Here is a 461,373-nt window from a genome sequence, read left to right as displayed (position 1 = left end):
TTAAAATCGAAATGATATCTTAAGCTTGATTGTAGTGCTGTAAATTCCAAATATGAATCTGTTACTTCTGCCGCTAGATTGTTATCGTACAACGGCTGATTATGCAGCGTGTATATAGATTGTGGCGCTAATGTAAAATCAAATTTGCTTTGATTGTTTAACCTGTAATACAATGCTGTTTCTGGAAAACCCAGCTTGTAACTCAACTTTTCGTTTACTGTGTTAAAGTAACTTAGTGTAGGATATATCCTTGGTGCTCCTAATTCTGTTCCGTATGCTAAACCTACAGTAACGTAAGTGGGTTTGGTTTGTTGACCAAGCAATCGTTTTACTTCAATTTTAGATTCTAAAACAATTGCATTACTTCGCAAAGACGTTGCTAAGGTAGATGCTATCAATGGCGAAAACTCTACACCCAGAGACCACTGAGCATTAATATTGTAGTTGTAATTCATCATTAAATTTATTTGATGAAAATCTCCAAAAGCCATTAATTCTTGAGACCATGCATATGTGTCACTATTCAACATACCATATGTATAGGCAGCTCCCACACCTAGCTCTCCATTAGGCACTGCAAATGTTGTACTAAATGCTAGTCCTTTAGTATCTAGGTCTACAGAATTTAATGTAGGATACAGATCATAGAAAAGGTTAAAAGAAGTTTTTGTTTCCTTTTCTGTTTCCAAATCTTGCGCTGCAACTGCATTGACCATAGCATTAACAACTATAATATGAAATATGATTTTCTTCATCTTTGGCGAACATACTGCCTAATCCTAATTGGATTAATACGAAATAGACTGATCCGTTTTTTTTATAGACCAACACCTTGTTTTAACCTATAAATACTTTCATGAAAACTAATCGGTAAAATTTTGAAGTTTGTAGATGCTTTATCCAGGCTTGTCTATTTCGCTTTTATAAGCTCCTATTGTTATGTTGATTTGCTAAAATTCTTATGAGCATGCCAAAAAAACATCTTTCATTTATACTCTCGTTTTGTTGCTTTTTATTAGTCTTTAATTGCAACTCTGAGGACATTACATCCTTGTCTGTTGGTGAAGATTTTACCAGTACAAACATTAGAGTACTATCTATAGACACGTTTGCTGTAGAGCTTTCTACAATGAAGTTTGACTCATTAGTAACTTCTAGTCAAGGACGTTTGTTGTTAGGGCAATACAATGATGAACACATTGGTACCATAAAGGCTTCGGCATATTTAAGAGTACATCCCAGCAGCTATTATGTTAGTGATGATGCTGTCTTAGACAGTGTTGGTCTGTTTTTAGGATACGACCAATACTTTTATAATGATACTACGCAAACCTCAACAATTAATGTACATAAGCTTGAAGAAAAGCTAACATCAGATGATGGGTATTTGTACAACATAAGTCATTTTAATTACGAATCTAGTAGTTTAGGCAGTCGAACTTATGAAGCAGAACCCAATGCAGACTCTCTATATGTAACCTTAGATTACAATTTTGGACTGGAAATATTTAATGACATTAAAGACAATCTCATTACAGACAAAGAGTCTCTTTATCAAAAACTAAAAGGATTATACATACAACCTAGCAGTTCAGACAATAGTGCTATTGTAGGATTTAATACTTCGGATGTTTTTCTTCGTTTTTTCTATTCCATACCAAATGAACTGGAGAATTCTGAATATACTTATGATTTTAGCATAGACTCAGAAAGTACAGCTTACTATAATAAAATAGAAAGTGATGTTACGGGTTTGCCGATAGAAGAAATCACATCGCAAGAGTATAATCTAGCAAGTGCCAATAGCAATAATATAAGCTATAGTCAAGCAGGTGTTGGCTACGTAACCCGAATACAATTTCCTACAATAAAAAACATTTACGACATCAACGATGAAGGCACAATACTAGAAGCCACATTATATGTAGAACCAGTAGTTGAAGCGTATTCAGAAATACAACCAGTTTCTGAAGAATTGTCTTTATACACCGTTGATCAAAACAATAATTTATCGTCACAAGTAAGTGGCAGCTCAGATTATGTATATGCTTATTTAACTACCGATGATGCTGAGTACAACAACCAAGTGTATTCAATGTCTGTACTGAATTATATAGACAGTAAACTTAATGAAGAACCAGAGGTTGATAATGCACTCATAATGCTTCCTGCAGATTATAATAGTACTATAAACAAGCTCTTGCTCAATGATCGAGAAGCTTCAAACTTTAAAACAAAACTCGTTATTACTTATGCCATTTATGAAAAAAATTAAAAGCAGCATCCATGTAATCGGTCTTGTTTTTAGTATTGCTCTAAACAGCCAAACTAATAATCTTACATCAAGTCCTTATTCGTTATTTGGTTTGGGTGTAGAAAGTTCCATAAGCACTGGACGCAACAGTGCCATGGGTAATTCTGGTATTGCGCTAGATGCTTCTAACGGATTTAACTTATATAATCCTGCGGCATTTGCTTCTATGGTAGAAGATAATTTTGTCTTAGAGTTTGGTGTTACTGCAGAGATGGTTAATATTTCTAATTCGGATATAAACGAATCCAGAAACACATACAATTTTTCTAATATATCTATTGGTTATAATAGAGCGAAATATGGAATAGGATTAACACTAAACCCAGCAACCAATATAGGTTACGAACTTATTGGATTAGAAAACAATGTAGAAGGAAGCAATGATATTTTCTACACTAACGTAACTGGTTCTGGTGGTATTAATGAAATGCGCTTGGATTATGGCTATAAACTTACAGACAAGATAAATCTTGGTGCAAAGTTGTCTTACTTATTTGGTAAGGTTGAAGAAACCGAATCTATAGTTGCTTCTACCAACTATCTAGAAATATATGAAGAGAGTTTTTACAGTGGTGTTAGATTTGGATTGGGTGCTCAATACAATCTGCTAGACACTCATAAATTTGGCGTCACTTTAGATTTCCCTACAAGCTTAGGTGCAACAAAAAACAGCTTGGTTATAAAATATAATTTAGGATCATCTAGCACATTAGAAGATACTACAGACGAAAGAATAAATAGTTTTGATTTGCCATTACAACTTGGTTTTGGATATAGCGCTAAATTCAATAATCTACTATTTACAACGGACTACAATAAAAGATTTTGGTCTAGCACCAATCAAACAGATGCCATAGGCAAATACGTAGATCAGGATATTTATAGCATAGGGTTTTCCTATAAAATAAACCCTCAAAGCCGTAAATATTTTGAGCGCGTAGATTATAGAGTTGGGCTCAATTACAACTCTGGGTATTTAAAAATCGATGACACAAAAATAGATAGCTTCAACACGTCCTTAGGACTTGGGCTTCCTTTAGGAAAAAGTTCTACCCTTAACTTCTCATATACCTATAGCAACAAAGGCACTACAAAAGACATCCTGGTACAAGAGCGTTCCAACATGTTCAATATCAACTTAACACTATCAGATCTGTGGTTCCAAAAAAGAAAGTATAACTAAACCACCTTGCAACTTGCTGAACAATCAAGTTGTAATTCGGGTCTCACCCGTATCTCCTTCGGGTCTCCTCCGGCTTTCCTTCGGGTCTCCTTCGGGTGTACTTCGGGTCTAAGCCGGGTTTAATTCGGGTAACGCAGCGTTTTTTCTTACATGTGTTTCAATACATAACAAGGACTTAATTAGTGCATTACTATGCAAATTCTACAAAAATTAGGAGCAGAACCTTCACTTCAATTTAACATCTAAAATTGTACCTTTGCAACTTTGCTGTATTAAAAGAAGAAGCGATAAACCATCTATGAGTCATTTCAACGAATCTATTGAAGTAAAAGGTGCAAGGGTTCACAACCTAAAAAACATCGATATCACCATACCAAGAGAAAAATTGGTGGTGATTACTGGGCTTTCGGGTAGTGGCAAATCCTCCTTAGCCTTCGATACCATTTATGCCGAAGGGCAACGTCGTTACATAGAAACTTTCTCTGCTTATGCGCGTCAGTTCCTAGGAAGCCTAGAACGACCAGACGTAGATAAGATCGATGGACTATCTCCCGTTATAGCCATAGAGCAGAAAACCACTAGCAAATCACCACGTTCTACAGTAGGTACCATAACAGAGATCTATGATTTCTTGCGTTTGCTCTTTGCAAGAGCTGCAGATGCTTACAGCTATGAAACGGGTGAAAAGATGGTCAGCTACAGCGATGAGCAAATAAAGGACTTAATTTTAGAGTCCTACAATGGCAAGCGTATCAATATCTTATCGCCTGTTATTAGATCTCGTAAAGGACATTACCGCGAATTATTTGAGCAAATTGCCAAGCAAGGCTTTGTAAAAGTACGCACCGATGGCGAGATTGTAGACCTTGAAAAAGGCATGAAACTAGACCGTTACAAAACCCACGATATAGAAATCGTCATAGACCGCCTAAAGATTGATGAGTCACAGGATAATGAAAAGCGCCTTATGGAGTCTATCAATACAGCCATGTACCATGGAGACGATGTGCTGATGGTCATAGACCAGGACACCAACGAGCCACGCTATTTTAGCCGAAACTTAATGTGTCCTTCATCTGGTATTTCCTACCCTAACCCAGAGCCTAATAACTTTTCCTTTAACTCACCCAAGGGAGCATGCCCAAACTGTAATGGTATTGGTGAACTCTACGTCGTTAACGAAAGGAAATTAGTCCCAGACGATACCTTGTCTATTAAGAATGGTGCATTAGCACCTCATGGCCCAGAGAAGAAAAGCTGGATATTTAAACAGTTCCATACCATAGCGCAACGCTTCGACTTTACACTAAGCGACCCATGGAAAGACATCCCTGAAGAAGCCAAGCAAATGATTTTATATGGTGGCAAGGACAAGTTTGCCGTAGAGAGCAAACTACTGGGTGTTACAAGAGACTATAATATCGACTTTGAAGGTGTTGCAAATTTTATTGAAAACCAATACAAATCAGACTCTACATCTTTGGTACGTTGGGCTAAAGAATATATGGATAAGGTAGAATGTGATGTCTGCGAAGGCTCACGTCTACGTAAAGAATCCCTTTACTTCAAGGTTGATGGCAAAAGTATCGCTGACCTTGTAAAGATGGATGTTGTGGAATTAGCTGAATGGTTAAAAGGTCTAGAGAATAGACTCTCAGAAACACAACGAAAGATTTCCGAAGAAATTATAAAAGAAATCAAAGCACGCACACAATTTTTATTGGACGTAGGTTTAACATATCTCACTTTAAATCGTAGTTCTAAGTCGCTTTCTGGCGGTGAAGCACAGCGTATTCGTTTGGCTACGCAGATAGGTTCGCAATTGGTTGGTGTGTTATACATCTTAGACGAGCCTAGTATTGGACTACATCAGCGTGATAATGAAAAACTCATTAATTCGTTAGAATCACTTAGGGACGTGGGCAATTCTGTTATTGTTGTAGAGCACGATAAAGATATGATTGAACGTGCAGACCATGTGATTGATATTGGCCCTTTTGCTGGCAAACATGGTGGCGAGATTATTAGTGAAGGCACACCAAAGGAATTATTAACTCACACCACGTTGACTGCCGACTACCTCAGTGGTAAAAAAGAAATCGAAATTCCTAAAGAACGACGAGAAGGCAATGGAAACAAAATAGTCCTAAAAGGTTGTACTGGCAATAACCTAAAGAATGTAGACGTTGAGTTTCCACTTGGTAAAATGATTGGTGTTACTGGTGTTTCAGGAAGTGGTAAATCTACTTTAATCAACGAAACTCTATACCCTATCCTAAATGCTCATTTTTTCAATGGAGTTAAAAAACCTATGCCATACAAAAGCATTAAAGGTTTAGAGCATATAGATAAGGTTATAGACATTAACCAATCACCAATTGGTAGAACTCCGAGAAGTAATCCTGCAACGTACACCAAAACTTTTGACGAAATACGAAAGCTATTTGCACAGATTCCTGAGGCTATGATTCGTGGTTACAAACCAGGACGCTTTAGTTTTAATGTGGCTGGTGGACGCTGTGAAACATGCCAAGGTGGTGGTTTACGCGTTATTGAAATGAACTTTTTGCCAGATGTTTATGTTGAGTGCGAAACTTGCCAAGGCAAACGTTTCAATCGTGAAACATTAGAAATTAGATATAAAGGAAAATCTATTAGTGATGTTCTGGATATGACGATTGAAGACGCTGTAGATTTCTTTGAGCATATCCCAAAGATTTACCGTAAACTAAAAACCATAAAAGACGTAGGTTTAGGATACATTACCCTAGGTCAGCAAAGCACAACCCTTTCTGGTGGTGAAGCACAACGCATAAAACTCGCCACCGAACTTAGTAAACGAGATACTGGTAACACATTTTACATCTTAGACGAACCAACCACAGGACTACACTTTGAAGATATTAGAGTATTAATGAAAGTTCTTAACAAACTGGTAGACAAAGGCAATACTGTTTTAATTATAGAACATAATCTAGATGTTATTAAAACCGTAGACTACATCATTGATATTGGCTACGAAGGCGGAAAAGGTGGCGGAAAGGTTGTTGCTAAAGGCACTCCGGAGCAAATTGTTAAAGACAAAAAAAGCTATACAGCTAAATTTTTGAAGAAGGAATTGAAATAACACTATATTGTACACCAATAAACTAATAAGAAGACATCAAAATATAATATGAGAAAAGAAAGCAAACATAAAGGCTGGAATGAAATAAAGACTAACGACTCATGGGCTATTTTTAAAATCATGGGAGAGTTTGTAAATGGTTATGAAAAGTTGAGTAAAATAGGCCCTTGTGTCTCAATATTTGGTTCTGCACGTACCAAACCAGATAACAAGTATTACCAATTGGCTGTAGATGTAGCCCAAAAAATAGTAGAACATGGCTATGGAGTGATTACAGGCGGAGGACCAGGTATTATGGAAGCTGGTAATAAAGGAGCGCATATTGCAGGAGGAACTTCGGTTGGATTAAATATTGAACTGCCTTTTGAGCAACACGATAACCCATATATAGACAACGACAAGAGCTTAGATTTTGATTATTTCTTTGTTCGTAAGGTTATGTTTGTAAAATATTCTCAAGGCTTTGTCGTAATGCCAGGAGGTTTTGGTACGCTAGACGAACTTTTTGAAGCTATAACACTTATACAGACCCATAAAATTGAAACCTTCCCTATTATTTTAGTTGGAAAAGAATTTTGGGGTGGCTTGTTTGAATGGGTTAAAAACACCTTGTTAGAAGCAGGAAATATTAGCCCTAAAGACTTAGATTTAATTCATCTTGTGGATAGCTCTGATGAAGTTATAGACATCTTAAATAAATTCTATAAAGAATATGGATTGAGTCCAAACTTCTAAGAAGCTTGTCTATTTTAATGCTATGAAAAAGAAAATATTCAGCTTAATTATTCTTGGACTATTGAATGTGCTTTCAATTTCAGCCCAAGAAACATTTAAAGTGATGTTCTACAATTTGTTGAATTATCCTTTAGAAGATGCTGTGCCAGGACGCGAACAAGATCTAGCATTCATTTTAGCTGATTATCAACCTGATCTCTTTTTGGTTTGTGAGCTCAATAATATCACTGGTGCCAATAACGTTCTAAATATCACCAGAACGTCTATAAACCAGAATTTTGAAATGGCTACTTATGTCTCTAACACCTCAGACGATAGCTTTGGAGACCAAAACGATCTTCAGAATATGTTATACTACAACAGTTCAAAGTTTAGTATTCAAGAAGAGATTATTGTCCAAACTGATTTGAGAGATTTTAATGTTTACAGAGTAAGATTAAATACTGTAGACCAAGATACCAATCCGGTTGAAGCATACATAGTAGTATGCCATTTAAAAGCCTCGAGCGGAACCGTAAATTCGCAACGAAGATTTGAGATGGTCACAGAATTAGTTTCCTATTTAGAAACTTTACCGTCGGATGCTAATGTGCTTTTAGGAGGTGACCTTAACCTTTATACAGCTTCTGAACCTGCATTTCAAGAACTTTTGAGCTCTAACAATAATATAACTTTTGTAGATCCGCCAAACCGTGTTGGCAGCTGGAGTAATAATACCAGCTATGTAGATGTGTTTACGCAATCTACAAGAACCCAAACAGGACTTGGTGGTACCACTGGTGGTTTTGACGATCGTTTTGATTTTATTTTAACTTCTGAAAATATGCTTAGCTCAGCTAATATTACTTATGTTCCAGATTCTTTTCAGGTTTATGGTAATAATGGTTTAGTTTCGTGCTACAACAGTGCTATAAACTCAACGGATTGTGGAAATACTAACTCAGAATTTTCGTTTGAACTTAGAGATGCATTACACAATTTTAGTGATCATTTACCAGTAACGCTTTCACTTGAAGCTGACGTTACTCTCTCTAACAATGACTACTTTGAAACAGTTCAAAAAATAGCATTAGAAAAAACATTAATAGACTCAAATTTAACGACTTATATCAATTCATCTGAATATTTAAATCAACCACTATATATTTATAATCAACTTGGTCAATTGGTTGAAATATTTCAAACTAATTCTAGCCAAAAACAAACTTTCAATATTAATAACCTTAGTAGTGGTTTATACTTTCTTGGGTTTCCTGAGTCTAATACAAGACCTTTAAAATTTGTCGTTTCACATTGATTAAAAGATTCCTCATATCGTATATACTTATTCTTGTATGCTCATCTATGTATGGGCAAAACTTTATTGATGTAAATGCTAATGTAGATGTAGAGACTAAAACTATTACAATATCTCAAACTATTGTTTATAAAAACGAAGCAAACAATAGTATAAATGAGATCTATTTACACGATTGGAACAATAGTTATTCTTCAAAATCTACACCTTTAGCCAAACGATTTGAAGAGGAATTTAGCACAAAGTTTCACCTTGCAAGCAGTGAACAACGTGGATTTACACTAATTACAAGCATCACAGATAACAAAGACAGAACCAATCTTAACTTTGAATATTTAGACAAGCATCCTGATGTTTTAAAAGTTAATTTAGGAAAAGTGCTTTTGCCTGGAGAATCTTACAATATAAACCTTAGTTATATTCTAGTATTACCAGACGCTACATTTACAGATTATGGCTATACAAAGAACAGAGATTTTGAACTTAAATACTGGTATATTACACCTGCCGTTTACGATGGGCAATGGCACTACTATAGCAATAAAAATCTTGATGACCTGTTCATACCTAAATCTGATGTTAAGATCACTATTGAGCATCCTATAAACTATAGACCTACCTCTGAGTTAGACCTTTTATCAGCAGACCCAAATAAAGATACAAAAAGACAAACTACAGTATATTTTGGTAAGGACCGAACAGATACCTATTTAGCACTTCAAAAGTTTCCTTTATTTCGTTCTGTTCAAACAGACGATTTAATATTGGTTTCTAACATAAACGAAAAAGGCTTACCTGGACCAGACAAAGCTATTCTAACAGATAAAATTGCCAGGTTTCTTACTGAAAATTTAGGCGAATACCCACACAAAAGGCTTGTAGTTTCTGAGATAGATTACAATAAAAATCCTTTATATGGTCTCAACCAGCTACCAGACTTTTTAAGACCTTTCCCAGACCAATTTCAATATGAATTAAAGTTATTGAAAAGCGCTTTAAAGAAATATATTGACAATATCTTATTACTAAACCCAAGAAAAGAACATTGGTTATCTGAAGGTCTTCAAATTTACTATATGATAAAGTATGTTGAAGAGTACTATCCTGAGATGAAATTATTAGGAACATTAGCAAATGTTTGGGGAATAAGGGCGTTTCATGCTGCTGATGTAGATTTCAACTTTCAATATTTCCTATACTCTATGGAAATAGCCCGAAAGAACAGAGACCAACCTTTAACAACATCTAAAGATTCATTAATTAAATTTAACGCTAACATAGCTGGCAAATATAAAGCTGGAGTTGGTCTTAATTATTTAGACAAATTTACAGACGACATAGATTTATCTGAAATAATTACAGCGTTCTTAAAACAGAACAAACTTAACCAAAAAACTAAAATTTCAGATTTTGAAACATTTCTTAATTCTAAAACCTCAAAAAATATCGATTGGTTTTTTACAGACTATGTAAATACTCGAAAGAAGATAGATTTTAAAATTAAAAGTGTTGAAACCACAGAAGATTCTATAAAAATTACAGTAAAGAATAAGCGTAGAAACAAGATGCCTATTTCTTTGTACAGCATTAGTAACGACTCTGTAATTGGTAAACAATGGATAGAAAACATTAAAGGAACAAAGACTATAAACTTACCTAAAGACCAAACCGATAAGCTTGTCTTAGATTATAATAACGTTATACCAGAGTTTAACCAGCGCGATAATTATAAAGCTGTTAATGGTTCGTTTCTAAACAACAAACCGCTTCAGTTTAGATTATTTAAAGACATTGAAGACCCATACTACAATCAGGTGTTTTTTATGCCTTTAGTAGAGTTTAATAATATTTATGATGGCTTAACATTGGGAACAAAAGTCTACAACAAAACCATACTAAAAAAACGTCTTAATTATAAATTTTCACCACAATACGCCACCAAGTCTAAATCACTAACAGGTTCTACAGCTGTTTTTTACACCCATAACATAGAAAACAAAAATTTATATGATATTACCTATGGTATAAGTGCAGGCTACCAGTCATTTGCAGAAGATGCTTTCTTTACAAGAATCCGACCAAGTATATCTTTTAGATTTAGAAATGATAAGGATTTTAGAGCAGACCAAGTAGATAACATTACTGCTAGATTTGTGAGTATTAATAGAGATGTTGGCGAAAATGCTATTGTTGAAATAAACGAACCTGATTACAATGTGTTCAACTTAAGATACACACATTATAATCCAGGTAGAATTAACTTCTCTAGTTTTAGCTCAGATTTACAGTTAGCTAATAACTTTAGTAAACTTTCTATGAGTTACGAATTTAGAAAGCTAACACAGGGCAATCGAAATATCAATCTTAGACTTTTTGCTGGTATATTTCTTAACAATGACACTGATCCAAACTCTGATTTTTTTAGTTTTGGCTTAGACCGACCAACAGATTATTTATTTGATTTAAATTATTTAGGGAGATCTGAAGCTGCTGGTTTGTTTAGCCAACAATTAATTATTGCCGATGGTGGTTTTAAATCCATGCTAGAGACACCTTTTGCAAATCAATGGATGACTACAGCTAACTTTAGCACATCTATCTGGAGATACATACAAGCCTATGGAGATATTGGCTTGGTAAAGAATAAATTTGATAGTGCCAATTTTGTATACGACTCTGGAGTAAGGCTCAACTTAGTAGAAGACTATTTTGAATTGTATTTCCCTGTGTACTCTAATCTCGGTTGGGAAATTGCAGAGTCTAACTACGGAGAACGAATCCGCTTTATAATTACCGTTGACCCTCAAGTGCTTCTAGGTCTTTTTAGACGCAAATGGTATTAACATATTCTTACTGAGATGTTGTTTTTTTGATTTATTTTAAACATATATCAATAAAATTACCTTTTTATTGAGAATAAATCAAAATCACCTTTATTTTAGCTATTGCACAAACGATCGTTATTTAGTACATTTGTATCTTAATATTCGACCAATATGAAAACAAATCCCAATACAAAAACAGAAATTACTTTCGAAGATTTTAAAGCAGAAGTAATCAATGATTACAAATTGGCTGTTACAAGTAGAGAATGTAGTCTACTAGGTCGTAGAGAGGTTTTAACAGGTAAAGCCAAATTTGGGATTTTTGGGGATGGTAAAGAAGTACCTCAAATTGCCTGGGCAAAAGCTTTTGAAAATGGCGATTTTAGATCAGGTTATTATAGAGACCAAACCTTTATGATGGCTATTGGAGAATTAACCATAGAACAATTCTTTGCAGGTTTATATGCCAATACAGATTTAAAAGAAGAGCCAATGTCTGCTGGTCGTCAAATGGGAGGACACTTTGCTACGCACAGCTTAGATGAAAATGGAAATTGGAAGAATTTAACCGAACAGAAAAACTCTAGTGCAGACATCTCTCCTACTGCTGGCCAGATGCCAAGATTACTTGGTTTGGCTCAAGCTTCAAAAATTTACAGAAATGTTGAAGGCATAGACACCACCAACTTTTCTAAAAATGGAGATGAAATTGCTTGGGGAACTATTGGAAATGCTAGTACGAGTGAAGGTTTATTTTTTGAAACCATTAATGCTGCAGGTGTTTTACAAGTACCTATGGTCATTAGTATTTGGGATGATGAATATGGTATTTCTGTACATGCAAGACACCAAACTACAAAAGAAAATATCTCTGAAATCTTAAAAGGTTTTCAACGTGAAGATGATACTAACGGTTACGAGATCTTTAGAGTAAACGGTTGGAACTATGCCGAGTTGATAGACACCTATCAACGTGCTGCAAAAGTTGCTAGAAAAGAGCACGTTCCGGTAATGATTCATGTCCAAGAATTAACGCAGCCACAAGGACATTCTACTTCTGGCTCTCACGAACGCTATAAAAATGAAGAACGTTTGGCATGGGAAGCCGAGTACGATTGTAATGCACAAATGCGTCAATGGATGATTGACAACAACATTGCTACTGACGAAGAGTTAATTACTCTAGAAAAAGACATTAAAAAGGCTGTAAGAGATGGCAAAAAATCTGCTTGGGCTTCATTTATAAACCCGATAAAAGCAGAAAAACAAGAAGCTTTATCATTAATAGAAAATGTAGCCAACACAAGTCCTAATAGTGTTTTTATCACTAAATTAAAAAATGATTTAGAAGCTATAGATGAACCTCTAAGAAAAGACATACTATCTTCGGCTCGTAAAACCTTACGCTATGTTATTTCTGAGGACTCTAATGAAAAGTTAGCACTTCAAAATTGGATTAATAGTTATATCGAAAAAATCCAACCTAAGTATAGTTCTCACTTATATAGTGAATCTAAACTTAAAGCTGAATATCAATCTGAAATTCTACCAACATACAGTGACGATGCTACAGAAGTTGATGGACGTGTAATTTTAAGAGATAATTTTGAAGCTGTCTTCAATAAATACCCAGAAGCTTTAGTCTTTGGTGAAGACGCAGGACACATTGGTGATGTTAATCAAGGTCTAGAAGGCTTACAAGAAAAATTTGGAGAGCTTAGAATTTCTGATACTGGAATTAGAGAAGCAACCATTTTAGGACAAGGTATTGGTATGGCTATGAGAGGTCTAAGACCAATCGCTGAGATTCAATATTTAGATTACATCCTTTATGCATTGCAGATAATGAGTGACGACTTGGCAACCGTACAATACCGTACAAAAGGACGCCAAAAAGCACCATTAATTGTTAGAACTCGTGGTCATAGACTAGAAGGTATATGGCACTCTGGCTCTCAAATGGGAGGCATTCTTAACCTCATTAGAGGAATCCATGTTTTGGTACCTCGTAATATGACAAAGGCTGCAGGATTTTACAATACGCTTTTAGAAAGTGATGAACCAGCATTAATTGTAGAATGTTTAAATGGCTACCGCTTAAAAGAAAAAATGCCAAACAATATAGGTGAGTTTAAAACACCTATTGGAGTTGTAGAAACCATTAAAGAAGGTGAAGATATTACTTTGGTGTCTTACGGATCTACACTACGATTAGTAGAGCAAGCTGCTAAGGAATTATTAGAAGTTGGAATTGATGCAGAAATCATTGATGTGCAATCCTTATTACCTTTTGATTTAAACCATGATATCGTAAAAAGCGTAGCCAAAACAAATCGTGTTATGGTTATAGACGAAGACGTCAAAGGTGGTGCTTCAGCATATATTCTAGATCAAATATTAAATGAGCAAAATGCATTTCAATATTTAGACAGCCAACCAAAAACTTTAGCTGCTAAACCTCACAGACCAGCTTACGGCACAGATGGAGATTACTTCTCCAAACCTTCTGTAGAAGATATTTTTGAAGCTGTTTATGATGTAATGCACGAGGTAAGTCCTTCAGATTATCCTAAGTTGAGATAAGACATTTAAGAATATTATCACATCGAAAACCATCATTTTTATGATGGTTTTTTTATATTTAAGTACTAATACTTCCTTCATGCTTACAAAGTCAGACAAATCTCAACTGAGAGGCATTATTTTTCGTCATTTAGATGGCATTGCTACCGCAACTTCAGCATTTGCGTTACACAAGAAACAAGTTTTAGACTATATTCTTGAAAAAAAGAGTATTACTGTAAAAACACTTTCTGATATATTTGAAGCCAATGAAGGTTACCTTAATGTAGCACTTAGAGTCTTATGTTCTCAAGGGTGGTTAAAACAAGACATTGACAACAAAGAAAATACAATAACCTACGCTGTCAATGAAAAGTCTGAATCTGCTTTCCATTTGGTACATCTTTATGAAGATGCTGTAAACCTATTACGTTATTCCGATAGATTTGCAACCGAAAAAATGATAAGTACCGATGCGTTTATTGCTTTAGAACGCATTTTTAAAAAATTTGAAGCCAATTTTGGTTTAGATATTTCAGATGAAAGTTCTATCGAATATCAAATCTACAAACACATAGAAGGTTCTATTGCAGGACCTATCATTGTGTTATTAGGTGTTAACGGATTGTTTCACAAGTATTTTATGGAAGCCTCTTTTACGGCTGAAGAATATCATAAAGATCCTGAAAGCTTTAAAAAGATTCTCGATTTTTTTGCCCATTTAGGATGGTTTAAAAAGAAACGTGACACGTATCAATTTACAGACAAAGGACTCTTTTTTGCGAAACGTGCCAGCGCTTATGGTGTAACCGTATCTTATTTACCAACCTTTTTGCAACTAGACGAACTCATTTTTGGTAATCCATTAGTACTTAAAACAGAGTCGCCAAATGATACTGAAAAACACGTACATCGCGAAATGAATGTTTGGGGAAGTGGTGGTGCTCATGCTACGTACTTCAAGGTTATCGATAAAGTTATCATCAACTTATTTAACAGACCTATAGACCTTCAACCAAAAGGCATTTTAGATATGGGTTGTGGTAACGGAGCATTTATTGAGCATATCTTTAATATTATTGAACAACAAACACTTCGTGGTAAAATGCTAGATGACCATCCACTCTTTCTCGTTGGTGCAGATTTTAATAAAGCAGCCTTAAAAGTTACCAGAGCTAATCTTATTGCAGCAGATATTTGGGCTAAAGTTATTTGGGGAGATATTGGCAGACCAGATCTTTTAGCGTCTGACCTAAAAGAAGATTACAACATAGATTTACGAGATTTACTAAACGTGAGAACTTTTTTAGACCACAATCGTATTTGGGAAGCACCCAACAAAACATACGATTTTATAAGCGCATCTACAGGAGCTTATGCAAGTGCAGGGAATCGACTAAACAACAACGATGTTGAAGCCTCTTTACTAGAACATTTAACTAAGTGGAAACCTTACGTGGATAAATTTGGTTTGTTGATTATAGAATTGCACACCATTAGCCCTTCGTTAACCGCCAAAAATATTGGCAAAACTGCTGCTACTGCTTACGATGCCACACATGGTTATAGCGACCAATATATTGTAGAAGTTGATGTGTTTAGAAATATTGCCGAAAAAGCAGGTTTAAAACCAGACGATAACCATTTTGCTAAATTTCCAGATAGCGAATTAGCAACCGTAAGTATTAATCTATTAAAAGGAACCGATTAAATGCAAGACGTAACTAAAGACGAAAACAAACCGCTAATAACTCGCGATTGGCTTGCTATAGAGCGTACAAAGCTAGCAAACGAACGCACTTTTTTGGCTTATTTTAGAACTTTCCTAGTAATCCTTGGTACTGGAGTTACCATTATAAAACTCGAATTTTTTTCGGATTTAAAATCTTATGGCATCATTCTTATCGTTATATCTGCGTTTGTTCTGAGTATCGGAGTTTACAGGCTATTCAGAGTTAGACGAACAATAAGAAAGCATTATTAATACTTATCTGCAAATAATTTTAAGTACTTAAAACGTCTTAAGGTACAATTGTTGTACTTTCGGATTTTCTTTTATAACCCATTCAATATCAACAAAAAACTATGAAAAAAATTATCCTATCGCTACTTATCACCTTGCCAATATTGTGTTCTGCGCAAAAAATTAAAGTAAAAAAAGGCATCATCACTTTTGATAAAACTGAAGTTGCTAAAGTCAATGACAATGTTAGAAACTTATATAAATTCTATACACTAGAAGGAGAAAAAGCTTTTGATGTAGAGTTCAAAGGCTTATCAGCGTCTAATCTCGAAGGGTTTCAATGGTTAGAAATGACTTCTGAAGATGGTAAGAAAACTGAAATCCCTTATGAAGTTTTAATGACTTCTTTTAGCGTAACAAGACTTATTATTAAACTTTTAAGCGACAAATACGAGCTCATAACTTCTAACGGAATAGATATGGCAAAAGTAAATGAATTCTTTGCTGTAGAGCGCGAAAAACTAAGTGACAAATACACAAAAGCTGTTGTGTCTGCGAAAGCTGATGAAGCAGAGCGCCAAAAAACAATTGGATTGTATAACCCTTTTGTAAAAGACGATGGTACTATTCTATTTGGAGGTTCTAGAGGTACAAAAATTGCTGGTAAAGTATCCTATTATCAAGATACCTATACTGTAAAAGACTTAGATGGTATAACTGTTGGTACTGCCAAAGGATGCTCTACATGTACAGATGTAGATGCAAAAACATATACAGATGAAGAATTTAAATTCGATTATGGCTCTCGCACCATGATGACTGGGCGTTTTTCAAGATCATTTGCTCAAATTTTTGTTGAAGAACTCTTAGGAAGAGGGTATCAATTGCAACACGAAGCCAAAGCTTATAAAGCAAGACTTCACAATGAACGCGTTAAAGTAGCCAAGGAAAATAGCATAAATTTATATGGTGTTGAAGGTACTGTAACAGACGAAGATGGTACAACATACAAAGGAACGATTTATGCCATTTTTGAAAAATTGGAAATAGACCCTTCTAAGCAGCAAAGCGATTATGCCGAAATGAACTCAATAGACAAATTCGGAAAGTTTGTGAGCATTACATATATGAACGACAAAAACAGAGAGCGTACCAAAAAATTTGCTGCAAGAAACAATGTGAAATTTTGTGCAAATGATGATGGTACAGAAAAATGCTTTGTTGGTATGAAAACAAAAGGAAATGCACTATTAAAAATGTCTAATGCATCTAATCTTGGTTTTGACAACTCGTATTTTTATGAAGTCATTTACGAAAATAACGGACACATGGTCTTAAGTAAGCCTGGTGAAGAAGATACTTTAGTTTTAAAGTTTTCAGATAAAAAAGAAGGCTTTATGATAGACGGTAGAAAAAATGAAAAAGTTTCTCAAAAACTAGCTAAATACATTTCAGACTGCAAAAGTTTAGCAGAGGATATTAAAAATGAAGAATTTGATCTAAGCAATCTCGATAATTTAAAGCAGATTGTTGATGAATACTGTAAAAACTAAAGGCTTATTATATAGTAAAAAACAAAGAAGGCAAATTGCCTTCTTTGTTTTTTATACTAAATTTAGCATATGAAGATAGAATCTATTGTTACCATAAAAAAAGAGCTTCAGCATTTACCAAAAGAAGATTTATTAGAATTATGTCTTCGATTAGGTAAGTTTAAAAAAGAAAACAAAGCACTACTCACCTATCTGTTATTTGAGGCACATGATGAAGATGGTTATGTTGCCAGCGTAAAAACCTCGTTAGATGAATTGTTTGATGGCATAAATACAGATAGTTATTTCTACATGAAAAAGACCATCCGAAAGATTTTGAGACAAATTAGAGTTTACAGCAGATATTCTAATGAAAAATCTACCGAAGTTGAGCTCCTACTCTACTTTTGTGAGCAGCTCAATAATCTAAAACCTTCTATTCACAGAAACAAAACACTAAGTAATCTGTACCAAAGGCAAATACTCGCCTTAAAGAAAAAAATTAGGGTGCTTCATGAAGATTTACAATACGATTATAATTTGCAATTAGAAGCGCTTCAATAGTTTTTCAATATAGTATATTTGCCACCACATTTTTATTTAAAACCAATGAACAAAGCGAAATTATCTAACCTATTAAGGCAACTGAATCTTATTTACTTTGCTGACCTTATTAGATTTCGCATTCAAAAAATTAAAAACAAAAAAGCCAACGCTCAATTTAAAAAAGAGCATCCTAATGTTGCGCTTCCACCAGATTATTTAATGTACGAGTCGTACCAGATGAATTACAAAAATTATTACAATGGTGGTCTAACTGTGGCTAAAAACCTTTCAGGATATTTCAAAAAACACATAGAATTAAAAGATAAAAACATTTTAGATTGGGGCTGCGGACCAGGTAGAATTATCAGACACATGCCAAGTGTAATTAATAATGGCTGCCAGTTCTTTGCTACAGACTACAATAAAAACTCCATTGATTGGTGTTCTAAGCATCTGCCTAATATTCAGTTTAACAAAAATGAATTGGAAGCAAAATTACCATACGAAGATAATTCTATGGATATTATTTATGGTATTTCAATTTTCACACACCTCTCAGAACAGATGCATTACAACTGGTTTAATGAGTTACTTCGTGTTTTAAAACCCAATGGTATTATGCTGTTATCCATGCATGGAGACAACTTTAAAATTAAACTTACCGAAGCAGAACTTTCTGATTACAACAAAGGTAAATTAGTCGTTAGAGGCAGTATTAAAGAAGGTCATAGAACTTATGCAGCATTTCACCCAAAAGCATTTGTAGAAGACTTATTTAAAGCCACAACAGTCTTAGAACACATGGTTCTCACTTCTGACACTAAATCTTGGGTACCACAAGACATCTGGATTATTAGAAAACCATAGCACTCTCTTAAACTTGACAATTATCATAGTATTTCTGACCTAGAATTTAGAACTTTAAGAACATTCTAAATTACTGTGTCATGAGAGTTTATTCAATAATTTCGGGATTTTTATTACTTCTACTTTTTAATTGTGCTGCTACTAGCGAAGTGGTGTACGATTACAACTTAGATGTAGACTTTAACCAATACGATACCTATGTACTCTGTATTGAAGATTTTACAGTAGAGCATCTTAACTATCCACAACTAGACAACGATATGGTAAGACAAACCATTGGTGATGCTGTGGCTGTAGAAATGGAAAATAAAGCACACAAAACCAATGTTTTGCATCCACAATTACAAGCTGGTTTCAGAATTTTAATCCGTGAAGAAACCGTAGAGTTTAAAAACTGTGAGCATTCTAAAGATTTAGAATATTGGGAAAGTTGTACCATACACGAGGAAACTTACGAAGAAGAAACACTAATCGTTTATGTTGCCGATTTTGAAACCAACAAAGTCTTATGGCATGCTTCTGTATTGTGTAAACTCAACAAACCAGACAAAAAACTTAAACCTTATATAAATGGTTTGGTAAAAGATTTGTTTGACACCTACCCAAAAACACAAGTAGGTCGTAATCCTGATGAACAAAAAGAACTTTAATCGTTTTGCTTTTTAGCTTTTCGGCTACCTTCGTACATTTCGTATTTAACTAAACGCGACTCTAGCTTGGCATTAAATACTTTTATTTTGCGAGACGGTCGTAAACCTATGTATTTTAAAGCTTCAAGATTAGACGTTACCAACCATGCATCTGTATTAGGATAACCATGCTTTAACGTGGCTCCAATATTACCATAAAACTCTTCTACATTAAGATTTTCTAAACGCTCGCCATACGGAGGATTAAATACTATATGAAGCTTAGATGTACCAGCTTTTTGGGTTTTAAAGAAATCTTCGTGCTGTATATGAATAAACTCATCTAAATGTGCATTCTTGATGTTTTCCTTTGCCTTTTTTACTGCAGAAGGTGACTTATCATAACCAATAATTTTATGATGAAAATCTCTTGTTTTCTTCAAAAGCGATTCTTCTATCTTTTCAAATAAATCTACATCCCAATCTTCCCAACGTTCAAAAGCAAATTCCTTACGCATTAAATTTGGCGGAATATTACATGCAATCATAGCAGCTTCTGCCAAAATAGTTCCACTACCACACATAGGATCCATAAAATCTGACTGGCCATCCCAACCACTCATCATAATTAGTCCTGCAGCCAAAACTTCGTTTATTGGAGCAATATTTGTCGCTGTTTTATAGCCTCGTCTATGTAAGGATTCGCCCGAAGTATCTAAAGAAATAGTACAGCGTTGACGGTCTATATGCACATTAATCTTTAAATCTGGAAAGCGTAAATCGATATTTGGTCTGTTTCCGTCTTGCTCTCTGAAACGGTCTACAATAGCATCTTTAGTTTTTAAAGCTGTGTATTTGGAATGTGTAAAAATACTGTGATGTACTGTGGCATCTACTGCCAAAGAGCCATCAGACTTTAAGTAATCTTCCCACTTAATACTTTTTACGTTGTTATATAGATCTTCCTCTCTGGCAACTCTAAAGGATTTTATAGGCTTTAATATTTTAATAGCTGTTCTAAGTCCCATATTGGCTTTGTACATAAAGCCTTTATCACCTACAAAACTTACATTTCGCACACCTTTTTCAACTTGCATTGCACCAAGTTGGGTGAGTTCTTTAGCTAATATATCTTCAAAGCCAAATAAGGTTTTGGCTACCATTTTGAAATTATTGTCCATATAACACGTCAAATAGATTGCAAATTTAAACTATTTTTGCAGGACGTAATATGTTATGACAAATTCTACAAAACAATGGTACGCGTCGTGGTTTGATACACCATACTACCATATTTTATACAAAGACAGAGATTATGCTGAAGCACAGCTTTTTATGGATAATCTCACCAATTACCTCAATATTCCAGAGGGTGGAAAAATTTTGGATTTGGCTTGTGGTAAAGGCAGACACTCTATTTATTTAAATACACTAGGTTTTGATGTTACCGGAATAGACTTATCTGAACAGAGTATAAAACACGCTAGCCAATTTAAAAATGACACGCTAAGGTTTGTTGTACACGATATGACCAAACCTTATCCAGAAACTTTTGATGCTGTTTTTAACCTATTCACTAGTTTTGGTTATTTTGAAGATGAGAGTTGTAACCTAAAAACTATTGCTTCTATTAAAGAAGAATTAAATGATTATGGCTTTGGAGTCATCGATTTTATGAACGTTAATTATGTAATCGACAACTTAGTTGCTGAGGATATAAAAACGGTTGAAGGCATAGATTTTCATCAAAAAAGAAGCATTAAAGACGGCTATATTATTAAAGATATTAGTTTTGAAATTGATGGTGAGTTATACCAATTTCAAGAACGTGTAAAAGCATTAACCTTAGTCGACTTTCAAACTTTGTTTGAAAAAGCTGGTGTCCATTTATTAGATGTTTTTGGAGATTATAAACTCGGTAAATACTACCCAAAAACATCTGAGCGTTTGATTATGATTTTTAAATAAAATGAACAAGTATCTTTTTCCCATATATGCTATAATTATTGGTGTTACCATTGCCTTTTTAACCAAAAAGCAAAAATCAATTTACACCAAATTGCTACTTTCTTTTAGTGGAGCATTTTTATTGGCACTCACACTTTTTGATTTACTCCCAGAAGTCTATGAGCATTTAGAAGCCAAAAAAACCGGTCTTTTTATAATGTGTGGTATCATGCTACAGATTATTTTAGAGTTTTTATCTAAAGGTGCTGAGCATGGTCATGTTCACATACATAAAAAAGACACTGCTTTTCCATGGTTATTGTTTATCAGCTTATGTATTCACAGTTTTTTAGAAGGCTTTCCTATCCATCAACATAACGATATGGTCTATGGTGTTTTAGTACACAAAATACCTATTGCGGCACTATTAATATCTTTTTTATTACAATCAAAGTATACAAAAGTTCAGGCTATAAGTTTTATGTTGGTATTTGCAGCAATGACACCTATAGGTACATTGGTATCTAATGCAACATCTATAGGCACTACCCTACTTATGAGTATTAACGCTTTAGTGATTGGTATCTTTTTACATATTTCTACTACAATTTTGTTTGAAACGGGAGATGGACATAAGTTTAATTTATCCAAGCTAATTGCTATTAGCTTAGGTGTATTAATTGCATACTTTATATAGATGTTTAGTAAAGAAGAAAGTCGGTTATTGCGTCAGGAATTCTGGACTAGTTTTGGAAAATCATTTCCAAGAAAGTGGTTGCTTTACAATACTAAGATTAAAGGGCTATCTTTTAAATTTCATTTCGACACAAAAAATGCTCTTATATCCTTAGATTTAGAAGACGATCTCGAAAACCGCATTAATTGCTGGGAAAAACTAGAAGCACTAAAAAACATTTTGCATACAGATTACTTACCAGATGCTATTTATGAAGAAGAATACTATTTAGATAACGGCAAAGAAATCTCGCGCATTTACCTTCCTTTAGAACAAAAAGTGTCTATACACAACAAAAACACATGGCGTGATGTTATGGAATTCTTTAACACCAACATGATGTTGTTTGAAACTTTCTTTGAAGAATACAAGGATATTATAAAAGCATCTTAAGTGATAGGATTCTTAAATTAAGATTAAAAATTACCTTTTTTTTTGTTAATGTGTTTTGATTGCAATAATTTTGACCGCTGAAATGAAATATTCTTTTAGAACATATCTGTATTTTACATTAGCATTGCTGCTGGGTTTATTATCTAGCTACAATGCAAATGCAGCTAATTCTGTTGGTCATAGTCATACTTACTCAAATGAGTATATACAAGATCAAGGCATTGGTTCATTTCAATACTTACCTATTCATCAAACGTCTGATAAGGATTACTATGCTGAAGTACCAGAAATTGATGAATCTGAGAATGAAGAGTCTACTATTAAAACAAAATCAGACTCTGATATTCTATTTGCAACTGCATTTATTAATGCACTTCTTTTCGAAAATTTTTCAAAAGAGCTAGAAAAGAGTGTTTTCCGATCACCCAATACAATAACTAGACCTAAAGAAAGGTTATTCCTCCAATTTCAGGTTTTTATAATTTGATTTATTGCATCTAAGTAGAATTAAAATTTTTACTTAGGCTGTCTTCCATACCGTATTGCATTATAAAATCGATGCAATAACATAACTACATCAAATTATAAAAATTTCAGAAAAAGTGAAAACAAAATTTATTGTAACCGTTTTTGCAGTATTACTTACACTAGCATTCACAAGCTGCGAAACAAAAAAAGAAAAACACGAAGAATCTATAACCTTTCCTGTAACAAACCCTATTCAAAAGGACACTATAATTAATCAAGAATATGTGTCTCAAATTCATGCATTTCAACATATTGAATTACGTGCTTTAGAAAAAGGCTATCTTCAAAAAATATTTGTCGATGAAGGTCAACACGTTAAAAAAGGCCAGTTATTATTTCAAATTCAACCTACCATCTATCAAGCTGAAGCACAACGAGCTGCATCTGAAGTAGAATTTGCAAAAGCAGAATATGATAATGTCAAAGCCTTGGCCAATAAAAATATAGTTTCTCAGAATGAAGCTGTTCTAGCAAAAGCAAAACTTCAAAAAGCTAATGCTGAATTACAACTCGCTCAGACACATTTAAAATTCACAGAAATACGTGCCCCTTTTGATGGTATCGTAGGGAAGTTTGAAGATGTTCGCCTAGGTAGTCTACTCGATGAAGGCGAATTATTAACGACCCTTTCTGATAATAGTAAAATGTGGGTGTATTTTAATGTTCCTGAAGCGGAATATTTAGATTATGCTATGCAAGACAAAAATTCCGAAAAAGATCATGTACATCTTAAATTAGCCAATCAGCAAATCTTTCAAGAAGAAGGCATTATAGAAACCATTGAATCCGATTTCAACAATACTACTGGTAACATAGCCTTTAGAGCAACTTTCAACAACCCAAAAGGAGTGCTTAGACATGGGCAAACCGGTAACATTCTCTGGCCAAAAGAGTTAAATAATGTTACCATGATTCCTCAAAAAGCAACATTCGAAGTTTTAGACAAAAAATTTGTTTTTCTGGTAGATGAGCAAGGGAAAATAAATTCTCAAGAGGTGAAAATTGTAGGAGAATTAGACCATATTTTTCTTGTAAGTGAAGGATTAAAATTAAATGATAATTTCCTTCTAGAGGGCTTACGCAAAGTTCAAAATGGTGACCATATTGAAGCCGAAAAAGTAGATCCTACGTCAGTCATAGAGAATTTACACTTGCATGCAGAGTAATTTCATTTTCTAACAAAAATCAGAACACATGTTTAAAAATATATTAAAACGGCCAGTTTTGGCTATAGTAGTTTCTGTAATGATTGTTTTTACAGGACTTCTTGCCATTAATCAATTGCCAATTTCACAATTTCCACAAATTGCCCCAACTACAGTAAACATTTTTGTGGCATACCCTGGATCAAGTGCTGACGTGCTTACTAAATCTACATTGATTCCCCTTGAAACTTCTATCAATGGAGTTCAAGGAATGCGTTATATAGCCTCAGATGCTACTAGTGCTGGAGAAGGAACTATTCGCATCATTTTCGAACCTGGTACAGACCCTAACCAAGCAGTAGTCCGTGTAAAAACCAGAGTCGATCAAGTTATGCCTAATTTACCACCACTGGTTCAGCGAGAAGGTGTGGTAATTACACCTGTTCAACCAAGTATGCTGTTATATGTGGATTTATACGGTGAAGACGGTAAGGACATCGATGAAAAATTTCTTTATAATTATGCTTACACAAGAATAGTTCCTGAATTACAACGTATAAACGGAATTGCTCAGGCACGAATACTAGGTTCGAGAAAATATGCCATGCGTGTATGGCTAAAACCTGACAGAATGCGTGCCTATAAAATTTCTGCCGAAGAGGTTTTAGAAGCTATGGAAGAGCAAAGCATCATTGCACGTCCTGGACGTCTAGGGCGAAGCTCAGGAAAAACAGCCCAATCACTAGAATACGTACTAACATATCAAGGTAGATATAACGAACCCGAAGAATATGAAGGCATTATCATCCGTAGGAATGAGGAAGGTGAGCTAATAAAACTCAAAGACATTGCAGAAGTAGAATTGGGAAGCGAATTTTTTGATATTTATTCTAATTTAGATGGTCGCCCTTCTTCCTCTATTGTACTTAAACAAACTCCAAGTAGTAACGGAAGTACAGTTATAGAAGATCTAAAGGAAAAACTAAAAGAACTCGAAAAAGATTTTCCCCAAGGAATAAAATACGAATATAGCTATGATGTCTCTAAATTTTTAGACGCATCTATTGAACAGGTAGTGCATACCATTCGTGATGCTTTTATTTTAGTTGCTTTAGTTGTGTTTCTATTCTTAGGTGATTGGCGCTCTACCATAATACCTATTATTGCTGTGCCTGTATCACTAATAGGTGCCTTTTTTGTGTTGCAGATGTTTGGATTATCCATCAATTTAATAACACTATTTGCACTAGTGCTTGCTATTGGTGTTGTTGTAGATGATGCTATTGTGGTTGTTGAAGCAGTTCATGCCAAAATGGAAGAAGACCCGAGTTTAACACCTTATAAAGCCACTCAAAAGGCACTAGGTGAGTTAAGTGGTGCAATTATCGCTATTACCTTAGTCATGATTTCGGTTTTTGTCCCTATTGCATTTATGGGTGGTCCGGTAGGTGTATTCTATCGACAGTTCTCCATAACCATGGCAAGTTCAATATTAATCTCAGGTATTGTAGCCTTAACACTCACGCCTGTGCTCTGTGCAATGATATTACGAAATCACCACGGCAAACGTAAAAAATCATTATTTGATAAATTTATCGATGGCTTTAACCGAATCTTTGAAAAAATTACTGGTCGATATGTTGCTGTCCTAAACAAAATCATAGCTCGTAGGATAGTAACCTTCGGAATTTTAGCAATTTTCTTAGCGGGAATTATGTATACAAATAAAATTCTACCATCGGGTTTTGTACCTAACGAAGACCAAGGGACTATTTATGCCATTATCCAAACTCCTCCAGGATCTACACTAGAGATTACCAATAGTGTTGCACAAAAATTACAGAAAATCGCTGAAGAATATGAAGATATAGAATCGGTGACCTCTTTGGCTGGTTATGAGATTATGACTGAGGGTCGTGGATCAAATGCGGGAACATGTCTTATAAATCTTAAATCTTGGTCAGAACGTAAACACAGCGTTCATGAAATAATGGAAGAATTAGAGGAAGAAACCAAAGATTTAGGTGCTATTATCGAATATTTTGAACCACCAGCAGTACCAGGTTTTGGATCCTCAGGTGGTATATCGATGCGTTTACTCGATAAGTCAGGTGGTGAAACCGACTATCAAGAATTTGATAAAATAAACCAAGAATTTCTTGCCGCTCTTAAAAAACGCAAAGAGCTCAAAGGATTGTTTACCTTTTTTGCTGCTAATTACCCTCAGTATGAGTTGGAAATTGATAATAAATCGGCAATGCAAAAGGGTGTTTCTATTGGTAAAGCTATGGAAAATCTTAACATCCTAATTGGTAGTACTTATGAGCAAGGATTCATTCGTTTTGGGCGATTCTTCAAAGTTTACACACAAGCCGCACCCGAGTACCGTAGATATCCATCAGACTTAACGTCTCTATTTGTCAAAAATGAAGATGGTGAAATGGTGCCCTATTCTTCTTTTATGAAAATAAAGAAAACACAAGGGCCAAACGAAATTACGAGATACAACTTATTCAATTCAGCAGCAATTAGAGGGTTACCAGGCGATGGCTATACTACTGGTGATGCTATTAACGCTATACGCGAAGTTGCTGAACAGGTGTTACCTCGTGGCTATGATATTGCATGGGAAGATTTATCATTTGATGAATCACAAAGAGGTAATGAAGCCATTTATATTTTTATAATTGTGTTATTCTTCGTGTATTTGGTTTTGGCTGCTCAGTACGAAAGTTTTGTATTGCCTTTAGCTGTATTGCTATCCTTACCAATCGGGATATTTGGATCCTTCGCTATGCTCAAAATGATGGGCTTAGCCAACGATGTCTATGCCCAAATAGGAATGATTATGCTAGTAGGTTTACTGGGTAAAAATGCTGTCTTGATTGTTGAGTTTGGTGTACAACGGCACAATGAAGGCGTAAATGTGTTTAACGCTGCTATTGAAGGTGCTAAAATGCGATTTAGACCTATTTTAATGACCTCTTTTGCTTTTATCGCAGGACTAATCCCATTAGTTATTGCTCATGGTGCAGGAGCTGTTGGTAACCGCACAATAGGATCTTCGGCTATGGGAGGTATGTTGCTAGGAACCTTGATAGGTGTTTTTGTAATACCTGGTTTATACTATTTCTTTGGAAAAATGATTGAAGGTAAAAACTTACTTCAAGATGAGGCACATTCGTCTTTATCTGAGGCTTATGTAAAAAGTCAAAGTTCTAATGCTACCCTATTAAAAAAGATTTCAAAATTAAATGTTCTGCTAAAAGCAGCGCGAAGAAAAAAATAAAAATGATGAAAAATTTCATAAATATAAAACATGTAATAGTCTTTTGTATTGGAGTTGTTATATGGAGTTGTAATGCTCCAAAAATTGTTTTTAAAGAATCTGAAAATACAATACCAAAACAATTTACAAACACTACTTTAGATAGTACGAGCATAGCAAAAATTAGCTGGAGAGATTACTTCAAGGATACATATTTAAATGCATTAATTGACAGTGCTCTGGTCAATAACCAAGAACTTAATATTGTATTGCAAGAAATTGAAATAAGTAAAAATGAAGTACTTGAAAAGAAAGGAGAGTATTTACCTTTTGTAGACATAGGGCTTAGTAGCGGTACAGAAAAGGCTTCGCGATTTACACGTAACGGCGCCGTGGAACACAATTTAGAAATCGATGAAGGCAAGGAATTTCCAGAGCCATTAAACGACTTTCAACTTGGACTCTCAGCTTCGTGGGAAGTTGATATTTGGCGTAAGTTACGAAATACCAAAGATGCTGCTCAACTGCGTTATCTAGCACAAACGGAAGGGAGAAACTTTTTAGTCACTCAGTTGGTTTCAGAAATTGCCGAATCTTATTACGAGTTGATGGCCTTAGATAATTTGTTGGAAATTATCAACAGAAACGTTACTATTCAAACCGAGGCCTACGAAAAAGTTAAGCAATTAAAGGAGTATGCTAAATCTAATCAATTGGTGGTTAATCGATTTAAAGCTCAATTGCTCAACACACAGAACCAACAATATGCCATTAAGCAGAAAATAGTAGAAACTGAAAATAGAATACATTTTCTCACTGGTACGTATCCGAGACAATTGAATAGAAACTCAAACTCATTTATGAATCTTAAAATAGATAGCTTGCAAGCAGGTATTCCATCTCAACTACTAGAAAATCGCCCAGATATTAGACAGGCTGAACTACAAATGGGAGCGGCAAAATTGGATGTAAAATCTGCTAAGGCTAATTTTTATCCTAGATTAGATATAAAAGCCGGATTAGGCTATCAGGCGTTTGACCCAAGCTATTTATTTAAACCTAAATCGTTATTATTTAATGCCGCTGGAGATTTAATGGCTCCATTGGTTAATAGAGCAGCAATTAAAGCCAAGTTTAACATGGCATCAGCAATGCAAATACAAACGGCGTACACCTACGAAAAAACCCTTTTGCAAGCCTACACAGATGTGTTGAATCAATTGGCAAAACTCGATAATTACACCCATAGTGTAGATACCAAATCTCAAGAAGTAAAAGTATTAGAAGAGTCGGTTGACATTGCTAATAGTTTGTTTCAATTTGCTAAAGCCGATTATGTAGAAGTTCTCCTGACCCAAGAAGAAGTCTTGGATGCCGAAATGGAATTGATAGAAACCAAGTTAAAACAAATTCATGGTAAAGTGCAACTTTACAGAGCTTTAGGTGGTGGTTGGAACTAGTTGTTTTCATTTTTTTTGATTAGTTAATTGTTTTAGCCATTCTGTAACGTATTACAGAATGGCTTTAACCCAATGTAAAAGTTAATTAAAGAATTACACTTAGTTCTCATAAAATCTACATAGCTTTATTTGAAGCTTGTTTAACGGAAGTTAAGACAAAATAATGAAAGCCATATATACCAGATGAATAGAACATTAATCCTTCTTTTTTTACTCTTTTGCATATTTAAAGCTAAAGGACAGAATACTTTAATTGATTCATTAGCAAACAAAAAAACTGTAAAATTTAAATATGAATCTCTTATAATTCCAACGGTTTTAATTGGATATGGAGTTTTTGGTCTTGAAAATCATTCATTAAAAATACTAAATGAAAGCACTCAAAATGAGTTTAATGAACATATCGATTCTAAGTTTACAATAGATGATTTTTCTCAATATAGTCCATTTTTATCGGTGTATGCGCTAAATGCTTTTGGAAACAAAGGCAAGAACAATTTTAAAGACAGAACAATTATATTAGGAACAGCTTATTTAATTATGGGTGGAACCGTAAATATTTTAAAACATACAGGCAATGTAGAAAGACCTGATGGTTCCTCAAAAAATTCGTTCCCTTCAGGACATACTGCTACAGCTTTTATGGGTGCAGAATTTTTATATCAAGAATACAAAGACGTTTCTGTTTGGTACGGGATCTCAGGTTATTTAATAGCTACTGGAACCGGAATTTTTAGAATGTATAACAACAGACATTGGTTAACCGATGTAGCAACAGGAGCTGGAATTGGAATTTTGAGTACTAAAATTGCTTATTGGCTACATCCATTTATAAAAAAATCTATTTTTAAAGACAAAGAAGTTACAAATGGCATTGCTATCCCTTTTTATAACGGAAGAGAATTTGGACTGGGTGTAACAATTACATTTTGAGAAGAAAACCTATAATTTGACAAACATCCATACTAAATGGAAAATCGTTAACTTTAATCCTAATAATGATAGTTTTAACAGACTATTGTAAATCAAAAACATAAATCACTTGAGTCAAAAACCAATAAAAAAATTAAGCGAACTAGCAGCCACAGCAATTTGTGGAAATGATATTAGCTCATCTTGTCTTTATGTTTCTGCACTGGCAATAATATACGCAGGGCAATATGCTTGGCTTGCTCTACTTATTGTTGCTGGAGTACTATTTTTATTCAGAAAAATTTATGGTGAAGTCGTAGGAGCATTACCTCTTAATGGTGGTGCATACAATGCTTTATTAAACACAACCAGTAAGTCAACAGCCTCTTTAGCTGCTACTCTCACTTTATTATCTTATATGGCAACTGCTGTAATTTCAGCGAGTGAGGCTATGCATTATGTTCATAGCATATGGCACGAAATACCTGTCATTATAACTACTATTGTCTTGTTGGCAATATTTATGGGATTAACCATTTTAGGTATAGGAGAATCTTCTAAAGTTGCTATTGTCATCTTTATAACTCACCTAGTCTCCTTAACATTATTAGCTGGGTTTTGTGGGTGGTATTTATTTCAAAATGGTTTTGATATATTTTTTGATAATTACTCACAACCTGTTGAAGGTGGTATAACACAAGCCCTATTCTTTGGTTTTGCTGCTGCTATGTTGGGGATCTCTGGTTTTGAAAGCTCTGCCAATTTTGTTGAAGAACAAAGTGATGGTGTTTTTCCTAAAACATTAAGAAATATGTGGGTTGTTGTAAGTGTATTCAATCCACTTATGGCTTTTTTAGCATTGGCAATTATTGCAATACCAGATGTGCAAACCAATCAAGAAGCATTACTTTCTTTTATGGGAGGACGTGTTGGAGGAAATTGGTTGTCTACACTCATTTCAATAGATGCTGCATTGGTGCTGAGCGGAGCTGTACTAACTTCTTATGTTGGAGTAAGTGGTTTGTTGGAAAGAATGACACTAGACCGTATTTTACCTCAATTCCTATTAAAGAAAAACAATAGAGGTAGCTCTTATCGCATAATGATAATGTTTTTCTTAATGTGTATTTCCATATTGATGATTACTAAAGGTGAATTAGGTGCTCTAGCAGGCGTTTACACCATTTCATTTTTATTGGTTATGACATTATTTGGCTTTGGTAATATCTTATTAAAATTAAGACGTTCTAAACTGCCAAGACCTATAAAAGCTTCACCCATAGCAATTATTCTTGCTATTATTGCAGTAATAACTGCAATAGTTGGAAACGCTATTATGAATCCTCCTTATCTAGGAGTTTTCTTAGAGTATTTTATACCTACGTTCCTTTTTGTATTGGTAATGCTCAATAGAACAAAGCTATTGAGAGCTATCTTAGAATTAATTAAATATTTGTTTGAACCTGTTCAAAAAGGTGTGCGAAAAATTAATCGCAATATCCTGAGGCTAATTGAAGACATTAACTCTCAAGAATTTGTGTTTTTTACTAAGGATGATGATGTTGCCACTCTAAATAAAGTAATGCTTTATATCAGTAAAAATGAACATACTAAAAAACTGAAAGTAGTTTCTGTTATAGAAGAAGGAGAAACAATTCCTGAACGACTTAAATCAGATATTGAAGTACTCGACAGGGAATATCCAGAGGTTAAAATTGAATTCATAGCATTAGAGGGAACTTTTGGCCCTGAGCTCATTAAGCAACTTTCTATCCAATGGAACATCCCAATCAACTTTATGTTCATTGGTTCTCCAGGCAACAAATTCCCTTATAAGATAGAACAATTAGGTGGCGTTCGATTAATTATATAAACTCTGAATCTAAACAACATTAAAAGACAATAGCATGTGTTTATAATCCAGAACGATTTTCTTAAATTTAAGAATCGATTTTTAATTGTTAGGAATTGAAACTATAAAAAAATCTTATGCAGCATAAAACAATCAAAGTCCTTAATTTTCTTTTTCTCATTTCGTTGTTTTCGTTTCAAATTGCAACATGTCAAAATAAAACCAAAATAGATTCTAGCTCCTCTTTTAACACCATATTGTTTAAAGTAACTTCCACAGATCATAAAAACGTTTCTTATTTATTTGGAACACATCATGCTTTTGGAAAAACGTTTTTTGACTCATTATCAAAAGCTAATCAAGCATTAAAGTCTTGCGATGTATTGATAAAGGAAAACTTGAATATTCAAGGAAAAATGGCTGAGGACATTATAAACAAAAGAACTACAGAAGTAAAGTGGAATAAATATCTAGTTAAAGAAGACCTAGCTTATGTTGAAGATCTATTTGCCAATAGTCCTACAGATTATAAAAAGATGACACCAACAGAAATGTATACATTTCTTAACCGATATTTTAAGCAACAGATATGCCTAAACAAAAATGCAAATGACACTTCTCTATCTTTAGATGATTATATAAGTTCTAAAGCTACAGAACAGGATATAGCACTTTACGGATTAGAAACTACCGAAGAACAAATAGAGCTAATTAATAAAGATGTAGAAGGAATGCCACGTAGAACACACAAAAGGAGACTCGCCAACATTATAAACAAGATTAGAACTGAAAATTCAAATTCCTGTGAAGAAACAGATTGGTATTCTCAAATGCAAATTGACTATAAGCTGGATACAACGTGTACAAATACACTTATACTTACCGACAGAAACAACAAGTGGATGACGTCTATTAGCAATATGCTAAAGCAAAAAAACTGCTTTATTGCTGTTGGTTTAAGTCATTTAATGTTCGACTGTGGCTTAATAAGCCAACTTAAAAAACTTGGTTACACCATTACACCAATAGAGGTGAAATAAAAACCATTCCAGCACTTACACCATATCCAAAATCATTAAAAAAGAATCTTAAATCACATGATTAAAAATCATAAAGAAATGGCAAATAGCACCTCCTAAAACAAATAAATGCCAGATAACATGATTATAAGGAATTCTCTGGATAGCATAAAAAACAATACCAATAGTATACGCTAAGCCACCAGCAAATAGCCACAACACACCTGTTGGTCCAATAGCATTAGAAAGGTTAGCAAAATCAAAAACAATCAGCCATCCCATTACAAGGTACAATAGTGTTGAAAAGATTTCGAACCTGCCTGTAAAAAAGAGTTTTAACACCAGTCCAAAAGCAGCAATTCCCCAAACTACCCAAAACAATGGCCAACCAAGGCTATCTCTTAATGCAATTAAAAGTACAGGAGTGTAAGTTCCGGCAATAAGCAAATAGATACTTATGTGGTCTACAATTCTAAAATTATGCTTACGCTTCTCCCCTTTTACCGCATGATAAAATGTTGATGCCAAAAACAAAATAATTAAAGAAATACCATAAACAATAACACTAAAAAGACTCCAAGGTTTAGTATTATCTGAATAAACAATAAGCAAAACTAATGCAGCAATCCCAAGAGCAGCACCAATACCATGAGACCAAGCATTAAGTTGTTCTTCTAGTTTGGTTTGTGTACGCATTAGTTATTCTGGTTTATTAGACTTCTTTTTTGGTTTAGACCATTTATTTACACAGGCATAATAGTCTATTTCAAATGCTGGCTCTTGTTTTTCTAATTGCCCATTTTGAAAGGCACGCTGTAAAATATCTTCAATTAAATAGTCTTCCTCTACTGCTAAAGGATTAAACTCTTCCTTTAAGGAAATATTAAATAATTTTGCGGTACTATTAAACCAAAAGGCACGCCAACCATTCCGCAATTCTTTAATGAGCTCAAAAGTAGTTTTGCCTGTTTGTCGGTGTATAAGCTTTACCAATATTTGCCCTTCGGTTTTTGTGAGCTTTTTTAACTCAGCCGAGAATTCATCTTCTATATACCGTTGTATTACTTTAGCATACTTCTTTTTATCACGTTTTCGCTCCAACTGATTTAAGCGCTTTTGCAAAGTTTCTAAACGCTCTGCCGCTAATTTTGCATACGGAAATACCTTGTGTGTTTTTCGTCTTAAGATTATATATCTAATACGTGCATTTCTATCTTTAAAACTAAGATTAGGAAGCATCAACACTTCATCTAATTCAACTTCAGTAACCGGAATAGAATCCCCTTCAATAATCATATAATGTACAACGGTAGAATCTTGCTCTACAGGATCTTCTTGAGCAAAAATCAACGTTGAAAACAACAAAGCTATATAGGTTATATATTTCATATTGAAATTGGTATCTAAAACCGTTCCAAAGAACAAATTTCAGGGAATTCAAAATTAACAATTATTACTTCCATTAACCCTAAATTCGTATTAATATTATTATTTTTAAGGAAAATTTTTACCAATGGCTAAAAAGCAATTACTCAACAAAAAGTCGATGGACTTTTTAGAAAAATATTTAAATAATGCCTCACCTACAGGTTACGAATGGGATGGGCAAAAGATATGGATGGATTACCTAAAACCGTATGTAGATGAATTTATAACAGATACCTACGGAACTGCTGTTGCAGTAGTAAATCCAAAGGCAAAATACAAAGTCGTTATAGAAGGTCATGCCGATGAGATTTCTTGGTATGTTAACTATATCTCAGACAATGGTTTGTTATATGTGGTTAGAAATGGCGGTAGCGACCACCAAATTGCACCTAGTAAAATTGTAAATGTTCATACCAAAAAGGGCATCGTAAGAGGTGTATTTGGTTGGCCTGCCATACATACTAGAGACCGCTCAAAAGAAGAATCACCAAAACCAGATAACATCTGTATAGATATCGGTGCAAAAGACAAAAACGAAGTTGAAAAATTGGGTGTTCATGTAGGTTGTGTAATTACTTACCCAGACGAATTCCATATTCTAAATAAAGACAAATTTGTTTGTAGAGCACTAGATAATAGAATGGGTGGTTTTATGATTGCTGAAGTAGCAAGATTACTTCACGAAAACAAAAAGAAATTACCATTTGGGCTTTACATTACCAACTCGGTTCAAGAAGAAATAGGGTTACGTGGTGCAGAGATGATTACTCAAACTATAAAACCAAATGTAGCAATCGTTACTGACGTAACACACGACACTACAACACCAATGATAGATCCTAAAAAACAAGGTCTGGCGAAAATTGGTGATGGTCCTGTGGTTGCTTATGCTCCTGCTGTACAGCAGAAGTTACGCGATTTAATTACAGATACTGCTGAAGAAAAGAAAATACCTTTTCAACGTGCTGCATTATCTAGAGCTACAGGTACAGATACCGATGCTTTTGCATATAGCAATGGTGGTGTAGCTTCTGCCCTCATCTCTTTGCCGTTACGCTATATGCATACAACTGTTGAAATGGTTCATAAAGATGATGTTGAAAATGTGATAAAACTCATTTACGAAACGATTCTAAAAATAAAAGACGGAGAAACATTTAGCTATTTTAAATAATCAAAAATTCCCACGAAAGTGGGAATCTTTTTATATGGATGAATACATAGATATAGTCACCGCTAGTGGTGAACCAACAGGAAAAACCGCTCTTAAATCTGAGGCACACAAAAACGGGTGGTATCACAATACCATTCATCTTTGGCTGTACACTAAAAATGGTGAAATTCTTCTACAACAACGATCTCATAAAAAGGCAATTCACCCATTACTTTGGGATGTTTCGGCAGCAGGACATATAGATGCTGGTGAATCCTTTATAGAAGCTGCTCTTAGAGAAACCAAAGAAGAGCTTGGTTTAACATTACACGCTGATGAGTTAACCAAAATAGGCACAAAACTTTATGAAAGTTCGTATGCTAACGGCACTATTCAAGATAATGAATTTCATCAGGTTTATATTGCAGAATTAAAAGTAAATCTAACAGATTTAAAACCACAAGAAGAAGAGGTTGAGGCTCTAAAACTCGTTACTTTTAATGAGTTTGAGGCTTTGCTAAGTCAAAGTGAAACAAACAATCACTTTATACCAACCAACAAATCGTATTATAATTTTATCTTAGATGCAATTAAAGCCCAATTAGAACTATGAATTTAATTCTTTGTGCTGTTGCACCTGTATTAACAATAATCATATACATTTATTTTCATGATAAATATGAAAAGGAACCTGTAGGACTTTTAATTGCTAATTTTCTTTTTGGTGCAGTTGTTAGTATCTTCATCGTAACCATTCTCTATCTTATTACAGGACGATTTATTCCTATTACAGATGAATACAGTGTTTGGCAGCAATTTATTCAGGCTTTTGTGGTTGTTGCACTTTCTGAGGAATTTAGTAAATATGTTATCGTAAAATATTTTGCCCAACCCAAAAAAGCCTTTAACGAGCCTTACGATGGTATCATTTACGCAGTTATGGTTTCCATGGGTTTTGCTTGCACAGAAAACATTATGTATGTGTTACAAGGAGGCTACGAAACCGCTATTCTTAGAGCATTTACAGCTGTACCTGCTCATGCAACTTTTGGAGTGTTAATGGGTTATTTTATGGGCTTAGCCAAGTTTTCTAACAACAGAATAAAATATAATATAGCTGGTTTATTTTTAGCTGTATTATTTCATGGTGCGTATGATTTCTTCCTATTCATAAGATTTATTCCTGGTATTTCTATTGGTGCTTTTGTGTCTTTAATTGTTGGTGTTATTTTATCAAGAAAAGCCATACGCTGTCATCAAGACAATTCAACTTTCAAAACCGATTAAAAACATATTTTATTACATCATTAAAATGTTATAATCACTTAAAGTCTTTCTGTAAACCTGATTTATTTCATATTTTAGAAGTCTATTAAAATATAACTTAGCCAAAGTTTAATAAACCTCTACATATGTATAAAGCAAAAGTTAATGCTTCTTATGAGTTTGACATCAACCAAGAAGCAGTAGACCAACTTGATGCTGTTGAAACCTCAACAAATAAGTATCATATTCTTCAAAACAACAGTTCTATTAAAGCTAACATTGTTAGTTCAAACTTCAACAAAAAAACATACAGCGTTAAAGTGAATAACAACACTTATGATGTTGTTATTAACGATGCCTTAGATCAGCAAATTGCTGCATTAGGTTTTGAAATCGGTGCTTCCAAAAAAGTAGACGATATTAAAGCTCCAATGCCTGGCTTAATTCTAGAGATTAATGTGAAAGAAGCGCAAGAAGTAAAAGAAGATGACCCAATATTAATTCTTGAAGCTATGAAAATGGAAAATGTTATCAACTCACCTCGTGATGGAGTTATAAAATCTATAAAAGTCAATCAAGGAGACACTGTTGAAAAAAATGCACTTTTAATCGAATTCGAATAAAATGAAAAAAATATTAGTTGCCAATCGTGGCGAAATTGCAATTCGTGTCATGCGAACTGCAAAAAAAATGGGAATAAAAACAGTCGCTGTATTTTCTGAAGCCGATAGAAATGCACCGCATGTAAAATATGCAGACCAAGCCGTTTGCATTGGTCCTGCACCATCTAACCAATCTTACCTTAAAGGTGATAAAATTATTGAAGTCGCAAAATCATTAAATGTCGATGGTATCCATCCTGGCTATGGTTTCTTAAGTGAAAATGCAGATTTTGCTGAGTTATGCGAAAAAAATGATGTTATTTTTATTGGTCCACGTTCTAAAGCCATAAAAATGATGGGAGACAAATTAGCAGCTAAAGATGCTGTTAAAGATTACGATATTCCGATGGTACCTGGCGTAGACCATGCTGTTACGGATCCAAAAGAAGCCGTTGATATTGCAAAACGAATTGGCCTACCTATACTCATAAAAGCCGCTGCTGGTGGTGGTGGAAAAGGAATGCGTGTTGTTGAAAATGAGAAAGATGTTGAAAGCCAGATGAAGCGTGCCATTAGTGAGGCTACTTCTGCTTTTGGTGATGGTTCTGTTTTTGTTGAAAAATACGTCACCTCTCCAAGACATATCGAAATTCAGGTTATGGCAGATACACATGGCAATATTGTTCATTTTTTTGAGCGTGAATGTTCTGTGCAACGTCGTCATCAAAAAGTTGTAGAAGAAGCTCCATCTGCCATATTAACTCCAGAATTAAGAGAAAAAATGGGACAAGCAGCAATAAACGTAGCACGTTCTTGTGATTATGTTGGTGCTGGTACAGTTGAATTTTTAATGGATGCCGACCATAATTTCTATTTCTTAGAAATGAACACTAGATTACAAGTTGAGCATCCTGTTTCTGAATGGATTGCTGGTGTTGATTTAGTTGAGCTTCAGATTAAAGTGGCTCGTGGTGAAGTTTTAGACATTAAACAAGAAGATTTAAAAATTAATGGTCATGCCTTAGAACTTCGTGTATATGCCGAAGATCCTATGAATGATTTCTTACCAAGTGTTGGTAATTTGGAAGTCTATCAATTACCTGTTGGTGAAAATATTCGTGTAGATAACGGTTTTGAAGAAGGTATGGACGTACCAATCTATTACGATCCAATGCTATCTAAATTGATCACTTATGGCAAAACACGAGCAGAAGCTATTGAGCTTATGATAAAAGCAATTGATAACTATCACGTTAAAGGTGTACAAACTACATTACCTTTTGGTCGTTTTGTTTGTGAGCACGATGCGTTTAGAAGTGGAAACTTCGACACTCATTTTGTAAAAAAATACTACTCACCTAGTCTTTTAGAAGAGCAACATAAAGCTGAAGCAGAAATTGCTGCCAAATTAGCTTTGAAGCAATATCTGGAAGACCAAAAATTATTAAGACTACCTAATTAAGATACTATGAGTTCTAAAATAAAAACACTTAACGAAAAAATGGCCTTATCTAAATTAGGTGGAGGTCAAAAACGAATAGATAAGCAACATGAAAAGAAAAAACTAACAGCTAGAGAGCGTATTCTTTATTTGTTAGATGAAGGCTCTTTTGAAGAAATTGGTGCTTTAGTAACTCATAGAACCAAAGACTTTGGCATGGAAGATCAAAAGTTTTATGGTGATGGTGTCGTTACAGGCTATGGTAATGTTGATGGACGCTTAGTTTATGTTTTTGCACAAGATTTCACGGTATTTGGAGGTTCTCTATCTGAAACACATGCCGAAAAAATTTGCAAAATCATGGATATGGCTGTTAATGTTGGTGCTCCAATTATAGGTCTTAACGATTCTGGTGGTGCACGTATCCAAGAAGGTGTACGCTCTCTAGGTGGTTATGCCGATATTTTTTACAGAAATGTACAAGCATCAGGTGTTATTCCTCAGATTTCTGCTATCATGGGTCCTTGTGCTGGTGGTGCTGTATATTCACCTGCAATGACAGACTTTACAATAATGGTACAAGATACCAGTTACATGTTTGTAACAGGTCCAAATGTTGTAAAAACGGTAACGAACGAAGAAGTAACCAGTGAAGAACTTGGTGGTGCAAGTGTGCACTCTACCAAATCTGGTGTTGCACACAAGACCTCTTCAAACGATGTAGAATGTCTTGAGGACGTTAAAAAACTTTTAAGCTATCTACCACAAAGTAACAGAGAAAAACCACAAGATTTAGTCTTTGAACTTAAAGACGAAGTAAGAGACAATCTTTCTGAAATCGTTCCGGATAATCCTAACAAACCTTACGACATGCATAGTGTTATAGAAGGTGTTATAGATACTGATTCGTTTTATGAAATTCATAAAGACCATGCTGAAAATATTATCGTAGGTTTTGCCAGACTTGGTGGAAAATCCATAGGAATAGTTGCTAACCAACCCATGTTTCTAGCAGGAGTATTAGATGTAAATAGTTCTAAAAAAGCAGCACGATTTGTACGTTTTTGTGATGCCTTTAATATTCCGCTGTTAGTATTTGAAGATGTACCTGGTTTCTTACCTGGAACAGATCAAGAATGGAACGGTATCATAGTACATGGTGCTAAATTATTATATGCTTTTAGTGAAGCAACTGTACCAAGAGTTACGGTTATTACTCGAAAAGCTTATGGTGGTGCCTATGATGTAATGAACTCTAAACATATTGGTGCCGACATGAACTTTGCTTGGCCAAATGCCGAAATTGCTGTGATGGGCGCAAAAGGTGCTGCTGAAATTATATTTAAACGTGAAATTACTGCTGCAGAAGATCCTGAAGCGAAATGGAAAGAAAAAGAAGCAGAATACGCAGAACTTTTTGCTAATCCATACAGTGCTGCAGAGCGTGGTTATATTGATGAAGTAATTTTACCAAAAAATACACGAAGAAAATTAATTAAAGCCTTTAGTATGCTAGAGAATAAGGAAATTAATAAACCAAAGCGTAAGCATGGGAATATTCCACTATAATTTTTAGTTATACCAATAAAAAAACCCGATTGAGAAATCGGGTTTTTTTATATTCAATAGTCTAAAAATCTATGCTTCACAGCTTGCACACTCTTTCTTTTGTTTGAACTTTTGAGCGGCATTCATACTATGCTGATAGTACAGTGACTTTAAGCCCAATTTCCATGCTGTAACGTGGATTTTGTTAATCTCTTTTACAGACATATCTGGGTGTACAATAATGTTCACTGACTGTCCTTGATCTATATGGTTTTGTCTATTAGCTGCCTGATAGATTATATCCATTTGATCGATTTCAGAATAAGTTTTAAAGACATCCTTCTCTTCTTCTGTCATAAAATCTAAATGCTGTACAGAACCATCGTAATCTCTAATACTTCTCCATACTTCAGTAGTGTTTTGGCCTTTAGACTCTAAAAACGCTTCTAAATATGGATTCTTTATCGTTGTCTTAATCTTTGCAATATCTTTTACATAAATATTAGACCAAATTGGTTCAATACCTTGAGACACTTGTCCTAAGATAAATGCAGAAGATGTTGTTGGTGCCACAGCGTTTAACGTTGTATTTCTTCTACCATATCCTTTTAATACTGCTGGCTCTCCAAACTGAGCAGCTAATTCTTCAGATGCTTTATAAGATTTCTCTTTTATAACTTTAAAAATCTCACTATTCAAATTAAATGCTTCTTGGCTGTTAAATGCTAACATCTTAGATTGTAATAAAGAATGCCATCCTAAAACACCCAATCCTAAAGCTCTGTTATCTTTAGCAAAGTTATATGCACGCTCCATAAATAAGAATGTCTGTTGATCATCTCTGTTTGGAGAGTCCTTATAGCGTTCTAATTTTTCAGTAAACTCAGTGATTATAGCATCTAAGAAGTAGATCATAGTCTCAACTGCATCAGTATCTTTCCAATCTTCGTAGTGCAACACGTTTAATGACGATAAACAACATACAAAAGACCAATCATCATTAGAAGGTAACATAATCTCTGTACATAAGTTACTCGCATAGATTGGCATCTTTTTGTCCTGATACACATCTGCTGCACCATTATTGGCATTGTCTGTAAAGAAGATGTATGGATAACCCATCTCACCTCTTCTTTGTAGTACTTTTGCCCAAACCGTACGCTTATCAACATCACCATCAATCATTTCTTGCATCCAATCGTTAGTAACTGTAACACCATGTGTTAACTCCTGTATTGGATTTCCTTCTGTTCCTATTTCTAAGAACTCCATGATATCTGGATGGCTAATTGGTAAGTAAGGTGAAAAACGACCACGACGCACAGATCCTTGACTCACAACATCTACCATAGACTCAAACAATTGCATAATATGCACTGCACCAGAAGCCTGACCGTTATTTTTTACAGCAGCACCACGATGTCTTATTTTACCAAAGTAACCCGATGTACCACCACCTAGTTTAGACATCATACCAACTTCTGATTGGGTATATAAAATGTTACCCATATCATCGTCTACGTGAGATCCAAAACAAGATATAGGAAGACCTCTTTCTTTACCAAAGTTAGACCATACTGGTGATGATAGTGAAAAATATCCTAGAGACATGTAGTTATAAAACTTATCTGCATAACCAGGAATTCCTAAAATATGCTCTGCTCTATCTGCAATTTCTTTAATGCGTTCTTCTGCCGATACTCCTTCTGTTAAATAACCCGAAGCTAAAAATTTACGGCTATGGTCTGTTAACCAACTAAAGTCACCATCAGTTTTGGTTTTTATTTGTTGTAACGACTTTTTTCTTGCATTTATTAACTCGTTTTCTGTTTTATTTTCTGTTTGGTTTGCGCTATTAATCTGGTTTTGTTCTATCATTTTTAAAAAAGGTCATCACTGGTTATACTTTGGGTTCTTTTGCTATAGTTGATTGATCGTTTCACGAAGAAATCACCATGTTTGGTTCCTATAATTTCATCGTCAAACCACTCAGTTTCTTTTAATAATTTTTCGTCAGTATCAAAAATTGTATCTATTCCAATACTATTTAAAGATCTATTAAATCTATCTTTAAGGAATTCGTTTACAACGGCTTTTGGTAAGAAGTCTATTTCACCTTTCTCAAAAATCCAGTCCACAATTTTACTTTCTGCATCAAAGGCCTCTCTGCACATATCCTGAACTGTTACATTGTAATCTTCATCAAACCATTCTGGGTTTTCATTTTTGATGATTTTGATAATATCTATTCCGAAATCACCATGGATTTGCTCCTCCTTAGATGTTGCTTCTACAACATTAGAAACACCTTTTAATACATTCTTATGCTTGTTGAATGCCATTATTATAAGGAACTGAGAAAATAGAGATACATGCTCAATAAATAATGAGAACAATAAAACGGCATCTGCATAAGCTCTGTTGTCTTCACTTTTAGAATTCTTTAAAGCGTTTTCTAAATACTGCACACGACGCATTATTACTGGCTTTTTCTTTAAGTCATTAAACTCTTTATTAAGACCTAAAATTTCCAATAAATGAGAATATGCATCATGATGTCTTACTTCACTTTCTGCAAATGTTGCTCCAACAGAACCTATTTCTGGTTTTGGCATTTTGTGATAGATATCTCCCCAAAATGATTTTACTGCAACTTCTATTTGAGAAATAGCAAGCATTGTGTTTTTAATTGCACTTCGCTCAACATCAGATAATCCTGCTTTAAAATCTTGAATGTCACTTGTGAAATTAAACTCCGTATGAATCCAATACGAATGCCTTATTGCGGGCACATATTCATACAAATCGGGATATTCATAAGGTTTAAGGTTAATTCGTTTTTCAAAGATGTTTGTCTTACGTTTTCTTGCTTGTTCATCTCTGTAAAGTATGTATGCTTTAGCAACATCAAAAAAGGAGTTTTCCATTAAGGCATTTTCAACACCGTCCTGTATCTCTTCTACTGTTGGCACATACTTTGGCTCTTTTTCTTTTTGCTTTAATAACACCTCTAAAACACTCTGAGAAATACGCTCTGCATCCTCTAAACTCCCATGTTCTAGAGCAGTCATGGCTTTTAGAATTGCATTAGTAATTTTGTTTAACTGGAATGGTTTTGTTGAAAAATCCCGCTTCTGGATATGTGTTATTTGCATGAGGAAATGTATTTAGATTAATATTTGGACGAAGTCAAATATCTAATTTATTCCTCCTTTTTTCCAGAGTTAAATTTCATTTTTTTTAACACTTTTATTAACATTGAGGTAACGTTAGACAAACATCAAAAAAATCGATGATTTAAGTAATTATTTTCAAAATAAAAGTTAATTTTTGGGGTTTGATTGAAAATTCAACAATGAAAAAAGAGTCAAAATTTTTATGAACAAATTCTTAACAATCTGTATATAAAACATTTAAATTTCTTATGAAGATTATGGTCTTAAAACGATGGGAAATTTGCTCTAAATCCTTTAATCAAACACCTTTCCATAATAATTTAGATCTACCACTTCTCCTTTAGTCGTTTTGTAATCTCTTCGAATAGTACCTTCTAGCTCAAAACCATTTTTTAGAATTACTGCTATACTACCTTTATTTCTGGCATTAGCTCTGCAAAGTAGCTTAATAAATTTATACTCCTTTACAATATGATCTACTACAAGTTGAGTTGCATCGGTTACTATACCTTTTCCTTCGTATTGTCTATCTATAAATGATCCTAACTCTGCCTTAGGTAAATTTTTATCAATATTTTTTACATCAACAAGACCAATGAATTCATTGGTATTTGTATCTGTTATCATATAAGGTAAATAGATAAAATCTTTTATTTTTTCCTGAATTTCTTCACAATACAAAAGTGTATCTTCCAATGTTTTTGTTTTTGAAATTGTACCAGCAAAAAAATCTTCGAGACGACTTCTATTATTTTTTATGAGATTAAAAAATGCTTCACCTTCATTTGGCTGAAGAAGTCTTATTTTAAAATTTTCAAATTTCATATTTACGAATCTAATAAACGTCTGTGATAATTTATTTGCCCTAAATGGTATGCTAAATGCGCTGACAAATGCAATAGAAAATACTCGGTCGTCATGCTATCCTTAAAAGGGTTTCTTTCATATTCTTTTTGCAAATCGCTTTCTGTTAACTTACTGAGCGTACTTTCAACAACGCTAATTGTAGCATCTATTTGCTTCATTATTTCAGTCACCGGAACGTCTTTTAAAGAAAACTCTAAGTCTCTTTTCCTTACGTATCCTGTATTACCCAAAACAGCTCCAATAAAATGATTTAGATTACCTACTAAATGAAGCGCTAAATTACCTGCCGAATTAGAAATTTCATTAGTTACGACCCAAATATTTTCTTTGGTTTTATAGGCTTGAATTTCTTCTTTTAATTTGGTTAAATCTCTCTTGAATAACTTTGGTAAAGTTTCTGTTAACATGGTATTAGTTATTTGAATGTTAATGTTGCGTTATAGTATAGCTACTCTTCAAAAATAGATAATAATTGACTTATTTTTGCCCTATGCAAAATGAAAACAGATCTCAATTAGAGTTTATTGTGCTTATGGCTGCATTAATGTCTATTGTAGCCTTATCTATAGATGCCGTATTACCTGCACTTCCTACAATTGGAGCACATATTGGTAGTCTGGGTGACACAGAAAATCAAAAATTAATAACAACTATATTTCTGGGATTAGGTATTGGACAGTTAGCTTTTGGTCCGCTTTCAGATAGTTTTGGAAGAAAGCCTATGGTATATGTTGGCTTTTTTGTTTTTATAATTGCGTCTTACATCTGCATTACAACCAAAAGTTTTGAGATGATGCTTTTAGGAAGAACCTTGCAAGGCGTTGGATTATCCTCACCAAGAACCATGAGTATTGCCATTGTTAGAGACTCTTATAGTGGTGACCACATGGCAAAAATATTATCTGTTGTGGTAATGACATTTATTTTGGTCCCTGTTATTGCCCCTATGCTTGGTCAGTTTTTAATGCTACATTTTGGTTGGAAGTCTATATTCACCTTCAATTTAGCTTTTGGATTAATGATTATGTTTTGGTTTTGGAAAAGACAAAAAGAAACCCTAAAACCAAAGTATAAAAAAACGTTTAGACCTGCCATATTTAAGAATGGTACTATAGAGTTTTTTAGAATTAAACCTGCTGTGATTTATACTTTATTTTCTGGTTTAATTACAGGCTCTTTCATGGTATATCTAAGTACTGCACAACAAATATTTCAAGTGCAATATGATTTGGGAGAATACTTCCCTTATATTTTTGCGAGTTTAGCTGTAACTATTGGCTTAGCTACTTACCTTAACAGTGCTTTAGTAATGCGTTTTGGTATGAGAAATCTTGTTAATATTGCTTTACTTTCATTTATAGGTATTTCTCTTACTTACGTTATCTTGTTTGGCTTTTCTGGAAATCCTAGTATTGAAGTCTTAATAGGCTTTTTTATGCTACAATTTGCCAGCGTAGCTTTTCTGTTTGGTAATCTTCGTGCCTTAGCTATGGGACCCATGGGACATATTGCTGGTATTGGCTCTGCTCTAAATGGTTTTATATCTACAGTAATGGCCGTACCAATTGCTAATTATATTGGAGGTTTTGTAAAAGAATCGGTAACTCCTTTATTTATTGGTTTCTTAGTTTGCGGAATTGTTTCGCTTGTTCTTTTTTATTCAATTAGTGCTAAAGCAAAAACAATACTAAAAAATATCTAAACTCCCCTTACCCTCTCTAACCACTTCTGGAGCATCACCTGAAAGGTCTATAATTGTAGAAGCTTCATTTCCTCCGTAGCCACCATCTACGACAATGTCAACTAAGTTATCCCATTTTTCAAGAATTAATTCTGGGTCTGTGGTATATTCTATAATATCATCCTCATCTCTTATAGATGTTGACACTATTGGGTTGCCCAAGGCACTAACTAAAGCTAAAGCTATTGAGTTGTCCGGTACTCTAATACCTACCGTTTTTCGCTTTTTAAAAGGGTTAGGCAAACTTTTCGATCCTGGCAGAATAAAAGTATATGGACCTGGTAGAGCACGTTTTAAAATTTTAAAAATAGCCGTATCTATTTGCTTTACATAGTCACTAAGATTACTCAAATCCTCACAAACAAAAGAAAAGTTAGACTTTTCGAGCTTTACACCTTTTATCTGTGCAATACGCTCTAGTGCTTTAATATTAGTAATATCACAGCCTAAACCATATACTGTGTCGGTTGGATAAATTACTAAACCTCCTCTTTTTAAAACCTCAACAACTTTTTGAACAGCTTTTGGATTTGGATTTTCTGGATATATCTTAATGAATTCTGCCATAAATTAAAGATACATATAAATGCTAAAAAAATTATAATCTTTTTCCAGACTGTAACATTTAATCCTAATTTTAGTCTATATAGTATGCATCAATCAATCAAAATAATCATCGCACTCTTATTCTCTGCATATATTTTTGCAGCCGAAGATAAGCCTGTAAAGGATGTTCCTCCTTTCTTTTTTACTAAAGCAGAATTTGTTAACGCTTCTACAACACGTATACCTTTTAAGGTTATAGATCAACTTATTGTTGTTGAAGTAGAAATTCTTGATGAAATTGGCGACTTTATTATAGATACTGGCTCTGAAACACTTATTTTAAACAGTGTTCATTTTAAACCTACCCGAAAATATGGTGACAATGGTGAGCAAAAAAGTGGAGTTAATGACCATATTGAAGACGTTAAAGAAAGACACCTTAACTTATTAAGCATAAACGATATAAACCTAGAAAAACTGAATGCTGATGTTATCGATTTATCGCATATAGAAAAAACCAAAAGGATTAAACTTTTAGGCATTATTGGCTACAGCGTTCTTAAAGATTTTGAAATCTTTATAGACATGCACCTTAACCAGCTAACCTTCACCCGAATTGACAAAAAAGGAAATAAACTCTCTGATAAAGTCTATGCAGAAACTATTGAAGACAGTATAGATTTTAAACTAAAAAAGCATACAATAATATTAGATGCTTATGTTGGTGATAAAAAGGTAGAATTTGGTTTAGACACAGCTGCAGAATACAATCAGCTTAATAAAAACCTAGATTCAGAAATTTTAGATTACTTTTATCCAAGCAGAGAATTAAAACTTACTGGTGCCAGTGGTAAGAAAAAAAAGGTTTTGGCAGGGAAATTGTATAAAGTAAAATTGAATGATTCAATTTACTTTGGCCCTATGAAAACAGTGCTTACCAATTTGAGAAAAATGAATACTGCATTCGGTACTAATTTAGATGGTGTTTTAGGTTTTGAATTCTTCATGCAAAAGAGAACAATAATCAATTACAGGAAAAAGAAGCTATACTTTATAGCCTATCCTATTACAGAACCTTGACAGCAAAGAACAAGATATTACTACCTTTTTTAGGTCTTTTATTTTTAACCATCAACATTTATTCCCAAAACAAAAAGGGTTACAAGATTGAAGGCGATAATCTCACATTTATTTTCAATGTTAACGACTATCCTAACATAAAAAACAATGGAGATAATATAGATTATGTGTGTGTATCTGGCGAATTTAATGATTGGACAAGAGACAATGACAAATGGAAAATGAACAAAGTCAGTGACTCCATATATGAATTAAAAAAGGATCTTTCCATTTTTACATCAGATTTTGATTGGGAGTTTAAATTCATTGTCAATGGGTTTCATTGGGCAGAGCCTTCTGACGATTTTGAAAATATTGTAGATGCCAGAGATTATAGAGGCTATAGGTTAATGACCTACAACCTTAAACTTTACAGTGCTTTTGCAACAGACTATGGTAATGTTACCTTTAAACTAAAAGGCTATAAAGGCGCAAAACAAGTTATTCTCAGTGGTACTTTTAACCGTTGGGATGAAACTGGTTTTAAAATGAAACCAACAGAAGATGGTTGGGAAGTAACCTTGCAATTAAAACCAGATATTTATCAGTACAAATTTATTATTGATAAAAACTTATGGGTTACAGATCCTCAAAATCCTTCAAAGGTTGAAAACGAATACGGTGGTTACAATTCAGTAATTGATATACAGAAAAATATAACATTCAAACTTTGTGATTATCTAGATGCTGAAACTGTTATTCTTAGCGGAGATTTTAATGATTGGACTGAAGATGATTGTGAAATGACAAAAGTGGATGATTGCTGGGTTTACAACAAAAGTTTATCTGGCGGAAAACACCATTATAAATTTATTGTCGATGGAGAGTGGATTACAGATCCTGCAAATTCTGTGAAAGAATATGATGATGACGGTAATATCAATTCGGTCTGTATGGTGAAATGATTAGCTAATAATTTCAAGCTTAGCAAAACGCAAAAGCAACTTTTTAGTTGTCCCTCCTTCAAACTTAATTTCGGCTTTTAAGTCACCACCAGCACCTTCAATTTTAAGTACTTCTCCTCTACCAAAACGCTGATGGTTAACAATATTACCAACAGTTAATTTGGTGTCAAATAAATTAGCTCCAGTATTGGTCTGACTTACTGGCTTTAACTTCTTTGGAGTACTAATTTGAAATTTCTCTGGTTTCTTGGTCTCTTTCTTTTTAAACTTTGGAGTTTTTGGTTTTGAAAAACGCACCTTATTAGGTTCTACATCTCCAAAAATTGAAGCATCCAACATTGGGTTGAAGCGTTGCTCTTTTAATGGAGTTGTAATGTTTACAAACTCATCATCAATTTCCTCAATAAATCTGCTTGGTTCCGCATCAATTAGTTTTCCCCAACGATAGCGCGATACTGTATAGGTAAGGTATGCCTGTGCTTCAGCTCTCGTTAATGCTACATAAAACAAACGACGCTCTTCTTCAAGCTCACTTCTGGTATTCATACTCATGGCACTTGGAAATAAATCTTCTTCCATACCAACAATAAACACATGAGGAAATTCTAGACCTTTTGCTAAGTGAATAGTCATTAAAGCCACATGATTAGGATCGCCTTTATCACCATCTAAATCTGTTGCCAGAGCTACATCTTCTAAAAATTCTGCTAAAGAACCTGTGCTATCCGCAACTTCTATCTGCCCTTCAACAAAATCTTTAATACCATTCAATAATTCTTGAACGTTATCCATTTTGGTAACGCCTTCTGGTGTACCATCCTTGCCTAACTCACGTATAAGACCACTGGTTTTAGTAACGTGTTCTGCCAATTCAAAGGCATTGGCATTTTGGTTCATAACCTTGTAACTTTCTATCAACGTCACAAAGTCTTTTAGCTTGTTTTTGGTACCATTATTAATATTGATAGATACACTATCAATATCTTTCATAATGTCATAGATAGTCTTTCCTGTAGCATTAGCCGCAACAACCAAACGATCTACTGTAGTCTGACCAATGCCTCTTGCTGGATAATTAATAACTCTTTTTAAAGCCTCTTCGTCTGAAGTATTTAAAATTAAACGTAAATAAGCCGTTACATCTTTAATCTCTTTACGTTGATAGAAAGATAATCCGCCATAAATTCTATATGGAATATCACGCTTTCTTAAAGCATCTTCTATAGCACGAGACTGTGCATTTGTTCTGTAAAGCACAGCAAAATCGCTATTCTGTAATTGCTTATTCATCTTGGTTTCCCAAATAGTACTAGCCACATAGCGACCTTCGTCTGCATCTGTCATAGTTCTATGCACAATGACCTGCTCTCCGACATCATTAGCTGTCCAAACAATTTTATCAAGCTTGGTTTTATTGTGTTCTATAACAGAATTGGCAGCTCCTACAATCATCTTTGTAGAACGGTAGTTCTGCTCTAATCTATAGACTTTTACATCGTCATAATCCTTTTGAAAATTAAGGATATTATTAATGTTAGCACCACGGAAGGCATAGATACTTTGCGCATCATCACCTACAACACAAATGTTCTGAAAACGATCAGACAAGGCCCTAACAATAAGATACTGCGAATGGTTAGTATCCTGATACTCATCCACTAAAATATATCTAAAACGATCTTGATATTGTGCTAAAACTGCAGGAAAACGCGTCAACAACTCGTTAGTTCTTAATAACAAATCGTCAAAATCCATTGCACCTGCTTTAAAACAACGGTCAACGTATTCTTTGTAGATTTCTCCCATTTTCGGCCTGCGAGCCATTGCGTCTGCCTCCATGAGCTCTGGATTTCTAAAATAGGCCTTAACTGTAATGAGGCTATTCTTATATGAAGAAATACGACCATAAACCTGCTTGGTTTTGTAGATGTCCTTATCGAGTCCCATTTCTTTTATAATAGAACCGATAAGCTTTTGTGCATCTTGAGTATCGTAAATGGTAAAGTTACTTGGAAAACCTAAATGATGTCCTTCAAACCGAAGGATTTTAGCAAACACAGAGTGAAACGTACCCATCCAAAGGTTTTTAGCTTCACTATTACCAACAATATCAGCTATTCTACCTTTCATTTCACGTGCTGCCTTATTTGTAAAGGTTAATGCCAAAATATTAAAGGCGTCTACTCCTTGACTCATTAAATAAGCTATGCGATATGTAAGTACACGTGTTTTACCAGAACCTGCACCAGCAATGACAATCATTGGTCCATCTTTCTGTATTGTAGGTGCTAATTGTGCGTCGTTAAGTTGACTGAGATACTTTTCCAAGACTTCATTTTTTCAAACCGTGAAAATACATATTGTCTTAGGCTTTTCCATATTTAAAATCTAATAATTATAAACAAAATATCAAGAGTTTTATATAATCTATTTTCAATATATTAGTGCAAATTTATTTCAGATTATGGATTCCATTTTAGAGTTCTTAGGCAATATTTCTTGGTGGGCTTGGGTTCTGATTGTTTTAGCAATAATTTTTGTTAAAGACATCACTCAGAGAAAGCATACTATAGTACATAATTTCCCATTAGTAGGTCATATAAGGTATTGGTTAGAAAGTATTGGCCCTGAATTGCGCCAGTATCTTGTGGCAAATAACAGAGAAGAATTACCTTTTAATAGAATAGAACGTGGTTGGGTATATGCGTCTTCTAAAAATGAAAACAATTACGAAGGTTTTGGAACAGATAGAGATATCTATGCACATCAGCATATATTTATCAATAATGCTATGTTTCCTTTTAAAACTGGTGAAAACCATCCAAATACACTAGACAAGTACTTTTTACCTTGTGCTAAGGTCATGGGAGCTTACAACAAACGAAGAAAACCCTACAGACCTGCTTCTGTAATTAACGTGTCTGCGATGAGTTTTGGGTCTTTGTCTGCCAGAGCTATTGAATCTTTAAATAAAGGTGTAAAAATTGCGCACGCTTACCACAATACTGGTGAAGGAGGACTGTCCCCTTATCATTGTCACGGAGGAGATGTTATATTCCATTTTGGTACAGGCTACTTTGGTGTACGAGACAATAATGGTAATTTCTCGATGGAAAAATTGGTGAAGCTTGTTGAAGATAATCCTTTTGTAAAAGCAATTGAAGTAAAACTTTCTCAAGGTGCTAAACCTGGAAAAGGTGGAGTTCTACCAGGTGCAAAAATCACAGAAGAGTTAGCTAAAATAAGACATGTTGAAGTTGGTAAAGATGTATTGTCTCCACCTAATCATTCTGCTTTTTCTACAGTACAGGAAATGGTTGATTTTATTGAAGAGATTGCTGATAAAACAGGATTACCAGTTGGCATTAAAGCAGCCATTGGTAAGCTAGACCAATGGGAAGAACTTGCTGATATCATGTTAAAAACAAATAAGGGTCCAGATTTTATTACCGTTGATGGTGGCGAAGGCGGAACAGGAGCTGCACCTCCAAGTTTTGCTGACCACGTATCACTACCTTGGGTATATGGCTTTGGAGATTTGTATAAACTGTTCAAGAATAAGAATCTTACTGATCGTATTGTATTTATAGGAAGTGGGAAACTTGGTTTCCCTGCTAAAGCAGCAATGGCGTTTGCAATGGGTGCTGATTGTATTAATGTGGCTCGTGAAGCCATGATGAGTATTGGCTGTATTCAAGCACAAGTTTGCCATACAAACCGTTGTCCTGCTGGAGTTGCCACTCAAAATAAATGGTTGCAACGCGGAATTGATATTCCGTTAAAATCTGAACGTTTGGCGCAATACTTTAAAACCTTCAGAAAAGAGTTTATAGAAATCACACATGCAGCTGGATACGAACATCCTTGTCAATTTACAATGGATGATATTGAAGTTAATGTAGATGACCATAATCTAGCAAAAGACCTCAGCAGCACATACATGTACCATAAAACGAAAGTTCCTTTTACTTCTATGCAAGATTTAAAGGATTGTCAGTATCTTGGCGGAGTAAAAAATGGTGAATGACACCTTAAACTAAACAATGATTACTGATTACTATGGAACAACAACTTCTCAATCTTTTAATGTACACTATTCCTGCACTTGTAACAGGAGCTATTGCTTTTTTATTTTTTAGAGAACATGTAGAAAACGAATATAATCGACGTAATTTTTTAATAAAAAGAGACTTAAAAAAAGAATCGTTTCCGCTTAGGCTACAAGCCTACGAACGCATGTCTCTTTTCCTTGAACGCATTAAACCTCAGAGCTTACTAACAAGAACAAGCCCAACATCCTCAAATAAAGAGGATTACGAAAATTTACTTATAGCTACCATTGAACAAGAGTTTGAACATAATTTAACCCAGCAAATCTACGTGAGCGATCAATGTTGGAGCATTATTTTAGCTGCTAAAAATGCCACGATTCAATTAATCAGAAAAGCCAATATGAACGAGAAAACGGATAGCGCTGATAAATTGCGTGAAGTCATTTTAACCGAACTCATGGATAAATCTGCACCAAGCAATGCTGCACTTTCGTTTATAAAAGAAGAAGTTGGAGAAATGTGGTAATTAATCTGAATGCTTTTTCTCAGCATAATCATAACCTTGCTGCCACCATTTTTCCATTAAACGCTTACTGAAAATTAGAGAGTTTTCGGTTAAACTCGTGGGTGTATAATATAGATTCAGTTTTACATTTTTATTTTTGGCCGCAAGCTGACCAATAACAATATCGCTCCGTTCTACCTGATCGAGTAAGTGCCCAAACAAATTCATCATTAATGAAAACGGGTTTTTACCGAGTACGCGTTGTTTGCCTAAGTTTTCAGCTTCAAGAACAATAGCATCTACCTCTGTTGCGCCTCTCAAAATCGCTTCTCTTATTGGAATTACACAACCCAAACCTCCATCTGCATACTCATAACCATCTACCATAGCCAAGGACATAAACGGAATGTAATTACACGAAATCCATATCCAATTACAAAACTCTTCGTAAGAACAATCGTTAACAGACTTGTATTCTACCCTATTCATTGATAGATTGCTTACCGTCACCACAACATCATGTTTGGTCGCTTTAATCTTCTGAAATTCTTCAAGCGTAAAATGTTTTCGAATGTGTTTTCGAAGTGCCTTACTTTCACCAAAAGTGCGTTTCATTCTTACAAACTGCCATAGCGAGTTCACAAAATCGATAGACACATATTCCCTATCTCCTTTTTTGCGCTGCACAAAAGGGCTCACACTAAAAATATCCTGCTGTTGAACATTAGTAAAAATATCATAAAGCTTACCTATTTCACCCAATGCTAAATGCGGCACCAACAAACTCCCAGTAGACGTTCCTAGAAACATGTCGTAATCACGTTTTTCGCGCTCCATAAGGTATTGCGCTACTCCACCTGCAAAAGAGCCTTTACTTCCACCTCCAGAAATTACTAATGCTCGCATTATTTTTTGTTCTCTAGTTTTTCAGACATATCTTTTGCAAACTTAACCATTCTCCAGTTATGATGAGATTTTGCCTTTTCTAAGTTAGCCTTACAAGTATCGTTGCATGCATTCATAAGATTGAGGTAATTAAAAGCATTCATACGCAAGTCTGCATTATAGCGTTCATCTGTATAACCCACTAATTCCTCAAATAAGCCTTGCTTATTATCTGCTTGATAAAATGGCGTATTCAGATTTAAAGCAATCCAAAGCAAGCGCACATTCTTGTCATTAAAACCTACTACATTTCTGGTTTTAGATAAATATTTTGCGCGTTCTTCAGGAAACGACGTCCAAAGATTATACAAGGCATTTTCTATGGTGATGTACGATTTATCATCTAGCAAGGTTTCGTATTCATCCTTTAATTCCTTTGGTATTTGTCTCACGTATTGCGAAATTGCTTGCCTTACTTTAAAACCATGCTTAAACGTATCGTTTGTTACCAATTCTGGCATTTGAGAAATCACCTTAACCTTTGCCTCGTCAGATACGTAATACTTTAAATAGTCTTCACATTTCGAAGTTTTTGCCTGGCAATCTACCATAATATATTCATTGATAAACGTAGACTGTTCCTGCAACAAACCAAAAGCTGCATCTACAGGAAAATCTTTTTGCTTAATCCAAACATTAACAAATGTATTTAGTGATTTACCGTAAAAACGCTCTACTTCTTTTATAAAATCTGAAGTTTCAACGTTTTTAAACTGATGTTTTTCTAAATAGGATTTAACAGCCTTTTTATACACTTCATCACCAACCAAGCTACGCAACGCATGAAGCACCCAAGCACCACGTTGATAAAAGGTTAAGCTGCTCGATTTTGGATTGAGAAGCGATGTACCATCACCAGCTAAATCTTGTCGTCCAAGATCTACAGCAGACTCATATAATTTGAAATAATAATGGTTATCACCAAAAATATCGCGCTCTGCCAACAAGGCGTAGTATGTCGCAAAGCCTTCTTGCAACCAATGGTGTTCACCAGAAGTAGCCGTTACCAAATCACCAAACCACTGATGCGCCAATTCATGAGCATTAACATTTACATAGCTTTTATCATTAAAACCTATATCATCTACCATAAAAGCATCCGAAAAAATGGTACAACTTGTATTTTCCATGCCTGCATATAAAAAATCATGCACTGGCACTTGTTTGTAGTTTTGCCATGGATACGCAAACCCAATCTCTTCCTCTAAAAAGTCGAACATTCTTTTACTATAACGATAGGTTGGCTCAACTTTTAAAGAATCTTCTGGATAGTAATAATACTCTAGAGGAATACCACTTTTAGAGGTTTCTGTCTTTTTGTTGTATTTACCAATAACTAAAGCAACCAAGTAGCTAGACATAGGGTGTTTTGTTTTAAAAAACCACAAATTATCATTTTCTTGAGAATAGAATTGATCCAAAACACCATTACTTATAACCTCATAAGATTTATCAGAAGCCACAGACAGACCAAATATAATTTTGTCATTAACATCATCTATACTTGGCAACCAATTGCTTGTGTATTTTCCCTGACCTTGAGTCCAAACCTGATAAGAATTCTCTTTATCAACTACATAGAGAGCCTTTTTGGGATTAGAAGCAAACTGAAAATAGAGTTTATTATTTGAAGAAACCTCAAAGTTATTTATAATCCAAAGCTTCTTGCCATCGTTATAAAATTCGATTTTGTTTTCATTTAAAAACACATTTTTAAACGCAACACCCTTAGCATCCAAAAAAACAGAATCAATTGGCTTTAAAATATCAAACGTATATTGCATAACACCTCGAATACTATCTAATTTATCGAAACGCATGTCTAGCTCTACATAACCAATTTTAAAATCTACAAACTCCGTTTGCTGTGCATTAGAAAACACCGAAATGAACAGAAGAAACAATACCAATAATCTTTTCATAAGCTCAATTAAATCAAGGATTAGACCAAAGTAAAGCTTTTAAAACAAACACTAAACCTTATCCTCTAGAAATAACAAAATTTTAGAATTACAGCTTTGCAAGAATTTGGTAAATTCGCAGTTATGAGTGTGAATTTACAAACACCTATTGATTACCTCAAAGGAGTTGGACCAAACCGAGCCGATTTATTGCGCTCAGAGTTGGGTATTCACACCTATCAGGATTTAATTAATCTCTTCCCAAATCGCTACATCGACCGCACCAAATATTACAAAATCAACCAATTACAGCGTAACAATGCAGAAGTTCAGGTCATTGGACAAATAACCAGCTTTAGAGAGGTTGCGCAAAAACGCGGAAAACGCTTAGTAGCGGAATTTAGAGACGATACTGGTGTTATGGAACTCGTATGGTTTAGAGGACAAAAATGGATTAGAGAAAGCCTAAAAACCGGACAACCCTATGTGATTTTTGGTAAAACAAATTGGTTTAATGGTAAATTTAGCATGCCACATCCTGAGCTAGAACTGCTATCAGAACACAAAAAAAATCTACGCTCTGCCATGCAAGCGATTTACCCTTCTACAGAAAAACTATCCAATAAAGGGATTACAAATCGTACGGTTAGCAAAATAATGCAGCAATTATTTTTGGAAACCAAAGGGAGATATGCCGAAACTTTATCTGATACAATTAGAGGAGAATTAAAATTATTATCAAAATCTGATGCACTTTTTAATGTGCATTTTCCGAAGTCTCCAGAGCTGCTTTCGAGAGCTCAATTTCGACTAAAATTTGAAGAATTATTTTACATACAATTACAACTAATTCTAAAAAATTTAATTCATAAAACGAAAGTTAAAGGTTATGTTTTTGACAAAGTAGGAGACTATTTCAACACCTTTTTTAAAGACCATTTACCGTTCGATTTAACCAATGCACAGAAACGTGTCATTAAAGAAATCAGGGCAGATTTAGGCAGTAATGCACAAATGAACCGCCTTTTACAAGGAGATGTAGGTTCTGGCAAAACCATAGTTGCCTTTATGTCAATTCTCATGGGACTTGACAACGGTTTTCAATGCTGCTTAATGGCACCAACTGAAATTTTGTCAGTCCAGCACTACAACGGATTACTTGAATGGTGTAATGAATTGAATATCAGTATTTCACTATTAACAGGATCAACTAAAACTTCAGATAGAAAAATTATTCATCAAAATCTTGAAAATGGCACTTTACAAATCCTAATTGGCACTCATGCGCTGCTCGAAGATAAGGTAAAATTTAAAAATTTAGGACTTGCCATTATCGATGAGCAACATCGTTTTGGAGTAAAACAAAGATCGAAATTGTGGCATAAAAACGAACTGCCTCCAAATGTTTTAGTCATGACTGCAACTCCAATTCCGAGAACCTTGGCAATGTCTGTTTATGGCGACTTGGATATTTCAATTATTGACGAATTACCTGCTGGTAGAAAACCGATAAAAACGGTTCATCGATACGACAATAATCGACTGAAAGTTTTTCGATTTATGAAAGACGAAATTGCCAAAGGCAGACAAATTTATGTGGTCTATCCTTTAATTCAGGAAAGTGAAAAAATGGATTACAAAGATTTGATGGATGGCTACGAAAGTATTTCCAGAGAGTTTCCTACACCAAACTATCAAATCTCAATAGTCCATGGTAAAATGAAAGCCGAAGACAAAGATTATGAGATGCAACGCTTCGCAGAAGGTAAAACCAACATTATGGTTGCCACTACTGTAATTGAAGTTGGCGTTAATGTACCTAACGCATCTGTAATGGTTATTGAAAGTGCTGAACGCTTTGGTTTATCGCAACTGCATCAGCTTAGAGGACGTGTTGGCCGTGGTGCTGAGCAGAGTTACTGTATTTTAATGACTGGCCATAAATTGAGTAACGATAGTAAAACCAGATTGGAAACCATGGTACGCTCTAGCGATGGTTTTGAAATTGCCGAAGTAGATCTAAAACTCAGAGGTCCTGGAGATATTATGGGCACACAACAAAGTGGTGTTTTAAATCTTAGAATTGCAGATATTGTGAAGGATAAAGATATTCTACAAAGCGCACGACACCACGCTAAATCTGTTTTGAATTTGGATCCAAGTTTAGCTTTACCTGAACATAAAATGATTTTGAACACTTACAGACAAATGAGTAAGTACCGTAATATCTGGAATTACATTAGTTAAAGCTCTAAAATCCTTCTTTCCGATAATTTCTACATATTATTAAGATCCTGAAACAAGTTCAGGATAACAATAGATGGTTTATATAGATTAGGGTCTTTTGTGATGAGATTCCTGCTTTCGCTGGAATAAAAAAAGGCCTGGCACCAACAATAACCAGACCTTTCAAAACATAACCAAACGTGTTTTGCTGATGAATATGTTTTCAAGGTAGATGGATTTTAAAAGCAAGGCTGTTAGCGACTTGTTAAAGAACTGCAACCAATTGTTAATTAACGTATTATTAAGAGGATTGTTATCAAAGCATAATTTCTACAAATCCCTTATCTTAGTTGCACCAACTAACATTCTTATGATTACCAAACTCGGTCAAAAATTTACAGACGGTTTTACCAAATACATGCCTAGCGCATACGTCTTTGCACTACTACTTACGTTATTAACTTGTATTTTGGCGCTTGCGTTTACAGACAGCAAACCCATAACTATTTTAGAAGGCTGGTATAATGGTTTCTGGAGTCTCCTAGCCTTTGGGATGCAAATTGTGCTCATTATTATTACTGCCTATTGTATTGCTCAATCTTCGCCTGTAAAAAAAGGCATTGACTATATTACTAAATACATAAAAACACCAACACAAGTCTATGTTATAATTATTGCTCTTGGCGCACTACTCTCTCTTATTAGCTTTGGCATGGTTGTGGTTACTGCGATTTTAGGACGCGAGTTGGCATTACGTATTAAAGGCATTCATTACCCTTTTTTGGTGGCTTGTGTATACTTTTCTTTTAATGGCTGGGTTTGTGGACTATCAAGCTCTATTGCCTTATTACTAAATACCGAAAATAACTTTTTAATACAAGAAGGTATTTTAAACGATACGATTTCTACAAGCTATAGCTTAGGAGCAAATCTAAACTTTGCCATGATTATTTTGTTTGTAGTGGTTTCACCAATTTTAATCTGGTTGCTCATTCCAAAATCTTACAAAGGCAAAGAACTCAAAGATTTGCAAACCTTATTAGACGACGAGGAAAGCTCAGTAAAAGACGAAGCGCTCTCTTATAAACTGCCATACAAAGCACTTTCTGACGCCTTAAATAACGCTGGCTGGTTACAGCTTACCGTTGCAGCATTAGGATTAATATACATTGTCTACCACTTTAAAACTAAGGGTTTTGACCTCAACTTTAATATTATGATTTTTATCTTCATTGTGGTTGGCATGTTACTGCACATTACACCTATGCGCTATAGTATTGCTATGAAACGTGCCAGTAGCAATATATCTGGCGTGTTGTTTCAATATCCATTTTATGCTGGTATTATGGGTATTATGTTGGCTTCTGGTTTGGGTGAAAAAATAAGCGACTCTTTAGTTTCTATTGCGACTACAGAGAATTACGCCTTCATCTCTTACATAACAGGAGGAGTCATTAATTTTGCCATACCTTCTGCAGGTGGTGAGTTTGCCGTTATTGGCCCAAGCATTATTAGCATGGTACAAGAGCTTGGATCTAGCCTCTCACCTACCGAAATTACAGCCATGACAGCCAGAGCTTCTATGTCTGTAGCTTATGGAGAAAGCTTAAGTAACTTGTTACAACCTTTCTTTTTGCTCATTGTATTCCCAGTAATGGGTAAAGGCATTAAAATACAAGCCAGAGATATTATTGGTTATTTGTTTATCCCTTTTGTGGTATTATTTGTGATACAAGCACTTTTGGTGACGTATTTACCCTATTAAACAAAACATCGCAAACCAAAGTTTAATGAATTTACTCTGTTGAATTCTTTAAAAACGAAACGTAAATTTTTTGAGACCAAAATTGCTGATTAGTGCATTTCAATCATTTTTTTGTGATGTATTAAAACAACTTTTAAAGCACAAAGGTGCGACATAACTCACTTTTATATAGTTGTGCTATAATTTGCAAAAAGGTGCTGAATAACACATAATCAGGGTTGTATATGCGTACTTTTTTGGCTAGGTTTGTATATATAACCGTTAGGCACAAGCTGAAAATCGAATGGCGAAAAAAATTGGACTTCTAATACTAATTGTAATTATCTCGACAATTCTCGCTTCGATTTATGGAATTTTCCACAATCAAATCTCTTACTCAATCTCGAATGAATACTTTACGAAATTCAAACTTGAACAATTCGGATTTGTTGCCTATCCAGATACTGTAATTATGACAATTGGTGTTGTTGGATTTTTATCTACTTGGTGGTTTGGACTTTTAATCGGACTAATAAATGGATTATTCGGAATGATTCAACCGACACCGAGAATAATGTGGAAAAGTACGTTCGGAGCAACAATTCGGACTTTATTAATCGCAATCGGATTTGGAATCGTGGGAATTTTGGTTGGCAAGTTCATAATTTCAAACTTAAATACTAATTGGAATCTTCCAGCGGATTTGACCGACCGAAAAAGTTTTTTGACTGCTGGAACAATGCATAATTTCAGCTATCTTGGTGGAATAGTCGGACTGATTTACGGAATAATATATCAACTGAAAATAAAAAAAGCCAGTGCCCAACAACGTGTATAATTCATTGCTTCTGATTTTCCTCATCGGAAAATCCTCGCGCTGAATTATTGCCTGTAATTTTTAATTAAATTAGTTGCTGAAACACGCAACGAAATCATACACAAACCGTTGTATGCAAGCCGAAAAAGACAAATGAGATTATCGAAAATATTCAGAAAAGGAAAAGAAACAACTTTTAAATGTAACTGTTGCGGAACTGAATATGACGAAATTCCTTTGTGTTTTGGTTCTGAATTTCCTGACTACTACTTCTCTATTCCACCAGAGGAAATTGAAAAACGTGTAGAACTTGAAAAAAGTTTATGTGTAATAAACAAAACTCATTTCTTTCACAGAGGACGAATAACAATACCTATTTTGGATTTTAATAAAGACTTATATTTTGACATTTGGACTTCAATAAGTCCTGAAAATTTTGAAATTAGGATGAACTGTTGGGGAAGCCCTAATCGTAAAGACTTTGGACCTTATTTTGGTTGGTTACAAAATCAAATTCCGACCTATGAAAATACTATTAACATAAAATCAATTGCGATTGAACAAGACGCAGGAACTATTCCTGAAATTGAAATTACGGAAGAAAATCACCAATTAGGAATTGACCAAAATAACGGAATAACTTATAAAAAAGCAATGGAAATTGTACAATATGCCCTTAAGTTACAACACGAATAAAAATAAAGTCAGCATACAACAATGTATAACCGCAATTACGTCGGATTTAGCCTCAATAACTCTTCAACGTCAATCCAAAAGTTAAAAACTGATCCTCACGTTTTTGGTCTTGCACTACAATACTTTCAAACGTATGTAAGTAATTAATCTTAAAATTGAGGAATTTCCAGATTGGGAATTCGAGTCCAAAATCTGCTTGCCAACGGTAATTATTGCTTTCTTCTAAAGATGGCTGCACATAACTTTCGTGGCTTAAAATCATTTTTTCTTTAAAAAGATAATACTTTCCGCTTACCCATACTGTGCTACGCCAAGTATTAATTTCATCTTTACCGTCGTAATCGTTAAGATTAAAATTTGTATTATTAAAATTGGTTTGCTCATACTCACTGGTCAAAGAAAACTTCAACCAATTCTTATCTTTTTTATACACCTGAAAAGTAACTCCACCACCCAACAAAGAACGCGAACTGATTTCTCGCCTATAGTTAGTACTTAGAAAGCCCAAAAGTTGTGGATATATCTTTTTTTCAGGGTTAAAGTATAGAAAGTTAAGGCTTAAAAAATCAGCATCGGCTTTTTCTTTACCAAACTCCTGATACACATAAGAGTTTTGGGTTTTTACGACCCATTTTTTCCAAGGTTTGTAGGTAACACCAGATTTAGCTCTAAAAATTAAAGTCTCTACATTACCACCTTGCCAAAAGCCTGTGAGCGACAAGTCGGCTTTAATCTTTAACGAATCACTTTCATTGATTTGTGCAGAAAGCCATATTGGAAATAGCAATAAAAAATATAATATCTTTTTCATTATAAACTCATCAAGTAATTACACTTTTATATACAATGCGAAGATATTTATTTATCAACTTTTAAGCGTGAAGACCACTAAAAATCTACGATAACGTTTTCTGAAATTGAAATTTTTAAATCTTATGATGTAACATTTTCTAATATCTGCATCTAAAGGAAAAATTAAAACGTAAAAATTATGAAAACAATAGTAATATTAATTCTTTCAACATTTTTTTCTTTTTCGTTTCCAACAGAGCAAACACCAAAAGCTATACACGTAGAAGTCTCAGGAAAAGGTAAACCCATTATTCTAATTCCCGGATTTACAGTTCCTGGAGAAGTTTGGAATCCATTAGTTAAAGAATTGGAAAACAACTATGAATGCCATGTGGTAACTTTAGCTGGTTTTGGTGGCAAAGCACCTATTGAATTTCCTTGGTTACCTAAAGTTAATGAATCGCTACACAGCTACATTACAGACAACAACTTAGAAAATGTCACTATTATTAGTCATAGCTTGGGTGGCACAATAGCTACATGGCTCGCCAGTAGAGATCAGTCTAAGGTTTCTAACATAGTTATTGTAGATGCTCTACCTGCAACAGGTGCTTTGATGTTTCCTAATTATAACCCAGATAGTTTATCCTACGACAGCCCATATAATAAGCAGCAGCTTGCCATGAACGACGAACAATTTGAACAAATGGCTACAGCAATGTCTCAAGGTATGAGCCTTAACAAATCAGCACAAGAAGACATTAAAGCATGGATAATAAAAGCTGACCGAAAGACTTATGTTTATGGCTATACAGATTATCTGAAGTTAGACCTTAGAGAAGATTTAAAAAATATTACGATACCAACAACAATTATTGCCGCAACAAAACCCTATGGCAAGGACATGGTTACAAAAACCTATAATGACCAATATGCTAATCTGAAAGATTATAATTTTATTTTAGCTGATGATGCTGCACATTTTATTATGTTAGATCAACCTGATTGGTTTTTAGATACAGTCAAAACGGTTTTATCACCTCAATAATGATTACAGAAAAAGACTTTACAACAATTTACAATACACATGCCTCAAAAGTCCATAGACTTTGCCTGGGCTATGCGTCTGGTGACCAGTATATTGCAAATGAATGGCTACAAGAAACGTTTATAAAAGTTTGGAATCATAGAAAATCATTTAAAGGAGAAGCTTCAATTAACACATGGATTTATAGAATAGCAGTAAACACATGCTTGAGCGATTTGCGCAAAACCAAAAAAAGTGTTCCCATTAACGAGTCTATATTAATGAACAATACTATTGATCGTAACATTACTGAACATGAGTTAAAGCTCAAAAAAATGTACAGCTGCATAGATAAATTAACCGAACAGAATAAAGCCTTAATCCTTTTAGAATTAGAAGATTTACCTCAAGCAACCATAGCAGAAACCGTTGGATTAGCACATGGCACGCTTAGAACACGACTAAGCCGAATAAGAAAATCACTTTTAAAATGTATTACAAATGGAAAATGATATACTAAACAACATATGGAACAGTCAGGATAACGAATCCATAAGCAATCCTGAAGCTATTATTAGCAAAGCAAAAAAACAGCGCAAAAGACAATATTGGTCTGTATTAATTATGAGTTTAACCGTAGCCATACTTATTGGCTACACCATCTTTGTCTCACCAAATCAATGGAATAACTTCGCATTGGGTTTATTACTAATGATTTTGAGCTTAGTGTTTAGAATACTATTAGAACTACGTACTATTTATCTTAAAGAAAGTAAACTTATTTCATTAGATAGCAAATCATACAAAACCTATCTTAAAAAGCATTATAAATTACGCTTATGGATCAACTACATCATAACACCTATTTGTATCGCAATCTATATCTATGGCTTCTATTTGCTATTACCTTACTTTAAACGTGAGTTTTCAGAAGGCTTTTATCTCTACCTTTTGATTTCAGGATTTGCCTCAATTGCTAGTGTTATTGCTGTTATCATATACAGTATCCGGAAAGAATTACGTTTTTTAAATAAGTTAAAGCAAAACTAAATTATTCGCTCAGCAACTCAGCTACAAAATTTTCAAACTCGTTTTTAAATTCAGAATATTTTTCGCCAGTTGCTGGGCCATTAAAACCTGTGTGTATTTTTCTAACCCTTCCTTTTTTATCTATAAAAATTGAAGTTGGATATGACAACACATGATTAAGCATCGGTAACTTTTCTTGTGCTTTTGTTTTATCTGCACCACCATATTGTGCTAAAAGTATAGGGTAATTTATATTTATTTTACTCGCCAAACGATCTATACGACTAAAGGCAGTTTCTTTATCCTTTGCATACTCAAAGGCTAAAGCAACAAACTCTATACCTTTATCTTTGTTTTTCTTGTAAAAGTCTGCGTAGTATTTACTTTCATCTAAACAATTAGGACACCAAGTTCCCATTATTTGCACCACAACAACTTTATCTTTAAAACGGTCATCCTTTAGACTCATCAACTCATCTGAGGTATTAGGAAACACAAAGTCTAAACTGTCATAACCTTCTTTTAAATAGGTTAATGTGTTAGAGCTCGGCAGTTCGTAGTTGGCATTGCGTTTGGCCTCAAAAGGCTCTTTCCAGTGGTTACCAGAATAAAAATAACCATTCATTGTACTGTCTGTAACTGTTGCTGTAAAATAAAAAGCATGAGCTCCATCAAAGGTTGAAAGTTTTAATCGTGTACCGTCTAATACACCTTCCAAATAACGATAATCTCCTGTTGTAGTTCTAAAGGTTCCTGTAACCTTACCGTCATCTTGTTGCTTAAAAATACCCTTAGCTATATACTCATCACCTTCAACACCTTTACTAAAAACCGTTTCCCAAACACCTTCAATATTATAAGCCGCACCTGTTCCTGTTCCGAACCTTATGGCATTTTTGTAAGTCGCCTCAAAGGGTACTTTTCTATTTCTATCAGGACTAACATAATAACCAGATAAGTTATTCTCTTCAGTTATTTTAGCGACCAAAAAATCTTTAAATACTGGTAAGTTAATATATACTGAATCATTCTGATAGTCTATTTCATCAACAACGATAATTTCATCTGCATTGTAAATCTCTAAAGTTTTATCAGATTCAACCTTGAAGATAAATGGAATTTCCTCATTATCTTGAATTAGAATTGAGGCTCTGTAGGTTCCTGACTTTAATGATTTGCTTTGGTTTTGAGAATTGGTTTTAGTATCGTTCTTACAAGAAAAAATTAATACGCTTACCAAAAGTCCTAATAAATATCGCATAAATTTTGGGTTTATATAAAGTTCGAAATAACAACAATTACCTTACATAAAAAAGGCACTAATCAAATTAGTGCCTTTTCCCTATCTTCTGCAAAAGTATTATTACTCCTTTTCCTTAGTAATTGTTTTAAGACGTTCTTCTTTTTTCATGACCTCTATCTTTGCCTCTTTAACTGTTTTCTCATAATCTGATAACTTTTTCTCTGCTTTCTCAATTCTATCTTGCTTAGTCTTAAGAACCTCTTCAGAAACTTTTCCTGATTCTCTTTGTTTTCTTAAAGATTCTTTAGCCTTTGCAATTTTATCTCTACTTTCTTTTATCTTTCTATCAGAATCAGAAATAATTTCTTTGGTTTTCTTTATTTTTTGGTGTGCCTCAGTTGCTCTTGCTTGCCCAAATTCGCGACCTGTTAAGCCTTGCTTATCTTTACCATAAGCATTTCCGTTATTAGATTTTTCCTTAACCTCTTTAATTTTTTCTTTCCCTTTTTCTTTTGTCTTATCTAGATGCTTGTCTTTATTCTTATGTGCTTTATCCTTTACTTCTTTAAGCTTAGCATTTCCTTTATCCTTTGCTTCTTCTATTTCCTCAACTTCTTTAACCTTCTCCTGTTTTTTACCTTTTACCTCTTTAACGTGCTTTTCTACTTTTTCTTTAGCTTCTTTAGATTTACCTTGAGCGTAAACCATATTTTGCATACCAGATACTATTACTACCAGCACAAATAATCTCAATAAATTTTTCATATTCATTATGTTTTATAAGCTATCTAAATCTTTTAGAGCTTCTTCTAATTCTACTTCTTTTTTATTAATGTTATCGCCTATAACCTCTACTTCTGCCTCTACAGCATCAATATCTTTTAGCTTAGCATTTTCTTGAGCTTCATCTTGCTTTGTTTCTCTACAGGAAAAGCCTATAAGCAGAGTAAACAAAAGTGTTGCTTGTGTTAATTTTTTCATTTTAATACGATTTATTATTCAACTAATTTAGACAAAAAATTATGGTCTACACATTAATTTGGACACTTCAGTTTGTGTTAAGTCACATAAAATAATTCTTTTAAAGTAACTGTATTCCTATTTTATTAAGCCGCAAGTATTATTATCTTTGTGGCTTGAATAAATCAACACATGAAGATATCATACAACTGGCTAAAGCAGTTTATTAAGATAGATTGGGATGCCGAGAAAACTGGCGAATTACTTACAGATCTTGGTTTAGAAATAGAAGGTATAGAATCCTACGAATCCGTAAAAGGTAGTTTAAAAGGTATTGTTATTGGCGAGGTATTAACCTGCGAGCAACACCCTAATGCTGACCGACTAAAAGTAACAACCGTAAATATTGGTGAGGCAGAACCTGTACAAATTGTATGTGGTGCTCCTAACGTTGCTGCTGGACAAAAAGTACCTGTTGCCACAATCGGAACTACCCTTTATACCGCAGAAGGTGAAGCTTGGACAATAAAAAAAGGTAAAATAAGAGGTGAAGAAAGCCACGGTATGATTTGCGCTGAAGATGAACTTGGTCTTGGCGAATCTCACGATGGTATTATGGTATTAGATGCTGGCTTGAAAGTTGGCACACCTGCTGCTGAGATTTTTGAAGTAGAAAACGATGAAGTTTTTGAAATTGGCTTAACACCAAACCGTGCAGATGCCATGAGTCATTATGGAGTTGCCAGAGATTTAAAAGCAGGTTTATTACAAAAGGACGTTAACCTAGAGTTGATTTCTCCTTCAGTTATGTCTTACCATGTAGATACACGTTCTTTAAAAATTGATGTTGATGTTTTAGACAAAGATAAGTGTCCGCGTTATTGTGGTGTTACAATTTCTGGTGTTAAAGTAGAAGCGTCACCAAGTTGGTTACAAAACCGTTTAAAAGCTATTGGCTTATCTCCTATTAATAATATTGTAGACGTCACTAATTATGTTTTACACGAGTTAGGCCAACCGTTACACGCATTTGATGCAGCAAAAATCTCTGGTAATAAAGTTGAAGTTAAAACCTGTAAAGCAGGTACCAAATTCACAACCCTAGATGAAGTTGTAAGAGAATTGCACGAAGACGACTTAATGATATGCGATGCCGAAAAACCAATGTGTATCGCTGGTGTATTTGGAGGTATAGACTCTGGTGTAACCGAAACTACAACCAATATCTTTTTAGAGAGCGCATATTTTGATCCTGTAAGTATTAGAAAAACCGCAAAACGACACGGACTTAATACAGATGCGTCTTTTAGATTTGAAAGAGGTATCGATCCTAACTTCACAAAATATGCTTTAAAACGTGCTGCTCTTTTAATTACTGAAATTGCTGGAGGTGAAATTACAAGTGATATTTCTGATGCTTATCCTAATAAGATTGAAGATTTTCAGGTTGTATTAAGCTTTGATAATGCCAAAAGGTTAATCGGTGAAGAAATCCCGAAAGAAACAATTAAAAGTATTTTAACCTCTTTAGATATAAAAATAAATAATGTTACCGAAGCTGGCTTAGGACTTACTGTACCGTCTTTTAGAAACGATGTACAACGCGAAGCAGATGTTATTGAAGAAATCTTACGAGTTTACGGTTACAATAATATTGGCACTACCGAAAAGCTTAATGCTTCAATCTCTAATTCGTCGCGTTTTGAAGATTATAAACTTCAGAATATTATTGGTAATCAGTTGGCATCACAAGGTTTCTTTGAAATTATGGCCAACTCATTGACCTCGCCAAAATATATAGAGTTAAGCGAGCAATTAAATGCAGACCATAATGTAAAAATGCTAAATCCTTTAAGTACAGATTTAGAAGTTATGCGTCAGTCCTTATTGTTCTCAGGGTTAGAAGCCGTATCACATAACATTAACAGAAAGCGTGACGATCTCAAATTATTTGAATTTGGCAAGACTTACCATCAATATTCAGACAACAGAGAAGAACACAAGCATTTAGCGCTTTTTGTAACAGGAAATAAAGCACAGGAACGTTGGAACACAAAAGCTACACCTAGTGATTTCTTTTATTTAAAAGGTACTATTGAAGCTGTTCTTGAACGTTTGGGCTTAAACCGATTAAAATCTGCACCTCACAAAACCGATATTCTTAGTGAAGGCATGAGTCTTTCTGTCGGTAAGAAAACAATGGTTGAATTCGGATTGGTTAAAAAATCTGTGTTAAAGCATTTTGGAATTTCTCAACATGTCTTATTTGCGGACTTTAATTGGGATAATGTATTAGAAATGGCGCAACATAATAAGATTAAATTTACTGCCATACCAAAGTATCCTGAGGTTCGAAGAGATTTTGCATTATTATTAGACAACAATGTAACTTTTGACGATATCTACACCATTGCCAAACAAACTGAAAAGCAATTACTTAAAGATATAAATCTATTTGATGTTTACGAGGGTAAAAATCTACCAGCTGGCAAAAAGAGTTATGCTGTGAGCTTTACATTACAAGACGAAAACAAAACGCTTAACGACAAACAGATTGATAAAATAATGTCTAAACTTCAATCTAACTTTGAGTCTAAGCTTGGTGCTGAGTTGAGATGATCTAAGCTCTAGATATGAATATTAACAAAGACATATTTACCTTTTTCGATTCAGGAACTCCTACTTTTACTGAAGCAGATTTCCCACTAGATTGGTCAATGACAAGAAACGAAAAGTTTTGTTTCTTAAAATTATTAGAACTTTTAAGACCAGAGGTAGCTATTGAAATTGGAGTAGAAAAAGGTGGAAGTCTTCAGGTCTTGAGTAAATATGCAGAGAAAGTCTACGCAATAGAAATAGACCAACACAAAGCAGAACATTTAAAGGACAAATTTAACAATGTTGAATTTTTAGTTGGGGATTCTAAAATTATAATACCTCAACTTTTAGATAAAATTAAGCAAGACGGTAAATCTTTAGAATTTGCATTGATTGATGGAGATCATTCTGAAAAAGGTGTCAAAACCGATATTGAAAACCTTATAAAATATATTCCGCCAAAAAGTTTAAACATCATTCTACACGATAGTTTTAACCCAGACTGTAGAAGAGGAATGACGTCTGTAAATTATACAACCAATAAGCATGTTCATTATGTTGAACTAGACTACATTTCTGGAACATTTGAGCCTGATGGACTAAAGAACGAAATGTGGGGAGGCTTTGGTCACATTGTCTTATTAAATGAAGAAAGAACAAGAAATTTAGAAATACAAGAAAGCCAAAAAAGTTTATTTCGTATAACTCAACGCTATTCAAAACACTACTGGAAAAATAAATTCAAATTTCTTAAATCGATCAAGAAAACCTTAAAGAAGTAGCACCTCTTAAATATTTTGTTAGGGCTAATTTTATCTAACAAGAAATTAATTAACTATCGGATTATCACATTTAGCGCTAATTTTTCACTCAATTAGCATGTTTTAAGGAAACCGAAAATCAAAACATTATCCTAGCCATAGATATATCACAAGCTTAATTCATCCTTACAAAAACATTATCATTTTATTTACACTTTTAAATATTGCTTTTTTTATTTTTAACAAAAATTAAAACACTAAACCATGGCAAACGTAACACTCGGAGGAACTCCAGTAGAAACTATAGGAAATTTACCTGAAGTTGGTAGTAAAGCACCAGATTTTAAACTAACAGATACTGAATTAAAAGACAAGAACAATTCAGATTTTAAAGGTAGCAGATTAGTATTAAATATTTTTCCAAGTGTAGACACAGGTACTTGCGCACAATCGGTAAGAACTTTTAACGAGAAAGCCAGTCAGTTAGAAAACACCAAAGTACTTTGTATTTCTAAAGATTTACCATTTGCAATGGCGCGTTTTTGTGGTGCTGAAGGTTTAGACAATGTCATAAGCCTATCTGATTATAAAACAGGTCAATTTGGAAAAGACTACGGTTTAGCATTTGCCAGCGGAGCATTTGAAACTTTACTATCTAGATGTGTTGTTGTTATAGATACAGATGGTACTGTTTTGCATACAGAGCAAGTTTCAGAAATTGCAGACGAACCAGATTACGCAAGTGCCTTAAGCAGTTTATCTTAATTATTAGATGCAACAAAACAAAGAGCCCTTTATTATTAATAGAATAAAAAGTGTTGGCTTCGCTTTTAAAGGAATGCTTATTCTTATTAAAACCGAAGCTAGCATTAAAATTCAGTTCTTTATAGCTATCGTTGTTACCATTGCTGGTTTTTATTTCAATATTTCAACTACAGAATGGATGTTTCAAACTGCAATGATAGGCCTAGTAATGAGTATTGAAGGTGTTAATACTGCTGTAGAATATATTGCAGATTTTATCCATCCTGATCATCACCCAAAAATCGGACTCATTAAAGATATTTCCGCAGGAGCTGTTTTTATCGCTTCAATAGTTGCAGTTATTGTCGCAGGAATAATTTATCTGCCTAAGATTTTTTAAATACCAAACTTAAGCTTAATTACGTTACATGATTGAAAACTTAATCAATCTTAGACCAATGGTGTACAATAAAATGAAGTCGCTTTCTGTTTTACTCTCTCTTATTTTAATTGTTACAAATTGTCAAGATAAGCCTAAGCCTACTTCAATAGTACTTGAAACTAAAACTAATATTGAGATTGATACTAAGCCACAAAAAAGTAAACTCTTAAAAGACACACTCAATATCACTACAGATTTTGTTCTCGGTAAATTCGATTACAAATCTGACTCAACATTTACAAAGGTAGATTCAAAATATTCAGCAAAAGAAATTTATATAAACACCATTGTTTACTCTGCATTTTTAAAAATGTCCGAGGCTGCAAAAAAAGACAGTATAGATTTCAAGATTTTATCTGGTACAAGAAATTTCTATGAACAAAAAGCCATTTGGGAGCGAAAATGGAACCTTAATAGTAACCTAAATCCAATTGATAGAGCAAAGAAAATTTTAGAGTACAGTTCAATGCCATCTACATCTAGGCATCATTGGGGAACAGATATAGACTTAAATAGTTTAAATAATTCGTATTTTAACACCGGAAAAGGCTTAAAAACATACCAGTGGTTACAATCGCATGCCAATAGTTTTGGATTCTATCAGGTTTACACCAATAAAAATAATGGAAGAACAGGATATAATGAAGAAAAATGGCATTGGTCTTTTGTACCTTTGGCAAGTAAATATTTAGAGTTTTATAATTCTAATATAAAAACAGAAGATATTTCTGAATTTGAAGGGTCTCATCTTGCTAAAGATCTTCGTATTATTGAAGATTACGTTAATGGGATTCCTACTGAAGTGAAAAAATATAAACAACATACACCTTAAAAGCATAGAGGTAGTTACCGAAATCGCATTCGGAAAAAATATGGCAAAAAAGACAACTAAAAAGAAAAATACAACCAAAACCAAGGCTAATACTAAAAAACCTTTTAAAAAGCCTTCGCTTACGTTATCCAATCAGCAAAAGCTCATTTTTGGGAGCTTACTGATTATTTTGGGAGTGCTTTTATTTATTTCCTTTTTGTCATTCATATTTACAGGAAAGGAAGATCAAAGTGCATTGGGTAATTTTCCTGAACGTTCAGAAACATACAAAAACTGGGCAAGCCAATTAGGTGCTTGGGTAAGTGAGTTGTTTATAAACAAAGGATTTGGTGTTCCGTCTTTTATTTTTTCTGGTTTAATTTTTCTGTCTGGTGTTTATGTAACCTTAAATCTCAAAAAAGCAAAACTCAGAAAACATTGGATTTGGGGAACATTAATTGTCATTTGGCTATCTATTTTCTTTGGGTTCTTTACTCATAAATACGACATTCTTGGTGGTACTATTGGTTTTGAAATGAACCATTTCTTTCAGGATTATATCGGTAAAATAGGCACTGCTCTACTACTACTTTTTGGGCTCATCGCTTATCTAGCTTTACGATTTAAAGTTACTGGCGATACGTTTGTAAAACTTTTTAGTAGTGCAAAAAAGGATTTTCAAAATGACATGAATCCTAATGGAGAAGATGAATCGCAAACTGCCATTGTAGACAATAGCTTAACTGAAGAAGCCGAAGCTATTAAATCTGCTTTTGAGATTTCTCTCGATAAACCAGAACCTACAATTAGCAACCATTCTAAACCAAAAGAAGACAACGAGCCTTTAAATATTGAAGTTAAGCCTCAACCTAAAGAAGAAACAGAATTAGAGTCAGAGCTAAAGGTTGAAGTTGAAACGGTAGAAGAAGAAAAATCTGAAACTGATAATTTAGCCGATAAACTAGTGGAAGACTTTGGGCAATTTGACCCAACTTTAGAACTGAGCAACTATCAATTTCCGCATTTAGATTTATTAAAGAAATATGATAATGAAGGTATTTCTATAGATCAGGAAGAACTTGAAGAAAATAAAAACCGAATTGTAGAAACACTTAGCAACTACAAAATTGGTATTACGAGTATTAAAGCAACTATTGGTCCTACAGTTACACTTTACGAAATCGTACCAGATGCAGGTATTAGAATTTCAAAAATCAAAAATCTTGAAGATGATATTGCATTATCTCTTGCTGCTTTAGGAATTAGAATTATAGCACCAATTCCTGGCAAAGGTACTATTGGTATTGAGGTTCCGAACAAAAAATCAACCATAGTTTCTATGCGTTCGGTAATTGCATCCCAAAAGTTTCAGCAATCTAAAATGCAATTACCTATTGCTTTTGGTAAAACAATCAGCAACGAAACCTTTGTGGTAGATTTAGCCAAAATGCCTCACTTACTTATGGCTGGTGCAACAGGACAAGGTAAATCGGTTGGTTTAAATGCTGTTTTAACTTCACTATTATACAAAAAACATCCTGCTGAAGTAAAGTTTGTACTAGTTGATCCTAAAAAGGTAGAATTAACGCTTTTTAATAAAATAGAACGTCATTATTTGGCTAAACTTCCAGATAGCGAAGATGCCATCATAACTGACAATACCAAAGTTATTAACACGCTTAACTCTCTTTGTATAGAAATGGATAACCGTTACGAAATGCTTAAAAATGCATTTTGTAGAAATATTGCTGAATACAATGCAAAATTTAAAGCCAGAAAATTAAATCCTAATGATGGTCATCAGTTTTTACCTTACATCGTATTGGTAGTTGATGAGTTTGCCGATTTAATAATGACAGCTGGTAAAGAAGTAGAAACACCTATTGCCAGATTGGCACAGTTAGCACGTGCTATTGGTATTCACCTTATCATTGCAACGCAAAGACCTTCGGTTAATGTAATTACAGGTATTATTAAGGCAAACTTCCCTGCACGTATCGCATTTAGAGTAACGAGTAAAATAGATTCGCGTACCATTTTAGATGGTTCTGGTGCAGATCAGCTTATCGGTCGTGGTGATATGCTTTATACACAAGGTAACGACCTCATCCGTCTACAATGTGCTTTTGTAGATACACCAGAAGTTGAAAAAATCACAGAGTTTATTGGCTCTCAAAAAGCCTATCCAGATGCACATTTGTTACCAGAATATGTTGGTGAAGAAGGTGGCACAAATCTTGATATAGATATTGAAGACAGAGATAAATTGTTTAGAGAAGCTGCTGAGATTATTGTGACTGCACAGCAAGGATCAGCTTCTTTATTACAACGAAAACTAAAATTAGGCTACAATAGAGCTGGTAGAATTATAGACCAGTTAGAGGCTGCTGGGATTGTAGGGCCTTTTGAAGGTAGTAAAGCCAGACAAGTTTTAGTCCCAGATTTAGTAGCTCTAGATCAATTATTAGAAAATGAACAACAATAAATCTTACACTCACATAAAATGAAACGATTATTAATTTTAGCATTCATCACTCTTGGTTTTACAGGTTTTGCTCAAAATGACTCAAAAGCTGAAACTCTATTAAATGAAGTAAGCAATAAAATAAAAAGTTATAAGAATATTTCTATCGACTTTAAATACGAACTTAACAACGTTAATGAAGAAAACATGAGCCAAGAAACTCGTGGTGACGTTGTTATTGAAGGTGAAAAATATAAATTAAACATATTAGGAGTTACAAGAATTTTTGATGGCAAAACACTTTATACCATTAGTCCTGAGGATGAAGAAGTAACTATTTCTTCAGACAACTCAGATGATGAAAGCACGATTTCACCTAGCGATATGTTATCTTTTTATGAAGATGGTTATACCTATAAAATGGATATTGTTCAAAATGTAAAAGGTCGCAAAATTCAGTATGTAAAATTGAGTCCTATGGATACCAACTCTGAAATAAAACATGTCTTATTAGGTATAGATGCCACGACAAAACACATTTACAACCTTATTGAAGTTGGTAAAAATGGAACAAAAACAACATTAACTGTTAATTCTTTTCAAACCGACCAACCTATCTCAAAAACCTTGTTTACTTTTGACGAAAGTAAATATGCTGATTATTACATCAACAGAATAGACTAAGGTTTTAATACTTAATGTGTGAAAATACTAGATAGGTACATACTTATCACATTTTTAAGGACGTTTTTTAGCGTCTTTATTATATTCATGTTCATCTTTGTACTGCAAGGTGTATGGCTTTATATATCAGAGCTTGCAGGTAAAGACTTAGATGTTTCTGTAACTGCAAAATTTATTCTCTACTACATGCCAAAGCTTATTCCTTTGGTTGTACCACTAACCATCTTGTTATCTTCAATTATGGTTTTTGGAAATTTTGCCGAGAACTATGAGTTTGCAGCCATGAAATCTACAGGCATCTCTCTGCAACGTGCCATGCGAAGTCTTAGCGTTTTTATTGTTGCACTTGGTATTGCCTGTTTCTTTTTCGCTAATAATGTTATTCCTTGGGGAGAATACAACTTTTACAACCTAAGAAGAAACATTGCCAAAGTTAAACCTGCCCTTGCCATTGCAGAAGGGCAATTCAATGAAATTGGCAACATCAATATCAAAGTCGACAAAAAAACTGGAGACAGAGGTCAATATTTGGAGAATGTATTAATACACGATAAAAGTTCTGCCAGACTTGGCAATTACAAAGTCATCGTTTCTGAAAAGGGTGAATTAAAAAGTAGTGAAGATTCTAATGTGTTGCAATTAGAACTTATAAACGGCAACTATTACGAAGAGATTATAGATAAAGATATTCGTAAAAACATTAACAGACCTCATGCTAAAAGCTATTTTGACAGCTACACCATTAATGTAGACCTAGAAATTCTTAATGACGAAGACCTTGACGAAAAAAATTATAAGGGTCGTCATAACATGCTTAGTATAGACCAACTTAACTATACTATAGACAGCTTAAAAGGTCAACGAAAAGAAGATTACAAAAACCTATCTCGTACACTATATAACCGTACAACTTACGCTGCTTTAAATCTTAATATTAATACAGAAAAAGATTCTTCTTTTATTGGCAATGTTATTGATCTCTTTCCTGCGAACAAAAAAGGACAGATTATAAATCTTGCTTTAAACTCAGCAAACAGTACCAACCAAATCATAGATTCTAATAAAAAGAATTTCGAAGGCAAATCCATCCATTTAAATAAGCATATCATTGCTTTTCATGAAAAATTTGTGCTAGCCATCGCTTGTATTATCTTGTTCTTTGTTGGAGCACCTCTAGGCGCTTTAATTCGCAAAGGTGGATTAGGGTTACCAATTGTAATTGCTGTTGTGCTATTTCTTACCTATCACTTCTTTGGCATATTTGCCAGAAATAGTGCTGAAAAAGGAAGTTTTAGTCCAATAATTGGTGCTTGGTTATCTACAGCTGTTATGCTCCCTTTGAGTATTTACTTAACTACCAGAGCTACTAATGATAAAGGGGTTTTTCAGTTTGATGCTATTATAGTTCCGCTTAAAAGATTATTTACTCCAAAAAACAAACTACAACTCTCTGAAAGCGAAACTAAATCTTACAACTACTACAAAAAATATTCTGTAGAAGAGTTAGTTAATGTTATAAAGGAACAAGGTGAATTTGATCTTGATAAAAAACCTAAAGAAATTGCTCTACATAACCTTCTAAATAGAAATATTCCTTTAGAGAATCTAAAAAAGGAAGGATTAGAAGTAGATGATAAACTCATTAAAGGCAAAGGGTTACTGAAAGATTACAAAGATTATTCAAAAACAAGTTTGGTAAGTTTTCTTATTGGAGGAGCCTTACTCGGCTTACACTTTATTTGTAAAAACAACAAATTACCAGAAGTTGCTGATGCTTCTCTTAGCTTAAGTATCATTGCATTTATATTTTTTGCAATCTATGTTGTTGTAGATGCCTTTGTGTATTCTAAGTTTTATAAAACCATTGGTCAAAAAAGTAAGAGAATAAATCCTATTGTTTTAATTTTTTCGCTTCCACTCTACCCTTTAAAGTATATTATCCTTAGAAATAAGATTACGTACGACTTCTATCAAAGTTGTATCAGTAACATTAAATAACCGTATCTTTGCTCATCTAAACGCTTAGTTATGAATACTACCATGAATACAGAAACCAAGTTAAACACTATTGAAGAAGCTATTGAAGACATTCGTCAAGGCAAAGTAATTATTGTTGTTGATGATGAAAACCGTGAAAATGAGGGAGATTTCTTAGCTGCTGCTGAAAAGGTAACACCAGAGATGATTAACTTTATGGCTACTCATGGTAGAGGCTTAATCTGTGCTCCGCTTACAGAACATCGTTGTGAAGAATTAGAACTCAACATGATGGTAAGAAACAACACAGACCCTATGGAAACTGCTTTTACCGTTTCTGTAGACTTAAGAGGTAATGGTGTAAGTACAGGAATTTCTGCTAGCGATAGAGCCAAAACGATTAAGGCTTTAATACAAAAAGATACTAAACCTTTTGAATTGGCAAGACCTGGTCATATTTTTCCGCTAGTAGCTAAAGAAGGTGGTGTTTTAAGACGTACAGGTCATACAGAAGCTGCAATAGATTTTGCACGTTTAGCTGGTTTTGAACCTGCTGGTGTTATTGTAGAAATCATGAATGAAGACGGAACTATGGCTCGTCTTCCTCAGTTATTAGAAGTTGCCAAAAAGTTTGATTTAAAGATTGTTTCTATTGAAGATTTAGTGGCTTATCGCATGGAGCACGACTCTTTAATAGAAAAGAAAGAAGATTTTAATATAGAAACACGTTTTGGTAAATTTAGGCTTAGAGCTTATCTACAAACCACCAACAACCAGGTACATATTGCATTAACTAAAGGCACATGGAAATCTGATGAAACGATTTTAACTCGTGTTAATTCTACTCTGGTTAATAACGACATTCTTGGTACACTAACCAATAATGCCGACCAAAAACTAGATGATATGTTTAACGCCATCAATAAAGAAGGAAAAGGTGCTATTATCTTTATCAATCAGCAAGCGCAATCCATGAACTTATTATCGCGTTTATCTGTTTTAAAAGAAAACCAAAAAGAAGGTCAATTGGTTAAAGCACCTAGAATTTCTATGGACTCTAAAGACTTTGGTATTGGAGCTCAAATCCTTCACGATTTAAAAATTAGTAAAATCAATCTTTTATCTAACAGCCTACAGACCAAACGTGTTGGTATGATAGGTTACGGCTTAGAGATTGTAGATTATGTTGGTTACTAATCAATAACTTTAAAGGTTTTAAATAAGCCTTTTTCTTTAGCATTAGGTACTTCTGAAATAAAGGCATAGTTTCCTGGTGTAAGCGAAGCCTTAAAATAACCTGTTGCTCCTGTTTGTAAATCGTTAATTCCTCCTAAGAATGTTAGTCCTTTTGGAGCTGGTGACCTAAACGCATTTAAATCTGCTGCATTTATCCAGTTATTCAATGTATCAGTTAAGATAAAGTTATCTAACCTAACGAGGTTAACATCATGCCCTAACATGGTTTGATAAGTCGTTTGGTCTTTAAAATGTACTCCAAAAACATGATCTCCAGCTGTAATAGAATCGTTTAGAACAATCCCTTCTTTCGAAGACACAGAAAGATTAACACTAGATTTTGGTCGCTCCAATTGGCTTTTCCGATCAATAACAATAACCTCTTTAAGCATTCCGTAGTAGACATGAGCCATACCATTAGGCATTCTTACATAGCATTCCATGGCGTATATTCCTGGTTCTAAATAAAACGTTGATTCTCCAACAACGTTTGGTGAAATCAATCCTACACCACCAGAGACTTTAACCTTAGAAAACCAAGTGGGAATAGTTTCAAATTGCTTTAATCCTTCATCTACTTTTCCTTGAAGTAAAAGTTCTGTTGCTTTTTTAAAAGGTGGAATTAGTTCGTTTTTATAGTTAGCAATACGAATGCCTTCTGGTAATTTTTCAAGCAGAAAAAAATGAACCTCATTAGATTTGTTTTGGTACTTAAACGTATTCCAGCCAGCTTCTAAAGTATCCTTCATTTGAAATTCCATACCTTCCGAAACTACTTTAATAGGTTTATAAATTTCAGTAGCTGAGAACTTATTCGAAGATTCGCTTTTATCTGACTTACATGACATAAAGAATGCCATTAATAGAATGATAACAAGTTTTAAATTTGTATTTCTCATAACCTTTTAATCTACAACAAACGTTTTCAGCATACCTTTTTCGTCTGCTTTTGGTGTTTCTGAGACCAGTACGTAATTTCCAGGCTCTAGCACAACTTCAAAGTAACCAGTCTCACCTGCTTCACAGTTATTCATGCCTCCAAGAAACTCAAATTGATCTGGTGCAGGTGTTCGCAAACCATCAGGATTCATCCAGTTTAGCCAATGCACTAACGCATCCATATCTGCACCATCTTTGTATTTAATTAGATTGACATCGTGCCCTGAAAAATGCTCATGAGGCACTTGGTCTATAAAATCTACTTTAAAAATGGTTTTGCCAGCGGTAGGTTTTCCATCAAATTCATAGCCATTTGTGCTAGAAACACTCAGCGTATGAGTTGCTTTTGAAGGTTTGTGATCTGTTGGTTCATCCACAACCGTGATAAACTTCCACATCCCATGAGAAGTATGCCACTCGCCATTAATCGCTTTCACGTAGCATTCCATCATATACTTGCCAGGCACTAAATTGATGGTTGATACTGCTGTTTTGCCAGGTGATATAAGTCCTGAGCCACCATAACGTTTAACATCATTGAACCACGTTGGAATCGTACCAAATGCAGCCATAGCACTGTCTACCTTCTCTTCAATTAAATATTTCATTCCATCGTCAAATGCTGGCATTAAATGATCTGTAATGTCAGATTTGACTATACTGTCTGAAGGCAATTTGTCCATTAAGAAAAAGTGCACTTCACCAGATAAATTCTTATAACTAAATGTTGTCCATCCGGACCTTAGAGTATCTAAAGTTTGAAATTCCATAGCTCTAGTAATGACTTCTACTTGACCGTAATTTTCATCACTTGCAATGTCTTCTATTGGTTCTGTTTTCTTTTCATTTTTACAGTTAAAAAAAAGTAATACTGATAATAACAAAATCAGACTGGTTAGATTATTAGTTTTCATATTTGTTTGGTTAGTATTTTAGTTATATAAAATAATGATTATTAATGAATTAATCAATAATTACTTTTTTTGTTAATTCTAAATTGCCTTGCAAAACTTTTAAAAAATATATTCCTGGCTGTAAACTTCTAACATCTATATAATCAACAGTTTTCTGATTTATTACACACTTTCCAGTTGTATCATAGATTTTAACACTTTCAACATTAGAGGTGCTTGATATATACAAAGTTTCTGAAACTGGGTTGGGATAGACATTAAGTTCTTGGTTAAAAACATCATTTAGACTAAGGGTTTCTGCTTCTAATTTAGCTACCCAAAAGTCATAATTTCCATTGTTTCCAGAAACATCATAATTATTAGATATTGATCGACCAGCTGCTATGTAACCACCATCTACAGTTTGTTGTATTGAGCTACCGTAATCATTGCTAGAGCCACCCAAACAAGACTGCCATATTAATTGTCCTGTCTCATTTAGTTTAATAACCCAATAGTCAAAAATATAGCTACCTGGATTACCGCTAACATCATTGTCATCGGAATTTGTTTGTCCTATTACTATATAACCTCCATCACTTGTTTGTTTTATTTCAGTTGCAAAATCGTTTTGTGTACCACCATATGTTTTTTGCCACTGCATAATGCCTGAAGCATTTAACTTTAAGACCCAAAAGTCTTGATTTCCATAATTATTTGTAACATCCCCATTACTTGATTGAGTCATTCCTGCAACAATAAAGCCTCCATCTGTTGTTTCTTGAATTGAATAACCATAATCTGCACCAGTACCTCCATAATTATAATCCCATAATACATTTGATAGTGCATTTAACTTAAAAACTCTAACATCAATACCATTTGCTCCATTGTTACTATATCCAGCAACAACAAATCCACCATCTAAAGTTTCATCTACTGAATACGCTTGCGAACCACTAAAAGTGGTATTGGTCCAATTACCATCAAGACTGCCAGTGTTGTCTAATTTTGCGACCCAAGTACCTCCTCCACCAATAAAACCTGTAACAATATACTTACCATCAGAAGTTTGCCTAACACTATGTCCTCGTTCGCCTGCACCAGTACCAAATTTATTTCCCCATTCAACAATTCCATTATTATTAGTTTTTATTACAATAATATCGTCGTTACCAAATCCGGTACCTAAAAAATCGTTAGAATCTGACATTCCTGTTAAAATATAACCACCATCTATTGTTTGTTGTATTTCATAGGCTTCATCGCTTCCTGTACCTCCATAACTTTTTTCCCATTCAATTGCGCCAGAATTATTAAGTTTAACAACCCATGCATCTCTACTTCCATTGTTTACTGACACATCTCCATCATTAGATGATGTATAACCTGCAACAATATAACCACCATCCGAGGTTTGCATTATAGATCTTGCAACATCTGAATTTGTTCCTCCTAAAGATTTCTGCCATTCTATATTGGGCTGTCCTATAGTTATTTGTATTGAGATTATTAATAATATAATTGTGATAAATTTTGTTTTCATAATTATGATTTTATTAATCTTCTGAGATGTTATACTCAAAATTTGCAGTTATATTATAGAACAACTCCCCTGGATCTGTTGTTGGGCTAGTGAAATAATTACTAAATAACTGATTTCCCGAACCTCCTATACTACCTTTGATATGTGCTAGTGTTAGAATGCCCAAATCGTTAGTAGTTTCTTCATATTCTGTTATTGTTACAACAACATTTTTGGACAAAAGATTATGCCCTGCATCATCATCCATATCACCATCACTATCATAAAATAAGTCTTCTTCATCTACAGATACAATCATATATTCTGTAGGTTGATAAGTTATTAAACCCGTAGATCCTGTTTGAAATTCTCCAAGTACTTTGGATCCAGTTCCTGCAGAGAAAGTAAGCTCAACACTTCTTTGTATGTCTCCACTAGGTCCAATATAACCATATCCTAAAGTGACCAGTTTTTCTGTACCAAGAGCTGTGTCCTCAAAATAGACATGCCCAGATATTAATATAAAAGTATCTTCGGTATCTTCTTCACTACTTATTGTTATGTTAGTACCATTAATGATCCCTGTTCCGTTCAACGAATATGTAATTTGCGAATTAGTACTAGATGGATTACTGTTTTCTGAGTTTCCATCATCGTTACTAGAACATGAAACAAAGACTAGTAAACAAACACATAATGTTAGTGTATTGAAAGGTTTTAAAATTGATAGTGCTTTCATTTTGATTTACGTTTTAGTTTTTGGACATATTTCTGCCAGAGAAAAAATCCATTGTTTTATAATCTGATTTTTTTATAGATACGCTTTCTTTTTTCAAGGACTTAGCTATAATGTTTACATTGTTTTTAGCTTTCTTTTTGTCTATAATATCCATCTGTAAGATTAGCCCATTAGAAAACTGTTCTGATACTTTTGGATCTATATCTGGCAAGTCCATTTTTTGATTCTGATTACCAAAACTCAAAAAGTTTGAAAGTTTAATATTAGCTTCTGTTGTATGGTAAACTTTTAGTATATATCTATCATCTTCTAATTGCAGCCCTTCGCATTTGTAACCTATTATGGTTTTAGCTGGTAATTTTGAAATGTTATAATTGTTTAAAGCACTATTGGTTTCTGCAACTTCTGGTATTGGGTACATTTGCAAAAACTTAGACCCTTGAGCATCCATAAACATTACCATGGTTTTTAAATCTGAATCGAACAACATTGTGGCCTCACCACTGTTTTTTGAATTTGCATCTACCATTTTTGTAGCTTGGTAATTGGCATTCTCATTAATTAAAAATGTCATTTCCATAACATCTTTTCCTTTTTTGCCCATAACCATTTCGGTTTTTAACTCCCAATTAAATTCATAGCTATCTGGTAGGTCAGCAACTGTTGTTTTATGATTTTTTAATGCTTTTTTCATAGACTTTACACTCCCTTTGCTATCACTGGTATCATAATCATCCTCATCTATGTTTTTACCATTTTTTTGTCCTCCTTTTGCAATACCTCCCATAGTCATCTCCATTAAGCCTTGCCCTCGGGTTTTTACTTCTCTTGCTTGTGGTAATTCTACCTCTACTGGTTTATACTCATACACAAGTAGAGATTCGCCAGGTTGTACCATACTCATTTGAGTAAAATCATCCATAGACTGCTCACCTTCTAATTTGTTAGAATACACTTCTACCAATCTATCCTTATCATCAAAAAGTACATAGTTACCTTGGTAACCTGGCTCATTCAGTAATTCAAACTTTGTATGTTTTCTTCCTTTAATGGTTTGCGTGGTTTCCTTATAATCTTGGTATCTAAAATCATCTGGCTTGTATATAAAAGCAAACTCTACAAAACCATTGAATGGATTAGCTGTTAATCCTAGATCGTGTTGTTTTTGTAGTTGAGCCATGAAAGGCTCTTGAGGTAACATATAGGCTTCTAACAACATGGTAGGTACCATCATACCTTGACTTTGCAATGCAATGAGAGATGATTTTGTATATTCTCCCTTTTGGTACGTATAAAGAAACCCTTCGCTATCTATAAAGGTAGGTTTGGGACTATCGTTTTGGTTGGTTCTTAATGCTATAGAATTACTGTCGAAATATTGGGTTTGATTTAGGTTTCCGTTTTCAAACAGATTTATTACAGCATCTTCTTTAAAGAAATCTCTTTTAGCTTCTGTGTTTTTTTCTAATGCTGAATTTGCTGGTTCTAGATTATCACTCTTAGAATCTTTATTATCATTTTTTCCAGTGACACCATCTATAGTTTTTTCTGTTGTCTTAGAAACTTCTTCATCTGTTTTTCTAAGTATGGTTCGCTCTACAGCTTGCTCTGCTTTCTTTTTGAGTTTTTTGAGTATTTGCGCTTGTGAGTTATAACTAAAAGCTAAGCAAAACCCGAATAAAAGAATACATTTTGTTTTCATAATAATTGATTTAGATAAAAAAGGAATAACTACTCTGTTGACACTTTTCATTATTCCTTCCCCCTTAACATGATTAATAGCACGTTTTATGTTTTTATATAATTACCTGTATGATCTAAAGCTTTTTAGCTAATTGCCTTTTTGACATTACCAAAAGTATAGGCCATCTTATTTTTTTCTTATTAGATATGTTTCAAACTTTAAAACATATGTTTCTTATCTATCAATTAGCCTCTGCAAAACAATTATTACAAGGCTTCTTTATTAAGTATAAAAGTCTTTACAACTTTGTTTTCTAATAAAATATGTAGCTGGTACGTCCCTACACTTAAATGGTCTATACTTATAAATATTTTATTGTTCTTAGGAATGTCGTTTACTTCTTTTTCCATGGTCTTTAAGAAGATTCTGGTTGCTACTAAATTGATTCCTAAATTAGAAGTATGGTAATAGAATACGGTATACATATGTTTCAAATAATAGAACATATGTTTACGACATAAAGTAATGAGATTAGTCTCTTTTGGTTATATACTCTTTTGGTGTAGTACCATATACTTCTTTAAAACATTTATTAAAGTATGATGGTGTATTAAAACCAACTTGATAAGCTATTTCTGATATAGAACTATCAGATTCTTGTAATAACTTTTTTGCCAATTTTAAACGTTGCGACCTAATAAACTCGCTTGTAGACATGCCTACTATAGCATTAAGTTTTCTGTGTAATTGTGTGCGACTCATTAGCATAAGCTTGCTAAATTTTTCGCTTGTAAATGAAGTGTCTGTAATATGTTCTTCTAGTACTTTTTGTAAATCTTTCAGGAAATCACTTTCTGTAGAGGTAATTGCCAATTCTGGGTTTATATTGAATGTTTTACTGTAATATGCCTCTAGTTTTTTTCTAGTTTCTATAAGTTGAGATACTATAAGTTTTAGCTTTTCGCTACTAAAAGGTTTTGTAATGTAAGCATCTGCTCCTGTTTTGTAACCTTTAATTTCATTTTCTTCTCCTACTTTGGCGGTTAGCAATACTACTGGGATATGACTAGTAAGCTTATTGGTTTTTATTTCATGGCAAAGTTCTATACCATCTTTAACAGGCATCATAATATCACTAATAACAATATCTGGAAGTTTTTCTAAAGTTTTATCTATTCCTTCTTGTCCATTATTTGCTGTAATTATTACAAAGGAATCTTTAAAAAGCGACACTATAAAATCTTTAATATCTGTATTATCTTCTACAATGAGTAGTTTGGTCTTATCTTGTTTACTAGCTATTTCATTTTCTACTACGGTATTAACTGCTTTAGAGCTTATGCTTTTAATTTGTATTTCTTCTTCAGTAAAAGCATTTTTTGTAGCAGGAAGTGTAACACTAAACTGTATACGATTGTCTCCAATATTATTAGCTACTATATTTCCTCTAGATAAGTTTACTAGTTCTTTTACCAAAGCTAGTCCTACACCAACACCATCTGAAGCTTCATCATCTTGATAAAACCTCTTAAATAAGTTGCTAAGATTTTCTAGTGTTACTGAGCTCGTCTGATTTATAATAGAAAAAATTAATGTGCCATTATTTTGACTGGCACTAAAGTTTATTTCACCGTTTTCTGGCGCATATTTTATGGCATTAGATAATAAGTTTGAAATGATTTTTTCTACAACATCCTTATCAAACCAAACGTTTTCTAACTCACCTAGATTAACTCTCAAATTAAGATTTTTATCTTTGGTTTGATACTGAAAAGCCTCTACTAATTGTTTAAGTAAATGAACCAGATTTCCTTTAGAAACATTAAGTTTTTGTTGCCCAGAGTCTACCATAGATAAGTCTAACATCTGGTTTACAAGATTGAGCAACCTGTTGGCACTTTGCTTAACTAAATAGAGTTCTTTTCTATCTTTTTTATCTATATTCTTTTTCTTTAGTTGGTTGTCTATTGGACCTTTAATTAAGGTAAGTGGAGTTCTAAACTCATGAGAAATATTGGTGTAAAGTTTCGTTTTTAATTCATCTATTTTTTTAAGACGTTCGGTCTCTTTGTGTTCAAACTCTAGTCTTAACTGCATTTGCCACCTCCATTTTAAATATCTGTAAACAAAAGCAATAACTGCAATAGTTAGTATGGCATAAAGCAATACTGCCAATTTACTTAAATACCAAGGTTGGTTTATTGTAAAAGCATAAGTTGCAGGTTTGGTATTCCAAACACCATCATAGTTGCTAGAAATTACTTTAAAGGTATATGTATTTGGTGTAAGGTTTGTATAATGTGCTATGTTGTTGTTTTCTGAGGAAATCCAATCTGAATCATGGCCTACTAATTGATATTTATATTTATTTCTATCTGGTTGCGAATAATGCAAACTAGAAAAAGTAAAGGTCATTGTATTTTGGTCTGCAGAAAATACTTTATTTTGGGTCAACTCAACTGGCTTAGCAAACACTTCTAGATCGGTTATTATGGTTTTAGGTTTTTGAGAATTATAAGTAAGTAGATTAGGATTAAACCAATTTACACCCTCAAGCCCACCAAAATACAACGTTCCATTTTTATCCTTAAAATAAGCTCCTGTATTAAATTCGTTGGTTTGCAAACCATCATAATTAGTAAAATTCTCTATCTCAATAACGGTATCAGTATTTATTGTCGCTTTTGTAATTCCGTTATTAGAGCTCAACCACAATGTGTTGTCTGAGGCAGGCAAAATTCCATAAATAACATTATTTGCTAAACCTTGCTCTGTCGTAAAATGTTTTAAGTGCTTGTTTTGAATGTTTAAAGATTTTAAACCATTACCATTTGTTCCTATCCAAAGTATATTATCCTTGTAATAAAGAGATTTTATCCTATCTGTTACAGTAGATATTTTAGAAATTTCGTCTTCATTAATTGATAACAAAAATAGCCCATCAGATTCTGTTCCAATCCATAATTGATTTTCCTCACCATATTCTATAGTTCTTATACTGTTTGATGTTAGATTAGAATTTTCTGTAGTGTATCTTTTTACAATACCTTGGTTTTCATCAAATAGAATTAAGCCATTTAGGGTACATAACCAAAAACCATTGTTATGCGCTTTATAAATTTTCCAAACAGACATGTTTTCTGTTGATGAAAAAGATATAAACTCACCTTCCTTAGTTAATTTTTGTAATCCATTATTTTGATGCCCAATCCAAAGGTTATCTTGGTCACTATTTAAACTCATTATTCTATCGCTTGATAGATTAGAGTTTGTAGTAGTATACATGGTATAGATTTCAGAATCTAAATTTATGGCTGTAAGCCCTTTATTAGATGTACCCAACCAAATCTGATTATTATTTACAGCAATTGCCCTAACAAAATCTATATTTATATTATCTGGTGCTTGTTTGTTGGTAAGCACATTAAACTTCACCAAGTCTTCATCGTAATAGTTAAGCCCAGAGCCATCTGTTCCTAACCAAACAATTCCAGTAAAATCCTCATAGAGGCACAATACATCATTGTAATGTAAGGCATAGGGATTTGTTTTATTGGCCACAAAATGCTGAACTGTTTCTTTTTTAAAATCAACTAAATACGCACCATCACCATAAGTTGCTATCCACAATTTGCCACGACTATCTACTAATAGATCTTGTATTATTAAGTCATTGGGCAATGAAGCATTTTTAAAGCCAACAAAAGGTTTAAACTCTAGATTATCACCTATACTATAAAAGAGACCTTTACCATAACTTCCTAAAAATAAGGTATCTTGCTTTGCTGAAAAAGCACTATAATTAGTGTTTTTAATAAGTTTCTTATATTCATAAGAACTACCTTTCAACTCTAAAATACCATTCTCTGAAGCCGATAACACTTTATCTTTATATTGAAAAAAATCGTATACCGTTAAGTTTTTATGCTCTGGTTTTAAAATTTGAATGGTGTCTTGAGATTGGTTATGAATCCTGTACAGACCAGAACCAAAAGTACCCAAATAGTGGTCGTTGCTATTGGATTGAATAATTGCACTTATATTTTCAATGTTGCTAACTTTTATGAACTTTTGCGAGCTTTTATCTAACTTATGAAGTATGCCTGAATTGGAAGTTATCCAAACATCATCATCACCATCTATATAAACTTTTCCTAGTTTGCTATAAGTGCTTCGGGTAACATCTTCAAATTGATATTGAAAATGAGTAAACTGTTTACCGTTATATTTATTAAGACCATCTTGTGTAGCAAACCACATATAACCAACGCTATCTTGAGAAATGCTTACCACACTATTTTGAGACAAACCATACTCTACTGTTAACTCTCTAAAGGCAATTTGCTTTTCTTTAGATTGCGAAAACAGACATAATGGAATAAAAAGAAAAAGTAGTCTTAAAGTATTCATTAACAGCATTTGAATACTTAAAGTTAACAAATTAGTTATAGTATCTAAAAAAGATTTGTTTTAATACCTAATTATTATCGCTTAACTGTTAATAACCCTTAGTTAAACCAATTGAGATATAATTTCTGCCATCTTCTCTGCTCTTTCATTAACCTCATTTTCTGTCCAAGATAATTTAATAAGGCACGAAATATTTCTACCAATAAAATGATCGGATTGTTTAAATGATTTTGTTTGAAGATATTTTAAACCATCCTTTACTTCTTGAGTAATTGGAGATAAAGATTTTAACTCCTTTAAGTGGTCCCACTTACGTATATAGTGCCAATTGTTGTCGTAATAATTCCAACAAGCATCAATTCCATTTTCTTTAAAAGCTTGAATTACTGCTCTTGTTGTCTCCAAATCTGGCAAAAAGAAATTAAAAAACGCGCCACTTTCTTCACCATCTTCTGGAACAGTTCTCAATGTAACTTCAGGAATTTGGGATAGTTTATCCTGAAATATCTTTAGATACTTACGTTGAATTTCTAAAAACTCAGACAATCGTCTTACCTGTGCCAAACCTACAGCTGCATGAAGCTCTGAAATTCTAAAATTATAACCTAAAAATGGATGCGTTTCTGCACCTCTATCGCTACCAATATGATCGTGACCATGATCACTATAATGGTCGGCATTTACGTAAAAATCTTTATTATTGGTTATTACTGCTCCTCCTTCACCACAAGTAATGGTCTTTACAAAATCGAAAGAAAAACAGCCTAAATCTCCAATACTTCCTAATGGTTTACCATTATAAGTTGCTCCAATAGCCTGGCATGCATCTTCTACTAGAACAAGACCGTTGGTGTTACAAACTTTCTGAAGCTCATTTAGATTGGCCATACTACCGCACATATGAACTACCATTACAGCCTTAGTTTTATCGGTAATTGCAGCTTCAACTGCTTTTGGATCTAGAGTAAGCGTATCATCAATATCAACTAAAACAGGAATGGCTCCCAATATCATTATCGCTTCAAAACTAGCTACAAAAGTAAATGTTGGCATTATAACCTCGTCACCTGCGCCAACACCTGCAGAAGCTAATGCTACAGACACTGCTGCAGTTCCACTAGATACTAATTGTACATGCTTAGAGTTAAAGGCTTTACCTAATTCTGTTTCAAGTTCTTTAGCTTTCCAATGGCCATTGCGCATACCATCAAAACCATAACGCATTAAAACACCGTTATCTAAAACATCGTTAACTTCTTTTCGTTCTAAGTCACCAAACAACTCAAATCCTGGCATAAATTTCTTGTTTTATTTTAAACAAATATAAACTTTTGAATTACTTATTAAAGGGATAACTACAATTCTATAATGGTTTCGGACAAAGGTTTCCTTACTTTCTTGAGACTAGCAAACATATCATCATCTGCCCTGTAACCAACCGGAAATAAAAGCACTGAAGTTAATCCGTATTTATCTAATTCTAGAACTTTATCTACTTTCTCTGACACAAAGCCTTCCATAGGACAACTATCTATTTGTTCTACTGCGCAAACCGTCATTAAATTTCCTAATACAATATAAGCTTGCCTAGTAGCCCAATTATTTTTTGTATTAGGAGTCATATTTTGAATAGTAGATTTAAGACCGTCTCTAAAAGGGTCTAAAATTTCATCAGGTGTTTGTCTTATATTCTTTATGATATCAAAATGATTATCAACGTCCTCTTCATTAATTTCATTCTGAATACAAATAACCAATAAATGAGACGAATCTGCTACCTGACGCTGACCATAGGAATGGTCTACTAATTGTTCTCTTTTATTTTTATCCTCCACAACAACCAATTTTAGAGTTTGTAAACCGTAAGACAAAGCCGTTAAGTTAAATGCTTCTTTTAATGTATTTAATTGCTCTTGGGATAAACTTTTTGAAGTATCGAACTTTTTGGTGGCGTAGCGCCACTTTAATTTTTCTATTATAGACATCTAAACTTTTTTTGCAAAGATATGCCATAAACAAAAAAGAGTTCCTATTTCTAGGAACTCTTTGCGGAGAAAGAGGGATTCGAACCCCCGGAGGTGTGACCCTCAACAGTTTTCAAGACTGCCGCATTCGACCACTCTGCCATTTCTCCGATTGCGGGTGCAAATATAAAACCCTTTTTGATGTAGCCAAAGATTTTTTACTAGTTTTTTTTCAAAATGTTTTTGAGCGTTTTCAAAATAAAATTAGCACCATTGAATAATGCATTGTATTTTCGGCACAATATATGCTACATATACCGTTATTATCACAAATCAATCTCTATGAAAAAATATTTATTTGTTCTTATAATTTTATGTGGATTCTATGCGAAAGCTCAAAATAGTACTGTTGCTTTTGGTGAGAAATTAGTCTTTTCGGCATCTTATAATATGTCTGGCATTTTAACAGATATTGCTCAAGTAAAAATGGAGACAAGTGAAGTAAAGACTTCAAAAAACACATTAATGCGCTTAAAGTGTACTGCCACAACTTACAAGAAATGGGACAACTTCTTTAAAATAAGAGATTTGTACGAAAGCTATGTTAACCCAAAAACACTAACTCCTTATTTATACAAAAGGGACATTAGCGAAGGTGGCTATTATAAGTTTATGCAATATAAATACAACCACAAAGCAAAATTGGTAAAAAGCCTAAAACGAAAAAAAAGAAAAGATGGTACCACTTGGGATGAAAATAAAAGTATAAAAATCAGCGCATCTACAAAAGACATAGTAAGCACCTTATACCACATAAGAAATTTAGACATTCACAAAGCAAAACCAGGTGACCAACAAGACTTTACTGTTTTGTTTGATAATGAAGAAACTACAATTACTCTAAAATACATTAGCAAAGAAACCATTTCAACCAACATAGGATCTAAAGAATGTTACAAATTGGCGCTTTCTGTAAAAGGTAGCGATGTGCTAAAAGGAAGTAATTCAAATTTACTTTGGTTAACCGCCGATGAGAACAAAATCCCAGTTTACGCAAAATTTAAAATTGCTGTTGGTAATGGAGAGTTAAAAATACAATCTGCAACAGGACTAAAACATTAAAAAAACAATGGGAAAGAAACTAATCATATTTTTAGGATTTACAACTGCTATTTTAGCAGTTATTTTAGCTGTAACACCATTCTCAAATCTTGCTGTGATACCAATTGTTGTGGCTTTTATTTGTGGTTTATTGATTGTCTTTATGTCCAAAAAAGATAAAACCAAACCAAAATCTATTCAGTATATTTTTTTAATGGTAATTATAGCTTTGGGCATAACTATTTATAAAAGTGTTTATTACACATCTGAAGTTGGTAATACAGAGCAACTAGAACAGCGCGATGAAGAGAACCTAGAAGATTCTAAAGAATTATTAGAAGATATAGATTTTGATGAAGATTTATAAAATTTCATACTAACTGTAAGAAAATATCTCATACTTTTAACTTATTTTTGCCTAAATCAAATAGTTACAGGTAAGTTCTGTCTTTTAGCCCCAATTTTTCGCAAGAGAATAAATGACAGGATTTATTTAAAAAAAAAAGTCATAACAAGTATTAGTTAAATGAAAGTATTAGTTGCCTCTGCACTTATTCTTGTAGGATCTTGCGCTACATTAAGACATAGTGAAAAAATTGAACAATTAAAAGATAGTATATCTTACGATAACAAAAAGATTGTTGAAAAATACTTAAACACAATTACTACAGATGAGCTTAAACTCTATGTAGAAGAAGTATCATCAGAAAAATATAAGGGTCGTATGACTGGTGAAAAAGGCCATAATGAAGTTTGTGACTTCATTAGAAGTTATTATAATTCATTGGGCATAAAACCACCAAAAACCAACCCAGATTATTATCAAACTGTACCTAAATCTTCTCTGCCTGAAGACTTAAACGATTCTCAAAATGTTATTGCCTACATAGAAGGCTCTGAATTTCCTGATGAATATATTTACATTACCGCACATTCAGACCACGAAGGTGTTAAAGAAGGAGAAATTTACCCTGGTGCAGATGATAATGGTTCTGGTACAGCAGCAGTGTTTGAAATGGCTGAAGCATTCAAAAAAGCCGTAGAAGATGGTAATGGTCCTAAACGCAGCATTGTATTTCTACATGTTACTGGCGAAGAAGTTGGTCTTCATGGTTCTAGATATTATACCAATAACCCTATCTTTCCGATAGAAGATACGGTAAGTACTCTAAATATTGATATGATTGGTCGTGTAGACGATAGACATAAAGACAACGAAGATTATGTATATGTTATAGGTGCAGATCGCATAAGTACAGAACTTCATTTCATAATTCAAGAAGCCAATTACAATTTTGTGAATTTAGAATTAGATTACGAATTTAATGCTACAAATGATCCTAATCGTTACTATTACAGATCTGATCATTATAACTTTGCTACAAAAGGTGTCCCAGTTGTTTTCTTCTTCAATGGAGAACATGAAGACTATACAAAACCAACAGATACAGCAGATAAAATAAATTATCCATTGCTCGCAAAACGTACAAAATTAATCTTTGCTACCGCATGGTATTTGGCCAACTCACCCGAACGCTTAAAGCCTGAAATCATTTAGTGTTAAACTTTGCCTAAAGAAAAATAACAAAGCAGGCTTTGTATTTTCGATTTTCGTATTTTTCAGTCAAAGTTATTATAACAAAATAAATATGCATAAAATGAAACAATTAATCCTACTCTTTTTTTCCGCATTTTTAATCACTAATTGCGGAACTTCTTCAAAAAGTAGTGCCTCGTCGGTAAACATGAATGAAGCAAAAACTGTAGATCCTACTGTGTATGCTTCAACAATTACAGCTGAAGAGCTCAAAGAGATGCTTTATAAATATGCTTCAGACGAATTTGAAGGAAGAGAAACTGGTGAAAAGGGACAAAAAATAGCTGTTGAGTACTTAAAGAATCAGTATCAATCTTTAGAAATACCCACACCTCTTGGTAATGACAATTACTTTCAGGAAGTACCTCTAGAAAAACAAAGTGTTTCTGAAGCAAAGATCTCAGTAAACGGTACAGAATTTAAAAGTTTTGAAGACCATATTGTCCTAAGAGCTGACAACAATATAGATTTAATTACCAATGATATTGTATATGTAGGTTATGGTATTGATGCAGATAACTACTCAGACTATAAAAATATTAACGTTAAAGATAAAATTGTTTTAGCCAAAGCGGGAGAGCCTAAAGATGCAGATGGAAACTATGTAACAACAGGAAATTCAGAAGACACTAAATGGTCTAATGGTCGTCAATCTTTATCGAGTAAAAGAGATGCAGCACTACAAAATGGTGCTAAAGGCCTTATTCTTCTAGATTCCTATATGTTTATAAGGTATGCGCCTTTTTATCAAAGACAAGCTGCAAATGGAGCTTCTGGTCGTCTTTCTTTAAAAAGTAATGATGATGGAATGATAATGTTAATGGTTAATGAAAACCTTGCAAAAGCACTATATCCTTCAATTTTAGAAGATGAAAAACCAAAAGAACTTAAAACAAATTTAAATCTAGCAATAGAAAATAAATCTGAGCAAATTTCTTCTGAAAATGTAGTAGCTTACATTAAAGGTTCTACAAAACCAGATGAAATTGTTGTAATTTCTGCACACTTAGATCATGAAGGTATTAAAAATGGTAAGATCTATAATGGTGCAGATGACGATGGTTCTGGCACCATTGCTATCCTAGAAATTGCTGAAGCTTTTAAGATGGCTGAAAAAGCTGGTCATGGACCAAAACGTTCTATTTTATTTCTTCATGTTACTGGTGAAGAAAAAGGGCTTTTAGGCTCTAGACACTATACCGACAATGACCCTATTTTTCCTTTAGAAAATACAGTTGCTGATCTAAATATTGATATGATTGGTAGAATAGACCCAAAACGAAAAGAAGGAGACCGCAACTACGTTTATCTAATAGGCAGTGATAAATTGAGTACAGATTTACACAATATTTCAGAAGAAGTAAATAAAAAATATTGCAACATAGAACTTGATTACACTTACAATGATGATAACGACCCAAATCGTTTTTACTACAGATCTGATCATTATAATTTTGCAAAAAACAACATACCTGTTATCTTTTATTTTAATGGTACGCATGATGATTACCATCAACCAAGTGATACACCAAATAAAATTGAATACGACTTATTAGAAAACAGAGCTCGATTAGTTTTTTATACAGCTTGGGAAATTGCTAATAGAGCAAACAAACCGGTTGTTGATAAAGCTACGGAATAACAACTTTAAAAATAGATATACAAAAAAAGCCTTTCATTTCTGAAAGGCTTTGTCTTTTTGGGTGGAAGATCGGTCTCGAACCGACGACCTCCTGAACCACAATCAGGCGCTCTAACCAACTGAGCTACAACCACCATTTTAAATTGGATTGCAAATGTAAATTATTTACCTTTTTCTACAAAAGGTTTTCTTCACTTATTTTAAATCAAATAAAGAATCCACTGCAGGATAGCGTTCTACGGTATATCCTTCACCGTATTCCGTACCTATTAGTCTTCCTGCATTTCTTGCTCTATAAATAATGCTATCTGTAAAATTTTTGCTAGAAATTGGTGTTTCTGGCTCGTTACTATTCGGATCAAAAAACTGTGTTTTATACGCTAAAACAGCTTCCATCTTTTTATCTATAAAACCTGTAACATCAACAACTACATCGGGTTCTATATCTTTCCACTGTATATAATGATACACTGCTTTTGGTCTCCAAGGTTCTTGCCAGTTATCTTCATCTTGATGTTTTGTGTTAATCTTTCTCAATCCACTCAAAAAACAAGCATCACTGACCAAGCCACTCCCTTTAGCATGATCTATATGCCTATCATCAATAGCATTACATAAAACAATCTCTGGCCTATACTTTCTAATCTCTTTTATAAGTTCTATTTGATGCGTTTTATCATTAACAAAAAAACCATCAGCAAACTCCATATTGGTGCGCATTGCTACATTAAGGATCTTAGCTGCATTAAAAGACTCTTCATCTCTTGTATCTGCTGTACCTCTGGTTCCAAGTTCGCCTCTGGTTAAATCTATAATACCTACTTTTTTGCCATTTGCTACCTCTTTTGCAATGGTAGCTCCGCAACCCAATTCTACATCATCTGGGTGTGCTCCGAAGGCTAAAATATCTAATTTCATGTATGAATTTTTATTGTTTTTTAATAATTACATAGAACATCCAAATTATCTTTCTGATGTTTAACTAAGAGTTTATAATGGATGTTTCTTCAATTTTTCATTTGTATCTGATGTCAAAAATATTAAAAAGGAGATAGAATTTCATCTTCTTTCTATTTCGCAAACGGTTTCGTTTAAATTTTCATTGAATTCTTGTTTCAGAATCTACCAATAATTGAATAATTCGTAAATCCCAAAAAGCATGACATTCGTCATAAATATTGGTATACATTGCCGTTAACTTTACCCTAGAATTTAAAGCACAAACCACTATGAATCTAATGCTGGTCATATTAACTATCACTATTATCCTTTTTATTTGGGGAAAATTTACACCAGACATTATTGCGTTGCTTTCTATGCTTAGTCTATTCCTTTTTGGGATTTTAGACTTACAAGAAACACTAAGTGGTTTTAGCAACCCTACAGTAATTATGATTGCTGCATTATTTATTATTGGCGAAGGTTTATCCCAAACGGGTTGGACAGCCCTAGCTGGTCAGAAATTTATTAAAATGGCTGGTAAAAGTATTACAAAACTTTTACTTATTACAACCTTGGGTTCTGGCTTACTCTCTGGAGTTGTTAGTAATACTGGTACTGTGGCAACTTTAATGCCTGTAACAATATCTTCTGCATGGAGTATTGGAACACTTCCTTCTAAATTATTAATGCCTGTAGCTTTTGGTTCTAACACTGGTGGTTTACTCACTTTGACAGGTACACCGCCAAATATTATTGTTAACAATACCATGATAGAAAGTGGATTAGAAGGCTTTTCCTTTTTTGAATTTGGATTAATTGGCCTTCCTCTTTTGTTAATTGCCCTACTCTACTTTAGATTTATTGGGTACAAGTTATTACCTAGCAATAAAACCAATAACAAGCCTGTAGATATTAGCACAACGCTTCATAAATGGATAGAGGCTTATAAAGTTGAAGGCGACTATTACCGTCTAAGAGTTCGTTCTGTTTCTCCGTTACTTGGTACTCATATTGGAGAATGGAATTTTGAAGATAATCATCAAGTTTCAATATTACGAATTAAGCGTCGTCACCCAAATGTTCTTAAAGGAAACGAACCTTTTATTGAATTTCCTTCTAATGAAACCGAGTTTAAATACCATGACATTATAACTGTTAAAGGTACTACCGAAGCTATAAATGCTTTAATGATAAAATTTAGATTAGGACTATTACCATTAGAGCCTATTGAAGATGAGTTGCGTAACAACTTGATTAACCAAGAAGTTGGTATGACCGAAATTATAGTAACACCAAATTCTACACTTGTAGGAAGAAAGTTGAGAATTGGTAGATACTTTAGAAGATTTGGTCTACAACTTATGGCTGCCTCCAGAAACAATAAACCTTTTACAGATAGAGAGATTGTGGTTAAAGCTGGCGATGCTTTCTTAATAAGAGGCATTTGGAGCGATATAGAACAACTAAAATCTTATCACGAAAACTTAGTCATTATTGGTAGTCCAGAAGGTATAGCCAAAACAGTAACCAACATTACATATAAGTCTTACATAGCACTTTTTGCACTATTACTTATGATTGGTTTACTGGTATTTAAAATTGTTCCTGGTGCCATTGCTGCACTAATCTCTGCTGGTATCATTTTATTAACAGGATGTGTACCTATACCAAAAGCCTATAAAGGCATAAGCTGGATAAGTGTGGTTATGATTGCTGCCATGATACCTATGGGAATAGCGCTTCAAAAAACAGGAACCGCTAAACTCATAGCAGATGGATTAGTAAGTGCCTTAGGTGATTTACACCCAATCGTTCTGCTTGGAGGAGTATTTCTACTTACAACAACATTTAGTCAAGTCATAAACAACTCTGCAACCGCTGTTTTAATGGCGCCAATTGTTATTATCGCAGCCAGCACTTTAAATCTATCTGCTGCTCCATTTATGATTGCAGTAGCTATAAGTGCTTCAACTGCATTTTTAACTCCTGTTGGCACAACCACAAATGCTATGGTAATGACAGCAGGTGGATACAAATTTATTGATTATGTAAAAGTAGGTGCACCATTGCTTCTACTCTTCTTAATAACAACATTATTATTAGTGCCATTGATTTGGCCTTTTTAAAATTTTTAACTCATGGAAACACTATTAAAAGATCCGATTATGAAAACTAGAGACCTTGCAAAGTATGGACTGAAAGACTCCAAAGCACATTGGAACCTTTCACCAGAAGAATTACAAGCCATTACTATCGAAAAAGGAATGGGTAGAGAGACCGCTAATGGCACATTAGCAGTTAATACTGGAAAATTTACAGGACGCTCACCTCAAGATAGATTTTTAGTAAAAGACGATTATACTAAAGATAGAGTTTGGTGGGGAAAAACAAATAAAGCCATATCTCCTGAAAATTTCGATTATTTACAAAGCGAAATAGAAAAATACTTAAATGGTAAAGAAATATATGTACGTGATGGTTTTGTAGGTGCTGACCCAGAATACAAAATGGGAGTTAGAACTGTAACAGAATATCCTTGGTCTAATATGTTTGTTTTCAATATGTTTTTAAGACCAACAGCAGAAGAACTTGAAAATTTTAATGAAGAGTGGTTAGTTTTATGCGCACCTGGTTACGAGTGCCCAGAACCAAAAAAATATGGTTTAAGACAAGGTAATTTCTCAATTCTAAACTTCACAAAAAAAATAGCTTTAGTTGGTGGTTCTGCATACACAGGCGAAATTAAAAAAGGGATTTTCTCTGCTTTAAACATGATTCTTCCTGTTGATAAAAACGTATTACCAATGCACTGTTCTGCCAATGTTGGCGAAGATGGCGAAACTGCTATTTTCTTCGGATTATCAGGAACTGGTAAAACAACCTTATCTGCTGATCCTAACAGAAAATTAATTGGTGATGATGAGCATGGCTGGACTGCCGATAACAGAATCTTCAATTTTGAAGGTGGTTGCTACGCTAAGGTTATTGACTTAACAGAAGAAAAAGAACCAGATATTTTCCGAGCTATTAAACCAGGTGCGATATTAGAAAATGTAATCTTTAAAGACAATGGTGAAATAGATTATATGGATAGCAGTATTACACAAAATACGCGTGTAAGTTATCCTATTTACCATATAGACAATATTCAACAACCTTCTTATGCAGATAATCCTAAGAATATATTTTTCTTAACATGTGATGCTTTTGGTGTATTACCTCCTGTTTCTAAGTTAACTCCTGGTCAGGCTGCATACCACTTTATCTCTGGATATACTGCTAAAGTAGCTGGTACAGAAGCTGGTATTACAGAACCTGTCCCTTCATTCTCTGCTTGTTTTGGTGAGCCATTTATGCCATTACACCCAACTAAGTATGCCGAAATGCTAAGTAGCAAAATGCAAGAAGCTGGTGTTAATGTTTGGTTACTAAACACTGGTTGGAGTGGCGGACCTTACGGAGTTGGTTCTCGTATTAAACTAAAATATACAAGAGCTATGATTACTGCCATTCTTAATGGTGAACTAGAAAACGTTGACTATGAACAACATCCAATTTTTGGATTGTACATGCCAAAATACATTCCTAACGTTCCATCAGAAATGTTAGACCCAATGAATACTTGGCTACAAAAAGGAGCTTATGTAAGTAAAGCTATCCAATTAGCGCACTCTTTCCATTTGAATTTTGAAAAATTTGCAAGTGAAGCTTCTGAACAAATTATAGAAGGAGGTCCATTAATTGATGAGCATCATCAATTAACAGATCATGTTTAATAATTCCATGACAAGGATGAGGAGCTCTCATGGAGCTCCTCTTTTTCATTATCTTAACTGAACTCTAATTCTCAAAAAATAAAGATGAAAAGTCAAATGAGAATTTTACTAACGATTGTATTTTTAACTTTAATTACAACCAACCTCAAAGCCCAAAATCCATCAGAAAGCCATATAGGTTCTTGGTATAACTACAGTAGTCATCATAGATTAAGTGAACGTTTTAGTCTAAATCCATGGGCTGAATTACGCCTTTACGAGACGTCTTCAAACTATAACTTAGCTTATATTTCTTTGCGTGGAAACTATCACATAAAAAGTAATCAGACCTTAGGGTTAGCATATGCTTATTTAGATATAGATACTGTTTTTGAATTTGATCATCAACCCAACGTACACGAACATCGTATTTATGAACAGTACACATATAACAAAACAAAGTCTAAATTAAACATACAGCATAGAGCAAGATTTGAGCAACGCTTCTTAGACTTCTCAGATAGAAATGAACTTCAAAACAGATTTAGATATCGTTTGAGTTTGAAATATAACCTGAGTAATACCATTTTTATTAATGTTTCAGAAGAACCTTTTATGAACTTTCAAGATCAGGTATTTCATGAAAACAGATTTTATAGTGGTTTTGGTTTTAACGTTACTAGCCACTCACAATTACAAATAGGTTACTTGAAACAACATATTCGTAAAAACAATCTTAACAGAATACAGATAGGAATTAGTTTTAAAACCGATAACCGCAAACCAAAAACTACTTTAGCACAGCTATAGCCTTATCTATATCGCGTTTTAAATCTTTTACATCTTCAATACCAACTGAAAATCTAATTAGTCTATCGCTTATCCCAACCTTATCTCGCTCTTCTTGCGTTAAAAGTGCATGCGAAGTTAAGTGTGGAGATATCACGGTACTTTCTACACCTGCTAAACTCATAGAAGATTTAATGAGTTTTAATGACTTCTGAAATTGATATGCATCAAGACCTTCTTCAAGCTCAAAGGACAGCATAGCTCCATATCCATTCATTTGAGATTTTGCCAGTTTATACTCTGGATGCGATTTTAAACCTGGATAAAACACCTTAGCAATCTTTGGATGTTTATTTAACCATTTTGCCATTTTCATAGCATTTTTGGTTTGTGCTTTTACACGTAAGCCTAGAGTTTTCATACTACGCTCAAGCATCCAAACTGTCATATCGCTAAGACTACCCCCAAGATTTTTACTCACATTCCAAACTCTGTCAATATATTCTTGAGAACTTGCTACTGCACCTGCGCAAATATCGCTATGACCACCAAAATATTTTGTAGCAGAATGCATTACCATATCTATACCCAAATCAATCGGGTTTTGATTTACTGGAGAAGCAAACGTATTATCAATTGATGTTACGATATTCTTAGCCTTACCTAGCTTAGCAATTGCTTTAATATCTGTAATAGTTAATAATGGATTCGAAGGCGTTTCAATATGAATAAGCTTTGTGTTAGGCTGAATAGCCATTTCAAAATCCTCAACCTCGTAACCATTAGTAAAGGTGTACTCTATTCCATATTTTGGAAACTCTTCTTTTATAAAATTAACCGTTCCACCATACAATGTATTTTGCACTACCAAATGATCACCTTTCTGCAAAAACGCCAGAAACATATGACTAATCGCTGCCATACCTGATCCAAAAATCAATGCTGCTTCTGTATGCTCTAAAGCTGCAATTTTCTTTGCTAAGTATTCTTGATTTGGTGTATTAAAATATCTTGGATAGCGCTTTACATCAACGTCTAAAAACTCATACGAAGAACTTAAGTACATAGGAGACACAGCACCTTTAAACTGTTCGTCTTTTACCTCTCCTACATGTGTGCATATGGTATTTAATCCTAAATTTTCTTTTTTCATAGCTCTATTCGAATAAACCCTAAAAATAAAGAAAACTGATTAAGTCTTCATCAAATTTTGAAGATTGATAATAGCATTCATAAAACTTATATTCAAAAAAGACAATCTATAACATGCCATTAATTGCATTGAGAATATTCGATTAAATTCTCATGATTAGAATTATATAATTTAAGTTGATTATCTGATGAAAGCTTATAATACCAACCAAATGGTTCGTTTTCAATTTTGTACTTTTTCATCCTATTTCCATCATCTAACAAAAGTAACTTCTGAAAATATTCACCATGCTTAATATAGATATTATCATCTGACAGTTTTAAAATTTGAAAGCAAAAATCTTCTTTGAGGTTTTTAAAAGGTTGAACATACCATTGTCCTATTACTTCTTTTATATTAAGTGTTCTTAATTCTTTTTGATTTTGATATGCTTCAACAAGCTTAGGAATAATTAAATCCTTGGGAAATGCTTCAATTTTATCAACTAGCTTAGCATATTTTTCTTCCTGACCTGACAATGAGTACTGATAAAAATTATTTGAAATAGCTTCTAATTGATAAGCAGGAAACCCTGTAGCAAAATTATTAATATAGCCTCCTATTTCTACGCATTGATTAATAATTGGCCAGAATATCAGATTAGCTTTACTTAAATAATTATGGGTAAAATTAAGTATTGGAACAACATTATTCTTCTTATAGACTTCTTTACCATGTATTTCAAACATTAATGAAGTCTTAATCATCAAGGTTGTTGACAAGGAATCATAAGCAGTAATATCATCTGTTGGTAACCTTAAAAGTGTGTCTTGATCTATTTTATATAGGCTTTGCCAATATGTGTCTTTTTCAGATTCAGATTTTAATTTCAAAATCTCCTCTCTATAATTCTGAATGGGAATTTGTGCAAACAAACCAGTCGAAAAAATTATAAGGGATAAAAACAAGACTAATCCTTTTATCATAAAAACAAGAGGTTAATCGTTGTTACTTGCTCTGTTATAAGCCCTAATCATAAGAATGGCCCAAATGGCTACGAAGACTATAACAACTATAGAAAACCATAATACTATATCATTTGCTACCATGGTCTACGAGTTTTAAATATATCATAATACCTAACAAGGTAGGTGCCCAAAGGCCAACAAATAAACCATGCATTTGGTCTCCTGTTAAAAATAAGTATTCGGCAACAAGGACAATAACTGCACACAAAATCAACATTAATACGTTTGCAGTTCCTATTTTTTTGAAGTAATTCATCATTGAGGGTTAGTTTTAACACCTCAATTTAAGAAATTTACAATGACTTATTAAACCCTATTTGTAATACTTCTTATATTTCACATAAGCGACTGTTGCTATTATGGCAATTACAGACAACGTATATGCACTAATTTCTAAACTTAAAATTTGATCTCCACTGGCATAAGCATGTAAACCAGACAAATAGAAATTAACACCAAAATACGTCATCAAAATACTTGCAAATGCAACTACAGACATAAGATTATATATCCAACGTCCTCGTAGTCCCGGTACCAAACGCATATGAATAACAAAAGCGTAAATCATAATACTAATTAAAGCCCATGTTTCTTTTGGATCCCAACCCCAATAACGTCCCCAACTTTCATTAGCCCACATACCTCCTAAGAAGTTACCAATGGTTAACATTATTAAGCCAACTGTTAATGCCATTTCGTTGATAATGGTTAACTCTTTGATGTTGATATCCATTCGTTTTTTATTCTTTTCGGTCGTAAAAATCATTAGTAGCAATGACACAACACCTAGTATCATTCCTAACGTGAATGGACCATAACTAGCTACAATAACAGAAACGTGAATCATTAGCCAATACCCTTGTAAAACTGGTTGAAGATTGGCAATTGCAGGATCCATCCAGTTCCAATGCGCAATCATTAAAATCATAGCTGCCACAAATGCAGAAGCAGCAACTGTTAAATCTGAAGAACGCTTTTCGAAAAGACCATAAAACGGTACCAAAAATTTAAATGAAAACTTTTTAGGCATAAGCTGTCTGTTATATGCCAACAATAAGCCAAACAACATTAAAGACCAAGCCACATAAATTAAAGATTCGTATGCGTCACTCCATGGAGCATGACCAGATAAATACCAGCGCCATATTAAACCTAATGTATGCAATACAAATAGAGCAACTACAATACCTACTAAAGATTTTACCACAATATTTACCAATTTACTTCTGTGGTAGAATATTTGCACAATAATAAATATGAATAAGAATGTGGCTGCATACAGATACCAGCTAAATAATTGCTTAAAAATATCGTACTCGTTATATAAAATTTCAGATTCTATCTTTTTATCAGATAGCATTACTTCGCTTCCGTAGCGCTGTTGCGTCTTTTTAATAGCATCTAGCATAGCTTCGGAATTTGAAAAATCACCTGTTTGCTTATCGTTATTTAAGCGAATTAAATAAGAACTAAATCCGTTGTTAATAAAATTGCCATATAACGAATCCTTTATCTTTTCTTGATAACCGCTTGTTCTATATTCTAAAGCCGAAATCCAAGTATTGTTTTCATCATCAGGAACAGGAAAAATTTTAATAGAGCGTCCTTCAATTGCTTCAGATAAAAGACTAAGTCTTCCGTAGGCTTCTTTTACCTCTTTCTGAAAACCATTAGGCACCTGTGCTTTATATGCTTCTTCTATATATGGCCCTAATTTATTTCTTCCATTTTCAGTGAAAAAATCGAGTAAGCTTACATATTTCTGATCGTAATCTACACCTATTATCGTTCTTATAGAATCTGCTTTACGTGGTTTTAAATAAATGATTGGTGCATTATACCATAACAGTGGACTTTCTTGTATGGATAAAAATACCTGATTTGCCGTAAAGCCTTCATAAGTATCTTTCTTACTCAACTTACGCAACACTTCAGATGCATAGGTATGCATTGGCATCATACGACCACTATAGTCCTGAATAACAATTTTAGCAAATTTTTCTGCGTGTTCTACAGGTGTAATATTAGCGCTTAAAATAGAGTCTATTTGTGCCTTGGTAGGACGCTGATTTGAAGTATGATCGTGACCATCATTTTGAGAATGCTCTTGTGCAAAACCGGTAAGGCTTAACAATAAAAGCATCATAGTCATCATCTTCACCTTCTTCTCTTTAAGCTTTTTAAGACGTTTTCTGATATCATCAAATCTGGTGTTTTTAGCAAATAAAATGGCTATAAGACCAAAATATAAAAGCATATAACCAGTATAAGTAATATAAGTTCCCCAACGATCGTGGTTTACAGAAAGTATGGTACCTTTCTCATCTGGATCGAAACTTGCTTGAAAGAATCTATAACCTCTATGGTCTAAAATATGATTCATGTAAATATGGTAATCAAAATCACCTTGCTCTTTATCTATAACAGTAACCTTACTTTCGTAAGACGAATAGGCCTTTTCTGTTCCTGGGTATTTTTCGGCAATAAAATCGTTTAGTTTTATTTCAAAAGGCAACTGTTCTAATCGAGACCCATAGCGCAGAGCAATATCTAATCCTCCAACTTTAATTTCTTCTATTCTGTTATAAATACCTTGTCCGCCCAAAAGATTGATGCTTTTGGTTTCACCATTGGCAGTAACGTCTAGCACCACTCCATCGTCATCTCCTTTTAAAATGGTTGGTTTTTTTACGATGCCAAAAACACCTTTAACCACTGGTTTTGGAAACACCAATTGCATATTACCAATGATGTAACGCGATCTTAACGCTAAAGGCTGTAAACTATCCTTTTCTAATCTCCCTGTTTGTCCTGTGGCCATGGTCATATATTCACCTTCAAAAGGTGACTTAATAAACAGGCCATTTTCGTTATTGAAAATATTAATGGCTCCTTCTTGCTCTTTATTTAAAGACACAAGTACATTGTGCATATTGGCTACTTGTCCTTCTTGTAAAAAATGGTTGTGTGGACTACCATTACCAGCTTCTACAACCTTGAGATAGCTTTCTCCTTTGTCGTTTGGAACAATATCCTTCTCTGCTCCTTGTACAAACTCTTTAAGTTTTAGGGTTACCTCTGTGCCTCCGTAATCGTAAGTTCTTTCAAATTCATTATCTAAACGAGGTGAAAAATCGACCTCTTCCATGATGTTACGTTGTTGTAATTGTCCATTAATTTCGTAATCACCAAGAATTCTTCCGCTTATATATGTTTTTTGAGAACGGAACTGACTTTCGGTTTCACCTTCTCTTATCGCCATCATACCCTCATAACCAATATATCTGGTTACAGCTGCTCCTACTATAATTAATATCCATGATACATGTAGGATAAGGATTGACCACTTTTCTTTTTTAAGAAGTTTATAGCGTGAAATGTTACCTACAAAATTGATCACAAAAAAGACCATAATAGTCTCAAACCACCAAGTATTATATATTAAATTTCTGGTGTAAGGTGTTGGAGATTTATCTGTAGGGTTTCCAAAAGATGGTGCGTCTAATATTGTACCAACTGCCATAGCAACAGCAAATACAATGAATAAAACAGCAGTAAGTTTAGTGGAAAAGAGGAAGTTTGCGATTTTCTTTTGCATAGTCTTAAAGGCTTTTTTAAGCTCGCGCAAAGATAACGCTTTTTACTGTTTTGGCTTAATTTTTCAATTCCCAAAAAGCGTTAAAGTTTACTACTCTACCCTCAATTATTTTGAAACCTGAGACTTTAAAAGTCGGTTTTGCTCCTCCATTAACACCTTTAAATCAGATAATAGCTGAATGTCCTTAGGTGTTGCAACGGTTTCATCTTTGGTGTCTTGTGCTCTGTTTCTTAATTTGTTCATGGCTTTTACAACAATAAACACAGTAAATCCTATGATTAAAAAATCTAAAAATACTTCAAACAATTTTCCGTATTCAACTGCTACTTCACTTATAGTTACAGTGCCTGAAGCATCGGTCACACCTTCTCTTAATATTAATCGTTTATCTTGAAAATTAGTGCCATCAGATAACATGGATAATGGAGGTAACAACACTTGTTTTGCCAATACATCTATAACTTTATTAAAAGCAGCACCAATGATGATACCAATAGCCATATCCATCATATTACCTTTTACTGCAAACTCTTTAAATTCTTTTAGTAACTTCATTTTTGATTAGGTTTAATTAAGATTCAAACCCACAAAGTTAACAAGAAGCGGAGGGTTATTTATTTCTGGCCTCAAAAATTTTTAGATAGAGAAATGTGCCCATTTTACGAGCTCTACGTTTGGCATTTTCTGCATAGTCGCCTTCAAATAACTCATCAATGGTTTGATGCCAAAGATTTAACCAAAGTCCAAAATGCAATTCTGTAATGCTATGATTATGCTCAGCATCTACTTTTACATGAGCCTCTAAAGGATTTCCGTAAAATCGTGTTTTTAAAAACAAGCTAGATTCCCAAAACGTAGTGAGGTGTTCTAAATGTGCATCCCAATCTTTAATAGTTCCATTAAAGAATGGACCTAGCACTTCATCTTTACGCACTTTTGTATAAAATTGTGAAACTAAGCGATAAATATCGTCTCTTGTTTTAATATCAGATTTACTCATGCCTCAAAGTTATTCTTTTAATCTAAATCTTACTATTTTTACAGCATGATAACTGTTACAATTCTAGGTGCAGGAAATGTTGCATCTCACTTATATAAAGCTTTCAAAAACGCTAAGAATGTTACTGTAAAGCAATGGTACAACCGTACGTATAGTGACATATCGTCTTATGCCAATGACGTTGACACCATAGATGATTTGGCTCAACTTAAAGACGCTGACATCTACATTATGGCTGTTAGCGACGATAGTATTGCATCGCTTTCTAGAGCGTTACCTTTTGAAAACAGATTAGTAGCTCATACTTCTGGCAGTGTTTCTATTCACGATTTAGATAGAAAAAATCAGCGTGCTGTATTTTATCCACTGCAAACCTTTTCTAAAGATGCGGAATTGGATTTTAGCGAAGTCCCAATCTGCATTGAAGTGACTGAAAAAGAAAACCTTCAGCTTATGAAAGATTTAGCTGAAGCTTTAGGCTGCAAACCTTATAAAATTACAACCGAACAACGCCAAACCTTACACCTATCTGCTGTTTTTATTAATAATTTCACTAATCAGTTATACAGAATAGCACACGAAATCAGTGATGCCAAAAGCATTAACTTTGATATTCTAAAGCCATTGATTATGGAAACTGCCAGAAAGGTACAAGATATGTCACCTTACAAAGCGCAAACAGGGCCAGCAAAACGCAATGATAAAAAGACCATAAAGCGTCATTTAAAACAGTTAGAAAACGAAGAACACAAGGCAATTTATGAATTGCTAACCGCTTCTATAAAGAAAACACATGGACAACGATAAAAGCTACAAAGAATATCTTATAAATATCAACACCTTTATTTTTGATGTAGATGGTGTACTTACCGATGGTACAGTTACCATTACAACCTCTGGCGAAATGCTACGCACAATGAGTATTAAAGACGGATTTGCCCTAAAAACTGCTGTTGATGCAGGATTTAATGTTTGTGTTATTTCTGGAGGCTCTAACGAAGGTGTTCGCAAACGTTTACAGGGTTTGGGGTTAAAGGATATTTACTTAGGTGCACACAATAAAATTGAGCAACTCAACGATTATTTAGAAAAACAAAATGTAAAAGCCTCTGAAGTTTTATATATGGGAGACGACATTCCAGATTTTCCTGTTATGGAACTCGCAGGTTTACCTTGTTGTCCTCAGGATGCTGCTCCAGAAATCAAAGCCATTTCAAAGTATATTTCGCATAAAAATGGAGGAAAAGGTGCTGCTAGAGATGTTATTGAGCAGGTGCTAAAAGTACACAACAAGTGGAATGGTAATTTTGACGCTAAATACGATTAAATAACATGGCTCGAAGAAGCAGACGACATAGCACTGGTTTTGGTTATATAGGTTTTGGCAACAACCAATCTACTTTTAACCAAAAAACAAGCACTCCCTTTTCTGTCTATAAAGAAAAGCTAGATTTAGAGGCTCATCTCCATTATGAGATGGAGTTTATGCACAAAAACCTTAGCAAAACAGATAAAGAAAAAATAAAAAACAAAATACGAAAACAAGAACGTAAATTATTTAGGCGAACCGTTGTTATCAGCCTTATTGTTTTTGCTTTTGTTTTATACGTTGCTTATTATTTAATCAATCAAATTCTTTCTCATTAATACTTAAAATGATTCATTTTCTTAATCTAATCCGTTGGAAAAACCTATTAATGATTGCGCTTGTGCAAATCTTAATTAAGTACGCTTTATTGCTTCCTTTTAATGAAAGTCAAGGTGTTACAACTACTCTCAGTACTTTTGCTTTTATTATTTTGGTTATAGCTACATTATGTATTGCAGCTGGCGGATATATTATAAACGATATTTATGATATTGACACAGATAAGGTTAACAAACCAAGTAAAGTCATCATCAATAAGCACATTTCAGAAAAGGATGGCTATACCTACTTCATGCTTCTAAATGTTATTGGTGTTGGATTGGGTTTTTACCTCTCATACCTCATTAATTATTCTTCTCTTTTCGTAGTATTTTTTATTAGCTCTGCGTTGCTTTACATCTACTCTACTGCATTAAAACAGATGTTTTTAATAGGGAATATTGTGGTTTCTATTGTTGTGGCATTAAGTATTTTGGTTGTTGGTATTTTTGAATTAATCCCTTCAATGTTGTCCATCAATAATGTGGCTAATATTCCATTTTTAGAAATCATAAGAGACTATGCCATTTTCGCTTTTTTAATAAACCTAGTTAGAGAAGTTGTTAAAGATATTGAAGACATTAACGGAGATCACAAAGTTGGTATGCAAACCATGCCAATAGTTTTAGGAAGAGATAGAGCAAACAAAGTTGCATTTGTACTGTCTCTAATACCACTTTTTGCTGTAGTATATTATATAATTACTAGTTTATTTACTCAACAACTTTTAGTGGGTTATTTTTTAGTATTTGTTGTTGCACCACTCATTTATATTACCATAAAGATTTTTAGTGCAGAGCAACAATCGCATTACAAGCACATTAGTTTGATGTTAAAATTAGTCATGCTTACTGGCATGCTTTCTATGAGTCTTTATCCTTTTATTTTGAATTAGTATGCTAAACGACAAACTAAAGGATTATAACATCATTTTAGCTTCTGCTTCACCAAGGCGTCAGGCATTTTTAAAGTCTATGAATATAGATTTTAAAGTGCGTCTTCAGCCTGTTGACGAAGTTTATCCCAATACTTTAAAAGGCTCTGAAATCACAGATTATTTAGCAAAATTAAAAGCCGAACCTTTTAAAAATCAACTCAAAGACAAAGACATTTTAATTACCAGCGACACCATTGTTTGGTTAGACGACAAACCTGTTGAAAAACCAAAAGACAAGAATGATGCCTTTAGGATGATTAAATCGCTTAGCAACAAAACCCATGAGGTAATGACCTCTATTTGCTTTACACAAACAACGCAGCAAAAGGTTGTAAATACCATTACCAAAGTTACTTTTAAGGCGTTAACAGACGACGAAATTTGGTACTATGTAAACACTTACAAACCATTAGACAAAGCTGGTGCTTACGGCATCCAAGAATGGATTGGAGCCATAGCAATTACCAACATCGAAGGCTCATACAACAACGTCGTTGGGCTACCAACACACTTACTTTACGAAACGTTAAATACTATTTCTGGATAAATTCTAAAAAAACAGAATTATATTTGCTATACATTAATCATTAGTTATGTATTCTTTCTTCACAACCTATAAAGATGAATTAATATATACGTTTATCGTATTAATTATACTTCTTATTACTAGAGCAATAATTGTTGTTGCAGTAAACAAAATTGGAAAAAAAAGTGGAACCACCGAGGCCAGAGCAGCTTTAATAGGTCGTTATGTCACAGTAACATTAGTGCTTTTGGCATTGTTAATAGAGGCTTTTATTCTTGGTGCTAGGACTAGTGATATCACTTTAGTATTTTCTTCTGTATTTGCTGTTATTGGCATAGCGTTATTTGCTATATGGTCTATTTTAAGTAACATAACTTCTGGTGTTATTATGTTTTTCTCGTTTCCTTATAAAGTTGGAGATAAAATAAAAATACACGATAAAGATTATCCTGTAGAAGCAATTATAGAAGATATTAGAGCATTTCAGCTCATACTTAGAGAGGATAATGGAGATTTAGTTACCTACCCAAACAACTTAATTCTTCAAAAAGCTGTAACTTTAATGAAGAAAGATGCTTTAGACGATAGCAGTATTCTTTAAACTATGATAAAAAGACGTACCAAGAAAAAACGCACCCAAGAATCAAAAAAGCATATTGGTCAGGTTCCTGGAACTCTTATTTACACCGGCCAAAAATCAGATAAAGATTTTCATGTAGAATGCTTTGACTACACAAAAGACTACATCGAAGAATCCATTTTACTAAATATTGAAGATGCGGTAAACTATAAAGAGACAGACTCCGTAACATGGATAAATGTAGATGGACTAAAGCATACAGATAAGATTGAAGATATTGGTAAACTATACGACCTTCATCCTTTGGTCTTAGAAGACATCGTTAACACGTCGCAACGCCCAAAAATAGATGAGTACGACGATTATCTTTTTGTTGTGCTCAAAATGCTTTATTATGATGATGATGAAAACATTATTATAGAGCAAGTTAGCATTGTTCTAGGCAAAAACTATGTCCTTACATTTCAAGAATCTGAAGGAGATGTTTTTGGATCCATTAGAGAACGTCTGCGTTTGGCAAACGGAAGAATTAGAGGTCTAAAATCAGATTATCTCATGTATGCCTTAATTGATGCTATAGTCGACAACTATTTTGGCATTATTGAAACCCTAGGCAACAAAATTGAAGATTTAGAAACCGAGCTGTTTTCGGGTAATGATAGAGAAAACATCAATGTAGAAGTGCAACAACTAAAACGTGAAATTCTAAAAGTACGACGTGCCATTTTCCCGCTTCGCGAAATTATAAACCGAATAGAAAAAGGTGAACACCCTTTTATTTATAAACGTACAATAAACTTCTTTAGAGACATATACGATCACTTAATTCAAGTGTCAGAAAACATAGATATTTATCGCGAAATGATATGGAGTTTAATGGATATGTACATGACCACCATTAGTAACAAAATGAATGAAGTGATGAAAGTACTCACTATTATAGCTACCATTTTTATTCCACTCACCTTTATCGCTGGTATTTATGGCATGAACTTCGATAACATCCCAGAGTTGCATTACAAATATAGTTACCATATACTCATAGGAGTAATGGTTCTGCTCTTTTTAGGAATGCTTTATTATTTTAAAAGGAAAAAGTGGTTATAATTTAGTATACTTGCTATATAACCAATCCTTACCCAATGACTAGACAAGAACACCTTAAGTTTTGTAAAACCTGTGTTAATCGTCAAATGGACTTAAAAGTTGGTCTTACATGCCAACTAACAGGTCGCATTGCTGACTTCGAAAACGAATGTGACTCCTATAAATTAGACGAGCAGCAAGTTGCTGAATTAAACGACGAAGTTACTTTTCAAAGAGATGAGATTAACACTCGTCTTTCTGAAGAAAAGTTAAACGCATTAAAAGCAGAACAGAACTTACCTATAGCTATTTTTGCTGGTATCATTATTGGTATTCTAGCAGCAATAGCTTGGGCATTTATCACTGTTACTACGGGTTACAAGGTAGGTATTGTGGCAATTGGTGTTGGTGCCGCTGTAGGTATAGGTATGCGCATATTTGGCAAAGGCATAGACCCAATCTTTGGTATTTGTGGTGCTATAATTGCAGTTTTAAGTTGTTTTATAGGTGATCTATTAAGTATTGTTGGTTTAGTCGCAGAGGCTGAAGAATTAGGCTTTTTTGAAACACTTTCACTATTTGACTATTCACAAACATTCAGTATTATTTCAGAAATTGCTAGTCCAATGGATTTCGTTTTTTATGCTATTGCTGCGGTTGAAGGTTATAAATTTTCTTTTAGAAATTTTACAGAAAAAGAGCTCTACGACATTGAAAACAACAAGTCTTGAATCCTTACTTTTTCGTTAAACAAAACCTAAAAGCAAGGTTAAAAAAGTCTACTTTTTTATATTTGAAAAGCACACTAACTTAATAACCTCATGTTTCAGACTAGACTCTGTATCCTATTCATTTTTAGCTGTTTAATTTCTTTACCAGCACAACAACCCAAAAAACTAAATTCCTCAGAAATCTACGAAGCCGTTCAAAAACTCAATGTTTTAGGTTCTGTTTTGTATGTGGCTGCTCATCCAGATGATGAAAATACACGTCTAATCTCGTATATGTCTAACGAGGTTAAAGCACGTACAGCATATTTATCGCTAACTCGTGGAGATGGTGGACAAAACCTCATAGGACCAGAAATTAGAGAACTTCTTGGAGTCATAAGAACACAAGAATTATTAGCTGCACGTCGTATAGATGGTGGCGAACAACGCTTTACAAGAGCCAATGATTTTGGATATTCTAAACATCCTGAAGAAACCTTAGACATTTGGAATAAAGATCTAGTACTTGCAGATGTGGTTTGGGCTATTAGAAATTTTAAACCAGATGTGATTATCAATCGTTTTGACCACAGAACACCAGGCTCTACACATGGTCACCACACGTCTTCTGCAATGTTAAGCATGGAAGCTTTTGATCTAGCTAATGACACTTCACAATACCCTTCACAACTACAATATACCGAAACATGGCAACCAAAACGTATCTTTTTTAATACCTCATGGTGGTTTTATGGTAGTCAAGAAAAATTTGAAGAGGCTGATAAAAGCAACATGCTAAATTTTGATATTGGTGTTTACTACCCAAGCAAAGGCTTATCTAATAACGAAGTCGCAGCACTAGCTAGTAGTCAGCATTTATGCCAAGGTTTTGGTCGTTTATCGCAACGTGGCACACAGCAAGAATACATAGAATTTTTAAAAGGCGAACCTCTTAACGGTAGCAATTCGGTTTTTGAAGGTATCGATACATCTTGGAATCGCATAGAAGGAGGATTAGCTATCGGAAACATTCTGAATTCTGTTGAGGAGAACTTCAACTTTAAAAATCCAGCCACTCACCTACCTCAATTATTAGAAGCTTACAGATTGCTTCAAAATGTTAAAGACGATCATTGGAAAGCTATTAAATCTAAAGAGCTATTAACAATAATAGAGGCATGTGCAGGCTTATACTTAGAAGCATCTGCAAACTCGCCACATGCAGCACCAAACAGCACTGTTAGTTTAGATATTGAAGCTTTAAACCGAAGTTCTGCTTCCATAAAACTAATGTCCTACAAGCTATCAACGCTTCAGAATGCTATTTCTAAGCAAATAGACATGGCAGAAAATCAGAAATTAAATTTTAACGAAGGCATTACCATACCAAAAAACAGCCATTATACCACACCATATTGGCTCAACAAAAAGAGTACACTTGGCATGTATCATGTTGATAATGAAGAATGGATTGGTAAGCCTGAAACACCAAGAGCTGTTTTTGTGGATTTTAATCTTAACATTGAAGGTACACCAATAACCATAACCAAACCAGTAATTTACAGATATTCAAAACCTGACAAAGGTGAATTATACAGACCTTTTGAAATAATCCCAGAAGTGTCTGCAAGTATCTCTGATAAGGTTTTCATTTTTGAAAATGACCAACAAAAAGAGATCGAAGTTACTGTAAAAGCTGGTCGAGATGCTATTGAAGGTTATGTGCAAATGGCTTATCCAAACGATTGGAATGTCTATCCTCAAAAACAAAAAATTGAAATCGTAAACAAAGGAGATATTCAAAAAGTGGTGTTTACTGTAATACCACCTAAAAACCAAAGTGAAGGCCTTATTACTCCAATGGTAAATATTAATGGAAAATATTACACTGACGAGCTTATTGAAATAGACTACAGTCACATTCCGTATCAAACTGTGTTGATGCCTAGTGTGAGTAAAGTGGTTCGTTTAGACATTGATAAACGTGGTAATAACATTGGATATATTGAAGGTGCTGGAGATGTAGTACCAGAGAGTTTAAGACAAATCGGTTACAATGTTACCATCGTAAAACCAGAACAAATTTCAGCAGAAAACCTGATTAATTTTGATGCTGTTGTTGTAGGTATTAGAGCTTATAATATTCTCGACGAATTAAAATTCAAACAAAAATTCTTGTTAGAATATGTAAAAGAAGGCGGAAACCTTATTGTTCAATATAATACCAACAGACGCCTAAAAACAGACAACATAGCACCTTATGATTTGCAATTATCAAGAGATCGTGTTACCGATGAAAATGCTGAAGTTAAAATATTAGAGCCTAACCATCCTATTCTTAATTTCCCAAACAAAATCACCAATCAAGATTTTGAAGGTTGGGTACAAGAACGTGGCTTATATTTTCCAAATCAATGGTCAGATGAATTTACACCACTTCTTTCTATGAACGATAAAGGTGAATCTTCTAAAGAAGGGAGTCTATTGGTTGCTAAATACGGTAAGGGCAACTATATCTATACTGGCTTAAGTTTCTTTAGAGAGTTTCCAGCTGGTGTTTCTGGCGCATATCGTCTTTTTGCCAACTTACTCTCGGCCGGGAAAGGTGAAAATAAGACATTGAAAAACTAACAACCAACAACTGATTAATATGCACAACCAAGACCAACCGCAACAAAAACAAAAGTGGGATAAAATGTACACCATTGTGCTCATTGCCAACGCACTTTACATTCTTCTCTTTTATTTCATAACAGCATCATTCGCCTAAGCCTATGCAACAAACTTTAGACTGGATAGACTGGACAGTTTTAATTACCACATTAGCAATAATAGTTGGCTATGGCACGTGGAAAACACGAGGCAGTAAAAATGTTCAGGATTATGTAAGAGGAGGTAATACGACCAAATGGTGGACCATCGGTTTGTCTGTAATGGCAACTCAAGCTAGTGCTATTACATTCTTATCTACAACTGGTCAGGCATTTTCGGACGGTATGGGATTTGTACAATTCTACTTCGGTTTGCCAATTGCTATGGTTATTATTTGCATGGTATTTATTCCTATTTATCATCGTCTTAAAGTATATACCGCATATGAATTTCTCGAAAATCGTTTTGATTTAAAAACCAGAACACTCACAGCTATCCTCTTTTTAATTCAACGTGGCTTGGCTGCTGGTATTACCATATTTGCTCCTGCCATTATTCTCTCTGTTGTTTTAGGGTGGAACATTGTTACTCTAAATATCATTATTGGTGTATTGGTAATAATTTACACTGTTTCTGGTGGCACCAAAGCAGTAACTGTGACCCAAAAACAGCAAATGTTTGTCATTTTTGCTGGTATGGTGGCTGCGCTTTTTATCATTATTAACCTCATACCAGATGAAGTTTCTTTTGTCGATGCTATTGATATTGCTGGTGCTACAGGAAAAATGGAAGTACTAGATTTTTCTTTTGATTTAGAAAATCGTTATACCGTTTGGACAGGTCTTATTGGTGGAACCTTTTTAATGCTGTCTTATTTCGGCACAGATCAAAGCCAGGTACAACGTTACCTTTCTGGTAAAAGCATGAAAGAAATGCAAATGGGCTTACTCTTTAATGGCCTGTTAAAAGTACCTATGCAATTCTTTATCCTCTTAGTTGGTGTTATGGTATTTGTATTTTATCAATTTAACCCTTCACCACTAAATTTTATTGACAAATCTACTGAAACGGTTTTAGCTTCAGAATACGGAAATGAATACAGAGTACTTCAAGATAAGCAAGCTGAACTTTTTGACATGAAGCAACGACTAAGTTTGGCTTATGCAAAGAACGATAATCCCGAATTAAAACAGGAACTATTTCAAATTGATAGTATCGAAAAAACATACCGCTTGGAGTCTAAATTCCTAATAAAAAAAGCGATTGATTCAGAATACAAAACCAATTATGCTACACTTGAAAGTGAAGTTGAAAATTTAAAATCAAATCCAAAAAGCGAAGCATTCAAAACAAAGTCTGCAGAACTTTTAGCATTGTATAAAGACGCTGCAAAAGATACAGAAACCAATGACAGAGATTATATGTTCATTCGGTTTATACTTAATAATTTACCAACTGGGTTAATAGGTTTGTTATTAGCCGTTATTCTTTCAGCTGCAATGTCTTCAACAGCTTCAGAAATCAATGCGTTGGCGACGATTACCTCTATTGATTTGTACGGCAGAAACCTAAAAGAAGATAAAGGAGAAACGCACATGGTGAATATGACCAAGTGGTTTACATTAGGCTGGGGAATTATTGCCATTATCATTGCTTGTTTTGCTGATTTAGCTGAAAATCTAATTCAATTGGTAAATATTATTGGTTCTATTTTTTATGGAAATGTACTAGGTATTTTCTTACTAGCCTTTTTCTTTAAGCATATAAAAGGAAATGCTGTATTTATTGGAGCACTTATAACACAAGTCATTGTAATTATTGGCTGGGCTTTTGATTGGATGCCTTATTTATGGCTTAATTTATTCGGTTGTGTTGTAGTTATAGTTATTGCAAATCTTCTTCAGAAGTTTTCTAAGCAACCTATTTAATCACATACACAGTATAAAAAAAGCGCAACCCATTTAGGTTGCGCTTTTTTATATTGTGTAAAATACTATTACATCGCTCCCCATTCTTTTAGAGAGTCCTTATTCATTTTCACATAATCATCATTACCTGCTTCCTTAGCACCTTCTAAAGATTTTTTTGCAGCAGCAATCGCTCCTTTTTTATCTCCGTTGGCAGCATGTATTAAAGATTGTTGTCTTAAAAACCAAAAACGCGGTTCATTTTTTGTCATATCAACCGCCTTGTCTATCCATTTCATAGCTTGATCTAAATCTTTACCCTCAGATAAATTATACACTGCAGCAGAGTAATAATCATTAGCAGATGGACCAGACATTACATTTTTGATTGAAGCAGACACCTTGTCTTCAGTTGGCACTTTAAATTTAACAGAAGCATATGTTTTTTCCCAAATGAAACCAATGTTGGCAGAGCTGTTAGTTAAGTCATCAAAACCTATAGTCCAAGTTTCTACATCCATAGGCATCTCGTATACCTTAGCAGTAACTTTAGCTGCGACTTTAGAATCATCCCATTTAGCTGGTGTTCCCCAATTATTGGTGTCTGTATAGAAAAAAACAGTCCACGAATCCTTGTTGGGAGATACAAAAATAGCATAAGAACCTGCCTTTAGAGTAGTACCTTCTACAGAAACGTCATCACTAAAAGTAACTACAGTATTCTTATTGGCACCTGCACGCCATACTTTTCCGTAAGGAACTAAATCCCCAAATATTTTTCTTCCTTTCATACTCGGACGAGAGTATTCTAAGGTTACGTCTGTTAAACCGACCTTTTGTTCAATTTTAGTAAAAGGACTTGGCTGTGGTGTTTCCACCTGTGCATTTACCGAAAACATTAAGGTTAAGGCAAAAGCAAAAAGTACTAGTTTTTTCATTTTGTATGTGTTGATTAATGTTTTGTTAAAATTACAATATAACACAGGCCAAGAATGTTAACGAATACCTAAAAAAGAAAAATTAACACTGAAATTGCATTCAACAATTTATTTAATCGTAATATTGCAATATAATAATTAAGTGGACTTATGGGACTAACGAAATCTGAGATTTTTACCAAAAAACAAAACCAAATTGCTACCATAGCTAAGGCTTTTGCGCATCCTGCAAGAGTGGCTATACTGCAACATATTTTCAACTCTAGCACTTGTATTTGTGGTGATTTGGTGGACGAAATTGGCTTGGCACAAGCTACAATCTCTCAACATCTTCGAGAATTAAAAAATATAGGCTTAATTAAAGGAAATATAGAAGGTACAAGCGTTTGCTATTGTATAGATGAAGATAATTGGGCTAATGCAAAAGATCTTATTTCTCATTTTCTAGATTATGAATCTAAAAAAACTAATTGTTGTTAAATCATATTGATTTTATAGCAATACAAAACATATAATTATGAAAACTGAACAAGAACTTAAAGACATCGTAAAGGAACGATACGCAAAAATTGCCGAACAAGGCAAGGCTGAAAATGCTTCATCTTGTTGTGGTGCCACTACTCCATCCAATAAAGTTTATAACATTATGATGGATGATTATTCAGAAACTGATGGCTATGTCAGTGATGCCGATTTAGGCTTAGGCTGTGGATTGCCAACGCAATTCGCTTTAATTCAAAAAGGAGATACCGTTATAGATTTAGGCTCTGGTGCTGGTAACGATTGTTTTGTTGCGAGACATGAAACAGGCAGCAGAGGTAAAGTTATTGGTATTGACTTTACACCTATTATGATACAAAAAGCACGCATCAATGCTGAAAAACTTGGCTACAATAATGTTGAGTTTAGAGAAGGTGATATCGATAATATGCCTGTTTCTGATAATGTTGCTGATGTTATTGTGAGCAACTGTGTACTCAATTTAGTGCCTAACAAACAAAAAGTTATCAGTGAAATTTTTAGGGTTCTAAAACCTGGTGGACATTTTAGTATTTCAGATATCGTCTTGGTTGGTGATTTACCTAAAGCTTTAAAAGAAGATGCCGAGATGTATGCTGGTTGTGTGGCTGGAGCTATTCAAAAAGAGGATTATTTAAAACACATTTCTGATGAAGGTTTTGTAAATGTTAATATTCAAAAAGAAAAGCCTATCACTATTCCTGATGATATTTTAAGCAAGTATTTAGATGAAGAAATGACTAAACAATTCAATTCTGATAACGTTGGTATTTTCAGTATTACAGTTTATGCTGAAAAACCAGGCAAGAAGGAAAAAAAACCAAAACTTCAATTAGCAGACATTTCTAGTGATGAGCCATGCTGTACACCTGATGGTAACTGCTGCTAAATGCAATAATTAAAGATGTTATATTCTAAATTAGTAGAAAAATTAAATAGCCTGAATACAGCTTCAATTTCTGAAGAAAGAAGAACTATTCTTCAACCTCTAATTGACTTTATTCAGGCTAAAGTTGATGCTAAACAAATTATCAACCTCAATTTTATTTGTACACATAACTCTAGAAGAAGTCATCTCTCGCAAGCTTGGGCACAAGCGACAGGCTCTTATTTTGGGATAGAAAACTTGTTTTGCTACTCTGCAGGTACTGAAGCAACAGCCTTGTTTCCTGTAGCTGCAAAAACCTTAGAAAATTCAGGATTTAAAGTAGAGATACTATCTAATGAAGAAAACCCTATTTACAGCATAAAATATAGCGAGAACCAACATCCTATTATTGGATTTTCAAAAACTATTACTTTAAACTTTAATCCCAAAAGTGGTTTTGCTGCTATAATGACGTGCTCTTCGGCAGATCAAGGCTGTCCGTTTATTGTAGGTGCAGAAAAACGAATTCCTATTACTTATGAAGATCCAAAAGTCTCAGATGGTACTCCGCAGCAATCAGAAAAATATGAAGAGCGTAGCCTTCAAATCGCTACTGAAATGAAGTTTATTTTCTCCCAAATAAAGCTATAACAAATGAAAAAGAAACTGAGTTTTTTGGATAGTTACCTAACACTTTGGATATTTTTAGCAATGATTGTTGGTGTTGGTATTGGTTATTTTGCTCCTTCGTTTCCTGAGTTAATCAATAGCTACAGTAGCGGTTCTACAAACATTCCCATAGCTATCGGACTGATTTTAATGATGTATCCACCATTAGCAAAGGTGAACTATGCCTTATTACCAAAAGTATTTAAGGATGTAAAAATCCTTTCAATATCATTGATTCTTAATTGGGTTATCGGACCGATTTTAATGTTTGTTTTAGCCATAATCTTTTTACAAGATTATCCTGAATATATGGTTGGACTCATTCTTATTGGCTTGGCACGTTGTATTGCGATGGTTTTAGTTTGGAATGATTTAGCAGAAGGCAGTAGTGAATACGGAGCTGGCTTAGTGGCTCTGAATAGTGTTTTTCAGGTTTTTGGTTACAGCTTTTATGCCTATCTATTTATCACAGTATTGCCCCCCTATTTTGGTTTGAAGGTGCTATTATAGATATTTCAATTGCAACTATTGCAGAAAGTGTTGCTATATATCTAGGCATTCCTTTTTTATTGGGTATTTTATCTCGACTTATCCTCGTGAAATTGAAAGGTGAAGAATGGTACACTAAAAAGTTTGTCCCAACTATTTCCCCTTTGACTTTAATCGCGTTGCTTTGTACCATCGTGGTAATGTTTTCCCTTAAAGGTGAGTTAATTGTAGAGATTCCAATGGATGTACTCATAATAACTATACCATTGCTAATATATTTTACCCTGATGTTTATTATAGGCTTCTTTACTAGTAAAGCCATGGGAGCTACTTATGATAAAAATGCTGCCATTGCTTTTACAGCAGCTGGCAATAATTTTGAATTGGCTATTGCTGTAGCCATTGCTGTATTTGGCTTAAATTCTGGACAAGCATTTGCAGGAGTTGTTGGTCCTTTGGTAGAAGTTCCTGCATTAATTTTATTGGTTAGAGTGGCTTTTGGGTTGCGAAAAAAATACTATTTGCCTAAGAACCACTAATTCTTAAATCTGCTCGATTCAAAGTTTAGTTAAATTTTGTTTAACTTTTAAAACAAATAGTTAAACATTTAATATCTTTACATTGTAAATCAATTACAATGGCAAAGAAAAAAAACATAAAACAAGCAGATTTAATTTCTTTATATATGGATTATGTGTTAACGCATAACCAACAACCTAAATCTGTATACTCCTTTTCAAAAGACAACAATTTTGAAGAACAAAAATTCTACGAACATTTCAATTCTTTTGATGCTTTAGAAAAAAGTATTTTCAAAGCGTTTTTTGATAATACTCACGACGTTTTACAAAAAAGTGAAGACTATCAATCTTTTGATGCTCGCAATAAACTTTTAAGTTTTTACTATACATTTTTTGAAGTGCTTACGGCTAATAGAAGTTATGTGATTTATGCTTTAGAAAATGAAAAAAACAAATTAAAAACGCTTAAGACGCTTTCAAGCTTAAAATCTAGCTTCACCAAATATGTTTCTACTTTAGATATTAAAACGCTAGACTTAAAAGAAGAAAAGTTAGAGAAACTTCAAAAAAGAAGTATTGAAGAATCTGCTTGGATTCAATTATTGATGACCATAAAGTTTTGGATAGATGACACTTCAAAAGCATTTGAAAAAACAGATGTATTTATTGAAAAATCAGTCAACACTAGTTTTGATCTCATCGATACAACTCCATTAAAAAGTCTTATCGACTTCGGAAAGTTTATTTACAAAGAAAAATTTAAAATGAACGCATGAAGACAATAGACAAAATACCTGTTTCAAAAATATCACGAGCTACCAAACTAGTCTCTACTGGAGCAAAGGTTGGTGTAAACTACTTAAAATATTACGGAGATAAAATCACCAAAACAGAAGATGAAGCGAAGTCTAGATTAGACAAAAATAATGCTGAAGATATCTACGATAGCCTAAAGCAGCTTAAAGGTAGCGCGCTAAAAGTCGCGCAAATGCTAAGTATGGAAAAAAGCATATTACCACAAGCTTATGTAGAAAAGTTTTCGCTGTCTCAATTTTCTGTACCTCCATTGTCTGCGCCTTTGGTGATTAAGACGTTTAAAAAATATTTTGGGAAACACCCAGAAGAATTATTCGATACTTTCAATGCAACTTCAGTAAATGCTGCAAGCATTGGCCAGGTTCACTTGGCCGAAAAGGATGGGAAAAAATTTGCTGTGAAAATCCAATATCCTGGAGTTGCAGAGAGTATTGCTTCAGATTTAGCCTTGGTAAAACCCATTGCTATTAAGATGTTCAATATTAAAGGGAAAGATTCGGATAAATACTTCAAAGAAGTTGAAAATAAACTTATCGAAGAAACCAATTACATTCTAGAGTTACAACAAAGCAAAGCGGTTGTAGAAGCTTGTAATCATATTCCAAATCTTAAATTCCCGAATTATTACGAAGAATTTTCGTCAGAACGCATTATCACCATGGATTACATGAAAGGTGAGCACCTTTCTGAATTTGTACAACATAATGCAGATCAGGAATTATCCAATCAATTAGGACAAGCGTTATGGGACTTTTACATGTTTCAAATTCATAGGTTGAAAAAAGTTCATGCCGATCCGCATCCTGGTAATTTTTTGATTTCTGAAGATGGAAATTTAATCGCGTTAGATTTTGGTTGCATGAAAAGTATTCCAGAGGAATTCTATACACCATATTTTGAGTTGGCCGATAAAAAAGTGATTAGTAATCCTGAAGAATTTAAAGCTAAACTTTACGAATTAGAGATCTTAAGAAAAGATGATTCTGAAGAAGAAATTATCTTTTTCACCGATATGTTTCATGAATTGTTAAGCTTATTTACCCAGCCTTTCCATGCAGAAAATTTCGACTTTTCGGATGCTCAATTCTTCGGAAAAATCACTGAAATGGGACAAAAATATTCTAAGAGTACAGAATTGAGAAACATGAACGGTAACCGTGGTTCTAAACATTTTATTTATATCAACAGAACCTTCTTCGGACTTTACAATCTAATGTTCGACCTCAAAGCAAAAGACATCAAAATCAACAACTTTAATACACTATAAATGATAGAATTTGATAACGATGATATTAACCAAATGCATCATTTATACCGAATAAACCTTATAAATAGTTGTTCAGGTTACAAGTCTGCAAACCTTATTGGCACAAAAAGTAAGGATGGTATAAGTAACGTAGCTGTGTTTAGTTCTGTGACGCATTTAGGATCTGATCCTGCATTGCTTGGCTTTTTCCTCAGACCGACTACAGTTATCAGAAATACGTATGATAATATAAAAGAAACTGGTTTTTTCACATTAAATCATATTCATCAAAATATTCTTGAAGATGCACATCATACCTCTGCAAAATACGATGCTTCTATTTCTGAGTTTGATGTTACTAGTCTCGATGAGGAATACAAGGATAATTTTTCAGCTCCATTTGTAAAAAACTGTCCATTGCAATTGGTCATGGAATATGTTGAAGAGTATCCAATTAAAGCTAATAATACCATTCTATTGATTGGGAAAATCAAGAAACTATATGTGAAAGATGGCTTATTAGAAAAAGACGGTTTCATCAATTTATCAAAAGGAAAAGTTGCAGCAATTAATGGTTTAGATGCTTATGCTGTCCCAAATTCCAACACACGTTTAGAATACCAAAGACCTAAACCTGAATTTGAAAACATAAATGATTAATGCGAATTCTACTCACAGGTACAACGGGCTATATTGCCAAAAGATTAGCACTTCAGCTTTTAGAAGATGAGCATGAGCTAGTTTGTTGTGTACGTGATTTAAACCGTATTCCAGATGAAATTGAAAATCATCCCTCTTGCTCCTTTATTAAGCTCGATTTTTTAGATCCTGAACCTAATAAGATTCCTGAAGATATAGATGCAGCTTATTATCTGATACATTCTATGTCCACAGGCTCAAATGATTTTGTGGATTTAGAGCGTCAATGTGCTCAGAATTTTAAGAATTTAGTAAATGCTACACGTTGCAAACAAGTTATTTATCTCAGTGGTATTGTTAACGATAATTCACTTTCAAAACATTTAAAATCACGTTTACAAGTTGAAAACACGTTAAAGTCAGATCACTATGCACTTACAACATTTAGAGCCGGAATTATAGTCGGTAGTGGAAGTGCTTCTTTTGAAATCATAAGAGATATTGTAGAAAAGCTACCTTTTATGATTACTCCAAGATGGCTAAAAACAAAAACGCAACCTATTGCCATTCGTGATGTATTAGGTTTTCTGTCTGGCGGATTAGGCAAAGAAGAATTGTTCAATAAATCCTTCGATATTTTCGGTCCAGAAGTGCTTACCTACAAAGAAATGTTATTGCAATTTGCTGACGTCCGTAACCTCAAACGCCATATCGTCACACTTCCGGTTTTAACACCAAAACTATCATCTTACTGGCTCTATTTTGTAACCTCAACGTCGTTTAAATTGGCTGCTGCTTTGGTAGATAGCATGAAAGTTGAAGTGATCGGAAAACCTAGCAACATCAATGAAATCATTGGTATAGAACCTGTAGATTACAAAACAGCTGTAAATCTAGCCTTTCAAAAAATTGAGCAAAATGCTGTAGTCTCTAGTTGGAAAGATGCCATTAGCAGTGGCAGATTTAACGTGCAGCTCTCTAAATATATTGAGTTACCACATTTTGGTTGTTATAAAGATATACGACATAGAACGGTAAAAGATGAAACGTTTACCCTCAATAAAATCTGGAGTATTGGAGGCCGAAATGGTTGGTATAGTTTTAACTGGCTTTGGAAAATTAGAGGCTATGTTGATAAACTTTTTGGTGGTGTTGGGTTACGTCGTGGAAGAACGCACGACACTTATTTAGAACCAGGTGATGCGCTCGATTTTTGGCGTGTACTATTTGCCGATAAAGACGAAAAACGTTTACTACTATTTGCTGAAATGCGCCTACCAGGCGAAGCTTGGTTAGAATTCAAAATTGTAAAAGACCAGCTCTACCAACGTGCAGTTTTTAGACCAAGAGGTATTTGGGGACGATTGTATTGGTACTCGGTTCTACCCTTTCACGCTTTTGTTTTTAATGGAATGATTAACGCCTTGATTAACAAAAAATGAAAGGTGTAAAAAAACAAAACTTACCTTCAAAACTATGTCCTGTTTGTGAACGACAATTTACGTGGCGCAAAAAATGGGCAAAAGATTGGGACACCGTTAAATATTGTAGCGAAAAATGCAGAAGGACAAAATAGAAAACTTAGTTTGGTTCAGAAATGATCTTAGAACCATAGATAATGCCGTATTAAGTGAAGCTACAAAAAATGGTAGTAAAGTTTTTGGTGTGTATTGTTTTGATCCAAAACAGTTTGAAGTCGATGCTTTTGGTTTCAAAAAAACTGAGAAATATAGAGCTGAATTTTTAATTGAAACTCTAGAAAATCTAAAAGCGCAACTCAGTAGCCTTAATATAGATCTGTTAGTTTACCATGAGCATCCTGAAGAAATCATTCCTTCAATCTGTGAGACTTATGATGTCAATAATATTTACCTTCAAAAGGAATGGACACAGGAAGAAGTTGATATTGAAAATGCCGTAAAAAAAAAGATAAACAACGTGTCTTGGCATCACATTTACAATCAATTTCTATTTCATCCTGATGATATCAATTTTGAGATTCACCAAACACCTCAAGTATTTACAGTATTCCGAAAAAAGCTTGAAAAATACATAGCTATTCGACACAAGTCGACAATCAAGAAACAATCTGAAAATAATAGAATTGAAAACGATACTAAGATTCCAACATTAACAGATTTAGGTTTTGAAGATTTTGAAACACATACGCATTCTGCGTTTCCATTTAAAGGAGGTGAAACTGAAGTTTTACAACGATTGGAAGACTATTTCTTCAACACCAAAAAATTAGGTTTTTATAAGAAAACTAGAAATGGTTTAATTGGTAAGGACTACAGCTCAAAATTTTCACCTTGGTTGGCTAACGGAAGTATTTCCGCTAGAACGATTTATTGGAACGTCAAGCATTTTGAAAAAGAACACTACAATAATGAGTCTACCTATTGGCTCATTTTTGAATTGATTTGGCGCGACTATTTCAAATACATTTCCCTGAAACATGGTAATCAGATTTTTAAGTTAGATGGTATCCTAAATAAAATTTATGAGTGGAAAATAGACCAAAAATTAATTGACAATTGGATTAATGGAAACACTAAAAGCGACTTTGTAAATGCCAACATGATTGAACTCAAAGAAACGGGCTGGATGAGCAATAGAGGTCGCCAAAATGTTGCATCCTATTTTGCAAAAGAGTTACAACTAGATTGGCGTATTGGTGCTGCTTATTTTGAATCGCTCCTACTCGACTACGATGTTCACAGCAACTATGGCAATTGGATGTATGTGGCAGGAGTTGGCAACGATCCAAGAGATAGAAAATTCAACGTACAGCTTCAGGCTGAACGCTACGACAGTAAAGGAAGTTATAGAAATTTATGGTTACAACCGAGTTTGTTTTAAGATGAAAAATAAAGAACACATATTACTCTTCCCACATCAATTATTTCAGAATTCTCAAATTCTAAATATTAATGCAGAAATCTATCTTATTGAAGAGTATCTATTTTTCAAACAGTATAAATTCCATAAACAGAAAATAGTGTTTCACCGAGCTTCTATGAAGGCTTATGAAGATTATTTAAAATCGAAAGGCAAGACCGTAAGTTATATTGAAGCAACTTCAGATTTATGTGATGTTCGTGAATTGATTCCAAAACTAATTGATGAAGGTACGGAAACACTTCATATTATAGATCCGACTGACAATTGGCTAGAAAAACATATTAAATCAGCGTCAAAAGACATTACAATTGAATGGTACGAAAGTCCACTGTTTATAAATACAAAAAAAGATCTCAGCTCGTTTTTCAAACCTTCAAAAAAGAAATTTTTTCAAACTTCATTTTATAAAGAACAACGAAAAAAACGAGATGTTTTAATGGTTTCAAAAGAACCTGAAGGAGGAAAATGGACTTACGATTCCGAAAACAGAAAGAAATATCCAAAGGATAAAACACCTCCAAATATTCAATTTCCTGATAAATCAAAATATCACAAAGAAGCTGAAAATTATGTAGAAGAACACTTTGGTAGTCATTACGGAGAACTGAATGACTTCTTAGCTTACCCAATCGATTTTGAATCTGCAGAGCAATGGTTACAACAATTTTTCGACTATCGCTTTCATGAATTTGGAGTTTATGAAGATGCCATTGTAAAAGAAGAACATTTTTTAAATCATAGTTTGTTATCACCATTAATTAATATTGGCTTGCTAAACCCTTCCGAGGTGATTGATAATGCTATTGATTATGCCAAATCTAATGATGTGCCAATAAATTCAACAGAAGGGTTCGTACGACAAATTTTAGGTTGGAGAGAATTTATCAGAGGTGTTTACGAAGTAAAAGGTACAGAAGAGCGTACCAAGAACTTTTGGAATTTCAAACGAAAAATACCAAAATCATTTTATGATGGTTCCACTGGCATAAAACCTGTGGATGATGTTATTAAGAAAGTTAACAAAACCGCTTATGCTCATCATATAGAACGCTTGATGATTCTAGGAAATTTCATGGTGCTTTGCGAATTTGATCCAGATGATGTTTATCAATGGTTTATGGAGTTATTCATCGATGCTTATGATTGGGTTATGGTACCTAACGTATATGGCATGAGTCTGTTTGCCGATGGTGGTTTAATGTCTACCAAACCTTATATAAGTAGTAGCAACTACATTATGAAAATGAGTAATTATTCCAAAGGTGATTGGCAAGAGGTTTGGGATGGATTATTCTGGACATTTATGGATAAACATAGAGGTTTTTTTGAGAGCAATCCTAGATTAGGTATGCTCTTAGGTAATCTCGATCGCATGAAAAAAGAGACTTTAGAAAACCATTTTAATAACGCTGAAAAATTCCTCAAGACTCTAAAGTGACACCTAAACCACATATCAACGTCGTCTGGTTAAAACGAGACTTAAGGCTTCAGGATAATGAAGCTATTAGTAATGCACTTAATACTGATAAACCTACTCTACTGCTCTATGTGTTTGAACATATTTTACTCAACGATAACCATTACAGCGAGCGTCATTTTAATTTTATTAAAGAATCCATTAGAGATCTCAATGAGCAATTAAAACCTTTTGACTCTAAAGTTCTTGCGGTAACAAGTGATGTTCAAACTGTATTTAATATAATTCAAGAATTCTATAAAATTGACGCCATTTACTCTCATGTAGAAACTGGCATTTTGGTGACATACAACAGAGATAAAGAATTTACACGTTACTGCAGAAACAATTTTATTCAATGGAATGAAAGTAAAAACAATGGCGTAGAACGTGGACTCATAAACAGAGATAACTGGTTAGAAAAGTGGGAGGACTATATGAGTCAACCTCTCGACGTATTTCAACCTACACAAAATCAACTACTAGATATAAACACCATATCAAAATTAGAAAATGTTCTAACTCTAGCTGATTTAGACACACCTAAAGATTCGTTATTTCAAAAAGGAGGAAGTACTACTGCTTGGAAATATGCTTATTCATTTTTTGAAAATCGTCATAAAGACTATATGTTCAACATATCAAAACCTGAAGCATCACGCACAAGTTGTAGTAGACTTTCACCTTATATTGCTTGGGGTAATATATCTATAAGGCAGATTTTCAAAAAAGCACAAAAAGTCAAGGAACAAAGTAAAGATAAAAGACATATTGGTGGCTTTTTATCGCGCTTACGTTGGCAAGCACATTTTATTCAAAAGTTTGAAATGGAACATACCATGGAAAACGAAAGCGTTAACAAAGGGTATCACAAATTAAAAAAGAGCATCTCTCTAAAATACCAACAAGCTTGGCGAGAAGGTCAAACAGGTTTTCCTCTTGTAGATGCAAGTATGCGTTGTTTAATAGAAACAGGTTATGTAAACTTTAGAATGCGGGCAATGCTAGTTTCATTCTTTACTCACATTTTATGGCAACCTTGGCAAAATGCTTCTGAACATTTATCGCAACAATTTTTAGATTTTGAACCTGGTATTCATTTTCCGCAATTGCAAATGCAAGCTGGTGAAACCGGAATAAATAACTTAAGAATTTACAATCCAACCTTAAATGGGCTTAAACACGATCCTGATGCTGAATTTATAAAAAAATGGGTGCCAGAACTTGCTCACTTAGATATTCCATTTATTCACGAACCTTATTTAATGACCGAATTAGAGCAAGGCTTGTACGAATTTAAACTTGGCCAAGACTATCCAGAACCCATCGTAGACATTAAAGAAAACAGAAAGCGTGCTAGCGATATACTTTGGAATATGAAAAAAAATCCAGAGGTTGTAAAAGAAAGTTTTCGCATTTTAAAACGACACACTTTACAAGACAGAAATAGTCTTTTGAGAAACAACTAAGCTGTTTTGCTTTACTATAAAAATATTACCATCATAATTCTCTGTTAATTTTGTTTAACTTTTTAAAATAAAAGTTAAACATTTAGTATATTTGAATATGCTAATAGATACTACACATCATAATTCTGAACACAAACAAATCATTTCTGATTTAGTTGGTAAACCATATAGTTTGGTACAGAAATTGAAACTAAGAGGTGTAGGCTCTAAGCGCATGATTATTGACGAAGTTAGCCCTAATTTACAACAAGTTTTAAATACAGTATCGGACATAAATTACGGTAATATTGAATTGCGACCAAAAGGCATTTTGATTCATATTACAAAAGGCTTAAAAAAATTTACTTGGATTATACCTTATTACCATTTGGTTATTTATAAAATCAATGGTTCTAGCATACATGCACAAGGAAAATTTGTGCACTTTAGAGCTAACAAAACTTTTAAAGAAAATAAGAAATTTTTCGACAAGTTAGTCGACCAAAAAACAAAGCATGATATGCTTTACAAGATACCTCAGTCTTTATGGATTTAACCCAAACACATATAGATCGAGTTATTGAAATGGCTTGGGAAGACCGAACACCTTTTGAAGCTATAAAATTTCAATTCGATTTAAAAGAACAAGAGGTTATCACCTTAATGCGTAAGGAATTAAAACCTAGTAGCTTCAGATTATGGCGAAAACGTGTACAAGGAAGAGCTACTAAACATATAAAGAAAAGAACGTTCGACAAGGGCAGATTTAAATGCTCTCGTCAAAAAACAATAACACACAACTCTATTTCAAAACGTTAACACGTGCTTTGATTTAAGCTTGGAGTACTTAAAGACAGCACATTAAAAAGATGCTATGAATACAAAAGCAATTTCCAAAAAAAATGGTCATAACCTCAACGGTTTTAGTACAGAAGCTATTGGTGACGACCACCTCTTTACAAGCTTAGAAACACCAATGAAAGCAAACGCTTTCGACATGTCTAATGAAGAAAAGAAAAACAGAATTTCTATTTTATTTTCTGAAATTATGGATGTTTTAGGTTTAGATCTTACAGACGATTCACTTAGTGGTACACCAGACCGTGTTGCCAAAATGTATGTTGAAGAAATATTTTCGGGTTTAGACCCTCAAAATAAACCCAAGGTTGCATTATTCGATAATAAATATCAATACAACCAAATGTTGGTGGAAAAGAATATCACGTTTTATTCCAATTGTGAACATCACTTTGTGCCTATCATAGGAAAAGCGCACATTGCTTATAAATCTTCAGGTAAAGTTATTGGACTTTCAAAACTTAATAGAATCGTTCAATATTACGCCAAAAGACCTCAGGTACAAGAACGTTTAACTCAGCAAATAGCCAACGAGCTAAAAACGATTTTAGATACTGAGGATATTGCAGTGATTATTGATGCCAAACACCTTTGTGTATCTTCAAGAGGAGTTCAAGATGATACTTCTACTACAGTTACGACCTACTATGGTGGCATTTTTAATACACCAGAAAAAATAAATGAAATTCAGAATTACATAAATAATTAAGTCATGGATATAATAGATCAAGCCAAAGAATTCGAAAACAGAAAGTTTTCATTCAAGACAACTAGCGACAGAATTTTAGCTGCGAGAGAAGCTAAAGACATAATCCTTGCTGTAAACGAGATTTACAAAAAGAAAAAAGATCAAAAACTTATGGATCTTATGAAGCGCCTAACAGTTATAAAACAAAAAATAGAAAAACGTTTAAAAGGTAAGCCTTTAACTGCTGCATAATGAAAACTATAATTGTCATAGGCGGAAGCAAAGGCATTGGTAAAGCCATAATTTCGTCTTTGCTTTCTTCTTATGATAACATTATTAATATCAGTAGAACTGAACCCGAAATTTCTAGTGGTAATGTAAAGCATTATTCTTGCGATATTCTCACAGATGATTTACCAGATATTGAAAGTACAGATGGGTTGGTCTATTGCCCTGGAAGCATCAATCTTAAACCTATAAATCGTTTGAGTATAGAAGATTTTCAGGACGACTTTAATATCAATGTTATAGGTGCTGTAAAAGCGATTCAAAAATATTTACCAGCATTAAAGAAAGGGAATAAACCTTCTATTGTACTTTTCAGTACTGTTGCTGCAAAATTAGGAATGCCATTTCACTCAAGTGTTGCTGCTTCAAAATCTGCTATTGAAGGTTTAACAAAGTCTTTAGGAGCAGAATTATCACCAACTATTAGAGTTAATGCTATTGCACCAACAGTGACTGATACACAGTTAGCATCAAAACTTTTGAGGAATGATAGTATGATTGAAAAAATGAACGAACGTCATCCTCTTAAAAAATTCCTTCAACCTGAAGAAGTTGCTGATATGGCTGCTTTTTTATTGTCTGATAAAGCTGCATCATTATCAGGACAGACTTTTGAGATGGATTGTGGAATTGTAAGTTTTAAACTTTAGTGTTTGATGAATAAAATCCAATTTCTCATACTATTTTTAGTCATTAACTTTGGTGGTTTAGCTTTAGGAAGCTGGCTGATGGATAATGGACCAACTTCTGATTGGTATTTAAGTTTAAATAAAGCTCATTGGACTCCACCTGGTTGGTTATTTGGTGTGGCTTGGAGCACAATTATGGTATGTTTCTCTTGGTATTTAGCAGAGCTGTTTATGTTGAGAGCTTCAAAATATTTATGGATGATATACGTATTTCAGGTCATTTTGAATGTTGGATGGAACTATGTGTTTTTCAACCAACATTTAACCACTGTCGGGCTTGGAGTGATTATCTTACTGACCTTAGTCATTCTTTATTTATTCATCACATTTAGAAGTGATCGATTGAAATATGCCAAATACCTACTTCTACCCTATATCATTTGGTTGTGTATTGCCACATCACTAAATGCTTACATCGTTTTAAACAACTAAACATGAAAATTTACACCTTACATAAAAAGCAGAATTTACCAATTTCTGTAGATGAAGCATGGGATTTTTTATCCGACCCAAGAAATTTAAAAACCATTACTCCAGATTATATGGGCTTTCATATACTTTCTGGTGCCGATAGACCTATGTTTCCTGGGCAAATTATTCAATATATTGTTACACCTGTATTGGGAATTAAAACAAAATGGGTTACAGAAATCACACACGTTAAGGACAAAGAATATTTTGTAGATGAACAACGTTTTGGACCTTACGCACTTTGGCATCATAAGCATTTTATAAAACCCATTGAAGGTGGTATAGAAATGGAAGATATTATAGATTATAAAGTTCCTATGGGTATTTTGGGTCAATTGGTGCATCCTATTTTGGTAAAGCCAAAACTTGAAGAAATTTTTAATTACAGAACAACAAAGCTTGAAGAGTTGTTTGGAAAGTATTAATTAGAACCGTCATTGCGAAGGAAGTATGACTGAAGCAATCCTTTGATTAAACAGATAGCCACGTTGCTCGTTCCTCGCGCCTCGCTATGACACTATCAACATAAGCATGAGCGAAAAAATAAACATATTTTGGTTTCGTAGAGACCTGAGGCTAGATGATAATGTAGGATTTTATGAAGCCTTAAAAGGCGAACATCCTGTTTTACCAATTTTTATTTTCGATTCTGAAATATTAGACAAATTACCTAAGGATGACGCTCGTGTAACTTTTATACACGAAACCTTGCAAAACATGAGACAAACCTTGCAAGATGAACATAGTAGCTGCATTGCCATATATCACGGCAAACCAATTGAAATCTACAAACAAATCATCGAAGATTTTAAGATTAATACTGTTTACACCAATCATGATTACGAACCTTATGCCAAGGAACGTGATGAAGAAATTCAATCCTTTTTAAAAACACAAAATATAGTATTTAAAACCTTCAAAGATCAAGTGATTTTTGAAAAGGACGAAGTAGTGAAGAATGATGGTGATCCTTATGTCGTTTACACTCCTTATATGAAAACTTGGAAAGAGACATTCAAAACTATTGATTTAGAAATTTTTTATACCAACAATTATCTAAACAATTTAATAGAGCATACACGCCTACCTAATCTAAGTTTATCTGATATCGGTTTTACAAAGTCAAAACAAGAGATAGCGGATTATGATGTTACACCAACGCTGATTCAAGACTACGAAGACACTCGAAATTTCCCAGCTAAAGACGGTACATCTCGTTTAGGACCTCACCTTCGTTTTGGAACAGTAAGTGTTCGTAAAATGGTAAAAAAAGCAATAGCCGAAAAAAATGAAGTCTTTTGGCAAGAACTGATTTGGCGTGAGTTCTTTATGCAAATCCTATGGCATTTTCCACATACGGTAGATAAGGCTTTCAAAGCTAAATATGACAGAATTGAATGGAGGAATAACGAAAAGGAATTCAAAACGTGGTGTGAAGGAAAAACCGGTTATCCTTTAGTTGATGCAGGAATGCGAGAATTAAACGAAACAGGTTTTATGCACAATAGAGTAAGAATGTTGGTTGGTAGCTTTTTGTGCAAACACTTACTTATAGATTGGCGTTGGGGAGAAGCCTATTTTGCAGAAAAACTACACGATTACGAAATGGCAAGCAATGTTGGTAATTGGCAATGGGTTGCTGGCTCTGGTGTAGATGCTGCACCTTATTTCAGAATTTTTAACCCAACGACTCAAATTCAGAAATTTGACAAAGAACATCATTACATAAAAAAGTGGGTTCCAGAATATCAAGAACTCACCTATCCTAAACCTATGGTAGACCATAAAGAAGCTAGAGAACGTTGTTTAAAAACTTATAAAGCTGCTCTTAATTAATTTTTTATCGCTTCACACAATAAACTCAAAATCTGAACGTTATAAACAACAAGACAGTTTTTGTCTTATCTGAAATAACCATTTCAATAAACAATTTTAAAACCCTGAATTAAAATTCAGGGTTTTGTTATAATAAAAAAGCTTCAAACATAAATTTGAAGCTTTTCTTTTTATTATCGTATATATATCAATTACCAGGCACACGTTCAATCTTTGCTCCAATAGCTCTAAGACGTTCGTCTATATCCTCATAACCACGATCAATCTGCTCTATATTATGAATTGTGGATGTTCCTTTTGCAGATAATGCAGCAATTAACAACGAAATACCAGCTCTAATATCTGGCGATGTCATGGTTGTTGCTTTTAAATTAGATTTAAAATCATGACCAATAACGGTTGCTCTATGAGGATCGCAAAGAATAATCTTAGCTCCCATGTCTATCAACTTATCTACGAAAAACAAACGACTTTCAAACATCTTTTGATGTATTAAAACTTCACCTCTAGCTTGTGTTGCAATGACCAAAACAATACTTAATAAATCTGGCGTAAAACCAGGCCATGGTGCATCTGCAATGGTTAGAATAGAACCATCAATATAATTCTGAATTTGGTAGCCATCTTTATGTTCAGGAATGTGAATATCATCTCCTTGTTGCTCTACCGTAATTCCCAATTTTCTGAAGACAGAAGGAATTTGTCCTAAATCGTCCCAGCTAACATCTTTAATGGTCAGCTCACTTTTTGTCATTGCTGCTAAACCAATCCAGCTACCAATTTCAATCATATCTGGTAACATCTTGTGTTCAGTTCCTCCTAAGCTTTCAACACCATCAATAATGAGCATATTAGAACCAATACCAGAAATTTTAGCACCCATTCTATTTAGCATTTTACACAACTGTTGTAAATAAGGTTCACAAGCCGCATTATAAATTGTTGTTCTACCTTTAGCTAAAACGGCAGCCATAACAATGTTTGCTGTACCTGTAACAGAAGCTTCGTCTAAAAGCATGTAAGTACCTTTAAGCTCGTCTGCTTCTACTCCATAGAAATAGTCTTCTCTGTTGTATCTAAATTTCGCACCAAGATTTATAAAGCCTTCAAAGTGCGTATCTAAACGTCGACGACCAATTTTATCACCTCCAGGTTTCGGGATATATCCTTTACCAAAACGACCTAATAATGGACCAACAATCATAATAGAGCCACGTAAGCCCTTTCCATCTTCCTTAAACTCTGCTGACTCTAAGTACTTTAAATTTACTTCATCGGCTTTAAAACTGTATGATCCTTTTCCTAGCTTTTCAATTTTAACACCTAGCTTTTTTAATAAAGCAATAAGCTTGTTAACATCAATAATATCAGGAATATTATTAATAGTAACAGTCTCTGGAGTTAATAATACTGCACAAAGAATTTGCAAGGCCTCGTTCTTAGCACCTTGAGGTTTAATAGATCCTTTCAGTTGGTGTCCGCCTTCGATTTTAAATGTACCCATTCGTTATTAGTAACGTTTTCTGTTATTAGAATATTTCTTTTTGGACTTTTTAGAGTTGCTCTTATTGCCATACTTAGATTTAGCACGCATTAAGCTAGAAGAATCACTAAGATCTTCTTCGCTATTCTTTAGGTTGATTTTACCATTAGACAATTCAAACAAATGATCAAAAATAACATTGTCTTCCACACTATCCTTGTTCCAATTGAGGTAGCATTTTTTCATGTGATTTGCTATAGTGTAAATCAATGCTTCTTTCATGTCTCCTTCTTCCCAAGTACAAGCAACATCAATCATTGTTTTTATATTGTTTCCATAAAAACGATATTTTGGATGACTCTGAGGGTATTTTAGAGGATCTGGACCTGCGCTTAGCTCTTCACGAGATGGTTTTGGATAAGGAGAATCTGCATCCAATTCAAAATCAGACATAATAAACAACTGATCCCATAATTTATGCTGAAAATCTGGCACATCTCTTAAATGAGGTTGCAGATTTCCCATCACAGAAATTATAGCTTTTGCTAATTTATTTCGTTCTTCTTTAGTCTCGCGAGTTTTAGCATAATTAATCATTTTTTGCAAATGACGACCATACTCTGGTATTATTAAATGTTCGCGCTCTGTATTGTATTCTAAATTGTCAATCAAAATATAAAAATGTGTAGTAAATTATATAAACCCGAAGTTTCTAGGTTTTGTCGCAAAGTACAAAAAAATAGTAAGCCTAGAAGAAATTTTAAAGGGAAATTACACCCTCTACCTTTTCGCCTACTTCCTTGTACTTAGCTATTACTTCATCAGGATTTTTCATTCTAACATTTACAGAAACACTTGTATATTTACCATTTTTTGATGGCCTTGTATTTATTACAGCTCCTAAATGGTTGAACAATGCTTTTATTTCTTCTATTTTTGAAGGCTCAGAAGGCACTATAAACTTATATAAATATTCTGTTGGCCAAAGCGCAGTATCCTGTAATTGAGATTTTAGCTTTTTGTAAAACTCTTCCGATTTTTTATTCTCGTCCATTATCATTTTTTATTAATGCAAAGATACATCTTACTTTACATTTTTGGTTTTAATATTTTATCACGATTTTTACTGCAAAAATACTGCCAATTTGAGTCCTAAGAAAATTGTTATTACAGGTGGTCCTGGTACCGGAAAGTCTTCTATCATTAATAGTTTAAAAAGTCGAGGTTTCTTATGTTACGATGAAATATCAAGAGAAGTTACGCTACAAGCCAGAAAAGATGGTATAGAACAGTTATTTTTAACTGAGCCTCTTCTTTTTAGCGAAAAGCTTTTAGAAGGACGATTAAAGCAATATAATGATGCTTCTAAAGAAACCATAAGCGCTGTTTTTTTAGACAGAGGAATACCAGACATTTTGGCTTATATGGATTACATAGGTGACAAATATCCGCAATATTTTAGTGATGCCTCACAAAACAACAGTTATGATTATGTTTTTGTGTTAGCGCCTTGGCAAGAAATTTTTACTAGTGATAGCGAGCGCTATGAAAATTTTGAACAAGCTATAGAAATACATCATCATCTTTTAAAAACTTATATGAAATTTGGCTATCAATTAATCGATGTGCCTTTTGAAACTATAGAAAAAAGGACCGATTTTATTTTAGAGGTCTTAAATTTGCAGTAATGCATCCTATTGAAGTTTTAGAGCGACACTGGAATTATACTTCGTTTAGACCATTACAGGAAGACATTATCAATTCTGTATTAGCAAATGAAGACACCTTTGCTTTGCTACCAACTGGTGGAGGAAAATCAATTTGTTTTCAAGTTCCTGCACTGATGAAAGAAGGCATTTGCATTGTGGTTTCTCCACTTATTGCCTTAATGAAAGATCAGGTTAATACGCTAAAACAAAAAGGCATTAAAGCCATTGCATTAACTTCTGGCATGTCTTACAAAGATTTAGACACTCAGCTAGACAACTGTATCTATGGCAATTATAAGTTCTTATATCTTTCTCCCGAACGGTTACAGCAACCTTTAGTTCAAGAGCGTTTGCAACTTATGCAAGTAAATTTGATAGCGGTTGACGAAGCACATTGTATTAGTCAATGGGGAAACGATTTTAGACCAGCTTATAAGAATATTTCAATTTTAAGGCAACTTCACCCACAAGTGAACTGTATAGCGTTAACCGCATCGGCCAAATACAGTATTATAGACGATATTGTTACCAATTTAGATTTTGTTGCTCCAAAAATCTTTAAAGCCTCTTTTACGAGAAGTAATATTGCTTATCAGGTAGTTCAAACTGAAGATAAATTATTTCAAATAAAACATACTTTAAATAAAAATCAAGGAAGCTCTATCATCTATGTTAGAAACCGAAGAGCCACAAAAGATATTAGCAATTATTTGGAAGCACAAGGCTTTTCAACAACCTTTTATCATGGTGGCATTACTAATAAAGAAAAAAACGAACGACTTCAACTATGGCTTAGTGAGCAGAAGCTTATCATGGTAGCAACTACAGCTTTTGGTATGGGAATTGATAAGCCTAACGTAAAAAACGTTATACATTTTAATTTACCCGAAAGTTTAGAAAGTTATTATCAAGAAGCAGGAAGAGCAGGAAGAGACGGAAAATCAGCAAATGCCATAATATTAAAACAGAACATTGATGAGGAGCATTTAAAAAATCAATTTTTAAGTACTTTACCATCTTCGGACTATGTAAAAAACATATACAAAAAGCTATGCAATTATTTTCAAATTGCTTACGGAGAAGGTGAAAACAGTACCTATCAATTCGATTTTAAAAAATTTTGTGCTACCTACAAACTCAATCCTAGTATTACATATAATACGCTTACAGCTTTAGATCGTAACTCAATTATAGCCCTAACGCAGCATTTTAACTTTAGAACTAAAATTCAATTTTTAATTACTAACAATACATTATTTCAGTATTTAGAGCGTCATTTAGAATTAAACACACTAGTTAAAGTACTGCTAAGAACTTATGGAGGTATCTTTGATTACGACACCAAAGTGAATCTCAACTTGGTTATTGATAAAACTGACTTACCTGAAAAAAAGGTGATTCAACAATTACAACTATTAGAAAAAGATGAAATTATAAGCCTTGAAATGGCAAATACAGATTCTGAAATCACTTTTTTAAAGCCAAGAGAAGATGAAATCACTATAAATCCTATAATTAAAACCATACAGCAACAACATCAATTGAAACATCAACAGGTTGAAGCAGTCATCAATTACGTAAACAATGATAGGACTTGTAAAAACATACAGTTGTTAAAATACTTTGGTGAAAAATCTAAGGATAATTGTGGTATATGTTCCGTTTGCGTACAAAGTAAAACAAAAACTAAAAACAATTCTTCAAGCCTTAGAGAACAAATACTAAAGGTCTTAGAACAGGAAGATTTATCTTCGCGTCAATTATTATTCGCAATTAATTGTACTGAGAGCGAATTAATAGAATCTCTTAAACTACTTATTGAAACTAAAAAAATTAAAATTACAGACTCAAACACCTACAAAATACTATGACACAAAAACGCGATTTACGAATTGTTTTTATGGGCACACCAGATTTTGCTGTTGCAACCTTAAAAGCATTATTAGATAATAATTATAATGTTGTTGGAGTAATAACTGCTCCAGATCGTAAGGCGGGTCGTGGTCAGAAATTAAAGGCATCTGCAGTAAAAGAATTTGCATTAAAACATAACCTGAATATTCTTCAACCTACAAACCTCAAAGCTGAATCTTTTATTGAAGAGTTAAAGGCTCTCAATGCCAACCTACAAATTATTGTAGCCTTTAGAATGTTGCCTAAAGTTGTTTGGCAAATGCCTGATTTTGGCACATTTAACTTACACGCTTCACTTTTACCACAATACAGAGGTGCCGCACCAATACATTGGGCAATTATAAATGGTGAGAAGAAAACCGGAGTCACCACATTTTTTATAGACGAAAAAATTGACACAGGAGCTATAATCCTAAGCGAAGAAACCGACATTAATGAACGTACTACAGTAGGAGAACTACACGATGAGCTAATGGCTATAGGAAGTGAGCTTGTCGTGAAAACAGTACAACTTATTGAAAAAGGAGATGTAACTACTGTTATTCAGCCAAAATCAGGCGATCTAAAAACAGCTTACAAACTTAATCGTGATAATTGTAAAGTAGACTGGACAGAAGATTTAGATACCATATATAATAAGATAAGAGGCTTAAATCCTTTTCCAACAGCTTGGTGTTTTCTGGATAACAATGAAGATGAACTATTATCCATTAAACTTTATGACGTAGAAAAAGAATATGAAACGCATAATTATGACGCTGGATTAATTTTTTCAGACAAGACTGAACTAAAAGTTTCATGCCAAGGAGGTTACATAAAAGTGAAAGAAATGCAGCTACCTGGAAAGCGAAAAATGGACACGAAATCTCTTTTAAACGGTTTTGAATTTTATAAAAACGCCAAACTTCTGTAAAGCCTTGTTATCATTGAGATAGTGAAAAATCCGATAAAATGCAGTGCTTTATTAACAAATAGCATGATTTATTAACAAAATCGCCGATTTCCCTTGCTATTACTTGCGTGGCTTAATATTACTGATAAATTTGTGTACGGATTTTTAAAAATCAATTTTTTAAAAACTGAATATTTAACAATTTAAATTTAAAATTTATGAACAAAACAGATTTAATCAATGGTATGGCAGAGAATGCTGGAATTACTAAAGCAGCTGCAAAAAAAGCATTAGATTCTTTATTAATTGATATCGAAGGATCTTTACAAAAAGGAAACAGAGTTTCTTTAGTAGGATTTGGATCTTGGTCAGTTTCTAGAAGAGCTGCTAGAGACGGAAGAAACCCTCAAACTGGTAAAACTATCAAGATTAAAGCTAAAAATGTAGTGAAGTTTAAGGCAGGTTCTGACTTAAGTAACGCTGTAAACTAAGACATTTTTTTCTTAAAATATTAAGCCTGCTCAATGAGCAGGCTTTATTTTTGCCCTAATTTTAATGCCTTTAAGTTGTTTAAGTGGCAAAAATATTCTAGATTTAGTTGAGATTAAGAGGATTTTTAAGATGATTAAACCCGAAAAAGGCAACTTATTAATTGCAGAACCATCCATAATCGGTGATATTTCTTTTAACCGAGCAGTGATTCTTTTGGCAGATCATAATGCTCTGGGTTCTGTTGGGTTCATTCTAAACAAACCTCTAGAATATAACTTAAAAGATCTCATAGAAGGCACAGACTCCGACTTTACGGTTTATAATGGTGGTCCTGTAGAACAGGATAACTTATATTTTATTCATAAATCACCAGAGTTAATTCCTGATAGTATAGAAATCTCTAATGGTATTTTTTGGGGAGGTGATTTTAACGTAGTATTAGACCTTATAAATAATAAGAAAATTACTAAAAATGATATTAGATTCTTTTTAGGTTATTCTGGTTGGGCAGAGCAACAACTAGATAACGAGCTAGAATCTAACGCTTGGCTTGTATCCGAAAACATCTACAACAATGAGATTATTGCTAAATCGTGTAATTCTTTTTGGCGCGAAAAAATGCTAGAGCTTGGTGGTGAATACAAAATATGGTCTAATGCACCAGAAAATCCAAGCTATAATTAAGCACCCAACCTTATTTTTGTATTCAATTTATCAACAAGTTTTTTTGCAAAATCGTTGCCATAAGTCTTTTTACGATACTTTGTTATTGGCACTATACCTTTAACAACGTTAGTAATGAATAACTCATCTGCTTTTTGAAGTTCAAAAGGACTTATCGAAGTTTCTTCGGTATATAAGTTAACATCTTTAGACAAAATCTCTAAAACTTGCTTACGCATTACACCTTTTAAACACCCATCTTCTAGTGGTGGAGTTTTAATTTTATCGCCTTTTACTAAAAATAAATTTCCGTTTAAAGCCTCTATTACAGATTTGTTGGTATTGAGAACCAAACAATTTTCTAAATCATTCTCTTTGGCATAAATACTTCCCATTACCTGAATAGATTTATTGTTGTTCTTTAAACCCGAAAGCAAACCTGGCGCTATAAAAAAGTCTTTATACAAATCAACTTCATAGGTTTGACCGTCTTTAATTGTGTAAAATGGCTCGTCAAAAGTTTCAGTTATAATATTGAAAGCTACTTTAGAAGTTTCATCTGGTAAATATTTACCTCCTTCACCTCTATCGACATTTAATCGTACTCTTGCAGAAGTATTTAGCAGATTGTTTGCTTCAATTGTTTTTAGGATTTCAGCTTCTAAAAATTCCATAGTAAAGTTCATCGGAATATCCATACGCATAATACGCATCGATGCCATAAGCCTAAAATAGTGGTCTTCCCAAAAAAAGATTTTACTATTAACCACTTTTAGAGTTTCAAAAAGTGCATCTCCGTACTTATAACCTCTATTTTCTGAAGTAAAGAAAGTGTCTGTTTCGTCTATAAGATTTCCATTAAAATTTACCATAAAAAAAGTCCCGATTTAGTTTTTAAATTAAACCGAGACAAAGATATAATAGTTGAGTTAGTTACAGGTTACCTTGAGCCTAAAACTTGTTTTAGACTTGAAATCTGATTATCCCAAAGCATTTTACCTTCATCGATTTCATCTTCTTCAGCATAATCGGTAATCATAAGAGAGACATCTTTGGTAATTTCATCTACTTGGATTCTTATTTCAAAATAGTAGCTTGCACCATCTTCTTCATCGCTCAACCAACGAAACTTTACGCGCTCACCACTTTTTTTAGTCAATAATTTGGCTTGTTCTTCAGAGCCATCCCAAATGAAAGTAAATAGCTCACCACGTGAGTTTACATTATCAGCAAACCACTCAGAAAGACCAGAAGGTGTAGATATATATTGATATATTAAAGAAGGGGATGCTTGTATCACAAACTCCATTTCATATTTTTCTTTATCGTCCATAGAAGCATTTAATTATTTGCTCAATATATGCAATTATGATACAATTCAAAACTTTAGTGAAAAAATATTTTTTTAGAATGTATTGTTTGTGGTACTAGATTTTGTTTTTATATTTGCAACCGCAAAAATGGCGAGGTAGCTCAGTTGGTTAGAGCGTTGGATTCATAACCCAGAGGTCACGAGTTCAAATCTCGTCCTCGCTACAAATTTTTAAATTACACAAAATCAACGGTTTAGTTCACTCTAAACCGTTTTTTTATGTATAATATTTATGATTTAGTTACCTTAGAGTTTATAAACGAACACGATTTAGAACACGATTTGGAACACAGAAGGAAATTTACAACCCCAAAAATCTATGATGCTAATGGAGATTTAAAACAACGCTGGTATGTATATTTCTCATACCGAAATCCAGAAACTGGAAAGATGAAGCGTATGAAAAACATCTATGGTAATGCCAATAGATTCAAAACCAAAGCAGATCGTTATAGAATACTAGGTCTATATAAACAACGTCTAACAAGATTTTTAAAACAAGGGTATAATCCGTTTGAAGATAACACGCAACTGCATCTTCAAAAGACTAACTCCACACAAAAAACAAATAACGAAACAGTAAACGTCTCACAAAAAAATAGTGTTCCAGAGAAAGAAGCACAAAAGCAAATACCCAAACCTACATCAAAACCCACTGCGAAATTAAATGAAAAAGAACCTAATAAACCTACGTCAATAGAACTATTAGAAGCGTTTAACTATGCCTTGAAATTAAAGATCAACGTCATTAGCCAGAGTTCTTACGAAGACTATAGGTCACGTATTTACATTCTTCATAAATGGTTAAAAAAGCACCATAAAAAGGTAACCCATATAGAACACTTAGAGAAAAAGCATGTCCTAGAGTTTCTTAATGAAGTACAGTTAAGCTCTTCGCCAAGAAACAGAAACAATTACAGAACCGTTTTTAGCACTATTTTTCAAGTTTTAGAGGATAATGAAATCATACAACACAACTTCGTAACGAGTATTAAACCTCTAAATTCAAAACCTAAACGTCACAAAACCTACACGGATGATGAGCAGGAACGTATTTTTAAATACTTAGAAGATAAAGACCCTATACTTTTACTTTATATTAAATTTATTTCATACAACTTTTTAAGACCTTTAGAAGTTTGTAGGTTAAGGATTAAAGATATTAATATGCAAAATAAGACCCTGAGATTCAAAGCTAAAAATAAGGTCTTGAAAACAAAAATCATTCCTGACATCTTGTTTAACGAATTGCCTGACTTATCCAAATGTCAACCTGACGATTTTTTATTTACACCTAAGCAGATTGGCGGTCAATGGAAAGCAACAGAGATTAATCGTAGAAACAATTTTGGTAAGCGCTTTTTGACTGTAAAAAAGGAATTAGGATTTACCAGTAATTACAGTTTGTATAGCTTTAGACATACATTTATTACTAGACTATATCGTGCCATGGCTAAGGACTCATCTCCTTTTGAAGCCAAAAGTAGACTAATGCTTATTACTGGTCATAGTACTATGACAGCTTTAGAAAAATATCTGCGCGATATTGATGCTGAATTACCAGAGGATTATTCGGATTTGTTGAAAAAGTAAGATATGGAAAAAAACACATTAGACGATATTCTTAAAATGGTTACTAAACCAGCGGTATTTTTCTATCCAAGAGATATTTTCGAAGAAGCATCTGGTAAGAATTTAAAAGAATTGGATACTATTGGAATCACCAACACATTAATTGTTAGAAATTCTAAAGGAGATATAAAGCCACTAGAGCACGTTCATGAAGCTCTGATTTTACTGAATAAACATGAAATATTAGATGCGATTATTTTTGAAGTGCTCAAAATGAGTAACTCCATAGACAAAGAGAGTTTTCTTTACTTTCTAAATAAGTACTTTCAAAGCTTAGACACTTGGTTAAGAATTACAGAGCTTACACAAAATAATGCAAAACATCAGGCATCAAACTATTTATCAGGAATTCAAAGTTATTTAGAATTACAACATAAAATCACCTTAGATCATAAAACTGATCTTGTTAAACGATTTGGTGAGTGGAAAAGAGTAGCAAGTAAAAATTTAATTTTAAAAAGACCATTACCATCTTTTAATGAAGTTAATTCAAAAAAGGAAAATTTGGTTACGACTGAACCATCAGATATAATAGCCAATAAAAAGACTACTAAAACAAAAAGAGCTACACCTAGTATTGAAGAGGTTGATAAAGACTTACTTCAAAACATATTCAATGTAGAGTTAACAACAAATAATAACACCGCACCAAACTCTTAATAACTGTTATTATTAAAAAATAATACAACCAAATTATTAATTATAAGCAACCATTTATCGTTAACACTGCAACCAAAAGCTAACAACAACGCAACCCCTTTGTAACCAAAAACAACCAAATTTTAATAATAAAATCAATTGATTATCAGTAAATGCAACCATTTTTACTAGTGCAACCAATATTGCAACAACAATTAACAACCGTTATTTTTTGTTGTTAAAACATAATATAAGATGTAATCAGCTAATAATAACAATTAATAACACCACACAGTTAAACAATTAAATCAAATTTCAAGGAATCTTAAAATATCATTGGCAAAACGAAAATTTCTATCTTATCCTGTTTCATCTAATGTATTAATCTATTCCTAGCATCTCAAAAAAATAAAACCACAACTAAAGGCGATATCGATTTACTTCTAGAAAAATTAGGGAGTCGTTTTCTCTTATTGAAAAATATGGTTCCGAATCTCCAAGGAGCTTATCCATATTATGATTTATTGGAGGGTAAAATCGTATATTTAAGACCTCAATAAATCATCTATGACAATTTTATATATCCATGGTCTTAATGGCTCATTAAGTGTCGAAAAACGGATAATTTTAGAGCAATATGGCAACATTATCTCTCCTTCTATTGATTATCATAACATACCTAATGCTATTAAATGGTTATACGACAGTTACAAAAACAAAAATATTGATGTAATTATTGGTAGTAGTATGGGAGGTTTTACAGGATTCCATCTTTGTAAACTTATGCAAATACCAGCACTACTTTTTAATCCTGCTCTAGCTGCCAGATCAGTTGAACAACAAATACCAATTACACCTTCTAATAATGGTAATACCATTTCTATTGTACTAGGTGCAAAAGATACCGCTGTAGACCCAAAAGGCACACTAAATTACATAGGTAATCACCTATCTACAGAACAGCCAATTGATATTGAAATTTCACCTGCTCTAGAACATCGTATTCCTTTAGAAGTTTTTAAGGAAGCTGTTGATTTATTTATGAAAAGACTTATATAATAACCCTCTATAAATTATCGAGTCTCTATTAACAAGTCTACTAAATTTTGATATTGTTCTGGCTCACCAATTTCTTCAAAATATTGCTCAACAATATAAGGAGGGAATCCTCTTATTTTTGAATACGACAAGTTTGACAATCGTAAAAACTCTTTAAGTTCTGGTGTTTCTTTAATTTGAAAACTTAATTTTTTATGATGCATGCCTGGCAGTCTTGCTAAATCTTGTTTCTTAATAGGATGTAAAATTTTCCATTTTTTATCTGTCCATCTATTCATTGCAATTAACACATCTCCCATAGTAGGGTTTTTAGGTAAGTTTAGAAATTTTTGATATTTACATTTGAAAGTGTTTCTGCTAGTACCGAAAAACTTATAGATTAATTCGTTATCGATAACATCTGGAATATACTTATCTAATTTATTTGCAATTTCTTGAATCGTAATTAACTTATGGGGTCTATCAGGTGAAATAACCAACCAATTAGACATATACATTGCATAGATTAAAGCATTTCTAGTAGAATTGAAACTATCCCCAAATACAGCTCCAAGTACAAAAACCGAAAGCATATGCCCTCGGTTTTTCCATCGGTGTCCAGGTTGTAATAAAACCTGCTCAAACTCTTTTAAAGAAAGGTGTTTTCTCTTTGGCACTTCTTTATTTAGATTTTGAATTTCTTGCTGCTGCGCTTGTGGCTCTTGCCGCAAAAGAACCTTTAGAAACCGATCCTGTTCCTGCTTTGGCTGTTGCACTTGTAATTCTTGCTGCTGCACTTGTAGTCATTTTAGTTTTGCTCATTTTTTCTATGATTTTAATTAATAATATTACAAACCTAATAGACTTATTTTTTGCATTTCTAGATATTGACGTTTTATAATTTTTAACTCACCTTTTGGTTATACACACTTTGACTATTACCATAATAGTTTGTAAATATGTGTTGATACACATTAGCTGTTTTTATTCCTACTTCTTCATCAGAATACTGTTCTTGTGGTAAGTACAGTAAGTTATCATAAATTAAGCTTTTAACTTGTGCTTTAATTTGTCTACTTTCTCTCCAATTATCAATTTTAAGTTTCTCGGATTTTAATGTTTCTAAGGTTTTAGCAGCTACCTTTTTTACGTCTTTAATTTCTTTACTTGATAATTCTTTACCCTCTTTTAGCAGATCAAAAACAGCTAAGGTTTCTTGATCTTTTAAGTTTTCTCTTACCACACGTTGCTCTTCAAAAGAAAGGTCTTTTATGAAGTTACTTAAGTTATCAAAAGTCTTCATGGTATCTTCAAGACTTTTTCCTTTGTTATATTCTTCTATGATTTTTTTATATCTATCGTAAAATTCTATCCGTAACGGATTTTCTTTCATCATTTGCTCTAAACGTTGCTCAATCGCATCCTGTAAATTAAACACTAAAGTGTTCTTTCGTGGTGTCTTGGCAAAAGCCGCTCTTAATTTATCAAAATCTAATGTAGATAAATCTACATAAACTTCTTCTTCATGCTCCTTGACTATATCTCTAATAGCAACACTATCGCTTACAATTGCCTGAAGATCCATTATAATTTGTGTTACATCTGCTCCTTTTACATTTTGATTAAGAGCTGTATAAATAGCTTCGATTGCATTAAAATCTTTAACATGCTTCTTTAATTTATCTGAAGGAAATAGTGCTTTGTATTTTCTAAATACATTACGCGCCATAGTCTCAAAAGTAGTTCTTGTGGTTTCGTTAAGACATACAGCATCGGTTGCTTGTTTTATTTTAGCAATTTTAGACATAGGTTTTGCATCCTTTAACTCTTGTATAGAAAAATTAAGTTCTTTCAAGTATGCCTTTACATCTTTAATAGCTTGTTTTAATTCGACCTCAACATCTTCTAATGGTTCTACTGGTTTTCCTGGCTTATTTGTATTACCTGAACCTTTACTACCTTCTCCATAAATAGAATAGGCTTTTTCTAATTGTTTATACACATTACCATAATCTACAATTAAACCATTTTCTTTTTCATCATCATACACACGATTGGCTCTTGCTATGGTTTGCATTAAAGTATGTCCTTTAATAGGTTTATCTAGATATACTGTAGACACACATGGCGCATCAAAACCTGTAATCCACATGGCACAAACAATAGCTAAACGGATCGGATTGTCTTCATCCTTAAATTCTTTTTCAAGATTACGCTCAACCATTTTTCTGCGGTGTGTTTCAATGTCTAAATTCATTTTTTTAAACTTATCCACTTCATTCTGTTCACCGCTTACTACCACACATACTTCGGTTTCCTTTACCTTATGATATTTTCGTTTTAACTCCTGTTCTTCTTGTTGGTCGGTTGCGTTATCTATACGCTGTTGTAGATCTTTAAGGTATTCTAGCCAATATTGCTGTACCAAATCGTACATCTTTACCGCAGTAGGTTTATCTAAAGCCACATACATGGCTTTACCTTGATAACCACGTTCGTTAAAGTGCCAAACCAAATCTTTTGCAATAGCTTCTAATCTTGGTTGTGCTGTTAAAATTGGATAATCTCTACTAAAAAGATATTCTAGTTTCTTTTTTTGATCGTCATCTAAATCTTCATTTTCAAACACCTCAGCCATACGTTCATCCAATTCTGGATTAGTAACATCTAGCTTTTCACCTCTATTTAAGTAACGTAGTGGAAGCGTTGCTTCATCCTCTATCGCGCGTTTAAAATCATAAATAGACACATATTCACCAAAAATGTTTTTGGTTAGCTCTTCTTCCTCTTTTATAATTGGTGTTCCTGTAAAGCCTAAATAGGATGCATTTGGTAAACCATGAAAACGCATGTTTCTTGCATAAGTACCTGACTGTGTACGATGGGCTTCGTCACTGATGACGATAATGTTTTTACGCTCTGTAATAAGTGGATATTCGCTTTCTACTTTTGGGTCTATCGAAAATTTATGAATAAGCGTAAATACATAACGATGATTTTCGGCTAATAACTCTCGCAAATGCTCACGACCTGTCATACCTTTTTTCTTTCCTGCTATTATATTTTTGTCGTTTACAACACCAACACCAGAAAATGTATCATACAACTGATTTTCTAATTCGGTTCTATCAACAGCTATTAAAAAGGTATAAGAACCACCAAGTTTACGATGAATTTTTTCGCATAAAAACACCATAGAATAGGATTTACCAGACCCTTGTGTGTGCCAAAACACACCAAGCTTTCCTTCTAGATCTTCTATATTATCAACATTGTCTATAACTTTATTGACACCAATGTATTGGTGGTTTTTTGCCATTAATTTAATAACATCACCTTGCGAATCGTCAAACAAGAGAAAGTTTTCAAAAATATCCATCAAACGATGTTTGGCGCACGTACCACGTAGCATAGTATCTAAACTTACTTCGCCTTCTTCTTCCTCTTCTATACGTTTCCATTCTAAAAAGAATTTGTAAGGGCTAGTTATCGTACCTACTTTAGCATCAGTTCCATTGCTTAAGATGATAAAGGCATTATTGTGAAAAATGTGTTGTATGGAATTTTTGTAATCTTTGAGGTTATCAGCATATGCATGACGTAGATCTTGATGATGCGCCTTTAGCTCAAAAAACACCAACGGGATACCATTTACAAAACCCACTACATCTGGTCTTCGCAAATACATCTCGCCTAAAACCTCCAACTGTCTAACGGCTAAAAAGTGATTGTTTTCGTAGTTTTTAAAATCAAACACCTTTAGCTTGGTTTTTACCAATTCGCCTTTAGTATTGGTATAACTTACTGGTACACCATTTTTAAGATAGTCGGTTTTTTCTTTGTTGATTCTCCCTAAGGTTTGGTCTGCTACGTTTTGGGTAATTAACTCTATTGCTTGCTCATAGGCTACATCTGGATGGTTAGGATTGAGTTTTTGTAATGCTTTCAATAGATAACGCTCTAAAACCACCTCGGTTTTATCTTCTCTACCTAACAACCCTTCTGTACCGAAAGATTCTTTTTTCCAAGCAGTCACTACAGTCCACCCTAATTCTTCTAATACATCTTGTGTGGCTTGCTCTATTAAACCGTCTTCTGAGTATTCGTAGCTCATAAGTTTTTTAGTTTATAAAAAATACTTTCTTTATTTGTTTCAGAAAATACTTCATTATCCATTATAGACATAAAGTTTACAACATCGGTATCAGTAATAATTTCATCGTAATCATATACCTTTATATACGCAATGTTATTTTCAATATCTTCTTCAATAACATCAAATTCCATGATGAAATCTTTACTGAAATTTGAAAAACCCAAATTTAAATCTCCATTAACATCAAGGTTCATTTCTATGCAAAAATCTTTAAAATCTCTCTTCAAATTAATTCTAAAACCGTAAAAATAATTTGTGTCATTACAATATTGATCGGTAACAAAATCATAATCTCTAATTAATCTTGTAACTAATTCATTTCTTTTTACATCTACCATAACCCAATCATTATGGCTTCTAGGCCTATGTATATAGAAGTGGTAATTCCACCATTTTGAATTTATCGCCTTATGTTCCTGTAACCAACTATGAAACTTGCCATTAGTATAGAAGCTTTTATGTGCATTTCTAGCTCTTAATACAGCCTGATCTTCATCATCCCAACTTTCTATCTTAGACTCCAAACTTACTAATTCCTCCATATGGCATCGAAGTTCATCTATAGTTTCAAAACCACAAAAACCATCAATAATTTTACCTATCCATTCCTTTTTTCTTAACAAGAATTGCCAATTAAAATGTGAATCTGCAAAATCTAATCCTTGTAATGTGGACCAATTCTCAATCTTGCTTAAGACTGAACGCATAATAAGGTATTCTTTAAAAAACTCATTATTAGATCCTTTGCTATTGAATAGAGTTTTTGCAATCTCAAATTTGGATTTAAATTTTGGAATAGAAATATTTTCATCCAGTAAAAACCCAATATTTCCCATATACATGGCATGACTTTCTGCTTCAATGATTGGCTTCTCCCAATTAAAATCTGACACTATTAATTTTGCCTTTAATCTTTCTTCCTCTAGTTGAGATTTAAAGTTAGATTTATTAATTGTACTCAAAACAGCATCCTCGGTCAGATATTTATATATGTTTTTAGAGCCCACTGATAATTGATCAATCAACTTCATAGCATTAATCATCGCTCCAATACTTCTAATATCTGGGTCAATAATAATATTCCAAACTACCCGAATCCAATTCCTGAATTTATCTATTTCGAAGAGATTTTGTTCTAGATATTTTGAAATCGCGTAATATAAAATTCGTTGTCGCTGATTGATATCTTTATCAAACAAGTTCCAATCATCCTCTTTACTCCATGAAGGTTTTATTTCATTGACGACAGTATTGTAATATTGAGAAAGTGCGTCTAATACTTTTTCTGATTCTTTTATTACATTTTCTTTCTTGAATATCGAACTGTGTAGATCAAAACTCTCATAGGACACTAATTCATCCTTACCTTCCTTACCATAGAACTTACTGAAAAAGTCAGACTTTTCAATATTGTCAGAGGATTCCCTATTCTTTACAATAAATGCATTTAGCAAATAGCGATTCCAAAATCTTGTAAAATATGGATCTACAACAGCCTTTTTATCTTCATCATTCTCATTTTCTTGTTCACTTATATCTTTAACACATAATTCCCAAAAAACCGTTGTCCAATCAGTGTCTAATTTAGTTGCATAAGCCAAATAGTAGGGCATTTTTTGATCATGATGCATAACTGTTTCTTGAAAAACATCACGACTTGGATTTTTATCATCCTTAAGCCAATTTATTAGATCTGCCTTAAAATTTTCAAAATCTGTTAATTGCTTTCCCCTTGCATTCATTTTTATATACAATTCATCGGAAAGCTCAAAGCCATCTAAGGGAAGTATGTAAAAAGTTAAGTTTGATAAATTAGAAAATAAGTTGCCTTTGCTTAATTGATATTTATCATGAATGGCATCTAGCATTACCAACATTGATTTAACCGTTGGATCTTTCCTGTAAATATCGTAAAACCAAGCTGCGTTTTCTATTTCCTTTCTCGGTATAGTTTCTAAACCTATATCTATCTCACATAATTTCTTACAAAAATCGCGAGCAGTTGCTCTTGTTGCATAAGTAAAGTTTACAAGATTATCATTAAGCTTTAACTTTTGAATTGAATCTAGCTCTTTGTTTCCTATATACCAATACAGCAAAAACAAGGTTGTTAAACGTTGCTGACCATCTAGAGGAATAAAGTAATCTTTATTGTCTAATTGTTTAATAGACCCATAAATAAAATCAAGCTCAAGTGAATTACCATTTTCGATAGCATTGAAAATTGAGTCCAAGAAACGTTTTCTTATTTCACTTGCACTTTCTCTACCATGTGCATAATCACGCTGAATCATTGGTATTTGAATACCATCAAAAGTGTATTCTTTCTCCTTTTCTAAAGTTTTAATAACTATAGTTTCAGATAACACGTTTAGTAAATTGTACTTATTCATCTGCGGTTACTTTTATAGGTTTTGATGGCAAAAATTCTTTTAAAGTTTCTTCAATCACCTTTCTGTAATTTGTAATATCATCAGATGTCCATTTGGTTCTAGAAGTTCCTTTTTTATCAAAATATTTTAAAAATAAATTCTTTGTACAAATTGGAATAAAAACACCCAAAGCGTCTTTTTCTATTATTTTTCTTCTTTTAGTTGGAAAAAGTGCATTGCCATATCCTCTATTTGTACCTGCATCTAATAAGGTAAGATTACCAATTCCATTTTTAGCCTCTTCATCATTTTCTGACTCCCCAGCAATGGCTACAATCTTACTGTAAATCTCGTCAAAACCAATTCCTGATTTTGGGTTTTCTATAAAAGAGTCTATATCATTTTTAAGGATTTTATCTTCAATATCAATATCTATTAAAGCAGTTTCAAGCCACTCTACTTTTGTTTTTTCATTATTTATAGCATTCGTGTTAAATGAATCTATATGTTCTACATCCCAACTTGTTTTTTCTCCATTCTCGTTTAGGACTTCTTTAAAAGCTTTAAATGGAAATTTTGTTAAAACAACTTTAGATTTACTTTGTTGAATGATGTATTGCAGATTAAACAGTAATAGTACTTCTCGTATAGTTTTTTTATCTTTATTACTAAACGCTAAATTTAGAAAAGGCTCTTGTCCTTCTGGTGTTTCCCATCTTAGATTTTTAAACTGTTTTTTAATTCTCTTTTTTAATGACGCTTCTATCTCATCTTTGGTTTTGATAATTTTTGACGTCTCAGAATCCTTTTCTGTAAATAATTTTATATTCACTATAGATTCACCAGATGCAATTAAAAACCCAATATAATGATAAAGCACAGGGTTATTATACCATTCCTGAAATGTGAAGAAATAATCTTTAACTAATTTCCAAGTCTCACTTAAAGACTCAAAATCTGAAACATTTTCCAATTTTTTATAAAAAAGTCTAAAGGTGGCATACCTATCAGTCCCAATGTCTCTTTTTAATTCTGGATTCTCTTTTTTTTCTATCTCGCAAATAAGGTTGAAAATAAACTCTATACGCGCAGGCATTTTATTTTCGGCTTCGTTTAAAAACCACCAAAAATCGTCATCCTGTAATGTGTTTTCAATTCTGTCCCAATCATTTGCAATTTCTAATTGTTTGAGCTTTGCAATTTCATTGTCATTCTCATCTTTATTTACACCAAAAAAGCGCTCTTGTAAAAATAAGGCTTTGATGAGCTCTGAATTTGTTAATGAGATTTTACCAAGGTTAATACGAATAAAGGTATCTATGGCATTTTCATCTTGATTGATTTGATACCAAATAACCTGCACAACACCATTAAAGTTAGTTTTGTCTCTATAATCATGAACCAAAGTATTTAAAATGGCCTCTCTTACAGATCGCACTTTTTCTTGTTTATCAAACCAATTACTTACATATTCGTATGCTTTTGAGATATGATAATAATCTATATTGTCTTTGTTGTACAATGGAATATCATCTAAAAAAGCTGTAATCTCATTTCTGGTTTGGTAAGCTATTGTGTACAATTCTTTTCCGTATTCATTCTTAAGAGGCTTACCATTTAAATGTTCTCTGATTAAATACAAGAACAAAATTCGCAATGTGGTTAAACGTTGTTGTCCATCTACAACCTCCCAAGTTTCATTTTCCAAATCTTCTTTGGTATATTTTTTTACAACAACAGGTTGCAGACAATAAAACTCTTCATCTTCCTTATTCTGTTTAACAGAAAATGTAAAAATATCATCTAAAAGGTCTTCTACTTGTTGTTTATTCCATCGATACCCTCTTTGATAAGCAGGTATAAAAAAATTACGCTCAAGCAAATCGCTTATTGAAAATAAAGTTATTTCATTATTCATATTTAAAGCTGGTCTAGTGGTTACGTTCTTTTAAATTTTCTGTTTTTTTTACAATAGTTCCTTTAAACTCTTAATCTCTTCCAATTTATTCCTTCCACTCATACATATATAGTTAATTTGAAATTGACCTATATCACCAACAACCAAGTTATTGTATAAAATCTCACGGTTTATTACTCTTAACATTTCTCGTAATTTCTTGACTTCTTTTTCTAAAAAGATTATTCTTTCTTCAATTTTAGTATTCATAATAATTTGTTCTTTATTATAAATATGTCAGAAAAAAGAAAAAGTTCATTTTTTTAAAATTATTTTTTAAAATCACTTGTTTCCTCTGCCACCATACCCAAACTATCATTAACTTCATACTTCAAGCTTCCAACATCAAGCTTCTCTACATCTATCATCCCACTCATTAAGCGTGGCAACAAAATATCGCGTGCTTCTTTTAGGTGTAGGTTTTGTTTGGTTAGGTTTTTAATCTGCTTATCTACATTAGATGAAAAGTCATTATATTTTATATGTATATCTTTTGTAGCACTAATAATTTCAATGTCTTGCACATCTTTTTTCGTAACAGAATTATAAATAGCTCCACCACCCATTAAATTATCTTCATAAAAAATGTTTTGTAGCTGATACAACAAAAGACTATTCCACCCTTTTTTATGATTTATTGCAGCCAATCCACGACCAATAATAATTTCTTCAAGCGCAACATTCAATCTTCCTACTGGTGCTCTTACACTAAATAATATAGAATTCTCTTTTGCTATTCTATTCCCTTGAGTTGACCATGAAGAATTAGTTGGAAATCGAAATCCATAATCTTTTACTCCTTGATGAAAAGGCAAACCTTTTTCTTCATTGTTGTAAAATTCAGATTTTGGGCTTTGTCCCATTATTAAATTAGCACATTCTACCAACTTAACCTTCTCCCAACCTTCAGGCAACCCAGTCTCTTCATCAAACTTTACAGTTTCGTGACCAGGAAATTTAAAGCGTACAAACCACTCTTCATAGGTGAGTTGTGCTTGTTCTTCTAATAGTTTTATACGCTTTAGGTTGTTTTCTATTAAATCATCATAGGCTGATAAGATACTGGCTATTTTGCGTTGGGTTTCTTTTGATTGATATATAGTAATTTTTAAATTATTAAGTAAGTTAGTCGTCAAACTCGGAATTGTAGAGCCAACATTATAAGATGCTAAATTTATTGTCTTTAAATAAAAGTATAGATATTTAGGGTTAACTAATTTCTTATTTACTTTCGACCAAAACATAGTATCAACAGTCCAGAAAGGTTTATCCATAAAAAACAAACTTGATAAAGTTCCCTTTCTTGGAATTAATATTGATTCTTCGTCATACAAATAGTCATTAACATATCGCATTAATCCACCTGTCCCCATAAGAGGCACATTACCTTCATCCAATTTTTTATGATCTTTGCCATATTTGATTTTAAGTAATTCACCTAATTTCACCTCTTTCCATTCTTCCATCATAACTTTACGCTTTGTATTTGTTGCATTAAGGTATTGGCTTCGGTGTTTAGTTGGGCTAGTTCGGCATGTATGGCTTGCATTCTGCCTTTATAGTCAAAATCCATATCTATATCAATCTTTACACCTACGTAGCGTCCTGGTGTAAGGCTGTAGTCTTGCTCTTTAATCTCGTCTAGTGTGGCTATTTTGCATAGGCCTTCTACGTCTTGGTATGTGCCTTTTGGGAAGTGTTCTGCTAACCAAGCGTTCTCGACTGCGCTCGAACTGACAGCTTCAAGATTATTAGTTCTAAAAGCATTCATAATAGCTGTTAAACCTTCTAGTTGGTCGTCGCTAAAATCGTTAATAGTGGTGCTTACTTTTCTAAAGGTATTTCGGGCATCTATCATCAGTACCTTGTCTTTGTTTTCAGCATTTTTTCCCTTATTAAAAAACCATACGTGGCACGGTAAACTACGTGTGTAAAAAAAGTTGTTGCTTATGGCTACAATACATTCTACATCGCCTGTTTCTATCAGTTTTTGGCGTATTAGTTTTTCGGCATTACCAGCATCGGTCGCACTACTTGCCATAACAAAACCTGCTCTACCAGTTTCGTTTAAATAACTATGGAAGTACTGCATCCATAAATAGTTACCATTGCTTATAGTGCCTTTTCCTGTTAGTGGTGCGCCAAAAGGTAAACGTTCATCATCTGCCAGAAATTTATTCTTCGCATCAATTTTATCGACATTAAATGGCGGATTTGCCATGACGAAGTCGCACTTACCTGTTAGGTTATGCGGATTGCTATAAAAGCTGTTACTTTCTATAATCTTGCCTTCTATACCGTGAATGGCGAGGTTCATTTTTGCTAAACGCGTATTGTTGCTTTTTAGCTCTGTACCATACACAGTAATGGCTTCGTTAACGCTTTTGTTATCGTGGTCTTTTATAAAATGTGCGGTTTGCACAAACATACCACCAGAGCCACAAGCAGGATCGTGTACAATACCGTGATTAGGTTGTATAAAGTTAACAATAAGGTTAACTAATGATGGTGGTGTAAAAAATTCGCCACCTTCTTGCGCACCTGCACCTTGCATAGAGAATTTCATTAAGAAAAACTCGTAAATGCGTCCAAACACATCGCCTTTAGCATTCTTCACCGCGTCTTTATTAAACACACGTACTAAATCGCGTAACAGCTTGTCATCAAACTCTTGATAGCTTTTTGGCAAAATACCTTCTAGGTCTGGGTATTCGGCCTCAATAAGCTTCATGGCATTATTAATAGCTTGAGCAATGTCTTCGCTTTCTGGTAAGTTGGCTAGATAATCGTATTTGGCTTTTTCTGGTAACATAATGGCACCAGCAGCTGTGTAATCTTCTTTATTGGCTTCTCGTTTCTCTCCTGTACGCGGATTAATAGGAAGGTTGTTTTGCACTTCCATTTTGGCATCTTCATAACGGTTTTGTGCAAAACGCAGTAATACCAAACCTAATAATGGATCTTTATACTCGGCAGCAGTAAGTTTAGAATTGGCTCTTAGGTCGTCTGCTGCGTCCCAAAGTTCGGTTTCTAATTGTTTTATGTTTTGTTGGGTCATAAAAAAATATGTTATAATCTTTAATTAGAATAAATCATCTCCTAGCGTATCAAATAGGCTTTCTCTTTCTATATCGCCTTCTTCTTTAATAGCGTTGACAAGATATAAGTTCTTTTTTGTTCTAGTAAGCGCAACATATTTTAAATTTTTTTCTTGGATTAATTCCCAATCCATTTGATTATCTTTTTTCAATGGCAACTTATTGTAATCTAAAATGAATACGGTTTCATTCTCTAAGCCTTTAGCTCTATGTATTGTGGATAACTTTACAGCGTTTTTACTTCCTGTAATTAACTTTTCAATCTGTGAAATAACCTCTTTAAGCGTTGGTGCATTTGTTCTAATTGAAACTTGTTTTTTTATAAAGTCTATTTTTCTATTAATAAAATCTTCTTGCTCTTCTAAAAACTCTTCTCTTTCAGATGTATTTTTAATTTTCTTGGCATCTTTTTTTGCGAAATACATATTTCTCTCAAACACCTTATCGAAAAAGCCATAGTCATCTCTAAAAATGTTTCTCTTATTTAACTCTTCATTTGAAAAAAGAAACCTCAATTCATTAATTAGATCTTTTACATCATCTTCATGCACACTAACTTCAATATTTTTTTCAAGTAACAAAAACAATAAAATAGAAAGCGGTGCTTTAGTCCTACTAATAACCAAATCCCCTTTCTTAACCTTATCAATTACGTCTTCAAAATCTATTTTTTCTATTAACCCAAATTTTGGCTCAAAGGCTTCAATGTCTTCTCTAAAATGCTTAGCCATATCAATAACAATCTCTGGACATCTGAAACACTTTGATAATGTGAGACTAATATTATTCTTCAATGTTTTTGTAATGTTAGTAAACGAATTAATATCTGCACCTGTAAATCCATAGATAGATTGATTTGGATCTCCAACAGCTAAAACTCTTCCATTTTTTTTTACATATTTGAATGCAACAGCAATTTGAGATTTAGATAAATCTTGACATTCATCTACAAACAGTATGTCATATTTACCAATAGGGTTTAATTTAAATTCATACGGTAAGTAGAGCATATCGCTAAAATCAATAAGTCTTTGTTCATCAGCCAGCCTATTACCAACTTTTAATACTTCTGAATTGGCATCAAACAAAAGCTGAACTTCTTTATCAATTATTTTTTCATCAATTCTATTAACACTAATAATATTATAATGAAAAAGAAGTTCTCTGAATTTATCTATATTATTTTGCGTAATTGTAAGTCTATATTTATTGCAAATATCCTCTAACTTATCTTTAAAGATTTTGGTATTATTGTAAATTAGGCTCTCTTCATAACTATTTTCTGGTACCAGTTTTACTTTATGAAGAATTAAGTATCTTTTTAAGTAAGGCTTTAAATCACCTTCCATTAATTTAGATATGATTTTTTTATACTTTGTGGGTTCAAAATTGAATTTTCCCTCGTAATTAGACTTCAAAATATCATAACCTAGTTGATGAAGGTTTTTAACTGTAATGTTTGACATGCCTTTGTCATCAAAACGTCTTTTTATTTCATCTCTAATACTTTTATTAAACGCACAAAAAAGAATGCTGTTATCAGCTTCTATAAAAGAAGCACTTTCAATTATAGTAGTTGTTTTACCTGATCCTGCAACAGCATCAATTATTCCATGGTTAGACTCATACTTTACAAAATTGTAAATAGTTTCTTGTTCTTTAGTTGGTGTCATAATTATTGATTGATAGTAGTAACGAAAGGCAAAACCCAAATAAATTTGGGCACAACTAAGAATAAGTTTATAGGGGACTTTAAAGGTAAAAAAAATGACTTATTCACCTAGTCCGTTAAAGACTAATTCTTAAAAAATAAATGTAAAAGGTTTTGAAAAATTTACCTTATGGAAAACCGTAATAAAACTGTTAATGCTGATAACAACGACCATTAGCATTTTTAGTTTTACGTTTACAGCGTTTACCAGACTTAGTCTTTCCAGTACATTGAGTCGCTTCTGTTTTCTTGGGTTTTGAAGTATCAGATTTATTAGAACCCGATAACGAATTCCCATTTGTAGTTTTCTTTGATTTGATATTTGCTGCTGTAGGCTTACAGACCTTGCACGCAGTATAACCCAACTGTTTTGCTCTATCTAAACTAATTGCCTTTTTAGAATATTTTAGATAACGACAATTCTCTTTGTGGTATTTTTCGCCCGATTTTGTGGTATAAACCGTTTGGCTTAATACAGAAAAGGAAGAAGCCAAAAATAGAATGACGCAAATTGCTCTTATAGTTTTCATTCTTTTTTCTTTTTCTTTTTGGAACTTCTCCATTCCCACGGAGCTATTGCTTTTGGATCTACCCAAAGACCTATTTTATCTTTTTTAGCTTTATCTTCTAATGGCTGCAAAGTCTCATCATCAGAGTATTTCACAAAATGCCAAGCTAAACCGGCTTTGAGTAATTCTTCACTTAAATTTTTACCACCATAATACACATAGGCAATAGACCTTCCATAACGATCTTTTTTAATCACTTTTAATTCAACTTGCTTTTCAAAGATAGCATCTGACGTGAATTGTTTTGCCCTTTTTGAAAATGGTTGTTTGCGTTCTGGACAGTCAATATTAGCTACTCTTACCCTTATTAGTGTAGAGTCTTGAGTTAAAAGTTTAAATGTGTCACCGTCTGTTATGGCTACGACTTTGCCGGCAACATAGTTTTGAGCAATAAGACTATTTTGAAAGTGAATGCTCAAAAACAAGAATAAGGATAGTTTTAATACTCTACTCATACTATTCAGATGTAATGTAATAAGTGGATGTGTATTCACCATTCAAATTTTCCTTTCCTGCAAAATTCCGAACTCCTGCAGCACTTACTGAAGCTGTCACTCTATACTCACCACTTTTAAGTTTTAATTTAACAGATCCTGTTGGACTAATATCAACCTTCCTTATTTCAGGACCACTATAACGTAAAGTTAAAGTGTAACGTGTATCATTTTTAATTTCAATATTAGATTCTTTGAAGTTTTTATTCCCTACCAATTGCGAAGATGGTATTTCACCATATTCACCATCAAAAATTTCATTAACTTCTAATACTATAATTTTATCTTCAATTTGTTTTCTGTTTGGATGATTAGGATATTCTTCGAGAAAGCGTTTCCATGTTTTCGAATCATTTGCCGCAATAGCATTTTTGTAAGCTTTCTCTTTATTTTCTTCTTTTAGTTGATTTAATCGGTTATTTGCTAAATCTTGATGTGCTTTAAAACCATTAGAGCTCAAATAATCCTCCAACTGATCAACATCCTCTGAAGTCACTATAATTTCCCTAATCTTATCTTCTGCTAAATTCTTAATATCGGGATCTACAATATTTTTTATCCATATCTTGATAGAATCGATATCTTTTGTCTTATTAATCTGCTTGACCAAAAGTTTTAAATTGAGATTTTCAAGTAATTGATTTGCTTCAATCACCTCTTGATATGTACCAAAATTGTTAACTATAATCGTTAAATTATTCTTTGCAGAATTGTATTCTCCTTTTTCTATTAAAACCCTAGAAACACTTAATAGTTTTTCTACAGAGTCTTGTTCCTTTTTTAATAATTCTTCTGTGTCAAAATTGCTTAAACCATTTTCATTTTTACATGAATATGTAAACAACAATAAACATAATACTGTACTAATAAATTGTAAACGCATCATTTTTTGTTATTTGAATATATATAAAGTTAAAGAGCATAATTAAAATTGTATTAGTACCAAACCATATGATAGAAAACATGATAGGGTTTACGATTTTCATTCCTAGTTTTGTCACTCCTAGAGTTAATAGGTAACCAACACAGATTATGACTACACCAATAATTAAGATTAATGTAGCCCAACTAAATAAACCAGAAACCTCAAAACCATCTTTAAATTGATATGTCAAGGCATCCATTAATGAATCGAATAGAAAGAAATATGAAATTACTATACTTAAGTTTACAGAAATCAAATAAGGTATTTTTTTTATGATTTCTGAATCCTCAATTTCCTTAGCTTTTATACCCTTATATAGTATTACTCTATTTAATATTAAAACTGTTATTAAATAAAAAAGTAATACAACAATACCAATCACATAAAATTTTTGATTATCCATTTTTTAACTAATTTATATTTAAATCCCAAAATCTACTATCACTAATGTCTTGAGGTAATTCACCCATTTTAAATCTTTTAGATGTTGTCTCCCACAAATAATATTTTTTACCGTTATATTCTTTGTACACCCAATCATTAGAACTACTTTTCGATGTTATTCCTAATACTGAGTGTTTATAAACATTACTACCAAAAATAGCTACATCATAATTGAAATACTTCAAAACAGCATAAATGAATAGTGTTCGCGAATCACAATCACCTTTAAGATCCTTTAAAAACTCAGAAGGTGATTTGATTCCAAATCTCACATACCCTTGACAAGGGTTATTCATTAATAAATCCCTAATTGATTCATCTCTATAATCATAGGGACTACAACTTGAATCTAAAATTGCATAATATGGTATACTCTGAACCATACTTACAACCGTTTGAGGAAAATCATTAGTCGATATATTATTATTAATTTTAATTGAATCTAATACTTTTACTACATGATACAAACCTTCTTTAGATTCATTGTAGAGCTTTGTAAGAGTGCTATTATAGCCTTCTTCAGATGTAATATTCGGAAGCGTCTTTTTTAATTTTGTTGCTGAATTAACAAAATCACTATTCACCCTAAGTTGGGCTTTGTATCTATGCCCTTTTAAATCTTCCCAATTAATGTTATGTACATAATCTTTCGAATAATTTTCCTTATCAAGCTCAACTGTTTTTGGTTTAGTCTCAGTTATCGAAGACTCATTTACTGAAAAATCTAGATTAGTAATTAAGTTAAATAATCCAAATGCCAGAATAAATAATATTACTAGATTAAATATTGAACGCAGTACCCTTAATAGTTGAAATTGTTTGATCAAAAAATTTAAGCCCCATAATACCGCAAACAACAGAACAAAATATAACAAACCAACACCAAATACCTTGAAAAGACCTGCAATTAAGAATACTATTAATAACCCATATATCAAATAACCGATTACCATAAAAAAAGTTGCGATCGTTTCTCCTATTGCAGAAAAACATCCATAACCATAATCTTTATCTTCCTTAATTTCATCTGAGTAACTTGATTTGTAACTTGGGATTTTTTTTTCTGGTGAGAGAATATTTCCCCATGTCTTTTTTGAAGAAATATCATTAATAAAATTACCAATGGCTGTTGTATTACTAACAAAGTGCTCTGGAGCATAAAAATTTGCAACAAATTCATAGTCTTTTGTTACCTCAATCTCAACTTTATTATTAGCATTTAACTTAAAATCTTTATCCCAACCCAAAAACTTTGCATTAGAGTCTGGAATTGCGGTAATTTTCACTTTCTCACCTATATCATAGTAATCTTTATTTGGTTCAATTTTTATCTGACCAGGACCACTTACTTCAGGAAACAGTTCATACTTCGTAATACGCTCTATTTCTTGTCTTTGATTTTTCTTTAATCCGTATGCATTAACCCTTATTGTTGAAAATATTCTATTGCCATCTTTTACTGTATTATATCTATTTACCTTTAGGTTGCTTTCCTCATCCACATACCTGTCATCGACAATAACTTCATCAAAATTTACTTTAAATCCTCTAGTATCGTTACTTGTATCTACAATTGTGTTTAAAGAAAATGGGAGTTTTAATTTAAATAATCGCCTTTTAGAAATACCTTTTGGGACATTTGGAGCAATATACTTTTCGCTAACAATGAATTTGGCCGCTAAAATAGTATCAATAGAATATAGCTCTTGATGTTTGCTCTCCGAAAGACTTTGACCATCAAGTTGTATCTCTAACTCGCCTTCAACATAGTTGAAATCTTCAATATTTATTTTAACCTCAATGACTTTCACCTAATAACCATTCATTAAATTCTTTATCACTGTTATAGGTAATATCTTCAATTGGAACTGAATTAAAAGGAGGATCTTTGTAGTCAGACTTCCACTTTAATCCAAATTGAGAATAATCCTGTCGTAAAATCTCATCGTATGTAACAACAAACTTTTGATAATGATCCGAAATCAACTTTCTCTGAACTTTCTCTTTATAGAAATAATAATTAGTTGACTTATCTATATAAACTTTTTGATAGACTGGAAATATGAATATGATAACAAAAACTAAGGAAAAAACCCAAATAAATCGGGTTTTAGGACTACTATCCATTATAATTAACTTCTGAACAAAGAAATTTCTTGAAGTTTGATAATCAATGAAATTATGCAGTCTTAGTTCTTTTTCTTTATTAAATCTTAATATTTCAGTTTGCAAAGTACTTTCATCAATATTTAAAGATCTTAACTCATTCAACTTTAAAGCATATTCTTTGTTCAATTTATTATTTCTATTCTCTATTTCTGTTGCTATATATTCGGTTAACTCTTCGTTTACAATATTTGAGAATAATTCATATTCTATCGGTTGAGAAACTAAAACTCCTAGAAAAACCAAAAATCCAATTCTTAAGGCTCGAGAAGAATAAGATGCATACTTTGATTTGACTTTAGGAGGAATAACATCTTTTGTTAATGTATATAATATAAATATGTACAAAAACATTATCAAAATGGCAGAATAAATCCCCACTATCAACCCAATATAATATGACTCTAATATTTCATAAATACCAAAAGAAATACTTATAGCAGAAATTGTCATAATAATAATTACAACCAAACCATTTAGAGCTAATTTCTTTTTTGTCTTTTTAGAACAAAAAGAAAGTATATAAGGATCTTCTCCTGCAAACCACCATAAAGTTTTATTATTTTCTAAATGCCTATTTGCCAACCTAACTATATTTAATAAAATCCTCTGGATTAGAATCTATTTTCTGTTTTTCGTTCTCCTCAAACTTCTCGATTGCATATTTAGTTATCCTCATTTGTGCATCATGAAATTCTTTTTTCTCTTGAATTTTCTTTTCTGCTTCTAAAAACCTTACCAATTCTCGCTGCACACCATTTTTATCCTCATAGTAATCCTCTTCTACATAGACTCCATTATTCGCTAACTCCAATGCTTTATAGTGATCAGACATATAATCATATGGAGACTTTATAAGCATTAACTTAAAAAAAATAGGAGTCAACTCGATTGCTAAAAACAATAAGGTTAAAAACCAAGAAACAGTAGGGTACTCCTCTTCAGCTATAGTAATTCTTTCTGCTAAACCATCAAGCCCTGATAACGTTGTGTCTATTCGATCAATTTCCTCATTTTTATCTTTAATATAATCTTTAATTTCTTTATTTAAATCTGAAATCAATGGATCCATTTTTGCCCTCATTGCATCTCTATCGCTTTTACGATCTTCCATAATTATTTCTTTTCTCTTAGCATCAGGACCATACCCAGATGAGCTTCCATTAGGCTTCTCTGCCAACTCTTCATTAAATGCCTTAACAGCTTCAGTATATGCTTGTTCAGATTTATCAATTTCGCTTTGATATTCTGCAATCTTTGAGTTTTTCTCTATTATTCTATTTGTATATTTATCTTCAATATTCTTAATAGCATCTTCTTTTAGCAATTCTTGTTTAACTTGTAGTTTAGCATCAATTTCTCCTTTCAAAATTCTTATTTCTAAAGGTTTAGATATCGATATCGCAATAATACAACCCATAATAATTCTTGGTAAGGCATTTTTAAGCTCACCCCATGTAATCGCTTCAGTACCATCACCTTTTCCAGTACTTGTTATAATAAATCTATCGATATTATAAATAATCAAACCCCAAATAAGCCCAAATAAAATTGCTGTAATTGTAGTTCCTAAATCCGTAGTCTCAGTATAACCAGACAAGGTGTTAATTGCACTTTCACCACCACTCATTTCCCATAACTCTGTAACATCAGACGCCTTAGGTTTAAATATTGTATAAAATGCATATCCACCAGACATACCTGCCATGATTGCTGTAGCAATGACAATTCCGCCTAAACAGAAATATTTTATTTGATCACTATATGTTGATTTACTAAGAATGTAAGCATCACCACCTGCTGCTTTCCAAAACCATCTCATTATTCTAGAAGGTTTTGGAGGTTGATAAACTAATTTATTCATGTTGATTGATTATTTTGGTTAGATTATAGTCTTTGTTTATTTCAATTAAATTTGTTTTAACAGATTTTAGTAGTTGGTGGTTTTTTGAATCTAGGCTGTAGTTTTCCTTTGCTTCTATAGATGTGATATTATTTACTACTTCATTAGTCTTCCATTTCTTAAATGGAAAATTATTAAGGAGTTTCTTATCTGAATTTTCAATGGTTTTTATATCTACCAATAAACTATTAATGTTAACTTTTAGATGTTGAGTTACATTATTGAATAAACCAACTAATTTTATTTTTATAACATCTGAATTTTGATAAGTGCTAACTAAATGGAATCTTTTTTTAGTAACAACAACATCATTTATATACAGTTTAAAACAATTTTTATAATCAATAATCACCGAGTAGAGCTGATTATCATTATTCTTTAATCCAAGAATTTGGTGATTTTCTAAACGACAATAAAAGAAATGTTTAATTCTTTTAATCATTTTTTTTTGGTTGATGTATAAATGTACAAAAAAACATAACCGAAACTAAATCAATTATTTAAATAATCTTTACGGTTTTCCGTAAATGAAAAAACGCCCTTAAATAAAAACGTTTTCAGATTGATATAAGGCCTAATAGCTAATCATCCTCTTCATCAAAGAAAAATTCGTGAATCTTGATTAAATCTCCTCTTCCCATTTGTACTAAGTCTTTTGTATCCTTAAGAAAGATCCCTAAAGACCTTTCATTGTATAACAGCTTCATATCTTCAGAATAATCAGTAACTACATACATGTCTCCTTCCAATTTATAAAAGGGTATAGTTAGTTTACTTTTTATTTTCACACCTTTATTTACTACACGTCCTTCTTCTAACGTCTTCTCCAATGAAGCTTCATCTTTTTCATCAGAAGCCACTTTTACGTATGCTACCATCATGTTCATCCATTCGTCCGCATCGATCAGGAACCATTTTATTTTATCAAAATTGATTCCATATTCATTTATCCAACCTTGACTCGTAAAGGCTAAGAGTACCTCTTTTTTACCGTTAAGTTCAGGTTTGTCACCTGGAGTAAATTCTTGTATTTTAAACGAAATAACTGAAACTGAAGACATATCTTTTAGCTTCTTCCCATCAAAATCTAACGTTTTAAGTGAGAAACTAGTTTTTTCAGGCAAATTTGACAATACCCATTGCGTAGCTGTTAGTTCTGCACTTTCTTTCATTTGCTCTACAGCCGCTATGCCTGATCCTATAGCAAGTAATCCACCTGCTATTCCTAAAGCCACATCTCCTTTATCCTGAGCCAATATATTTGAAGGAATCATTAGTAGGCTTAATAATGTAATTAGTATTACTTTTTTCATGTTTAAATATTTAGTTGGAATTAATAACTCCAAACTTAAAGTCTATGACTATTTTTTTAATACGGTTAACCGTAAACACAGATATAAAACACAAAAAAAGACGTGTAAAATTTACACGCCTTTTATTCCCGTAAGAATTAATATTAACAACAATACTAATTAAAATCCTTTCAAAGATATGAGAGAGGTTATACACTGATTTACGGTTAACCGTAAGATGACTAAATTAGTCCCAAATCTTTTGTAATAGCTACTAAATGTATGGTATTATTGGCTCTAAATTGAATCTTTAATTTGTTGAGCCGTTTTTCAATTGTACTTATACTGTTTGGTGAAATACTTTTAGACTTTAAGTCATCACTTATATCTTCTTGCGATAATCCTTTTGAAAGCAGATTGATCAATTGAATGTCAAAATCGTCTATTTCCATTTTAGATTTTGGCTGTAGTGCCTTACTCACCTGTGGTGACAAAAACAAATCCCCAGTTAAAACCGCTTTTATAGCTTCGTTCAATTCTTTGGAACCATTACGATCTTTGCACACATAGCCATTAATACCTTGTTTCTTTACTAAACCTCTTACTTTTTGAAGCTGATCTTTCATAGAATACACGATTATTGGAATCTCAGAACTCTCAGCACGCACCTTTTCTATTAAATCTTCACCAGACCTAAGTTTTACGCTTCTATGATCTCCTTTAAAGGACAAATCCGTTATTAATAAATCATATGAATTTCCTTCTAATTCAGCTTTTTTTAGCTGTAAGTAGGCCTCATCACAATATTGTGTTTTATCTATTACAGTTATCCCATTAAACTTTAAAACCTGAGCCACACTCTCCACAATAGCATCGTGGTCGTCATTAATAAGAACCCTCTTAAACTTCATCATATCACAATTTTTACTTTAAACCCTTTTTCTGGTTGTGTATCAAAAGTAATAGTCCCTCCAATAGATTGAATACGGTTTTCCGTATTATGTAATCCTGTATGCTTTATAAGGTTAGCCCCTTCACCATTATCTGAGTAATTTATTCTTAATTTTTTCTCATCATTTTCGAACAGTATCAATACTAAAGACGCTTTACTATGCTTCTTCATATTAATCAACAGCTCTTGTAATACTTTATAAATTGTATTCTTTTTTATGTCTGAATAGTTACTCCATTTTACATCTGCTAGTCCCTTTACAACAATATTTGTATCGTCAGACTCATAACTTTCAAATAAGCTTTCTAGATTATCTAAAAACGAATTCTTAGTATCTACCAAACTATGCTGATTAGAAATATCTCTGGCTTTATGATATAACTGATGTAGTTCATCTGCCAAAACACTATGCTCATAGGTTTCACTTTCAAATTTTGTCATAACCTGAAAGACATTATTCGCCACTTCATCATGTACCTGTTTAGATATCCTAGACTCAGTTTCTACAAGTTGCTGCAATTTCTCTCTTCTGTGTCTTGCTCTCGTAATTAAGAATCCTAAAACTGAAATTATGGTTATACCTATAGCCACTAATGAAACAATTATAGTACGAGATTGTTGGCGTTGGTGCATTAATTCACTTTCTAAAGCTTTTCTTTCAAATTCGGAATAATCATAACGCATTAAGGCAAATTTGTTTGACCTTGCTTTGTCTTCCGATATTAGACTATCATTTAAAACTTTATAGGCTTTGGCATAATCATCTGGGCTTAGTTCCACCAATAAGCCTAAAGCATTTTGTTTGTAGGAAGCAGAATTAAGACGATTAGCAAAGTCTAATGCCTTATTTGCATAAAACTTTGCTTTATCTACACTATCTGTTGCCATATAATATTTAGCAAGGTTTGAATAACTACTGTACTGGGATGTTGAGTCTTGTGCTTGATTCCTAAGATTTAATGCTTTAAACATTAATGACCGACCCAAATTATAGTCTTGCAGTTGGGTTTTTATATATCCTAGATTATTTAAGACTAAAGCAACGGTTAAAGTATCTTGTATTTTTGGTGTTAATTGAAACGCCTCCATTGAGGCTTTGTGAGATGCTTCAATTAAATCATTTCGTTTATAAACATTAGCAATATTGTTATAAACTATAGCACTGTCTCTGGTATTACTCGCAACTTCTAGCACTCGCTCATAAAGCTCTACCGATTTTGAATAATTATGTTGATCGGCATATACAACTCCTAATAAGTTATAAAAACTTCTTCTGTAGGCTACCTCGTTATTAATCTCTGGATTTTCATCTAAAATTTTAATAGCTTCTACAGCAGCCTTTTCAGCTTCACCATAAGATCCAATTTTGTAATTGATACTCGAAATGTAATAGAGACTGTTTAATTGGGTATGAAAATCTTTAGTACTTGTTGAAGTTTCTAATCGTCTATTGAAATATTTTGAAGCATTTATTAAATCTATCGATTCTTTTGGATGCAGTGCAATTGTACTGTAATAGGATAAACTATCCTGACTTTTCTGCGCAAAGCAAAAAGTTGCACAGAAAAATAAAAAAAAGAGGAATGATTGGTTAGACTGTTTCATTCCTCAAATTTAAAAACTATTTCCTATTAATCACCAGAACCCGTTGGAGGTGGTGGCGGTGGCGGTGGTGGTATTTCTCCATCTTCACCACAGCAAGCTTGTGGTATTACTTCATCGGTTATGCTCTCAGGATTACATGAAAAGAAAGCCATATTGAGGAAAACCGTAAACAGAATTACAGATATTTTTTTCATTTTGTTAATGATTTTAAAATTTGACAATAGTGTTGCTATCCGATATTTTCGGACTATTTATAGCACAGCAACACAGACTAAATTTTGAAGAGTGACCTCTTCGTTGGGAAGTATGGAGAGCAGAAGTAAAAAGAATTGTTACTTCCCAAATAGCAATGCTATTTCACCTTGCTACTCCATTAATTAGAATTGATTTTCGTAAACCTTATTACGCCTAAGGTGGCAATCAATTCTGATACAAATGAAAAAAGATATTTTGACGTATATTGGAAAGAGTCTGGAAAAGGTATGGAAACAAATTGGAAAAGAATTTCACACACTTTTCCTACTTAAATTTTTAATTTTAATGCAACTAACAATCAACCTATCATGCATAAAGAATTAATACTTGAAGCCTTTAAAAATGGTGAAGAAATATTAATAAAAAATGGATCAAATCATCCATCTATTAATTCTATATCAGAACATATTGCCACATTTTTAACAGAAGACCTCAAGAATTCAACCAATTCTAGAACACTCAGAAATTATTACAATAAGGCACTTGATGATGAGCAAATAAATATTTCTAGAATTGAAACTATCAATGGGCTATGCAAATATTTAGGCTTTAAAGACTATAAGGACTTTATTAAATCAAAAGAAACAGTAGATCAGCCTACAGTTGAAAAAGAAAATAAAAAAACAGGTCTGAAGAAAATTTATCTATTTGTATTCATTACAATAGCTGCTGTATTAATAACAGTTTTATTATTCATGAGTAATAATGAACCTAAATTTATGATTTGGAAAATAGACCACTATGAGGAAGTAGAGTTGGATTTAAATAAATACAAACTAAGTGACTTAAAGGTTTACAAACAGGAACGAATCGATAATTTCAGAAAAATTCAACCAGACTCTAGCTATCAATTTTTTAACAGTGATGGTTCTGAGCGTGTTTGGTATGGTAAGAATAAAAATAAAGAATATGAATTTTTCACCGATTATGGTCGTCATCCAGAAACAGGAAAAACTTTAAAATCAATTACGAAATACATCATAAAAAAGTACATCCATAAATAGGTTTAATCTTGATTCATCTTTAAAGTTTACCTACCCACACCAAATGTCTTTATTTTTAATAATTCTTTCTTAAAGAAAAGTAAAAGTTTAGATTCAACATCTTTGGTAAACCATTATAAGTAAGCTAAATAAATTTGATAAAATTTTATTACTTTTAGAGTATAAATTTGTGAACACAAGCCGAACACGATTTGGAACACAATTTAAAAATTTATCAATCAAAATTAATTGATTATCAAGTAATTAAAATAACTTGATTTAATTCATAACCCAGAGGTCACGAGTTCAAATCTCGTCCTCGCTACAAATTTTTAAATTACACAAAATCAACGGTTTAGTTCACTCTAAACCGTTTTTTTATGTATAATATTTATGATTTAGTTACTTTTAAACGTATTAAAACAAAAGAAGCGTGTTTAACGAGATTGTACAGGGTATAAAGCAATATATTGATCTTTCGGGTGAAGAAGCAAGAATCGTTGAAAGCTGCATTCCAATTAAGCAATTATTACATTAATTTTATTCTTATAAAAAATTGCTTACTTAAATTGCCTTTAGATTTTACCAAATTATTTAATTTCGAGACGTAAATCATTTCATTGTAACACCCTAATTGAAAATCAACTCTAAATCCATAGCTGTATTACCGTTTGTTAATATTAGTAACGACATTGACAACGAATTTTTCTGTGATGGTATCACCGAAGAAATCATAAATGCCCTAACCAAAATAAAGGGGCTAAAAGTTATTGCAAGGACCTCTTCATTTGCCTTTAAAGGAAAGGATATTGACATCAGAGATATCGGCAAGCAGTTAAGTGTAAATACAATTCTTGAAGGCAGTATAAAAAAGTCTCAAGAAAAAGTTAGAATAACAGCCCAGTTAATAGATGTTAAAGAAGGGATTCACTATTGGTCTAAAAAGTACGACAGAGAACTGATAAATATTTTCGACTTAGAAGATGAAATTAGTTTAGCCATAGCAGATGAAGTTCGAAATAATTTTGGACATTTTGAAGTGCAAGACCACTTGATAAAACAGCCAACAGACAATATTGATGCCTATCAATTATTTTTAAAAGGACGCTCATTACAATTAAAATGGACACCAGAAAGTATAAACCAAGCAATTTCATTTTATAATCAAGCAATTGCTCTTGATAAGCAATATGCTAAGGCCTACTATGCCAATCTACAATGTTATGGCTTACTGGCAATGTGGGGCTACATGCCATATCAAGAAGCTATGAACTTAGCTATTAGTAACCTTTTAATAGCAAAAGAAATAGATACCTCTTTGCCAGAGTATCCTTTATCTTTTGTAGGTAAATTTTTCTGGGAGGAATGGGATTTTAAAAATGCATACATCCATATTAATAAAGTCTTAGATATTAATCCAAATCATATTGATGGTTTAGAAGCCATGGCAGAATTGTTCATTGCTCTTGGTTTTTTTGATGAAGCCTTATTATATGCCAAGAAATTGCTAGAAGTTGATCCTCTTTCTGCTAATAATCATTACACAATAGCTCACATATATTACTATCAACGACAATTTAACAAGGCCTTAGAAAATATAAACTATGCATTAACACTTAATCCAGAATTAGAACTAGCACATCATTTAAAATGCTTTTGTTTAATATGGTTAAACAAAAAACAGCAATTCGAAGAATTTATACACAATACATCATTGATAGAAGAGAAAAATCTATTATTCAAAATTATTAATGAAAAGCATATCAAAGTTCCTGATGAAATCATAAAAAAATGGTCAGAGCTTGATAACCAAGAAACTTTAATCGTTCCTTATGATGTATTTATTCTAAGTAATTCTAACCAGAAAGAGCTTGGTTTTTCTAAGTTAAAAGAAATGATTAACCAAAGACGTGGTCAAATTATAAACTTTAGGCAAGAGCCTTTTTTACAACCTTTACACAACACAATAGGATTTACAGATCTACATCAGTCTAATCTGCTTATTGAAGATGTTAAAACAACTAAAGAAGAAGACAAATCAACTTCAAACATTTTAGATAAAAATCAAATAGAAGTTTTAAAAGAAGAGTTGCTTACCTATTTTAAAGAAGAAGAACCTTTTTTAAATCCGCAATTAAGTTTAAAATTTGTTGCAGATGTTTTAGGATTGAATACAAATAAAATATCGTACTTGATCAATCAAGCTTTTAATATCAATTTCAATGATTTTGTTAACTCCTATCGTCTAAATCACTTTAAAACCATAGCCGTAGACCCTAAGAATTCGCACCTCACTATTCTCGGATTGGCTTTTGATAGTGGCTTTAATTCTAAAAGTGTATTCAATACCTATTTTAAAAAAATAGAAGACACAACACCTAAAGCCTGGTTAAAAGCCAATACATTGTAAATCATCATTAGTTCGTTTCAGATTATAATTTAGAACGATTGCTTTGTTAATCTAATGAATCTTTGCATTCAAATTAATAATCAATACACGAACAGTTATGACAACTTTACACAAATTATTACCAACATTTATAGTAGCTAGCCTAATACTTTTCACATCTTGCTCCAAGGATGATGACAACACCCAACCTAACAACTATACAACCTTAGAAAACCTATTGAATGAAATTAATTTTCAAGGCTATGCCATTGTAACTAAAAACGGAAATGATTTAGTAAGACAGGGCTTCGGATTGGCAAATGAAAGTACTGAATTACCTCAAGATTTCAACCTTGCTTATCGCATAGGTTCTGTTACCAAAACTTTGACTGCGGCAGCTATTGTGCAATTAAAACGTGATGGTCTAATCAATAGTTTTAATCAAACTTTAGATGAATTTGACACCGAATTTCCAAACGGAAATCAAATAACCATTGCCCAATTATTGTCACATCAATCTGGTATCCCAGATTATCAGCTTGTAGTAGAACAAGCTTTCGAAGAAGGGCAAACATTAGACGAAGCAGATATTTATAATGTTATAACAAATTTAATTGCAGAAAACGGACTCAATTTTACACCAGGTACTAACAAGCAGTATAGTAACTCAAACTATCTTATTGCAGCTTTATTAGTGCAAGAATTATCAGAACTACCATACCATCAATACATACAGCAGAAAATTTTTAATCCGCTAGACATGACTAATTCTTATAAAGGTGCTGATATGATTAACATTAATACTCATGCTCAAGGTTATTTAAACGGCAACTCAAATAGCACCTACCCTATGACTATTGCATTTGGTGCAGGAGACTTCAGCAGTAGCCCAAATGATATGGAAACTTGGATTAACGCTGTAAAAACAAATTGGTTTACCGAAGTCGAAAAAACCGAAATATTTGCCCAAGATGTACCAAATGGATATCTTGATTTTGGTTTAGGCTGGTTCACTACTCAAGAAGGCAATACCACAATGTATTGGCATGGTGGAGATATTAATGGCTTTTGGAGCATGATTGGTTTTATTCCAGAATACGACTCAACAATTGTAATTTTAAGCAACAAGCAGGATAATACAGGGTTACAACGTAATACTATTATAGAGCAATTATTAACAAACGAGTTTAATTAAAATTTTTAAATAATGAAACATACCAACGTATTGTTAGCAGGAGCCACAGGTTATTTAGGCGGTTATTTATTAAAGATTTTAATTGAAAATCACAATCAAGTTTTAGCCATTGCTCGTCAACCAAGTAGAATAAAAAATAATAACGAAGACTATTTAGAAATAAAACAAGCCGAAGTTACAAAACCCGAAACCTTAAGAGACATATGTAAAGGGATCGACACAGTAATATCAACGATTGGTATTACAAGGCAAAAAGATGGGTTAACCTATCGGGATGTAGACTATAAAGCCAATATAAATTTACTTGAAGAAGCTAAAAAAGCTAGTGTAAAGCATTTTGTTTACGTTTCTGCAATTAATGGAGATAAACACCGTAATTTAAAAATATTTGAAGCCAAAGAAAAGTTTGTAGATGCTTTAAAATCTTCGGGATTAAACTACACGATAGTAAGACCTAATGGTTTTTTCTCAGATATGAAAGATTTTTTGCAAATGGCAAAATCTGGTCGTGTCTATTTGTTTGGATCTGGCAATCAAAAATTCAACCCTATCCATGGTGAAGATTTAGCAAGAGCTATTGTAAATAATTTAGACGATAAAAATAAAGAACAAACAATAGGTGGCCCAGATGTTTTAAGCCTTAATGATATTAGCAAACTCGCTCTTGAAGCTTTAAACAAACCTGTAAAAATCACGCATTTCCCAGATTGGCTTAGACGGTTTTCAATTTGGATTTTAAGAACTTTCACAAGCGTCAAAACCTATGGACCAATAGAGTTTTTTCTAACTTTAATGGCCGAAGATAATATAGCGGAGAGCTATGGAAACCATCATTTAAAAGATTTCTACATAGAAGAAGCTAAAAAACTTTGAATTACTCAATAGAAAGTAAATGAAAATACGATATCTAAATTCGAATCTCTCATTACCTTATTAAAAACACATCTTAGGCTCAAAGATGTAGACCATAAAACATCTTTAGAGACTTCTGCCTAAATGCAAAACGCAACCCTTAAAACGCTCACTTACAGAAATATGAACTAGTATTTGAGTATTACAAATAAAAAGGTTTGAAATCATAATTCAGGACGATAAGCCTTCATTTCTGATACATCTTTGCATTATCAAATTATAAATCAAAACGAACAAATAATGAAAACTACTTTTAAAATTATTATTACAGCTTTAGTAATGTCCTTATCCGTATTTACTTTTGCACAAGAAACCGAAGATTCAAATAACTCACAAACAGAGTTTAAACACTCAATCAGTATGTGCCCAGCTGCAGTAGCTTTTGGAATTTACTCTGTAAACTATGAGTACTTGCATAATCAAAAACATGGCTTTGTGGCACGTTTTGATTATGAAGCCATTCCTAAAACCTACACAGACGCTCGTATAGAATCTAGCGGATATTCATTTATATTGAATTACCGTTATCATTTTAATAAACAAATGAATTCGTATTTTGTAGGTGCTTATGGCAGATACCGACAATTTGATGGAAAAGGCAAGATTAACGACACGAGTTTTGACTTTACAATGCCAGATGTAAGTTATGGTATTAATGCAGGTAAAAAATGGGCTTGGAAGAGTGGTTTTACCTTAACTTTTGCTCTTGGTTACGGCTTCTCAAATGAAGATTGGAGCAGCAACCCAAATACAAATGAGGTTAATGATATGGTTAGAGATTTTAGAGATGATTATGACTTTGTAGATCCATTTTATGGTGAGTTTTCAATAGGCTATTCATTCTAAAGAAATCAAAAAATGAAACATTTAATACAGCTCATATTTTTCCTATTCACCTTGCAAGTTTGTTTGGCACAAGAAGAGATTGATTCTATTTTCAATCAATACTCAAGTGCTAAAAACATAAATAATGCAATATTGAAGGTCTATTCTAAATCTAAGAATTTAGACATATCACTTCATAAAAATAAGACAGCAGGTAATCTTATAGATGTAGAGCATCAACCTTTTTATACAGCTAGTATTACTAAAATGTTTACCGCAGTAGCAATCGGTATTTTAAAGGATGAAAACAAACTAAAGTTTGAAGATATTATCGCTCAATATTTACCTGATAGTATTATGAACAATCTTCATGTTTTAGGTAAAAAAGACTATTCAAAAGATTTAACCATTGCCCATTTATTGCAGCATACTTCTGGTTTGCCAGATTATTTTACAGATCAAACTAAAGATGAAAGTCCAAATATCATTAATCAAATATTGATGGACACTAATAAATTATGGTCTGCCGAAGAAATGATACAATTTACCAAAGAAAAAATGACACCTCATTTTGTTCCTGGCACTGGCTATCATTATACAGATACTGAGTATGTACTTTTAGCATTGATTATTGAAAACGTAAGTGGAATTACTTTAGATGAGTTCTTTACGCAACATATTTTTCAACCTTTAAAAATGAATGAATCATATGTCAACTTAAAATCATCTCCAATAGATAATGAACTCCCAATAGATAAATTTTATGCTAGCCAATACGAATTATCATCACTCAAAAGCTTAAGTGCAGATTGGGGAGGAGGCGGTTTAGTCTCAACTGCTCATGATTTAATTACTTTTTTAAAAGCTTTTAACAATGATGAAATTATAAAGAAAGAAACGCGATTAGCCATGCAAAATTGGGTGTATGAAACTAAGGGTATGGAATATGGCTTCGGAATAAGAAAAGTTTCTATTGATGAGTTAACCGATACAGAATCGGACATACAACTTATTGGTCATTCTGGTGCTACTGCTTCTTTTTTATGGTATTGCCCTCAATTAGACACATACATTTGTGGTACGTTAAATCAGTTAGAGGCTTCTAAAAGTGCAATGATTTTGGTTTATGACATACTTAAAATAATAGAAAACAAATAGAATTATGAACTCATTTTTAAAAGTTGCAATTAATTTTTTAGCTGCTGTGTTGTTATCAAGTAATGGTTTATTTGCACAAACACCAAACAAAATCAAATGGAAAGAAGATCTTGAGATTTATAAAAAGTCATTAGAGCAAAAACACATTGATTTATACAATACTGTAACAAAAGATGAGTTTGAAAATGAGTGGAATAAAATCTATAAAAATGTTGAAACATTAAACGATTTTGAAATTATTCTTAAACTCATGCACTTAACAAGGCTTGTAAATGATGGACATACCTCGGTTTCCTTAAGAAATATGCCAATACATCGTTTTCCTTTTGAAGTAAAATTTATTGATGATAAATGGCGTGTAGTAAAAGTAAGTAACGAGCACAGTAACTTGTTAAAATTATCATTGGTGGCTATTGATGATGTTCCTATTGAAGAACTTTCAACAAAAGTTTCTGAAACCGCACAGTTTGTAGAAAACGAACACTCACAAATTGTAAGAACTGGTGAATATATAAATATTAGCGAATTACTCTATACACTTCATATTACTAAAAAAGAACATCAGGCAGTATTTACATTTCTGGATACAAATAATCAAAAAATTAAAGCAACGCTTACTGCTATAGATACAGATTCATTAATCAAAACAACAGATTTTGTTCATTTAACGGTTGGTATCCCAGAAATAACAAAGCCTAACGATTCTAGTTTTCCCTATTTATGGTTTACACCCATAAAAAACACCAAAGCTTTATATATTAATTTTGAAAGCTATCCAACCTTTGAAGAAATGCAAGTTTTTGGAGGAAAATTGGTGAAATATATTTCTAAAAACCAACCAGAACAAATAGTTATTGATATGCGCAATAATGGTGGTGGCGATTTATATGTTGGTGTTGTTTTGGCCTATGCATTAAACCTTGCTGATTCTATAGATTGGAAAAATGGTGTATTTGTATTAACAAGCAATAAAACGTTTTCGGCAGGTACAAGTAATGCAGCACTTTTCAAACAATTATTAAACGCAAAATTAGTTGGCCAGCCTACTGGATCTAATCCTAATGGTTATCAAGATATGGATAGCTTTACTCTACCTAGTTCAAAATTGGTAATTACCTATTCTAAAAGATTATTTAGGTTATCAGACAAGGCAAATACCGCACTTCAACCAGATATAATTATTAATCAAAAAGAGAATGATTTGTTTAATAATATAGATACTGTTTTGAAAGTATTAATAAATAGATTTTAAAATCTTGTTACCTATTGAAGTATAAATTAATCAGCACTAAATAGTCAAATTTAATTATATATAGTGTGGTAATCTTAAAGCTTATTCTAATGTCACTAACTATCGTTTTGGCAAAACAATTGCCTTAACTTTATTTAAAATAATAATGCTGTAAAGCACACAGAGTACTACAAGAGTAGCAATACCCAAAGCGGTTATGAAACTACTTCCTTCTGAAAATTCAAATAAGGTCTCTAATCGGTCTAAGTATAAGTTACGCACATAAATACTTAAAATAATTGCAGGAATAATAGCTATCAAAGTTGCTCCAGATATAACGACTTGGTAAAATTTTGCTATTGATTTATGGGTATATCCAATGGCTCCAAGGTTTGATATCATAGCTTTGTTTTTCTGTATTATTAAATTAAAGCTTAATAAAATAAAAGCGATAGAAAGCACAAGGATAATCATCGCAATAGCGATTACGAATACCAATGCTGAATTGAAGAAAAAAGAAAGTTTGCTAAACTCTAATTTATCTTTGTTGATGGAATAATTGTTTTCATTAAAAAACTGTAGAATTCTTTCGTCGGTAGGATTATTAAATGTAACCAACAGTCTACTAATTCTAGATTTATTAGAACGCCCAAATTTAGTGTTAGCATATTCTAAAAAGGTTTCTGGCACTAAAATAGAATTAATCTTATTAGAAAACCCTACTATCCTACTCTTAAAAACTTCACTACTAAAGTTGCCAGACACTTTTAAATTAAAGGTAATTTGCGAGATGGTATTTTTAGATAACACAGGTAATCCTTGGCTTTCGGCAAAACCAAAATTGTACAGTTTTAGGTAATTCTCTGGAATTATTATAGGTACAACCTCATCATTTTCTGCCCAAACCCAATCTTCCGTTTTTACATCTATATAATCATCTGGAATACTCTCAAAAAACAAATCTGTTTGAAATAACGGAATGTTTTCTGACTGATTAGAGTACGCTTTTATCCTAAAATCCGCATTATTAAAAATAGAAACATCTTTTATAAAAGGTTGAGATTTTAATTCTTCTATCTCTTCTGAAGAAAAGTAAATTCGATCTTTATTTACACTCTTAAATACGGAGACCTCTTTACTTATTACTGCAGATTTATCACTAAACACGTCTGTTTGCTCTGATAGTAATGGTTTTACATCCTGATACAATTGCTGTGTTGTTAGCACAATAAAAACACCTATAAACAAGGTTATAACATACCCTATTAATTGAATTTTGACAAGTGTCTTCTTTTGAAGTTTAATAAGCATACTAAAGATTTATGGTTTTATCAAATTCAAAAAAAGGTAAATTGTCTAATGCTGTAATAATTACCGCTGCTTGCCTTTCCTCTAATTCTTTGTTTAAAATTTCTATAATAATTTTAATATTAGAATTGTCTAAATGGCTGAAAGGCTCATCGAGCAATAAAAAACTAAAAGGTTGACACAACGCTCTAATTACAGCAGCTCTTTGGCGCTGACCTAGAGATAGCGTACCAACCAGACTATCGCGTCTATGGGTTAATTGCATTTTTTCAATTAATGCATCTATTTGCTCGGTAGATTTATAGTGTGTTAATTTATTTTTTAACTGGATATTCTCAAAAAGCGTTAAACTTGGAAACAACTTAAAGTCTTGAAAAACGTAGCTTATTTCTGTTTTGCGAAGGTTAAATATAGAAGTTTCCTCAATGCTGTATGAAACCTCTCCTGTGTAGTTAAAATTGCTGCCATAGATAAAGTTTAAGACAGAAGACTTGCCATGGCCAGAGTTGGCTTTGAGTAAATACCTCTGACCTTTTTGAAAAACCACTTCCTTTTGTAAATATATGTCAGAACCAGATAATTCTGCTTCTGACATATAAGTTGGTTTTAAATTGCTTAAACGTATTTGCATAAGACTTACAGTGAAGAATAGCTTTCAAAACTTTCATCTATAAGCTCTAGTAGTAGCTGCAAACTGTTTTTATTATTGTCTTTGGTTTCAAGATTAAATTCCATGGTGAAATTATCTATCATTTTCACCTCAACACCTCTTGCAAAATCTGTCCAGATATTAAACATTTCTTCTTCTTTATCACTCTGCTTATCTTTTAATAGCTTCTTTATCTCTTTTGGATATTCATCATAATTTAGATTTAAGTATCCATAATATCCTCCTTTTGAAAAATCTGATGCTTTTGAAGAACTAGACAAACTGTTAGACCCTAAACCACCATCTTTAAAGGCTTTTACACTTGCTTTATCGTTAGTAAACAAACATACATCATCATTAAAAGCAAAATACCCAGAATATGATCTATCTAATTTTACTTCGTAATAATCATCTTTGTCTTCAATCTTATCTTCTGGTATTTTGTTTATGATTTTCTTTAAATATTTGTCTGTGTTCATATCAAACACCAAAGACATTATTGGTAGTGTGGTTGTTCTGGTTTCAGTAGTATCCTTATATTCATAACCACCTTCGTAATAATATTCATTATTTAAAGCATTGTAACGTCTAGTCTTATTTTCATTATAGACCATTTTATAGGTTTCATACTCGTATGTGGTTTCTTCAATGTTAGAAAGATTAAACATTACTGAGCCATTTAAGCTTTCAAAAAAATCTTCTAACTCAAAACCCATTTCTTTTTCAAATTCTTTTTCAACTTTATCTATATCTCCTTCTTCTTGCATTAGTTTATAATACTCTGAAGTGTCAAAAGACATTGCGGCACTTGCAAAACTCTGCTTAGGTAAATAGTTTAAAATAGATGTATTAAAATCATGATTCCAAATATTGTCTTTTTTCAACATTTCTTTCACTTCTTCGTTAGGAAACATTTTACCTTGAAGACTGATACGGTCATCTTCAAATTCTAAATATGCAGAAATATAGTTATCCTTTAAATCTACATCTAATTCTTTTCCTAAGTCTTTAAAATAGTAGTTAGACTCAAATAAATTTGAAGACATCCAAAAGTTGATATCTTTTTTGTTACCGTAAAAAGACATAAACTCTTTATTTGCACTTATCTGTTTATTTCCTTTTAGCTCAAATAAAGCCTCTACCTCAAGGTCTAGATTTTCTCTACTAGACCAATTTTCAGCAGTTAACATTACCGCTTTCTTACTATCCCAAGCAAAAGCTACTTCATTTTTTACAATAAGATATTTATAAAGGTCTTCTTCCTCTACATCAAAATCTACACCACCTTTATCTAATAAATCTTCTAAAAACTCAACAAACTTTTCTTCGCTTTTTAGGTCTAGTGATACACAAAAGAACTTTTCGTCCGAAGCTTCTTCGATGTAGTACAAAAAGACATCTTTTGTAAAGTCTATACCAGACATTGTTGGGTCTTCTTTAAGATCATCTATAAATCTAGCTACCTTTTTATCTTCATTTCGTATTTCCTTTTGAAATGCTTTAAAAAACTCAAGATCCTCTAAATCCTTGAGGTTTCCTTTTTTGTAAAGTGAAAATACATCTATAACGGCAACTGCATTTGTGTTCTCTGGTATTGTTTTTAAGCTTTCTGGCGAACTGCTGCAAGACGCTAGCAAGACCAATAACAGGCAATAAGTTATGGTTTTAATTTGTTGATGGATTGGCAATAGCTTCATTTTAATAGTGGTTTATTTTGGTTGAATTTAATTAATCTTAATATAAGTCTTTTTCATTTGAAATTACAAGAGGCTATTTTACCTCTTTCATTACAATTAAAAGGATTATAAAAATTAAACTAGAAAAAGCTTTTAAGGGACTTTAAAGATATAAAAAGAAAGTAATCTTAAAAGCTATTAACCATAAATAAAATCTAATCAATATTAATAAGAACAATCCGCTTATTATTTTAAGCGTTCCTTGCTATCCTAGATTTATTCTGAGTCACTAAGTAAACACCTAAAACAACCAACAAAATAGCAAATGGTTTATCCCAAGTAAAGTAGTCTTGCCCTACCACAACAGCAACTATAGATGCAATAATAGGCTGTAGGTTCATAAAGATACTTACTGTGCTCGCCTCTAATCTTTTTAGTGCATACGGCATTAAGAAAAACGCCAAAGTCGTAGAAAACAATAGTGCAAATGCTAAGAAAGAATAAGCCATGAGATTTGATTCACCAGAAAAAATAACCTGATGGTCTAATTCAGAAAAACTAAAAGGAAACGCAATAAGAGCAGATACTAAAAACATCCATTTGGCAATAGTAACTGGTTGATATTTCATAGACACTTTTCTTGTCATAACCAAATAACCAGCATAACACAGCACACATAAAACTGAGTACAGTAAGCCTAAAAATGCATAACCCGATTCGCTACCATCCGAATCACCTAAAACGATAATTAGAACAGCTCCTGTAATACTAGTGAGAATACCTATTATCTTTTTTGCTGATACTACTTCTTTTAAAAAAATAGTAGATAGTGCTAATACTACCACGGGAGTAAGCGCCATTAACAAAGAAAAAGTGACTGGTGATGTATATTGCAATGCTTGGGAAAACAAAAATTGTGTTCCAATAAATCCCATTAATCCTCCAATAAGAATTATTGGAAAATCTTTTTTATCTACTTTTTCTTTTGATAAAAATAGACCTATAAACCAAAAAATGAGGACACCGAAAAACATCCTAATTACGGTATAACCCATAGGTGTCATCCAAGTGTCCATCAAAGCTTTAGTTACAGGAATATTTAATCCAAAAATTGTATTAGCTGTTAAAACCGCTAATAATCCCTGTTGTTTTTCTTTCATCTAAAAAACTTTCACTGTTGCTGCTTTTGCCCTATCGCTTATCATAGATTGTAAATACGGACTACTACTGTATTTCACTCTGTAAGCTTCGTCAATCTTATCATTTATTTCACCTGAAATAGGTTGAAACTGAACCTTAAACTCAGTACCATTAGATTTAATTTTTCCTGCTTTTTGAGATAAAGCCGACTTATACCATCTTGAATTTACGCCATTGTAAGCCCTAACATAAAGACTACCTTCTACCTCAACAACCCAAATCCAAGTAAGTGTTCCAAAAGTTTCGCCATCTTCTCTGTAAGGCGCAATATGAAAATCATTCCTTTCGGAAATCATTTCTATTGCTTGATTGTCTAATTCTTTCATCATTTATATTATTTAAAACTTATATCCAGGTTTTTTGTAAAGCACTTTTTCTTTTGCCATAATATCGTTTGGATAAACCTTTGTTTTCCATTCATTAAGCGTATACTCTTCTATAGAAACAGAATATGATTCTTCACCAAAACCAACAACACTTTGTGCTGCTTTTATGACTTCTTCTGTTAGTTTTTGCTTCTGCTCTTCAGATTTTCCTTCAAGCAATTTTATTTGAAAATGTGGCATGGTTTATTTTTTATATTGATCATCTGTAACATGCTCTAACCACGTTACTACTTCACCATTTACTTCTTCTTGAACAGCTATGTGACTCATTGCTTTTTCTGCTGAAGCGCCATGCCAATGTTTCTCGTTAGGTTCAAAATAAATGATGTCTCCTGGTTTGATTTCTTCAATTGGTCCGCCTTCTTTTTGTACCCATCCTAAACCTGATTGTACGATTAAAGTTTGTCCTGCTGGATGTGTATGCCATGCGGTTCTTGCTCCTGGTGAAAAAGTTACTAAAGATGCTGCGCCTTTTGTTACGTTTTCTACGTTTTGATATAATGGATCTACGATTACATCTCCTGTAAACCAATCTTCTGGACCTTTCATTGATGGCAATTCGCCGTTTCTTGTAATTTTCATAATGTTTTCTTTTTAATTTTTTTAATACTAAAAAATGCATCTTCTAAAGATGCATTTTAATTTATTTTGCGAATACTGGGAAGTTACTTGCTTCTCCGTAATCTTTGATTTCTTCTAGATTATTTAGTTTTTCCATGTCTTCTACAGAAATTTCAAAATCTACTTCTGTATTAGATTTCATATGGTCTGGCGTTTGTGTTTTAGGTAATGGTAATAAGCCTAATTGTAAATCGTATCTAATTGCTAATTGCGGTACAGAAACTCCGTATTTTTCTGCTACTGCTTTCACTTCTTCATTTTTGAATAATTCGCCATGTCCTAATGGTGAAAATGCCTCAATTAAAATGTCTTTAGATTTAGCATACTCAATCATATCTGTTGGCACGTTTGTGATGTGCGCTAAAATTTGATTGACTTGTGGCTTTACTTTTGCATTTTCTAAAATGTTATCTAAATCTTCTTTTTTGAAGTTTGAAACTCCGATAGCTTTTAGTTTTCCTGCCTCGTAAGCTTCTTCTAAAGCTTTCCAAGCTTCTAAGTTTCCTTCAAAATATCTGTCTTCGTTTTGAAATTCTTGCCAAGGTTTTGGACTATGAATAATCATCATATCTATGTAGTCTAAGCCCATGGTTTTTAAAGATTCGTCTATCGATTTTACAGCTTCATCATAAGATTTTACTTCTGCTGCCAGTTTTGTTGTTACAAACAAATCTTCTCTTGCTACATCACTTTCTTTAATCGCTTTACCAACACCTTCTTCGTTTTGGTATGCTTGGGCTGTATCGATATGCGTGTAACCAACGTTAATTGCAGTTTTTACAGCATCAACAACAGCATCGTTGTCAATCATCCAAGTTCCGTAACCTATTTTTGGAATTTCTACTCCGTTATTTAATTTATATGTTTCTTTTGTAATCATTTCTTTTTCTTTTTCATTCTTTTTTAAAACGTTGAAGCGTCGATAACGTATCTGTATCTTGCTTCTTTGTTAACCACTTTATCCCAAGCATTGTTAATCTGGTTGGCATCAATAATTTCGATACTTGGTTTGATACCATTATCGGCACAATAGTGAACAACTTCCTGAGTTTCTGGAATACCACCAATTAATGATGCATTGAAATTAACTCGTGCAAACGCTAACATTAAGTTGTTAATTGTGATTTCTGATCCTTCTGGCATACCAACAAACGTGAATGTTCCGCCAGGTTTTAAACACATAACGTAAGGCGTCACATTAAATTGATACGGAATGGTAGAAATCATATAATCTAAAGTTTTATTGTAGGCTTGCATGTTTTTAAATTCATCATCTACAACAATAACTTCTTTTACGCCCCAAGATTTGATGTCTTCTACCTTATCTGGTGTTGTTGTAAACGCATAAACTTCTGCGCCTCTAGACACTGCAATTTTAACTGCTAAATGCCCTAATCCACCGATACCTGCAACACCAACTTTGTCTCCTACTTTAAATTGAGCTCTCATTAATGGCGAGTAAGTTGTAATACCAGCACATAAAAGTGGCGCAGCTTCTTCAAAATTGATGTGATCTGGAATATGAACCGCAAAATGATCTCTTACAACTATCTTATCTGAATAACCACCTTGAGTAATTCCTGTTGGCTCTGCTTCAGATTTATTTCCGTAAGTGAATAAAGTTTGACCTCTATCGCAAAAATGTTCTTCACCATGAGTACAACTTTCACATTCCATACAACTATCAACCATACAACCAACACCTGCTCTATCTCCTACTTTAAATTTGGTTACATTTTTTCCTACAGCAGCAACGACACCAACAATTTCATGTCCTGGAACTTGAGGATATTGTTGTTTTCCCCAATGCCCTTTTTCTTGATGTATATCGGAATGACAAATACTTGCAAATTTGATATCGATTAAAATATCATCATCTCCTACTGGTCTTCTTTCAAATTCCCATGGACTTAATTTACCTGATTCGTCTTTAGCTGCGTAACCTTTTGTTTTTATATTTTTACTCATGTCTATAATTTCTTTTTCTTCTGAATTTTTTGAATTTGCAAATAGTGGAACTGATCCCATTAACATCATTCCTGCTCCAACAGTACCTGATTGCTTTATAAAATTTCTTCTAGATTGCCCTTTGTTTTCTTGGTTGTCTTGAGTCTTCATGTCTAAAAGTTTATAGGTTATTGTATTGCTCGTCTGTTACTGGTTCCATCCAATTGACTATACCTTTCTCAATATTTGGCACAATGTACATTTGCTGAAGACCTTTATCCTTACTTGCTCCATGCCAATGTCTTGTATTTGGTGGACAAGTAACAGCATCTCCTTTTTTAATGACTTGAATTGGTTCTCCTTCAATTTGATGATACCCAACTCCATCAGTAATAACTAAAATTTGACCAGCTGGATGTGTATGCCAATTACTTCTTGCTCCTGGTTCAAAATATACATTACCAACTATTGTGGTTAATGTTGAATCCATAACAATTCCGTAATTATACACATTACCTGTAAAGTTCTTATCTGGTCCTTTTTGACCTTTTGGAAAAATGAAGTCTAAATCTTCTGAATAATTTTTGTTTTCAGTTTTTGCTGTGGTTACTTCTTTGGTTTCTTCTGTATTAGAATTGCTTTCTACTTTTTTACAACTTTGAAAGCAAAAAAATACTGAAGCAATTAATACAAGTGTAGTGTTTTTCATCATTTTTAGTTTTTAAATCGATTTAATAATTTTTGCAGGAACACCAGCAACGACGGTTCTATCTGGAACATCTTTTGACACCACAGCACCTGCTGCAACAATAGCATGCTCACCAACAGTTACACCTGACAAAATTGTTGATCCTGCACCAATCCAAGCTCCTGTTTTGATATGAATTGGTTTTCCTATCAATGCTTTTCTAGATTCTGGCTCTACAGGATGTGTTTCGGATAAAAGATTAACTCTTGGCCCTACCATTACATCATCATCAATAGTAACACCACCTAAATCTAAGATTTGACAGTTTTGGTTTATGAAGATATTTTTACCCAACTTTAGATTCTTACCATAATTAATACTAAAAGGTGTAAATAAAGTTGTACTAGAATCTACTTTACTTTGAGTAAGTTCACTTAAGTGTTTTCGGATATTATCTAGAGTTTTAGAAGCATTTAAATCTACCAAAATACTAATAGCTCGTTCTGATTGCAGGTGAAGCTGATCATACTCAGAGTCATTAAAAGAAACTGTTTCTCCTGAAAGTATTCTATCAAAAATAGTATTGGTTTTTTCTGTACTCATATTTTCATCTTAAAATCTATGGCACAAAGATACTTTCGCTAACCTATTACCGGATAACGAAAATCAAATCAAAAATTATAAAATTCAAACCAAATTAAACTCTAACCGTTTTTGGTGTTAAGCCTGTTTGTTTTTTAAAGAAGTTATTGAAGTACGTAGGATATTCGAAACCTAAAGCATAACCAACCTCACTAACATTCCAATTGGTGTGTTGCAACAACGCTTTAGCTTCGTTAACTATTCGTTCTGTAATATGCGTAGAAGTAGACTTTCCTGTAACTGATTTTACAGCACGATTTAAATAGTTAACATGAACAGATAATTGGTCTGCATATTGTTGTGCTGTGGTAAGTTTTAATGGTGAATCTGCAGTTTCAATAGGAAATTGACGTTCTAGAAGTTCTAAAAACACTGATGTTAAACGAGAAGCAGCATTTGCGTGTTTTTCATCTTGTTCTGAAGGCTGAAGTTTCATAGCTTCATGTAGAATTAACTGAATATAATTTCTGATTAAATCATCTTTAAAGGAATAATCTGTTTGTTGTTCTTGCATCATTTTCTCGAAGACACCATTCAGAAACAAACGCTGTTCTTCAGTTATTTTTAAAACAGGTGTGCCACCTAATTTAAACAAAGGTGATTGCAACAAACTATCGGTACGCTCAGATAATTGCAAAAATTCTTCAGAAAACAAACACGTGTAACCTACATATGTTGTAGAAAGTGTTTCCCAAGAATATGGTACATGCGGATTTCCAAAAAAGAGAATAGTTCCTTCTTGCTCGTAACTTCTATCTGCATAATGGATTATACTCTTACCTGTAGTCAGACAAATTTTATAAAAATCTTTACGACTGTAAATTTTAGTAGCACTACTATCTTCTTCAATTCTAAAGACATTAAAGCCTTTTAACTTTAACTCACTATTAAAAGGCGATACCGAACGTTGTGTTTTTACTTCCATAAAGCAAAGTTAAGAAATTCAAACCTAAAACCTAACATCACTTTAACGGTCTTTTAACAATGTAAGGCAGTAGACTTATTTTAAATCTTTCCACCAAGCTTCAAAAACTTGCGTACTATCTTTTAGTTTTACTACTTCACCAATTTTTGGCGTTACTAAAGAAACACTTTCCGTTTTATTAGCTAGCGCTTCATCTAATGGCTCATACCAAGGATGATCTGAAAGTGTAAACTTTGAGTTATGAACCGGAAACAGCTTTTGTGTATTCAACTCTTCTGCTACTTGATATAATTGTTTAGGCAATAAGTGAATCTGATTCCAGTTCTCGCTATACTGACCTTGCTCAATAATTGCCAAATCAAAAGGACCAAATTTAGCCGCAATGTCTTTATAAAACGTATCGTAACCGCTATCACCACCAATGTAGATGTTATTACTTTTTGTGTTTAGCACATAAGATGCCCATAAACTTTTATTTCTTTTGATACCTCTTCCTGAAAAATGACGTGCTGGTGTTGCTGTCAATTTTACGTCTTCAAATTCGATAGCTTCGTACCAATCTAGCTCGTTAATTTTAGATGCTTTATAACCCCAATATTCAAAGTGTTGACCAACACCTAACCCACAAACTACTTTATCAACTTTAGACTTTAACTTTAAAATTGTTTCATAATCCAAATGATCCCAATGATCGTGAGAAATAATTAAATAATCAATATCAGGTAAATCTTCTACACCATAATTATTAGCTCCTTTAAATGCATTAGTCATAAAAGAAAATGGTGCTGCATAACCACAAAATACAGGATCTACTAAAAAAGTTTTTCCATCTAATTTCATAAAATAAGATGAATGTCCAAACCATATTAACACATCTTCTTTCTCATCTAAACCTTTAATATCTGTTGAAACGAATGGTAAACTATCTTCAGGTTTTACTTTGTACTTTTTAGCAAATATAAAATCCCACATAGCGCCTATTGTACTTTTATCTGAGGTCATAACTGCGGTCTCACTTAAATTTTTAAATAATCCATCTTTATAGTTTGAGGATTTTTTAATACGTTCTAAACGTTCGCCTTTAGGATGTTGTCCAAATTTTGACTGGTTAAGTATCATAACAGTTATTAAAGATATAAGTAATACAATACCCAATAAGATTTTTAAAAAGCGTTTCATATCGTTTGGGTTAAATTTATAGAAGTGCAAAGTTAAATAGACAAAAACAAATTCAGCTATATTCATTACTGAGAATACTACCTGAATTATAGAAAGCATAAGACGAAGTTCTTCCACACTAAACACATATAAAAACGCATGTGTATATTATTGTTCAATTAACATATTTGCCTCAGCTACTTACAACATAAAAAGTAATTTTTAAAAGTCATAAATTCATAAACATTCACAACTCAAACTTACATAAAAATGTATTTCATCGATTTTTTTTGCGTTTTATGGATGATTTTAAAATAAAATGATATATTAGCCACCGAAACAAATTCATTAAAACCCCAACTAATGAAAAAAATTACCTACTTGGTTGCAGTATTCATTTTAGTATTGCAAACTTCATTTTCGCAAGAGAATCATTCAAGAATCAAAATTTTAAATCCCTCCCAAGAAACATTAAATCTCTTGGCAGAAGAAGGTATAGATTTGAGATGTGGTGCTGATCACGATAATAACAATCTAACCTTAGATGTCTCATCTTATGACAAAAACTTGTTACAACAATTAGGAATTCCTTACACTATTGAAATAAATGATTTAGAAACATTTCAAAGAGTAAGAGCGGAAAACGACCTTCCTAATGCTCAAATGCAATTAGAAATTGAGAGAGCACAAACCTTAGCTCAAAGAGACATGCAAATAGCTCAAAGAGGTTCAGTATCAGAAACCCTAATTGAAAGCTATTTACAGTATGGTGAGCTTAATGAAAAAGACTGGTCAACACCTACTGAGTTTAATCTAGGTTCAATGGGAGGCTGTTTAACACTCAGTGAAATGGAAGCCGAACTAGACGATATGAGAACATACTCTGTAAACAATGGATTAGATATTGTGTCTGTAAAACAAGATGCTTCTCCAACAAATCAAACTACATGGGGAAACCCTTCTAGCTCAATAACAAATAATGGGCTAACTTATAATGGTATAGGAACTACACGCTGGAATCCGAATACAATTTATTATGTAAGAATTACTGGTAACGAATCTTCAACATCAGAAGGCACTAAACCACAAATGCTATTCACTTCCATGATACATTCAAGAGAAGTAAGCGCTTTAATGAATAATATTTATTTCATGTGGTATCTCATTGAGAATTACAATACTGATACTGCAGTTAAAAATCTAGTAGATAATAACGAATTATATTTTGTGCCAGTTGTTAACCCTGACGGTTTACGCTGGAATGAGCACCTTAATTCATCAGGTGGTGGAATGCAACGTAAAAACTTAAGACCAGGTGCAGGTGGCACCAGTAATTCATCATCAAACAGAGGCGTTGATCTCAATAGAAACTTCGATTATTTTTGGGGAACTGCAGGTTCTGGTTCTTCAGGCACATCAACCAGTGATTCGTATAGAGGTCCTAGTGCCGCATCGGAACCCGAAACTCAAATCTTGGTAGATTTCATATTAAGCAGAAATTTTAAAACAGCTATTTGGAATCATACTTGGGCAAATTCAATTCCTCATCCATATGGTGGTAATCCAACCTATGTTTCAGGTAGAGAAGATGAAATGCACAAATGGCATGAAGATATGACTAAGTATAATAGATATGTCTCTGGAGCAACCATTTTTACGCCTGCTAACGGAATCGCAGATGACTGGATGGTCGGAGGCAGCATGGACTCGAATGGTTCTACAGGTTCAGGTCAAAATATTTTAGCCACTACACCAGAACATGGTAGCGAAGGATTTTGGCCTTCTCCAAGCAGTATTATTCCTATTGCTAAACGCTCTATGCGAATTTCGTTAATGGGAGCTTATTATGGAGGTAAGTATGCTAAATTTCACGATTTAACCCAAAGCGATATTAATAGCACATCAGCTAACTTAGATTTTGCTATTGAAAGGCTCGGTCAAACGGCCAGTAACTTTACATTGACGGTAACACCGATTTCTTCTAACATTACAAATATTACTTCGCCATCTACACAAACAGGAATGTCTATTTTAGAGCAACGTAATGTTTCCGCATCAATTACTCTAGACCCAAGTATTCAACCTAACGATAAGATTGAATATAAAATTGAGCTTTCTAACGATGACGGCATCTTTTATGAAGCCAATATGGAAAAGTATTACCAACCATCTGTTTTGTTTTTTCACGATGCTGACTCTGATGGGTTAACAGGCTGGACAAATTCTGGTTGGAGTAATTCATCTGCTGACGCTTACTCTGGCTCTAACGCATTAAGGACTGGAAATACTGCACCGTATGCTAATAATACAACTAAAACGTTAACCACTACGAGTAGTTATGATTTATCAGGTTCGTCTGAAGTTTTAATTCAGTTTTATTCAAAGTGGGATATAGAACGTAATTTCGATTTAGTAGAGTTTCAAGCATCAACAAATGGCTCTACTTGGACGACTTTAAATGGTAAGTACTCAAAGCCAAAATCTTCGTCTAATACTAACGACCATAATGCTAAAGGTACGTCAGACGAAGCTTTCCAGGGCAACAACAGCTCTGGTCACATTTACGACGGTGACCAAATGGACAAATGGGTTATGGAAGAAGTAACTATTAACAGTTCTGAAAACAGCTCCATTTTTGAAGCATCTAGTGTACAATTTAGGTTTAGAATGCGTTCCGACTCTGGCAATGTATTCGAAAACTATTCTGCAAATGGAGAAGGGTTCTTTTTTGATGACTTTAAAATCATAGGTCTTACGATTCCTTGTGAAACTTCAGTGCCTACCAATTTAGCAGCAAATTCAATTTCTGCATCAGGGGCTGATATTTCTTGGGACAACATTCCTTCAGCAACATACGATTTAAGGTACCGAGAAGTAGGTGCTTCTAGCTGGATTGAGATTAATGATTTTGGGAGTTCAAATTATTCCTTAACCAATTTGGATCCTACAACTGATTATGAAATACAAGTAAGAAGCAGATGTATTTCTTCAACTTCTAATTATACAGGTTCAATCACTTTTACAACAACTGATTTGACCTACTGTACTTCAACAGCTACAGATACAAATTTATATTTTGCTATTAATAGAGTTCAACTTAACACAATTGACAATACTTCAGGTGATGCTTTGTATACTGATTTTACTAATTTAAGTACTACACTTTCAAAAGACACCAACTACTCAATAAGTATTACACCACAATACAACCTTACAACAAGTTATAATTTAGGTTATTCAGTTTGGATAGATTATAACAGAGACGGTGATTTTGAAGATGCTGGAGAACAAGTTTTCTCTACTGGTCCTGTAAGTGGTAGTGCTGCAAAATCAGGAAATTTCACAGTACCTTCTAATATAGCTACAGGAAGTGTAAGAATGAGAGTAGCATTAAAATATAATGCTGTACCTACATCATGCGAAACCTTTACTTATGGTGAAGTTGAAGACTATACTATATATTTATTTAATGGTCTACTGTATAGTAACGCTACTTGGACTCCAAATGAACCAAGTGACCTAACAAGCTCAGAAGATGTTATGTTATTAGACGGAACTTTTAATACGTCATCAGATATTTCTGTTAATAATGTTACTGTTGTTTCTGGCTCTACATTTAACGTGAGTAAAGAAAACGCTGTAACTGTTAACGGAAACATAACAAACAATGGAGAATTTGTAATGAATTCAGACTCAGATGAATTTTCAAGTCTTTTATTAACAGGCAGTGCTTCTGGAGATTTAAAATACAATCGTCATGTTAATTCTGTCACAAACAGAAATGACTTGGTTGCCCCTCCTTTTAGCGGAGAAAGCTTTGTGGATTTTATTTCGAATAATTCAAACATAGTATCCAATACAGGTGAAACATTATATTTATTTGGTCCTTTTGACAAAACCACAAGTGATTATCTAACCTATTCTAATACAGAAATAAGCACTTTAGATGCAGGAACTGGTTATAAAGCCGCTTCTACCGATAATAGTACATTTACTTTTACAGGATCTCCAACTACAGGAAACTTAAACATCCCTATTTCAAAAACTGGTTCGGCTTATGAAATATGGAATTTAATTGGAAATCCTTATCCTTCTTATATAAAGCTGGAAGACTTTTTAACAGCTAACATAACTGAATTCGACGCTTCAACTGCCGCAATTTATGGTTATGATGCAGACAATTCTAACGGAAGTTATTGGACAATTTGGAATTTTGCTTACGCAGCTGCCAACCCAAATACATTAATTGCACCAGGACAAGGTTTCTTTGTCTCTTCAAAAGATGGTGGTGGTAGCGTTTCTTTTACATCTTCTATGCAGACTTCGGGAAATTCTGACGACTTCATTGCTGGCAGAAACGATAACACACCTGAATTTGGAAGTATCGTATTAAATTCAATCGACAAAAGCTTTAGCACCGATTTATATTTTACCAATAATGCATCTTTAGGTCTTGATGTTGGTTATGATGCAAGTCATTTTGACGGAGCACCATCGGATTTTGCTATCTATTCTGAACTGGTTAATGATAACAATGGAAAAGACATGGCTATACAAGCTATAAACTTTAACGATGCTAATAACAATACTATTGTTCCATTAGGCGTAAATGTTAGTGAAGGTGAACAAGCAACTATCAGTCTAACAGATTCAAATATTAGTGCTAATATATATCTTGAAGATGTTGCTACAAATACATTCACACTCTTAAATACATCAGATTATACCTTTACACCTTCATCTAGCATTTCAGATACAGGTAGGTTTTATTTAAGGTTTGATATGACAACATTATCAACCAACGAGTCTGATTTAGAAACAATACAAGTATATAGTGATTACAACAATGATCAAATAGTAATTAAAGGCATTCTGACTTCTGAGACACAAGTAACATTATTTGATATGCAAGGAAGACAAATATTGAATGATAAACTAAACAATAGAAACTCGACTAATACATTAAGCACAGCAAACTTTAGTTCAGGTGTCTATATGGTTAAAATTTCAAATAAAGCCTCAAGTATTTCCAAAAAAGTAATCGTAAAATAACATATCAAAAATAAAAGCTAAAGCCGAAGATGTCCTCTTCGGCTTTTTTTTAGCTAAAAAAAGCAATCAAAAAAATACAAACTTGACACTATTTGATTGTAATTTCTTACAATACATGTATTTCGTCGAATATTTTTGCATTTTACAGATATTTAAACTATGTTTGTCATATAATTTTAGTCCCAAACTAAACTTAACCGCTTATGAAAACTTTTACTTTAACCCTTAAATGGAGTTCGTTTTTTTGTGCTGTACTTTTTAGCTTACAAATAAGTTCGCAATGTGGCACTACAATATCAAGCTTTCCTTATTCTGAAAATTTTGAGTCTGGGACAGGCTCTTGGACACAAGGTTCAGGAGATAATTTTGACTGGACAAGAGATTCTGGAGGTACACCTTCCTCAAATACCGGTCCAAGTAGTGGAGATGGTGACACATGGTATATGTTCATTGAAGCATCAAGTCCAAACAACCCAAATAGAACTGCTTATTTTGAAAGTCCTTGTTTTAATTTAACAAGTGCTTCTGCAGCATCATTTACTTACAGTTATCATATGTATGGATCTAATGTTGGATCATTAAGAGTTGATGTAAGTACAGATAATGGTGCCTCATATCCAACTACCCTTAGAACATTTAGTGGTAACTTAGGTAATACTTGGTTTACCGACACAATTGATCTCACAGCTTACACAGGACAAACCATAAAACTTAGATTTAGAGCAACATCAGGCAATGGTTGGAGTAGTGATATAGCCATAGATAATGTTTCTATGGTAGCAGGATCTAGTGCACCAGAAATCAATGTTACAGGCAACAGTACATCAATAAGTGACGGAGACACAACACCTACATTTGCAGACAACACATATTTCGGTTATCAAGATGTAGCTTCTGGAACATTATCTAAAACATTTATAATTGAAAATTCAGGGTTTGCCGATTTAAATATAGGTAGCATTTCCATCTCAGGCTCCAATGCTGCTGATTTTTCAGTAACGTCCAGTCCATCTGCTGTAGTAACAGGAGGTAGTAGCACAACTCTTGAAATAACCTTTAATCCAAGTGCTACAGGAGATAGAAATGCAACAATAACAATTGTAAACGATGATTCGGATGAAAACCCATATAACTTTAGTATTAGAGGAACTGGTTACAATGGAATAGCTTGTGATTCTTATTCACTTCATAGCGCAACTTTTGAGAGTGGTTTAGATGGGTGGACTTCAGGAGGAGTTGATGCTTCAAGAGAAAACAACGCAACCTGGTCTTATGGTGGAAACTATAGCTTAAGAGTGAGAGATAATACAGGCTCATCTTCAGCTTTTACTTCACCAGCATTTGTACTTTATTATTATAACAAGGTAGATTTTAAATTTTTCTTCTCACCCAATAGTGTAGAAAACGGTGAAGAATTCTTAATTGAATATAGTTCTGACAATGGTTCTACTTGGTCTACAATTCAAAGCTTTGAAGGTGGTACCGTATCTACTAAAGATGCAGATTTTGAAACCACGACTTCTGCAATTTTTTACTCTAAAACCGTAACTTTATGGAAACAAGTTCATAATCTAGGAACAACTCAAGGACGTTTTAGAGTTAGAGCAAATGCAAGTGATGATGATGATCAGATATATATAGATAATATTGAAATTACTGGTATAACTTTTTGCGATCCTACTTATGGTCCAGGAGGTATTGTTTCTAACCTCGATCTTTGGTTAAAAGCCGATATGCTAGACGGTAGTAGCGTTGCCTCTGATGCTTCATTAGTAAGTGAATGGATAGATAATGGTCGTGGACAAGATGCTACGGTTGTTGTACCCGGACAAGAGCCTGTTTACAGAAATAATACAACACGAAATTTCAATTTCAATCCTGTAGTAGAATTTGAAAACAACAATAATACCGCTAATAGGGATATGACATATATCATTAGCGATGGTAGTAGAGATGAACTTTCTGGTACTGGTGGATTTAATAGTAATGATATGTTTGTTGTCTTAATGCCAGACCCAACCATTACGACTTCAATGATACCATTGGATACATTTACAAGTTCAGACCCAACAGCTCACGACACTCAAGCAGAAGACGTTACAGGCTTTGGATATGGTGGCTATACAGCAAGATTAAGTGGTGAATATTTTACATACTGTATTGGAACTACTAATAATGTAAATGGTTACGGTAGAGCAGACACTTCTGGCTCTAATGATTATAATCAAGTTAGTTTAATAAACATACGCCACGATGCCACCGAAACAGGTGTAGAACTATATCTTAATGCTAATCAAGTAGGTGACACCACTAATGATGCTGCAGATTTTTCAGTCGTGAACGACACTAAATTTTGGCTAGGCAGAAGCCAATATTGGAACGGAAGTTTCGATGGTAGAATAGCTGAAGTTATTACTTATTCTGCAACAAATAATGATAGTGATTTAACCCAAGCTAGAAACAGAATTCAATCCTATTTAGCTATTAAATACGGAATAACCCTAGGTACAAACGGCACCTCTCAAGATTATGTTGATAGTGACGGTACTGTAATTTGGGATCAATCTGCTAATTCTGGTTACAACTATGACATTGCTGGTATTGGTAGAGATGACATATCCGAACTTAATCAAAAACAATCAAGTAGTGTAAACGATGCTACTGATGGCACAGGACTTATTGAAGGTATTTTAACCTTTGGTCTTTCAGATATTTATGACACAAATAGTGAAAACAAATCTTTAAACCCAACGACTTTTAACGACAAAGAGTTTTTAATGTGGGGAAATAACGGTGCAGATTTAAATCTTGCAGCCTCTACAGTTACGGTAAATATGAGTGCTGGCATAACTCCTTCATTAACAACTAATGTAAACTTTACAGCTATGCAACGTGTATGGAAAGTAGTTGAGTCAGGTGGAGATATCCCAAGAGTAAAAGTTAGAATACCTCAAAATGCGATAAGAAATATATCACCTCCCGGAAGCTATTATATGTTTATATCTAGCACAGGAGTCTTTGATCCAACAGCTGATTATAGAGTTATGACTTCTGATGGTAGTGGTAACTTAGAAACAGAATATGACTTTGATGGTACTAAATATATTACTTTTGGTTATGCGCCACAAGTTGAAGTTGTGCGCTCAGTATACTTTGATGGTGCTGTGGATTACATAGACATTGAAGATAATTTAGATTTAGATCCTTCTGGATTTACAATTTCTGCTTGGATAAAGCGTGATGCTGCTGATTCAGGCACAAAATCAATCTTATCAAAGAGAAACTTAACTTTTTCTCAAGGTTATGACTTTAGATTAACAGATGCTAATAGAATTCAGATTATTTGGAAAAATGGTTCAAATCAAGCCCTTCAATCCAACACAAGCCTTCCTGATGATGAATGGCATCATGTTGCTGCAATATATGATGGGTCAATGGTATCTATTTATATAGATGGTGTCTTAGATAAATCAGCTATTAAAACTGCACCCGTCACTACCACAGATTCATTTTTAATAGCAGCTGCTGGTAAAGGCACTACTACACAACATTTTGGAGGAAATATTGATGAAGTACGTGTATGGAACACAGCATTAACTGAAGATCAATTACGCTTTGTAATGAATCAAGAAATTGAAGACAATGTAGGACAGGTAATGGGTAAAATATTACCAACCTCTATAACCAAAAATGACATTGATGCAGTACCATGGAACGATTTAGCAGGCTACTACCCTATGTCTGTATACACTTACACAAACACAGATGATGCCTCTGGTAATGGAAATCAAGGTGCATTAAGAAATCTTGATACGGTCGATAGACAAACTGCTCCATTACCATATGTATCAACACAAAACGGTGATTGGGATACCAACTCAACCTGGACAAACGGCAACATACAATATATGCCTGGTACAGCTTCTATAGTTAACCCTTCTGTCACTATTGACTGGAATATCGTTAGAACTTCTCACAATGTAACTATGGATAACAGTTCATTACCAGCGGGAAACAACGAAAATAGAAATGTACTTGGACTTTATGTCGATGCTAATGAATTAACTCTAAATGGTGATAATGCTACAAATACTGGCAACGGTCTTACAGTATCACACTACTTAAGCTTAACAGGTAAAATTGATTTAGAAGGAGATTCCCAACTAATTCAAACAGAAAATAGCGATCTGTTAGTAGCTATTAACGGTGAGCTTGAAAAAGATCAACAAGGTACTGCAGACACCTATACTTACAATTACTGGTCAGCACCTGTTGGCAGTATAGATATTGCAACTAACAATTATCGTTATACAGTACAAGATGTAATGTACGATGGCACCAACCCTGTTAACTTTTCTAGTTCTGGATACGATGGTGCTGCAACAAACCCTATCAGAATTGCAGATTATTGGATATGGAAATTTGCTAACTTGACGAGCGATGATTATTCTGCATGGCAACACGTAAGACGTACTGGAAATATTTTACCAGGAGAAGGTTTTACCATGAAAGGACCTGGTACAGGTTCAATCTTGACTGATCAAAACTATGTCTTCTTAGGAAAGCCAAATAATGGCGACATCAGTTTAACTATTAACAATGGTAACGATTATTTAGTTGGTAACCCTTACGCTTCGTCATTAGATGCTGATGAATTTATCTTAGATAATCCAAATACTACTGGAGCACTTATGTTCTGGGAGCATTGGGGAGGTGGATCTCACATCTTACAAGAATATCAAGGTGGTTATGCTATCTATAACCTTTCAGGAGGTGTTCCGGCACCAGCACCAGATCCAGATGTGGCACAAGTTGGTGTAGGTACTAAAACACCTGGAAGATATGTACCTGTGAGTCAAGGATTCTTTGTAACTGGTATAAGTGCCGGAACAATAAACTTTGAAAACGATCAGCGTGCATTTACTAAAGAAGGTGGTAGTTCATCAGTATTTATGAGAACAACTAATTCTTCAAACACTCAAAGCAATAATGAAGATGCAGATGACAGAATGAAGTTTAGAATTGGCTACAGGGCTAGTAACACCTTGCACTTACAAAGAGAACTTCTATTAACAATAGATGAGAGTGCGACTGTAGGTGTCGATTGGGCTTTTGATGCACATTTAAACGAAGATCAGACAGACGATATGTTCTGGATGATTGGAGATGAAAAATTCATCATTCAGGCTAATGATAATGCTAATTTAAGCACAGTTTATCCTTTAGGTGTTAAAACTAGTATTGATGGTATAAACAGCTTTACTATTAATGCCCTAGAGAATGTACCAAATGCTGTTAATATCTACTTACATGATAAAGCATTAAGCATATTCCATGATTTAAGAGTTAGCGATTACGAAATCTTCCTAACCGAAGGTGAGTATTTAGATCGTTTTGAAATCACGTTTAAAATCATGGCTGGTTCACTTGGAATAGATGACGAAAACATCACCAGTCTAGATGTATTATACTCTAATGACAAAGAGAAAATCGTATTAATAAATCCTAACCTAGTAGACGTAAAATCTATAGAACTATTTAATATGCTCGGACAATCTGTCCAAAAAATTGAAAGTATTTCAGAGAGCGGTTACTCTGAATATGACGTTAAGAATTTAAGCACTGGAACTTATGTAATTAAGTTATATACTGTAAGCGGTTCAGTATCAACTAAGAAAGTTTTAGTAAAGTAATTTTGCCCCAAATCTTAAATCTTAACCAAAAAAAGCCCTGATTTACTCAGGGCTTTTTCTATTTTACATGTTTCAAAATTTACTTTAATGTAGATAACAGTTCTTTAAGATTTAATTTATGCTGGTCTCCTGTTAGCATGTTCTTAAGTGTGTAGATACCAGAATTCATTTCCTCCTCTCCTACTAAAACCACATAAGGTATATTACGACGATTGGCATGCGTCATTTGCTTTTTCATTTTTGCATTATCAGGATATAACTCAGCTTTTACTCCATTTTGTCTCAATTGGGTTACCGCTTGTAAACAAGCCATAGCTTCTTTATCTCCAAAATTGATAAAAAGTACTTTGGTTGCATCTGCAATAGTTTTTGGAAATAAGTTAAGTTCTTCTAAAACCAAATAAATACGATCTAACCCAAAGCTAATACCTACACCACTGGTATCTGGCTTCCCAAAGATGCTCGTTAAATCATCATAACGACCACCGCCACCAATAGAGCCCATTTTCACACCTTCTGGTGCAGCAACTTCAAAAATAGCACCAGTATAGTAGTTAAGTCCTCTTGCGAGCGTAACATCTAATTGAAGGTTTGCTGTTTTTAATCCTAATTTTGAAATCGCAGCATCTATAAATTCTAGTTCTTCAATGCCTTTTAGTCCAACTTCTGAAGTATTAAGTATTGATTTTAAGCTTTCAACCTGAGTACCAAAATCACCTTTTAAAGAGAATAAAGGTTGAAGTTTAGAAATGCCTTCTTCTGAAATGCCTTTGCTACTCATTTCTTCTTTTACCTTCTCTTCTCCTATTTTATCAAGTTTATCTAAAGCCACAGTAAAATCTATCAACTTGTCTTGCGCTCCGATAACCTCAGCAATACCAGATAAAATTTTACGATTGTTGATTTTTATGGTCACTCCTTTTAAATCAAGAGCAGTAAAAACTGCATCATAAAGCTGAACAAATTCAACTTCTTGAAACAATGATCTAGAACCTACGACATCCGCATCGCATTGATAAAACTCTCTAAAACGTCCTTTTTGTGGACGGTCTGCTCGCCAAACAGGTTGTATTTGGTAACGTTTAAACGGAAATTCTATCTCATTTTGGTGCTGCACCACATAACGTGCAAAAGGCACTGTAAGATCATAACGAAGGGCTTTTTCTGAGATTCTGGTTGATATTTCTTTAGAATCATAAGAAAATTCTAGATGAAAAGACATTAAAAATATTCTAATTAAATCTTCATTAGAATATTTATCATCATTAATAATCTCTTTAAAACTATTCTCTTCTCTGAGCATTAAGTCTTTTAGCTTATCATGATTTTTATTCCTTTTTGGGTAATAATATTGGTCTAGGCAATAACTTAAGTTACTTTGGTAATCTTCATTATTTTTTTTAATGAACTCATTAAAAAATTTAAGAAACTTATTAGCAGCTAAAAAATTCCGCGATCTATCCCTATCCAAAATTTTCATAAAATCACCACTATTCAAAATTTTAAAAATTAAGCGATCTCCTTCATCACCATATTTTCCCATTAAGGTTTCTGAGTTTTCAAAACTTGGAGTTTCAATCGGTTGAAATCCATATAACTCAAATTGCTCCTTTATAACATCCATTATATAAGAACGTTTTGCAACCTCTACTGCATTAAAATCTCTGGTACCTTTTGGAATACTTGGTTTTTGCGCCATAATATTTCCCACGAAAGCAGGAATCTCTTTTAGTGAAACTTATATTTAAGTCACAAAAATATTATAATTTTTAGAGGCATACCCAAGTAATTTTAAATTTATAGTAACTTTATGGTGTTTGGGACGTCTTATGGTTTTAAACAACCCAACTAACTATAGACACAACTATGTTTTCATTAGCTAGAGAGAATGTAAAAATTGCTTTTGGCTCTATAAAAAGCCAGTTACTTCGCACCATTTTAACGGTTTTAATTATCGCTATTGGTATTATGGCCTTAGTAGGTATTCTAAGTGGTGTATCAGCTTTAGAAAATACCATTTCTAGCAATTTTTCGTCAATGGGTGCCAATACCTTTAATTTTCAACGTTACGAGTTTAGAGCGCAACGCCAAAGTAGTAGAGAGCGTCAAAAAGTTAATCCTGTTATAAGCTACAGAAACGTTAAAGATTTTATTGATAGCTATGACTATCCGTATACCAAAGTTGCGGTATCTTTCTATGGTTCTGCAACGTCTGAAGTAAAATATGAGAATGAAAAAACAGACCCTGAAGTTGCGGTTATTGGCTCTAATGAGCACTTTATTGAAAACTCTGGATTAGAAATAGAAAATGGTCGCTCAATGAATTTTGCAGATGTAGAAAACAATAATGCCGTTTGCGTTATTGGTAGCGACTTGCAAAAAGCGCTGTTTCCAGATGAAAACCCAATAGACAAAACGATAAGTGTTAGAGGCTCTAAATTTAAGGTTATTGGTGTTTTAAAAGAAAAAGGATCTACGTTTGGCAACAATCAGGATTTAAGAGTAATTATGCCTATACAGAAAGCGCGATCTATTTTTACCAATCCAAACATTAATTATACACTTAGCGTTAAAGTGGATAAAACTGATATGTTAGAAGGCGCACAAGATGATGCTATTCTTACTTTTAGAAATGTGCGCGGACTTAACCCTATAGAAGAAAATAATTTTGGCATAGAACGCAGTGAAGACCTTATAAACCGTGTAGCAGAGAATACTAACACACTTTACATTGCTGCTTGGGTAATTAGTATTATTACCATTTTTGGTTCTACTATTGCCCTAATGAATATTATGTTGGTTTCAGTTAGTGAACGTACCAGAGAAATTGGTGTGCGTAAGGCTTTAGGTGCCAAACGAAAAACTATAGCTTTTCAATTTTTTATGGAAACCATAATTATTGGTCAGCTTGGTGGTATTTTGGGCATAATCCTAGGCATACTAATTGGTTGGGGAGTTGCAGCCGGTTTTAAGTTAGAATTTTCAACACCTTGGGTAGCGATGATTTGGGCTACTAGTATCGCCTTTATAGTCGCTATTATTTCTGGGTTGTATCCTGCTACAAAAGCGGCAAAATTAGACCCTATTGAGTCTCTTAGATATGAATAATTATGCTTAAATTTTTTAACCGAATAAATAATTTTATCCGAAACTTACTACTTGACGATGTCGATAAAGATTTTGGAGGACCTCTACCCTATCATAGAAAATTCGGTTCTGTAGAAAGACAAAAAAAAAGACCTAAAACAAAAGCGAGCCAAAGAACGTAAAGAACAAAGTAGAGGCTTTTAGATTACTGCCTCATAAGTTTTTCAAAATATTGAAATAATTCTCCTTTAGTAATATTAGCTCCTTGCTGAATTAGCTTAAAAATATCCTGATGCTTATCGTCTGAATAGTCTTTCTTAGCGTTGAAAAATTCAATATCATCAGACAATAAATTATCCCTTAACCACTGAAACCCTTCTTTTGTAGTTAAATCTGCCTTATCTTCCTTTAACTTGATGGCGATTAGGTGCATGTCATTTTCTCTACACTTAAAAAGATGTATTTGATTTGAAGAAATATGCTCTAGGTATTCTACCTTACTCAATACACCATACCAAACCAAGTCACTAAAGATGTCTAATTCTTGCTCAGCTGCTTCAGGTTTATTTGTCTTAATATCTTCCCACTCATCTGCAGTAATAGACTGTGTTGCCAAGAAATTAATAAACTCTTGGTGTAACTCTTCAAATTGTTCTTTTGTTAATCTTGCGTATTTCATTAGAATTATTGGTTTATTGCTTTATGCGCTTCAAAAGGTCTGTCTGTGGCTAAAATATCTGCACCAAGTTTTATCCAACTTAAATACATATCGTCACCTCTTGCTTCTGCTTGTCTATCCAAGTTACCAAGTGTGCCTAAAATGCAAACTATATCTTCATTATGAAGCCTTTGATATAAAGATTTGTCAGACAAACGAGTACCTGTAAAAGCAAGCATGTTTTCGGTAGGTATTTCGGTTTTCAATAATTTATCAAATTCTTCATCGTTTCTTGCTGAAACCGAAAGTAATAAACCTGGAGCTAATCTATAAGCCGATTTAGCTTGCTCAACATCATAAGTTATAATAATGCTTATATCTTTTGCATTAGCCGATTCAATAGCTTTTATAACATCTTCTTGACTAACACTTCGCTTAATATCTATTGTTAAAATAACATTGTTTTCCCTACTCCATTTTAGAACCTCTGAAAATAAAGGAATTTTATAATTGGTCTGGTTTCCGTAATCATCTACCAGATTATAACTATTTAATTCATTATAAGTAAGGTTTTTTACCAAACCACTTCCTGTTGTAGTTCTATCTATAGAATTGTCATGCATTAAGACTAATTTTCCATCTTTGGTTTGAGCAACATCTATTTCAAAAATTGCCGAAATACTATCACTTACATATTGTAAAGTTTCCAAACAATTTTCTGGATAATGCTTAATACCTTTTCCTCCTCTGTGCACACTAATTTTTGGGTAATCTGACTTTGAAGCTCTAAATTTTTGAATGAGCTTAGACGTCGTTACTTGTTTTAACTGCTCATTTTGACTTGTGTTTTTACAAGCTATTAAGCTAAATACAAAGAGTAATAGTACAAAAAGTCTTTTCATGAAAATCATTGAATAAAAAAACCGCTTAGAAAACTAAACGGTCTTTATTAATATTTAATTTGAAAGCTATTAAGCTTCTGCAATAACCTCAAAAGTAAAATCAACATTTACAGATCTGTGTAAACGAATTACTGCTTCGTACTGACCTAAACGCTTAATATTACCACCGTTGATAGAAATATACTTTTTATCAACTTCGTGACCTTCGTTTCTCAATGCTTCAGCTAAATCCATATTAGTTATAGAACCAAATAGTTTATCTCCAGCTGTTGCACCTGTACCTGCCTTTGCAGTAATTTTAATCTCTAATGCTTTTAAAGATTCTGCTGTTTTTTCTGCTTCAGCTATAACAGATTTTTCTTTATAAGCACGTTGCTTTAATGTTTCAGCTAAAACTTTTTTAGCAGAAGCTGTAGCCATTACAGCATGTCCTTGAGGAATTAAAAAGTTTCTACCATAACCGCTCTTAACTGTTACAATATCGTCTTTAAATCCTAAATTCTCAACGTCTTGTTTTAATATAAGTTCCATTGTTATGATATTTTATTTTAATAAATCAGCAACATATGGCATTAAAGCTAAGTGTCTAGCTCTTTTTACTGCCACAGATACTTTTCTTTGGTATTTTAAAGAAGTTCCTGTTAAACGTCTTGGTAACAATTTACCTTGCTCATTAACAAAGCTTAATAAGAAATCTGGATCTTTGTAATCAATGTACTTAATACCAGACTTTTTAAAACGACAATACTTCTTCGTTTTTTGTGTCTCTATATTTAATGGTGTAAGATATCTAATCTCACCATCTTTTTTTCCTTTTGCTTGTTGTTCTATTGATGACATAATTAAGCTTTTTGTTTGTTTCTTTGTCTTCTCTTCTCAGCCCAAGCAATTGCGTGCTTGTCTAATTTTACAGTTAAGTAACGCATAAAACGCTCATCACGTCTAAACTCTAACTCTAAAGTTTCAATAACTTCACCAGCTACTTGGTACTCAAATAAGTGATAAAAACCACTTTTTTTGTTTTGGATTGGGTAAGCTAATTTTTTTAAGCCCCAATCTTCTTTAGCTATCATCTTTGCTCCTTTAGAAACGAGAAAATCCTCATATTTCTTAACTGTCTCCTTTATCTGGTCTTCAGATAAAACGGGATTCAAGATGAAAACAGTTTCATAATGATTCATAATAAATTATATTTGTTTATTGTTAAAACGGGTGCAAAAATAAGTAATATTTCTAATTTTGGCAATGTTTTTTATTTGAAAGTTTTAAACAATTTTTGCCCTAAAGTTTATGTTAAATTTTACAGTTTGTCGGTAAAATTTGTTTTTTAACCGAAATTATTGTACTATTGTCGATATCTTAACCTAATAAAATATTAATGTTATGACTTTAAACTGTGTAGTTGTTGATGATTCTGCGATTCAGCGCCTCTCTATAGTAAAGTTAATTGAGAACCATTCCTCACTTAACCTTATTGCAGAGTACAGCAGTGCGTTAGAAACAAAAAACGGTCTTAATACGCACAAGGTAGATCTTATCTTTTTAGATATAGAGATGCCTGTATTAAACGGTTTTGAACTCCTAGATGTACTCAACAACAAACCCCAAATTATTTTTGTTACAGGTAAAACCGAATATGCTTTTAAAGCATTTAATTACGATGCTACCGACTATCTTCAAAAACCAATCACAAAAGAACGTTTTAATACTGCTGTTGAAAAAGCTATTGAACAGCATAAGTTAAAATTAGACTTTAACGAAACTGATGGCGAGCACATCTTTGTGAAGAGTAACCTTAAAAAACGTAAAGTTTATATAAAGGATATTAAATGGATTGAAGCTTTAGGCGATTACGTAAAAGTTGTAACAGAAGAAAACAGCCTTGTAGTTTTATCTACAATGAAAGCTTTTGAAAAAGAATTACCGGAAGGAAAGTTTTTGAGAATTCACAAATCCTACATTGTGAATTTAGATAAAATTGATCGCTTTAACAGTAAGAATGTTGAAGTAGGTGCTTATGAGATTCCTTTGAGTCGAAATAAGAAGACACAATTAGTAGATGCTTTGAATAATATGTAGAATCACTACCCTTTTTTCAGAACATCTCAATACACATTGACATAAAAAATCCCAGCAGTTTTGTTGGGATTTTTTATGCTTAATAGTTATCTACATTAAGAATTACCCTAACAGACCTAAAATCCTTAACAGCATTAAAACTGTTGTCAATTTTCAGAATAGCTTCTTTGGTTTTTGACAAAGATTGATTTTGAGGAATCTTAATTAAGATATTTTTATTAAACAAGTTTCTTATTCTAGAAATTGGTGGAAACTCAGGTCCTAAAACATTTGTTTTAAACACTTGTCGCAGTGATTTAGCATACCAATCTGCAGCTAAATTGACTCTGTTATAATCCTTATGTTTTAATGTAATTTTAATTAAACGATAAATTGGTGGATATTTAAAATTGTACCGATCATTCATTTGCTCTGCAAACATTTCTTTATAAGCATTTGTAGAAACCTGTTGTAGAATATTATGGTGTGGATTATAGGTTTGAATTAACACTTTTCCTCTTATATCTGTACGGCCAGCTCTACCAGACACTTGGGTCATTAACTGATAACTTCGTTCGTGTGCTCTAAAATCTGGGAAGTTGAGCAAGTTATCGGCATTCATTATACCAACCAGTTTCACGTGTCTAAAATCTAAACCCTTAGTAAGCATTTGTGTCCCTACCAAAATATCTATCTCTCGTTGTTCAAACTTATTAATGATTTTTTCAAACCCATGCTTTCCTCGAGTAGTGTCTAAATCCATACGCGCCACTTTCCTTTCCGGAAAAAGCACTTTTACTTCTTCTTCTATCTGTTCTGTGCCAAAACCTTTTGTGTCTAATGTAGCATTTCCACAAGCCTGACATGTTTTTGGTGTTACTGTATGGTAGCCACAATAATGACAACGTAGTTGGTCTCTGTATTGATGGTATGTTAAACTTACATCGCAATTAAGACATTGTGGTGAATTACCGCAGGTTGTACACTCTACAATTGGCGAAAACCCTCTTCTATTCTGAAATAATATAATTTGAAAACCTTCGTCTAAAGTTTCAGTCATTTCTTCTATTAAACGATCCGAAAAATGACCTTTCATACGCTTGCGTTTGTACTTATCTGCTAAATCCACCAACTCGATATCTGGCATTAACACATTGTTGAAACGTGTTTTTAATTCTACAAATCCATATTTGCCTTGGCTAGTGTTAAAATAACTTTCTAAACTTGGAGTTGCTGATCCTAAGAGGGTTTTAGCTTTATGAATATTAGCTAATACCACAGCTGCATCTCTGGCATGATATCGTGGTGCAGGATCAAATTGTTTGTAGGATTGCTCATGTTCTTCATCAACAATAATTAATCCTAAATTAGAAAAAGGCAATAGTAAAGACGAGCGTGCTCCAATTACCAATTGTGCTTTTTCTAAATTGTTTTTTAGATTGTGCCACACCTCCACCCGCTCGTTGCTAGAATATCTACTATGAAAGACCGCAACCTTTTCACCAAAATAATCCTGTAGCCGTTGAACTAACTGTGTTGTTAAGGCTATTTCTGGTAATAAATATAGTACTTGCTTACCTAGTTTAAGTTGCTCTTCTATAAGCTTCACATAAATCTCGGTTTTACCAGATGATGTTACACCATGTAAAAGTGTTACTGGCTTGGTATCAAAAGCCGTTTTAATGCCATCAAGAGCTTTTGTTTGAGCATCACTCAAGTGCTTGGTTTGCTCATCCCCTTCACCCTCAAACTGAACTCTATCGGTTTGAATGTAATATTCTTCTATAATGGACTTATCAATCAGTGCTTTAATAATTGCTGACGACGCTCCACTACGCTCACTTAAATCTGAAACTTTAATTGGTTTTTGTTCTGAAGCTTCAAGTGTAAACAAGCTTAAAATAACTTCACGCTGCTTGGGTGCACGACTTAAAATTTCTAACAGTTCCTGAAGCTTTTCTTCTGATTTGTGAGAAGTATGAAGCTTTACGTAGCGTACCAACTTTGGTTTGTACTTTTCGTAAAGTTCTTCTTGTAATTGTAGAACGCCTTTTTCTACCAAACGGTTTACCACAGGAAGAATTCGCTTTTTATCTAAAATAGAAATGACATCTTCAATCTTTAAAGATGACTGATATTGTAAGGCTTCGTAGATTAAAAACTCGTCATCTTTAAGATCAGCCTCTGACACTTCTGCACTTTCATTTTTTACAAGGATGGTTTCACTTTCTATAATGAACGCATTTGGCATAGCTGCACGCATTACTTCACCCAAACTACATATATAATAACTGGCTATCCATTGCCAATGTTTCAGTTGTAATTCTGTTATAACTGGCGCTTCGTCTAGAATTTGATGAATTGTTTTAGCGTCATAAGCCGTAGGTGCATTATTATGAATTTTAAAAGCTAAGGCGGTGTAAATTTTACTTTTGCCAAACGGTACAGCAACTCGCATTCCTGTTTTTAGGAATTGAGCTTCAGCTTCGGTAATGTGATAGGTGAAAGCCTTTTGAAGTGGAATTGGTAATATGACATCTAGAAAATAGTTCATCTTAGAACACTCTTGTGATAATCTTATTTATTGCTATTGGTATTAATCTTTTTGAGTAATCGTAATGAGGCATTCAACTCATAACCCAAAAGCAAAATATTAGCATTAAGCCAGAGGTACAACAATAGAATTAATAAGGCACCAATTGAGCCATATAACTTATTGTATTGTGAAAAATTATCAATATAAATACCAAATAAATACGATGTTAAAATAATGAGCAATGTGGTAAGTAAGGCTCCTATTGAAAAAAACCGAGTATTTTTTCCTTCTTTGGTACCAAAATAATACAAGGTTGCTGTTGCCAAGTACACCATGATAACAAAGAACATATATTTTGCAAATATAATCCAGCCCACCCCTTGACTATTATCACCTAGTACTTCACCACTAAAACTCTCGTAGATGGGACTCAGAACATAAATTTGAAAATACCCAAAAATAGCAACCGTTAAAAGCACCAAAAACGCCAAAATTAAAGCCACGCCAAGCGCATACATATATTGCTGAAACACATTGCGTGTTAACTGCTCGTGGTATGAGTTTTCGAAACCAGAAAACACAGCATTTACACCATTGGCCATTAACAACATGGAAAGCAAAAATACCGAAGACAACAATCCTGCACCTGAGCCTCCACTAATATTTTCAAAAATATTTGCAAAGAAAAACTCTGAGGTTTGCGGTGGTAAAAAATCGTTTAGAAACCGTTCAAACTCTATCTGAAAACCTTCAATTGGTATGTAAGGCATTAAGATGATAACAAACAGTAAAAATGGAAAAATAGCCGTAAAAAAGCTAAAAGCAATGGCACTAGCTCTTGTTGTTAATGCACCTTTTACAATACCTCTTACATAAAGTTCTAACAAATCGTAGATAGATAAGCCCTCAAAACCTGGTAATCGAATTTCTTTAAAAAAGCGAACCAATAAATTAATTACAGGAATTTTATCTAGTTTATCTTCTATATGCTTTGTCATATTAAACTGCCTTTAGGCTTAAATCCATGTTATAAACGGAATGCGTTAAGGCACCTGATGAAATATAATCTACACCACATTCGGCATAATGTCTTACCGTTTTTTCGTTAATACCTCCCGATGATTCTGTAAGACACTGGTCACCTATAAGTTTTACTGCTTTTCTGGTGTCTTCGTAATTAAAATTATCAATCAAAATACGGTAAACTCCACCACATTCTAAAATCTCTTTAATTTCTTCGAGGTCACGCGCTTCAACAATAATTTTTAAATCTCTATTAGAGTCTTTAAGGTATTGTTTTGTTTTTTCAATAGCTTTTGAAACTCCACCAGCAAAATCGATATGATTGTCCTTTAGCATAATCATGTCGTATAGTGCAAATCTATGGTTTTCTCCACCTCCAATTTTTACTGCCCATTTTTCAAGCGCTCTAATGCCTGGTGTGGTTTTGCGTGTGTCTAATATTTTGGTACCTGTACCTTCTAATAAATCCACAAATTTCCTGGTTTTAGTAGCAATAGCACTCATGCGTTGCATGGCATTTAGGACTAAACGTTCAGCTTTTAGAATGGACTGAGAAGCTCCTTCTACATAAAACGCAATATCTCCATACTTTACATTACTCCCATCTTCAATAAGTGTTTCAACTTTCATGTCTTTATCTACATAAGCAAACACTTGTTTTGCAAATTCAACACCTGCAATAATCCCTTCATCCTTTACTAAAAGTTTAGCTTTTCCGGTTGCAGAAGCTGGTATACATGCCAAAGAGCTATGGTCACCATCACCAACATCTTCTCTTATGGCATTGGCTATAATTAAATCTATTTCGGTTTGGAATTGTTCTTTTGAAATCATTACATTTAGGATTAAATCTGAATCTATGAAGTATTTTCTATCTTTATTTTTTACTTTATTACTAGCTTTAAATAGCTTCACTCAAAACAAAGATAAAGTTAATATTTATCTAAACGAAGAATTTCAAACTATAGAAAGAGATGAATTTAAAAAGAAGAAGAAAAGCTACATATATCATGAAAAAATCATAAAAACCGATTCAGGAAAATTACATGTTTTAAAATTGAATGAAGAGTTTGGTACATTGAATGATTCCTTGTTGATCGATTTAAAAAAAATGTTAAAAAAAGAATACAATTTTAAATTAGACCAAACTACAGTAATTCACTTTAGAGACACTTTATTTAGTTATTCTGCTATAAGAAAATACAGAAAACCATACTTCATTCATAGAATGATTAATGGTGATACAGTTGAAATTAGAACTACACCTAGTATCTACTTTAGGAGTAGAACTGAATTTGATAATCATCAAAAAAAATGCGCAATAAACGCTAAAGCAAATAATATAAAGCACTTGTATTTATATGAAACCGACTTTAATGACACTTACATATACAACAATATTAATTGGCAAAAAATTAATTCTCAATTGCGTAAATTGTTTTTTCAAAATAAATCTAGCGTTGTAATATTAAAACCCAATGGTTTATTCTATAAATATATTGAAACAGCTGATAGTTGGGTTGAAGCTGTTATTGATTTTAAAGATTGGAATATTCTTATTGATGATTTCAATGAAGCCAAAAAGCACTCACCAAAAAAACCGAAGATTAGATTTAAATATAAACGACCTCCAAGAACAAAAGGACAGAAAATAACAATTACCCAATATATGAACAAAAAAGAGATACGCGAAGCTTTTGAAGCTAATGCTCTAAGTCACCCTGCATATAAATCTTGCTTTAGTTCTGGTTATTAAGTTTATCACACAATGCAAATAAAACTCATCGCCATAGGCAAAACGGATAATAAAAACCTTCAAACCTTAATTGAAGACTACAAAAAACGACTGAGTCACTATATAAAATTTGAATTTGAGATTATACCAGATCTCAAAAACGTGAAGCATCTTTCTGAAGAACAACAAAAAGAAAAAGAAGGAGAACTAATCTTGGCTAAAACTCAAAATTCAGACGTGCTAATTTTGTTGGATGAAAATGGAAAGCAAATGGATTCTGTAGCTTTTTCTAACTACTTACAAAAACACATGAATTCTGGAATAAAAACATTGATTTTTGTTATAGGTGGTCCGTATGGTTTTTCTGAAGAGGTTTACAAAAGAGCCAACGGAAAGCTAGGATTGTCTAAAATGACCTTTTCGCATCAAATGGTTCGCTTATTTTTTACAGAACAATTATACAGAGGGTTTACTATTTTAAAGAACGAACCATATCATCATAGATAACCAACCAGTAAACCCTCTGGTATAATTAAACGTCGAAACGTTTTATTTCAATTTTAGTGTGTTTTAAATACTTCTTTTCTCTTTTTCAATTGGCGTGTTAAGTCGTTAATAGTTTCATTAACTGCCATTTCGTATGTTGCCTTGTTAGACGTTGCAAAAATGCGTGGTCCAGGAAGACTTAATTCTATATTACAAATTTTACCAGCTTCGTGGTCTTTATCATCGTGTTTTACATAAACTTGAGCTGAGATTAAAAATTCAAATTTATCCGCTAATTTCTCTAACTTTTCTGTTGTAAACGCTGATAATGTTTCACTTACATCTGTGTTTACATATTGAAAATTCACAGTCATAATTTTACTTGTCTTTAATTAATAATTCCTTTATCGAAGATACAATATTTTACATGAGTCTATACTGATATTTATCATAAAGTAAAGCTAAAATTTAAAACAAAAGACAACTTCTTGATAACATTTTAATAGCCTATTTTTGAATAAAATTTTTCTACATGCAAATCGTATTCGCCACCAATAATAAAAACAAAATTAAAGAAGTACAATCTTTGGTTCCAGAACATATCAAACTGTTAAGTTTAGAAGATATTGGTTGTAATGAAGAAATCCCTGAAACCACTGGTACTATAGAAGGTAATGCGCAACAAAAAGCCAGTTATGTAAAAGATAATTATGGTTACGATTGCTTTGCAGATGACACAGGGTTAGAAGTAAAAGCGTTAAATGGCGAGCCAGGTGTAGACACTGCATATTATGCTGGGCCGCAACGCAGTGCTGAAGATAATATGAACAAATTGCTTTTTAACCTTAAAAATGCGACCTCTCGTTCTGCACAGTTTAAAACCGTAATTGCCTTGCACCTCAACGGACAACTTACAACGTTTACAGGAATCTGTAAAGGTGAAATAACTACAGAAAAACAAGGTGATAAAGGCTTTGGATACGACCCGATTTTTAAGGCAGAAGGCTATACACAAACTTTTGCAGAAATTTCTTTAGAAGAAAAAAATAAAATAGGACATCGCGGTAAGGCTGTTTCCCTTTTGATTGAATTTTTAAATCAGTTTTAACAAAAATTATGTGAATTAACACACTTTACTGTTATCTTTAAATATGCTTAATAAATTCAAGTTTATGAAACTTCTTCAATTACTTTTTATTGCACTCATTGTTTTTAGCTGCGAAACAAAAAAGGAAAACACCTCTTTAAATCCCGAAAACTGGTCTAAAAGAGCTATTGAACTAAAAGCAAATGATTCTTTAGAATACGGAAAGTCTTATCTGTCTATTTATTCTCAGATTTATAGTTTAACCGAACACACCAAACACAACTTAACCTCTATGGTAAGTATGAGAAACACAAGTGATAAAGACACTATTTATCTTTTAAGAGCCGAATACTACGACACACATGGTAAGTCTGTTAGAAAGTATTTTGATTATCCTATTTATCTTTCGCCTATGGAAACTACAGAGATTGTTATAGATGAAATAGATGTTTCTGGTGGAACAGGCTCTAATTTTATTTTTGAATGGAAAATTCCTAATGATTGTCCAGAACCTCTTTTTGAAGGCATTATGACCTCTACCATGGGACAACAAGGGTTATCATTTACAACTCAAGCCAAAAGAATTAAATAATATATGGCTGAAATCTTATCGACCATCTTCTTAATATTTGCTGTAGTAGATCCTATTGGGTCTATACCTGTTTATCTTGAAGCTACTAAAGAATTTGATTTAGCACATAAAAAGAAAATTGCAGTCAGAGCATCGGTTATCGCCTTTTTTATCCTTTTATTTTTTATTGTTATTGGACAGCTAATTTTAGAAGGTATGTCTGTCTCTTTAGATGCTTTTCAGATCTCTGGAGGTGTTATTCTTTTTTTATTTGCTTTAACTATGATTTTTGGTGCTGGCAAACCCGAACAAGAAAAGAGTAACATTACAGATTATAAGCATGTTACCATTTTTCCAATTGCTATTCCGTCTATTGCATCACCTGGTGCCATAATGGCTGTAGTACTTATGACCAACAATCATATTTATTCAATAAAGCAACAAACAGTTACTACACTAATCGTTCTTGGTGTTATTGGTATTACTTGCCTTATATTGCTAATTGCTAACCGTCTTCAAAAAGTTATCGGAGATTACGGTATTACCGTATTGAGTAAGATTATGGGGCTTATATTAGCTTCTTATGCCACACAAAGTATATTGAATGGCATAAGCAGCTATTTTAACAACATTTGATAATTGCTTAATCTTGTTTCTTAATAGCAGAATTAAGTGCCGTATTTACTGCATCTGAATACTTTTTGTCAACGCCAACCTCATACATTCCTATAAGCATTAAGCAGGTGTCTTTATCTATTTCATAACAATAGACCTTGTTATCTAATGCTACTCCTTCAGCTGTTGATTTTCCGTACATATAAAGTACCTTAACACCATTTATCTCCTTTTCCCCATGGTCAGTAACCTCAAACTTTTGATCTTCAGTATTTTCCTCTAGTTTTTTCTTGGCATTTTCGAATGTTTCAGGCACGTACATACCCATAATTACAGCTTTAGGACTTTCTGATACATAGGTATTTTGCATTACAGCCTTAAACAACGCTTCATCAACTGTTATTTCTACTTTTTTAGACATTAACTCCATGGCACGTGCTTGTTTTTCTGTATCAGTCTCCTGAGCGTTTACAAAAAGACCAATGAACAAAGCCGCTACAAATAATAATTTTTTCATTTTAAATATTTTAGATATCTCAAATATAGAATTAATTGAAACAATTACAACAGGTTTAATTTATTAATAATCAAATACTAAAATAAAAGTATATCTTTGCACAAAAATTCACGTAAAATAACGTGAAGACCTCAGAGCGAGGTGTGTTACCAGAAGTTTGGGTTTAAGTATGTCGATACGCTTCTAATGTAACACTACATTAATTTATCGCATACATCACAAACAAGAATGAGTACATTCAAACAACTTGGTCTTAACGAAGACCTTCTCAACGCTATTTCAGATTTAGGATTTGAAACACCTAGCGAAGTTCAACAAAAAGCAATTCCAGTTCTCTTAGAAGAAGAACGCGACCTAGTGGCTTTAGCTCAAACAGGTACCGGAAAAACTGCAGCATTTGGTTTTCCTATGTTGCAAAAAATTGACGTTAACAGCAGAACCACACAAGGTCTTATCCTCTCTCCTACCAGAGAGTTATGTTTACAAATTACCAACGAATTAAAACTTTACGGTAAATACTGCAAGGGCTTAAATGTTGTAGCCATTTATGGTGGTGCAAGCGTAACAGACCAGGCTAAACAAATTAAAAAAGGAGCACAAATTGTTGTGGCTACTCCTGGCCGTATGAAAGATATGATTAGCCGTAATCTGGTTGATATTTCAAAAATACAATACAGCGTTTTAGACGAAGCCGACGAAATGCTAAACATGGGATTTTATGAGGATATTACAGAAATTTTGGCTCATACTCCTACAGACAAAAGCACTTGGTTATTTTCTGCAACCATGCCAAAAGAGGTCGCTACTATTGCCAAAGATTTTATGTACGACCCAATTGAAATTACAGTGGGTAACAAAAATGAAAGCACAAGTAATGTATCTCATGAATATTATTTGGTTAATGGTCGTGATCGCTATTTAGCATTAAAACGTTTGGCAGATGCCAATCCTGATATTTTCTCTGTAATTTTCTGTAGAACAAAACGCGATACACAAAAGATTGCCGAAAAACTGATTGAAGATGGCTACAGTGCAGGAGCATTACATGGTGATTTGAGTCAAAATCAGCGCGATTTGGTAATGAAATCCTTTAGAAACAAGCAAATACAGATGCTAGTAGCTACAGATGTTGCCGCTCGTGGTATCGACGTTGATGATATTACCCATGTTATTAACTACCAATTACCTGATGAAATTGAAACCTATACTCACCGTTCTGGTCGTACAGGTAGAGCTGGTAAAACAGGTGTTTCTATGGTCATCGTTGCTAAAAGTGAAGTACGTAAGATAAAAAGTATAGAGCGCATCATTAAAAGGCAGTTTGAAAAGAAAGATATTCCATCTGGCATGGAAATCTGCGAAGTGCAACTAATGAGTCTAGCTAAAAAAATACACAATACTGAGGTTAATCACGAGATTGACAAATACTTAGATAGCATTAATGAATTATTTGAAGATACCGAAAGAGATGAATTGATTAAAAAATTCTTTTCGGTTGAGTTTACACGCTTCTTCAACTACTATAAAAACTCAAAGGATTTATCTGTTTCCGATTCTGGTAACAGCAGTAGTAGTAATGATGAAGGAAGATCTTCTGGTAATGACACACGCTACTTTATTAATGTAGGTCGTAAAGATGGTTATGACTGGATGTCTTTAAAAGATTTCTTAAAAGAAGTTTTAGAGCTAGGTAGAGATGATGTTTTTAAAGTAGACGTGAAAGATAGTTTTTCATTCTTCAACACTGAAAAAGAAAATGAAGAGAAAGTCTTAGCATTTTTTACTGATTTTAAATACAACGGCCGTTTTGTCAATGTAGAAGTTAGTGAAAACAAAGGACGAAGTGGTGGCGGAAGACGTGATAGAGGTCGTGGTGGAAAACGTAAAGGTAACGATAGACCAAGAGGTGAAAAGCGACCTAGACGTAGCAACGACTCTAATAAGCCAGAAGGAAGACGTTCCGATAGATCACCTAAAAAAGGAAGACGTTCTACTTCTGATAGACCACGTAGATCTAGAAGAAAATAAGAAAAATACGGATTAACGTTTAAGACTAAAATGACCTGTGTAAACATTATTTTTACCAGGTCTTTTTATTTTGAACCAGTAGTCAGTAGCAGGCATTTTAACACCTTCATAAGTACCATCCCATCCCAGAGAATTTGGATATACCTGTGTAAGAAGCTTACCATACCTATCATAAATAAAGATTTCTATTCCAGGTTCTAAATCCAAAAACTCTATTTGCCAATATTCATTTACACCATCTCCATTGGGCGAAAAAAATCTAGGATAGTACAATAAATAAACCTCTTCTGTTACAGTACCACAATTGTTCTTATCCCTTACATATACAATGTATTCACCAGGCAAGAGGTTAGTAAACACACTCGCATCTTGATAAGTAACATTGTCTAAAGAATATTCATAATCACCTATACCTTCTACAAAAACAGAAATAGTATTATTATTTTCTGTCCAATCTGTAATTTCAACGTTAGTAATAGAAGCCTCATCAGACTCAATAACTGTAAAAACTTTACTCCCAATACATGTTATTTCTCCATCTGCTGTCTGTAAACTATTAATAATTTCCACAGAATAACTTCCTGTAGCATCTACAGTAATAGACTCTGTTGTTTCACCATTAGACCAATTGTAATAATCATAACCTTCACCTGCACTTAGAACAATAGATTCATTAGTACACAAATAAGCTGTCTCTTCACTAGATATCGGTGTTTCTAAAACATGTAATTGAAAACTAGTAACATCAAAACAATCTGAACTTAAATTATTTTGCACTCTGACAAAAATGGTTTGAGGATTACTTATATTTTCATAATTAGTTTCTATGGGATCTATATTATCAATAGCATCATCTTCTGATAAATGATAAGTAATATTAACACCTGGTAAGTTGTAAATTTCACTATCCTGAGTACTTAAGTCAAAAATTTCGTAACCATCATTTTCAATATCATCACAGAGAAACATATCATTTGGAGTATTTGCAATTGGAAAATTGTTAATAGTTACAAGATTGGATAAAAAGATAGTTTCTCCTGGCGCGCTTATCTCTACTGTAATGGTGTATGAGCCAGCATTTTGATAGTAATGTATTGGATTAATTTCTGTTGAAGTAATACCATCCCCAAAATCCCAAAGTATAGAATTAATTTCTGTATTAGTGTTTAATGTAAATTCTGAGCCTTGCCCTAAACATGTGCCTTGCGTTAGTATTGAAAAATTAAAAAACGATGTTATAAAAGGCGGTAAACCTGCGCCACAAAATCTATTCCCTAAACTTACAGCATTTTGCAAATAATTTGAAGCAAAGCCAATTTCATCTGGGTTTTCAATAACATCTAGATATTGCTCTTGTGCTCTGGCAATGTATATTTTTCCATCAATAGCAAGTTGAAGTGCTCCTAATATGAGATTAGTATTATTATCTTCATAAAGCGTAGTTGCAGAATTTATCATATCACCAGCTGTGGCAAGACTTAAATCGAACTGAAATAAACGACTTGTAATAAAGCCAAATAAAAATTTCTGGTCTGTAACGTACAGTAAATTACTATCTGGCGAAAACTCAATACCATAAGCTCCTGAAGCTGGTCCTGATGAAAAGAATCCATTTCCAATTAAAATTGGATTAGATACAACACCTGAAGAGTTATTAAAATCAAAAATTTCCACTACACTATTTCCAGACCAAGAGGCTAAAGCTAGCCTAGATGCATCTGGTGAAATCTTCATATATCCTTTTGAATCTAAACCGTTATCTCCGTGAATTTCACCTACAGAAGACGTAACAGGAGTCATATTGACACCTGCTGCTGTGACCCGATAGGATAAAAAATTATTGTTGTCCCAATCGTGTGTTACTACCCAAAAGTCAATACCGTTGGCATGTTTAACCGCAGAAATTTTCTCGGTAGTAGATGCATTCAATTCGATATTTTTTTGATTATTTATATCTCCATTTCCTCCATTTAGAGTCATATCAACTTCAGAATACCTAAGACCATTAGGACCTGCCAAATCATCAACTGTGAAAATGTAATAAGTTGTAGTGTTTCCGGGTTTAGGAACAATGATAGCAGATTGTGTACTTGAGGAATCTCCTGTGAGACCAGTGCCGTTGGGCATTATATTATGTTGCCTATCCCAAACGGTAATTCCATCGGTATAGAAAAGTAAATCTCCATTGTTTTCAGATATCGTGGCACAACCTTCATCTGTAGACAACTGACCGTCTGTTAATACTATTGGTCCTCCACTACTAAAATCTATGCCTGCATTAGTACCAAAATACCATTTAGAAGCTTCGGCTTGAGCAAAAGCAGTAAAATGACAAAGCGCCATTAAAACAGACAAGTAGGTTATTTTTTTCAAAATTTCTTTTTAAGCGATGGTTTTTTGAGAAAATTTTTCAAAAAAAATTAAGCAACAATATAGCAAAAGCCTTTTGATGTTGTTAATATTTAGTCAAATCTTTTGCCTAAAAGGGCAAAATCCGTTTTGTTTATTACCTTTACATTGTATTTAACACTATGCGACACCTACTATTTATATTTTTCTGCTTTACTACAGTTTACAGCTATAGTCAAGATAGTACTGCCACAAAAACACCAGAAACGGTTAAAGGAACCATTACTAGTTCTGCAACTAAAGAAGCTTTGAGTGAAGTTAATATCGTGAATATAAATCAGGTTGTTGGTACTGCAACAGATGATGATGGTAAGTTTGAAATTAAAGCAAAGGTTAACGATACACTCCACTTATCTTACATCGGTTACAAATCTATTAAAGTAAGAGTTACCAACGACTGGTTAAAGTTTGGTAATACTGAAATTGTAATGACAGAATTAGCCTTAGCCTTAGAGGAGGTTACGGTAAAATCTTTGGAACTTACAGGATACTTAGAGGTAGATATGAAGCAAGTACCTATAACAAACAATAATCAGTATCGTATTTCTGGTCTGTATGGTAAAGCTTATGAAGGTAGAAAACCTAATATTGCAACCAAAGTTTTAGGTGCTATTTTTAATCCTGCAGATTTTCTTTATAACATGTTTGGCAAGAAGCCAAATGAAATGCATAAGCTTAAAAAGATTAAGGAAGATGATGAAATTAGAAACCAGTTAGCGAAACGTTTTGACAGAGAAATGCTAATGGTTTTATTACAGGTTACTAAGTACGATTTAGATGAAATTGTTAACCAATGTAACTACTCAAAAGACTTTATAAATACTGCAAACGATCTTCAAATTCTTGATGCAATAAGTGAATGTTACGAAGAATACAAGGTAATTCAACGTAGTAAAGAACGTAAGAACAAGAAAAAAGATAAAGCTTAAAATCCTCTAAGCATTAGAGTGCAAAGCTACCCTATTCCCTTCAGTATCTATAAATACTCCCATAAAACCGTGTTCGTCTGAAATTTTAGTTTTAGGTTGATAAATTTTACCACCTGCTGCTTCTATCCTATCCAATTCGTTTTGTACATCCTCAGACATAAAATAAACCAATGTACCTTCTTGACTTGGAATATAAGATTCTTGCTGTATTAAAGTACCTGTTGCACCATAAGCACCATTATTGTCTGGAAACCATCCCATTTTTAAACCACCAAAGTCAACATCTTTAACTTCAACCTTAAAAAAGGTTTCATAAAACTTTTTAGCACGAGCCATATCGCTTACCGGAATTTCGAACCATCCTACCATAGCGTGACTATTTAGATTCTAAAATTTGTTTTAAATCGTTTAGACCTTCCTCAAAATCTTTTCCAACGGTTTTATCCATATTAAAAAATAAGAAAAAGATATTAGAAGGCATTTTATTTACACCTCTAAATCCCCAAACCACTTCGGTGGCGTTTTCGCCAACAGCTCTAGTTGTTAGGTAAGCGTCTGATTGTGATTTCCATGGCTTATAAAAACGCAGTTGACTTTCTACCGACTGATTCTCTGTAATCTTGGTAATTTCTTGTTCGCCTGTACCAACATCTTTATTACCTTCCCATCTGGCAACAAAACCAACAGTAGCATCTGTACCTGTATGTTCTTGTTTCATGTTTGGGTCTTTCTTTTTCCAAGGCGACCAATTATCCTGATTTTTAATATACTTTAAATAGTCAAATACTTCGCTTATTGGTTTGTTAATTGTAATGCTTCGGCTTACATTATAGGTCTTTGGTGCAACTAATGCCAATAATACAATAAGGGCAATAATGGCGAGTACGATGTAGAGTGCGGTCATCATAATTCTTGATTTTTTTTAGTTAGTACTTAAAATTACAAAATTTAATGTTTCGATTTGTAGCGTTCTACAATGGCATCGTAATCTTTTAAGGTCTTTTTAATCCAATCGAAGCGTTTTTCCATGTATTCTTCTTGGCTCAATTGCCAATTAATATCAGACTTACGCAACCTCGAAGTAACATGCTGAAGAATGATTGCCGCAGAAACCGAAATATTTAAACTCTCAGTAAAACCTACCATTGGTATCTTTAAAAAACAATCAGCTTCATCTAATACATTTTGTGATAAGCCTTCGGTTTCGCGTCCAAAAAAGAAACATGATGGTTTAGTAATATCAAAATCAATAAGGTCGCAATCTTCTGCATGTGGACTTGTTGCTACAATCTGATAGCCTTTAGATTTTAAATCTTTAATACACGATTTAGTCGTATGATAACGGTTAAGATCTACCCATTTTTGTGCTCCCATGGCAATTTCTCTATCAATACGCTTAGAGTTTACCTCTTCTACAATATTTACTTCTTGTATGCCAAATACATCACAAGAACGAATTACAGCACTGGTATTATGCAACTGATATACATCTTCTGTAGCTACAGTAAAATGTTTGGTACGTTGAGCTAATACTTTTTTAAAGCGTTCTCTTCGGTTTTCTGTGAGATGGGATTCTAAATATTCTAGAAGCTTTGTTTCGTGCATAAAAAGATTATATTTATTGACCAATAATATACTATTATGAAGTTAAAATACCCTATTTCTTTTCTGTTTCTTTTCATTTTTCAACTTGCAGTAGCATTTCAGGGCAAATCTATTTGTTCTTGCGAATTACTGAAAGAATCTAAAGAAAATGATGAAAAAGTTTCTGCTATTGCACAAGAAATAGAAACTTCTTTCCATGATTTAAGTACTGAGGGATTCAACAAATATTTTGATACTGAGTCGTTCAAACAAAAACTAGTTAACGGTATTGATGTTGATTCTAATAAATCTTATGTTAAAGGGTTTTTAAATGGTGTTGGAAAAGCAGGAGATAAATTAGCATTAAAAGTGCTAAATGAAATTGAAAATGGTGCATACTACAACCTCATAAACTATAGATATAATATCGTAGAAAAAGCCTACTACTTTACATTCAGAATGTATTCTGAAGAAACCGGAATTAATTATCACGATTATAAAGTATGCTCTGATGGCAAGAATATCAAGGTAAATGATATTTATATCTATCTATCTGGTGAGCACTTTTCAGAAACCTTGAGTCGTATATTCAAAATGTCGTTAGAGGATGAAAAAAACAATACATTTAATTCTAAAGGGAGTACTGTAAATAGTATGTTTAAAGTAATGAACGCTCAGAAATTGCTTCAAGAAGGAAAAGCTAAAGAAGCTTATGAGATGGTTGATGGTATTACAGGGCCAATAAAAAATGAAAAGTTTTTTCTTTTAATAAAGGCGTTAATAGCATCTTCATATGACGATAAAATATATGAAAACACCCTTGGAGAGTTTGCAAAATTGTATCCAGACGATCCTACATTGTACTTAAAACTTATAGATTATTATTTCTTAAAGGAAAATTACAAAATGGTTCATATCTATATAGATAAATTAATCTATGAAACCGAAGATGATTTTCTAAACCTTATGAAAGCTCATGCATATTTATTGCAAGGAGACTTCATTAATGCTGAAAAAAATTACAACTATATTAAAACTAATTATCCTGCCAGCTTTTCTGCTTATATTGGTGAAATGATAAGCCTTACATATCAAAATCGTTTTGAAGAGACATTAGCCATAGCAAAAAACCTTGTTGATGAAGGCTATGACAAAAAAGACCTCACCGAATTTTTTGAAGAAAAAGAAGCAGATGGCTCAAACGAGCTAGAGGCTTTTGTAGAATCTGAAATTTATAAAGACTGGAAATCTAAATCTTAAAATGAAACACATCGTCATATTAACAGGTGCTGGAATGAGTGCCGAAAGTGGTGTAAAAACCTTTAGAGACCACGATGGTCTTTGGGAAGGGCACGATGTAATGAAAGTGGCTTCACCTGAAGGTTTTAGACAAAATCCAGAATTGGTTTTAGACTTTTATAACCAAAGACGGAGACAACTCAAAGAGGTACAACCAAACCAAGCGCATAAAGATATAGCGTCGCTTGAAGCCAGTTACAAAGTTACAGTTATAACCCAAAACGTAGATGATTTGCACGAGCGTGCTGGCAGTACCAATGTAGTACATCTTCATGGTGAACTTAGAAAAGTACGAAGTACAGGAAACCCAAGAGACATCAAGGTATGGACAGACGATATTACCTTAGGTGATACCTGCGAAAATGGTTACCAATTACGACCACACATTGTATGGTTTGGTGAAGACGTACCAATGATAGAAAAAGCTGTTGAAATTTGTCTTACAGCTGACATACTTTTAATAATTGGAACAAGCATGCAAGTGTATCCTGCTGCAGGTTTAATGCACTATGTTAGTGACGATACTCCTATTTACTATATAGACCCAAAACCTGCTGTGGTTCGCAATCAGAATATTAATGTGATTGCAAAACCAGCAACTGAAGGTATGAAGGATATTCTTGAGGTTTTGTAAGAAACTCTAAGAACTATTTAATCGTTTTCACTCAACTTAAAAAACTCATTAACAGGCTTATTAAACACCTTAGATAATTTTAACGCCAAAACCGTAGATGGCACATATCGATTGGCTTCAATAGAGTTTATAGTTTGGCGAGACACACCTATTTTTTCTGCTAAATCTCCTTGAGTTAGGTTTAGAATAGCGCGCTCTACTTTTATTGTGTTTTCCATTATCGGTTACGCTTTAAAACTTCAAAAAACATAATCTGAATTATCAGCATAAATGATAATACCTGAAAATAACTAAAAGAACCAAAAGACGTTGGCTTGCCTAATAAGTTAAAAACCAAAACATCAACAATAGGTTGAATTAAAGCGTATAAAACCGCTAAAACAAATGCCAACCTAAATGATTTAGCTCTTAACGAAACTATCATTTCATCTTCTGTTTTTTCTTTACTGAGTGCTATTACCAAAAGACCAACTAACAAACCTTTACGCAAACCAAACTTTACCCACTCGTTATTTACATCGCTAAATTTTAGGGTTATCATTGCTATAAATATGACAATACAAAATAGTATTCCTTTTATTTTCCAGTGATTATCTAATTGAAATTGCGACCATTTTTCAATTTTTGAACGCTCACATTGCATTAAACTATTCTTACTCATAATTGACAAATATATTTTATAATTAGTGAAATTGTTTTTACTATATGACAAATATATTTTACATTTTTGTTTTACACAAATGTTTTTAACTAAAACTTGACATTGTCATTTTTTTAGGCGAACTTCGTTAGCGATGGATATAAATTCTTGAAATAGATTGATATTCTACACGTTGTAAAACATTTAAATGAAACACTTTCTGATATTATTATTTCTTTTAAATTTTGGGGTTTCTAACTCTCAAAACTTCATTGAGAAAATTGTTTCGTGTGCAAAACATCAATTTGATGAAAAATTGAGATTTATCGTTGACAAAGACATATTGGAAACAAACTTTGAATTCAATGAATCAAAAACAATTATTGAAGTTAATAATCCTGAAAAAGGGCTTCAACGAATAAGCTTGGTAGAATTTAAAAAATCCGAATATCCAGCGATACAATTTTGGTTAAATTATAAAATAACTTACCAAAACCTTGATTTTACTGAGTTATTAGTTCCTTACAATCTTAATTGCACTACATCTTGGAATAAAGAAGACGTCAATGAAATTCTAAAACCTTATTTAAAAGTTTTAGAAAGCAAAACAAAAATCGACCTAAAAAAAGCAATTGAAATCGGAAAAGAAAATGGTCTGGATAAAATATACTTTTGGGATATTGATTATGAAAAGAGAAAACTAATTTGGACTTTAAAAAGTAAACTGAAAAACAACCAATCAAAAGTGATAAAGATAAATTCAAAAAATGGTAAAATAATTTCGGAATTCATTGAAATCCAAATTGATTAAAAACGCTTTACTCATTAACTGTAAGCGATTACTTGTATTTATCTATTTAACCCTAACTATTCTTCTCCTCAATCCACTTACTCAAATACTTAGTACTTTGCAAAGTCTGATGTTGTAGTATATGACCAATAAAATTATTTTGACGATGGTTTTTTAGATCTTTACTTAGGCCTTCTATTTTTTGTGCAAACTCATCTTTAAAATTAGCTTTATCAAAACGTTGATTTAAAATTTTAAAACTGCTGTTTTGTTTGGCTTTCCAAACTTCTGCATTGGTATAGAGCTCTACTGCTTTTTGAGCAAAAATTTCTGGATGGTTTTCTATAAAACCGTTGAGCTCTAGTTCTCCAAACATACCTTCGGCTGCTATACCAGACATAACGCAAGGTGTACCATTTTGCATAGCGTCTACTAGTTTGCCTTTTAACCCTGCGCCAAATCGTAAAGGAGCTAAACATACTTTTGCTTGTTGCATCACTATATCAACATCTTCTGCAAACCCTTTGATTAAAAAACCTTCCTTTTCGTTATGTAGCTGCGTTACTTTTTGAGATTCGTAAGCACCATAAATATGTAACTCTGCTTTTTGTAACTGTTGTCTTATTAATGGCCAAATACTTTGCTTTAAATATAACACGGCATCGTAATTTGGTGGATGTAAAAAATTGCCAATGGTTATAAAATGTTGGCGTTCTTCAAAAGTTGGTAAACCGTTAATAGCTTCTTCTTGTATTGGTTCTAATAAAAAAGGTAGATAATAGAGTAAGCTTTCGTCAATTTTAAATTGTTGGGTTAAAATATCTATTTCTGCTACTGAGATTATCAAACTTAAATCGCAACGGTAGATGCTGGCAATTTCGCGCTTGGTGGTATCGTTTTGTAAGTGTTCAACTGTAACATCAACACCTTCTTTTAAAGCTAGTTCCCTAGCCTTTCGCAAGCCATGAAAATCTTCGGTATCTAAAACACGTAAGGCATTTTGGCAATGTTCTGCCACACGCCAACCGTATTGTTCTTCTACCATAAACCGATCAAAAAGCACCACGTCTGGCTGCAGTTGACTTACAAATTCATCAAAAGAAGAATCGTTCAAAAGTATGGTTTGTGTTTTTACACCAAGCTGCGATAAATCGTAAGTATTATCAGAAGTTTTGGCAGCACATGCAAAGGTAATTTCAAAATTCTGATTGAGAAATTGCTCAATTAACTGCAACATTCTACTACCAGCCGCAGAACTTTTGGGCTCTGGCCATACAAAACCAATAATTAATAATTTATTCAAACTAAAAATACTGCTAACGGTCTACTGTTATTGCAAACTGATTATTGTGGTTCTTTTGAGAAGATATATTGAACTCTAGCCATTTTTACCCAATTTTCAACAGCTTCAATCTGCTCTTTAGAAAGCTTAGCGTCGCTATGCGTCCAAGTGTAGCTAGGTAAAGGCATGTGTCCTTCTTTTACCTCTTCGGCAAGTTCTTCAAGTTTATGGTCTTTTTTCTTATCAGAATAATCGTTCCACTTAGAGACATTAAAGTGTTTTTTACCGTCATTAACATGACTTGCTAACCAATAGTTTACAGGTGTAATATTGTTATACCAAGGATAACGCGTATGGTCACTATGACAGTCTAAACAAGCATTTTTTAAAATTAACTGTACATTTTCAGGTGGATTGGTATCTGCAAGAAAGGCATCTACAGTAGCAATATCCCCATCATTCTTTTCTGGCCCAAAAAATTGAGCAATTATAAAGACTACTAAAATTAACAGTAAGAGTTTTTTAAGGATTTTCATTTTTGATTAATTTAGAAATCTAAATTTAGCGAAATTAAATTGACAAAAGCGCAACTTTATAAAGAATTAAATTACGTTAACCACTCACGCGAAAAACGCTTGTATTATGCAAATTTGGTTTTAAATCAACCAGAATTGGTAAAACCACTTCTGGAAATTTTGTTTGATGTTGATGATAAAATTTCGTCCAGAGCTGCTTGGGTGTTTGAATTTATGTGTGGCGAAAACCTTGAAGCTATTATTCCGCATTTAGATACCTTTACACAAAACATTTCCAGAGTACATCTAGATCCTGCGGTACGTCCTATGGCCAAAATCTGCGAATATTTAACGACTGCTTACTACGGAAATTCTGATACCAAAATAAAACAGCATCTCAGCGAATCACACAAAGAAAAAATCATTGAAGCTTGTTTTGATTGGATGATTAATGATGAAAAAATTGCTCCTAAAGCCTACTCTATGAATTCGTTATACTTATTAGGCACAGAGTATGATTGGATTCACCCAGAACTCGCCATAATTTTAGAACGTGATTTTCAAATGCAAAGCTCAGGTTTTAAAGCCAGAGCAAGGCATATCCTTAAAAAAATAAATTCAAAGAAATAAAATACCTCATCACAAAAAACTTCTTGCAGAGTACTTTCGTGCTTCAGCCTAACTTTGCTATCTTTGATGCTTCTTAAAAATCAACTTAAATGGCACTTACAGCACTTAGCGCAATTTCACCAATAGATGGTAGATACAGATCTAAAGTAGAAGCTTTGGGTAATTATTTTTCTGAAGAAGCTTTAATAAAATATCGTGTTCTTGTAGAGATAGAATACTTTATTGCACTTTGCGAATTGCCTTTACCTCAACTAGAGTCGGTATCTGATGGTGTTTTTGAAGACTTAAGAGCTATATACAAAAACTTTACTCCTGTTGATGCGGCTGCCATAAAAGAGATTGAAAAAGTAACTAACCACGATGTTAAAGCGGTTGAGTATTTTATAAAAGAAAAGTTTGATGCTTTAGGTTTATCTGACCATAAAGAATTTATTCATTTTGGATTAACATCTCAGGATATCAACAACACTGCTATTCCATTAAGTATTAAGGAGGCCATGAATGATGTGTATGTTCCTGAATATTTAACCTTACTAAAGAAAATTGAAGAATTAGCAGAAGAGTGGAAGGATGTGCCAATGCTTGCCAGAACACATGGTCAGCCTGCTTCACCTACTCGCTTAGGTAAAGAAATTGATGTTTTTGTGGTGAGATTAAAAGAACAGTTCAATCTTTTAAACGATGTGCCAAGTGCTGCAAAGTTTGGTGGTGCTACCGGTAACTTTAATGCACATAAAGTGGCTTACCCAAACATTGATTGGAAAGCTTTTGGAACGTCGTTCGTACAAGAAAAATTAGGTTTACAGCATTCTTTTCCAACAACGCAGATAGAGCACTACGATCATATGGCTGCGTTGTTTGATGCTTTAAAACGTATCAACACCATTATTATAGATTTAGACAGAGATATCTGGACCTATGTGTCTATGGATTACTTTAAACAAAAAATCAAGAAAGGTGAAGTTGGTAGCTCTGCTATGCCACACAAAGTAAACCCAATAGATTTTGAAAACAGTGAAGGTAACTTAGGTATTGCCAATGCCATTTTTGAACACCTTGCTGCTAAACTTCCGATTTCTAGATTACAACGCGATCTTACTGATAGTACTGTTTTAAGAAATGCTGGTGTACCATTTGGTCACACCATTATTGGTTTTAAATCGACTTTAAAAGGTTTAGGTAAATTATTGTTAAATGCCGCTAAATTTGAACAAGATCTAGAAAACAATTGGGCTGTTGTTGCAGAGGCGATTCAAACAATTCTTCGTCGTGAAGGGTATCCTAACCCTTATGAAGCTTTAAAAGGCTTAACAAGAACCAACGAAGCGATTACAAAAACATCTATTTCAGAATTTATTGATACATTAGAGGTTTCGGATACTATAAAATCTGAACTAAAAGCAATATCACCAAGCAATTATACTGGTATATGAGATTCTTTCCTCTAAGTAAAAATTCTATAGCCTTATTATTAGCTACACTTATTACATTTGGTTTCTTTGCTGCCGGAATGTTTGAGGTATTGGATTATTTTATAATTAAAGCTTTATTATTTACACTTTTTGGAGGTATGTTGATCTTTGCCATTTGGCGTGCACTAAAAAACGATACCATAAAAAATCGCCCTGAAGACGAGCTCCAAGACGATTCTAATTAACATTTTAAATAAAATTGTCAGTTTTTATTTAATAAAGTCTGTTATACCTTTAAGGTTCGCATTTTCAAAATCCATATCCTTTAATACAGATTGTAGAGACATTATTTTTCCTGCATTCATGTCGTTACCAAGCACTCTGGCAACCACAAAACCTTTATCATTAGCGTTACCAAAAAGAATGAGTTCATCAACATTGTCAACCTCTCCAATAAACATAACCATAAAACGACCATCTACACTATTTCCACCTCGCATTAACTCTTCATATTTAGGATTTTTGAGAATGGTTTTAACATTTGCAAGCTCTAGCTCGTACTCTGCTTTGTTACTATCATCTATTCTGTAAGCTAATATATTTAGTTTATCTATAGATTTATAAGCCTCTTCTTGCTCTTTTGTAAGTTCAACTTCTTCTATATTTAGTAACCCAATTGGTGCATCAACAGATAAGAAACCTGGCTTAACTTGATTATCTACAAAATAGGTTTGCAACGTTGGCCCTTGGTTGCAGCTTGTATAAGCCACAACCAAAAGCAACATTACCGCTAATTTTTTGATTGATTGTATCATGATATATTAATCGTTATCTTTTTCACTAGCCTTCTTTAACTGATCACCTCCAGGAATATCCATTTGATTAGTGATTTTAGATACTTGTCTTAAATCGATATCTCCTGTTAAGGTCAATAGAACGGTTTCTATTTCACGTTTTTTTCCATTAATTTCTATGTCTTGTCCTTCAGTAATCTCTTTTAGTCCAGAAACAAACATTAATAACTCTTTAACGTGGTTTTCATCTTTTCCTTCTTTTACATAAAATTTTACGGTCTGTTCACCATCTTTAATACGCATTAACTCTTCAAGAGCAGAAGACTTAAGGTACTTATCTACTGTAGACTTCATATCTGCAGATATTTTTTCATCACCTGTGGTAAATACTTTCAGTCCAGTAATCTTTTTAACCATTTCCATAAATTCCTTTGCTTCCGGATCGTCTACATCCAAATCTATAGTGGCTAACATTCTGAAAGCTTTTTGTGTAACAACAATTGATGTTACTTCTTTCATGTCTTCATACTTATCAAAGATGCTCTGTGCACCGGATAACATTGGTGCTATAATAAGCGCTACTATTACAATTAATTTTTTCATAATTCTCTAATTTTTGTGTGTTTTACTTGTTTTTAAATATTCTGTTTGTTGCTTTTGAAAATTCGTTTAGTCTACTAACCTCCTCAAAACCTTGATTTAAATTATCTGAAACTAAGGTTAACGAATTAAGTTGTTCTTTTCCTTCGTTCATTCCTATTGAAACTAAACTGAGTGCTTCCATGGTTTTATTATAAGTTTCCATTGCTAATTTTTTATCTACTTCTGAAGGACCAAGAACCTGCGGAATAATAAAACCTAACATAAGAACCGTAACTGCTGCGACAGAAATCCATTGATACATTTTTGTTCTCTTAGGTTTTAATGGAACGTCTTTAGTGTACTGCTCTTGCTGTGCCTGAGAAAAGTATACAAACATTGGTTTGTAATGTTCTAAATGCGGTGCAACATTATCGCTTGTAAAGTATGCTCTTAACTGCTGTTCTTCGACAAGCGTTGTTTCTGCATTGTTGTACTTTTCTATTAACTTTTCTATATTATTTAATACCATGTCTATGTGTATTAGTTAATTTTTCTCTTATTGTTTTTCTTGCTCTAGATAGATTAACGCGCACTGCGGTTTCATTCATATCTAACATTTTAGCTATCTCTGCAAAATCGTACTGCTCTATATCTCTTAGCTGTACTATTATTTTTTGCTGCTCTGGTAAATCTTCCATTATACGAGATACCCAGTTTAAGCTATCTTTAGCTTCAACTTGCTTTTGCAATGACGAATTGTTGTCTGTATAATTACTGTGAACAATTTTTAAATTTTGTGCTTGTTTAGATTTTAGTCTATCCAAACAAAAATTCTTTGTCATTGTCATAGAGAAGGCTTCTACATTTTTATAATCTTCTATCTTCTCTTTGTTTTTCCATAATTTCAACAGTATTTCTTGTGTAGCGTCCTCAGCTTCTTCTCGCGAAACCAATAAACGCTTGGCTAAACGAAATACTTTATCCTTAAATGGCATTACTAAGCTTACAAAATCTGCCTGCTTCATTACTTTTTTGATTGGTGGTTGAAATCAATTTTACTTGCTTTCATAATTACGACGATACACTTTACATTTTGTTACAAAGTTTTTTTATTTTTAATAATGTAAGTAAATTTAGGGTTTGATACACAAAAGAAAAAAGCTATTTAAAAAAGAAAAAATGATGAAAAATTTAAAATTACTGGCACTCTTTCTTGCCATTACTACAACCTTCATAAGTTGTTTTGAAGATTTTGATGATAACGCAGTTGCTTCGTCTGATATAAAAGACTTTGTATGGAAAGGTATGAATGCTGTCTATCTCTATAAATCTGAAATTCCTGATTTAGCTAATAATCGATTTGCTACCAATGAAGAATACTCTAATTATTTGGCAGACTTTGAATCTCCAGAGGCTTTATTTGAATCTTTAAAGTACCTACCTGAAACTGTAGACCGATTTAGCATTATTACAGACAACTATATTAATTTACAAAACCAACTACAAGGTATTAGTTTAAGCAATGGAATAGAATTTAATTTATATTTTGTTCCTGGTAGTGAAACAGAAGTATTTGGTGCTATAACATTGATTTTAAACAATAGCCCTGCTAGTGACTTAGGTTTGCAACGCGATATGGTATTTAGAGCTGTTGATGGTATTAATTTAACGGAGTCTAATTTTTCAGAACTATTATCACAAGAAACTTACACTTTAAATTTTGCTGATTATGACGATAATGGAACTCCTGATGTTGTAGATGATACAGTCACACTCAATGGCAACAGTGAGACTTTAACTAAGGTTCAATATGAAGAAAATCCTATACATATAGCACAAACAATTACACTTGAAGATAATACCAAAGTTGGATATTTAATGTATAACCAATTCAATTCTAACTTTAATAACGCGCTTAATAATGTGTTTGCTGACTTTGCTTCGGATGGAGTTAGTGAATTGGTATTAGACCTAAGATATAATGGTGGTGGATCTGTACAAACTGCTGCTTATATAGGAAGTATGATTACAGGGCAATTTACAGGACAAGTGTATTCTAAGGCATTTTATAATGAGAATTTATCTAATAATAACAGAGACTATCTCTTTACAAACTCCATTGAAGGTGGTGGTGCTATAAATAGTTTAAATCTCAACAAGGTTTATATTTTAACTACTAACAGAAGAACTGCTTCTGCTAGTGAGTTGGTTATAAATAGTCTGAGTCCATATATAGATGTTGTAGTTATAGGTGAAAATACTGTGGGAAAAACACAAATATCTATTACAATTTACGATTCACCTAATCTTGGCTATGAAGGTAGAAACTCAGGGCATTTTTACGCCATGCAACCTTTAGTTGCTAATTCAGTTAATGTGAATGATGAGCTGGTACCTTCTGATGGATTAACTCCAGATATTGAATTAAGAGAATACCCAAGTACTCTTGGTGTTTTGGGCGAAATAAACGAACCTTTATTACAAGCGGCACTATTAGACATATCAAATTCTGGCAGATTTACTTACGATTTGGTTCCTGGTCCTGAATTAATTAAAACGAAACGATTCTTCCAATCGTTAGAACAAGAAATGTATATAGAATAAACTAAACAAAAAAGCCGCTTAATTAAGCGGCTTTTTTGTTTCTATAATTTTAAATTAAATCCAAGGTTAACACCTCGACCTCTCGTGCTATATCCAAATAATTCTTGATAATCTTCATTAAGAATATTAGTAACGTTAGTAAAAAGTAATAGCTTATTTTTTAATATTGAATGACTTACATAAAAGTCTAATAAACCGTAAGATTCTAAAGTCACTATTTCATTTTCAAATGTTGGACTATTATAAAAAGTATCCTCTCGCTCGTCATTATATTGGTAGGATAAACTCATTTGAGTTTGTTTTGAAAATGCGTAATCGATTCTCGCATTCGCCTTTATTTCTGGGATTCTTAAGCTTAAATCTTCGTCTACAGATGTATAAGTGGCATTTAGATTAACATCTAACCCTTCGACTATTCTAGCCTTCGCTACAAACTCTAAACCACTTGCCGTAAAAGATTCCGACACATTTTGATATTGATAAACAAAACTACCTGTATCTAAAAAATCTATAAAATTGTCTTCGTTTCTGTTAAAATATACAAGGCTAAATGTTGCCTTATCTTTTATAGACACTTCTGCTCCAACTTCAATGGTTTGATTTTCTTCTGGCTTTAAATCAGCATTACCATAACTTGTCTCAAACAACTGATATAAAGACGGAGTTATAAATGCCGTGCTATAACTTGCTAAACCTTTAATGTATCCAAAATCTACATCAAACTTATAAGAAGGATTAAGGTTGTATACCAAATGGCTGCCATACTCACTATGATTGTTTAATCTTAGACCTGCATTAACGTTTAGGCCAAAATCTGAAACATAAACCACATTCGCATAAGGGTCTGTAATTGTAAATTGTGCATTATCAGGACTTATAGCTTGGCTAAAATTGGTTTCTCCAAAAGGAATAGAAAAACTTTCCATCTGATTATCCTGATAATTTAATCCTATTACGGTATAAAAGGCATCATTAAAGTTGTAACGATTGTAGGCATCTACAACTATACTTTGAGCATTAAATATAGATGGGTAACCAGATTTAATTTCGCGTTCTACATCATTATAAGCTGCATTAACAATAATGCTTCCTTTGTTATATTTAAACTCTGGCGACAATCCCAATCGATACTGTTTAGATAAAGTAACATTATCTGCATCCATCATACCAAAACTGTCATCAAAATCTGCTTTGTAATTATCAAAACTTCCGTAAGCATTCAACTTAAAAGTATTATTAAACTTATAGCCAAGTTTTAAATTACCATTGTAACTATTAAAAGCATCGGACTCTGTTCCGCCATCAATAGCAGACAAGCCATCTGTATATTGTTGCCCAAAACTTGCGAGATAATTAAACTTACCCAAACTTCCATTTACCGAGACACTGTTTCTAAAGTCTTCTAACGCATAATTATCTTCATCAGACGATTGATTAGTACCAAGTGTACTTCTTAAATTTAGATTGAAAGCTTTTTTAGAAGGTTCTTTTAATTTAATGTTAATCACTGCTGTTGCAGCACCTGTACCATAAAGCGTACTAGAAGCTCCTTTTAAAATTTCAATAGATTCAATTTGATCAGCATTGAGAAAACGTAAATCGTAATCATTTGCAATTTGAGATGGATCTGTTAGCTGTACTCCATCAATCATAATTAATACCTGACGATTTCTACCTCCTCGGATAAAATAACTGAGATTCTGACCAGCATTACTGCGAACTCCGTTAATTTCTACACCAACAGTTCTACCAATAATTTCTGCAACTGATTGCCCTTGTAGTTTTTCTAATTCTTGGGAGGTGATTTTTGTGATGACTTTACCAGAATTTTCACGCTTCAACGCAAAACGCGAATCTGATAATACAACTTCATCTAGTTTTTCTACTTTAACCGAATCCTGCTTAATTTGTGCAGATCCAATTGTGAACATACTTAAACCTAGTATGCTACAAAACAATTTTGTTTTGTTCATTTAATACATTAATTGCTCGAGAGAACATACAGCGATACTGAGTAAGGTTTTATAAAGACCAAAATCTCAATTACCGAGTAAACTTTTATCCCGAAAGTTTGACTTCTTTGTTGAAATTGGCAGGTCTCCTGACTTGCGTCTTGCTGTTGGTCTTCCCAGAAAAAAATTCCAGTGACATTGAAGGTAACAACAAGCTTTGTAGCTTACAGTTGCGGGAACAGTTTTGGATTTTCACCAAATTCCCTTTTAATTCATTCAATAAAAATTGAATAAAACCAGATTTCGGCGCAAAAATAGTGTAATCTTAAAAATTGAAAAGTTTATTCGTCTTTTTTCTTATTCATTTTATAAATAAGATAAATAAATCCAACTAAAAAATGTGCAATTATAATTCCTGCAACAATATATATGGTTAAATTTGAATCGTCTCTCATTATTGAAGTTTTTACAAAATTATGAAGAACCATAACTGCATAAAGTCACTTATGTTACATATAAAAACCTATCTAATCCTTCTGTTATTTGTTATCAGCTTTTCCTGTAAAGACAATACTTCAAAAGAAGAATTATCTAACCAGCGGATTGAAACTTCAAAACTTAAATATGCTGAAGGCTTTACGTTTGAGGACTATTCTGACTATAAAGTATTAACCATAAAAAACCCTTGGCCAGAAGCTAAAAAAACATATAAATATCTTATTGCTTCTAAAGAACAATTAGCTAAAATGACCTTTCCGAGTGATGCTTACGATGGTGTAATTACGGATAATATTACAAAACTTGTTGTAACTTCTACAACACATATTCCTGCACTAGAATTGCTAGATGTAGAACAAACTTTAGTAGGATTTCCAGGTGCGGATTATATATCGTCTGAAAAAACAAGAAAACGTATTGATGATGGACTAGTTAGAGAACTTGGTAAAAACGAAGGTATTAATACAGAAGTGTTGTTAGAACTAAACCCAGACGTTGTTATCGGATTTGGCGTAGATGGTGTTAACAAAACTTTTGAAACGATTAGAAAATCTGGTATTCCGGTAATTTATAATGGTGATTGGGTAGAGTCTTCTGCACTAGCTAAAGCAGAATGGATTAAGTTTTTTGGAGTACTGTTCAATAAAGAAAAAGAAGCAGATTCTATTTTTAATAGCATTGAAAGCGACTATTTAGAGGCTAAAAAAATAGCTGCTAATGCAAAAAAACAGCCAACCGTTTTGAGTGGTGCAATGCATAAAGATGTGTGGTATTTACCAAATGGCTCTAGTCCAGAAGCACAATTTTTAAAAGATGCTAATGTTAATTACTTATGGAGTGACACCTCTGGAAACGGAAGTTTAGCACTAAGCTTTGAAGTGGTTTTAGAAAAAGCCAAGTATGCTGATATTTGGTTAAGTCCATCCTACTATTCCAGCTACAAACAACTTGAAAAAGCTAGTGAGCTATATACCAACTTTGATGCTTTTAATAATAAGTCAATTTATTCGTTTGTTAACACTACTGGTGCAACAGGTGGCGTTATATATTATGAATTGGGAACTGCAAGACCAGATTTGGTTTTAAAAGATCTTATTAAAATATGTCATCCCAACTTATTAAAACAATACACACCTCATTTCTTTAAATCTCTTAACTAATTGTATAATTCCCAAACATATCAATTTCAGTATGCATTACTAGTAGTAATACTTATTGCCTGCTTTTTTATTAATATTAGTTTAGGTTCTGTAAATATCCCTTTAAGGAGTATAATTGGTAGTCTGTTTGGCAATATTGATAACACAACATGGGAAGTTATAATAACTAATTACAGATTGCCTAAAGCTGTAACATCAATTTTAGTTGGCTCTGGACTTGGAATTTCAGGATTATTAATGCAAACTTTATTTAGAAATCCATTAGCAGGTCCATTTGTTTTGGGTATTACATCTGGTGCTAGTTTAGGTGTAGCGTTAATAATTTTAGGATCTGGTTTATTTGGAGGATTCTTCGCTACAGCCTTAATCTCTAAATGGAGTATTGTCATTGCAGCCAGTCTTGGTAGTTTCTTGGTATTGTTAGCGGTTTTAGCTGTATCGCATAAAGTTAGAGATACTATGGCCATACTTATCATAGGCTTAATGTTTGGAAGCATTACTGCTGCTGTAGTAAGTGTGTTATCCTATTTTAGTTCTGCAGAACAATTGCAGCAATATGTTTTTTGGGGTTTTGGTAGCTTAAGCAATTTATCTTGGAAAGAACTCAGCATTTTCTTCTTAATATATCTCGTTGGTATGATTTTGAGTATTATGTCAATAAAATCATTGAACAGCTTATTACTAGGTGAAAATTATGCCAAAAGTTTAGGTATTAATCTAAAACAAAGTCGATTTATAATTATACTAGCTACAAGTTTAATTGCAGGAACCATTACAGCATTTGCTGGTCCAATTGCTTTTATTGGCTTGGCCATTCCTCATTTAACACGTCAAATTTTTAAAACCTCTAATCATAAAATTCTATTACCAGCAGTATTTTTGTTTGGTGCAATCACCATGCTTATTTGCGATAGTATAGCACAGGTTCCTGGTAGCGATTACACCTTACCTATTAATGCAATAACCGCTTTAGTTGGTGCTCCTGTTGTGATTTGGCTGTTGGTTAGACAACGTAAAATGATGTTTTAATGCCAGAAGAAAAGAAAAATATCATACTAAAAGCCAAAAACCTATCTATTGGTTACAAGACCAAAAAAGGAGAGGCAGTCATTTCTCAAAATATCAATTTTGAATTAGAAAAAGGACAACTTATTGGCTTGGTTGGAGCTAATGGTATTGGTAAGTCTACACTTTTAAGAACGCTAATTAAAGTTCAACCTGCACTATCTGGAACAGTACTTTTAAATGATACAGATTTAAAATCGATATCGTCTTTAGACCTAGCTAAACAACTAAGTATTGTTTTAACCGAAACATTAACTTCAAAAAACCTCTCTGTATACGAACTCATCGCTTTGGGAAGACATCCTTACACCAATTGGGTAGGTAGTTTAACTTCAAAAGATATTGAGATCGTTGAAAATGCATTTAAGCTGGTTAATATTTCAGAACTTAGAAACAAAAAATGCTACGAGCTAAGTGATGGACAACTACAAAAAGTAATGATTGCACGTGCTTTAGCACAAGACACAGACATTATTGTTTTGGATGAACCCACTACGCATTTAGACATGTATCACAAAGCGTATATTTTAAAGTTACTTCAAAAATTAACAAAAGAAACAGGTAAAACCATTTTATTTTCGTCTCACGAAATTGACTTAGCTATTCAAATTTGTGACACTATGATAGTAATGCGAAAAGAAAATGTTGTTTATGATCAACCATGCAATCTTATTTCTCAAGGTATTTTTGAATCTCTTTTTCCTGATGATTTAATTTCTTTTGATAATATCTCTGGAAGTTTTAGAGTAAAGAAATAGTCCTCTTTTCTTCTAATTTCTCACTATAGACTTAACACTAAATCTTTATCTTTGATAAATTCTCTTTTACAAACATGAACGACACACTTATTCTCTTAATTGCCATTATTATTTCTGCCATTGTTGGTGCTTACCTTGGTATGCTTTTTACAAAACTAAAAAGCAAAAGCGAGCAAAGTACTTTGGAAGAACGTCAAAGTCAATTAAGTATAACTATTAACGACCTCAAACAAAATATTTCTAAAATTGAATCTGAACGCGAAGAAATTAGAAGAGAAAAAGAGTTTTTAAATGCAGAATTATCTCGAAAAAATACAGAATATGAAAATCTTCAGGAACAGAACTTAAAACGAGACGAAGAACTTGCCAAACAACAAGAACAGCTTAGAAAAGATTTCGAATTGATGGCCTCTAAAATTCTGGATGAAAAGTCCGAGAAATTCACCATTCAGAATAAAGAGAACATTAAAAACATTCTTAATCCTTTAGAAGAAAAAATAAAAACCTTTGAAAAGAAAGTCGAGGATTCTCAAAAGGAAAGCATAAGCATGCATTCGGCTTTAAAAGAGCAATTATTAGGTCTAAAGGATCTAAACCAACAAATGGCAAAAGAGGCAACCAACCTCACAAAAGCTTTAAAAGGAGATAGTAAAACCCAAGGAAATTGGGGCGAATTGGTATTAGAACGTGTTTTAGAAAAGTCTGGTTTAGAAAAAGACCGTGAATATTTTGTACAGCAAAACTTTCAGCGCGAAGATGGCTCTCGCGTTATGCCAGATGTGGTGTTGCATCTTCCGGATAACAAAAAAATGATAATAGACTCCAAGGTATCCCTAACCGATTATGAACGTTTGGTGAATGCTGAGGATGACGAACGTGCACTCTATTTAAAAGCACATGTTAACTCTATAAAAAAACACGTAGATCAGCTGTCGGCTAAAAACTATCAGGATTTATATGATATTGAGTCGCCTGATTTTGTTTTAATGTTTATCCCAATAGAACCCGCTTTTGCAGTTGCTATAAATGAAGACAATACACTGTACAACAAAGCTTTTGAACAAAATATAGTTATCGTTACACCTTCTACCCTTTTGGCTACATTACGCACCATAGATACCATGTGGAATAACGAAAAACAACAGCAAAACGCTATAGAAATTGCTAAACAAGCTGGTGCGCTTTATGATAAGTTTGAAGGTTTAGTCTCTGACTTAACTGGCGTTGGTAAAAAGATTGATGCTGCTAAAAGCGACTACTCTGCTGCGATGAACAAATTGGTTGAAGGTAAAGGCAACCTTATCTCTAGAGTAGAAAAAATCAAGAAAATGGGTGCTAAAGCGAAAAAAGCGCTTCCTGAAAGTATTATTAAAAGAGCTTCAGAAGATGATATCTAAAATATTCCTAAATTAAGGCATAATTAAAAATATTACGTTTTAAAGGCATATATTTGCTTATTCCGTTTTAAAGGCATATATTTGAATCTAAATATATAAATATGACAAGTGTAATTACTGGTGATATTATCAAATCCAGAAATATTAAGGACCAAAATATTTGGATGGAGCAATTGAAATATGCTCTTAATATGCTATCATCTGATAAATCTTACTATGAAATTTATCGTGGAGATAGCTTTCAATATGAATGCAGAGATATTTATGATAGTTTTAAACATGCGGTATATATAAAATCCTGTATTAAAACTATTAAAGGTTTAGATGTAAGGATGTCTATCGGTATCGGAACGAAAAATTACGAAGGCAATACCGTAAGTGAATCTAATGGAGAGGCATTTGTATATTCTGGAGAAACTTTTGAAACCCTAAAAAAAGAAAAGGTAAATCTAAAGGTTAAGACCAAAGATTTTGTACTTAATGAAGAGTTGAACTTATATTTTAAACTTGCACTGATTGCAATGGATAATTGGACTACAAATTCGGCTGAAATTGTAAAGCTTAGCATAGAAAATCCAACCATGATACAAGTAGAATTAGCAAAACTTATTGGTATTAGTCAAGATGCAGTAAGCAAGCGTCAAAAAAGAGCTTACTTAGATGAAATATTGGAACTGGATAAACTGTATAGACAAAAAATAGATCAGATATGAATCTAATAATCTTAAAACTCATACTTGCCCATATTTTGGGAGATTTCTTTCTTCAGCCGCAAAAATGGGTTAAGGAAAAAGAAAAAAAGAAACTAAAGTCTAAGTGGTTATACGTTCATGTTGCTATACACATAGCTTTAATGTTCCTATTGGTTTGGGATTTTTCGTACTGGGTTTTAATTCTGTTAATTGGTACTTCACACTTCATCATTGATGCTCTTAAGCTTCTTCTGCAAAAGAAAAAGACAAAACGATTTTATTTTTTTGCAGATCAAATTCTACATCTAGCAGCTATATTTCTTTTAACCACAGCAATGTACTATGAGGATATTGCACCATCATTATCTATAAGTACTTCAGCATTATTCTTAATAATTTGCTTAGTATTTCTAACGCAACCAACCTCTATAATAATGAAGATTATTTTCACAAAATGGAATATTTCAAAATATACTGAGGATAATGAATCTTTAAAAGACGCAGGTAAATATATTGGTATTTTAGAACGTCTATTAGTGTTTATATTCGTTATTGTAGGACATTGGGAAGCCGTTGGTTTTTTAATTACCGCAAAATCGGTATTTAGGTTTGGTGATTTAACCTCAACCAAAGAACGAAAACTAACGGAATACATCCTAATAGGCACACTAATTAGCTTCGGAATTGCTATAGTAGTTAGTCTATTATTTTTAAATCTAAAATCTTATGTATAAAACAGTAGACGCCTCAAGAATAGAAATCACACAATTAATGTTACCATCTAATACTAATTTTGGTGGTAAAATTCATGGAGGATACATTCTAAATTTAATGGATCAAATTGCATTTGCTTGTGCTTCTAAACACTCTGGAAGTTATTGTGTAACCGCATCTGTAGATACAGTAGATTTTATAAATCCTATTGAAGTTGGCGAATTGGTAACCATGAAAGCTTCGGTAAATTATGTAGGTACATCATCTATGGTAGTTGGTATTAGAGTAGAGTCTGAAAACATACAGACCAGTGTAAAAAAGCATTGTAACTCGTCTTATTTTACAATGGTTGCCAAAAACGAAAATGGCAAGCCTACAGAGGTTCCTGGTCTTATTATAAATGACAAAAATGAAGTAAAGCGATTTTTAAAAGCTATAAAGCGAATGCATACAAAACATCAACGTAAAATTGAGTTTGATAGTATTAATTTCTCACTAGAAAACTATCTTAAAGAATTGGAAGGGTATCGTGTAAAAGTTGAACTACCTGAACATTAGAAACTAAATAAAAAAGTCACTTCTTTAAAGAAATGACTTATATATGTAAATTGTAAGCATAAACGCTATTGTTTTATGAATCGCTTAGTCTGTGTTGTTTTTCCATCGGATAACTTAACCAAATAAACACCACTTTTCCAGCTAGATACATTTACCGAAGAGGATAACTGCGTAATAGTTCCTTTATGAACACGCTTACCCAAAACATCAAATACCTCAAGATTCATTTCATCGCTTCCTGTTGGCATAATAATATTTAATCTACTCTTTGCTGGATTAGGCGAAATAGAAAATTCAACATCTTGATTTTCAAAATCTTTTATGCTTAGCGAACCTGAAGCAGTAATGTTATCTAAATGCATTTCAGCATCTATAGCTTCACCTACCCATGAAGGGTTAGGGTTACTTAAAATTCTAAACTGAGTAACATTTGCAAGTGTGGCGTTTATATCTGTTCCTGCTGCACCACCATCTATTCCGTCAGAGACCGCAGTCCAATCTGAGGGTGTTATTGAAAACTCTGCCAAAATCCATCCATCACTTGGAGCAACAGTTACCACATTAGTTGTAGAAAATTTTCCTCCGCTTCCATTAATTGAAAGTCTTAGATTTATTGTATTAATTAGAGCTCTTACATTTAAAGTGATACTTTGTACACCTTCTGTCAAAAAATCGCCTGACCATTGGTTACCACTATTTCTTATAATCAATTTTGATCCGCTACCTGCACCATTACCATTGGTATAATCCCTTAAGTAGTTGTCACCAGCCCCATTAGGCCCATCATTTGCTACATTTTCGGTACCTGTACCTGATGGATCAACCCAATTTGCTGTTGTACCAACTTCAAAGTCATCAACCTGATTAAAAGCGACCTGAGCAGAAACACTAACAAATATCAAACAAAAAGAGAGTAAAAGTAAAGTTCTTTTCATAGGTGTAATTTTATACTAATGTAATAATTATTAGTAAATTGTATTAGCTTAATATTAAAAAATTAAGTCTTTACTATCAAAAAAGCCGCGATATTTAAATCACGGCTTTTCGTTTTATTTGCTCAAATACATCTTTCGTCTTGAGTATAAATCGTAGAATTCATCTTCCTTGAGGCTTTCTATGAATAAAATACTCTCACCTGTACTTTTCATTTCTGGTCCTAATTTCTTATTCACATTAGGGAATTTATTAAATGAGAATACTGGTTGCTTTATAGCGTAGCCTTTTAACTGAGGATTAAACTCAAAGTCGGTAACCTTCTTCTCTCCAAGCATTACTTTAGTGGCATAGTTTACGTATGGTTCCTTGTAAGCTTTTGCAATAAATGGTACTGTACGAGATGCTCTTGGGTTTGCTTCAATAATGTAAACTACATCATCTTTTATAGCAAACTGAATATTGATTAAACCAACCGTATTTAGAGCTAATGCAATCTTTTTGGTATGGTCTTTAATTTGCTGCATTACAAACTCACCAAGATTAAATGGTGGCAATGTAGCATTACTGTCACCAGAGTGTATTCCACAAGGCTCAATATGTTCCATTATACCAATAATGTACACGTTTTCACCATCACAAATAGCATCCGCTTCGGCTTCAATAGCTCCATCTAAATAGTGGTCTAACAACAGTTTATTTCCTGGTATGGATTTTAGAAGATCAATAACATGTTCTTCTAACTCTTTTTTATTAATTACAATCTTCATGCCTTGTCCACCAAGTACATAAGAAGGTCTTACCAGAATTGGAAAGTCTAAAACATCTGCAATTGCCAGAGCCTCATCTGCTGTTTCTGCTACATCAAATTTTGGATAAGGGATGTTGTTTTCTTTTAATAAGGTTGAAAAACTTCCTCTATCCTCTGCTAAATCTAAAGACTGGAAACTTGTGCCCATAATCTTTACACCATAGCGCTCTAATTTTTCAGCAAGCTTTAAAGCGGTTTGCCCACCAAGCTGTACTATAACACCTTCTGGTTTTTCATGCTGAATGATATCGTAGATATGTTCCCAAAATACAGGTTCAAAATATAATTTGTCTGCAATATCAAAATCTGTAGAAACCGTTTCTGGGTTACAGTTAATCATGATGGTTTCGTAACCACATTCTGATGCTGCTAAAACACCATGTACACAACAATAATCGAACTCAATACCTTGACCAATACGGTTTGGACCAGATCCTAATACAATAATTTTTTTCTTATCTGTAACAACACTTTCGTTAGCAACAGAAACTTGTCCATCTGCTGTTTCTACTTCACTTTCAAACGTTGAATAGTAATATGGAGTCTGTGCTTTAAACTCAGCAGCACATGTATCTACCAGTTTATAAACACGATTTATTTTAAGCTCTCTACGTTTGTTATAAACTTGGCTTTCAAGACACTTAAGCATATGAGCAATTTGACGGTCTCCATATCCTTTTTGCTTAGCTTCGAGTAATAATTCTCTATCTATCGAATCTATTGTATATTTTGAAATTTCTTTTTCTAACTGAAATAACTCTTCGTATTGCTTTAGGAACCACATATCTATTTTAGTGATTTCGTGAATACGACTTAAAGGAATTCCCATTTGTATAGCATCGTACAATACAAAAACACGATCCCAACTTGCATTGGCAAGCTTGTCTATAATTTGATCGTAGTTCTTATAGCCTTTTCCGTCTGCACCTAAACCATTACGTTTTATCTCTAATGATTGTGTGGCCTTATGCAATGCTTCTTGAAACGAACGCCCAATTCCCATCACCTCGCCTACTGCTTTCATCTGAAGACCTAAAGTTCTGTCTGATCCTTCAAACTTATCAAAGTTCCAACGTGGTATTTTTACAATTACGTAATCTAATGTTGGTTCAAATAATGCAGATGTAGATTTAGTTATCTGATTACTCAATTCATCTAATGTATAACCTAAAGCTAACTTTGCCGCAATTTTTGCAATTGGATAACCCGTTGCCTTACTTGCTAATGCAGAAGAACGTGATACACGTGGGTTAATCTCAATAGCAATAATTTCTTCCTCTTCATCTGGACTCACTGCAAATTGCACGTTACAACCACCTGCAAAATCACCAATACTACGCATCATATGAATTGCCATATCACGCATTTTCTGGAAAGTTTTATCAGATAATGTCATTGCTGGCGCAACTGTAATAGAGTCACCAGTATGAATACCCATTGGATCCATATTCTCAATGGTACAGATAATTACAACATTATCATTTTTATCTCTAAGAAGCTCTAACTCATACTCTTTCCAACCCATCATAGCTTTATCAATCATCACCTCATGTATCGGTGAGATTTCTAAACCTCTGGTTAAGGCTTCATCAAATTCTTTTTCGTCATATACAATTGATGCTCCTGCACCACCTAGCGTAAACGATGCTCTAATACATAACGGAAAACCATACTCTTGAGCTATTTCTTTTCCTTTTAAGAACGACGTTGCTGTAGCTTGTGGCGCCATACCAACACCAATCTCTAACATTAATTCTCTAAACTTCTCTCTATCTTCAGTAATGTTAATGGCATCAATGTTAACACCTATTATCTCTACTCCAAAGTCTTCCCAAATTCCTTTTTCGTCTGCTTCTATACATAGATTAAGAGCTGTTTGTCCACCCATTGTTGGAAGTACTGCATCAATATGAGGATGCTCTTTTAGTATTTTTACAATAGATTTAGTCGTTAACGGCAACAAGTAAACATGATCTGCCATAGCAGGATCTGTCATGATTGTTGCTGGATTAGAATTTATAAGAATTGTTTCTATACCATCTTCTCTTAACGAGCGTAGAGCTTGAGATCCAGAGTAATCAAACTCACATGCTTGACCGATAATGATTGGACCAGAACCAATTAATAATATAGATTTAATGTTTTTGTTTTTAGGCATGGGATTGTCTTTTGGTTTGCAAAAATAAATATCGATAGGGTATAAAAAAAGGCGTTACACCTAAGTAACACCTTTAAAATATTAACAATTGTTAATCATTATTTTTTATGTCTTAATTCTGAAGATACAGACAATTTCTTTCTTCCTTTAGCTCTTCTACGTGCTAAAACTTTTCTTCCGTTAACAGAAGCCATTCTTTCTCTGAAACCGTGCTTGTTTCTTCTCTTTCTTTTTGACGGTTGAAACGTTCTTTTTGGCATTGTCTTATATTTTTAAAATCCTGAATTCTTAAATTTAATCTATAAAGGTTCTCTCAAAAACCGGGTGCAAATATACAACAACTTTTTGCTTTAGCAAGTACTATTTTCAAAAAAATTTTATTTGTTTTTATTACCTTTGCTCACTTCAATATTTAAACCATAAAAATGTTCAACAAAAATATAAAATTAGTAATAGCTGCATTAATTATTGGGTATGCCATATATCAATTTACCGAAGGATACATTGGTAATGGTATAATGTACATATTACTTTCAACCATATTTATTTTCCTTTATTTTAAAAATGAAATGATTCTTTTGGCTTTCTTTAAATTGCGTAAGCAAGATTTTGAAGGTGCTAAAAAATGGCTAGACAAAATAAAGAATCCTGAAGCTTCTTTAGTTAAGAAACAACAAGGGTATTTAAACTATCTTAATGGTATCATGGTTTCTCAGACAAATATGAACGAAGCTGAAAAATACTTTAAAAAGGCTATTGGTCTTGGCTTATCTATGGATCATGATTTAGCAATGGCTAAATTAAATTTAGCTGGGATTGCTTTTTCTAAACGAAGAAAACAAGAAGCTCAAAAATTATTGGCTGAAGCTGAAAAGCTCGATAAGCGTGATATGCTTGCCGATCAGATAAAAATGATGAAGCAACAAATGAAAAAGGCTTCTATACCAAGACAACATTACGGACAACCAACTTCTGCCAGACAAAACAGAAGAAGCAAAAGATAGTAGCTTATAATAATGGTGCTGCCAAACGTGCCAAAGCTTCTATAAGCTTGGTACGCTTTGATCGCTTTTTCCAAGCTTCAAGTTCTAACTTTGTGGTATTTTCTATATCGGAATTAAAAACTTGATTGAGCTCCTTTGCAAAAGGTTTATTATAAATTAAAGCATTGACTTCAAAATTTATATTGAAACTTCTGTAGTCCATATTTGCTGTTCCTACAGTACTAAACACATCATCTATTACAATGGTTTTTGCATGCACAAACCCTTTGGTATATTGGTAAACCTCTACACCTGCTTCTAATAATTTTTCGAGATAAGAGTTAGTAGCATACTCAGCTATCCAAGAATCTGATTTTTTTGGCACAATGAGTTTTACTTCAATATTACTTCTCGCAGCAACTTGGAGAGCCGTTACAATTTCATCATTTGGGATGAAATATGGTGTTGTAATATGAATATACTCTTCAGCATTGGTTATCGCTACAAAAATTGCCTCCATAATATTAGACCAATCTGTATCTGGACCACTAGCAGCAATTTGTAGTGCAACATCATCTTTACATGTACTCTCAGGAAAGTAATCTTTTGAGATATTCACATCACCTTCACTAACAAAATCTAATGTTGTAAAAAATAAAATCTGAAGCTGCCTAACGGCTTCACCAACTATTCTAACATGTGTATCTCTCCAATACCTTGTGTTATTTGAATTAATATAGTTATCAGAAATATTAATACCACCTACATAACCTATTTTTCCATCTATGATAGCAATCTTTCTATGGTCGCGATAGTTCATCTTTCCTGTAAACCTAGAAAACAATACTGGCATAAATTTGTACAGCTCTACTCCGCCGTCTTGTAACTTACGCTTCATTTTGGAAGATATAGCACTACCAACATCATCTATTACCACCCTAACCTTTACTCCTTCTTTTGCCTTATTGCATAATGCATCTAAGAATTTGGTGCCTATTGAATCGTCTTTAATTATAAAATATTCAATATGTATATGATGTTTTGCATTTTTTATGTCTTCAAACAAAAGCTCAATCTTATAGTCACCATTTTTAATGAGCTCTACTTTATTTTTTATAGTCAATTTAGATTTTTCACTATTGTATAAAAGCCTTATAAGTTTAGATTTCTCCTCTAACAATTCATCAATACTTTCAATTGTTTTGGTATCTAGTTCTAACTCTTTTTGAATTTGTTTTACAACCGATTGATTTAAAATATGCTTCCTGTCGAAAATTTTAGACTTACGATATTCTTGACCAAACAGGTAATAAACAATGAGGCCTACAAAAGGAAAAACCAACAAAACAATAATGTAACTTAAAGTTTTTGTTGGATTTATTTTCTTGAAAAGAATGGTAATTACAGCAGATATGGCTAAGACGTAATTGAGTCCTATAAGAATTTGCCATATATGTTCTTTTATGTACTCCAAGTATTAAGGTTGTACACTGTAGTAACCTTCTTTAGGAATCTCTATAGTATATAACTTTCGAGATTTGTTATTGAGGTGTCCTTCTCTCAACCAAGGATTATGAATCTTTAATATCTTGTAGTTAATACCAAATCGCTTGGCAAATTGTGAAAAATCAGTAACAGCAGTATCTACTTCTACTTTGTAAGTAGGTATATATTTGTATAAATCGCTTTTATTGAAGTTAAACCCGTATTTAGAAGCATTGTTCAAAATTTCTTTTAAAGCCACAATTCTAAACATATAACGACCAGTCTCTTCACCTAATAACAAATCATAGTAGTTACTTACACCTTGCTCATCTAGGCGTCTTGAAATCCCTGCGTTTCCTGCATTGTAAGCAGCTGCTGCTAATGTCCATGAGCCCAATTGCTCTTTAGCTTTCTTTAAATATACACAAGCTACTTCTGTAGCCATTTCTAAGTTATAGCGCTCATCAACGTTAGAGTTTACCTCTAATCCATTTTCTCTACCTGTTGCAGCCATAATCTGCCAAACACCAGAGGCCCTTGCTGGTGAAATCGCTGTAGGCACCAACCCACTTTCTATAACTGCTAAATATTTAAAATCATCTGGAACTCCATTCTTTTTTAAGATTGGCTCTATAATTGGAAAGTACTTCTGAGCACGCTTAAACAAAAGCAAACCATTAGATTGCCAGTAAGTATTCACTAAAAGCTCTCTATCCATTCGCTCATAAATATCTGGATTTTCTACCGGAACTTTTTCGCCTGCAAAGTTTAAACCTTCAGGCATTTCTAAGGCATAAACGTTATAATCGTTAACTAAAGGATCTTCTTTACCAATAGTTTTATCTGAAGGTGCTTTCTGCATAGAAAAAATAAATAATCCCGACACGCACACAAGCCCTACGACTGCTAATATATTTTTTAAAGTCTTCATACAATTAATATTTTTTATAAATGTAAGTAATCTGCAGAACTCTTTCAAGTACCAGACTCTATAAGTTTAGGTAAATTTTCGTTAAACCATTTATACTTATTAATTATCATTATATGTGTTCCGCCTTTGATAATGATACAATTACCTGTACAAGAATGAGGAAATACCATATCCTTATCTCCATGAATATAAATAGCATCAGGATTTGGTTCTTCTTGCTCCCAACAGACTACTTGTTTTATGGCCCAATCCAGGTATACAGTATCATTTACAGAAAGGTACTTTTTATACAAGTCTACACGTTTTTTTATGGTTTCTCCTAGAGCGTATTTTGCCAAAAGGTCGATGTTACTTACTAGTTTTGTTGGTAAAATTTTATATGCTTTGGTATATTTTAGCAATTTCATATGCTTAGGTAGCTCATGGTAGGATTTTATGCTAGACACCACAAAAAGCCTTTTAAGATTTAAAAACTTACTCATTTCCTGTACCAACATACCTCCAAAAGAAACACCTAATAAAACCGAATTATCATGTTCTATTAATTTACACATTCGTTTTGCGTAATCTGTTAAAGATTCGTCCTTGTCTGGTATTTGCCATTCTAACCAATGGATTTTGTACTTGTCTTTGGGCAATTCTATATACTCAAAAATTGAAGGATTAGCCGCCATACCTGGCATTAAATAAACATGTGTAATATTTGAGGTCATAATTAAAATTTACTGCATAAATTTAAGCTGATACTTACATCAAAATCTTTAAAGACTTATTATTTAACGTTTTAACAACCTTAGCTTAAAACTTACGTCGATTTTTTGTACCTTTGCACTGCAAAACTATATCAAATATAGTATCTACTTGCCAACCGCTAACTTAAAACAAAGAAAATTATGACTGAAACTGCTGAATTGATTGATAATGACTTTCTGCGTCAATACGAATTAAAGGTTGAAGATGATATGGCTGTTATAGAGTATTCTTTGCAAGAGCGCAAAATATTCTTAACAAAGATGGTAATCCCTTCATCTATCAAATCTAATGAATTTGAAAAAGAGTTTTTGGCAATGGTGTTTGATGATATTAAAGAAAGGAACATCAGTGTAGTACCAACAAGTCCTGAAATTGCAAAATTTGTAAGAAGCAATAGAAAATATAAGCGTATGCTACCTGTTGGTATTCGCATATAATTTGAAAAAGAAATAATAAAAAAACCGAAACAAATAAGTTTCGGTTTTTTTATGGTTTAATTCTCTATTTCGAATGGATGTCTTCAAAAAAAGTGGGTATAATCATCAGAAACTTTCTCTAACTGTAATGTGTTATTTGTTAAAAAAAGTTGATCTCCATTTGTTATGATATAAGTATCTATATGTACTTCATTGTCATCATATAGATTTACTTCGTTATTATTTAGTTCCCAAGTAAAAGATAAAGCGTTAGAAATTATTTCTCCTGAAGCATACTGAGTGCTTTCGGTTTTAATCCCAGTATTATTAGAACCAAAAACCAGTCTAAAAGTAGTTGTAGACTCAATACCTACCTCAGTTTTTTCCCAAACACCTAAAATATTAACTTTTTTATCTAAACGCTCTTCTTTAGAACAAGACATTAACACTAAAGAAAAAAAGATTATTAAAAGTGAAGTGATTTTATAACTCTTCATATAATTACGAAACTTATTGTGGATAAATGTATTTGGAGCTATACATCAATTAAAATTAAATCGTTGAGGCACTGATTTATTAGACCAACTAAAATGCTTTAACTGAGCTATTAGTATTTACAAACTCAAAACGCACCAAACCATCTTCATCTATTTTGGTTAGTTCAACCTCATGCAATGTATTAACGAGTTCAGGATTCCAAGGTGCTTTTACTTTTACGTAGTTTTCAGTAAAACCGTGAATGTAACCTTCTTTATTTTCTCCTTCAAATAAAACAGTTCTTTCAGTACCTAATTGTTGCTCGTAAAACGCTCTTCGTTTTTTGGCTGAAAGACCTCGAAGCATTTTACTTCGTTTAGATCTCACATTTTTAGGTACTACTCCATCCATATCAGCAGCTTCGGTATTATCGCGCTCAGAGTAAGTAAACACATGTAGATACGAAATATCTAACTCATTTAAGAAGTTATAAGTTTCTAAAAAAAGTTCGTCTGTTTCACCAGGAAAACCAACAATGACATCCACACCAATACAAGCATGTGGCATTACTTCCTTTATTCTTGAAACACGATCTACATACAACTCTCGCATGTAACGACGCTTCATTTTTTTAAGAATATCGTTGCTACCACTTTGTAAAGGCACATGAAAATGTGGTACAAATGCTCTTGATTTTGAAACCAATTCTATGGTTTCATTCTTAAGTAAATTAGGTTCTATAGAAGAAATTCTTAAACGTTCAATGCCTTCCACTTTATCTAACTCAGTTACCAAATCTAGGAAGGTGTGTTCGTGTTTTTTGTTTCCAAATTCACCCTTACCATAATCACCAATGTTTACACCAGTTAAGACAATTTCTTTTATGTTTTGTTCAGAAATTTCACGAGCATTTTTAAGAACATTCTCCATGGTATCACTTCGCGAAATTCCTCTTGCTAATGGAATAGTACAATACGTACACTTGTAATCACAACCATCCTGAACTTTTAAAAATGCTCTGGTTCTATCTCCAATTGAGTAACTACCAACATAAAAGTCAGCTTCTTGTATTTCACAACTATGCACCTCACCAAAATCGTTTTTGGTTAAGTCGTTTAGATAATCTGTGATTTTAAACTTTTCTGTTGCACCCAAAACCAAATCTACTCCATCAACATCTGCAAGTTCTTCTGGCTTTAACTGAGCGTAACAACCTATAGCTGCAACAAACGCCTCTGGATTTACCTTTTGGGCTTGCTTAACGATAGTCTTAAATCGCTTGTCTGCATTTTCTGTTACAGAACACGTATTTATCACATAAATATCAGCTTCTTCGTTAAAGTCTACACGTGCAAAACCTTCATCTTTAAAACTTCTTGCTATCGTAGAAGTTTCAGAGAAATTAAGCTTACAACCTAAAGTATAAAATGCGACTTTTTTTGTTGGGTTCATTCTTGTATTTTTACCAAGTTGGCAAATTTACAACATAATAATTAGATGCAAAAACCCATTAAAACCCTATTTTTCAACCTCTTAATTTTAAGTATCACTTTGTTTTCATGTTCATCAAAAAACAATGAGAATAATGACTTGTTAGTTTTTAGGTATAATGAACATAAAAACATTGGCTCGTTAGATCCTGCGTTTTCAAAAGATTTAGCAGACATTTGGGCAACGCATCAGCTTTTTAATGGCTTAGTGCAAATGGACGACCAACTCAACGTAAAGCCTTGCATTGCGAAAAATTGGGTGGTTACAGACAGTGCCAAAACTTACAGTTTTACCCTCAGAAAAGATGTATATTTTCATAAGCACCATTTGTTTGGCAGAGACTCTACAAGAACGGTTAATGCTTCAGATTTTGAATACAGTTTCAATAGACTGAAAGACGAAAAACTAGCCTCACCAGGAAGTTGGGTACTTAAAAAAGTGGAAAGTTATTCTGCACTAAATGATTCCACATTTCAAATTAAACTAAAACAGCCTTTTCCTGCATTTTTAGGACTACTCACCATGAAATATTGCTCTGTGGTTCCCAAAGAAATTGTAGAACATTATGGCAGTGATTTTAGATCTAATCCTATTGGTACTGGTCCTTTTAAATTTAAGCGTTGGGAAGAAAACATTAAACTCGTTTTTAGACGCAATAACAATTATTTTGAAACGGATAAAAAGGGAGAACAGCTACCATATCTAGAAGCTGTAGCTATTACATTTTTACCAGATAAGCAAAGTGAATTTCTGCAATTCGCACAAGGTAATATTGATTTTGTTTCTGGATTGGATGCCTCATATAAGGATGAAATTTTAACTGCTGAAGGTAAGCTCAGAAAGCTTTACGCTGATGACGTAAACATGATTAGAGGACCATACCTCAACACTGAATATCTGGCATTTTTTATGGAAACTGAGGTTAAAGAAATTCAGGCTTTAAAATTAAGGCAAGCCATTAATCTTGGTTTTGACAGAACTAAAATGATTACCTATTTACGCAATGTCATTGGCATACCTGCAACAGGTGGGTTTATCCCAAAAGGATTACCAGGTTTTGATGCTACTATCGGTTTTACCTATCAACCCGAAAAAGCTAAACAATTAGTACTAGAATTTAAGTCTGAAACTGGTATCCAAAATCCAGAAGTAACCTTAACAACTACGAGCAACTATTTAAGTTTTTGCGAATTTATTCAACGTGAAATACAAAAAATTGGAATCAATGTCAATGTGGATGTGATTCCTGCTTCAAGTTTAAAAGATGCTAAAGCTAACGGTCAACTCGACTTTTTTAGAGCAAGTTGGATTGCAGATTATCCTGATGCTGAAAATTATTTATCACTTTATTACAGTAAAAACTTTTCACCAAACGGACCAAATTACACACATTATTCAAGTAAAGAATTTGATAAAATGTATGAAGCCTCTTATTTAGAAACCAACCCAACAATTAGAGCTGAGCTTTATACAAAAATGGATGCTTTGATAATGAATACAGCACCAATTGTTCCTATGTTTTATGACGAAGTGGTACGTTTTACAAGAAAGGAAGTAAAAGGGTTAGGAATAAATGCTACTAACTTATTAGAATTGAAAAACGTGAAGAAAAGTGATTAGTGAAAACAACGAATAAACGTTTATACACCATAACGATTTCATTAAAACTTCTCGAAATAATATAAATCATCACCACCTTCTCCTTTGTAACGTCGTGATGAAATATAACCCGTGGTTAAATCATCATTCAAGAAAAAAGAAAAATCATCTCCTCTACTGTTTATAGGCTCTTCTAATGATTTTGGTTCTTGTTCAGTATCATCAGAATCTAAATCGTAAACATAAATATCTAAACCTCCTTTTCCTCCTCTTCTATCAGAAGTAAAATACAATTTGTTATCTGCGCTTACAAACGGAAATATTTCGGTACGTGAAGAATTTATAGTTTCACCCAAACTTGTTACTTCACCATAAGTTTCGTGATTAGAAACCGAAACCTTGTATAAATCTGACTTTCCTTTGGTTCCTTTTACGTCTGCAATAAAATAAAGCGTATTTCCATCTGGACTTAGAGCAGGATGTGCATAGTTGTGATCTACATCGCAGAATGGAAGAGTCTCAAAATTTGTCCAGCCTTTCCCCTCTTCGTATTCTGCTCGTTGTATTTGTAAATTATAGGTTTCAACTCCTTTTAGTTTGTTATCACCTTTATCAATTTGATTGGTCGTAAAGTACATGTATTTTCCATCTTTTGAAAAGGTAGCTGAAGACATATTAAAACGTCCCAATTCTGTTTTTACAATTGGCTGTTCATCTTTAATTTCACCATCATCGCTTAATGCTGCTTCGTACATAATGTAAATAAAACCATCGTACTTGTCCTTTATCGGCCGACCTCTTTTAGTAGTAAGGTTGTGACTAAAAAAAACTTTATCACCAACCACGCGAGCAGCAAAATGATCTAAATCCGTATTGATTTTTAATTTTTTCACCTCAACATCTTCACTTTGTGAAAATCCGAAAGCAAAACTTAATAAGACAATTAGTAGGGTAAATTTGGATGTCATACTTTTTAGATTCTGTATTAATTTATAATTTTAGTACTGAGACAAGACAATAACACTGGCTGCCAAATATACATTATAGGTTATTCCCTTCTGTACTGTTTTGTTTCTTCAAAAACGTGCTCTAAGATTGCTTTATCAATATCTGTAAATTCCTCATTACGTCTTCCCATTACCACTTCAGCAACTTCAAAAGCTTTGTTGGTTTTATAGGTTACAAAACCTTTGCTTCCTCCCCAAGAAAAACTCGGTACAAAATTGCGCGGAAATCCACTTCCAAAAATATTAGAACTTACTCCAACAACCGTACCAGTATTAAACATCGTATTGATACCACATTTGCTATGGTCTCCCATCATTAGTCCACAGAACTGTAGGCCTGTTTTAGCAAATCCACCTGTTTGGTAATTCCAAAGTCTCACTTCAGCATAGTTATTTTTAAGGTTGCTGTTGTTTGAATCTGCACCTATGTTACACCATTCTCCCAAAACAGAGTTTCCTAAGAAACCATCATGTCCTTTATTTGAATAACCAAAAATCACAGAATTATTAACCTCTCCACCTACTTTGCTATGTGGTCCGACTGTAGTTGGCCCATATATTTTTGTTGCTAATTTTAGTGTTGCGTTATTACAAAGCGCCAAAGGTCCTCTAACAACAGTACCTTCCATAATTTCGGCATCTCTGCCAATGTAAATTGGTCCTGAACTTGCATTTAGTGTTACAAAATTGAGTTTTGCCCCTTTTTCAATAAAAATATTCTCAGGGTTTAAGGTCTTTACCGTTGCAGGAATAGGTTCAGATTTTCTTCCATTTGTAATTAAATTGAAATCCTCCTCAATAGCTTCACCATTCTTAGAAAAAATATCCCAAGTATGCTCAATTTTTAAAATGTCTCCTTCAAATTCAATAGCCTCAAAATTTGAAAAATCACTCACCTCCTCACCTTCTTTGGCAAAAAACGCGATAACATCTTCTCCTTTAAATAGCGCTTGGTTATCACTTAAGTTTTTTATTAGCTCTACAACTTCAGTATTTGGTAAGAAAGAAGCGTTAATCATTATGTTTTCTTCCATTTCTACCATCGGAAACTTATCAGACAAATAATCCTCAGTTACCGTAGTTGTAGTGTATTCTATGAACGATTCCCATTTCTGACGAATCGTTAGTATGCCTACTCTAATATCGGCAACTGGTCTGGTATATGTAAATGGCAAGAGGTTGTCTCTGTACGGTCCATCAAAAAGTATGTAGTTCATCTAAATTTGAATTTATGTAAAAATAAAAAAAGCCTTTCTACAAAAGAAAGGCTTTTTAAAATATCTAAACAACTAAGATTATTTCTTAAACTTAGCGTATTTGTTTTTGAATTTATCAATACGACCAGCTGTATCTACTAATTTAGATTTACCAGTGTAATAAGGATGAGAAGTTCTAGAAATTTCCAATTTTACTAATGGATATTCAACACCATCAACCTCAATAGTTTCATTTGTCTCTGCAGTAGACTTAGTTAAAAAAACGTCGTCGTTAGACATGTCTTTGAATGCTACTACTCTATAATTTTCTGGATGTATTCCTGCTTTCATCGCTATCTGCTTTAAATAATTTCGATTTTTTCGAGGTGCAAATTTAAGTAATTTTTATAATTCTACAATCTTTTTAAGAATTTTTATTTCATCTTTTTTAGTGTAACAATTTAGTATCTTTGAGTACTAACTAGTCAATTAACTAACAAAATCGATCTCATTATGGAAAATCAAACTGCACCTATTAAACCAATTGCTTATACATATGGTCTATACTCGGCACTTATAAGTATTGCCGTTTTAATTATTATGTATGTAGCAAATTTAGACAAAAGCTGGATTCTTTCTGGAGCTAGTTTTGTTCTTGGCGTTTTAATATTTGTTTATGGTATTAAAGCATACAAAAACTCTAATGCTAATAACCTTACTTTAAGCCAAGCTATTAAAGTAGGCTTAGCTATTGCTGTGATTGGAGGTTTAATTTCGGCTATTTACTCATATGTTCATTACGAATATATTTACCCTGAGTTTATTGAAATGCAAAAAGAAACAGCTTATCAGCAAATTATAGAACAAAACCCTGACTTGACTCAAGAGCAAGTAAACAAATCTATGGAGATTAGTAGCATGTTTTTGAACCCAGGTTTTTTTAGCTTAATGTCTATTCTTGGCTCACTTGTATTTGGACTTATAGTATCGTTGATTACTGGTCTAATAATGAAAAACGATAATTAGTCCTTAAATAATTTACTTATTTTTGAAGTCTGTTAATTAGACCATTCAAAATATGAATATATCAGTAGTTATACCACTACTTAACGAACGCGACTCTTTAAAAGAACTACACGATTGGATTGTATCTGTGATGCAATCCAATTCGTTTTCTTACGAAATTCTATTTATAGACGATGGTAGCACTGATAGTTCATGGCAAGTTATTTCGCAACTTGTAGCATCTAATACCAATGTAAAAGGTATTCGGTTTTTAAAAAACTTTGGTAAATCTCAAGCGCTACATGCTGGTTTTGCTGCTGCCAAGGGAGATGTTGTTATAACCATGGATGCCGATTTACAGGATAATCCTGATGAAATCCCAGAGTTATATAACATGATAACTGATGATAGCTTTGACCTTGTTTCTGGTTGGAAAAAGAAACGTTTTGATTCTGTTATTTCTAAAAACCTGCCTTCCAAGCTTTTTAATTGGGCTGCAAGACGAACGTCTGGAGTAAAACTTCACGATTTCAACTGTGGACTTAAAGCTTACAGCAATACCGTTGTAAAACATATTGATGTTTATGGTGAAATGCATCGATATATTCCTGTATTGGCAAAAAATGCTGGTTTCACTAAAATTGGTGAGAAAGTTGTAAAGCATCAAGCCAGAAAATATGGTCACACAAAATTTGGCATGAATCGTTTTATTAATGGTTTTTTAGATCTTATCACTATTTGGTTTGTGTCACGCTTTGGCAAGCGTCCTATGCACCTTTTTGGAGCTCTTGGTGTCATTATGTTTATTATTGGTTTTGGATTTGCTTTTTATTTAGGTTTAGACAAATTGTTTTTTAATCCAACTGGTAGACTTATTACTGAACGACCACAATTCTATATCGCTCTATCTACTATGATTATTGGATCTCAATTATTTATTGCAGGCTTTTTAGGTGAGCTTATTTTGAGATCTAAACGCCAACAGCAACGCTATTATATTAAGGAAGCATTAAATGTGTCTGAATAACACACAATAATCTCTTTAGATTCAATATTGGCTACCTAAGATTTTTTACATTTGTATAATAATACTTTTTACTTATGATTTATATAAAACCCGAAATATTAGAACGCGTAAACACCTGGTTAACACCAGCTTTTGACGAAGACACTCAAAATCAAATTAAAAATATGATTGCTTCTGATCCTAAAGGATTAGAAGAAAGCTTCTATAAAAATCTGGAATTTGGAACTGGTGGTATGCGTGGTATTATGGGACTAGGCACCAACCGTATTAATAAATATACACTAGGAAAAAACACACAGGGACTCAGTAATTATTTAAATCAGTCTTTCTCAAACGAACAAGTAAAAGTAGCGATTGCTTACGACTGTAGACACAATAGTAAAACGTTTGGTAAAGTAGTTGCAGATGTATTTTCTGCTAATGGTATAAAAGTTTATTTATTTGAAGATTTAAGACCTACTCCAGAGCTTTCGTTTACACTCAAGCATTTAGGATGTCATTGTGGTATTGTATTAACCGCATCTCATAATCCACCAGAATACAACGGTTATAAAGTGTACTGGCAAGATGGTGGTCAATTAGTTCCTCCTCAAGATGGAGAAATTATAGCAGAAATAAACAAGCTAGATTATTCTGAAATTAAGTTTGAAGCCAATTCAAATTTAATTCAATATATAGGAAAAGATATAGACGATGTGTTTATTAACGCATCTATTGAAAATGGAAGTTTTAACATATCACCTGAAGCCAAAGAAAATTTAAATATCGTTTTTACATCGCTTCACGGAACTTCAATAATGGCCATACCAGAAACTTTAAAACGAGCTGGTTATACCAATGTAAATATTGTTGAAGAACAAAAAGATCCTAACGGAGATTTTCCAACAGTTGTATCTCCAAACCCAGAAGAACCAGAAGCTCTAAAAATGGCTATGGAATTGGCTGAAAAAGTAGATGGAGATATTGTTATTGGTACAGATCCAGATTGTGACAGATTAGGTGTTGTGGTTAGAAATTTAGAAAACGAATTGGTAATTCTAAATGGTAACCAAACCATGGTTTTAATGACCGATTTTCTTTTAAAACAGTGGAAAAAGGAAGGTAAGATTAACGGTAAGCAGTTTGTAGGTTCTACAATTGTTTCTACTCCAATGATGTCTGTTTTAGCCAACGCATATGATGTAGAATGCAAAATTGGCTTAACTGGTTTTAAATGGATTGCCAAAATGATTAAAGACTTCCCTGAGCTAGATTTTATTGGTGGTGGTGAAGAAAGTTTTGGTTTTATGGTTGGTGATTTTGTGAGAGATAAAGATGCGGTAACCTCTACTCTTTTAGCATGTGAAATTGCTGCACAAGCTAAAGCTGAAGGTAAAACTTTGTATGAAAAACTAATAGACTTATATGTTGAGCATGGTTTCTTTAAAGAGCGTTTAATATCGCTTACTAAAAAAGGTATTGAAGGTGCTGAAGAAATTAAGCAAATGATGGTTGATGCCAGAAATAATCCTTTAAAAGAAATTAATGGAGAAAGAGTTGTGCTTATTGAAGATTACCAAACTTCAATTTCTAAAAACCTTCAAACTTTAGAAGAAACAACTATAGATGTACCAAAATCTAATGTGTTAATCTACTATACAGAAGAAGGTAGCAAAATTGCTCTTAGACCAAGTGGTACAGAACCAAAAATTAAATTCTATATCAGTGTCAATACAGACCTTGACAATGTGTCTGCTTTTGCAACAACGGAGCAGTTATTGGAAAACAAGATTGACGCTATCCTAAAGGATATGAATTTATAGTACATGAATTATTTTAAGCAAATTATTGGCTTTGCCAAACCCTACAAAACCTTTGCAGTTTTAAACATAATAAGTAATATTTTTTATGCTTTATTTGGTACACTTGCAATGGTATCTCTTTTCCCAATGCTTAATGTTTTATTTGATAAAACAAAGCAAATAAACACAAAGCCAACTTGGGAAGGTATTGGCAATGTAAAAGATTATCTAGAGAGCTACTTAAACTATTTTGTTACTCAAAAAGCCAATGAAGGGCATGATGATGTTCTTATTTTCATGGTTGTCTTAGTTGTAAGTATGTTTTTGCTTAAAAATTTATTTAGCTACTTAGCTATGTACTTCATTACCTTTTTAAGAAACGGTGTTTTAAAGGATATTAGAAATGCACTCTACGATAAAGTTGTAGACCTACCTATTGCTTATTTTTCTGAAAAACGAAAAGGTGATACAATTGCAAGAATAACTACAGATGTTCAAGAAATACAAACATCCTTCTTATCTATATTAGAACTAATTGTAAGAGAACCATTAATGATTCTCTTTACGATAATTACAATGTTTTTAATTAGCGCTAAGCTTACCTTATTTGTCTTCATTTTTATTCCAGTTTCAGGATTTATTATTTCAAGAATTGGAAAAAGTCTCAAAAAGCGTTCAGACAGAGTACAAAGTGAGCAAGGGCAATTATTGTCTATTATTGAAGAAACATTAGGTGGTCTTAAAGTGATAAAAGGTTTTAATTCTCAAAAAATATTTGGAGACAAATTCAAAGAATCCACTGATCGATTTAATAAATTTTCTAACAACCTTCTTCATCGTCAAAATTTAGCTTCACCTACCAGTGAGTTTTTAGGCATTCTTGTTATCTCTATACTTTTATGGTATGGAGGCCAAATGGTTTTAAATGACGGCAACCTAGAAGCTGGTCTATTTATCGTTTATATGGGATTAGCCTATAACATTTTAACTCCAGCAAAAGCTATAAGTAAAGCCAGTTATAGTGTTAAAAAAGGTAATGCTGCTGCAGAGCGTGTTTTAGAAATATTAAACACGAAATCTCCATTAGAAGATTCACCAAATGCTAAAACTAAAACCGATTTTACATCACAAATTAGCATTGATAACATCTCTTTTAAATACGAAGATGATTTAGTGCTTAAAAACTTTCAACTCAAAGTACCTAAAGGAAAAAGTGTTGCTTTGGTTGGACAATCAGGAAGCGGAAAAAGTACTATTGCCAACCTTGTAACTCGTTTTTATGATGTTAACGAAGGAAGTATTTCTATTGACGGAGAAAACATAAAGGGTCTTACAAAACATTCTTTACGCAACTTAATGGGACTTGTGACCCAAGATTCAATTTTATTTAATGATACAATCAAAAACAATGTGTTATTAGGTAAAGAAGATGCTACAGATGATGAGATAATTGACGCATTAAAAATTGCTAATGCTTGGGAATTTGTCAAAGATTTACCTAACGGCATCAACACCAATATAGGTGATGGCGGAGGAAAACTATCTGGTGGACAAAAGCAACGCTTAAGTATTGCAAGAGCAGTATTAAAGAATCCACCTATTATGATTTTGGACGAAGCAACTTCTGCTCTAGATACAGAAAGTGAACGCTTAGTACAAGATGCTCTAGAAAACATGATGAAAAACAGAACCTCTATTGTTATTGCTCACAGACTATCTACGATACAAAATGCAGATTTAATTGTTGTAATGCAAAAAGGAGAGATTGTAGAGCAAGGAACCCACTCAGAATTGTTAGCTAAAAATGGAGCCTACAGCAAACTTGTTGCAATGCAGAGTTTTGAATAGTATTTAGAATATTAAAAAAAAAACTAAAAACCTAAATGTCCGTAGGTCCAATTAGAACCATCACTAATAAATATTAAGGTTTTTGTAGTAACATTTGCACCATTCAAAGTAACTGAAGTGGTTCCTGTGGTACTATTATTTCCAGCAAAAAACTCTACGCCTACTCCTTGAGTAACAATAGAAGCATCATCTGAATTATCTATATTTCTTAAAATATAGATCCTTCCAGGCACTGTTGTTGCATCTGGCAGACGAAACTGTTGCCCACTCACAAAAGGGTCTATAGAAATATAGACTCCGTCATCTATATCTTGCAGAGTACCATCAGTAGGTACCAATCCAACATGCTTAACAGACAGGTTACCATTAATATCCAATGTACTTTGCGGATTATCAGTATTAATACCTACCTGCGCATAAATACAGGTGCTAAAAACCAGTGAAAATAGTAGGGAATAAAATTTCATTGCATATTAATCTTAAAAAATAGAACGAAACAATGTACGATTTTTCAGCAACATTAAAAAAATATAATCGGGATAACTACAAAAATATCAGCCAAATAGAAGAATAACTGCCATTAAAAAAGGATGCATTAAATATGCATCCTTTTCATTATTGTTACCAGATTTGGGGAAACTAGTAACAGTTAATAGGTTAAGCTGTGTCAAACATATAACAAATAAATCTACAAAACAAGAAAAAAATGCTTTTTATCGTGTTTTTTTGCATTTTATCGATATAAATAAATTTAAAATACTGTTAACCAATTACTTAAAAACACAAAGTGAAATTAATTTTTTCGGCATTAAACTTTTGCTAAATTCAATGGTCTAAATACTAAAATAACTTGCTTGACAAACGAAACGGATTTCATACTACGTCTTCAAGATCCTAAATCTAAAGAAACGGCTTTTAGAGAACTGCTAAGTCTCTATAAAGAGCGTTTATATTGGCACATCCGTAAAATTGTGATTTCTCATGACGATGCAGACGATGTTTTACAAAATACCTTCATAAAGGTATACCGAAGCATTGATAAATTTAAAGGAGACAGCAAATTATACTCTTGGTTATATCGTATTGCCACAAACGAATCTATAACACATATAAATAGAAATGCTAGGAGATTACAAATTACCAACGAAGAGCATCAAAATTTGGCTATAAATAATTTGGCTGCAGATGTTTATTTTGAAGGTGATGACATTCAGCTAAAGTTACAAAAAGCTATAGCATCACTTCCTCAAAAACAGCAACTTGTTTTTAACATGAAGTATTTTGATGATATGAAATACAAAGAAATGTCCGAAATATTAGAGACAAGCGAAGGAGCCCTTAAGGCCTCGTATCATATAGCAGTAAAAAAAATAGAGAGCTTTTTAACTTCAGATTAAACCATTTTATTATTTTGAAGTCAAAGTAAAAATGAAAAAAGAAAAATTACATAACATCAATTCTAATGGTTTTAAAACACCAGATGACTATTTTCAATCTTTTGAAGACAAACTCTTTGAGCGTTTAAATGAGAAAGAAACCATTGAAGGTATTAATGATTCTGGCTTTACAATACCTGAAGATTATTTTGAATCATTAGATGGCAAAATCTTAAATAAGATAAAGGATAAGCCTGTAAGAAAATTAAATACTAGAAAAGTATTTTATTATGTTAGTGGTATTGCAGCTTCTCTATTATTAATGTTCTCAATTTTCATGAATGGTGATGGTAAAACGCAAGAGTTGTCTGCAGAAATGGTTGAAACCTATTTTAAAAATAGTGATTTAGACAGTTACGAACTAGCAGAGTTGTTAGTTAATGCAGATATTCTTGAAGAAGATTTCACTTTAATAGAAACAGAATACAAGGAAGAAAATTTAGAATCATATCTTTTAGAAAACACAGATATTGAAACAATTTTACAACAATAAAAACATTATAATGAAACAATTAATCCCAATACTAATTTTACTTGTAAGCTTCTCTGGTTTTGCACAACGAGGTGGTGAAATTCAAGAAAAAATAAAAGCTCAAAAAATAGCTTTCATTACAGATAAATTAGAATTAACCTCGGAAGAAGCACAACAATTTTGGCCAATTTATAATGAATTTGAAGCTAAAGTAGAAAAGATTAAATCTGAAGATTTAAGACCCTTAAAAAGAGAAATGCGTCAAGGAAATGTCAGTGATAAACGTGCTGGTGAAATCTTAGAAAAACTTCTTGAAGCAGAAACAGAAATGCATAACGCTAAATTAGAGCTTGTAGAAGACTTAAAAACGGTTATATCTGCTAAAAAAATAATTATGCTCAAAGTAGCAGAAGACCAATTCAATCAGAAACTTTTGGATAGATTAAAAGAGTTTAGAGAACGCAGACAAAACAGACGAAACTAATTAAAAGAGACCATAGCGTCTCTTTTTTATTCTCTAAAAGTCAGTTTACTTATACGTCCTTTACCAGCTGCATAAGCTACAGAATCGTTTAAAAATCTTATCGTATAAAAACCTTCGTCACTAAGATGCTTCCATGTTTCGCCAGAATCATTACTATAGTCAATACCTTTAAAACCTATGGCTACTAATTCCTTTGCATTAGAATTTGGAATGTACTGCACACAGCTTCTATAGCCTGGACCTTTGCCATTAGCTACAACTTGCCAAGTTTTGCCGCCATCTGTTGTTTTTATTTTGTTGTTTAAAGTATCATTGGGCTTTGTATAATCACCACCAATGGCAAAACCATTATTCTCGTCATAAAAGTCTATGGAATACATACCTGTAGTTTCTTTTCCTTGAATAATTGGTGTCTCAAAAACATCCCAGGTTTTACCTTTATCTGGCGAATATAGAACTCGACTGGTCTTGCCTCCTGTGGCTACCCAAGTATGATCTCCAACTATTGAAATATTGGTATCACTCGCAGCAAAAGCAGCTTCACCATCTTTGGCCTTTGGTAAATTATCACAAGATAATTTTGTCCAAGTTTCACCTCCATCTCTGGTAATGATGATACTCATACAATCATCCGTTGGGTCACCAATGGCAATACCTTCTTGATCATTCCAAAAGTCCATAGAATCGTAGAATGCTTTTGGGTTGTCCTCGTAATAAACCAACATCCCGCTTTTGTACAATCTTGCTGGACTTCCAATTGATAGATTAAAAAAATCTTCTTCTAAAATCGCACACGATCTTGAATTATAAGAACCGATAGTCTCCAATAAAATAGCCTCTTCATCTTCAATGAACATTTGAATTTCTTTTCCATTAGAAGACATGCCTTTCAACTGATCCTTATTTAATTCAATCGCCCTAACATTCATCAAGGAATCTTGCAACAAAGTTTCAACCTCAACTTCAGAAAAATTTCTTTGCTTTATAGGCTCTTCAGATTTACAAGAACACAAGTTAAATAACAACAAACAAAACAGTAAAATTCGCATACTTTCAATTTTCTCTAAAAATAAAAAAGCTTTACGATATTACCGCAAAGCTTTTCATATTAACAATAATCAATCAAATAATACGTAAAAGTCTACTTAAAGACAAAGTATTCAACTTAACTCAATCTCTTTTTTTTGACTTTCCTCTTTTACCATGACGCTTTATAGCATCGTTTATAATTTTAGAGAGTTGCGCTTTCTGTTCGTCGTTACATATTTCTCTTACATCTCTAAAATGTTTGTACATCTCCAAGTCTTTGTTTTTCTCTTCTATTGCAATTAAATCTATTACAGAATCTAAGAACACTTTAGATACTTCATCTTCTTCTGTATTAGAATACATTTCCTCTTTTAACTCGCCAATTCTTTTTGAGTAGGATTTCATTTTATCAAAATGCTCACTTCGCATCTTGTTATAAGCCTCTTGTTGCTCTTGGTTAAAGTTTAACTCTTCTACCATAGAAAAATGAGGCTTATGGTCTTTATCACCAAATCTTGTTAAATGATGAAAAATAAAAAACACATTAGATAGAAAAAGAACGATAAGTAATATGTATAGAATTGTTTGCTTTTTCATAACTCAATTAATTAAAAATAGATGTGTAAGTTTCTTCACCAAAATCATAAGTATCTACAAACTCTTCAACGGTTGTATTATAATTATCTGAAGTTAACACCTTGTATGCATATACATTGAGTAAAATAACCACTATCAACATTGCTATCTGTAATTTGGGTGTAAACCAAGACCAAATTTTTTGAGTTTCTTCGACTTCTGTATTTATATTGTTCAATATCCTATCTTTAAGAAAAGGTGACACCTTTACTTCTTGGATAGTATCTACAACATTTAGTGTCGTATTTACTTTTTTGTTAATCCCAGAATCTTTCATCATAAATCATTTGTTATTTAGATGCATAAGTTAAAAAAAACTTGTGCTACATATCATTTTTGTAATAGTTGTACAATACCTGCTGAAGGTTTTTCTTTGCTCTAAACATAAGAGATTCAACAGATGACACACTCTTATCTGTTATCTCAGCAATTTCCTGATAACTCTTACCATCTATTTTATGTAGCGTAAAAACGGAAGCCTGACTTTCGGGCAAACTATTAATAGCTTTAAATAATGTTTCGTTTAGTTCTTTGTTCTCTAGTAAAAAACCTGGATGATTAAATTCAGTAAAATAATTCGTCTTATCTATTGAGAAATCCTCGCCAAACAAGGGCTTTAAAAATCCAGATCGTTTTTGGGTATTCCTTTTCCTAATAAACTCCAAACATTTATTGGTGGTTATTCTATAAATCCAAGTAGAAAGCTTAGAATTTCCTTTAAATTTAGAGATTGAATTATAGACTTCTAAAAACACTTCTTGTACCAAATCTTCGGCATCTTCCTTATTTGGTACAAAAGAGATACAAGTACCAAAAACCTTCTGCTGATACTCATCGATGAGTTGAGAAAATACCGCTGTATTTCTTTCCTTTAATTGCTCTATTATCTTCTCTTCTTCCAAATTGTGTTTAAGAAATTACTGCAATTTAATTGAGATGCTTAAACAATAAAAAACTTGTACATGTTTTTTATTTAAAAAGACTTAACTAATAATACAATAGTACATCTAAACTTTTATATTACCTTTGCATGCTAATTTTTTTCAATGCGACTACACAGAAATTTATGCTTTGCGGTTATTGATGGTTTACACAAAATCTTCAATGAAAATGAGTATGCAGACAAAGTGGTACAACAATTATTGAAACGCGATAAACGTTGGGGAAGTAGAGACAGAGGTTTTGTTGCAGAAACTGTATACGAAATCGTAAGATATAAACGACTATACTCAGAGATTGCAGATGTTAAAGCTCCATACGACAGAGATAATCTTTGGAGAATTTTTGCAGTTTGGGCAACACTTAAAGGTATAAAATTACCTGATTGGAAATATTTTACCGATACTCCAACCCGTAAAATTAAAGGACGTTTCGACGAGCTTTCTAAAATTAGAAAGTTCCGCGAGTCTATACCTGATTGGATGGATGATCTAGGTGTCAAAGAACTAGGTGAGCAAACTTGGGCAGAAGAAATTGCTATGCAAAATGAGCAAGCTGATGTTATCTTAAGAGTAAACACCTTAAAAACCAACAAAAAAGATTTGCAACTAAAATTGCAATCCGAAGATATTGAAACCGAATTTTTACCAGAGTATCCTTGGGCATTAAAACTTACAAAACGTGCTAATGTTTTTAAGACCGAAGCTTTTAAAAATGGCTGGTTCGAGGTGCAAGACGCTTCCTCTCAGCTTGTTGCTGACTTTTTAGATGTAAAACCAGGCATGAAAGTTGTAGATGCTTGTGCAGGTGCTGGTGGGAAAACATTGCACTTAGCCTCACTTCTAGAAAACAAAGGTCAAGTGATTGCTATGGATATTTACGAGAGTAAGCTAAAAAAGCTTAAAGTAAGAGCACGACGTAACGGAGTCCATAATATAGAAATGAAAGTGATTGACTCTACAAAACCGATCAAAAAGTTACATGGCAAAGCAGACCGATTATTGATTGATGCTCCATGTTCTGGTTTGGGAGTTTTAAGACGTAATCCTGATGCCAAGTGGAAATTAGAACCAGAATTTATTGAGAACATCAAAAAAACACAATCAGAAGTATTACAACAGTACTCAAAAATGGTTAAGTCTGGTGGCAAAATGGTTTATGCAACTTGTTCTATATTACCTTCTGAAAATGAAAAACAAGTTGATAATTTCTTAACTTCAGAAAGTGGAAAAGAATTTAAACTTGTAAAGGACAAAAAAGTATTAGCCCATAAATCTGGTTTTGACGGATTTTATATGGCCTTATTAGAAAAGAAAAAATAAACCCAAATAGATGAAACAATTCTACACTTTAATAGCTACTTTAATTTTTTCAACAGTAGCGTTTGCTCAAATCCCAGCTGGTTACTACAATAGTGCCACAGGAACTGGTTACACATTAAAAACACAACTTCACAATATCATAGATAATCATAACGACCAAGGTTATGATGCTATGGATGGTTTTATAGCGTCTTATGATTTAGACAACTACTACGAAACTGGAAGTAACACAATTTTAGATCCTTACTCCGAAAACCCAACAGGATCGGACCCTTATACATTTTCTCCTGTTAGTGATGAATGTGGAAATTATAATAGCGAAGGTGATTGTTATAACAAAGAACACGTTATTCCTCAATCTGTTTTTAGTCAAAACTTACCAATGCGTAGCGATGCGCACCACCTTTTACCTACAGATGGTCGTGTTAATGGTTTTAGAAGTAATTATCCTTTTGGCGTGGTTGACGATAGTCAATTAGTAAACCAAAGTGGCATTTCTAATCCAACACAAAACGGTTCTAAACTTGGAGGTAATCTTAACAGTGGTTATTCTGCAGGTTATTCAAACACAGTTTTTGAACCTATTGATGAATTTAAAGGTGATATTGCTCGTATCTACTTCTATTTTGTAACTCGATACGAAGACCAAGTTAGTAACTGGGGAAGTTACCCAATGTTTGACGGAAGCTCAGATAAAGTGTTAGACGATCCCTTTTTGAGTATTCTTTTAACATGGCACCAAAACGACCCTGTATCTCAAAAAGAAATTGATCGTAACAACAATATATATTATAACCATCAAAGCAATAGAAATCCTTTTGTTGACCATCCAGAATGGGTAAACGAAATCTGGGTTTCTACTCCAGACACTGAAGCTCCTACAGCTCCTACAAATTTAGTTGTAACGAATGAAGCTTCAACATCTATAAACCTTAGCTGGACAGCTTCAACAGACAATGTTGAAGTGGTTTCTTATGATGTTTATGTAGATGGAGTTTTTAATACAAATGTTTCAACTAATAGTGCTAACATTATCAATCTAACTCCTGAAACAACATACTCTTTTTATGTTATTGCTATTGATGCTGCAGAAAACGAATCGGCTCAAAGCAATTCAGTTAACGGTACAACAACAGAAGTTGGTACACCAGGAAGTGACTGTGCTACAGAAGATTTTGAAAATATTCCTGCAAACAGTTCACAATATACCGATAGAACTTGGACAGGTACAAACGGTACATGGAATGCAACGGAAGCACGAACTGACCAAACCATTAACAACAGAGCCATACTCATAGATTATAGAGGTAGTTCTGACTTAGGTATTTTAACCTCGCCTACTGTAAATGGTGGTATTGGTAGCCTTACCGTTACAACACAGAGAATTTTCTCAGGAACTGATGGAAATCTTGATGTTCTAGTTAATGGCAACATAGTAGGAACAATTCCTTACAGTGACACCCAGCAAACAACTACAATTAGCAATATTAATGTAGACGGAATGATTACAGTTGAAATATCAGATAATGATTCAGGAAATGCAAGAGTTGGTATCGATGATTTATCATGGACTTGCTATTCTTCATTAAGTTTAACAGATAATAATATTGAGACTTCTACAATCTATCCAAATCCTGTTAAATCTAAATTATACATCAACTTAGCTTCAAACAAAAATACTATTGTTGAAATTTATGACATATTAGGAAAAAGAGTTTTAAAAACTCATATCAATTCTTCAGATAGCATCAATGTACAAACATTAAAATCTGGGGTTTACATTTTGAAATTAACACAAAACAATTCATCTGTAAGCAAAAAATTGATTAAGAACTAGTCAAAGAATGTTATTCTTGAAAAAGCAGTTCAAATTTGAGCTGCTTTTTTTGTTTAAAACATGTTGAATAAGTCCACTAATTGAATTCTTTTTTATAGTCTCATTATTTTAAAATGAATTAACTTTGTGTTTTTATTTTTCACACCAAACACAACACTCTAATGATTCATTTCTTTGGAAACCAAAACAGCAAAGTTTTCGCTGTTCAAGCCACAAAAGAATTATCAACTGAAACCATTTCTAAATTGACATGGTTATTCGGCAACCAGCCAAAAATAGAACAAGCATCACTAGATGCTTTTTTTGTTGGCCCAAGAGCCGCAATGATTACTCCTTGGAGTACCAATGCTGTAGAAATTACTCAAAATATGGGAATTTCTGGTATTTTACGTATTGAGGAGTTCACAGCTGTTTCAGAAGATTTCAAAGGGTACGACCCTATGATTTCTGAAAAATTTTCAAGCTTAAATCAAGACATCTTCACCATAAATATTCAACCTGAAGCAATTCTTGATATTGAAGACATTTCGGCATACAACCAACAGGAAGGTTTATCGCTAAGTGATGAAGAAATTGAATACTTAGAAGATGTTTCTAAAAAAATAGGACGACCTCTAACAGACTCTGAAGTATTTGGCTTTTCCCAAGTGAACTCAGAGCACTGTCGTCATAAAATTTTCAACGGTACGTTTGTTATCGATGGAGAAGAAAAACCGACATCATTATTCAAAATGATCAAGGAAACATCAAAACAAAATCCTAATGATATTGTTTCCGCATACAAAGACAATGTAGCGTTTATAAAAGGCCCTGTAGTAGAGCAGTTTGCGCCAAAACGCGCAGATGTTCCTGAATATTATCAAACCAAAGATTTTGAATCTGTAATTTCATTAAAAGCTGAAACACATAATTTCCCAACAACTGTAGAACCTTTTAATGGTGCTGCAACAGGTTCTGGTGGAGAAATTAGAGACAGACTTGCAGGTGGTAAAGGTTCTATTCCTTTAGCAGGAACGGCTGTTTACATGACATCATATTCGCGTCTAGAAGAAGAACGTCCTTGGGAAAAGGCATTTCCTGAGCGCAAATGGTTGTACCAAACTCCTATGGATATCCTAATAAAAGCTAGTAATGGGGCTTCAGATTTCGGAAATAAATTCGGCCAGCCATTAATTTGTGGTTCTGTTTTAACCTTCGAACATCAAGAAAACAATGATAAGATTGGTTACGACAAAGTGATTATGCAAGCTGGTGGTATTGGTTACGGCAAAGCAGACCAAGCCATAAAAGACATACCAAAAGCAGGTGACAAAATCGTAATTCTTGGTGGTGATAATTATAGAATTGGTATGGGAGGTGCTGCTGTATCCTCTGCTGATACTGGTGAATTTGACTCTGGTATTGAGCTAAATGCCGTCCAGCGTTCTAACCCAGAAATGCAAAAACGTGCTGCCAATGCTGTTCGTGGTATGGTAGAAAGTGACGAAAATTATATTGTCTCTATTCACGATCATGGTGCAGGTGGACATCTTAACTGTTTATCTGAACTTGTTGAAGATACCGGTGGAAAAATCGATTTAGACAAATTGCCTGTTGGTGACCCAACGCTTTCTTCAAAAGAAATTATTGGCAATGAGTCTCAAGAACGTATGGGATTAGTTATTGGAGATAAGCATTTAGAAATACTTCATAAGATTGCAGACAGAGAACGTTCACCTATCTATGATGTTGGTGAAGTTACCGGAAAACACCGTTTTACATTTGAGTCTGAAACCAATGGAGACAAGCCAATGGATTTGGCTCTGGAAGATATGTTTGGCAGCTCTCCAAAAACTATAATGACAGATCATACGGTTGAAAAAAACTACAGTGATGTATCTTACAACAGGGATAATTTTTACGATTATTTAGACCAAATTTTACAGCTAGAAGCAGTTGCATGTAAAGATTGGCTAACCAATAAAGTAGACCGTTGTGTTGGTGGTAAAGTTGCCAAGCAACAGTGTGTAGGACCATTACAATTACCATTAAACAATGTTGGTGTAATGGCATTAGATTATAAAGGTAAAGAAGGCATTGCCACCTCAATTGGCCACTCACCTATTTCGGGATTGATAGATCCTGTAGCTGGTAGCCGCAACTCTATTACAGAAGCATTAACTAACATTATTTGGGCTCCATTAAAAGATGGCTTGAAGAATGTTTCACTTTCTGCAAACTGGATGTGGCCTTGTAAAAATGAAGGTGAAGATGCACGTTTATACGAAGCTGTAAAGGCGGTTTCAGAATTTGCTATTGATTTAGGCATTAATGTACCAACAGGAAAAGATTCGCTTTCTATGAAGCAAAAATATCCTGATGGTGATGTTATTTCTCCAGGTACAGTTATAATTTCAGCTGCTGCAAACTGTATTGATATTAACAAAGTAGTTGAACCTGTGTTCCAAAAGAACGAAGGTGATATTTACTATATCAACTTATCTCAAGACAACTTTAAACTAGGTGGAAGTTCTTTTGCACAAGTAGTGAATAAAATTGGTAACGAAGCTCCAACAGTTAAAAGTGCTGATTATGTAAAAACGGTTTTCAATACCATTCAACAATTAATATTAGACGGTAAAATTGTCGCTGGACACGATGTCGCTTCAGGTGGTCTAATCACAACCTTACTAGAACTATGTTTTGCAGACAACAATGTTGGAGCTGAACTAGATTTAACCGCTTTAGCTGAAAAAGATTCTTTCAAAATACTTTTTGCTGAAAACTCAGGAATTGTAATTCAGGCTAGAGATAAGAGTATCGAAACCGTATTATCTGATGCTAAAATTGATTTCCACAATATTGGTAAGGTTATGGAAAGTGATGTGCTTAGCATCATCAATGGTAATGAAGTCTTTACTATGACCATTTCGAGATTGAGAGATGTATGGTACAAAACCTCTTTCCTACTCGACCAAAAGCAAACGGCTAATGGTTTAGCTAAAACACGTTTTGATAATTACAAAAATCAACCTTTACATTTCGAATTTCCAAAACAATTCACTGGAAAACTTCCAAAAACAGATTCAAGTAAACCTAAACCTAAAGCTGCTATCTTACGTGAAAAAGGAAGTAATTCTGAACGTGAAATGGCAAACGCTATGTACTTAGCTGGTTTTGATGTTAAAGATGTTCATATGACCGATTTAATTTCTGGTCGTGAAACTTTAGAAGATATTCAATTCCTTGGTGCTGTTGGCGGTTTCTCAAACTCTGATGTTTTAGGATCTGCTAAAGGTTGGGCTGGTGCTATAAAATATAATGAAACAGCAAATAAAGTCATCAAGAACTTTTTTGAAAGAGAAGATACTTTATCTGTCGGAATTTGTAACGGTTGCCAATTATGGATGGAATTAGAGCTTATCAATCCAGATCATGATGTACATGGTAAGATGGTACATAACGATTCACATAAGCATGAGAGTGCTTTTACTTCTGTAAAAATTCAAGAGAATAACTCTATAATGTTATCATCTTTAGCAGGAAGTACGCTTGGTGTTTGGATCAGTCATGGTGAAGGAAAATTCAATTTACCAAAAGATGAAAACCAATATGATATTGTAGGGAAATATGCTTATGCTGAATACCCTCACAACCCTAATGGTTCGGATTATAATACAGCTATGATGTGTGATAAAACTGGTAGACATTTGGTAACCATGCCACATATTGAGCGATCCATTTTCCAGTGGAATTGGGCGAACTACCCTACTGGTAGAAAAGACCAAGTTTCTCCATGGCTAGAAGCATTTGTAAATGCTAAAAAATGGATTGAAAATAACTAACTATAAGCAACTTAGAAAAAGAGTATTTATTATATTTGTGGTTATAAATGGTACTTTTTTACTAACGATATTATTTAATCACTTAGGGTTATCACTTAAATTTTGTTAGTAGTTAGGGTGGAAAGTATCATAATGAAGAGGGCTTCTTAAATATGAAGCCCTTTTTTAATTTCAATTTATATGAACTAAAACTCATTAGAATAATAAAAGAGAATTTTATTTTTATACTCCAAAATAATTAACCCTATATTTGTTATTTTAGTAAAAACCCCTAATATTTTTTGCTGATTCTTAGATTATGACAGACGTTACACGCCTTTTTGATTTTCCTTACTATCAACTAAAGCATAAACCAAATGCTAAAGCCTTGGTTACAAAATATAACGGAGAATGGACACCAATGTCTACGCAAGAGTATATCGATAAAGCCAACTCCGTAAGCCGAGCTCTTTTAAGACTAGGTGTACAAAAAGATGATAAAATTGCCGTTATCTCTTCAACTAATAGAACAGAATGGAATATTATGGATATCGGTGTACTTCAAACTGGTGCTCAAAATATTCCTATTTATCCAACCATTTCAGCCGAAGACTATGAGTATGTTCTAAACCATAGCGAATCTATTTATTGCTTTGTTTCTGACGAAGAAGTCCTTGAAAAGGTTAGAAAAGTTCAGTCTAAAACAAAATTAAAAGAAGTTTACTCTTTTAATCATATTGATGGTTGCAAACATTATTCAGAGCTATTTGAGCTTGGTAAAGATAATAGCAACCAACCAGAAGTAGAAGCAAGAAAAGATGCTGTAAAACCTGAAGACTTAGCTACAATAATTTATACCTCAGGAACCACAGGAAAACCAAAAGGTGTTATGTTATCTCACAAGAATATTACCAGTAATGCTCTTGATTCTTCAAAACGTCTTCCTAATATTAATGGAGAAACCAGAATATTAAGCTTTCTACCTATCTGCCATATTTTTGAGCGCATGCTAATTTACCTTTATCAGTATGTAGGTGCAAGTGTATATTTTGCTGAAGGTTTAGACAAAATTGGAGACAATGCTAAAGAAATTAAGCCTCACCTAATGAGTGTTGTCCCGAGACTACTTGAAAAAGTATTTGATAAAATCATGTTAAAAGCAGATGAACTCTCTGGTATTAAACAAAAGTTATTCTATTGGGCTGTAGAGTTAGGCGAAAAATGGGAGCCTTACAAAGCCAATGGTCCTTGGTATGAATTCAAATTAAGTATTGCTAACAAACTAATATTTAGCAAATGGCGCGAAGCCTTAGGAGGAGAATTACGCACAATGGTTTCTGGTAGTGCAGCACTTCAACCACGCTTGTCTAGAATTTTTGGAGCTGCAAAAATGCAAGTCATGGAAGGCTATGGTTTAACGGAGACATCTCCTGTTGTCGGTGTTGGCATGTATAGAGATAAACATTATAAAGTAGGTACTGTAGGTAAGCCAATTGATAATGTAGAAGTTAAAATCGCAGAAGACGGTGAAATCTTAATCAAAGGACCAAATGTTATGTTGGGTTATTACAAAGACCCAGAAAAAACGGATTCTGTAATGACTGGCGATTATTTTCATACAGGCGACAAAGGTATTATTGATAATGATGGCTTCTTAAAAATCACTGGTCGCAAAAAAGAGATGTTTAAAACTTCTGGTGGAAAATACATTATACCTACACTTTTAGAAAACGATTTAAAACAATCCTTGTTTATAGAACAAATTATGGTTGTGGGTGAAGGTGAAAAAATGCCAGGAGCTATCATTCAACCTAACTTTGATTTTATCAGAGATTGGATTGATCATAAAAATCTTAAAATTGGTAAATCTGAAAAAGAAATTGCTACTTCTGAAGTCGTAATAAATCGTATTCAAAAAGAAGTAGACAAGTACAATAAACATTTCGGAAAATGGGAACAAATAAAACGTTTCGAGTTAACTCCTGAAGCTTGGAGCATTGATGATGGCCACCTTACTCCTACTATGAAAATGAAGCGCAGTATTATAAGAGAAAAATACGATGCTTTATATGAAAAAATCTATAGACCTTAATATATAGTCTTTTATTAGTTAAGACTCAAAATACTATGCGTGCATAATTTTTAATAATTTATTATGCGTGCATAGTATTTTTTATTATATTTGAATCTAACTAATTTAAAATGAAGGACAAAACAATAGATTACGTACTGAGAACCACATGGTTAGCAGTCAATAAAATGTATAACGAAGAAGCCTTAAAGTTTGATACAACTATGGCTACTGGTTTTGCATTGCTTAGCATCGACCCAGAAAAAGGCACACCTTCTACTTCACTGGGTCCAAAAATGGGTATGGAAGCGACGAGTCTATCACGCACTCTCAAAACCATGGAAGAAAAAGGTTTAATAGAACGCAAGCCTAATCCAGAAGATGGTCGTGGAGTTCTTATTCACTTAACAGAATTTGGAAGAGAAAAAAGAGCCTACTCTAGAGAACGTGTATTGACCTTTAATGAAGCTATAAAATCTAATATAAGTCCTGAAAAGCTAGAACATTTCTACGAAGTAGCAGAGCTTATCAATAACATGATTTCTAATAAAAAAATATACAATCAAAAAGAACACACATTAAAACAATGAGCAAACGAAGAATAAAGAAAATTGCCATCATTGGTTCTGGTATTATGGGAAGTGGTATTGCTTGCCATTTTGCTAATATTGGTGTCGATGTCTTATTACTAGACATCGTTCCTAGAGAACCTAATGATATAGAAAAAGCAAAAGGTCTTACTTTAGAAGATAAAGTTGTCCGTAATCGCTTGGTTAATGATGCACTTATGGCTTCAATAAAATCCAAGCCTGCACCTCTCTATCATCCTACATTTAAAAATCGCATCACTACAGGTAACTTAGAAGATGATATTGCTAAAGTTGCAGATGTAGATTGGATTATGGAGGTTGTAGTTGAGCGTTTAGATATTAAAAAACAAGTTTTTGAAAAGCTTGAGAAATATAGAACGCCTGGTACTTTAATAACTTCAAACACTTCAGGGATTCCGATTAAATTTATGAGCGAAGGTCGAAGTGAAGATTTTCAAAAACACTTCTGCGGAACACACTTTTTTAATCCGGCACGTTACTTAAAGTTATTTGAAATTATTCCTGGTCCTAAGACAGATGCTTCTGTTCTAGAATTTTTAAATGGCTACGGAGAACAATTTTTAGGTAAGACATCTGTAGTAGCTAAGGATACACCTGCTTTTATTGGAAATAGAATAGGAATCTTCAGTATAATGAGTCTTTTTCATACTGTAAAAGATTTAGACTTAACTATTGAAGAAGTAGATAAATTATCTGGTCCAGTTATAGGTCGTCCAAAGTCTGCAACATTTAGAACTGTAGATGTTGTTGGTTTAGACACTTTGGTTCACGTTGCCAATGGAATTAGAGAGAACTGTCCTGACGATGAACGTCATGAACTTTTTGCTTTACCAGACTTCATCAATACCATGATGGAAAATAAATGGTTAGGAAGCAAAACAGGTCAAGGGTTTTATAAAAAGTCCGTTTCAAAAGACGGTAAAAAGGAAATTTTATCCTTAGATCTTAACACTTTAGAATATAGAGAAAATAAACGTGCTAAGTTCGCGACTTTAGAATTGACAAAAACAATTGATAAAGTTGTAGATCGTTTTAAAGTATTAGTAAAAGGAAAAGACAAAGCTGGTGAATTCTACAGAAAAAGCTTTGCCGCTCTATTTGCCTACGTATCTAATCGTATTCCAGAAATTACAGACGATTTATATAAGATTGATGATGCCATGAAAGCTGGATTTGGTTGGGAACATGGTCCTTTCCAAATTTGGGATGCTATTGGTGTGGAAGCTGGTATTGAAATGATGAAAGCAGAAGGTCTAGAGCCAAATGCTTGGGTTAACGAGATGTTAGCATCTGGTAGCACATCTTTCTACACCGTAAAAGACGGAGCTTCTTATGCTTACGATATTCCTTCAAAAACACAACAAAAAATTCCTGGTCAGGATAGTTTTATCATACTAGACAATATCAGAAAATCTAACGAAGTTTTTAAAAACTCTGGTGTGGTTATAGAAGATCTTGGAGATGGTATCCTTAATTGTGAATTCCAATCTAAAATGAATACTATTGGCGGTGATGTTTTAGCTGGACTAAACAAAGCTGTGGATTTAGCTGAAAAAGATTTTGATGGTTTAGTAATAGGTAACCAAGGAGCTAATTTCTCAGTTGGTGCTAACATCGGAATGATTTTTATGATGGCAGCTGAACAAGAATATGATGAGCTTAATATGGCTATCAAATACTTCCAAGACACAATGATGCGTATGCGTTATTCTTCCATTCCTACAATTGCTGCACCTCATGGTATGTCTCTAGGAGGTGGTTGTGAGCTATCAATGCATGCAGACAAAGTTGTAGCTGCTGCAGAAACTTACATTGGTTTAGTAGAGTTTGGTGTTGGTGTTATTCCTGGTGGTGGAGGCTCTAAAGAAATGGCTTTAAGAGCGCAAGATATGTTCCACAAAGGAGATGTAGAGCTTAACGTTTTACAGGAGTATTTCTTAACTATCGGAATGGCTAAAGTAGCAACATCTGCTTACGAAGCATTTGATTTAGGTATTCTTCAAAAAGGAAAAGATGTTGTAGTAGTTAACAAAGATCGTCAGATTGCAACCGCAAAAGCACATGCCAGAATGTTAGCAGATGCTGGTTACACGCAACCTGTAAAACGCAAAGACATTAAGGTTCTAGGTAAGCAAGCTTTAGGAATGTTCTTAGTAGGAACAGATTCTATGGAAGCAAGTCACTACATCAGTGAGCACGACCAAAAAATCGCAAATAAACTAGCTTACGTAATGGCTGGTGGTGATTTATCAGAACCAACCCTAGTTTCAGAGCAGTACTTACTAGACTTAGAGCGTGAAGCATTCCTTTCGCTATGTACTGAAAGAAAAACTCTAGAAAGAATTCAGCACATGCTAAAAACAGGTAAACCTTTAAGAAATTAAAAAAATGAAACAAGTATATATAGTAAAAGGATATAGAACTGCAGTTGGCAAATCCAAAAAAGGCGGTTTTAGATTTAAAAGAGCCGATGAACTTGCTGCTGAAACCATTCAGTATATGATGGGTAAGTTACCAGATTTTGATGTCAACCGTATAGATGATGTTATTGTTGGTAATGCAATGCCTGAAGGCTCTCAAGGTCTTAACATGGCACGTATAATTTCTCTAATCGGCTTAAACACAGTAGATGTACCAGGTGTAACGGTTAACAGATTTTGTTCTTCAGGATTAGAGACCATTGCTATGGCAGTTGCCAAAATTCAAGCTGGTATGGCAGAATGTATTATTGCTGGTGGTGCAGAAAGCATGAGCTCAGTTCCTATGACAGGTTTTAAGCCAGAATTAAACTACGATATCGTAAATGCTGGTCACGAAGATTATTATTGGGGAATGGGTAACACAGCAGAAGCTGTTGCAAACAAATATAACGTCTCTAGAGAAGATCAAGATGAGTTTGCTTACCACTCACATATGAAAGCTTTAAAGGCTCTTGATGAAAACAGATTTCAAGATCAAATAGTACCTATTGAAGTAGAAGAAACTTACGTTGACGAAAACGGAAAAAAAGCAACACGCAAATTTACCGTTGCTAAAGACGAAGGACCAAGAAAAGGCACTAGCAAAGAAGCTTTAGCAAAATTAAGACCTGTATTTGCACAAGGTGGTTCAGTCACTGCTGGAAACTCATCTCAAACCAGTGATGGCGCTGCATTTGTACTAGTAATGAGTGAAGCTATGGTAAAAGAGTTAAATCTTGAGCCAATTGCACGATTAGTAAGTTACGCTGCAGCAGGTGTACCACCAAGAATTATGGGTATTGGTCCTGTTGCTGCTATTCCAAAAGCGTTAAAACAAGCTGGTTTATCTCAAAAAGATATTGAATTAATAGAGCTCAACGAAGCTTTTGCATCACAATCTTTAGCTGTGATGCGAGAGTTAGACCTCAACCAAGATATTGTAAATGTCAATGGAGGTGCAATTGCTCTAGGTCATCCACTTGGTTGTACAGGTGCTAAATTATCTGTTCAGTTATTTGATGAAATGCGTAAGCGTGACATGAAAAACAAATACGGAATGGTAACCATGTGCGTGGGCACAGGCCAAGGGGCAGCTGGGATTTTTGAATTTTTAAACTAAATATAATTAAGATCTAAGATTTGAGTAATGAGAAAAAACTCTCAGTACTCATTACTAAAAACTATAAAAAATATGGCAGAAATAGAAAAAGATATCCTTCGTGGAGGTCAATTCTTAGTAAAAGAAACAAATTGTGAAGATGTCTTCACACCTGAAGATTTTTCAGAAGAACAACAAATGATGAAAGAAGCGGTTATGGAATTTAATGACCGTGAAATTATTGCTCACAAAGCAAGATTTGAAGCTAAAGACTATGCACTTACGGAAGAAGTAATGCGCAAAGCAGGTGAACTTGGTTTCTTAGGTATTGCTGTACCTGAAGCTTATGGAGGATTAGGAATGGGATTTGTTTCTACATGTCTTACTTGTGATTATATCTCTTCAGGAACAGGATCTTTCAGTACTGCTTTTGGTGCTCATACTGGTATTGGCACTATGCCAATTACGCTTTACGGAACCGAAGAACAAAAACAAAAGTATGTTCCTAAATTAGCCACAGGAGAATGGTTTGGAGCTTACTGTTTAACAGAGCCTGGTGCAGGTTCTGATGCTAACTCTGGTAAAACTACTGCTGAGCTATCTGCTGATGGTAAATCGTACAAAATTAATGGCCAGAAGATGTGGATTTCTAATGCTGGTTTTTGTAGCTTAATGATTGTTTTTGCTCGTATAGAAGACGATAAAAACATCACTGGATTTATTGTAGAATACGATCCAGAAAACCCTAACGGAGTTACACTTGGTGAAGAAGAGCACAAACTAGGAATTAGAGCAAGTTCTACACGTCAGGTTTTCTTTAATGACACTGTTGTACCTGTTGAAAATATGCTTGCTGGTCGTGGTGAAGGCTTTAAAATCGCCATGAATGCTCTAAATGTTGGTCGTATCAAATTAGCTGCTGCTTGTTTAGACTCTCAAAGAAAAATTTTAACTACTGCTGTAAACTATGCTAATGAGCGTAAACAGTTTAAAACCCCTATTGCAGATTTTGGTGCTATAAAAATGAAATTGGCTAAAATGGCTACCGATGCCTATGCTGGTGAATCTGCAACCTACAGAGCTGCAAAAAATATTGAAGATCGTATCGCAATTCGTGAAGCTTCAGGAAACTCTCATCAAGAAGCTGAGCTAAAAGGTGTAGAAGAATATGCTATTGAATGTTCTATTTTAAAAGTAGCCGTATCAGAAGATGTACAAAACTGTGCGGATGAAGGTATCCAAATTTTTGGAGGTATGGGATTCTCTGAGGAAACACCAATGGAAGCTGCTTGGAGAGATGCTCGTATTGCTCGAATCTATGAAGGCACTAACGAAATTAACAGAATGCTTTCTGTTGGTATGTTAGTTAAAAAAGCTATGAAAGGTCATGTGGATTTATTAGGTCCTGCAATGAAGGTACAAGAAGAACTAATGGGTATACCTTCATTTGATACACCAGATTACTCAGAGCTTTTCTCTGAAGAAAAAGAAATGATTGCAAAGCTTAAAAAGGTATTCTTAATGGTTGCTGGAGCTGCTGTTCAAAAGTTTGGTCCAGACATGGAAAAACACCAACAACTTTTAGTTGCAGCTGCTGATATTTTAATTGAAATATATATGGCAGAATCTACTATTTTAAGAACAGAAAAGAATGCAAAACGCTTTGGCGAAGACTCTCAGGCTGTGCAAATTGCTATGTCTAAATTATATTTATTCAATGCAGTAAATATTATTGAAGATAAAGGAAAAGAAAGTATTATTTCGTTTGCTGAAGGAGATGAGCAACGTATGATGCTTATGGGATTAAAACGTTTTACTAAGTATCAAAATTATCCAGACATTGTTGATCTACGTAACGAAATTGCCGAAAAAGTAAAAGCAGAAAACAAATACTGCTTTTAGATTTAAGTTTAAGTTAGGAATGAAAAAAGCCAATTCGCGTTTGAATTGGCTTTTTTTTGTGAAGTTTACTTAACTATAATCTTCTTTGTTACGATTTTATTATCCTCTAAATGTAACCTTACAACATATATGCCAGCGGTTAAATTATCAATACTATACTCGTTATAAGAACCATCTAGTACATCTTCAATCTTATATGCTGACTTACCTGTAATATTATAAATTTCAATATTTTTAAAAGTTGTATTTCTTGGGTTAAGAACAACCAACTTATTCCTATTCGTAGCATAGTTAAAGTCTAATTGTTCTTCTTCATTATCATCAACACTCAACTGGCTTGGATTTTGAAAACCTAGCACAAAACGATCTTCATAAATACCTGCTGGTAGAGAAGCTTCATAATTAGCATTTCTTAAATCGTAATGTGTACCCAACTCTGTATCGTGAAGTATAATATCTAAATCATCTGGAAAATTCTCTAAAGCCTGAATTGCAATAACCACATCTCCAACATCACTCTTTTGAATACTAAGAGGTAACGTTGTTTCTTCTGCATCTATGTCTCCAATGCCTTGTATCACAAACAAATCATCCTCAATTAACCAAGACATGTCATCTACCTGTACATCGTTTAAATAACCGTCAAATCCCCAATCATAGCCATCAGTACATCTGTCATCTACTGTTAATAAAATTTCTCTGTTGATTATACCAATCGAAGTAAATAAGAGTCTTATTTTAGGACGGTCATCACTATTAGAGTCTACATCAGGATTAAAACTGTTAGTAATTGTTGTTGAAGAATCAACCGTTAAACGATCAAAATTCTGTCCAGAACTTATCAAACAATATGTTAAGCACAAAAGCAAAGCTTTTGTTATAAAAGAATATATTTTCATAACTCAATGAGGGATTTTAATGTCTGGCAGAAAATTACTGCCATCTATAATTGAGTTCCACTAAGATTGTTTTTTTTACTCGGTTATTCGGATAATGTATGTTAAAAACAAAATAATTCGCTGTAGTGATAACAAGTGTAAATTTTACCGATAAATTGTAATGTTGATTTTAGATTTCTTTGCTGTTTCTAATACTATTTCAATTGAAATACATTATATATTAATCACTATATTTAAGGAATCAATCTTGCTATCTCATGAAATATTATTTTTTAATCCTATTTCCCTTCCTATCTACCCTATCCTATTCACAGTCTAACACCGAAGTCTTTCTTTTTGATTTAAAAAAGAGCAACTCTAAAATTGAAGTTTCCAACGGTATTAATATATCCAATAATGAAGGCTACGACAATCAACCTTCATTCTTTGAAGATGACAACGTATTGTATGCTTCAACAAGAAATGGCCAAACAGATATTGCTCAATATCACATAAATTACAAATCAAAAACATTCATAAATTATACAAAAGGTGGCGAGTACACTCCTTTAAAAATTCCAAATAAAAATGCTATTTCTGCCGTTAGATTAGATCCTGATGGCAAACAACGTTTATATAGTTATAATCTAAGTAATGGTGAATCTACAGAACTTATACAAGATTTGGTCGTTGCTTACTATACTTGGTACAACGAGAACTCAATAGTATCTGCAGTAATAGAAGATGAGCAATTAAATTTATATGTTACAGATATTGCAGATGGTACAAACAGAAAATATGCGACAAGTGTTGGTCGCTCATTTCATAAAATTCCTAATTCTAATTTGGTAAGCTTTATCTACAAAGAAACTGACAAAGCATGGCAAATAAGATCGTTAAATCCAAATAATGGTATTACCAGACTTATTGCCAACACTATGGAAGGCGTCGAAGATATTTGCTGGCTAGATGGCAGAACACTACTATCTGGTAAAAATGGTGTATTATACAAACTAACTCTTAAACGCGATAATAACTGGAAAAAAGTAGCCGATTTATCCTCTTATGGTATTGCTGATATTACACGCTTGGCTATAAATGATAATGGCACAAAATTATTGATTGCTGCTGATTTGCAACCAGAAAATGAAGAGTCTAATTCTAACGACACAACAATTGAAAATATTGAAACTTCCCCAATTTTATCTGAGGCTGAAGCTGCAGCTGTGGTTCAAAAACACATAGACCCTTTTAACAATAGGCAGCTCAATGATTTTGCAAATGCTTTTGGAACCAATGTAGTCGTTAATAAATTCCCTAAGGATTATATGTACTCTGGCAGAAATGCTCTTAAGGAAAACTACAGACAATTTTTTAAAAACAACAAAAAGTCTAACGTTAAAGTATTAAACCGTATGGTGCTCAATAATTATGTTGTTGACGAGGAATTGGTAACTTTAAATAATCTTACCATAAGACAAGCCACTATTTACAATGTAGATAAAGATGGTATAAAGTCCATGACTTTTATTAGAAATAAAAATACCACTTCTAATCCCGAAACTATAGTAAATGATCAGCTTGAAGCATATAACAAAAGAGATATCGATGAGTTTAGCAAAACCTACACAAAAGATGTTAAACTATATGAATTTCCTGAAAACATAACTTCTAACGGAAAAGAGGAATTAGAAAAAAGATACCAAGTAATATTTCAAAAGGTACCAGACCTTAATGCAGAAATTATGAACCGAATTGTGTTGGGCAACAAAGTCATAGATAAAGAAAAAGCAACCATAAACGGAAAAACCTATTATGCTATAGCCATTTATGAAGTTGAGGACGGTTTAATTTCAAAAGTTACCTTTATTCAATAATCAAACTATGAAAAATATTATAACATTTATAGTATTAGCAATTGGTTTAAACACATATTCTCAGGAAAAGAAGACTTTAGAACCAAAATTAGAAAACATTGCATGGATAGCTGGCGCATGGCATGGTGAAGCCTTTGGAGGCATCACTGAAGAAATCTGGAGCGAACCATCTGGAGGTTCTATGATGGCTACTTTTAAATTAATTGTTGATGAAAAAGTACAGTTTTATGAAATTGAAGTCATTAGAGAGATTGAAGATTCTTTAATACTCCAACTAAAACATTTTAGATCAGATTTAAAAGGATGGGAAACTAAAGATGAAACCGTTGACTTTCCCTTAAGAGAAATTACAGAAAATAAAGTTGTTTTTGAAGGCATGACATTTGAAAAAGTGTCTTCAAATGAAATGAATGTTTATGTAGATATCAAAAACGAAAATGGCACTGTTGAAACAGTGAAATTCAATTACAAAAAATAAATACTACATGAAAAAACACATTCTTGTTATACTACTTTCATTATGCTTTATTAGTTGTAAAAATGATAAAAAAGAACCTGTAGAAATAATATCTGAATCTAGTAAACCCGAAAAACAACTAAGAAAAATAACAAAAGCTAAAGATGCCATTTCAGTTGATGGCATTGCCAATGAAACATCTTGGAAAAACGCAAAATGGTATCCAATAGATCAGGTTTGGTTAGGTGATTCCATAACACAAGATGATTTTTTTGGAAGATTCAAAATAACCTGGGATGATGATGCACTCTATGTCCTAGCTGAAATAAAAGACGATACTTTAATTGACAAAATAAATGATCCTCTCGTAAAATGGTGGGACGATGACTGTTTAGAGATTTTTGTGGACGAAGACAATAGTGGTGGTGAACATCAGTATAATCATAATGCATTTGCATACCACATTGCCCTAAATGGTAATATTATTGACATGTCAACAGAAAAAGTTGGCAAAATGTATAACTCGCACGTAGAGTCCAAGATTTTAACAACAAACAATACTTCTGTTTGGGAAGTTAAAATGTATCTTTATGATGACACTTACAATGACAATTCAAACTCTAATAAGCCTGTAAAACTCACAGCAAATAAAAAAATAGGTTTTGCAATTGCATATTGCGATAACGACTATAGCTTAGAGCGAGAAAATTTTATAGGTTCTATTCCGGTGGAAGGCGAAGATAAAAACCGTGGCTGGATAGACGCTAATATTTTTGGAACACTAAAACTTATCAATTAAGTATGAAAAAAGCCCTTATATTTTTATTCCTATTTCAAACAATAATCGTTGGTTCTCAAACCGATACCAAAATTTACGATATCATTGATGCCATTTCAGAAGAACGTCTTAAGAATGATGTAAAAACCCTAGCAGATTTTGGAACACGTCATACATTAAGTGATACTGTTTCTGATACACGTGGTATTGGTGCAGCAAGACGATGGATAAAATCGCAATTCGATAACATTTCTAAAGACTGTAATAATTGCTTAGAGGTTTTTTATCAAAATAACTTGGTAGAAAAAGGAACTAATCAGCGCATTGTAGAAGATGTTAATGTGGTTAATATTGTTGCTGTTCAGCGTGGCACAAAATATCCTAATCAATTTATTATAATGAGTGGAGATATAGATTCCAGAGTTTCTGACCCTAATGATTATACATCTGATGCTCCAGGAGCCAATGATAATGCAACAGGTATGGCAGGAGCTATGGAAGCAGCCAGAGTTCTATCTAAATACAAATTTGAAAGCAGCATTGTCTATCTCGGTCTATCTGGTGAAGAACAAGGTCTTTTTGGCGGACAAGGTTTTGCTAAATACGCAAAAGACAATAATTGGCAAATTATTGGTGTCCTTAATAATGACATGATTGGAAATATTGAAGGTGTTAATGGAGTTATAGATAATAGAACCTTCCGAATTTTTTCTGAACCTATTACTACGGACGAAACCGATCCTGAAAAACTAGCAAGACAAGCAAGAGCCAGACGTTTTTATGGTGGTGAAGTCGACGGTATTTCAAGACAGTTAGCAAGATATGTGCATAAAACAACCAAAACTTACATGCCAGAAATGAACCCAATGATGGTATATCGTCTCGATCGTTTTGGTCGTGGTGGACATCACAGACCATTTAACGATCTAGGTTTTGCAGGTATCCGAATTATGGAAGCTCACGAAAATTACACACAGCAACATCAAGACATTAGAACAGAAAACGATATTGATTACGGTGACACGTTTGAGCATGTCAACTTTCCATATTGTAAAAAATTAACTGCAGTAAATGCTATTACCATGGCAAGCCTTGCTTCTGCTCCACCAGCTCCAGAGGAGGTAAGTATTGGTGGTATTGTAGAAGCTTCAGCAAAATTAAAATGGAACAAAGTTGAAGGAGCCAAAGGCTACAAAATCTATTGGAGAGATACCACATCTCCTACTTGGGATAACAGTCGCTATGTAGGTGATATTAACGAGTTCACTATAGAAGGCATAGTAATTGATAATTATTTTTTCGGTGTGGCTTCAGTTTCCGAAGATGGACACGAAAGTTTAGTTACCTTTCCAAACAAAATATTAAGATAATAACACTATCATTCCTATAAAAAGGAATCTAAACCCAAATTAAAATGATTAACAAGTACATCGTGTTAACCCTATTACTGCTTAGCGCTTTAATATCTAATGCTCAATTGCTTCAAGAAAAAAAGGATTTTACCAAACAAGATACACTGAGAGGTAGTATAACTCCAGAGCGCGAATGGTGGGATCTCACCTATTATCACTTAGACATAGAAGTAAAACCAGAACTAAAATTTATTTCAGGAAAAAACACCATTCAATATAAAGTGATTTCTAAGCCTAACGAGTTTATGCAAATAGATTTGCAACAACCTATGGAAATTACTAAAGCTATTCAAGATGGTAAAGAATTAGAAGTGCAAGTTGAAGGCAATGCCAACTTTATTCTTATACCTACAAAGCAAGAAATAGGAGACATAAAGACTATCGAAATTTATTACGATGGTTACCCAAGAGAAGCTGTACGTGCTCCTTGGGATGGTGGCTTTTCATGGAAAAAAGATAAAAACGGAAAGCATTTTATTGCCACATCTTGTCAAGGTTTAGGTGCCAGTGTATGGTGGCCCAACAAAGATCACATGTACGATGAAGTAGACAGTATGGACATTAGCGTTACCATTCCAAAAGGGCTTATGAATGTTTCTAACGGAAGACTGAAACGCATTGAAGAACACGATAAAACCATTACAACACACTGGACGGTAAAGAACCCAATTAACAATTATGGAGTTAACGTAAATATTGGTGATTATGTCAATTTTTCTGAAGTCTATGAAGGTGAAAAAGGTAAGCTAGACATGGACTACTGGGTGCTTTCCTATAATCTCGAAAAAGCCAAAGAACACTTTAAGGATGCACCAAAAATGATGAAAGCTTTTGAACATTGGTTTGGTCCTTATCCGTTTTACGAAGACAGCTTTAAACTAGTTGAAGTGCCTTATTTAGGTATGGAGCATCAAAGTTCAGTAACTTATGGTAATCAATATAAAAAAGGCTATAATGGTTATGATTTATCCAGAACGGGTTGGGGTTTAAAATTCGATTTTATCATAATTCATGAAGCTGGTCACGAGTGGTTTGCCAACAATATTACCAATAAGGATATTGCAGATATGTGGATTCATGAAGGATTTACAGCCTATTCAGAAAACCTCTTTTTGGATTACTACTACGGAAAGGAAGCTTCAGCAGAATATGTGATTGGTACTCGGAAAAATATTCAAAATGATAGACCACTAATTGGAGAATACGACGTAAACCATGAAGGCTCTGGAGATATGTATTACAAAGGTGCCAACATGCTACACACTTTAAGACAACTTGTTGAAGATGATGAAAAATGGAGAGAAATTTTAAGAGGCTTAAATGCTGAATTTTACCACCAAACCGTGACTACAAAACAGATTGAGAATTATCTCAATAAAATGACCAATAAAGATTTAACGGCGTTTTTCAATCAATATTTAAGAGATACAAGAATACCAACTTTAGAATATAAAATTGAAGACGGTCAATTAAAATTCCGATATACCAACATTGTAGACGATTTTGATATGCCTATTGAAGTTGAAATTGATGGCAAACATGAATGGATTTTTCCAAATTCAGAATGGAAAACAAAGTCTATTGAAAGTGAAGATTTTGTAGTAGATAAAGATTTCTATATATATTCTAAAAAGGTATAAGTTGGAAATCCCAGAACTCTATTTTGAGCGCGACACCGACTGGTACGATTGGTTACTGAACAATCATCGTAGACACGATGCCGTTTATTTAATCTTCTATAAAGTAGACCATCATCTACCATCTATGCGTTGGAAAGAAGCTGTAAAAGTAGCTATTTGCTTTGGATGGATTGACTCTACAGTAAAAAGTTTAGGTAGCGGAAAAAGACAACAATACTTTACAAAACGAAATCCTAAAAGCACGTGGAGTGCCCTAAACAAAACTTACGTCAACCTCTTAGAAAAAGAAGGGCTGATTCATGATACTGGTTGGGAAGTTATAAATCTGGCCAAAGAAACTGGAAAATGGTCTGAAATGGACGATGTAGAAAATAGCATTATCCCTAAAGACCTACAAAACGCTTTTGACAAAAATGCAATAGCTTTTGAAAACTATCAAAACTTTGCAAAAGGCTATCAAAAAAGCTACTTATCATGGTTACACAGCGCGAAGCGAGAAGCTACACGACAAAACAGAATCGCAGAGATTATAAAATTCTGTAATGCCAATAAAAAAACTCGCGACAACTGGTAATTTCGTTAACGTCTTCTTAAGAAGAATACCAATCGATTTTTCTTAGTTTGCAGGTTTATACATAACCGTGAAATCTAAAAACAAATCTTTAGCAAAATCTGTAAGATGGTACCGCAAATGGCATCGCTACATTGCCATGTCTCTTTTGGTATTTATTGCTATTATTAGTCTTAGTGGCATTTTATTGGCATGGAAAGATGAGTTACAGCTAAAACCACCATCTGAAAAGTCAGCAAATACAAATTTAGATTTGCTCCCATTAAGCAAAATTGAAACTATTGCTGTTAATCATATTAAGAGTGTAAACTTAGATACTATAATAAATCGTATTGATTACAGACCTAGAAAAGGAATAGCTAAGGTGCGATTTGAAACCCATTTTACAGAACTTCAAATAGACTGTTACTCTGGTGAAATTTTATCACAAGAAACAAGAACCGCAGATATTATAGAAATGATACACGATGGTTCTATTGTAGATTATTTATTTAATTCCGAAAAAAAAACTGTAAAGCTCTTTTACTCTTCAATCCTTGGGTTAGGGCTTTTGTTTTTGGCTTTTAGTGGATTTTGGCTCTGGAAAAAACCTAAACAGATAAAGAAAAACAAAAACTAACATTCATTTTTATAACCTTCAATAAGTATATGATACTTTGTATGCCTATATACAAATCCGCAACTGTTTTATTTTTAATGTAACATTTACACCGTTTTAGATTCTAACATTTTGTTAACTTTACTCAAAACTTATTACAGAATGTCTGAGGAAACCGAACAAGAAGAGCCGAAAAAATCCAGAAAAAAAATCAACTGGACCACTGATAAAATTATGAGCACGTCTGCTCTATTTATAAGTGTTATTTCACTTATCGCTTTACTATACCAATCGTACTTGGCCAGGGAAGAAAACAGACTTACACAAATGCAGCAAAGTGCATCCGTACTTCCTCACTTAAACCAATGGTATAGTGAGTACGGCAACAATTTTAAGTTTGTAATTGGAAACAAAGGTGTTGGACCAGCTTTTATTGATAATGTTGAAATTTTATTAGATACTACGCATAGTTTTAATAATACCGATGACTTGTTTGATTATATTTTTAAAAACACAAAAGGTTTAGACACCATTCCTTATTCAAAAAACACATTGATAAAAGGATTTGTTTTGCCTGCCAATGAGCAAATCAATGTTTTAGAAATAAATAATGCTAAAAACCTAAACCTTGTAAAAGACTTATTGAGCAAAAAAGTCATTCTTTATAAAATCACTTATAAAGATGTTTACGGTACAAAATGGCTATTATCAAACGAAGATTATAATAACAACAGTAGCACAATTCCTGTTTTATTAGATAACTAAAGCACACCTTAACATCTCTTTTATAATTCTCAAATATCTTTTCATTATTTTTAGGGAAATTAACTAACCTTAATAATAATGAAACGTTTTCTCTCATGTGTTATGCTTTGCTGTGTAGCACTACTTTCTGCACAAGAATTTTCGATGGATTTAGTAAAAAACATGGCTCCCAGAAACATTGGTCCTGGTGGCATGTCTGGTCGTGTTACAGCTATAGATGTCGTAAACGACAATCCAGATATCATGTATGTTGGCACGGCTTCGGGCGGACTTTGGAAATCAACTTCTGGAGGTATAAAATGGGAACCCATTTTCGATAAAGAGGTTACAGCTTCTATAGGTGCTGTTGAAATTCAGCAATCTAATCCGAGTGTAATATGGGTTGGTACAGGTGAAGGTAATCCTCGTAACTCACTAAATGGCGGTTACGGAATATACAAATCGCTAGATGGTGGAAAATCTTGGATGGCTATGGGTTTAGAGAAAACTAGACATATACATAGAATCATTGTTGATCCAACTAATCCTGATGTGGTTTATGTAGGTGCTATCGGTTCTCCTTGGGGAGAACATCCTGAACGTGGAGTCTTTAAAACTACAGATGGTGGCAAAACATGGGAAAAAATTCTTTTTGCAAACAACAAAACTGGTGTTGCTGATTTGGTGATGGATCCTTCTAACCCAAACAAACTATTCGCTGCTATGTGGGAACACAAGCGAGATCCTTGGTTTTTTAATTCTGGTGGAAAAGGTTCTGCATTGCACATGACGCATGATGGCGGTAAAACATGGAAAAAAATTACTGAAGAAGACGGTTTCCCAAAAGGAGATTTAGGTCGTATTGGTGTGGCTATTGCACCTGGCAAACCAAACATTGTTTACGCTTTAGTTGAAGCAGACAAAAATGCATTGTACAAAAGTGAAGATGGTGGTTTTAAATGGCAAAAAGTCAACGATAAAAATGATATTGGAAATCGTCCTTTTTACTACTCCGAAATTTACGTAGATCCTCAAAATGAAAACCGTGTATATTCCGTATTCACATATGTAAACGTTTCTGAAGATGGTGGTAAAAACTTTACTCAACTCATGCCTGCCTATGGTGTAAGTAATGGTGTTCACCCAGACCATCATGCATGGTGGATTCATCCTGAAGATGGTAGTTTTATGATTGACGGTAACGATGGTGGTATGAATATTACCAAAGATGGTGGAAAAACGTGGAGATTTATTGGCAATCTTCCTGTGGCGCAGTTTTATCACATAGCCGTGGATAATGAATTTCCATATAACGTCTATGGTGGCATGCAAGACAATGGGTCTTGGCGAGGACCTGCTTATGTTTGGAAAGACCAAGGCATAAGAAATAGCTACTGGCAAGAAATAAGTTTTGGTGATGGGTTTGATGTGGTTCCAGATAGAGATAACTCTCGTTACGGTTGGTCTATGAGTCAACAAGGTTACGTTAGCAGATACGATTGGCAAACTGGCAATAATTATCTAGTGAGACCAACGCATCCTGATGCTAATGTAGAATTACGTTTTAATTGGAATTCTGCCATAAATATTGATCCTTTTGATAATAGTACCATCTATTTTGGAAGTCAGTTTGTACATAAATCGATTGATAAAGGTGAAACTTGGACTATCATCTCACCAGATCTTACCACTAATGATCCCGAAAAGCTAAAACAATCTGAAAGTGGTGGTTTAACTATGGATGCTACTGGTGCCGAAAATCACTGTACCGTTTTGGTTATAGAACCTTCTCCTGTTGAAAAAGACATGCTTTGGGTTGGTACAGATGATGGTCGCGTACATTATACTACAGATGGAGGGAAAAACTGGAAAGATGTTTCAAAAAACATTACAGGATTACCAAAAGGTAGCTGGATTGTACAAATAAAAGCTTCTAACAAAAATAAAGGAGAAGCCCTTTTAATAGCCAATGATTACAGACGTTTTAACTATACTCCATATGCTTACAGAACTAAAAACTATGGTAAAACATGGGAACGTATTGTAGATGATAGAGATGTTAAGAGCTATACTTTAGCTATAGTTGAAGATATTGAAGAACCAAATCTTATGTTTTTGGGTACAGATGATGGCTTGTATGTGTCTGTAAATGCAGGTGAACAATGGACAAAATGGACCGAAGGCTTCCCTACCACCTCTGTAAAAGATTTAGTAATTCATCCTCGTGAACACGATTTAGTTATAGGTACTTTTGGTAGAGCTGCTTGGGTTTTAGATGATATTAGGCCTTTGAGAGCTATGACAAAAGATAAGTCAGTTATCAACTCGAATATTGAATTATTTGATCCTCCAACAGCGTATCAAGCTGCCTACCAACAACCAACAGGAAGCCGTTTTGGTGCTGATGCTATGTATCATGGTGAAAATCGAAATCGAGGAGCACATTTCACCTATATGCTTAATAAAAAAGAAGCTATTAAATCTGATATTAAATCCGATTCTAAAAAAGGTGATAAAAATATTAGCGACAAAAAGGTTGGAAATGAAATTAGTTGGGACTCTCTAACTTTAAAAATATATGATGGAGATCGTTTAATCAGAACCTTAAAACAAAAATCCCCAGAGGAAAACGGTATTCATAAATGGACATGGTATATGGATGAAGCTGGTGTGAGTAGACCATCTAGAAGAGTTCGTAAGCAAAACCGCGAACCAGGAGGAGTTTCTGTAAAACCCGGAGATTACAAAGCTGTTTTGCATTATGGTAACTTAACTTCTGAAACCACAATTTCCGTTAAATCTGATCCTAGACTAGAGATATCTCAAAAAAATATAGATGAAGTTTATGTTGCATCCAAACAATTAGAGCAATTGCAAGAAAAAGCCGCTGAAGCTGTTGAGCAATTGGTTAAAAGTAAAACTATAGCTGAAGATTATAAAACAAAATTATCTAAACTAGATAAGGAGACTTACAAAGACCAGATTGAAAACTCTAAAGAAACTATAAAAGCTATAGATAGTTTAATAGATAGTTACTTAGGAAAAGTAGATAAGCGACAAGGCATTACCAGAAATCCTGAAGTAACACCAATGCAACGTTTGCGTACAGCCCAAGGTTATGTTTACGATAGTCAAATTGGACTAACCTCAACAGAAACTACATTAATTCAACACGCTAAAGATGCTTTTGATAAGGTTTTTGGTGAGACCAATAAATTTTTCAATACGACATGGAAAGATTATCAAAATAAAATGAAAGACTTAAAAGTTGATCCATTTAAAGAAACCAAAATTTTTAGTGTAGATTAAGCACAAAAAAAGCGCTCTAATTATAGAGCGCTTTTATATGTTTTAGGTCTTTTATTCTATCCACTTAAGACCGTTATAATCATCAATTTTTATACGTTTTCCTGTAGTAGATATCAGTCCTTCTTTTTTAAACTGAGACAAAATCCTAATAGCAGACTCAGTTGCTGTTCCTACTATACTCGCATAATCTTCACGAGAGAGTACAATACTTAAATAACCTTCATTATCTGTACCAAAATTATCGTGACTATACATAAGAATTTCTGCCATCCTTCTTTTTACAGATTTTTGAGCCATATTTACCAATGACACATCAGACTCTTTTAAATCATTCGCCATCTCTCTTAGCACATCCATAGTGAACTTTGGATTTTTTGATAAATCATCAATTATTTCACTTTTTGGGATAAAGCACATCTCCATATCATTTAAGGCTACTGCACTCAAATTTGTTTTTTGATCAGATACCAAAGAACGCTTACCCAATAAGTCACCTTTAACAACAAGCTTTACAACTTGATCCTTACCGTTTTCGCTTAGCTTTGTCAGTTTACATACTCCATCTCTTACACAGTAAACACCATTTAGCGTTTCGCCTTCTTCAAAGATGATTTGCCCTTTTCTATAAATTTTTCCAGTTTTACATGCAGAAACTCGCATTAGTTCTTCTCGTGTTAGGGATTTTAAGGAATTAAATTCCTTAATAATACAAGACTCACATTTGCTCATACCAATTGATTTTGTGACTATTCAAATATAATGATAACATGACAAATATCATATTTTAAAGTTGTATATTATGTCACCTTTGTTACAGGTATAAATGAGCAAATTAAAAAATGGAAAACAACTCATGTTTTCATTGTGGTGACGACTGTGGTAATCACCCAATTACATTTCAGGATAAATCGTTTTGTTGTAATGGTTGCAAAACTGTTTACGAAATTTTTAATGAAAATGATTTAACCTGCTACTACGACTTACAAAATGCACCTGGAGCAGTTCCGAAAGAGATTGAAGGTAAATACGACTTTTTATCCCAAGATTCTATTATTGAAAAGTTAACCGAATTTAGAAGCGACACAGCTGAAGTAGCTACGCTATACATTCCCCATATTCATTGTAGTTCTTGTATTTGGATTTTAGAAAATTTAAACAAATTAGATCCTAATATTTCATCTTCGCAAGTCAACTTTGGTAAGAAAACTGTACGTGTTACCTATAATCCTGAAGCAACAAATTTAAAGTCCATTGTGCTTTTATTGAGCTCAATCGGTTATGAACCTTACATTAGTCTTGATGATTTTAGTTCTGGAAAAAATCATATCAATAGAAGCCTTATCTATAAATTAGGTGTAGCCAGTTTTGGGTTTGGAAACATTATGTTTCTCTCTTTTCCAGAATATTTTGAACTTAATGAATTTTGGTTAGAACAGTACAAGCATGTGTTTAGATGGTTAATGTTTGCCATGTCTATTCCCATTGTTTTTTATTCTGCGCAAGATTATTTTATTTCCGCGTACAAAGGCTTAAAAGCAAAGCTTTTAAATATTGATGTACCAATTGCACTGGGTGTTTCTGTATTATTTATTAGAAGTACTATTGAGATTATTTTTGATTTAGGCTCTGGCTTTTTTGATAGTCTTGCTGGTTTGATTTTCTTCCTTCTGGTTGGAAAATTCTTTCAACAAAAAACCTATGACTTTTTATCGTTTGAACGCGATTATAAATCCTACTTCCCTATTGCCATTACTAAGATTGGTAAAAATGGAGAAGAATCATCCATACAGGTTTATGATATTGAGAAAGGAGACAGAATACTTATTAGAAATGAAGAGCTAATTCCTGTTGATGGTATTTTAATCAACGGTAAAGGAGAGATAGATTACAGTTTTGTGACTGGTGAATCTCAGACTGTTTCAAAAAAATCTGGAGATAAGCTTTTTGCTGGTGGCAAACAAACCTCTGGAGTCATAGAGCTAGAAGCTTTAAAATCTGTTGAGCAAAGCTACTTAACCCAACTTTGGAGTAACGATGTCTTTAACAAGAATAAAGAAGATGGCTTTGCAACCATAACCAACAAGGTGAGTAAACATTTTACGATAGCTATTTTATCAATTGCTTTTATTGCCACAACATTTTGGCTGATTACAGACGCAAGCAAAGCCATGAATGTATTTACAGCAGTACTTATTATTGCTTGTCCTTGTGCAATTGCGCTATCGGCTCCATTTACTTTTGGAAACTTATTACGAATATTTGGCAAACTGAAATTTTATATCAAAAATGCAAGTGTTATTGAAAAACTGGCACAGATAGATACTGTAATTTTTGATAAAACAGGAACCATTACTTCAAATAAATCTAGTAATGCTATCTATGATGGCGAGCTACTTTCTGACACTGAAAATTTAGTGTTAAAAAATTCATTGAGAGGTTCTAACCATCCTTTAAGTAGAAGCCTTTATAATATTTTGGATGAACACAATATTGTAACCCTAGACACTTTTGAAGAGCATATTGGTAAAGGTATTGAAGCAAAACATAATGATATTAATCTTAAAATAGGCTCGGCAAGTTTTGTTGGTAATACGCAAGAAGCTGCCGTTTTAAATACTACCGTTCATATTAGTAGCAATAATGTTTATAAAGGAAAATACACCTTTTATAATAGTTATAGAAAAGGAGTTTCTAAACTCTTTAATAAACTAAAAAAGCAATTCGATTTAGTCATTCTTTCAGGAGATAATGAAGGGGAACGTGAAAACCTAAAGAAATTATTGCCTGCAAAAACAAAACTCATTTTCAACCAAAAACCCGAGGATAAACTAGATTTCATCAAATATCACCAATCTGAAGGAGCAAAAGTATTAATGATAGGAGATGGTTTAAATGATGCTGGCGCCTTAGCTCAAAGTGATGTTGGTATTGCTATATCAGAAGATGTAAATGTGTTCTCACCTGCTTGTGATGCGATTTTAGACGCTTCAAAATTTAAAGAATTATATGCGTATATTAAAGCATCTAAATCAGCCATAAAAATCATAAAATGGAGCTTTGTGCTTTCATTTATTTATAATGTCGTAGGATTATATTTTGCTGTAACAGGACAATTAGCACCTGTTGTTGCGGCAATATTAATGCCTTTGAGTTCTATAAGTATTGTTGTCTTTACAACTGTTTTTACGAATTTCTTAGGCAGAAAACTAAAATAGCTATTTGGAATAATTTTAAATAAAGTGACATGATAAATGTCATATTTTAAACTTTTGGTCAATAGTACTTTTGAAACATAACTTCAAAAATAGGTATGAGTGTTATATATATTTTATTAACTGTTAGCGTCATAGTTGGCGTCACATTTTTAATCATTTTTTTATTAGCCGTAAAGTCTGGCCAGTATGATGATAGTTATACGCCTTCGGTACGTATGCTCTTTGAAGACGAAATTATTAAGACCAAAAAGAATAACTCAACACAAACAAAAACTGACTAATTATTTTAATATGGAAATGCAACAATTTTACTACGATAACAAAATCGTTAAAAAGTTCCTCTATGCCACAATACTTTGGGGAGTTGTAGGTATGCTAGTAGGATTACTACTAGCCTTTATGTTTATATTCCCAAACTTAACCGATGGTATATCATGGTTAAGTTTTGGTCGTTTAAGACCATTACACACTAATGCAGTGATTTTTGCCTTTGTAGGTAATGCTATTTTTGCTGGTGTGTACTATTCGCTACAACGTTTACTGAAAGCAAGAATGTTTAGCGATTTATTAAGCAACATCAACTTTTGGGGATGGCAGCTAATTATTGTCGGAGCTGCAATTACGCTTCCGTTAGGATTCTCAACTTCAAAAGAATATGCCGAATTAGAATGGCCATTTGATATCGCCATCGCACTTATTTGGGTTGCTTTTGGTGTAAATATGATTGGTACAATTTTAAAGCGTCGTCAACGTCACCTATACGTTGCAATATGGTTTTACATAGCCACATTTGTTACGGTTGCAGTACTTCATATTTTCAATAGTTTAGAATTACCTGTAAGTGGTTTAAAAAGCTACTCTGTTTACGCTGGTGTACAAGATGCTTTGGTACAATGGTGGTATGGACATAATGCTGTGGCATTCTTCTTAACTACACCTTTCTTAGGATTGATGTACTATTTTGTACCTAAAGCAGCAAATAGACCTGTATATTCTTACAGACTTTCTATTGTTCACTTCTGGTCCTTAATATTTATTTACATATGGGCAGGGCCTCACCACTTATTATATACTGCTTTACCAGAATGGGCACAACATTTAGGTGTTGCATTCTCAGTAATGTTAATTGCACCTTCTTGGGGTGGTATGATTAATGGTCTGTTAACATTACGCGGTGCTTGGGATAAAGTACGTACAGATCCTGTTCTTAAATTTATGGTTGTTGCCATTACTGGTTATGGTATGGCAACGTTTGAAGGTCCAATGCTTTCATTAAAAAACGTTAATGCTATAGCTCACTTTACAGATTGGATTATTGCCCACGTTCACGTTGGCGCTTTAGCTTGGAACGGATTCTTAGCCTTTGGTATGATCTATTGGTTAGTACCTAGATTGTTTAAAACAAAACTACACTCTGTAGGATTAGCCAATGTACATTTTTGGGTTGGTACTTTAGGTATTATTCTATATGCATTACCAATGTATGTTGCCGGTTTTACTCAAGCAACAATGTGGAAACAATTCCGTCCTGACGGAAAAATATTATATGGTAACTTCCTTGAAACCGTAACTGAGATTATGCCAATGTACTGGATGCGTGCTATTGGTGGTACCTTATACATTACAGGTATGTTAATCCTTGTATATAACATTGTAATGACGATTTCTAGAGCAGAAAGTAAAGTTACAGACGAACTTGCTGAAGCTCCAGCTCTACAACGTGTATCTAAGAGACGTGTTGCTGGTGAAGGATGGCACACTTGGTTAGAACGTAAGCCAGTGTTATTAACAATATATGCTACTATAGCAATTTTGATTGGTGGTATTGTTCAGATTATACCAACCATCGTCGTAAAATCAAATATCCCAACAATTAGTAGTGTTGAGCCATACACTCCTTTAGAACTCGAAGGTAGAGATTTATACATTAGAGAAGGTTGTGTTGGTTGTCACTCTCAAATGGTAAGACCATTTAGGAGTGAAGTAGAACGCTATGGTGAATACTCTAAAGCTGGTGAATATGTTTACGATCATCCATTCCTTTGGGGAAGCAAGCGTACAGGACCAGACTTACATAGAGTTGGAGGTAAGTATAATGACAACTGGCACTTTAACCACATGTACGATCCACAGAGTACATCTTCAGGATCTATAATGCCTGCATATAAGTGGTTAATCAGAAGTGAGTTAGACAAATCTATGACAGAAAAGAAAATGGAAACTATGGTAAGCTTAGGAGTTCCATATACTGAAGAAGATATTGCAAATGCTCAAGCATCTATGTTAGAGCAAGGTACTCAAATAGAGAAAAACCTTTATAGCGACCCTAATTTTGCCAAGTCTTATGAAGCAGATAAAGCTGCTGGTGGTGAAGACTTTGTAGAAATGCGAAATAGAGAGATTGTTGCACTTATTGCGTACTTACAAAGACTAGGTACAGACATAAAAGTGAAAGAGATTATAAACGAAACCGCTCAAAATTAAACGCTATGCTAAAGTTTGTAAAACATCACATGGAAAGTATTACTGGGATAGAAATCTACCCACTAATATCACTCTTAATATTCTTCATCTTTTTTGTAGCACTATTTTACTGGGTGTTTACAGCTAAGAAAGAATACATAACAACAGTCAGTAACATTCCTTTAGATAACCAAAACGATTCACAACTATGAGACATTTAATTCCATCATATATTAGAGTACCTGTCGTATTCTTTGCTATTGCAGGACTCATTGAGTACTTTATAGACTCTGGCGATAAGCCAGCGTTTATGGAGCAACCTGTTATTCTTTTATTCCTTTTATTAGTGCTTCTATTTTTAGTTGCAATAGAAGGTATTGTTGGCACCATGGATAATATTCTATATCAGAGTTTAGATGAAGAAGGTAAAGCCAGATATGACGCTCAGAGAGCTGCACCTTCAAAATTATCTTTATGGATGCAGAAAATTTACAAAAAACTAAAAGGTGGTAAACCAATTGAAGAAGAAGGTGAAATCATTTTAGATCATAATTACGATGGTATCAAAGAGTTAGACAACAACTTACCGCCTTGGTGGTTATATGGTTTTTATGCTACTATCATCTTTGCCTTTGTTTATATGTTACGCTACCATGTCTTTAATGCTGACGATCAATTTGCTGAGTACGAAATAGAATATGCCGAAGCCAATAGAGCTATTGAAGAATACAAAAAGACAGCAAAAGACTTAGTAGATGCCAGCAATGTAGAGCTTTTAACAGAAGCTTCAGATCTTAACGCAGGTAAAGCTATTTTTGAAACCAACTGTGTGGCTTGCCATTTGGCTGATGGAGGTGGTAGTATAGGACCAAACCTTACTGATGAACATTGGATTTTAGGAGGTGGAATAAAAAATGTATTTAGAACTATTTCTGAAGGTGGTAGACCTGGAAAAGGAATGGCTGCTTGGTCTAAAGAAGGTTTAAAACCATCTGAAATAGCTCAAGTTGCTAGTTATGTACTGCAATTTCAAGGTACTACACCAGCTCAAGGTAAGCCTGCAGAAGGAGATATCTGGGTAGATGAATCGGCAAAAAGTTCTGATGATACATCTGAAACAGAAGCTACAGAAACCGAAGAGACAAATCAAGACACTAACCAAGAAGAAGAAACCGAAACAGAAGCAACTGTAGAAAACCAAACAGTTGCTTCAAATGATTAATTCTTAAAGTCACTTCTACATGGAAACGCCAGACAACGAAGTTTTTAGAGATTCAATAGGTACCATCAATGAAGAAGGTAAACGTAATTGGATATTTCCTAAAAAACCTTCAGGCCCTTATTACGACAAGCGAAAACTGGTTAGCTATTTTCTTTTAGCTTTCCTATTTGCAGCACCATTTATTAAAATAAATGGAAATCAATTCTTAATGTTTAACGTCCTCGAAAGGCGATTTAACATCTTTGGTTTCCCTTTTTGGCCACAAGACTTTCATTTGTTTGTAATTTCTATGATAATAGGAGTGGTTTTTATCACCCTTTTTACAGTAGGGTTTGGTCGTATTTTCTGTGGATGGATTTGTCCTCAGACCATTTTTATGGAAATGGTTTTTAGACGCATCGAATATTGGATAGATGGTGATAGAAATAAACAAATGCGTCTTAAAAAGCAAAAATGGGATGCAGAAAAGATAAGGAAGCGACTTTTAAAGTGGTTTATATTTTTAGTGATTTCTTTTTTAATTGCTAATATCTTTTTGGCCTATTTAATTGGCAGCGATAAACTTCTTAGATATGTAAAAGAAGGGCCTGCTGAGCATTTAGGCACATTATTCCCATTATTGATTTTTACAGGAGTCTTCTATTTTATTTTTGCCTGGTTTAGAGAGCAAGTATGTATTATAGCCTGTCCTTATGGAAGATTACAAGGCGTACTTTTAGACAATAAATCTATTGTGGTTGCTTACGATCATAAGCGTGGTGAAGGAGAAAATGGCAGAAAGAAATTTAGAAAAAATGAAGATAGAGATGCCTTAGGCCATGGAGATTGTATTGATTGTTTTCAATGTGTTCATGTTTGTCCTACTGGTATAGACATTAGAAACGGTACACAATTAGAATGTGTAAACTGTACGGCTTGTATTGATGAGTGCGACACCATAATGGAGAAAATTGACAAGCCTAAAGGTTTAATCCGTTATGCAAGTGAAGACAATATAGAGAAGAAAGAGCCATTTAAACTAACGGCTCGTATGAAAGGTTACATTGCTGTACTTGTCATTTTAATTGGTGTATTATTAGGTATGATAGCTTTAAGAAATGATGTAGAAGCAAGAGTGCTTAGATTACCTGGTCAACTTTACGAGCAAAAGGACAATAACATCATTAGTAATGTATTTACCTATAAGATTGTAAATAAAACAACAGAAACCATAAAAGATGTTAGCTTTAAACTTAGAGGTATAGATGGTAACATAAAACTTGTTTCTACTAGCGATACATTTGAAGTTAAAGAAAGTGGTTTAGCTGAAGGGACTTTATTTATAGAATTAAAGCAAAGTGATCTTTCTGGAGATAAAAACACACTGACCATTGATGTTTATAGTGGAGATAAATTAATTGAAACAACTTCGGTGACCTTCTTAGGGCCTAGAAGTTATAATTAACAAAGACCTTACGGGTTTTGAAAACCTAGCAGATCTTAAAAAAAGGAGATTCCTACGTTCGCAGGAAGTAAAGATATGAAAGTAAATTGGGGAACAGCAATAGTTATAGCCTTTGCAGGTTTTATAGGCTTTATTATGTATTTTGTAGTTAACATGGCTACTAATGACAAGTATGACCATGATTTGGTAGTTGAAGATTACTATCAGCAAGAATTAAAATTTCAATCAAATATTGATAAAGAAAAAAATTCTAAAAGCCTTAAAACAGATATTACTTGGAAAAAAACCAAAGAGGGTATCCTTGTTGAATTTCCTAAAGACTTAGATGTAAAAAAAATCAAAGGTTCAGTGTTCCTATACAGACCATCTAACAAGAAGTTAGATTTTGAAATTCCTATTTCATTATCTGATCACAATTTGCTCATACCTGACAACAAATTGTTAGATGGTCGCTGGAACATTAACATAGATTGGACATACAATAACGAAGCTTACTTGTTTAAGAAAGAAATAGACTATTAGTATGTTATATTCGGCATTTATATTGGGTTTATTGGGTAGTTTGCACTGCGTTGGTATGTGTGGACCAATAGCCTTTATGTTGCCGGTAGATCGTTCTAATTCATTTAAAAAAGTATCTCAAATTGGTGTTTACCACATTGGCAGGTTATTAGCTTATAGTTTAATTGGTCTAGTCTTTGGCTTACTCGGCAAAAGCCTTAACCTCTTTGGAATACAACAACAACTTTCTATAGCAATAGGCATATTGATGATTGTGGTTGTACTTATTCCTTATAGAACTTTTGCTAAATACAACTTATCTAAACCTCTTAACAAAGTTATTTCTAAAGTAAAGTCTAACCTTGGTCAAGCATTAAAGAAAAAAACACCAGATACATTTTTAACCATAGGCTTCCTTAATGGATTTTTACCTTGTGGCTTGGTGTATATGGCAGTGTTTGGTACTATTGCCACAGGCAGTTTATTACAAGGTAGTTTTTATATGATTTTATTTGGCTTAGGTACTGTTCCATTAATGACCTCAGCCATTTATTTAGGTAAATTTTTGAATCAAACTATAAAACAGCGCATCCAAAAAGCTATTCCTGTTTTTGTAGTTCTAATCGGTGTTTTATTCATTCTTAGAGGATTAGGATTGGGCATTCCTTACATCTCTCCTGCTCCTGTAGTTGAAATGGCAACTAGCGCCATTGACTGCCATTAAAATTAAAATCCACTAAATTATTTTCGATTGACATTTTTGGTATTATTGCAGTATCAATTATCAATCAATAGTTATATGAAACAATTTCTTTTCGCCCTAGTCTTAACACTTTCAGTATTTAAAATAGCAGCACAAGATGCTAGTGTAGAGAAATCTACTTTTGGGATTCAGATTGGTTTCCTTGGTATTTGGGCACATAACGAGTCTAAACTAACAAACTCCATTGCACTAAGAAGTGAACTTGGCTTAGACGCTGCTATTTTTGGTGAAAATTTTGTTGGGTCAAAGAGTTTTATCATGGTACCAGCAATAACTTTAGAACCAAGATGGTACTACAACCTTAATAAAAGAGTTGACAAAAATAGACGCATAGATGGCAATAGTGGAAACTTCCTATCAATTAAAACTACCTATCACCCAGATTTAGTCCTAGGATCTTTACCTAATTACACTGTATTTATTTCAGATATTAGCATTATACCTACTTGGGGAATTCGCCGCAATGTGGGTAAACATTTTACTTACGAAACAGGTATTGGGATTGGCTATTACCACTTATTTGAAAAAGAGAACGTAATTATGCCAGACAAAAATGGGGTTGCTTTAAACTTACACTTAAGACTTGGATATCGCTTTTAATACCAAATTCTAACAAATCATTGTAAAAAATAAAAAACGCCAAAGCCCATGATCTTTGGCGTTTTAACTTGATATTAATAACACTAACTAATAAACATCAAGAACTATATTTTAAAGGTCATTACTGGTAATGTAGAATGATTGGCAATGTCTTCAGAAATACTTCCTTCAAAGAAATGTGCCAAGCCTTTTCTGCCATGTGTTGCAACAGCAATTAAATCAGCACCTATTGTATTGGCAAAATTCAAAATGCCTTTTTCAATGGAATAATCGGATACAATATGTACGTTTTCAAGATTATCTAAATCACCATCAGCCTTTTTAAGGAATAAAGAAATACGTTTATCTATTTCTGTTGAGCTCCTAAAATTACCATCTGGTGAGTTAACATAAACCAGATGCATAGTCACTCCTATTTTTTCAAAAGTTTTTCTTGCGTTAAGGTATGGTGTAATAGCTTCGTCTGTAAAATCACTGGCAAATACTCCATTTTCAAAATCTAATAATATTGGGTTATGCTTTATTACCAATACTGGGATATCTGAATGACGCACCACTTTTTCGGTATTAGAACCCACTATCACTTCCTTAACACCACTTGCACCTTGAGAACCCATTACAATAAGGTTGGCATGATGCTCATTAGCTACATCGTTAACCTCACTCCAAACCTTAAAATGCTTTACAATAGGTGTAACTTTTATACCTTCTAAATATGGTCTATCTAAAAAGGCATCAAACTTTTGCTCTGCTAGTTTTAGATAAAAAACTGCTTCCTCGTTAATAGAATTTCCATTAGCTGTTAATATAGCATTAGACAACTCTAGCATATGCAATACTATGAGTTCTGAACCGTATTTTTGAGCCAGGTTCGCAGCTGCTTCCAAAGCATACTCTGAATACTCTGAAAAATCTATAGGTACAATTATCTTTTTCATGGTGTTAGTGTTTTAAATGGTCATTGAAAATAGTTGAGTATCTGGCTTTTTACGTTGCAGTAGCAAATCAAAAGCCATACAAATATTTCTAATAAAAGGTTTCCCTTTTTCAGTTACGGTTATCTGTTTTCTTGCAAACTCAATTAAACCGTCTTGTTCTAATTCTTTTAGTTTAACAAGTACCTCCGGTAATTCATCAAACATTAGATCTGGTTGTAACCAAGACGTTTTAAAGTGGCACATTAGGTTGAGAATGTGTTTTCTTATTTTAAGGTCTTCTTCGTTTAAAATATGTCCTCTATAAACCGGAATTATATTATTTTCTAACAGGTTATAATACTCTTCAATAGATTTTACATTTTGCGCAAAACCATACCAACTATCGCTTATAGAAGACACACCCAACCCAATCATCGCTTGGGTTTTAGATGCAGTATAACCCATAAAATTACGATGCATAGTTTCGTTTTGCATGGCTTTATAGAGTCCATCTGTTTTTAGTGCAAAATGATCCATGCCTATTTCGGTATAACCAACTTTCTCTAAAAGAGATTTACCTGTTTCGTATTGCTTGCGCTTAGATTCTGCTGTTGGCAAATCCTCATCTTTAAAACCTCGTTGTCCATTACCTTTTATCCAAGGTACATGTGCGTAACTATAAAATGCTATACGATCTGGCATTAAAGCTTCGGTTTTATTTATGGTTTCTATAACGTCAGCTTCTGTTTGAAATGGTAAGCCAAAAATAATATCATGCCCAACAGATGTATAACCAATAGCTCTGGCTGTTTCTGTAGCACGCTTTACATTTTCAAAAGGTTGAATACGATTTATAGCCTTCTGAACTTTTAAATTATAATCCTGAACTCCAAAACTTACTCGTCTAAAGCCTAAATTGAAAAGTGCTTGTAAATGCTCTGAAGTGGTATTATTTGGGTGTCCTTCAAACGAAAACTCATAATCCTCTGCTAGATTAGATACTCTAAGCAATTCGGTAATGAGGAAGGTTAAATTTTCTGGCGAAAAAAATGTTGGTGTACCTCCGCCAAGATGCAATTCTTTTATTGTTGGTTTTGCACCTAATAAATCTCGGTACAATTGCCATTCTTTTAGCACAGCTTTTATGTATGGTAGCTCAACCTCATGCCTTTTAGTAATACGCTTATGGCATCCGCAAAATGTGCAAAGGCTTTCACAAAATGGTAGGTGCAAGTACAAGCTTATCCCCTCTTCTGCATTAGATTCATCAAAAGATTGCTTTAAAACGTGTTTCCATTGTTGCAATGAAAATGTCTCAGCATTCCAATACGGAACCGTTGGATAACTGGTATAACGTGGACCTGCCACATTGTATTTATTTACTAATTTTTGACACATAATTTACCTTGTCTAAGGTCAAAATTAGTCGTAAGCAACTGTATAAAATATGATTTTTGTCATGTAACTTTTTAATTAACAGATAAATGCCAATATATGAAGTATTTAAGATGGTTTTTAAACCCATAAAAAAGTACTTTTTAATAAAAAAATACCTTGTTAGTATGTATCTTATTTCCTTTTAATTTTAAATATTAACGAGACTCTATTTGCATCAGAAATCTTATATCCTTAACTTTACTAAAAACTAAAAAACAACTATGAAATATTTTAAATTTACAATTCTTTCACTTGCTATTATCCTTTTTACAGCTTGTAAAAATGAAAAATCAAATACTGAAGAATCTAAAGATGAAACTAAAACTCCAGAAGTATTATATGTTGCAAAACCCGATGCAACTACAGTAAACTGGACGGCCTATAAAACCACTGAAAAAACTCCAGTTGGTGGACAGTTTACAACAGTGAATTTTGATGACAAAAAAGGAGCTACTCCAGAGGAAGCTCTAAATGGTTTAGAATTTTCTATTCCGATTAGCAGTTTATTTACAAAAGACGAAACTAGAGACGCAAAATTAAAAGCTTCTTTCTTTGGTGTTATGGTAGATCCAGAACTTATTGGAGGTACAATAAAACATGTAGATGGTAAATATATTGCATCTATTACTATGAACGGTGTTACTAACGACTTACCACTAGAGGTCTCTATTACAGACGAAAGACGTGTAAAAATGACAGCAGTAATGCAGTTAAAAGATTGGAATGCTTTAGGTGCCTTAGAATCCTTAAATAAAGTATGTTTTGATCTTCATAAAGGACCAGATGGTGTAAGTAAAACATGGGAAGAAGTTGCCATTGAAGTAAGCACCTATTTAAGAGAAGAATAACTATATTTATAAATCTAAACAAAACACTAACTAAAAAAAATAGCTAGAGCTATTGCAGTACTAATACTTCCCCTTGTCTGCAAAAATTCTAAGCAAGTCTCATATGGCCGAATTAGAAACTTTAGTACAGCAATTTCAATCTAAAAACCAAGTTGCATTCAAAAAACTCTACGACATGTACAGTCGTAGTATACATGGTGTGGTTTACAATATTGTAAAAGATGCTGATATTGCCGACGAAATTATGCAAGATGTCTTTATAAAAGCATGGCATAAAGCAGATACTTATTCTTCAAAAAAAGGACGTTTCTTTACGTGGATATTAAATATAGCACGTAATGCAGCTATAGATATGACAAGGTCTAAAGCCTATAAAAAATCTAAACAAAACCTCAACTCCGATTATTTCGTAGATAGTATAACAAGCAATGATAATTTAGATAGCAGCACAGATGCTATCGGAATTAAAAAGTTTGTGACTAACCTTGGCCAAAAATGTAAGGAAGTTATAGAACTATTATACTTTAAAGGATTTACGCAAAAGGAAGCTTCCGAAGAATTAAAAATGCCCATTGGCACAATAAAAACAAGAAATAGAAACTGTATTCAGCAATTAAGGGATATGGTATTGTAATATGGATATAAAGGCATACATAGAATCGGGTATTTTAGAGCTCTACGTAGCAGGTAAGCTTTCTGAAAAAGAAAATCAGGAAGTTTATGACTTGATGCAACAACATCCTGAAATATTACAAGAAGTATTAGAAATAGAAGCAGCCGTTGTAAAACTTACAGGAGCAGTATCTCCACATGCTATAGATTTTGAATCGTTTAAAGGCAAATTAAACACAGACACAAAAGTTGTAGACCTAAAACCAAGAAAACCTAATTGGATTTCTTACACAGGCTGGGCAGCTTCTATATTATTGGCTGGTGGTTTATTATGGACTCTCAACAACAAAAACAAGGTTGAAGAAGAACTACAAACCGTTTCTACCGAAAAACAATATCTTGAGATACAAATTGAGGAAGCCAGAGGCGATCTTGCAGCAACCAAAAATCTGTTAGATGCCATTAGAGATAAAGATATTATCGCAGTACCATTAGGTGGCCAAGGCGACTATGCTGCTACCTATGCTAAAGTGTATTGGAACAAAGCCGACAACACCATTTACCTAGATGGTGAAGGTTTACCAAACGCACCAGAAGGTAAGGTATGGCAAGTATGGTCTTTAACACTAAATCCGTTAACACCAACAAGCTTAGGTACTATTGACGACTTTAACACAGACGACAACAAAATATTTACCATTGCCAATGCTAACGAAAGTCAGGCCTTTGGTATTACTCTAGAACCTGCAGGTGGTAGCGAAAGCCCAACAATGGAGCAACTCTATACGCTTGGTGTAGTGGCCTCTACTCCATAACTAAAAAACACAAATACTATTGATAAAAAACCACTAATGTCTTTATTAGTGGTTTTTATTTTCTGTAAATTGTAACAATAAAACATATAACGTGGATATAGTTAATATCTATATCCAGTTGTTGGGCATAATTTGAGAAATGAACATTCTTACTAAATTTTTAAAAAAAATAAAATATTTATCTAAAAGTGATAAACTTGTTTGGTATAAAATTATCAAAAAGAACAGCAGTTTCATTCTAAATAAATATTCATCTAAAAAAATTGAATATTCATTCGGAATGAACAAATCAAATTATTCGACTGAACCGAAATTAAAATTTGTTTTTCGAAAGAGGTTTAGTTCAATAACTGAACTTTGGAAATTCATTACACAAAACAAAGAATGGTATCTTGAATATAGTCCAAATCAAGTAATAAATATAGAAGATTATATTGAGGAATTAACACCTCTAATTGTGCAGACTACAAATGAATTAAGACATCGAATGGAATTTTCGGATAATGAAAATTTTATAATAGCAAGATGGGATAATTTTGTTTTAAGCAATAAAGAAAAAAGTGAATTTATACTAAACGAAAGTAAAAAGCTTAAAACCTATTGTTCAAATTGCGGAAAAGAAAAAGGTTTTGACCAAAGATATCCAAAATCTATTTGCCATACTTGTAGCCTACAAATAACAGATTTAAATGGAAAAAAAGTAGAGTTCTTTAATTCGCATATAACCGGTTCAGGTTGTCAAGGATATTATTTTGGAACTGGACAAAAAGAAAAGTATGACTCTGAACTATGCTATATCAACGGAAAAGAATTCTATGCAGAAGAAGCAAGATTTGGTGGAATAGTAATACAATTAAAAGAATAAAAACTACGCCCAACAATGTGTATAATTCATTGCTAGTTAGAGCTTACTTACGAAAATTCCGCTGGAATTTTCTATCTGTGATTATTTGCTAACTTTAGTGCTTAAACACGCAACGAAATCATACACTTTACCGTTGGGCATAATTAGAAAAAAAATGAGCGAAGAATCGAAAATTAACGCATTAGTCAACATTGGACAATCAAAAGTAGCCGAAAAAGCATATGATGACTTATTGAGTGAACCAAGTAAAAAAGCAGGCAATGCATTAGGAACAATAGTAAACATTGGCAATACTGTACTATGGCCAATTAAGTGGGTAAATGAAAGAACTCGTATTTATTTTGAGAATAATCTAAAAAAATACGAACAGGAATTAGAAAACATTCCAGAAGAAAATGTTACTGAAGTTCCAACCGAAATTTCAATGCCTATTTTAGAAAGATTCACATATACTTCTAATGAGGAATTGAGCAATGCTTTTGTCAATTTATTAGCAAGTGCCTCATCTACAGAAACAATCAATACAGCTCATCCTGGATTCATTCAATTAATTGATAGATTATCACCTGACGAAGCAATCTTATTAAAACACATTAAATCAAATCCCGCAATTCCAGTTTTAACTATAAAACATTATGACAATCCTGAAAAAAGAACAGAGTATGTTTTTGTTTTTAAAAACAAGACAGGATTGGATATAAAAATCAAGGATATTAAATTCCCTGAAAACATAAGTATATATCTCAATAATTTAGAGTCTTTAGGACTAATTCAATACTCTGACTATTATTACACGGCATTAGAAAAAGACTATGAAATAATTGAAAATCAACATAATCAACTTATAAATAATCATTTTAATAAATATACAGAGGAAAAAGACTTAAAGAGAGCTAAAAAAGAGAGCAAAGGAATGTATGAATTAACGGATTTTGGAAGGCTATTTATTTCCGCTTGTATTAAAAAATAACTATGCCCAACAATGGCTATAAGTAATGGCGCTGTTCTCACTTACTTCTAAAACAAGCATAGCAAACTAGAAATGTAAAATTCAAATAAGCTAGTCAGAACTTTTAATCAATTCAGAAACCATGAAAAAATTGCAATTCAAAACAGAGATTATAGCATCTGCGAAAAAGGTTTACAATACTATGCTTGGTATTGATAATATTGAAACCTACGAGCAATGGACAGCTAAATTTAATCCAACCTCTACTTATGAAGGCAGTTGGGAAAAAGGGTCTAAAATCTATTTTGTTGGTACTGACGAAAACGGCAAACGTGGCGGAATGGTCTCTGAAATTGCAGATAATGTTCCTTATAAATTTGTTTCCATTAGACATTATGGAATTTTAGACGGCAAAAATGAAATAACCGAAGGACCAGATGTAGAGAAATGGGCTGGCGGACTTGAAAATTACTCGTTCGAAGAACATAATGGTGTCACAACTGTAACCATTGAAAGCGATGTAGATGAGGAGTATCTCGATTATTTCAACACAACTTGGTCTAAGGCTTTGAACAAACTGAAAGAACTTTCAGAAAATTAAACACTAATAAATAGTCTGCTGTATGAAAAAAATAATTATAATCTTAACTACTATGGTCTTCTTTTTGGGCTGTAAAGACAAAGGTGTAACATACAACGACCCAATACCAGAACACGACAGCTTAATAATAACATCCAAGTATGTCAATGAAGATCGTGTTATAAATGTTTGGACACCACCTAGCTATAAAACATCATCAGAACATTTTCCTGTACTCTATATGCCAGATGGTGGTATAAAAGAGGATTTTCCGCATATAGCAAACACACTCTCTAAATTGTTAGAAGAAAATAAAATACCTGCTTTCATTTTGGTCGGAATAGAAAATACCGAAAGAGGAAGAGATTTAACAGGTTCTTCAGAAGCAGAAGATGATAAACAATATTGTCCAATTACAGATGGAGCAAAAGATTTTAGAGCTTTTATTGCTGAAGAATTAATGCCTGAAATCAATAAAAAATATAGAACACAACCTAAAAAAGGAATCATTGGCGAATCCTTAGCTGGTCTGTTTGTTATGGAAACCTTTTTTACAGCACCAGAAACTTTCGATTTTTATATTGCTATGGATCCTTCGCTTTGGTGGAACAACAATTACCTAGCTAGTAGTGCAGATACTTTGCTAACCAAACTTCCTGAGAAGGATTTAAAACTATGGTTTGCAGGTTCTAGTGTAGAAGATATTTCTCAATACACCAAGTTAGTCGATAAGGCTTTACAGAAAAATGCTCCTGCAAATTTAACTTGGAAATATTCAGACGAACCGAACGAGCAACACAATACTATTTTCAGAGCTACTAAAGAAAAGGCTTTAATCTGGACTTTAAATAACTAAAGAAAACTTTAAGAAAGCTAGACGCAACCATTTTGTCTTTTTGTTATCTAATGACAAATCTATGGCATGAAAAAAACCGTACTCCTATTATCATTTTTATGCTTCATTAACCTTATTACAGCTCAGATTAAAGCTATAAAAATCACAAATGAAGCTACTCAAAAAGAAAAGATTATTAAAGAGAACAGAAGAGTAAAAGTATTTACTCTTGATGGTAAAAAACTCAAGGGACGCTTTAAAATAGAAAGCAATTCTATTCTTATACAAGGAGAGAGTATCAACTTATCAGATATTATAGCAATGAAGCGTAACCCCTTATTAGTATCTATTGTTACAGGCTCTTTTTTAGTTTATTTAGGATCAATAACTGTAGGTATAGGTATATTAATAGGATTATTGGCAGATTCCTCTGCCTTCTTATTAACAATACCTGGAGCTGGTTTAATTTACGCTGGTCTTAAACCTCCTAATTTTAATAAAAAGTTTAAAACCAAACGCAATTGGACATTTGAAATAATAACTATTTCAGATTAAAAAACACAAATAAAATTACCTAGAATAATTAGGTGCTTCCTTGGTAATAGTAACATCATGTGGATGACTTTCGTGAATACCACTTGCAGTAATTTTTACAAATCTTCCAGACTCTTTCAACGTTGCAATATCCTTTGCACCACAATAACCCATTCCGGCTCTAAGTCCACCCACAAACTGATGAATACTTTCAAACAATTCACCTTTATATGGTACACGACCCACAATGCCTTCTGGCACTAATTTTTTAATATCGTCTTCAACATCTTGGAAATAACGGTCTTTACTACCTTGTTTCATAGCTTCAACAGAACCCATTCCACGATACGATTTAAACTTACGGCCTTCATAAATAATCGTTTCTCCTGGACTCTCTTTAGTTCCTGCTAAAAGGGAACCTAACATTACAGTATCAGCACCAGCAGCAATTGCTTTAGGTATATCACCTGTATAACGAATTCCACCATCAGCAATAACTGGTACTCCACTACCTTTAATAGCTGCAGCAACTTCTAATACTGCTGAAAACTGAGGAAAACCAACACCTGCAACAACACGTGTTGTACAAATAGAACCTGGACCAATACCTACTTTTACAGCATCTGCACCAGCTTCTACCAAATATTTAGCAGCTTCGCCTGTTGCAATGTTTCCAACAATAACTTCTAGTTGAGAGAATTTTGATTTTATTTCTTTTAGGACAGATACCACACCTTTGGTGTGTCCGTGAGCAGTATCAATAACAACAGCATCAACACCTGCGTTAACCAGAGCTTCTGCTCTATCAACAGCATCTCCTGTTACTCCAATTGCTGCCGCAACTCTTAATCTTCCGTAGGTATCTTTGTTGGCTATTGGCTTTTGCGTCACTTTAGTAATATCTCTAAATGTGATAAGACCTACGAGTTTTTTACCTTCAACAATAAGAAGTTTTTCAATTTTATTTTCTTGTAAAATGGCTTCGGCATCTTTTAAGGATGTCCCAACAGGTGCAGTCACTAAATTTTCGCCTGTCATCACTTCAATGATTGGTCTATCATTATTGTGTTCAAAACGCAAATCGCGATTGGTAACAATACCTTTTAGGTTTCCTTCATCATCAACGATTGGAATACCTCCAATACTATGCTCTCGCATTGCATTTTTGGCATCTGCAACTACGGCATTCATTGGTAATGTTACAGGATCTATTATCATACCACTTTCGGCACGTTTTACTTTACGCACTTTTGTGGCTTGCTGCTCAATAGTCATGTTTTTGTGCAACACACCAATACCACCTTCGCGAGCCATAGCAATAGCCATTCTACTCTCTGTAACCGTATCCATAGCTGCGGAAATTACAGGAATATTAATGGTAATGTTTCTCGTAAATTTTGTTTGAATGTTTACTTCGCGCGGAAGTACTTGAGAAAATGCTGGAACTAAAAGGACGTCATCGTAGGTAAGACCTTCACCTAAGATTTTATTTTCGTGTGCTGTCATAGTGCAATTAAGGTATAATTGCACGCAAAGATACATTTTTTTTCATTGAGCAAACATCAACTTATGGTTAAATAATGTTCAATCAATAAAATATCTTTATATAATGAACTGCTAATCAAAGCTTGTATGTTATTTATTTTTATTTATTCTAAATAAAGTTTGAAAATTTAAGCTTAGGTCGTAATTTTGCACGCTGAAAACAAACCTATTTTTAACAAGTCTAAATAAATGATTCGGAAATTAGCCCTTACAGTAATTGGTTTTACTGGTACTTTTCTTGTAAATGCACAAAACCAAACTAATGAAAAACCATTAGATTCTATTCAAAAACTAGACGAAGTAATTATTAACTCAAACCAAATTTTTGGTAGTAAATATGTAGCAAGTAACCGTACAGGTTCTGCTTACTATTTATCACCACAAGAGTTAAAGAAATTTGGTTTTACAGATATTAATCGTGCTTTGCGTTCAGTCCCAGGTGTTACTTTTTACGAGGAAGATGGTTTTGGATTACGACCAAACATAAGTTTGAGAGGTACATCTCCAGAGCGTAGTGCAAAAATCACCTTAATGGAAGATGGTGTACTTATAGCACCTGCCCCTTACAGTGCTCCTGCTGCTTATTATTTTCCTTCAGTTGGTCGTATGCAGGCATTAGAAATTTTAAAAGGAAGTAGCCAGGTACAATTTGGTCCATTTACGACAGGTGGTGCAATTAATATGATTTCGGCACAAATACCTAACACCTTTAGTGGTGAAGTTAAAGCCGGTTATGGTTCTTTTGACACGCAGCAAATATTGGCACGTATAGGTGATACAAAAGAAAATATTGGCTACATGCTAGAATTCCTTAACTACGGTTCTGATGGCTTTAAGGACTTGTCTAACAGCAACAACACTGGCTTTGACATTAATGAATTAACAGCTAAATTTAAAGTAAAAACTGATGCTGACGCTAAGCTTCAACAGTCATTAGAAGCTAAATTTCATTATTACGATGAGCGTTCTTACGAAACTTATTTAGGTCTTACTGAAAGCGACTTTAATTCATCTCCTTATAGTAGATATGCAGCTTCGCAAGATGATCGTATGATTGCTGAACAAATTCAATTAATGCTTACGCATACTTTAGATTTTTCAAAAAACATGCGTTTAACGACTAACGGTTATTACAATAAATTTTCGCGTAACTGGTATAAGTTAGATGATGTTATCTTTAATGGAGATAAACAAGGTATTTCTACTGTAATTGCAGACCCAACTACCTATGCCAACCACATGAATATTATTCGTGGTGATGTAGATTCATCAGCTGATGCTTTATTAGTTAAAGCAAATAATCGTGTGTACTATTCAAAAGGTGTACAAACAAAATTTGACCACCATTGGTTTGGTGAAAACACCTTTCATGATTTAGAAATTGGTTTACGTTACCATTATGATGAGGAAGACCGTTTTCAGTGGGAAGATGGTTATAGTATTATTAATCAAAATATGTCTAAAACATCGGATGGTGTGCTTGGTGCTCAAGGTAACAGAATTAGTAGCGCAAAAGCCTTTGCAGCTTATGCGATGTATAAATTAAAATATGATAAGCTTACTGTAACACCTGGCATTAGATATGAAAATATCATTCTACAGCGTGATGATTACGGAAGCAATGACCCAAGCAGAACAGGGAGCGACCTTTCGGTTAGAGAAAACAAAGTAGATGTTTTTATTCCTGGTGTTGGTGTTAACTATGCATTTACAAATACTATTTCTGTATTTGGTGGTGTACATAAAGGATTTTCACCTCCAGGAAGTTCTGATGGTGAAGAAGCTGAAGAAAGCATCAATTATGAACTAGGATCGCGTTTTGCTTTTGGTCAATTACGTGGTGAGGTTGTTGGTTTCTACAATGACTATAGTAACTTATTAGGTAGCGATTTAGCCGCAACTGGCGGAACTGGCTCTTTAGATCAATTTAATGCAGGTGAAGTTGCTGTGAGTGGTGTAGAAGTTTTATTAAACTATGAGTTATTGCCAAATAACAAATCGTTTAAACTACCTGTAACGTTTGCCTATACATTTACAAATACTGAGTTTTTAAATAGCTTTGGTAGTAACGATGATTTATGGGGAGAAGTTACTAAAGGTGACGAATTACCATACATCCCAAAACATCAATTTAATGTTGGATTATCGTTAGAACACACTAAATACGAACTCAACATAAACGGAAGATTTAATGGTGAATTTAGAACTATGGCTGGTACAGGATCTATTCCAGATACTGAGCGTGTAGATTCTAACTTTATCATAGATATGTCTGCTAAATATCACTTTACAAAGAATCTTAGTCTTACAGGAAACATTATAAACCTATTAGATGAAACATATGCTGTTTCACGAGTTCCAGCAGGTTTACGTCCTGGTCATCCATTTGGTGGTAACCTAGGATTTGAATTTAGATTTTAAATATTCAGTTTTAAAATTAGTTGATTGGTAAAAGCGTTATCCATTTTTGGGTAGCGCTTTTTTTGGTTAAAATCCTAATAACAATCCATTAAGATTTGCTCGTTGTTCTCAAACGTACTCAATGGCTCGTTTAAGGTTGTTGTAGTTATGCTATTCAAAACTTCTAATACACGATTTTGCATAGCTATAGAACCACAAATCATTATGACTCCATCGTTTTTAAGCGCATTAGAAATAAGGGTTTCGTTCATTTTAATACTATCTTGAACGTACACCTTAGTTTCATGTTCTTGCGAATAGGCAACATTAAAATTATCTAAATAGCCTTTTTGAGTTGCGTTTTCTATGTGAGAAGTATACAATTGAAGCGATGCTTTGGTTCGCCCTCCCCAAAACAGATGTGTTTTTATGTCTTTATTGGTTTCGTTAAGCATTCCGAGAAAAGGCGCAATTCCGGTACCATTGGCGATCATTACCACTTCTTTTGCATAGCTCGGAAAATGAAAATCTAAATTCCTGATGACTTTCCCTTTAATTATATCACCAACCGTTAACTGACATAGTAATGTTGAACATTTACCAAACTCGTGCTTTTTTACACTCAACAAAATGCTATCATCAACTTTGGCAACTGAATATTGACGTTCAATATTATCTTCTTCAGGATAGAAAGACACAATATCTCCTGACTGAAATTTTAATTTTTTTTCTGGTTTTAATTCGATTAAAAAGGTATCATCTATGTTAAGACCAGAATTTGATATTATCTTAAAATTCTTCAGTTTTTTACGGTTGACCAATGGTTTGTTTAATACCACTTTCAAATCTTGGTTTGTAGCTTCATTCCACTGAATTGCCCAATTTTTAAAGGCTTCAAAAGATTGATTATTTATTTTGAATACAGGTAAATTCGCTTCAAAATTTGAACTATTATGCAACCATTCATTAACATCTATCGCGTATTTGCAATAGTCTGGATACATTAAAGATCCAAAACCAACTATCGAAAATTTTATGATATTGGGTTGTTGAATCGCAGGTAACAATTTTTCAAAATTCTTGGCAGTTCGAGGCGCTTCACCTTCACCATAAGTTGACGTAAATATGATGATGTGCTTTGCCTCTTTATAACTATCATATTGATTTAAAGTTGAAAAATAAACCGTGTTACCAGCTTCTACCAAAGCATTGTAAAACTGATGCGCAAACTTGTTGGTATGCCCAGTTTCGGACCCAATAAGAATGATATATTCTGCAGTGTCTTTTGTGAATTTATTCTTCACCTTAGACCCTTTAGCTAAACGTTTAAAACTCATTGCAAAACCTGAATACATAAAAAACAGAATCGCAAAACAAGCCAGTAACAACATCACTGCCCAAATGATGGTGCCTTGTCCTGTGTGCAAAATTAAACTCCAATAGGATAATTGGCTTACCAACGGTTTCTTAGCTTCGCTGAGAACGTTACCTGTGTATTGATTAATGTAATATTCACCAGATGTTGTTTGCAGTATAAAGTAATCTTCTTCATCGTCAGAAAATGGAAAATCGAGTGTTACAAGCTCATCTAAACTGGTCTCATTAAATACTTTGAATTTAGATAATTCTTGTTTTTCCTTAGATTGTTGTTCGGTAGTTTCAATATGCTCTACCTTACTGGCAGGCAACACATCAAACTTCTCTAAGGATAAATAAACACCTGTGAGTGTAATGATAACTATAGGAATTAAGAACCAACGTCCTAAAACCACGTGATAATATTGCTCGAAATTTTCTTTTACAACTTTACTAAAAAACTTCTTTAAACCGCCTTGTCGTTTTACTATAAGCTGAATTCCAGTAATGGCAATAAGCAGTAATAAAAATGAAAATAAGCCAACTAAAAACCGACCTGTAGATTTTAAAAATAATGAGCGATGCAGGTTTGTTGCAAACTCAAAAATTGGTGCTTTTTTCTCTAATTCTCCGAGCTTCTTTCCTGTATTTGGATCTAAATAAAAGGTTTCGCTATCACCTTCGAACGTAAAAACAGAGGCTTTTACAAAGTTGTTGTTGTCTACCTCAACACTAACAATTTCATCATATTCATCTTGTAAAACCGTAATAACCTCAGACAATTTAATGTCATCTGCATTGGTTATAGCATAAGGCTTTAGCTGATTTGAAATGGGTTCAAACGCTAAAACAATACCTGTGACGGTTGCTAGAAGTATAAAAATAGAAGAAGATATAGCCAGTGCAAAGTGACTATATCTCCATATTGAAATTGTCATATATCTACTGATAGATTATTGAGGCATTAGCCTTATATAGCGAATAAAACCGGTACCATCGAACTTACCTTTTACATTTGTCGTAGTTAATTCTACCTCAACATCTGATGTGTAATATTCCTGATCCTCTACAGCAGTTTCAAAACGTAATTTATAACCTTTGTCTAGTTTTTCATCTGCGATTTCGATAACACTGATAGAGCGCTCTCCACCACTCATAGTTGCTCCCGTTATGGCATCAATATCATTACGCTTTTTTCCGTAAAAATCCCACCATTCTTCAACGGTGTTGTACCATTCATCATCTTCTCCTTTAACGTGCAATGTTTCTTCGTATTCACCATCCGGATTGATTAATGAGATAACAATGTATGCTCCTTCGCCTGTGTAATTAGTCATCTGAATCATACACTTATATTTGGTAGATTCTATAATTGAAGTGAAGGACATTAATCCAATAATGGTTATAAATAGTACTGCTAGTATTTTAAAATTCTTCATTCTGTTTTTACTTTAAAAAGTCTATTCCTACGTTGTTCTTTTTCAATAATTCGTTTTCTGAAGCTAAATCGTAAGCTGATTCTTCAAAATCTGTTGTTGCTTTAGTATCTGCGCCTTGGGCTATTAAAAACTTTAAAATATCAGCATCTTTTGCTTTCATCGCAGCTAAGTGCAAAGCCGTATTACCATCATTGTTTTTAGCGTTGATATCGATATCCTCCTTAGCTGCCAATTCTAATAATTTTAAACTCTGCTTTTCTGTAGCTAAATGATATAAAGTGTTTCCATTTTCTTGAGTTGCGGTTATATCTACCCATTTTTCCTTTAACAACTCTAGCTTCTTAAAAAATTGCTCTTCATTTCTTGGTGAGTAACCTTCAAATAAATAGTAAACTAAATTGTTCCCTTCCTTATCTTTAAATTTGAAATTTGCCTTATTATTAGCTAGGAACCCAACAACATCTGCATTATTATACTTAACAGCCAATGCTAAAGCAGTTGCTCCTTTATTGTTGCCTTGATTTACATCTGTAACGTCCTGGAATAAAAGCTCAACAATAGAAAGATTATTTCTTGAAGCTGCATTTGTAAATGGTGTGTTGCCTTCTGAATCTTTAGCATTAACATCTAATCCCTTTTTGATTAAATAGGTAATAACTTTTATATCCTTACTTCTTGCTGCTAAAACATGTAAAGGTGTAACACCTTCTTTATTTGCTACATTTGGATTTAGTCCTGCACCAACTAAATATTCGTAAGTATCAATTGTATTTGCTTTTCCACGAGTACCATAAGCTGCAAAAATAAAAGCTTGATCTGTTCCTTTCAATCCCTTTTTAATAAGTTTATTCATTAAATCGGTATTGCCTGTACGTGCTACGTAATTGAATATTCCATTACCATCAGCATCAGTACTTTTGATACTTAAACCTTTAGATTCAAAATATGTTACAACTTCTAAATCTGAATCATAAGGAGCTACTAATAACAAAGCATTAGCACCATCTGGGTTGGTTTTTGAAACTTGATTCTTGTCTGCTGCAATAATTAAATCGTACACTGCGGTATTTTGTTGACCAGAACCAGCAGCAAAAGTTATTATGGTATTGCCTTTGTCGTCTGTTAAATCTGTTCTAGCACCATTATCTAGTAAATGCTTTATAATTTCTGTATTGCCTTTGTAAGCCGCCCAGAAAATGTAAGTTCTCCCGTCATGAGTTAATTTATTAACATCATTCCCTTTTTGCGACATTAAATAAATAATACTCTTTGTTGGTGCATCTTGAAGAATGGCATATACTACTCCATCAAAATTATTTCTATTAGCTTCAGATGGATTATTGCCTGCTTTAATCTTAGCTTCAATCATTTCGACATTGGGTTTTGTACCCCAAAAATCGCGATTTAAAAACACGTTGTTTTGTGCAAATAAAAGCGACCCGAACATTATTGCGCAAGTCACTGTGATTTTTTTTAATGTATTCATATGTAATTATTTCTTAACAAATGATTCTATAGTAGTATCAATATCTTTCTCTGCAGTCATTTCTTCATCAAATAAATGCTTATAAAGAACTTTGTTATCTACCTTTTCTTCTAATACTAAATCTTTATCTCTTGAGTAAACCTCATCCCATTTAGCTCTAATAGTAGCCCATTTATCAAAATTAGCTTTCCACCAATCTTGTGCTGCCTGGCAACGGCTATCATCTACTTTTACATAAGTATTGTAACCTTTTTCGTGCGCCAAAACTACATCTTCTTGTCCATTTTCTCTAATGACTTTAGCATTATCCTGATCGTGTAACCAACCATATTTGGTTATCTCGTGACGATTTCCTCTTAAAGTAACATTATAGTCACTACGCTTAGTGTACTCGCGTCTTGGTAATGGTGCAGTTGTTGTATTTTCCCAATAGCTTTTACCATCTACGTGTACCCAAGTTGCAGAACCTTCGTAACGTGGGCTATCGTCTACCTGATACACTTTTTGAGTCCACTGACCTTCAACATCTTCGCCTGCTTTTTCTTCGAACAACCATTCATTATCTCCGTTGTACACATAAAAATCCTTGTTTTCAAATAACCAATCTTGTCTCCAGTGCTTAACAATATGTGGTTGATCTGGTCTTCCTACTTGTAATAAATGCTGAATTGAAATTTTATCGTCCTCATCTACTACCAATTGTGCCCACTCTAAACCTTTATCAATCTTGGTTTTAGAAGGTTTGTAAAGCGAATCTTCACTAAATGAAAAAGTTTCGGCGAAGTTAAAAGTGACTTCAAAACAACCACACATTTCCTTAATGGCTGCTTGGTCTTTCTTTTTTTTGTTTTGTGCATTTACTGAAAGCGTAACGAATAAAAATGCTAATGAAAAAGCTAAAATTTGTCTCATGATTATGGGTTAAAATTATTTTTAAATTTTTTATTCTTATTTAGATTGATTTAAAATAAGATTATATATTTGCGGCAAATTTAATCAAGAATGAGTCTAAATAAAAATAATATCTACATTTATTTTTTAATTTTTTTCGCTTCTTTTTCTTACAGTCAAGAAATCAGGTCTGTAGAAAAAGATTCCTCTAAAACCGAGAAATTAGAAGAAGTTATTGTTACCGCAACAAGAACCGTTAGACAGCTTTCTTCTTTACCCTTACCTGCTCAAATCATTTCAAAAAAAGACATTAAGAGAAGTAACTCAATACGACTTAACGATATACTAAATGAACAAACAGGATTAGTAACAATACCAGATTTTGGTGGTGGTGAAGGCATACAGTTACAAGGTTTAGACTCGCAATACACGTTAATACTAGTTGATGGTGTGCCTCTCGTAGGTCGTTCTGCTGGTACCTTAGACATAAGTAGAGTAACCGTTGGAAACATAAAGCAGATAGAAGTTGTAAAAGGTGCTTCTTCTAGTCTTTATGGTAATGATGCTCTAGGTGGTGTTATTAATATTATTACCGAACAGCCTAAATATGGATTTAAGGGCAATATTAACTATAGAACTGGTGCCTTTAACACCAATGATATTGGTGCCACAATTGGCTACAAAAAAGAAAAAATAGGTGCAAGCTTATTCATTAATAGCTATAGCAGTGATGGTTATGATTTAAATGAAAATGACGATTTAAATACAGTTGAGCCTTTTAGCAACTACACCTTAAATTCTAAATTAACTTACGATTTCACAAACAACACTGACTTATTTGTTTCAGGACGTTTTTACACACAAAATCAAGATTACGTAGCCTCTTCAACTCTAAGCGGAGAAAGTTCTATCAACGAATGGAACGTGCATACAAAACTAAGCCACAAATACAGTGAAAAATGGAGTAGTTATTTTGAATTTTACACAACACGATACAAGGCAGATGAATATTTAAATAATGAAGATGGAAGCAGATACAGTGATGGTTTCTATAATCAATTATTGGTAAGGCCAGAAATAAGAGCTACTTATTCACCAAAAGACCAAAATACATTTATTGGAGGTATTGGTTTTAATCATGAAACCTTAGATAGAACAGATTTTACCTCAAATCCAATCTTTAATTCCCCTTATGCTTACCTGCAATATGATGGAAACTTTACAGAACGTTTAAATGTAATTGTTGGCGCACGATTTGACAGCCATAACAAATACAAATCCCAATTCAGCCCTAAAGCTGCGGCTCGATATAAAATAAACGACAAAATTGCCGTAAAAGGTTCTGTAGGTTATGGTTATAAAGCACCAGATTTTAGACAATTATACTTTGATTTTACTAATGCGACCGTAGGTTATACTGTTTTGGGTTATAATGCTGTTTCAACGGTAATTCCAGAATTACAAGAACAAGGTGAAATTGCCAATATTGTAGTACCACTTTCAGAATTTGAAGAAGATCTCAGCCCAGAGAATTCCATAAGTATCAATTTAGGAGTGGATTTTAAATTGTCCTCTCAGTTCAACTTTAACATTAATGCTTTTAGAAATACTATTGACGATTTAATTGACACCAGAGTCATTGCCAATAAAACCAACGGACAAAATGTGTTTAGTTACTACAACATTAACGAAGTCTATACACAAGGTCTGGAATTTAATTCTACATGGAAACCAAACCATAAAATAAAAATATCTGGTGGCTATCAACTACTATTTGCAAAAGACAAAGAAGCAGAAAGAGCCTTTGAAAATGGAGAAGTATATGCAAGAGAAACTCCAAGTTCTCCTTCGTTTCAGCTAAAAAAAGAAGATTACTTCGGACTGTATAACCGCTCTAGACATATGGCTAACTTAAAAGTGTTTTATGCTTTCACAAAACTAAAGTTAGATGCTAATGTTAGAGGAACTTACCGAAGCAAATATGGTCTGTTTGACACCAACGGAAATAATTACTTAGATAACTATGATGACTTTGTAGATGGGTACACAGTTATAGATTTTGCTATAAACAAGAGATTTTTTAATGACTATATGCTTGGGTTTGGAGTAGATAACCTTTTCAATTTTACAGATACGCAAAACATCAGCAATATTGCTGGTCGCATTATATACGGAAAACTAAATATTCAATTTTAACACTTAATAATAAACAAATAACAAAAACATGAGAACACTTAAATCAATTCAACTTTTAGCATTATTAGCACTATGTATTGGATTTACTGCTTGTAGTAGTGATGATGATAATGGTTCTAACAACGTATTAGACATAGAAACAGAAACTGTTACTAATTTATATGCTCCGCAAGAAGGTGGACAAGGACAACCTGTATCTGGTGACTTTACAAAGTTCGATTTTGAAACAGGCTTAATAACAACAAGCGAAACTGAATGGGATATTGCTTTTAGAGGAACAACAATCATTGTTAATGGTGGTGTATCTGCTGGTACAACTGACGAACCTGAAAGAACAGGAATAGCAGCAGTTTATGAAGTTTCTGGCACTATGGCTTCGGTAGCAGATGTTGATACAACTTTATTCACTCAAGATTCTGCTGAAGGCTACGCTATTACAACTGGTAGTGGAAATGGATGGTATACGTATGCTGGTCCTCCAACACACTTAATTACACCAATCGCAGGTAAGATTTTTGTATTTAAAACAAATGAAGGAAAGTATGCAAAAGTAGAATTTTTAAGCTACTACGAAGATGCTCCTGAAAACCCAGATGCTTTTGCTGATGCTACACCTTATTACACATTTAACTATGTATTTCAACCTAACGAAGGCGTAACAACGTTCTAGTAAATCTATAACCCTAATTAATAACTTGAAAAGTCCTTTTACTGAAATTGTGAAAGGGCTTTTTTAATGGTATTTTGAAAATATCTTAGTCGCTTCGTTGTAAGCGCTCTCAAAGCTCATGGCATTTAGGTCGTGAGCTTTTTGTTGTGTAAAGTAAGACAGCATTTTTTCGGTTGGCATATTACCAGTAAGATCATCCTTGGCCATTGGGCAACCACCAAAACCTTGAATAGCACCATCAAAACGACGGCAACCAGCCTTGTATGCGGCATCAATTTTTTCGAACCAAGTGGTTGGTGTAGTGTGTAAGTGTGCACCAAACTCTATTTCGGGATATTTGGGAATAAGATTAGAAAACAAATAATTAATATTCTCAGGATTAGAGCTTCCTATTGTATCACTTAGCGATAAAATTTTTACTCCCATTTTTGCTAAGCGTTCTGTCCACTCTCCTACTATGTCTACATTCCAAGGGTCACCATAAGGATTACCAAATCCCATGGAAATATACACAACAACTTCCTTTTTACTTTTATCTGCAATTTCTAATATTTCTTGAAGTGTTACTACAGATTGTGCAATCGTTTTGTGCGTATTACGCATCTGAAAGTTTTCTGAAATAGAAAATGGAAATCCTAAATAATCAATTTCAGAATGTATTGAAGCATCATTGGCACCTCTTGTATTGGCTATTATTGCCAGTAATTTGCTCTTGGTTTTAGATAAATCTAACTGCGCTAAAACTTCAGCTGTATCTACCATTTGCGGAATAGCTTTTGGTGATACAAAACTTCCAAAATCAATAGTATCAAAACCAACCCTTAACAAAGATTGAATGTACTGTACTTTATTTTCAGTAGGAATAAAATCTTTGATGCCTTGCATGGCATCTCTAGGACATTCGATGAGTTTTACCGCTGTATTCATTGCCTCAAATATACGGTTTCCGAAAACGATTTCATAGTATCATTTTTATACTAAAATAAATACAGCTATACCAATAAAGACAACTATTTGCAGCCATTTAAACACAACTCCTGAGTTTCTATGTTTTAAGGTATAAGATTTAATTTGTCCAGCCAGCAATGCAATAGCCGAAAAAATAATAAAAGACACTAACATAAAAATACCACCTAAAATATAGAATTGAGCAATTGTACTCATAGTTTTACTGAATAAAAATCCTGGGAAAAATGCCAAAAAGAAAATGGTGACTTTAGGATTTAAAACATTCATAAAAAACCCTTGAACAAATAACGCTTTTAGACTTTTCTTTGGAGCTGCTTCTGAATCAAAATCTAATTGAGAATCTGACTTAAAAACTTTGTAAGCTAAATACAAAAGGTACAAAGCTCCTAGTACTTTTATCCCAAAAAACAGTTCTTCATTTGCCTTTATGATTGCCGAAACACCAAATGCCAATAGCGTTGTATGAACTATACAACCTGTTATTAAACCACAAACCGTTGCCAAACCATAAGCTTTACCATTAGTAATGCTTTGTACTAAAACATAAATATTATCTGGTCCTGGCGAAATTGCCAAAACGGAAGTGGCTAAAGCAAATGATATAAGTGTTTCTGTTATCAATAAAAATTATGCTTTTTGAAGTAATGCCTTATTTATGGAAGTAATGAGTTTAGGGCCTTCGTAAATAAAGCCAGTATATAATTGTACTAAATCTGCACCAGCTTCTATTTTTTCTAAAGCATCTTCAGCCGAATGAATACCTCCTACTCCAATAATCGGAAAAGCTTTATTGCTTTTTTCAGACAAGTATTTAATCACTTCTGTAGAGCGCGATTTTAATGGTTTACCACTCATACCTCCGATTTCAGATTTGTTTTTGCTTAGTAAACCTTCACGAGAAATAGTTGTGTTTGTTGCAATTACACCATCTATTTTCGTTGTTTTTACAATGTCAATGATATCATCGAGTTGCTCATTTGTTAAATCTGGAGCTATTTTCAAAAGAATTGGTTTGCTCTTAGGTTTTTGAAAATTAAGCACTTGCAAAGCCTTAAGTAATTCCGTCAATGGCTCTTTATCTTGTAATGCTCTTAAATTTGGTGTATTTGGTGAACTTACATTAACTACAAAATAATCGACGTAATCGAAAAGGGCATTAAAACAGATTTCATAATCTTTTACCGCATTTTCATTAGGTGTTACTTTATTCTTACCAATATTACCTCCAATTAATACGCCTTTATTCTTTTTTAGTCGTTCAACTGCCTCTTCTACTCCTCCATTGTTAAATCCCATTCTGTTAATAATGGCTGAATCTTCTTTTAATCTAAACAAACGTTTTTTTGGATTTCCGTCTTGAGGTTTTGGTGTTAGTGTACCAATTTCAATAAATCCGAAACCAAAATTAGACAACTCATTAAAGAGTTTTCCATCTTTATCAAAACCAGCGGCAAGACCAACCGGATTCTTAAAGGTTAAGCCAAAAAGCTCACGCTCAAGCTTTTCATCTTCAACTAAATACAATTTTTTAAACAGACTTTTAAAGCCTGGTAGTTTTGATATTGTTCTTATTAAAGAAAAGGTAAAATGATGTACTTTTTCTGGATCGAACCAGAATAAAATCGGTCTTATGATTGCTTTATACATGGAAAGGAATTTGCTGTACAAAAATAAGAATCTTAATAATTTTAAGCAGGCTCTAGCTTCAATAAATATTTAAACATAAACTATCAATTATCATTATTTTTAATCATTCAAATTGTTAACTTTGAGCATTAACTAATAATCACATCATGAAAAAAATTATAATTCCTGTAGATTTCTCTCAACATTCAGAATACGCATTAGAAACTGGTGCAGCATTAGCTAAACAACATAATGCTGAACTTATTGTTATGCATATGCTAGAACTTTCTGAATCTATTTTTTCTACTTCTGGATCAGAAAAAAGTGAAGAAACTGCATTTATGCTAATGGTAACTAACAAAGAATTTGAAAAATTCTTAGACAAACCTTACTTAGAAGGTCTATCTGTTTCACCATTAATTAAGCATCATAAAGTACTAAAAGAAGTATCTGAAGTTGCTAGCTACGAAAAAGCAGATTTGGTTATTATGGGCTCTAGAGGTCATAGTGATCACGACGGTGTGTTTACAGGTTCTAATACCGAAAAAGTAGTACGTTACAGTGACACTCCTGTTTTGGTTGTTAAATCTAAACCTAGCTCTGTAAACTTTAACAACGTTGTATTAAGCTGCGACTTTAACGAAGAAAGCATACCTGCTGTAAAAAATGCTTTAGACACATTAAATAAATTAGCAAGTAAAGTAACTTTACTACATGTAAATCTTCCTAACTTAAGCTTTTTAAGCACAGATGAGATAAACGAAAAAGTAGCTGACTTTTTAAAACTGTCTCAGTTAGACGAAAAAGAACTAAACATTGCTTACGCTTCAGATCATATGGTAGAAGATGGTGTTTTAAACTATGCTAAAAGAGAAGGTGCAGATGCTGTATCTATTATTACTCATGGAAGAACTGGTTTAAGCCATTTCTTTGGTGGTAGTATTTCAGAAGACTTAGTTAACCATTCAAAATTACCAGTAATTACATTTAAGCTTTAATTCAGAAACAAGATTAAAAACATGCAGTACATTATAGATCGCTTTATAAGCTACGTTACCATAGATACTGAGTCCGACCCTAATTCGGATACTACACCAAGCACAGAAAAGCAATGGGATTTAGCCAATAAATTGGTTGAAGAACTCAAAGCTATTGGTATGAGCGATGTATCCATAGACGATAACGCATACATTATGGCAACCTTGCCGAGTAATGTAGATCATGATGTGCCTACTATTGGATTTATATCACATTTTGATACATCTCCTGATTTTACCGGAGCTAATGTAAAACCACAAATTGTTGAAAATTATGATGGTAAGGATATAGTTTTAAATGCTGAAGAAAACATTGTTTTATCACCAGATTATTTTGAAGACTTATTACTCTACAAGGGTCAAACCTTAATAACTACAGATGGCACGACCCTTTTAGGTGCTGATGACAAGGCTGGTATTACAGAAATTGTAACAGCCATGGAATATCTTATTAACCATCCTGAAATTAAGCATGGTGAGATTAAAGTAGGTTTTACACCAGATGAAGAAATTGGCCGAGGAGCTCATAAGTTTGATGTTGAAAAATTTGGAGCTGATTGGGCTTATACCATGGATGGCAGCCAAATTGGTGAACTAGAGTACGAAAATTTTAATGCTGCTGGTGCAAAAATTAAAGTAAAAGGAAAAATTGTACATCCTGGTTATGCCAAAGGCAAAATGATAAATTCTATGTACTATGCTACAGAATTTATTAATGCTTTACCACGACTTGAAACACCAGAACACACTGAAGGTTACGAAGGTTTTTTCCATTTACATAAAATAGATGGTAAAGTTGAAGAAACGCTACTTCAATATATTATCAGAGATCACGATAAAGACAAGTTTGAAGCACGTAAAGCTCTAATGGAAAAAGTAGTTTTTGATTTGAATACTAAGTTTGAGTCTGAAATTTTTGAGATAGAAATAAAAGATCAATACTATAATATGAAAGAAAAGGTAGAACCAGTAAAACATATTGTAGATATTGCTGAAGAAGCTATGAAATCCTTAGACATAAAACCTTTAATTAAACCTATTAGAGGAGGTACTGATGGCTCTCAGTTATCTTATATGGGCTTACCATGTCCTAACATTTTTGCTGGTGGTCACAACTTTCATGGACGTTATGAGTATGTGCCAGTAGAAAGTATGCAAAAAGCTGTAGAGGTTATTTGTAAGATTGCAGAATTGACGGCTACAAAAATCTCATAGTTCTTAATATCATAAGCACACATTATGACTGAAGAAGAGATATTAGCCTTACGCCACCTTTTAAAAAGTGAAATGCTTCAACTCAGCGTTAAAAGTTTCACCATCAAAAAAGCCATTAAACGCTTTGGAATAAGTAAGGATGAAGCTAATGGTTACTATCTAAGTGTTAGATCTGAAATAAAAAAGGATGCAATAAACAAAGGGCTTTTATACCTGTTTTTGGGTTCTGTTTTATTATTTATTGGGCTAGCTAGTATCTTTGGTGACTCAAGGTTAATATATCTTAGCTCATTATTACTTGGTGCTGCTGGTATTTTATCTGCTTTTGGTTATTTTGTTTTAGCAATAAAATCTTCAAAAACTCAACAGTAAATGACATTATTAAAACCAAAAAATGTTCTTTAATAATTGTATTTGAAGATTAAGCTTTGTTATTATTCAGCATCTGATTAAGCAAACCCATTGCTAGATACATCAAGGGTGAAATTAAGATTTCTTGAATTGATCTAGCAAATATGCTAAGTCTTGGTATTGTGTTTCCTTCAAGAAATAACCAGTCAAATAATCCAATACCTGTTATTATACACAGTCCACTAATGTGTACTATATGCCAAAACGTTGACATCCAAGTTGCTTTGAGTTTTCCGAGATGAAAAGTTCCAGCAAAGTAAACAGCAACTGTAAATAAAAGACTAATAAAATGCCTCAATTTTCTGGGTATCATTGCAGTATCTCTTTGCTCTGCTATGAAAATATAGTAACAAGAGTATAGTATAAAAATAATAACAAGACCCATTATAAAACGAACCTTATCCGACTTGTATAGTTTCATTATTTAAATGAATTTTTCTGGTATAAATTACCCATAATAAAAATGTAACCGAATAAACGGTAACATTAAATATGTATTTATGTGCAATATCAAAATAATACTCGTAATACTCTTGCAAGTAAATTAAGCCTATACACCTAGCTATATTAACAACATCTAGTATAATAACTCCAATAATTATGTAGCGAACTTTTCGCCAAAACGAAGAAGGCATACATACAATAAAACCAATGTATAATGCTAATAACTCTAGGCCATTGCAAAGGTCAGCTATATACAAAACCTTTCTATCATTATGGTATATAAGTGAGGCTATTTCAGTTGTTGATTCCCCTTCATAGATAGAAGTTTTTGCTTCTCTAACTGCTCTAAAGCCAGACATAGAAGTCCAATTATTTAATATTTCGACACATGCATTACCTATGTGCGTTGTTAATTGATGGTCTACTACCTTGGATTTCAGCAAGAAACCAATGTATATTATTTTCCACACAACAAAAAACAATAAGGCTTTTTTTAAAAAAAGCCTTATTGGTAATGGTATGTCGCTTAATAAAGATTTAAGCTTAATCAAATCACGTTATTTTAAATTATCTCGTAATTTTTTAACACCAAATGCTGCTGCACCGATGACTAAAGCAACTAGCCCGCCATCTAAAGGAACATCTTGTGTATCTGTCGCTCCACCTGGAGGTCCTTGTGCGTTTATGTCCGTAGACATAAACAACGCGCATACTATAGCCATTGTACCTATGGCTCTAGAAATTCGTTTTTTAGAATTCTTCATAATATTTGAATTTATTAATTAATAATTAACTTCTTAGTTGTTGTTCTACCTTTAGAACTCAACTCTACAAAATAGGTTCCCATACTGAATTTTGAACCAGCTTCTACTGTAATTCTGCTTCCAGCGTTAAACCCTTTTTCATTATATAACTTAGTACCTAAAACATCATAGATAGTAACTTCTAAGTCATCCATTCCTAATGGAACGTTTATGTAGAACTTACCTATATTAGTTGGATTAGGATAAAGCTTAATACTGTCTATATCAAAACTACCAGTTGATAAAGTCGTCTGGAAGAATACAATTGTAAATCGACCTCCAGCTATTGAAGATGAGATACTAGCGTCAACAGTATAGCTATAGTTAACAGTACCTGTCTGAGGAATCTCTGTATATGTACCTGTATGGTTATCATATAAGTAAGGTGTTGCACCTTCTATTGAGATACCTTCTGCAACTATGGTATAATTGGTACTTCTATAGGTATTAATCTCTAATTGGATTTCTTCTGTTTCCTGAGGCATTGCTCTGTTTTCAATACTTAGCAATTCGCTATCATTGCTGATTGCAAAATTCTCATCTAAGTTTGTAATGCTTAGTGCATCGTTAGCATCTATACCATTATTTCCATTAGCGCCAAACAATATTAACACACCATCTCTAGCTGTATCGTTATTAGCAAATGCACTACTTTCATATAAAGATAATCGTAATTGACTTAGACTTGTATTTCCACCATTATCGGTAAACGTCGAAGTTTCAAAACCAGAATTGTTCTTACTAGACTGATCAAAGATTACAGACGACTGTCCTGCACCAGCTGTATAAACCCAACCAGCTTGTCCAGCTTGTAAGAATTGATTAGCATCAGAACCAACTGTTGAAGCAGTTCCTGTTGCAGCCATAATAGCTGTATAAGCACCTCTTGTACCTAATGTCGGATCCCAAACCCAGTAGAAATTAGGATTGATATTTGTTGAACCTGTAGTTAATACAGTATTCATATCAATCTGTGACTGGAATGGATTACCAACAGCAATGAATCGTTGTTCAGGCACATTCACTGCCATCATTTGAGACCCTACATTTTCTGCAGTTAACTCACCTGTAGCATGTAATGTAGTTTCTGATGGTGTAGCATTGTTATCCCCTAAATCTGTGTTTCTGTCACCTCTTATCAAGATATGATACATAGTTCCAGGTATTAAGTTAGTAGCATTGGTATTAGCCAACTCTACATACTCATATCCAACGTTATCAAAGATATAAGCCGAAGGGTTTCCTGTTAAAGTTACATCAAATCCGTCTGTATTACCTGCAGGACCAGTAATATGGGTATCCTGTTGCCAGTTATCAGATATTGGCGTACTTGTTGTAACAGGCGAACCTAATTGGCGATATGCTCTTTTAGCTGGGATGTAACGTTCTACGGTGAAATCACCCATAAACATACCCACACCTGAACCAATGTAAGCAGAACCTGTAGCATCAGATTCAAAAGTTACAGTACCGTCATTAGAAACAATACCATCATTTGTAACCTCTACATTTGCACCAACACTTAAAGAAGCTCCACTCTCTACAGTTACTGTAGAACATTCTGCAATGTAAAGGTTCTGTCCAACTGTTAACATTGGGTAATTTGGTGCACTCATAGGAATAGTTACATCTGCAAATACCAATAAGCTAGGTGCTTCATTGTTATCCCAGTTACCTGTATTTTCCCAATCAGTATCCATTGTACCAGTCCACGTTAATTGTGGCAGCTCTTCAGCGTCACATGGATCTAAAGATTGACATGTAAGTGTTAAATCAAAATCTCCTGTAGAGCTACTAAATCCATGAACTAAAATATAATATTCTACTCCAGCTGTAGTAGGAATTGTAAGTTCTGAAGTAAAACCACTACATCCAGCACCATCATCATTTCCATCAATACAAGTTAAATCACCACAGACACCGGTAAACACACTTAACTTTGTATCAAAGTTTGCCGTACCACATGTACTTATTGTAGCTTCACCTTCAATACCTGTAAAGCTATACCAAACACCACTAGCTGTATTTGAGGTTCCACAAGTACCAACATCATCAAAAGTAGCATCAGTTGTAGTTCCACTTATAGTATCACCACATGCTATTGGTGTAGCATCTGCACATAAATCATTATCTGGCGCTTCTAAAGGAGAAGTATATTCTATTGTTACCCACTCGCTAAAAATACCATCACCACAAATTGCACGAACCCAAACAAGGAGCGTCTGTCCTGGAGCATGACCAACATTAGCAGTTGGCTCCGTTACAACAGTTGCTGGCTCTGGCTCTGTAGCATCTGGTTGAGATAATGCAAATTCCCAAGACGTTTCACTACCTCCTTGAGCCCAAGTAAATGTGGTTACTGTTGGTGTTTGAGCTGTAGGAACTAAATCTGTTGGTGGTGCACACTCTGGTGGTGCTACACAAGTAATCGCTAATGTGTAGTCTCCTGAGCTAGAACCAAAACCTTCTACCATTATGATATATGTTGTAGATCCATCTGATGTAAAGGTTACTTCAGATTGTAAACCACAAGAATCATCATTTCCATATAATTGTGTACCTCCACAAGCTTCAAAAACTCTGATATATGTATCAAAAGACGATCCACATAAACTTGCTGTGATTTCCTCTCCTGCTGCTGTTCCTGCTAAAGAGTAGTACACATCTGGTGCTGAGTTGTTACCTGAATCAGTAGCATTGGCTGTTGAGCCCATTACTGTATCTCCACATGCTATCGCTGTTGCATTTGCACAGTCATCATTATCTGGTCCTGGTATTGGACAAGTAAACGTAAAGTCTCCTAAGCTTGAGTCACAAGCATCATCAGTAGCATCTACTGTTAATGTTACACTATCGCCACTGTTGTATGGTCCTGCCACTACAGTTCCTGCAACTACTGGGTATGTATTTGTACCATCACTGATTACTGTTCCTGCATCTCCTGCGTCAGATACTACAACCTCTACATTAAAGGTTCCTGTACCATCACCATTACAGCTATCTACTACTGAGATATCATCTATAGTTGGTGACACACACTCTGGTGCCGCCACACAAGTCAGATCTAACGTGAACGCTGCGGTTCCGAAATAATCAAATATTCTTACAGTATATGTTCCTGCTGATGGTGCATCCAAAGTAATTTCCTCTGGACTACCACTATCGCTACATGCCATACTAGTCATATCTTCGCATGGTCCTGAATAAACGAACATTACTCCATCAAAAGCAAAACCTCCTGAGGCATCGTCTAAACTTAACGTATAGCTGCTTGTACCATCTGCAACAAAAGTATAGAATAAGTCGTATGCATCTGAAGATGTAAATCCGCTACACTCTGCATCTAATCCTGATGCTGTTGCCCCTTCTGTACTACCTGTAATTGTTACACCACATTCTAAAGGAAGTGCTCCTGTACAATCATCGTTATCTGGTGCTGGTAATGGTGTAGTAAAAGACAGAGGACCAGCCCATACACTATATTCATTAGTATCACAATTAGATCGCACATAAAAATCATAATCAGTTCCTGGGCTTAATGTCTCTGCAGAAGTCGCAGCAGAACCTATGCCTCCACCAGCAGCAATAAAGCTACCTGTGCCTGGAGTAAAACCAGAAGCACCAAACTCATATTGTACACCCAATGTTGCACTTGGATCATTTGTCCAAGATACAACGGCTTCAGTACTAGTTACTGAATCTAAAGTAAGTGCACTTGGCTCAATACACTCTATTATTTCTGCACATTCTAAAGTAATATCTATAGTTCCTGTAGTTGTACTAGAGCTAGAATAATGAGCTACATATACATAATATGTTGCATCTAGAACAGACTCAAAAGTATGGGTTTCTGTCCCTACTGATTGATCATCACAGTTGATATTGGTTAAATCACCACATACTCCTGTAGATATAGCAACCTCATGATCAAAACTTGCATCTACAGACACAGTCATGTCTCCACCTGTTCCTGTAAATGTGAACCAAATACCATTGACTCCCATTGAACAACCACTACCTTCCTGATTTCCTGTTGAACCTTCCGAAGTAGTATTTATAGTCTCACCACATGATATCATAGTGGCTGTTGCACAATCCATATTTGATGGTGGGCAAGTAAATGTAAAGTCACCTAAACTTGCATCACAAGCATCATCAGTAGCATCTAAAGACAATGCTACAGTATCTCCACTGTTGTATGGTCCTACTACTATAGTTCCTGCAACTACTGGATATGTATTTGTGCCATCACTAATTACTGTTCCTGCAGAACCTGTATCAGATACTACAACCTCTACATTGAAGGTTCCTGTACTATCACCATTACAGCTATCTACTACAGAAATATCATCTATAGTTGGCGACACACACTCTGGTGGTGGCACACAAGTAACTGCTAATGTATAGTCTCCTGAGTTAGAACTAAAACCTTCTACCATTATGATATATGTGGTTGAACCATCTGATGTAAAGGTTACTTCTGATTGTAAACCACATGAATCGTCATTAGAGAACAACTGCGTGCCTTCACAAGCATCAAAAACTCGTATCAACGTATCAAAAGATGATCCACATAAGCTAGCTGTGATTTCCTCACCTGCTGCTGTACCTGCTAAAGAGTAGTATACATCTGGTGCAGAATTGTTTCCTGAATCAGTAGCATTGGCTGTTGAGCCCATTACTGTATCACCACATGCTATCGCTGTTGCATTTGCACAGTCATCATTATCTGGCGCTGGTATTGGACAAGTAAACGTAAAGTCTCCTAAACTTGCATCACAAGCATCATCCGTAGCATCTAAAGACAATGCTACAGTATCTCCACTGTTGTATGGTCCTGCAACTACAGTTCCTGCAACTACTGGATATGTATTTGTGCCATCACTGATTACTGTTCCTGCATCTCCTGCGTCAGATACTACAACCTCTACATTAAAGGTTCCTGTACCGTCACCATTACAGCTATCTACTACAGAAATATCATCTATAGTTGGCGACACACACTCTGGTGGTGGCACACAAGTAACCGCTAATGTATAGTCTCCTGAGGTAGAACTAAAGCCTTCTACCATAATGATATATGTTGTAGATCCATCTGATGTAAACGTTACTTCAGATTGTAAACTACAAGAATCATCATTTCCATATAATTCTGTACCCCCACAGGCATCAAAAACTCTGATATATGTATCAAAAGACGATCCACATAAACTTGCTGTGATTTCCTCACCTGCTGCTGTTCCTGCTAAAGAGTAGTACACATCTGGTGCTGAGTTATTACCTGAATCTGTAGCATTGGCTGTTGAGCCCATTACTGTATCACCACATGCTATGGCTGCGGCATTGGCACAGTCATCATTATCTGGTGCTGGTATTGGACAAGTAAACGTAAAGTCTCCTAAGCTTGCATCACAAGCATCATCAATAGCATCTAAAGACAATGCTACAGTATCTCCACTGTTGTATGGTCCTGCTACTACAGTTCCTGCAACTACTGGATATGTATTTGTACCGTCACTGATTATTGTTCCTGCATCTCCTGCGTCAGATACTACAACCTCTACATTAAAGGTTCCTGTACCATCACCATTACAGCTATCTACCACTGAGATATCATCTATAGTTGGTGACACACACTCTGGTGCTGCCACACAAGTCAGATCCAAAATGAACGCCGCTGTTCCTGAATAGTCAAATATTCTTACCACATATGTTCCTGCTGATGGTGCGTCCAAGGTGATTTCCTCTGGACTGCCACTATCGCTACATGCTATGCTAGTAAGATCAACACATGGTCCTGAATATACAAACATTACGCCATCAAAAGAAAATCCTCCAGAAGCATCGTCCAAACTTAGCGTATAGCTGCTTGTACCATCGGCCTCAAAGGTATAGAATAAATCTAATGCACTTGAAGACGTAAATCCATTACACTCAGCATCCAAACCTGATGCCGTTGCCCCTTCTGTACTGCCCGTTACGGTAACACCGCAATCCAACGGATGTGCTCCTGAACAGTCATCGTTATCTGGTGCCGGTAACGGACAAGTGAACGTGAAGTCCCCTAGACTTGCATCACAGGCGTCATCAGTTGCGTCTATAGTCAATGTTACATTATCCCCACTGTTGTATGGTCCCGCAACAACAGTTCCTGCAACTACTGGATATGTATTCGTACCATCGCTGATTACTGTTCCTGTATCTCCTGCATCCGATACAACAACCTCTACGTTGAAGGTTCCTGTTCCATCACCATTACAGCTATCAACTACCGTTGCGCTATCTATCGTTGGTGGTGTACAATCTGGTGGTGGCACGCAAGTTACAGCTAACGTATAGTCCCCAGAATTAGAACTAAAGCCCTCTACCATTATGATATATGTGGTTGAACCATCTGATGTAAACGTAACTTCTGACTGTAAACTACATGAATCATCATTAGAGAACAGCTGAGTTCCCCCACAAGCATCAAAAACTCTTATCAATGTATCAAAAGAAGATCCGCACAAGCTCGCAGTGATCTCTTCTCCTGCTGACGTACCCGAAAGTGAGTAGTACACATCTGGTGCAGCGTTGTTTCCTGAATCGGTCGCATTGGCCGTTGAGCCCATGACAGTATCCCCACATGCTATCGCTGTTGCATTGGAACAATCATCGTTTGAAATATCATTATATTCAACAACACCATCACAATTTTCATCTACATTGTTATCAAGTATTTCAATAGCTCCTGGGTTAATAGCCGAATTATTATCGTTGCAATCACCTTGAGCTATGGTATAACCATCACCGTCAAGATCAGCGTTTTGATCTAAAAGCAATTGACCAGAAAGATCTCTACAAGTACTTGCTGTATCACAAGCATCACTTAAGTTAACAACTAAATTGTAAGTACCTGCCGAGAGGGTGGCCGTAACAGGGGTCGTTCCAAATGCAACAACTGTATTAGTATTGTCTCTTAAGGTCAGAAAATCTGTAGTAACGGTACTGGCAAACTCATATTCACCATCTGCTGTTATTGTTACAAGTGCAAACTCACCTGCAAAGTGACAAGAGCCGAAACTCCCATCCATCGTGGTAACTGTACCATCTGTGGCAACGGTGCCAAAACCGTATTCATTACCAGTACATTGCGCATTACTTTGCCAACTAAAACAGACAAAGGCAGCTAATAGAATAAATTTGATCAACGGGGCGTTACGAAAAGTAAATTTTTCAGTCATTGATAATGGTTATTTGTTAGTATTAGCCACAACACAATAGACTGAGCAAAATGATATTTAGTATCCATAGGGACACTAAAAAATTGCTTATTTACGGTTAGAATTAGAGCGATTGTTTGCTATTAATCACTTCTAGAACGGTTGGTTAAACCTTCATAAAACTAATCAAAAAAAAATGTTAAAAAAAAATGATTTATATTATTCGATGAAATACAGATAAAATGGTATCAGTAACATTTTTAGAAATAAAATAAATTAATCATAATAATTAATAGGTAAGTTTATTTATTCTTCATTTTTTCTAGTTAAAAACAAACAATAATCAATTAACAACCAACTTCTTAACCATTGTTTTACCTTGAGATTTAAACTCCACAAAGTAAGTACCCTCACTTAGCATATCATCCGTATCAATATTTATTGTACTACCTCCTGTATATCCACTAACAGAATACAACTTAGACCCTAATATGTTGTATATAGAAACATTAAGATCATCCATACCCAATGGAATGTTTATATAAAACTTACCTAGATGAATTGGGTTGGGATATAGCAATATCTCATCTAAATCACTATTACTAATGGATAATGTTTCGACAACAAAAATAATTTTAAAACGATTACTAGCAATCGACTCAGCAATACCAGAATCAATAGAATAGTCGTAATTTATTGTTCCATTTTGTGGAATTTCAGTACTAGCACCCGTGTAATTATCGTAAAGAAATGCAACAGCATCTTGCATAGAAATACCTTCTCCCACTATTGTATAGTTAGTATTTCGGTAGGTATTAACCTCTAACTGAATTTCTTCTTGATCTACTGGAGCTGCTCTACTTTCTATACTCAGTAATACACCATTGTTATTAATAGAAAAATTTTCGTCAAGATTTGTAATATCTGGAGCATCATTGGCATCGACATCATTATTACCATTGGTATCAAACAAAATCAACACTCCATCTGCAGCGGTTTCGTTATTTACTAAAGCACTACTTTCGTAAAGTGATAATCGTAATTGCCCTAGACTTGTTAAATCATTTGCTGGTGAAACTGATGTAATTTCAAAATTCACATTTTCATAGCTCCTCCCTGAGTTTCTCACATGAGGTTTAATATGAATAAATAAAAGTAAAAATGTGAACGTAAAGATGATATAATGTGAATTCTTCATTATGCCAAAATATTAGTTGATTAAAAAAATACCATAACCAACATTTAAAATGAAGAAGTAGAAATTGTAGATAGAGCAAACTTATTAATGTAAACTTAATCAAAATTTGCACATCAACAAAAGTGATTTATTTTATAAAAATTTAGGAAATAAAATTAAAAATATAAATTTGAGTACTAATCTCAATTAAAGATGAAAAAAGTCTCATCCGTTGAAGAATACATAGAAGTGAATGCGCACTTTGCTGAAGAGCTTACTATTCTCCGTGATATCCTTAACTCTACAGAATTAGAAGAAACCCTTAAATGGAGTGCTCCTACTTATACATTAAATAGTAAAAACGTTATTGGCTTAGGCGCTTTTAAACATCATTTTGGCATATGGTTTTTTCAAGGTGTATTTTTAAAAGATGATGCCAACCTACTTATCAACGCTCAAGAAAACAAGACCAAAGCTTTACGGCAAATGCGGTTTGAATCTAAAGCGGATATCAACAAGAGTGCGGTTTTAAATTATGTAAAGGAAGCTATTGAAAATCAACGTTTAGGCAAAGAAATGAAACCCCAACGTAATACGAAGCCAGTAGTAATTCCACAAGAATTAGAAAATGTCTTATCAAAAAATGATGAGCTAAAACAAGCTTTTGAAAAGCTGTCAGCATCATGTAAGCGCGAATATTGTGAACACATATCTGAAGCCAAAAGAGAAGCTACCAAAACTAAACGCTTAGAGAAAATTATTCCTATGATTTTGGAACAAAAAGGCTTGCATGATAAATACAAAAACTGCTAAACTATATACCTTTAATAAAGACAAAATGCCACTCTAAAAAGAGTGGCATTTTGTCTTTATGTATTCCCAGCTTACTTTACTTTGGCTGGTTCGTTTAGCTTTTTACTCATTTCCATTGAAATTGCAGAGCGATCAAATTTAATTTTTCCAGCTAACGTTTCAATAACGCAACTGTTATCCTTATCGTTTAACTCTACAACTTTGCCGTGCATTCCACTTTTGGTAATTATACGATCTCCACGTTTCAATTCGCTAGCAAACTTTTTTTCTTGTTTCTGACGTTTCATTTGTGGTGCAATCATAAAGAAATACATCACAGCGAAAATGGCTATAAATGGTAAAAATGAACCTAATCCTTCCATATTAAATATTAGTCGTGGTTATGCCCTTCGTGACCAGGCTTAGTAGATGTTTTTTTTGCGTTAAGCATTGGATTTGTTGGTGTAGCACTCTGTGCTGCTGCCTTTCTTTCTGCTGCTTTTTTTGCTGCTTCAGGGTTATTTACATTTGCTGTAATTTTAACAACCTCAGTACCTTTTTCTGTATTAGAAGTAATTGTTAAAGACTTAGTTACTTTACCATTTCCTTTACCATTAAACTTCACAGTAAACTCACCTGTTTCTCCTGGTGCAACTTCTCTTGTATAATTAGATGGTACAGTACAACCACATGTACTCTTAATATTACTTACTACAAGCATAGAGTTACCAGTGTTTGTATACTTAAAAATTGTTTCTACTGGAGTACCATTTTCAATTGTACCAAAATCGTGTACAGTTTTATCTAAATTCATTACTGGGAAGTTACCAGCATTGGCATCTCTCTCTGCAGCAACAGCTACATTTTCTGAATTTACTTTACTAGCTGCATCTTCTTTACAAGAAGTAAAAGCTACCATGCATAATGCACTAAATCCTAGGATAATCTTTTTCATTACTTATATTTTAATTAATACTATTGATTTTCTAAGTTGCCAAAGGTAATAATTATTCCCAGCAATTAAAACTTTTAGAATGTCCTTAACAAGTTTACGAAAGAAATATACTACACAACCTATTACATTAAACCTCTTCCTGTTTTAGGATGTAAGGCTTTGGATTGGTATTCTTTTACGATTTTGTCTAGTATACCATTGATGAATAAGCTACTTTTTGGTGTTGAGTATTCTTTAGCTATTTCTAGGTATTCGTTAATGGTTACCTTGTGTGGAATAGACGGGAATTTTTGAAACTCACACAATGCCATTTTCAACAACAAACCATCTAAACTTGCTAGACGCTCCGTATCCCAGTTTGTGGTTTTTTTAGAAATCTCTTCAGCAAATTTTGAGTTATTCAATATTGTTTTTTTGAATAATTCTTTTGCAAATTCTTTATCGTCTTCGTCCTTGTATAAGTCAGGAATTAACTTAGTTTCTGGTGAAGTAAGTTTTATTTTGCCCAACACTTTTAAAAGTACTGTGTTTACCACAGGGAAATCATCTACCCAAGTAAGCTTTTTATCTTCAAAATAATCATAAAGCTTATCGTTAGGTGCTATAATTTCTGTGTAAATATCTATGATGAATTTTTTATCAGTTTTTAAATCTGTTTCAGGATTACTTATGTAATCTTCATAGAGCTTACTGTTTTTAATATCTTTGAAAAGTATATCTACATACTCAAAATCGAGATCCCAAAAGTTTAATTTTCGTTTTGAAATAACCTCTTGCAGCATTTTATTATCACTAATAATATTTAGCAATAAATTATCCTGAAACTTGGTGTTTGGGTTTCTGTCTGAATCTGAACCTAATAACTTTTTCTGGAGTTTTTCATTATAGTTCTTACTCTTTTTGTGCAGCTCTGTTAACAAAGCTAGGATAGAAAAGTATAGATCTAACATGCCGTCTAAACTGTGCATTAAAAATTTTTCGTCTTTTGCCAAATCATCACTTTCATGGCCTTTAAAAGCATACAACGATTGCATTACTTTTATTCTAATGTGTCTTCTGTTAAGCATGTATACAGAACTACTTTATATAGGTTACTAAAAAAGGTGAATCGTGTTCCGATTCACCTTGCAAAAATACTATTATTTAAGTCGTAAAAAAATTATTTAGAATTTTCTCTTTTACGAGTTTCTATACGCTCTCTTGCTATATTTAATGCCGCAGCATGTGTTGTTAGGCTGTTAACTTTAGCATTATCTAAAATCTCTAGCGTAGTATTATAAATATTTTCCGTTTTACGCATTATTTCTTGTCTGTCGTAATTTTCTAACTCTGCATAAACATTAATAATTCCGCCTGCATTAATTAAAAAATCTGGTGCATAAACAATACCTCTATCTTGTAAAATTCTACCGTGTTTATCTTCTTCTGCCAACTGGTTGTTTGCAGCACCTGCAATAATATCAGCTTGTAATCTGTATATCGTATCATCATTTATGGTAGCTCCCAAAGCACAAGGTGCATAAATATCCATAGGCTCACTATAAATATCATTACCACCATATATAGTTGCACCATACTTAGAACGTATTTCTTCTAAACGCTCTTGATTGATATCTGCAATAGTAACTTTTGCACCTTCATTAATAAGATGCTCCACAAGCGCTTCACCAACATGACCAATACCTTGTACGTATACCGACTTGTCTTCTAACACATCAGAACCGTATTTGAATTTTGCTGCAGCTTTCATACCCATAAATACGCCGTAAGCTGTAATTGGCGAAGGGTTACCAGCACCACCTTTACTTTCTGAAATACCTGTAACATATGGAGTTACTTCTCTTACCGTATCCATATCTTCGGTTGCCATACCTACATCTTCAGCGGTAATATATTTACCACTTAAAGAGTGTACAAACTCACCAAAACGACGCATCAACTCTGGTGTTTTTTGCGTTTTTGCATCTCCTATGATAACAGCCTTACCACCACCAAGATTTAATCCTGTTATAGCAGATTTAAAGGTCATTCCACGAGAAAGACGTAGCACATCGTTAAGTGCTTCCCACTCATTGCTATAATTCCACATTCTGGTACCTCCTAAAGCAGGACCTAAAACAGTATTGTGAATACCAATTATAGCTTTTAAACCAGTATCTTTGTCGTTGCAGAAAACGATTTGTTCGTGGTCATCAAATGAAACCTGACCAAATACAGGATCTGCTTTTGAAAGTTCCTTAGAACTTATTAATTCTGAAGTCATTATTGATTAAGATTTAAGGCTGTTTGAAAATTATTTAAAAACAGCGTGCAAAAATAAATTATAATTAGAGGATTAGCAAAATATTAACGTCAAAATAAGATTATCATAATACTTTTGACCGACCAAATGCAGTATGAAAGCACTAAAACATCTAAATAAATACTTTTACAAATACAGATATCGATTAATTATTGGTGTAATCATTACCATAGTTTCTAAAATATTTGTCTTATTTACACCTCGTTTTGTTGGAGATTCTATTAATATCATCTCAGACAGGCTAGACGGTAAAATCACATATGAAGTTTTTAAAACAGACCTCATTACAAATGTTTTATTAATTATTGGAGCTGCTGTTGTTGCTGGTGTATTTACTTTTTTAATGCGACAAACCATTATCAATGTCTCTAGGTACATTGAATATGACTTAAAAAATGAAATCTATCAACACTATCAGGTTCTATCTCTAAATTTTTATAAATCTAACCGAACTGGAGACTTAATGAACCGTATTAGTGAAGATGTTGGTAAGGTACGTATGTATGTAGGTCCTGCTTTAATGTACACCATTAACACTATTACTTTATTTACAGTAGCTATTATTTATATGGTGAATACAGCTCCAAAGCTAACACTATATACGCTATTGCCTTTACCTATTTTATCGGTATCTATTTATAAACTAAGTAGGTTGATTAATAAACGTAGTACCATTGTTCAACAATCGTTATCAACACTGTCTACTTATGCTCAAGAAACCTTTAGTGGGATTTCAGTTATAAAATCTTATGGTATAGAGCCAAAAACTAATTCTGAATTCGAAGGACTTTCTGCTGAAAACCGTCAAAAACAAATTAACCTTACCAAGGTACAGGCACTCTTTTTTCCTTTAATGATTCTATTGATTGGCGTTAGCAACCTCATCGTTATATACGCTGGAGGAATGCAATATATGAATGGTGAAATTGAGAATATTGGTACCATAGCTGAGTTCATCATATATGTGAACATGCTCACTTGGCCTGTTGCTACGGTTGGTTGGGTAACTTCATTAGTACAACAAGCAGAAGCCTCTCAAGAACGTATTAATGAATTTTTAAAAACCGAGCCCGAAATTCAGAATACCGTAAATGAACTTACACCTATTAAAGGTGATATCGAATTTAAGAATGTTTCCTTTGTTTATCCTGACACTAATATCAAAGCTTTAAAAGACGTTAGTTTCACATTAAAATCAGGTAAAACCTTAGCCATATTAGGTAAAACAGGTTCTGGAAAATCTACAATTCTAGACCTCATTGGTAGACTTTATGACATTGATAATGGCAGTATTTTAATAGATAACAAAAAAATCTCAGAGCTTAACCTATACAGTCTAAGAGAAAGCATTGGCTATGTACCACAGGATGCCTTTTTGTTTTCAGACACTATAAAAAACAACATTAAATTTGGTAAAGAAGATGCCACAGACGATGAAGTTATTGAAGCTGCAAAAGATGCTAAAGTTCATAAAAATATCACAGGTTTTAGTAAAGGCTACGATACGGTTTTGGGTGAACGTGGCATAACACTTTCTGGCGGACAGAAACAACGTGTATCAATCGCAAGAGCAATTATTAAAAAGCCAGAAATTCTTCTGTTTGACGATTGTTTATCTGCCGTAGATACAGAAACCGAAGAAAAAATTCTTAAAAATTTAGTACGACTCACTAAAGATAAAACTACAATCATTGTTAGCCATCGTGTATCCTCTGCAAAAAATGCTGATCAAATAATTGTTTTAGAAGATGGTAAGGTGATACAGACCGGAAATCATGAAAATCTTATCAATGTGGATGGCTATTATAAAGAGCTTTATACAAAGCAACTCTCGGAAAAAGAAATGCAATAAATTATTTGTCAGTTTACTTTTTTTTCAGATTTTTGATTTTAAATTAAAAAAAGATTGATTTATGAGCGATTATGAAATGACGGATAAAGAAGAAATTTATTCTAAAGTTTTACGCGCAGGCAGACGAACTTATTTCTTTGATGTAAGAGCTACAAAAGCAGGAGACTACTACCTAACCATTACCGAAAGCAAAAAATTTACTAACGACGACGGGTCTTATCACTACAAGAAGCACAAAATTTATCTATACAAAGAAGATTTTTCTGAGTTTAGAGAAATTTTAGCTGAAATGACAGATTATATCGTCAATGAAAAAGGAGAAGAAGTCATCAGCGAGCGTCACCAAAGAGATTTTAAACGCGAAGATGATTTTGTTGCTCAAGAGGCAAAAACATCACAAGACTTAAACGGAACTGAAAGTTTCACCGACATAAGTTTTGACGATATTTAGAATTAACTTCTATTAAATAAAAAAGCCGTTACACATTGTAACGGTTTTTTTTTGCTTTAAATATTACTTCAAAATAATTTATTAAGACACCTGAGAGCCATTTTTTACCTTATGCTCTGGTTGTAATAAAAAGACGTCATTCTCTTTTACAGCACCAACAACAAGGCACTCACTCATAAAATTGGCGATTTGCTTTTTTGGAAAATTCACAACAGCTATAATCTGACGGTTTTCTAAATCTTCTTTTGTGTACTGTGTAGTAATTTGAGCAGAAGATTTTCTGACACCTAAGTCACCAAAATCTATAGTTAGCTGGTAAGCTGGCTTTCTGGCATTGGGAAAATCGTTAACCTCTATAACAGTTCCTACTCTTAAATCTACCTTTGTAAAGTCTTCAAATGTTATTATATTATCCATGCGATAAAATTAATAATTCTTATTATAAAATAATGGCATTAACACCATCAAATATGTTGCCTTTGGGTACAATAGCTCCAAACTTTAACTTAGTGGATACTAAAGACAATGAAACAAAGTCACTAACCCAACTAAAAGGCAAAGAAGGCACTTTAGTTATGTTTATATGCAACCACTGCCCTTATGTTATTCATATAAATGAAGCATTAGTAAAATTGGCTAATGACTATAAAGCTAAAGGTATTAATTGCATTGCCATTTCGAGTAATGATGTAGAAAATTATCCGCAGGATAGTCCTGATAAAATGAAAATCCATGCTGAAGAAAACCACTACCCTTTTCCGTATTTATATGATGAAACACAAGAAATAGCAAAAGCTTATGATGCTGCATGCACACCAGATTTTTTCTTGTTTGATGAAGATTTAAAACTGGTTTATGCTGGCCAACTAGATGGATCAAGACCCGGAAATGATATTCCTGTTACTGGTAAAGATTTAAGAGCTGCTATTGATGCACTTTTAAATAATGAAACCATAAACCCAAACCAAAAACCTAGTATGGGTTGTAATATTAAATGGAAATGAACCTAAAACTAGAAACCAAACGCCTCTACCTTAGACCTATCAATGAAGACGATGACCAAGACTTTTTTGAGATGGACTCTAACCCTAAAGTGCATGAATTTTTAGGGAACAATCCTGTAACTTCTATTGAGCAATCTCGTGGTTATATAAAAAGTATTTTACAGCAGTATAAAGATAACGGAGTTGGTCGTTTGGCTATAATCAAAAAAGATACTGGTGAGTTTGTAGGTTGGTCTGGACTAAAATTTGAGCGCGAAGTACGTGAAGAATTTGATTATTATGATTTAGGCTACAGACTTAAAGAGAAATTTTGGGGACACGGTTACGCAACTGAAGCTGCAATAGCATCTTTAGATTATGGCTTTAACGATTTAAAACTAAAAGAAATTTGTGCTGCTGCTTATGCCAAGCATACGGTTTCTAATATAATTCTAAAGAAAATAGGCTTGAAACCATCAGGCACATTCACCTTCGACAATGAACTTTGTAATTGGTATGTCTTAGAAAATCCAAATCTATAAATAACAAAACCCCTTATTTCAAAGGGGTTTTGCAATCAATCAAAAACTTGTCTAAACCATATATAATGAATTTAATTTATTATTGTTGTTGTAGTTTAAAGTTGATTGGTATACTATAAGGAACACCTACTGGTTTGTTACGTTGTTTGCCTGGTTCCATTTTTGGCAGTAAGCTTATAATACGTTCTGCTTCGTTTTCTAATAAATCATTAGGTCCACGTGTTTGAATTTTAGCTACTTTACCATTCTTATCTATTAAGAAGAATACAAATACTCTACCTTGAATATTAAGTTCAGCTGCAGCAGCAGGATATCTAAAGTGTTTATGCAAGTGCTCTTGCATTTTTCTTTGGAAACAAGCCTTTAACTCAGCATTATTACCTGTACACCCTGGGAATTGAGGTACTTTTTCGATAACCGCAAATGGTACTTCTATATCTTCCTCTACTTCTTCTACTTCTACGTCTTCAACGCTTACTACACGTTCTTCAATAACATCGTCTTGTCCTATCTCACTACTTTCAATAACTGTTTCTTCTATTTCATCAACGTTTTCTACTACAGTTATAGCTTCAGAAACTATCGTTTTTTGTGGTGGAGGTGGAGGTGGAATATTAATAGTCGTAATAGGAATATCTTCTTCCAACTGCTCTGTCAACATTAAGACATCAACCTTAGTTGTCTCTGTTTCGTAAGTCTTATGTTCTAATCCTAAGTATGTAAGGAGTAACATTACGTTTAAGCCAACAGCAAAATATAAACTGCTGTTTCGACCTACATTGGCTCTTGGGTTCTTCTTTAGTTCCATGACGTTTAATTTTATAGTATAAAGTTACCCATCATAAAGCGTAAAACATATGACATTTATCATGTTTGAAATTAACCCACTATTTTAACATTTTAGAGATTGTCTAACTGGTTGTCATTACCATCTTCACTAATGGTCCAGAAGAAGCCGACAAAAAAGAACTGATCTTGGGCTGGCTTTAAAGCTCTTCTATTAAACTGTCCATTAATATCAGTAGTATTGGCATATTGATAACCGTTTACATTATTAAACCCTAAAACATTATTTACAGAGAAATACAATATCTTTTGCTGATCTAGTAAGTATGCCCAATTAACACTCAAGCTATTAAAGGATTTTGTGCGTTCACCTAAAAATTCGTTTGTATTAGGATTAGTATAAGGCCTTCCTGAAGAAAAGCCATAACTGAGCCCTACCTGACTTTTCCAACTATCTATCCAATATTTACCAACAATAGATAAATTATGATTTGTAGCATATACTGGTTGCGCTGATGTTTCAAAATTTCTATAGTTACGCTCAGTATCTAAATAAGAATAACTCACCCAATAATCCAGATTTTTAATACTTGTGTTATCTCTCCAAAACACATCCAATCCTTGCGCATAACCATCTCCATTATAATTGTAATTGCTATCGAATGACGTCATTTCTGTATCAAACTTCACTAAGTTATCGTAGTCTTTTCTATAAGCTTCTGCTCTAAAAATCTTACCATCATTGACGTATTGGTAGTTTAATATGTAGTGAGACGTTTTTTCAGCCTTTAAATCCTGATTAAACTTTAGTATTGAACTATTAGGATTTTGGTAAAAGTTACCATATGCTAAAGACATTTGTCCGTTTTTAGAAGTTTTGTAAGCCAAGGCAGCTCTTGGTGAAATATCCAGATCACTAAATATTGAACTGTAATCTGCGCGTAATCCTACTTTTAAAGCTAAGTCTTTTGAAAAGATTAAATCTGCTTCAGCAAAGCCTGCTGTTATGTTGTTGTCAAAGCCATAAGTTACGTCTACTGTTTCTTCTTTATAGTCTTCATTAAAATCTGTAATAAACTGCTCTACTCCAAAATTTAACTTAAATCTACTATTAAATCGCTTCTTTAATTTCAGTTTTAAGTGAGCTGAGTTTTCGGCATTTTCAATATCACTTGTCATCACACCCAAATCATTTTTTGCATAGGTATAGCTTAGTCCTGTGCTCAAGGTCCAGTTATTTTCCAAAATTCCTTTATATGATGTATTAAGATAGAAGTTGTTATTGTTCAATTTAAAATCTAAACCTTCCTCTAGATTAATATCCTCTTGAGTTAATTGAAATTTTGCAGTATCAAAAGCGGCATAAAATTTTAGCATACCATTGTTAAGACGATATCTATAAACCATTTCACCTTGAGCTCCTTGGTAAGGAGTTTCCCATTCATTTCTATCTTTAAAAACTGCTAAATAAGGTGCTAGATTAATATAGGTTGCGTTAAAGCTCAATGAAGAACGTTCCCACTTTTGAGTATTTCCTAAAGCAGCACCAACGGTCATTAAACCAATATCTGTTTTTTCCTGAACTGGCTCATCAATAGTATTTAATAGTAAAACACTAGATAATGCCTGACCAAATTCTGAAGAATAACCACCTGTTGAAAACGTAATACCATCAAATAAAAATGGCGAATAGCGTCCTCGAGTCGGAATATTGTTTGCTGTTGGTGAATACGGTGTAAAGACCCTAATACCATCAATAAAAATTTGCGTTTCGTCGGCATTACCACCACGCACAAACAAACGTCCATCCTCAGACACATTAGAAGTTCCTGGCAAGGTTTGCAATGCACCAACAAAATCGCCTAGCGCGCTTGCTGTAGTCACAACGTCCAAAGGTTTTAAAACAGAAACTTTACTATTGTCGTTAGCTTCAAACGTACCTGCACTCAAAACCACAGCATCTAAAGATTCTACATCTTCCCTAAGAATAATGGTAATGTTAGTAAATTTTGAAACATCATCTACAATGGTTTTTGTCTCGTAAGACAAAAATGAAACCACCAAGGCTTGTGTTCCTGTTTCCTCTGTTGTAAAGGAAAATTGCCCTTCAACATTTGATGTTGCTCCATCATAGGTACCATCTAAATAAATATTTGCTCCTTCTATTGGTTGGTTTTTATTGTCCAATACTTTTCCAGAAATTGTGGTTTGAGCATAACTTAGGTTGATGAGACCTAAAACTATTAGCGTAATTAACTTGTTCATTTTTTGATTGATTTGATTTGTTCTGTTTTGACGAGACAAACTTCAATCATTCTTATTGTTAACTAAATTCTATTTTACCGAGCTGTAAATTTTAAAGGACGAATTGAATATTTTTAATTAATTTCAAATCATGAAACTAACCAACACCGAAAAACAATTCAGTATTCTATTTTTTGTAATTGTGCTCTTTGAAATCATTACAGGAAGTACAGAAAGCCTTCAAATAGCACACTATATTGCCAAACCTGCTATAGTTATTAGCTTGGTATTTTTATTTATAAAAACGTCTGAAGGCATTTCAAAATCCATAAAACGTATTACACTTTTGGCTTTAGGATTTTCGGTTTTGGGAGATATTCTTTTAATGTTTGTAGATCAATCACCTCACTTTTTTACGGTTGGGTTGGTCGCTTTCCTTCTAGCTCACATTATGTATATTGTGGTGTTTTTAAAGCATAGAAACAAACAAAAATCTATCCTTAGCTTTGTGATACTACTATTAGTCTATGCTTCAGGATTATTCTATTTATTAAAAGATGGTTTGGGAGAAATGCTTGTGCCTGTAATTATATACATGATTGTGATTTTAAGCATGGCAACTACTGCTTTTATGAGAAAAGGAATTGTAAACAGCAGTAGTTACAATCTGGTTTTTATTGGTGCCATTTTCTTTATGATTTCTGACAGTATTTTAGCTTTAAATAAATTTTACCAGCCAATTCCTTTCTCTAACATCAGTATTATGCTTACCTATGCTTTAGCACAATATTTAATTGTTTTAGGAATTTTAAAACTGAAAAAACACTAAATTTTACTTTTTAAATGGTCTAATTATTAGACGTGCTGCTTTATCAAAGTTAATGTAATTATACGTCCAATTAAAGAACACAATCACCCTGTTTCTAAAACCTACTAAAGACATGAGGTGTACAAACATCCAAATAAACCAAGCGAAGAATCCACCAAACTTATAGGGTTTTAAATCTACAACGGCTTTATTTCTTCCAATGGTAGCCATAGAACCTTTATCAAAATACTTAAAAGACTTCATTGGCTTCTTCTCTATTAATTTCAATAAATTTTTCCCTAAAAGTTTCCCTTGTTGTATGGCTGGTTGCGCCACTTGCGGATGACCTTTTGGATAATCTTCGGAAGTCATAAGCGCAATATCACCGATGGCAAAAATATTGTCATAACCTTCTACCTGATTAAACTCGTTTACCTTATATCTGTTAGCACGCTCTACCAATGCAGAAGCATTTAAACCATCAATTGGAGCACCTGTAACGCCTGCCGCCCAAATTAAGGTTTCGGATTGCATTTTTAAATCTGAGTTAGTAGTAACATCCAAACCATTATAATCCGTAACAAGTGTGTTACAATGTACTTTTACACCTAGAGCTTTTAAGAATTTTGTTGCCTTTTCAGAAGCATGCTCGCTCATAGGAGGCAATACTCTTGGAGATCCTTCTAATAAGTGAATATGCATATCACTTGGATTAAGATCACGATAGTCCCTTGGTAAAATATTATTTTTCAGTTCTGCTATAGCACCAGCCAATTCCACTCCTGTTGGTCCGCCTCCAACAATAACAAAATTAAGGTAAGCTTCACGTTCTGCTTTGGTATTTGCTATGGCAGCCTTTTCAAAATTCTGAAGAATTAAACTCCTAATATTTAGTGCTTGCGGCACTGTTTTCATAGGCATACTGTTTGCTCCAATGTCTTTATTACCAAAAAAGTTGGTTTTGGTCCCTGTGGCTAACACCAAATAGTCGTAAAACAAATCTCCAATGGTGGTTTTTATCGTATTGTTTTCTGGTTGAATTTCGTTAACCTCAGCCAATCTAAAAAACGTAGTTTTATGTTTCTTTATAATTTTTCGTAATGGATAGGCTATAGAATCTGGCTCTAATCCAGAACTAGATACCTGATATAAAAGCGGTTGAAACGTATGATAGTTATGTTTGTCAATTAGTACAACTTGAAGATTTTTATTCGCTAAGGTTTTTGCTAAATTTATGCCAGCAAAACCACCACCAACAATGACAATTCTTGGCAGGTTAGATTCAGGAATATTCATAGAAAATATAGGTTGAATTATGCTTACAAAGATACGATTTAAGGTGTGGAAATGATACTTTATTAATATTTGTGTAACAATAATTAGATAATAGCTACATATAGTTAACTAACCAAATGAGTAATTGAACAAAGAACTTGAACATAGTTTTGTAGAGCAGTTGCAAAAGCATCAAAACATTGTACATAAGGTATGCCGTTTGTATACCAACAATGCTGATGCGCATAACGATTTGTTTCAGGAGATAACCATACAACTGTGGAAAGCCTATCCTAAGTTTAGAGGAGATTCTAAATTTAGTACATGGATGTATCGTGTTGGATTGAATACAGCCATTACACTGTACAGAAAATCGAAACGACGTATCAACACACAGGAGTTTGATAGTGTTCAATTTAAAATTAAGGCAGAACCGTACGATGATACAGAAGAACAACAGCTGAAGCTTATGTACCAAGCCGTACAACAACTAAACGATATTGAAAAAGCCTTAGTCTTTTTGTATTTAGAAGATAAGGACTATAGAGAAATAAGTGAGACATTAGGTATTACCGAAGTCAATGCACGCGTTAAAATGAACCGTGTAAAAAAGAAATTAAAAACAATATTAAATCCGTAAACTTATGGATGAATTAGAATTATTAAAGAGGGACTGGAATAAAGGAACGGATAAGTTTAAGAACTATTCAGATTCTGATATTTATCCAATGTTGCATAAAAAATCATCGTCTATTGTAAAAACCTTGTTTTACATTAGTGTTGCAGAGCTAGTGTTTTGGCTGCTTATTAGTTATGTCCCTTATGCCTTTTCAGATAAAATGCGAGCACGTCTAGATGAAAGCTATGAAAATCCTCTTTTTGTAGCACTTACGGTCTTTGGCTTTTTAATTATTGGCTTGTTTGTGTATTTACTTTATAAATCCCATAAATCTATATCTACCACAGATAATGCAAAAAAACTAATGGAAAGCATCTTAAGAACACGAAAAGTTGTTAAGTATTATGTACTTTATAATCTTATCATGATCTTTATTTCTATACCGCTTTCTCTGTATTTCGAATTCAATCAAAACCTAGAGTTCCATGATCAGGTCGCAGCTTTTGATGCTACCCAAATGACTATTTTAGTAGCTATAACCATATTAGTAACAGCAATATTCCTAGGAGTTATCTGGTTATTTTACAAGCTGCTTTATGGTATCCTTTTGAAGCGTTTGAACAGAAATTATAACGAACTAAAGAAACTAGAAGTTTAGTTAGACTATTAGAGTTTTAGACTAATTAAAATTTTAGACATTAATAAACAGAATCTACTGTCTACTGTCTACTGTCTACTGTCTACTGTCTACTAAAATTACCAATCACGCAGTTTATTTAGCCTTTCTTTTTCTTCTAATTCTTCTTGTGGAATTACCTTTAAAAATGAAGGATGCTGCTCAATTGCATACTCAATTTTTTCAACAATTTCTGCTATCGATTCATTCTCGTAGTCTATGTCTAAAGGTTCTTTTACTTCAAAAGTCTGATAGATATTTTTCTTTTTGATGCGCAATCCTTTTTTATCAAAAGAACGTCTAAAACCATCAATAACAATAGGAACCACCAAAGGCTTATACGTTTTTATAATATGCGCTGTCCCTTTTCTAATTGGTTTAAATGGTGTTGTTGTTCCTTGTGGAAATGTAACCACCCAACCATCATCTAATGCGCGTTTTATGGCTGTAATATCGCTCATTTTTACCTGGCGATTAACATCTTTACCTTGTGAGCGCCATGTACGCTCTATGCTAATAGAACCTGTGTAAGCAAAAATCTTAGGAATTAAACCCGACTTCATGGTTTCCTTAGCCGCTACGTAGTACATGTTTAGCTTAGGATTCCATAAATATCCAACATTTTTTATGTTATCTAATCGTCCGCTAAGGCTGGCATTAAAGACATGAAACATAGCAATAACATCCGCAAAGTATGTTTGATGATTTGAGATAAAAAGTACGTTGGTATCTGGTAAGTTTTTTATGATTTCAGAACCTTCAATCTGTAACTCATTAAAGCCTCTAAAACGTCTGTGCGTTAAAAGACCCAAGATTCTGATTAACCATTTTTTTACCCAAAGTATATGTCCGAAAGGATTTTTTTTAAATAATCCCATTATAAGTTTTCGTATTTATTAATGACAAAAGTAACAAATAAGATAATTTATAAAACTTGTTTTAACAAGTCTTTTATTTCACCGAGCATCATAGCAGTTGCTCCCCAAACAATATGACCATTCAATTTAAAGGCTGGCACATCTACCCTAACATTTAAAGACGTCTGTACATTGGTGGTAATGATATTGTCGTCATTTAAAAAATCCTGAAGGTGAATTTCGAGAATATCCTCTACTTCATCATCTTGTTTTATAAACTCAGGTGTGGTATCCATCAACCCTAAGTAAGGATGCACCATAAAATTACTTGGCGGTATGTATAATGGCGAAATGGTCTTAATAACATTGACCTTATCCATAGGCACACCAACCTCTTCTTCAGTTTCTCGCAATGCTGTAATCATCAAATTATCATCAGCATCTTCATACTTTCCACCAGGAAACCCAACTTGGTTAGAGTGCACACCTTTGTAGGTCTTTCTTAAAATCAACACCAAGTGTGTTTCTGCTTTTTGGTTTGGGTAAAACAATGCCATAACACCAGCCGTTTTAGCTGTTTTAGCTTTCGCTCTCATCTGTTTAGCTAAATCTATTCGGTAAGGTGGAGACATTTTGGCATGCGATTGTTCGCCAAAAAGCTGGAGATGTTTTACTTTTACTACAGATTCAGAAAACGTATTAAAGTACATTTATGAGATTTCAATTAGTGTTTATTATCGTTCTTTTTTTATGGAACTGTGAAGATAAGCAAACTTCAAAAAATTCTAATACAACGATTGTAAAAGATACAATAACTACAACAGAGAAGCCTGCACCCAAAAAGAAAGTAAAAAAGACATCAGAATTCCCTGTACTTACAGATGACAATGCCATGGAGTTCTTTTTGGAATACGACAAAGAACACAAAGAAGATAAAGTAAAACTCACAACCGATTTTGGAGATATAATCATTCAGCTGTACGATAAAACAAAATTCCATAGATCTAACTTCATTTATCTTACCAAACGCAAGTACTTTGATGGTACACAATTTTACAGAGTCGTAAAAGATTTTATAATACAAGGAGGAAGTAGTGATGGCTTAGACCTCTATAAAAAACGACGCAAAATCGGCCAATATCTTTTGCCGCCAGACACCAAACGCGGTTACACTCACCAACGTGGCTCAATATCAATGCCAAGTAGCGAAATTGAAAATGCCTACAAACTCGCCTCTCCATTTCAGTTTTTTATTGTGGTAAACAGAGAAAAAGCTAAACATCTCGATGGAGATTACACTGTTTTTGGTGAAGTTATAAGCGGCATGGATGTGGTAGATAAAATCAACGCTGTAAAGACAGATGAAGGCAATTGGCCTGTTGATAATGTTTACATCCGAAAGGTAGAAATTATAGAATAATTAAGAATTCTGCTGCGCTATTTTCTTTATCTTGTTTGTCTAAAACTAATATAACTAAAACAATGATTTCTAAAGCATTTAAAGCTACCGTTTTAAGTAGCATTATCCTATTTGCAAGTTGTAAAGAAGAACCAAAAACCGAAGACAAATCAATGACCGAAAATATCCTACTACAAGAGTGGACAGGACCTTACCAAGGCGTACCTGCTTTTGATAAAATGAATGTTGCTGATGTAAAAGAAGCTGTTGAAAAAGGTATGGAATTGCAATTAGAAGAAATTGATGCCATTGCCAATAACGATGAAGCACCAACCTTTGAAAACACCATTGTAGCTATGGAAAGTGGAGGCAAAACTTTAGACCGTGTGTTTACCTATTACGGTATTTTGTCTAGCAATATGTCTTCACCAGAATTTAGGGAGATTCAAGCAGAATTAGCTCCAAAACTTTCAGAATTCCGTTCTAAGATTTCTCAAAATGAAAAACTTTTTCAACGTATCAAAGCTGTTTATGAAGCATCGCAGAACAACCCTCTTGAACCACAAGAACAACGTGTTGTAGATTTAACCTACAAACAGTTTGAAATGAATGGTGCCAACCTTGATGCTGAAAAGAAAAAGCGCTATGCTGAAATTAACAAAGAACTATCCTCACTATACACTAAGTTTTCTAACAATGTTTTACACGATGAAGAAAATTATGTTACCTACTTAACCAAAGACCAACTTGGTGGTTTGTCTGATGGTTTTATAAAATCGGCTGCAAAAATAGCTTCCGATAAAGGTAAAGACGGCATGTATGCCATTACCAATACACGCTCTTCAATGGATCCGTTCCTTACCTACTCTACCGAACGTGATTTGCGTAAGCAAGTTTGGAGAAATTATTACTCTAGAGGCGATAATGGAGACGAATACGATAACAACAAAATTATTGCAGAAATTTTAAGACTGCGCAAAGAACGTGTTGGCTTAATGGGTTATGACAATTATGCTGAGTGGAGGTTACAAGACCGAATGGCTAAAAACCCTGAAAACGCTATGGATTTAATGCTAAAAGTTTGGCCAGCAGCAACTGCAAGAGTTAAAGAAGAAGTTGCAGACATGCAAGCTGTTGCTGATGAACTTGGTGATAACATCACAATAGAACCTTGGGATTATCGCTACTATGCCGAAAAAGTACGCAAAAAGAAATACGATTTAGACAGCGATGAAGTAAAGCAATACCTTCAACTCGATAAGTTAACCGAAGCCATGTTCTTTGTAGCTGGTGAGATTTTCAATTATAAATTTACACCTGTTGAAGAAGGTTCTGTTCCTGTATTTCATGAAGATGTTAAGGTATGGGAAGTCACTGACAAAGACTCTGGCAAACATATTGGGCTTTGGTACTTAGATCCTTATGCTCGCGAAGGCAAACGCTCTGGAGCTTGGGCAAACACTTACAGAAGTTCTACCACTTTTGAAGGACAAACCAATGTATTAGCATCTAACAACTCTAACTTTGTAAAACCTGCACCAGGCGAAGCTGTTTTAGTCTCTTGGGATGATGCCACAACATTTTTTCATGAGTTTGGCCATGCCTTACACTTCTTTGCTGCAGATGTAAAGTATCCAACATTACAAGGAGGAGTTAGAGATTATACCGAATTTCAATCACAATTGTTAGAGCGTTGGTTATCTACCGACAAGGTCATTAATCAGTTCTTAGTACATTACAAAACAGGCGAACCGATTCCTGCTAAACTGGTAGAAAAAATTAAGAAAGCAGCAACCTTTAATCAAGGATTTGGCACAACTGAATATTTAGCCTCTGCTTTAATTGATATGAAATTACACTTAGAAGACCCAACCGATATAGACATTGATAAATTTGAGCGCGAAACCTTAGACGAATTAGGGATGCCAAAAGAATTACCAATGCGTCATAGAACTCCACATTTTGGACATGTTTTTTCTGGTGAAGGCTATGCCACAGCTTACTATGGCTACATGTGGGCAGATGTATTAACCAGCGATGCTTCTGAGGATTTTAGTGAAGCACCAGATGGTTTTTATGATAAAGGTGTATCTAAAAAATTAGTGAAATATTTGTTTGCTCCACGCAATGCTATGGATCCTGCAAAAGCGTACCGACTATTTAGAGGACGTGATGCTAATATTGAAGCCTTAATGCGCGATAGAGGATTTCCTGTTCCTAAGAATTAGGATACATTAAATAGAATAAAAGCCATCACTACAAAGTGGTGGCTTTTTTATTTATAGTTATTGACTACAAATGCTATTATTTTTTTTAAATTGTTGCTTATAAACATATAAGTTGGATATAGTTAATACTTATATCCAATTGTTGTGAGTAATTAATTTGACTCTAGTTTAGCAAAACCAACTGTCTTACGATAAATATCAGGTGATACTCCTACCTTCTTTTTAAAAAAACGACTGAAATAGAATTCATCGTCGTAACCTAAAAAAGCAGCAATTTGTTTCACTGGTTTAGAAGTTAGATAAAGTTCTCGTTTCGCCTCAATAATGATCCTATTTGAAATTAAGGATGAAGTCGTTTGATTGAGATATTTCTTGACGATACCGGCTAAAATTTTAGGACTTACACATAGTTCATCTGCGTATTCTTGGGGAGAATGGAATTTGCAATAATTACTCTCAATTGCATCGACTAAATTTTGTAAAATTTCTGTTTTTGAATCTGACAATCTGGGAGTTAATTGTTGATCAAATTGTTTCTTTTGTCTGACCGCTTCTATTAAAAACACTTTTAAAAATGCCACAAGAACTTCATGCTGAGCGATTGAGTCTTTGTCCATCTCTTTCGAAATTTGATCAATTAAATTAAGAAATAGGCTTTGCTCGTTTACAGTAAAATAGGGTAAACCATGGAAATTATTAAAAAGGAATCCCTCGGTCTCTATTTCGTTTTGATGTCTATATGTACAAAAAAAATCGGGATGAAAATTCAATAAATAACCCTGACACTTTTCTTCAGAACGTATCATGAAAGGTTGATACGGAGCCAAACAAATCATTTGATTTCCTTGCAATTTAAAACTTTGAAAATCAACGCTTAGTTCATAGCTAATTCCACATAACAAAACGATAGAATAATAATTTCTTCTTTGTAAATGATCAAACTGGCTTAGATCGTTTAACTCTTCTAATCTAAACGCAAGTTCCCCGTTTTGTTTGTCTATAATTATTTGCGCCATACTAAATTTATTTTTTAGCTCATTCAAATTTAAAAAAAAGGAGTGCCAAAAGCACTCCTCTCCTTTCTTAAATCAAATATTTATTTTGAAGCTAGAATGTTAATTTTTTGAATTGCGGAAGCATCAAAGCCTTCCAAAATTACAGGCGCATTCTCCATCAACGCTGCTGCTACTTTCCCTGTTAAATGAGCATCTCTGCCAGCGTCATCTGCAAACGTATCGAAAATGGCATAGGTTTCTTCATTGATTTTAAAAGCATACCATGATAAAGTTGCAGGCTCAGAACTTACCAATGACTTGCCCGCTTGTAAGAAATCCTCCACTGCAGATGTCTTTCCTTCTTTGGCTTTCATAATCACCAACAATCCGTTATTCTGATTACCCACTTTATGATTACTTGCTTGAACATCAACGGCCTTAATGTCTCTGCTAGCATCAAAACCTTCTAAAAGATCTCCAGCATTGGCCAATAAGGCTTTTGCCACTTCTCCTTTTAAGTGTGCCTGTCTGCCTTCTTCAGCTTCAAATGTGTCATAAATTCCGAAAGTTTGTTCATCTATTTGAAATGCAAACCAAGATTCAGTTTTTGGTTCTGCATTTACCAATGATAAACCACCTAGAAGAAACTCTTTCACTTCTTGCTCCTTACCTTCTTTCGCTTTCATGATTACTAATAATCCGATGTTTTCATTTTTTGTATTGTCCATAATTTTATTTTTTTTAGATTGAGAAAATGTTTGAATTGTTATCCCTAGAATTAGAACTAGGCTACTTAATTTGATTAAACTTTTAAATTTCATTATGACTTATTTTTGTTATACTGCAAATGTAGAACTAAATAAGGGGCCTTGGAATGGAGATAAGAGACTTAAGCATGGACAATTTTCCAGTGACAATGAAAAATGTAAAAAAGCTCATAATCGAGTAGACGGCTTCGTTAGTAAGAAAATAATTAACTTTACCAACAAACCAATACTAAGCCGACAAATCCGCGTCTCTTACTCCGCCAAATGGCGATAAAAGAGACCGTTGCGAGTAATTTAAATGAACATCGAAAATTCAATAATATTAGAAATTTTTAAAGGCATTTCTTTTTCAAAAAAAGAAATAAATCTTATTGAAAGTAAACTTAAAAAACTCAAGTTAAAAAAAGGGACTACAATATTAAAAGCAGATGATAAAGTGAACAGTCAATATTATGTTTACAATGGGTGTTTAAGAACTTACTTTATTGACAAATCTGGTAAAGAACATACCTTGCAATTCGCCATTAATGATTGGTGGATAAGCGATTATACGGCTTTCTTCACAGCATCCAAAGCGATTATGTATATTGAAACTATTCAGGAAGCAACTTTATATGAAATTTCCAAAAAAAGTATGGAAGAATTATTTGTAGAGATTCCACAATTAGAAACTTTTTTCAGAAAAAAAATGGAAAGAGCTTTTGCTAGCTTTCAAAAAAGAATATTAGCAAATTTAGCCCAATCAGCTAAAGAAAGATACGTTTCTTTTATTAGCACTTACCCAAATATTGAACAGGCTGTAAAAAATTACCATATAGCTTCTTATCTAGGAATTACTACCGAAAGCTTAAGTAGAATTAGAAAAGAAATATCTCATAATTGATTTTATTACCATACATCAATTTTCAGTACTTAATTTGACAGTAATTTTGTCTCTAATCAAAAGAATAACAACAATTATAATCGCTTTAGCTTTATTTTCCTCTTGTGGTAAAAACACAAAAGAAAATAATTCAAATGAAAAATAATTAAGTATTAACACAAAAAAAAGCAAAACAATGAAAAAAGTATTATTTGTATTAACTAATCACGAAGATTTAGGAGATACTGGAATGAAAACTGGTTTTTGGATTGAAGAATTTGCAGCACCTTATTACTTATTAAAAGATAAAGGAATTGACATTACTTTAGCATCCCCAAAAGGTGGACAACCGCCAATTGACCCAAAAAGTAATGAACCAGATTTCCAAACTCCAGCAACCATAAGATTTAATGATGATAAAGAAACTCAAGAGATCTTATCTAAAACAATAAAATTGGAAACTGTAAATCAAGCAGATTATGACGCAGTATTTTATCCTGGTGGACACGGTGTTGTATGGGATTTAGCTGAAGATGAAAACTCAATTGCCTTAATAGAAGATTTTTATAACAACAATAAACCTGTTGCTGCTGTTTGTCACGCTCCTGCAATTTTTAAAAACACAAAAAATACGGATGGGACATCTTTGGTTAATGGAAAAAAAGTAACTGGATTTACAAACGGAGAAGAAGAAGCTGTTCAACTAACTTCTGTTGTTCCATTTTTGGTTGAAGAAATGTTAAAGAGTAATGGTGGAATTTACACTAAAAAAGCAGACTGGAGTCCTTATGCGGTCGAAGATGGTTTATTAATAACTGGACAAAATCCTGCATCTTCAGAACCAGTTGCCGAACTATTACTAGAAAAGTTAAAGTAAAAACTACTCACTACAACGTGTATAAGTAATAGCGACTTGGTTTTTTAATTCAAGTCGCTATTCTTTTTTATTTTGTAAATTACTTTCCGAAAGTGATCGCAAAAATTTCGCTACTACTCATACACAAATACGTTGTACATAATTTGAGAAATGAGCAAAGGATTAAAAATAGCCTTTATAATAATTTCAATTTTAATAGTCCTAATTGTTGGTGGAGGATATTTTGCTTTAAAAACAATCGGAGAGGCTTTTGGAGCTGACTGCGAGATAAGTAATACTTGGACAATCAATGAATATGAAATAATTGAAAATAAGTGTCTTGGTTGGGCTGGACCACACTACTACCCTCTTGACTTGAAAAAGAACGGAGAATATATTGCAAGTAGCGGTTATAAATTAGACTCTTGTAACATTCGATTTGAACCTGAAAATGGACAATATTTGATAATTAATATCTGTGATGAAAAAATAACGGAATTAAAATCTCAAAAGACTAAAATTGATATACAAAAGGTAGACTCAATTATTATGGTTTCTGGAATTGACCCAAACAAGACAAAGAAACTCAGCCGAATAAAAACTGAACGATTTATAAAAGACTGGAACAAAAGCAAAGTTTCTGATTATCGAGATGGAATTCTAGACTCAATATTCCACCCGAATTATCAGTATAAATTAAAAGTCTTCGAAAACGGAAACAAGAAAGAATTCGTAACATTTAATTTTTTAATTGCGGACGAATCGAATTGGACATATTTTATAACAAATGATTCTGACAAAGATTATATGAATCGACTATGGAATGAATAAAAAACTATGCACAACACGGTGTATAATTCATTGCTTCTGATTTTCCTTGCAGAAAACCCTCGTGTTAAATTATTCCTAGTTTTATTTGCTAATTTAGTAACCAAATTAGACCATACACAACCACTATAACCAATTAAAAATTTACCAACCGAAGTATTATGACCAAAAAAAACAAAAAACGCATTCTTAGAATTGCATTATTGGTGGGAACAGTAGTGTCGCTATTTTTTGTACCATGGCTATTGGTAAAGGCTTGGATACTTCCGCTGCCAGATACAATTCAGGAACAAGCAGATGAAGCCATTGGTCATGGATTTGACGGAATGATAGTCTATGTAGACCAAACTGGCAAACCACCTCAATATATTGCTTCTGGTTGGCATAATAAAGCATCTAAAATACCTGCAAATCCACATGCATTATTTAAAATCGCCAGTATTAGCAAACTCTATAATGCGGTAGCTGTTACCAAATTGGTAAGTGATGGACGACTTTCTCTAGATAAAACAATCGCTGATTATTTACCAGAACTTGTAAACAGAATCGAAAATGCAGATAAGATTACTTTAAGGTTAATGATACAGCACAGAAGTGGTATTCCTAATTATACAGACGCACCAAATTTTTGGGCAAATCCCTTAGGCTATGAAGAAAGTCTTGCACTAATTCTAGATAAGCCTGCCAATTTTGAGCCTGGTGAAGATTATGAATATTGTAATACAAATTATCTTCTTATTGGTAAAATAATGGATAATGCACTTGGTTATAGCAACTTTCAATTTGTTAAAGAAAAAATATTAGAGCCATTACATCTTAACAATACTTTCGGTTCTATCTCTGAAGTAAATATAGACGATGTAATGAGTGGTTACCACGTAGGACATCCTTTTGACTTAAAGACTGATGACTATGGTATGCTGGCCACTGCTGAAGACGTTGGCACTTTTCTGAGGGCTCTAAATGACGGATCTTTATTTGAACCTGGAGAACAAGACATATACACTTCCATTTACGAATACGAACATGCTGGTTGGGTTCCTGGATACCAAAGTTTTGCAAAATATCATAAAGATATTGATGCGGTTACTATAGAGTTTTACAGCACAACCGATCCTAAATTGTACAATTGGAACTTGTCTGAAATCATTAACAGTAGAATTGTTAAAATCTTGAAAAAACAACAGGAACAATAACTTGAAGATTAGAACAACACTACTATTGCTCTTCAGCATCTTCAGCTTTGTACAAACTCGGCAAACTGATTTTAAAACGTACAGCAATTAATCTGATGATGATAACTACAAGACCAGCAATAATGAAAAGATAATTCTCATCTTTGAGAAAAAAGCGCATTAAAAAATAACTGAGTCCACCTACAATACAAGCCGTAGCGTAGATTTCCTTTCTAAAAATTACAGGAATTTCGTTACATAGAATATCTCTAGTTACACCACCAAAACATGCTGTCATGGTACCAAGTGCTATACAAATTATTGGGTGCAATCCTGCCACCAACCCTGTTTCTATACCTACAACAGTATAAAGCCCAATACCAATAGTATCAAACAAAAACAGAGAACGTCTTAAATGTTTTAGGTAATTTCTAAAGATTACAGCAAATATGGCAGCACCTATAATAACATAAACAAAGGTCATGTTTCGCATCCATGATACTGGCTCTACTCCTACCATGATGTCTCGCAAAGTACCACCACCAACAGCAGTTACAAAGGCAATGATTAAAACGCCAAACGGATCCATGCGTTTGTTCATAGCTACCAATACACCAGAAATGGCGAAAGCTATAGTTCCTAATATATCTAAAGTTTGAAAAAACATATTAATTTCCGTGCTTGACACGGAATCTACTACATTACATTATTATACAAACAAATCTAATCTTTAATTAAGATACTTCGACTACGCTCAGTATAAGCGATTCGCACAAGATTTTCTTCGCTACTGCTTGAAAATCTTGGCTCTCTGCTTACATACTTTGTGTGTAGTAATTATAATCTTTTAAAACGGTATCTATAAATTGTATATCGTTTTGGTTACATTCCTTAAGTTCTATAACTTCCATCACCTTTTGTCGCAACTTACTTAAGGTTTCAAAATCTCTAGATGCTTTAGCCCTTGTATAGGTTTCTTTAATGATACGTGCATCATTGTCTGAAAGCTTTATAACATTAGGATAGCTTGGCTCATAATCGTCCTCTAAATCTTCTAAAATTGTATGGCTTATATTTACATTATTCTTTAAAGTAATCACAGAAGTACCTGCTGTCATGTCACCCAAACGCTGACTTTTTTTACTGGTTGCAATCGTTATAAGTGCCACTACACCAGATGCTATATTCAAATCTACAATCCTAAAAAACCAACGTACCATGTAGTCGTAAATTGAAGCTTGATAGCCATCTATTTTTACCACTTTAATCTTCATGATACGCTTTCCTATAGTTTGTCCCTCAAGAAATGTTTCAAAAACTAACGAGTAAAAAACTACAGGTAAATAAAAGCTAACAATAACAGCAATTATAGACCAATAATCCATACCTCTAAGAAAATCATCAATACCTATTAATTTGAACACTACTTGGTAGGTAACCACAATATAGGCCAACTTAATTATAAGATCTATGAGGTAAGCCAAAATGCGTTCTCCCACACTTGCAGCAACAAAATTTATATTAACGTTTTGTGTAGTATTTATTTGTAACTCTACCATTAATTATGTTAATTTGATTCTCTATGAGAGAAGTCGCATTTATCAAGCAAAATAAGCAAAAATGGCTAAATTTTGAAAAGGCTATTTTTGGAAAACAGCTCAAAAACCCAGACGAACTTGCGTCGCTCTACATTCAGCTTGTAAACGATTTGTCTTATGCTCAAACTTACTATCCCAAAAGTAAGACAATTCTATATTTAAATAATCTTACAGCGAGGGCTTTTCAAAAAATATACAAAACAAAACGCGAAGACACGAATAGATTTGTTCGCTTTTGGAAAACCGAAGTCCCTCTTATTGTCTACGAATACAGACGCTATATTTTTTATGCCTTTGTAATTGCTTTTAGTTTTATAGCCATTGGAGCACTTTCAGCAGCCTATGACGACACTTTTGTTAGGCTAATCTTAGGTGATGCTTATGTTAATGAAACTCTGGTAAATATTGAATCTGGTGATCCTGTTGCCATCTATAAAAGCGGAAGTAATTGGGGAAGTTTTATAGGCATTACTTTAAATAACCTATATGTTGGAATACAAGCATTTCTTTATGGTGTTATTGTTGGTTTAGGCACAGTATATGTAATGCTTCTTAACTTTATAATGGTAGGTTCGTTTCAATATTTTTTCTATCAGGAGGGTGTGCTATGGGAAAGCGTTAGAGGTATCTGGATTCATGGCTCTATGGAAATTTTCGCTATAGTTATAGAAGGTGCGGCAGGACTAATTTTGGGTGCCAGCATTCTTTTTCCAAAAACATATTCTAGGATTATCTCTTTTAAAATGGGAGTTAAAAATGGAGTAAAGATTTTAATAAGCACATTTCCTTTTACAATTGCGGCAGGCTTTTTAGAAGGTTATGTAACACGCTACTCTAACACAATGCCAAATTGGTTGAGTGTAGGCATTATTGTAAGCACACTAAGCCTAATTTCATTTTATTATTTAATATATCCGTTTGTGGTAAACAACAAATTAAAAAAGGCACATGCAATTATATAAATCTAGAGAGTTTGGAGAGTTTTTTCAGGATACGTTTTCTTTTTTAAGACAAAATGGAGGCCATCTCTACAAGAATTTTTTCATCATAAATGGTGTTTTTATACTTATCCTTATGGTATTGGGTTATTTCTTTAGCAAATTTTATGCTGAAATTCTTTTTGGCGACCTTGCTAATGACCAAACTGCCATAGAGAATTACATAAACGAGAACATAGAAACATTTATGCTATTCTTTATTCTGTTCTTTACTGTTGGTTTAGTCTCTGCGGTTATATCCTATTCTTATGTACCTATTTATCTAAAACTTTACTCAAAAAGTGATAGTAAAAGTTTTAGCACTTCAGATATTATTAACGAGTACAAAGCTAATATTGGTAATATTTTTATCTACCTTATTTGTGCCATTATAGTAGCTATACCTGTGTTGATTTTGGCTGGTATTGTAAGTTTTATACTAGCTATTACTATCATCGGTTTTATATTATTACCACTTGTTATAGGTGCTGTTAGTTTGTTTTATCAAGGGACTTTAATGGAATATATAGAAAACAAAAAGAGTATATGGGAAAGTTTTAGTTACTCATGGACACTGATGAGCTCTAAATTTTGGGCAGCAATTGGTTGTGTTGGTTTATTCTTTTTAATGAGTGCTATAGTGCAAAATATTGTATCCATTATTCCATATTTTGTTTTTATTGTAGATATGGTTACCGATTTAGAACCAGGAGTAGCACCAAACCCAGAAGAGATAAGAAAATCTGCCACTATCATGATGGTAATCATATTTGTGCTCTCTTACCTTGTTGGTTTATTATCTAATATTATCGTACAAATTAATCAAGGTGTGGTATTCTATAGCTTAAAAGAAGATATGGAAAACATCAACACCAAAAGCGATATAGACCTTATCGGATCTGGTGAATAAACTTAAGTATTTAAATATCATTTTTTTGTTCTTCGGAATTACTCTGTACGCAAACGCTAGTGCATCCAAAGCTATAAACCAAGTACTACAAGATTCGGTGTATATAGATGTTGATCCTATTGAAAAACGACATTTTGAAGACCTTAAGGACAAATATTCTGGCAATGACTTTATCTATGAACGTACTATAAATAATTCGGGTTGGTGGACACGTTTTAAGCAATGGCTATCAGACTTTATTAAAAATATTTTTGATATTAATTCTGACGCAAAAGCTTCCGACGTTACAGATATTGCTATAAAGGTGTTCTACGTCGTTATTTTCATTTTGGTAGTCTTCTTTATTGTAAAAGCCATTATAAACAAGGAAGGCAAATGGGTTTTTGGTAAATCTTCAGACAAAAGTATTATACCTGTTACAGATATTGAAAGTAATATTTATGAAGCCGATTTTAAATCGCTGATAGCGTCTGCAGAGCGAGACAACAACTACAGGTTGGCTGTGAGATATTACTACTTGTTATTACTAAAAAATCTCTCTCAAGCAGGAATTATTGAATACGATGTTGAAAAAACCAATAGCGATTACCACTACGAAATAAATTCTGAAGCATTAAAAAAAGAATTCTCATACACCTCTTACCTGTACAACTATATTTGGTATGGTGAGTTTGATATTGACAATAATCAGTTTCAGAAAGCAAAAACAGCGTTTAATCAATTTTTAAATTCCGTTAAATAATGAATAAAACGCTGAGAGCATATATCGTTATTTTACTATTGCTTTTTATAGGTATTGTAGTCGTAGAATTTTCTACTCCGCAACCTGTTAACTGGCAAAAAACCTATAACGAAAAGCACAAAATTCCTTTTGGTACTTATATTTTTTATGAAGAACTAGAAGACTTATTTCCGCAAAGTGAAGTCAAAGATATAAAGCGAACTCCGTATGAGTACTTTGACGATTATTACGATTGGGAAGACTCTACATACTACGCAACAGGCACATACATGCTAATAGACGAGCGTCCTAATCTTGATAATACATCTGCCCAAGAACTGTTAGATTTTGCGTCTTTTGGAAATGATATTTTTATCGCTGCCAATGATTTTCCTGACAGATTAAAAGACACCTTAGGTTTTGACACCAAAAACAAGTATAGTTTTTCTGGAAAAGCCGAGTTAACCTACACCAACCCTTCATTAAAAAGCGATAGCATTAGTATACAAAAAGAGCTAAGTAACATCTATTTTTCTAAAATAGATACAGCTTACACAAGGGTTTTGGGTTACCAAAAATTTGGAGATTCACTCTATGCTAATTTTATAAAAACATCTTGGGGAAATGGCTTTTTTTATATTCACCTACAACCCATAGTTTTTACTAATTATCAGCTTCTAAAAAAGGACAACAAAAAATATGCTGAAGCTGCGATGTCTTATCTTGGTGATGATACCATCTATTTTGATTCCAGAAACAAAATAAATTCTGCCAATAGCAGCTCGCCTTTGCGTTTTTTACTTAGTCAGCCTGCATTACGTTGGGCATTGTATATTACATTAATAACAGTATTTATTTTTATGATTTTTAATGCTAAACGAAGACAACGCATAGTTAATGTTATAAAACCGCTTAAGAACACAACTGTAGATTTTGCTAAAACTATAGGTAATCTGTACTACGAAACTAAGGACCATGACAATCTCATAGATAAAAAGATTACATATTTCCTAGAATATATAAGGCGTGTCTATCATTTAGACACCCAAATTTTAGATGATAAGTTTATTAAGAACTTATCTTTAAAATCTGGAAAAAACGAAACAGACATAAAAAAATTAGTAAATAAAATTGCGTATTTAAAATCTAAATCTAATTGTAACGAAGCCGATTTACTAGAATTAAACAAAGCAATAGAAGACTTTTATAAATAAACCACTATGGAAGAACATTTAAATAATGAGCTAAATGAAGAATCTGGTCAGAATACTTCTGAAGAGCAAACAAATGCAACAGAAAATAATGCTGAGGATATTAGTTTTAAAAGCAGAATAGACCTTTCTGAACTTAAAGATGGCATAACCTTAATTAAAAACGAAGTAGAAAAAGTCATTGTTGGTCAAAAAGAAATGATCGATATGCTTATTGCTTCAATTTTAGCAAACGGCCACTCACTTATAGAAGGTGTTCCTGGTGTAGCAAAGACAATTTCTGCAAAGCTATTAGCAAAATCTTTAGATATTGGCTTTAGTCGTATTCAATTTACGCCAGATTTAATGCCGAGTGATATTCTGGGTACGTCTGTCTTCAATATGAAAAACTCTGAATTTGAGTTCAAAGAAGGCCCTATTTTTTCTAATATGATTCTTATTGACGAAATCAACAGAGCACCTGCAAAAACACAAGCGGCTTTGTTTGAGGTTATGGAAGAACGCCAAATCACCATTGATGGTAATAAATTTAAAATGGAATTACCTTTTATTGTTCTCGCTACCCAAAACCCTGTAGAACAAGAAGGAACTTATAGATTGCCAGAAGCACAGTTAGACCGTTTTCTATTTAAAATTGATGTTGATTATCCAAATCTCGATGAAGAAATTGAAATTTTAAACAGAGAGCAAAACCTAAAAGGTGGTGCTAAAACAGAACAAGTTACGTCGCATCTAACCAAGGCACAAATCAATAAATTTCAAGGTTTAGTTGAACAAATACTCATAGAGTCTCATCTATTAAAATACATTGCTGACATTATTGTAAGCACACGCAACAACCCATTTTTATATTTAGGAGCATCACCAAGAGCTTCTATTGCCATTTTAAGAGCCAGTAAGGCTTTTGCTGCTATGGATGCCAGAGATTTTGTTACACCAGAGGATATAAAACGTGCTGCAATTCCGGTGCTACAACATCGTGTTATTGTAACACCAGAGCGCGAAATGGAAGGTATAACCACCAAACAAATTATTAAGCAGATTATCGAAGCTGTAGAAATTCCGAGGTAAACAAAAAAACTTTAACTATAGTGTTAAAACGTATTAAGCCATTTTATTTACAAAACAGATTCTTTTATGCCTGTATAGGCATCATCATTCTGTTTGTGTTTAGTTTCCTTTTTCCTAGGCTTTTTAACATTGTAAAAATCGTTTTATTACTTCTTGTTACGCTTACAATTTTGGACACCATCATATTATTTGCTGCAAAAAATGGTGTAAAAGGTGAACGCATACTCCCAGAAAAATTTTCAAATGGTGATGAAAATTCCGTTAGAATTGTCCTTCAAAATTTCTACACTTTTAATGTTTATATCAATATCATAGATGAAATTCCTGAACAATTCCAAGTCAGAGACTTTGGCATAAGTAGAAAGTTAAACGCTTCTAGTACTTCAGAAATTGAATACAAATTAAGACCAACAGAACGAGGCGAATACCACTTTGGTAAGTTAAACATCTATGTCACCTCTATTTTTGGCTTAGTCTCAAGACGCTTTATGTATAGCGATACGGCAATGGTACCAACCTACCCGAGCTTTATGCAGGTACGCAAGTACGATTTATTAGCCATAAGCAATAATCTACAACAATATGGTATAAAGAAAATTAGAAAGATTGGTCATACCATGGAGTTTGAGCAAATTAAGGACTACGTTCTTGGTGACGATTTAAGAACCATTAACTGGAAAGCCACTGCTAAACGCAACCAATTAATGGTTAATCAGTTTCAGGATGAAAAATCTCAACCTATTTACTCTATCATAGATAAAGGTAGAGTTATGAAAATGCCTTTTGAAGGTTTAACCCTCTTAGATTATGCCATTAATGCAGCTCTGGTAATTTCTAATGTGGCTTTAAAAAAACATGACAAAGCAGGTATTTTAGCCTTTTCCAAAAAAGTTGAAAACATTGTTGTGGCTGAGAAGAGAACCTCTCAGATGAATTTAATTTTAGAGACCTTATACAATGTTGGGACAGACTTTTTTGAAAGCGATTTTGGTCGTTTATACGCAGATGTAAAGCGAAATATAACACACCGAAGTTTAATGTTGCTCTACACCAATTTTGAAACTTTAGATAGCTTACATAGGCAGTTACCGTATTTAAAAGGTATTGCCAAAAACCATCTTTTAGTGGTTATCTTCTTTAAAAACACGGAGTTAAATTCTCTCATTTCTGAACCAGCAGAAACTGTACAAGAAGCTTACGATAAAGTGATTGCAGAAAAATTTGCGTTTGAAAAGCGATTGATTGTAAATGAACTTCAGAAATACGGAATTCAGTCTATTTTAACCGAGCCCGAAGATTTAACCATCAACACCATAAACAAGTATTTGGAAATTAAAGCGAGAGGACTTTTGTAATTTGTAGTTTGTAGTTTGTAGTTTATCAAGTGTGTAAACATTCCAACAGATAAGCCAATAAACTTTTTTAAGAAATAAACAATTCATCCTCATAAAATTACAGTTCGGTAACTACAATTATTCTATCTTTAAGTAATGTTAGATATTTGAATCATCAAAAAAGGAACAAATAACCATTAATCAAATACAACATGAAGAATTTAGTTTTAACCTTAGCATTAGCCTTCACATCATTATTCAGTTTTGCTCAAGATGAAGGTATCACCATCACTGTAACCGTAGATAATGTAACCAGTGACAAAGGAAAAGTATTAATGTCTTTACACACCTCAGAAACCTTTATGAAAGGTAAAGGCATTAAAGATGCAGAAACTTCAATCGAAGACGGAAAAGTAACCATTACGTTTGAAAATGTGTTACCTGGAGAATACGCTATCTTAGCATTACACGACGAAAACGACAACAAGCGTATGGACTTTGAAGACAACGGAATGCCAAAAGAATCTTTTGGAATGTCTAACAATGTTATGGCAATGGGACCTCCTCAATATGACGATGCCAAGTTTACAGTTGCAGATAAAGACTTAGACCTTAACATTAGATTTTAGGTAAAGGCACATCATCAATCAAAAAATCAATCAAAAAAAAGACTGCTCATCGCAGTCTTTTTTTATCTAACTAAATCTATTTTATACGGTTTCACCCAACCAAGCTTTCATCATCCAAACGGTTTTTTCTTGTTCGGTTATAAAATCACTCATCATTGAGTTAGTACCTTCATCATTTGCATCGCCTGCAGCCTCAAGAATGTTTCTTTCAATTTTCAGCAATTCGGTTAAAGAATCTACAATCAGTTTAACTGCTTTTTCATCTTTTGAGATGTTTTTACCAACAGGCACTTTAGCTGCTTTTGTATAATCTTCAAAGGTATGTAATGGTGTTGCTCCTAGAGTTAATATACGCTCTGCGATTTCATCAACCTTTAAATTTGCATCAGTATAAAGCTCTTCAAACTTCTCATGCAGATTAAAAAAAGCTCTTCCTTGTATATTCCAATGTATACCTCTTAAATTTTGGTAATACAACTGAAAGTTAGCTAAAAGTTGATTTAACTCGTTAGCTAAATCTTTTGTTTTTTTGGTATCTAAACCTATGCTATTTAGTGTCATTTTGATGTAATTTTTTGTTTTAACAAATTTACCATTAAACAAAACCATATTTACTATAGTTTTTATAAATAGTTTTTATATTTTTATAGCCTAAACGAATAGTTATGACGATTACACAACTTAAATATGCTTTAGCGATTGCTGAGCACAAAAATTTTACAAAAGCAGCAGAAAAGTGTTTTGTAACGCAACCCACTTTAAGTACTCAAATTCAGAAACTTGAAGATGAATTAGATATCGTAATTTTCGATAGAGGCAAAAAACCTATTGAACTCACTGAAGTGGGCAGAAAAATAGTATTTCAGGCCAGGAATATTGTTAACGAAGCTGATCGTATACAGGATATTGTGGATCAGCAAAAAGGATTTATCGGAGGTGAATTTAGGCTTGGTATTATCCCAACAATAATGCCAACACTTTTACCGATGTTTTTAAATAATTTTATAAAAAAGTATCCTAAAGTAAAACTTAAAATTGAAGAGCTTACCACAGAGGAAATTATTACCAGAATTAATGATGGGCATATTGACGCTGCTATTGCTGCCACTCCTTTAGAAAGCGATAATATTAAAGAGCGACCGTTGTATTATGAGCCTTTTGTAGCCTATGTTCCTACAAATCATAGACTAAGAGACAAAAAGAAAATTGAAGTTTCAGATCTTGAAATTGAAGATATGTTACTGCTTGAAGATGGTCATTGTTTTAGAGAAGGTGTTCTTAATCTGTGTAAAGCTTTTAAAGACCAAGACGATGAGCACTTTCAACTCGAAAGTGGCAGTATTGAAACTTTAATAAAACTCTCTAATGAAGGTATGGGAATGACGCTCTTACCTTATTTACACACGCAAGATATTAGTGACAAATACAATAGCAACTTAAAACATTTTGTTGAGCCGTCACCTGCAAGAGAGGTAAGCTTAATTTACCATAAGAGTGAACTAAAAATGCAAATTATTAACGCTATGCACGATTTGATTTCTTCTGTTATAAGAGGTGCTATTGCCTTTAGTAATGTTGAAATTATCAGCCCTTTAGCGAAATAAAAAAAGCGACTCGTGAGTCGCTTTTTTTTATGCTTTTAAATAAATTAAACATTGATTTAAATCTGGGTTCTGATTGATTAGGGACTGAATAAATATTCGTAATTCTTCTAGTTCGTGAGGCAGTAATCGTTTAACTGCTTTTTCCACTTCCTTACAGAATAATGTCGCATCAAAACTAACCTTTTTAAGTACAGTTTTGGTGTACTCAAACATTGCTCTCGCCATAGGTAATTTTAAGTTTTAGGTTTAACAAAAAAGTAGTTTTTCTCTATAGGCTATTGTTTCAATTCATTCCCTAAGATAGAAAAAAATCGTGTTTACTAAAACCAAATTCGTAAAGTTTAACAGCTTATTATGTTAAAAGTTGAAATTTCTCGTTGAAAGTTTAATTCATTAAAAGGAATTTCTTACGACATAAAATACTGACTAACAACAAATAACACTATTTATTTATAAATCTAAGAACCTCTTTTTGTCCGTTTGAATATACTTCTACAAAGTAAATACCAGGTTTTAGGGCTGAGACAGACACTTTGTTTTGAGTATTTGAATAACTCATTGTTTTATAAAGATAAATAAATACTGAATAAAAAATCCGCAAGAGTTTCCCGAAGTATGCGAGAACTAGTAATTACTTACCACCATTGCCTTTAGCAATTTTATGAGCAGCAAGTTTCCATTTCAAACATTTCTGTTACTTGTAATTGATTTAGAGAAATATTGAATATAGCTATGTCATCTATTTTTCCTGTATACTCATTTCCTATAATAAGATCAGCTATTTGAATTGAATTTGAGTTATTAGGCGCATTTATCGTTTCTTGAAGAACTCCATTTCTATATAACGCTAAACTACTTGTAGAATAGTTATATGTAGCTACCAAATGATGCCATTCATTATTAATATCTGAAACACCACAATCAAAATTCGTATCATTGTCCCATACGTAACTTATACAACCGAATACAGCTTTGCGACAATCATAGAGTCCTAAATTCCATTGTTGAAAATCAATACCTCTACCTATAAGTAATTCATAATCTCCAGCATCTCTCTCTTGTAATGGTTGGTACCATAATGATATTGAAAAATCAGTTAATACATCTAATGACGAAGTGTTAGAGGTATATAAGTTTTCATTTGTTCCTGATAAAAAATCGAACTCAAAAGCACAATTTTCATTACCATTCCTATCAGATGTTGATGAAGCATTATTATTTACCAAATTTTGACTATTCCCAGAAAAATCATTGATAGATCCATTTGTAAAAGGATAATAAGCCACAACTGAATTTTGTAGATTGATAGGAATACATTCAGTTAATTGAATGTTTAATTCGTCATTATTTGCGCTTTCATCATTTGAGCATGAAAAAAGTAGATTGATTAAAATTAATGTAATTAGAGTCTTTTTCATAATTGTTTTTTTAAGTATCTGAAAAAAATTTCAAAGGGTTGCGCTAAATTACCTACAATAAGTAATAAAACGATTTTTTTCATAGCAATTGACTGTTAGTTTTGTGTTTATTAATAGATGTATAAAACCAAAAAAGGTTGCATTAATAACATTTAAAAAACTTATAAGAACATCTATCAAAAACACCCTGTAAGCAACCTGATATACAACTGCTTATATTAATATTTTATTATGTAAATTTAACTTTTTAATATGCAAAAACATATAACATATTCATGGTAATTTTACTACAGAAACGATTAAAGATAATTCTCTACTGCTTATTTGTATTTAGCCTTCAGCATGTACTATACTCTCAGAACTCAGCTCATATAGATAGCATATTTAATAGGTTTGATCTAAAAATTAAAAGCAATTTAATTGAAGTAGAAAATTATCAAAGAAATTAACAAATAAAGACCGAATAGAAAATCCGTGAGAATTTCCAGAAGTATGCGAGAACTAGTAATTTCTTGCCACCATTGCCGTTAGCAATTTTATAAGCAACAGGTTTCCATTTCAAACATTTCAGTTACTTGTGATTGATTTAGAGAAATATTGAATATAGCTATCTCATCTATTTTACCATCATAAAATTTCCCGATAAATAAATCGCCTATATCTTGATAAGTTGGCATGTTTGGGTTATTAGAAATACCTGTATTAGAATCACGAAGTATTCCATCTCTATAAATTTCAAGTTCATGATTTGCTACTTTAAAAGTAACTATTAAATGATGCCATTCATTGAAATCTATAATAGTATTACCAGGAAAATTATATGCATCCCATACTGACGAACCATGTAAACCAAAAACAGGAAAATCACTATCATACAAACCAAGTGACCATTGTCCAAAAACGTCATAAACTATTAAAGTACTTTCATCTCTGCTTATTAGCACACTATAGTCAGAAGGCTCAATATCCATTTTAAACCATAGCGAAATTGAAAATTCTGAAAGGTTATCTAAAAAAGAGGTGTTTGTTGTAGTTAGATATTCATTATTATTAGACTCAAATTTATATGCACAATCAATATTTCCATTTCTGTCCATAGTTGGTGAAGCTGAAGTTAGATTTGTTAAATCATTTGAATTAGATACATCATCGAGACTTCCACCATTAAAGGGATAAAAGGCAATTAAATTTCCTTGTAGTCCAGATGGAATACATTCAGTTAATTGAATGTTTAATTCGTCATTATTTGCGCTTTCATCATTTGAGCATGAAAAAAGTAGATTGATTAAAATTAATGTAATTAGAGTCTTTTGCATAATTGTTTTTTTTTAGTATCTGAAAAAATTTCCAAAGGGTTGCGCTAAATTACCTACAATAAGTAATAAAACGATTTTTTTCACAGCAATTGACTGTTAGTTTTGTGTTTATTTATAGATGTATAAAACCAAAAAAGGTTACATTAAAAACATTTAAAAAACTTATAAGAATACCTGTCAAAAACACCTTGCAAGTGATCTGATATACAACTACTTATATTAATATTTTATTATGTAAATTTAACTTTTTAATAGGCAAAAACATATAACATATTCATGGTAATTTTACTACAGAAACGATTAAAGATAATTCTCTACTGCTTATTAGTATTTAGCCTTCAGCATCTACTATACTCCCAAAACTCAGCTCATATAGATAGCATATTTAATAGGTTTGATATAAAAATTAAAAGCAATTTAATTGAAGCAGAAAAATTAGCAATAAAAGGAGTTTCTGTAGCAGAAAAAGGCAATGATAAAAATGATTTATTTAAAGCTTACGTAAATAGTATTAAAATAAATAGAGTATTAATCAACGATGACGACACACAATTATTTATAGAAAAAGCATTAAAAATTGAGAAGTTTGTTACTGACGAGACCTTAAAAATTGACTTATACTATGAAATTGCACAAAAAGAACTTAGAGAAACAAATACGGTAAAGGCTTTTGCTTCAATTGAAAAATCCATTCAATTGGCTTTAAAGCTTAATGATTCATTACGGTTAAGTGAAGGTCTCATATGCAAAGGAGGAATTTTTATTAGCGACCAAAATCTTGATACAGCAAAGACTCACTTTTTTAAAGCAATAAATATTGCTAAACACAATCATTATTACGATGCATTGTCTTACAGTTACCATGCACTGGCAGAAATAAACTATTCTAAATACAAGGATAGTGCAATCTATTATTATGATAGAGCTTTAAAATTTGCATTAAAAGCTAATAACAAGTATAGAGAGGCTTCTCTCTACTCAGATTTTGCGTTTCTTTATATTTATCATGAAGAGCCTGATAAAGTTTTACCATTAATAAATAAGGCAGAAAAATTATCCAAAGAAATTGGTAGCAAGCGATTATTGCATAATATATATTATACACTAGGTTACTATTACGATCTTGCACAAAACTATAGTTTATCTATTGCCTATCACCGTAAAGCAATTGATGAATATGGTGACTTTGTGAGTCCAATACAATTACGCAACACTTACATAATGTTATCTGGGGCATTATGGCATAATGGAAATTATAAAGAAGCCTATGACTATCAGGACAAGTTTATAGTACTTAATGATAGTATTTTTAATTTACAAAAGGCTAAAGAATTTGATAATATTAGAACAAAATATGAAGTTGAGAAAAAAGATACAGCTATTGCTTTACTAGAAAAAGAAAACAAAATTGTAGAGACACGCCAAAGGTGGTTGAGTATAAGCATCGTTTTTTTATGTATTACTTTGTCTAGCATTTACTTTTTTTTCAAACAAAAAATAAGAAGTAAAAACACTATTCTATCTAAAGAAAAGGAACTAAATAATAAAGAAAGAGAAAGGTTAGAAAAAGAAAATGAATTGACTGAAATTAAGGCATACTACAATGGGCAAGAAAAAGAAAGAAGCAGATTGGCTAAAGAATTACATGATGGTATAGGAGGCCAATTAGCAAGTATCAACTTAACCTTAACTCATATTAATGCCGAGTTAAAAAACGACTCTTTAAAGAAAGTTTCTAAAGATTTAGTTAATACATTTAAAGAATTAAGATTAATATCCCACAACCTCAATAATAAGACGCTAAATAAGAAATCTCTTAAAGATTCTTTACAAGAATTAAAGACTCTACATGAGCAAAGAAAAGATTTAAAAGTAGAAATTTCGATATTTCCTGATAATATCCTTGAAAATTTAGAGCCAAAAACAAGCCACAACTTATATAGAATATTGCAAGAGATATTAACTAATATAGCTATGCATTCTAAAGCTACGCTAGTTGAAATTTCTTTTAATAAACATAATGATATATTAGTTGTTATTGCAGAAGATAATGGTTGTGGTTTTAAAGTTGAAGACAAAAATTATGGAATGGGTTTAAAAAACATAGAAGAAAGAATAATTTCTCTTAAAGGACAATTTAACATCGACTCTCAAATAAGTAAAGGAACACAAGTGATTATTGAAATCCCTCTAAACAACAAATATATATGCATAAAATAAGGTTAGTAATTGTTGATGACCACAAAATGTTCTTAGATGGAATTAAAACTATTTTGTCTAAAGAAAATGAGTTTGAAATAGTGGCTACTTTCAATAATCCTAAAGATGCTATTCCGTTTTTAAAAACTAATCATGAAATAGATTTGTTAATTACAGATATTTCCATGCCTGAAATAAACGGACTTGAGTTTATCAAGATCATTACGGAAGAAGCTTCAAGTTTAAAAATACTTGTTATTAGTATGTTTGAGCAAATCCAAGCTTTTAAGGGTATAAATGGGTATTTACTAAAGGAATCAGGTTTTGAGGAACTAAAAAAAGCCATAAAAACAATAGTCATTAATGGTAAAGATTATTTTTACTCAAATCATGAAAATGACAAAAAAGAGAATTTAGAATTTAAAAAAAGTATTCTTACTAGAAGAGAAAAAGAAATCATTGTCTTAATTGCTAAACAAAATTCTGTCGATGAAATAGCAGAAGAATTGTTTCTGAGTAGACACACAGTAGAAACTCATAAAAAAAACATTTTTCAAAAATTACAAGTCAATAATGCTGCAGGTTTAATAAAAAAAGCTGTCTACTTAGGGTATATTTAATCTTAGAAAAGTCTATATATTATTGTTTCCTAATGGGAATCTAAATTATTAGAATCAGACTCGTTAAAACATAATAAAAGGTTGCGTTAAAAACACAACCTTTTGTCAAATTTTCTTACTTATTACAATTTAAAACCGATTATCACCATCTAACAAATCACCCAATCCACCAAGGATACTTCCTTCGCCTCTGCTCTTACCTCCTGCTTTTGGTGCAGAGGCTATAACTCTATCTGCTAATCGGCTAAATGGTAACGATTGTATGTATACTTTTCCTGGCCCTGTTAGTTTGGCAAAGAATAAACCTTCTCCTCCAAAAATAGAATTCTTAATACCACCTACAAACTCAATATCGTAATCTACATCTTGTGTAAAACCAACAATACAGCCTGTATCTACACGTAAAGTTTCACCTGGCTGTAAAGTTTTTTCTGCCATGGTTCCACCAGCATGTACAAATGCCATACCATCACCTTCTAGTTTTTGCATAATGAAACCTTCACCTCCAAATAAACCTCTACCAAGCTTTTTAGAAAACTCAATACCAACACTTACTCCTTTAGCAGCACATAGAAAAGCATCTTTTTGGCAAATGAACTTCCCTCGATATTCTGTTAAGTCTATGGGTATAATTTTTCCTGGATATGGTGATGCAAACGATACATTGCGCTTTCCTGTTAGGTCATTGTAAAAAGCAGTCATAAATAAGCTTTCGCCTGTAAGGATTCGTTTTCCTGCTCCTAATATTTTACCTAAAAAACCTTTGTCATTTTGTGAACCATCACCAAAAATAGTATCCATTTTAATACCATCATCCATCATCATAAAACTTCCTGATTCAGCAATAACAGCTTCCTGAGGGTCTAATTCTATTTCTACATATTGCATTTCTTCTCCATAGATACGATAATCTATTTCATGAGCATTTCTGTCTGTAAAATCTGGTAATCTTTCCATAATGTTTTTTTGTTTTTGGTTGACAGTTATATGTTGTTTAAAATAACATTTTGTTACATTTTAATGAGATTGTTTCACTGTGTTCACATTGACACTATGATTTCACTTTTAGCGTCCACTCAAAATTAAACGAAGACACTTCTACTCCATCTGAATTAACTCCATTAGCACTAAGCCAAACGGTTTGTCCTTCACCTGTTTCAATAGTTTTTGCAATAGCATCGTCTATTTTATGACCTTCCTTACATGTAAAGGTAATTCTTCCTGTAGCCTTTTTTGTAAACGTGGCATTATTATTAGCCACTAACATAGATATCTTCTTACCACTTCCTTTAATTTTTGTCATTACTAATGCACCTGTGGTTAACTCAGCAGCCATTCCTTGCACAGCCCAAAACATTGAATTAAAAGGATTTTGATTTATCCAACGGTGTTTTACCGTTACTACGCAAGTGGTATCATCTAAAGATTTTGTTCTTACTCCTGTAAAATAAGCTGCAGGTAGTTTAAACATTAAAAAGGTATTGAGTTTAGAAGGCGATATATTCATATTTTAATAAGTGAAATTGATCTACTATTCTTTATTCTTTTTTAATTCTTGAAGAAAAAACAATATGCTAATTATTAAACTAGCCATTACCATATAAGGCTTCATGTTAACAAATTCTCCTGTCATGTTTATCTTGTTTGTAGGCACAAAAACTATAAACAGAAAGAAAAGAAAGAACACTATTGACTTATAATGATTTCTATAGTCCATAAACTTTAATTTCTTCAAAATTAGCCAAAAATAAATTAGCATTTATTGTTAAAAAAATGTTAATTTTAAGTACTATGCGTAACATAATACCTTCTTTTAGACATATATTTGTATAAGAAACTATTATATACTTTTTAAAATGGTAGACAATCATCATAAAAATTTAGCCACATTTATACATCTTTCAACCTTTTCAAGATTTATAATTCCGTTTGGAAACTTTATTGGGCCAGTAGTACTCTGGGCTGCTAACAAGGATAAATCAGAGTTTGTAGATAAACACGGAAAGCAGGCTATTAACTTTCAAATTAGTGTTTTACTATACGCTATAATTATAGGTACTATTAGTGTTCCGTTTTTCATCTTTAAGCTTTTTAGAGGACTAGATGTTATCGATTTTCATGGATTCCATGATTTTCATATCAGTTTAGGAGAACCTTCTCCTCTACTATATATAGGAGGTGGACTTGGTGCTTTGGCCATTATAGGTTTTATAGTTGAATTGGCTTTAATCGTTAAAGCAAGCTTATCAGCCAGAGATGGTTTGGAATACAAATACCCTTTGACTATCAATTTTTTAAAATAAATCATCATCAATAATCAATCAAAAAATGAACAGTTTAATCAAATTTAAGAACCTCATCACATGAAGATAGAAAACACAAAAGCACAAATGCGTAAAGGTGTTCTAGAGTATTGCATCTTATCCATCTTAAAAGATGAAGATGCCTACGTTGCAGAGATTCTGGCAACACTAAAAGACGCAAAAATGCTTGTTGTAGAAGGAACTATATATCCACTATTAACAAGATTGAAAAATGCTGGATTGCTTAACTATCGTTGGGAAGAATCCACATCTGGACCACCAAGAAAATATTATGGTCTTACAGAAACAGGCAAGTTGTTTCTGAACGAATTAAACACGACTTGGAGTGAATTACAAAATGCAGTAAACCTAGTAACCAGTACAAAAACAACAAAAAAATGAATAAAACAGTCAATATAAATTTAGCAGGTATATTCTTCCACATAGACGAAGATGCATATCTTAAGTTATCGCGCTATCTTGAGGCTATAAAACGTTCATTTACAGACTCTCAAGGTCGTTCTGAAATTATCGCTGATATCGAGGCTCGTATCGCTGAGCTTTTCGCAGAGCGTATACAAAATGAAAAGCAAGTTGTAGGTATTAAACTCGTAGACGAAGTTATTACCATAATGGGACAACCAGAAGATTATTTGGTAGACGACGAAATCTTTGAAGACGAACCTCAACAAAAAAAATCTTACAACTCTGGTCCTACCAAAAAACTATTTAGAGATACAGATAACTCATACATTGGTGGTGTTGCAGCAGGTTTAGGACACTACTTTGGTATAGAGTCTATCTGGATGCGACTCATATGGTTGTTACTAGCCATAGGTTCTGGTGGTACATTCATATTCATCTATCTTATCTTTTGGGCATTAGTCCCAGAAGCTAGGACTACAGCCGAAAAGCTCATGATGACTGGTGACCCTGTGAACATCAGTAACATTGAAAAAAAAATTAAAGACAGCATTGATTCGGTCTCAGAAACTGTAAAAAATGTTGATTTTAAAAAACATGGCGAAAAATTAAAGGAAGGATTAGACGATCTTACCGATAATATTTCAGAAACTGTAAAAAGTGTCGATTTTCAGAAGCAAGGCAATCGGTTAAAATCGAGTTCGCAAACCTTTTTTGATTCTATCGGAAGCATTGTAATGTTTTTCTTAAAAATCATGGCAAAGTTCATTGGCATTATTCTAATCGTTACAGGTATAGGAGCATTAATCACATTAATAGTAGCTTTATTTACTGTAGGAATTACTGATGCTATACATTTTCCAGGCTTAGATTTATTGTATGTAGCAAACGCAGCTAACATTCCTATGTGGCTTATGTCTATGCTATTATTTTTTGCCATTGGTATACCGTTCTTCTTTGTCTTTTATTTAGGATTAAAGATTTTGGTAAACAATTTAAAGTCTATCGGAAATGTGGCTAAGTTTTCTCTACTTGGTATATGGCTAATGGCAATCATAGGCCTTGTGATTACAGGAGTAAAGCAAGCAACAGAGCATGCCTTTGACGCTAAAGTTGTTTCTAAAAACGAATTAACCATAAAATCTGGTGACACTATAAGTTTAAATAATTCCGAATTTGACGAATACAGCAGCTATCGTTACCGCCACAACAACGAGTTTAATATCATTGAAAATAATGAAGGACAGAGCTTAGTCTCATCTAATGTAAGATATATCGTAAAATCAACCACAGATTCTGTAGCTTCAATGACTATTGAAAAAGAAGCCACAGGAAGCGATTACAACAGAGCTAAAAAACGTGCCGAAAATATTGACTATGGCTATAGATTAGATGGTAATAGACTTGTTTTAGACAAATATCTAAAAACTGACATAGAGAATAAGTTTAGCGAACAAGAAGTAAGAGTTATTATCTATTTACCAGAAGGTACAATTCTATTTACTGATAAGAGTTTCTCAAGATCTTGGAGGTATAGTTATTCAAGATATGGTACTAATATCTTAAGCGATATAGAATTTGGTAAGTATTATAAAATAACAAAAGATGATGCTGAATGTTTAAACTGCATCAAAGATGAGGATATTGAAGATGCTGTAACCTCTGAAGAAATATCGTCGTCTAAACAAGAGAAGTCAATAATTAGTCAGAAAATAGATGAAGATGGTGTTGACCTTGAAGTCAATAACAACTGATACTAAGAAAATGACAGTTCGGTCATATTAAGTTTAAATCAATCAAAATAACACAGACATTTGTTCTGTAATCATCAATCAAAAAATGAACAACCAATCAAAATTAAATCAATCAATCAAATCTCTTTTGCTGAGCAGTCTCGGATTCCTTTTGGTTTCTGGTATTGCCACAGCACAAGTAGATCATAACTCTGAACTTTATAAAACGCTTAAAGAAAAAGATAGTGTTTTATTCGAATTAGGATTTAATAAATGTGAAATCGAAAAGAGTGAAAAAATAATATGTGATGACTTAGAATTTTATCACGACAAAGCTGGTGTTACAAATTCAAAAGAAGAATTTGTTTCAATCATGAAAAATGGGATCTGTGGTGATAATAACACAGAAAAGGTCTATCGGTTTCTAGTTGAGGAGAGCTTAGAAGTTTTTCCTATGTACAACAACGGTGAGCTATACGGAGCACTACAAATTGGAAAACACTTCTTTTCTACCGATAAAAGCATGACTTATAAAAAAACAGACAACTATGCTTTGTTTTCACATTTATGGATTATTGAGGAGAATGAATGGAAACTAAAGCGTGTTTTAAGCTATAATCATACATCAAAAGAAAAATCTGAAAATTAAATTTTCAACAAATCATCAATCAAAATAAAATCAAAAAATCATGAGCACATTAGTAAGAATAGTAGTTACCAGTATTTTAAGTATTGTAATGCTGTCCTGTAATTTTTCAATGAATTTAGGACCAGGAGTAGATGGAAATAGACACGTTGTTTCTCAAGAACGTTCCATTTCCAATGACTTTGAATCCATTAAAGTGAGCCAAGGCCTAGACTTATACATTACACAAAGTAATGACGTTTCTTTAAGTTTAGAAGCCGACGAAAACCTTCACGACTTAATAATGACGGAAGTTGAAAATGGCACGCTTCGCATTTACACAACCAAAAATATCAGAAGAGCAGCATCAAAAAAAATCAATCTTAACGTTGCCGATATTTCTGCAATTAAAGCTACAAGCGGTAGCACTGTGTATTCTACAAACACAATTACAGCTAACGATTTAGAGCTTAACTGTACCAGTGGAGCAGATATAACCTTAGATGTAAAAACAGAAACCCTAAATTGTCATTCTACAAGTGGTAGCGATATTAGACTTAGCGGTTCTACAACATTGCTAATTGCCGAAGCAACAAGCGGAAGTGATATTAAAGCCTCTGACCTTAAAGCTGAAACATCTAAAGTAAAAGCCACTAGTGGAGCTGATATTTCGGTAAACACTTCAAAAGAACTTACCGCTAGAGCAACCAGTGGTGGAGATATTAGGTACTCTGGTAACCCAGAAAAAGTTGAAAAATCAGATAGTTCTGCCGGAAGTGTTAGAACAAATTAATAGTGTTTACACACTAACAATCTATTTGTTTTAAAATCTCAAAAAACCTTATAACCAAACAATTACAAACCGTTTTAAATTCTTTATAGAGTTTGGGACGGTTTTTGTATATCTTTGTTTAATAGCCCGTAAAGTGACATTATTTTTGAAATGTGTCATATTATTAGCGAAACAAAGATTATAGATGAAAAAATTTTTACTCATTCTGGTTATAATAATGGTGTCAACACCTATTATTAATGCCCAAGAAAAAATTAAAGGTGACAGAAATGTTACCATAAAACAAACCTACATTGACGACTTTCATACGATTGTTGTTAATGGTGATTTTTCTATTGAAATTGTATACAATAGTAAACCATCAGTAAACGTAGAAACAGATGATAATCTACATGATGTTATTCAGTTTGATGTTGTTGATGGAGTTTTATCATTTGCTGAGACCATGCGAATTACATCGAAAAAGCAACTTAATATTACCGTAAACTACGGAGATGCTCTTCAAAATATAGAAATAAAAGGTGATGGAGAAATTAGATCGCTAACCTCAATGGAACTAGGTGATGCCAGTTTAATAACCAGTGATAACTCTAGAGCTTATCTAAATATAAAAGCTAATAATTTCACCTATAAAAGTTCAGGTAAATCTAAAACAAGGTTAAACCTTACAGCAGATTCCACTAAAATGGAACTTAGTGATAATAGTAAGCTTGATGCTTTAGTAAACACCAAAACATCTCATTTTGATTTATATCAACGTGCAGATATATCAATAGAAGGGTCTGCCAATAATGCAACCATTAGGTTAATCAATTCTTCTAACTTTAACGGAAGTAAATACGATGTTAACGATATTGATGCCAATTTAGAAGACAATAGCGACTTAACCGTTGCAGCAAACAAAACCATAACACTAGCATCTTCAGGAGATAGCGAGACTTATTTATATGGTAGTCCTGCAATAACCATCATAAAATTTGAAGGCACTTCAAAACTTCAAAAGAAAGAAAAATAGTAGTTCTTAAGATTTTAAGATTTCAAGAGAAAAATCTATTTCTATCTGAGGGGAAACTTTAACTATTCCCAGCATTTTTGTTGGGGCTTTTAGTTTAAAATCATTAATGTTTATAGGCAACAATCCTCTTACATACAATCCATTTTCACTGTCTACAGAAACAGGAACTTTATAGGTTTTAGAGATTTTACAAATTATAATTTCTACAGTTGCTGTTATAGAATCTAGATCTTCTTCTATCTTTGAAATCTCTTTTAGATTCAAAACAATTTTTGGGTGTTCTTCTGTATTAAGTAACTTATTAAAGTCTTTGTTTATAGCTTTACCTCCACAATCAAACTCTATATTAGAAAGGCTCAATGTTGCATTACTAAACTTAATTGAGCTATCATACTCTTTAAAGTTTACCTTTATTGCATCTGAAAATGCATTAATATTAAATGCACAACCAAAGGTACTTACATTTGTTTTACCATTGATTTTTAAATAACTATCAGAAGAAAAATTTATAGTAGTCTCTTTAACTTCCGCATCACTATCAATAAATACACTAAATGTTGAGCTTAAAAAAAATAAAACGACTATTGAAATTGTTCTAATCATCTTTAAAAAAATAAGGCCTTTAGCTTTTACAAGCTAAAGGCCTAAAGTTAATTATTTTTAGAAACTTATCACAGCTTCAACCATTAAGCCATTGAATTTACCATCATAAAGAACGTTATCTTCAGCATAGCCATCATAACTTTGAGATACATACTCAACTTTAGCTAATATGTTCTTTGTTAAGAAATAACCAGCAGATAGTTGTACTCTATCAATATCAACATCACCAAATGATTGTTCTGAACTAACAGTATTGTAACGACCACCTATGTAGAAGTTTTCAGCACTACCAAAACGATAGATTACTTCACCTGCTAACTGAGTTGTACTACGGTCATCGGCTTCAGAAGAAGCTCCACCATTAGCAAATTCTAAAGTTCCGAAGAATTCTAAACCACCATACTTAACAAATGGATTAAACATTATAGCAGTAATTCTATTGCTAAACCCTGGGTCAAAACGTCCTGTTCTAAATGTATTAGTAGCTGTTGTATTTTGCATCGATTGTGTTCTCCAGTCATAATAAGTTGGGGTTGTCATAACTGAGTAATATCTAGATCCTGCTCTATCAGCAGTATATAAATAAACGCTAGGTGCATATCCTGTGTTGTACAGAGAACCTGTTAATCTAAAACGTAAATCATCATTTATTTGTTTGTCATAACCTAATTTAGCTATAAAAGCTGCACCACCAGTATTGCTACCATTGTTTATTTCAACATCTTGGTTTAACTTTCCATTAGAAAAACCTATCATACCAAGAAAACCGTTACGTTGATAGTAAATCTCAGCTCCTACTTCAGTGGTAAACGAATCCATGATTAAGTTTCCTACAAACGGGTTGTAAATAGCTTGCGCGTTATCAGTTCTTCTAAAGTGTGCGTCACCATAGTTGTTTTCCATATGCCCTACTTTAATAGTAGTATATTTCATAACATTTTCCAATAAGCCCGGAGAAATGAAATCTAAATTGTCTATTTGGAAATATCCACCTTTTACATAAGGTTCTGGGTGATGACGAGAAGACAGATAGGTTCTCAAATGCATTCTCACACCTTTTGCTAAAGCTACATCCAAATCAAGGTTTGCAGTGGCCAAATTAAAGTTACTTCCTATTTCTTGTAAAGGTTGTACTGTTCCTCCATCAATTAAAGCTTGGTCTACCCCATTTTCATGGTCTAAAGCTTGGAATTGCAATGTTGACGACCCTCCTATTCTTACTTTTATATTCTCAAAAGTAGAAACGGTATCTTTTGGCGCTTCAAAAACGTTAATACCTCTTTTGTCTGGTTGTCTGTAATTATCTAAGTCTCTTTTACTTTTATCTTGCGCGTATAGAGAACTTGCAAGCGTGAATACAAGAATAAAACTTGTAATTTTTAAAATTGATTTCATGGTTTACTATTTTTTTAGTTAATTATTATTATGATTTTTTATCGAAAACAGATTTAAAAACTATTTTTATAGCATCTCCTGTTTTTATTGTTCCTAGTAGTGCCTTTGGTGGTTTAACACCGTAGTCTGTCATTTTTAGAGATTTTTCTCCCTCTATTAATAACTTAGCCCCTTCTAATTTTATATTCAGTGTGAGCGAAATAGATTTTTTGACTCCTGATATTGTCAAATCCCCTTTTACTGTAGCTTTAAAATGATTTTCTGAAATTTTTTCCATTTGGCTTACAGATGAGAGATTGAAATCTATTGTTTTGTGCTTGTCTGTATTAAGTGCCTTATAAGTGTTTTTATCCATTCCAGACTTACCACTTTTAAGACTCTCAGCTTTAACAGAGAAACTAAGAGTTTTAATTGCAAAATCTTCTGTGTTCTCAATTTCTGCATCTCCTGATTGTTCTTCTGCAGTTATCTCCCAATCATGTAAAGAAGAAGTTCCCTGCACCTCTAATTCAGAAGAGCTATTATTTAACTTAAATGTTTGAGAGGTTGCTACTTGAAAGGAAAACAGACCAACAAATAGCGTTGTAATGTAAAATACCGACGGTTTAATTATAAAGTTCATAGTTTTTTTGGTTTTAATGTTTGGCAAAGGTTTAAATAATATTCAAAGTATTATATGATAAAAGTCATACCCTAGTATTTTTAAATTAGAGCACAAAAAAAGCCGAAGTCAATGACTTCGGCTTTTTTTGTGCTCTAATTTAACTTAATTACTAGTTATAAGTAGAAGTTGCCACTTCAAAATCAGCTTCTTTAGCGGCTAGATAACGTTCAGCATCTAATGCTGCCATACAACCTGTACCAGCTGCGGTAATAGCCTGTCTATAAACATGGTCGGCTGCATCACCACTAACAAACACACCTTCTATATTGGTTTTACTTGTTCCTGGTTGCGCATTAATAATGTATCCTGTTTCATCTAAGTCTATCTGACCTTTAAAAATATCTGTGTTAGGCTTATGACCAATTGCCACAAAGAATCCTGTTGCAGGAATATCGCGTTTTTCGTTTGTTTGGTTATTAAATACTCTAACACCTGTTACCACTTGTCCATCACCTAAAACTTCTTCAGTTTCAGTATTGAATAAGATTTCTATATTTTCTGTTTTCTTTACACGCTCTGCCATAATTTTAGAAGCTCTAAACTCATCGCGACGCACTAGCATTGTTACTTTTTTACAAAGTTTAGATAGATAGTGTGCTTCTTCGCAAGCCGAATCTCCTGCTCCAACAATAACTACTTCCTGATTTCTATAAAAGAAACCATCACAAACAGCACAAGCCGAAACTCCACCACCTAATTGCAGGTATTTTTGTTCAGAGGGTAATCCTAAATATTTTGCCGAAGCACCAGTAGAGATAATAACTGTAGAAGCATGTATTTCCTTTTCATCATTAATCCAAACTTTATGTACATCTCCTAAAAAATCTACTTTAGTTACCCATCCATGACGCACATCTGTACCAAAGCGTTCTGCTTGTTTTTGTAATTGTATCATCATTTCAGGTCCTGTTATACCATCAGGATATCCTGGAAAGTTTTCAACATCATTAGTAGTAGTTAACTGACCACCTGGTTGCTCTCCTTGGTATAAAACTGGTTCCATATTTGCTCTTGACGCATAAATAGCCGCAGTATATCCTGCAGGGCCAGAACCTATTATTAAACATTTTACTTTTTCAATTGTATCAGACATATCTTGTGTTTATTACAAGACAAAAGTAGGATTTTTGCATAAAACCTTACACAGAAGTTATCAACACTAACTATAGTGTCATAAAGTTTTCAAATTACTTTAATTTCTCAGATTAATTTATTAATTTTTAAGTGTTTTAATAGCTAAATCTAACCTGTCATGAAAGCAAAAATTTTAATTTTAAGCATGCTATTGTTATTAGCTTTATCGTGTAAAAATGAAGCTAATAGCACAGAGGAGACCCATAGTTCATCTAAAGCAGAACCAAAAGACAAGCTTGGAGACCTAAAAGGCACTTGGGAGCTCACAGGATTCTATAACTACAAGAATAATGTTGTTGTTGATTCTTTTAAAATGAACCCTGACTTTAGACAACTAAAAATGTATACCGATACTAAGGTAATGTGGTGTAAACACAGACCTGCAGATTCTTCTGAATGGTTTGGCTATGGTACTTACAAATATGATGGAGACCAACTTACAGAAGTATTAGATTTTGGATCTGCTGTTATGAATGAAGTCATTGAGGAGAAAAAGCAATTTATTTTTGAACTGGATTTATATCCTAATAAATTTCAACAAATAGAACTAGACGACGAAGGCAACAGAATATATTCTGAAAACTATGTTAGAGTGGAATAGTCTTAACTATAAAAGCTAAATTCTCTTCTAATAGTTTTAGTAATAAATCGAAAACGATAATTTCTAAGTTTTGCAACAATACGCTTCAATCCTTCAGAAGATAGCCATCCTTTGTGATTGTTAAACTTTTTTATGTTTGATACATGCATCAAGTGGTTTTCACCATTTGCCATGCTGTAAATACCACCATAAAATGGCAATGGCCTAAGCTTTATATGATTATCTAAAACAGTTAAGCGATGATCGAAAAATAAAATAGGGTCCACTTCAAAAAAATACTGTAATAATTTTGGTTTAACTATCACCGAGCTTCCACATAAATAACTAAACTTAAAAGTTGCAAACAAAAAAGACTTGCCTTCAAAATGCAGATAGCCATTTTTAGTGTACCAACCAGGCACATTACCTTTTGAGCTATTAACATGTGCAGCAACTCTATTGCTAACATAATCATCAGAGTCTACGGTCATCACGTAATCTGTATTAAAATTATCTTCAGCATATTTTGCTCCAAGTTTTAATTTTTCTCCTTTATCAATCTCCCGTCGCTTGTTGATACTTTCATCGCTTTCGCTTTGTCTGCGAACAGGCGGCTCAAAATCAACTTGTAAGTAGTGAATATTTTTATGAGTAAATTTTATTTGTGGAATTTCATGACATACCGCTACCAACTTAAAGTTTTGATCGGTCTGATTACATATAGATTTAAAAGTACGTTCTACCAGATTACAAAACTCCAGCCAATTACCTGAAACGCGTTCACTTTTTATTGGAACAATGAAAGTTAACATAGTAAAGATTCATTTTAGATGAGTGAAACTAAACAAACCCTTAATACCATTAAAAAATAATCGACGAATCTTAGATATTACCCACAGAATATATATTACTGTATGAAAAATTACCAAAACCTATAAAAGACTACTTTATATAAATGCAAAAAAGCTCAACAAATGCTGAGCTTTTTTAATCTAAAGTCGGGGTGGCAGGATTCGAACCTGCGACCTCCGCGTCCCAAACGCGGCGCGATAACCGGGCTACGCTACACCCCGAAATTTGGTTATCAATTTTAGGACTGCAAATATAGAGTTTTTTTTATAATCCAATAACATTTTTCTAACTTTAAAAACTGATATTCAATTTTCGTTTTTTAATTATGAAATTAAGATTTCCCATTATAGGTTTAATTCTAATAAGCATACTTACCTGTGCCCAAGATAAAAACTCTACCAATACCAAAAATACTCACGAAATTATTGTTCCAGACCTTGATATTCCATGGGGTTTTACATTTTTACCTGATGGAGCTATACTAATTACCGAAAAAGCTGGACAACTAATTCATTTTAAAAATGGAAAAAAAACAGAAATCTCTGGATTGCCAGAAATATATGTAAGAGGTCAAGGCGGATTTATGGATATCATACTTCATCCTGATTACAAAAACAATAATCTTATATATTTTTCTTATGCATCATCTGATGGCGAAGGAGATGGTGGCAATACAACAATCGCTTCTGCAAAGTATAGTGATATGACACTTACAAATTGGAAAGTGCTGTATAAAGCAGAACCTAACTCAACAAGAGGACAGCATTTTGGCTCTCGACTTCAGTTTGATAAAAATGGACATCTATTTTTCTCTATTGGTGATCGAGGAAATCGTGACGAAAACCCTCAAGACATTACCAGAGACTGTGGTAAAATTTATCGCATTAATGACAATGGTTCAATACCAAAGGATAACCCTTTTTACAAACATGATAATGCCAAAAAAGCAATCTATTCTTTCGGTCACAGAAATCCACAAGGTATGACCATACATCCCAAAACTGGTGAAATATGGACACACGAACATGGACCAAAAGGCGGTGACGAAATCAATATAATTAAAGCAGGTAAAAACTATGGTTGGCCTGTAATTAGTTATGGTATTAATTACAGCGGAACAAAATTTACCGAAATAACTGAAAAAGAAGGCATGGAACAACCCTTGCACTATTGGGTTCCATCTATAGCACCAAGCGGAATGACTTTTATTAATAGTGATAAATATGGAGATTGGAACGGAAATTTATTGGTAGGCTCATTAAAATTTCAGTATTTAGACATGTGTACTTTAAAAGACGATAAAGTCATTAAAGAAGAGCGCTTATTAGACGGCATAGGTAGAGTAAGATCTGTAGAACAAGGACCAGATGGCTATATTTATGTCGGAGTAGAAAATTTGGGGATTGTAAAATTAATAAGGCAATGATTAAAACCTATAAACTATTATTCTTACTTGTATTCTTGGTTTCTTGTAATTCTAACAACAAGAAAAACAGCCAAGCAGATTATTCAATAAATAAAGAAACTACAGCTTTAGAGCCGCAACTAAAAGACAGCTACAATAGAGGCAAGCTAGTTTATGATAACATGTGTATCACTTGCCACATGAGTAATGGAGAAGGTGCACCTAAAGTGTTTCCTCCTTTAGCACAATCAGATTATCTAAAGGATAATCAAGAATCAAGTATCAAAGGGGTAAAAAATGGGATATCAGGCAAAATAATTGTCAATGGCATTAGCTACAATAGTGTAATGACACCTTTAGGCTTGAGTGATGAAGAAGTTGCAGATGTTATAAATTACATCAACAATAGTTGGGGAAATAAATTCGGTAAATTTGTAACAGCAGAAGATGTGACAAAAGTCATTAAAAACTAGGCTCAATTAACTAACTTTGCAGAACTAACTAAATCTAAACATTTATAATGCTTATAATCGGAATTGGCGGAGGAACAGGATGTGGAAAAACCACAGTTGTAAATACAATTCTAAAGGAACTTCCAGAAGGTGAAGTTGGTGTCATCTCTCAAGATTCTTATTACAAAGACACATCTCATTTAAGTTTTGAAGAACGTGTGAAAATTAATTTTGATCATCCTCGTTCTATTGATTTTGAGTTATTAGAAAAACACCTAAAAGATCTTAAGGAAGGTAAATCCATTGACCAACCTGTATATTCATTTGTTAAACACAACCGAACAGGAGATGTTATAGTAACGCAGCCAAGAAAAGTAATGATTGTTGAGGGCATTCTTATTTTATCTCATCCAGAAATAAGAGAATTGTTCGATATAAAAATCTTTGTACATGCAGACTCTGACGAAAGATTAATACGTCGCCTAAAAAGAGACATAACCGAACGTGGGCGCGATATCAACGAAGTTTTAACCAGATATCAAACCACCTTAAAACCAATGCATCAGCAGTTTATAGAACCAATGAAAGAGTATGCTGATTTAATAATCCCAAACAACAAATACAACACAGTAGCTGTAGATATCGTTAAAACTATTATAAACGAACGTTTATGATAAACTATTTTAAAAACATATTTATCATTGTACTCACTGTATTTATTATATGGATGTTATTTTTTGATGCGCATTCCTGGCTATTCCATCGTGAATTAAACAAAGAGATCGAAGAACTAGAATATCAAAAAGAGCATTACAAAAACGAAATCGCAAAAGACAATAAAGCTATAAAAGAACTAAGTACCGAAGAAGGTATTGAACGTGCGGCACGAGAGAATTACTATATGAAAAAAGCCGACGAAGACATCTTCATTATAGAGTACCAAGACAGTATAGCAAAACAAGATAACGATGAGTAAATCCTTATTTAATGATTTTGAAGCTGTTTCCTCAAAAGCTTGGAAACAAAAAATACAAGTAGACCTTAAAGGTGCTGATTATAACGACACCTTAATTTGGCACACCAACGAAGGTATAGATGTTAAACCGTTTTATCATTCTGATGAATTTGAAAGTTTACCAGAAACTTCTGCAAGTAAAGCTACACAATGGAAAATATCTCAGGTTATTGAAGTTAAAAACGCCAACGAAGCCAATGCTAAAGCTATTGATGCCATAGATAGAGGTGCTGAGAGCATTATTTTCAACATTACTTCAGACACAATTTCGATTGATGACTTACTTCAAAATATCGATTTAAAATCAATTCCAGTCGAAATAAAATGCGATTTTCTTTCAGAAGAGTTTTTAAACAAATTAAGTTCAAGCACCAATACATCCTTAGTAACCTTCCATACGGATATCATAGGACATCTTGCTAAAACAGGCAATTGGTATACAAACTTAAAAGATGATCACGAAAAATTTGATGCTATTGTAAAATCCTCAAATCAATTTTCGATTGATGCTGGTTTATACCAAAATGCAGGTGCCAATATCGTTCAGCAATTAGCTTACAGTTTAGCACATGCTAATGAATATTTAAATCATTTTGATGATCTCTCAGCAGAAGCAAAAGAAGCTATAGAAGTAACTTTTAACACAGCTGTTGGCTCAAGTTACTTCTTCGAGATTGCCAAACTCAGAGCACTTAGACAGTTATGGCAAACTCTGGCTTCAGAATATGGTTTTAATACCAACTGCAGAATTATAGCCTTACCTAGCAAGCGCAATAAAACTATTTACGATTACAACGTTAATATGCTACGCACCACAACAGAATGCATGAGTGCTGTATTAGGAGGCGCAAATGTTGTGGCCAACCTACCATATGACAGTTTGTATCACCACTCAAATGAATTTGGTGATCGTATTGCTCGCAATCAACTCTTAGTGCTTAAAAATGAAAGCTATTTCGATAAGGTTAATAATCCAGCTGATGGCGCTTATTATATTGAAAGTTTAACCGAACAATTAGCAGAAAAAGCTTTAGCTCTTTTTAAAGATATTGAAGCTAACGGAGGGTTCTTAAGTCAATTAAAAGAAGGCACAATCCAACGAAAAATAAAAGAAAGTGCTGATAAAGAACAAGCCGATTTTGATGCTGAAAAATTAATCCTTTTAGGAACAAATAAGCATCCAAATCCTGAAGATAAAATGAAAAATGATCTAGAAGTGAGTCCTTTTTTAAAGATTGAAAAACGAAAAGCGCTTATTGAACCAATAATTGAGAAAAGATTATCTGAAAATTTGGAAATCAATAGATTAAAAGAGGAATAGAACTCAATATAGACAAAATCTATAGTAGTTATTATTAATAAAAAACAAGGTTATGAGCAGAAAAAACCTTCAACATATAGAATTAAAATCTTCAGCAGAAAAAGAAAACACCTCAACAGATTTTCTAACCGCTGAAGACATTAAAGTAAAATCTAAGTATTCAAAAGAAGACCTAAAAGATTTAGAACACTTAAATTTTGTAGCTGGCATTGCTCCTAACCTTCGTGGTCCATACTCTACCATGTATGTTCGTAGACCTTGGACTATTAGACAATATGCAGGTTTTTCTACCGCAGAAGAAAGCAACGCCTTCTACAGAAGAAATTTAGCAGCAGGACAAAAAGGACTTTCTGTTGCTTTTGATTTAGCCACACACAGAGGTTACGACTCAGATCACGAACGTGTTGTTGGCGATGTTGGTAAAGCTGGTGTAGCTATAGATTCGGTTGAAGACATGAAAATTCTCTTCGATCAGATTCCATTAGATAAAATGTCGGTTTCTATGACTATGAATGGTGCTGTTCTGCCAATCATGGCATTCTATATAGTTGCCGCAGAAGAACAAGGAGTTAAACCAGAACAATTGGCAGGAACAATTCAAAATGATATTCTAAAAGAGTTTATGGTGCGTAACACATACATTTACCCACCAACTCCATCGATGAAAATCATTTCTGATATTTTTGAATATACAAGTCAAAATATGCCAAAATTCAACAGTATTAGTATTTCTGGTTACCATATGCAAGAAGCTGGTGCAACCTGCGATATTGAGTTGGCATATACTTTAGCTGATGGTTTAGAGTACATAAGAAAAGGATTAGAAGCAGGGATGGACATAGACACTTTTGCTCCGCGCTTATCATTCTTTTGGGCTATCGGCATGAATCATTTTATGGAGATCGCCAAAATGAGAGCTGCACGTATGCTTTGGGCAAAACTCGTGAAGCAGTTCAATCCAAAAAACTCAAAATCCTTAGCACTACGAACGCATTGCCAAACTTCGGGTTGGAGTTTAACTGAGCAAGATCCTTTTAACAATGTTGCCAGAACTTGTATCGAAGCTGCTGCTGCTGCTTTTGGTGGCACACAGAGTTTACACACCAATGCGCTTGATGAAGCTATTGCTTTACCAACAGATTTCTCAGCTCGTATTGCACGTAACACACAAATATATCTTCAACAAGAAACACATATTACCAAAACTGTAGACCCTTGGGCTGGTAGTTATTATGTTGAAAGTTTAACCAACGAGATTGCCGAAAAAGCATGGCAACTTATTGAAGAGGTTGAAGAATTAGGCGGAATGACAAAAGCCATTGAAGCCGGAATTCCAAAATTACGTATTGAAGAAGCGGCTGCACGCAAGCAAGCTCGTATTGACTCCGGACAAGATATTATTGTTGGAGTTAATAAATACCAATTGAAGGAAGAAGACCCACTTCATATTTTAGAAGTAGATAACCAAACGGTCAGAAACCAACAAATAGAACGTCTTAATCATATAAAAAGCACCAGAGACACTAAAGCGGTAACTGATGCTTTAGCTAAATTAACAGCTACTGCTAAATCTGGTGAAGAAAATTTATTAGCTTTAGCTGTAGATGCAGCAAGAAAACGCGCAACTTTAGGTGAAATCAGTGATGCTCTTGAAGCTGAATTTGGACGTTACAAAGCACAGATAAAATCATTTAGCGGAGTGTATAGCAAAGAAATAAAAGACGACGAAAGCTTTAAAAAAGCCAGAGAACTAGCAGACCAATTTGCAGAACAAGATGGTCGTAGACCTCGTATAATGATTGCAAAAATGGGACAAGATGGTCACGACAGAGGTGCTAAAGTAGTAGCCACTGGTTATGCTGACGTTGGTTTTGATGTGGATATTGGGCCATTATTTCAAACACCAAAAGAAGCTGCTAAGCAAGCGGTTGAAAATGATGTGCATATTTTAGGTGTATCTTCATTGGCCGCTGGACATAAAACTCTAGTTCCACAAGTTATCGAAGAGCTTAAAAACTATGGCAGAGAAGATATTATGGTTATTGTAGGTGGTGTTATCCCAAAACAAGATTACCAATACTTATTTGATGCTGGTGCAGTTGCAGTCTTTGGACCTGGAACTAAAATTAGTGATGCTGCGATTCAGATTTTAGAAATTTTGATTGATTAGTTTTTCAACAAGATTTCATGTTGCAATTAAGTAATGAAACATTTATTATTTCTAATACTAGTTCTAAAATTCTGCTATGTGTCTAGTCAAGAAGATTACTTAGTAATCGAGTACACGAAGTGTAATGAAAAATACATTGTGGAAAAAATAAAAGGGTTTGATGGCGAATTTGATATCGAAACTATTTCAAAAGAATACATAGAATATAAACTATCTCCTTTTTTTCATGCAGATGAACGCTACAGCTTAATTCACGAAGGAATAAATAAAGATTCTATTGAAATCAACTTTAACTACAATAAAGTCAACAAAGTAGAGCTAATAAATTTTGAAAATTCTGATATAAAATATTTAGATTTATCAATACCAGATTTATCTGTTTTTCCTGCTAGTGTTTTTAAAATTAAACATCTAGAAGAATTGGATTTAACTAATGACAGTTATGACAATTTACCTATTGGTATATCAAAATTAAAAAAACTCAAAAGGCTATCTTTTGGTCACACACCAATAAAAAAATTACCCAAAGACTTTAAAAAACTAAGAAAACTAGAATATTTAAATATAAATTTCTCTAGTATTGAAGACAAAGAAACTTTTTTTGAAACACTAGCTCTGCTTCCCAACCTTAAGAGTTTAGAATTGTGGTCTGTAGATTCGGAAACCAAACTTCCAGAATCCTTTTTAAAACTAAAAAGATTAAAACGATTTAGTCTAGTAGGCTCTGAATTTGATTTCACATTAGTTTATCAACTGAAAAATTTAGAAGAGTTAGACTTATCGCTTTCTTCATTTCAAGATTTTTCACCTGAAATAAAAAAACTAAAAAATCTTAAATGGTTATCTATAACCAACAGTCATTATCTTAAAAATTTACCATCAGAATTAGCCCTATTAAAAAAGCTGAAATACTTAAAGATAGATTATTTTGGCTCTGTAATTGGTTATGGATACAAGATTAAAACGAATGACACTTATAATCTTATTAGCAAGCTTGAAAACTTAGAAGATTTGCACTTGGGAGATTATTTTGAAGGTTTATATCCATTTTGGAAGAATCCTAAATTAAAGTATTTCCGATTTGATGAGAATTATACTTTCCCCAAACCTGAAGATCTTAAAAAAATCAAAAATAAAATAAATGTTGATTTGGGTTGGCAATGTGGAAAAATGAATAAAATAAACCCTAATATAATTTGCAATTATTAAACAAAAAGCCCTTCAAATGAAGGGCTTTTATTTATCATGATTTTATTTATTAATCATCAACTTTATCATCTTTCTTAATTTCATATTCTTTAAAATCTCCTCCATTTACAACAGACCATTCTTTCATTTCTTTAAAATAGGTTTTAATCGCCTTGTTAACATCTTCAACGGTTAGACTTTTCACCTTTTCTTCAATGTTTTTCTGAAACATCATATCTCTTTCATAATACAAGTTGTTATTAATTGTACTTGCCAATTCATTATCTTTTGCTCTAGATACACTTTGAGCTTGCACCCAACCTGCAACTGCATCATCAAGTTCTTGTTGTGTAATTCCGTCTTTAATAAAACGCGCTATCTCCTCTTCAAATCCTTTTTGAACTTTAGCTTCGTTCTCTGGCGCATAAATAGCATAAATGTACATTCCAGAATTTTTATCATTCTTATTGCTATCTACATTAACTCCACCTCCAGCTCCGTAGCTTACACCATCTTGCTGACGTAATCTCGTTGCTATACGAGAGTTTAAGAAACCACCACCAAATACAGATCCAGCTACTTGTAGTGCTGCATAATCTTCATCATATTGACTACACTCAAAGTTTAAGAATCCTAAAGTAAATGCATTCTTTTTGTCTGGAGTTTTTATTTGTTCGTTTGCAGGATTATTTGCTTTGTAAGGATCTTTAATTTCAGAATATGGTAAATCCGATTTAAAATCAGCGTACTCTTTTTCAAAATACTCTTTTAAAGCTGCTTCATCAATATTACCAATAGCTACTAAAGTTGCATTGTTTGAAATTCCGTAGAAATCATCATAATAGGCTTGCATTGACTCTACGGTAACATCATTGATAGCTGCTAATTCTTCTTCCATAGACATGTTGTACAACGGATGTCCTTTAGGATACGTTTGGTTAATTTCACCCAAACGTTTTTGCACTAAGTACTGTGGCTCTGTTTTATTACGTTCGATATTTGCAATATCTTGAGTTTTTAATTTATCTAATTCCTCTTGGCTAAATGCTGGTGTTTTTAACATTTCGGTCATTAAATCTAATGTTTCCATTAAATGATCTTTGGTAGAGGTTACATAAGCGTATGTTCTACCGTTACTTCCACTAAAATAAACACTAGATTTAAGTTCGCTTAACTTATCTTCAATATCTTGTCTAGACTTCGTTTTAGTACCTTTATTCAACATTCTTGCTGTATAATTTGCAACTCTGCCCTTATTCATTAAATCATCTACACCACCATTTCTAAACGTGAAATTGACGTTTACCGTTTCACCTCGATTATCTTTTTTAATGAATCCATATTCAATTCCAGTTTCACCAATCGTCCCTGAATCTAAACGCGCTTGAATATTAGCATAAGACACATCAAAAGCCTCACCTGTACTTAAAGCTTCTTTTCCTTTATAATTAGTCACTAAGTCTTCTAAACCTTCAGTATGAGGAATCTCTATACGCATTGGCTGCTTTGTTGGAATAAAATTACCAACCGTTCTGTTTGTTTTAATAAAATAGTTACTTAAAACTTCATTAACCTGCTCTAATGTTGCAGCTTCGACACGATCTCTATGAATAAACATCAACCTCCAATCGCCAGCACCTATAAACTCACTTGTATATGTTCCTAAGTATGAAGAGTTGCGCAACATCTGATCCATTTGTTTACCAAGATTAGCTTTAGCACGTTTTAATTCTTCTTCTGTAATTGGATTATCTCTTAAGCCATCAAAAATTGTTAATAAAGTTGCTTCAGCATCAGCCAATGACTTATCTGATGGTACATCTACATTAAAATACATAAAACCTGGCTCCTTTGTAAATGGTGAAAAACTCCAAATAGAAGATGCTTTATTACTCTCTACCAATGCCTTATACAAACGTCCTGATGGCTGATCTGTTAAAATATTTTCAACAAGCGCCAATGATGCATAATCTACATGAGAACCTGCAGGTGTGTGGAATAATGCAGAAACTAACTGTAAATCTCCTACTCTACTTAACTCTACTCTCTTCTCACCATCTTGTGCTGGCTCTATAGTTGGCACATCATTCAGAGCTGTTTCTGGATTTTTAATACCTCCAAATTTCTTTTCTATTAAGGCAAGCGTTTTATCAGTATCAAATTTTCCTGTTACCATCAAAACTGCATTATCAGGTCGGTAATATTTTTTATAGAATGCTTTTAGGTTTTCAATTGGCACACGCTCTATATCAGACTTGTTCCCAATCGTGGATTGTCCGTAATTGTGCCATAAAAATGCAGAGCTGATTACTTTTTGCATTAATACACTTGTTGGTGAGTTTTCACCAGATTCAAACTCATTTCTAACTACTGAAAATTCTGAATCCAAATCTTTTTTAGCGATATAAGAATTTACCATACGATCGGCTTCTAAATCTAAGGCCCAATCAAGGTTTTCGTCTGTAGCGTTAAAAGTTTCAAAATAATTAGTACGATCGTACCAAGTAGTACCATTAGGTCTTGCACCATGAGAGGTTAATTCTTTTGGGATGTCTGGATGATTAGGTGTGCCCTTAAACACCAAATGCTCTAATAAGTGAGCCATTCCTTTTTCACCATAACCCTCATGTCTCGATCCAACTTTGTAAGTTATATTGACTGTAATTGTTTGAGATGAATTGTCCGGAAACAACAACACTTTAAGTCCGTTGTCCATTTTGTACTCTGTGATGCCCTCTACCGAGGCTGTTTGCTCTGGCTGAGCTTCTACTATCATAGAAAATAGCAGAGCAATTGCCAACACTAATGTAGTGCGAAAATTAGTTTTCATGTTTTTGATTAATTTATTGGTTAGGCTAAAGTTAAATATTAAGATTCTAAAATTGTGTTAAAAAACTGACAATTAAAGCTTCACAATAATTTAACTCTAATTAAGCTGATTCAAAATATAACGTAAAAAAGTTTAAAAATATTACCTATAAATAAAAAGCTAAACTGTTAACAACTTCAATTTTCAAAACCCATAATAAATTGTATTTTTAAACCCTTAATAAACCAAATCATTTAATGGGTAAAATCATTGCAATTGCTAATCAAAAAGGTGGTGTCGGAAAAACGACAACCTCAGTAAATTTAGCAGCTTCTTTAGGTGCGCTAGAGAAGAAAGTCCTACTTATAGACGCAGATCCACAAGCTAATGCAAGTTCCGGATTAGGTATTGATGTTGACACTGTTGAACTTGGGTCATATCAGGTTTTAGAACATACCAAAACAGCTAAGGAAGCTATTATGGCATCTAACGCTCCTAACGTAGATGTTATTCCTGCACATATAGACCTAGTTGCGATTGAGATAGAACTTGTTGATAAAGATGAGCGTGAGTATATGCTTAAGCAAGCAATTTCAGATTTAAAATCTGAATATGACTATATTTTAATTGATTGTGCTCCATCATTAGGATTATTAACCTTAAATGCTTTAACTGCTTCGGATTCTGTAATTATCCCTATTCAATGCGAGTATTTTGCGCTTGAAGGTTTAGGAAAACTGTTAAATACTATTAAAAGTGTACAAAAAATACACAACCAAGCGTTAGACATTGAAGGTATGCTGCTTACTATGTTCGATTCGCGTTTGCGTTTATCGAATCAGGTTGTAGAAGAAGTTCAAAAACACTTCAGTGATATGGTATTTGAAACCATTATACAACGTAATGTTAAACTTGGTGAAGCACCTAGCTATGGTGAAAGTATTATTAACTACGACGTAAGTAGTAGAGGCGCTGCCAATTATTTGAATTTGGCAAAAGAGCTTATAAAGAAAAACGAATTGTAATGGCTAAGGCAACAAAAAAACAGGCTTTAGGACGTGGATTATCTGCTTTACTAAAAGATCCTGAAAATGATATAAAATCTGCAGAAGACAAAAATGCGGACAAAGTTGTTGGTAATATTGTTGAACTAGATATTGACAGTATTGAGGTTAACCCTTTCCAACCAAGAACTAATTTTAATGAAGAATCTCTAAGAGAATTAGCTTCATCAATAAGAGAGTTAGGCGTTATTCAACCTATTACGGTTAGAAAATTAGCATTTAACAAGTATCAGCTAGTTTCTGGAGAACGCCGTTTTAGAGCCTCTAAACTTATTGGCTTAGAAACAATTCCAGCATATATAAGAATTGCTAACGACCAAGAATCTTTAGAGATGGCTTTGGTCGAAAATATCCAAAGACAGGATTTAGACCCAATTGAAATTGCATTATCATACCAACGTTTAATTGATGAAATTAACCTTACACAGGAACAAATGAGTGAACGTGTGGGCAAAAAACGTTCTACTATTGCAAATTACTTAAGGTTGTTAAAACTAGACCCTATCATTCAAACCGGAATGCGAGATGGATTTATTTCTATGGGTCATGGTAGAGCAATGGTAAATATTGAAAGTCCAGTAGACCAACTTGAAGTTTATGAAAAAATCATCAGCAATAAACTCTCTGTAAGAGCTACAGAACAATTGGTAAAAAACCTCAACAATCAAGAAGAGGATACTAAGGAAGATAAAATTCCTACCGAAATTCCTAAATATGTAAAAAAGGGAATTAAAGATTTTTCAGATTACTTTGGCCACAAAATTGATGTGAAATTAGGTAAAAATGGTAGTGGCAGAATTACAATTCCTTTTCACTCTGAGGAAGATTTCAATAGAATTAAAAAACTAGTACAGCGTGCTAAATAAAAAGCTTTTCTTTGGCATTCTCTGCTTTATTTCTATATCATTTTCATTTGCCCAAAAAGAAAATGACAGTACCAGCATTGGTTTAGATAAAGAAACAGTTTTAATAGATAATGCATTTATAGAAAAAAAGGAAATAGATCCTTTAAGGCCTTCTAAAGCTGCATTCTACTCTGCTATTTTACCTGGAGCAGGACAATTTTACAACAAAAAATATTGGAAAATCCCAATCGTTTGGGGAGCTATAGGTACTGGAATATATTTTTACATTAGAAACGACAAACAGTTTGACCGTTATAGAGATGCTTATAAAAGACGATTAGCAGGTTTTACTGATGATGAATTTTCCGATGCTAACGGCAATCCGCTTATCTCTAATGATGGATTAATACGAGCACAACAACAGTTTAGGCGAAATAAAGAAGTTTCGCTCCTAGTTACCATTGGTTTGTATGCACTTAATATCATAGATGCCAATGTAGATGCACATTTACTTCAGTTTAATGTAGATGAAAATTTGAGTTTAAGTCCACATTATCAATACAACCAAATGGAAAACTCAGGCGATTTAGGCTTAACTCTTAACTTCAAATTCTAATGAATATAGCTTTACTCGGTTATGGCAGAATGGGAAAAAGCATTGAAGCGATTGCTTTAAACCGAAACCATAATATTACAATAAAAACAACAAGTTCTACAACAACTTTCGATTTTTCTGAAACCGATGTCGCTATTGATTTTAGTATACCTTCAACGGCAGTGAACAACATCAAAAGAGCTATAGATGCAGGTATTCCTGTTATATCCGGAACCACAGGTTGGTTAGAGCATTATGATGAAGTTTTGGAGTACTGCAAATCTAATAATGGTACGTTTTTATATGCATCTAATTTTAGTTTGGGTGTGAATATCTTTTTTGAAATTAATGCAAGGTTAAGTCAACTTATGGCTTCAGTTGAAGGTTATAGTACTGAAATTGAAGAAATTCATCACACGCAAAAGTTAGATGCACCAAGTGGAACCGCAATAACTTTAGCTGAGCAAATTATTGAAAATACAAATTACAAAGGCTGGACATTAGACAAACCGAACTCTGATGAGCTTCATATTGAAGCCAAACGCATACCCGAAGTTCCTGGCACTCACGAAATAATATATAATTCTGAAATAGATTCTATAAGTATTAAGCACACAGCGCACAGCAGGCATGGCTTCGCTTTAGGAGCTGTAATTGCTGCGGAATGGATAAAAGATAAAAAAGGCATCTTTAGCATGAAAGATGTGTTAAACATTGGTTAATTTGCCAATCAATTGAAACAAATTAAAATATTTTTCAACCTACTAGACTAAACATAACATCATGACTTGGACAGAGTGGTTTATTTTTTTACTGATATTACAAATTATTCATGGCTTAGGAACATGGAAACTTTATGTTAAAGCTGGCAGACAAGCTTGGGAAGCATTTGTACCTGTTTATAATGCAGTAATCTTAATGAAGATTATTTCGCGTCCTTGGTGGTGGGTAATTCTCATGTTTTTACCTATTGTAAATCTTATTATGATTCCTGCTGCTTGGGTAGAAACAGCGAGAGCTTTTGGCAAAGACAGTAAATTAGATGCTTTAATTTGTATTGTAACTCTCGGTTTTTATCTCTATTACTTAAACTACGTTGAAGATGTTAAATACATTGAAAACAGACAACTAAAACCAAAAACCTCTACAGGTGAATGGATTACTTCTATTCTATTCGCTATTGTTGCAGCAACCATTGTACACACATACTTTTTTCAACCGTTTGTTATACCATCATCATCTTTAGAGAAATCGTTGTTAGTTGGTGATTTTCTTATTGTGAGTAAGATACATTATGGTGCCAGAGCTCCAATGACTACTATCGCTGCACCAATGGTACATGATACTATTCCAAAATTAGGAACCAAATCATACTTATTTAGTGATAACTATGATGAAAGAAACACGTCTTGGAAAAACAAACTTCAACTACCCTATTTTAGATTACCTGGTTTTGAAAATGTAGAACGAAATGACATTGTTGTTTTTAACCAACCTGCGGATACGCTTTTGGATATGAACGATTTTAATCCAGATCGTAATTACTACAAGCCAATAGACAAAAAGACCAATCTGGTAAAACGCTGTGTGGCTACTCCTGGTGACACATTAGAAATAAGAGATGGTTATGTTTTTATAAACGGCAAACAAAATGTTTTACCACCAAGATCTCATTTACAGTTTTCGTATAAATTAACATTAAAAAAGCCTATAAGTTCAGCAAGTGAAGAACGTATGTTTTATAACATGCTAGATAAAGCTGATATTGATGATGGATTTAGATATAACCCACAAGATGGTTCATTCATAATTAATGCTGCATCAGATGAAGCAGTTAAAAAACTTAAAGTACAGCCTAACGTTGCAGATGTAGTTCGCGAGGTTCAAGAAAAAGGAATTTCTGGAAATGTATTTCCTAGAGATGCCTATCATAACGATTGGAATACCGATTATTTTGGTCCATTATGGATACCAAAAGCTGGAGAGACCATACAGTTAGACAAAACAAATATCGCCTTATATAAACGTGCTATTGGTGAGTACGAAGGCAACAAAGTGGTTACTCGTGGAGATGAGATTTTTATTAATGACCAACCTGCAACCTCATATACCTTTAAACAAGATTACTATTGGATGATGGGAGACAATAGAAACAATTCTATTGACAGTAGATATTGGGGATTTGTGCCTTATAATCATATTTTTGGCAAGCCTGTATTTATCTGGATGAGTATTGATGGTATAATGAATGGCGGTATTAAAAATTGGAAGTTCCGTTGGGACAGAATATTTACGACCGTAAGCGGTTCTGGTGAACGCACCTCTTACTTTATTCCATTTTTAGTTATTGTATTAGGTATTTTTGGGTTTAATAAATGGCGTAAGAAAAAGAAAGCTTCAGCATCTTAAATCCTAAATAAATGGATTGTCTTATACACCCAACATACTTCCCTAACATAGCACATTTTGTGGCTATGGTAAAGTCAGATTCGATATGTTTTGAGGTCTGCGACAATTACCAAAAACAATCGTATAGAAATCGTACAGAAATCTATGGTGCTAATGGTAAGTTAGCATTATCTGTTCCTGTTAGTTATTCTCAAAAAAATAGGCAATTATACAAAGATGTAAAAATTGCCAATGAAGACGATTGGCAATTACAACATTTAAAATCGTTGCAATCGGCTTACAGTATGTCTCCGTTTTTTGAGTTTTATATTGATGATTTAATGTCGCTTTTTGAAACTAAATTTGACTTCATCTTAGATTTAAATCTGAAGTGTTTTGAAATTCTTCAAGACAGTCTTCAATTAGAATTAAACGTTTCTGAAAGTACAGTCTTTGAAAAAGATGCTCTAAACAAAACAGACTTTAGACCTTTGGCAAAACGAAACTACCAAGCCAGCAACTTAGAATATTATACTCAGGTTTTTACTGAGAAACATGGTTTTATTCCTAATCTAAGCATTTTAGATTTGATCTTTAACGAAGGTCCTAATACAGAGTTATATCTTACTCGTCAAAGTTTAGACTAATGCTAAAGTTTACCATTCATTATGGATTACATTTTGGCCTGCCTTTAGCAATTGCACTAGTATTCTACAGAAAGCAATGGCTGAAAATGTACTTAATTATGTTATCGGCATTTGTGATAGATTTAGACCACTTATTTGCAAATCCTATTTTTGATTCTAATCGATGTAGTATTAATTTTCACCCACTTCATAGCTATTATGCTATCGCTGTGTATGTATTATTACTATTACCAAAAACAACTCGTGTATTTGCTATAGGGCTTTTGGCTCACATCGTTTCAGATGGTGTAGACTGCTTACTTATTTAAGTTTAAAGTAGCTTTTATTGGATAATGGTCTGAAAGATTAACATCGCTATAGGTCTTAAAGCCATTGACTTTAAAACGTTCATCTGCTAAAATAAAATCGATACGGAGCGGAAAAAATTTAATATCAAACGATTTACCAAAACCATTACCTGCCTCTTCAAATGTATCTACCAAGTCATCCCCTAAAATTTTCTTATAACTATAGGAATATGCAGTATTATTAAAATCGCCAGCTACGATGGTTTTATAAGGATTTTTAGATTTATGCTTTAGAAACTTTTCTACTTGAGATTGTTGCTTTTGAAAAGCCCATTTAACACGTTTTACAAACACATCTCTTGAATACTGACTGTTTATATAATCTATCTCGGTATTAATCTTTGCAGATTGTAAGTGTACATTATAAACTCTAATGGTATCCTTTCCCTTAACTACATCTACAAAAACAGCATTGTTATTGGTATCTTCAAACTCTAAAGAACCAGAATTTATAATAGGAAGTTTGGTAAAAATAGTATGTCCGCCTTTTACATCTTTAGTATAACGGCCATTGTAACTGGTATAACCCTCTAGCGTTATTGGAGTTCCTCTTGTATACTCTTGTATGCAGATAATATCTGGAGATTCCTTTATAAATAAATCTACAATATCTTCTCGTGTTGTTTTATTGGGTTTCCAGTTATACTTATTAAACAACCTTACATTAAAAGACATTACAGATAGATTGCCTGGTTCTTCTATTTTTTTTGAAGATGAAAATTTGTACAATGCTCCTAAATAACTCCATCCTAAAAGTAATACCACAAGCGACAACAGCATTTGCTTTTTGACCTGAAGCAACCAATAGATAAAAAATATAATATTTAATGAAATTAATAATGGCACACCTAAACTCAGAACCGATAAAGTAGCAAAACTTTTAGGCGGTACGTAAGGTAATAAATAAGAAATGAGCAATAAGAATGCTGCCAGTGAATTGACAACGAAGATAATCTTATTAAAAAAGCTCAATTTTTTCATATTCTTTAGCCTTAAAAGTAATAACCTTTAGTTCTTTCCAGCTTTGAACAAAAATTCCTTTTCTTCTGCTGTTAGACTTTCATAGCCGCTTTTACTTATCTTATCTAAAATCAGGTCTATCTTCTTCTGATCGTTATAGGTATGAAACTCTTCTTTGGTTTTACCTGCGTAAGACTTCTTTTTTGAGGATCTATGTACTGTTTTTAAATTAGATTTAGGTTTAAACCAACTTACAATCGAGTCCATCATTCGCTCAAAACCAAGTCCTATATCCTTTCCTTTTACTAACTGTGTGGCATAAAAATAACCTAAAATATAACCTCCTATATGAGCTACATAACCTCCTTGGTTAACTCCAGACATTAATCTAAAAACATCCATAACCACAAAGAAAATGGCAATATGTATCCACTTTACATTGAACGTGTTAAACAATCTAATTTCTGACTTAGGCATGTAAATAGCTATAAACATTAGCAATGCACTAACACCTGCCGATGCACCGACCATGATACTATTTTTAGGGCCGAAAAAATCAAAGTGAATTACATTAAAAACAGCCAAATAAGCCAGACCTCCAGCAATGATACCTAATAGATAAATATTTAAAACCATTTTGGTTCTAAACAAATTAGATGCTGCTCTAGACAAATAGAACAAAAACAACATGTTGAATAATAAGTGAAAAGGTCCATTGTGTAGAAAACCATAAGATATCAAAGACCAAGGTTGCAAAATAAAGCTCCCAAAAAGAGATGGCAGCTTAAAATATTCAACAACACCTAGTTTTAAAAGATTTGTCAATATAGCATCTACTATAAATACAATGATGTTTATGGTTATTATTTTACCAAAAACATCAAGGTTTTTATAACGATATTTTAAATCCTCAATAGTGCTCATTCTTAATTCCAACGGTATTTATCACGTTCATTTTTCTTCCAGAAATACATTAGTAAAAAACCTGTAAGAGCACCTCCAACGTGAGCCATGTATGCTGTATTACTTGGACTGAATATAGATTGACCTGTTAATCCTGAAAAAAGATCTAAGGCAATTATAGCAGGTATGAAGTACTTAGCCTTAATAGGTATTGGCAAGAAAATCAACATCAACTTAGAATTTGGAAACAACATCCCAAATGCTACCAGAACACCCATTATTGCACCAGAAGCTCCGACCATAGTTGAATTAAAAGCACTTAAAAATCCTTGAAAATTATCACCCAAAGCAGGTATCCATCTCTTATCATACTGACCTTCACTAAGTACATTCATAATATCTGTTTGAGAAAAACCAGACTCTAATAACGCTTGTAAACCTGTATTAAATTGAAAGTACAAAAATGCAACTTGAATAATCGCAGCACCAAAACCTGAAAGCAGATAAAAAATAATAAATTTTTGCATTCCAAAAACCTGCTCTACTGCTGTACCAAACATCCAAAGCGCAAACATATTAAATAAAATATGTGTAAAATTACCATGCATAAACATATGCGTTAACACCTGCCATGGTTCAAACATTGGGTTTTTAGGAAAATATAAAGCAAACCATTGATAAAAGGACTGTCCATTACCAATAACCATAGTACCAATAAACATTAGCACATTAATAATCAATAAATGCTTTACAGCATCTGTTATTCCTTGTCTCATACTACATAAATTTCTTTTCAATGTCGTCGGTAGACATTGTTATAAACGTTGGTCTGTTGGTTGGTGACACATTTGGTTCTTTACAAGCAAATAAACTATTCACCAAATGTTCTTGTTCAGTATTATTAAGTGTTTGTCCGTTTTTAATTGCTAAACTCTTAGCCATAGACTTAGCTAATAAATCTGCAGCACTAAAGTTAGCATCTGGCACATCATTCTCAACATCACTAATAAGTTGCTCTAAAATTATAGAGACTTCACTTTCTGGCACTCCAACAGGAACTCCAGTAATTGTTATTGTTTCTTCTTTAACGTCGGAAAACACAAATCCTGTATGTTCCAAATCTTCTTGTAACCCTGAAATGATATTCACTTCATTGGGAGTAAAACTCAACTGCAGTGGAAATAACAGTTGTTGACTTGTAGCTTCTTTAATAGTAATATGCTTTAAAAAACCTTCGTACAACACACGTTGGTGCGCTCTATTTTGGTCTATAATAAGCATACCAGATTTTAGCGTACTTACAATATATTTTTGTTGAAGTTGAAATGTAGTTTTACTCGTTTCTACAGAAGCATCACTAAAAATTGTTTCAGTTTTAACTTCTTTTTCAAAACTTACGCTAGCATCATCTCCTTGACTTCCGTTGCCCTTAGATTCTAAGCCTACATATAAACTCTCCCAGTTTGCTGCTGGTGCAGACTTAAAACTCGTTCTGGTAGAAGTAGATTTAGAAGACATGCTACGTGAAGTATTTCCTTCATCTGCAAATGGATTAAAACTTCGGTCTACCTCTATCGTTGGAGCTTTACCTGCTTTATCTTTGTAGCTGTAAGGTGTATCAAAGCTACTTTGTTGTTCAAAATCTAGAACTGGTGCTATATTAAATTGCCCTAAACTATGCTTTACAGCTGATCTTAAAATAGCGTAAAGCGTATGCTCATCATCAAACTTAATTTCGGTTTTTGTAGGATGAATATTAATATCTATAGTTTTTGGATCTACTGTAAGATTCAAAAAATAACTAGCGTGGTATCCATCTTTTAATAAACCTTCAAATGCTGCACTTATAGCATGATTTAGATACGGACTTTTTATAAACCGTTGGTTTACAAAAAAGAACTGCTCTGATCGTGTTTTCTTAGAATACTCTGGCTTACCTACAAATCCTGAAATCTTCAAAACCTCTGTATCTTCTTCAACAGGCACTAATCTTTCATTGGTTTTGTTACCAAAAATATGAACAACACGTTGCCTGTAATTTTCATTCGGAATATTAAAAAGCTCGCTTCCATTGTGGTAAAAAGCAAACGCAATATTAGGATGTGCCAAAGCTACACGATGAAACTCATCTGTTATATGTCTTAACTCTACTGTATCAGATTTTAAAAAGTTTCGTCTTGCAGGAATATTAAAAAACAAGTTTTTTACAGCAACAGAAGTTCCTGTTGGAGTTACTGTAACCTCTTGAGATTTTACTGTACTGCCTTCTATCTCTATGGCTGTGCCCAATTCATCATTTGGTCGTTTGGTTTTTAGCTCTACATGTGCAATAGCCGCAATACTTGCTAAAGCTTCACCTCTGAATCCTTTGGTATTAAGCTGAAATAAATCTTCAGCAGATTTTATTTTTGATGTGGCATGACGCTCAAAGCTTAAACGTGCATCAGTAACACTCATGCCTTTGCCATTATCTATAACTTGCACTAGTGTTTTACCAGCATCTTTTACAATAAGTTTTATGTCGTCTGCACCAGCATCAATTGCATTTTCTAAAAGCTCTTTAACTACAGAAGCAGGACGTTGTACCACTTCACCAGCTGCAATTTGGTTGGCAACATGGTCTGGTAAAAGTTGAATGATATCTGTCATTAGCTTTGGGAAGAAAAAATAGATAAATCAAAACCAAATAAAAACAAAAACAACAGAATTAAAATACCTGCAATGATGAAGACACGCTTGTTTACGTTTTCGTCTCTATTATTTTTATATTCATCCATTGCTGCGTTCCATTTCCCTTTAATTCCTTTTGGCGGATTTATGGTTTTACGATAGTCATCAAACTTATGTTTTAATTCATAAGGATTGCCATCACCTTTATAATAACGTGGTTTATAATTGTACTTTTTATTTTTTTTCAATTTCATTAATCCCATAATATCCTTATTTAATATATCCTTCTAGGACATACATTAAAACAAAAAGCGCTATGAGCATTATGATTAAAGCTGGTAAGGAAAATAACTTGTTAGATTTTCGCTTGGTATTACCCTTCATTGCACTCCACTTACGCTCCAAGTCGTCTTTCGACTCTTCCCGATAATTATCGGTTTCAGAATCCTGAAAGCGTGGCTTATAATTAAACTGTTTATTTTTTCTTTGATTAAACAAGTTGTCTTATATATTAAAACCTTGATAGTCTCAAAAGTACTTAAAATACTAGGAAAAAACGTTTAAGGATTCCTTAAAATTATCAACAAAAAGGATGCCACTTTAAATTGGAAGATAAATTTGAAGTCGAAGTTTGAAACTTTATTTTAACTGAATACTGAAAACTACTTCGTCTCCTTTCTAAGCTGTGCCATTTTAATTGCCGCTATGGCAGCTTCTGTACCTTTGTTACCATGTTTTCCGCCAGAACGATCTATAGATTGTTGCATGTTATTATCTGTTAGTACACAGAAAATTACTGGAATATCACCAGACAAATTCAGGTCTTTTATTCCTTGAGTAACACCTTCGCAAACAAAATCGAAATGTTTGGTTTCACCTTGTATAACACAACCTATAACAATAATAGCATCTAACATACCAGATTCGGCATAAATGCTTTTAGACATTCTGGCAGCTCCATAGGTAAGCTCAAAAGCACCTGGCACATTCCAACGTACTATGTTTTCTTTTAATGCACCACAATCTGTCAACGCATCAAATGCACCTTGCCAAAGCCCTTCTGTTATAGTGTCATTCCATTCTGAAACAACAATCCCAAACCGAAAGTCTTTCGCGTTTGGGATTGTTGCTTTATCGTAATTAGATAAATTATGATTTGCGGTAGCCATTTATTGCATTTTAGCTTCAACCATACCTATTAAAACATCAACTTGTGCAGCTTCTGTAGAGCTGTCAAATTCATTATCAATACGCTTTAAGTAATCTAAAGCTTTTTGGTTTTCTCCTAACCTAATGGCTATACGAGCAGCTTTCATTAAAAACATTGGTGTTGTATAATTATTTACGTCAGCCTTAAACGCTTTCTCGTAATAATCTAAACCATCTTTATATTGCTCTAACTGAACAAAAGCATCACCTATTGCTCCTTTAACAATTGGATCTGGAATTGAAGCATCGCTAGTAAATTCTTGAAGATGACTTATTGCTTTTTCGTAATCCTTTAGATTTAAATAAGATATACCAGCATAATAGTTTGCTAGATTTCCAGCAGGTGTACCACTGTATTCTTTAGCTATATCTACCATTCCAAATTTACCGTTACCACCATTTAAAGCCATATTATAAAGCGAATCTGATGAAACACCATTTACAGCCTCCTCAAAGTAGGTTCTAGCCTGGTACATATCGTTCATTGCCTCTTTTTGGTGTGGTTCTGCAATAAATTTGTTATAACCCATGTAGCCTAAAACTACAACTGCTATTGCTGCTATTGCTCCTACAATATATTTTTGATTTCTTAAAAACCACTCTTCTGTCTTAGAAGCTCCCTCATCTAAAGTGTTAAATACTTCTGCTGTTGTTGAATGTTCATCAACAATAACTTCCTTTTCTTTTTTAGTTTTCGGTTTATAGCCTCTTTTCTTATACGTTGCCATATCTTTCTATTAATGCGTGCGCAAAAATAAAATTTTTATTGGGATTTAAAAGCTTAATTATTTGTTATTTTTCAATAATTTGCGAGAATATTCATGTGTTGATATTTATTGTTTTTTAAAGGACACATGGAACATCTTATTATCATTTTTGCTGTGTTATTTATGATTAATCATGGATGTTTCATTACATTAAAACACCACTAAATTCAAGCAAAGGACATCTGTTTTTTATGGTTCTAAACGCATTATCTTTAGTTAATTACAAAAATTTTGAAAGTCAGGTTTTTGATTTCGATAGCAAAATAAACTGCTTTGTTGGTGCTAATGGTATTGGTAAAACAAACGCTCTAGACGCTATTTACCATTTGGCTTTTGGCAAAAGTTATTTTAATCCTGTTGCCCTACAAAACATAAAACATGGCACCGAATTTTTTGTAGTTGATGGCAATTTTAGCAAAAATGAACGCACCGAAAAAATTATTGTTTCGCTTAAAAAGGGCCAGAAAAAAATTATAAAACGCAACGGAAAAGCTTATGAAAAGTTTAGCGACCATATAGGTTTTATTCCCTTGGTTATTATATCTCCTGCTGATAGAGATTTAATTATTGAAGGTAGCGATACCAGACGAAAATTTATAGATAGTGTAATTTCGCAAAGTGACAAAGCGTATTTATCCGCACTTATCTCCTATAACAAAGTACTTTCGCAACGCAATGCACTTTTAAAATATTTTGCGCTTAACAACACCTTTAATGCAGACACACTTGCTATTTACAATGAGCAATTAAATACTTACAGCACTGAAATATTTAAAAAACGAGATGAGTTCTTAAATGTTTTTATCCCAATTTTTAAAGAACGTTACGAAGCTATAAGTCAAAGCAAGGAAGCTATAGACTTAAAATACAAAAGCGATTTGTTTGATGGTGATTTGATTGATTTACTACGAAGCAACCTCAACAAAGATAAGGCTCTGCAATACACAAGTGTTGGCACACACAAAGACGATTTGGTCTTTACAATTGATGACTTTCCGATTAAAAAATTTGGAAGTCAAGGACAACAAAAATCTTTTTTGATTGCTCTAAAATTAGCACAATTCGATTTTATAAAACAACAAAGTGGTGTCTCTCCTATTTTACTGCTCGATGATATTTTTGACAAATTGGATGAGAACAGAGTTTCACAGATTATCAGTTTAGTAGATAACGATCATTTTGGTCAGATTTTCATTAGCGATACACATGCAGACCGAACAGAAAATGTGGTTAAGCAGATTCATCAATCTTACAAAATTTTTAAACTATGAGAAAGTATAGTCTTATCCTACTAATTCTAATCTTTAGTTGTTCTAAAAATCCTGAACCATACATAGAACATCTTAACGGTTACTGGGAAATTGAAGAAGTCTCTTTAGAAAATGGTACTAAAAAGCAATATCAGTTTAACGAAACTATAGATTACATTAGTATTAATGATAGCTTACAAGGATTTAGAAAAAAACTAAAACCTGGTATTAATGACACCTATTTTGCATCAGGTGATGCTGAGAAGTTAATTGTAAAAATTGAAAATGACAGTTTAAATCTCTATTACAGAACACCTTACGCAAAGTGGAAAGAAACTGTTTTAGAAGCTTCTGAAACACATCTGAAAGTAAGTAACTCTGACAATAACATATATTTGTACAAACGTTATACTCCAATACATTTGGATGTTGAGTAAATAATGAAGCAAGACAAATGGCAAAACGAAACAACGATAACCGTCCAATAGAAGAAATCCTTAAAGAATTTGTACAAACCAACAATTTAGAAGCTGGTTTAGATAAGGTAAATATACGTGAGGCATGGGCAAATCTTATGGGAAACGGTGTTAACAACTACACAACCGCCATTGAGCTTAAACATGAAACGTTATATGTGCAGCTCAGCTCAAGCGTATTACGCGAAGAGTTAAGTTACGGAAACGAAAAAATTGTAAAAATGCTTAACGAATCTGTTGGCAAAGAGATTGTAAAGAAGTTAGTTCTTCGTTAAGAAAAATCCTTTTTAGCCTTCAGAATTATTTTGTACTTTCATAAGCAATTATACTCGCTTTATGAAATACGCTAAACTCATCATTTCCTTTATACTTACTATAGGAATTTTTTTTGTTCTCAACACCAAACTTGGCACTATTCCTCCAATAGGTAAATTCTTAAATCCCTATTCTGGTATTTGGCAAAATGAAACAACAGAAGCCACTTCAGGAAATGCTTACATTCCCGGATTAAAAGGTAAGGTAACCGTACACTATGACGAACAATTAATTCCACATGTGTTTGCGCAAAACGAAAGTGACCTATACAAAGCACAAGGTTACATAACCGCAAAACATAGATTGTGGCAAATAGAGTTTCAGACCTTTGCTGCAGCTGGACGCTTATCTGAATTTGTTGGGGAAAAAGCATTAGATTACGATCGCAGAGAACGTCGTAGAGGCATGGGTTATGGAGCAGACCAAGCCATAGCCTATATGGAAAAATACGACAAAGAAACTTTAGGTTATATACAAGATTATGCAGATGGTGTTAATGCTTACATCAGTCAATTAAAGCCAGAAGATTTTCCTGTAGAATACAAACTACTAGACTACAAACCAGAAGCTTGGACACCAAAAAAAACAGCATTATTATTAATGTATATGACCAAAATGTTGGCTGGTTATGACGTCGACCTAGAATACACCAATGCATTACGTTTACTCGGCAAAGACAATTTCGATTTATTATTTCCTGATTTCTTTGACGTTACAGATCCAATTATACCAAAAGAAACCGATTGGAGTTTTATAGATGTACCACAAACCCCTTTACCAGAGAGCCAGGCTGTTTTAGATACTATTGTAGAGACAATTGCTAAACCCAATCCAGATAATGGCAGTAATAACTGGGCGGTTTCTGGAGCTAAATCGGTAACTGGAAATCCTATATTGGCAAACGATCCACATTTAGGTCTTAACCTACCATCCATTTGGTTTGTAATGCAGCTTAGCACACCAAATCATAATGCATTCGGCGCTACAATTCCTGGAGCACTAGGTGTAATATCAGGATTTAACCAAAATATCGCTTGGGGAGAAACCAATGCAACAAGAGATGTTATTGATTGGTACAAGGTTGAATTCAACAAAGACCGAACAAAATACAAATATGACAACGAATGGAAGGATGTTTCAATTCGAGTGGAAGACATTAAAATAAAGGGAAAAGAAAACTATAAAGACACAGTACTTTACACACATCATGGTCCTGTGGTGTATGACATCAACTTTAAATCGGATAAAGAATTAGCAGGTTACGCCATGAAATGGATTGGGCACGAAGGCGGAAATAATCAAAAAACCTTTATAGAGCTTAATAAAGCAAAAAATTACGACGAATACGTACAAGCATTGCAATATTGGAATGCACCTGCTCAAAACTTTGTTTTTGCTTCAACCGAAGGAGATATTGCCTTATGGATACAAGGTAAATTTCCGAATAAATGGGAAGGACAAGGTAAATTTTTAATGGATGGCAGTAATCCTGAAAATGATTGGCAAAGCTACATACCTCAGCAATTTAATGCACATACCAAAAATCCTGATCGTGGTTTTGTAAGTTCTGCCAACCAGCATCCTGTAGATGAAAGTTATCCTTATTATGTTTTTAATGATGGTTACGAAACCTACAGAAACAGAGTTATTAATGATTACTTTAATTCAAAAGATAAATTTAGTGTTGCTGATTTTAAAAATTTACACAACAATAATTACAATCTAAAAGCTGCAGAGATTGTACCGTACATGATAGAGCACATGGACACCTCTTCACTTACAGAAGAAGAAATATCTATTTATAATGAAATAAAAGCCTGGAAATTTAATAATGATATTGATGAAGTTGGGCCAAGTATTTTTAGGCAGTGGTATGGCAAACTTTATAAGTTGGTTTGGGACGAATTTGATGTTGAAGATACTGCTTTAGACCCTCCATTCACCTATCAAACTATTTATCTTTTAAAGAATAATGGTGACAATGAGTTTATGGATATTGTTGAAACCAAAGATAAAACCGAAACCGCTAAAGATTTATTTTTAATTGCTTTTAAGGATGCTGCATCTCAATTAATTAAGATTAAAAAAGAAAAAGGTGACTACAAATGGGCTAATTATAAAGGCACCTATGTAGGCCACTTATTACAACCGTTACCTGCATTTTCAAGACTTAACATTCCAATTGGTGGAGATCGTAATATTGTTAATGCTACATCTGAAAATCATGGTCCTTCATGGCGCATGATTGTTGAAATGAGCTCACCTCCTACCGCTATTGGTATTTATCCTGGTGGACAATCTGGAAATCCAGGAAGCAAATACTACGACAACTTTATAGACGACTGGGCTTCAGGAAAATATCATCAGCTTAACTTTTTACAATCTAACCAAGCTACAGATGCTATAATTAGCACTCAAACTTTAACACCTAAAAACTAATGAAAAATAATCTCATAAACTTTTTTGCAACAATACTACTAGCATTTCTTTTATCATTTGTTTTACCTTGGTGGTCAATAATGACTGCTGCTTTAGCAACTTCATTATTTATTCCTCTTAAAAAAGCTGCTGTGTTTTTTGTGCCTTTTTTGGCCATTCTTGTGTTTTGGGGAACTTATAGTTTTATACTTAGTAGCGGAAATGATTATACACTAGCAAAACGTATTGCCGCGTTATTACCTCTTGGAGGAAACCCTTTTGTTTTAATGTTGGTTACAGGAATTGTTGGTGGTCTAGCCGCTGGTATTACTGCTGTATTTGGCAAGCAGATTGCCTTATCCTCAAAAAAATAGCAAAAAAACACCCACACTTTCGTGCAGGTGTTTCAACTAACAAAAAAACTCAAAAAAGTATCAAAATTTCTCATGATACCGATTAACTGTAATCAGCAGTTAATCTTTCTTGTTAGCAACCAATCAACCAACCTTAATTTGCTTCCCCACAAATTAAGTGTCGACCCCTAAAAATTATACGTTATAATTCCTTTTATAAAAAATGGTGTACCAGGTGTGAAATGAATCTCTTCTACTGAATCTACTTCATTTTGTAAGCGCGACTCTGTAGCAAATTGGGTTTCATTCCAGTCTACATCAAACAGATTTTCTACCATCATACCTAGTGTTATATTCTTCATTCTATAGTTAAGATTAAAATCTGTAACTGTATAACCTTCTGCCACAATAGAATTATCTTCGTTTGCTGGCCTATCATTCAAATATCTAAATCGTAATCCGCCAGAAAATCCGTTTAAATTATCTATTGATAAGCCACCTGTAAATGTAAAATCTGGTGCTAGAGGTATATAATCTTCTCCATTTGGCTCATCTATACTTCTTGCATGCGTATACGTTGCATCAGAATCTAAAAACAACCAATCATTAATCTGATATCTCAATCCTAAATCTAATCCGTAACGTCTTGTTTTACCACTTGGCTCTACAATACCTGCATCTCCTACATAAACAAATTCTTGTTCTAGGAACAAATACCAAAGTGCAGAATTAACTACTAGTTTTGGAAACGGTTTCCATATGGTTCCTATATCTGCGCCATAAGAGCGTGGTAAGATATCTTTCCCATTATTTGCAACAACTACTCTGGCATCGTTAGAGTGAAAACCTAGACCTGATTTTAAATAAAGTTGTAGATTATCTTTTGCATTATAATAGAAGTTCAACTTAGGACTAACTATTGTTTTTGTCTCAGACTTTGTTTCATAATTGGTTTGTAACGCATCGTTATACATAAACTTAAAATAGTCTAAACGTAAAGCAGGTGCTATTCTGAATTTACCAAACTCAAAATCTGCTTTTACAAAGGCATCAATATTAGTTTGATTTATATCTCCTAATTGAATATTTTCTAAAGTTGTGGTTCGGTTTAACGTTCTAGATAATTCTACATCATCAATAATATCATGTCGTAAGCCAAAACCTGATGTTAAATTTAACTCTGTACTTCCTAAAAACGTTGTGTAGTTCAATGCAGCATTTGCTCCAAAAATCTGTCTGTCTTCTTTCTGCTTTATTTGGTCACCATTTACAGGGTCTTCTAGGAAAAATGTAAAATTAGAATACAATTCAAAAGCATATTGAGAGTAGTAAGCGTTAGCTTTTAATGTTGTATTGTCTGTAATGTATTTATCATACGTCACATTTAAATTTGTTCGAGATGTTTCTCCACCTTCGGTATCATCAATAGCACCAAATCTTGTAATGTTTCCGTTATCAACTTCGCGCTGTGGTATTTGCCCAGAAGCATCCCAACGACTTGTAAAATGTGATGCTGTAAGTGTTAACTTATCGTTTTCTGGAGAGTACATTACATACTTTCCAAATAAGTTAAGACGATTAAAATTTTGAGGAGAATCAAACGGTCCATCTGTGGCTATATACTCCATTGCCATGTAGGCATTTTGATTTTTGGTGTTCCCTAACAAATCAAACAAACCTACTGTTCTTAACGTATTAAATTGACCCAGAGCCAACGACACACTGCTTTCATCTATATAATCTTTGGTTTTAAAGTTTACATAACCTGCAGTATTAAAATCTCCTTCTGAAGCATAGTAAGCTCCTTTACCAAAGTCTATTTTGTTTACCGTTTCTGGTATTACAAAGTGCAAATCACTATACCCTTGTCCGTGCGCATGAGACACAATATTTACAGGCATACCATCTACACCAATAGCTACATCTGTACCATGGTCTACATCAAACCCTCGAAGAAAAATTTGCTCTGCTTTACCTCCACCAGCATGCTGACCAATAAATAAACCTGGCACTTTTCTTAGCACTTCTTGTGAAGAATTTACTGGAGTAACATTAAGATCTAATCTGGTAATTGTGCTTACAGGATTGAGTTCTTCACGAATTACCATCTCATCCAACTGAAATACTTTTTCTTCTAAAATGATACTTAAATCGTCTGTACTTGTTACTTGTACTATAGCTGTCTTATAGCCCAAAAGTCCAACTTTTAATGAGTCTCCAGACTTAGTTTGGCTTATATAAAACACACCATTTTCTGATGTGTGTGCATGAGCTTCTGAATTTAAGTTATATACATAAGCTGCTTCGAGTGGTTGGTTAAGTTCATTTAAAACAACTCCTTTTATATTTTGTGCTTGTATACCGTAAAGACAGAAGCCTAGAAAAACGAGTACTAATTTTAAATTTTTCATAATTATAATTGGTTGATTTTAGATTCCATTGTAGGACCAAGTTCATAGAGACTGGCAACCAACTCATTCTTTAAACTTGATACAGCATCTACTTTTCCCATTGCTTTATAAATTTCTGCGATGTGATACAAAACTGTTGGTTCAAAAGTTTGTCCTTCTACATGCATCTCAATAATTTCATTTGCCTTTTCTACATTCCCTTTTTTAAAATAACCCCAAGCCAATAAATCGTATGATTGTGGTGTAGGTCTGTTTTCCACCTCAAGTTCTGCTATCTCTATAGCTCTCTCTGGCAACAACATTTCCTCCGCATATACTATAACATTATATGCATTATACATATCTCCATAATTTTTATTTCTCACCATGTCATTATAACGACCAATAGCGGCACTTTTCTTCAATTCATCCTCATTGTACTCTGCTATTTCTGCCATAAACAACTCATAATCTGGAGTGGTATAATACGTAGTTACTGAGTCTATAATTTTTTGCGCAATGATAGGATTATTTTCATAAGAAAAAGCTATCCATGCAATGCCTTTTTTGGCATAAGCATCTGTAGGGTCTAACTCTAAAGCTTTCAAGTAAAGATTATAGGATTTTTCTATATCACCTGCATGACCATAAAAGTCTGCGAGATTTGTATATGACCATTTTTTAAGACTTTTTAGATTGGAAGCTTCAGCTATAGCTTTTGCTTTTTCCATATTGATTATAGCTCCCTCCAAATTTCCTTTATGGTCTTCCCATTTAGCCAAACGAATTAAATAATCAAAATCTGAGGTGTTCTTAAAACTTTTTAAATAAGATTCCGCAGCTAAATAATTTCCTAATTCAAGATGTACATCAAAAAGCATTTTTCTTGTACCATTTAACTTATCACTATTATCTTCGGCTTGCTCCAGTAACTGTAGTGCTTCTTTAAATCGATGTTGAGAAATGTAGTTTGAAGCTAAACTTTTTAAGTATGAAGTGGTTTTTCCATTGGTAACTTCAACTGCTTGCTTTAAATCGTCTTCTGCTTTTACCAAATAATCAATATCACCTGTAGCTTCAAAAATTGAAGTATATGCTGCAGCACGTTTTACTAAATATGGATATTGATTTGGGTTTTCGCTAAGCTTATCTGTCCATTGTTCTGCGTTTGCCACAAGTGCAGATTTATCAGCTTTTTTTGAAAGGTATTCTGAATAGTGATTACTATTGGTTACTTCATTTTTACAGCTAAACATTAGTAACACTATAATGAGGGGAAGGTATTTTTTGAGTATCATGGTTTGCGAGTTTTTGTTGTTAAAAATATTCCTGAAGCAGACAAATAAACTACCTCAGGAATTGTATTCAGTATCTTACCAAGGCGAAGCCAAGTAAGGAAAAGACGTTAAAAACGCTTTGTCATTTGCATCTACATTATCATTAGATAATCCTGGATTTTCAGAGAAATCTTCACCACCAAAAATCAGTAGTAACTCAACGGTTATAACATCATCTGCTAAAGCTCTTCCTGTTAACACATTTGTACCGTCATAAAATGTTGTTGTACCATCTAAAGACACATTAAGTACATCTGTTGCTAATAAGCCCGTAAATGTGGCCGAGTCTAGACCCAAAGCATTTGTATCACCGGGATTTGCATAAGCAGGACTTAATCCTTCTAAGTTGTTTTGAAACATTGCTTGGAAAGCGGCTCCTTGATTTGAAGGCACTGTCGTGTTAAAAGCGTCCTTCATACCTGAGGATACAAATACTGTATTTACAGCTGGTCTACCCATTTGGTCTTGCTGCGCATAAGTTCCTGAGAAATCAGGACCCATTGGCTGAGAAACACCGTCATCATCATTATTACAATTAAATGCCACTAAAGACATTAGCATTGCAATAGCATAAAGTTTTATATTATTAGTTTTCATCATTGTAAATTTTAAGTTTGTTATTGTCTTCTTTTAGATTCTACCCAAGTATTTATTGTACCTGAACCACCTATCATAGATTTAGGCACCTCAACCACAACAGAAAGTACATTAGTACCTGCAAAAGTGTCTGCACCAGGATTGTTAAAACTTGTAGCATTACCTGCTATAATTTGGCTGTACTGTGCAAAATCCATAAAAAACGGATCATCTCTTGGGCCAGCAAAAGCCATCATTCCACCAGAACTTTCAACAATTGCAGATTGTCCATAAGGTGTAATGTCTACGGAAAACTGATTGGCTGCATTAGTTGCAATTGTACTGTTTAAACCTGTTTGAGAAGGAGCAGTTGGTCCAAATACATACATTTTACCATCTCTGGCAATGGCTTGGATTACCAAATCTTCTACATTGTCTCCTGTATTATCGATATTAAATTCAACTAATACGTTTTCATCAAAAGCTGCATTTTGCGAATCGCTACCAGAACCCAAAAGTCCCTGAACATTCGCTACAAAAGCTATGTTTGATGTGTTCTCACCCTGAAAGGCATAAAAATCTGTGATATCACTTGTACCACCTTGTACAGCAGGAGCATCTATATGATCTGCCGCAATAGCAACTAACGTAGCCATTCCTACAATTGCTGCTGCCATTAAAAATTTTGTTTTCTTCATAATTTGAGATTTTGTTAATTATTGCGTCTCTGTTCTACCTACGGAAAAATGAAGAAGGTGGTTTTATATTTTTTCAAAAAGCTTGAAATGTGGTTGTTTTTTGAAGATAAAAAGTATCTTTATATCATAATTGCATTGCCATGAATCCATCAGCAAAAGGCTGGATAAAAAAACTACTAAAAGACATATCAGATAACAATCTGGCAGATATAGACACCTTAGAGTTTTATAACAAACTAAGGGATACAGGTTTTATTTATGGCAGCAATATTTCCGCTTTATCGTTTGTTGACCAATCTTTTGATTTTTCTGAAGAAGAACGAAGCAAGATAAATCTGCTTTTATGTTTTTACCATACACATTTAAGTGAAGGACACAGCGAAGATACTTTTATAGACAAGCTGGTTTCCTACTATAAAAATGTTGGTGAAAATGAACGCTCTTTTTTTGAAGAACTTTTTGGCGAATCTTCTGGAGACAAGTTGTTAGAAAAGATAATTCATAAGCGTATTCATATAGATGATAATTTTATTGCTAAAAGCTTCAACTACTTCTTGGTTAATGCCTTACTTTTTATTGATGTCTTAGGGTACATTCATTTTTTAAATGGTAAAAAAGACATTGAAAATTATGTAAACAATTTAGAATCTGCCTTAGAGTCTGTGGTTATTTCTGTGATGGAAACCAAGCCAAATAAATCTGACTACGACGAAAATTTAATGAAGCTTTTTGAAAGCTCTATGCGCCAAAAAGACACAGACATTAACACTTATGATGATGTTATTAAAGCCATTAGTCATCCTTTAGAAAAGCAATATCTAGTTGACTTAGTTTGTATGGCGTCATGGAGTGATAAGGTGATAGATACCGCTGAACAAAATTTTCTGGAAAAAATGAAAAATGACCTTAATTTAGAACAGGAGGTCATTGACAAATCTATTGAATCTATAAATACATTTTATGATGAGCATAAGGAAGAAGTTGCTTTTTTAAGCTCTAAAAACCTAGCTCAAAGTTTTTACGACAATAGCAGCAAACTGGTATCTAAACTTGTTAACCGCAATAAAAAACGTCTTTTAAAGGAGCTATCGGAGAGTAAAGAAGCTATGAAATTACTCACAGCTTCAACCTATAGAACACTTAATGATGAAGAACAAAAAAAGATACAGCAACAACTACTAGATATTTTTAAATCCATACCAAGTTTAGCAATTTTTATGCTACCTGGAGGTGCTATTTTATTACCACTTTTTGTGAAAATCATTCCAAAATTATTGCCCTCTGCTTTTGATGATAATAGAATTGAAGAGGAAGACTAACCGATTACTCTAACCAGTTTTTAAAATCCTTTACACGCTCTCTAGCAACAATTATTTCTTGCTCATCAAAGTGACTGAGTTTAACCTGTAATCTAGAATTGGTATAGCTTATGATATCTTTTATAGCATTGATGTTGATGTAAAACTTTCTACTAACTCTAAAAAACACGTGTGGCTCCAATTCTTCTTCAAGCTGGTCTAAAGTTAAGTCCAACAGGTAATTTCTACCTTCGTTAGTATAAGCATAAGTACCTTTATTTTCACTATAAATACATTCAATATCTTCAATATTGATGAGCTTTAAATGTTGACCTACTTTTACCGAAAAACGCTTTTTATACTCACGTTCTATCGGATTAACTAACAGCTTTTTAATATCGTTAAAGTCTAACGTAACGGATTGCTTTTGTGGTGTTCTGCCTTTAAACTTGTTTACCGCAATTCTTAAATCGTCATCGTCAATTGGTTTTAATAAGTAGTCTATACTATTCAACTTAAAAGCTTGAAGCGCATACTCATCATAAGCCGTAGTAAAAATAACAGCTGAATTTATATCCAAGGTTTCAAAAATTTCAAAAGACAAGCCATCACTCAATTGAATATCTAAAAAGATTAAATCTGGATGTTTGTTATTTTGAAACCAACCTAAAGATTCTTCAACCGAATGCAACATGGTTTCTGCTTCTACTTCCAAAGCTTTTAGCATACGTTGCAATCTTCTTGCTGATGGTTTTTCGTCTTCTATGATGATTACATTCATTTTGTTTGGTTATTTTTTTTTGATTAGTTCGTTTTTATTCCCACATTTTGGTTTCTTCCGTCTCGTCTTTCTCTAAATAAGAAGCTATCTTTTTGTCTTCCCAGCTTTCTTTAAAAACTTTTTTTTCTCTAAAAACTTTCCATGCATGCAATACAATAGCAACGGTCCACAGAACTAAAATTGAAAGGTTGAGACTGATAATATTATTCTTATAAGCACCTTCAACAATGTAGAGATTGTACAACAACAGTGCTACAACAACTAAGTAGCCAGCAAAGTGAATGTAAAACAGTTTTAACTGTCTTACACGCTTTTTAGCGCTTAGTAATTTTTGTTCTTTAGCATTATGAGATTCCATTAACTTCTATCTTTAATTAGTAATTACTCCCAATTACGATCTTCTTTATCCATAAACTCTTGAATCTTTCGCTTTTCCCAGTCTTTACCAAAAAAGAAATCTGGCCCAAAGACTCCTATAAAGTGAAACACTAATCCTATGCCCCAAAAAACGGCTGTAGCATAAGGACCAAAACCTCTAAAACCTTGCTCTGAGTTAAGTCCTATTAACAATATTAAAAACACGTTAACAACAACATACACCGCAAAATGCCAGTAAAACCCTATTAATGAATCTACCTTTTTCTTTGCTCTTAAATATGCTTCTTCTTTTCTAAAATCTGACACCTCGTCTTTATCTTTATAAGGCTCTAAACTATATTTTTCCATCTCTTTAATTTTTTAATTTGAATCGTTAGACAATTCCTTTTTCATGTATTCTTCAATCTTGCGTTCTTCCCATTTTGCACCAAATTTATAGGACACAAAATGTAAGATTAAAAACACTCCCCAAACAGTCCAGGAACTTAATACGTCAATGGTTAAAAACTCATCAACAAAACTGTCCCAGCTATTAAAATCTCCCCAAACTTTTACTACCGTAAGTATTGTGTTTACCAAAAAGTATATTATAAGGTGTGTGTAAAACCCTTTCTCTTTTTCAACGCGACGTTTGGCTTTTATATAATTTAAATTCTGATCTTTCATAACTTTCAATTTTAATTCCAACGATCTTTTTCATCCTCTTCACGCATGTATTCTTCAATTTTGCGTTGTTCCCACTTAGACCCTAAGGCTCCGTTATCTATATATACGCGATAGGCTTGAAACACTAAACTAATTCCCCATCCAAATACCGGAAACCAGAACCATTGAATGGTATGTTGCGAATATTTATACCAAATGAAGATTAAAAATGGTATAACAAAAACATACGATATTAAACTATAGTAGAAAGCTTTAAGCTCATCTACACGCTTGCGAGCTCTCACATAGTCGTCATTAAGACGCTCTTTTGATTTTTGTGCTGTTCTCATGATTGATACTTGTTTTGTGAGCATCGGAATTGCAACTGCAAAATCCTTCTCTCTTTGATTGATGTAAACTTTTCGTTCTGTAAGAAGCTGATAACGTTGTTTTATGTTTTCTAAACCAACACCACTACTCTTCTTTACAATTTGTTTTGGCTGAAGATTATTCATCACTACTAAGTGATTTCCGTCTTCATAAATTTTTATATGCAATGGCTTACTCGAGGTTACCATATTGTGTTTTACAGCATTTTCTAACAATAATTGTAGCGATAATGGCACAACTTTACTTTCAGGATTTGAAGCCTTGTCTGGTATTTCAAAAATGATGCTGTCCTCAAATCGCATTTTTAAAAGCGACATGTATGTTCGAGCAAAATTCAATTCCTCATCTACTGTTACTAATTCTTTATTTTTTTGCTCTAAAACATAGCGATACACTTTAGATAATGCTGTTGTAAACTTCTGTGCACTATCTGGGTTCTCTTCAATTAAACTGGTTAATACATTAAGACTATTAAACAGAAAATGTGGATCTAACTGATTTTTTAAGGCATCAAACTTGGCACTGGCTGCACCTGCAATAACCTTTTGTTCTTTTATTTTATTTTTCTGAAAACGGTTGTAGAAGTATATAACATAAAACACTGTTACAATAGTTAGTGTAATCCACAACCCAAAAGAATAGCCATACCAGGTTTCGGTTTCCAAAAAGTGGTCTAGCGTATCACCAAAGATTATTACTTCAACTAATACCCTAAGCACAAAAATGGTTATCAACGTTACAACTGTGCTGCTAAATATGCCTATCACAAAGCGTTTGATACTATCGTAGGTTTTGTAGCTGCGTTTCTTTAAATATTCAAAAACCAGAGTATTTACATAGCTAATTACAAAAGTATAGAGCTGGTATATGCCAAAGTAGATTAAAAACTGATTAACATTTTTAAAATCAAACCCTGTAGTCATGTAAGATCCAATAACGAAAACTATACATCCAATAAAAAAGGTGGTTAAAATATTTTTAATTGACGTTGACATAAATATTAAAATAATTTACTCTTTACACTCAGCTAATACTTGCTCTGCACGCTCTCTTCCCCAATTAGGATGAAAATCGCTCTCTGGCTTAAAGGTATCAAAAAGTTCTATTGAAGCTTCAATTTCTTTGCAGAATGGTTCTGTATCCTGACCAAAATATTTAGCGCTTCCCATTCCCCAATCTGCCTTACATAATGCTGCTCTCGGATTCGTTGGGTCTAACTTCACTGCTTTAGCATACAGTTCGGCAACCTTGCCAGCATACTTCATACCATAAGTTGCACCATCGTAAGCTACCCAATTGGTATATACTTGGGCTTGCATTACCAACAATTCTGCATTGTCTTCGCTTCTAGCCATTGCAATGTCTAAATGCTCTTGCGCTTTGTCTAACTGTGCTTTTAAAACGGTTTCGTCTTTTTCATTCCAGCTTTTTAGGCTGTTCATTTGTGCAATGTAGTAGTTTGGTAGCCATTCTTTGTCTTCCGCTTTCGAAATACGTTCAAACATATTTTCGGCTTCATCCCATTTACCTGATTCCCAAAGTTCAAAAGCTTTGGTCATTCCTTTTTCAAAATTGGTTTGTGCTGTAGACTGATGTCCTATTAAACTTAAAACCAATATTACTGCGATTTTTACTAACGTGTTCATGATGTTTTGATTGATGTTTTATGATTACGGTACAAATATCCTTCGCAACACTAGCTTTTGAAAAGAAGATTTACCGAATTGTAGAAATTTGAAGATGAAATGTATTTTTCTGTATTTCATGGGAGAAAAGTTTATCTGTCAAATACTTTTTATAACTTGATAGCTAACAAGTTAAACCATAATTAATAGATTAAGTCATCATAAATAACATATATTATTATGGCAGATGAAATTAAAAATATGTTGCTTATAGAATATCAAGAACTTTCTACAAGCATGAGAAGCCTTATGGGTTATAGATTAACCATTTTAGGCTTTTGTTTTACCATAATCGGTGTTCTTTTTCCTCATATCATTAGCTCTGAGTTTTATGAGAGGTTTATTTTTGAAGCCTGCCTTTTATTTATAGTATTGGCTCTTATAAAAACCATGTCTTCTATTACAAGACATTTAATTGTATACGGTATAAGGCTAAAAGAAATTGAGAGTTCTTTTATTAGTGGTGGGTTTTGGTGTAAATGGGGAAGTTATTTAAGGAAAAGCCCTGAAGATAGTAAGACAAAGACTATATCCATAATCTTGTATATCCTAAACTCTATAATTTTAGTTTTTATTCTATTTTTTAATATTATAATTTGTTTCAATATAGGTGATGTAGAGAAGGAATTTACAATCTTAATCTTTACATTAATTTATACAGCAGGTTTTATCTACAATTTCTTTGAAATATACAGAAAACTAAGTCTTACAACACAATGGGATGACGTTAAAAAAAAGTGGGATGCTCTGAATGATAAACAACCTGAAAACATAGTATCAGACAAAAAATAAATTCCCTTTAAAATTCAGTAACTTAGAGAGCAGTTTTACTACTAACTAAATAGTTAACAACAAAACCAATCAAAAAATGAAAACCAGATTTCTCGTCGTTGCCCTAATCACATTCCTATCTTTTGTCTCAGCACAAACCGACAAACGCCTTAAGGGCATTGAAAAGCAGTTCAATTCCGTATTAGAATCTACAAAAGCTCCTGGATTTGCAGTTGCCATTGTAGAAGGAGATAAAGTTATTTATGCCAAAGGCTTTGGCTATGCAGACTATGAAAATAAAATTCCTGCTGATGCCAATACCTTGTTTGCCATTGGCTCATCTACAAAAGCCTTTACCTCTGCGCTTCTCGGAATGTTACAAGAGGACGGAAAATTATCCTTAGATGACAGTCCTATAAAACACGTACCAGAATTACGATTTTATAATGACGAGATGAACAATAACATCATTATAAAAGACCTAATGCGCCATAGTACAGGTTTGCCAAGACACGATGGTTCTTGGTATTTTTTCCCTTCGGATAGTAAAGACTCGTTAGTAGCTCGTATACAGTATCACGAACCGTTTACTGGTGTACGCCAACAATGGTATTACAACAATTTTGGGTTTTTATTACAAGGTGTTATTACCGAAAGAATTACAGGCGAAAGCTGGGAAAAAAATATTGAAGACAAATTCTTTAAACCCTTAGGCATGAACCGTTCTAAGACCATGATTGATGGTATGAAAAACGGTACAAACACAGCCTTCGGTTACCGATTAGATGACGATAGAAACATTGAAAAGATGGACTACTTTGATATTGCAGGTATGTCTCCAGCAGGTAGTATTAACAGCAGTGTTAATGATATGAGCCAATGGCTAAAGACTTGGATCAACAAAGGTAAATATGGTGAAACCCAAATTATACCAGAAGCTTATGTAAAAGAAGCCATGAGCTCTAAAATGGTAGTCTCTGGTGGCATGCCAAAAGACGAAATGCCAGATGTGCAGTTTTCTAATTATGGTTATGGATGGTTTTTACATTCTTACAAAGGGCACTACATGGTAGAGCATGGTGGTAATATCGATGGCTTTTCTGCAAGTGTAGCATTGTACCCAACCGATAGTTTAGGCATTGTGGTATTAACCAACCAAAATGGCTCTGCAGTGCCAAGGCTTGTTAGAAACATCGCTGCAGATTATATGCTAGGTGTTAATAAGACCGAATGGGCAAAAGAACATAAAGAAGCTATTGAAAAAGCACTCGAAAAAAAGGAAGAAGCAAAAGAGAACACTAGTGTTTCTAATGTAAAAGGCACCAGACCATCGCATACCTTATTAGATTACACAGGTTTTTATGAAAACAAAGGCTATGGTAAGTTTGAAATTGTAGTAGAAAATGATTCTTTGTTTACCGAGTTTAATGGCCACAAACAATATCTTAACCATTTTCATTACGACACTTTTGAAGTTTTAGATTATGAAGAAGGCAAAGCAGACACCACAGCTATCGGCAATTCTATTAAAGTAACTTTTACCACAAACACTACAGGCGATATAGATTATCTTAAAACCGATATTGAACAGATGACAGATGCTATTGCCTTTAAGCGTACGCCAAACACTTTAGATGTAGATGCCAAAACCTTAGAGCAGTATGTTGGCACTTACGATTTAATGGGTACAGAAATTAAAGCGTATATAAAAGACGAAAACGTACTCTATGTATTTGTGCCAGGACAACCCGAATATGAGTTGATACCAACAGCATTGCACAAGTTTAATTTTAAGGTCTTAGAAGGTTTTAAAATAGAGTTTGTAGAAACCGATGGTACCATAGACCAAGTAAAGTTTATACAACCTAATGGTACGTTTGTAGCGAAGAAGAAAGTGGATTAAGATTAAAAATATAATTTACTGATAAACAAAAAGGTAACTGTAGTTTAGTAAGAAAATTATAGTTACCTTTCTGGTGCAAATATAATGTGGATATACGTAATACGAATATTCGATTGTTGTATGTAATTAAAAACTATAATTAATAAATAATAGTGTCTATGCAAAAAACAATTAATTTCTTTGGTCTCATAGTCGGACTAATAGGATTAGCTATTGGGATTGTATCTTATTTCAATACTGTAAAGGATAAGGAAATCAGTTATAACGTCTTAGGACCATCCTATAAAGTTTTTGACAAAGAAGCTATTGAAGGTGAATCAAGTCTAAAAATCTTTGCTAAAGATAGTTCTAAAATTAATCAAAACATATATTTAACTACCATTTCTATTTGGAATTCAGGCGATTTAACAATTAATAAATCTGATGTTAGAAAACAAATTGCAATTGAATTAAAAGGTATAAATAAAATTATTGATTTTAAGGTCATAAAAGAGATTGAGTCTGGGGTTTCTAAATTTACCTATGAGGTAAGTAAGGATAGTATATATAATTTTGATTGGAATTATTTTGATCCAAAACATGGTCTAAAATTTCAAGTTCTTTATGTGGGTGAAGAAAACATAACAGGAAAATTAAAAGGGAATATTTTAGAAACTGATTTAGTAGAGTTCGTTCCTGCAGAAATTAATGAAGATGGAATAGAAAACTCAAGCAAAATAACCAAGATTGTTGTATTTTCTATTTTTATCTTTATCGGAATTACTACAATTATTTTGTCTTATGCAAGAATTAGAAAAAAGAAGAAAACCGGTGAATTGAGAAATTTCGATTTCATCATGTATGTTATTTATCCAATAATACTATGTATTGGAATTTTATATACGGGTTATATTCTATTCTTTAAAATTACAGAAGTTCCATTCTAAAAAACTACATACAACAATGAACTAAGCTAAATTCTAAGCTTTTTTCAATTTAATTTCTCGCCCACTTTTGAAACCACAAAACAAAAAAGACCATCCTTACAGATGGTCTTTTCAATTTTATATAAAGTGTCTGTTCTTAGAACATCTCTCTACCAGCAAAGTGAAACGCACCTTCTATAGCAGCGTTGTCATCACTATCACTACCATGTACAGCGTTTTCGCCAATAGAAGCTGCATATAACTTACGGATAGTACCTTCTGCAGCATCCGCAGGATTTGTAGCACCAATTAATGTTCTAAAATCTTCAACAGCGTTGTCTTTTTCTAAGATTGCTGCAACGATTGGGCCACGTGTCATGTACTCAACTAATTCACCAAAGAATGGACGCTCTTTGTGGATTCCATAAAACTCCTCAGCATCTGCCTTAGTCATTTGAGTTAACTTCATTGCTACGATTCTAAATCCTGAAGCTGTAATTTTTTCTAATATTGCGCCAATGTGTCCTTTTTCAACAGCATCTGGCTTTAACATTGTAAATGTTCTGTTAGTTGCCATGTGTAATTTTTTAATTGGGTGCAAAAGTAATGCATTTCTTTAATTTATCAAGCCATGCCATAATTAAAGGTTAATGTTTAATGATAAATTAACAAAGTCTTTCGTCAGTTCGAGTGAATTTTATGACGATAGGAATAAAATTAGTATCGAGAACAGGCTTGGTAACAAAACTTCTCGATACAGTTTAGCTACGCTGAACCTAAAGGTTTCTCATGCTTCGGAATCACTCGAAGTGACGCAAAGTATAAAAAGAAGCCTCTATCGTCAGTTCGAGTGATTTGTGAGTGTACGAGCAAATAGTATCGAGAACCAATTAACCATAAAATCACTCGAAGTGACGAGACCTATCATTCTCAAGCAGGCAGGAATAAGAACGATTCTTAATTTCATATTAAAAACGTTTTCAAAAACACTAAAAATTGTAAATTCGCTTCCTATGATTAAAACACAAATTTCAGAACTAAAAACACTACTCAGCACACCACAAGACATTGTGATTGTGCCACATAAAAACCCTGATGGTGATGCCATAGGCTCTACTTTAGGTCTTTATCATTATTTAAAAGCTTATAATCACCATGTGACGGTTATTGCACCAAACGATTACCCAGATTTTTTAAAGTGGTTACCAGGAAATGACAGTGTTTTAATCTTTGAGTCCAATCAAGATCAAAGCGAAGCGTTAATCAACAAGGCGCAGCTTATTTTTACCCTAGACTTTAATGCCTTGCATCGTACTGGTGATATGGAAACACCATTAGAACAGTCGTCTGCAACCAAAATTATGATAGACCATCATCAGCAACCCGATGATTATGCTAAATTTACTTACTCTGATGTGAGTATGTCTTCTACCTGCGAAATGGTTTATAATTTCATTGAAATGCTAGATGACTTAGACAAAATAGATAGCGCTATTGCAACCTGTTTGTACACAGGCATTATGACAGATACTGGCTCGTTTCGTTTTCCATCAACCACTAGCAGAACACACCAAGTGGTAGGCGACTTAATGAAGCGTGGTGCTAAGAATTCAGATATTCATAATAACATCTATGATACCAATAGCTATAGTCGTTTGCAGCTTTTAGGTAGAGCGCTTCAAAACTTAAAGGTTATACCAGAGTTACGTACAGCTTATATTACCTTGTCGCAAGCTGAGTTGGATGAATTCAAATTTAAAAAAGGAGATACCGAAGGTTTTGTTAATTACGGCTTATCGTTAAAGGATATCATCTTTGCTGCCATCTTTATAGAAAACCATCAAGAAGATATCGTAAAAATATCGTTACGCAGTAAAGGAACATTTTCTGTAAATGAGTTTTCGAGAGCACATTTTAATGGAGGTGGCCACACAAATGCTGCTGGTGGACGTAGCGAAGATAGCTTAGAAGCTACAGTTGAGAAATTTATTAGTATATTACCGCAATATAAAAATGAATTGTCCCAGTAATGAAACACCTACTCTACATACTAATTGCGGCTTTTCTTTTGGTGGGTTGTAAATCTCCAGAAGCCAGAATGCCAGAAACGGTACAGTCTGGTTCGTTCCTTAAAGAATCGGCAGAACGTAACAAAAAGCTTAACGAAAAAGAGCATGAGATTATTCAAACGATTATAAAGAATAATCCAGATAAAGACTATATCGCTTCAGAAAGTGGGTTTTGGTACTACTACAACACCAAAGCCGAAAAAGACACTATTCAACCTGATTTTGGTGACATCATAAATTTTGAATACAACGTTTCTGACCTCAGCGGAAATGAGATTTATAGCACAGCAAAAAGAACTTATGTTATGGATAAGCAAGAGCTTTTTACTGGTCTTAGAGAAGGTTTAAAATTAATGACACAAGGCGATAATGTCACGTTTATTTTTCCATCACAAAAAGCCTATGGCTACTATGGTGACGAAAACAGAATAGGAACCAATGTTCCGTTAATTTGCGAAGTAACTTTAAACACTATAACCCAAGAAAATGATTAAAAAAGCACTTACAACGTTAGTTATATTAGTTGTATTGGCAAATATCTCTTGCCAAGAGAAGTATCCTGATTTAGAAGACGGACTTTATGCAGAATTTGTTACCAACAAGGGCACAATGCTAGCAGAACTTTATTATGATAAAGCACCTGTAACTGTAGCAAATTTTGTGGCTTTAGCAGAAGGTAACCACCCAATGGTAAAAGATGAATATAAAGGAAAACGTTACTATGACAGTCTTACGTTTCACCGTGTTGTAAATAATTTTATGATACAAGGTGGTGACCCAACTGCATCAGGAATGGGAGATCCTGGTTATAAATTTCCAGATGAGTTTCATCCAGATTTAAAGCACGATAAGCCTGGTGTTTTATCCATGGCAAATTCTGGTAGAGATTCTAACGGAAGTCAGTTTTTTATCATGGAAAAAGAATGGCCTAGTTTAGATAATAGACATGCGGTTTTCGGACAAGTTATTAAAGGAATGGATGTACATGATTCTATTTCAAACGTAAAGGTAATTAACCCTCAAGCGAGAAACCACAAGCCTGTTGAAGATGTTGTTATTACACAAGTTAATATCATCAGAAAAGGGAAAGATGCTAAGTTCTTTGATGCGCCAAAGGTATTTGAAGAAGAAATGCCTAAAATTATTGAGAAGCGAGAACAACAAATAGCTGAAGCAAAGAAAAAAGCTGAAGAATTAGCTAAGAAAGCTAAAGAAGATTGGTTAAAGAAAAATGAGGCTTTAGATGGTCGTCGTATAGATTCTCCTACAGGAATGGCAATGATTTTTACGCATGAGAGCGATGGTGAAAAACCAAAGCCTTCTGACCGTGTAAATATTGATTGTGCAGGTTATTTTGAAGACGGTAGACTTTTTTGGACAACTTGGAAAGAAGTTGCTCAAGAAAATAACATGTACGATGAACGACAAGATAAAGCTGGACAATACGTTCCCTTCTCTAAACCTTATAATGAAAGTGCTGGCTTGATAGCTGGTTTTAGAGAAGCGATGTTAAACATGAAAGTGGGTGACAAAGCCAGAGTATTTATACCTTATTATTTAGGTTACGGCGAAAATGGCAACGGACCAATACCACCAAAAACAAACTTAGTGTTTGATATTCAGCTTACAAGTATTGCTGAATAAGTAAACAACTTAATAACAATAAAAAAGGCAGCTAAATAGCTGCCTTTTTGTTTATATAAACCATGATGAGATGCTGAAACACCTTCCTGTCGGCAGACAGGAGTTCAGCATGACAAATACATTTTAATCTTTCTTCGGAATGTTTTTTAAAATCTCTAAAACAAATTCCCAATACTTCTGAGCTGATGAAATCTGAGCACGCTCATCTGGCGAGTGCGCACCTTTAATGTTTGGCCCAAAACTAATCATATCCATGTCTGGATAATTTTGTCCTAAGATTCCACATTCCAAACCAGCATGGCAAGCTGCAACATGAGGCTTTTCACCATTATTAAGTTGCTCGTAAATTGGCACCATTACTTTTAAGATAGCAGAATCCATATTGGGTGCCCAACCAGGATAACTTCCTGAGAATTCAACCTCACAACCAGTTAATTCAAAAGTTGCACGAAGTGTATTGGCTAAATCCCATTTAGAACTTTCTACAGAACTACGTGTTAAGCATCCTATTTTTATTTCACCTTCTTTTACAATTACTCTGGCAATATTATTAGAGGTTTCTACCAAATCTTTAATATCCGGACTCATTCTATACACACCATTTAAGGCAGCATATAAAGCTCTTGTTAATCCTTCTTGCACACCTAAATCCATGATTTTTTCTGGTGTTTCAGATTTAGAAATTTTAATTTCTAAGTCTGGCTCCATGGTTTTATATTCATGCTTAATGGTATCAGCCAAAGTTTTCATTTCTGCTTCAAAAGTTGCCTCATTTACAGCATCTATAGCTACAATTGCTTTACTTTCTCTTGGAATAGCATTACGTAAACTACCACCATCAATTTCAGAAATACGTAGACCATAGTTTTCAAAACCATCAAATAATAATCGGTTCATTAACTTATTGGCATTTCCTAAACCCTCATGGATTTGCATACCAGAATGACCACCTTGTAAACCTTTCACTTCAATGGTATAGCCAATTTTAAACTCAGGTGTTTCCTCTTCGTTATAAGTGCGTGTAGCGGTTACATCAACTCCACCTGCACAACCAACACCAATTTCGTCGTCCTCTTCGGTATCTAAATTCAGTAGTATTTCTCCATTAAGCAAACCACCTTTAAGTCCCATGGCACCTGTCATCCCAGTTTCTTCATCTATAGTAAACAAAGCTTCTAAAGCAGGATGTGCAATGCTGTCACTTTCTAAAATGGCCATAATTGTAGCCACACCAAGGCCGTTATCTGCGCCAAGCGTAGTGCCTTTTGCCTTTACCCAATCACCATCTACATACATATCTATACCTTGAGTATCAAAGTCGAAAACGGTATCGTTATTTTTTTGATGTACCATATCTAAATGCGATTGCATAACAATGGCTTTTCTGTCTTCCATTCCTGCAGTTGCAGGCTTTTTAATGATGACGTTACCAACCTCATCTTCTATGGTTTCTAAACCTAATCCCTCACCAAAATCCTTCATGAATTTTATAACACGCTCTTCCTTTTTTGAAGGACGTGGCACAGCATTAAGATCTGCAAATTTGTTCCATAGTGCCTTTGGCTCAAGGCTTCTTATATCTTGACTCATATTCATTATTTTAAAGAGACAAACTTACAAAATACTCATCACTATTTTTTGTCATCCTGAACTTGTTTCAGGATCTCATATAGATATTCAACCTTCTGCAAATATAGATTCCGCATCAAGTGCGGAATGACAAGTTTTTCCTATTTTTGATTCATGCTGAAAAACAAAAAACTCATCATTGCGCTTTTCTTGATTGTTCAGATTATTGCTATTCAAATCTTAAAGCGATTCCCAGAATTTGTAGAGCAATTTTATAGTAATGGAGTTTATGTTTTTACCTCTAAATTAATGCGCTATGCCTTTGGTTGGTTGCCATTTTCAGTAGGTGATGTGTTTTATACTTTAGCTGGTATTTATATAATCCGATGGCTAATCATTAACCGAAAACGTATTTATAAGGACACCAAAAATTGGTTGTTAGACATTTTAGCAACCTTATCATTAGTGTATTTTGCATTTCATCTGCTTTGGGCATTTAACTACTATAGACTTCCGCTTTATAAGTCATTACATCTTGAGGCTGAATACACCACAGAGCAGTTGGTTAGTTTCACAAAGCGATTGATTGAAAAATCGAATAATCTACATAATCAATTAGCCATAAATGACTCTACAAAAGTAGACATGCCTTTTACCAAATCTGAAGTTTTTGATAAGGTAAAAGACAGCTATAAAACATTGTCTGAAACCTATCCTCATTTAGATTATAATCCTGTAAGTATTAAAAAGTCCATTTACAGCACACCATTAACTTATATGGGATTTTCAGGATATTTGAATCCTTTTACCAATGAAGGGCAGGTAGACGGATTAATTCCAACCTACAAATTCCCAACCACATCATGCCACGAGGTTGCGCATCAATTGGGTTATGCAGCAGAAAATGAAGCTAATTTTATTGGTTGCTTAGCCGCTATTCATAATAAAGACCTTCATTTTAAATATTCTGGGTATACTTTTGGATTGCGTTACTGTTTGGTTGAAATTTTTAAACGCGACAAAGATTTGTATTATGAAATTCTTGCTACAGTAAACAAAGGTATTTTAATGAATTACCAAGAAGTTCAAGACTTTTGGAAATCTTACGAAACCCCAATTGAACCTGTTTTTGAAAAAACCTTTGATAATTTTCTTAAAGCAAATAATCAAACTGACGGTATGAAAAGCTACAGTTATGTTGTAGCTTTATTGGTAAACTACTTCGAAAATAAGTCGCTTTAAACGTTAAAAAATCTTAATTCAATTTTTCAATAGCCTTTAATCGCTATCTTTAGAATTCAAATTAACTAACCATTTTATGACAAAAGTATTTTTACGGCTGCTCATTTTTATGTGCAGTTTTTCGCTATTTGCACAAGATTACTTTCCTAGTAATACTGGTGTAAAATCTAAAAACACTAATTACACTGCGCTTACAAATGCTACAATTTACGTTTCTCCAACAGAGGTTTTAAACAATGCCACTTTATTAATTAAAGACGGTAAAGTTGTAAACGTAGGCACTTCAGTAAACATTCCGAAAAACACTACAACCATTGATGTTTCAGGAAAAACTATTTACCCATCATTTATAGATATTTATACGTCTTTTGGTGTTAAAAATCCTGAACGTGGTGGCAACGGTCCAAGATATGGCGCTAGCCGAAGTGGCTTTTATTGGAACGATCATGTTATGCCAGAGCAGGATGTAATGGATAGCTTTAACTACGATTCAAAATCGGCTTCAGAACTACATCAGCTGGGTTTTGGTGTTGTTAATACACATATGCCAGATGGCATTGTAAGAGGAACTGGAGCACTTATTGCCTTAAACAATGATGCTGATAATGCAATTAGAATTATTGATGGTGAGACTAGTCAACATTTTTCATTTAGTAAGAGTGTAAAATCACGTCAATCCTATCCTTCTTCAATTATGGGAAGTATGGCTTTATTGAGGCAGATGTACAACGATGCCAAATGGTATGCAGGAGGTAATGTAGACACTAAAGACTTATCATTAGAAGCATTGAATAACAATACGTCATTATTACAAATTTTTGAAGCTGGTAGTAGAGCTAACCTTTTAAGAGCCGATAAAGTTGGTGATGAATCTAACGTGCAATACACCATTGTTGGTGGTGGTGACGAATACGAACGTATTAACGAAGTGAAGCAAACTAATGCTACAATTATTCTCCCAATTGATTTTAGATTGGCTTACGATGTGGAAAATGCACACTTAGCTTCAACATTATCATTAAGTGATATGCGTGCTTGGAATCAAGAGCCACATAACCCAAGATTATTGGCTGAGAATGGTATCAACTTCGCTTTAACAACACATGGTTTAAAATCTAAAAAATCGTTTAAATCTAATTTATTAAAAGCCATTGAAAGTGGACTTTCTAAGCAAAAGGCACTTGAAGCGTTAACTACAGTTCCTGCTTCGTTATTAGGAAAATCTGATGTTTTAGGAACATTGAAAGCTGGTAGCTATGCCAATTTTTTAATTACTTCAGGAGATATATTTGATAAAAACACAAAACTTTACGAAAATTGGGTACAAGGTGAAGCGCATGTTATTGAAGATATGAGTACCAAAGATATTGATGGTGATTATACGTTTAAATTAGCAGGTGAAGATTACAAACTATCAATTTCTGGCAGCACTTCAAAACCTAATGCAAAACTTGAAAGTGGTGACCATCAATTAGGCTCTAAATTGAACTACTCAAATGATTGGGTTAACCTAACCTTTAAAACTTCAGATAGTACTAAAAGTGAATTTATTAGAGTTGTAGCCAATGCTGCAAATAGCAAAGGTCTCAATGGCAAAGCTATTCTACCTAATGGTAACGAATTGTCATTTTTTGCGAGTAAGGCTAGTTCAAACGAGCAAGACGACTCTAAGAAAAAGGATAAGAAAGACTCAGAGGCTTCAAACGAAAATATGAGTCCTATTACCTATCCTAATCTGGCATTCGGATTTACAGAACAACCAAAGTCTGAAACCTTATTATTCAAAAATGCAACGGTTTGGACCAACGAAAATGATGGTGTTTTAGAAAATACCGATTTACTTATTAAAAACGGTAAGATTTCTAAAATCGGTAAAAACCTTTCAGACAAAAACGCTACAGTTATTGATGCTACCGGAAAACACATCACTGCTGGAATCATAGACGAGCACTCACATATTGCTGCAGCTTCTATTAATGAAGGTGGACAAAACTCTTCTGCTGAAGTTACTATAGAAGATGTTATAGATGATGAGGACATTAACATTTATCGAAATCTTGCTGGTGGAGTCACATCGATTCAGATTTTACATGGTTCGGCAAATCCTATTGGTGGTCGCTCTGCGATTATTAAATTAAAATGGGGAGAATCTGCTGAAGACCTGATTTATGACAACTCTCCGAAATTTATAAAATTTGCTTTGGGTGAAAATGTAAAACAATCTCGAATGAGTAGAAATGAGCGTTTTCCTCAATCTCGTATGGGAGTTGAGCAAGTATTTGTAGATTATTTTACAAGAGCAAAAGCTTATGATGACGCTAAAAAAAGTGGCAAACCATACCGTAAAGATGCCGAAATGGAAACTTTAGCTGAAATTCTTAATAAAGAGCGCTTCATTTCTTGTCACTCTTACGTACAAAGTGAAATAAATATGTTGATGAAAGTTGCAGAGCAATTCAACTTTAATATTAACACATTCACCCACATTCTTGAGGGTTATAAAGTTGCTGACAAAATGAAAGAACATGGTGTTGGTGGCTCAACCTTTAGTGATTGGTGGGCATATAAATATGAAGTTAATGATGCTATTCCATATAATGCTGCTATAATGCACAGCGTTGGTGTTACTACTGCAATAAACAGCGATGATGCAGAGATGTCTCGTCGTTTAAATCAAGAAGCTGCGAAATCTGTAAAATATGGTAATGTTAGCGAAGAGGATGCATTAAAATTTGTGACGTTGAATCCGGCGAAACTACTTCATTTAGATGACAGAGTTGGTAGCCTTAAAGTTGGTAAAGATGCTGATATCGTTTTATGGTCAGATCATCCGCTTTCAGTATATGCAAAAGCAGAAAAAACAATTATTGAAGGTGTAACTTATTTTGATTTGGAGCGCGATAAACAAATGCGAAAAGCCATTCAAAAAGAAAAAAGTGAGCTTATTAACAGTATGCTTCAAGAGAAAAACAAAGGGTTAAAAACACAGCCTATCCAGAAGAAAGAAAAAGAATTATTGCATTGCGATTCTATGGATGGAGAGCATACAGCACATAATCATTAAAATTTAACAAGATGAAAACATTAAAACATATAAATATTGTTCTTTTAATGCTGTGTGTTACTTTAAGTTTTGCACAGCAAACACCTGCACCAAAGCAAACCAAGGATTTTGCTATTGTTGGTGCTACTGCACACATTGGTAATGGAGACGTTATTGAAAACAGTATCATCGTGGTAAGTAATGGTAAAATAACAACGATTGGTCCTGAGGCTTCTACTCCACTGACCAGACAAGCCATGGATATCATTGACGCCAAAGGCAAACACGTTTATCCAGGTTTTATAGTTTCTAACGGAACCTTAGGATTGGTTGAAGTTGATGCTGTTAAAGCATCTGATGACCTTTCTGAAATGGGTACTTTTAACCCTAATGTTCGTAGTATCATTGCTTATAACGCAGAGTCTAAAGTTGTAGAATCTATGCGACCTAATGGTGTATTACTAGGCCAAGTAGTGCCTCGTGGAGGACGTATTACAGGAACCTCATCTATTGTACAATACGATGCATGGAACTGGGAAGATGCATCTATAAAAACAGACGATGGTATACACATTAACTGGCCAAGTAGTTTTAGTCGTGGTCGTTGGTGGCTAGGTGAAGATCCTGGGCTTAAGCCAAACAAAAATTACGACAAACAAGTAAAAGAGCTTACAGATTACTTTAGTGAAGCTAAAGCCTACAATAATGGCAACAAAGCAACAAAGCACTTACCTTATGATGCTATGTCTGGTCTGTTTAATGGTAGTCAGCATTTATACATCAATGCAGATGATGCCAAAAGCATCACAGACGCTGTTAACTTTGCAAAAGCACAAGGTATTAGCAAAGTAACTATTGTAGGAGGCTACCAAGCCATTGAAGTTGCAGATGTTTTAAAGCAAAATAATATCTCTGTAATGTTACGACGTGTACACTCATTACCAGAATTAGAAGACCATGACTATGACTACAACTTCAAACAAGCTCAACAACTAGTTGATGCTGGTGTTTTGGTGTCTCTTGAAACTAGTGGAGATATGGAGCGTATGAATTCTAGAAATCTACCTTTCTATGCTGGCACTACAGTAGCTCACGGATTAACTAAAGAGGAAGCGCTTCAATTAATAACATTAAATGCAGCCAAAATAATGGGAATTGACGATATGTACGGAAGCTTAGAAGTTGGCAAAAGTGCAACACTTTTTATTAGCGAAGGTGATGCTTTAGATATGCGAACCAATAAGTTGACACATGCGTTTATTGATGGCAGAAACGTTAGTTTAGAAACACATCAAACAAAGCTTTGGAAACGTTATTCTGAAAAGTATAAAAATCAGGAAAACTAGAAACTAAAAAGCGAGCTATTCAGCTCGCTTTTTTAATATATAATCAAAACTACTTTATAGTTTTAGCACCTTCTGGTATTTTAAAAATAGAGTCCTCTGGTGCTTTTTTAGATAATAAAACATCAGTAAACATAACTGTAGTTCGTTTTTCAGTTGGCAGGCTATTTTCGTACTTATACCAATCTATAGACTCAGGCAATTTTAAACCATTAACGGTTTGCCAATTGTTATAGCGAATAAAGTGAAAGTCTTTACTCTTTTCATCCTTACCAAAAGTCACTGTATATCCTAACCATGCCATTTCTCCAGTGGCTTTATCATAGTAAATTTTATACTGGTCATCTGGTGACTCACCAACTCCAGATTCGTAAGAAATTAAAATTCCTGGATATGCTTTATCCTCAAAAGTAAGTGGTTCAATATCTTCATACATAATACCATCATCTCCTAAAACAAAAGGCATTGCATAAAAATAAAACATAAGACCTTTATAAAATTTGGCGTTGCCTTTGTATGGTTTATTGTCCTTTTCTAGAACCCATTGTGTAGTACCATCGTAACCCATTTTATAATCTGGTGTTTCAATAACTTCAGCTCTTGTTTTTAGATTTAAAATAGTTACTTCTTTTCCGTTTGGTTTTTCCATGGTAAAGGAAAGTAACTTCATGGTATTCCAAGTATCTATTCCGCCATGTGCATTAAACACTTTAGTAATTGATTCTGGGTAAATACTTGTTATTATGTCTTCTTTTTTAACCTCATTTACAACAGTAGACTCTGTTTGATTTTTGTTTTTACAAGCTGAAAACAGTACGATTATAAGTAAAAGGGAAATTGCTTTTTTCATGGTTAGATTTATTAGTTGGTCAATTGGACGAAGCTCAAATCTGTACATTACAAAAAAGCTTCAGAAATAATCTGAAGCTTTTGAAACATATTATGTTGTAATCTTTATTCAACAATCAGTTTTTCAATAATAATGTTATTCCCACTTCTTAATTGAATAAAATATAAACCTGCATTTAGAGAAGATACATCTAATTCAACAGTACCATTAAATTCTTTTCTTGGAATATTAATCGTCTTACCTTGAATGTCTACTAAAGATACTTCTGTAGTATTCAATATATTTTGACTTAATGTTACTGTAACCATATCTTTTGCTGGATTTGGATAAACACGAACCTCAACATTATCAAAATCATTTATAGATAATGGTTCTATAAACATAGAATCAAAACGGTTGGTTATAACTGGTGCGTTATAATCAAAATAAATTGCTGCCGTGTTTGGTATAATATCACCAACTGCATAACCAGATTGTGGTTTTATCCTAAAGTACACAAACCCTATACTGCCATCTGCATCATCTTGTTCAGCTGGTAAATTAATATTATCAAAATACCATTCTAGATCTTTACCAGTTCTGGTTACAACATAATCGTGACTAGAGCGAAGCATCTGAAATGTTGATTCGTCTAACTGGGCATTTAAGGCATCTTCAATTCTTACAAGTTCGGCTGGTGCTGTTCCTAAATTCTGAAAACGAATTGTATAGTACAACCACTCATCCGACACTACAAAATCGTCGTAAACTATTTCTGATCCATGAGCTTCCATTTTATCATTAGGATCGTAGGACCCAATAACCACTTCAGACCAGGACGAATAATTATTATCTGCTACTAAATCGTTATTATCTGTTAGATACGTTGTTGTATTGGTAACAACATCATCTAGTGCTACACCAACAGGACATGTAATAGAAATCCCTATAAATTCAACTTCACCAGGTTGTAGATTTACAAAATCTACTGTAAAACCGTTAGCTGTGTTTGTAATAGTATAAGCCGGATTTACGTTAAAAGTACTGTTCAATAAAAGTTGAGAATCTAATGTAAACTCAACCGTTCCGGAAGCAATGCTAGTGAAGCCCATATTCTCAAGATACAGATAGTTATTATAGGTAAATCCAGGTCTTGGTGGTGACCAACTATTGATTATATACACAGCAAGATCTTCGCAACCCTGAGCTTCAACAACAGGAAAATTAATCGTTACGGTTTCACCTGCAACAACTGAAATATTGGTAAAACTCGAAGTTGCAACATCAAAACACTCGGCTGACTCATCATAAAAGTTTAAATCAATATCATAAGAATCGGTATCATTATAACTGATGATTTGGAAACTTCCGGTTGATGAATTTACTGAGTTTACGATACCATCACCATTAAGTTCGTACGTAAAATAACCATTTGTAAATCCGTTTTCTCCTGCATCTAAAACTCCATTTGTATTAGCATCTACAAACGCATTAACCTGAATATACCCAACTGTTGAAGCACAAAACACATCAAAATCGAACGGAGCCGTACAGCAAGCACTACCTTCACCACAACTAATACTAAAATCAGAATCGAATCTAACGGTTAGGTTATCTCCTGTAGATGTATAAGTTAACCCTGTAAAATCTCCACTATTACCGTACTCAAGGTTTGGGTTTAAAACTGTTCCATCAGAATCTATGATTTGTACAGGATCATAATTAACCTCAGTAGAACCAGCATTAAAAACAATAGTTAATGGCTGTCCATCCGAACTTTGGAAACCAAACTCTGTGGTATCATCATTACTATAACAATGGGTTATATTTACCGGACCATCCTCACAAACTAATGTTTGGTATGGGTTTGCTCTCGTTGTAAAACTATATTCATTACAGTTTTCGGCTGTACCGTTTGTATTATATGGTAAAACAGTTACATAATATGTGGTTTCAAATTCTAGGGTTTCTAATTCATATTCTAATACATTACCTACATCTACATTATCAAGAACCTCTGTTCCGCCTGGAGTAAGACCTACTGAAATTGTATAACCTAAAACGACACCAATAGCTGGACTCCAACTAATATCAATGTTCTCATTAACATCTGTTGCTCCATCTGAAAATCCCGAAAGCGCTTCTAAACAACTAGGTAATGCATTAGGATCTACACAGTATACCTCATAACTGATGGATGTGTAGTTTTGAGACTGACAAGAAACAGTACTATCTGATTGCACAAAAATTGTAATACTACTACCAGTAGACGTAAATAACAAACCTGACAGATCACCACCATTACCATACGTTGTTGCTGTTGGGTTTAGATTGGTAACACCATCAGAATCTAAAATAATTAATTCGTCAAAAGCACCTTCTACTCTTCCTTCTAAGAAAAGAACCTGTAACGGAATACCGTCAGCACTTTCGTAAGTATACTGCATTTGATTATTATTTTCATAACAAAAACTATTGGTAATTGGTCCTTCGTTACAACTAAATACTAAAGGACATGATGCGTCTGTTGATATATTAAAACTAGCAATTGAAAAACATTCATTAGCTATATTTTGAACTCTTACATAAATGGTCTCTATAGTAGATTGTAAGGTATAAGTTGCAGGTGACGTTATAACATTGCTATTAGAATATACCGAAGCAATGTCATTGAAATATGAAACTGTGAATTGCGTCTCATCTAAACCGTTCAAAATTTCAGATAAATTAGAAGTTAAATCAAAAACAGCATTAGGCTCGCAACTCGTTAAATCCGTTGCTACTTCTACTATTGTTGGAGGGTCGGTAGTTAATACTTCAAAAGTTACAATTTCCAAACAACTTTCTTCAGAAGATTGTACTTCTACGGTATAAATTCCGGCTTCACTTACAACAATTTCTGGTGTATTTTCAAATGTACTCCAATTAAAAATCCAATTACCATTTGAATTTGGAGATGGATTCAATACTATTTCTTGTCCATCACAAATCGTATAAGTGGTATCTGAAATAACTTCAGGGCTTTCTAACACATTTAATGTCATCGTTGTGATACTGTTGTTACCACTCACATTAGCTTCTACTCTTACATAGATGGTTTGAGGATTGCTCGTATTTGTATAATTTGTTGGACTTGCAATTTCATTTACCTGAGCAATAGCATTCGTTTCTGAAACGTAATAGGAATATTGATAATTAGCTTCATTATCTCCGTTAACAATTTCAGAATTTAAAGATGTTAAATCGAAGGTAGTAATACCATTAGGATCGGTAGAACATCCATACAAGGTCACAGAGTTTAATGGCAAGCAACCTACTTCTACCACTAGATCTAATGTAACCACACCATAACAACTACCAGTAGACGAAGCTACTCTTACAAACACGGTTTGATTGTAAGGCACATAATTGGTGAAAATTGAACCAAACTCATTAACTCCCATGTCTGCATCTGCTAAAGAAGAATGAAATGTTACAGTAGCTAAAGGATTCTGAATATTAGCTTGTATTTCATCTATTGTGGTCTGTAAATCAAAAGTGGCAAAACCATCACCATCTTCGTCACAGATTTCTTGCGATGATGGGTTTGAAAGACTGTCGTATTGAGTTTCTATAACCTCAAAAGATTCATAATATTCACAATTACCTGATAAAGCATATACCAAAACGCCATAAACACCTGGCTGATTAACCACTAAGGAAGGATTTGTTTCATCTTGTAAATAAAAACCATCTTGATACCAAGTAATTTCAAACGGCTGCCCTTCTAAACCAGTATCTACAACAACTGATGAGCCATTGCAAATTTCATAAACATTCGGAAAGTTTGGTAGTAGGTTGGCTTCCACCATTAATTGAAAACTAGTTGTTTCATAATTACCTGTAGCCAATTCTTCTACTCTAATGTATAATGTTTGGGGATTTGAGACATTTGTATATGTTGTAGACACAGCAATAGCATTGGTTCCATTATTGGCATCAAGTAAAGTTTCATGATACGTTATAATAAAATCTGCAGGATTTTGACTGCCTAAAACAATTGCATCATTAACAGTAAGATCAAAAGTTGCAATGCCATCGAAATTATTATCGCACATTATTAAATCAATTGGTTGACCTATACCAATTTGGCTGTATGTTTTAAAGGAAAAGAAAAGGGAAATAACAATTAAGAGTAATGTTTTTTTCATAAATGATTGGTTAATAGTTTTAGCTGCTAATTTTAAGCACCTCAATATAAGATAACTAATTAGACTTACAGTTATAAAACAGATAAACATCAAAAATTCCTACACATAGTGTAGTCAAATTTTCACAACCCAGAAAACCTTTATAATTAAAGTGTACTTTTGTTTTTTATAAAAACATGTATTCGTTACACATTACTTTATGTCTTATAAATCAATTTCAAGCTCACAAAACCCGTTGATTAAAGAACTTTATCAGTTAAAGGAAAAATCCAGACAACGAAAAAAAACAGGTCAGTTTTTAATTGAAGGTAAACGAGAGTTATCTCTTGCGATAAAAGGAGGCTATAAAATTGAAACACTTCTATTTTTTCCTGATTTATTTTCCGAAAGTGAAGCCAAAGCTATGTCTCAATATGGTATTGAAATCATTGAAATTTCAAAAGAGGTCTTTCAAAAATTGGCACATCGTGATACTACTGAAGGTGTTATTGCAGTAGTAAAAAGCAAAACACATCTGCTTGAAGACTTAAAACTCAGCAACAAAAACCCTTTAATTCTAGTTGCTGAAGCACCCGAAAAACCTGGTAATGTTGGCGCTTTATTAAGAACTGCTGATGCTGCTAATGTAGATGCTGTTATTATTGCCAACCCAAAGTCAGATTTATACAATCCTAACATTATTCGCTCTAGTGTTGGCTGTGTCTTTACAATTGAAATTGCGATGGCAAGCACTACAGAAGCTATTGATTTTTTAAAACATTATAATTTCAATATTTTTTCTGCCATTCTACAAGAATCTCAACCATATCATACACAAGATTATACCTTACCAACTGCCATCGTAGTTGGTACAGAAGCAACAGGATTAACCCAAGAATGGCGAGATGCCGCAACCCAAAACATTAGTATACCAATGCAAGGCGTTATCGATTCTATGAATGTATCTGTTGCCGCAGGAATTCTTATTTTTGAAGCTAAAAGACAACGAGACTTTAAATAACCCAAACGTCAGTTCGAGTGATTTTCGAAGAATGAGAAAATCGTATCGAGAACCATGCAAGAATGAAGCTTCTCGATACAAAATTCCTAAAAAAGGAATTTCACTCGAAGTGACGGAACAAAACATATCACAAAGAAATGACCGCTGACATTCTTTTCTACATTATAATAGCCATCATTCTTATCAACTTCATAAAGGATAAAATTCTAGATGCGTTAAATGCCAAACATTTTAACGATGCTGTTCCTGCTGAAATAAACGATGTTTACGATGAAAACGAATACAAAAAATCACAGGCTTACAAGAAAGTCAATTATAAATTTGGTATTTGGGCATCATTATTTTCATTAGTGCTAACACTTGGTTTTCTGTTATTAGATGGTTTTGAATATGTAGATACTATTGCCAGAAGTTACTCTGATAATCCTATTCTAATTGGTTTAATTTTCTTTGGCATTATTATGATTGCTAGCGATATTATTACCACACCATTTGCATACTATAAAACCTTTGTAATTGAAGAAAAATTCGGGTTCAACAAAACCACAAAAAAGACTTTTATTTTAGATAAAATCAAAGGTCTTTTAATGACTGTCATAATTGGTGGTGGTATCATAGCTTTGATTATTTGGTTTTATCAACTCACCAAAAGTCAATTTTGGCTTTACGCTTGGGGAATTGTCACAATATTCACAATATTTATGAATATGTTTTATTCGCGATTAATCGTACCAATGTTCAACAAACAAACACCTTTAGAAGACGGAGAATTACGCAACAAGATTTCCGATTATGCCAAGTCAGTAGGTTTTAGTCTGAACAAAATTTTTATCATTGATGGCTCTAAACGCAGTACTAAAGCCAATGCTTATTTCTCTGGTTTTGGAAGCGAAAAACGCGTTACACTCTACGATACTTTGGTCAATGATTTGGACGATGAAGAAATTGTTGCGGTTTTAGCACACGAAGTTGGACACTATAAGCGCAAGCATATCATTTTCAATTTGGTTTCTTCCGTTTTACTTACAGGACTAACACTATATATATTATCAATTTTTATTTCAAATCCATTGTTATCAAATGCCATTGGAGTTGAAACACCGAGTTTCCATGTTGGGTTGATTGCTTTTGGGTTACTCTACTCACCTATTTCAGAGGTTACAGGCTTAATTATGAATTACGTTTCAAGAGTTTTTGAATATCAAGCCGATGATTACGCCATAAATACTTACAAAGCCGAACCTTTAATTACATCTTTAAAAAAACTGTCTAAAAACAGTTTAAGTAACTTAACTCCTCACAAAGCTTATGTGTTTATGCATTATTCGCATCCTACGTTATTGGAGCGTGTTAGAAATTTAAGAAAGTGATGGACTTAACTTTGTAAAATAAAAGACAAAACTCGGTTAACTCAACACATACGTTATTGGATTATTACAAGGCACAATGTAACAAAACCACAACCCTTTCGTCTCAATAAAACAAACCAATCACTAAAACCAAATGCTTAAAAATCCTTCTGAAAGAAAAGAAGCTTGGAAAACAATCTTTCTATTTCTTGCCTTAGTTGTTGCCCTTACATCACCTTTTCATTATGCCATAGTAAATTTATTTCCTTCAAGAATATATGTTGGTGCCATAATGTGGTGTCCTGCAATAGCAGCATTTATTACCTTAAAAATAAAAGGGCGCAAAATTTCATCTTTAAATTGGAATTGGGGAAATTGGAAATACATCCGACTCTCGTATTTTGTTCCTGCATTATATGCTATAATCACTTATTTACTTATCTGGATTTTAGGCTTTGGAAACTTAGCCAACAAAGCATCCATTACAGAATGGGGAAAAGAACTTGGTTTGTTTGGTATTGGCACATTAAGTTCAACATCTATAACGATCATAGCCATCATCTTATTAGGAACCGTAGAAGTAATAAGAGCATCAGCAACAACATTAGGAGAAGAAATAGGTTGGAGAGGCTTTTTTATTTACGAATTAAGAAAAGTACTTTCCTTTACAGGTGTATCCGTTGTTAGTGGAGTTATTTGGGCAGCATGGCACTGGCCACTACTTGTTTACTATAGCAGTAATGTACTATTAGAATTTATAACATTCTTTATCGTAATTATTTCTATGTCTTTTATTATGGCCTACTACACTTTTAAATCTAAAAGTCTTTGGCCTGCAGTACTTTTTCATGCGGTAAGCAATGTGTACATTCAAAAAATATTACCACCTCTAACAATTAAAACCCAAGGTGCAGAATATTGGCATGGTGAAAACGGAATTATGTTTGCCATTGTTACCTGTGTTTTTGGAATTTACTTTTGGCGAAAAGCCATTAAAGAAAAGTTGTAAAAGAAATATTACTTAGCTCATTACCTTGACTTTGTAAAATAAAAAGACGTACTTCGCTTATATGCGCTAAACTTGTTTCAGTATCAGTAAGTATAAATCATTGAAATGAACTCATATCCTATATGTTAGACAACATTATGAAACAAACTTTTGGAATTTTATTAATGCTTATTTTTTTTGGTTGTATTAACAGTAAAGAAAACGACATTTCAAATCCTAAAAATCAAAAAAAGGAAAAACAGTTTGAATCTAAAATTGAATATCAACCAATTTTCTTAAACTTAAATCCTAATATGAATAACTCTAGGTTTAACGAAGAATTAAGTCAATCATTGCCTAATAAAAAATTCGTATTACCTATTGATAAATATAATTTTGAATTTAGCGTCAAAAAAAAATCCAACAAAATTGTTTTGGAATATAATAATATTAAGACGCTTGTTTTTACACCTAAATTTGGTGATGATGCAGAAAATAGGTATTTAAAATTTATAGAAAAGGAGCCCATAGAAAAAAATGCGGTTATTATTAAAGAATTAATCACTCTCTTTTCAAACAAGTATTCAAAACAGTTAAGGGAACTACCTCTTTTAAAAAATCAAAAAGGAGAATATTTCAATAACCTAAATGGACTTTTATCTGAGAGAAGCATTCAAAATTATGATTTTAAAAAAGAAAATTATTTAATATTTCAAGACTCAATCAAAACGGTTATAGTAGGCTACACAAACGCTGAATATCCAGAAAAATTAAGTGGTAAAGCTTTAGAAAAAATAACATATCAAATAAAGACAAAAGAAAAAGAACCTTTAAATCCAATAATTTCGATTGAGGAGGTAAATCAATATTTCAGAGAATTTGAAAAACTATCACCTTACAAACAAGCTTTAAAATCGACTGATTTTGAAGATCAAATATATAGAGAGCAAGGATTATCATTAGAAATAAACTACATGATTAATTCTGATTTTGAATTACTTGTAAAAAAAATGCAAAAATCAAATAATGATTTTAACTCAAAATTAAAAGAAGAGGATAGATTGAGAAAATTAAAACTTGAAAAAGAAAAAACCAACCTAAATAGAATATAAAGCATTGCCTAAGACGTGTGTAGCTCATAGTTGAAAATCTTCACTACTATCCCACAACGAAATCACACATAAATCCAACAAAAAATTCTTCAAAAAAACCCATTGCCTATCTCATAGACTTTGTTTACTTTAGTTCTTATGACGGAAGTAGACATTGAAAAAGAAAATGCAGCCATTGCACAAGCCTACAAAGAGTTACTCAGAGTAAGCTATCAGACCTTAAGCAAAGACGATAAAAAACTCATTCGCCACGCTTTTGAGGTAGCTCTAGATGCGCACAAAGATCAGCGTCGCAAATCTGGTGAAGCTTATATTTTTCACCCAATTGCTGTCGCAAAAATTGTGGCTCAAGAAATTGGTCTTGATGCTACATCTATTGCTGCTGCTTTACTTCATGATGTGGTTGAAGACAATCCAGATTACACCATTGCAGATATGGAACGTCTTTTTGGCGAAACCGTAGCTCGAATTGTAGACGGACTCACAAAAATTTCTGTTCTTAATAAGGAAATGGATGTATCGCTTCAAGCTGAGAATTTCCGTAAGATGCTGCTAACGCTCAATGAAGATGTGCGTGTTATCATTATTAAAATCGCAGACCGTTTGCACAATATGCAGACCATGGAGTCTATGCGAGACGATAAACAGATAAAAATAGCATCCGAAACCTTATACATCTATGCACCATTGGCGCACAGAATAGGACTTTATAATATTAAAACCGAGCTTGAGGATTTAGGATTAAAATACACCGAGCCCGAAGTCTATAATGACATTGCTGAGAAAATGCAAGAAAGCAAGGAAGAGCAAGATGCCTATATTACAGCATTCTCTAAAGTCATTGAAAAATCCTTAAACAAAGAAGGGCTTAACTACGAGATAAAAGGACGACCAAAATCCATTTTTAGTATTAGACGAAAAATGGTGAAGCAAGGCGTTTCGTTTGATGAAGTTTATGACAAATTTGCCATCAGAATTATTTACAAATCCGATTTTGAAAATGAAAAGTTTTTGGCTTGGAAAATTTATTCTATAGTTACCGATCACTTTACACCAAACCCAATTCGTTTGCGCGATTGGATCTCGTCACCTAAATCTACAGGTTACGAAGCACTTCACATTACAGTTGTTGGTCCAAAAAGCCGTTGGGTAGAAGTACAGATTCGTAGTGAGCGTATGAATGAAATTGCCGAAAAAGGGTATGCAGCCCACTACAAATACAAAAACACAAACGAAAAGGAAGATAGTTTAGACCTATGGATTAACAGACTACAAGAAGCCTTAGAAAATAACGAAGCTAATGCCGTAGATTTTGTAGAGCAATTTAAGCTCAATCTTTACTCTAAAGAAATCTTTGTGTTTTCACCAAAAGGAGATTTAAAATCCTTACCAAAAGGTGCTACTCCACTCGACTTTGCATTTAGCATACATACCGAAGTTGGTATGAAAACGCGCGGTGCAAAAGTCAACGGAAAACTCGTTCCTCTTAGTCACGAGCTACAAAGTGGTGACCGTGTAGAAATATTAACATCAGATAATGCCAAACCAAATGCCAATTGGTTAGACTATGCTACAACTGCCAGAGCCCGTAGTAAAATTAAATCGGCATTAAATGCACATACCAAAGAAATAGCCGAAGAAGGCAAGGAAATTCTAAGACGTAAATTAAAACAACTCAAAATTACCCTCAATGAAAAAGCTGTAAATGAGTTGGTCAATTACTTTAAGCTTAAAACATCTTTAGATTTATTTTATCGTGTTGGTATTGGTACTATAGATAATACCAAACTCAAAGCCTTTGCTTCATCTAGAAGCAATGCTTTTATGAGTTACATAAAAAGTAAAATTCGTAAGCCAGATGTCCCTTTAGATATCAACAAAGATGAGATTACATCCAAATATGACATGTTGGTTTTTGGTAAGGAAGAAGAGCGTCTCAATTATACTTTAGCTAATTGTTGCAACCCAATTCCTGGCGATAAAGTGTTTGGATTTGTTACTATAAACGATGGTATTAAGGTTCATAAAAAGAACTGTCCAAATGCGGTGAGTCTACAATCTAATTATGCCTACCGAATAATATCGGCAAAATGGATAGACTCATCTCAAAGTACGTATACATCACACATTAAACTATCTGGAATAGATAATCTTGGTTTGGTAAACGATATTACAAAGCTCATATCCGAAAACCTTCACGTTAACATGAAAAGCATTAGTTTTTCTAGTGATGATGGCATTTTTAATGGTGACATTACGGTTGAAGTAAAAAACCAAACCATGCTTAAAAACCTTATGGACAAGCTCAAAAAAATTAATGGTATTGATAAAGTTGTAAGGGTTTGATTTTTACAGATTAAAAAGTCTTGAAAACTTGTTCATTTCTTTCAACTTTAATCGCAAATTAAATCATTCTTATCCTATATTTTTACGTAAATTTGCACCTTAATTATGAATGCAGCAACAGAAGAAAGTAATCAGGAAATCGTAAAACGTGTTTTTACGCAATTCCTTGAAGATAAAGGTCATAGAAAAACACCTGAACGCTATGCTATACTTCAGGAAATCTACGATAGTGAAGAGCATTTTGATATAGAATCTTTATACATCAAAATGAAAAACAAAAACTATCGTGTAAGTAGAGCGACGCTTTATAATACCATAGAATTACTTTTAGAATGTGCTTTGGTACGTAAGCATCAATTTGGTCAAAACCAAGCACATTACGAAAAGTCTTATTTTGATAAGCAACACGATCACGTTATTCTTACCGATACAGGTGAAGTTATAGAATTCTGTGATCCGCGTATTCAATCAATTAAAAAAACCATCGAAGAGGTTTTTGATATCGAAATAACTAATCACTCACTATACTTTTACGGCAATCGTAAAAAAGACGACTAACTAATTTTTTAAAATGGCAGTAGACTTACTACTTGGATTACAATGGGGAGATGAAGGCAAAGGGAAAATTGTCGACGTATTCACCTCTAAATACGATATTATTGCACGCTTTCAAGGTGGGCCAAATGCTGGTCATACCTTAGTTTTTAACGGCAGAAAGCATGTTTTGCACACTATACCTTCTGGTATTTTTCATGATGACACCGTAAACCTAGTTGGTAATGGTGTTGTTATAGATCCTGTTATTTTTAAAAAGGAATTAGACAAACTAGATGAGCAAAATGTTGATTATAAAAAATCCCTTTGCATCTCGCGTAAGGCACATATCATTTTACCTACGCATCGCTTATTGGATGCTGCGAGTGAAGCTTCAAAAGGAAAAGCAAAAATAGGCTCTACCCTTAAAGGAATTGGTCCAACATACATGGACAAAACCGGTAGAAATGGCATTAGAGTTGGTGATATTGAATTAGCAGACTGGAAAGAAAAATACAGAGCTTTAGCAGATAAGCACGAAGCTATGATAGACTTTTACAATGTAGATATTCAATACGATTTAAAAGAACTAGAAACCGATTTCTTCGAGGCTATAGAAACTCTAAAAACACTAAAGTTTATTGACTCTGAAGAATACGTTCACCAAGCACAACAGTCTGGTAAAACTATTTTAGCAGAAGGAGCTCAAGGATCGCTTTTAGATATTGATTTTGGAACGTATCCGTTTGTAACATCATCTAACACAACTGCAGCTGGTGCATGTACAGGTTTAGGTGTTGCACCAAATCAAATTGGAGATGTCTTTGGTATTTTTAAAGCCTATACAACACGTGTTGGTTCTGGTCCTTTCCCAACGGAATTATTTGATGAAGACGGAGAAACTATGGGACGTGTTGGCCACGAGTTTGGTGCAACAACAGGTCGCGCAAGACGTTGTGGATGGTTAGATTTGGTAGCACTTCGTTATGCATGCCAAGTTAATGGTGTTACACAATTAATTATGATGAAAGGAGATGTGCTTTCTGGTTTTAAAACCTTAAAAGTATGTACAGCCTACAATTATAAAGGCGAAACAATTACACACCTACCATACAATATTGAAGAAGAAAACGTAACACCTATTTATACGGAAGTTAAAGGTTGGTCTGAAGATTTAACTGGCATGACAGAAGCCTCTCAATTACCAGAAGCATTTAATGCGTATGTTGAGTTTCTAGAAAAAGAACTTAATATTCCGATTACGATAGTGTCTGTTGGTCCTGATCGTAAGCAAACGATTGTTAGGAAAACGGTATAATTTTTGAATTTTTAGATTCTGTTAAAAAAACTGTTAACCCATACTAAAGCTAATTGATTAATGTTATTTCTTAAAAAACATATGGCTTTGAATAGTTTAAAGAATCTATTTTTCATCATTACATTTTGCATTTCCGTATTTAGCTTTGCACAAGAAAAGCAGAAAATCACCATAGAATATGCTGGTATTGCTGCTTCAGATCCTGAGATTGAAGATGGTGCTCTAGTGTTTCTGCGAGACGAATCACAACAAGTCCACTTTATTCACAAAGGAGTAAATATGTGGTGCGATAAAGCAGTGTACTACGAAGATCAGGATTACATAGAAGCGTTTAGCAACGTTAACATGAAACAAGGCGACTCTATTACAATGACCGCCAAATATGTGGATTATAGTGGCAAAACAGAAATTGCTGTTGCAAAAGGCGATGTAGTGTTAACCGAACCAAATTCAGTTTTAACAACCGATAAACTCTATTTTGACAGAACTCGACAACTCGCTTATTATGACACAAGTGGTAAAGTGGTTAGAGATTCTTCTGGTACTATTACCAGTCAGATTGGGCGTTACTACATGAATGCCAAAAAGTACCAGTTTACAAAAGACGTGGTACTTGTAAATCCTGATTACACACTAAATACCGAACGTCTCGATTTCTTCCCTGATAATGGTTATGCTTATTTATTTGGTCCTTCAACTATTGTTGGTGAAAAAAGTAATATTTATACCGAACGTGGTTTTTACGATACCAATGCCAATACAGGTTATTTTCAGCGTAATGCTAAAATAGATTATGATAACCGCACCATTGAAGGTGATAGTATTTACTTTGATCGTAACCGAAGTTTTGCTTCTGCTACAAATAATATCAAGGTTACAGATACCATTAATAACAGTATCGTAAAAGGTCATTATGCCGAAGTTTGGCGCGATAAAGATTCCGTTTTTATCACCAAACGTGCTTTAGCTATTACTGTACAGGAAAAAGATTCGGTGTATTTACATGCAGATACGTTAATGGTAACTGGCAAAGAAGACCATCGTATTACAAGAGCTTATTACAATGCCAGACTTTACAAAAGTGATATGGCTGGTAAAGCAGATTCCATACATGTAGATCATAAAACCGGATTAACAGAACTTATAAATCTTAGCAGGTACAGTTCTACTGATGCCTTTGCCACAGCTCGAAAACCTGTATTATGGAATATTGGCAACCAAATGACAGGCGATACTATTCACCTAATTTCTAATACTGAGACTGAAAAGCTAGATTCTTTAAAAGTTTTTAATAATGCCTTTTTGGTGAGTAAAGATACCATTAGCGAAGATGGCTATAACCAAATAAAAGGGCAACGACTCATAGGCTTATTTAAGGATAATGAACTCTACAATGTAGATATTATTAAGAATGCCGAAACCATTCGCTACATGCGAAACGAAACTAATGAATTGATTGGAATTCAAAAATCTAAATCCGGAAGCATCAATATTCAAATCGCAGAACAAGCTATTGAAGAAGTTAGATTTATCAACCAGATTGATGGTAATATTTTTCCAGAACCCGATTTTCCTAGAAATGCACGACGACTTAGAGGTTTTGATTGGCGAGGCGAAGAAAGACCAATTTCTGTAGATGATTTATTTAAGGATGATCCTCCTTTAGTTCTTCCTAAAATTTCCGGCCTAGAGGATTATGTTCCACCTGAGGATTTTGTCAACGATAGTGTCGCAGAACGTGTTGAAGAAGCAGGTAAAGCAACACCTAACAAACCAAACAAAGCGGCTCAAAACCTTCTAAAAGAAGAAGAGGATTCAAAAGACTTAAAACCTAAAAAAGAACAAACCACCACGCAACCAAAAGTGGATTGGAAACCAAATAAAAAACCTGAAGAGGTTTCTAAAAAAAATAAAAAACTGAAACCAAAAGGAGGAGAATAATTGCAAGACGATTTTTTTAAATATCAGGCACAAACATCACCTCAACCCTTGGCTATGGAAATTAGCCATGCCAAAGGCTCTTACATTTATGATAAAAGCGGAAAAGCGTATTTAGATTTTGTAGCAGGTGTTTCTGCATGTTCCTTAGGGCATTCACACCCAAAAGTGGTTGATGCTGTTAAAGCGCAGTTAGACCAATACTTACATGTCATGGTTTATGGCGAATACATTCAGGAGCCAGCATTAGAGCTTTCAAAATTTTTAGCAAAACATCTACCAGACCCTTTAGAGAGTACTTATTTGGTGAATTCTGGTACAGAAGCTATAGAAGGCAGTCTAAAATTAGCTAGACGTTATACAGGGAGATCAGAAATTATTGCCGCTAAAAATGCCTATCATGGCAATACCATGGGTTCGTTGAGCCTTATGGATTATGAAGAGCGTAAAGCTCCTTTTTTACCATTAATTCCTGATGTTAAAAATATATTATTCAATTCTGAAGTTGACCTAGAACAAATCACCAATAAAACCGCTGCTGTAATTTTAGAAACCATACAAGGTGGTGCTGGTTTTATTGAACCTCAAAATAATTACCTTCAAAAGGTACAAAAACGTTGTAATGACGTTGGTGCTGTTTTTATTTTAGATGAAATTCAACCAGGAATAGGAAGAACCGGAAAACTTTTTGGTTTTGAAAACTATAATTGCCAACCAGATATCGTAGTTACTGGCAAAGGTCTAGGAGGAGGCTTACCAATCGGAGCATTCACTGCATCTGAAGAGATGATGTTAAGTC

General features: G+C 33.5%; 422 protein-coding genes, 4 tRNA genes, 1 pseudogene and 1 riboswitch (2 of these 428 cut by a window edge). Of the genes and pseudogenes, 247 read left to right on the top strand and 180 right to left on the bottom strand.

The features are described from left to right. Window positions 1–755, bottom strand: the 5' portion of a protein-coding gene (locus tag MST30_RS12205; RefSeq protein ID WP_243471692.1) for a putative outer membrane beta-barrel protein. Its footprint begins 175 nt before the window's first position; only the first 755 of its 930 coding nucleotides appear in the window; its start codon is at window positions 753–755; its stop codon lies off the left edge, out of view. 212 nt (window positions 756–967) lie between these two features. Here MST30_RS12205 and MST30_RS12200 point away from each other — a divergent pair, with 212 nt between their 5' ends. From MST30_RS12200 to MST30_RS12140, 13 genes are all read left to right on the top strand, one after another. Further along, entirely contained in the window at window positions 968–2,275 is a 1,308-nt protein-coding gene (locus MST30_RS12200) for a DUF4270 family protein (protein WP_243471691.1), read from the top strand. Continuing rightward, the gene (locus MST30_RS12195) at window positions 2,262–3,497 is read left to right on the top strand and encodes a beta-barrel assembly machine protein BamG (protein ID WP_243471690.1); all 1,236 of its coding nucleotides are present in this window, start codon (window positions 2,262–2,264) and stop codon (window positions 3,495–3,497) included. The genes MST30_RS12200 and MST30_RS12195 overlap by 14 nt, the downstream gene beginning before the upstream one ends. A 298-nt stretch (window positions 3,498–3,795) precedes the next feature. Continuing rightward, complete coding sequence (uvrA, locus tag MST30_RS12190; RefSeq protein ID WP_243471689.1) at window positions 3,796–6,624, top strand: excinuclease ABC subunit UvrA; 2,829 nt, start codon at window positions 3,796–3,798, stop codon at window positions 6,622–6,624. 48 nt (window positions 6,625–6,672) lie between these two features. Further along, window positions 6,673–7,359 (top strand): LOG family protein, encoded by a 687-nt coding sequence (locus MST30_RS12185; protein WP_243471688.1) that lies wholly within the window; start codon window positions 6,673–6,675, stop codon window positions 7,357–7,359. 22 nt (window positions 7,360–7,381) lie between these two features. After that, a complete protein-coding gene (locus MST30_RS12180; RefSeq protein ID WP_243471687.1) occupies window positions 7,382–8,656 on the top strand; it encodes a T9SS type A sorting domain-containing protein in 1,275 nt (424 codons plus the stop codon). Beyond that, complete coding sequence (locus tag MST30_RS12175) at window positions 8,653–11,499, top strand: gluzincin family metallopeptidase (RefSeq protein ID WP_243471686.1); 2,847 nt, start codon at window positions 8,653–8,655, stop codon at window positions 11,497–11,499. The genes MST30_RS12180 and MST30_RS12175 overlap by 4 nt, the downstream gene beginning before the upstream one ends. Window positions 11,500–11,652: 153 nt before the next feature. Continuing rightward, window positions 11,653–14,064, top strand: coding sequence for an alpha-ketoacid dehydrogenase subunit alpha/beta (locus MST30_RS12170; RefSeq protein ID WP_243471685.1), 2,412 nt, complete (start codon window positions 11,653–11,655; stop codon window positions 14,062–14,064). Window positions 14,065–14,143: 79 nt separating this feature from the next. After that, window positions 14,144–15,754 (top strand): class I SAM-dependent methyltransferase, encoded by a 1,611-nt coding sequence (locus tag MST30_RS12165; RefSeq protein WP_243471684.1) that lies wholly within the window; start codon window positions 14,144–14,146, stop codon window positions 15,752–15,754. Then, window positions 15,755–16,027 carry a DUF202 domain-containing protein gene (locus MST30_RS12160; RefSeq protein WP_243471683.1) on the top strand — a complete coding sequence of 91 codons (273 nt, stop codon included), beginning with the start codon at window positions 15,755–15,757 and terminating at the stop codon, window positions 16,025–16,027. It begins immediately after the preceding gene. Window positions 16,028–16,128: 101 nt separating this feature from the next. Continuing rightward, on the top strand, window positions 16,129–17,559 hold the full coding sequence (locus MST30_RS12155) for a hypothetical protein (RefSeq protein WP_243471682.1): 1,431 nt from the start codon (window positions 16,129–16,131) through the stop codon (window positions 17,557–17,559). A 69-nt stretch (window positions 17,560–17,628) separates the two neighbouring features. Then, window positions 17,629–18,102, top strand: a complete 474-nt coding sequence (locus MST30_RS12150; RefSeq protein WP_243471681.1) for a hypothetical protein — start codon at window positions 17,629–17,631, stop codon at window positions 18,100–18,102. A 45-nt stretch (window positions 18,103–18,147) separates the two neighbouring features. After that, window positions 18,148–18,951, top strand: coding sequence for a class I SAM-dependent methyltransferase (locus MST30_RS12145; RefSeq protein WP_243471680.1), 804 nt, complete (start codon window positions 18,148–18,150; stop codon window positions 18,949–18,951). 80 nt (window positions 18,952–19,031) lie between these two features. Then, window positions 19,032–19,601 (top strand): DUF4136 domain-containing protein, encoded by a 570-nt coding sequence (locus MST30_RS12140; protein WP_243471679.1) that lies wholly within the window; start codon window positions 19,032–19,034, stop codon window positions 19,599–19,601. Here the strand turns inward: MST30_RS12140 and MST30_RS12135 are convergent. Further along, window positions 19,598–20,761 carry a THUMP domain-containing class I SAM-dependent RNA methyltransferase gene (locus MST30_RS12135; protein WP_243471678.1) on the bottom strand — a complete coding sequence of 388 codons (1,164 nt, stop codon included), beginning with the start codon at window positions 20,759–20,761 and terminating at the stop codon, window positions 19,598–19,600. The genes MST30_RS12140 and MST30_RS12135 overlap by 4 nt on opposite strands. A 55-nt stretch (window positions 20,762–20,816) precedes the next feature. Here MST30_RS12135 and MST30_RS12130 point away from each other — a divergent pair, with 55 nt between their 5' ends. From MST30_RS12130 to MST30_RS12085, 10 genes are all read left to right on the top strand, one after another. Then, window positions 20,817–21,548, top strand: coding sequence for an SAM-dependent methyltransferase (locus MST30_RS12130; RefSeq protein WP_243471677.1), 732 nt, complete (start codon window positions 20,817–20,819; stop codon window positions 21,546–21,548). Between the two features lies 1 nt (window position 21,549). Then, entirely contained in the window at window positions 21,550–22,224 is a 675-nt protein-coding gene (locus MST30_RS12125; RefSeq protein WP_243471676.1) for a ZIP family metal transporter, read from the top strand. Then, window positions 22,225–22,656, top strand: coding sequence for a DUF4268 domain-containing protein (locus MST30_RS12120; protein ID WP_243471675.1), 432 nt, complete (start codon window positions 22,225–22,227; stop codon window positions 22,654–22,656). A 70-nt stretch (window positions 22,657–22,726) separates the two neighbouring features. Further along, window positions 22,727–23,143, top strand: coding sequence for a hypothetical protein (locus MST30_RS12115; RefSeq protein ID WP_243471674.1), 417 nt, complete (start codon window positions 22,727–22,729; stop codon window positions 23,141–23,143). A 115-nt stretch (window positions 23,144–23,258) separates the two neighbouring features. Next, complete coding sequence (locus tag MST30_RS12110) at window positions 23,259–24,350, top strand: efflux RND transporter periplasmic adaptor subunit (RefSeq protein ID WP_243471673.1); 1,092 nt, start codon at window positions 23,259–23,261, stop codon at window positions 24,348–24,350. A gap of 28 nt (window positions 24,351–24,378) precedes the next feature. After that, a complete protein-coding gene (locus MST30_RS12105; RefSeq protein WP_243471672.1) occupies window positions 24,379–27,618 on the top strand; it encodes an efflux RND transporter permease subunit in 3,240 nt (1,079 codons plus the stop codon). Between the two features lie 2 nt (window positions 27,619–27,620). After that, window positions 27,621–29,057, top strand: a complete 1,437-nt coding sequence (locus tag MST30_RS12100; protein ID WP_243471671.1) for a TolC family protein — start codon at window positions 27,621–27,623, stop codon at window positions 29,055–29,057. Window positions 29,058–29,240: 183 nt separating this feature from the next. Further along, window positions 29,241–29,990 carry a phosphatase PAP2 family protein gene (locus MST30_RS12095; protein ID WP_243471670.1) on the top strand — a complete coding sequence of 250 codons (750 nt, stop codon included), beginning with the start codon at window positions 29,241–29,243 and terminating at the stop codon, window positions 29,988–29,990. 109 nt (window positions 29,991–30,099) lie between these two features. Beyond that, entirely contained in the window at window positions 30,100–31,842 is a 1,743-nt protein-coding gene (locus MST30_RS12090; RefSeq protein ID WP_243471669.1) for an APC family permease, read from the top strand. A 116-nt stretch (window positions 31,843–31,958) separates the two neighbouring features. After that, window positions 31,959–32,861 (top strand): TraB/GumN family protein, encoded by a 903-nt coding sequence (locus tag MST30_RS12085; protein ID WP_243471668.1) that lies wholly within the window; start codon window positions 31,959–31,961, stop codon window positions 32,859–32,861. A 48-nt stretch (window positions 32,862–32,909) separates the two neighbouring features. Here MST30_RS12085 and trhA read toward each other — a convergent pair whose 3' ends face one another. Both trhA and MST30_RS12075 read right to left on the bottom strand, forming a co-directional pair. Continuing rightward, on the bottom strand, window positions 32,910–33,536 hold the full coding sequence (gene trhA / locus MST30_RS12080; protein WP_243471667.1) for a PAQR family membrane homeostasis protein TrhA: 627 nt from the start codon (window positions 33,534–33,536) through the stop codon (window positions 32,910–32,912). A 3-nt stretch (window positions 33,537–33,539) separates the two neighbouring features. Then, on the bottom strand, window positions 33,540–34,229 hold the full coding sequence (locus tag MST30_RS12075; protein ID WP_243471666.1) for a DUF4294 domain-containing protein: 690 nt from the start codon (window positions 34,227–34,229) through the stop codon (window positions 33,540–33,542). A 124-nt stretch (window positions 34,230–34,353) separates the two neighbouring features. Here MST30_RS12075 and MST30_RS12070 point away from each other — a divergent pair, with 124 nt between their 5' ends. The 6 genes from MST30_RS12070 to MST30_RS12045 all read left to right on the top strand — a co-directional run bounded on the left by MST30_RS12070 (window position 34,354) and on the right by MST30_RS12045 (window position 40,299). Then, window positions 34,354–35,442: a M42 family metallopeptidase gene (locus MST30_RS12070; RefSeq protein ID WP_243471665.1), complete on the top strand. Its 1,089-nt coding sequence runs from the start codon at window positions 34,354–34,356 to the stop codon at window positions 35,440–35,442. A gap of 34 nt (window positions 35,443–35,476) precedes the next feature. After that, complete coding sequence (locus MST30_RS12065) at window positions 35,477–36,034, top strand: NUDIX hydrolase (protein WP_243471664.1); 558 nt, start codon at window positions 35,477–35,479, stop codon at window positions 36,032–36,034. Further along, window positions 36,031–36,708 carry a PrsW family intramembrane metalloprotease gene (locus MST30_RS12060; RefSeq protein ID WP_243471663.1) on the top strand — a complete coding sequence of 226 codons (678 nt, stop codon included), beginning with the start codon at window positions 36,031–36,033 and terminating at the stop codon, window positions 36,706–36,708. The genes MST30_RS12065 and MST30_RS12060 overlap by 4 nt, the downstream gene beginning before the upstream one ends. Before the next feature lie 125 nt (window positions 36,709–36,833). Further along, window positions 36,834–37,310: an acyl-CoA carboxylase biotin carboxyl carrier protein subunit gene (locus MST30_RS12055; protein WP_243471662.1), complete on the top strand. Its 477-nt coding sequence runs from the start codon at window positions 36,834–36,836 to the stop codon at window positions 37,308–37,310. A gap of 1 nt (window position 37,311) precedes the next feature. Beyond that, a complete protein-coding gene (gene accC, locus MST30_RS12050; RefSeq protein ID WP_243471661.1) occupies window positions 37,312–38,751 on the top strand; it encodes an acetyl-CoA carboxylase biotin carboxylase subunit in 1,440 nt (479 codons plus the stop codon). A gap of 6 nt (window positions 38,752–38,757) precedes the next feature. Further along, window positions 38,758–40,299 (top strand): acyl-CoA carboxylase subunit beta, encoded by a 1,542-nt coding sequence (locus tag MST30_RS12045; protein WP_243471660.1) that lies wholly within the window; start codon window positions 38,758–38,760, stop codon window positions 40,297–40,299. 69 nt (window positions 40,300–40,368) lie between these two features. Here the strand turns inward: MST30_RS12045 and MST30_RS12040 are convergent, their stop codons facing one another. The 4 genes from MST30_RS12040 to MST30_RS12025 form a co-directional block, all read right to left on the bottom strand. After that, the gene (locus MST30_RS12040) at window positions 40,369–42,156 is read right to left on the bottom strand and encodes a ribonucleoside-diphosphate reductase subunit alpha (RefSeq protein ID WP_243471659.1); all 1,788 of its coding nucleotides are present in this window, start codon (window positions 42,154–42,156) and stop codon (window positions 40,369–40,371) included. A 2-nt stretch (window positions 42,157–42,158) separates the two neighbouring features. Next, on the bottom strand, window positions 42,159–43,433 hold the full coding sequence (locus tag MST30_RS12035) for a ribonucleotide-diphosphate reductase subunit beta (RefSeq protein WP_243471658.1): 1,275 nt from the start codon (window positions 43,431–43,433) through the stop codon (window positions 42,159–42,161). A gap of 315 nt (window positions 43,434–43,748) precedes the next feature. Then, window positions 43,749–44,279 carry a GNAT family N-acetyltransferase gene (locus tag MST30_RS12030; protein WP_243471657.1) on the bottom strand — a complete coding sequence of 177 codons (531 nt, stop codon included), beginning with the start codon at window positions 44,277–44,279 and terminating at the stop codon, window positions 43,749–43,751. Between the two features lie 2 nt (window positions 44,280–44,281). Beyond that, window positions 44,282–44,728, bottom strand: coding sequence for a DinB family protein (locus MST30_RS12025; protein WP_243471656.1), 447 nt, complete (start codon window positions 44,726–44,728; stop codon window positions 44,282–44,284). 83 nt (window positions 44,729–44,811) lie between these two features. On the opposite strand from MST30_RS12025, the gene MST30_RS12020 reads away from it, so the two are divergent. After that, window positions 44,812–46,023: a multidrug effflux MFS transporter gene (locus MST30_RS12020; protein WP_243471655.1), complete on the top strand. Its 1,212-nt coding sequence runs from the start codon at window positions 44,812–44,814 to the stop codon at window positions 46,021–46,023. On the opposite strand, the gene MST30_RS12015 is transcribed toward MST30_RS12020, so the two are convergent. Continuing rightward, complete coding sequence (locus MST30_RS12015) at window positions 46,009–46,629, bottom strand: L-threonylcarbamoyladenylate synthase (RefSeq protein WP_243471654.1); 621 nt, start codon at window positions 46,627–46,629, stop codon at window positions 46,009–46,011. The two genes, MST30_RS12020 and MST30_RS12015, sit on opposite strands and share 15 nt — an antisense overlap. 84 nt (window positions 46,630–46,713) lie before the next feature. Here MST30_RS12015 and MST30_RS12010 point away from each other — a divergent pair, with 84 nt between their 5' ends. Together MST30_RS12010 and MST30_RS12005 are read left to right on the top strand one after the other, a co-directional pair. Continuing rightward, the gene (locus MST30_RS12010) at window positions 46,714–47,688 is read left to right on the top strand and encodes a hypothetical protein (protein ID WP_243471653.1); all 975 of its coding nucleotides are present in this window, start codon (window positions 46,714–46,716) and stop codon (window positions 47,686–47,688) included. Then, on the top strand, window positions 47,685–48,632 hold the full coding sequence (locus MST30_RS12005; protein WP_243471652.1) for an early set domain-containing protein: 948 nt from the start codon (window positions 47,685–47,687) through the stop codon (window positions 48,630–48,632). Before MST30_RS12010 ends, MST30_RS12005 begins: the two co-directional genes overlap by 4 nt. Here the strand turns inward: MST30_RS12005 and MST30_RS12000 are convergent, their stop codons facing one another. Continuing rightward, window positions 48,633–50,960: an ATP-dependent helicase gene (locus MST30_RS12000; protein ID WP_243471651.1), complete on the bottom strand. Its 2,328-nt coding sequence runs from the start codon at window positions 50,958–50,960 to the stop codon at window positions 48,633–48,635. Window positions 50,961–51,096: 136 nt separating this feature from the next. On the opposite strand from MST30_RS12000, the gene MST30_RS11995 reads away from it, so the two are divergent. Both MST30_RS11995 and MST30_RS11990 read left to right on the top strand, forming a co-directional pair. Continuing rightward, the gene (locus MST30_RS11995; protein ID WP_243471650.1) at window positions 51,097–52,659 is read left to right on the top strand and encodes an FMN-binding glutamate synthase family protein; all 1,563 of its coding nucleotides are present in this window, start codon (window positions 51,097–51,099) and stop codon (window positions 52,657–52,659) included. Window positions 52,660–52,691: 32 nt separating this feature from the next. Then, the gene (locus tag MST30_RS11990; protein ID WP_243471649.1) at window positions 52,692–53,210 is read left to right on the top strand and encodes a DUF7935 family protein; all 519 of its coding nucleotides are present in this window, start codon (window positions 52,692–52,694) and stop codon (window positions 53,208–53,210) included. On the opposite strand, the gene MST30_RS11985 is transcribed toward MST30_RS11990, so the two are convergent. Next, window positions 53,211–54,095, bottom strand: a complete 885-nt coding sequence (locus tag MST30_RS11985; RefSeq protein ID WP_243471648.1) for a patatin-like phospholipase family protein — start codon at window positions 54,093–54,095, stop codon at window positions 53,211–53,213. Next, the gene (locus MST30_RS11980) at window positions 54,095–56,056 is read right to left on the bottom strand and encodes a M1 family metallopeptidase (RefSeq protein WP_243471647.1); all 1,962 of its coding nucleotides are present in this window, start codon (window positions 56,054–56,056) and stop codon (window positions 54,095–54,097) included. Before MST30_RS11980 ends, MST30_RS11985 begins: the two co-directional genes overlap by 1 nt. A gap of 123 nt (window positions 56,057–56,179) precedes the next feature. On the opposite strand from MST30_RS11980, the gene recG reads away from it, so the two are divergent. The 4 genes from recG to MST30_RS11960 all read left to right on the top strand — a co-directional run bounded on the left by recG (window position 56,180) and on the right by MST30_RS11960 (window position 61,518). Then, window positions 56,180–58,282, top strand: coding sequence for an ATP-dependent DNA helicase RecG (gene recG, locus MST30_RS11975; RefSeq protein ID WP_243471646.1), 2,103 nt, complete (start codon window positions 56,180–56,182; stop codon window positions 58,280–58,282). 349 nt (window positions 58,283–58,631) lie between these two features. Then, entirely contained in the window at window positions 58,632–60,026 is a 1,395-nt protein-coding gene (locus MST30_RS11970) for a short-chain fatty acid transporter (protein ID WP_243471645.1), read from the top strand. 283 nt (window positions 60,027–60,309) lie between these two features. After that, window positions 60,310–60,843, top strand: coding sequence for a hypothetical protein (locus tag MST30_RS11965; RefSeq protein ID WP_243471644.1), 534 nt, complete (start codon window positions 60,310–60,312; stop codon window positions 60,841–60,843). Window positions 60,844–60,975: 132 nt separating this feature from the next. Next, entirely contained in the window at window positions 60,976–61,518 is a 543-nt protein-coding gene (locus MST30_RS11960) for a DUF2199 domain-containing protein (protein ID WP_243471643.1), read from the top strand. Window positions 61,519–61,570: 52 nt separating this feature from the next. Here MST30_RS11960 and MST30_RS11955 read toward each other — a convergent pair whose 3' ends face one another. After that, on the bottom strand, window positions 61,571–62,329 hold the full coding sequence (locus tag MST30_RS11955; RefSeq protein WP_243471642.1) for a DUF481 domain-containing protein: 759 nt from the start codon (window positions 62,327–62,329) through the stop codon (window positions 61,571–61,573). Window positions 62,330–62,509: 180 nt separating this feature from the next. Between MST30_RS11955 and MST30_RS11950 the strand changes: the two genes are divergently transcribed. Genes MST30_RS11950 through MST30_RS11940 form a run of 3 tightly spaced genes read left to right on the top strand, consistent with a single transcriptional unit; the run spans window position 62,510 to window position 64,387 of the window. Continuing rightward, window positions 62,510–63,358 (top strand): alpha/beta fold hydrolase, encoded by an 849-nt coding sequence (locus MST30_RS11950; protein WP_243471641.1) that lies wholly within the window; start codon window positions 62,510–62,512, stop codon window positions 63,356–63,358. Further along, complete coding sequence (locus MST30_RS11945) at window positions 63,358–63,849, top strand: RNA polymerase sigma factor (RefSeq protein WP_243471640.1); 492 nt, start codon at window positions 63,358–63,360, stop codon at window positions 63,847–63,849. Before MST30_RS11950 ends, MST30_RS11945 begins: the two co-directional genes overlap by 1 nt. Beyond that, window positions 63,839–64,387, top strand: coding sequence for a hypothetical protein (locus MST30_RS11940; protein ID WP_243471639.1), 549 nt, complete (start codon window positions 63,839–63,841; stop codon window positions 64,385–64,387). Before MST30_RS11945 ends, MST30_RS11940 begins: the two co-directional genes overlap by 11 nt. Before the next feature lies 1 nt (window position 64,388). Here MST30_RS11940 and MST30_RS11935 read toward each other — a convergent pair whose 3' ends face one another. From MST30_RS11935 to MST30_RS11925, 3 genes are all read right to left on the bottom strand, one after another. Further along, the gene (locus MST30_RS11935) at window positions 64,389–65,627 is read right to left on the bottom strand and encodes a peroxiredoxin family protein (RefSeq protein ID WP_243471638.1); all 1,239 of its coding nucleotides are present in this window, start codon (window positions 65,625–65,627) and stop codon (window positions 64,389–64,391) included. Window positions 65,628–65,729: 102 nt separating this feature from the next. Continuing rightward, window positions 65,730–66,374, bottom strand: a complete 645-nt coding sequence (locus MST30_RS11930) for a hypothetical protein (RefSeq protein WP_243471637.1) — start codon at window positions 66,372–66,374, stop codon at window positions 65,730–65,732. 12 nt (window positions 66,375–66,386) lie between these two features. After that, a complete protein-coding gene (locus MST30_RS11925) occupies window positions 66,387–66,590 on the bottom strand; it encodes a hypothetical protein (protein ID WP_243471636.1) in 204 nt (67 codons plus the stop codon). A 171-nt stretch (window positions 66,591–66,761) separates the two neighbouring features. Between MST30_RS11925 and pheT the strand changes: the two genes are divergently transcribed. The 9 genes from pheT (at window position 66,762) to ribB (ending at window position 78,247) form a co-directional block, all read left to right on the top strand. Then, a complete protein-coding gene (gene pheT, locus MST30_RS11920) occupies window positions 66,762–69,188 on the top strand; it encodes a phenylalanine--tRNA ligase subunit beta (protein WP_243471635.1) in 2,427 nt (808 codons plus the stop codon). Between the two features lie 14 nt (window positions 69,189–69,202). After that, window positions 69,203–69,949: a class I SAM-dependent methyltransferase gene (locus tag MST30_RS11915; protein WP_243471634.1), complete on the top strand. Its 747-nt coding sequence runs from the start codon at window positions 69,203–69,205 to the stop codon at window positions 69,947–69,949. A 243-nt stretch (window positions 69,950–70,192) separates the two neighbouring features. Continuing rightward, on the top strand, window positions 70,193–70,693 hold the full coding sequence (gene tpx, locus MST30_RS11910; RefSeq protein ID WP_243471633.1) for a thiol peroxidase: 501 nt from the start codon (window positions 70,193–70,195) through the stop codon (window positions 70,691–70,693). A gap of 7 nt (window positions 70,694–70,700) precedes the next feature. Next, the gene (locus MST30_RS11905) at window positions 70,701–71,072 is read left to right on the top strand and encodes a diacylglycerol kinase (protein WP_243471632.1); all 372 of its coding nucleotides are present in this window, start codon (window positions 70,701–70,703) and stop codon (window positions 71,070–71,072) included. A 28-nt stretch (window positions 71,073–71,100) separates the two neighbouring features. Beyond that, window positions 71,101–71,946, top strand: coding sequence for a M15 family metallopeptidase (locus MST30_RS11900; RefSeq protein WP_243471631.1), 846 nt, complete (start codon window positions 71,101–71,103; stop codon window positions 71,944–71,946). Between the two features lie 40 nt (window positions 71,947–71,986). Further along, window positions 71,987–74,410, top strand: a complete 2,424-nt coding sequence (locus MST30_RS11895; protein WP_243471630.1) for an FtsK/SpoIIIE family DNA translocase — start codon at window positions 71,987–71,989, stop codon at window positions 74,408–74,410. A gap of 18 nt (window positions 74,411–74,428) precedes the next feature. Then, complete coding sequence (locus MST30_RS11890; protein WP_243471629.1) at window positions 74,429–75,073, top strand: outer membrane lipoprotein periplasmic chaperone LolA1; 645 nt, start codon at window positions 74,429–74,431, stop codon at window positions 75,071–75,073. 18 nt (window positions 75,074–75,091) lie between these two features. Beyond that, window positions 75,092–77,071, top strand: a complete 1,980-nt coding sequence (locus MST30_RS11885) for an LptF/LptG family permease (protein WP_262914434.1) — start codon at window positions 75,092–75,094, stop codon at window positions 77,069–77,071. Window positions 77,072–77,101: 30 nt separating this feature from the next. Next, window positions 77,102–78,247, top strand: a complete 1,146-nt coding sequence (gene ribB / locus MST30_RS11880; protein WP_243471627.1) for a 3,4-dihydroxy-2-butanone-4-phosphate synthase — start codon at window positions 77,102–77,104, stop codon at window positions 78,245–78,247. On the opposite strand, the gene MST30_RS11875 is transcribed toward ribB, so the two are convergent. The 10 genes from MST30_RS11875 to MST30_RS11830 form a co-directional block, all read right to left on the bottom strand. After that, window positions 78,244–79,185: a hypothetical protein gene (locus tag MST30_RS11875; protein WP_243471626.1), complete on the bottom strand. Its 942-nt coding sequence runs from the start codon at window positions 79,183–79,185 to the stop codon at window positions 78,244–78,246. The two genes, ribB and MST30_RS11875, sit on opposite strands and share 4 nt — an antisense overlap. Window positions 79,186–79,191: 6 nt before the next feature. Further along, window positions 79,192–80,139, bottom strand: coding sequence for a hypothetical protein (locus MST30_RS11870; RefSeq protein WP_243471625.1), 948 nt, complete (start codon window positions 80,137–80,139; stop codon window positions 79,192–79,194). 49 nt (window positions 80,140–80,188) lie between these two features. Further along, complete coding sequence (locus MST30_RS11865) at window positions 80,189–81,664, bottom strand: T9SS type A sorting domain-containing protein (RefSeq protein WP_243471624.1); 1,476 nt, start codon at window positions 81,662–81,664, stop codon at window positions 80,189–80,191. Window positions 81,665–81,677: 13 nt separating this feature from the next. Beyond that, window positions 81,678–82,382 (bottom strand): hypothetical protein, encoded by a 705-nt coding sequence (locus tag MST30_RS11860; protein ID WP_243471623.1) that lies wholly within the window; start codon window positions 82,380–82,382, stop codon window positions 81,678–81,680. 13 nt (window positions 82,383–82,395) lie between these two features. Continuing rightward, window positions 82,396–84,084 carry a DUF4412 domain-containing protein gene (locus MST30_RS11855; RefSeq protein WP_243471622.1) on the bottom strand — a complete coding sequence of 563 codons (1,689 nt, stop codon included), beginning with the start codon at window positions 84,082–84,084 and terminating at the stop codon, window positions 82,396–82,398. A 248-nt stretch (window positions 84,085–84,332) separates the two neighbouring features. Then, on the bottom strand, window positions 84,333–84,551 hold the full coding sequence (locus MST30_RS11850) for a hypothetical protein (RefSeq protein WP_243471621.1): 219 nt from the start codon (window positions 84,549–84,551) through the stop codon (window positions 84,333–84,335). 46 nt (window positions 84,552–84,597) lie between these two features. Further along, a complete protein-coding gene (locus tag MST30_RS11845) occupies window positions 84,598–88,476 on the bottom strand; it encodes a hybrid sensor histidine kinase/response regulator transcription factor (RefSeq protein ID WP_243471620.1) in 3,879 nt (1,292 codons plus the stop codon). 102 nt (window positions 88,477–88,578) lie between these two features. Then, complete coding sequence (locus tag MST30_RS11840; protein WP_243471619.1) at window positions 88,579–89,772, bottom strand: DegT/DnrJ/EryC1/StrS family aminotransferase; 1,194 nt, start codon at window positions 89,770–89,772, stop codon at window positions 88,579–88,581. A gap of 59 nt (window positions 89,773–89,831) precedes the next feature. Next, on the bottom strand, window positions 89,832–90,461 hold the full coding sequence (locus tag MST30_RS11835) for an NAD(P)H-dependent oxidoreductase (RefSeq protein WP_243471618.1): 630 nt from the start codon (window positions 90,459–90,461) through the stop codon (window positions 89,832–89,834). Between the two features lie 64 nt (window positions 90,462–90,525). After that, a tRNA-Ser gene (locus MST30_RS11830) sits at window positions 90,526–90,610 on the bottom strand. A 172-nt stretch (window positions 90,611–90,782) separates the two neighbouring features. Between MST30_RS11830 and MST30_RS11825 the strand changes: the two genes are divergently transcribed. The 4 genes from MST30_RS11825 (at window position 90,783) to MST30_RS11810 (ending at window position 94,780) form a co-directional block, all read left to right on the top strand. Next, window positions 90,783–91,562: a DUF3108 domain-containing protein gene (locus tag MST30_RS11825; protein WP_243471617.1), complete on the top strand. Its 780-nt coding sequence runs from the start codon at window positions 90,783–90,785 to the stop codon at window positions 91,560–91,562. A 7-nt stretch (window positions 91,563–91,569) separates the two neighbouring features. Continuing rightward, window positions 91,570–91,908 carry an FUSC family protein gene (locus MST30_RS11820; RefSeq protein ID WP_243471616.1) on the top strand — a complete coding sequence of 113 codons (339 nt, stop codon included), beginning with the start codon at window positions 91,570–91,572 and terminating at the stop codon, window positions 91,906–91,908. 159 nt (window positions 91,909–92,067) lie between these two features. After that, the gene (locus MST30_RS11815; protein WP_243471615.1) at window positions 92,068–93,099 is read left to right on the top strand and encodes a M28 family metallopeptidase; all 1,032 of its coding nucleotides are present in this window, start codon (window positions 92,068–92,070) and stop codon (window positions 93,097–93,099) included. 100 nt (window positions 93,100–93,199) lie between these two features. Further along, window positions 93,200–94,780 (top strand): M28 family metallopeptidase, encoded by a 1,581-nt coding sequence (locus MST30_RS11810; RefSeq protein WP_243471614.1) that lies wholly within the window; start codon window positions 93,200–93,202, stop codon window positions 94,778–94,780. 59 nt (window positions 94,781–94,839) lie between these two features. On the opposite strand, the gene MST30_RS11805 is transcribed toward MST30_RS11810, so the two are convergent. Then, window positions 94,840–94,915: transfer RNA gene (locus MST30_RS11805), tRNA-His, on the bottom strand. A gap of 60 nt (window positions 94,916–94,975) precedes the next feature. Continuing rightward, window positions 94,976–95,698 carry a bacillithiol biosynthesis deacetylase BshB1 gene (gene bshB1, locus MST30_RS11800; RefSeq protein ID WP_243471613.1) on the bottom strand — a complete coding sequence of 241 codons (723 nt, stop codon included), beginning with the start codon at window positions 95,696–95,698 and terminating at the stop codon, window positions 94,976–94,978. 311 nt (window positions 95,699–96,009) lie between these two features. Here bshB1 and MST30_RS11795 point away from each other — a divergent pair, with 311 nt between their 5' ends. The 3 genes from MST30_RS11795 to MST30_RS11785 all read left to right on the top strand — a co-directional run bounded on the left by MST30_RS11795 (window position 96,010) and on the right by MST30_RS11785 (window position 100,287). Further along, window positions 96,010–97,848 carry an SLC13 family permease gene (locus MST30_RS11795; RefSeq protein WP_243471612.1) on the top strand — a complete coding sequence of 613 codons (1,839 nt, stop codon included), beginning with the start codon at window positions 96,010–96,012 and terminating at the stop codon, window positions 97,846–97,848. A 39-nt stretch (window positions 97,849–97,887) separates the two neighbouring features. After that, window positions 97,888–99,498 (top strand): phosphoenolpyruvate carboxykinase (ATP), encoded by a 1,611-nt coding sequence (gene pckA, locus MST30_RS11790; protein WP_243471611.1) that lies wholly within the window; start codon window positions 97,888–97,890, stop codon window positions 99,496–99,498. Window positions 99,499–99,582: 84 nt separating this feature from the next. Beyond that, window positions 99,583–100,287 carry a DUF2490 domain-containing protein gene (locus tag MST30_RS11785; RefSeq protein WP_243471610.1) on the top strand — a complete coding sequence of 235 codons (705 nt, stop codon included), beginning with the start codon at window positions 99,583–99,585 and terminating at the stop codon, window positions 100,285–100,287. Here the strand turns inward: MST30_RS11785 and MST30_RS11780 are convergent. The 6 genes from MST30_RS11780 to MST30_RS11755 form a co-directional block, all read right to left on the bottom strand. Further along, window positions 100,268–101,419, bottom strand: a complete 1,152-nt coding sequence (locus MST30_RS11780) for a trans-sulfuration enzyme family protein (protein ID WP_243471609.1) — start codon at window positions 101,417–101,419, stop codon at window positions 100,268–100,270. The two genes, MST30_RS11785 and MST30_RS11780, sit on opposite strands and share 20 nt — an antisense overlap. Before the next feature lie 119 nt (window positions 101,420–101,538). After that, window positions 101,539–102,384 carry a hypothetical protein gene (locus tag MST30_RS11775; RefSeq protein ID WP_243471608.1) on the bottom strand — a complete coding sequence of 282 codons (846 nt, stop codon included), beginning with the start codon at window positions 102,382–102,384 and terminating at the stop codon, window positions 101,539–101,541. 109 nt (window positions 102,385–102,493) lie between these two features. Then, a complete protein-coding gene (locus MST30_RS11770; RefSeq protein WP_243471607.1) occupies window positions 102,494–102,685 on the bottom strand; it encodes a hypothetical protein in 192 nt (63 codons plus the stop codon). A 54-nt stretch (window positions 102,686–102,739) separates the two neighbouring features. Further along, a complete protein-coding gene (gene ccsA / locus MST30_RS11765) occupies window positions 102,740–106,024 on the bottom strand; it encodes a cytochrome c biogenesis protein CcsA (RefSeq protein WP_243471606.1) in 3,285 nt (1,094 codons plus the stop codon). A 105-nt stretch (window positions 106,025–106,129) separates the two neighbouring features. Continuing rightward, entirely contained in the window at window positions 106,130–106,579 is a 450-nt protein-coding gene (mscL, locus tag MST30_RS11760) for a large conductance mechanosensitive channel protein MscL (RefSeq protein ID WP_243471605.1), read from the bottom strand. A gap of 55 nt (window positions 106,580–106,634) precedes the next feature. After that, window positions 106,635–107,024: a group III truncated hemoglobin gene (locus MST30_RS11755; RefSeq protein ID WP_243471604.1), complete on the bottom strand. Its 390-nt coding sequence runs from the start codon at window positions 107,022–107,024 to the stop codon at window positions 106,635–106,637. A 45-nt stretch (window positions 107,025–107,069) separates the two neighbouring features. Between MST30_RS11755 and MST30_RS11750 the strand changes: the two genes are divergently transcribed. The 10 genes from MST30_RS11750 to MST30_RS11705 all read left to right on the top strand — a co-directional run bounded on the left by MST30_RS11750 (window position 107,070) and on the right by MST30_RS11705 (window position 117,130). Next, complete coding sequence (locus MST30_RS11750; RefSeq protein ID WP_243471603.1) at window positions 107,070–107,831, top strand: Rossmann-like and DUF2520 domain-containing protein; 762 nt, start codon at window positions 107,070–107,072, stop codon at window positions 107,829–107,831. Then, complete coding sequence (locus MST30_RS11745) at window positions 107,818–108,351, top strand: KdsC family phosphatase (RefSeq protein WP_243471602.1); 534 nt, start codon at window positions 107,818–107,820, stop codon at window positions 108,349–108,351. Before MST30_RS11750 ends, MST30_RS11745 begins: the two co-directional genes overlap by 14 nt. Before the next feature lie 5 nt (window positions 108,352–108,356). Next, window positions 108,357–108,671, top strand: coding sequence for a hypothetical protein (locus MST30_RS11740; RefSeq protein WP_243471601.1), 315 nt, complete (start codon window positions 108,357–108,359; stop codon window positions 108,669–108,671). An 8-nt stretch (window positions 108,672–108,679) separates the two neighbouring features. Continuing rightward, a complete protein-coding gene (locus MST30_RS11735) occupies window positions 108,680–109,606 on the top strand; it encodes a geranylgeranylglycerol-phosphate geranylgeranyltransferase (RefSeq protein WP_243471600.1) in 927 nt (308 codons plus the stop codon). Window position 109,607: 1 nt separating this feature from the next. Then, window positions 109,608–110,195: a Maf-like protein gene (locus MST30_RS11730; RefSeq protein ID WP_243471599.1), complete on the top strand. Its 588-nt coding sequence runs from the start codon at window positions 109,608–109,610 to the stop codon at window positions 110,193–110,195. A 46-nt stretch (window positions 110,196–110,241) separates the two neighbouring features. Continuing rightward, window positions 110,242–110,775 carry a mechanosensitive ion channel domain-containing protein gene (locus MST30_RS11725; RefSeq protein ID WP_243471598.1) on the top strand — a complete coding sequence of 178 codons (534 nt, stop codon included), beginning with the start codon at window positions 110,242–110,244 and terminating at the stop codon, window positions 110,773–110,775. Window positions 110,776–110,778: 3 nt separating this feature from the next. After that, window positions 110,779–111,861, top strand: coding sequence for a magnesium/cobalt transporter CorA (gene corA, locus MST30_RS11720; protein WP_243471597.1), 1,083 nt, complete (start codon window positions 110,779–110,781; stop codon window positions 111,859–111,861). A 35-nt stretch (window positions 111,862–111,896) separates the two neighbouring features. After that, on the top strand, window positions 111,897–112,571 hold the full coding sequence (locus MST30_RS11715; protein WP_243471596.1) for a hypothetical protein: 675 nt from the start codon (window positions 111,897–111,899) through the stop codon (window positions 112,569–112,571). Window positions 112,572–112,661: 90 nt separating this feature from the next. Further along, window positions 112,662–115,181, top strand: a complete 2,520-nt coding sequence (locus MST30_RS11710; RefSeq protein ID WP_243471595.1) for a PIG-L family deacetylase — start codon at window positions 112,662–112,664, stop codon at window positions 115,179–115,181. A gap of 143 nt (window positions 115,182–115,324) precedes the next feature. Continuing rightward, window positions 115,325–117,130, top strand: coding sequence for a sodium:solute symporter family protein (locus MST30_RS11705; protein ID WP_243471594.1), 1,806 nt, complete (start codon window positions 115,325–115,327; stop codon window positions 117,128–117,130). Between the two features lie 68 nt (window positions 117,131–117,198). Here MST30_RS11705 and MST30_RS11700 read toward each other — a convergent pair whose 3' ends face one another. Next, the gene (locus MST30_RS11700) at window positions 117,199–118,047 is read right to left on the bottom strand and encodes a DUF2911 domain-containing protein (protein ID WP_243471593.1); all 849 of its coding nucleotides are present in this window, start codon (window positions 118,045–118,047) and stop codon (window positions 117,199–117,201) included. Window positions 118,048–118,197: 150 nt separating this feature from the next. On the opposite strand from MST30_RS11700, the gene MST30_RS11695 reads away from it, so the two are divergent. From MST30_RS11695 to MST30_RS11600, 20 genes and pseudogenes are all read left to right on the top strand, one after another. Next, the gene (locus MST30_RS11695) at window positions 118,198–118,527 is read left to right on the top strand and encodes an ArsR/SmtB family transcription factor (RefSeq protein WP_243471592.1); all 330 of its coding nucleotides are present in this window, start codon (window positions 118,198–118,200) and stop codon (window positions 118,525–118,527) included. 37 nt (window positions 118,528–118,564) lie between these two features. Further along, window positions 118,565–119,455, top strand: a complete 891-nt coding sequence (locus tag MST30_RS11690; RefSeq protein WP_243471591.1) for an arsenite methyltransferase — start codon at window positions 118,565–118,567, stop codon at window positions 119,453–119,455. A gap of 15 nt (window positions 119,456–119,470) precedes the next feature. Continuing rightward, window positions 119,471–120,085: an arsenate reductase/protein-tyrosine-phosphatase family protein gene (locus MST30_RS11685; protein ID WP_243471590.1), complete on the top strand. Its 615-nt coding sequence runs from the start codon at window positions 119,471–119,473 to the stop codon at window positions 120,083–120,085. Between the two features lie 3 nt (window positions 120,086–120,088). Next, a pseudogene (arsB, locus tag MST30_RS11680) lies at window positions 120,089–121,131 on the top strand (ACR3 family arsenite efflux transporter). Window positions 121,132–121,229: 98 nt separating this feature from the next. Continuing rightward, on the top strand, window positions 121,230–121,889 hold the full coding sequence (locus MST30_RS11675; protein ID WP_243471589.1) for a TetR family transcriptional regulator C-terminal domain-containing protein: 660 nt from the start codon (window positions 121,230–121,232) through the stop codon (window positions 121,887–121,889). Next, window positions 121,886–123,196 (top strand): ABC1 kinase family protein, encoded by a 1,311-nt coding sequence (locus MST30_RS11670; RefSeq protein WP_243471588.1) that lies wholly within the window; start codon window positions 121,886–121,888, stop codon window positions 123,194–123,196. Before MST30_RS11675 ends, MST30_RS11670 begins: the two co-directional genes overlap by 4 nt. Next, window positions 123,197–123,835 carry a flavin reductase family protein gene (locus MST30_RS11665; RefSeq protein WP_243471587.1) on the top strand — a complete coding sequence of 213 codons (639 nt, stop codon included), beginning with the start codon at window positions 123,197–123,199 and terminating at the stop codon, window positions 123,833–123,835. Beyond that, entirely contained in the window at window positions 123,835–125,256 is a 1,422-nt protein-coding gene (locus MST30_RS11660) for an SDR family oxidoreductase (protein ID WP_243471586.1), read from the top strand. The genes MST30_RS11665 and MST30_RS11660 overlap by 1 nt, the downstream gene beginning before the upstream one ends. Then, window positions 125,253–125,390 carry a DUF2256 domain-containing protein gene (locus MST30_RS11655; protein WP_243471585.1) on the top strand — a complete coding sequence of 46 codons (138 nt, stop codon included), beginning with the start codon at window positions 125,253–125,255 and terminating at the stop codon, window positions 125,388–125,390. Before MST30_RS11660 ends, MST30_RS11655 begins: the two co-directional genes overlap by 4 nt. Further along, window positions 125,372–126,676 (top strand): DASH family cryptochrome, encoded by a 1,305-nt coding sequence (locus MST30_RS11650; protein WP_243471584.1) that lies wholly within the window; start codon window positions 125,372–125,374, stop codon window positions 126,674–126,676. Before MST30_RS11655 ends, MST30_RS11650 begins: the two co-directional genes overlap by 19 nt. 1 nt (window position 126,677) lies before the next feature. Next, window positions 126,678–128,156: a cryptochrome/photolyase family protein gene (locus tag MST30_RS11645; protein ID WP_243471583.1), complete on the top strand. Its 1,479-nt coding sequence runs from the start codon at window positions 126,678–126,680 to the stop codon at window positions 128,154–128,156. Then, window positions 128,153–129,643 (top strand): cryptochrome/deoxyribodipyrimidine photo-lyase family protein, encoded by a 1,491-nt coding sequence (locus MST30_RS11640; RefSeq protein WP_243471582.1) that lies wholly within the window; start codon window positions 128,153–128,155, stop codon window positions 129,641–129,643. The genes MST30_RS11645 and MST30_RS11640 overlap by 4 nt, the downstream gene beginning before the upstream one ends. A 97-nt stretch (window positions 129,644–129,740) precedes the next feature. Beyond that, the gene (locus MST30_RS11635) at window positions 129,741–130,178 is read left to right on the top strand and encodes a hypothetical protein (protein WP_243471581.1); all 438 of its coding nucleotides are present in this window, start codon (window positions 129,741–129,743) and stop codon (window positions 130,176–130,178) included. Beyond that, the gene (locus tag MST30_RS11630; RefSeq protein ID WP_243471580.1) at window positions 130,169–130,441 is read left to right on the top strand and encodes a TIGR03643 family protein; all 273 of its coding nucleotides are present in this window, start codon (window positions 130,169–130,171) and stop codon (window positions 130,439–130,441) included. The genes MST30_RS11635 and MST30_RS11630 overlap by 10 nt, the downstream gene beginning before the upstream one ends. A gap of 55 nt (window positions 130,442–130,496) precedes the next feature. Further along, the gene (folE, locus tag MST30_RS11625; protein WP_243471579.1) at window positions 130,497–131,189 is read left to right on the top strand and encodes a GTP cyclohydrolase I FolE; all 693 of its coding nucleotides are present in this window, start codon (window positions 130,497–130,499) and stop codon (window positions 131,187–131,189) included. A gap of 3 nt (window positions 131,190–131,192) precedes the next feature. Continuing rightward, window positions 131,193–131,420 (top strand): hypothetical protein, encoded by a 228-nt coding sequence (locus MST30_RS11620; protein ID WP_243471578.1) that lies wholly within the window; start codon window positions 131,193–131,195, stop codon window positions 131,418–131,420. After that, complete coding sequence (locus tag MST30_RS11615; RefSeq protein ID WP_243471577.1) at window positions 131,420–132,106, top strand: SDR family NAD(P)-dependent oxidoreductase; 687 nt, start codon at window positions 131,420–131,422, stop codon at window positions 132,104–132,106. The genes MST30_RS11620 and MST30_RS11615 overlap by 1 nt, the downstream gene beginning before the upstream one ends. 6 nt (window positions 132,107–132,112) lie before the next feature. After that, on the top strand, window positions 132,113–132,577 hold the full coding sequence (locus MST30_RS11610; RefSeq protein WP_243473881.1) for a TspO/MBR family protein: 465 nt from the start codon (window positions 132,113–132,115) through the stop codon (window positions 132,575–132,577). A gap of 2 nt (window positions 132,578–132,579) precedes the next feature. Continuing rightward, entirely contained in the window at window positions 132,580–133,041 is a 462-nt protein-coding gene (locus tag MST30_RS11605) for an SRPBCC family protein (RefSeq protein ID WP_243471576.1), read from the top strand. Between the two features lie 106 nt (window positions 133,042–133,147). Then, entirely contained in the window at window positions 133,148–134,452 is a 1,305-nt protein-coding gene (locus MST30_RS11600; RefSeq protein WP_243471575.1) for a cryptochrome/photolyase family protein, read from the top strand. 187 nt (window positions 134,453–134,639) lie between these two features. On the opposite strand, the gene murA is transcribed toward MST30_RS11600, so the two are convergent. From murA to MST30_RS11585, 3 genes are all read right to left on the bottom strand, one after another. After that, on the bottom strand, window positions 134,640–135,956 hold the full coding sequence (gene murA / locus MST30_RS11595) for a UDP-N-acetylglucosamine 1-carboxyvinyltransferase (RefSeq protein ID WP_243471574.1): 1,317 nt from the start codon (window positions 135,954–135,956) through the stop codon (window positions 134,640–134,642). A gap of 6 nt (window positions 135,957–135,962) precedes the next feature. Next, window positions 135,963–136,607, bottom strand: a complete 645-nt coding sequence (locus MST30_RS11590) for a DUF4290 domain-containing protein (RefSeq protein ID WP_243471573.1) — start codon at window positions 136,605–136,607, stop codon at window positions 135,963–135,965. Window positions 136,608–136,695: 88 nt separating this feature from the next. After that, the gene (locus tag MST30_RS11585) at window positions 136,696–136,989 is read right to left on the bottom strand and encodes a DUF493 family protein (protein ID WP_243471572.1); all 294 of its coding nucleotides are present in this window, start codon (window positions 136,987–136,989) and stop codon (window positions 136,696–136,698) included. Window positions 136,990–137,080: 91 nt separating this feature from the next. On the opposite strand from MST30_RS11585, the gene MST30_RS11580 reads away from it, so the two are divergent. The 5 genes from MST30_RS11580 to MST30_RS11560 all read left to right on the top strand — a co-directional run bounded on the left by MST30_RS11580 (window position 137,081) and on the right by MST30_RS11560 (window position 141,626). Then, entirely contained in the window at window positions 137,081–137,623 is a 543-nt protein-coding gene (locus tag MST30_RS11580; protein ID WP_243471571.1) for an AAA family ATPase, read from the top strand. Beyond that, entirely contained in the window at window positions 137,623–139,515 is a 1,893-nt protein-coding gene (locus tag MST30_RS11575; RefSeq protein WP_243471570.1) for a RecQ family ATP-dependent DNA helicase, read from the top strand. Before MST30_RS11580 ends, MST30_RS11575 begins: the two co-directional genes overlap by 1 nt. Next, window positions 139,512–140,471, top strand: coding sequence for a methionyl-tRNA formyltransferase (gene fmt / locus MST30_RS11570; RefSeq protein ID WP_243471569.1), 960 nt, complete (start codon window positions 139,512–139,514; stop codon window positions 140,469–140,471). Before MST30_RS11575 ends, fmt begins: the two co-directional genes overlap by 4 nt. A 197-nt stretch (window positions 140,472–140,668) precedes the next feature. Beyond that, complete coding sequence (locus MST30_RS11565; RefSeq protein ID WP_092443773.1) at window positions 140,669–140,941, top strand: HU family DNA-binding protein; 273 nt, start codon at window positions 140,669–140,671, stop codon at window positions 140,939–140,941. A gap of 130 nt (window positions 140,942–141,071) precedes the next feature. Then, complete coding sequence (locus tag MST30_RS11560; protein WP_243471568.1) at window positions 141,072–141,626, top strand: YqgE/AlgH family protein; 555 nt, start codon at window positions 141,072–141,074, stop codon at window positions 141,624–141,626. On the opposite strand, the gene MST30_RS11555 is transcribed toward MST30_RS11560, so the two are convergent. Next, the gene (locus tag MST30_RS11555) at window positions 141,623–142,477 is read right to left on the bottom strand and encodes an aminotransferase class IV (protein ID WP_243471567.1); all 855 of its coding nucleotides are present in this window, start codon (window positions 142,475–142,477) and stop codon (window positions 141,623–141,625) included. The two genes, MST30_RS11560 and MST30_RS11555, sit on opposite strands and share 4 nt — an antisense overlap. 68 nt (window positions 142,478–142,545) lie before the next feature. Beyond that, complete coding sequence (locus MST30_RS11550) at window positions 142,546–142,938, bottom strand: START-like domain-containing protein (protein WP_243471566.1); 393 nt, start codon at window positions 142,936–142,938, stop codon at window positions 142,546–142,548. 129 nt (window positions 142,939–143,067) lie between these two features. Here MST30_RS11550 and MST30_RS11545 point away from each other — a divergent pair. The 4 genes from MST30_RS11545 (at window position 143,068) to MST30_RS11530 (ending at window position 146,307) form a co-directional block, all read left to right on the top strand. After that, window positions 143,068–143,141: transfer RNA gene (locus MST30_RS11545), tRNA-Met, on the top strand. Window positions 143,142–143,196: 55 nt separating this feature from the next. Continuing rightward, complete coding sequence (locus MST30_RS11540) at window positions 143,197–144,570, top strand: tyrosine-type recombinase/integrase (RefSeq protein ID WP_243471565.1); 1,374 nt, start codon at window positions 143,197–143,199, stop codon at window positions 144,568–144,570. A 3-nt stretch (window positions 144,571–144,573) separates the two neighbouring features. Continuing rightward, window positions 144,574–145,269, top strand: coding sequence for a hypothetical protein (locus tag MST30_RS11535; RefSeq protein WP_243471564.1), 696 nt, complete (start codon window positions 144,574–144,576; stop codon window positions 145,267–145,269). A gap of 546 nt (window positions 145,270–145,815) precedes the next feature. Beyond that, complete coding sequence (locus MST30_RS11530; RefSeq protein ID WP_243471563.1) at window positions 145,816–146,307, top strand: YqiA/YcfP family alpha/beta fold hydrolase; 492 nt, start codon at window positions 145,816–145,818, stop codon at window positions 146,305–146,307. A 14-nt stretch (window positions 146,308–146,321) separates the two neighbouring features. Here the strand turns inward: MST30_RS11530 and MST30_RS11525 are convergent, their stop codons facing one another. The 21 genes from MST30_RS11525 to MST30_RS11425 form a co-directional block, all read right to left on the bottom strand. Next, window positions 146,322–146,963 carry a hypothetical protein gene (locus tag MST30_RS11525; protein ID WP_243471562.1) on the bottom strand — a complete coding sequence of 214 codons (642 nt, stop codon included), beginning with the start codon at window positions 146,961–146,963 and terminating at the stop codon, window positions 146,322–146,324. 4 nt (window positions 146,964–146,967) lie between these two features. Next, window positions 146,968–147,108, bottom strand: a complete 141-nt coding sequence (locus MST30_RS11520) for a hypothetical protein (protein WP_243471561.1) — start codon at window positions 147,106–147,108, stop codon at window positions 146,968–146,970. Between the two features lie 82 nt (window positions 147,109–147,190). Further along, window positions 147,191–150,400: a type I restriction endonuclease subunit R gene (locus tag MST30_RS11515; protein ID WP_243471560.1), complete on the bottom strand. Its 3,210-nt coding sequence runs from the start codon at window positions 150,398–150,400 to the stop codon at window positions 147,191–147,193. Next, window positions 150,397–152,835, bottom strand: coding sequence for a DUF262 domain-containing protein (locus tag MST30_RS11510; protein ID WP_243471559.1), 2,439 nt, complete (start codon window positions 152,833–152,835; stop codon window positions 150,397–150,399). The genes MST30_RS11515 and MST30_RS11510 overlap by 4 nt, the downstream gene beginning before the upstream one ends. Next, window positions 152,828–154,732, bottom strand: coding sequence for a DUF262 domain-containing protein (locus MST30_RS11505; RefSeq protein WP_243471558.1), 1,905 nt, complete (start codon window positions 154,730–154,732; stop codon window positions 152,828–152,830). Before MST30_RS11505 ends, MST30_RS11510 begins: the two co-directional genes overlap by 8 nt. A 48-nt stretch (window positions 154,733–154,780) precedes the next feature. Continuing rightward, window positions 154,781–154,981, bottom strand: coding sequence for a hypothetical protein (locus tag MST30_RS11500; protein WP_243471557.1), 201 nt, complete (start codon window positions 154,979–154,981; stop codon window positions 154,781–154,783). Between the two features lie 59 nt (window positions 154,982–155,040). Continuing rightward, complete coding sequence (locus MST30_RS11495) at window positions 155,041–156,240, bottom strand: restriction endonuclease subunit S (protein WP_243471556.1); 1,200 nt, start codon at window positions 156,238–156,240, stop codon at window positions 155,041–155,043. Beyond that, a complete protein-coding gene (locus MST30_RS11490) occupies window positions 156,237–157,829 on the bottom strand; it encodes a type I restriction-modification system subunit M (protein WP_243471555.1) in 1,593 nt (530 codons plus the stop codon). Before MST30_RS11490 ends, MST30_RS11495 begins: the two co-directional genes overlap by 4 nt. A gap of 24 nt (window positions 157,830–157,853) precedes the next feature. Next, the gene (locus MST30_RS11485) at window positions 157,854–159,542 is read right to left on the bottom strand and encodes a UvrD-helicase domain-containing protein (protein ID WP_243471554.1); all 1,689 of its coding nucleotides are present in this window, start codon (window positions 159,540–159,542) and stop codon (window positions 157,854–157,856) included. Window positions 159,543–159,732: 190 nt separating this feature from the next. Further along, window positions 159,733–160,110, bottom strand: a complete 378-nt coding sequence (locus MST30_RS11480; RefSeq protein ID WP_243471553.1) for a hypothetical protein — start codon at window positions 160,108–160,110, stop codon at window positions 159,733–159,735. After that, window positions 160,107–160,604 carry a thermonuclease family protein gene (locus MST30_RS11475; RefSeq protein ID WP_243471552.1) on the bottom strand — a complete coding sequence of 166 codons (498 nt, stop codon included), beginning with the start codon at window positions 160,602–160,604 and terminating at the stop codon, window positions 160,107–160,109. Before MST30_RS11475 ends, MST30_RS11480 begins: the two co-directional genes overlap by 4 nt. 1 nt (window position 160,605) lies before the next feature. Further along, window positions 160,606–161,529, bottom strand: coding sequence for a DUF6759 domain-containing protein (locus MST30_RS11470; RefSeq protein ID WP_243471551.1), 924 nt, complete (start codon window positions 161,527–161,529; stop codon window positions 160,606–160,608). Then, window positions 161,507–161,971, bottom strand: coding sequence for a hypothetical protein (locus MST30_RS11465; RefSeq protein WP_243471550.1), 465 nt, complete (start codon window positions 161,969–161,971; stop codon window positions 161,507–161,509). The genes MST30_RS11470 and MST30_RS11465 overlap by 23 nt, the downstream gene beginning before the upstream one ends. Window positions 161,972–161,978: 7 nt before the next feature. Beyond that, complete coding sequence (locus MST30_RS11460; RefSeq protein ID WP_243471549.1) at window positions 161,979–163,823, bottom strand: hypothetical protein; 1,845 nt, start codon at window positions 163,821–163,823, stop codon at window positions 161,979–161,981. Continuing rightward, window positions 163,810–164,763: a DUF4407 domain-containing protein gene (locus tag MST30_RS11455; protein ID WP_243471548.1), complete on the bottom strand. Its 954-nt coding sequence runs from the start codon at window positions 164,761–164,763 to the stop codon at window positions 163,810–163,812. The genes MST30_RS11460 and MST30_RS11455 overlap by 14 nt, the downstream gene beginning before the upstream one ends. A 1-nt stretch (window position 164,764) precedes the next feature. Further along, on the bottom strand, window positions 164,765–166,000 hold the full coding sequence (locus tag MST30_RS11450; RefSeq protein WP_243471547.1) for a DUF4407 domain-containing protein: 1,236 nt from the start codon (window positions 165,998–166,000) through the stop codon (window positions 164,765–164,767). Window positions 166,001–166,034: 34 nt separating this feature from the next. Further along, a complete protein-coding gene (locus MST30_RS11445; protein WP_243471546.1) occupies window positions 166,035–166,523 on the bottom strand; it encodes a hypothetical protein in 489 nt (162 codons plus the stop codon). A gap of 139 nt (window positions 166,524–166,662) precedes the next feature. Beyond that, window positions 166,663–167,355, bottom strand: a complete 693-nt coding sequence (locus MST30_RS11440; protein WP_243471545.1) for a hypothetical protein — start codon at window positions 167,353–167,355, stop codon at window positions 166,663–166,665. A 260-nt stretch (window positions 167,356–167,615) separates the two neighbouring features. Next, window positions 167,616–168,287: a DNA-binding response regulator gene (locus tag MST30_RS11435; protein WP_243471544.1), complete on the bottom strand. Its 672-nt coding sequence runs from the start codon at window positions 168,285–168,287 to the stop codon at window positions 167,616–167,618. Then, window positions 168,284–169,930, bottom strand: coding sequence for a tetratricopeptide repeat-containing sensor histidine kinase (locus MST30_RS11430; protein WP_243471543.1), 1,647 nt, complete (start codon window positions 169,928–169,930; stop codon window positions 168,284–168,286). The genes MST30_RS11435 and MST30_RS11430 overlap by 4 nt, the downstream gene beginning before the upstream one ends. Before the next feature lie 26 nt (window positions 169,931–169,956). Continuing rightward, window positions 169,957–170,124, bottom strand: coding sequence for a hypothetical protein (locus MST30_RS11425; RefSeq protein ID WP_243471542.1), 168 nt, complete (start codon window positions 170,122–170,124; stop codon window positions 169,957–169,959). A gap of 369 nt (window positions 170,125–170,493) precedes the next feature. Between MST30_RS11425 and MST30_RS11420 the strand changes: the two genes are divergently transcribed. From MST30_RS11420 to MST30_RS11390, 7 genes are all read left to right on the top strand, one after another. Next, window positions 170,494–171,189 (top strand): hypothetical protein, encoded by a 696-nt coding sequence (locus MST30_RS11420; protein ID WP_243471541.1) that lies wholly within the window; start codon window positions 170,494–170,496, stop codon window positions 171,187–171,189. A gap of 613 nt (window positions 171,190–171,802) precedes the next feature. Beyond that, on the top strand, window positions 171,803–173,578 hold the full coding sequence (locus MST30_RS11415; protein ID WP_243471540.1) for a helix-turn-helix domain-containing protein: 1,776 nt from the start codon (window positions 171,803–171,805) through the stop codon (window positions 173,576–173,578). 97 nt (window positions 173,579–173,675) lie between these two features. Further along, complete coding sequence (locus MST30_RS11410) at window positions 173,676–174,752, top strand: serine hydrolase domain-containing protein (RefSeq protein ID WP_243471539.1); 1,077 nt, start codon at window positions 173,676–173,678, stop codon at window positions 174,750–174,752. Window positions 174,753–174,764: 12 nt separating this feature from the next. Further along, window positions 174,765–175,625 carry an SDR family oxidoreductase gene (locus tag MST30_RS11405; RefSeq protein ID WP_243471538.1) on the top strand — a complete coding sequence of 287 codons (861 nt, stop codon included), beginning with the start codon at window positions 174,765–174,767 and terminating at the stop codon, window positions 175,623–175,625. A 279-nt stretch (window positions 175,626–175,904) separates the two neighbouring features. Next, a complete protein-coding gene (locus MST30_RS11400) occupies window positions 175,905–176,510 on the top strand; it encodes a DUF3575 domain-containing protein (RefSeq protein ID WP_243471537.1) in 606 nt (201 codons plus the stop codon). 12 nt (window positions 176,511–176,522) lie between these two features. Next, window positions 176,523–177,647 carry a serine hydrolase domain-containing protein gene (locus MST30_RS11395; protein WP_243471536.1) on the top strand — a complete coding sequence of 375 codons (1,125 nt, stop codon included), beginning with the start codon at window positions 176,523–176,525 and terminating at the stop codon, window positions 177,645–177,647. 4 nt (window positions 177,648–177,651) lie between these two features. After that, a complete protein-coding gene (locus tag MST30_RS11390; protein ID WP_243471535.1) occupies window positions 177,652–178,899 on the top strand; it encodes a S41 family peptidase in 1,248 nt (415 codons plus the stop codon). A gap of 99 nt (window positions 178,900–178,998) precedes the next feature. Here the strand turns inward: MST30_RS11390 and MST30_RS11385 are convergent, their stop codons facing one another. The 13 genes from MST30_RS11385 to MST30_RS11325 all read right to left on the bottom strand — a co-directional run bounded on the left by MST30_RS11385 (window position 178,999) and on the right by MST30_RS11325 (window position 190,099). Next, on the bottom strand, window positions 178,999–180,189 hold the full coding sequence (locus MST30_RS11385; RefSeq protein WP_243471534.1) for a transporter: 1,191 nt from the start codon (window positions 180,187–180,189) through the stop codon (window positions 178,999–179,001). A 1-nt stretch (window position 180,190) separates the two neighbouring features. Beyond that, on the bottom strand, window positions 180,191–180,781 hold the full coding sequence (locus MST30_RS11380; RefSeq protein ID WP_243471533.1) for an ATP-binding cassette domain-containing protein: 591 nt from the start codon (window positions 180,779–180,781) through the stop codon (window positions 180,191–180,193). A gap of 41 nt (window positions 180,782–180,822) precedes the next feature. Next, a complete protein-coding gene (locus MST30_RS11375) occupies window positions 180,823–182,532 on the bottom strand; it encodes a DUF4836 family protein (protein ID WP_243471532.1) in 1,710 nt (569 codons plus the stop codon). A 230-nt stretch (window positions 182,533–182,762) separates the two neighbouring features. Next, window positions 182,763–183,671: a DMT family transporter gene (locus tag MST30_RS11370; RefSeq protein WP_243471531.1), complete on the bottom strand. Its 909-nt coding sequence runs from the start codon at window positions 183,669–183,671 to the stop codon at window positions 182,763–182,765. Then, a complete protein-coding gene (locus tag MST30_RS11365; protein ID WP_243471530.1) occupies window positions 183,672–184,040 on the bottom strand; it encodes a DUF2255 family protein in 369 nt (122 codons plus the stop codon). A gap of 9 nt (window positions 184,041–184,049) precedes the next feature. After that, window positions 184,050–184,277, bottom strand: coding sequence for a tautomerase family protein (locus MST30_RS11360; protein WP_243471529.1), 228 nt, complete (start codon window positions 184,275–184,277; stop codon window positions 184,050–184,052). Between the two features lie 3 nt (window positions 184,278–184,280). After that, window positions 184,281–184,679 (bottom strand): (R)-mandelonitrile lyase, encoded by a 399-nt coding sequence (locus MST30_RS11355; RefSeq protein ID WP_243471528.1) that lies wholly within the window; start codon window positions 184,677–184,679, stop codon window positions 184,281–184,283. A 61-nt stretch (window positions 184,680–184,740) separates the two neighbouring features. Continuing rightward, the gene (locus MST30_RS11350) at window positions 184,741–185,598 is read right to left on the bottom strand and encodes an aldo/keto reductase (protein ID WP_243471527.1); all 858 of its coding nucleotides are present in this window, start codon (window positions 185,596–185,598) and stop codon (window positions 184,741–184,743) included. 23 nt (window positions 185,599–185,621) lie between these two features. Then, window positions 185,622–186,836, bottom strand: a complete 1,215-nt coding sequence (locus tag MST30_RS11345; RefSeq protein WP_243471526.1) for an NAD(P)-dependent alcohol dehydrogenase — start codon at window positions 186,834–186,836, stop codon at window positions 185,622–185,624. A 10-nt stretch (window positions 186,837–186,846) separates the two neighbouring features. Continuing rightward, window positions 186,847–187,377 (bottom strand): cupin domain-containing protein, encoded by a 531-nt coding sequence (locus MST30_RS11340; RefSeq protein ID WP_243471525.1) that lies wholly within the window; start codon window positions 187,375–187,377, stop codon window positions 186,847–186,849. Window positions 187,378–187,386: 9 nt separating this feature from the next. Then, window positions 187,387–187,956 (bottom strand): LbetaH domain-containing protein, encoded by a 570-nt coding sequence (locus MST30_RS11335; protein ID WP_243471524.1) that lies wholly within the window; start codon window positions 187,954–187,956, stop codon window positions 187,387–187,389. Between the two features lie 94 nt (window positions 187,957–188,050). Next, window positions 188,051–188,920 carry a helix-turn-helix domain-containing protein gene (locus MST30_RS11330; protein WP_243471523.1) on the bottom strand — a complete coding sequence of 290 codons (870 nt, stop codon included), beginning with the start codon at window positions 188,918–188,920 and terminating at the stop codon, window positions 188,051–188,053. Window positions 188,921–188,995: 75 nt separating this feature from the next. After that, window positions 188,996–190,099: an MBL fold metallo-hydrolase gene (locus MST30_RS11325; RefSeq protein ID WP_243471522.1), complete on the bottom strand. Its 1,104-nt coding sequence runs from the start codon at window positions 190,097–190,099 to the stop codon at window positions 188,996–188,998. A gap of 342 nt (window positions 190,100–190,441) precedes the next feature. On the opposite strand from MST30_RS11325, the gene MST30_RS11320 reads away from it, so the two are divergent. Together MST30_RS11320 and MST30_RS11315 are read left to right on the top strand one after the other, a co-directional pair. Continuing rightward, entirely contained in the window at window positions 190,442–195,130 is a 4,689-nt protein-coding gene (locus MST30_RS11320) for a M14 family zinc carboxypeptidase (protein WP_243471521.1), read from the top strand. Window positions 195,131–195,333: 203 nt separating this feature from the next. Beyond that, entirely contained in the window at window positions 195,334–200,823 is a 5,490-nt protein-coding gene (locus MST30_RS11315) for a DUF8202 domain-containing protein (RefSeq protein ID WP_243471520.1), read from the top strand. A 79-nt stretch (window positions 200,824–200,902) separates the two neighbouring features. Here the strand turns inward: MST30_RS11315 and hisS are convergent, their stop codons facing one another. After that, window positions 200,903–202,522: a histidine--tRNA ligase gene (hisS, locus tag MST30_RS11310; RefSeq protein ID WP_243471519.1), complete on the bottom strand. Its 1,620-nt coding sequence runs from the start codon at window positions 202,520–202,522 to the stop codon at window positions 200,903–200,905. A gap of 167 nt (window positions 202,523–202,689) precedes the next feature. Here hisS and MST30_RS11305 point away from each other — a divergent pair, with 167 nt between their 5' ends. Continuing rightward, window positions 202,690–203,931: an ABC transporter permease gene (locus MST30_RS11305; RefSeq protein WP_243471518.1), complete on the top strand. Its 1,242-nt coding sequence runs from the start codon at window positions 202,690–202,692 to the stop codon at window positions 203,929–203,931. Between the two features lie 184 nt (window positions 203,932–204,115). On the opposite strand, the gene MST30_RS11300 is transcribed toward MST30_RS11305, so the two are convergent. The 5 genes from MST30_RS11300 to rpsF all read right to left on the bottom strand — a co-directional run bounded on the left by MST30_RS11300 (window position 204,116) and on the right by rpsF (window position 206,651). Further along, complete coding sequence (locus MST30_RS11300) at window positions 204,116–204,589, bottom strand: DUF6495 family protein (protein ID WP_243471517.1); 474 nt, start codon at window positions 204,587–204,589, stop codon at window positions 204,116–204,118. 5 nt (window positions 204,590–204,594) lie between these two features. Beyond that, window positions 204,595–205,470, bottom strand: coding sequence for a glycerophosphodiester phosphodiesterase family protein (locus MST30_RS11295; protein ID WP_243471516.1), 876 nt, complete (start codon window positions 205,468–205,470; stop codon window positions 204,595–204,597). Between the two features lie 69 nt (window positions 205,471–205,539). Next, complete coding sequence (rplI, locus tag MST30_RS11290) at window positions 205,540–206,001, bottom strand: 50S ribosomal protein L9 (protein WP_243471515.1); 462 nt, start codon at window positions 205,999–206,001, stop codon at window positions 205,540–205,542. 12 nt (window positions 206,002–206,013) lie between these two features. Further along, window positions 206,014–206,313 (bottom strand): 30S ribosomal protein S18, encoded by a 300-nt coding sequence (gene rpsR, locus MST30_RS11285; RefSeq protein WP_171032511.1) that lies wholly within the window; start codon window positions 206,311–206,313, stop codon window positions 206,014–206,016. Beyond that, on the bottom strand, window positions 206,313–206,651 hold the full coding sequence (gene rpsF, locus MST30_RS11280) for a 30S ribosomal protein S6 (protein ID WP_138434238.1): 339 nt from the start codon (window positions 206,649–206,651) through the stop codon (window positions 206,313–206,315). The genes rpsR and rpsF overlap by 1 nt, the downstream gene beginning before the upstream one ends. A 202-nt stretch (window positions 206,652–206,853) precedes the next feature. Between rpsF and MST30_RS11275 the strand changes: the two genes are divergently transcribed. After that, complete coding sequence (locus MST30_RS11275; protein WP_076620930.1) at window positions 206,854–207,549, top strand: LytR/AlgR family response regulator transcription factor; 696 nt, start codon at window positions 206,854–206,856, stop codon at window positions 207,547–207,549. Between the two features lie 79 nt (window positions 207,550–207,628). Here MST30_RS11275 and priA read toward each other — a convergent pair whose 3' ends face one another. From priA to nadC, 3 genes are read right to left on the bottom strand one after another with little or no spacing between them, the layout of a single operon-like run. Further along, entirely contained in the window at window positions 207,629–210,082 is a 2,454-nt protein-coding gene (priA, locus tag MST30_RS11270) for a replication restart helicase PriA (RefSeq protein WP_243471514.1), read from the bottom strand. Window positions 210,083–210,105: 23 nt separating this feature from the next. Continuing rightward, window positions 210,106–211,062, bottom strand: a complete 957-nt coding sequence (locus MST30_RS11265; RefSeq protein ID WP_243471513.1) for a YihY/virulence factor BrkB family protein — start codon at window positions 211,060–211,062, stop codon at window positions 210,106–210,108. Between the two features lies 1 nt (window position 211,063). Next, window positions 211,064–211,921 (bottom strand): carboxylating nicotinate-nucleotide diphosphorylase, encoded by an 858-nt coding sequence (gene nadC / locus MST30_RS11260; RefSeq protein WP_243471512.1) that lies wholly within the window; start codon window positions 211,919–211,921, stop codon window positions 211,064–211,066. Between the two features lie 25 nt (window positions 211,922–211,946). Between nadC and MST30_RS11255 the strand changes: the two genes are divergently transcribed. Further along, complete coding sequence (locus tag MST30_RS11255) at window positions 211,947–212,843, top strand: hypothetical protein (protein WP_243471511.1); 897 nt, start codon at window positions 211,947–211,949, stop codon at window positions 212,841–212,843. A 12-nt stretch (window positions 212,844–212,855) separates the two neighbouring features. Beyond that, the gene (gene rlmH, locus MST30_RS11250; RefSeq protein ID WP_243471510.1) at window positions 212,856–213,329 is read left to right on the top strand and encodes a 23S rRNA (pseudouridine(1915)-N(3))-methyltransferase RlmH; all 474 of its coding nucleotides are present in this window, start codon (window positions 212,856–212,858) and stop codon (window positions 213,327–213,329) included. 53 nt (window positions 213,330–213,382) lie between these two features. On the opposite strand, the gene hpf is transcribed toward rlmH, so the two are convergent. Continuing rightward, window positions 213,383–213,682 (bottom strand): ribosome hibernation-promoting factor, HPF/YfiA family, encoded by a 300-nt coding sequence (hpf, locus tag MST30_RS11245; RefSeq protein ID WP_243471509.1) that lies wholly within the window; start codon window positions 213,680–213,682, stop codon window positions 213,383–213,385. A 158-nt stretch (window positions 213,683–213,840) separates the two neighbouring features. On the opposite strand from hpf, the gene MST30_RS11240 reads away from it, so the two are divergent. The 3 genes from MST30_RS11240 to MST30_RS11230 all read left to right on the top strand — a co-directional run bounded on the left by MST30_RS11240 (window position 213,841) and on the right by MST30_RS11230 (window position 215,602). Further along, the gene (locus MST30_RS11240; RefSeq protein WP_243471508.1) at window positions 213,841–214,416 is read left to right on the top strand and encodes a non-canonical purine NTP diphosphatase; all 576 of its coding nucleotides are present in this window, start codon (window positions 213,841–213,843) and stop codon (window positions 214,414–214,416) included. Window positions 214,417–214,480: 64 nt separating this feature from the next. Then, a complete protein-coding gene (locus MST30_RS11235; protein ID WP_243471507.1) occupies window positions 214,481–214,987 on the top strand; it encodes a DUF3124 domain-containing protein in 507 nt (168 codons plus the stop codon). Between the two features lie 3 nt (window positions 214,988–214,990). After that, the gene (locus MST30_RS11230) at window positions 214,991–215,602 is read left to right on the top strand and encodes a MarC family protein (RefSeq protein WP_243471506.1); all 612 of its coding nucleotides are present in this window, start codon (window positions 214,991–214,993) and stop codon (window positions 215,600–215,602) included. Between the two features lie 7 nt (window positions 215,603–215,609). On the opposite strand, the gene MST30_RS11225 is transcribed toward MST30_RS11230, so the two are convergent. Beyond that, window positions 215,610–216,098, bottom strand: a complete 489-nt coding sequence (locus MST30_RS11225; RefSeq protein WP_243471505.1) for a hypothetical protein — start codon at window positions 216,096–216,098, stop codon at window positions 215,610–215,612. Window positions 216,099–216,326: 228 nt separating this feature from the next. Between MST30_RS11225 and MST30_RS11220 the strand changes: the two genes are divergently transcribed. Further along, a complete protein-coding gene (locus tag MST30_RS11220) occupies window positions 216,327–218,126 on the top strand; it encodes a DEAD/DEAH box helicase (RefSeq protein WP_243471504.1) in 1,800 nt (599 codons plus the stop codon). A gap of 12 nt (window positions 218,127–218,138) precedes the next feature. On the opposite strand, the gene MST30_RS11215 is transcribed toward MST30_RS11220, so the two are convergent. Further along, the gene (locus tag MST30_RS11215) at window positions 218,139–220,499 is read right to left on the bottom strand and encodes a T9SS type B sorting domain-containing protein (protein WP_243471503.1); all 2,361 of its coding nucleotides are present in this window, start codon (window positions 220,497–220,499) and stop codon (window positions 218,139–218,141) included. A 158-nt stretch (window positions 220,500–220,657) separates the two neighbouring features. Here MST30_RS11215 and MST30_RS11210 point away from each other — a divergent pair, with 158 nt between their 5' ends. Further along, window positions 220,658–221,464 (top strand): carboxypeptidase-like regulatory domain-containing protein, encoded by an 807-nt coding sequence (locus MST30_RS11210; RefSeq protein WP_243471502.1) that lies wholly within the window; start codon window positions 220,658–220,660, stop codon window positions 221,462–221,464. 6 nt (window positions 221,465–221,470) lie between these two features. Here the strand turns inward: MST30_RS11210 and MST30_RS11205 are convergent, their stop codons facing one another. The 3 genes from MST30_RS11205 to MST30_RS11195 are packed head-to-tail and all read right to left on the bottom strand — an operon-like array spanning window position 221,471 to window position 223,069. Beyond that, complete coding sequence (locus MST30_RS11205) at window positions 221,471–221,833, bottom strand: VOC family protein (RefSeq protein ID WP_243471501.1); 363 nt, start codon at window positions 221,831–221,833, stop codon at window positions 221,471–221,473. Window positions 221,834–221,840: 7 nt separating this feature from the next. Continuing rightward, complete coding sequence (locus MST30_RS11200; protein ID WP_243473880.1) at window positions 221,841–222,368, bottom strand: SRPBCC family protein; 528 nt, start codon at window positions 222,366–222,368, stop codon at window positions 221,841–221,843. A gap of 44 nt (window positions 222,369–222,412) precedes the next feature. After that, complete coding sequence (locus MST30_RS11195; RefSeq protein WP_243471500.1) at window positions 222,413–223,069, bottom strand: TrmH family RNA methyltransferase; 657 nt, start codon at window positions 223,067–223,069, stop codon at window positions 222,413–222,415. 36 nt (window positions 223,070–223,105) lie between these two features. Between MST30_RS11195 and MST30_RS11190 the strand changes: the two genes are divergently transcribed. Beyond that, window positions 223,106–224,308, top strand: coding sequence for a hypothetical protein (locus MST30_RS11190; RefSeq protein ID WP_243471499.1), 1,203 nt, complete (start codon window positions 223,106–223,108; stop codon window positions 224,306–224,308). 1 nt (window position 224,309) lies between these two features. Then, a complete protein-coding gene (locus MST30_RS11185; RefSeq protein WP_243471498.1) occupies window positions 224,310–224,981 on the top strand; it encodes an SIR2 family NAD-dependent protein deacylase in 672 nt (223 codons plus the stop codon). A gap of 17 nt (window positions 224,982–224,998) precedes the next feature. Here the strand turns inward: MST30_RS11185 and MST30_RS11180 are convergent, their stop codons facing one another. Both MST30_RS11180 and MST30_RS11175 read right to left on the bottom strand, forming a co-directional pair. Further along, entirely contained in the window at window positions 224,999–225,199 is a 201-nt protein-coding gene (locus tag MST30_RS11180; protein WP_243471497.1) for a helix-turn-helix transcriptional regulator, read from the bottom strand. Further along, entirely contained in the window at window positions 225,199–225,642 is a 444-nt protein-coding gene (locus tag MST30_RS11175; protein ID WP_243471496.1) for a hypothetical protein, read from the bottom strand. Before MST30_RS11175 ends, MST30_RS11180 begins: the two co-directional genes overlap by 1 nt. Before the next feature lie 187 nt (window positions 225,643–225,829). Here MST30_RS11175 and MST30_RS11170 point away from each other — a divergent pair, with 187 nt between their 5' ends. Further along, window positions 225,830–226,432 (top strand): hypothetical protein, encoded by a 603-nt coding sequence (locus tag MST30_RS11170; RefSeq protein ID WP_243471495.1) that lies wholly within the window; start codon window positions 225,830–225,832, stop codon window positions 226,430–226,432. Window positions 226,433–226,484: 52 nt separating this feature from the next. Here MST30_RS11170 and MST30_RS11165 read toward each other — a convergent pair whose 3' ends face one another. Further along, entirely contained in the window at window positions 226,485–227,714 is a 1,230-nt protein-coding gene (locus MST30_RS11165; RefSeq protein WP_243471494.1) for a glycosyltransferase, read from the bottom strand. A gap of 41 nt (window positions 227,715–227,755) precedes the next feature. Continuing rightward, entirely contained in the window at window positions 227,756–228,229 is a 474-nt protein-coding gene (locus MST30_RS11160; RefSeq protein ID WP_243471493.1) for a heme-binding domain-containing protein, read from the bottom strand. Between the two features lie 39 nt (window positions 228,230–228,268). On the opposite strand from MST30_RS11160, the gene MST30_RS11155 reads away from it, so the two are divergent. The 3 genes from MST30_RS11155 (at window position 228,269) to MST30_RS11145 (ending at window position 230,495) form a co-directional block, all read left to right on the top strand. Beyond that, window positions 228,269–228,838: an adenylosuccinate lyase gene (locus tag MST30_RS11155; RefSeq protein ID WP_243471492.1), complete on the top strand. Its 570-nt coding sequence runs from the start codon at window positions 228,269–228,271 to the stop codon at window positions 228,836–228,838. Window positions 228,839–228,927: 89 nt separating this feature from the next. Further along, window positions 228,928–230,271: an adenylosuccinate lyase gene (purB, locus tag MST30_RS11150; RefSeq protein ID WP_243471491.1), complete on the top strand. Its 1,344-nt coding sequence runs from the start codon at window positions 228,928–228,930 to the stop codon at window positions 230,269–230,271. Next, window positions 230,268–230,495, top strand: coding sequence for a hypothetical protein (locus MST30_RS11145; protein WP_243471490.1), 228 nt, complete (start codon window positions 230,268–230,270; stop codon window positions 230,493–230,495). Before purB ends, MST30_RS11145 begins: the two co-directional genes overlap by 4 nt. Before the next feature lie 24 nt (window positions 230,496–230,519). Here the strand turns inward: MST30_RS11145 and MST30_RS11140 are convergent, their stop codons facing one another. Genes MST30_RS11140 through MST30_RS11125 form a run of 4 tightly spaced genes read right to left on the bottom strand, consistent with a single transcriptional unit; the run spans window position 230,520 to window position 232,651 of the window. Continuing rightward, window positions 230,520–231,065 carry a GFO_1091 family lipoprotein gene (locus MST30_RS11140; protein ID WP_243471489.1) on the bottom strand — a complete coding sequence of 182 codons (546 nt, stop codon included), beginning with the start codon at window positions 231,063–231,065 and terminating at the stop codon, window positions 230,520–230,522. 6 nt (window positions 231,066–231,071) lie between these two features. After that, window positions 231,072–231,647, bottom strand: coding sequence for a GFO_1090 family protein (locus MST30_RS11135; protein ID WP_243471488.1), 576 nt, complete (start codon window positions 231,645–231,647; stop codon window positions 231,072–231,074). Window positions 231,648–231,669: 22 nt separating this feature from the next. Continuing rightward, complete coding sequence (locus MST30_RS11130) at window positions 231,670–232,155, bottom strand: PG0215 family putative anti-sigma factor (protein WP_243471487.1); 486 nt, start codon at window positions 232,153–232,155, stop codon at window positions 231,670–231,672. Next, complete coding sequence (locus tag MST30_RS11125; protein ID WP_243471486.1) at window positions 232,142–232,651, bottom strand: GFO_1088 family ECF-type sigma factor; 510 nt, start codon at window positions 232,649–232,651, stop codon at window positions 232,142–232,144. The genes MST30_RS11130 and MST30_RS11125 overlap by 14 nt, the downstream gene beginning before the upstream one ends. Before the next feature lie 154 nt (window positions 232,652–232,805). Between MST30_RS11125 and MST30_RS11120 the strand changes: the two genes are divergently transcribed. Beyond that, window positions 232,806–234,230, top strand: a complete 1,425-nt coding sequence (locus tag MST30_RS11120; RefSeq protein WP_243471485.1) for a GFO_1087 family putative carboxy terminal peptidase — start codon at window positions 232,806–232,808, stop codon at window positions 234,228–234,230. A 41-nt stretch (window positions 234,231–234,271) separates the two neighbouring features. Here MST30_RS11120 and MST30_RS11115 read toward each other — a convergent pair whose 3' ends face one another. After that, window positions 234,272–236,161, bottom strand: a complete 1,890-nt coding sequence (locus tag MST30_RS11115; protein ID WP_243471484.1) for a TonB-dependent receptor plug domain-containing protein — start codon at window positions 236,159–236,161, stop codon at window positions 234,272–234,274. A gap of 143 nt (window positions 236,162–236,304) precedes the next feature. Then, window positions 236,305–236,499, bottom strand: a riboswitch (cobalamin riboswitch). A gap of 159 nt (window positions 236,500–236,658) precedes the next feature. Here MST30_RS11115 and MST30_RS11110 point away from each other — a divergent pair. From MST30_RS11110 to MST30_RS11080, 7 genes are all read left to right on the top strand, one after another. Then, window positions 236,659–237,840, top strand: coding sequence for an ABC transporter substrate-binding protein (locus MST30_RS11110; RefSeq protein ID WP_243471483.1), 1,182 nt, complete (start codon window positions 236,659–236,661; stop codon window positions 237,838–237,840). Further along, complete coding sequence (locus MST30_RS11105; RefSeq protein WP_243471482.1) at window positions 237,841–238,869, top strand: FecCD family ABC transporter permease; 1,029 nt, start codon at window positions 237,841–237,843, stop codon at window positions 238,867–238,869. Beyond that, window positions 238,869–239,663 carry an ABC transporter ATP-binding protein gene (locus MST30_RS11100; protein ID WP_243471481.1) on the top strand — a complete coding sequence of 265 codons (795 nt, stop codon included), beginning with the start codon at window positions 238,869–238,871 and terminating at the stop codon, window positions 239,661–239,663. Before MST30_RS11105 ends, MST30_RS11100 begins: the two co-directional genes overlap by 1 nt. 74 nt (window positions 239,664–239,737) lie before the next feature. Then, window positions 239,738–241,060, top strand: coding sequence for a DNA recombination protein RmuC (locus MST30_RS11095; RefSeq protein ID WP_243471480.1), 1,323 nt, complete (start codon window positions 239,738–239,740; stop codon window positions 241,058–241,060). A gap of 101 nt (window positions 241,061–241,161) precedes the next feature. After that, the gene (locus tag MST30_RS11090; RefSeq protein WP_243471479.1) at window positions 241,162–241,773 is read left to right on the top strand and encodes a SatD family protein; all 612 of its coding nucleotides are present in this window, start codon (window positions 241,162–241,164) and stop codon (window positions 241,771–241,773) included. Then, window positions 241,770–242,486 carry a DUF3307 domain-containing protein gene (locus tag MST30_RS11085; protein ID WP_243471478.1) on the top strand — a complete coding sequence of 239 codons (717 nt, stop codon included), beginning with the start codon at window positions 241,770–241,772 and terminating at the stop codon, window positions 242,484–242,486. The genes MST30_RS11090 and MST30_RS11085 overlap by 4 nt, the downstream gene beginning before the upstream one ends. Beyond that, on the top strand, window positions 242,479–243,024 hold the full coding sequence (locus MST30_RS11080) for an acyl-CoA thioesterase (protein ID WP_243471477.1): 546 nt from the start codon (window positions 242,479–242,481) through the stop codon (window positions 243,022–243,024). The genes MST30_RS11085 and MST30_RS11080 overlap by 8 nt, the downstream gene beginning before the upstream one ends. Window positions 243,025–243,089: 65 nt before the next feature. Here the strand turns inward: MST30_RS11080 and MST30_RS11075 are convergent, their stop codons facing one another. The 3 genes from MST30_RS11075 to rpmH all read right to left on the bottom strand — a co-directional run bounded on the left by MST30_RS11075 (window position 243,090) and on the right by rpmH (window position 247,186). After that, window positions 243,090–243,959, bottom strand: coding sequence for a T9SS type A sorting domain-containing protein (locus MST30_RS11075; protein ID WP_243471476.1), 870 nt, complete (start codon window positions 243,957–243,959; stop codon window positions 243,090–243,092). A 114-nt stretch (window positions 243,960–244,073) separates the two neighbouring features. Continuing rightward, on the bottom strand, window positions 244,074–246,926 hold the full coding sequence (gene carB / locus MST30_RS11070) for a carbamoyl-phosphate synthase large subunit (RefSeq protein WP_243471475.1): 2,853 nt from the start codon (window positions 246,924–246,926) through the stop codon (window positions 244,074–244,076). Window positions 246,927–247,024: 98 nt separating this feature from the next. Beyond that, window positions 247,025–247,186, bottom strand: coding sequence for a 50S ribosomal protein L34 (gene rpmH, locus MST30_RS11065; RefSeq protein WP_138434274.1), 162 nt, complete (start codon window positions 247,184–247,186; stop codon window positions 247,025–247,027). A gap of 165 nt (window positions 247,187–247,351) precedes the next feature. On the opposite strand from rpmH, the gene MST30_RS11060 reads away from it, so the two are divergent. Continuing rightward, on the top strand, window positions 247,352–247,930 hold the full coding sequence (locus tag MST30_RS11060) for a tetratricopeptide repeat protein (RefSeq protein ID WP_243471474.1): 579 nt from the start codon (window positions 247,352–247,354) through the stop codon (window positions 247,928–247,930). A 4-nt stretch (window positions 247,931–247,934) separates the two neighbouring features. Here MST30_RS11060 and cls read toward each other — a convergent pair whose 3' ends face one another. The 3 genes from cls to MST30_RS11045 are packed head-to-tail and all read right to left on the bottom strand — an operon-like array spanning window position 247,935 to window position 251,038. Continuing rightward, entirely contained in the window at window positions 247,935–249,383 is a 1,449-nt protein-coding gene (gene cls, locus MST30_RS11055) for a cardiolipin synthase (protein WP_243471473.1), read from the bottom strand. Window positions 249,384–249,386: 3 nt separating this feature from the next. Then, window positions 249,387–250,325, bottom strand: a complete 939-nt coding sequence (locus MST30_RS11050) for a lytic transglycosylase domain-containing protein (RefSeq protein WP_243471472.1) — start codon at window positions 250,323–250,325, stop codon at window positions 249,387–249,389. A gap of 44 nt (window positions 250,326–250,369) precedes the next feature. Continuing rightward, window positions 250,370–251,038: an alpha/beta hydrolase gene (locus tag MST30_RS11045; protein WP_243471471.1), complete on the bottom strand. Its 669-nt coding sequence runs from the start codon at window positions 251,036–251,038 to the stop codon at window positions 250,370–250,372. Between the two features lie 180 nt (window positions 251,039–251,218). Here MST30_RS11045 and MST30_RS11040 point away from each other — a divergent pair, with 180 nt between their 5' ends. Then, window positions 251,219–251,515, top strand: coding sequence for an N-acetyltransferase (locus tag MST30_RS11040; protein WP_243471470.1), 297 nt, complete (start codon window positions 251,219–251,221; stop codon window positions 251,513–251,515). 83 nt (window positions 251,516–251,598) lie between these two features. Here MST30_RS11040 and MST30_RS11035 read toward each other — a convergent pair whose 3' ends face one another. Together MST30_RS11035 and mtaB are read right to left on the bottom strand one after the other, a co-directional pair. Beyond that, window positions 251,599–251,991 carry a hypothetical protein gene (locus MST30_RS11035; protein ID WP_243471469.1) on the bottom strand — a complete coding sequence of 131 codons (393 nt, stop codon included), beginning with the start codon at window positions 251,989–251,991 and terminating at the stop codon, window positions 251,599–251,601. A gap of 88 nt (window positions 251,992–252,079) precedes the next feature. Next, the gene (mtaB, locus tag MST30_RS11030; RefSeq protein ID WP_243471468.1) at window positions 252,080–253,423 is read right to left on the bottom strand and encodes a tRNA (N(6)-L-threonylcarbamoyladenosine(37)-C(2))-methylthiotransferase MtaB; all 1,344 of its coding nucleotides are present in this window, start codon (window positions 253,421–253,423) and stop codon (window positions 252,080–252,082) included. A 45-nt stretch (window positions 253,424–253,468) separates the two neighbouring features. Here mtaB and MST30_RS11025 point away from each other — a divergent pair, with 45 nt between their 5' ends. Further along, window positions 253,469–255,082 carry an ABC transporter substrate-binding protein gene (locus tag MST30_RS11025; protein WP_243471467.1) on the top strand — a complete coding sequence of 538 codons (1,614 nt, stop codon included), beginning with the start codon at window positions 253,469–253,471 and terminating at the stop codon, window positions 255,080–255,082. A gap of 41 nt (window positions 255,083–255,123) precedes the next feature. On the opposite strand, the gene MST30_RS11020 is transcribed toward MST30_RS11025, so the two are convergent. From MST30_RS11020 to MST30_RS11010, 3 genes are all read right to left on the bottom strand, one after another. Beyond that, window positions 255,124–256,029 (bottom strand): TolB family protein, encoded by a 906-nt coding sequence (locus MST30_RS11020; RefSeq protein WP_243471466.1) that lies wholly within the window; start codon window positions 256,027–256,029, stop codon window positions 255,124–255,126. 80 nt (window positions 256,030–256,109) lie between these two features. Beyond that, a complete protein-coding gene (locus MST30_RS11015; RefSeq protein WP_243471465.1) occupies window positions 256,110–257,285 on the bottom strand; it encodes a GlmU family protein in 1,176 nt (391 codons plus the stop codon). A gap of 78 nt (window positions 257,286–257,363) precedes the next feature. Beyond that, window positions 257,364–257,615 carry a type B 50S ribosomal protein L31 gene (locus MST30_RS11010; RefSeq protein WP_243471464.1) on the bottom strand — a complete coding sequence of 84 codons (252 nt, stop codon included), beginning with the start codon at window positions 257,613–257,615 and terminating at the stop codon, window positions 257,364–257,366. A 162-nt stretch (window positions 257,616–257,777) separates the two neighbouring features. Here MST30_RS11010 and MST30_RS11005 point away from each other — a divergent pair, with 162 nt between their 5' ends. The 4 genes from MST30_RS11005 to MST30_RS10990 all read left to right on the top strand — a co-directional run bounded on the left by MST30_RS11005 (window position 257,778) and on the right by MST30_RS10990 (window position 262,925). Further along, complete coding sequence (locus MST30_RS11005; protein ID WP_243471463.1) at window positions 257,778–258,290, top strand: DUF4199 domain-containing protein; 513 nt, start codon at window positions 257,778–257,780, stop codon at window positions 258,288–258,290. Window positions 258,291–258,342: 52 nt separating this feature from the next. Then, the gene (locus MST30_RS11000; protein WP_243471462.1) at window positions 258,343–259,296 is read left to right on the top strand and encodes a glycosyltransferase family 2 protein; all 954 of its coding nucleotides are present in this window, start codon (window positions 258,343–258,345) and stop codon (window positions 259,294–259,296) included. Between the two features lie 74 nt (window positions 259,297–259,370). Next, window positions 259,371–261,098 carry a phospho-sugar mutase gene (locus MST30_RS10995; protein ID WP_243471461.1) on the top strand — a complete coding sequence of 576 codons (1,728 nt, stop codon included), beginning with the start codon at window positions 259,371–259,373 and terminating at the stop codon, window positions 261,096–261,098. Window positions 261,099–261,101: 3 nt separating this feature from the next. Then, window positions 261,102–262,925, top strand: a complete 1,824-nt coding sequence (locus MST30_RS10990; protein WP_243471460.1) for an ABC transporter ATP-binding protein — start codon at window positions 261,102–261,104, stop codon at window positions 262,923–262,925. A 23-nt stretch (window positions 262,926–262,948) separates the two neighbouring features. Here the strand turns inward: MST30_RS10990 and MST30_RS10985 are convergent, their stop codons facing one another. After that, entirely contained in the window at window positions 262,949–263,392 is a 444-nt protein-coding gene (locus tag MST30_RS10985) for a hypothetical protein (protein WP_243471459.1), read from the bottom strand. A gap of 387 nt (window positions 263,393–263,779) precedes the next feature. Here MST30_RS10985 and MST30_RS10980 point away from each other — a divergent pair, with 387 nt between their 5' ends. Genes MST30_RS10980 through MST30_RS10970 form a run of 3 tightly spaced genes read left to right on the top strand, consistent with a single transcriptional unit; the run spans window position 263,780 to window position 265,317 of the window. Next, the gene (locus MST30_RS10980; RefSeq protein WP_243471458.1) at window positions 263,780–264,322 is read left to right on the top strand and encodes an RNA polymerase sigma factor; all 543 of its coding nucleotides are present in this window, start codon (window positions 263,780–263,782) and stop codon (window positions 264,320–264,322) included. Window positions 264,323–264,353: 31 nt separating this feature from the next. Next, on the top strand, window positions 264,354–264,854 hold the full coding sequence (locus MST30_RS10975; RefSeq protein ID WP_243471457.1) for a hypothetical protein: 501 nt from the start codon (window positions 264,354–264,356) through the stop codon (window positions 264,852–264,854). Window positions 264,855–264,864: 10 nt separating this feature from the next. Next, window positions 264,865–265,317 (top strand): sensor of ECF-type sigma factor, encoded by a 453-nt coding sequence (locus MST30_RS10970; RefSeq protein ID WP_243471456.1) that lies wholly within the window; start codon window positions 264,865–264,867, stop codon window positions 265,315–265,317. A gap of 26 nt (window positions 265,318–265,343) precedes the next feature. Here the strand turns inward: MST30_RS10970 and MST30_RS10965 are convergent, their stop codons facing one another. The 4 genes from MST30_RS10965 to MST30_RS10950 all read right to left on the bottom strand — a co-directional run bounded on the left by MST30_RS10965 (window position 265,344) and on the right by MST30_RS10950 (window position 267,884). Continuing rightward, window positions 265,344–266,366, bottom strand: a complete 1,023-nt coding sequence (locus tag MST30_RS10965) for a WD40/YVTN/BNR-like repeat-containing protein (RefSeq protein ID WP_243471455.1) — start codon at window positions 266,364–266,366, stop codon at window positions 265,344–265,346. A gap of 121 nt (window positions 266,367–266,487) precedes the next feature. Then, a complete protein-coding gene (locus tag MST30_RS10960; RefSeq protein ID WP_243471454.1) occupies window positions 266,488–266,943 on the bottom strand; it encodes a Spy/CpxP family protein refolding chaperone in 456 nt (151 codons plus the stop codon). A 7-nt stretch (window positions 266,944–266,950) separates the two neighbouring features. Beyond that, window positions 266,951–267,262 carry a hypothetical protein gene (locus MST30_RS10955; protein WP_243471453.1) on the bottom strand — a complete coding sequence of 104 codons (312 nt, stop codon included), beginning with the start codon at window positions 267,260–267,262 and terminating at the stop codon, window positions 266,951–266,953. 43 nt (window positions 267,263–267,305) lie between these two features. Further along, window positions 267,306–267,884, bottom strand: a complete 579-nt coding sequence (locus MST30_RS10950; protein ID WP_243471452.1) for an RNA polymerase sigma factor — start codon at window positions 267,882–267,884, stop codon at window positions 267,306–267,308. Window positions 267,885–268,028: 144 nt separating this feature from the next. Here MST30_RS10950 and MST30_RS10945 point away from each other — a divergent pair, with 144 nt between their 5' ends. The 8 genes from MST30_RS10945 (at window position 268,029) to MST30_RS10910 (ending at window position 283,025) form a co-directional block, all read left to right on the top strand. Beyond that, window positions 268,029–269,243 (top strand): RsmB/NOP family class I SAM-dependent RNA methyltransferase, encoded by a 1,215-nt coding sequence (locus MST30_RS10945; protein ID WP_243471451.1) that lies wholly within the window; start codon window positions 268,029–268,031, stop codon window positions 269,241–269,243. A 10-nt stretch (window positions 269,244–269,253) separates the two neighbouring features. Further along, window positions 269,254–271,080, top strand: a complete 1,827-nt coding sequence (locus MST30_RS10940; RefSeq protein ID WP_243471450.1) for an endonuclease — start codon at window positions 269,254–269,256, stop codon at window positions 271,078–271,080. Between the two features lie 161 nt (window positions 271,081–271,241). Continuing rightward, complete coding sequence (gene purL / locus MST30_RS10935) at window positions 271,242–274,904, top strand: phosphoribosylformylglycinamidine synthase (RefSeq protein WP_243471449.1); 3,663 nt, start codon at window positions 271,242–271,244, stop codon at window positions 274,902–274,904. Between the two features lie 298 nt (window positions 274,905–275,202). After that, window positions 275,203–276,975 (top strand): AMP-dependent synthetase/ligase, encoded by a 1,773-nt coding sequence (locus tag MST30_RS10930; RefSeq protein ID WP_243471448.1) that lies wholly within the window; start codon window positions 275,203–275,205, stop codon window positions 276,973–276,975. 110 nt (window positions 276,976–277,085) lie between these two features. After that, complete coding sequence (locus MST30_RS10925; RefSeq protein ID WP_243471447.1) at window positions 277,086–277,544, top strand: MarR family winged helix-turn-helix transcriptional regulator; 459 nt, start codon at window positions 277,086–277,088, stop codon at window positions 277,542–277,544. After that, window positions 277,541–279,949 carry a 3-hydroxyacyl-CoA dehydrogenase/enoyl-CoA hydratase family protein gene (locus MST30_RS10920; protein ID WP_243471446.1) on the top strand — a complete coding sequence of 803 codons (2,409 nt, stop codon included), beginning with the start codon at window positions 277,541–277,543 and terminating at the stop codon, window positions 279,947–279,949. Before MST30_RS10925 ends, MST30_RS10920 begins: the two co-directional genes overlap by 4 nt. A gap of 4 nt (window positions 279,950–279,953) precedes the next feature. Further along, entirely contained in the window at window positions 279,954–281,144 is a 1,191-nt protein-coding gene (locus MST30_RS10915; RefSeq protein WP_243471445.1) for an acetyl-CoA C-acyltransferase, read from the top strand. A gap of 72 nt (window positions 281,145–281,216) precedes the next feature. Continuing rightward, window positions 281,217–283,025: an acyl-CoA dehydrogenase FadE gene (locus MST30_RS10910; RefSeq protein ID WP_243471444.1), complete on the top strand. Its 1,809-nt coding sequence runs from the start codon at window positions 281,217–281,219 to the stop codon at window positions 283,023–283,025. Between the two features lie 65 nt (window positions 283,026–283,090). Here the strand turns inward: MST30_RS10910 and MST30_RS10905 are convergent, their stop codons facing one another. After that, window positions 283,091–283,870 carry a T9SS type A sorting domain-containing protein gene (locus MST30_RS10905; RefSeq protein WP_243471443.1) on the bottom strand — a complete coding sequence of 260 codons (780 nt, stop codon included), beginning with the start codon at window positions 283,868–283,870 and terminating at the stop codon, window positions 283,091–283,093. 311 nt (window positions 283,871–284,181) lie between these two features. Between MST30_RS10905 and MST30_RS10900 the strand changes: the two genes are divergently transcribed. From MST30_RS10900 to MST30_RS10860, 9 genes are all read left to right on the top strand, one after another. Continuing rightward, window positions 284,182–285,780, top strand: coding sequence for a nuclear transport factor 2 family protein (locus tag MST30_RS10900; protein ID WP_243471442.1), 1,599 nt, complete (start codon window positions 284,182–284,184; stop codon window positions 285,778–285,780). Between the two features lie 7 nt (window positions 285,781–285,787). Next, complete coding sequence (locus MST30_RS10895) at window positions 285,788–286,258, top strand: DUF6265 family protein (protein ID WP_243471441.1); 471 nt, start codon at window positions 285,788–285,790, stop codon at window positions 286,256–286,258. 7 nt (window positions 286,259–286,265) lie between these two features. Then, a complete protein-coding gene (locus MST30_RS10890; protein ID WP_243471440.1) occupies window positions 286,266–287,036 on the top strand; it encodes a sugar-binding protein in 771 nt (256 codons plus the stop codon). Window positions 287,037–287,038: 2 nt separating this feature from the next. Beyond that, window positions 287,039–288,385, top strand: a complete 1,347-nt coding sequence (locus MST30_RS10885) for a M28 family peptidase (RefSeq protein WP_243471439.1) — start codon at window positions 287,039–287,041, stop codon at window positions 288,383–288,385. Window positions 288,386–288,429: 44 nt separating this feature from the next. Further along, window positions 288,430–290,067, top strand: coding sequence for a M1 family metallopeptidase (locus MST30_RS10880; protein WP_243471438.1), 1,638 nt, complete (start codon window positions 288,430–288,432; stop codon window positions 290,065–290,067). A 1-nt stretch (window position 290,068) separates the two neighbouring features. Beyond that, on the top strand, window positions 290,069–290,641 hold the full coding sequence (locus MST30_RS10875; protein WP_243471437.1) for a YdeI/OmpD-associated family protein: 573 nt from the start codon (window positions 290,069–290,071) through the stop codon (window positions 290,639–290,641). Between the two features lie 67 nt (window positions 290,642–290,708). Further along, window positions 290,709–291,257, top strand: a complete 549-nt coding sequence (locus MST30_RS10870; protein ID WP_243471436.1) for a PepSY domain-containing protein — start codon at window positions 290,709–290,711, stop codon at window positions 291,255–291,257. Between the two features lie 141 nt (window positions 291,258–291,398). Continuing rightward, window positions 291,399–292,001: a CRISPR-associated DxTHG motif protein gene (locus MST30_RS10865; protein ID WP_243471435.1), complete on the top strand. Its 603-nt coding sequence runs from the start codon at window positions 291,399–291,401 to the stop codon at window positions 291,999–292,001. A 78-nt stretch (window positions 292,002–292,079) separates the two neighbouring features. Then, on the top strand, window positions 292,080–295,289 hold the full coding sequence (locus MST30_RS10860; RefSeq protein WP_243471434.1) for a WD40/YVTN/BNR-like repeat-containing protein: 3,210 nt from the start codon (window positions 292,080–292,082) through the stop codon (window positions 295,287–295,289). A gap of 51 nt (window positions 295,290–295,340) precedes the next feature. Here MST30_RS10860 and MST30_RS10855 read toward each other — a convergent pair whose 3' ends face one another. Then, window positions 295,341–296,018: a Crp/Fnr family transcriptional regulator gene (locus MST30_RS10855; protein ID WP_243471433.1), complete on the bottom strand. Its 678-nt coding sequence runs from the start codon at window positions 296,016–296,018 to the stop codon at window positions 295,341–295,343. 110 nt (window positions 296,019–296,128) lie between these two features. Here MST30_RS10855 and MST30_RS10850 point away from each other — a divergent pair, with 110 nt between their 5' ends. From MST30_RS10850 to MST30_RS10810, 9 genes are all read left to right on the top strand, one after another. Then, window positions 296,129–298,504 carry a heavy metal translocating P-type ATPase gene (locus MST30_RS10850; RefSeq protein ID WP_243471432.1) on the top strand — a complete coding sequence of 792 codons (2,376 nt, stop codon included), beginning with the start codon at window positions 296,129–296,131 and terminating at the stop codon, window positions 298,502–298,504. A gap of 95 nt (window positions 298,505–298,599) precedes the next feature. Further along, on the top strand, window positions 298,600–298,785 hold the full coding sequence (gene ccoS, locus MST30_RS10845) for a cbb3-type cytochrome oxidase assembly protein CcoS (RefSeq protein ID WP_243471431.1): 186 nt from the start codon (window positions 298,600–298,602) through the stop codon (window positions 298,783–298,785). A 10-nt stretch (window positions 298,786–298,795) separates the two neighbouring features. Beyond that, window positions 298,796–300,988, top strand: coding sequence for a cytochrome-c oxidase, cbb3-type subunit I (gene ccoN / locus MST30_RS10840; protein WP_243471430.1), 2,193 nt, complete (start codon window positions 298,796–298,798; stop codon window positions 300,986–300,988). A gap of 5 nt (window positions 300,989–300,993) precedes the next feature. Beyond that, complete coding sequence (locus MST30_RS10835) at window positions 300,994–301,179, top strand: CcoQ/FixQ family Cbb3-type cytochrome c oxidase assembly chaperone (protein WP_243471429.1); 186 nt, start codon at window positions 300,994–300,996, stop codon at window positions 301,177–301,179. Next, window positions 301,176–302,189 carry a cbb3-type cytochrome c oxidase N-terminal domain-containing protein gene (locus tag MST30_RS10830; RefSeq protein WP_243471428.1) on the top strand — a complete coding sequence of 338 codons (1,014 nt, stop codon included), beginning with the start codon at window positions 301,176–301,178 and terminating at the stop codon, window positions 302,187–302,189. The genes MST30_RS10835 and MST30_RS10830 overlap by 4 nt, the downstream gene beginning before the upstream one ends. A 19-nt stretch (window positions 302,190–302,208) precedes the next feature. Then, a complete protein-coding gene (gene ccoG / locus MST30_RS10825) occupies window positions 302,209–303,633 on the top strand; it encodes a cytochrome c oxidase accessory protein CcoG (RefSeq protein ID WP_243471427.1) in 1,425 nt (474 codons plus the stop codon). 75 nt (window positions 303,634–303,708) lie between these two features. Continuing rightward, on the top strand, window positions 303,709–304,155 hold the full coding sequence (locus MST30_RS10820; RefSeq protein WP_243471426.1) for a FixH family protein: 447 nt from the start codon (window positions 303,709–303,711) through the stop codon (window positions 304,153–304,155). A 1-nt stretch (window position 304,156) separates the two neighbouring features. After that, window positions 304,157–304,858: a sulfite exporter TauE/SafE family protein gene (locus MST30_RS10815; protein ID WP_243471425.1), complete on the top strand. Its 702-nt coding sequence runs from the start codon at window positions 304,157–304,159 to the stop codon at window positions 304,856–304,858. Window positions 304,859–304,933: 75 nt separating this feature from the next. Beyond that, window positions 304,934–305,497 (top strand): hypothetical protein, encoded by a 564-nt coding sequence (locus tag MST30_RS10810; protein WP_243471424.1) that lies wholly within the window; start codon window positions 304,934–304,936, stop codon window positions 305,495–305,497. Between the two features lie 104 nt (window positions 305,498–305,601). Here the strand turns inward: MST30_RS10810 and MST30_RS10805 are convergent, their stop codons facing one another. Then, window positions 305,602–306,435: a universal stress protein gene (locus tag MST30_RS10805; RefSeq protein ID WP_243471423.1), complete on the bottom strand. Its 834-nt coding sequence runs from the start codon at window positions 306,433–306,435 to the stop codon at window positions 305,602–305,604. A 12-nt stretch (window positions 306,436–306,447) separates the two neighbouring features. Next, window positions 306,448–307,812, bottom strand: coding sequence for an oxygen-independent coproporphyrinogen III oxidase (gene hemN / locus MST30_RS10800; protein WP_243471422.1), 1,365 nt, complete (start codon window positions 307,810–307,812; stop codon window positions 306,448–306,450). Between the two features lie 260 nt (window positions 307,813–308,072). On the opposite strand from hemN, the gene MST30_RS10795 reads away from it, so the two are divergent. The 8 genes from MST30_RS10795 to MST30_RS10760 all read left to right on the top strand — a co-directional run bounded on the left by MST30_RS10795 (window position 308,073) and on the right by MST30_RS10760 (window position 313,910). Continuing rightward, window positions 308,073–308,699 (top strand): YceI family protein, encoded by a 627-nt coding sequence (locus MST30_RS10795; protein ID WP_243471421.1) that lies wholly within the window; start codon window positions 308,073–308,075, stop codon window positions 308,697–308,699. Between the two features lie 103 nt (window positions 308,700–308,802). Next, complete coding sequence (locus tag MST30_RS10790; RefSeq protein WP_243471420.1) at window positions 308,803–309,333, top strand: RNA polymerase sigma factor; 531 nt, start codon at window positions 308,803–308,805, stop codon at window positions 309,331–309,333. Between the two features lies 1 nt (window position 309,334). After that, window positions 309,335–310,126: an anti-sigma factor gene (locus tag MST30_RS10785; RefSeq protein WP_243471419.1), complete on the top strand. Its 792-nt coding sequence runs from the start codon at window positions 309,335–309,337 to the stop codon at window positions 310,124–310,126. 139 nt (window positions 310,127–310,265) lie between these two features. Beyond that, window positions 310,266–310,991, top strand: a complete 726-nt coding sequence (locus MST30_RS10780; RefSeq protein ID WP_243471418.1) for a hypothetical protein — start codon at window positions 310,266–310,268, stop codon at window positions 310,989–310,991. Between the two features lie 154 nt (window positions 310,992–311,145). Next, entirely contained in the window at window positions 311,146–311,961 is an 816-nt protein-coding gene (locus tag MST30_RS10775; RefSeq protein ID WP_243471417.1) for a DUF4393 domain-containing protein, read from the top strand. 121 nt (window positions 311,962–312,082) lie between these two features. Continuing rightward, window positions 312,083–312,541, top strand: coding sequence for an SRPBCC family protein (locus MST30_RS10770; protein WP_243471416.1), 459 nt, complete (start codon window positions 312,083–312,085; stop codon window positions 312,539–312,541). A 22-nt stretch (window positions 312,542–312,563) separates the two neighbouring features. Further along, window positions 312,564–313,376, top strand: coding sequence for an alpha/beta hydrolase (locus MST30_RS10765; protein ID WP_243471415.1), 813 nt, complete (start codon window positions 312,564–312,566; stop codon window positions 313,374–313,376). Between the two features lie 66 nt (window positions 313,377–313,442). Beyond that, window positions 313,443–313,910, top strand: a complete 468-nt coding sequence (locus MST30_RS10760) for a hypothetical protein (protein WP_243471414.1) — start codon at window positions 313,443–313,445, stop codon at window positions 313,908–313,910. Between the two features lie 15 nt (window positions 313,911–313,925). On the opposite strand, the gene guaB is transcribed toward MST30_RS10760, so the two are convergent. After that, window positions 313,926–315,395 carry an IMP dehydrogenase gene (guaB, locus tag MST30_RS10755; protein WP_243471413.1) on the bottom strand — a complete coding sequence of 490 codons (1,470 nt, stop codon included), beginning with the start codon at window positions 315,393–315,395 and terminating at the stop codon, window positions 313,926–313,928. Between the two features lie 228 nt (window positions 315,396–315,623). Between guaB and MST30_RS10750 the strand changes: the two genes are divergently transcribed. Further along, on the top strand, window positions 315,624–317,855 hold the full coding sequence (locus MST30_RS10750) for a TonB-dependent receptor family protein (RefSeq protein WP_243471412.1): 2,232 nt from the start codon (window positions 315,624–315,626) through the stop codon (window positions 317,853–317,855). Window positions 317,856–317,929: 74 nt separating this feature from the next. Here the strand turns inward: MST30_RS10750 and MST30_RS10745 are convergent, their stop codons facing one another. Genes MST30_RS10745 through MST30_RS10730 form a run of 4 tightly spaced genes read right to left on the bottom strand, consistent with a single transcriptional unit; the run spans window position 317,930 to window position 323,027 of the window. Next, complete coding sequence (locus tag MST30_RS10745; protein WP_243471411.1) at window positions 317,930–320,128, bottom strand: PepSY domain-containing protein; 2,199 nt, start codon at window positions 320,126–320,128, stop codon at window positions 317,930–317,932. Between the two features lie 15 nt (window positions 320,129–320,143). Further along, window positions 320,144–320,629 carry a DUF2271 domain-containing protein gene (locus MST30_RS10740; protein WP_243471410.1) on the bottom strand — a complete coding sequence of 162 codons (486 nt, stop codon included), beginning with the start codon at window positions 320,627–320,629 and terminating at the stop codon, window positions 320,144–320,146. A gap of 7 nt (window positions 320,630–320,636) precedes the next feature. Further along, window positions 320,637–322,115 (bottom strand): ankyrin repeat domain-containing protein, encoded by a 1,479-nt coding sequence (locus MST30_RS10735; RefSeq protein ID WP_243471409.1) that lies wholly within the window; start codon window positions 322,113–322,115, stop codon window positions 320,637–320,639. A gap of 6 nt (window positions 322,116–322,121) precedes the next feature. Further along, the gene (locus MST30_RS10730) at window positions 322,122–323,027 is read right to left on the bottom strand and encodes a DUF6607 family protein (protein WP_243471408.1); all 906 of its coding nucleotides are present in this window, start codon (window positions 323,025–323,027) and stop codon (window positions 322,122–322,124) included. A gap of 90 nt (window positions 323,028–323,117) precedes the next feature. On the opposite strand from MST30_RS10730, the gene MST30_RS10725 reads away from it, so the two are divergent. Continuing rightward, window positions 323,118–325,202: a TonB-dependent receptor plug domain-containing protein gene (locus tag MST30_RS10725; RefSeq protein ID WP_243471407.1), complete on the top strand. Its 2,085-nt coding sequence runs from the start codon at window positions 323,118–323,120 to the stop codon at window positions 325,200–325,202. Window positions 325,203–325,230: 28 nt separating this feature from the next. Further along, window positions 325,231–325,872: an HmuY family protein gene (locus MST30_RS10720; RefSeq protein ID WP_243471406.1), complete on the top strand. Its 642-nt coding sequence runs from the start codon at window positions 325,231–325,233 to the stop codon at window positions 325,870–325,872. Window positions 325,873–325,935: 63 nt separating this feature from the next. Here MST30_RS10720 and MST30_RS10715 read toward each other — a convergent pair whose 3' ends face one another. The 3 genes from MST30_RS10715 to MST30_RS10705 are packed head-to-tail and all read right to left on the bottom strand — an operon-like array spanning window position 325,936 to window position 328,488. After that, complete coding sequence (locus MST30_RS10715) at window positions 325,936–326,799, bottom strand: hydroxymethylglutaryl-CoA lyase (protein ID WP_243471405.1); 864 nt, start codon at window positions 326,797–326,799, stop codon at window positions 325,936–325,938. A gap of 45 nt (window positions 326,800–326,844) precedes the next feature. Further along, the gene (locus tag MST30_RS10710) at window positions 326,845–327,459 is read right to left on the bottom strand and encodes a LysE family translocator (protein ID WP_441372800.1); all 615 of its coding nucleotides are present in this window, start codon (window positions 327,457–327,459) and stop codon (window positions 326,845–326,847) included. Window positions 327,460–327,468: 9 nt separating this feature from the next. Next, on the bottom strand, window positions 327,469–328,488 hold the full coding sequence (locus MST30_RS10705) for a quinone-dependent dihydroorotate dehydrogenase (RefSeq protein WP_243471403.1): 1,020 nt from the start codon (window positions 328,486–328,488) through the stop codon (window positions 327,469–327,471). Between the two features lie 146 nt (window positions 328,489–328,634). Between MST30_RS10705 and MST30_RS10700 the strand changes: the two genes are divergently transcribed. From MST30_RS10700 to MST30_RS10690, 3 genes are read left to right on the top strand one after another with little or no spacing between them, the layout of a single operon-like run. After that, complete coding sequence (locus MST30_RS10700) at window positions 328,635–329,465, top strand: universal stress protein (RefSeq protein ID WP_243471402.1); 831 nt, start codon at window positions 328,635–328,637, stop codon at window positions 329,463–329,465. Window positions 329,466–329,486: 21 nt separating this feature from the next. After that, window positions 329,487–330,719, top strand: coding sequence for a peptidase T (pepT, locus tag MST30_RS10695; protein WP_441372358.1), 1,233 nt, complete (start codon window positions 329,487–329,489; stop codon window positions 330,717–330,719). 24 nt (window positions 330,720–330,743) lie between these two features. Continuing rightward, complete coding sequence (locus MST30_RS10690; RefSeq protein ID WP_243471401.1) at window positions 330,744–331,091, top strand: hypothetical protein; 348 nt, start codon at window positions 330,744–330,746, stop codon at window positions 331,089–331,091. 49 nt (window positions 331,092–331,140) lie between these two features. On the opposite strand, the gene MST30_RS10685 is transcribed toward MST30_RS10690, so the two are convergent. The 5 genes from MST30_RS10685 to MST30_RS10665 all read right to left on the bottom strand — a co-directional run bounded on the left by MST30_RS10685 (window position 331,141) and on the right by MST30_RS10665 (window position 340,777). Next, window positions 331,141–331,551 carry a hypothetical protein gene (locus tag MST30_RS10685; RefSeq protein ID WP_243471400.1) on the bottom strand — a complete coding sequence of 137 codons (411 nt, stop codon included), beginning with the start codon at window positions 331,549–331,551 and terminating at the stop codon, window positions 331,141–331,143. Beyond that, the gene (locus MST30_RS10680) at window positions 331,529–332,017 is read right to left on the bottom strand and encodes an exosortase/archaeosortase family protein (RefSeq protein ID WP_243471399.1); all 489 of its coding nucleotides are present in this window, start codon (window positions 332,015–332,017) and stop codon (window positions 331,529–331,531) included. The genes MST30_RS10685 and MST30_RS10680 overlap by 23 nt, the downstream gene beginning before the upstream one ends. Window positions 332,018–332,131: 114 nt before the next feature. Beyond that, window positions 332,132–332,338 carry a PID-CTERM protein-sorting domain-containing protein gene (locus tag MST30_RS10675; protein WP_243471398.1) on the bottom strand — a complete coding sequence of 69 codons (207 nt, stop codon included), beginning with the start codon at window positions 332,336–332,338 and terminating at the stop codon, window positions 332,132–332,134. Window positions 332,339–332,352: 14 nt separating this feature from the next. After that, window positions 332,353–339,567, bottom strand: a complete 7,215-nt coding sequence (locus tag MST30_RS10670; protein WP_243471397.1) for a T9SS type A sorting domain-containing protein — start codon at window positions 339,565–339,567, stop codon at window positions 332,353–332,355. A 355-nt stretch (window positions 339,568–339,922) separates the two neighbouring features. After that, window positions 339,923–340,777 carry a T9SS type A sorting domain-containing protein gene (locus MST30_RS10665; RefSeq protein WP_243471396.1) on the bottom strand — a complete coding sequence of 285 codons (855 nt, stop codon included), beginning with the start codon at window positions 340,775–340,777 and terminating at the stop codon, window positions 339,923–339,925. A gap of 192 nt (window positions 340,778–340,969) precedes the next feature. Between MST30_RS10665 and MST30_RS10660 the strand changes: the two genes are divergently transcribed. Then, the gene (locus MST30_RS10660; protein WP_243471395.1) at window positions 340,970–341,569 is read left to right on the top strand and encodes a YdeI/OmpD-associated family protein; all 600 of its coding nucleotides are present in this window, start codon (window positions 340,970–340,972) and stop codon (window positions 341,567–341,569) included. 71 nt (window positions 341,570–341,640) lie between these two features. Here MST30_RS10660 and yajC read toward each other — a convergent pair whose 3' ends face one another. From yajC to MST30_RS10640, 4 genes are all read right to left on the bottom strand, one after another. Next, window positions 341,641–341,931 carry a preprotein translocase subunit YajC gene (gene yajC / locus MST30_RS10655; RefSeq protein ID WP_243471394.1) on the bottom strand — a complete coding sequence of 97 codons (291 nt, stop codon included), beginning with the start codon at window positions 341,929–341,931 and terminating at the stop codon, window positions 341,641–341,643. An 8-nt stretch (window positions 341,932–341,939) separates the two neighbouring features. Next, window positions 341,940–342,503 carry a DUF1573 domain-containing protein gene (locus tag MST30_RS10650; RefSeq protein WP_243471393.1) on the bottom strand — a complete coding sequence of 188 codons (564 nt, stop codon included), beginning with the start codon at window positions 342,501–342,503 and terminating at the stop codon, window positions 341,940–341,942. A 122-nt stretch (window positions 342,504–342,625) separates the two neighbouring features. Beyond that, entirely contained in the window at window positions 342,626–343,570 is a 945-nt protein-coding gene (gene nusB / locus MST30_RS10645) for a transcription antitermination factor NusB (protein ID WP_243471392.1), read from the bottom strand. A 92-nt stretch (window positions 343,571–343,662) separates the two neighbouring features. Further along, window positions 343,663–344,766, bottom strand: a complete 1,104-nt coding sequence (locus tag MST30_RS10640; RefSeq protein WP_243471391.1) for a Glu/Leu/Phe/Val family dehydrogenase — start codon at window positions 344,764–344,766, stop codon at window positions 343,663–343,665. 133 nt (window positions 344,767–344,899) lie between these two features. On the opposite strand from MST30_RS10640, the gene MST30_RS10635 reads away from it, so the two are divergent. After that, on the top strand, window positions 344,900–346,657 hold the full coding sequence (locus tag MST30_RS10635; RefSeq protein WP_243471390.1) for an ABC transporter ATP-binding protein: 1,758 nt from the start codon (window positions 344,900–344,902) through the stop codon (window positions 346,655–346,657). 61 nt (window positions 346,658–346,718) lie between these two features. Beyond that, window positions 346,719–347,108, top strand: coding sequence for a PUR family DNA/RNA-binding protein (locus MST30_RS10630; RefSeq protein ID WP_243471389.1), 390 nt, complete (start codon window positions 346,719–346,721; stop codon window positions 347,106–347,108). Window positions 347,109–347,189: 81 nt separating this feature from the next. Here the strand turns inward: MST30_RS10630 and MST30_RS10625 are convergent, their stop codons facing one another. Continuing rightward, window positions 347,190–347,525, bottom strand: a complete 336-nt coding sequence (locus MST30_RS10625) for a tRNA-binding protein (RefSeq protein WP_243471388.1) — start codon at window positions 347,523–347,525, stop codon at window positions 347,190–347,192. 32 nt (window positions 347,526–347,557) lie between these two features. On the opposite strand from MST30_RS10625, the gene MST30_RS10620 reads away from it, so the two are divergent. Both MST30_RS10620 and MST30_RS10615 read left to right on the top strand, forming a co-directional pair. Next, window positions 347,558–348,112: a thioredoxin family protein gene (locus MST30_RS10620; RefSeq protein WP_243471387.1), complete on the top strand. Its 555-nt coding sequence runs from the start codon at window positions 347,558–347,560 to the stop codon at window positions 348,110–348,112. After that, on the top strand, window positions 348,109–348,633 hold the full coding sequence (locus MST30_RS10615; protein WP_243471386.1) for a GNAT family N-acetyltransferase: 525 nt from the start codon (window positions 348,109–348,111) through the stop codon (window positions 348,631–348,633). Before MST30_RS10620 ends, MST30_RS10615 begins: the two co-directional genes overlap by 4 nt. A gap of 79 nt (window positions 348,634–348,712) precedes the next feature. Here the strand turns inward: MST30_RS10615 and MST30_RS10610 are convergent, their stop codons facing one another. Next, on the bottom strand, window positions 348,713–349,441 hold the full coding sequence (locus MST30_RS10610; RefSeq protein ID WP_243471385.1) for an energy transducer TonB: 729 nt from the start codon (window positions 349,439–349,441) through the stop codon (window positions 348,713–348,715). Between the two features lie 92 nt (window positions 349,442–349,533). Beyond that, a complete protein-coding gene (locus tag MST30_RS10605) occupies window positions 349,534–351,684 on the bottom strand; it encodes a TonB-dependent receptor (RefSeq protein ID WP_243471384.1) in 2,151 nt (716 codons plus the stop codon). A gap of 130 nt (window positions 351,685–351,814) precedes the next feature. Between MST30_RS10605 and MST30_RS10600 the strand changes: the two genes are divergently transcribed. Beyond that, window positions 351,815–352,492, top strand: a complete 678-nt coding sequence (locus MST30_RS10600; protein WP_243471383.1) for a lysoplasmalogenase — start codon at window positions 351,815–351,817, stop codon at window positions 352,490–352,492. Window positions 352,493–352,495: 3 nt separating this feature from the next. Here the strand turns inward: MST30_RS10600 and MST30_RS10595 are convergent, their stop codons facing one another. Further along, window positions 352,496–353,767: an NAD(P)/FAD-dependent oxidoreductase gene (locus tag MST30_RS10595; protein ID WP_243471382.1), complete on the bottom strand. Its 1,272-nt coding sequence runs from the start codon at window positions 353,765–353,767 to the stop codon at window positions 352,496–352,498. Window positions 353,768–353,891: 124 nt separating this feature from the next. Between MST30_RS10595 and MST30_RS10590 the strand changes: the two genes are divergently transcribed. Together MST30_RS10590 and MST30_RS10585 are read left to right on the top strand one after the other, a co-directional pair. Continuing rightward, a complete protein-coding gene (locus MST30_RS10590; protein WP_243471381.1) occupies window positions 353,892–354,386 on the top strand; it encodes an RNA polymerase sigma factor in 495 nt (164 codons plus the stop codon). A 4-nt stretch (window positions 354,387–354,390) separates the two neighbouring features. Beyond that, window positions 354,391–355,023, top strand: coding sequence for a DUF8845 family protein (locus MST30_RS10585; protein ID WP_243471380.1), 633 nt, complete (start codon window positions 354,391–354,393; stop codon window positions 355,021–355,023). A gap of 98 nt (window positions 355,024–355,121) precedes the next feature. On the opposite strand, the gene MST30_RS10580 is transcribed toward MST30_RS10585, so the two are convergent. Together MST30_RS10580 and MST30_RS10575 are read right to left on the bottom strand one after the other, a co-directional pair. Next, window positions 355,122–355,919 carry a lysophospholipid acyltransferase family protein gene (locus MST30_RS10580; protein WP_243471379.1) on the bottom strand — a complete coding sequence of 266 codons (798 nt, stop codon included), beginning with the start codon at window positions 355,917–355,919 and terminating at the stop codon, window positions 355,122–355,124. A 47-nt stretch (window positions 355,920–355,966) separates the two neighbouring features. After that, window positions 355,967–356,608, bottom strand: coding sequence for an NUDIX hydrolase (locus tag MST30_RS10575; RefSeq protein ID WP_243471378.1), 642 nt, complete (start codon window positions 356,606–356,608; stop codon window positions 355,967–355,969). A gap of 2 nt (window positions 356,609–356,610) precedes the next feature. Between MST30_RS10575 and MST30_RS10570 the strand changes: the two genes are divergently transcribed. Continuing rightward, a complete protein-coding gene (locus MST30_RS10570) occupies window positions 356,611–357,318 on the top strand; it encodes a peptidylprolyl isomerase (RefSeq protein WP_243471377.1) in 708 nt (235 codons plus the stop codon). A gap of 62 nt (window positions 357,319–357,380) precedes the next feature. Then, window positions 357,381–359,525 carry a M3 family metallopeptidase gene (locus tag MST30_RS10565; protein WP_243471376.1) on the top strand — a complete coding sequence of 715 codons (2,145 nt, stop codon included), beginning with the start codon at window positions 357,381–357,383 and terminating at the stop codon, window positions 359,523–359,525. Between the two features lie 152 nt (window positions 359,526–359,677). On the opposite strand, the gene MST30_RS10560 is transcribed toward MST30_RS10565, so the two are convergent. Beyond that, the gene (locus MST30_RS10560; RefSeq protein WP_243471375.1) at window positions 359,678–360,541 is read right to left on the bottom strand and encodes a helix-turn-helix domain-containing protein; all 864 of its coding nucleotides are present in this window, start codon (window positions 360,539–360,541) and stop codon (window positions 359,678–359,680) included. 80 nt (window positions 360,542–360,621) lie between these two features. Then, complete coding sequence (locus tag MST30_RS10555; protein WP_243471374.1) at window positions 360,622–361,248, bottom strand: putative quinol monooxygenase; 627 nt, start codon at window positions 361,246–361,248, stop codon at window positions 360,622–360,624. A gap of 337 nt (window positions 361,249–361,585) precedes the next feature. On the opposite strand from MST30_RS10555, the gene MST30_RS10550 reads away from it, so the two are divergent. The 4 genes from MST30_RS10550 to MST30_RS10535 all read left to right on the top strand — a co-directional run bounded on the left by MST30_RS10550 (window position 361,586) and on the right by MST30_RS10535 (window position 365,029). Beyond that, window positions 361,586–362,170, top strand: coding sequence for a Crp/Fnr family transcriptional regulator (locus MST30_RS10550; RefSeq protein WP_243471373.1), 585 nt, complete (start codon window positions 361,586–361,588; stop codon window positions 362,168–362,170). 175 nt (window positions 362,171–362,345) lie between these two features. Further along, entirely contained in the window at window positions 362,346–363,026 is a 681-nt protein-coding gene (locus MST30_RS10545; protein ID WP_243471372.1) for a type 1 glutamine amidotransferase domain-containing protein, read from the top strand. Between the two features lie 150 nt (window positions 363,027–363,176). After that, window positions 363,177–363,836: a hypothetical protein gene (locus MST30_RS10540; RefSeq protein WP_243471371.1), complete on the top strand. Its 660-nt coding sequence runs from the start codon at window positions 363,177–363,179 to the stop codon at window positions 363,834–363,836. A gap of 158 nt (window positions 363,837–363,994) precedes the next feature. Then, on the top strand, window positions 363,995–365,029 hold the full coding sequence (locus tag MST30_RS10535; protein ID WP_243471370.1) for a serine hydrolase domain-containing protein: 1,035 nt from the start codon (window positions 363,995–363,997) through the stop codon (window positions 365,027–365,029). Between the two features lie 22 nt (window positions 365,030–365,051). On the opposite strand, the gene MST30_RS10530 is transcribed toward MST30_RS10535, so the two are convergent. Beyond that, a complete protein-coding gene (locus MST30_RS10530) occupies window positions 365,052–365,675 on the bottom strand; it encodes a trimeric intracellular cation channel family protein (RefSeq protein WP_243471369.1) in 624 nt (207 codons plus the stop codon). Window positions 365,676–365,823: 148 nt separating this feature from the next. Continuing rightward, the gene (locus MST30_RS10525) at window positions 365,824–366,567 is read right to left on the bottom strand and encodes an RDD family protein (RefSeq protein WP_243471368.1); all 744 of its coding nucleotides are present in this window, start codon (window positions 366,565–366,567) and stop codon (window positions 365,824–365,826) included. 23 nt (window positions 366,568–366,590) lie between these two features. On the opposite strand from MST30_RS10525, the gene MST30_RS10520 reads away from it, so the two are divergent. From MST30_RS10520 to MST30_RS10490, 7 genes are all read left to right on the top strand, one after another. Next, window positions 366,591–367,568, top strand: a complete 978-nt coding sequence (locus MST30_RS10520) for a stage II sporulation protein M (RefSeq protein ID WP_243471367.1) — start codon at window positions 366,591–366,593, stop codon at window positions 367,566–367,568. Continuing rightward, window positions 367,555–368,493: a hypothetical protein gene (locus MST30_RS10515; RefSeq protein ID WP_243471366.1), complete on the top strand. Its 939-nt coding sequence runs from the start codon at window positions 367,555–367,557 to the stop codon at window positions 368,491–368,493. The genes MST30_RS10520 and MST30_RS10515 overlap by 14 nt, the downstream gene beginning before the upstream one ends. Beyond that, window positions 368,486–369,235, top strand: a complete 750-nt coding sequence (locus MST30_RS10510) for a DUF4129 domain-containing protein (RefSeq protein ID WP_243471365.1) — start codon at window positions 368,486–368,488, stop codon at window positions 369,233–369,235. Before MST30_RS10515 ends, MST30_RS10510 begins: the two co-directional genes overlap by 8 nt. Then, window positions 369,235–370,428: a DUF4350 domain-containing protein gene (locus tag MST30_RS10505; RefSeq protein WP_243471364.1), complete on the top strand. Its 1,194-nt coding sequence runs from the start codon at window positions 369,235–369,237 to the stop codon at window positions 370,426–370,428. The genes MST30_RS10510 and MST30_RS10505 overlap by 1 nt, the downstream gene beginning before the upstream one ends. 6 nt (window positions 370,429–370,434) lie before the next feature. Continuing rightward, window positions 370,435–371,496 carry an AAA family ATPase gene (locus MST30_RS10500; RefSeq protein ID WP_243471363.1) on the top strand — a complete coding sequence of 354 codons (1,062 nt, stop codon included), beginning with the start codon at window positions 370,435–370,437 and terminating at the stop codon, window positions 371,494–371,496. Between the two features lie 74 nt (window positions 371,497–371,570). Continuing rightward, complete coding sequence (locus MST30_RS10495) at window positions 371,571–372,851, top strand: DUF58 domain-containing protein (protein WP_243473878.1); 1,281 nt, start codon at window positions 371,571–371,573, stop codon at window positions 372,849–372,851. Window positions 372,852–373,042: 191 nt separating this feature from the next. Further along, window positions 373,043–373,459 carry a DUF2141 domain-containing protein gene (locus tag MST30_RS10490; protein ID WP_243471362.1) on the top strand — a complete coding sequence of 139 codons (417 nt, stop codon included), beginning with the start codon at window positions 373,043–373,045 and terminating at the stop codon, window positions 373,457–373,459. A gap of 81 nt (window positions 373,460–373,540) precedes the next feature. Here the strand turns inward: MST30_RS10490 and MST30_RS10485 are convergent, their stop codons facing one another. Then, window positions 373,541–374,020 carry a Dps family protein gene (locus MST30_RS10485; RefSeq protein WP_243471361.1) on the bottom strand — a complete coding sequence of 160 codons (480 nt, stop codon included), beginning with the start codon at window positions 374,018–374,020 and terminating at the stop codon, window positions 373,541–373,543. Between the two features lie 104 nt (window positions 374,021–374,124). Between MST30_RS10485 and MST30_RS10480 the strand changes: the two genes are divergently transcribed. After that, window positions 374,125–375,063, top strand: a complete 939-nt coding sequence (locus MST30_RS10480) for a LysR substrate-binding domain-containing protein (RefSeq protein ID WP_243471360.1) — start codon at window positions 374,125–374,127, stop codon at window positions 375,061–375,063. 27 nt (window positions 375,064–375,090) lie between these two features. Here MST30_RS10480 and MST30_RS10475 read toward each other — a convergent pair whose 3' ends face one another. The 4 genes from MST30_RS10475 to MST30_RS10465 all read right to left on the bottom strand — a co-directional run bounded on the left by MST30_RS10475 (window position 375,091) and on the right by MST30_RS10465 (window position 377,797). After that, window positions 375,091–375,288 carry a hypothetical protein gene (locus MST30_RS10475; RefSeq protein WP_243471359.1) on the bottom strand — a complete coding sequence of 66 codons (198 nt, stop codon included), beginning with the start codon at window positions 375,286–375,288 and terminating at the stop codon, window positions 375,091–375,093. Between the two features lie 217 nt (window positions 375,289–375,505). Continuing rightward, complete coding sequence (locus MST30_RS15795; RefSeq protein WP_441372348.1) at window positions 375,506–375,622, bottom strand: T9SS type A sorting domain-containing protein; 117 nt, start codon at window positions 375,620–375,622, stop codon at window positions 375,506–375,508. A gap of 100 nt (window positions 375,623–375,722) precedes the next feature. After that, window positions 375,723–376,481, bottom strand: coding sequence for a LamG domain-containing protein (locus tag MST30_RS10470; RefSeq protein WP_243471358.1), 759 nt, complete (start codon window positions 376,479–376,481; stop codon window positions 375,723–375,725). A 536-nt stretch (window positions 376,482–377,017) separates the two neighbouring features. Continuing rightward, complete coding sequence (locus MST30_RS10465) at window positions 377,018–377,797, bottom strand: LamG domain-containing protein (RefSeq protein ID WP_243471357.1); 780 nt, start codon at window positions 377,795–377,797, stop codon at window positions 377,018–377,020. A 276-nt stretch (window positions 377,798–378,073) separates the two neighbouring features. Between MST30_RS10465 and MST30_RS10460 the strand changes: the two genes are divergently transcribed. Together MST30_RS10460 and MST30_RS10455 are read left to right on the top strand one after the other, a co-directional pair. Next, window positions 378,074–380,017 carry an ATP-binding protein gene (locus tag MST30_RS10460; RefSeq protein WP_243471356.1) on the top strand — a complete coding sequence of 648 codons (1,944 nt, stop codon included), beginning with the start codon at window positions 378,074–378,076 and terminating at the stop codon, window positions 380,015–380,017. Beyond that, window positions 380,005–380,616: a response regulator transcription factor gene (locus MST30_RS10455; RefSeq protein WP_243471355.1), complete on the top strand. Its 612-nt coding sequence runs from the start codon at window positions 380,005–380,007 to the stop codon at window positions 380,614–380,616. The genes MST30_RS10460 and MST30_RS10455 overlap by 13 nt, the downstream gene beginning before the upstream one ends. A 129-nt stretch (window positions 380,617–380,745) precedes the next feature. Here MST30_RS10455 and MST30_RS10450 read toward each other — a convergent pair whose 3' ends face one another. Both MST30_RS10450 and MST30_RS10445 read right to left on the bottom strand, forming a co-directional pair. After that, window positions 380,746–381,573, bottom strand: a complete 828-nt coding sequence (locus MST30_RS10450; protein ID WP_243471354.1) for a TIGR00266 family protein — start codon at window positions 381,571–381,573, stop codon at window positions 380,746–380,748. Window positions 381,574–381,667: 94 nt separating this feature from the next. Then, entirely contained in the window at window positions 381,668–382,123 is a 456-nt protein-coding gene (locus MST30_RS10445; RefSeq protein WP_243471353.1) for a DUF4442 domain-containing protein, read from the bottom strand. Window positions 382,124–382,472: 349 nt separating this feature from the next. Between MST30_RS10445 and MST30_RS10440 the strand changes: the two genes are divergently transcribed. The 6 genes from MST30_RS10440 (at window position 382,473) to MST30_RS10415 (ending at window position 387,508) form a co-directional block, all read left to right on the top strand. Further along, window positions 382,473–382,919 (top strand): DUF4870 domain-containing protein, encoded by a 447-nt coding sequence (locus MST30_RS10440; RefSeq protein ID WP_243471352.1) that lies wholly within the window; start codon window positions 382,473–382,475, stop codon window positions 382,917–382,919. A gap of 60 nt (window positions 382,920–382,979) precedes the next feature. Next, complete coding sequence (locus MST30_RS10435) at window positions 382,980–383,321, top strand: PadR family transcriptional regulator (RefSeq protein WP_076620721.1); 342 nt, start codon at window positions 382,980–382,982, stop codon at window positions 383,319–383,321. Continuing rightward, entirely contained in the window at window positions 383,318–385,096 is a 1,779-nt protein-coding gene (locus MST30_RS10430; protein WP_243471351.1) for a PspC domain-containing protein, read from the top strand. The genes MST30_RS10435 and MST30_RS10430 overlap by 4 nt, the downstream gene beginning before the upstream one ends. 85 nt (window positions 385,097–385,181) lie before the next feature. After that, window positions 385,182–385,724 carry a nuclear transport factor 2 family protein gene (locus MST30_RS10425; RefSeq protein ID WP_243471350.1) on the top strand — a complete coding sequence of 181 codons (543 nt, stop codon included), beginning with the start codon at window positions 385,182–385,184 and terminating at the stop codon, window positions 385,722–385,724. Between the two features lie 40 nt (window positions 385,725–385,764). Beyond that, window positions 385,765–386,493: a head GIN domain-containing protein gene (locus MST30_RS10420; protein ID WP_243471349.1), complete on the top strand. Its 729-nt coding sequence runs from the start codon at window positions 385,765–385,767 to the stop codon at window positions 386,491–386,493. Window positions 386,494–386,677: 184 nt separating this feature from the next. Continuing rightward, complete coding sequence (locus MST30_RS10415; RefSeq protein WP_243471348.1) at window positions 386,678–387,508, top strand: GIN domain-containing protein; 831 nt, start codon at window positions 386,678–386,680, stop codon at window positions 387,506–387,508. Window positions 387,509–387,514: 6 nt separating this feature from the next. On the opposite strand, the gene MST30_RS10410 is transcribed toward MST30_RS10415, so the two are convergent. The 4 genes from MST30_RS10410 to trxB all read right to left on the bottom strand — a co-directional run bounded on the left by MST30_RS10410 (window position 387,515) and on the right by trxB (window position 391,263). Then, complete coding sequence (locus tag MST30_RS10410; protein ID WP_243471347.1) at window positions 387,515–388,111, bottom strand: YceI family protein; 597 nt, start codon at window positions 388,109–388,111, stop codon at window positions 387,515–387,517. 57 nt (window positions 388,112–388,168) lie between these two features. Further along, entirely contained in the window at window positions 388,169–389,506 is a 1,338-nt protein-coding gene (locus tag MST30_RS10405; RefSeq protein ID WP_243471346.1) for a hypothetical protein, read from the bottom strand. Window positions 389,507–389,534: 28 nt separating this feature from the next. Beyond that, window positions 389,535–390,128, bottom strand: a complete 594-nt coding sequence (locus tag MST30_RS10400) for a YceI family protein (RefSeq protein WP_243471345.1) — start codon at window positions 390,126–390,128, stop codon at window positions 389,535–389,537. A gap of 151 nt (window positions 390,129–390,279) precedes the next feature. Then, the gene (gene trxB, locus MST30_RS10395) at window positions 390,280–391,263 is read right to left on the bottom strand and encodes a thioredoxin-disulfide reductase (protein ID WP_243471344.1); all 984 of its coding nucleotides are present in this window, start codon (window positions 391,261–391,263) and stop codon (window positions 390,280–390,282) included. Window positions 391,264–391,422: 159 nt separating this feature from the next. On the opposite strand from trxB, the gene MST30_RS10390 reads away from it, so the two are divergent. Beyond that, entirely contained in the window at window positions 391,423–391,905 is a 483-nt protein-coding gene (locus tag MST30_RS10390) for a hypothetical protein (RefSeq protein WP_243471343.1), read from the top strand. Between the two features lie 2 nt (window positions 391,906–391,907). Here MST30_RS10390 and MST30_RS10385 read toward each other — a convergent pair whose 3' ends face one another. Beyond that, window positions 391,908–392,696, bottom strand: a complete 789-nt coding sequence (locus tag MST30_RS10385; protein ID WP_243471342.1) for a hypothetical protein — start codon at window positions 392,694–392,696, stop codon at window positions 391,908–391,910. A 186-nt stretch (window positions 392,697–392,882) separates the two neighbouring features. Further along, window positions 392,883–392,957: transfer RNA gene (locus MST30_RS10380), tRNA-Pro, on the bottom strand. Window positions 392,958–393,061: 104 nt separating this feature from the next. Between MST30_RS10380 and MST30_RS10375 the strand changes: the two genes are divergently transcribed. From MST30_RS10375 to MST30_RS10345, 7 genes are read left to right on the top strand one after another with little or no spacing between them, the layout of a single operon-like run. Next, entirely contained in the window at window positions 393,062–394,162 is a 1,101-nt protein-coding gene (locus MST30_RS10375) for a PQQ-dependent sugar dehydrogenase (protein WP_243471341.1), read from the top strand. Continuing rightward, window positions 394,159–394,614 (top strand): c-type cytochrome, encoded by a 456-nt coding sequence (locus MST30_RS10370; RefSeq protein ID WP_243471340.1) that lies wholly within the window; start codon window positions 394,159–394,161, stop codon window positions 394,612–394,614. Before MST30_RS10375 ends, MST30_RS10370 begins: the two co-directional genes overlap by 4 nt. 47 nt (window positions 394,615–394,661) lie before the next feature. Then, on the top strand, window positions 394,662–395,267 hold the full coding sequence (gene udk, locus MST30_RS10365) for a uridine kinase (RefSeq protein WP_243471339.1): 606 nt from the start codon (window positions 394,662–394,664) through the stop codon (window positions 395,265–395,267). Then, entirely contained in the window at window positions 395,264–395,569 is a 306-nt protein-coding gene (locus tag MST30_RS10360) for an FtsB family cell division protein (protein ID WP_243471338.1), read from the top strand. The genes udk and MST30_RS10360 overlap by 4 nt, the downstream gene beginning before the upstream one ends. Continuing rightward, a complete protein-coding gene (locus MST30_RS10355) occupies window positions 395,562–396,929 on the top strand; it encodes a methylmalonyl-CoA mutase subunit beta (protein WP_243471337.1) in 1,368 nt (455 codons plus the stop codon). The genes MST30_RS10360 and MST30_RS10355 overlap by 8 nt, the downstream gene beginning before the upstream one ends. Window positions 396,930–396,981: 52 nt before the next feature. Beyond that, the gene (gene scpA, locus MST30_RS10350; RefSeq protein WP_243471336.1) at window positions 396,982–399,099 is read left to right on the top strand and encodes a methylmalonyl-CoA mutase; all 2,118 of its coding nucleotides are present in this window, start codon (window positions 396,982–396,984) and stop codon (window positions 399,097–399,099) included. 33 nt (window positions 399,100–399,132) lie between these two features. Continuing rightward, window positions 399,133–400,308, top strand: coding sequence for a leucine-rich repeat domain-containing protein (locus MST30_RS10345; protein ID WP_243471335.1), 1,176 nt, complete (start codon window positions 399,133–399,135; stop codon window positions 400,306–400,308). Between the two features lie 49 nt (window positions 400,309–400,357). On the opposite strand, the gene MST30_RS10340 is transcribed toward MST30_RS10345, so the two are convergent. Beyond that, window positions 400,358–403,117: a M16 family metallopeptidase gene (locus tag MST30_RS10340; RefSeq protein ID WP_243471334.1), complete on the bottom strand. Its 2,760-nt coding sequence runs from the start codon at window positions 403,115–403,117 to the stop codon at window positions 400,358–400,360. A gap of 236 nt (window positions 403,118–403,353) precedes the next feature. Here MST30_RS10340 and MST30_RS10335 point away from each other — a divergent pair, with 236 nt between their 5' ends. From MST30_RS10335 to MST30_RS10305, 7 genes are all read left to right on the top strand, one after another. After that, window positions 403,354–404,121: a ParA family protein gene (locus tag MST30_RS10335; RefSeq protein ID WP_243471333.1), complete on the top strand. Its 768-nt coding sequence runs from the start codon at window positions 403,354–403,356 to the stop codon at window positions 404,119–404,121. Then, the gene (locus MST30_RS10330) at window positions 404,121–405,026 is read left to right on the top strand and encodes a ParB/RepB/Spo0J family partition protein (protein ID WP_243471332.1); all 906 of its coding nucleotides are present in this window, start codon (window positions 404,121–404,123) and stop codon (window positions 405,024–405,026) included. Before MST30_RS10335 ends, MST30_RS10330 begins: the two co-directional genes overlap by 1 nt. Then, a complete protein-coding gene (locus tag MST30_RS10325; protein WP_243471331.1) occupies window positions 405,016–405,621 on the top strand; it encodes a DUF5683 domain-containing protein in 606 nt (201 codons plus the stop codon). Before MST30_RS10330 ends, MST30_RS10325 begins: the two co-directional genes overlap by 11 nt. After that, window positions 405,621–406,322 (top strand): 4-hydroxy-tetrahydrodipicolinate reductase, encoded by a 702-nt coding sequence (gene dapB, locus MST30_RS10320; RefSeq protein ID WP_243471330.1) that lies wholly within the window; start codon window positions 405,621–405,623, stop codon window positions 406,320–406,322. The genes MST30_RS10325 and dapB overlap by 1 nt, the downstream gene beginning before the upstream one ends. A gap of 61 nt (window positions 406,323–406,383) precedes the next feature. Continuing rightward, window positions 406,384–408,009: a signal peptidase I gene (lepB, locus tag MST30_RS10315; protein ID WP_243471329.1), complete on the top strand. Its 1,626-nt coding sequence runs from the start codon at window positions 406,384–406,386 to the stop codon at window positions 408,007–408,009. A gap of 11 nt (window positions 408,010–408,020) precedes the next feature. Further along, window positions 408,021–408,635, top strand: a complete 615-nt coding sequence (locus tag MST30_RS10310) for a WbqC family protein (RefSeq protein ID WP_243471328.1) — start codon at window positions 408,021–408,023, stop codon at window positions 408,633–408,635. Then, on the top strand, window positions 408,635–408,943 hold the full coding sequence (locus MST30_RS10305) for a DUF6122 family protein (protein ID WP_243471327.1): 309 nt from the start codon (window positions 408,635–408,637) through the stop codon (window positions 408,941–408,943). Before MST30_RS10310 ends, MST30_RS10305 begins: the two co-directional genes overlap by 1 nt. On the opposite strand, the gene MST30_RS10300 is transcribed toward MST30_RS10305, so the two are convergent. The 7 genes from MST30_RS10300 to MST30_RS10270 form a co-directional block, all read right to left on the bottom strand. After that, window positions 408,932–409,963, bottom strand: coding sequence for an endonuclease/exonuclease/phosphatase family protein (locus tag MST30_RS10300; protein ID WP_243471326.1), 1,032 nt, complete (start codon window positions 409,961–409,963; stop codon window positions 408,932–408,934). The two genes, MST30_RS10305 and MST30_RS10300, sit on opposite strands and share 12 nt — an antisense overlap. A 27-nt stretch (window positions 409,964–409,990) precedes the next feature. Beyond that, entirely contained in the window at window positions 409,991–410,866 is an 876-nt protein-coding gene (locus MST30_RS10295; RefSeq protein WP_243471325.1) for a rhomboid family protein, read from the bottom strand. A 2-nt stretch (window positions 410,867–410,868) separates the two neighbouring features. After that, a complete protein-coding gene (locus tag MST30_RS10290) occupies window positions 410,869–411,621 on the bottom strand; it encodes a rhomboid family intramembrane serine protease (RefSeq protein WP_243471324.1) in 753 nt (250 codons plus the stop codon). A 1-nt stretch (window position 411,622) separates the two neighbouring features. Then, a complete protein-coding gene (mutL, locus tag MST30_RS10285; RefSeq protein WP_243471323.1) occupies window positions 411,623–413,494 on the bottom strand; it encodes a DNA mismatch repair endonuclease MutL in 1,872 nt (623 codons plus the stop codon). After that, a complete protein-coding gene (locus MST30_RS10280) occupies window positions 413,494–413,769 on the bottom strand; it encodes a riboflavin synthase subunit beta (protein ID WP_346346966.1) in 276 nt (91 codons plus the stop codon). Before MST30_RS10280 ends, mutL begins: the two co-directional genes overlap by 1 nt. A gap of 408 nt (window positions 413,770–414,177) precedes the next feature. Then, entirely contained in the window at window positions 414,178–414,684 is a 507-nt protein-coding gene (gene ribH, locus MST30_RS10275; RefSeq protein WP_243471321.1) for a 6,7-dimethyl-8-ribityllumazine synthase, read from the bottom strand. Further along, window positions 414,685–415,452 carry a tetratricopeptide repeat protein gene (locus MST30_RS10270; RefSeq protein WP_243471320.1) on the bottom strand — a complete coding sequence of 256 codons (768 nt, stop codon included), beginning with the start codon at window positions 415,450–415,452 and terminating at the stop codon, window positions 414,685–414,687. A 230-nt stretch (window positions 415,453–415,682) separates the two neighbouring features. On the opposite strand from MST30_RS10270, the gene recF reads away from it, so the two are divergent. The 5 genes from recF to MST30_RS10245 all read left to right on the top strand — a co-directional run bounded on the left by recF (window position 415,683) and on the right by MST30_RS10245 (window position 420,324). After that, window positions 415,683–416,762 (top strand): DNA replication/repair protein RecF, encoded by a 1,080-nt coding sequence (recF, locus tag MST30_RS10265; protein WP_243471319.1) that lies wholly within the window; start codon window positions 415,683–415,685, stop codon window positions 416,760–416,762. Further along, on the top strand, window positions 416,759–417,178 hold the full coding sequence (locus MST30_RS10260; RefSeq protein ID WP_243471318.1) for a lipocalin family protein: 420 nt from the start codon (window positions 416,759–416,761) through the stop codon (window positions 417,176–417,178). Before recF ends, MST30_RS10260 begins: the two co-directional genes overlap by 4 nt. A 17-nt stretch (window positions 417,179–417,195) precedes the next feature. Beyond that, on the top strand, window positions 417,196–417,492 hold the full coding sequence (locus MST30_RS10255) for a DciA family protein (protein WP_243471317.1): 297 nt from the start codon (window positions 417,196–417,198) through the stop codon (window positions 417,490–417,492). 61 nt (window positions 417,493–417,553) lie between these two features. Then, window positions 417,554–419,971: a penicillin acylase family protein gene (locus MST30_RS10250; protein WP_243471316.1), complete on the top strand. Its 2,418-nt coding sequence runs from the start codon at window positions 417,554–417,556 to the stop codon at window positions 419,969–419,971. Further along, on the top strand, window positions 419,971–420,324 hold the full coding sequence (locus MST30_RS10245; RefSeq protein ID WP_243471315.1) for a hypothetical protein: 354 nt from the start codon (window positions 419,971–419,973) through the stop codon (window positions 420,322–420,324). The genes MST30_RS10250 and MST30_RS10245 overlap by 1 nt, the downstream gene beginning before the upstream one ends. A gap of 167 nt (window positions 420,325–420,491) precedes the next feature. Here the strand turns inward: MST30_RS10245 and MST30_RS10240 are convergent, their stop codons facing one another. The 4 genes from MST30_RS10240 to MST30_RS10225 form a co-directional block, all read right to left on the bottom strand. Further along, window positions 420,492–422,714, bottom strand: a complete 2,223-nt coding sequence (locus tag MST30_RS10240; protein WP_243471314.1) for a TonB-dependent receptor — start codon at window positions 422,712–422,714, stop codon at window positions 420,492–420,494. Between the two features lie 2 nt (window positions 422,715–422,716). Then, the gene (locus MST30_RS10235) at window positions 422,717–423,949 is read right to left on the bottom strand and encodes a tetratricopeptide repeat protein (RefSeq protein ID WP_243471313.1); all 1,233 of its coding nucleotides are present in this window, start codon (window positions 423,947–423,949) and stop codon (window positions 422,717–422,719) included. Between the two features lie 117 nt (window positions 423,950–424,066). Further along, window positions 424,067–424,585, bottom strand: coding sequence for a DUF4331 family protein (locus tag MST30_RS10230; RefSeq protein ID WP_431107696.1), 519 nt, complete (start codon window positions 424,583–424,585; stop codon window positions 424,067–424,069). Window positions 424,586–424,647: 62 nt separating this feature from the next. Then, entirely contained in the window at window positions 424,648–425,304 is a 657-nt protein-coding gene (locus tag MST30_RS10225; RefSeq protein WP_243471311.1) for a DUF4331 family protein, read from the bottom strand. A gap of 140 nt (window positions 425,305–425,444) precedes the next feature. On the opposite strand from MST30_RS10225, the gene MST30_RS10220 reads away from it, so the two are divergent. Continuing rightward, a complete protein-coding gene (locus MST30_RS10220) occupies window positions 425,445–426,623 on the top strand; it encodes an LETM1-related biofilm-associated protein (protein WP_243471310.1) in 1,179 nt (392 codons plus the stop codon). Window positions 426,624–426,627: 4 nt separating this feature from the next. Here the strand turns inward: MST30_RS10220 and MST30_RS10215 are convergent, their stop codons facing one another. From MST30_RS10215 to MST30_RS10190, 6 genes are read right to left on the bottom strand one after another with little or no spacing between them, the layout of a single operon-like run. Next, window positions 426,628–427,383, bottom strand: coding sequence for a LytR/AlgR family response regulator transcription factor (locus MST30_RS10215; RefSeq protein ID WP_243471309.1), 756 nt, complete (start codon window positions 427,381–427,383; stop codon window positions 426,628–426,630). A gap of 34 nt (window positions 427,384–427,417) precedes the next feature. Next, window positions 427,418–427,741, bottom strand: coding sequence for a 2TM domain-containing protein (locus tag MST30_RS10210; RefSeq protein WP_243471308.1), 324 nt, complete (start codon window positions 427,739–427,741; stop codon window positions 427,418–427,420). A gap of 23 nt (window positions 427,742–427,764) precedes the next feature. After that, on the bottom strand, window positions 427,765–428,109 hold the full coding sequence (locus MST30_RS10205; RefSeq protein WP_243471307.1) for a 2TM domain-containing protein: 345 nt from the start codon (window positions 428,107–428,109) through the stop codon (window positions 427,765–427,767). Between the two features lie 12 nt (window positions 428,110–428,121). Beyond that, on the bottom strand, window positions 428,122–428,427 hold the full coding sequence (locus tag MST30_RS10200) for a 2TM domain-containing protein (protein WP_243471306.1): 306 nt from the start codon (window positions 428,425–428,427) through the stop codon (window positions 428,122–428,124). Between the two features lie 11 nt (window positions 428,428–428,438). Continuing rightward, window positions 428,439–429,791 (bottom strand): histidine kinase, encoded by a 1,353-nt coding sequence (locus MST30_RS10195; protein ID WP_243471305.1) that lies wholly within the window; start codon window positions 429,789–429,791, stop codon window positions 428,439–428,441. Between the two features lie 15 nt (window positions 429,792–429,806). Continuing rightward, complete coding sequence (locus MST30_RS10190; RefSeq protein WP_243471304.1) at window positions 429,807–430,442, bottom strand: tetratricopeptide repeat protein; 636 nt, start codon at window positions 430,440–430,442, stop codon at window positions 429,807–429,809. A gap of 219 nt (window positions 430,443–430,661) precedes the next feature. Between MST30_RS10190 and MST30_RS10185 the strand changes: the two genes are divergently transcribed. The 3 genes from MST30_RS10185 to MST30_RS10175 all read left to right on the top strand — a co-directional run bounded on the left by MST30_RS10185 (window position 430,662) and on the right by MST30_RS10175 (window position 434,081). Next, window positions 430,662–431,273, top strand: a complete 612-nt coding sequence (locus MST30_RS10185) for a hypothetical protein (RefSeq protein WP_243471303.1) — start codon at window positions 430,662–430,664, stop codon at window positions 431,271–431,273. Window positions 431,274–431,349: 76 nt separating this feature from the next. Further along, window positions 431,350–433,155, top strand: a complete 1,806-nt coding sequence (locus tag MST30_RS10180; RefSeq protein ID WP_243471302.1) for a serine hydrolase — start codon at window positions 431,350–431,352, stop codon at window positions 433,153–433,155. Window positions 433,156–433,313: 158 nt separating this feature from the next. After that, window positions 433,314–434,081 (top strand): hypothetical protein, encoded by a 768-nt coding sequence (locus MST30_RS10175; RefSeq protein ID WP_243471301.1) that lies wholly within the window; start codon window positions 433,314–433,316, stop codon window positions 434,079–434,081. 136 nt (window positions 434,082–434,217) lie between these two features. Here the strand turns inward: MST30_RS10175 and MST30_RS10170 are convergent, their stop codons facing one another. After that, complete coding sequence (locus tag MST30_RS10170) at window positions 434,218–434,637, bottom strand: nucleoside-diphosphate kinase (RefSeq protein WP_243471300.1); 420 nt, start codon at window positions 434,635–434,637, stop codon at window positions 434,218–434,220. A 436-nt stretch (window positions 434,638–435,073) separates the two neighbouring features. On the opposite strand from MST30_RS10170, the gene MST30_RS10165 reads away from it, so the two are divergent. Genes MST30_RS10165 through MST30_RS10155 form a run of 3 tightly spaced genes read left to right on the top strand, consistent with a single transcriptional unit; the run spans window position 435,074 to window position 437,773 of the window. Next, window positions 435,074–436,090 carry a DHH family phosphoesterase gene (locus MST30_RS10165; protein WP_243471299.1) on the top strand — a complete coding sequence of 339 codons (1,017 nt, stop codon included), beginning with the start codon at window positions 435,074–435,076 and terminating at the stop codon, window positions 436,088–436,090. After that, window positions 436,090–436,623 carry a gliding motility-associated peptidyl-prolyl isomerase GldI gene (gene gldI, locus MST30_RS10160; RefSeq protein ID WP_243471298.1) on the top strand — a complete coding sequence of 178 codons (534 nt, stop codon included), beginning with the start codon at window positions 436,090–436,092 and terminating at the stop codon, window positions 436,621–436,623. The genes MST30_RS10165 and gldI overlap by 1 nt, the downstream gene beginning before the upstream one ends. Beyond that, a complete protein-coding gene (locus MST30_RS10155; protein WP_243471297.1) occupies window positions 436,616–437,773 on the top strand; it encodes a peptidylprolyl isomerase in 1,158 nt (385 codons plus the stop codon). Before gldI ends, MST30_RS10155 begins: the two co-directional genes overlap by 8 nt. Before the next feature lie 123 nt (window positions 437,774–437,896). Here the strand turns inward: MST30_RS10155 and MST30_RS10150 are convergent, their stop codons facing one another. Beyond that, window positions 437,897–439,363, bottom strand: a complete 1,467-nt coding sequence (locus MST30_RS10150) for an aminoacyl-histidine dipeptidase (protein WP_243471296.1) — start codon at window positions 439,361–439,363, stop codon at window positions 437,897–437,899. A gap of 153 nt (window positions 439,364–439,516) precedes the next feature. Between MST30_RS10150 and MST30_RS10145 the strand changes: the two genes are divergently transcribed. The 3 genes from MST30_RS10145 (at window position 439,517) to MST30_RS10135 (ending at window position 444,973) form a co-directional block, all read left to right on the top strand. Beyond that, window positions 439,517–440,584 carry a DUF3810 domain-containing protein gene (locus MST30_RS10145; protein WP_243471295.1) on the top strand — a complete coding sequence of 356 codons (1,068 nt, stop codon included), beginning with the start codon at window positions 439,517–439,519 and terminating at the stop codon, window positions 440,582–440,584. Between the two features lie 76 nt (window positions 440,585–440,660). After that, window positions 440,661–443,648: an amidohydrolase family protein gene (locus MST30_RS10140; RefSeq protein WP_243471294.1), complete on the top strand. Its 2,988-nt coding sequence runs from the start codon at window positions 440,661–440,663 to the stop codon at window positions 443,646–443,648. An 11-nt stretch (window positions 443,649–443,659) separates the two neighbouring features. Further along, window positions 443,660–444,973 (top strand): amidohydrolase family protein, encoded by a 1,314-nt coding sequence (locus MST30_RS10135; RefSeq protein ID WP_243471293.1) that lies wholly within the window; start codon window positions 443,660–443,662, stop codon window positions 444,971–444,973. Between the two features lie 49 nt (window positions 444,974–445,022). Here MST30_RS10135 and MST30_RS10130 read toward each other — a convergent pair whose 3' ends face one another. Then, on the bottom strand, window positions 445,023–445,820 hold the full coding sequence (locus tag MST30_RS10130) for a DUF6503 family protein (protein ID WP_243471292.1): 798 nt from the start codon (window positions 445,818–445,820) through the stop codon (window positions 445,023–445,025). 104 nt (window positions 445,821–445,924) lie between these two features. Beyond that, window positions 445,925–449,989, bottom strand: a complete 4,065-nt coding sequence (locus MST30_RS10125) for a T9SS type A sorting domain-containing protein (RefSeq protein WP_243471291.1) — start codon at window positions 449,987–449,989, stop codon at window positions 445,925–445,927. A gap of 199 nt (window positions 449,990–450,188) precedes the next feature. Between MST30_RS10125 and MST30_RS10120 the strand changes: the two genes are divergently transcribed. From MST30_RS10120 to MST30_RS10080, 9 genes are all read left to right on the top strand, one after another. Next, the gene (locus MST30_RS10120; RefSeq protein ID WP_243471290.1) at window positions 450,189–450,989 is read left to right on the top strand and encodes a TrmH family RNA methyltransferase; all 801 of its coding nucleotides are present in this window, start codon (window positions 450,189–450,191) and stop codon (window positions 450,987–450,989) included. A 137-nt stretch (window positions 450,990–451,126) separates the two neighbouring features. Continuing rightward, window positions 451,127–452,359: a M48 family metallopeptidase gene (locus MST30_RS10115; protein ID WP_243471289.1), complete on the top strand. Its 1,233-nt coding sequence runs from the start codon at window positions 451,127–451,129 to the stop codon at window positions 452,357–452,359. 133 nt (window positions 452,360–452,492) lie between these two features. Beyond that, entirely contained in the window at window positions 452,493–453,347 is an 855-nt protein-coding gene (locus MST30_RS10110; RefSeq protein ID WP_243471288.1) for a CPBP family intramembrane glutamic endopeptidase, read from the top strand. A gap of 137 nt (window positions 453,348–453,484) precedes the next feature. Next, window positions 453,485–454,438 carry a hypothetical protein gene (locus MST30_RS10105; protein ID WP_243471287.1) on the top strand — a complete coding sequence of 318 codons (954 nt, stop codon included), beginning with the start codon at window positions 453,485–453,487 and terminating at the stop codon, window positions 454,436–454,438. Between the two features lie 138 nt (window positions 454,439–454,576). Beyond that, window positions 454,577–456,784, top strand: coding sequence for a RelA/SpoT family protein (locus tag MST30_RS10100; protein WP_243471286.1), 2,208 nt, complete (start codon window positions 454,577–454,579; stop codon window positions 456,782–456,784). Window positions 456,785–456,889: 105 nt separating this feature from the next. Then, on the top strand, window positions 456,890–457,342 hold the full coding sequence (locus tag MST30_RS10095; RefSeq protein WP_243471285.1) for a Fur family transcriptional regulator: 453 nt from the start codon (window positions 456,890–456,892) through the stop codon (window positions 457,340–457,342). Between the two features lie 13 nt (window positions 457,343–457,355). Beyond that, complete coding sequence (locus MST30_RS10090; protein ID WP_243471284.1) at window positions 457,356–458,636, top strand: adenylosuccinate synthase; 1,281 nt, start codon at window positions 457,356–457,358, stop codon at window positions 458,634–458,636. A gap of 81 nt (window positions 458,637–458,717) precedes the next feature. Then, on the top strand, window positions 458,718–460,577 hold the full coding sequence (locus MST30_RS10085; protein ID WP_243473877.1) for an OstA-like protein: 1,860 nt from the start codon (window positions 458,718–458,720) through the stop codon (window positions 460,575–460,577). Further along, window positions 460,578–461,373, top strand: the 5' portion of a protein-coding gene (locus tag MST30_RS10080) for an aspartate aminotransferase family protein (RefSeq protein WP_243471283.1). 380 nt of this gene lie beyond the right edge of the window; 796 of the gene's 1,176 nt are visible here — the first part of the coding sequence; the start codon lies at window positions 460,578–460,580; its stop codon lies off the right edge, out of view.

Origin of the sequence: Winogradskyella sp. MH6, from assembly GCF_022810765.1 — a bacterium.
Lineage (GTDB): Bacteria > Bacteroidota > Bacteroidia > Flavobacteriales > Flavobacteriaceae > Winogradskyella.
The sequence above is the reverse complement of the archived record's forward strand: the minus strand, read 5'-3'. Positions and strand labels throughout refer to the sequence as shown.

Bases quoted from the DNA above. Each gene is read 5' to 3' on its own strand.
- MST30_RS11725 (WP_243471598.1), top strand. From the start codon at position 110,242: ATGTATTCTTTCTTCACAACCTATAAAGATGAATTAATATATACGTTT.
- purB (WP_243471491.1), top strand. From the start codon at position 228,928: ATGGCACTTACAGCACTTAGCGCAATTTCACCAATAGATGGTAGATAC.
- MST30_RS12195 (WP_243471690.1), top strand. From the start codon at position 2,262: ATGAAAAAAATTAAAAGCAGCATCCATGTAATCGGTCTTGTTTTTAGT.
- MST30_RS11320 (WP_243471521.1), top strand. From the start codon at position 190,442: ATGAAAAAAATTACCTACTTGGTTGCAGTATTCATTTTAGTATTGCAA.
- MST30_RS10785 (WP_243471419.1), top strand. From the start codon at position 309,335: ATGGATATAAAGGCATACATAGAATCGGGTATTTTAGAGCTCTACGTA.
- MST30_RS12130 (WP_243471677.1), top strand. From the start codon at position 20,817: ATGACAAATTCTACAAAACAATGGTACGCGTCGTGGTTTGATACACCA.
- MST30_RS11195 (WP_243471500.1), bottom strand. From the start codon at position 223,069: ATGCACGAAACAAAGCTTCTAGAATATTTAGAATCCCATCTCACAGAA.
- MST30_RS10465 (WP_243471357.1), bottom strand. From the start codon at position 377,797: ATGCAAAAGACTCTAATTACATTAATTTTAATCAATCTACTTTTTTCA.
- MST30_RS11470 (WP_243471551.1), bottom strand. From the start codon at position 161,529: ATGATGCGTTTACAATTTATTAGTACAGTATTATGTTTATTGTTGTTT.
- guaB (WP_243471413.1), bottom strand. From the start codon at position 315,395: ATGACAGCACACGAAAATAAAATCTTAGGTGAAGGTCTTACCTACGAT.
- MST30_RS10450 (WP_243471354.1), bottom strand. From the start codon at position 381,573: ATGGAAAGATTACCAGATTTTACAGACAGAAATGCTCATGAAATAGAT.
- MST30_RS10730 (WP_243471408.1), bottom strand. From the start codon at position 323,027: ATGAGACAAATTTTAGCTTTTTCATTAGCATTTTTATTCGTTACGCTT.
- MST30_RS10470 (WP_243471358.1), bottom strand. From the start codon at position 376,481: ATGAAAAAGACTCTAATTACATTAATTTTAATCAATCTACTTTTTTCA.
- MST30_RS10690 (WP_243471401.1), top strand. From the start codon at position 330,744: ATGACTGAAGAAGAGATATTAGCCTTACGCCACCTTTTAAAAAGTGAA.
- MST30_RS10810 (WP_243471424.1), top strand. From the start codon at position 304,934: ATGAAACAATTTCTTTTCGCCCTAGTCTTAACACTTTCAGTATTTAAA.
- MST30_RS10860 (WP_243471434.1), top strand. From the start codon at position 292,080: ATGAAACGTTTTCTCTCATGTGTTATGCTTTGCTGTGTAGCACTACTT.
- MST30_RS11005 (WP_243471463.1), top strand. From the start codon at position 257,778: ATGGAAAATCAAACTGCACCTATTAAACCAATTGCTTATACATATGGT.
- MST30_RS10205 (WP_243471307.1), bottom strand. From the start codon at position 428,109: ATGGAAAAATATAGTTTAGAGCCTTATAAAGATAAAGACGAGGTGTCA.
- MST30_RS10255 (WP_243471317.1), top strand. From the start codon at position 417,196: ATGGCAAAACGAAACAACGATAACCGTCCAATAGAAGAAATCCTTAAA.
- MST30_RS10120 (WP_243471290.1), top strand. From the start codon at position 450,189: ATGTCTTATAAATCAATTTCAAGCTCACAAAACCCGTTGATTAAAGAA.
- MST30_RS11420 (WP_243471541.1), top strand. From the start codon at position 170,494: ATGCATAAAGAATTAATACTTGAAGCCTTTAAAAATGGTGAAGAAATA.
- MST30_RS10235 (WP_243471313.1), bottom strand. From the start codon at position 423,949: ATGTTTAGCTGTAAAAATGAAGTAACCAATAGTAATCACTATTCAGAA.
- MST30_RS10675 (WP_243471398.1), bottom strand. From the start codon at position 332,338: ATGAAGAATTCTAAAAAACGAATTTCTAGAGCCATAGGTACAATGGCT.
- uvrA (WP_243471689.1), top strand. From the start codon at position 3,796: ATGAGTCATTTCAACGAATCTATTGAAGTAAAAGGTGCAAGGGTTCAC.
- MST30_RS11115 (WP_243471484.1), bottom strand. From the start codon at position 236,161: ATGTTCACAATTGGATCTGCACAAATTAAGCAGGATTCGGTTAAAGTA.
- MST30_RS10585 (WP_243471380.1), top strand. From the start codon at position 354,391: ATGGATGAATTAGAATTATTAAAGAGGGACTGGAATAAAGGAACGGAT.
- mutL (WP_243471323.1), bottom strand. From the start codon at position 413,494: ATGACAGATATCATTCAACTTTTACCAGACCATGTTGCCAACCAAATT.
- MST30_RS11870 (WP_243471625.1), bottom strand. From the start codon at position 80,139: ATGAAAACTAATAATCTAACCAGTCTGATTTTGTTATTATCAGTATTA.
- MST30_RS11090 (WP_243471479.1), top strand. From the start codon at position 241,162: ATGACAAGTGTAATTACTGGTGATATTATCAAATCCAGAAATATTAAG.
- MST30_RS10925 (WP_243471447.1), top strand. From the start codon at position 277,086: ATGAAGGACAAAACAATAGATTACGTACTGAGAACCACATGGTTAGCA.
- MST30_RS11220 (WP_243471504.1), top strand. From the start codon at position 216,327: ATGAGTACATTCAAACAACTTGGTCTTAACGAAGACCTTCTCAACGCT.
- murA (WP_243471574.1), bottom strand. From the start codon at position 135,956: ATGGGTACATTTAAAATCGAAGGCGGACACCAACTGAAAGGATCTATT.
- MST30_RS11140 (WP_243471489.1), bottom strand. From the start codon at position 231,065: ATGATACAATCAATCAAAAAATTAGCGGTAATGTTGCTTTTGGTTGTG.
- MST30_RS11350 (WP_243471527.1), bottom strand. From the start codon at position 185,598: ATGATTACAAAAGAAACATATAAATTAAATAACGGAGTAGAAATTCCA.
- MST30_RS11465 (WP_243471550.1), bottom strand. From the start codon at position 161,971: ATGGATAATCAAAAATTTTATGTGATTGGTATTGTTGTATTACTTTTT.
- MST30_RS10115 (WP_243471289.1), top strand. From the start codon at position 451,127: ATGACCGCTGACATTCTTTTCTACATTATAATAGCCATCATTCTTATC.
- MST30_RS11865 (WP_243471624.1), bottom strand. From the start codon at position 81,664: ATGAAAACAAAATTTATCACAATTATATTATTAATAATCTCAATACAA.
- MST30_RS10370 (WP_243471340.1), top strand. From the start codon at position 394,159: ATGATTAAAACCTATAAACTATTATTCTTACTTGTATTCTTGGTTTCT.
- MST30_RS11715 (WP_243471596.1), top strand. From the start codon at position 111,897: ATGACTAGACAAGAACACCTTAAGTTTTGTAAAACCTGTGTTAATCGT.
- MST30_RS10390 (WP_243471343.1), top strand. From the start codon at position 391,423: ATGAAAGCAAAAATTTTAATTTTAAGCATGCTATTGTTATTAGCTTTA.
- MST30_RS12185 (WP_243471688.1), top strand. From the start codon at position 6,673: ATGAGAAAAGAAAGCAAACATAAAGGCTGGAATGAAATAAAGACTAAC.
- MST30_RS11305 (WP_243471518.1), top strand. From the start codon at position 202,690: ATGTTTTCATTAGCTAGAGAGAATGTAAAAATTGCTTTTGGCTCTATA.
- MST30_RS10375 (WP_243471341.1), top strand. From the start codon at position 393,062: ATGAAATTAAGATTTCCCATTATAGGTTTAATTCTAATAAGCATACTT.
- MST30_RS10885 (WP_243471439.1), top strand. From the start codon at position 287,039: ATGAAAAAAGCCCTTATATTTTTATTCCTATTTCAAACAATAATCGTT.
- MST30_RS12060 (WP_243471663.1), top strand. From the start codon at position 36,031: ATGAATTTAATTCTTTGTGCTGTTGCACCTGTATTAACAATAATCATA.
- MST30_RS11740 (WP_243471601.1), top strand. From the start codon at position 108,357: ATGGCTCGAAGAAGCAGACGACATAGCACTGGTTTTGGTTATATAGGT.
- MST30_RS11100 (WP_243471481.1), top strand. From the start codon at position 238,869: ATGCCAGAAGAAAAGAAAAATATCATACTAAAAGCCAAAAACCTATCT.
- corA (WP_243471597.1), top strand. From the start codon at position 110,779: ATGATAAAAAGACGTACCAAGAAAAAACGCACCCAAGAATCAAAAAAG.
- MST30_RS11375 (WP_243471532.1), bottom strand. From the start codon at position 182,532: ATGAAGCTATTGCCAATCCATCAACAAATTAAAACCATAACTTATTGC.
- accC (WP_243471661.1), top strand. From the start codon at position 37,312: ATGAAAAAAATATTAGTTGCCAATCGTGGCGAAATTGCAATTCGTGTC.
- MST30_RS10640 (WP_243471391.1), bottom strand. From the start codon at position 344,766: ATGACTTCAGAATTAATAAGTTCTAAGGAACTTTCAAAAGCAGATCCT.
- MST30_RS11820 (WP_243471616.1), top strand. From the start codon at position 91,570: ATGGGAAAGAAACTAATCATATTTTTAGGATTTACAACTGCTATTTTA.
- MST30_RS10355 (WP_243471337.1), top strand. From the start codon at position 395,562: ATGAGTAAATCCTTATTTAATGATTTTGAAGCTGTTTCCTCAAAAGCT.
- MST30_RS11735 (WP_243471600.1), top strand. From the start codon at position 108,680: ATGATTCATTTTCTTAATCTAATCCGTTGGAAAAACCTATTAATGATT.
- MST30_RS11440 (WP_243471545.1), bottom strand. From the start codon at position 167,355: ATGATTCCTTCAAATATATTGGCTCAGGATAAAGGAGATGTGGCTTTA.
- MST30_RS12145 (WP_243471680.1), top strand. From the start codon at position 18,148: ATGAACAAAGCGAAATTATCTAACCTATTAAGGCAACTGAATCTTATT.
- MST30_RS10975 (WP_243471457.1), top strand. From the start codon at position 264,354: ATGAAAAAAGAAAAATTACATAACATCAATTCTAATGGTTTTAAAACA.
- MST30_RS10260 (WP_243471318.1), top strand. From the start codon at position 416,759: ATGAGAAAGTATAGTCTTATCCTACTAATTCTAATCTTTAGTTGTTCT.
- MST30_RS11075 (WP_243471476.1), bottom strand. From the start codon at position 243,959: ATGAAAAGAACTTTACTTTTACTCTCTTTTTGTTTGATATTTGTTAGT.
- MST30_RS11345 (WP_243471526.1), bottom strand. From the start codon at position 186,836: ATGAAGACTCAAGACAACCAAGAAAACAAAGGGCAATCTAGAAGAAAT.
- MST30_RS10430 (WP_243471351.1), top strand. From the start codon at position 383,318: ATGAATAAAACAGTCAATATAAATTTAGCAGGTATATTCTTCCACATA.
- MST30_RS11060 (WP_243471474.1), top strand. From the start codon at position 247,352: ATGTTCAACAAAAATATAAAATTAGTAATAGCTGCATTAATTATTGGG.
- MST30_RS11355 (WP_243471528.1), bottom strand. From the start codon at position 184,679: ATGAAAATTACAAGAAACGGCGAATTGCCATCAATGAAAGGTCCAGAA.
- MST30_RS10270 (WP_243471320.1), bottom strand. From the start codon at position 415,452: ATGGCAACGTATAAGAAAAGAGGCTATAAACCGAAAACTAAAAAAGAA.
- MST30_RS11560 (WP_243471568.1), top strand. From the start codon at position 141,072: ATGATTAAACCCGAAAAAGGCAACTTATTAATTGCAGAACCATCCATA.
- MST30_RS11745 (WP_243471602.1), top strand. From the start codon at position 107,818: ATGGACAACGATAAAAGCTACAAAGAATATCTTATAAATATCAACACC.
- MST30_RS11840 (WP_243471619.1), bottom strand. From the start codon at position 89,772: ATGCCAGGATTTGAGTTGTTTGGTGACTTAGAACGAAAAGAAGTTAAC.
- MST30_RS11635 (WP_243471581.1), top strand. From the start codon at position 129,741: ATGCTAATAGATACTACACATCATAATTCTGAACACAAACAAATCATT.
- MST30_RS10150 (WP_243471296.1), bottom strand. From the start codon at position 439,363: ATGAGTCAAGATATAAGAAGCCTTGAGCCAAAGGCACTATGGAACAAA.
- MST30_RS11240 (WP_243471508.1), top strand. From the start codon at position 213,841: ATGCAAATCGTATTCGCCACCAATAATAAAAACAAAATTAAAGAAGTA.
- MST30_RS12140 (WP_243471679.1), top strand. From the start codon at position 19,032: ATGAGAGTTTATTCAATAATTTCGGGATTTTTATTACTTCTACTTTTT.
- fmt (WP_243471569.1), top strand. From the start codon at position 139,512: ATGACACAAAAACGCGATTTACGAATTGTTTTTATGGGCACACCAGAT.
- MST30_RS10930 (WP_243471448.1), top strand. From the start codon at position 275,203: ATGACAGACGTTACACGCCTTTTTGATTTTCCTTACTATCAACTAAAG.
- MST30_RS11950 (WP_243471641.1), top strand. From the start codon at position 62,510: ATGAAAACAATAGTAATATTAATTCTTTCAACATTTTTTTCTTTTTCG.
- MST30_RS11370 (WP_243471531.1), bottom strand. From the start codon at position 183,671: ATGAAAGAAAAACAACAGGGATTATTAGCGGTTTTAACAGCTAATACA.
- MST30_RS11815 (WP_243471615.1), top strand. From the start codon at position 92,068: ATGAAAGTATTAGTTGCCTCTGCACTTATTCTTGTAGGATCTTGCGCT.
- MST30_RS11970 (WP_243471645.1), top strand. From the start codon at position 58,632: ATGATTACCAAACTCGGTCAAAAATTTACAGACGGTTTTACCAAATAC.
- folE (WP_243471579.1), top strand. From the start codon at position 130,497: ATGAATACAAAAGCAATTTCCAAAAAAAATGGTCATAACCTCAACGGT.
- MST30_RS12105 (WP_243471672.1), top strand. From the start codon at position 24,379: ATGTTTAAAAATATATTAAAACGGCCAGTTTTGGCTATAGTAGTTTCT.
- MST30_RS11095 (WP_243471480.1), top strand. From the start codon at position 239,738: ATGAACGACACACTTATTCTCTTAATTGCCATTATTATTTCTGCCATT.
- priA (WP_243471514.1), bottom strand. From the start codon at position 210,082: ATGAACTATTTTCTAGATGTCATATTACCAATTCCACTTCAAAAGGCT.
- MST30_RS11530 (WP_243471563.1), top strand. From the start codon at position 145,816: ATGACAATTTTATATATCCATGGTCTTAATGGCTCATTAAGTGTCGAA.
- MST30_RS11995 (WP_243471650.1), top strand. From the start codon at position 51,097: ATGGATTCCATTTTAGAGTTCTTAGGCAATATTTCTTGGTGGGCTTGG.
- MST30_RS11390 (WP_243471535.1), top strand. From the start codon at position 177,652: ATGAACTCATTTTTAAAAGTTGCAATTAATTTTTTAGCTGCTGTGTTG.
- MST30_RS11035 (WP_243471469.1), bottom strand. From the start codon at position 251,991: ATGAAGAGTTATAAAATCACTTCACTTTTAATAATCTTTTTTTCTTTA.
- MST30_RS11565 (WP_092443773.1), top strand. From the start codon at position 140,669: ATGAACAAAACAGATTTAATCAATGGTATGGCAGAGAATGCTGGAATT.
- MST30_RS10245 (WP_243471315.1), top strand. From the start codon at position 419,971: ATGAAAAATAATCTCATAAACTTTTTTGCAACAATACTACTAGCATTT.
- MST30_RS10460 (WP_243471356.1), top strand. From the start codon at position 378,074: ATGGTAATTTTACTACAGAAACGATTAAAGATAATTCTCTACTGCTTA.
- MST30_RS11340 (WP_243471525.1), bottom strand. From the start codon at position 187,377: ATGATGAAAAACACTACACTTGTATTAATTGCTTCAGTATTTTTTTGC.
- MST30_RS11605 (WP_243471576.1), top strand. From the start codon at position 132,580: ATGAAAATTTACACCTTACATAAAAAGCAGAATTTACCAATTTCTGTA.
- MST30_RS12095 (WP_243471670.1), top strand. From the start codon at position 29,241: ATGAATAGAACATTAATCCTTCTTTTTTTACTCTTTTGCATATTTAAA.
- yajC (WP_243471394.1), bottom strand. From the start codon at position 341,931: ATGGAAGGATTAGGTTCATTTTTACCATTTATAGCCATTTTCGCTGTG.
- MST30_RS11610 (WP_243473881.1), top strand. From the start codon at position 132,113: ATGAATAAAATCCAATTTCTCATACTATTTTTAGTCATTAACTTTGGT.
- MST30_RS12150 (WP_243471681.1), top strand. From the start codon at position 17,629: ATGAAGATAGAATCTATTGTTACCATAAAAAAAGAGCTTCAGCATTTA.
- MST30_RS10945 (WP_243471451.1), top strand. From the start codon at position 268,029: ATGCGACTACACAGAAATTTATGCTTTGCGGTTATTGATGGTTTACAC.
- MST30_RS10300 (WP_243471326.1), bottom strand. From the start codon at position 409,963: ATGAAAAAATTGAGCTTTTTTAATAAGATTATCTTCGTTGTCAATTCA.
- MST30_RS11080 (WP_243471477.1), top strand. From the start codon at position 242,479: ATGTATAAAACAGTAGACGCCTCAAGAATAGAAATCACACAATTAATG.
- MST30_RS10815 (WP_243471425.1), top strand. From the start codon at position 304,157: ATGTTATATTCGGCATTTATATTGGGTTTATTGGGTAGTTTGCACTGC.
- MST30_RS11675 (WP_243471589.1), top strand. From the start codon at position 121,230: ATGGCAAAGAAAAAAAACATAAAACAAGCAGATTTAATTTCTTTATAT.
- MST30_RS11045 (WP_243471471.1), bottom strand. From the start codon at position 251,038: ATGACCTCAAATATTACACATGTTTATTTAATGCCAGGTATGGCGGCT.
- MST30_RS10775 (WP_243471417.1), top strand. From the start codon at position 311,146: ATGAGCGAAGAATCGAAAATTAACGCATTAGTCAACATTGGACAATCA.
- MST30_RS11895 (WP_243471630.1), top strand. From the start codon at position 71,987: ATGGCAAAAAAGACAACTAAAAAGAAAAATACAACCAAAACCAAGGCT.
- MST30_RS11615 (WP_243471577.1), top strand. From the start codon at position 131,420: ATGAAAACTATAATTGTCATAGGCGGAAGCAAAGGCATTGGTAAAGCC.
- scpA (WP_243471336.1), top strand. From the start codon at position 396,982: ATGAGCAGAAAAAACCTTCAACATATAGAATTAAAATCTTCAGCAGAA.
- purL (WP_243471449.1), top strand. From the start codon at position 271,242: ATGATTCATTTCTTTGGAAACCAAAACAGCAAAGTTTTCGCTGTTCAA.
- MST30_RS11585 (WP_243471572.1), bottom strand. From the start codon at position 136,989: ATGGACGAGAATAAAAAATCGGAAGAGTTTTACAAAAAGCTAAAATCT.
- MST30_RS11755 (WP_243471604.1), bottom strand. From the start codon at position 107,024: ATGAGTAAATCTGATATTAAAACAAGAGACGATATTTATCGCTTAGTT.
- MST30_RS10135 (WP_243471293.1), top strand. From the start codon at position 443,660: ATGAAAACATTAAAACATATAAATATTGTTCTTTTAATGCTGTGTGTT.
- MST30_RS10195 (WP_243471305.1), bottom strand. From the start codon at position 429,791: ATGTCAACGTCAATTAAAAATATTTTAACCACCTTTTTTATTGGATGT.
- MST30_RS11750 (WP_243471603.1), top strand. From the start codon at position 107,070: ATGATAACTGTTACAATTCTAGGTGCAGGAAATGTTGCATCTCACTTA.
- MST30_RS10425 (WP_243471350.1), top strand. From the start codon at position 385,182: ATGAACAACCAATCAAAATTAAATCAATCAATCAAATCTCTTTTGCTG.
- MST30_RS11670 (WP_243471588.1), top strand. From the start codon at position 121,886: ATGAAGACAATAGACAAAATACCTGTTTCAAAAATATCACGAGCTACC.
- MST30_RS11905 (WP_243471632.1), top strand. From the start codon at position 70,701: ATGCAACAAAACAAAGAGCCCTTTATTATTAATAGAATAAAAAGTGTT.
- MST30_RS10850 (WP_243471432.1), top strand. From the start codon at position 296,129: ATGGAAAACAACTCATGTTTTCATTGTGGTGACGACTGTGGTAATCAC.
- MST30_RS12155 (WP_243471682.1), top strand. From the start codon at position 16,129: ATGAAAAAAATTATCCTATCGCTACTTATCACCTTGCCAATATTGTGT.
- MST30_RS10180 (WP_243471302.1), top strand. From the start codon at position 431,350: ATGAAAACCAGATTTCTCGTCGTTGCCCTAATCACATTCCTATCTTTT.
- MST30_RS10960 (WP_243471454.1), bottom strand. From the start codon at position 266,943: ATGAAAAAGCAAACAATTCTATACATATTACTTATCGTTCTTTTTCTA.
- MST30_RS11015 (WP_243471465.1), bottom strand. From the start codon at position 257,285: ATGAACTACATACTTTTTGATGGACCGTACAGAGACAACCTCTTGCCA.
- rplI (WP_243471515.1), bottom strand. From the start codon at position 206,001: ATGGAACTTATATTAAAACAAGACGTTGAGAATTTAGGATTTAAAGAC.
- MST30_RS11520 (WP_243471561.1), bottom strand. From the start codon at position 147,108: ATGAGCAAAACTAAAATGACTACAAGTGCAGCAGCAAGAATTACAAGT.
- MST30_RS11335 (WP_243471524.1), bottom strand. From the start codon at position 187,956: ATGAGTACAGAAAAAACCAATACTATTTTTGATAGAATACTTTCAGGA.
- MST30_RS10890 (WP_243471440.1), top strand. From the start codon at position 286,266: ATGAAAAAACACATTCTTGTTATACTACTTTCATTATGCTTTATTAGT.
- mtaB (WP_243471468.1), bottom strand. From the start codon at position 253,423: ATGAACCCAACAAAAAAAGTCGCATTTTATACTTTAGGTTGTAAGCTT.
- MST30_RS11775 (WP_243471608.1), bottom strand. From the start codon at position 102,384: ATGATAAAAGGATTAGTCTTGTTTTTATCCCTTATAATTTTTTCGACT.
- MST30_RS11180 (WP_243471497.1), bottom strand. From the start codon at position 225,199: ATGGAAAACACAATAAAAGTAGAGCGCGCTATTCTAAACCTAACTCAA.
- MST30_RS11535 (WP_243471564.1), top strand. From the start codon at position 144,574: ATGGAAAAAAACACATTAGACGATATTCTTAAAATGGTTACTAAACCA.
- MST30_RS10830 (WP_243471428.1), top strand. From the start codon at position 301,176: ATGAGACATTTAATTCCATCATATATTAGAGTACCTGTCGTATTCTTT.
- MST30_RS10280 (WP_346346966.1), bottom strand. From the start codon at position 413,769: ATGAAATTGAAAAAAAATAAAAAGTACAATTATAAACCACGTTATTAT.
- MST30_RS10920 (WP_243471446.1), top strand. From the start codon at position 277,541: ATGAGCAAACGAAGAATAAAGAAAATTGCCATCATTGGTTCTGGTATT.
- MST30_RS10250 (WP_243471316.1), top strand. From the start codon at position 417,554: ATGAAATACGCTAAACTCATCATTTCCTTTATACTTACTATAGGAATT.
- nusB (WP_243471392.1), bottom strand. From the start codon at position 343,570: ATGCTTAACAGAAGACACATTAGAATAAAAGTAATGCAATCGTTGTAT.
- MST30_RS10995 (WP_243471461.1), top strand. From the start codon at position 259,371: ATGATTTATATAAAACCCGAAATATTAGAACGCGTAAACACCTGGTTA.
- MST30_RS11500 (WP_243471557.1), bottom strand. From the start codon at position 154,981: ATGAATACTAAAATTGAAGAAAGAATAATCTTTTTAGAAAAAGAAGTC.
- MST30_RS11985 (WP_243471648.1), bottom strand. From the start codon at position 54,095: ATGCGAGCATTAGTAATTTCTGGAGGTGGAAGTAAAGGCTCTTTTGCA.
- MST30_RS11445 (WP_243471546.1), bottom strand. From the start codon at position 166,523: ATGATTAAAAGAATTAAACATTTCTTTTATTGTCGTTTAGAAAATCAC.
- MST30_RS10600 (WP_243471383.1), top strand. From the start codon at position 351,815: ATGAAACTAACCAACACCGAAAAACAATTCAGTATTCTATTTTTTGTA.
- MST30_RS11295 (WP_243471516.1), bottom strand. From the start codon at position 205,470: ATGAAAAGACTTTTTGTACTATTACTCTTTGTATTTAGCTTAATAGCT.
- MST30_RS11935 (WP_243471638.1), bottom strand. From the start codon at position 65,627: ATGCGATATTTATTAGGACTTTTGGTAAGCGTATTAATTTTTTCTTGT.
- MST30_RS12165 (WP_243471684.1), top strand. From the start codon at position 14,144: ATGCTTACAAAGTCAGACAAATCTCAACTGAGAGGCATTATTTTTCGT.
- MST30_RS10580 (WP_243471379.1), bottom strand. From the start codon at position 355,919: ATGGGATTATTTAAAAAAAATCCTTTCGGACATATACTTTGGGTAAAA.
- MST30_RS11380 (WP_243471533.1), bottom strand. From the start codon at position 180,781: ATGTCAGAAGCAGAATTATCTGGTTCTGACATATATTTACAAAAGGAA.
- MST30_RS10735 (WP_243471409.1), bottom strand. From the start codon at position 322,115: ATGAATACATTAAAAAAAATCACAGTGACTTGCGCAATAATGTTCGGG.
- MST30_RS11200 (WP_243473880.1), bottom strand. From the start codon at position 222,368: ATGACCGCACTCTACATCGTACTCGCCATTATTGCCCTTATTGTATTA.
- MST30_RS11600 (WP_243471575.1), top strand. From the start codon at position 133,148: ATGAGCGAAAAAATAAACATATTTTGGTTTCGTAGAGACCTGAGGCTA.
- MST30_RS11175 (WP_243471496.1), bottom strand. From the start codon at position 225,642: ATGAGTAAGAATAGTTTAATGCAATGTGAGCGTTCAAAAATTGAAAAA.
- MST30_RS11325 (WP_243471522.1), bottom strand. From the start codon at position 190,099: ATGAAACGCTTTTTAAAAATCTTATTGGGTATTGTATTACTTATATCT.
- tpx (WP_243471633.1), top strand. From the start codon at position 70,193: ATGGCAAACGTAACACTCGGAGGAACTCCAGTAGAAACTATAGGAAAT.
- MST30_RS10780 (WP_243471418.1), top strand. From the start codon at position 310,266: ATGAACATTCTTACTAAATTTTTAAAAAAAATAAAATATTTATCTAAA.
- MST30_RS10310 (WP_243471328.1), top strand. From the start codon at position 408,021: ATGGATTGTCTTATACACCCAACATACTTCCCTAACATAGCACATTTT.
- MST30_RS11780 (WP_243471609.1), bottom strand. From the start codon at position 101,419: ATGAAAAAAGAAAATTTAGGATTAAATACCATATGCACACATGTAGGA.
- MST30_RS10685 (WP_243471400.1), bottom strand. From the start codon at position 331,551: ATGAAACTATACAAGTCGGATAAGGTTCGTTTTATAATGGGTCTTGTT.
- pheT (WP_243471635.1), top strand. From the start codon at position 66,762: ATGAAGATATCATACAACTGGCTAAAGCAGTTTATTAAGATAGATTGG.
- MST30_RS11315 (WP_243471520.1), top strand. From the start codon at position 195,334: ATGAAAACTTTTACTTTAACCCTTAAATGGAGTTCGTTTTTTTGTGCT.
- MST30_RS10955 (WP_243471453.1), bottom strand. From the start codon at position 267,262: ATGATGAAAGATTCTGGGATTAACAAAAAAGTAAATACGACACTAAAT.
- MST30_RS10700 (WP_243471402.1), top strand. From the start codon at position 328,635: ATGAAAAAAATTATAATTCCTGTAGATTTCTCTCAACATTCAGAATAC.
- ccoN (WP_243471430.1), top strand. From the start codon at position 298,796: ATGGAAATGCAACAATTTTACTACGATAACAAAATCGTTAAAAAGTTC.
- MST30_RS10410 (WP_243471347.1), bottom strand. From the start codon at position 388,111: ATGATTAGAACAATTTCAATAGTCGTTTTATTTTTTTTAAGCTCAACA.
- MST30_RS10990 (WP_243471460.1), top strand. From the start codon at position 261,102: ATGAATTATTTTAAGCAAATTATTGGCTTTGCCAAACCCTACAAAACC.
- MST30_RS10630 (WP_243471389.1), top strand. From the start codon at position 346,719: ATGAGCGATTATGAAATGACGGATAAAGAAGAAATTTATTCTAAAGTT.
- MST30_RS12160 (WP_243471683.1), top strand. From the start codon at position 15,755: ATGCAAGACGTAACTAAAGACGAAAACAAACCGCTAATAACTCGCGAT.
- MST30_RS11425 (WP_243471542.1), bottom strand. From the start codon at position 170,124: ATGAAAAAAATATCTGTAATTCTGTTTACGGTTTTCCTCAATATGGCT.
- bshB1 (WP_243471613.1), bottom strand. From the start codon at position 95,698: ATGAAATTAGATATTTTAGCCTTCGGAGCACACCCAGATGATGTAGAA.
- MST30_RS10985 (WP_243471459.1), bottom strand. From the start codon at position 263,392: ATGAAATTTTATTCCCTACTATTTTCACTGGTTTTTAGCACCTGTATT.
- MST30_RS11630 (WP_243471580.1), top strand. From the start codon at position 130,169: ATGGATTTAACCCAAACACATATAGATCGAGTTATTGAAATGGCTTGG.
- MST30_RS10200 (WP_243471306.1), bottom strand. From the start codon at position 428,427: ATGAAAGATCAGAATTTAAATTATATAAAAGCCAAACGTCGCGTTGAA.
- MST30_RS11850 (WP_243471621.1), bottom strand. From the start codon at position 84,551: ATGTATACCGTATTCTATTACCATACTTCTAATTTAGGAATCAATTTA.
- hemN (WP_243471422.1), bottom strand. From the start codon at position 307,812: ATGTGTCAAAAATTAGTAAATAAATACAATGTGGCAGGTCCACGTTAT.
- MST30_RS10910 (WP_243471444.1), top strand. From the start codon at position 281,217: ATGGCAGAAATAGAAAAAGATATCCTTCGTGGAGGTCAATTCTTAGTA.
- MST30_RS10530 (WP_243471369.1), bottom strand. From the start codon at position 365,675: ATGTTTTTTCAAACTTTAGATATATTAGGAACTATAGCTTTCGCCATT.
- MST30_RS10705 (WP_243471403.1), bottom strand. From the start codon at position 328,488: ATGTATAAAGCAATCATAAGACCGATTTTATTCTGGTTCGATCCAGAA.
- MST30_RS10140 (WP_243471294.1), top strand. From the start codon at position 440,661: ATGACAAAAGTATTTTTACGGCTGCTCATTTTTATGTGCAGTTTTTCG.
- MST30_RS10520 (WP_243471367.1), top strand. From the start codon at position 366,591: ATGAGAGAAGTCGCATTTATCAAGCAAAATAAGCAAAAATGGCTAAAT.
- MST30_RS10515 (WP_243471366.1), top strand. From the start codon at position 367,555: ATGCAATTATATAAATCTAGAGAGTTTGGAGAGTTTTTTCAGGATACG.
- MST30_RS11475 (WP_243471552.1), bottom strand. From the start codon at position 160,604: ATGAGTAGAGTATTAAAACTATCCTTATTCTTGTTTTTGAGCATTCAC.
- MST30_RS11785 (WP_243471610.1), top strand. From the start codon at position 99,583: ATGAAAAGTCAAATGAGAATTTTACTAACGATTGTATTTTTAACTTTA.
- MST30_RS11405 (WP_243471538.1), top strand. From the start codon at position 174,765: ATGAAACATACCAACGTATTGTTAGCAGGAGCCACAGGTTATTTAGGC.
- MST30_RS12035 (WP_243471658.1), bottom strand. From the start codon at position 43,433: ATGCAAATAACACATATCCAGAAGCGGGATTTTTCAACAAAACCATTC.
- MST30_RS11875 (WP_243471626.1), bottom strand. From the start codon at position 79,185: ATGAGAAATACAAATTTAAAACTTGTTATCATTCTATTAATGGCATTC.
- MST30_RS10475 (WP_243471359.1), bottom strand. From the start codon at position 375,288: ATGGCGAGAGCAATGTTTGAGTACACCAAAACTGTACTTAAAAAGGTT.
- MST30_RS11915 (WP_243471634.1), top strand. From the start codon at position 69,203: ATGAATATTAACAAAGACATATTTACCTTTTTCGATTCAGGAACTCCT.
- MST30_RS10110 (WP_243471288.1), top strand. From the start codon at position 452,493: ATGCTTAAAAATCCTTCTGAAAGAAAAGAAGCTTGGAAAACAATCTTT.
- MST30_RS11050 (WP_243471472.1), bottom strand. From the start codon at position 250,325: ATGAAGACTTTAAAAAATATATTAGCAGTCGTAGGGCTTGTGTGCGTG.
- MST30_RS10480 (WP_243471360.1), top strand. From the start codon at position 374,125: ATGACGATTACACAACTTAAATATGCTTTAGCGATTGCTGAGCACAAA.
- MST30_RS10900 (WP_243471442.1), top strand. From the start codon at position 284,182: ATGAAATATTATTTTTTAATCCTATTTCCCTTCCTATCTACCCTATCC.
- MST30_RS10360 (WP_243471338.1), top strand. From the start codon at position 395,264: ATGATAAACTATTTTAAAAACATATTTATCATTGTACTCACTGTATTT.
- MST30_RS10165 (WP_243471299.1), top strand. From the start codon at position 435,074: ATGATTAAAACACAAATTTCAGAACTAAAAACACTACTCAGCACACCA.
- MST30_RS10095 (WP_243471285.1), top strand. From the start codon at position 456,890: ATGAATGCAGCAACAGAAGAAAGTAATCAGGAAATCGTAAAACGTGTT.
- rpmH (WP_138434274.1), bottom strand. From the start codon at position 247,186: ATGCCAAAAAGAACGTTTCAACCGTCAAAAAGAAAGAGAAGAAACAAG.
- MST30_RS10440 (WP_243471352.1), top strand. From the start codon at position 382,473: ATGGTAGACAATCATCATAAAAATTTAGCCACATTTATACATCTTTCA.
- MST30_RS10915 (WP_243471445.1), top strand. From the start codon at position 279,954: ATGAAACAAGTATATATAGTAAAAGGATATAGAACTGCAGTTGGCAAA.
- MST30_RS11235 (WP_243471507.1), top strand. From the start codon at position 214,481: ATGAAACTTCTTCAATTACTTTTTATTGCACTCATTGTTTTTAGCTGC.
- MST30_RS11020 (WP_243471466.1), bottom strand. From the start codon at position 256,029: ATGACATCCAAATTTACCCTACTAATTGTCTTATTAAGTTTTGCTTTC.
- MST30_RS11410 (WP_243471539.1), top strand. From the start codon at position 173,676: ATGACAACTTTACACAAATTATTACCAACATTTATAGTAGCTAGCCTA.
- ccsA (WP_243471606.1), bottom strand. From the start codon at position 106,024: ATGCAAAAGAAAATCGCAAACTTCCTCTTTTCCACTAAACTTACTGCT.
- MST30_RS11655 (WP_243471585.1), top strand. From the start codon at position 125,253: ATGAAAGGTGTAAAAAAACAAAACTTACCTTCAAAACTATGTCCTGTT.
- trxB (WP_243471344.1), bottom strand. From the start codon at position 391,263: ATGTCTGATACAATTGAAAAAGTAAAATGTTTAATAATAGGTTCTGGC.
- MST30_RS10620 (WP_243471387.1), top strand. From the start codon at position 347,558: ATGGCATTAACACCATCAAATATGTTGCCTTTGGGTACAATAGCTCCA.
- MST30_RS12075 (WP_243471666.1), bottom strand. From the start codon at position 34,229: ATGAAATATATAACCTATATAGCTTTGTTGTTTTCAACGTTGATTTTT.
- MST30_RS11955 (WP_243471642.1), bottom strand. From the start codon at position 62,329: ATGAAAAAGATATTATATTTTTTATTGCTATTTCCAATATGGCTTTCT.
- MST30_RS10290 (WP_243471324.1), bottom strand. From the start codon at position 411,621: ATGAGACAAGGAATAACAGATGCTGTAAAGCATTTATTGATTATTAAT.
- MST30_RS10445 (WP_243471353.1), bottom strand. From the start codon at position 382,123: ATGAATATATCGCCTTCTAAACTCAATACCTTTTTAATGTTTAAACTA.
- gldI (WP_243471298.1), top strand. From the start codon at position 436,090: ATGAAACACCTACTCTACATACTAATTGCGGCTTTTCTTTTGGTGGGT.
- MST30_RS10565 (WP_243471376.1), top strand. From the start codon at position 357,381: ATGATTTCTAAAGCATTTAAAGCTACCGTTTTAAGTAGCATTATCCTA.
- MST30_RS12170 (WP_243471685.1), top strand. From the start codon at position 11,653: ATGAAAACAAATCCCAATACAAAAACAGAAATTACTTTCGAAGATTTT.
- MST30_RS10415 (WP_243471348.1), top strand. From the start codon at position 386,678: ATGAAAAAATTTTTACTCATTCTGGTTATAATAATGGTGTCAACACCT.
- MST30_RS12010 (WP_243471653.1), top strand. From the start codon at position 46,714: ATGCATCAATCAATCAAAATAATCATCGCACTCTTATTCTCTGCATAT.
- MST30_RS11430 (WP_243471543.1), bottom strand. From the start codon at position 169,930: ATGAAACAGTCTAACCAATCATTCCTCTTTTTTTTATTTTTCTGTGCA.
- MST30_RS11555 (WP_243471567.1), bottom strand. From the start codon at position 142,477: ATGGTAAATTTTAATGGAAATCTTATAGACGAAACAGACACTTTCTTT.
- MST30_RS10550 (WP_243471373.1), top strand. From the start codon at position 361,586: ATGAACATCGAAAATTCAATAATATTAGAAATTTTTAAAGGCATTTCT.
- MST30_RS11205 (WP_243471501.1), bottom strand. From the start codon at position 221,833: ATGGTAGGATGGTTCGAAATTCCGGTAAGCGATATGGCTCGTGCTAAA.
- MST30_RS11230 (WP_243471506.1), top strand. From the start codon at position 214,991: ATGGCTGAAATCTTATCGACCATCTTCTTAATATTTGCTGTAGTAGAT.
- MST30_RS11695 (WP_243471592.1), top strand. From the start codon at position 118,198: ATGGGACTAACGAAATCTGAGATTTTTACCAAAAAACAAAACCAAATT.
- MST30_RS10485 (WP_243471361.1), bottom strand. From the start codon at position 374,020: ATGACACTAAATAGCATAGGTTTAGATACCAAAAAAACAAAAGATTTA.
- MST30_RS10105 (WP_243471287.1), top strand. From the start codon at position 453,485: ATGAAACAAACTTTTGGAATTTTATTAATGCTTATTTTTTTTGGTTGT.
- MST30_RS11120 (WP_243471485.1), top strand. From the start codon at position 232,806: ATGATGAAAAATTTAAAATTACTGGCACTCTTTCTTGCCATTACTACA.
- MST30_RS11940 (WP_243471639.1), top strand. From the start codon at position 63,839: ATGGAAAATGATATACTAAACAACATATGGAACAGTCAGGATAACGAA.
- MST30_RS11495 (WP_243471556.1), bottom strand. From the start codon at position 156,240: ATGATGGAAGAATGGAAAGAGGTGAAATTAGGTGAATTACTTAAAATC.
- MST30_RS10210 (WP_243471308.1), bottom strand. From the start codon at position 427,741: ATGGAATCTCATAATGCTAAAGAACAAAAATTACTAAGCGCTAAAAAG.
- MST30_RS11170 (WP_243471495.1), top strand. From the start codon at position 225,830: ATGAAACACTTTCTGATATTATTATTTCTTTTAAATTTTGGGGTTTCT.
- MST30_RS11660 (WP_243471586.1), top strand. From the start codon at position 123,835: ATGCGAATTCTACTCACAGGTACAACGGGCTATATTGCCAAAAGATTA.
- lepB (WP_243471329.1), top strand. From the start codon at position 406,384: ATGACTTGGACAGAGTGGTTTATTTTTTTACTGATATTACAAATTATT.
- recF (WP_243471319.1), top strand. From the start codon at position 415,683: ATGGTTCTAAACGCATTATCTTTAGTTAATTACAAAAATTTTGAAAGT.
- MST30_RS11160 (WP_243471493.1), bottom strand. From the start codon at position 228,229: ATGAAAATCCTTAAAAAACTCTTACTGTTAATTTTAGTAGTCTTTATA.
- MST30_RS11515 (WP_243471560.1), bottom strand. From the start codon at position 150,400: ATGAGCTACGAATACTCAGAAGACGGTTTAATAGAGCAAGCCACACAA.
- MST30_RS11835 (WP_243471618.1), bottom strand. From the start codon at position 90,461: ATGTCTATAATAGAAAAATTAAAGTGGCGCTACGCCACCAAAAAGTTC.
- MST30_RS12045 (WP_243471660.1), top strand. From the start codon at position 38,758: ATGAGTTCTAAAATAAAAACACTTAACGAAAAAATGGCCTTATCTAAA.
- MST30_RS11965 (WP_243471644.1), top strand. From the start codon at position 60,310: ATGGCGAAAAAAATTGGACTTCTAATACTAATTGTAATTATCTCGACA.
- MST30_RS11685 (WP_243471590.1), top strand. From the start codon at position 119,471: ATGTTATATTCTAAATTAGTAGAAAAATTAAATAGCCTGAATACAGCT.
- MST30_RS10535 (WP_243471370.1), top strand. From the start codon at position 363,995: ATGACCAAAAAAAACAAAAAACGCATTCTTAGAATTGCATTATTGGTG.
- carB (WP_243471475.1), bottom strand. From the start codon at position 246,926: ATGCCTAAAAACAAAAACATTAAATCTATATTATTAATTGGTTCTGGT.
- MST30_RS12015 (WP_243471654.1), bottom strand. From the start codon at position 46,629: ATGGCAGAATTCATTAAGATATATCCAGAAAATCCAAATCCAAAAGCT.
- MST30_RS11135 (WP_243471488.1), bottom strand. From the start codon at position 231,647: ATGAAAAAATTAATTGTAATAGTAGCGCTTATTATAGCACCAATGTTA.
- MST30_RS11510 (WP_243471559.1), bottom strand. From the start codon at position 152,835: ATGAATAAGTACAATTTACTAAACGTGTTATCTGAAACTATAGTTATT.
- MST30_RS11480 (WP_243471553.1), bottom strand. From the start codon at position 160,110: ATGAAAACTATAAGAGCAATTTGCGTCATTCTATTTTTGGCTTCTTCC.
- MST30_RS11360 (WP_243471529.1), bottom strand. From the start codon at position 184,277: ATGCCACATTTTCAAATAAAATTGCTTGAAGGAAAATCTGAAGAGCAG.
- MST30_RS11795 (WP_243471612.1), top strand. From the start codon at position 96,010: ATGAATCTAATGCTGGTCATATTAACTATCACTATTATCCTTTTTATT.
- MST30_RS10220 (WP_243471310.1), top strand. From the start codon at position 425,445: ATGAATCCATCAGCAAAAGGCTGGATAAAAAAACTACTAAAAGACATA.
- MST30_RS10190 (WP_243471304.1), bottom strand. From the start codon at position 430,442: ATGAACACGTTAGTAAAAATCGCAGTAATATTGGTTTTAAGTTTAATA.
- MST30_RS10155 (WP_243471297.1), top strand. From the start codon at position 436,616: ATGATTAAAAAAGCACTTACAACGTTAGTTATATTAGTTGTATTGGCA.
- MST30_RS10570 (WP_243471377.1), top strand. From the start codon at position 356,611: ATGAGATTTCAATTAGTGTTTATTATCGTTCTTTTTTTATGGAACTGT.
- MST30_RS10335 (WP_243471333.1), top strand. From the start codon at position 403,354: ATGGGTAAAATCATTGCAATTGCTAATCAAAAAGGTGGTGTCGGAAAA.
- MST30_RS12120 (WP_243471675.1), top strand. From the start codon at position 22,225: ATGTTTAGTAAAGAAGAAAGTCGGTTATTGCGTCAGGAATTCTGGACT.
- MST30_RS11040 (WP_243471470.1), top strand. From the start codon at position 251,219: ATGACTGAAACTGCTGAATTGATTGATAATGACTTTCTGCGTCAATAC.
- MST30_RS10385 (WP_243471342.1), bottom strand. From the start codon at position 392,696: ATGTTAACTTTCATTGTTCCAATAAAAAGTGAACGCGTTTCAGGTAAT.
- MST30_RS12040 (WP_243471659.1), bottom strand. From the start codon at position 42,156: ATGATAGAACAAAACCAGATTAATAGCGCAAACCAAACAGAAAATAAA.
- MST30_RS11400 (WP_243471537.1), top strand. From the start codon at position 175,905: ATGAAAACTACTTTTAAAATTATTATTACAGCTTTAGTAATGTCCTTA.
- MST30_RS11000 (WP_243471462.1), top strand. From the start codon at position 258,343: ATGAATATATCAGTAGTTATACCACTACTTAACGAACGCGACTCTTTA.
- MST30_RS11690 (WP_243471591.1), top strand. From the start codon at position 118,565: ATGAAAACTGAACAAGAACTTAAAGACATCGTAAAGGAACGATACGCA.
- MST30_RS11550 (WP_243471566.1), bottom strand. From the start codon at position 142,938: ATGGACGATAAAGAAAAATATGAAATGGAGTTTGTGATACAAGCATCC.
- MST30_RS10940 (WP_243471450.1), top strand. From the start codon at position 269,254: ATGAAACAATTCTACACTTTAATAGCTACTTTAATTTTTTCAACAGTA.
- MST30_RS11365 (WP_243471530.1), bottom strand. From the start codon at position 184,040: ATGATGAAAGAATTAGACAATCAAGCAATAGAAATGATTTCCGAAAGG.
- MST30_RS11945 (WP_243471640.1), top strand. From the start codon at position 63,358: ATGATTACAGAAAAAGACTTTACAACAATTTACAATACACATGCCTCA.
- MST30_RS11225 (WP_243471505.1), bottom strand. From the start codon at position 216,098: ATGAAAAAATTATTATTTGTAGCGGCTTTGTTCATTGGTCTTTTTGTA.
- MST30_RS10555 (WP_243471374.1), bottom strand. From the start codon at position 361,248: ATGGACAATACAAAAAATGAAAACATCGGATTATTAGTAATCATGAAA.
- MST30_RS10865 (WP_243471435.1), top strand. From the start codon at position 291,399: ATGTCTGAGGAAACCGAACAAGAAGAGCCGAAAAAATCCAGAAAAAAA.
- MST30_RS11185 (WP_243471498.1), top strand. From the start codon at position 224,310: ATGAAACACATCGTCATATTAACAGGTGCTGGAATGAGTGCCGAAAGT.
- MST30_RS11900 (WP_243471631.1), top strand. From the start codon at position 71,101: ATGATTGAAAACTTAATCAATCTTAGACCAATGGTGTACAATAAAATG.
- MST30_RS10770 (WP_243471416.1), top strand. From the start codon at position 312,083: ATGAAAAAATTGCAATTCAAAACAGAGATTATAGCATCTGCGAAAAAG.
- MST30_RS11110 (WP_243471483.1), top strand. From the start codon at position 236,659: ATGAAGAACCATAACTGCATAAAGTCACTTATGTTACATATAAAAACC.
- MST30_RS11385 (WP_243471534.1), bottom strand. From the start codon at position 180,189: ATGCTTATTAAACTTCAAAAGAAGACACTTGTCAAAATTCAATTAATA.
- MST30_RS10760 (WP_243471414.1), top strand. From the start codon at position 313,443: ATGAAAAAAACCGTACTCCTATTATCATTTTTATGCTTCATTAACCTT.
- MST30_RS11855 (WP_243471622.1), bottom strand. From the start codon at position 84,084: ATGAAAACAAAATGTATTCTTTTATTCGGGTTTTGCTTAGCTTTTAGT.
- MST30_RS12135 (WP_243471678.1), bottom strand. From the start codon at position 20,761: ATGGACAATAATTTCAAAATGGTAGCCAAAACCTTATTTGGCTTTGAA.
- MST30_RS10185 (WP_243471303.1), top strand. From the start codon at position 430,662: ATGGCAGATGAAATTAAAAATATGTTGCTTATAGAATATCAAGAACTT.
- MST30_RS11485 (WP_243471554.1), bottom strand. From the start codon at position 159,542: ATGACACCAACTAAAGAACAAGAAACTATTTACAATTTTGTAAAGTAT.
- MST30_RS10615 (WP_243471386.1), top strand. From the start codon at position 348,109: ATGAACCTAAAACTAGAAACCAAACGCCTCTACCTTAGACCTATCAAT.
- MST30_RS12070 (WP_243471665.1), top strand. From the start codon at position 34,354: ATGGCTAAAAAGCAATTACTCAACAAAAAGTCGATGGACTTTTTAGAA.
- MST30_RS10745 (WP_243471411.1), bottom strand. From the start codon at position 320,128: ATGACAATTTCAATATGGAGATATAGTCACTTTGCACTGGCTATATCT.
- MST30_RS10490 (WP_243471362.1), top strand. From the start codon at position 373,043: ATGAAGAATTTAGTTTTAACCTTAGCATTAGCCTTCACATCATTATTC.
- MST30_RS11860 (WP_243471623.1), bottom strand. From the start codon at position 82,382: ATGAAAGCACTATCAATTTTAAAACCTTTCAATACACTAACATTATGT.
- MST30_RS11990 (WP_243471649.1), top strand. From the start codon at position 52,692: ATGGAACAACAACTTCTCAATCTTTTAATGTACACTATTCCTGCACTT.
- MST30_RS11620 (WP_243471578.1), top strand. From the start codon at position 131,193: ATGGATATAATAGATCAAGCCAAAGAATTCGAAAACAGAAAGTTTTCA.
- MST30_RS12065 (WP_243471664.1), top strand. From the start codon at position 35,477: ATGGATGAATACATAGATATAGTCACCGCTAGTGGTGAACCAACAGGA.
- MST30_RS11770 (WP_243471607.1), bottom strand. From the start codon at position 102,685: ATGATGAATTACTTCAAAAAAATAGGAACTGCAAACGTATTAATGTTG.
- ccoG (WP_243471427.1), top strand. From the start codon at position 302,209: ATGGAAACGCCAGACAACGAAGTTTTTAGAGATTCAATAGGTACCATC.
- hisS (WP_243471519.1), bottom strand. From the start codon at position 202,522: ATGGCGCAAAAACCAAGTATTCCAAAAGGTACCAGAGATTTTAATGCA.
- MST30_RS12125 (WP_243471676.1), top strand. From the start codon at position 21,550: ATGAACAAGTATCTTTTTCCCATATATGCTATAATTATTGGTGTTACC.
- MST30_RS10230 (WP_431107696.1), bottom strand. From the start codon at position 424,585: ATGTCTTTAGTGGCATTTAATTGTAATAATGATGATGACGGTGTTTCT.
- MST30_RS10880 (WP_243471438.1), top strand. From the start codon at position 288,430: ATGATTAACAAGTACATCGTGTTAACCCTATTACTGCTTAGCGCTTTA.
- MST30_RS10895 (WP_243471441.1), top strand. From the start codon at position 285,788: ATGAAAAATATTATAACATTTATAGTATTAGCAATTGGTTTAAACACA.
- MST30_RS10215 (WP_243471309.1), bottom strand. From the start codon at position 427,383: ATGAATGTAATCATCATAGAAGACGAAAAACCATCAGCAAGAAGATTG.
- MST30_RS10715 (WP_243471405.1), bottom strand. From the start codon at position 326,799: ATGAATACAGCGGTAAAACTCATCGAATGTCCTAGAGATGCCATGCAA.
- MST30_RS10560 (WP_243471375.1), bottom strand. From the start codon at position 360,541: ATGGCGCAAATAATTATAGACAAACAAAACGGGGAACTTGCGTTTAGA.
- MST30_RS10295 (WP_243471325.1), bottom strand. From the start codon at position 410,866: ATGAGCACTATTGAGGATTTAAAATATCGTTATAAAAACCTTGATGTT.
- recG (WP_243471646.1), top strand. From the start codon at position 56,180: ATGAGTGTGAATTTACAAACACCTATTGATTACCTCAAAGGAGTTGGA.
- mscL (WP_243471605.1), bottom strand. From the start codon at position 106,579: ATGAAGTTACTAAAAGAATTTAAAGAGTTTGCAGTAAAAGGTAATATG.
- MST30_RS11490 (WP_243471555.1), bottom strand. From the start codon at position 157,829: ATGACCCAACAAAACATAAAACAATTAGAAACCGAACTTTGGGACGCA.
- MST30_RS12020 (WP_243471655.1), top strand. From the start codon at position 44,812: ATGCAAAATGAAAACAGATCTCAATTAGAGTTTATTGTGCTTATGGCT.
- MST30_RS12180 (WP_243471687.1), top strand. From the start codon at position 7,382: ATGAAAAAGAAAATATTCAGCTTAATTATTCTTGGACTATTGAATGTG.
- MST30_RS11825 (WP_243471617.1), top strand. From the start codon at position 90,783: ATGAAAAAATATTTATTTGTTCTTATAATTTTATGTGGATTCTATGCG.
- MST30_RS11930 (WP_243471637.1), bottom strand. From the start codon at position 66,374: ATGAAAAATTTATTGAGATTATTTGTGCTGGTAGTAATAGTATCTGGT.
- MST30_RS10855 (WP_243471433.1), bottom strand. From the start codon at position 296,018: ATGAGCAAATGTGAGTCTTGTATTATTAAGGAATTTAATTCCTTAAAA.
- MST30_RS10605 (WP_243471384.1), bottom strand. From the start codon at position 351,684: ATGAACAAGTTAATTACGCTAATAGTTTTAGGTCTCATCAACCTAAGT.
- MST30_RS11145 (WP_243471490.1), top strand. From the start codon at position 230,268: ATGAGATTCTTTCCTCTAAGTAAAAATTCTATAGCCTTATTATTAGCT.
- pepT (WP_441372358.1), top strand. From the start codon at position 329,487: ATGCAGTACATTATAGATCGCTTTATAAGCTACGTTACCATAGATACT.
- MST30_RS15795 (WP_441372348.1), bottom strand. From the start codon at position 375,622: ATGAGTTATTCAAATACTCAAAACAAAGTGTCTGTCTCAGCCCTAAAA.
- MST30_RS10820 (WP_243471426.1), top strand. From the start codon at position 303,709: ATGAAAGTAAATTGGGGAACAGCAATAGTTATAGCCTTTGCAGGTTTT.
- MST30_RS11980 (WP_243471647.1), bottom strand. From the start codon at position 56,056: ATGAAAAGATTATTGGTATTGTTTCTTCTGTTCATTTCGGTGTTTTCT.
- MST30_RS10750 (WP_243471412.1), top strand. From the start codon at position 315,624: ATGATTCGGAAATTAGCCCTTACAGTAATTGGTTTTACTGGTACTTTT.
- MST30_RS10170 (WP_243471300.1), bottom strand. From the start codon at position 434,637: ATGGCAACTAACAGAACATTTACAATGTTAAAGCCAGATGCTGTTGAA.
- MST30_RS12055 (WP_243471662.1), top strand. From the start codon at position 36,834: ATGTATAAAGCAAAAGTTAATGCTTCTTATGAGTTTGACATCAACCAA.
- MST30_RS10795 (WP_243471421.1), top strand. From the start codon at position 308,073: ATGAAATATTTTAAATTTACAATTCTTTCACTTGCTATTATCCTTTTT.
- udk (WP_243471339.1), top strand. From the start codon at position 394,662: ATGCTTATAATCGGAATTGGCGGAGGAACAGGATGTGGAAAAACCACA.
- MST30_RS10625 (WP_243471388.1), bottom strand. From the start codon at position 347,525: ATGGATAATATAATAACATTTGAAGACTTTACAAAGGTAGATTTAAGA.
- ribH (WP_243471321.1), bottom strand. From the start codon at position 414,684: ATGGCTACCGCAAATCATAATTTATCTAATTACGATAAAGCAACAATC.
- MST30_RS11265 (WP_243471513.1), bottom strand. From the start codon at position 211,062: ATGACAAAGCATATAGAAGATAAACTAGATAAAATTCCTGTAATTAAT.
- rlmH (WP_243471510.1), top strand. From the start codon at position 212,856: ATGCAAATAAAACTCATCGCCATAGGCAAAACGGATAATAAAAACCTT.
- MST30_RS11210 (WP_243471502.1), top strand. From the start codon at position 220,658: ATGCGACACCTACTATTTATATTTTTCTGCTTTACTACAGTTTACAGC.
- MST30_RS10720 (WP_243471406.1), top strand. From the start codon at position 325,231: ATGAGAACACTTAAATCAATTCAACTTTTAGCATTATTAGCACTATGT.
- MST30_RS11925 (WP_243471636.1), bottom strand. From the start codon at position 66,590: ATGAAAAAATTAACACAAGCAACACTTTTGTTTACTCTGCTTATAGGC.
- MST30_RS10805 (WP_243471423.1), bottom strand. From the start codon at position 306,435: ATGAAAAAGATAATTGTACCTATAGATTTTTCAGAGTATTCAGAGTAT.
- MST30_RS11275 (WP_076620930.1), top strand. From the start codon at position 206,854: ATGACTTTAAACTGTGTAGTTGTTGATGATTCTGCGATTCAGCGCCTC.
- MST30_RS10665 (WP_243471396.1), bottom strand. From the start codon at position 340,777: ATGAAGAATTCACATTATATCATCTTTACGTTCACATTTTTACTTTTA.
- MST30_RS10305 (WP_243471327.1), top strand. From the start codon at position 408,635: ATGCTAAAGTTTACCATTCATTATGGATTACATTTTGGCCTGCCTTTA.
- MST30_RS11845 (WP_243471620.1), bottom strand. From the start codon at position 88,476: ATGAATACTTTAAGACTACTTTTTCTTTTTATTCCATTATGTCTGTTT.
- ribB (WP_243471627.1), top strand. From the start codon at position 77,102: ATGAATACTACCATGAATACAGAAACCAAGTTAAACACTATTGAAGAA.
- hpf (WP_243471509.1), bottom strand. From the start codon at position 213,682: ATGACTGTGAATTTTCAATATGTAAACACAGATGTAAGTGAAACATTA.
- MST30_RS10740 (WP_243471410.1), bottom strand. From the start codon at position 320,629: ATGAAGAATTTTAAAATACTAGCAGTACTATTTATAACCATTATTGGA.
- MST30_RS11645 (WP_243471583.1), top strand. From the start codon at position 126,678: ATGAAAAATAAAGAACACATATTACTCTTCCCACATCAATTATTTCAG.
- MST30_RS10420 (WP_243471349.1), top strand. From the start codon at position 385,765: ATGAGCACATTAGTAAGAATAGTAGTTACCAGTATTTTAAGTATTGTA.
- MST30_RS11125 (WP_243471486.1), bottom strand. From the start codon at position 232,651: ATGAAGCAGGCAGATTTTGTAAGCTTAGTAATGCCATTTAAGGATAAA.
- MST30_RS10175 (WP_243471301.1), top strand. From the start codon at position 433,314: ATGCAAAAAACAATTAATTTCTTTGGTCTCATAGTCGGACTAATAGGA.
- MST30_RS10595 (WP_243471382.1), bottom strand. From the start codon at position 353,767: ATGAATATTCCTGAATCTAACCTGCCAAGAATTGTCATTGTTGGTGGT.
- MST30_RS10725 (WP_243471407.1), top strand. From the start codon at position 323,118: ATGAGTCTAAATAAAAATAATATCTACATTTATTTTTTAATTTTTTTC.
- MST30_RS10405 (WP_243471346.1), bottom strand. From the start codon at position 389,506: ATGAAATCAATTTTAAAAATTACAAGTTTTATTCTTGTATTCACGCTT.
- MST30_RS10965 (WP_243471455.1), bottom strand. From the start codon at position 266,366: ATGCGAATTTTACTGTTTTGTTTGTTGTTATTTAACTTGTGTTCTTGT.
- MST30_RS10660 (WP_243471395.1), top strand. From the start codon at position 340,970: ATGAAAAAAGTCTCATCCGTTGAAGAATACATAGAAGTGAATGCGCAC.
- ccoS (WP_243471431.1), top strand. From the start codon at position 298,600: ATGAGTGTTATATATATTTTATTAACTGTTAGCGTCATAGTTGGCGTC.
- MST30_RS11810 (WP_243471614.1), top strand. From the start codon at position 93,200: ATGAAACAATTAATCCTACTCTTTTTTTCCGCATTTTTAATCACTAAT.
- MST30_RS10085 (WP_243473877.1), top strand. From the start codon at position 458,718: ATGGCTTTGAATAGTTTAAAGAATCTATTTTTCATCATTACATTTTGC.
- MST30_RS11705 (WP_243471594.1), top strand. From the start codon at position 115,325: ATGCAACAAACTTTAGACTGGATAGACTGGACAGTTTTAATTACCACA.
- MST30_RS11435 (WP_243471544.1), bottom strand. From the start codon at position 168,287: ATGATGAAGTTTAAGAGGGTTCTTATTAATGACGACCACGATGCTATT.
- MST30_RS11395 (WP_243471536.1), top strand. From the start codon at position 176,523: ATGAAACATTTAATACAGCTCATATTTTTCCTATTCACCTTGCAAGTT.
- MST30_RS10970 (WP_243471456.1), top strand. From the start codon at position 264,865: ATGAAACAATTAATCCCAATACTAATTTTACTTGTAAGCTTCTCTGGT.
- MST30_RS10525 (WP_243471368.1), bottom strand. From the start codon at position 366,567: ATGGTAGAGTTACAAATAAATACTACACAAAACGTTAATATAAATTTT.
- MST30_RS10090 (WP_243471284.1), top strand. From the start codon at position 457,356: ATGGCAGTAGACTTACTACTTGGATTACAATGGGGAGATGAAGGCAAA.
- MST30_RS10505 (WP_243471364.1), top strand. From the start codon at position 369,235: ATGAATAAAACGCTGAGAGCATATATCGTTATTTTACTATTGCTTTTT.
- MST30_RS10545 (WP_243471372.1), top strand. From the start codon at position 362,346: ATGAAAAAAGTATTATTTGTATTAACTAATCACGAAGATTTAGGAGAT.
- MST30_RS11540 (WP_243471565.1), top strand. From the start codon at position 143,197: ATGTATAATATTTATGATTTAGTTACCTTAGAGTTTATAAACGAACAC.
- MST30_RS11130 (WP_243471487.1), bottom strand. From the start codon at position 232,155: ATGGTATTAAATAATATAGAAAAGTTAATAGAAAAGTACAACAATGCA.
- MST30_RS10790 (WP_243471420.1), top strand. From the start codon at position 308,803: ATGGCCGAATTAGAAACTTTAGTACAGCAATTTCAATCTAAAAACCAA.
- MST30_RS11960 (WP_243471643.1), top strand. From the start codon at position 60,976: ATGAGATTATCGAAAATATTCAGAAAAGGAAAAGAAACAACTTTTAAA.
- pckA (WP_243471611.1), top strand. From the start codon at position 97,888: ATGAAAACTAGAGACCTTGCAAAGTATGGACTGAAAGACTCCAAAGCA.
- MST30_RS10650 (WP_243471393.1), bottom strand. From the start codon at position 342,503: ATGAAAAAGATTATCCTAGGATTTAGTGCATTATGCATGGTAGCTTTT.
- MST30_RS10835 (WP_243471429.1), top strand. From the start codon at position 300,994: ATGCTAAAGTTTGTAAAACATCACATGGAAAGTATTACTGGGATAGAA.
- MST30_RS10240 (WP_243471314.1), bottom strand. From the start codon at position 422,714: ATGAAAAATTTAAAATTAGTACTCGTTTTTCTAGGCTTCTGTCTTTAC.
- MST30_RS11665 (WP_243471587.1), top strand. From the start codon at position 123,197: ATGATAGAATTTGATAACGATGATATTAACCAAATGCATCATTTATAC.
- MST30_RS11010 (WP_243471464.1), bottom strand. From the start codon at position 257,615: ATGAAAGCAGGAATACATCCAGAAAATTATAGAGTAGTAGCATTCAAA.
- MST30_RS10340 (WP_243471334.1), bottom strand. From the start codon at position 403,117: ATGAAAACTAATTTTCGCACTACATTAGTGTTGGCAATTGCTCTGCTA.
- MST30_RS10455 (WP_243471355.1), top strand. From the start codon at position 380,005: ATGCATAAAATAAGGTTAGTAATTGTTGATGACCACAAAATGTTCTTA.
- trhA (WP_243471667.1), bottom strand. From the start codon at position 33,536: ATGCGTACACAAACCAAACTAGAAGAACAACTTAATGCTTGGTCTCAT.
- MST30_RS11890 (WP_243471629.1), top strand. From the start codon at position 74,429: ATGAAACGATTATTAATTTTAGCATTCATCACTCTTGGTTTTACAGGT.
- MST30_RS10765 (WP_243471415.1), top strand. From the start codon at position 312,564: ATGAAAAAAATAATTATAATCTTAACTACTATGGTCTTCTTTTTGGGC.
- nadC (WP_243471512.1), bottom strand. From the start codon at position 211,921: ATGATTTCAAAAGAACAATTCCAAACCGAAATAGATTTAATTATAGCC.
- MST30_RS11255 (WP_243471511.1), top strand. From the start codon at position 211,947: ATGAAGTATTTTCTATCTTTATTTTTTACTTTATTACTAGCTTTAAAT.
- MST30_RS10400 (WP_243471345.1), bottom strand. From the start codon at position 390,128: ATGAACTTTATAATTAAACCGTCGGTATTTTACATTACAACGCTATTT.
- MST30_RS12100 (WP_243471671.1), top strand. From the start codon at position 27,621: ATGATGAAAAATTTCATAAATATAAAACATGTAATAGTCTTTTGTATT.
- MST30_RS10540 (WP_243471371.1), top strand. From the start codon at position 363,177: ATGAGCAAAGGATTAAAAATAGCCTTTATAATAATTTCAATTTTAATA.
- MST30_RS11575 (WP_243471570.1), top strand. From the start codon at position 137,623: ATGCATCCTATTGAAGTTTTAGAGCGACACTGGAATTATACTTCGTTT.
- MST30_RS10145 (WP_243471295.1), top strand. From the start codon at position 439,517: ATGCTGAAAAACAAAAAACTCATCATTGCGCTTTTCTTGATTGTTCAG.
- MST30_RS11700 (WP_243471593.1), bottom strand. From the start codon at position 118,047: ATGAAAAAACTAGTACTTTTTGCTTTTGCCTTAACCTTAATGTTTTCG.
- MST30_RS12200 (WP_243471691.1), top strand. From the start codon at position 968: ATGCCAAAAAAACATCTTTCATTTATACTCTCGTTTTGTTGCTTTTTA.
- MST30_RS11025 (WP_243471467.1), top strand. From the start codon at position 253,469: ATGCAAAAACCCATTAAAACCCTATTTTTCAACCTCTTAATTTTAAGT.
- MST30_RS11730 (WP_243471599.1), top strand. From the start codon at position 109,608: ATGCTAAACGACAAACTAAAGGATTATAACATCATTTTAGCTTCTGCT.
- MST30_RS11330 (WP_243471523.1), bottom strand. From the start codon at position 188,920: ATGGAAGTAAAAACACAACGTTCGGTATCGCCTTTTAATAGTGAGTTA.
- MST30_RS10345 (WP_243471335.1), top strand. From the start codon at position 399,133: ATGAAACATTTATTATTTCTAATACTAGTTCTAAAATTCTGCTATGTG.
- MST30_RS10635 (WP_243471390.1), top strand. From the start codon at position 344,900: ATGAAAGCACTAAAACATCTAAATAAATACTTTTACAAATACAGATAT.
- MST30_RS10125 (WP_243471291.1), bottom strand. From the start codon at position 449,989: ATGAAAAAAACATTACTCTTAATTGTTATTTCCCTTTTCTTTTCCTTT.
- MST30_RS10435 (WP_076620721.1), top strand. From the start codon at position 382,980: ATGAAGATAGAAAACACAAAAGCACAAATGCGTAAAGGTGTTCTAGAG.
- MST30_RS10575 (WP_243471378.1), bottom strand. From the start codon at position 356,608: ATGTACTTTAATACGTTTTCTGAATCTGTAGTAAAAGTAAAACATCTC.
- MST30_RS11300 (WP_243471517.1), bottom strand. From the start codon at position 204,589: ATGAAATACGCAAGATTAACAAAAGAACAATTTGAAGAGTTACACCAA.
- MST30_RS12085 (WP_243471668.1), top strand. From the start codon at position 31,959: ATGCAGCATAAAACAATCAAAGTCCTTAATTTTCTTTTTCTCATTTCG.
- MST30_RS11650 (WP_243471584.1), top strand. From the start codon at position 125,372: ATGCAGAAGGACAAAATAGAAAACTTAGTTTGGTTCAGAAATGATCTT.
- MST30_RS12025 (WP_243471656.1), bottom strand. From the start codon at position 44,728: ATGTTAACAGAAACTTTACCAAAGTTATTCAAGAGAGATTTAACCAAA.
- MST30_RS11085 (WP_243471478.1), top strand. From the start codon at position 241,770: ATGAATCTAATAATCTTAAAACTCATACTTGCCCATATTTTGGGAGAT.
- MST30_RS10330 (WP_243471332.1), top strand. From the start codon at position 404,121: ATGGCTAAGGCAACAAAAAAACAGGCTTTAGGACGTGGATTATCTGCT.
- MST30_RS10610 (WP_243471385.1), bottom strand. From the start codon at position 349,441: ATGGAACTAAAGAAGAACCCAAGAGCCAATGTAGGTCGAAACAGCAGT.
- MST30_RS10130 (WP_243471292.1), bottom strand. From the start codon at position 445,820: ATGAAAAAAGCAATTTCCCTTTTACTTATAATCGTACTGTTTTCAGCT.
- MST30_RS12030 (WP_243471657.1), bottom strand. From the start codon at position 44,279: ATGAAATTTGAAAATTTTAAAATAAGACTTCTTCAGCCAAATGAAGGT.
- MST30_RS10500 (WP_243471363.1), top strand. From the start codon at position 370,435: ATGGAAGAACATTTAAATAATGAGCTAAATGAAGAATCTGGTCAGAAT.
- MST30_RS11710 (WP_243471595.1), top strand. From the start codon at position 112,662: ATGTTTCAGACTAGACTCTGTATCCTATTCATTTTTAGCTGTTTAATT.
- MST30_RS11450 (WP_243471547.1), bottom strand. From the start codon at position 166,000: ATGAGATGGTTTTGGAAAGCAGCAGGTGGTGATGCTTACATTCTTAGT.
- MST30_RS10225 (WP_243471311.1), bottom strand. From the start codon at position 425,304: ATGAAGAAAACAAAATTTTTAATGGCAGCAGCAATTGTAGGAATGGCT.
- dapB (WP_243471330.1), top strand. From the start codon at position 405,621: ATGAATATAGCTTTACTCGGTTATGGCAGAATGGGAAAAAGCATTGAA.
- MST30_RS10100 (WP_243471286.1), top strand. From the start codon at position 454,577: ATGACGGAAGTAGACATTGAAAAAGAAAATGCAGCCATTGCACAAGCC.
- rpsF (WP_138434238.1), bottom strand. From the start codon at position 206,651: ATGAATCATTATGAAACTGTTTTCATCTTGAATCCCGTTTTATCTGAA.
- MST30_RS11190 (WP_243471499.1), top strand. From the start codon at position 223,106: ATGAAGTTAAAATACCCTATTTCTTTTCTGTTTCTTTTCATTTTTCAA.
- MST30_RS11505 (WP_243471558.1), bottom strand. From the start codon at position 154,732: ATGAATAATGAAATAACTTTATTTTCAATAAGCGATTTGCTTGAGCGT.